General features: G+C 60.9%; 430 protein-coding genes, 2 tRNA genes, 2 other RNA genes and 3 riboswitches (2 of these 437 running past the window's edge). Of the genes, 250 read left to right on the top strand and 184 right to left on the bottom strand.

From position 1 onward, the window contains the following. The 6 genes from J1W56_RS06795 to J1W56_RS06820 all read left to right on the top strand — a co-directional run. On the top strand, positions 1–1147 hold the 3' portion of the coding sequence (locus J1W56_RS06795; RefSeq protein WP_223612569.1) for an ABC transporter ATP-binding protein. The gene continues 704 nt to the left of window position 1, outside the view; 1147 of the gene's 1851 nt are visible here — the last part of the coding sequence; the start codon falls outside the window, past its left edge; its stop codon occupies positions 1145–1147. A gap of 179 nt (positions 1148–1326) precedes the next feature. Then, positions 1327–3177, top strand: coding sequence for an ABC transporter ATP-binding protein (locus J1W56_RS06800; protein ID WP_223612570.1), 1851 nt, complete (start codon positions 1327–1329; stop codon positions 3175–3177). Between the two features lie 235 nt (positions 3178–3412). Then, positions 3413–3976: a ubiquinol-cytochrome c reductase iron-sulfur subunit gene (gene petA / locus J1W56_RS06805; protein WP_105732026.1), complete on the top strand. Its 564-nt coding sequence runs from the start codon at positions 3413–3415 to the stop codon at positions 3974–3976. A 21-nt stretch (positions 3977–3997) separates the two neighbouring features. Beyond that, the gene (locus J1W56_RS06810) at positions 3998–5296 is read left to right on the top strand and encodes a cytochrome b (RefSeq protein WP_223612571.1); all 1299 of its coding nucleotides are present in this window, start codon (positions 3998–4000) and stop codon (positions 5294–5296) included. Positions 5297–5316: 20 nt separating this feature from the next. Next, positions 5317–6186, top strand: a complete 870-nt coding sequence (locus J1W56_RS06815; RefSeq protein ID WP_105732028.1) for a cytochrome c1 — start codon at positions 5317–5319, stop codon at positions 6184–6186. 112 nt (positions 6187–6298) lie between these two features. Beyond that, positions 6299–6844: an adenine phosphoribosyltransferase gene (locus J1W56_RS06820; RefSeq protein WP_223612572.1), complete on the top strand. Its 546-nt coding sequence runs from the start codon at positions 6299–6301 to the stop codon at positions 6842–6844. Positions 6845–6864: 20 nt separating this feature from the next. Here J1W56_RS06820 and J1W56_RS06825 read toward each other — a convergent pair whose 3' ends face one another. The 5 genes from J1W56_RS06825 to J1W56_RS06845 are packed head-to-tail and all read right to left on the bottom strand — an operon-like array spanning position 6865 to position 10347. Further along, positions 6865–7335 (bottom strand): MaoC family dehydratase, encoded by a 471-nt coding sequence (locus J1W56_RS06825; RefSeq protein ID WP_223612573.1) that lies wholly within the window; start codon positions 7333–7335, stop codon positions 6865–6867. Further along, a complete protein-coding gene (locus tag J1W56_RS06830) occupies positions 7332–7802 on the bottom strand; it encodes a MaoC family dehydratase (RefSeq protein WP_223612574.1) in 471 nt (156 codons plus the stop codon). Before J1W56_RS06830 ends, J1W56_RS06825 begins: the two co-directional genes overlap by 4 nt. Positions 7803–7852: 50 nt before the next feature. Continuing rightward, complete coding sequence (gene ychF, locus J1W56_RS06835) at positions 7853–8956, bottom strand: redox-regulated ATPase YchF (RefSeq protein ID WP_223612575.1); 1104 nt, start codon at positions 8954–8956, stop codon at positions 7853–7855. Between the two features lie 12 nt (positions 8957–8968). Next, on the bottom strand, positions 8969–9682 hold the full coding sequence (gene pth, locus J1W56_RS06840) for an aminoacyl-tRNA hydrolase (RefSeq protein ID WP_223612576.1): 714 nt from the start codon (positions 9680–9682) through the stop codon (positions 8969–8971). Between the two features lie 26 nt (positions 9683–9708). Beyond that, complete coding sequence (locus J1W56_RS06845) at positions 9709–10347, bottom strand: 50S ribosomal protein L25/general stress protein Ctc (RefSeq protein WP_223612577.1); 639 nt, start codon at positions 10345–10347, stop codon at positions 9709–9711. 272 nt (positions 10348–10619) lie between these two features. Between J1W56_RS06845 and chrA the strand changes: the two genes are divergently transcribed. Next, positions 10620–11927 (top strand): chromate efflux transporter, encoded by a 1308-nt coding sequence (gene chrA, locus J1W56_RS06850; RefSeq protein ID WP_223612578.1) that lies wholly within the window; start codon positions 10620–10622, stop codon positions 11925–11927. Here chrA and J1W56_RS06855 read toward each other — a convergent pair. The 6 genes from J1W56_RS06855 to lgt all read right to left on the bottom strand — a co-directional run bounded on the left by J1W56_RS06855 (position 11924) and on the right by lgt (position 17661). After that, positions 11924–12856 carry a ribose-phosphate pyrophosphokinase gene (locus J1W56_RS06855; protein WP_223612579.1) on the bottom strand — a complete coding sequence of 311 codons (933 nt, stop codon included), beginning with the start codon at positions 12854–12856 and terminating at the stop codon, positions 11924–11926. The genes chrA and J1W56_RS06855 overlap by 4 nt on opposite strands. Positions 12857–12989: 133 nt before the next feature. Continuing rightward, positions 12990–13646, bottom strand: a complete 657-nt coding sequence (locus tag J1W56_RS06860; RefSeq protein ID WP_223612580.1) for a hypothetical protein — start codon at positions 13644–13646, stop codon at positions 12990–12992. Between the two features lie 69 nt (positions 13647–13715). After that, entirely contained in the window at positions 13716–14867 is a 1152-nt protein-coding gene (locus J1W56_RS06865; RefSeq protein WP_223612581.1) for a M24 family metallopeptidase, read from the bottom strand. Continuing rightward, positions 14867–15664 carry a peptidoglycan editing factor PgeF gene (pgeF, locus tag J1W56_RS06870; protein WP_223612582.1) on the bottom strand — a complete coding sequence of 266 codons (798 nt, stop codon included), beginning with the start codon at positions 15662–15664 and terminating at the stop codon, positions 14867–14869. The genes J1W56_RS06865 and pgeF overlap by 1 nt, the downstream gene beginning before the upstream one ends. A gap of 66 nt (positions 15665–15730) precedes the next feature. Next, on the bottom strand, positions 15731–16813 hold the full coding sequence (locus tag J1W56_RS06875; RefSeq protein ID WP_223612583.1) for a class I SAM-dependent methyltransferase: 1083 nt from the start codon (positions 16811–16813) through the stop codon (positions 15731–15733). Beyond that, on the bottom strand, positions 16810–17661 hold the full coding sequence (gene lgt / locus J1W56_RS06880; RefSeq protein WP_223612584.1) for a prolipoprotein diacylglyceryl transferase: 852 nt from the start codon (positions 17659–17661) through the stop codon (positions 16810–16812). The genes J1W56_RS06875 and lgt overlap by 4 nt, the downstream gene beginning before the upstream one ends. A 162-nt stretch (positions 17662–17823) precedes the next feature. Here lgt and J1W56_RS06885 point away from each other — a divergent pair, with 162 nt between their 5' ends. The 3 genes from J1W56_RS06885 (at position 17824) to J1W56_RS06895 (ending at position 19505) form a co-directional block, all read left to right on the top strand. Further along, on the top strand, positions 17824–18147 hold the full coding sequence (locus tag J1W56_RS06885; RefSeq protein WP_223612585.1) for an accessory factor UbiK family protein: 324 nt from the start codon (positions 17824–17826) through the stop codon (positions 18145–18147). Positions 18148–18634: 487 nt separating this feature from the next. Continuing rightward, on the top strand, positions 18635–19135 hold the full coding sequence (locus tag J1W56_RS06890) for a type III secretion system chaperone family protein (RefSeq protein ID WP_091877999.1): 501 nt from the start codon (positions 18635–18637) through the stop codon (positions 19133–19135). A gap of 34 nt (positions 19136–19169) precedes the next feature. Beyond that, complete coding sequence (locus J1W56_RS06895) at positions 19170–19505, top strand: tRNA-binding protein (protein WP_223612586.1); 336 nt, start codon at positions 19170–19172, stop codon at positions 19503–19505. A 72-nt stretch (positions 19506–19577) separates the two neighbouring features. Here J1W56_RS06895 and J1W56_RS06900 read toward each other — a convergent pair whose 3' ends face one another. The 3 genes from J1W56_RS06900 to J1W56_RS06910 form a co-directional block, all read right to left on the bottom strand. Then, entirely contained in the window at positions 19578–21149 is a 1572-nt protein-coding gene (locus tag J1W56_RS06900; RefSeq protein WP_223612587.1) for a GMC family oxidoreductase, read from the bottom strand. 48 nt (positions 21150–21197) lie between these two features. Then, positions 21198–21773: a gluconate 2-dehydrogenase subunit 3 family protein gene (locus J1W56_RS06905; protein ID WP_223612588.1), complete on the bottom strand. Its 576-nt coding sequence runs from the start codon at positions 21771–21773 to the stop codon at positions 21198–21200. Positions 21774–21860: 87 nt separating this feature from the next. After that, positions 21861–22256: a VOC family protein gene (locus tag J1W56_RS06910; protein WP_223612589.1), complete on the bottom strand. Its 396-nt coding sequence runs from the start codon at positions 22254–22256 to the stop codon at positions 21861–21863. 231 nt (positions 22257–22487) lie between these two features. Between J1W56_RS06910 and J1W56_RS06915 the strand changes: the two genes are divergently transcribed. Then, a complete protein-coding gene (locus J1W56_RS06915; protein ID WP_223612590.1) occupies positions 22488–22799 on the top strand; it encodes a ribbon-helix-helix domain-containing protein in 312 nt (103 codons plus the stop codon). 3 nt (positions 22800–22802) lie between these two features. Here J1W56_RS06915 and J1W56_RS06920 read toward each other — a convergent pair whose 3' ends face one another. The 3 genes from J1W56_RS06920 to J1W56_RS06930 form a co-directional block, all read right to left on the bottom strand. After that, positions 22803–24098 (bottom strand): sensor histidine kinase, encoded by a 1296-nt coding sequence (locus J1W56_RS06920; protein ID WP_374042724.1) that lies wholly within the window; start codon positions 24096–24098, stop codon positions 22803–22805. A gap of 175 nt (positions 24099–24273) precedes the next feature. After that, complete coding sequence (locus J1W56_RS06925; protein WP_223612591.1) at positions 24274–24984, bottom strand: response regulator; 711 nt, start codon at positions 24982–24984, stop codon at positions 24274–24276. 62 nt (positions 24985–25046) lie between these two features. After that, positions 25047–25550 (bottom strand): MarR family winged helix-turn-helix transcriptional regulator, encoded by a 504-nt coding sequence (locus J1W56_RS06930; protein WP_223612592.1) that lies wholly within the window; start codon positions 25548–25550, stop codon positions 25047–25049. A gap of 362 nt (positions 25551–25912) precedes the next feature. Here J1W56_RS06930 and J1W56_RS06935 point away from each other — a divergent pair, with 362 nt between their 5' ends. The 3 genes from J1W56_RS06935 to J1W56_RS06945 all read left to right on the top strand — a co-directional run bounded on the left by J1W56_RS06935 (position 25913) and on the right by J1W56_RS06945 (position 28045). Beyond that, positions 25913–26803 carry a branched-chain amino acid aminotransferase gene (locus J1W56_RS06935; RefSeq protein ID WP_223612593.1) on the top strand — a complete coding sequence of 297 codons (891 nt, stop codon included), beginning with the start codon at positions 25913–25915 and terminating at the stop codon, positions 26801–26803. A gap of 178 nt (positions 26804–26981) precedes the next feature. Beyond that, positions 26982–27293, top strand: a complete 312-nt coding sequence (locus J1W56_RS06940) for a hypothetical protein (protein WP_223612594.1) — start codon at positions 26982–26984, stop codon at positions 27291–27293. Positions 27294–27400: 107 nt separating this feature from the next. Beyond that, positions 27401–28045 (top strand): MBL fold metallo-hydrolase, encoded by a 645-nt coding sequence (locus J1W56_RS06945; RefSeq protein WP_223612595.1) that lies wholly within the window; start codon positions 27401–27403, stop codon positions 28043–28045. A 55-nt stretch (positions 28046–28100) separates the two neighbouring features. Here the strand turns inward: J1W56_RS06945 and J1W56_RS06950 are convergent, their stop codons facing one another. The 4 genes from J1W56_RS06950 to J1W56_RS06965 all read right to left on the bottom strand — a co-directional run bounded on the left by J1W56_RS06950 (position 28101) and on the right by J1W56_RS06965 (position 31390). Next, positions 28101–28517 carry a BA14K family protein gene (locus J1W56_RS06950; RefSeq protein WP_223612596.1) on the bottom strand — a complete coding sequence of 139 codons (417 nt, stop codon included), beginning with the start codon at positions 28515–28517 and terminating at the stop codon, positions 28101–28103. A 365-nt stretch (positions 28518–28882) separates the two neighbouring features. Beyond that, complete coding sequence (locus J1W56_RS06955) at positions 28883–29098, bottom strand: cold-shock protein (protein ID WP_105732051.1); 216 nt, start codon at positions 29096–29098, stop codon at positions 28883–28885. A 428-nt stretch (positions 29099–29526) separates the two neighbouring features. Further along, the gene (locus J1W56_RS06960; protein WP_223613452.1) at positions 29527–30354 is read right to left on the bottom strand and encodes a lytic transglycosylase domain-containing protein; all 828 of its coding nucleotides are present in this window, start codon (positions 30352–30354) and stop codon (positions 29527–29529) included. Between the two features lie 124 nt (positions 30355–30478). Continuing rightward, entirely contained in the window at positions 30479–31390 is a 912-nt protein-coding gene (locus J1W56_RS06965; protein ID WP_223612597.1) for a lipid kinase, read from the bottom strand. 149 nt (positions 31391–31539) lie between these two features. On the opposite strand from J1W56_RS06965, the gene J1W56_RS06970 reads away from it, so the two are divergent. After that, the gene (locus tag J1W56_RS06970; RefSeq protein ID WP_223613453.1) at positions 31540–32238 is read left to right on the top strand and encodes an HAD family hydrolase; all 699 of its coding nucleotides are present in this window, start codon (positions 31540–31542) and stop codon (positions 32236–32238) included. Here the strand turns inward: J1W56_RS06970 and J1W56_RS06975 are convergent, their stop codons facing one another. Together J1W56_RS06975 and J1W56_RS06980 are read right to left on the bottom strand one after the other, a co-directional pair. Next, positions 32239–33756 (bottom strand): ATP-binding protein, encoded by a 1518-nt coding sequence (locus J1W56_RS06975; protein ID WP_223612598.1) that lies wholly within the window; start codon positions 33754–33756, stop codon positions 32239–32241. Between the two features lie 72 nt (positions 33757–33828). Continuing rightward, complete coding sequence (locus J1W56_RS06980) at positions 33829–34893, bottom strand: Rossmann-fold NAD(P)-binding domain-containing protein (RefSeq protein WP_223612599.1); 1065 nt, start codon at positions 34891–34893, stop codon at positions 33829–33831. Positions 34894–35000: 107 nt separating this feature from the next. On the opposite strand from J1W56_RS06980, the gene J1W56_RS06985 reads away from it, so the two are divergent. Then, positions 35001–35588 carry a TetR/AcrR family transcriptional regulator gene (locus J1W56_RS06985; RefSeq protein WP_223612600.1) on the top strand — a complete coding sequence of 196 codons (588 nt, stop codon included), beginning with the start codon at positions 35001–35003 and terminating at the stop codon, positions 35586–35588. A gap of 29 nt (positions 35589–35617) precedes the next feature. Here J1W56_RS06985 and J1W56_RS06990 read toward each other — a convergent pair whose 3' ends face one another. After that, positions 35618–36508, bottom strand: a complete 891-nt coding sequence (locus J1W56_RS06990) for an alpha/beta fold hydrolase (protein WP_223612601.1) — start codon at positions 36506–36508, stop codon at positions 35618–35620. 121 nt (positions 36509–36629) lie between these two features. Here J1W56_RS06990 and J1W56_RS06995 point away from each other — a divergent pair, with 121 nt between their 5' ends. Further along, positions 36630–37187 (top strand): CGNR zinc finger domain-containing protein, encoded by a 558-nt coding sequence (locus J1W56_RS06995; RefSeq protein WP_223612602.1) that lies wholly within the window; start codon positions 36630–36632, stop codon positions 37185–37187. Positions 37188–37220: 33 nt separating this feature from the next. Here J1W56_RS06995 and J1W56_RS07000 read toward each other — a convergent pair whose 3' ends face one another. Further along, positions 37221–38525: an MFS transporter gene (locus tag J1W56_RS07000; RefSeq protein WP_223612603.1), complete on the bottom strand. Its 1305-nt coding sequence runs from the start codon at positions 38523–38525 to the stop codon at positions 37221–37223. A gap of 109 nt (positions 38526–38634) precedes the next feature. On the opposite strand from J1W56_RS07000, the gene J1W56_RS07005 reads away from it, so the two are divergent. Continuing rightward, a complete protein-coding gene (locus J1W56_RS07005; RefSeq protein ID WP_223612604.1) occupies positions 38635–39213 on the top strand; it encodes a TetR/AcrR family transcriptional regulator in 579 nt (192 codons plus the stop codon). A 91-nt stretch (positions 39214–39304) separates the two neighbouring features. Here J1W56_RS07005 and uvrB read toward each other — a convergent pair whose 3' ends face one another. The 4 genes from uvrB to J1W56_RS07025 all read right to left on the bottom strand — a co-directional run bounded on the left by uvrB (position 39305) and on the right by J1W56_RS07025 (position 45091). Continuing rightward, on the bottom strand, positions 39305–42064 hold the full coding sequence (gene uvrB, locus J1W56_RS07010) for an excinuclease ABC subunit UvrB (protein ID WP_223612605.1): 2760 nt from the start codon (positions 42062–42064) through the stop codon (positions 39305–39307). A gap of 124 nt (positions 42065–42188) precedes the next feature. Next, positions 42189–42446, bottom strand: a complete 258-nt coding sequence (locus tag J1W56_RS07015; protein ID WP_223612606.1) for a SemiSWEET family sugar transporter — start codon at positions 42444–42446, stop codon at positions 42189–42191. A gap of 138 nt (positions 42447–42584) precedes the next feature. Then, the gene (locus J1W56_RS07020; protein ID WP_223612607.1) at positions 42585–43754 is read right to left on the bottom strand and encodes an alpha/beta hydrolase; all 1170 of its coding nucleotides are present in this window, start codon (positions 43752–43754) and stop codon (positions 42585–42587) included. Positions 43755–43894: 140 nt separating this feature from the next. Next, positions 43895–45091, bottom strand: coding sequence for a mandelate racemase/muconate lactonizing enzyme family protein (locus J1W56_RS07025; RefSeq protein WP_223612608.1), 1197 nt, complete (start codon positions 45089–45091; stop codon positions 43895–43897). 226 nt (positions 45092–45317) lie between these two features. Between J1W56_RS07025 and J1W56_RS07030 the strand changes: the two genes are divergently transcribed. After that, entirely contained in the window at positions 45318–45662 is a 345-nt protein-coding gene (locus J1W56_RS07030) for an acyl-CoA thioesterase (RefSeq protein WP_223613454.1), read from the top strand. On the opposite strand, the gene J1W56_RS07035 is transcribed toward J1W56_RS07030, so the two are convergent. Beyond that, positions 45659–46075 (bottom strand): VOC family protein, encoded by a 417-nt coding sequence (locus J1W56_RS07035; RefSeq protein ID WP_223612609.1) that lies wholly within the window; start codon positions 46073–46075, stop codon positions 45659–45661. The genes J1W56_RS07030 and J1W56_RS07035 overlap by 4 nt on opposite strands. A 198-nt stretch (positions 46076–46273) precedes the next feature. Between J1W56_RS07035 and J1W56_RS07040 the strand changes: the two genes are divergently transcribed. Beyond that, positions 46274–47458, top strand: a complete 1185-nt coding sequence (locus J1W56_RS07040) for a low temperature requirement protein A (RefSeq protein WP_223612610.1) — start codon at positions 46274–46276, stop codon at positions 47456–47458. 6 nt (positions 47459–47464) lie between these two features. Here J1W56_RS07040 and J1W56_RS07045 read toward each other — a convergent pair whose 3' ends face one another. After that, a complete protein-coding gene (locus J1W56_RS07045) occupies positions 47465–48442 on the bottom strand; it encodes an extensin-like domain-containing protein (RefSeq protein WP_223612611.1) in 978 nt (325 codons plus the stop codon). A gap of 120 nt (positions 48443–48562) precedes the next feature. Then, positions 48563–49450 carry a DMT family transporter gene (locus J1W56_RS07050; RefSeq protein ID WP_223612612.1) on the bottom strand — a complete coding sequence of 296 codons (888 nt, stop codon included), beginning with the start codon at positions 49448–49450 and terminating at the stop codon, positions 48563–48565. A 288-nt stretch (positions 49451–49738) separates the two neighbouring features. Between J1W56_RS07050 and greA the strand changes: the two genes are divergently transcribed. Genes greA through J1W56_RS07065 form a run of 3 tightly spaced genes read left to right on the top strand, consistent with a single transcriptional unit; the run spans position 49739 to position 52009 of the window. Continuing rightward, positions 49739–50212: a transcription elongation factor GreA gene (gene greA, locus J1W56_RS07055; protein WP_112526015.1), complete on the top strand. Its 474-nt coding sequence runs from the start codon at positions 49739–49741 to the stop codon at positions 50210–50212. Beyond that, positions 50184–51284: a glycosyltransferase family 4 protein gene (locus J1W56_RS07060; RefSeq protein WP_223612613.1), complete on the top strand. Its 1101-nt coding sequence runs from the start codon at positions 50184–50186 to the stop codon at positions 51282–51284. The genes greA and J1W56_RS07060 overlap by 29 nt, the downstream gene beginning before the upstream one ends. Then, on the top strand, positions 51281–52009 hold the full coding sequence (locus J1W56_RS07065; protein WP_223612614.1) for a glycosyltransferase family 25 protein: 729 nt from the start codon (positions 51281–51283) through the stop codon (positions 52007–52009). Before J1W56_RS07060 ends, J1W56_RS07065 begins: the two co-directional genes overlap by 4 nt. Here the strand turns inward: J1W56_RS07065 and J1W56_RS07070 are convergent. Both J1W56_RS07070 and J1W56_RS07075 read right to left on the bottom strand, forming a co-directional pair. After that, positions 52006–52476: an Lrp/AsnC family transcriptional regulator gene (locus J1W56_RS07070; RefSeq protein WP_223612615.1), complete on the bottom strand. Its 471-nt coding sequence runs from the start codon at positions 52474–52476 to the stop codon at positions 52006–52008. The genes J1W56_RS07065 and J1W56_RS07070 overlap by 4 nt on opposite strands. 113 nt (positions 52477–52589) lie before the next feature. After that, complete coding sequence (locus tag J1W56_RS07075; protein ID WP_223612616.1) at positions 52590–53990, bottom strand: TrkH family potassium uptake protein; 1401 nt, start codon at positions 53988–53990, stop codon at positions 52590–52592. A 277-nt stretch (positions 53991–54267) separates the two neighbouring features. On the opposite strand from J1W56_RS07075, the gene trxB reads away from it, so the two are divergent. After that, positions 54268–55242 carry a thioredoxin-disulfide reductase gene (gene trxB, locus J1W56_RS07080; RefSeq protein ID WP_223612617.1) on the top strand — a complete coding sequence of 325 codons (975 nt, stop codon included), beginning with the start codon at positions 54268–54270 and terminating at the stop codon, positions 55240–55242. A gap of 60 nt (positions 55243–55302) precedes the next feature. Next, positions 55303–56199 (top strand): LysR family transcriptional regulator, encoded by an 897-nt coding sequence (locus J1W56_RS07085; RefSeq protein WP_105732078.1) that lies wholly within the window; start codon positions 55303–55305, stop codon positions 56197–56199. A 338-nt stretch (positions 56200–56537) separates the two neighbouring features. Here J1W56_RS07085 and msrP read toward each other — a convergent pair whose 3' ends face one another. Beyond that, on the bottom strand, positions 56538–57518 hold the full coding sequence (gene msrP / locus J1W56_RS07090; RefSeq protein WP_223612618.1) for a protein-methionine-sulfoxide reductase catalytic subunit MsrP: 981 nt from the start codon (positions 57516–57518) through the stop codon (positions 56538–56540). Between the two features lie 140 nt (positions 57519–57658). Beyond that, on the bottom strand, positions 57659–58861 hold the full coding sequence (locus J1W56_RS07095; RefSeq protein WP_223612619.1) for a pyridoxal phosphate-dependent aminotransferase: 1203 nt from the start codon (positions 58859–58861) through the stop codon (positions 57659–57661). Between the two features lie 237 nt (positions 58862–59098). Here J1W56_RS07095 and J1W56_RS07100 point away from each other — a divergent pair, with 237 nt between their 5' ends. Further along, positions 59099–59725, top strand: a complete 627-nt coding sequence (locus J1W56_RS07100) for a glutathione S-transferase family protein (protein WP_223612620.1) — start codon at positions 59099–59101, stop codon at positions 59723–59725. Here the strand turns inward: J1W56_RS07100 and J1W56_RS07105 are convergent. Beyond that, on the bottom strand, positions 59714–60640 hold the full coding sequence (locus tag J1W56_RS07105) for a LysR family transcriptional regulator (protein WP_223612621.1): 927 nt from the start codon (positions 60638–60640) through the stop codon (positions 59714–59716). The genes J1W56_RS07100 and J1W56_RS07105 overlap by 12 nt on opposite strands. A gap of 123 nt (positions 60641–60763) precedes the next feature. Here J1W56_RS07105 and J1W56_RS07110 point away from each other — a divergent pair, with 123 nt between their 5' ends. Continuing rightward, complete coding sequence (locus tag J1W56_RS07110; RefSeq protein WP_223612622.1) at positions 60764–61795, top strand: zinc-dependent alcohol dehydrogenase family protein; 1032 nt, start codon at positions 60764–60766, stop codon at positions 61793–61795. A gap of 213 nt (positions 61796–62008) precedes the next feature. After that, positions 62009–63430, top strand: coding sequence for an amidohydrolase (locus J1W56_RS07115; protein WP_223612623.1), 1422 nt, complete (start codon positions 62009–62011; stop codon positions 63428–63430). A gap of 89 nt (positions 63431–63519) precedes the next feature. Here J1W56_RS07115 and J1W56_RS07120 read toward each other — a convergent pair whose 3' ends face one another. Further along, positions 63520–63732 (bottom strand): cold-shock protein, encoded by a 213-nt coding sequence (locus J1W56_RS07120; RefSeq protein WP_027233379.1) that lies wholly within the window; start codon positions 63730–63732, stop codon positions 63520–63522. 333 nt (positions 63733–64065) lie between these two features. Between J1W56_RS07120 and J1W56_RS07125 the strand changes: the two genes are divergently transcribed. Beyond that, positions 64066–65850: an ABC transporter ATP-binding protein/permease gene (locus tag J1W56_RS07125; protein WP_223612624.1), complete on the top strand. Its 1785-nt coding sequence runs from the start codon at positions 64066–64068 to the stop codon at positions 65848–65850. 187 nt (positions 65851–66037) lie between these two features. Here J1W56_RS07125 and J1W56_RS07130 read toward each other — a convergent pair whose 3' ends face one another. Next, positions 66038–66913 (bottom strand): NAD(P)H-binding protein, encoded by an 876-nt coding sequence (locus J1W56_RS07130; protein ID WP_223612625.1) that lies wholly within the window; start codon positions 66911–66913, stop codon positions 66038–66040. 218 nt (positions 66914–67131) lie between these two features. Here J1W56_RS07130 and J1W56_RS07135 point away from each other — a divergent pair, with 218 nt between their 5' ends. Continuing rightward, positions 67132–67479: an ArsR/SmtB family transcription factor gene (locus tag J1W56_RS07135; protein WP_223612626.1), complete on the top strand. Its 348-nt coding sequence runs from the start codon at positions 67132–67134 to the stop codon at positions 67477–67479. Between the two features lie 46 nt (positions 67480–67525). Here the strand turns inward: J1W56_RS07135 and carB are convergent, their stop codons facing one another. After that, positions 67526–71008 carry a carbamoyl-phosphate synthase large subunit gene (gene carB, locus J1W56_RS07140; RefSeq protein ID WP_223612627.1) on the bottom strand — a complete coding sequence of 1161 codons (3483 nt, stop codon included), beginning with the start codon at positions 71006–71008 and terminating at the stop codon, positions 67526–67528. Positions 71009–71377: 369 nt separating this feature from the next. On the opposite strand from carB, the gene ypfJ reads away from it, so the two are divergent. Beyond that, positions 71378–72322 (top strand): KPN_02809 family neutral zinc metallopeptidase, encoded by a 945-nt coding sequence (gene ypfJ, locus J1W56_RS07145; protein ID WP_223612628.1) that lies wholly within the window; start codon positions 71378–71380, stop codon positions 72320–72322. Between the two features lie 173 nt (positions 72323–72495). On the opposite strand, the gene J1W56_RS07150 is transcribed toward ypfJ, so the two are convergent. Then, complete coding sequence (locus J1W56_RS07150; RefSeq protein WP_223612629.1) at positions 72496–73218, bottom strand: aspartate/glutamate racemase family protein; 723 nt, start codon at positions 73216–73218, stop codon at positions 72496–72498. 146 nt (positions 73219–73364) lie between these two features. Here J1W56_RS07150 and J1W56_RS07155 point away from each other — a divergent pair, with 146 nt between their 5' ends. The 3 genes from J1W56_RS07155 (at position 73365) to J1W56_RS07165 (ending at position 76222) form a co-directional block, all read left to right on the top strand. Then, the gene (locus J1W56_RS07155; protein ID WP_223612630.1) at positions 73365–73829 is read left to right on the top strand and encodes an Lrp/AsnC family transcriptional regulator; all 465 of its coding nucleotides are present in this window, start codon (positions 73365–73367) and stop codon (positions 73827–73829) included. 160 nt (positions 73830–73989) lie between these two features. Next, positions 73990–75246: a TCR/Tet family MFS transporter gene (locus J1W56_RS07160; protein ID WP_223612631.1), complete on the top strand. Its 1257-nt coding sequence runs from the start codon at positions 73990–73992 to the stop codon at positions 75244–75246. A 55-nt stretch (positions 75247–75301) separates the two neighbouring features. Beyond that, positions 75302–76222 carry an aldo/keto reductase gene (locus J1W56_RS07165; protein WP_223612632.1) on the top strand — a complete coding sequence of 307 codons (921 nt, stop codon included), beginning with the start codon at positions 75302–75304 and terminating at the stop codon, positions 76220–76222. Here J1W56_RS07165 and carA read toward each other — a convergent pair whose 3' ends face one another. Then, entirely contained in the window at positions 76223–77461 is a 1239-nt protein-coding gene (gene carA, locus J1W56_RS07170; protein WP_223612633.1) for a glutamine-hydrolyzing carbamoyl-phosphate synthase small subunit, read from the bottom strand. It lies immediately after the preceding gene. Between the two features lie 283 nt (positions 77462–77744). On the opposite strand from carA, the gene J1W56_RS07175 reads away from it, so the two are divergent. Further along, positions 77745–78194, top strand: a complete 450-nt coding sequence (locus J1W56_RS07175) for a GatB/YqeY domain-containing protein (protein WP_223612634.1) — start codon at positions 77745–77747, stop codon at positions 78192–78194. A 43-nt stretch (positions 78195–78237) separates the two neighbouring features. On the opposite strand, the gene J1W56_RS07180 is transcribed toward J1W56_RS07175, so the two are convergent. Continuing rightward, positions 78238–79455 (bottom strand): MFS transporter, encoded by a 1218-nt coding sequence (locus J1W56_RS07180; protein ID WP_223612635.1) that lies wholly within the window; start codon positions 79453–79455, stop codon positions 78238–78240. A gap of 120 nt (positions 79456–79575) precedes the next feature. On the opposite strand from J1W56_RS07180, the gene J1W56_RS07185 reads away from it, so the two are divergent. Further along, complete coding sequence (locus tag J1W56_RS07185; RefSeq protein ID WP_223612636.1) at positions 79576–80196, top strand: TetR/AcrR family transcriptional regulator; 621 nt, start codon at positions 79576–79578, stop codon at positions 80194–80196. A 350-nt stretch (positions 80197–80546) separates the two neighbouring features. On the opposite strand, the gene J1W56_RS07190 is transcribed toward J1W56_RS07185, so the two are convergent. Further along, on the bottom strand, positions 80547–82217 hold the full coding sequence (locus tag J1W56_RS07190; RefSeq protein WP_223612637.1) for a Na/Pi cotransporter family protein: 1671 nt from the start codon (positions 82215–82217) through the stop codon (positions 80547–80549). A gap of 383 nt (positions 82218–82600) precedes the next feature. Here J1W56_RS07190 and dnaG point away from each other — a divergent pair, with 383 nt between their 5' ends. Both dnaG and rpoD read left to right on the top strand, forming a co-directional pair. Then, a complete protein-coding gene (gene dnaG / locus J1W56_RS07195; RefSeq protein WP_223612638.1) occupies positions 82601–84571 on the top strand; it encodes a DNA primase in 1971 nt (656 codons plus the stop codon). A gap of 305 nt (positions 84572–84876) precedes the next feature. Further along, positions 84877–86901, top strand: a complete 2025-nt coding sequence (rpoD, locus tag J1W56_RS07200; protein WP_105732097.1) for an RNA polymerase sigma factor RpoD — start codon at positions 84877–84879, stop codon at positions 86899–86901. A 141-nt stretch (positions 86902–87042) separates the two neighbouring features. On the opposite strand, the gene J1W56_RS07205 is transcribed toward rpoD, so the two are convergent. Then, complete coding sequence (locus J1W56_RS07205) at positions 87043–87567, bottom strand: TIGR00645 family protein (protein ID WP_223612639.1); 525 nt, start codon at positions 87565–87567, stop codon at positions 87043–87045. Between the two features lie 130 nt (positions 87568–87697). Further along, complete coding sequence (locus tag J1W56_RS07210; protein ID WP_223612640.1) at positions 87698–90022, bottom strand: OmpA family protein; 2325 nt, start codon at positions 90020–90022, stop codon at positions 87698–87700. 263 nt (positions 90023–90285) lie between these two features. Here J1W56_RS07210 and J1W56_RS07215 point away from each other — a divergent pair, with 263 nt between their 5' ends. From J1W56_RS07215 to J1W56_RS07225, 3 genes are all read left to right on the top strand, one after another. Beyond that, entirely contained in the window at positions 90286–90750 is a 465-nt protein-coding gene (locus J1W56_RS07215) for a YcgN family cysteine cluster protein (protein WP_223612641.1), read from the top strand. A gap of 117 nt (positions 90751–90867) precedes the next feature. Further along, positions 90868–91221 carry an antifreeze protein gene (locus J1W56_RS07220; RefSeq protein WP_223612642.1) on the top strand — a complete coding sequence of 118 codons (354 nt, stop codon included), beginning with the start codon at positions 90868–90870 and terminating at the stop codon, positions 91219–91221. Positions 91222–91332: 111 nt separating this feature from the next. Next, entirely contained in the window at positions 91333–92064 is a 732-nt protein-coding gene (locus J1W56_RS07225; RefSeq protein ID WP_404928101.1) for an SIMPL domain-containing protein, read from the top strand. Positions 92065–92133: 69 nt separating this feature from the next. Here J1W56_RS07225 and J1W56_RS07230 read toward each other — a convergent pair whose 3' ends face one another. Beyond that, a complete protein-coding gene (locus tag J1W56_RS07230; protein ID WP_223612643.1) occupies positions 92134–92805 on the bottom strand; it encodes an HAD family hydrolase in 672 nt (223 codons plus the stop codon). A gap of 176 nt (positions 92806–92981) precedes the next feature. On the opposite strand from J1W56_RS07230, the gene J1W56_RS07235 reads away from it, so the two are divergent. From J1W56_RS07235 to J1W56_RS07250, 4 genes are read left to right on the top strand one after another with little or no spacing between them, the layout of a single operon-like run. Further along, the gene (locus J1W56_RS07235; RefSeq protein ID WP_223612644.1) at positions 92982–94301 is read left to right on the top strand and encodes an NAD(P)H-dependent oxidoreductase; all 1320 of its coding nucleotides are present in this window, start codon (positions 92982–92984) and stop codon (positions 94299–94301) included. A 46-nt stretch (positions 94302–94347) separates the two neighbouring features. Beyond that, on the top strand, positions 94348–95373 hold the full coding sequence (pdhA, locus tag J1W56_RS07240; protein ID WP_223612645.1) for a pyruvate dehydrogenase (acetyl-transferring) E1 component subunit alpha: 1026 nt from the start codon (positions 94348–94350) through the stop codon (positions 95371–95373). 12 nt (positions 95374–95385) lie between these two features. Beyond that, on the top strand, positions 95386–96384 hold the full coding sequence (locus J1W56_RS07245) for an alpha-ketoacid dehydrogenase subunit beta (RefSeq protein WP_223612646.1): 999 nt from the start codon (positions 95386–95388) through the stop codon (positions 96382–96384). Positions 96385–96387: 3 nt separating this feature from the next. Further along, the gene (locus J1W56_RS07250; protein WP_223612647.1) at positions 96388–97710 is read left to right on the top strand and encodes an acetoin dehydrogenase dihydrolipoyllysine-residue acetyltransferase subunit; all 1323 of its coding nucleotides are present in this window, start codon (positions 96388–96390) and stop codon (positions 97708–97710) included. On the opposite strand, the gene J1W56_RS07255 is transcribed toward J1W56_RS07250, so the two are convergent. After that, entirely contained in the window at positions 97691–98341 is a 651-nt protein-coding gene (locus J1W56_RS07255; protein ID WP_223612648.1) for a hypothetical protein, read from the bottom strand. The genes J1W56_RS07250 and J1W56_RS07255 overlap by 20 nt on opposite strands. Positions 98342–98512: 171 nt before the next feature. Between J1W56_RS07255 and J1W56_RS07260 the strand changes: the two genes are divergently transcribed. From J1W56_RS07260 to ptsP, 5 genes are read left to right on the top strand one after another with little or no spacing between them, the layout of a single operon-like run. After that, positions 98513–98947, top strand: coding sequence for a transcriptional regulator GutM (locus J1W56_RS07260; protein WP_223612649.1), 435 nt, complete (start codon positions 98513–98515; stop codon positions 98945–98947). A gap of 55 nt (positions 98948–99002) precedes the next feature. Continuing rightward, a complete protein-coding gene (gene srlA / locus J1W56_RS07265) occupies positions 99003–99761 on the top strand; it encodes a PTS glucitol/sorbitol transporter subunit IIC (protein ID WP_223612650.1) in 759 nt (252 codons plus the stop codon). A 22-nt stretch (positions 99762–99783) separates the two neighbouring features. Beyond that, positions 99784–100800 (top strand): PTS glucitol/sorbitol transporter subunit IIB, encoded by a 1017-nt coding sequence (srlE, locus tag J1W56_RS07270; RefSeq protein ID WP_223612651.1) that lies wholly within the window; start codon positions 99784–99786, stop codon positions 100798–100800. A gap of 29 nt (positions 100801–100829) precedes the next feature. Next, entirely contained in the window at positions 100830–101207 is a 378-nt protein-coding gene (locus tag J1W56_RS07275) for a PTS glucitol/sorbitol transporter subunit IIA (RefSeq protein ID WP_223612652.1), read from the top strand. 51 nt (positions 101208–101258) lie between these two features. Further along, positions 101259–103229 carry a phosphoenolpyruvate--protein phosphotransferase gene (gene ptsP, locus J1W56_RS07280; RefSeq protein WP_223612653.1) on the top strand — a complete coding sequence of 657 codons (1971 nt, stop codon included), beginning with the start codon at positions 101259–101261 and terminating at the stop codon, positions 103227–103229. Here the strand turns inward: ptsP and J1W56_RS07285 are convergent. Then, the gene (locus J1W56_RS07285) at positions 103226–103987 is read right to left on the bottom strand and encodes a hypothetical protein (protein ID WP_223612654.1); all 762 of its coding nucleotides are present in this window, start codon (positions 103985–103987) and stop codon (positions 103226–103228) included. The two genes, ptsP and J1W56_RS07285, sit on opposite strands and share 4 nt — an antisense overlap. A gap of 158 nt (positions 103988–104145) precedes the next feature. Here J1W56_RS07285 and J1W56_RS07290 point away from each other — a divergent pair, with 158 nt between their 5' ends. The 3 genes from J1W56_RS07290 (at position 104146) to J1W56_RS07300 (ending at position 105733) form a co-directional block, all read left to right on the top strand. Further along, positions 104146–105174 carry a sugar-binding transcriptional regulator gene (locus J1W56_RS07290; RefSeq protein WP_374042773.1) on the top strand — a complete coding sequence of 343 codons (1029 nt, stop codon included), beginning with the start codon at positions 104146–104148 and terminating at the stop codon, positions 105172–105174. A 182-nt stretch (positions 105175–105356) separates the two neighbouring features. Further along, positions 105357–105433, top strand: a tRNA-Ile gene (locus J1W56_RS07295). Positions 105434–105595: 162 nt separating this feature from the next. Next, on the top strand, positions 105596–105733 hold the full coding sequence (locus J1W56_RS07300; protein ID WP_223612655.1) for a hypothetical protein: 138 nt from the start codon (positions 105596–105598) through the stop codon (positions 105731–105733). Between the two features lie 86 nt (positions 105734–105819). Here J1W56_RS07300 and J1W56_RS07305 read toward each other — a convergent pair whose 3' ends face one another. Then, entirely contained in the window at positions 105820–106035 is a 216-nt protein-coding gene (locus J1W56_RS07305) for a DUF4287 domain-containing protein (RefSeq protein WP_223612656.1), read from the bottom strand. A 259-nt stretch (positions 106036–106294) separates the two neighbouring features. Here J1W56_RS07305 and J1W56_RS07310 point away from each other — a divergent pair, with 259 nt between their 5' ends. Beyond that, positions 106295–106936, top strand: a complete 642-nt coding sequence (locus J1W56_RS07310) for a class I SAM-dependent methyltransferase (RefSeq protein WP_223612657.1) — start codon at positions 106295–106297, stop codon at positions 106934–106936. Between the two features lie 360 nt (positions 106937–107296). Here J1W56_RS07310 and J1W56_RS07315 read toward each other — a convergent pair whose 3' ends face one another. Further along, entirely contained in the window at positions 107297–108430 is a 1134-nt protein-coding gene (locus J1W56_RS07315; protein ID WP_223612658.1) for a porin, read from the bottom strand. Positions 108431–108831: 401 nt separating this feature from the next. After that, positions 108832–109044 carry a hypothetical protein gene (locus J1W56_RS07320; RefSeq protein ID WP_223612659.1) on the bottom strand — a complete coding sequence of 71 codons (213 nt, stop codon included), beginning with the start codon at positions 109042–109044 and terminating at the stop codon, positions 108832–108834. 91 nt (positions 109045–109135) lie between these two features. On the opposite strand from J1W56_RS07320, the gene J1W56_RS07325 reads away from it, so the two are divergent. Further along, positions 109136–109705 (top strand): TetR/AcrR family transcriptional regulator, encoded by a 570-nt coding sequence (locus J1W56_RS07325; protein ID WP_223612660.1) that lies wholly within the window; start codon positions 109136–109138, stop codon positions 109703–109705. Between the two features lie 34 nt (positions 109706–109739). Here the strand turns inward: J1W56_RS07325 and J1W56_RS07330 are convergent, their stop codons facing one another. Then, complete coding sequence (locus tag J1W56_RS07330; RefSeq protein ID WP_223612661.1) at positions 109740–110495, bottom strand: DeoR/GlpR family DNA-binding transcription regulator; 756 nt, start codon at positions 110493–110495, stop codon at positions 109740–109742. Between the two features lie 88 nt (positions 110496–110583). Here J1W56_RS07330 and J1W56_RS07335 point away from each other — a divergent pair, with 88 nt between their 5' ends. Together J1W56_RS07335 and J1W56_RS07340 are read left to right on the top strand one after the other, a co-directional pair. Continuing rightward, positions 110584–111168: an NUDIX domain-containing protein gene (locus J1W56_RS07335; protein WP_223612662.1), complete on the top strand. Its 585-nt coding sequence runs from the start codon at positions 110584–110586 to the stop codon at positions 111166–111168. A gap of 26 nt (positions 111169–111194) precedes the next feature. Continuing rightward, on the top strand, positions 111195–111569 hold the full coding sequence (locus tag J1W56_RS07340) for a DUF4406 domain-containing protein (protein WP_223612663.1): 375 nt from the start codon (positions 111195–111197) through the stop codon (positions 111567–111569). 3 nt (positions 111570–111572) lie between these two features. Here J1W56_RS07340 and J1W56_RS07345 read toward each other — a convergent pair whose 3' ends face one another. The 6 genes from J1W56_RS07345 to J1W56_RS07370 form a co-directional block, all read right to left on the bottom strand. Then, the gene (locus J1W56_RS07345; RefSeq protein ID WP_223612664.1) at positions 111573–112793 is read right to left on the bottom strand and encodes an MFS transporter; all 1221 of its coding nucleotides are present in this window, start codon (positions 112791–112793) and stop codon (positions 111573–111575) included. Between the two features lie 45 nt (positions 112794–112838). After that, complete coding sequence (locus J1W56_RS07350; RefSeq protein WP_223612665.1) at positions 112839–113456, bottom strand: TetR/AcrR family transcriptional regulator; 618 nt, start codon at positions 113454–113456, stop codon at positions 112839–112841. Between the two features lie 64 nt (positions 113457–113520). Next, positions 113521–114825: a c-type cytochrome gene (locus J1W56_RS07355; RefSeq protein WP_223612666.1), complete on the bottom strand. Its 1305-nt coding sequence runs from the start codon at positions 114823–114825 to the stop codon at positions 113521–113523. 11 nt (positions 114826–114836) lie between these two features. After that, the gene (locus J1W56_RS07360; protein ID WP_223612667.1) at positions 114837–117128 is read right to left on the bottom strand and encodes a xanthine dehydrogenase family protein molybdopterin-binding subunit; all 2292 of its coding nucleotides are present in this window, start codon (positions 117126–117128) and stop codon (positions 114837–114839) included. A 19-nt stretch (positions 117129–117147) separates the two neighbouring features. Then, the gene (locus tag J1W56_RS07365) at positions 117148–117600 is read right to left on the bottom strand and encodes a (2Fe-2S)-binding protein (RefSeq protein WP_223612668.1); all 453 of its coding nucleotides are present in this window, start codon (positions 117598–117600) and stop codon (positions 117148–117150) included. Positions 117601–118195: 595 nt separating this feature from the next. After that, positions 118196–120373, bottom strand: coding sequence for a sensor histidine kinase (locus J1W56_RS07370; protein ID WP_223612669.1), 2178 nt, complete (start codon positions 120371–120373; stop codon positions 118196–118198). 170 nt (positions 120374–120543) lie between these two features. Here J1W56_RS07370 and J1W56_RS07375 point away from each other — a divergent pair, with 170 nt between their 5' ends. Together J1W56_RS07375 and J1W56_RS07380 are read left to right on the top strand one after the other, a co-directional pair. Next, the gene (locus J1W56_RS07375) at positions 120544–121050 is read left to right on the top strand and encodes a peptide deformylase (protein ID WP_223612670.1); all 507 of its coding nucleotides are present in this window, start codon (positions 120544–120546) and stop codon (positions 121048–121050) included. Positions 121051–121196: 146 nt separating this feature from the next. Beyond that, positions 121197–122594 (top strand): sensor domain-containing diguanylate cyclase, encoded by a 1398-nt coding sequence (locus tag J1W56_RS07380; RefSeq protein ID WP_223612671.1) that lies wholly within the window; start codon positions 121197–121199, stop codon positions 122592–122594. A 6-nt stretch (positions 122595–122600) separates the two neighbouring features. On the opposite strand, the gene J1W56_RS07385 is transcribed toward J1W56_RS07380, so the two are convergent. Next, the gene (locus J1W56_RS07385) at positions 122601–123614 is read right to left on the bottom strand and encodes a LacI family DNA-binding transcriptional regulator (protein ID WP_404928109.1); all 1014 of its coding nucleotides are present in this window, start codon (positions 123612–123614) and stop codon (positions 122601–122603) included. Positions 123615–123815: 201 nt separating this feature from the next. Between J1W56_RS07385 and J1W56_RS07390 the strand changes: the two genes are divergently transcribed. The 5 genes from J1W56_RS07390 (at position 123816) to J1W56_RS07410 (ending at position 131130) form a co-directional block, all read left to right on the top strand. Then, positions 123816–124844 (top strand): ABC transporter substrate-binding protein, encoded by a 1029-nt coding sequence (locus J1W56_RS07390; protein ID WP_223612673.1) that lies wholly within the window; start codon positions 123816–123818, stop codon positions 124842–124844. Positions 124845–124930: 86 nt separating this feature from the next. Beyond that, a complete protein-coding gene (locus tag J1W56_RS07395; RefSeq protein WP_223612674.1) occupies positions 124931–127159 on the top strand; it encodes an ABC transporter permease in 2229 nt (742 codons plus the stop codon). Further along, on the top strand, positions 127156–128217 hold the full coding sequence (locus J1W56_RS07400; RefSeq protein WP_223612675.1) for an ABC transporter ATP-binding protein: 1062 nt from the start codon (positions 127156–127158) through the stop codon (positions 128215–128217). The genes J1W56_RS07395 and J1W56_RS07400 overlap by 4 nt, the downstream gene beginning before the upstream one ends. A 23-nt stretch (positions 128218–128240) precedes the next feature. Further along, a complete protein-coding gene (locus J1W56_RS07405) occupies positions 128241–129041 on the top strand; it encodes an inositol monophosphatase family protein (protein WP_223612676.1) in 801 nt (266 codons plus the stop codon). A 292-nt stretch (positions 129042–129333) separates the two neighbouring features. Further along, positions 129334–131130 (top strand): acyl-CoA thioesterase, encoded by a 1797-nt coding sequence (locus tag J1W56_RS07410; protein ID WP_223612677.1) that lies wholly within the window; start codon positions 129334–129336, stop codon positions 131128–131130. A 44-nt stretch (positions 131131–131174) separates the two neighbouring features. Here the strand turns inward: J1W56_RS07410 and J1W56_RS07415 are convergent, their stop codons facing one another. Beyond that, a complete protein-coding gene (locus tag J1W56_RS07415; protein WP_223612678.1) occupies positions 131175–133517 on the bottom strand; it encodes a putative bifunctional diguanylate cyclase/phosphodiesterase in 2343 nt (780 codons plus the stop codon). Positions 133518–133862: 345 nt separating this feature from the next. Further along, entirely contained in the window at positions 133863–134165 is a 303-nt protein-coding gene (locus tag J1W56_RS07420) for an ArsR/SmtB family transcription factor (protein ID WP_223612679.1), read from the bottom strand. A 109-nt stretch (positions 134166–134274) separates the two neighbouring features. Between J1W56_RS07420 and J1W56_RS07425 the strand changes: the two genes are divergently transcribed. The 5 genes from J1W56_RS07425 (at position 134275) to J1W56_RS07445 (ending at position 140042) form a co-directional block, all read left to right on the top strand. Further along, entirely contained in the window at positions 134275–135372 is a 1098-nt protein-coding gene (locus tag J1W56_RS07425) for an NADH:flavin oxidoreductase/NADH oxidase (RefSeq protein ID WP_223612680.1), read from the top strand. 211 nt (positions 135373–135583) lie between these two features. Continuing rightward, on the top strand, positions 135584–136891 hold the full coding sequence (locus J1W56_RS07430) for an O-acetylhomoserine aminocarboxypropyltransferase/cysteine synthase family protein (protein WP_223612681.1): 1308 nt from the start codon (positions 135584–135586) through the stop codon (positions 136889–136891). 641 nt (positions 136892–137532) lie between these two features. After that, complete coding sequence (locus tag J1W56_RS07435; RefSeq protein ID WP_223613457.1) at positions 137533–138573, top strand: methionine ABC transporter ATP-binding protein; 1041 nt, start codon at positions 137533–137535, stop codon at positions 138571–138573. Beyond that, the gene (locus J1W56_RS07440) at positions 138563–139228 is read left to right on the top strand and encodes a methionine ABC transporter permease (RefSeq protein WP_223612682.1); all 666 of its coding nucleotides are present in this window, start codon (positions 138563–138565) and stop codon (positions 139226–139228) included. The genes J1W56_RS07435 and J1W56_RS07440 overlap by 11 nt, the downstream gene beginning before the upstream one ends. A gap of 31 nt (positions 139229–139259) precedes the next feature. Next, positions 139260–140042: a MetQ/NlpA family ABC transporter substrate-binding protein gene (locus J1W56_RS07445; RefSeq protein WP_374042746.1), complete on the top strand. Its 783-nt coding sequence runs from the start codon at positions 139260–139262 to the stop codon at positions 140040–140042. A 59-nt stretch (positions 140043–140101) separates the two neighbouring features. Here J1W56_RS07445 and J1W56_RS07450 read toward each other — a convergent pair whose 3' ends face one another. The 9 genes from J1W56_RS07450 to J1W56_RS07490 all read right to left on the bottom strand — a co-directional run bounded on the left by J1W56_RS07450 (position 140102) and on the right by J1W56_RS07490 (position 148989). Continuing rightward, a complete protein-coding gene (locus tag J1W56_RS07450; RefSeq protein ID WP_223612683.1) occupies positions 140102–141172 on the bottom strand; it encodes a sn-glycerol-3-phosphate import ATP-binding protein UgpC in 1071 nt (356 codons plus the stop codon). A 6-nt stretch (positions 141173–141178) separates the two neighbouring features. Further along, complete coding sequence (gene ugpE, locus J1W56_RS07455; RefSeq protein WP_223612684.1) at positions 141179–142027, bottom strand: sn-glycerol-3-phosphate ABC transporter permease UgpE; 849 nt, start codon at positions 142025–142027, stop codon at positions 141179–141181. A gap of 11 nt (positions 142028–142038) precedes the next feature. Then, a complete protein-coding gene (ugpA, locus tag J1W56_RS07460; protein WP_223612685.1) occupies positions 142039–142929 on the bottom strand; it encodes a sn-glycerol-3-phosphate ABC transporter permease UgpA in 891 nt (296 codons plus the stop codon). 65 nt (positions 142930–142994) lie between these two features. Next, complete coding sequence (gene ugpB / locus J1W56_RS07465; protein WP_223612686.1) at positions 142995–144305, bottom strand: sn-glycerol-3-phosphate ABC transporter substrate-binding protein UgpB; 1311 nt, start codon at positions 144303–144305, stop codon at positions 142995–142997. A gap of 162 nt (positions 144306–144467) precedes the next feature. Next, positions 144468–145067, bottom strand: a complete 600-nt coding sequence (gene pncA / locus J1W56_RS07470; protein ID WP_223612687.1) for a bifunctional nicotinamidase/pyrazinamidase — start codon at positions 145065–145067, stop codon at positions 144468–144470. Positions 145068–145120: 53 nt separating this feature from the next. Continuing rightward, positions 145121–146290, bottom strand: a complete 1170-nt coding sequence (nagA, locus tag J1W56_RS07475; protein WP_223612688.1) for an N-acetylglucosamine-6-phosphate deacetylase — start codon at positions 146288–146290, stop codon at positions 145121–145123. Then, positions 146287–147297, bottom strand: a complete 1011-nt coding sequence (locus J1W56_RS07480; protein WP_223612689.1) for an SIS domain-containing protein — start codon at positions 147295–147297, stop codon at positions 146287–146289. Before J1W56_RS07480 ends, nagA begins: the two co-directional genes overlap by 4 nt. Positions 147298–147314: 17 nt before the next feature. Then, entirely contained in the window at positions 147315–148103 is a 789-nt protein-coding gene (locus tag J1W56_RS07485; protein ID WP_223612690.1) for a GntR family transcriptional regulator, read from the bottom strand. Then, the gene (locus J1W56_RS07490) at positions 148096–148989 is read right to left on the bottom strand and encodes an N-acetylglucosamine kinase (protein ID WP_226904613.1); all 894 of its coding nucleotides are present in this window, start codon (positions 148987–148989) and stop codon (positions 148096–148098) included. Before J1W56_RS07490 ends, J1W56_RS07485 begins: the two co-directional genes overlap by 8 nt. Positions 148990–149180: 191 nt before the next feature. Between J1W56_RS07490 and J1W56_RS07495 the strand changes: the two genes are divergently transcribed. The 8 genes from J1W56_RS07495 (at position 149181) to J1W56_RS07530 (ending at position 158197) form a co-directional block, all read left to right on the top strand. After that, positions 149181–150092, top strand: coding sequence for an N-acetylmuramic acid 6-phosphate etherase (locus J1W56_RS07495; RefSeq protein WP_223612691.1), 912 nt, complete (start codon positions 149181–149183; stop codon positions 150090–150092). A gap of 34 nt (positions 150093–150126) precedes the next feature. Next, on the top strand, positions 150127–151386 hold the full coding sequence (locus J1W56_RS07500; RefSeq protein WP_223612692.1) for an ABC transporter substrate-binding protein: 1260 nt from the start codon (positions 150127–150129) through the stop codon (positions 151384–151386). A gap of 209 nt (positions 151387–151595) precedes the next feature. Beyond that, the gene (locus tag J1W56_RS07505) at positions 151596–152546 is read left to right on the top strand and encodes a carbohydrate ABC transporter permease (protein WP_223612693.1); all 951 of its coding nucleotides are present in this window, start codon (positions 151596–151598) and stop codon (positions 152544–152546) included. A 12-nt stretch (positions 152547–152558) separates the two neighbouring features. Then, positions 152559–153398, top strand: a complete 840-nt coding sequence (locus tag J1W56_RS07510) for a carbohydrate ABC transporter permease (RefSeq protein ID WP_223612694.1) — start codon at positions 152559–152561, stop codon at positions 153396–153398. Next, a complete protein-coding gene (locus J1W56_RS07515) occupies positions 153395–154462 on the top strand; it encodes a Gfo/Idh/MocA family protein (protein WP_223612695.1) in 1068 nt (355 codons plus the stop codon). The genes J1W56_RS07510 and J1W56_RS07515 overlap by 4 nt, the downstream gene beginning before the upstream one ends. Before the next feature lie 28 nt (positions 154463–154490). Beyond that, positions 154491–155492, top strand: a complete 1002-nt coding sequence (locus J1W56_RS07520; protein WP_223612696.1) for an ABC transporter ATP-binding protein — start codon at positions 154491–154493, stop codon at positions 155490–155492. Positions 155493–155660: 168 nt separating this feature from the next. After that, positions 155661–156722 (top strand): L-glyceraldehyde 3-phosphate reductase, encoded by a 1062-nt coding sequence (mgrA, locus tag J1W56_RS07525; protein WP_223612697.1) that lies wholly within the window; start codon positions 155661–155663, stop codon positions 156720–156722. Between the two features lie 155 nt (positions 156723–156877). Further along, entirely contained in the window at positions 156878–158197 is a 1320-nt protein-coding gene (locus J1W56_RS07530; protein WP_223612698.1) for a UDP-glucose dehydrogenase family protein, read from the top strand. Positions 158198–158219: 22 nt separating this feature from the next. On the opposite strand, the gene J1W56_RS07535 is transcribed toward J1W56_RS07530, so the two are convergent. The 6 genes from J1W56_RS07535 to J1W56_RS07560 form a co-directional block, all read right to left on the bottom strand. Next, positions 158220–159905, bottom strand: a complete 1686-nt coding sequence (locus J1W56_RS07535) for an ArnT family glycosyltransferase (RefSeq protein WP_223612699.1) — start codon at positions 159903–159905, stop codon at positions 158220–158222. 25 nt (positions 159906–159930) lie between these two features. Beyond that, positions 159931–160251 (bottom strand): lipid-A-disaccharide synthase N-terminal domain-containing protein, encoded by a 321-nt coding sequence (locus J1W56_RS07540; protein WP_223612700.1) that lies wholly within the window; start codon positions 160249–160251, stop codon positions 159931–159933. Beyond that, entirely contained in the window at positions 160244–160990 is a 747-nt protein-coding gene (locus J1W56_RS07545) for a glycosyltransferase family 2 protein (RefSeq protein ID WP_374042744.1), read from the bottom strand. The genes J1W56_RS07540 and J1W56_RS07545 overlap by 8 nt, the downstream gene beginning before the upstream one ends. 74 nt (positions 160991–161064) lie before the next feature. Beyond that, positions 161065–162714, bottom strand: coding sequence for a thiamine pyrophosphate-binding protein (locus J1W56_RS07550; RefSeq protein WP_223612702.1), 1650 nt, complete (start codon positions 162712–162714; stop codon positions 161065–161067). After that, positions 162698–163885 (bottom strand): CaiB/BaiF CoA transferase family protein, encoded by a 1188-nt coding sequence (locus J1W56_RS07555; RefSeq protein WP_223612703.1) that lies wholly within the window; start codon positions 163883–163885, stop codon positions 162698–162700. Before J1W56_RS07555 ends, J1W56_RS07550 begins: the two co-directional genes overlap by 17 nt. Before the next feature lie 5 nt (positions 163886–163890). Beyond that, positions 163891–164859: an alpha/beta fold hydrolase gene (locus J1W56_RS07560; RefSeq protein WP_223612704.1), complete on the bottom strand. Its 969-nt coding sequence runs from the start codon at positions 164857–164859 to the stop codon at positions 163891–163893. 680 nt (positions 164860–165539) lie between these two features. Between J1W56_RS07560 and ettA the strand changes: the two genes are divergently transcribed. The 3 genes from ettA to bluB all read left to right on the top strand — a co-directional run bounded on the left by ettA (position 165540) and on the right by bluB (position 168939). Further along, positions 165540–167189: an energy-dependent translational throttle protein EttA gene (ettA, locus tag J1W56_RS07565; protein ID WP_223612705.1), complete on the top strand. Its 1650-nt coding sequence runs from the start codon at positions 165540–165542 to the stop codon at positions 167187–167189. 119 nt (positions 167190–167308) lie between these two features. Then, a complete protein-coding gene (locus tag J1W56_RS07570) occupies positions 167309–167917 on the top strand; it encodes an MOSC domain-containing protein (protein ID WP_223612706.1) in 609 nt (202 codons plus the stop codon). A gap of 26 nt (positions 167918–167943) precedes the next feature. After that, positions 167944–168119, top strand: a riboswitch (cobalamin riboswitch). 67 nt (positions 168120–168186) lie between these two features. Continuing rightward, a complete protein-coding gene (bluB, locus tag J1W56_RS07575) occupies positions 168187–168939 on the top strand; it encodes a 5,6-dimethylbenzimidazole synthase (RefSeq protein WP_223612707.1) in 753 nt (250 codons plus the stop codon). On the opposite strand, the gene J1W56_RS07580 is transcribed toward bluB, so the two are convergent. Beyond that, a complete protein-coding gene (locus J1W56_RS07580) occupies positions 168872–169189 on the bottom strand; it encodes a DUF2293 domain-containing protein (protein WP_223612708.1) in 318 nt (105 codons plus the stop codon). The two genes, bluB and J1W56_RS07580, sit on opposite strands and share 68 nt — an antisense overlap. 142 nt (positions 169190–169331) lie before the next feature. Here J1W56_RS07580 and J1W56_RS07585 point away from each other — a divergent pair, with 142 nt between their 5' ends. Both J1W56_RS07585 and metF read left to right on the top strand, forming a co-directional pair. Continuing rightward, positions 169332–170339, top strand: a complete 1008-nt coding sequence (locus J1W56_RS07585; RefSeq protein WP_223612709.1) for an ArsR/SmtB family transcription factor — start codon at positions 169332–169334, stop codon at positions 170337–170339. After that, positions 170339–171262 (top strand): methylenetetrahydrofolate reductase [NAD(P)H], encoded by a 924-nt coding sequence (gene metF, locus J1W56_RS07590; RefSeq protein ID WP_223612710.1) that lies wholly within the window; start codon positions 170339–170341, stop codon positions 171260–171262. The genes J1W56_RS07585 and metF overlap by 1 nt, the downstream gene beginning before the upstream one ends. Positions 171263–171762: 500 nt before the next feature. Here the strand turns inward: metF and J1W56_RS07595 are convergent, their stop codons facing one another. Further along, positions 171763–172662 carry a DMT family transporter gene (locus tag J1W56_RS07595; RefSeq protein WP_223613460.1) on the bottom strand — a complete coding sequence of 300 codons (900 nt, stop codon included), beginning with the start codon at positions 172660–172662 and terminating at the stop codon, positions 171763–171765. Between the two features lie 179 nt (positions 172663–172841). Between J1W56_RS07595 and J1W56_RS07600 the strand changes: the two genes are divergently transcribed. Beyond that, complete coding sequence (locus J1W56_RS07600; protein WP_223612711.1) at positions 172842–174080, top strand: alanine racemase; 1239 nt, start codon at positions 172842–172844, stop codon at positions 174078–174080. A 273-nt stretch (positions 174081–174353) separates the two neighbouring features. Here J1W56_RS07600 and J1W56_RS07605 read toward each other — a convergent pair whose 3' ends face one another. Both J1W56_RS07605 and J1W56_RS07610 read right to left on the bottom strand, forming a co-directional pair. Then, complete coding sequence (locus tag J1W56_RS07605) at positions 174354–175448, bottom strand: lytic murein transglycosylase (protein WP_374042747.1); 1095 nt, start codon at positions 175446–175448, stop codon at positions 174354–174356. Between the two features lie 237 nt (positions 175449–175685). Beyond that, positions 175686–176513 (bottom strand): glycoside hydrolase family 25 protein, encoded by an 828-nt coding sequence (locus J1W56_RS07610; RefSeq protein WP_223612713.1) that lies wholly within the window; start codon positions 176511–176513, stop codon positions 175686–175688. Between the two features lie 246 nt (positions 176514–176759). On the opposite strand from J1W56_RS07610, the gene J1W56_RS07615 reads away from it, so the two are divergent. Further along, positions 176760–177782, top strand: a complete 1023-nt coding sequence (locus tag J1W56_RS07615; protein WP_223612714.1) for a hypothetical protein — start codon at positions 176760–176762, stop codon at positions 177780–177782. A gap of 10 nt (positions 177783–177792) precedes the next feature. Here J1W56_RS07615 and J1W56_RS07620 read toward each other — a convergent pair whose 3' ends face one another. The 6 genes from J1W56_RS07620 to J1W56_RS07645 form a co-directional block, all read right to left on the bottom strand. Continuing rightward, entirely contained in the window at positions 177793–178449 is a 657-nt protein-coding gene (locus tag J1W56_RS07620) for a class I SAM-dependent methyltransferase (RefSeq protein WP_223612715.1), read from the bottom strand. 5 nt (positions 178450–178454) lie between these two features. Then, positions 178455–179708 (bottom strand): DUF3419 family protein, encoded by a 1254-nt coding sequence (locus tag J1W56_RS07625; RefSeq protein ID WP_223612716.1) that lies wholly within the window; start codon positions 179706–179708, stop codon positions 178455–178457. 148 nt (positions 179709–179856) lie between these two features. Next, positions 179857–180894, bottom strand: coding sequence for an HlyD family secretion protein (locus J1W56_RS07630; RefSeq protein WP_223612717.1), 1038 nt, complete (start codon positions 180892–180894; stop codon positions 179857–179859). 4 nt (positions 180895–180898) lie between these two features. Next, positions 180899–182509: an MFS transporter gene (locus tag J1W56_RS07635; RefSeq protein ID WP_404928121.1), complete on the bottom strand. Its 1611-nt coding sequence runs from the start codon at positions 182507–182509 to the stop codon at positions 180899–180901. Between the two features lie 65 nt (positions 182510–182574). After that, a complete protein-coding gene (locus J1W56_RS07640) occupies positions 182575–183018 on the bottom strand; it encodes a MarR family winged helix-turn-helix transcriptional regulator (protein ID WP_223612719.1) in 444 nt (147 codons plus the stop codon). A gap of 108 nt (positions 183019–183126) precedes the next feature. Further along, complete coding sequence (locus J1W56_RS07645) at positions 183127–183633, bottom strand: GNAT family N-acetyltransferase (RefSeq protein ID WP_223612720.1); 507 nt, start codon at positions 183631–183633, stop codon at positions 183127–183129. Positions 183634–183845: 212 nt separating this feature from the next. Between J1W56_RS07645 and J1W56_RS07650 the strand changes: the two genes are divergently transcribed. The 22 genes from J1W56_RS07650 (at position 183846) to lpxC (ending at position 208219) form a co-directional block, all read left to right on the top strand. After that, positions 183846–184226, top strand: a complete 381-nt coding sequence (locus tag J1W56_RS07650; RefSeq protein ID WP_223612721.1) for a hypothetical protein — start codon at positions 183846–183848, stop codon at positions 184224–184226. Between the two features lie 131 nt (positions 184227–184357). After that, the gene (locus tag J1W56_RS07655) at positions 184358–185077 is read left to right on the top strand and encodes a J domain-containing protein (protein ID WP_223612722.1); all 720 of its coding nucleotides are present in this window, start codon (positions 184358–184360) and stop codon (positions 185075–185077) included. Further along, positions 185064–185828, top strand: a complete 765-nt coding sequence (locus tag J1W56_RS07660; protein ID WP_223612723.1) for an N-acetylmuramoyl-L-alanine amidase — start codon at positions 185064–185066, stop codon at positions 185826–185828. Before J1W56_RS07655 ends, J1W56_RS07660 begins: the two co-directional genes overlap by 14 nt. Before the next feature lie 213 nt (positions 185829–186041). Continuing rightward, the gene (locus J1W56_RS07665; protein WP_223612724.1) at positions 186042–186764 is read left to right on the top strand and encodes a lytic transglycosylase domain-containing protein; all 723 of its coding nucleotides are present in this window, start codon (positions 186042–186044) and stop codon (positions 186762–186764) included. A 93-nt stretch (positions 186765–186857) separates the two neighbouring features. Next, an RNA gene (gene rnpB, locus J1W56_RS07670) (RNase P RNA component class A) lies at positions 186858–187289 on the top strand. 406 nt (positions 187290–187695) lie between these two features. Further along, positions 187696–188169 carry a division/cell wall cluster transcriptional repressor MraZ gene (mraZ, locus tag J1W56_RS07675; RefSeq protein WP_223612725.1) on the top strand — a complete coding sequence of 158 codons (474 nt, stop codon included), beginning with the start codon at positions 187696–187698 and terminating at the stop codon, positions 188167–188169. Beyond that, positions 188169–189176 carry a 16S rRNA (cytosine(1402)-N(4))-methyltransferase RsmH gene (gene rsmH / locus J1W56_RS07680; RefSeq protein ID WP_223612726.1) on the top strand — a complete coding sequence of 336 codons (1008 nt, stop codon included), beginning with the start codon at positions 188169–188171 and terminating at the stop codon, positions 189174–189176. The genes mraZ and rsmH overlap by 1 nt, the downstream gene beginning before the upstream one ends. 3 nt (positions 189177–189179) lie before the next feature. Continuing rightward, the gene (gene ftsL, locus J1W56_RS07685) at positions 189180–189620 is read left to right on the top strand and encodes a cell division protein FtsL (protein WP_223612727.1); all 441 of its coding nucleotides are present in this window, start codon (positions 189180–189182) and stop codon (positions 189618–189620) included. 64 nt (positions 189621–189684) lie between these two features. Further along, positions 189685–191346 carry a peptidoglycan D,D-transpeptidase FtsI family protein gene (locus J1W56_RS07690; protein WP_223613461.1) on the top strand — a complete coding sequence of 554 codons (1662 nt, stop codon included), beginning with the start codon at positions 189685–189687 and terminating at the stop codon, positions 191344–191346. A 13-nt stretch (positions 191347–191359) separates the two neighbouring features. Beyond that, positions 191360–192829, top strand: coding sequence for a UDP-N-acetylmuramoyl-L-alanyl-D-glutamate--2,6-diaminopimelate ligase (locus tag J1W56_RS07695; RefSeq protein ID WP_223612728.1), 1470 nt, complete (start codon positions 191360–191362; stop codon positions 192827–192829). Then, on the top strand, positions 192826–194259 hold the full coding sequence (locus J1W56_RS07700; RefSeq protein ID WP_223612729.1) for a UDP-N-acetylmuramoylalanyl-D-glutamyl-2,6-diaminopimelate--D-alanyl-D-alanine ligase: 1434 nt from the start codon (positions 192826–192828) through the stop codon (positions 194257–194259). The genes J1W56_RS07695 and J1W56_RS07700 overlap by 4 nt, the downstream gene beginning before the upstream one ends. 25 nt (positions 194260–194284) lie before the next feature. Then, a complete protein-coding gene (gene mraY / locus J1W56_RS07705) occupies positions 194285–195367 on the top strand; it encodes a phospho-N-acetylmuramoyl-pentapeptide-transferase (protein WP_105732193.1) in 1083 nt (360 codons plus the stop codon). A 10-nt stretch (positions 195368–195377) separates the two neighbouring features. Continuing rightward, positions 195378–196778 (top strand): UDP-N-acetylmuramoyl-L-alanine--D-glutamate ligase, encoded by a 1401-nt coding sequence (gene murD, locus J1W56_RS07710; RefSeq protein ID WP_223612730.1) that lies wholly within the window; start codon positions 195378–195380, stop codon positions 196776–196778. Next, positions 196778–197935, top strand: coding sequence for a putative lipid II flippase FtsW (gene ftsW / locus J1W56_RS07715; protein WP_105732195.1), 1158 nt, complete (start codon positions 196778–196780; stop codon positions 197933–197935). Before murD ends, ftsW begins: the two co-directional genes overlap by 1 nt. Before the next feature lie 7 nt (positions 197936–197942). Further along, positions 197943–199052 carry an undecaprenyldiphospho-muramoylpentapeptide beta-N-acetylglucosaminyltransferase gene (murG, locus tag J1W56_RS07720; protein WP_223612731.1) on the top strand — a complete coding sequence of 370 codons (1110 nt, stop codon included), beginning with the start codon at positions 197943–197945 and terminating at the stop codon, positions 199050–199052. A gap of 51 nt (positions 199053–199103) precedes the next feature. Beyond that, positions 199104–200504, top strand: coding sequence for a UDP-N-acetylmuramate--L-alanine ligase (gene murC, locus J1W56_RS07725; RefSeq protein ID WP_223612732.1), 1401 nt, complete (start codon positions 199104–199106; stop codon positions 200502–200504). A gap of 327 nt (positions 200505–200831) precedes the next feature. Beyond that, on the top strand, positions 200832–201806 hold the full coding sequence (gene murB / locus J1W56_RS07730) for a UDP-N-acetylmuramate dehydrogenase (RefSeq protein WP_223612733.1): 975 nt from the start codon (positions 200832–200834) through the stop codon (positions 201804–201806). A gap of 279 nt (positions 201807–202085) precedes the next feature. Continuing rightward, positions 202086–203012 carry a D-alanine--D-alanine ligase gene (locus tag J1W56_RS07735; protein ID WP_223612734.1) on the top strand — a complete coding sequence of 309 codons (927 nt, stop codon included), beginning with the start codon at positions 202086–202088 and terminating at the stop codon, positions 203010–203012. Further along, positions 203000–203941, top strand: a complete 942-nt coding sequence (locus tag J1W56_RS07740) for a cell division protein FtsQ/DivIB (RefSeq protein WP_404928110.1) — start codon at positions 203000–203002, stop codon at positions 203939–203941. Before J1W56_RS07735 ends, J1W56_RS07740 begins: the two co-directional genes overlap by 13 nt. Next, the gene (gene ftsA / locus J1W56_RS07745) at positions 203938–205260 is read left to right on the top strand and encodes a cell division protein FtsA (RefSeq protein WP_182549367.1); all 1323 of its coding nucleotides are present in this window, start codon (positions 203938–203940) and stop codon (positions 205258–205260) included. The genes J1W56_RS07740 and ftsA overlap by 4 nt, the downstream gene beginning before the upstream one ends. Before the next feature lie 66 nt (positions 205261–205326). Then, entirely contained in the window at positions 205327–207021 is a 1695-nt protein-coding gene (gene ftsZ, locus J1W56_RS07750) for a cell division protein FtsZ (RefSeq protein ID WP_223612736.1), read from the top strand. A gap of 250 nt (positions 207022–207271) precedes the next feature. Next, a complete protein-coding gene (gene lpxC / locus J1W56_RS07755; protein WP_223613462.1) occupies positions 207272–208219 on the top strand; it encodes a UDP-3-O-acyl-N-acetylglucosamine deacetylase in 948 nt (315 codons plus the stop codon). A gap of 56 nt (positions 208220–208275) precedes the next feature. On the opposite strand, the gene J1W56_RS07760 is transcribed toward lpxC, so the two are convergent. After that, a complete protein-coding gene (locus J1W56_RS07760) occupies positions 208276–209178 on the bottom strand; it encodes a LysR substrate-binding domain-containing protein (protein ID WP_223612737.1) in 903 nt (300 codons plus the stop codon). Positions 209179–209317: 139 nt separating this feature from the next. On the opposite strand from J1W56_RS07760, the gene J1W56_RS07765 reads away from it, so the two are divergent. From J1W56_RS07765 to J1W56_RS07810, 10 genes are all read left to right on the top strand, one after another. Beyond that, positions 209318–209707 carry a tautomerase family protein gene (locus tag J1W56_RS07765; RefSeq protein ID WP_223612738.1) on the top strand — a complete coding sequence of 130 codons (390 nt, stop codon included), beginning with the start codon at positions 209318–209320 and terminating at the stop codon, positions 209705–209707. Between the two features lie 32 nt (positions 209708–209739). Then, positions 209740–210174: a cupin domain-containing protein gene (locus J1W56_RS07770; RefSeq protein WP_223612739.1), complete on the top strand. Its 435-nt coding sequence runs from the start codon at positions 209740–209742 to the stop codon at positions 210172–210174. Continuing rightward, entirely contained in the window at positions 210171–210734 is a 564-nt protein-coding gene (locus J1W56_RS07775; protein ID WP_223612740.1) for a DUF4865 family protein, read from the top strand. Before J1W56_RS07770 ends, J1W56_RS07775 begins: the two co-directional genes overlap by 4 nt. Before the next feature lie 225 nt (positions 210735–210959). Further along, positions 210960–211829, top strand: a complete 870-nt coding sequence (locus tag J1W56_RS07780) for an outer membrane protein assembly factor BamD (RefSeq protein ID WP_223612741.1) — start codon at positions 210960–210962, stop codon at positions 211827–211829. A 23-nt stretch (positions 211830–211852) separates the two neighbouring features. After that, on the top strand, positions 211853–213532 hold the full coding sequence (gene recN / locus J1W56_RS07785; RefSeq protein WP_223612742.1) for a DNA repair protein RecN: 1680 nt from the start codon (positions 211853–211855) through the stop codon (positions 213530–213532). A gap of 149 nt (positions 213533–213681) precedes the next feature. Continuing rightward, on the top strand, positions 213682–215826 hold the full coding sequence (ligA, locus tag J1W56_RS07790) for an NAD-dependent DNA ligase LigA (RefSeq protein ID WP_223612743.1): 2145 nt from the start codon (positions 213682–213684) through the stop codon (positions 215824–215826). Next, a complete protein-coding gene (locus J1W56_RS07795; protein ID WP_223612744.1) occupies positions 215823–216527 on the top strand; it encodes a DUF2461 domain-containing protein in 705 nt (234 codons plus the stop codon). The genes ligA and J1W56_RS07795 overlap by 4 nt, the downstream gene beginning before the upstream one ends. Positions 216528–216751: 224 nt before the next feature. Next, positions 216752–219016: a TonB-dependent hemoglobin/transferrin/lactoferrin family receptor gene (locus J1W56_RS07800; protein ID WP_223612745.1), complete on the top strand. Its 2265-nt coding sequence runs from the start codon at positions 216752–216754 to the stop codon at positions 219014–219016. Positions 219017–219168: 152 nt separating this feature from the next. After that, positions 219169–219915, top strand: coding sequence for an AzlC family ABC transporter permease (locus tag J1W56_RS07805; RefSeq protein WP_223612746.1), 747 nt, complete (start codon positions 219169–219171; stop codon positions 219913–219915). A 1-nt stretch (position 219916) separates the two neighbouring features. Further along, on the top strand, positions 219917–220213 hold the full coding sequence (locus tag J1W56_RS07810; RefSeq protein ID WP_130270011.1) for an AzlD family protein: 297 nt from the start codon (positions 219917–219919) through the stop codon (positions 220211–220213). A gap of 1 nt (position 220214) precedes the next feature. Here J1W56_RS07810 and J1W56_RS07815 read toward each other — a convergent pair whose 3' ends face one another. The 4 genes from J1W56_RS07815 to J1W56_RS07830 form a co-directional block, all read right to left on the bottom strand. Next, complete coding sequence (locus J1W56_RS07815) at positions 220215–222041, bottom strand: aminopeptidase P family protein (protein ID WP_223612747.1); 1827 nt, start codon at positions 222039–222041, stop codon at positions 220215–220217. Positions 222042–222209: 168 nt separating this feature from the next. Further along, complete coding sequence (locus J1W56_RS07820) at positions 222210–223091, bottom strand: 50S ribosomal protein L11 methyltransferase (RefSeq protein WP_223612748.1); 882 nt, start codon at positions 223089–223091, stop codon at positions 222210–222212. 26 nt (positions 223092–223117) lie between these two features. After that, on the bottom strand, positions 223118–223711 hold the full coding sequence (locus J1W56_RS07825; protein WP_223612749.1) for an SCO family protein: 594 nt from the start codon (positions 223709–223711) through the stop codon (positions 223118–223120). 34 nt (positions 223712–223745) lie between these two features. After that, on the bottom strand, positions 223746–223907 hold the full coding sequence (locus tag J1W56_RS07830; RefSeq protein ID WP_223612750.1) for a hypothetical protein: 162 nt from the start codon (positions 223905–223907) through the stop codon (positions 223746–223748). A 68-nt stretch (positions 223908–223975) separates the two neighbouring features. Here J1W56_RS07830 and J1W56_RS07835 point away from each other — a divergent pair, with 68 nt between their 5' ends. After that, positions 223976–224608 carry a DapH/DapD/GlmU-related protein gene (locus tag J1W56_RS07835; RefSeq protein WP_223612751.1) on the top strand — a complete coding sequence of 211 codons (633 nt, stop codon included), beginning with the start codon at positions 223976–223978 and terminating at the stop codon, positions 224606–224608. 82 nt (positions 224609–224690) lie between these two features. Then, positions 224691–225173 carry a CreA family protein gene (locus tag J1W56_RS07840; RefSeq protein WP_223612752.1) on the top strand — a complete coding sequence of 161 codons (483 nt, stop codon included), beginning with the start codon at positions 224691–224693 and terminating at the stop codon, positions 225171–225173. 111 nt (positions 225174–225284) lie between these two features. On the opposite strand, the gene J1W56_RS07845 is transcribed toward J1W56_RS07840, so the two are convergent. Then, positions 225285–227726 (bottom strand): ATP-dependent helicase, encoded by a 2442-nt coding sequence (locus J1W56_RS07845; protein WP_223612753.1) that lies wholly within the window; start codon positions 227724–227726, stop codon positions 225285–225287. Between the two features lie 243 nt (positions 227727–227969). Between J1W56_RS07845 and J1W56_RS07850 the strand changes: the two genes are divergently transcribed. From J1W56_RS07850 to J1W56_RS07880, 7 genes are all read left to right on the top strand, one after another. Then, complete coding sequence (locus J1W56_RS07850; RefSeq protein ID WP_223612754.1) at positions 227970–230300, top strand: glucose/quinate/shikimate family membrane-bound PQQ-dependent dehydrogenase; 2331 nt, start codon at positions 227970–227972, stop codon at positions 230298–230300. 242 nt (positions 230301–230542) lie between these two features. Then, entirely contained in the window at positions 230543–231082 is a 540-nt protein-coding gene (locus J1W56_RS07855; protein ID WP_223612755.1) for a glyoxalase superfamily protein, read from the top strand. Positions 231083–231284: 202 nt separating this feature from the next. Then, positions 231285–232172: a dienelactone hydrolase family protein gene (locus tag J1W56_RS07860; protein WP_223612756.1), complete on the top strand. Its 888-nt coding sequence runs from the start codon at positions 231285–231287 to the stop codon at positions 232170–232172. 138 nt (positions 232173–232310) lie between these two features. Continuing rightward, complete coding sequence (locus tag J1W56_RS07865) at positions 232311–233264, top strand: hypothetical protein (protein ID WP_223612757.1); 954 nt, start codon at positions 232311–232313, stop codon at positions 233262–233264. Positions 233265–233272: 8 nt separating this feature from the next. Continuing rightward, complete coding sequence (locus J1W56_RS07870) at positions 233273–233632, top strand: DUF2185 domain-containing protein (protein ID WP_223612758.1); 360 nt, start codon at positions 233273–233275, stop codon at positions 233630–233632. Between the two features lie 200 nt (positions 233633–233832). Next, positions 233833–235242, top strand: coding sequence for an FAD-binding oxidoreductase (locus J1W56_RS07875; protein WP_223612759.1), 1410 nt, complete (start codon positions 233833–233835; stop codon positions 235240–235242). A 41-nt stretch (positions 235243–235283) separates the two neighbouring features. Then, positions 235284–239126: an AsmA family protein gene (locus tag J1W56_RS07880; RefSeq protein ID WP_223612760.1), complete on the top strand. Its 3843-nt coding sequence runs from the start codon at positions 235284–235286 to the stop codon at positions 239124–239126. Positions 239127–239282: 156 nt separating this feature from the next. On the opposite strand, the gene J1W56_RS07885 is transcribed toward J1W56_RS07880, so the two are convergent. The 4 genes from J1W56_RS07885 to J1W56_RS07900 all read right to left on the bottom strand — a co-directional run bounded on the left by J1W56_RS07885 (position 239283) and on the right by J1W56_RS07900 (position 241136). Next, positions 239283–239513 carry a ribbon-helix-helix domain-containing protein gene (locus tag J1W56_RS07885; RefSeq protein ID WP_223612761.1) on the bottom strand — a complete coding sequence of 77 codons (231 nt, stop codon included), beginning with the start codon at positions 239511–239513 and terminating at the stop codon, positions 239283–239285. Continuing rightward, complete coding sequence (locus J1W56_RS07890) at positions 239510–239716, bottom strand: DUF4169 family protein (RefSeq protein ID WP_223612762.1); 207 nt, start codon at positions 239714–239716, stop codon at positions 239510–239512. Before J1W56_RS07890 ends, J1W56_RS07885 begins: the two co-directional genes overlap by 4 nt. Before the next feature lie 9 nt (positions 239717–239725). Next, on the bottom strand, positions 239726–240310 hold the full coding sequence (locus J1W56_RS07895; RefSeq protein WP_223612763.1) for an SspB family protein: 585 nt from the start codon (positions 240308–240310) through the stop codon (positions 239726–239728). 115 nt (positions 240311–240425) lie between these two features. Further along, positions 240426–241136, bottom strand: a complete 711-nt coding sequence (locus tag J1W56_RS07900; protein ID WP_223612764.1) for a TetR/AcrR family transcriptional regulator — start codon at positions 241134–241136, stop codon at positions 240426–240428. 212 nt (positions 241137–241348) lie between these two features. Here J1W56_RS07900 and J1W56_RS07905 point away from each other — a divergent pair, with 212 nt between their 5' ends. Next, complete coding sequence (locus tag J1W56_RS07905; protein ID WP_223612765.1) at positions 241349–242557, top strand: multidrug effflux MFS transporter; 1209 nt, start codon at positions 241349–241351, stop codon at positions 242555–242557. A 145-nt stretch (positions 242558–242702) separates the two neighbouring features. Here J1W56_RS07905 and ssrA read toward each other — a convergent pair. After that, positions 242703–243060: a transfer-messenger RNA gene (gene ssrA / locus J1W56_RS07910) on the bottom strand. A 145-nt stretch (positions 243061–243205) separates the two neighbouring features. On the opposite strand from ssrA, the gene J1W56_RS07915 reads away from it, so the two are divergent. The 7 genes from J1W56_RS07915 (at position 243206) to J1W56_RS07945 (ending at position 249098) form a co-directional block, all read left to right on the top strand. Continuing rightward, entirely contained in the window at positions 243206–243517 is a 312-nt protein-coding gene (locus tag J1W56_RS07915) for a DUF2853 family protein (protein ID WP_223612766.1), read from the top strand. Positions 243518–243633: 116 nt separating this feature from the next. After that, positions 243634–244428, top strand: a complete 795-nt coding sequence (locus J1W56_RS07920) for a thymidylate synthase (protein ID WP_223612767.1) — start codon at positions 243634–243636, stop codon at positions 244426–244428. 79 nt (positions 244429–244507) lie between these two features. Continuing rightward, on the top strand, positions 244508–245008 hold the full coding sequence (locus J1W56_RS07925; RefSeq protein WP_223612768.1) for a dihydrofolate reductase: 501 nt from the start codon (positions 244508–244510) through the stop codon (positions 245006–245008). 194 nt (positions 245009–245202) lie between these two features. Continuing rightward, complete coding sequence (gene hflK, locus J1W56_RS07930; RefSeq protein WP_105732232.1) at positions 245203–246309, top strand: FtsH protease activity modulator HflK; 1107 nt, start codon at positions 245203–245205, stop codon at positions 246307–246309. Further along, positions 246309–247235: a protease modulator HflC gene (gene hflC, locus J1W56_RS07935; RefSeq protein WP_223612769.1), complete on the top strand. Its 927-nt coding sequence runs from the start codon at positions 246309–246311 to the stop codon at positions 247233–247235. The genes hflK and hflC overlap by 1 nt, the downstream gene beginning before the upstream one ends. Before the next feature lie 13 nt (positions 247236–247248). Beyond that, a complete protein-coding gene (locus J1W56_RS07940) occupies positions 247249–247434 on the top strand; it encodes a DUF2065 domain-containing protein (protein WP_223612770.1) in 186 nt (61 codons plus the stop codon). A gap of 134 nt (positions 247435–247568) precedes the next feature. After that, positions 247569–249098, top strand: coding sequence for a DegQ family serine endoprotease (locus J1W56_RS07945; protein ID WP_223612771.1), 1530 nt, complete (start codon positions 247569–247571; stop codon positions 249096–249098). 59 nt (positions 249099–249157) lie between these two features. Here J1W56_RS07945 and serB read toward each other — a convergent pair whose 3' ends face one another. Further along, positions 249158–250045, bottom strand: a complete 888-nt coding sequence (serB, locus tag J1W56_RS07950) for a phosphoserine phosphatase SerB (protein ID WP_223612772.1) — start codon at positions 250043–250045, stop codon at positions 249158–249160. A gap of 20 nt (positions 250046–250065) precedes the next feature. Between serB and miaA the strand changes: the two genes are divergently transcribed. After that, positions 250066–250962 (top strand): tRNA (adenosine(37)-N6)-dimethylallyltransferase MiaA, encoded by an 897-nt coding sequence (gene miaA / locus J1W56_RS07955; RefSeq protein WP_404928122.1) that lies wholly within the window; start codon positions 250066–250068, stop codon positions 250960–250962. Here miaA and J1W56_RS07960 read toward each other — a convergent pair. Then, positions 250959–252839 carry an ATP-binding protein gene (locus J1W56_RS07960; RefSeq protein WP_223612774.1) on the bottom strand — a complete coding sequence of 627 codons (1881 nt, stop codon included), beginning with the start codon at positions 252837–252839 and terminating at the stop codon, positions 250959–250961. The genes miaA and J1W56_RS07960 overlap by 4 nt on opposite strands. A gap of 365 nt (positions 252840–253204) precedes the next feature. Here J1W56_RS07960 and J1W56_RS07965 point away from each other — a divergent pair, with 365 nt between their 5' ends. The 8 genes from J1W56_RS07965 to J1W56_RS08000 all read left to right on the top strand — a co-directional run bounded on the left by J1W56_RS07965 (position 253205) and on the right by J1W56_RS08000 (position 259608). Then, entirely contained in the window at positions 253205–255010 is a 1806-nt protein-coding gene (locus J1W56_RS07965; protein WP_223612775.1) for an acetolactate synthase 3 large subunit, read from the top strand. 22 nt (positions 255011–255032) lie between these two features. Then, positions 255033–255605 (top strand): acetolactate synthase small subunit, encoded by a 573-nt coding sequence (gene ilvN, locus J1W56_RS07970; RefSeq protein WP_091877790.1) that lies wholly within the window; start codon positions 255033–255035, stop codon positions 255603–255605. A 112-nt stretch (positions 255606–255717) separates the two neighbouring features. Further along, positions 255718–256311: a LysE family translocator gene (locus tag J1W56_RS07975; protein WP_223612776.1), complete on the top strand. Its 594-nt coding sequence runs from the start codon at positions 255718–255720 to the stop codon at positions 256309–256311. Positions 256312–256348: 37 nt separating this feature from the next. Next, positions 256349–256966 (top strand): nitrile hydratase subunit alpha, encoded by a 618-nt coding sequence (gene nthA, locus J1W56_RS07980; RefSeq protein ID WP_223612777.1) that lies wholly within the window; start codon positions 256349–256351, stop codon positions 256964–256966. After that, positions 256963–257622, top strand: a complete 660-nt coding sequence (nthB, locus tag J1W56_RS07985; RefSeq protein WP_223612778.1) for a nitrile hydratase subunit beta — start codon at positions 256963–256965, stop codon at positions 257620–257622. The genes nthA and nthB overlap by 4 nt, the downstream gene beginning before the upstream one ends. Then, positions 257609–257971, top strand: coding sequence for a nitrile hydratase accessory protein (locus tag J1W56_RS07990; protein WP_223612779.1), 363 nt, complete (start codon positions 257609–257611; stop codon positions 257969–257971). Before nthB ends, J1W56_RS07990 begins: the two co-directional genes overlap by 14 nt. Further along, a complete protein-coding gene (locus J1W56_RS07995; protein ID WP_223612780.1) occupies positions 257952–258419 on the top strand; it encodes a hypothetical protein in 468 nt (155 codons plus the stop codon). The genes J1W56_RS07990 and J1W56_RS07995 overlap by 20 nt, the downstream gene beginning before the upstream one ends. Before the next feature lie 61 nt (positions 258420–258480). Then, entirely contained in the window at positions 258481–259608 is a 1128-nt protein-coding gene (locus tag J1W56_RS08000) for an ATP-dependent DNA helicase (protein WP_223612781.1), read from the top strand. Between the two features lie 25 nt (positions 259609–259633). On the opposite strand, the gene J1W56_RS08005 is transcribed toward J1W56_RS08000, so the two are convergent. Beyond that, positions 259634–260335 (bottom strand): TenA family protein, encoded by a 702-nt coding sequence (locus tag J1W56_RS08005; RefSeq protein WP_223612782.1) that lies wholly within the window; start codon positions 260333–260335, stop codon positions 259634–259636. Between the two features lie 140 nt (positions 260336–260475). On the opposite strand from J1W56_RS08005, the gene J1W56_RS08010 reads away from it, so the two are divergent. The 5 genes from J1W56_RS08010 to ilvC all read left to right on the top strand — a co-directional run bounded on the left by J1W56_RS08010 (position 260476) and on the right by ilvC (position 266387). Further along, positions 260476–261216 carry a pyridoxine 5'-phosphate synthase gene (locus J1W56_RS08010; protein WP_223612783.1) on the top strand — a complete coding sequence of 247 codons (741 nt, stop codon included), beginning with the start codon at positions 260476–260478 and terminating at the stop codon, positions 261214–261216. Positions 261217–261358: 142 nt separating this feature from the next. After that, positions 261359–263284, top strand: coding sequence for a potassium transporter Kup (locus tag J1W56_RS08015; RefSeq protein WP_223612784.1), 1926 nt, complete (start codon positions 261359–261361; stop codon positions 263282–263284). Between the two features lie 75 nt (positions 263285–263359). Next, positions 263360–264583 (top strand): FAD-dependent oxidoreductase, encoded by a 1224-nt coding sequence (locus tag J1W56_RS08020; RefSeq protein ID WP_223612785.1) that lies wholly within the window; start codon positions 263360–263362, stop codon positions 264581–264583. Between the two features lie 105 nt (positions 264584–264688). Further along, positions 264689–265333, top strand: coding sequence for a TetR/AcrR family transcriptional regulator (locus J1W56_RS08025; RefSeq protein WP_223612786.1), 645 nt, complete (start codon positions 264689–264691; stop codon positions 265331–265333). A 34-nt stretch (positions 265334–265367) separates the two neighbouring features. After that, complete coding sequence (gene ilvC, locus J1W56_RS08030; protein WP_188343638.1) at positions 265368–266387, top strand: ketol-acid reductoisomerase; 1020 nt, start codon at positions 265368–265370, stop codon at positions 266385–266387. Between the two features lie 53 nt (positions 266388–266440). On the opposite strand, the gene J1W56_RS08035 is transcribed toward ilvC, so the two are convergent. Continuing rightward, a complete protein-coding gene (locus tag J1W56_RS08035; RefSeq protein ID WP_223612787.1) occupies positions 266441–266797 on the bottom strand; it encodes a BA14K family protein in 357 nt (118 codons plus the stop codon). A 158-nt stretch (positions 266798–266955) separates the two neighbouring features. Here J1W56_RS08035 and J1W56_RS08040 point away from each other — a divergent pair, with 158 nt between their 5' ends. From J1W56_RS08040 to J1W56_RS08055, 4 genes are all read left to right on the top strand, one after another. After that, positions 266956–268071: an endonuclease/exonuclease/phosphatase family protein gene (locus J1W56_RS08040; protein WP_223612788.1), complete on the top strand. Its 1116-nt coding sequence runs from the start codon at positions 266956–266958 to the stop codon at positions 268069–268071. 3 nt (positions 268072–268074) lie between these two features. After that, entirely contained in the window at positions 268075–268785 is a 711-nt protein-coding gene (locus J1W56_RS08045; protein WP_223612789.1) for an NUDIX hydrolase, read from the top strand. A 108-nt stretch (positions 268786–268893) separates the two neighbouring features. Next, complete coding sequence (locus tag J1W56_RS08050) at positions 268894–269811, top strand: PhzF family phenazine biosynthesis protein (protein WP_223612790.1); 918 nt, start codon at positions 268894–268896, stop codon at positions 269809–269811. 103 nt (positions 269812–269914) lie between these two features. Beyond that, a tRNA-Lys gene (locus J1W56_RS08055) sits at positions 269915–269990 on the top strand. A 61-nt stretch (positions 269991–270051) separates the two neighbouring features. Here the strand turns inward: J1W56_RS08055 and J1W56_RS08060 are convergent. Then, entirely contained in the window at positions 270052–270789 is a 738-nt protein-coding gene (locus J1W56_RS08060) for an FkbM family methyltransferase (protein ID WP_223612791.1), read from the bottom strand. A 442-nt stretch (positions 270790–271231) separates the two neighbouring features. On the opposite strand from J1W56_RS08060, the gene J1W56_RS08065 reads away from it, so the two are divergent. From J1W56_RS08065 to J1W56_RS08095, 7 genes are all read left to right on the top strand, one after another. After that, entirely contained in the window at positions 271232–271576 is a 345-nt protein-coding gene (locus tag J1W56_RS08065) for a RidA family protein (RefSeq protein WP_105732256.1), read from the top strand. A gap of 249 nt (positions 271577–271825) precedes the next feature. Then, positions 271826–272101: a 30S ribosomal protein S21 gene (rpsU, locus tag J1W56_RS08070; protein ID WP_223612792.1), complete on the top strand. Its 276-nt coding sequence runs from the start codon at positions 271826–271828 to the stop codon at positions 272099–272101. 208 nt (positions 272102–272309) lie between these two features. Then, positions 272310–272879 (top strand): NADPH-dependent FMN reductase, encoded by a 570-nt coding sequence (locus J1W56_RS08075; RefSeq protein WP_223612793.1) that lies wholly within the window; start codon positions 272310–272312, stop codon positions 272877–272879. Between the two features lie 89 nt (positions 272880–272968). Next, a riboswitch (TPP riboswitch) is annotated at positions 272969–273085 on the top strand. A gap of 97 nt (positions 273086–273182) precedes the next feature. Then, the gene (gene thiC / locus J1W56_RS08080; RefSeq protein WP_223612794.1) at positions 273183–275015 is read left to right on the top strand and encodes a phosphomethylpyrimidine synthase ThiC; all 1833 of its coding nucleotides are present in this window, start codon (positions 273183–273185) and stop codon (positions 275013–275015) included. Continuing rightward, on the top strand, positions 275015–275968 hold the full coding sequence (gene thiO / locus J1W56_RS08085) for a glycine oxidase ThiO (RefSeq protein ID WP_223612795.1): 954 nt from the start codon (positions 275015–275017) through the stop codon (positions 275966–275968). The genes thiC and thiO overlap by 1 nt, the downstream gene beginning before the upstream one ends. Before the next feature lie 2 nt (positions 275969–275970). Continuing rightward, positions 275971–276168 carry a sulfur carrier protein ThiS gene (gene thiS / locus J1W56_RS08090; protein ID WP_223613463.1) on the top strand — a complete coding sequence of 66 codons (198 nt, stop codon included), beginning with the start codon at positions 275971–275973 and terminating at the stop codon, positions 276166–276168. 3 nt (positions 276169–276171) lie between these two features. Further along, positions 276172–276945 (top strand): thiazole synthase, encoded by a 774-nt coding sequence (locus J1W56_RS08095; RefSeq protein ID WP_223612796.1) that lies wholly within the window; start codon positions 276172–276174, stop codon positions 276943–276945. On the opposite strand, the gene J1W56_RS08100 is transcribed toward J1W56_RS08095, so the two are convergent. Both J1W56_RS08100 and J1W56_RS08105 read right to left on the bottom strand, forming a co-directional pair. Further along, the gene (locus tag J1W56_RS08100; protein ID WP_223612797.1) at positions 276946–277545 is read right to left on the bottom strand and encodes a class I SAM-dependent methyltransferase; all 600 of its coding nucleotides are present in this window, start codon (positions 277543–277545) and stop codon (positions 276946–276948) included. A gap of 16 nt (positions 277546–277561) precedes the next feature. Next, entirely contained in the window at positions 277562–278011 is a 450-nt protein-coding gene (locus tag J1W56_RS08105; RefSeq protein ID WP_223612798.1) for an RrF2 family transcriptional regulator, read from the bottom strand. Positions 278012–278316: 305 nt separating this feature from the next. Here J1W56_RS08105 and J1W56_RS08110 point away from each other — a divergent pair, with 305 nt between their 5' ends. The 4 genes from J1W56_RS08110 to cysW all read left to right on the top strand — a co-directional run bounded on the left by J1W56_RS08110 (position 278317) and on the right by cysW (position 281579). Continuing rightward, the gene (locus J1W56_RS08110; RefSeq protein WP_223612799.1) at positions 278317–278508 is read left to right on the top strand and encodes a hypothetical protein; all 192 of its coding nucleotides are present in this window, start codon (positions 278317–278319) and stop codon (positions 278506–278508) included. 274 nt (positions 278509–278782) lie between these two features. Next, positions 278783–279787 carry a sulfate ABC transporter substrate-binding protein gene (locus J1W56_RS08115; RefSeq protein ID WP_223612800.1) on the top strand — a complete coding sequence of 335 codons (1005 nt, stop codon included), beginning with the start codon at positions 278783–278785 and terminating at the stop codon, positions 279785–279787. Positions 279788–279889: 102 nt separating this feature from the next. Next, positions 279890–280732, top strand: coding sequence for a sulfate ABC transporter permease subunit CysT (gene cysT, locus J1W56_RS08120; protein WP_223612801.1), 843 nt, complete (start codon positions 279890–279892; stop codon positions 280730–280732). A gap of 19 nt (positions 280733–280751) precedes the next feature. Further along, positions 280752–281579 carry a sulfate ABC transporter permease subunit CysW gene (cysW, locus tag J1W56_RS08125; RefSeq protein ID WP_374042689.1) on the top strand — a complete coding sequence of 276 codons (828 nt, stop codon included), beginning with the start codon at positions 280752–280754 and terminating at the stop codon, positions 281577–281579. Here cysW and J1W56_RS08130 read toward each other — a convergent pair. The 5 genes from J1W56_RS08130 to J1W56_RS08150 form a co-directional block, all read right to left on the bottom strand. Continuing rightward, on the bottom strand, positions 281576–282136 hold the full coding sequence (locus tag J1W56_RS08130; protein ID WP_223612803.1) for an alpha/beta hydrolase: 561 nt from the start codon (positions 282134–282136) through the stop codon (positions 281576–281578). The two genes, cysW and J1W56_RS08130, sit on opposite strands and share 4 nt — an antisense overlap. A gap of 165 nt (positions 282137–282301) precedes the next feature. Further along, on the bottom strand, positions 282302–283252 hold the full coding sequence (locus J1W56_RS08135) for a lysylphosphatidylglycerol synthase domain-containing protein (RefSeq protein ID WP_223613464.1): 951 nt from the start codon (positions 283250–283252) through the stop codon (positions 282302–282304). 60 nt (positions 283253–283312) lie between these two features. After that, positions 283313–285070 (bottom strand): YbaL family putative K(+) efflux transporter, encoded by a 1758-nt coding sequence (gene ybaL / locus J1W56_RS08140; RefSeq protein WP_223612804.1) that lies wholly within the window; start codon positions 285068–285070, stop codon positions 283313–283315. A gap of 187 nt (positions 285071–285257) precedes the next feature. Next, the gene (gene secD / locus J1W56_RS08145) at positions 285258–287792 is read right to left on the bottom strand and encodes a protein translocase subunit SecD (RefSeq protein WP_223612805.1); all 2535 of its coding nucleotides are present in this window, start codon (positions 287790–287792) and stop codon (positions 285258–285260) included. Between the two features lie 109 nt (positions 287793–287901). Then, a complete protein-coding gene (locus tag J1W56_RS08150) occupies positions 287902–288318 on the bottom strand; it encodes a hypothetical protein (protein WP_223612806.1) in 417 nt (138 codons plus the stop codon). 279 nt (positions 288319–288597) lie between these two features. On the opposite strand from J1W56_RS08150, the gene J1W56_RS08155 reads away from it, so the two are divergent. From J1W56_RS08155 to guaD, 3 genes are read left to right on the top strand one after another with little or no spacing between them, the layout of a single operon-like run. After that, a complete protein-coding gene (locus tag J1W56_RS08155) occupies positions 288598–289251 on the top strand; it encodes a 2OG-Fe(II) oxygenase (protein ID WP_404928123.1) in 654 nt (217 codons plus the stop codon). A gap of 59 nt (positions 289252–289310) precedes the next feature. Then, positions 289311–290540 (top strand): urate hydroxylase PuuD, encoded by a 1230-nt coding sequence (locus J1W56_RS08160; RefSeq protein WP_223612808.1) that lies wholly within the window; start codon positions 289311–289313, stop codon positions 290538–290540. Beyond that, the gene (gene guaD / locus J1W56_RS08165; protein ID WP_223612809.1) at positions 290537–291853 is read left to right on the top strand and encodes a guanine deaminase; all 1317 of its coding nucleotides are present in this window, start codon (positions 290537–290539) and stop codon (positions 291851–291853) included. Before J1W56_RS08160 ends, guaD begins: the two co-directional genes overlap by 4 nt. Before the next feature lie 22 nt (positions 291854–291875). Here the strand turns inward: guaD and J1W56_RS08170 are convergent, their stop codons facing one another. The 3 genes from J1W56_RS08170 to J1W56_RS08180 are packed head-to-tail and all read right to left on the bottom strand — an operon-like array spanning position 291876 to position 295730. Continuing rightward, positions 291876–292463 carry a sarcosine oxidase subunit gamma gene (locus tag J1W56_RS08170; RefSeq protein ID WP_223612810.1) on the bottom strand — a complete coding sequence of 196 codons (588 nt, stop codon included), beginning with the start codon at positions 292461–292463 and terminating at the stop codon, positions 291876–291878. Beyond that, positions 292456–295446: a sarcosine oxidase subunit alpha family protein gene (locus tag J1W56_RS08175; protein WP_223612811.1), complete on the bottom strand. Its 2991-nt coding sequence runs from the start codon at positions 295444–295446 to the stop codon at positions 292456–292458. Before J1W56_RS08175 ends, J1W56_RS08170 begins: the two co-directional genes overlap by 8 nt. Then, entirely contained in the window at positions 295443–295730 is a 288-nt protein-coding gene (locus J1W56_RS08180) for a sarcosine oxidase subunit delta (protein ID WP_223612812.1), read from the bottom strand. Before J1W56_RS08180 ends, J1W56_RS08175 begins: the two co-directional genes overlap by 4 nt. Before the next feature lie 334 nt (positions 295731–296064). On the opposite strand from J1W56_RS08180, the gene J1W56_RS08185 reads away from it, so the two are divergent. From J1W56_RS08185 to J1W56_RS08195, 3 genes are all read left to right on the top strand, one after another. Further along, positions 296065–298611, top strand: a complete 2547-nt coding sequence (locus tag J1W56_RS08185) for a mechanosensitive ion channel family protein (RefSeq protein WP_223612813.1) — start codon at positions 296065–296067, stop codon at positions 298609–298611. A gap of 154 nt (positions 298612–298765) precedes the next feature. Next, positions 298766–299029, top strand: a complete 264-nt coding sequence (locus J1W56_RS08190; protein WP_223612814.1) for a hypothetical protein — start codon at positions 298766–298768, stop codon at positions 299027–299029. A 272-nt stretch (positions 299030–299301) separates the two neighbouring features. Further along, positions 299302–301818 (top strand): GcvT family protein, encoded by a 2517-nt coding sequence (locus tag J1W56_RS08195; protein WP_223612815.1) that lies wholly within the window; start codon positions 299302–299304, stop codon positions 301816–301818. 105 nt (positions 301819–301923) lie between these two features. On the opposite strand, the gene J1W56_RS08200 is transcribed toward J1W56_RS08195, so the two are convergent. Both J1W56_RS08200 and J1W56_RS08205 read right to left on the bottom strand, forming a co-directional pair. Then, positions 301924–302922 (bottom strand): GlxA family transcriptional regulator, encoded by a 999-nt coding sequence (locus J1W56_RS08200; RefSeq protein WP_105732279.1) that lies wholly within the window; start codon positions 302920–302922, stop codon positions 301924–301926. 219 nt (positions 302923–303141) lie between these two features. Then, positions 303142–303402: a cytochrome c oxidase assembly factor 1 family protein gene (locus tag J1W56_RS08205; RefSeq protein WP_223612816.1), complete on the bottom strand. Its 261-nt coding sequence runs from the start codon at positions 303400–303402 to the stop codon at positions 303142–303144. Between the two features lie 141 nt (positions 303403–303543). On the opposite strand from J1W56_RS08205, the gene J1W56_RS08210 reads away from it, so the two are divergent. Further along, positions 303544–304446: a LysR family transcriptional regulator gene (locus tag J1W56_RS08210; protein ID WP_223612817.1), complete on the top strand. Its 903-nt coding sequence runs from the start codon at positions 303544–303546 to the stop codon at positions 304444–304446. 193 nt (positions 304447–304639) lie between these two features. Here the strand turns inward: J1W56_RS08210 and J1W56_RS08215 are convergent, their stop codons facing one another. From J1W56_RS08215 to J1W56_RS08250, 8 genes are all read right to left on the bottom strand, one after another. Continuing rightward, positions 304640–305365 (bottom strand): copper homeostasis protein CutC, encoded by a 726-nt coding sequence (locus J1W56_RS08215; RefSeq protein WP_223612818.1) that lies wholly within the window; start codon positions 305363–305365, stop codon positions 304640–304642. Continuing rightward, positions 305362–306276: an ROK family protein gene (locus J1W56_RS08220; RefSeq protein WP_223612819.1), complete on the bottom strand. Its 915-nt coding sequence runs from the start codon at positions 306274–306276 to the stop codon at positions 305362–305364. The genes J1W56_RS08215 and J1W56_RS08220 overlap by 4 nt, the downstream gene beginning before the upstream one ends. A gap of 78 nt (positions 306277–306354) precedes the next feature. Further along, the gene (locus J1W56_RS08225; protein WP_223613465.1) at positions 306355–308382 is read right to left on the bottom strand and encodes an ASKHA domain-containing protein; all 2028 of its coding nucleotides are present in this window, start codon (positions 308380–308382) and stop codon (positions 306355–306357) included. A 139-nt stretch (positions 308383–308521) separates the two neighbouring features. Then, positions 308522–309484 (bottom strand): methyltetrahydrofolate cobalamin methyltransferase, encoded by a 963-nt coding sequence (locus J1W56_RS08230; RefSeq protein ID WP_223612820.1) that lies wholly within the window; start codon positions 309482–309484, stop codon positions 308522–308524. An 11-nt stretch (positions 309485–309495) separates the two neighbouring features. Then, entirely contained in the window at positions 309496–310362 is an 867-nt protein-coding gene (locus J1W56_RS08235) for a methylenetetrahydrofolate reductase (protein ID WP_223612821.1), read from the bottom strand. Between the two features lie 16 nt (positions 310363–310378). Next, positions 310379–310681 (bottom strand): virulence factor, encoded by a 303-nt coding sequence (locus J1W56_RS08240; protein WP_105732287.1) that lies wholly within the window; start codon positions 310679–310681, stop codon positions 310379–310381. Positions 310682–310870: 189 nt separating this feature from the next. Then, a complete protein-coding gene (locus J1W56_RS08245; protein WP_223612822.1) occupies positions 310871–311455 on the bottom strand; it encodes a DUF4893 domain-containing protein in 585 nt (194 codons plus the stop codon). Positions 311456–311521: 66 nt separating this feature from the next. Next, on the bottom strand, positions 311522–312154 hold the full coding sequence (locus J1W56_RS08250; protein ID WP_223612823.1) for a DUF1638 domain-containing protein: 633 nt from the start codon (positions 312152–312154) through the stop codon (positions 311522–311524). Between the two features lie 69 nt (positions 312155–312223). Here J1W56_RS08250 and J1W56_RS08255 point away from each other — a divergent pair, with 69 nt between their 5' ends. Next, the gene (locus tag J1W56_RS08255; protein WP_223612824.1) at positions 312224–312379 is read left to right on the top strand and encodes an entericidin domain-containing protein; all 156 of its coding nucleotides are present in this window, start codon (positions 312224–312226) and stop codon (positions 312377–312379) included. A gap of 86 nt (positions 312380–312465) precedes the next feature. Here the strand turns inward: J1W56_RS08255 and J1W56_RS08260 are convergent, their stop codons facing one another. Then, complete coding sequence (locus J1W56_RS08260; protein WP_091877729.1) at positions 312466–313164, bottom strand: corrinoid protein; 699 nt, start codon at positions 313162–313164, stop codon at positions 312466–312468. Positions 313165–313417: 253 nt separating this feature from the next. Here J1W56_RS08260 and J1W56_RS08265 point away from each other — a divergent pair, with 253 nt between their 5' ends. The 4 genes from J1W56_RS08265 to J1W56_RS08280 all read left to right on the top strand — a co-directional run bounded on the left by J1W56_RS08265 (position 313418) and on the right by J1W56_RS08280 (position 318442). Next, positions 313418–315004 carry a trimethylamine methyltransferase family protein gene (locus tag J1W56_RS08265; protein WP_223612825.1) on the top strand — a complete coding sequence of 529 codons (1587 nt, stop codon included), beginning with the start codon at positions 313418–313420 and terminating at the stop codon, positions 315002–315004. A gap of 86 nt (positions 315005–315090) precedes the next feature. Beyond that, positions 315091–315777 (top strand): 4Fe-4S dicluster domain-containing protein, encoded by a 687-nt coding sequence (locus J1W56_RS08270; RefSeq protein WP_223612826.1) that lies wholly within the window; start codon positions 315091–315093, stop codon positions 315775–315777. A gap of 84 nt (positions 315778–315861) precedes the next feature. Next, entirely contained in the window at positions 315862–316437 is a 576-nt protein-coding gene (locus J1W56_RS08275) for an RNA polymerase sigma factor (protein WP_223612827.1), read from the top strand. Position 316438: 1 nt separating this feature from the next. Further along, complete coding sequence (locus J1W56_RS08280; protein WP_223612828.1) at positions 316439–318442, top strand: VWA domain-containing protein; 2004 nt, start codon at positions 316439–316441, stop codon at positions 318440–318442. Between the two features lie 196 nt (positions 318443–318638). On the opposite strand, the gene bmt is transcribed toward J1W56_RS08280, so the two are convergent. Continuing rightward, the gene (gene bmt / locus J1W56_RS08285) at positions 318639–319652 is read right to left on the bottom strand and encodes a betaine--homocysteine S-methyltransferase (RefSeq protein ID WP_223612829.1); all 1014 of its coding nucleotides are present in this window, start codon (positions 319650–319652) and stop codon (positions 318639–318641) included. 86 nt (positions 319653–319738) lie between these two features. Then, entirely contained in the window at positions 319739–320575 is an 837-nt protein-coding gene (locus tag J1W56_RS08290) for a helix-turn-helix domain-containing protein (RefSeq protein WP_223612830.1), read from the bottom strand. A gap of 115 nt (positions 320576–320690) precedes the next feature. Between J1W56_RS08290 and J1W56_RS08295 the strand changes: the two genes are divergently transcribed. Further along, positions 320691–321725: a fatty acid desaturase gene (locus tag J1W56_RS08295; protein WP_223613466.1), complete on the top strand. Its 1035-nt coding sequence runs from the start codon at positions 320691–320693 to the stop codon at positions 321723–321725. Between the two features lie 9 nt (positions 321726–321734). Then, complete coding sequence (locus J1W56_RS08300) at positions 321735–322493, top strand: phosphate/phosphite/phosphonate ABC transporter substrate-binding protein (protein WP_223612831.1); 759 nt, start codon at positions 321735–321737, stop codon at positions 322491–322493. 32 nt (positions 322494–322525) lie between these two features. Here J1W56_RS08300 and J1W56_RS08305 read toward each other — a convergent pair whose 3' ends face one another. Further along, on the bottom strand, positions 322526–325102 hold the full coding sequence (locus J1W56_RS08305; RefSeq protein WP_223612832.1) for a GcvT family protein: 2577 nt from the start codon (positions 325100–325102) through the stop codon (positions 322526–322528). A gap of 64 nt (positions 325103–325166) precedes the next feature. After that, entirely contained in the window at positions 325167–326747 is a 1581-nt protein-coding gene (locus J1W56_RS08310; protein WP_223612833.1) for a trimethylamine methyltransferase family protein, read from the bottom strand. 5 nt (positions 326748–326752) lie between these two features. On the opposite strand from J1W56_RS08310, the gene J1W56_RS08315 reads away from it, so the two are divergent. Next, the gene (locus J1W56_RS08315) at positions 326753–326935 is read left to right on the top strand and encodes a hypothetical protein (RefSeq protein WP_223612834.1); all 183 of its coding nucleotides are present in this window, start codon (positions 326753–326755) and stop codon (positions 326933–326935) included. Between the two features lie 451 nt (positions 326936–327386). On the opposite strand, the gene J1W56_RS08320 is transcribed toward J1W56_RS08315, so the two are convergent. From J1W56_RS08320 to J1W56_RS08330, 3 genes are all read right to left on the bottom strand, one after another. Beyond that, positions 327387–328457: a quaternary amine ABC transporter ATP-binding protein gene (locus J1W56_RS08320; protein WP_223612835.1), complete on the bottom strand. Its 1071-nt coding sequence runs from the start codon at positions 328455–328457 to the stop codon at positions 327387–327389. Further along, a complete protein-coding gene (locus J1W56_RS08325; protein WP_223612836.1) occupies positions 328450–329337 on the bottom strand; it encodes an ABC transporter permease in 888 nt (295 codons plus the stop codon). The genes J1W56_RS08320 and J1W56_RS08325 overlap by 8 nt, the downstream gene beginning before the upstream one ends. Before the next feature lie 116 nt (positions 329338–329453). After that, positions 329454–330455, bottom strand: a complete 1002-nt coding sequence (locus J1W56_RS08330) for an ABC transporter substrate-binding protein (protein ID WP_223612837.1) — start codon at positions 330453–330455, stop codon at positions 329454–329456. Positions 330456–330903: 448 nt separating this feature from the next. On the opposite strand from J1W56_RS08330, the gene J1W56_RS08335 reads away from it, so the two are divergent. The 3 genes from J1W56_RS08335 to J1W56_RS08345 all read left to right on the top strand — a co-directional run bounded on the left by J1W56_RS08335 (position 330904) and on the right by J1W56_RS08345 (position 332035). Further along, positions 330904–331323 (top strand): carboxymuconolactone decarboxylase family protein, encoded by a 420-nt coding sequence (locus tag J1W56_RS08335; RefSeq protein ID WP_223612838.1) that lies wholly within the window; start codon positions 330904–330906, stop codon positions 331321–331323. After that, positions 331320–331667 carry a hypothetical protein gene (locus tag J1W56_RS08340; protein ID WP_223612839.1) on the top strand — a complete coding sequence of 116 codons (348 nt, stop codon included), beginning with the start codon at positions 331320–331322 and terminating at the stop codon, positions 331665–331667. Before J1W56_RS08335 ends, J1W56_RS08340 begins: the two co-directional genes overlap by 4 nt. A gap of 230 nt (positions 331668–331897) precedes the next feature. Beyond that, positions 331898–332035, top strand: coding sequence for a hypothetical protein (locus J1W56_RS08345; protein ID WP_203117525.1), 138 nt, complete (start codon positions 331898–331900; stop codon positions 332033–332035). A 322-nt stretch (positions 332036–332357) separates the two neighbouring features. On the opposite strand, the gene mmsB is transcribed toward J1W56_RS08345, so the two are convergent. Together mmsB and J1W56_RS08355 are read right to left on the bottom strand one after the other, a co-directional pair. Continuing rightward, positions 332358–333248, bottom strand: a complete 891-nt coding sequence (mmsB, locus tag J1W56_RS08350; protein WP_223612840.1) for a 3-hydroxyisobutyrate dehydrogenase — start codon at positions 333246–333248, stop codon at positions 332358–332360. A gap of 48 nt (positions 333249–333296) precedes the next feature. Next, positions 333297–334463, bottom strand: coding sequence for an isobutyryl-CoA dehydrogenase (locus J1W56_RS08355; protein ID WP_223612841.1), 1167 nt, complete (start codon positions 334461–334463; stop codon positions 333297–333299). Between the two features lie 119 nt (positions 334464–334582). Between J1W56_RS08355 and J1W56_RS08360 the strand changes: the two genes are divergently transcribed. The 5 genes from J1W56_RS08360 to cobO all read left to right on the top strand — a co-directional run bounded on the left by J1W56_RS08360 (position 334583) and on the right by cobO (position 342605). Beyond that, positions 334583–336061, top strand: a complete 1479-nt coding sequence (locus J1W56_RS08360) for a cobyric acid synthase (RefSeq protein ID WP_223612842.1) — start codon at positions 334583–334585, stop codon at positions 336059–336061. A 152-nt stretch (positions 336062–336213) separates the two neighbouring features. Continuing rightward, a riboswitch (cobalamin riboswitch) is annotated at positions 336214–336447 on the top strand. Positions 336448–336609: 162 nt separating this feature from the next. Then, a complete protein-coding gene (gene cobU / locus J1W56_RS08365) occupies positions 336610–337134 on the top strand; it encodes a bifunctional adenosylcobinamide kinase/adenosylcobinamide-phosphate guanylyltransferase (protein ID WP_223612843.1) in 525 nt (174 codons plus the stop codon). Positions 337135–337138: 4 nt separating this feature from the next. Then, on the top strand, positions 337139–338194 hold the full coding sequence (gene cobW, locus J1W56_RS08370; RefSeq protein ID WP_223612844.1) for a cobalamin biosynthesis protein CobW: 1056 nt from the start codon (positions 337139–337141) through the stop codon (positions 338192–338194). Between the two features lie 14 nt (positions 338195–338208). Next, complete coding sequence (gene cobN / locus J1W56_RS08375; RefSeq protein WP_223612845.1) at positions 338209–341940, top strand: cobaltochelatase subunit CobN; 3732 nt, start codon at positions 338209–338211, stop codon at positions 341938–341940. Between the two features lie 26 nt (positions 341941–341966). Then, complete coding sequence (cobO, locus tag J1W56_RS08380; protein ID WP_223612846.1) at positions 341967–342605, top strand: cob(I)yrinic acid a,c-diamide adenosyltransferase; 639 nt, start codon at positions 341967–341969, stop codon at positions 342603–342605. 22 nt (positions 342606–342627) lie between these two features. On the opposite strand, the gene J1W56_RS08385 is transcribed toward cobO, so the two are convergent. After that, positions 342628–343419, bottom strand: a complete 792-nt coding sequence (locus J1W56_RS08385; RefSeq protein ID WP_223612847.1) for a TSUP family transporter — start codon at positions 343417–343419, stop codon at positions 342628–342630. 174 nt (positions 343420–343593) lie between these two features. Here J1W56_RS08385 and J1W56_RS08390 point away from each other — a divergent pair, with 174 nt between their 5' ends. Genes J1W56_RS08390 through cobM form a run of 3 tightly spaced genes read left to right on the top strand, consistent with a single transcriptional unit; the run spans position 343594 to position 345191 of the window. Continuing rightward, complete coding sequence (locus tag J1W56_RS08390; RefSeq protein WP_223612848.1) at positions 343594–344022, top strand: tellurite resistance TerB family protein; 429 nt, start codon at positions 343594–343596, stop codon at positions 344020–344022. Next, a complete protein-coding gene (locus tag J1W56_RS08395; protein WP_223612849.1) occupies positions 344022–344426 on the top strand; it encodes a cobalamin biosynthesis protein in 405 nt (134 codons plus the stop codon). Before J1W56_RS08390 ends, J1W56_RS08395 begins: the two co-directional genes overlap by 1 nt. 3 nt (positions 344427–344429) lie before the next feature. Continuing rightward, entirely contained in the window at positions 344430–345191 is a 762-nt protein-coding gene (gene cobM / locus J1W56_RS08400) for a precorrin-4 C(11)-methyltransferase (RefSeq protein WP_223612850.1), read from the top strand. A 46-nt stretch (positions 345192–345237) separates the two neighbouring features. Here cobM and J1W56_RS08405 read toward each other — a convergent pair whose 3' ends face one another. Both J1W56_RS08405 and J1W56_RS08410 read right to left on the bottom strand, forming a co-directional pair. Continuing rightward, positions 345238–345984, bottom strand: coding sequence for a cobalt-precorrin-6A reductase (locus J1W56_RS08405; RefSeq protein ID WP_223612851.1), 747 nt, complete (start codon positions 345982–345984; stop codon positions 345238–345240). Next, positions 345971–347086: a cobalt-precorrin-5B (C(1))-methyltransferase gene (locus J1W56_RS08410; RefSeq protein WP_223613467.1), complete on the bottom strand. Its 1116-nt coding sequence runs from the start codon at positions 347084–347086 to the stop codon at positions 345971–345973. The genes J1W56_RS08405 and J1W56_RS08410 overlap by 14 nt, the downstream gene beginning before the upstream one ends. An 80-nt stretch (positions 347087–347166) precedes the next feature. On the opposite strand from J1W56_RS08410, the gene cobA reads away from it, so the two are divergent. The 4 genes from cobA to cbiB are packed head-to-tail and all read left to right on the top strand — an operon-like array spanning position 347167 to position 351348. Beyond that, positions 347167–348036, top strand: a complete 870-nt coding sequence (gene cobA, locus J1W56_RS08415; RefSeq protein WP_404928111.1) for a uroporphyrinogen-III C-methyltransferase — start codon at positions 347167–347169, stop codon at positions 348034–348036. Then, positions 348033–349331, top strand: a complete 1299-nt coding sequence (locus tag J1W56_RS08420) for a cobyrinate a,c-diamide synthase (RefSeq protein ID WP_223612852.1) — start codon at positions 348033–348035, stop codon at positions 349329–349331. The genes cobA and J1W56_RS08420 overlap by 4 nt, the downstream gene beginning before the upstream one ends. Continuing rightward, positions 349331–350341, top strand: a complete 1011-nt coding sequence (gene cobD, locus J1W56_RS08425; protein WP_223613469.1) for a threonine-phosphate decarboxylase CobD — start codon at positions 349331–349333, stop codon at positions 350339–350341. The genes J1W56_RS08420 and cobD overlap by 1 nt, the downstream gene beginning before the upstream one ends. A 29-nt stretch (positions 350342–350370) precedes the next feature. Continuing rightward, complete coding sequence (gene cbiB, locus J1W56_RS08430; RefSeq protein WP_223612853.1) at positions 350371–351348, top strand: adenosylcobinamide-phosphate synthase CbiB; 978 nt, start codon at positions 350371–350373, stop codon at positions 351346–351348. Here the strand turns inward: cbiB and J1W56_RS08435 are convergent. From J1W56_RS08435 to J1W56_RS08455, 5 genes are all read right to left on the bottom strand, one after another. After that, positions 351345–352973 carry an ABC transporter ATP-binding protein gene (locus tag J1W56_RS08435; protein WP_223612854.1) on the bottom strand — a complete coding sequence of 543 codons (1629 nt, stop codon included), beginning with the start codon at positions 352971–352973 and terminating at the stop codon, positions 351345–351347. The two genes, cbiB and J1W56_RS08435, sit on opposite strands and share 4 nt — an antisense overlap. Beyond that, the gene (locus J1W56_RS08440) at positions 352970–353827 is read right to left on the bottom strand and encodes an ABC transporter permease (protein ID WP_223612855.1); all 858 of its coding nucleotides are present in this window, start codon (positions 353825–353827) and stop codon (positions 352970–352972) included. Before J1W56_RS08440 ends, J1W56_RS08435 begins: the two co-directional genes overlap by 4 nt. After that, positions 353824–354771, bottom strand: a complete 948-nt coding sequence (locus tag J1W56_RS08445; RefSeq protein ID WP_223612856.1) for an ABC transporter permease — start codon at positions 354769–354771, stop codon at positions 353824–353826. The genes J1W56_RS08440 and J1W56_RS08445 overlap by 4 nt, the downstream gene beginning before the upstream one ends. Positions 354772–354987: 216 nt before the next feature. Continuing rightward, positions 354988–356472: an ABC transporter substrate-binding protein gene (locus J1W56_RS08450; RefSeq protein WP_223612857.1), complete on the bottom strand. Its 1485-nt coding sequence runs from the start codon at positions 356470–356472 to the stop codon at positions 354988–354990. A 69-nt stretch (positions 356473–356541) separates the two neighbouring features. After that, complete coding sequence (locus J1W56_RS08455; RefSeq protein WP_223612858.1) at positions 356542–357813, bottom strand: acetylornithine deacetylase/succinyl-diaminopimelate desuccinylase family protein; 1272 nt, start codon at positions 357811–357813, stop codon at positions 356542–356544. A gap of 157 nt (positions 357814–357970) precedes the next feature. Here J1W56_RS08455 and J1W56_RS08460 point away from each other — a divergent pair, with 157 nt between their 5' ends. Genes J1W56_RS08460 through J1W56_RS08470 form a run of 3 tightly spaced genes read left to right on the top strand, consistent with a single transcriptional unit; the run spans position 357971 to position 362528 of the window. Next, a complete protein-coding gene (locus J1W56_RS08460) occupies positions 357971–360823 on the top strand; it encodes a molybdopterin oxidoreductase family protein (RefSeq protein ID WP_223612859.1) in 2853 nt (950 codons plus the stop codon). Beyond that, on the top strand, positions 360820–361587 hold the full coding sequence (locus J1W56_RS08465) for a 4Fe-4S dicluster domain-containing protein (RefSeq protein WP_223612860.1): 768 nt from the start codon (positions 360820–360822) through the stop codon (positions 361585–361587). The genes J1W56_RS08460 and J1W56_RS08465 overlap by 4 nt, the downstream gene beginning before the upstream one ends. Before the next feature lie 38 nt (positions 361588–361625). Continuing rightward, the gene (locus J1W56_RS08470) at positions 361626–362528 is read left to right on the top strand and encodes a dimethyl sulfoxide reductase anchor subunit family protein (RefSeq protein ID WP_223612861.1); all 903 of its coding nucleotides are present in this window, start codon (positions 361626–361628) and stop codon (positions 362526–362528) included. 26 nt (positions 362529–362554) lie between these two features. On the opposite strand, the gene J1W56_RS08475 is transcribed toward J1W56_RS08470, so the two are convergent. From J1W56_RS08475 to J1W56_RS08500, 6 genes are all read right to left on the bottom strand, one after another. Then, positions 362555–363487, bottom strand: a complete 933-nt coding sequence (locus J1W56_RS08475; protein WP_223612862.1) for a lipid A biosynthesis lauroyl acyltransferase — start codon at positions 363485–363487, stop codon at positions 362555–362557. Positions 363488–363494: 7 nt separating this feature from the next. Then, positions 363495–364523, bottom strand: a complete 1029-nt coding sequence (locus J1W56_RS08480) for a zinc-binding dehydrogenase (RefSeq protein ID WP_105732330.1) — start codon at positions 364521–364523, stop codon at positions 363495–363497. Between the two features lie 28 nt (positions 364524–364551). Further along, the gene (locus J1W56_RS08485) at positions 364552–365829 is read right to left on the bottom strand and encodes a beta-ketoacyl-ACP synthase (RefSeq protein ID WP_223612863.1); all 1278 of its coding nucleotides are present in this window, start codon (positions 365827–365829) and stop codon (positions 364552–364554) included. Between the two features lie 11 nt (positions 365830–365840). Then, positions 365841–367025: a beta-ketoacyl-ACP synthase gene (locus J1W56_RS08490; RefSeq protein ID WP_223612864.1), complete on the bottom strand. Its 1185-nt coding sequence runs from the start codon at positions 367023–367025 to the stop codon at positions 365841–365843. Positions 367026–367095: 70 nt separating this feature from the next. Next, positions 367096–367377 carry an acyl carrier protein gene (locus J1W56_RS08495; RefSeq protein WP_105732333.1) on the bottom strand — a complete coding sequence of 94 codons (282 nt, stop codon included), beginning with the start codon at positions 367375–367377 and terminating at the stop codon, positions 367096–367098. A gap of 129 nt (positions 367378–367506) precedes the next feature. After that, positions 367507–368094, bottom strand: a complete 588-nt coding sequence (locus J1W56_RS08500) for a histidine phosphatase family protein (protein WP_223612865.1) — start codon at positions 368092–368094, stop codon at positions 367507–367509. Positions 368095–368193: 99 nt separating this feature from the next. On the opposite strand from J1W56_RS08500, the gene J1W56_RS08505 reads away from it, so the two are divergent. The 3 genes from J1W56_RS08505 (at position 368194) to J1W56_RS08515 (ending at position 371773) form a co-directional block, all read left to right on the top strand. Further along, positions 368194–369153, top strand: coding sequence for an AEC family transporter (locus J1W56_RS08505; RefSeq protein ID WP_223613470.1), 960 nt, complete (start codon positions 368194–368196; stop codon positions 369151–369153). A 131-nt stretch (positions 369154–369284) separates the two neighbouring features. After that, on the top strand, positions 369285–370742 hold the full coding sequence (locus tag J1W56_RS08510; protein WP_223612866.1) for an NAD-dependent succinate-semialdehyde dehydrogenase: 1458 nt from the start codon (positions 369285–369287) through the stop codon (positions 370740–370742). Between the two features lie 5 nt (positions 370743–370747). Continuing rightward, the gene (locus J1W56_RS08515; protein ID WP_223612867.1) at positions 370748–371773 is read left to right on the top strand and encodes an aldose epimerase family protein; all 1026 of its coding nucleotides are present in this window, start codon (positions 370748–370750) and stop codon (positions 371771–371773) included. Between the two features lie 44 nt (positions 371774–371817). Here J1W56_RS08515 and J1W56_RS08520 read toward each other — a convergent pair whose 3' ends face one another. Then, positions 371818–372735, bottom strand: coding sequence for a sugar kinase (locus J1W56_RS08520; protein WP_223612868.1), 918 nt, complete (start codon positions 372733–372735; stop codon positions 371818–371820). A gap of 144 nt (positions 372736–372879) precedes the next feature. Here J1W56_RS08520 and J1W56_RS08525 point away from each other — a divergent pair, with 144 nt between their 5' ends. The 3 genes from J1W56_RS08525 (at position 372880) to J1W56_RS08535 (ending at position 375863) form a co-directional block, all read left to right on the top strand. Further along, positions 372880–373497, top strand: coding sequence for a pyridoxamine 5'-phosphate oxidase family protein (locus J1W56_RS08525; protein ID WP_223612869.1), 618 nt, complete (start codon positions 372880–372882; stop codon positions 373495–373497). Between the two features lie 105 nt (positions 373498–373602). Next, positions 373603–375234, top strand: coding sequence for a SulP family inorganic anion transporter (locus J1W56_RS08530; protein ID WP_223613471.1), 1632 nt, complete (start codon positions 373603–373605; stop codon positions 375232–375234). An 8-nt stretch (positions 375235–375242) separates the two neighbouring features. Then, positions 375243–375863 (top strand): ParB-like protein, encoded by a 621-nt coding sequence (locus J1W56_RS08535; protein WP_223613472.1) that lies wholly within the window; start codon positions 375243–375245, stop codon positions 375861–375863. A gap of 55 nt (positions 375864–375918) precedes the next feature. Here the strand turns inward: J1W56_RS08535 and phnF are convergent, their stop codons facing one another. Then, positions 375919–376665, bottom strand: coding sequence for a phosphonate metabolism transcriptional regulator PhnF (phnF, locus tag J1W56_RS08540; RefSeq protein ID WP_223612870.1), 747 nt, complete (start codon positions 376663–376665; stop codon positions 375919–375921). An 84-nt stretch (positions 376666–376749) separates the two neighbouring features. On the opposite strand from phnF, the gene phnG reads away from it, so the two are divergent. The 14 genes from phnG to phnN all read left to right on the top strand — a co-directional run bounded on the left by phnG (position 376750) and on the right by phnN (position 388790). Next, a complete protein-coding gene (phnG, locus tag J1W56_RS08545; protein ID WP_223612871.1) occupies positions 376750–377238 on the top strand; it encodes a phosphonate C-P lyase system protein PhnG in 489 nt (162 codons plus the stop codon). Next, a complete protein-coding gene (gene phnH / locus J1W56_RS08550) occupies positions 377238–377849 on the top strand; it encodes a phosphonate C-P lyase system protein PhnH (RefSeq protein ID WP_223612872.1) in 612 nt (203 codons plus the stop codon). The genes phnG and phnH overlap by 1 nt, the downstream gene beginning before the upstream one ends. 3 nt (positions 377850–377852) lie before the next feature. Next, the gene (locus tag J1W56_RS08555; RefSeq protein WP_223612873.1) at positions 377853–378959 is read left to right on the top strand and encodes a carbon-phosphorus lyase complex subunit PhnI; all 1107 of its coding nucleotides are present in this window, start codon (positions 377853–377855) and stop codon (positions 378957–378959) included. After that, positions 378956–379837: an alpha-D-ribose 1-methylphosphonate 5-phosphate C-P-lyase PhnJ gene (locus tag J1W56_RS08560; protein WP_182549213.1), complete on the top strand. Its 882-nt coding sequence runs from the start codon at positions 378956–378958 to the stop codon at positions 379835–379837. The genes J1W56_RS08555 and J1W56_RS08560 overlap by 4 nt, the downstream gene beginning before the upstream one ends. A gap of 2 nt (positions 379838–379839) precedes the next feature. Then, positions 379840–380616, top strand: a complete 777-nt coding sequence (gene phnK / locus J1W56_RS08565; RefSeq protein WP_223612874.1) for a phosphonate C-P lyase system protein PhnK — start codon at positions 379840–379842, stop codon at positions 380614–380616. Positions 380617–380620: 4 nt separating this feature from the next. After that, positions 380621–381328 carry a phosphonate C-P lyase system protein PhnL gene (gene phnL / locus J1W56_RS08570; RefSeq protein ID WP_223612875.1) on the top strand — a complete coding sequence of 236 codons (708 nt, stop codon included), beginning with the start codon at positions 380621–380623 and terminating at the stop codon, positions 381326–381328. Next, a complete protein-coding gene (locus J1W56_RS08575) occupies positions 381325–381939 on the top strand; it encodes a DapH/DapD/GlmU-related protein (protein WP_223612876.1) in 615 nt (204 codons plus the stop codon). The genes phnL and J1W56_RS08575 overlap by 4 nt, the downstream gene beginning before the upstream one ends. A gap of 98 nt (positions 381940–382037) precedes the next feature. After that, positions 382038–382871, top strand: a complete 834-nt coding sequence (gene phnC, locus J1W56_RS08580; protein ID WP_223612877.1) for a phosphonate ABC transporter ATP-binding protein — start codon at positions 382038–382040, stop codon at positions 382869–382871. Between the two features lie 85 nt (positions 382872–382956). After that, positions 382957–383868, top strand: coding sequence for a phosphonate ABC transporter substrate-binding protein (phnD, locus tag J1W56_RS08585; RefSeq protein WP_223613473.1), 912 nt, complete (start codon positions 382957–382959; stop codon positions 383866–383868). A 77-nt stretch (positions 383869–383945) separates the two neighbouring features. Beyond that, positions 383946–384905, top strand: coding sequence for a phosphonate ABC transporter, permease protein PhnE (gene phnE, locus J1W56_RS08590; protein ID WP_223612878.1), 960 nt, complete (start codon positions 383946–383948; stop codon positions 384903–384905). 9 nt (positions 384906–384914) lie between these two features. Beyond that, complete coding sequence (gene phnE, locus J1W56_RS08595) at positions 384915–386249, top strand: phosphonate ABC transporter, permease protein PhnE (protein WP_223612879.1); 1335 nt, start codon at positions 384915–384917, stop codon at positions 386247–386249. A gap of 65 nt (positions 386250–386314) precedes the next feature. Next, a complete protein-coding gene (locus J1W56_RS08600; RefSeq protein WP_223612880.1) occupies positions 386315–387022 on the top strand; it encodes a DUF1045 domain-containing protein in 708 nt (235 codons plus the stop codon). Between the two features lie 2 nt (positions 387023–387024). Next, positions 387025–388164 carry an alpha-D-ribose 1-methylphosphonate 5-triphosphate diphosphatase gene (locus tag J1W56_RS08605; RefSeq protein WP_223612881.1) on the top strand — a complete coding sequence of 380 codons (1140 nt, stop codon included), beginning with the start codon at positions 387025–387027 and terminating at the stop codon, positions 388162–388164. Then, on the top strand, positions 388161–388790 hold the full coding sequence (phnN, locus tag J1W56_RS08610; protein ID WP_223613474.1) for a phosphonate metabolism protein/1,5-bisphosphokinase (PRPP-forming) PhnN: 630 nt from the start codon (positions 388161–388163) through the stop codon (positions 388788–388790). The genes J1W56_RS08605 and phnN overlap by 4 nt, the downstream gene beginning before the upstream one ends. 66 nt (positions 388791–388856) lie before the next feature. Here phnN and J1W56_RS08615 read toward each other — a convergent pair whose 3' ends face one another. Continuing rightward, on the bottom strand, positions 388857–389924 hold the full coding sequence (locus J1W56_RS08615) for a porin (protein WP_223612882.1): 1068 nt from the start codon (positions 389922–389924) through the stop codon (positions 388857–388859). Positions 389925–390233: 309 nt separating this feature from the next. Here J1W56_RS08615 and dusA point away from each other — a divergent pair, with 309 nt between their 5' ends. Beyond that, the gene (gene dusA, locus J1W56_RS08620) at positions 390234–391244 is read left to right on the top strand and encodes a tRNA dihydrouridine(20/20a) synthase DusA (protein ID WP_223612883.1); all 1011 of its coding nucleotides are present in this window, start codon (positions 390234–390236) and stop codon (positions 391242–391244) included. A 5-nt stretch (positions 391245–391249) separates the two neighbouring features. On the opposite strand, the gene J1W56_RS08625 is transcribed toward dusA, so the two are convergent. From J1W56_RS08625 to J1W56_RS08635, 3 genes are read right to left on the bottom strand one after another with little or no spacing between them, the layout of a single operon-like run. Then, positions 391250–391954 (bottom strand): TIGR02281 family clan AA aspartic protease, encoded by a 705-nt coding sequence (locus J1W56_RS08625; protein ID WP_223612884.1) that lies wholly within the window; start codon positions 391952–391954, stop codon positions 391250–391252. Then, positions 391954–392187, bottom strand: coding sequence for a DUF1289 domain-containing protein (locus J1W56_RS08630; RefSeq protein ID WP_223612885.1), 234 nt, complete (start codon positions 392185–392187; stop codon positions 391954–391956). The genes J1W56_RS08625 and J1W56_RS08630 overlap by 1 nt, the downstream gene beginning before the upstream one ends. Before the next feature lie 18 nt (positions 392188–392205). Continuing rightward, positions 392206–392979: an adenosylcobinamide-GDP ribazoletransferase gene (locus J1W56_RS08635; RefSeq protein WP_223612886.1), complete on the bottom strand. Its 774-nt coding sequence runs from the start codon at positions 392977–392979 to the stop codon at positions 392206–392208. 133 nt (positions 392980–393112) lie between these two features. Here J1W56_RS08635 and cobT point away from each other — a divergent pair, with 133 nt between their 5' ends. Beyond that, positions 393113–394132 (top strand): nicotinate-nucleotide--dimethylbenzimidazole phosphoribosyltransferase, encoded by a 1020-nt coding sequence (gene cobT, locus J1W56_RS08640; RefSeq protein ID WP_223613475.1) that lies wholly within the window; start codon positions 393113–393115, stop codon positions 394130–394132. A 27-nt stretch (positions 394133–394159) separates the two neighbouring features. On the opposite strand, the gene J1W56_RS08645 is transcribed toward cobT, so the two are convergent. Continuing rightward, complete coding sequence (locus tag J1W56_RS08645; protein ID WP_223612887.1) at positions 394160–394594, bottom strand: MarR family winged helix-turn-helix transcriptional regulator; 435 nt, start codon at positions 394592–394594, stop codon at positions 394160–394162. Positions 394595–394693: 99 nt separating this feature from the next. On the opposite strand from J1W56_RS08645, the gene J1W56_RS08650 reads away from it, so the two are divergent. Then, positions 394694–395047, top strand: a complete 354-nt coding sequence (locus J1W56_RS08650; RefSeq protein ID WP_223612888.1) for a hypothetical protein — start codon at positions 394694–394696, stop codon at positions 395045–395047. A gap of 55 nt (positions 395048–395102) precedes the next feature. Here the strand turns inward: J1W56_RS08650 and J1W56_RS08655 are convergent, their stop codons facing one another. Next, positions 395103–395549, bottom strand: coding sequence for a DoxX family protein (locus J1W56_RS08655; RefSeq protein WP_223612889.1), 447 nt, complete (start codon positions 395547–395549; stop codon positions 395103–395105). 90 nt (positions 395550–395639) lie between these two features. Beyond that, positions 395640–397163: a sensor histidine kinase gene (locus tag J1W56_RS08660; RefSeq protein WP_223612890.1), complete on the bottom strand. Its 1524-nt coding sequence runs from the start codon at positions 397161–397163 to the stop codon at positions 395640–395642. A gap of 134 nt (positions 397164–397297) precedes the next feature. Here J1W56_RS08660 and J1W56_RS08665 point away from each other — a divergent pair, with 134 nt between their 5' ends. The 4 genes from J1W56_RS08665 to J1W56_RS08680 all read left to right on the top strand — a co-directional run bounded on the left by J1W56_RS08665 (position 397298) and on the right by J1W56_RS08680 (position 399777). Continuing rightward, entirely contained in the window at positions 397298–397948 is a 651-nt protein-coding gene (locus J1W56_RS08665) for a thermonuclease family protein (protein ID WP_223612891.1), read from the top strand. Continuing rightward, positions 397945–398556: a glutathione S-transferase family protein gene (locus J1W56_RS08670; RefSeq protein WP_223612892.1), complete on the top strand. Its 612-nt coding sequence runs from the start codon at positions 397945–397947 to the stop codon at positions 398554–398556. Before J1W56_RS08665 ends, J1W56_RS08670 begins: the two co-directional genes overlap by 4 nt. Positions 398557–398566: 10 nt before the next feature. Beyond that, the gene (locus J1W56_RS08675) at positions 398567–399187 is read left to right on the top strand and encodes a uracil-DNA glycosylase family protein (protein ID WP_223612893.1); all 621 of its coding nucleotides are present in this window, start codon (positions 398567–398569) and stop codon (positions 399185–399187) included. Between the two features lie 110 nt (positions 399188–399297). Then, positions 399298–399777, top strand: coding sequence for an Lrp/AsnC family transcriptional regulator (locus J1W56_RS08680; RefSeq protein WP_105732368.1), 480 nt, complete (start codon positions 399298–399300; stop codon positions 399775–399777). Positions 399778–399808: 31 nt separating this feature from the next. Here J1W56_RS08680 and J1W56_RS08685 read toward each other — a convergent pair whose 3' ends face one another. Then, complete coding sequence (locus tag J1W56_RS08685; RefSeq protein WP_223612894.1) at positions 399809–400438, bottom strand: TetR/AcrR family transcriptional regulator; 630 nt, start codon at positions 400436–400438, stop codon at positions 399809–399811. 132 nt (positions 400439–400570) lie between these two features. Between J1W56_RS08685 and gap the strand changes: the two genes are divergently transcribed. Continuing rightward, the gene (gene gap / locus J1W56_RS08690) at positions 400571–401578 is read left to right on the top strand and encodes a type I glyceraldehyde-3-phosphate dehydrogenase (RefSeq protein WP_223612895.1); all 1008 of its coding nucleotides are present in this window, start codon (positions 400571–400573) and stop codon (positions 401576–401578) included. A 50-nt stretch (positions 401579–401628) separates the two neighbouring features. On the opposite strand, the gene J1W56_RS08695 is transcribed toward gap, so the two are convergent. Next, positions 401629–402498, bottom strand: a complete 870-nt coding sequence (locus tag J1W56_RS08695) for an NAD(P)-dependent oxidoreductase (protein WP_223612896.1) — start codon at positions 402496–402498, stop codon at positions 401629–401631. 61 nt (positions 402499–402559) lie between these two features. On the opposite strand from J1W56_RS08695, the gene J1W56_RS08700 reads away from it, so the two are divergent. Further along, the gene (locus J1W56_RS08700) at positions 402560–405016 is read left to right on the top strand and encodes a penicillin acylase family protein (RefSeq protein WP_223612897.1); all 2457 of its coding nucleotides are present in this window, start codon (positions 402560–402562) and stop codon (positions 405014–405016) included. Between the two features lie 5 nt (positions 405017–405021). On the opposite strand, the gene J1W56_RS08705 is transcribed toward J1W56_RS08700, so the two are convergent. From J1W56_RS08705 to moaA, 8 genes are all read right to left on the bottom strand, one after another. After that, positions 405022–405642, bottom strand: coding sequence for a glutathione S-transferase family protein (locus tag J1W56_RS08705; RefSeq protein ID WP_223612898.1), 621 nt, complete (start codon positions 405640–405642; stop codon positions 405022–405024). Between the two features lie 25 nt (positions 405643–405667). Next, positions 405668–406504, bottom strand: coding sequence for an ABC transporter permease (locus tag J1W56_RS08710; RefSeq protein WP_223612899.1), 837 nt, complete (start codon positions 406502–406504; stop codon positions 405668–405670). Further along, on the bottom strand, positions 406501–407211 hold the full coding sequence (locus tag J1W56_RS08715; RefSeq protein ID WP_223612900.1) for an ABC transporter permease: 711 nt from the start codon (positions 407209–407211) through the stop codon (positions 406501–406503). Before J1W56_RS08715 ends, J1W56_RS08710 begins: the two co-directional genes overlap by 4 nt. A 156-nt stretch (positions 407212–407367) precedes the next feature. Then, a complete protein-coding gene (locus J1W56_RS08720; RefSeq protein WP_223612901.1) occupies positions 407368–408159 on the bottom strand; it encodes an ABC transporter substrate-binding protein in 792 nt (263 codons plus the stop codon). Positions 408160–408392: 233 nt separating this feature from the next. Then, on the bottom strand, positions 408393–408902 hold the full coding sequence (gene mobB / locus J1W56_RS08725) for a molybdopterin-guanine dinucleotide biosynthesis protein B (RefSeq protein WP_223612902.1): 510 nt from the start codon (positions 408900–408902) through the stop codon (positions 408393–408395). After that, positions 408899–409546 (bottom strand): molybdenum cofactor guanylyltransferase MobA, encoded by a 648-nt coding sequence (mobA, locus tag J1W56_RS08730; protein WP_223612903.1) that lies wholly within the window; start codon positions 409544–409546, stop codon positions 408899–408901. The genes mobB and mobA overlap by 4 nt, the downstream gene beginning before the upstream one ends. Positions 409547–409549: 3 nt before the next feature. Then, positions 409550–410470, bottom strand: a complete 921-nt coding sequence (locus J1W56_RS08735) for a DMT family transporter (protein ID WP_223612904.1) — start codon at positions 410468–410470, stop codon at positions 409550–409552. Between the two features lie 100 nt (positions 410471–410570). Then, positions 410571–411560, bottom strand: coding sequence for a GTP 3',8-cyclase MoaA (gene moaA, locus J1W56_RS08740; protein WP_223613476.1), 990 nt, complete (start codon positions 411558–411560; stop codon positions 410571–410573). A 182-nt stretch (positions 411561–411742) separates the two neighbouring features. On the opposite strand from moaA, the gene J1W56_RS08745 reads away from it, so the two are divergent. Beyond that, positions 411743–412123 carry a gamma-butyrobetaine hydroxylase-like domain-containing protein gene (locus J1W56_RS08745; protein WP_223612905.1) on the top strand — a complete coding sequence of 127 codons (381 nt, stop codon included), beginning with the start codon at positions 411743–411745 and terminating at the stop codon, positions 412121–412123. A 276-nt stretch (positions 412124–412399) separates the two neighbouring features. Here J1W56_RS08745 and J1W56_RS08750 read toward each other — a convergent pair whose 3' ends face one another. Further along, a complete protein-coding gene (locus tag J1W56_RS08750) occupies positions 412400–412633 on the bottom strand; it encodes a hypothetical protein (protein WP_223612906.1) in 234 nt (77 codons plus the stop codon). Between J1W56_RS08750 and J1W56_RS08755 the strand changes: the two genes are divergently transcribed. Next, positions 412614–414488, top strand: coding sequence for a L,D-transpeptidase family protein (locus J1W56_RS08755; protein ID WP_223612907.1), 1875 nt, complete (start codon positions 412614–412616; stop codon positions 414486–414488). The genes J1W56_RS08750 and J1W56_RS08755 overlap by 20 nt on opposite strands. Before the next feature lies 1 nt (position 414489). On the opposite strand, the gene J1W56_RS08760 is transcribed toward J1W56_RS08755, so the two are convergent. The 7 genes from J1W56_RS08760 to J1W56_RS08790 form a co-directional block, all read right to left on the bottom strand. Beyond that, a complete protein-coding gene (locus J1W56_RS08760; RefSeq protein ID WP_223612908.1) occupies positions 414490–414816 on the bottom strand; it encodes a hypothetical protein in 327 nt (108 codons plus the stop codon). A gap of 329 nt (positions 414817–415145) precedes the next feature. Further along, complete coding sequence (locus tag J1W56_RS08765; RefSeq protein ID WP_105732382.1) at positions 415146–415877, bottom strand: proteasome-type protease; 732 nt, start codon at positions 415875–415877, stop codon at positions 415146–415148. Between the two features lie 31 nt (positions 415878–415908). Further along, positions 415909–416706, bottom strand: a complete 798-nt coding sequence (locus tag J1W56_RS08770) for a transglutaminase family protein (RefSeq protein ID WP_223612909.1) — start codon at positions 416704–416706, stop codon at positions 415909–415911. 5 nt (positions 416707–416711) lie between these two features. Beyond that, positions 416712–417653 carry an alpha-E domain-containing protein gene (locus J1W56_RS08775; RefSeq protein WP_223612910.1) on the bottom strand — a complete coding sequence of 314 codons (942 nt, stop codon included), beginning with the start codon at positions 417651–417653 and terminating at the stop codon, positions 416712–416714. 72 nt (positions 417654–417725) lie between these two features. Next, a complete protein-coding gene (locus J1W56_RS08780) occupies positions 417726–419138 on the bottom strand; it encodes a circularly permuted type 2 ATP-grasp protein (protein WP_223612911.1) in 1413 nt (470 codons plus the stop codon). A 226-nt stretch (positions 419139–419364) separates the two neighbouring features. Next, on the bottom strand, positions 419365–419868 hold the full coding sequence (locus J1W56_RS08785; RefSeq protein ID WP_223612912.1) for a BA14K family protein: 504 nt from the start codon (positions 419866–419868) through the stop codon (positions 419365–419367). Between the two features lie 185 nt (positions 419869–420053). Next, positions 420054–420737 (bottom strand): HAD family hydrolase, encoded by a 684-nt coding sequence (locus J1W56_RS08790; protein ID WP_223612913.1) that lies wholly within the window; start codon positions 420735–420737, stop codon positions 420054–420056. Between the two features lie 243 nt (positions 420738–420980). On the opposite strand from J1W56_RS08790, the gene rpiA reads away from it, so the two are divergent. The 3 genes from rpiA to gor all read left to right on the top strand — a co-directional run bounded on the left by rpiA (position 420981) and on the right by gor (position 423846). Beyond that, on the top strand, positions 420981–421676 hold the full coding sequence (rpiA, locus tag J1W56_RS08795) for a ribose-5-phosphate isomerase RpiA (protein ID WP_223612914.1): 696 nt from the start codon (positions 420981–420983) through the stop codon (positions 421674–421676). A 36-nt stretch (positions 421677–421712) separates the two neighbouring features. Further along, positions 421713–422333 carry a DUF2059 domain-containing protein gene (locus J1W56_RS08800; protein WP_223612915.1) on the top strand — a complete coding sequence of 207 codons (621 nt, stop codon included), beginning with the start codon at positions 421713–421715 and terminating at the stop codon, positions 422331–422333. A 121-nt stretch (positions 422334–422454) separates the two neighbouring features. Next, a complete protein-coding gene (gene gor, locus J1W56_RS08805; protein WP_223612916.1) occupies positions 422455–423846 on the top strand; it encodes a glutathione-disulfide reductase in 1392 nt (463 codons plus the stop codon). Between the two features lie 41 nt (positions 423847–423887). Here the strand turns inward: gor and J1W56_RS08810 are convergent, their stop codons facing one another. After that, on the bottom strand, positions 423888–425387 hold the full coding sequence (locus J1W56_RS08810) for an FAD-dependent monooxygenase (protein ID WP_223612917.1): 1500 nt from the start codon (positions 425385–425387) through the stop codon (positions 423888–423890). A 104-nt stretch (positions 425388–425491) separates the two neighbouring features. Between J1W56_RS08810 and J1W56_RS08815 the strand changes: the two genes are divergently transcribed. After that, positions 425492–426130: a TetR/AcrR family transcriptional regulator gene (locus J1W56_RS08815; RefSeq protein ID WP_223612918.1), complete on the top strand. Its 639-nt coding sequence runs from the start codon at positions 425492–425494 to the stop codon at positions 426128–426130. Positions 426131–426147: 17 nt separating this feature from the next. Here the strand turns inward: J1W56_RS08815 and J1W56_RS08820 are convergent, their stop codons facing one another. Then, positions 426148–427032 carry an alpha/beta hydrolase family protein gene (locus tag J1W56_RS08820; protein ID WP_223612919.1) on the bottom strand — a complete coding sequence of 295 codons (885 nt, stop codon included), beginning with the start codon at positions 427030–427032 and terminating at the stop codon, positions 426148–426150. Between the two features lie 196 nt (positions 427033–427228). Between J1W56_RS08820 and J1W56_RS08825 the strand changes: the two genes are divergently transcribed. The 7 genes from J1W56_RS08825 (at position 427229) to gltX (ending at position 436283) form a co-directional block, all read left to right on the top strand. Beyond that, entirely contained in the window at positions 427229–428608 is a 1380-nt protein-coding gene (locus J1W56_RS08825; RefSeq protein ID WP_223612920.1) for a class II 3-deoxy-7-phosphoheptulonate synthase, read from the top strand. A 161-nt stretch (positions 428609–428769) separates the two neighbouring features. Then, entirely contained in the window at positions 428770–429957 is a 1188-nt protein-coding gene (gene nhaA, locus J1W56_RS08830) for a Na+/H+ antiporter NhaA (RefSeq protein WP_223612921.1), read from the top strand. A 62-nt stretch (positions 429958–430019) separates the two neighbouring features. Next, the gene (locus J1W56_RS08835) at positions 430020–430439 is read left to right on the top strand and encodes a GFA family protein (protein ID WP_223612922.1); all 420 of its coding nucleotides are present in this window, start codon (positions 430020–430022) and stop codon (positions 430437–430439) included. Between the two features lie 78 nt (positions 430440–430517). After that, positions 430518–430868, top strand: a complete 351-nt coding sequence (locus J1W56_RS08840) for a diacylglycerol kinase (protein ID WP_223612923.1) — start codon at positions 430518–430520, stop codon at positions 430866–430868. A gap of 53 nt (positions 430869–430921) precedes the next feature. Then, positions 430922–432595: an NAD+ synthase gene (locus J1W56_RS08845; RefSeq protein WP_223612924.1), complete on the top strand. Its 1674-nt coding sequence runs from the start codon at positions 430922–430924 to the stop codon at positions 432593–432595. 433 nt (positions 432596–433028) lie between these two features. Continuing rightward, entirely contained in the window at positions 433029–434843 is a 1815-nt protein-coding gene (locus J1W56_RS08850) for an ABC transporter ATP-binding protein (RefSeq protein WP_223612925.1), read from the top strand. A 66-nt stretch (positions 434844–434909) separates the two neighbouring features. Continuing rightward, positions 434910–436283, top strand: a complete 1374-nt coding sequence (gene gltX, locus J1W56_RS08855; RefSeq protein ID WP_223612926.1) for a glutamate--tRNA ligase — start codon at positions 434910–434912, stop codon at positions 436281–436283. On the opposite strand, the gene J1W56_RS25955 is transcribed toward gltX, so the two are convergent. Both J1W56_RS25955 and J1W56_RS08865 read right to left on the bottom strand, forming a co-directional pair. After that, positions 436201–437256, bottom strand: coding sequence for a DUF2865 domain-containing protein (locus tag J1W56_RS25955; RefSeq protein ID WP_264319108.1), 1056 nt, complete (start codon positions 437254–437256; stop codon positions 436201–436203). The genes gltX and J1W56_RS25955 overlap by 83 nt on opposite strands. 92 nt (positions 437257–437348) lie before the next feature. Then, positions 437349–439646 carry an NADP-dependent malic enzyme gene (locus tag J1W56_RS08865; RefSeq protein ID WP_223612927.1) on the bottom strand — a complete coding sequence of 766 codons (2298 nt, stop codon included), beginning with the start codon at positions 439644–439646 and terminating at the stop codon, positions 437349–437351. A 227-nt stretch (positions 439647–439873) separates the two neighbouring features. On the opposite strand from J1W56_RS08865, the gene J1W56_RS08870 reads away from it, so the two are divergent. The 3 genes from J1W56_RS08870 to J1W56_RS08880 all read left to right on the top strand — a co-directional run bounded on the left by J1W56_RS08870 (position 439874) and on the right by J1W56_RS08880 (position 443122). Beyond that, complete coding sequence (locus tag J1W56_RS08870) at positions 439874–440695, top strand: UDP-2,3-diacylglucosamine diphosphatase (protein ID WP_223612928.1); 822 nt, start codon at positions 439874–439876, stop codon at positions 440693–440695. Between the two features lie 27 nt (positions 440696–440722). Then, a complete protein-coding gene (locus J1W56_RS08875) occupies positions 440723–441781 on the top strand; it encodes a glycosyltransferase family 4 protein (protein WP_223613477.1) in 1059 nt (352 codons plus the stop codon). 138 nt (positions 441782–441919) lie between these two features. Next, positions 441920–443122: an MFS transporter gene (locus J1W56_RS08880; RefSeq protein WP_223612929.1), complete on the top strand. Its 1203-nt coding sequence runs from the start codon at positions 441920–441922 to the stop codon at positions 443120–443122. Here J1W56_RS08880 and dgcA read toward each other — a convergent pair. Beyond that, the gene (gene dgcA / locus J1W56_RS08885; protein WP_223612930.1) at positions 443119–444102 is read right to left on the bottom strand and encodes an N-acetyl-D-Glu racemase DgcA; all 984 of its coding nucleotides are present in this window, start codon (positions 444100–444102) and stop codon (positions 443119–443121) included. The two genes, J1W56_RS08880 and dgcA, sit on opposite strands and share 4 nt — an antisense overlap. 460 nt (positions 444103–444562) lie before the next feature. On the opposite strand from dgcA, the gene J1W56_RS08890 reads away from it, so the two are divergent. The 3 genes from J1W56_RS08890 to J1W56_RS08900 all read left to right on the top strand — a co-directional run bounded on the left by J1W56_RS08890 (position 444563) and on the right by J1W56_RS08900 (position 447098). Next, positions 444563–445435 carry an ABC transporter ATP-binding protein gene (locus J1W56_RS08890; RefSeq protein WP_223612931.1) on the top strand — a complete coding sequence of 291 codons (873 nt, stop codon included), beginning with the start codon at positions 444563–444565 and terminating at the stop codon, positions 445433–445435. A gap of 12 nt (positions 445436–445447) precedes the next feature. Further along, on the top strand, positions 445448–446440 hold the full coding sequence (locus J1W56_RS08895) for an MlaD family protein (RefSeq protein WP_105732406.1): 993 nt from the start codon (positions 445448–445450) through the stop codon (positions 446438–446440). Between the two features lie 103 nt (positions 446441–446543). Beyond that, positions 446544–447098, top strand: a complete 555-nt coding sequence (locus J1W56_RS08900) for an ABC-type transport auxiliary lipoprotein family protein (RefSeq protein ID WP_374042692.1) — start codon at positions 446544–446546, stop codon at positions 447096–447098. A 9-nt stretch (positions 447099–447107) separates the two neighbouring features. Here J1W56_RS08900 and J1W56_RS08905 read toward each other — a convergent pair whose 3' ends face one another. After that, on the bottom strand, positions 447108–447533 hold the full coding sequence (locus tag J1W56_RS08905) for a rhodanese-like domain-containing protein (RefSeq protein ID WP_223612933.1): 426 nt from the start codon (positions 447531–447533) through the stop codon (positions 447108–447110). A gap of 85 nt (positions 447534–447618) precedes the next feature. Here J1W56_RS08905 and ftrA point away from each other — a divergent pair, with 85 nt between their 5' ends. Next, complete coding sequence (gene ftrA / locus J1W56_RS08910; RefSeq protein ID WP_223612934.1) at positions 447619–448620, top strand: transcriptional regulator FtrA; 1002 nt, start codon at positions 447619–447621, stop codon at positions 448618–448620. Between the two features lie 97 nt (positions 448621–448717). After that, the gene (locus J1W56_RS08915) at positions 448718–449329 is read left to right on the top strand and encodes a LysE family translocator (protein WP_223612935.1); all 612 of its coding nucleotides are present in this window, start codon (positions 448718–448720) and stop codon (positions 449327–449329) included. A gap of 302 nt (positions 449330–449631) precedes the next feature. Here the strand turns inward: J1W56_RS08915 and J1W56_RS08920 are convergent, their stop codons facing one another. Further along, positions 449632–451170 (bottom strand): FAD-dependent monooxygenase, encoded by a 1539-nt coding sequence (locus tag J1W56_RS08920; RefSeq protein ID WP_223612936.1) that lies wholly within the window; start codon positions 451168–451170, stop codon positions 449632–449634. Positions 451171–451489: 319 nt separating this feature from the next. Beyond that, on the bottom strand, positions 451490–456718 hold the full coding sequence (locus tag J1W56_RS08925) for an apolipoprotein A-IV repeat region-like domain-containing protein (RefSeq protein WP_223612937.1): 5229 nt from the start codon (positions 456716–456718) through the stop codon (positions 451490–451492). A gap of 301 nt (positions 456719–457019) precedes the next feature. Here J1W56_RS08925 and J1W56_RS08930 point away from each other — a divergent pair, with 301 nt between their 5' ends. The 3 genes from J1W56_RS08930 to J1W56_RS08940 all read left to right on the top strand — a co-directional run bounded on the left by J1W56_RS08930 (position 457020) and on the right by J1W56_RS08940 (position 458958). Then, positions 457020–457394: an Hpt domain-containing protein gene (locus J1W56_RS08930; protein WP_223612938.1), complete on the top strand. Its 375-nt coding sequence runs from the start codon at positions 457020–457022 to the stop codon at positions 457392–457394. A gap of 108 nt (positions 457395–457502) precedes the next feature. Then, the gene (locus J1W56_RS08935) at positions 457503–457823 is read left to right on the top strand and encodes a 2Fe-2S iron-sulfur cluster-binding protein (protein WP_223612939.1); all 321 of its coding nucleotides are present in this window, start codon (positions 457503–457505) and stop codon (positions 457821–457823) included. Between the two features lie 109 nt (positions 457824–457932). Further along, positions 457933–458958, top strand: a complete 1026-nt coding sequence (locus tag J1W56_RS08940) for an NAD(P)/FAD-dependent oxidoreductase (protein ID WP_223612940.1) — start codon at positions 457933–457935, stop codon at positions 458956–458958. Positions 458959–458989: 31 nt separating this feature from the next. On the opposite strand, the gene J1W56_RS08945 is transcribed toward J1W56_RS08940, so the two are convergent. Continuing rightward, the gene (locus J1W56_RS08945) at positions 458990–459610 is read right to left on the bottom strand and encodes a DUF922 domain-containing Zn-dependent protease (protein WP_223612941.1); all 621 of its coding nucleotides are present in this window, start codon (positions 459608–459610) and stop codon (positions 458990–458992) included. A 138-nt stretch (positions 459611–459748) separates the two neighbouring features. On the opposite strand from J1W56_RS08945, the gene folP reads away from it, so the two are divergent. Together folP and folK are read left to right on the top strand one after the other, a co-directional pair. Further along, on the top strand, positions 459749–460588 hold the full coding sequence (gene folP, locus J1W56_RS08950) for a dihydropteroate synthase (protein ID WP_223612942.1): 840 nt from the start codon (positions 459749–459751) through the stop codon (positions 460586–460588). After that, complete coding sequence (gene folK / locus J1W56_RS08955) at positions 460585–461109, top strand: 2-amino-4-hydroxy-6-hydroxymethyldihydropteridine diphosphokinase (protein WP_223612943.1); 525 nt, start codon at positions 460585–460587, stop codon at positions 461107–461109. The genes folP and folK overlap by 4 nt, the downstream gene beginning before the upstream one ends. Here folK and J1W56_RS08960 read toward each other — a convergent pair whose 3' ends face one another. After that, positions 461110–461373: the 3' end of a hypothetical protein gene (locus J1W56_RS08960; protein ID WP_223612944.1), read on the bottom strand. 279 nt of this gene lie beyond the right edge of the window; 264 of the gene's 543 nt are visible here — the last part of the coding sequence; the start codon falls outside the window, past its right edge; the stop codon is at positions 461110–461112.

A 461373-nucleotide genomic window follows, 5' to 3' on the forward strand; every position in this document is an offset into this window, starting at 1 on the left:
GCTCTTCTCCCATTCCAAGCGGGAAGAGAACTATGCCCGCGAGGGAATGGAGGAGTTCCTGTCCACCGCCTATACGCAGATGCGCATGGTGACGGGATTCCATGTCACGCTCTATGCGATGAACTGCCTCCTGTTGTTCTCGGTGAGCAGCATCGCGATCTGGCTGTGGCTCGGTTCGGCCATCTCCGTTGGCGCCGTGGCCGTGGGTATCGGCCTTGTGCTGCGTCTCAACGGCATGTCGCAATGGATCATGTGGGAAATGTCGGCGCTGTTCGAGAATATCGGAACGGTGGAAGACGGTATTACCTCCATCTCGCTGCCGCGCCTTGTCACCGATGTCCCCAAGGCGCCGGAACTGGCCGTCAGCGCCGGTGCGATCCGCTTCGAGGCTATCGGTTTCCACTACGGCAAGGGTGCGGGCGTCATCGACAGGTTGTCCCTCGACATCCGTCCTGGCGAAAAGATCGGGCTGGTCGGACGGTCTGGTGCGGGCAAGTCGACGCTCGTCAACCTGCTCCTGCGGTTCTACGATCTGGAGAGCGGCCGTATCACCATCGATGGCCAGGATATCGCCAAGGTGAAGCAGGACTCGCTGCGCGAGCATATCGGCATGATCACGCAGGATACCTCGCTGCTGCACCGCTCCATCCGCGACAACGTGCTGTATGGCAGGCCCGATGCTTCGGAAGAGCTGATGCGCCAGGCCGTGCAGAATGCGCAGGCGGAGGCGTTCATCGAGGCGGCGTCCGATCCCAAGGGACGGCGCGGGTTCGATGCGCATGTGGGCGAGCGGGGCGTCAAGCTCTCGGGCGGCCAGCGCCAGCGTATCGCCATTGCCCGGGTCATGCTCAAGGACGCGCCGATTCTCATCATGGACGAGGCGACCTCCGCGCTTGATTCGGAAGTGGAAGCGGCCATCCAGGACAATCTTTACCGGCTGATGCAGGGAAAGACGGTCATTGCCATCGCGCACCGCCTGTCCACCATTGCGGCGCTCGACCGTCTCGTGGTGATGGACAAGGGCAGGATTGTGGAAAGCGGCAGCCATGAGGAATTGATTGCCGCCGACGGCATCTACGCCAACCTCTGGGCCCGGCAGTCCGGTGGCTTCCTCGGGCTGGATGACGAGCAGGAAGCGGCGGAATAGCTGCCTTCAACAGTCCCGCTGCACCAATGCTTCCCGGTTCCGCCGGGGAGCATTTTTCTTTGCCGGGAAATATCTGAATGAACTTTAATTTGACCGGCGAGGGGACTCGCTCAAGAGTATTCTTTCAGTCGCGCGCTGCACGTCTGACCCTGAAAGGCTGCTGATCCGATGTGCACCGCATGAGAAATATCTTCCGTCTGTTCGAAAGCTGGATCGATCCTTACGCCGCACCGCCGGCGGATCATGTCCCGTCGCGGCCGTTCCCGTTCATCTGGTTCTATGTGCGGCAGGCCAAGGCCGCGTTCTTCGCGGTGCTGGTGCTGGGCGGGCTGGTCGCTTTGACGGAAGCGGGCCTGTTCTGGTTTCTCGGCGGGCTCGTCGATATTCTGGCATCGGTCAACCCGGCAAAGGGCTGGCAAGGCCTGATGCAGGATCACGGCACGCCGCTCCTTCTGATGCTGGCGGGTGTCCTGATCGCCCGGACGATTGTCCTGACGCTGTCTGCGCTGGTCGAGGAGCAGACCGTTGTGCCTGGTTTCTTCAATCTGGTGCGCTGGCAGGCGCATCTGCACACCTATCGCCAGAGCCTCGCCTTCTTCCAGAATGACTTTTCCGGGCGCATCGTCACCAAGGTCTGGGCGACCGGGCAGGCGGTCGGCGATTTCATGATGACGCTTCTGCAGGCCATCTGGATCTGCATCGTCTACAGCGTCACCACCATCGCGCTGATCGGCGACCTTGACTGGCGGCTGGCGACGATCGTCATCGGCTGGCTCGCTGTGTTCAGCCTGATCGCCCGCTATTTCCTGCCGCGCGTGCGCCGGGCTGCGGCGGAAACCGCCGAAGCGAGTTCCGTTGTCACCGGGCGGCTGGTCGATGGTTACAGCAATATCCAGACGCTCAAGCTGTTCGGCAGTGCGGAACGCGACGACGCCTATATGCGGCAGGGCATGCAGCGCTGGCTCGATGCCATCATTCCGCTGACGCGCGGCCTGAGCGGCATCCGCATTGCGCTCGGCGCAACCAGCGGTGTGATGATCTGCGCCGTGGCGATTGTTTCCATCGATCTGTGGTTGAAGTCGGAAATATCGCCCGGTGCAATCGCCTTCACCCTCGGCCTTGTCCTGCGGTTGAGCATGCTGCTGGGACGGACCATGGCCAACCTCAACGGTCTCCTGCGCAATTACGGTACCATCCAGAATTCGATGGAACTGCTGGCGCGGCCGGTCACCGTTGTCGACAAACCCGGTGCAGCACAGCTTGCGGTACCCGCAGGCGCCATCCGTTTCGACAATGTGCAGTTTCACTATGACCGCTCGAAGCCGGTCTTCGACAATCTGTCGCTGAACATTCTTCCCGGCGAAAAGGTCGGTCTTGTCGGACGTTCCGGTGCGGGCAAGTCCACCCTGGTCAACCTGCTCCTGCGCTTCTACGACGTGCAGGCCGGGCGCATTCTGATCGACGGACAGGACATTGCGGAGGTAACGCAGGACTCGCTGCGCGCGCATATCGGCATGGTAACCCAGGACACCTCGCTGTTGCATCGCTCCGTGCGCGACAACATCCTGTATGGCCGTCCCGGGGCATCCGATGAACTGATGCGGCAGGCTGTGGAGAATGCGCAGGCCGACACCTTCATTGCCGCCTTGACCGATCCCAAGGGCAGGCGGGGCTTCGATGCCCATGTGGGCGAACGCGGTGTCAAGCTGTCCGGCGGCCAGCGGCAGCGCATCGCCATCGCGCGGGTCATGCTGAAGGACGCACCGATTCTCATTCTCGACGAGGCGACGTCCGCGCTCGATTCGGAAGTGGAAGCGGCGATACAGGACAATCTCTACCGGCTGATGCGCGGCAAAACCGTCATCGCCATCGCGCACCGCCTGTCGACCATCGCTGCGCTCGACCGGCTTGTGGTCATGGATGGCGGACGCATTGTCGAGAGCGGCAGCCACGACGCGCTGATCGCCGCCAACGGGCTCTACGCCGGACTTTGGGCGCGCCAATCCGGCGGCTTTATCGGGCGCCTGTGAGGCCGCTGCGAAAATGCAAACAGATTCATGGCCAAAGAGTGGAAAAGGTGTGGCGACTTATCCCTGCGACATCCTGCCCTTGTGGCTCTGTCAGGCTGGACAAGCTCATGCGACATGCTTAGAAACCACGCAATATGCTGGGGAATCCGCGAGGCTCATTCTATGGGCCAGTCGTGTATTGTGGTGACAAAGTGGACTCTCCTGCTGCGTTGTTATTCGGAAAGGAACAGGCCCCGTGAGCGCACACGATACGACCGAGCCGACACGGCGTGACTTCCTCTATATTGCGACAGGTATGGCCGGTGTGGTCGGAGCGGGAGCCTTTGCATGGCCCTTCATCGACCAGATGAGACCGGACGCATCCACGCTGGCAGTCTCGTCCATCGAAGTTGATGTTTCAGCGCTGACACCGGGCATGTCCCTGACGGTCAAATGGCGCGGTAAACCCGTTTTCATTCGCAATCGTACGCCGAAGGAAATCGAGGATGCCAAAAACGTCCAGCTGAGCCAGCTCAAGGATCCGATTGCGCGCAACGCCAATCTGCCGAGCGATGCCCAAGCGACCGATGCGGATCGCGGTGCAGGCAAGGGAAAGGAAAACTGGCTGGTCATGATCGGCGTGTGCACCCATCTGGGTTGCATTCCGCTCGGGCAGCAGGGGGATTTCGGCGGCTGGTTCTGCCCATGCCACGGCTCGCAATACGATACTGCCGGGCGCATCCGTTCCGGTCCCGCACCGGAAAACCTGCCCGTCCCGCCACTTTCATTCATTTCCGACACCGTCATCAAGATCGGCTAAGGTTCCAGGGGGAGACACGACATGAGCGGTGGACATTCATCCTATACGCCGAACACAGGTATCGAAAAATGGGTCGATGCGCGACTTCCGTTGCCGCGTCTGATCTATGATTCATTCGTTGCCTATCCTGTTCCGCGCAATCTCAACTACGCCTATGCCTTCGGTGGCATCCTGGCGATCATGCTGGTGGCGCAGATCATCACCGGTGTCGTTCTGGCCATGCATTATGCGGCTGAGACGGGACTGGCATTCAACTCCGTTGAAAAGATCATGCGCGACGTGAATTCGGGCTGGCTGCTGCGCTACCTGCATTCCAACGGCGCATCGATGTTCTTCCTTGCGGTCTGGGTGCATATTTTCCGCGGGCTCTATTACGGTTCCTACAAGGCGCCGCGCGAGCTGTTGTGGATTCTCGGCGTGATCATCCTTCTCCTGATGATGGCGACCGCCTTCATGGGCTACGTCCTGCCCTGGGGCCAGATGTCCTTCTGGGGTGCAACCGTCATCACCGGCTTCTTCACGGCGTTTCCGATCATCGGCGATCCGATCCAGCAGCTGCTGCTCGGCGGTTTTGCCGTGGATAATCCGACCCTCAACCGCTTCTTCTCGCTGCATTACCTGCTGCCCTTCATGATTGCCGGTGTTGTTATCCTGCACGTCTGGGCCCTGCACGTGACCGGCCAGACCAACCCGACCGGTATTGAAGTCAAGTCGAAGACGGACACGGTGGCGTTCACACCCTATGCAACCATCAAGGATGCATTTGCGCTGTCGCTCTTCCTGATCCTCTTTGCCTATTTCGTCTTCTACATGCCGAACTACATGGGCCATCCGGACAACTACATCCCGGCTGACTCGCTGAAGACGCCAGCCCACATCGTTCCCGAATGGTACTTCCTGCCGTTCTACGCGATGCTGCGCGCCATCACCTTCAACATCGGACCGATCAACTCGAAGCTCGGCGGTGTTCTGACCATGTTCGGCTCGATCGCGATCCTGTTCGTTGTGCCATGGCTCGATACATCGAAGGTGCGTTCGGCCGTCTATCGCCCCTGGTACAAGCTGTTCTTCTGGATCTTCGTTGCCAATGCCATCATGCTCGGCTGGCTCGGTTCGCGTCCTGCCGAAGGCATCTACACGATCCTTTCGCAGCTCGGCACAGCCTTCTACTTCGGCTTCTTCATCATCATCATGCCGTTGCTCGGCCTGATCGAAACGCCGCGCCGCATACCAAACTCGATTACCGAAGCTGTGCTTGCCAAGACCAAGAGCGGCGGTCAGCCCGCGGGTGTTGCGGCGGCTCCGGAAACCAAAGGCTGAGAAACGTGAAGGACTCTCCGATGAAAAAAATCCTCCTCGGTCTCGCAGCTGCCGGTCTCGGTACCATGCTGGCTTTCGGCGGCGGTGCGTTTGCGGAAGAAGCAGCCCACAATGCCGCTGAGCCGACGCACTTCCCGATCAAGCATCCGGAACAGATGAAGTGGTCCTTCGCCGGCCCCTTCGGCACCTATGACAAGCAGCAGCTTCAGCGCGGTCTGAAGATCTACAAGGAAGTCTGCTCTGCCTGTCATTCGATGAAGCTGGTGGCTTTCCGTTCGCTTTCGGAACTTGGTTACAGCGAAGCGCAGGTCAAGGCATTCGCCGCGGAATATGAAGTGAAGGACGGCCCCAATGCGGAAGGTGAGATGTTCACCCGCAAGGCTATTCCGGCCGATCATTTCCCGGCGCCGTTCGCCAATGAACAGGCAGCGGCTGCCGCCAACAATGGTGCCGCTCCGCCCGACTTCTCGCTGATCGCCAAGGCCCGTGCTGTCGAGCGCGGCTTCCCGCAGTTCCTGATTGATATCTTCTGGGGACAGTATCAGGAAGGCGGACCGGACTATATTCACGCGCTGCTGACAGGCTTCGGCGAAACACCGCCGGAAGGCATGAAGATCCCCGAGGGAACGCACTACAACCCTTACTTCATCGCCGCAAAGTCACTGGCCATGGCCCAGCCGTTGCAGGATGGCCAGGTGACCTATGATGACGGTTCGCCGCAGACACTGGCGCAGTATTCGAAGGACGTATCGGCATTCCTGATGTGGGCCGCTGAACCGCACCTGGAAGACCGCAAGAAGACCGGCTTCCGCGTCATGATCTTCCTTGTTCTGTTTGCGGGTCTTCTCTACGTCGCCAAGCGCCGTATCTGGGCCGACATCGAACATTGATCGGCTCTGACTATATCTGATCCGGAAAGGGCGCCTTGCGCCCTTTTCTTTTGCGGTGGTGGTCTATTAAACTGCACCGCTGTGCGCCTTGCAGGCACAAAGGAGTGACGACATGGATTCGACGCTGAAGCAGACGCTGGTGGATGCCATTCGGAATATCCCCGATTACCCCAAACCCGGCGTCATGTTTCGCGACATCACGACCCTGCTTGGCAATGCACGCGCCTTTCGCCGGGCCGTCGATGAACTGGTCCATCCCTATGCGGGCGGCAAGGTCGACAAGGTTGCCGGCGTGGAAGCGCGCGGCTTCATCATCGGCGGCGCCATGGCGCACCAGCTGTCCTCCGGTTTCGTGCCGATCCGCAAGAAGGGCAAGCTGCCGCATGACACGGTGCGCATTGCCTACAGCCTGGAATATGGCGTCGATGAAATGGAGATGCACCGGGATGCCATCGTGCCGGGCGAGAAGGTCATTCTCGTCGATGACCTGATCGCAACGGGCGGCACGGCCGAAGCTGCGGTGAAACTGTTGCAGCAGATGGGCGCCGATATTGTCAGCGCCTGCTTCATCATCGATCTGCCTGATCTGGGCGGGCGCAGGAAGCTCGAAGCGCTCGGCGTCAACGTGCGCACGCTCGTCGCCTATGAAGGCGACTGAGGGCCTTCTGCGGCCCCTTACTAGGCTAACCCTATCAACGCGGCGCTGTTGAACTCCAGAACCTTCTGCTCGTTCTGGTTATAGGCCGCGGACGACATCTGCATCATCGCCCAGCCGGGGCGCGATTGCAGCGCGCGAAACCCGTTCAGCGTCCGGGTGAAGCGGATCGTGTCCCCGGCATAAACAGGCTTCAGCCATTTCAGGTTTTCAAAGCCGGGCGATGGGCCGAATTGCGGCGGCGTTTCGCCCCGCTCCATGGCTGCCTTGATCTGGCGTTTCATGTCCTCGACATTCAGCCGCATCCAAATGGCCGTCGTATGCCAGCCGGAGGCGCACAGTGCCCCGAAATTGCTGTGTTTGGCCGCTTCCGGATCGACGTGGAAACGCTGCGGATCGTACTTCCTGGCAAAGGTGACGATCTCTTCCGCGGTGAATGTGTGCGTGCCGAGATCGTATTCGATCCCGATAAGGGCGGTGAGGGCTGTGCTCATGCTGCGGCGGGCTCCCGCAATGTGAACATGCCGGTGTTCTGCAGTTCGCAGACCACTTCGCCATGCTGGTTGGAGATGGCGTGGTGCAGCACGATGAAGCCGAGGTCCGGCTTGGATTTGGATACGCGCCGTTCGATGACCGTGCTCTTGCCGGTCAGCGTGTCCCCGGCAAGAACCGGCTTTTTCCACTTGGCGTAGTCGATACCCGGCGCACCCTGCGATGTGGAATCGAGGAGATAGGCATCGCACATCATGCGCATGAACATGGAAACCGTGTGCCAGCCGGAGGCGGCAAGGCCGCCAAGGATGCTGGCTTTTCCGGCAGCCTCGTCCAGATGGAAGGGCTGGGGATCGAACTGGGTGGCGAAATCGATGATTTCACCGGCTTCGACGGATTTCGCGGGGAGCAGCCATTCGCTGCCGACCGTGAAATCCTCATAGGCATATCGGGGATTGTAGTCGCTCATGCCACCATAATAGGCATGAGCGCTTTTGGTTCAAGAGGCAGAAGCGCGTCTTATGTGTTGAAACGGAACAGCATGATATCGCCGTCCTGCACCACATATTCCTTGCCTTCGTCGCGCGCCTTGCCGGCTTCCTTGGCGGCGACTTCGCCGCCGAGGGTGACATAGTCATTATAGGCGATGGTCTGCGCGCGGATGAAGCCGCGCTCGAAATCCGTGTGGATGACGCCGGCGGCCTGCGGTGCCTTGGATCCGCGTTCAACGGTCCAGGCGCGGGCTTCCTTCGGTCCCACGGTGAAATAGGTGATCAGGTGCAGGAGCTTGTAACCGGCACGGATCAGGCGATCGAGACCGGGCTCGTCCAGGTTCATCGCGTCCAGATATTCCTTGGCCTCTTCATCGGGCAACTGTGCAACCTCGGCTTCGATGGCAGCGGAGATCGTCACTGTCTCGGCGCCCTGGGCCGTTGCCATTTCCTCGACGGCTTCCGTGTGTTCGTTGCCGGTTGCCGCATCGCTTTCGGCGACGTTGCAGACGTAGAGCACGGGCTTTGAGGTCAGGAGATTGAGGCCCTGCAGAATGAGGAGGTCGTCAGGCGCAATGCCGTTCAGCATGAAGCGGACGGGCTTGCCGCTCTGCAAAAGCGAGAGCGCCTGCTCCATGACGGGAAGAACAGTGAGTGCTTCCTTGTCCTTGACGCCGGCGCGCTTGCGGAACTGCACGATGCGGCGCTCAAGGCTGTCAAGGTCGGAAAGCATCAGTTCTGTTTCGACGGTTTCCGCGTCGGAAACGGGATCGATCCGGCCTTCCACGTGGGTGATGTCGTCATCTTCAAAACAGCGCAGCACGTGCACCACGGCGTCAACTTCGCGGATGTTGGCGAGGAACTGGTTGCCGAGGCCTTCGCCCTTGGACGCGCCGCGCACGAGGCCGGCGATATCGACAAAGCTGATACGGGTCGGGACGATGTTGGCCGATTTGCCGATCTTGGCGATGGCCTGCAGGCGCGGATCAGGCACGGCAACTTCGCCGGTGTTCGGCTCGATGGTGCAGAACGGATAGTTCGCAGCCTGTGCGGCAGCTGTCTTGGTCAAGGCGTTGAAAAGCGTCGATTTGCCGACATTGGGCAAGCCAACGATGCCGCATTTGAAACCCATAATCTGCGATCCTTATTCTTTCTTGCCGAAGAGCTTGTTCAGCATGTCGGCCATCGGGCCGGTTTTTGGAATGTTGACGTTCGGCTTGGCCGGACGCGCCTGCCGGATATGGCTTTGACCCGCCGGTTTTGCAACCGGATTCGGCTCGCTCCTGTGGCCGCTGCCGGTGGCGAGCGCCACACGGTTCATGAACCCGGCATCGTCCTTGTTGACGAGCAAACCCGTATTGTCGGCGATGGCCCCGAGAATGGGTTCAACCCATTCCCCGTCCGCCTTGGAAAAATTGCCGAGGACATGGTGTGTCACCATCTCCTTGACGCCGGGATGACCGATCCCGACACGAATGCGCCGGTAGTCCTTGCCGCAATGGGCATCGATGGACTTGATGCCGTTGTGCCCGCCCGAACCGCCGCCCGTCTTCACGCGCAGCTTGCCCGGCGGCAGGTCCAGTTCGTCATAGATGACGACGAGATCGCCCAGCGCCAGCTTGTAGAAGCGCATGGCCTCGCCAACGGACTGGCCGGACAGATTCATGAACGTCTGGGGTTTGATCAGAATGACCTTTTCGCCGTCGATCGTGCCGTCGGCGATCAGGGCCTGGAACTTCTTGGTCCAGGGAGAAAAACGATGGCGACGGTGTATTTCATCCGCCGCCATGAAACCGATATTATGCCGGTTTGCAGCATATTGGGAGCCGGGATTGCCAAGACCTGCGATGAGCAGCACGGTGCCATAGCTCCCAATAGAGACGATTACTCGCCGTCTTTTTCTGCCGTTTCAGTGGTCTCGGCTGCTGCCTCAACGGTCTCGTCTTCTGCAGCGAGAACAGCCGGAGCGGCAATCGTGGCAATGGTGAAGTCACGATCGTGGATAACCGACGTTACGCCCTTCGGCAGTGTAACAGCGGAAATGTGGATCGAGTCACCGATCTGCAGGCCGGTCAGATCGATTTCGATCGCATCCGGAATTGCATTTGCCGGGGCATGCAGTTCGACATCGTGACGAACGATGTTGAGAACGCCGCCGCGCTTGATGCCTGGGGACAGTTCTTCGTTGAGGAAGTGAACAGGGACGTTCACGTTCACAACCGACTTTGCCGACACGCGCAGGAAGTCAACATGCACTGGCTTGTCGCTGACCGGATCGAGCTGGAAGTCCTTGGGAAGGACCTGAATGGTCTTGCCATCCAGCTGGATGTTCGCGATCGTCGTCTTGAAGCCGCCGCCGTGAATCTTGTAGTAGAGTGTCTTGTAGTCGAGGGTAATCGAGATTGGTGCCTGCTTGTCACCATAGATGACTGCTGGCACTTTACCGTTGCGGCGAATTTCCCGGGAGGACCCCTTACCAACCCGTTCGCGCGCCTCGGCCTTGAGCTCGTATGCTTCGCTCATGGCATTTCCTTTCGAGGTTCAAATCTGGAGTGTTTTCCGGGTTGTCTGCAAAGAAAGCCCAAAAAACATGAAGCGGTCGCATGGCCATCCGGAACCGGATGAAATGACCGCCCCATTCCGCGTTGCCTCCAAGGGTGTCTACGCGGATGGCGGCTCTATAACGGAAAGAGACGCCATGTGCAAGTTTGTTGCTTGACCGGTATGCCGGGAAAGTCTGTCATTCCACCGTCACAGGCGCTGTTTAGGGCGGGACAACGGAACAGGGACGGGCGATGGCCGGGACAATAGCGCTGGAACAGCAAAAAATCGAGGCGCGCGACGCGTTTTATACCTTCGGCAAGATCGGCCTTCTGTCCTTCGGCGGTCCGGCCGGGCAGATCGCGATGATGCACCGTGTGCTGGTCGATGAAAAGCAGTGGATCAGTGAGGAACGCTTCCTGCATGCGTTGAATTTCTGCATGCTGCTGCCTGGTCCCGAAGCGATGCAGCTTGCCACCTATCTCGGCTGGCTGTTTCACGGGGTGAGGGGCGGTGTTGTCGCCGGGCTTCTGTTTATCGTGCCGGGCGCGTGCGTGATGCTGGCGCTGTCGGCGCTCTATGTCAGTTTCGGGCAGGTTCCCGTCGTCGAAGGGTTGCTGTTCGGTCTGAAAGCGGCCGTGCTGGCGATTGTACTCGAGGCCCTGATCAAGGTCGGCAAGCGTGCCCTGACCGACTATCCCGCCTATGGCATCGCCGTTTGCGCATTTATCGCCATAGCCCTCATCAAGATGCCGTTTCCGCTGGTCATCCTGATCGCCGGGCTTTTCGGTTTCGCGCGCTATCGCCTGACCAACAGAGTGTCCCCGTCATTGCCGGACAGAACCATTGCCGAACCCGCGGCGCGCGGCGCTTTCCAGTCCGCCCTGGTGTGGACCGTGCTCTGGCTGGGGCCGCTTGCGCTCTTGCTGGCCGGGCTGGGGCAAAGCAATGTCTTTGCCGCCGAAGCAGCCTTCTTCTCCAAGATGGCCGTCGTCACCTTCGGCGGCGCCTATGCGGTGCTGGCTTATGTGGCGCAGCAGGCGGTGGACTATTACGGCTGGCTGAAGCCTGACGAAATGCTCACCGGGCTGGGGCTGGCTGAAACCACGCCCGGACCGCTCATCCTGGTGCTGGCCTTTGTCGGTTTCGTCGGCGGCGCGCGCCTGTCCGGCTTCGATCCGCTCACCGGCGGGCTGCTCGGCGGGCTGACGGCGCTGTGGTTCACCTTCGCGCCATGTTTTCTCTGGATTTTTGCCGGTGCGCCGTTTGTCGAGCGGCTGCGCCACGTCGGTTGGCTGAAAGCATCGCTCGCAGCCATCACAGCCGCCGTCGTCGGTGTCATCGCCAATCTTGCCGTATGGTTCGGCCTGCACGTGCTGTTTGGTGCGTTTCAGGAAAGGCTGGTTGGGCCGCTGCATCTGCCGGTACTGGACCTCGCCGCCTTTGACTGGGCGGCGGCAGCCATAGCGTCAGGAGCGGCAGTCGCATTGATTGCGCTGCGCTTCAACATGCTTGTTGTGCTGGGACTGGCAGCGCTGGCCGGAATTGCGCTCCGGCTCTAGTCGAACAGGCTGGAAACCGATTCTTCCGAGGCTGTGCGCGAAACCGCTTCGCCGATCAGATCGGAAATCGACAGAACACGGATATTGTGCGCCGCTTCGATGGCCGGTGTCGGCTGGATGGAGTCGGTGATCACCAGTTCCTTCAGCTTCGAGCCGGCAATACGGGCGACCGCACCGCCGGAAAGCACGCCGTGGGTGATATAGGCGGTGACGCTGGTGGCACCCTTGGCAAGAAGCGCTTCGGCCGCGTTGCACAGCGTGCCGCCGGAATCGACGATATCGTCGAACAGCAGGCAATCTTTGCCGGTGACTTCACCGATAACGTTCATGACTTCCGATTCACCGGGACGGTCGCGGCGCTTGTCGACGATGGCAAGCTGCGCGTCGATGCGCTTGGCCAGCGAACGGGCACGAACCACACCGCCGACGTCGGGCGAGACGACCATGACATTCGATGTGCCGTAATGGGCGCGGACATCGCGGGCGATGACCGGAACGGCATAGAGGTTGTCGGTCGGAATATCGAAGAAGCCCTGGATCTGGCCGGCGTGCAGATCGAGCGTCAGCACGCGGTTTGCACCGGCTTCGGTGATCAGATTGGCAACCAGCTTGGCGGAGATCGGGGTGCGCGGACCGGGCTTGCGGTCCTGGCGGGCATAGCCGAAATAGGGAAGGACAGCGGTGATGCGCTTTGCCGAGGACCGGCGGAAGGCATCGATCATGATGAGCAGTTCCATCAGGTGATCATTGGCCGGGAAGGACGTCGACTGCATGACGAAGACATCTTCGCCGCGCACGTTTTCCTGGATCTCGACAAATATCTCCTCGTCGGCGAAGCGCCGGACGCTGGCCTTTCCAAGCGGAATATTGAGATATTTGGCGACAGATTCAGCGAGAACGCGATTGGAATTGCCCGCGAATAGTTTCATGCCCGTATTTTCCCCGGTGCCAGCCAAGTGAAGGATATGCCGGGCCTTTTACTGTGCCTGACGCACATTGCAAGCGGGCAGGGCAGATTCATGCACAGTTCCTCGCTAATATCGCGTCAAACGCGTAAATATGTCACGTCTTGGCGCCGGATACCCATTTCAGATAGCCGTCGATTGCCTTGTCGGCGATTGATTCCATCACCTTCGGAGGCACGGTGCTCCAAGGGTCAGTTCCGTTGCCGGGGACGATTTCCTGTCCCTGGATACGGTGAAGCCGGGTTCCCGCGGGGTCGAGCACGTCCCAGACATAGATGATCGTCGTCTGGTTGCCGTCGGGCAGGGCGGAGAAGTAGCCCTTCATGATATGCGTGTTGTCGGTATCGGCGGCCGTACCCAGAACGATGCCCTTGGCCTTGGCCAGCGCCGAGAGCCGTTGCGACAAGGGTGTGGCGGCGGCAATCGGCGCGCCGACGATCGGGGCGAAACGCAGTTTTGCCGTGCGGGACACACCCGGCTGCGCGGCGCCCGATGCAACGGCGGTGCCAGCGGACGTTGCGGTTCCCGGTTGCGGCGTTGCTGCGGGTGTCCCTGGCGCCGTGGCCGTCGGCGTCGCGGTGGTCACCGTTGCCGGGGCTGCGCCCGGCGTGACCGTTCCCGGCGCTGCAGCTGTGCCTTGCGCTGCCGGAAGGTCTTTCTTTGTCACGCCCATCGGCGATTCGGCGCTGTTGCAGGCACTGAGGCCAAGAGCCGCCAGCGCCGCACAGGTATAGGTCAGTGATTTGCGAGACATCATCTTTGGTCTAACCCCATCATGAGCCATAGTTGTGCCATCTCGAAAAAACGAAAGCTGACAAAAGTTTTATTTTACGATCAAGTCAAGAGGTTGGCGCGAAAGTGGCTCGGCAGCGCCATTGGTCGTGAGGTAGGTCCGTCCCAATGTCATGGCCGTACCGCTGTCGGAATCCATGATGATCATATGGGCAAAAAGCGTCATGTCGGGCTGTATCCGCTCCGGATTGCCGGCATAGAACATCGGCATGTCCATCCATGAGGGTGTGAAGCGCGCGCCTTGCGAATAGCCACAGGCATTGAGCCGGTGCCGCGTCAGGTCATGCGCCTCCATCACTCGGGAATGCGCGTCAAAGACATCACCGAAAGTTGATGCCGGAGTCATCGCCTCTTCAACTGCCTCGAGCGCCTCGCGGGCCGCGTCGTAGAGCTCCAGATGGCGTTTCGACGCCTTGCCGGTCAAAACGGTGCGCATCATTGCCGCGTGGTAATGGCGGTAGACACCGGCCCATTCCAGCGTGAGCTGGTCGTTTTTCGTGAGCTTGCGCCGCCCGGCCTTGTACCGGCACAGCAGGGCATCTTCGCCCGAACCGACGATGAATTCGTTGGCAGGGTAATCGCCGCCGCCGGCAAAGATGGCGCCCTGCATGGCCGCGAGGATATCGCCTTCGTCGGCACCGGCCTTGATGAGCTTCAACGCTGCATCCAGCGCCTCGTCGCCAAGTTCGGCCGCCTTGCGGCTATAGGCGATTTCAGCCGGGCTTTTCAGCACGCGCAGCCTGTCGACAAGACCGGATGCGTCGACGATCTGGCCAAAGGCAGCGAGTTGCTCATCGAGCTTGCGGCCATTGGCGGCGGTCAGGCCGTGGGTCTGGTATTCGACGCCGATGCGTTTGCCGAGCAGGTCGAGATCGTTGAGGAGTTCGCGCAAATCCGCTGCCGGATTGGCATTGTCGCGGTCGGCCCAGATCACGATGTTTTCGATGTTCGAGGTCTGGCGCGCCTGGCGCAAATCGGCCGAGCGGGTCATCAGCACCTGGCTGCCATCGGACTTGACGACGAGACACTGGAAGAAGCAGAAGCCGAACGTGTCATAGCCGGTCAGCCAGTACATGCTCTCCTGCGCGAAGAGCAGAATGGCATCCAGCTTCTGCTCGGCCATCACCATCATCAGGCGGTCGCGGCGTGCCGCAAATTCCTCGGGCTCGAAATGAAGGGCCATCATTGTTCCTCTAGAATGGTGATCGCCGAGATCTGGCGACCATAGTCCGGTTCCTTGCGATGGGTGGTGCGCCGGTAGGAGAAAAACTGGTCTTCCTCGGCATAGGTGCATTTCTCCAGTGCGGCGGCGTTCACCCCGGCATTGCGCAACCGCATGGTGATGAAAGCCCAGAGATCGAACATCTTGTGGTTTTCTTTGGCGGAGTCGCGGAAAAAACGGGTGTAGGACGGGTCGGTTCCGGTGAACTGATCATAGAATTCCGCGCCGACTTCGTAATTGTCGGGGCCGATCGTTGGTCCCAGCACCGCCTGGATGTTGTCGCGTTTCGCACCGAGCGCAATCATCGCGTCGATGGTGTTCTCCAATACCCCGCCAAGGGCGCCGCGCCAGCCCGCATGGGCCGCGCCGATGACTTTCTCATCGCGGTCGGCAAACAGGATCGGGCCGCAATCGGCCGACAGCGCACCGATGACAAGGCCGGGTGTCGCCGTCACCATGGCGTCGGCCTTGGGCCGCTCGCCGGTGAGAGGCGCCGTAACCGTGATGACGTCGGGCGAATGCACCTGATGCACGGTGACGAGATGGGAGATGTCGGCTCCCAGCGCGCTGGCCACGCGCCTGCGGTTTTCCCGAACATGGTCCTGGTTGTCGTTGGAGCCGCTGCCGACGTTCAATCCGGCGTAGATACCTGTGGAAACACCGCCGATACGGGTGAAGAACCCGTGAGCGATTCGATCTTTCTCGGGAGACCCCAGCAGGGAAGCGTGCAGCGCTACTGGTTTTTCAGACGTGATCATGCCGGATTGCTCTTTCTCAAGGCTGCGGATGGTGGTGGAGCATCGACGCGAAGTCAATTGCTTCCGTCATGTGGATTCGAATGGAAACAAATGTGTGGCGGAGTCCGCGACGCAAAGCACCTTGAACAGCGTGCCCATCTGATCGGGGCCTGCCAACCGCTCGACATCGGCGCGGATCTGCTCCTGGAACGCCGCCGGCTTGCCGCTGCCGAGGGCGCCGGCGCGGTCGAGCAAGCCCATGGCGATGAGAAAATCTCCCTGCGTCATGGCATTCGCCGTGCAGCCTTCAGAACGCGCGGCCTTTGCCAGCATGGCAAAATCCACATGGCTGGTCAGGTCGGCTTCGCCCGGCGTGTCCAGCACGTCAACAGGCTTATGGCTGCGCAGCGCCTGCAGCGTATCGCCGAAACCCTGGTGCAGATGGCCATAATCGAAGAGCAGCGCCGCACCGCGCGCGCGGTGCAGGCGTTCGGCGATATCCTGCATCAGCGCACTGCGTGCCGGGGCAATCTCGACAATGCTGCCATCGGGTGCCGTGCTGTGTCCGGCGGGCAATAGCGCCGTATCGATCGATCCGCTTCCCGCCGCAAATGCCAGGTTGCCGCCGTCGTCGACGGTGACGATGCGGTCGACGAAACGCCCGCCCGATTTGACGTACTGGCGGACCGGAATGGCATCGAACAGCTCGTTGGCCAGGAGAACCAGCGGACCGGATGGCAAATCGCCGAACTGCGCATGCCATTGGATTTCCAGGCCCGATGGCGCGAGTGTCTCTTTCTGGATCTGCACGAGGCGCGGGCTGATCTCGACCATGCGGATCCGTGCCGCCGCGATGAAATCCGGGGCAAGCTTCGATGCCGTCCGCAGCACGTCCTGCATCAGCGTGCCGCGTCCGGGGCCCATCTCGCACAGGATAAATGCGGCGGGCGATCCCATCGCCTGCCAGGCGCTGACGCACCAGACGCCGGCAAGCTCGCCGAACATCTGGCTGACTTCCGGGGCGGTGATGAAATCACCCTCGCGGCCAAACGGTTCGCGCGTCGTGTAATAGCCGGCTTCCGGATCGAACAGGCACATCGCCATGTAGTCGGCAACGCTGACCGGGCCTGTCAGCCCGATCTGCCGGATGATGCGTTGTTTCAGTGTCATCGTCCGGTGGAAACTTCCGGGTTGCGGGCGGTCAGCAGCGCCCACAGGCCGACGAGCACCATGGGAACGGACAGGATCATGCCCATCGTCAGCCAGCCGCCATAGAGATAACCGAGCTGGGCATCCGGCTCGCGGAAGAACTCGACAAAGATGCGCGACAGGCCATAGCCGGTGATGAAGGCGCCGCCGATAAAGCGCGGGCTCTTCAGCTTGCGGCCGTAAAAGATCAGCAGCGCCAGGGTGGCGAACAGGACGATGCCTTCCAGCGCCGCCTCGTACAGCTGGCTCGGATGGCGGACGAACGGGCCGCCGGTCGGGAAGATCATGCCCCAGGGCACATCGGTGATGCGGCCCCAGAGTTCGCCATTGATGAAATTGGCAACACGGACCAGCCCGAGGCCGACGGGAACGCCCGCGGCGATGGTGTCGATCATGCTGAACACCTTGATCTTGCGCGAGCGGGCAAACAGAATCATCGCCAGCGTGGTGCCGATCAACCCGCCATGGAAGGACATGCCGCCTTCCCACACCTTGAAGATGTCGAAGGGGTGGCTGATGTAGCGGGCCAGATCGTAGAACAGGATATAGCCGATGCGCCCGCCCAGAACCACGCCAAGCGCAGCCCACAGGACGAAGTCGTCGAGATCGTTGGGCTTCATCGGCGGCGTGTTGTTGGCCCACAGGCGCGGCTTGCTGATGAGTCTCTTGCCGTACCACCAGGCGAAGAGAATGCCGACGACATAGCCGAGGCCATACCAGTGAACGGAGAACGGCCCGATGGAAAAGATCACCGGATCGATATTGGGAAATGCGATCGCGGCCATCGTCGGGACAAGTATTTCGCTCACAATAGGCACTCCGTCATCATCAGGTTCATCGGCGCGGACCATGCGCGAGGGCAGGAACAGCGTCAAGCCGCCTGTCCGGTAACATTTGTGCAATTATGACCTTCGCTTGCAATCGCCTGCCGCGGCGATTATTTGATGGGGAAAGCAACAGAGGTATCTGCCATGACCAATGGATCAAACCGCGTTCTTGATGAACTGGCCAAGCTCGTGACTGACGCTGCCGGTGCAGCGCAGGGCGTCCGCCGCGAAGTCGAAACCGCTTTCCGTGGGCAGGCTGAACGGCTGCTCAACACCATGGATGTGGTGCAGCGCGAGGACTTCGAAGCGGTGCGCGAAATGGCCATCCGTGCCCGTGCCGAAAACACGGCGCTGCTCGCCCGTATCGAAGCGCTGGAAGCGCTCGTCGGCCACAAGGAAAAGCCTGGCGCCGATGCGGCCAAACCGGCAAAGGCAGCCGCCGCCGGCACGCGCGCCAAGAAGGACTGACCGTCAAAAGAATCGCATTTTTGCAGGCCCATTGCCCGTGTCCGGGCAGTGGGCCTTTTGCATTTTTGACCGCTCCGGAATCGCGGACACTCTCTGCGGAGCGCCCGGGCGCCGTTTCGCGGTGTTTTATCCGGCATATTCGGGCTGTCCCCAAAATAAATCTTAAGAAATTATCAACAGGTGGAAATCGCCGAAAATCGTTTTCTTAGAGTCAGTTAAAGGCTGGTCGTGAATCATTTTCATAACATCTGTCCACACCCATTCGCGCCATTTGGCCAAAAGGGGACTGGCGCTCGGACTCAGCATCAATACACTGAAATTACAGCATGATTCGTTTCAATGGTCATGCAGCGGGTAACAAGTTCATATCCGTGGTCCGGCTGGTGCGTACTGCCTGCCGGTGAGTTTTCAAGCGTTAGGTGTCCTTTGGGTGGGTGCGCTGTGCTCCCGCAGCGTCAGATGAGATTCGATTGAGCAGGTAATGGCGATGAGCCTTCTGGAAATAGAGATTGCGCGTGATTTGCATCCGGTCGATGTGATTGAACATGTGGCCCATGCCAATGAATGGGCTTTCGAGCGCACCGGGGACGACGAGATTGCCATTACGGTCGAGGGCAACTGGACCGATTACCAGATTTCCTTCTCGTGGATGGAAGATTTCGAGGCGCTGCATCTGGCCTGCGCCTTTGACATCGCGGTCAGCGAACCGCGCGTCAATGAAGTGATGCGACTGCTGTCGCTGATCAACGAACAGCTGCTGATGGGGCATTTCGATCTGTGGCGCCAGGAAGGCGCGGTGATGTACCGCCAGTCGCTGCTTCTGTCCGGCGGCGCGGAACCGACGAGCAAACAGGTGGAAGTGCTCCTGTCCAGTGCGCTGGACGCCTGCGAGACCTATTTCCAGGCATTCCAGTTTGTTGTCTGGTCGGGCTCGACAGCACGGGAATCGCTCGATAGCATTCTGTTCGAGACGGTCGGTTCTGCCTGACCGGAAGCATGGCGGTTTGTTTGAGTTGAATGTGATGACCATCAGTTTTGATGATTTTGAGAAAGTGGATATCCGCGTCGGCACGATCGTCGAGGCGGAAACCTTCCCGGAAGCGCGCAAGCCGGCCTTCAAGCTCAAGATCGATTTCGGCCCGGAAATCGGGGTGAAGAAGTCCTCCGCGCAGATCACCAAGCACCACACGCTGGACGAGCTGAAAGGCCGCCAGGTGATGGCGGTGGTCAACTTCCCGCCGCGCCAGATCGGCCCGTTCATGTCGGAAGTGCTGACACTGGGTTTTCCGGACGAGGAAGGCGGGGTTGTTCTGGCCGCCATCAGCAAGCCGGTGCCGAACGGCGGCAAGCTGTTCTAAATACGAGCTCTTAATGAGATTCATGGGCGCAAAAGTCGGCTTTTGCGCCCAGAGCTTTTTCAGTCCCTAAATCTAGATCGTCTTCGCCGCCATCTCCTTGGCGATGTAGTCCGCCTGCCGGATGGCAAGCGTGACAATCGTCAATGTCGGGTTTTCCGCTCCGCCCGAGGTGAACTGGCTGCCGTCGGAGACGAAGAGATTCTTGATGTCGTGGCTCTGGCCGAACTTGTTGACCACGCCATCCCTCGGCTTCTCGCTCATGCGGTTGGTGCCGAGATTATGGGTTGACGGGTAGGGCGGTGTCGGCAGGGTGCGGGTTGCGCCGACGGCCTTGTAAAGGGCCTGACCCTGTTTGTAGGCATGGTTGCGCATCGCGGTGTCGTTGGGGTGGTCGCTGAAGTTCACATTGGCGATGGGCAGGCCGTACTGGTCCTTCTCCTCCTTGTGCAGGGTGATGCGGTTGTTCTCCTGCGGCATGTCCTCGCCGACGATCCACAGGCCGGCCATGTTGGCATATTCATCGAGCGCCGAGGTGAAGGAACGGCCCCAGCCGCCCGGATCGAGAAACGCCGCCATGAAGGGCAGGCCGAGCGACAGCGTTTCCATTTCATAGCCGCCGACAAAGCCGCGCGCCGGGTCATGCCGTGCCTCGTCGCGGATGATACCGGCCATGGTGGTGCCGCGATACATGTGCACGGGCTTTTCGAAGATGCCGTAGACCGAGCCGGTGGTGTGGCGCATGTAGTTGCGCCCGACCTGGCCGGAGGAGTTCACCAGTCCATCCGGGAACATCGTCGAGGCGGAATTCAGCAGCAGGCGCGGACTCTCGATCGAATTGCCGGCAACGGCAACGATGCGGGCCTTCTGCACATGCTGCTTGCCGTCCTTGTCGACATAGAGCACGCCGGTCACCTTGCCGCTCTTGTCGTGCTCGATCTTCTGCACCATCGCATTGGGGCGGATTTCCAGCCTGCCGGTGGCTTCCCCCTTGGGGATTTCCGTATAGAGCGTCGACCATTTGGCGCCCCATTTGCACCCCTGGAAACAGAACCCTGTCTGCTGGCACGCCATGCGGTCATCCCGCTCGGCGGAGTTGATCGCCATGTTGCCGGTGTGGCATTCCTTGTAGCCGAGCTTGTCGGCCCCGGCTTTCAGCACCTTGAAGTTGTTGTTGCCCGGCAGGCCGGCAATGCCATTGGTGCGGGTCACGCCCATCTTGTCCTCGGCCCTGGCGTAATAGGGCTCGAGTTCCTTCAGGGTGAGAGGCCAGTCGAGCAGGTTGGCGCCCTCGAGCTTGCCGTAATGGCTCAGGGTGCGGAACTCGTGCTCCTGCAAACGCAGCGAGGCACCGGCCCAATGGGTGGTGGTGCCGCCAACCGATTTGACGATCCACGCGGGAAGGTTGGGAAAATCCTTGGCGACCCGCCAGTCGCCGGATGTGCTGCGTTTGTCGACCCAGGCAAGCTGGCCGAAACTGTCCCATTCGTCATTGATGAAGTCTTCATATTCGTGCCGGGCGCCGGCTTCGAGTATGACGACGTCGATGCCCTTCTGCGCGAGTTCGTTGCCAAGCGTACCGCCGCCGGCGCCGGAACCGATGATGACGACAACGTGGTCGTCCTTGAGATCATAAGGTGCAGCCATGGTTTCCTCCCGATAGGCTGAAGAACAATGTGCGATGGCCGAGACGGCTCAAAGCCACTCGATGTCGCTGAAGCCGCGGGCGATATAGCCGCCCTTCGAGTAGGATTCGCCTTCATAGCCAAAGAGCGGCCACAACTCCTTCTGGTTGTAGAGCCCGGTGACAAGACCACCTCGAATTGTCTGGAAGAACGGCGTGTCCTCAATCTGGCGCAGCAGTTTCAACCGGTGCTCTTCCCAGTCGAGACCGAGATAGCCGCCTTTGCCGGCCCGCCTGTCGAGGTCGGCGATGCCGGTCTCGATCAGCTCCTTCTGCTTGGGATCGGACCCTGCCTTGGCGTCGTAGGGTTTGACGGCAATGGCGTAGAAGCGGTCGGGAATGTTGTCATGCGGGTAGATATCGCGCGCCAGCTGGATCAGCGTCGCCATGGTCTCGGGCTTGAGATTGGATGTCTCGAGGCCCCAGGCCTGCTGCGGATGGATGATGGAATTGCCGCTGATGACCAACAGAGCGCCGAGGCTGGCCATGCCGCCCCGTTTGAGCAGTTCACGCCGCGACAGGCCCGCCTGCGTGGCGGAGCCGGATTTGCCCGGCTCCGCGGCCTTGCGGTTGAATATCGTTACCATGGATTTCCTCCCTTGCTTGCTATCGGCGCTCTCCCCCGAGCGCGCCCTTGCTGGCTGATGGTGTCCTCCAACGCCGTTCAGCCGGTTTCAGACGAACCGGCCCTGTCGTTGCAGGACTTCAATCTTGTAGCCGTCCGGGTCTTCGACGAAAAAGAACCGGGCCAGCAGCGCACCCTCACGCTTGAATTCGACAATGTCACGGATTTTGAAATCGAGACCTTTCAGCCGGGTATGCTGGGCGTCGAGATCATCGACGCTGACCGCGAGATGGCCGTAGCCATCACCGACATTGTAGGGTTCGGTGCGGCCCTTGTTGATTGTCAGTTCGAGCTCGAATGCCGTTTCGCTGTTCCGCAGATAGACAAGCGTGAAACTGTCGAAATCCAGCCGGTCGGCGACTTCGAGGCCGAATGCCTGTTGATAGAATGATACGGACCTGTCCTCATCGAGCACGCGGATCATGGAATGGATGGCTTTTGCCAAAAAGACCTCCTTTGACGTTGCGCCCCGCGGCAAAACTTCGGTTGCAGTTGCAGGGCATGTCGGCGATTATGGACCCGGGAAAACAGAATGGGTGGCAATCGGCTACCACACCGCCGGAAGAGCGGAATAATTTTCGCCGGCAACCGATCCGGTGCGCAAAATTTCACCTGCCGGGATGAAGCGCATCAAGGGGATGGCCGATGGCGAAGCAGAAAAAGGGAGGTTCGTTGGATGTGTAAGGTATTTGCAGAACAGGATCCGGAAGGCTACCGGCAGATCAACCGTTCTGTGCGCATTGCCGGGCATTCCACCAGCATCCAGCTGGAAGTCACGTTCTGGAAGCTTCTGGACGAGATCGCCGTCAGCCAGAACATGACGACGCCGCGCTTCATCTCGACGCTTTACGATGAGGCCCTGCAGGCCAATGGCGAGATTCCGAATTTCGCCTCGATGCTGCGCACCACCTGTGCGCTGTATTTGCGCGGTGTCCAGGCAACCGCCGAAACCTCCTGCGTGACGCCGATCGGCAACCGGGCCGCCTGACGATCAGGCGGGAATACGCACGACGGCGCGCAGGCCGCCCATGGGGCTTTCGTCCAGGGTGATATCGCCGCCATGGCTGCGGGCAATGTCAAGCGCGATGGCAAGCCCGAGCCCGGTGCCGCTGGCATCCTGATTGCGCGCCTCATCCAGCCGGAAGAATGGCTTGAACACCTCGTCGCGCATCTCCTTGGGGATGCCGGAGCCGTCATCGTCGATGGTGATGCTCAGCCAGCCGTCGCGGTGATCGGCGGTGACGACGACATTCTTGGCATAGCGGAACGAGTTCGATACCAGGTTGGAGATCAGGCGCGAGAAGGCATTGGGCCGGACCTGAATCTCCGGTTCGCCGCGAATGCTGGATTTGAAGCCGCGCTCCAGCAGGGTGCCTTCCTCTTTCAGTTTGGTGAATAGGCGTTCCAGGTTGAAGGTGCCGGTTTCTTCCTCCGCCTCGCTGCGGGCAAAGGCGAGATAGCCTTCCAGCATGGACTGCATGTCCTCGATATCCTGCTCCATCGCTTCCGTATCGACCTTGTGGCCGACCAGCGCAAGCTGCAGCTTGAAGCGGGTGAGGATCGTCCGCAGGTCGTGGCTGACGCCGCTCAGCATGGTGGTGCGCTGCTCGATCTGGCGTTCGATGCGCTCGCGCATGACGATGAAGGCCGCGCCCGCCCGCCGGACTTCCTCCGCGCCGCGCGGCTTGAAATCGGGCGGTGTCGCCCGGCCCTTGCCGAAACTGTCGGCGGCCGCGGCCAGCTGCTGGATCGGCTTGATCTGGTTGCGCAGGAACAGGATGGCGATGGCCAGCAGCACCAGCGCCGAGCCGGACATCCAGACCAGGAGAATCAGCGTGTTGGAGGCATAGGCCTGGCTGCGGCGGGCAAAGACCCGCAGGACCTTGCCTTCCAGCTGGATGCGGATTTCGACGAGATCGGAATCGCCTATTGTGTCGATCCAGAACGGCCGGTTGATCTGCTTGGTGATCTCGGCGCTCAGCGGTTCGTCAAGAATGGAAAAGAACGGCTTCGGACCGGGTGCAGGCAAGGGGTCGGGCGGCAGGATGGAGATGTTGAGCGACAATCTCTCGCGCGCAATGCGGATGAGGTTTTCATAGCCGGGGTCCTGCGGATAGGTGTCCATCAGGTCGATGATGCCGGAGATGTCGCGCACCACGGCCGTCGACAGGCGCTGGGTGACCGTCTGCCAGTAGCGCTCCATGAACACGAAGGCGATGACCGACTGCAGCAGCACCATGGGTGCGATGATGATGATCAGCGAGCGGGCATAGAGCCGTTTCGGCATCCACTGCGCCAGCCAGCGGGAAAACTTCCGCCAGGGGCCGAGCAGCGTGCTGCGGCGGCGGCGCCAATGCCGCTGCCTGACTGCCAATGCGCGTTTTGCACTGTCCGTTTGTGCCATATGATCGGTGCCCACTCGCGCATTGGTTATTGCGTCCTGATCCCGCGGATCGCGACGTTTACTCCACGCTCAATTTATAGCCGACGCCGCGCACCGTCTGCAACCAAACCGGATTGGCCGGGTCATTTTCTATCTTGCGGCGCAGCCGGTTGATCTGCACGTCGATCGTCCGTTCGCCGACATCGCCTTCCTGGCCGGTCAGCTCATGCCGGGGCACGGTTTCACCGGCACGGGCCGCGAATATCGCCATGATATCCTGCTCGCGGTCGGTCAGGCGGATCAGTTCGCCCGAACGCTTCAACTCGCGCTTGGCGATGACGAAGGTATAGGGCCCGAAAACGATCTGCTCGATCTTGGCCTGTGATGCCGGGGCGCCGCGGCGCAGGATATTGTTGATGCGCAGGATCAGTTCGCGCGGATCGAAGGGCTTCGGCAGATAATCATCCGCACCGGCTTCCAGACCGCTGATGCGGCTGTCGGTTTCCGACAGGGCCGTGAGCATCAGAATGGGAACGCTCTTTTCCTGGCGCAGGGACTGGGTGAGGGCCACGCCGCTTTCACCCGGCATCATCACATCGAGGATCAGCAGATCGTAATCAATGCCGGCAAGCTTGCGCCTGGCCTCGTCCGCATTGGCAGCCACCGTAATGCGAAAGCCGCTGCCGGTCAGATATTGCGACAGCAAATTTCGAATCCGGGTGTCATCGTCGACAATGAGCAGGTGCGGCGCATCGTCTGAAAGCGGAAGTTCTTCACTCACCAAAATCATTCCTTCTCTCTCCGGGCATTGGCGCCCGCCCTTGGTCCCCGGACGTCCCTATCCGGCATAAACTAACCTGCCTGTGGCAGACTGTCGATCTGTTGCCTTTGGCCCGGATTGACCATCGCTTTGAGGAAATGTTCGATCACGGCCCGGTCAGCCAGACCGATTTGCTCCAATGCACTGCCAATGCGGCGTGATTGCGGTGCGGCAAGCTCAAGCGCGAGTTCTCTGCCCTTCATGGTGGGATAGAGTTCGCGCTGCCGCCGGTCGCGCGGGCCGGGTATCTGCACGACATGGCCCGTGTCGATCAGCTGCTTGAGAACACGGGCGAGACTCTGCTTGGTGATTTGCAGCACATCCAGCAGTTCCGCAACGGTCATGCCCGGCTTACGGTTGATGAAGTAGAGAACCCGGTGATGGGCGCGGCCGAAAGCCAGCTTTTCCAGAATCAGATCCGGGTCGGCGGTGAAGTCACGGTAGGCAAAGAAAAACAGCTCGATGAGGTCGAGTTCGCGCGCATCCGCCTTGGTCAGGGCTGTCTCAATATGCCGATCCGGTGTATAAGGTTTCATGCAGGGCTCCCGCTCTCATTCATGTGTCGCCGAATAATATGTCAGTCTTGTTGACTTAATTTTAGACTGCTGATAATTTTTGGCAAGCTGTTGGCCGCATTTTGAATGAAACGAAAAGCCAATAAGTGTTTCCGGGACATTTTTCCTCATCGAAACGCCTATTGCTGCCACGCATGGTCCCGAAAATCGGCACGATTTTCATCGGGGATCAGGCGTGAATTCAAGATGGACAGCGTCCTTTGCGCGTTCAAGAAGAACGCGCGGCGCTGTCGGGAGCCAAGGTTCACCAATTGTGAAACGGGAACAATTGGCGTCGTCTCAAACCCGTCAAACGATCAGGAATCAAACGCCTGGAGGAAAACATGGCATCCGTACCATTTGATCAGCTTGAAGGTTACATCTGGATGAATGGCGAATTCGTTCGCTGGGCAGATGCTAAGGTTCACGTGCTGACTCATGGCCTGCATTATGCAAGCTCGGTCTTTGAAGGTGAGCGCGCCTATGGCGGCGAAATCTTCAAGCTCAACGAACACACGGAGCGTCTGCACGAATCGGCGCGTATTCTTGGCTTCACCATTCCCTATTCGGTCGAAGAACTGAACGATGCCTGCCGCAAGCTTCTTGCCAAGCAGGGCTTTCAGGATGCCTATGTGCGCCCGATCGCCTGGCGCGGCAGCGAGTCGATGGGCGTTTCGGCCCAGAACAACAGGATCAACGTGGCCATCGCCATCTGGCAGTGGCCAAGCTATTTCGACCCGGCGCAGAAGCTCAAGGGGATCCGCCTGGATATGGCGGAATATCGCCGCCCGGATCCGAAGACGGCCCCGTCCAAGTCCAAGGCCGCTGGTCTCTACATGATCTGCACGATCTCCAAGCACGCCGCCGAAGCCAAGGGCTATGCGGACGCGCTGATGCTCGACTGGCGCGGCCAGGTGGCCGAAGCCACCGGCGCCAACGTGTTCTTTGTCAAGGACGGCGTCATTCACACGCCGAAGCCGGATTGCTTCCTCGACGGCATCACCCGCCGCACGGTCATCGAGCTGGCCAAGCGCCGCGGCTATGAGATTGTCGAACGGGCGATCATGCCGGAAGAACTGGAAGGTTTCGAACAGTGCTTCCTGACCGGGACGGCTGCGGAAGTGACGCCGGTTTCGGAGATCGGGCCATACCGCTTCACCGTTGGCGAGATCGCGATCAACCTGATGAACGATTACGCCGCCGAAGTAACACCGAAGAAAGCAGCAGCGGAATAACTCGCAGTATCAGAGCGCAAATAAGGCGCGCTCAGCCCGATACTGCAAGCTTGCTAACGAAAACAACCGGTTGATACCTCTTTATTGAGGCATCAACCGGTTTGACATTGCCCAAAACTTAGTCAACATGCCAGTGTCAGGCATGAGTCTGACGCGAAACGTTGACGGGGTGTCAATTATGGGTGCACTTCTTCCTCTCATCATCCAACTGATCTCAGGGGCTGTCGGCGGCAATATTGTCGGCGGTATTCTCAAGAACCTGACTCTTGGCCCGACTGGCAATACGATTGCCGGCGGCGTTGGTGGACTAGTGGGTGGCTACTTGACGCAATACCTTGGCGCCGGTGGTGCCCAGCTCGTGGCAAACGCAGCATCATCGTCGGGATTTGATCTCGGCTCAATCATCGGCAATGTTGCCGGTGGCGGTGTTGGCGGTCTTATCCTCACTGCAATCGTTGGTGCGATCAAGAACGCGCTGGCCAAATCCTGATCATCACAGGACGCAAGCGATTTTCAAGGGCGGTCCCATTGGCCGCCCTTTTTATTTGGGCTAAAGCCTCATGTACGAGATTTCCGAAAGCATAGGGTTGGAACAAAATGGGACAATTGCAGGCCGGTATTATCCCCGTGACGGCCTTTCAGCAGAACTGCACGATCCTCTTCGACAGCGATGACAAGCACGGCGTCCTGATCGATCCGGGCGGTGACAATGATCAGGTGCTCCATGCCATCCGCTCCAACGGCATCACCATCGACGCCATCTGGATCACCCATGGCCATATTGATCATGCGGCAGGCGCCATGGATATGAAGGAGGCGCTCGGCGTCGATATCATCGGTCCGCACCAGGCGGATAAATTCCTTCTGGATTCAATGGAGGAGAAGGCGGTCCAGTACGGCATCCAGGGCAGCGGCGTGCGCAACTGCACGCCGGACCGCTGGCTTGCGGATGGCGATACGGTGTCCTTCGGATCGCATGTGTTCGAGGTGCTGCATTGCCCGGGCCATGCGCCGGGCCATGTGGTTTACTACAACCGGGCCGCCAAGTTCGCCCATGTCGGCGATGTCCTGTTCAACGGCTCGGTCGGCCGCACGGATTTGCCGGGCGGCGACCATGAGACCCTGATCAACTCGATCAAGAACAAGCTGTTTCCGCTTGGCGACGATATCGGCTTCATCTGCGGGCATGGCCCCGGCGGCCGTTTCGGCGAAGAGCGTCGCACCAATCCGTTCCTGACCTGACAAAAAGGCCGCCGGAGCGATCCGGCGGCCTTTTTTCGATCCGGCTGATCAGCGATCAGTTGGCGTTGCAGAAATATGCGCGTCCGTCATAGCCGCGGAACGTACCGGTTTCTGGATTGAAAGAGCGGTAGCGGTCGGCGCAATAGCGATACCAGGCGCGTGACCACGGCTGGGCGCTGCCATAATAGACCGGGCGCACTTCGCGATAGACGCGAACCGGCGCGGCGCGATAGACGGGACGATCATCGTAGTCGCGATAGATCACGTCGGGTTCGCGTGGCTGGGCGAGCGCGCCGCCGATGAGCGCACCTGCGGCAAGGCCAATGGCGCCGGCTGCGAGTGCATCGCCGCCGCCGCGATGATGATGACGGCGCCAGCCCCAATCATCAGCCGATGCCGACGAAGCAAGCGGAACGGCGATCGTTGCAAAAGCTGCCGTCGCAAGAATGGCAATCTTCATACCTTTAAACATCTGTGCCTCCTTTGAAGCATCCTTGGCGGAACTTTTGGAACCGCCTGATCGTGTTGGGCTGGACTTTCAGTGGGGGCGCCAGCCGTGATGTGTGTTTTAAACGTTCCAGAATGAATGCAAGCTGAACGGAAAGCGGGCACTTTCGTTCCCTGCATCCCATGCGGGAAAGGCACATCGACACCATAATATCAGCAAATCCATGGCAAGGAACGAGCGAAGGGTGCCGAAACTGGATAATTGGGGGGATTTCCACGCAAAGCATCCGCTTTGCGGACGCGCAGCCATCGCCGCGACCGGGGAGGTGGACTTTCAGGGAAAACCCCCGGGCGTGTCCGGGGGTCCCGAGGCGGCTTGCGCCGCCTGAATTATTCCGTAACCGTGATGTTGACGGCCTTGGGGCCCTTGCCACGACGGTCAGGCTCGGTATCGAAGGAAACCTTCTGATTGTCTGCGAGACCTGTGAGGCCGGATGCCTGAACGGCGGAGATATGGACAAAAATGTCCGCTGCGCCGTCATCCGGTTTGATAAAGCCAAAGCCTTTTTCACTGTTGAAGAATTTGACCGTACCGGTCTGTGCCATGCTCCGTTCCTTTTCCTTACTTACCGCGTTCCCCTCCGGGCTTGCGGGATTGGTAGTGCCGCCTTTTGTAAGATACATCCGGCGTAAATCATGCAGGCAGTTCTCGAATTCAGGAAAGGAGCCGATCATTGCCGGGATTTCTCCCGACCCGGTATTCTTGCGGTTCCGGCGCGCCGTTCTTCCAGTCTTCCAGTGTTCGCAGATGCCCGAACGCTTTGAGACTGCTAGAATAAGTGTTTTTTGGCAAGCAAAAGTTTTTCCATCGTTTAGGCGACTATATCGAACAGCTGTGCAGCCGACATACTTCGCCGCGCAAAATCGTTGCCTGCAACCCATGTATTAACCGTGCCGGCCACCGCAATTCGAGGTTGTACGTGGTAGTGATCCCGCATAAAACTGTCCAAATGGTCAAATATTGACGTCTGGCCCTAACGGTTGCGCAGAACAATACATGCCCCGCCCGCGCCATGCAGCTTGGCGCAGATGGCATTGGCCTCGCCGCGCGTATCGGCGCCGATGCGCACGGCATAGATGCCGCGCCGGCCCATCGGCGTGCGATAGCGGCTGATGACCGGCTCGTGCTGGTTCAGGATGGCCGGAAAGGCGCGGCGCAGCCGTTCCATCTGGTTCACGGCGGCTGAGCGGCGGAAGTTTCCGGCAATCTGGATGCCCCAGGGTTTCGGCTTGATCTGCGCCATGGAGATCGTCGCCGAGCGGACAACCGGCAATTGGCGGCAGGCGGCATCGAAGCCCAGTTTGACATTAAGCGGCGCAGCACCGATCTCGGCACCGGCAGCAAAGTCATCGGCCGGACGCCCCGTGATATCAAGCACATAGTCCTCGGTTTCGAGTGGCAGGAAACCGCCGCTCGACAGCCATTTCGACACGCGTGTCGGTCCGGCATTGTAGGCGGCCGCTGCCAGTCCCCAATTGCCGAAGGTGGCGCGCAGGTCCTTGAGCAGCGCCGCCGATGCCGGAAGCGCCTGGGCGAAATCGAAGGGATTGGCCAGTTGCCGCTCCCGGGCGGTGCCCGGCATGAACTGGGCGATGCCTTGCGCGCCGACCGGGCTCAGGGCCTGGTCGTCGAAGCGGCTTTCCTTCCAGATCAGGCGGGCAAAGAAGTCGCGCGGCACGCCGTGGCCGTCGGCCTGGGTGGCGATGGCGGCGCATATCTGGCTGACGGTCGGGGCGGGCGGCTGCGGCGGTGCCGGTACGGACGGGTTATCGGCCGCAAGCACAATCGATGCGGTCAGCATGGCGAGAGATGCCCCCAGAGCGATCTTACAAAGCGCGTTCACCCAGCCCCCATTCGTCACCCATTCCACTGATGAGCATAAAGCACAGAGAAATTGCAGAGGAAAGTCTGGAGAGGCTGTCGATTTAGACAGAAGCTGTTCCGGCCGGTGTTGCCGGAGCAAAGACCCGGATTGCCTTCTCCCGTATGCGGAAATGCGCTGGGGTCCAGGTGGTAAGGTCGCCGTCGGTGTTCACGGGGCGCGGTTTGCTTGTTTTGATGGTGACTTGCGTCGTCTGGAAGGCCCGCACATCGTCCCAGCGGCCGTGGGTGCCTTTGCGCAGGCTGGGCAGGAGACCCAGCAACCGCCACCAGTGATCCACCTCCAGGCTGTAGAAATCCAGCCGCCCGTCGTCGGCGGTCGCGGTTTCCTCTACGGTCATGCCACCGCCATAGTGGCGGCCATTGCCGACGGAAACCTGCATCGTCCGGATTGTTTCGACCGAGCCGTCATGCTCGACATAGGCGGTGAACAGCCGGGAGCGGGCGAGGAGGCGGGCGGCAACAATGGCATAGCCGAGCTTGCCCCAGCGCTTCTTGGCCTTTTCCGTCAATTCCGCGGCCAGTTCGGCACTGAAGCCGATGCTGGCAACATTGAAGAACAGGTTGCCGTTGACTTCGCCGAGATCAATGGGGCGCGGTTCGCTGGAAAGGATCAGTTCCGCCGCCTTGAGCGGGACGGGTGGCAGGCCGATCGTCCGGGCAAAATCATTGGCCGTGCCTAATGGCAAGACACCCAGTGGCAGGCCGGTCTCGACAAGACCGGCAGCGGCGGCGTTCAGCGTGCCATCACCGCCGCCGATGATCACCAGATCGCATGCATCCTGCATGCGCCTGATGAGGTCGGAGATGGATTCGTCCTTATCCGGTGACGCATCGACCAGCGTCAGCCCGCCGGTTTCCAACGCCTTGCGGATGGGATCGATCGGCTTCCGGCCGCTGCGCGCATTGGGATTGACGATAAACAGGGCGCGTCGTGGCGGTTTGGCTTGGGTCAACAGGCGGGTGCTCCGGTTTGCAGTCCGCCGCAGGTGGGGTTTGATTTGTGGCGAAACAAGGCAATGTCATGCCCGGGCTGGTGGATTTTGCCGGTGGCAAGCGCTACACAGCTGGGATCACCATTTCGGCAACGCATGAGAGTTCGAGAATGTCCTCCCTCACCACCATCGGTTTTGACGCAGACGATACGCTCTGGGAAAACGAACAGTTCTTCCGGCTGTCGGAAAAGCATTTCGAGACGCTGCTTGCTCCCCACACGGATGTGCCCGACCTGTCGGACCGGCTTCTGGAGGTGGAGCGGCGCAATCTCGATCTCTATGGCTTCGGCATCAAGGGTTTCACCCTGTCGCTGGTCGAGACGGCGCTGGAGGTGACGGATGGCAAGATACCGTCATCGGTTCTCGGCGAAATCCTGGCGGCGGGGCGGGACATGCTGCGTCATCCCATCGAAACCCTGCCGCATGTGCAGGATACGCTGGAACAGCTGGCCGGGCGCTACCGGCTGGTCCTGATCACCAAGGGTGATCTCTTCGATCAGGAGCGCAAGCTGGCGCAATCGGGCCTTGGCGATTTTTTCGATGCGGTTGAGATCGTCAGCAGCAAGGACCGGGCCACCTATGAGCGGATTTTCAGCCGCCATGGCGATGGCCCGGAGCACAGCATGATGATCGGCAATTCGCTGAAATCGGATGTGGTTCCGGCCATTCAGGCCGGCGGCTGGGGCATCTATGTCCCGCATGCGCTCACCTGGGTGCTCGAACATGTGGATGCGCCGGTGGCGGAGCCACGCTTCCGCCAGATCGACCATCTCGGCGATCTGGCTTCTTTGCTTGCCGATATCGGCTGATCATTCGGCGGCGTGCTGTTCCTGCGCGCCGTCATCGGGACCGTTGGGATCGCCCGCCATTGTCTCGCAGCCGAGATCGGGGAAGGCGACGACGCGGTTTCCGGCAAAATCGGTGCGGACCACCACCAGTCCCTGTTCCTCGAAATAGGTCAGGAGCCGCCGGGCGCGCCGGGCGGAATGGGTGCCATAGGCGCGGGCGAGCGTTGCATCGGACGGGCAGGGATTGCCGGTGACCGCCGCCTGCGCGACAATGAAGAACACACCCTGCACATCATCGGGCAGGCTCTTGGACAGTTCCAGCGCCTGCTGCCACGGCTCGCTCTGTGCGGTTTCACCGTCGATACCCGCGCGGGCGACAGCCAGCTTGCGGCGGAAGGCAGGCAGCGACAGCGCGTCGCCGGGGACGCGGCGGATGCGGCAGCGCACCAGAAAATCCTGATAGAGCACCGCGTCGGTGCGGAAACCGGCATCCGGGTCGCCCAGCATTTCCTGCATGACCGCATCGATCAGCGCGCTGCGTTCGGCTTCGTCGATTTCCGGGAACAGCGTCAGGGCGGGTGCTTCCGCCTCGGCCATTGCCTTGGCTTGGGTCAACTGCGCCAAGATGTCGGCCGTTGGGGTGGGTGGCGGCGGCGTGGGCGCGCGCCGCACGATCGGGCGCCGCTCTTCAGGCGCCGGCGTGAAGATCAGGTCATGCGCGTCGTCGGCCTGCTGCGGCAGCGGCGTCAGCTTCGGGCTGGACGAGCGGGCGGAGGTTTCGACCGGGCCGATGGTGACGGGCAGCGGGCGACGCGACAGCGCGGGCCCCAGGGCGACAAAGTGACCCCGCGCCAGATCGCGGAACTGTTCGGCCTGCCGCCGCTCCATGCCGAGCAGGTCGGATGCGCGGGCCATGTCGATATCGAGGAAGGTGCGGCCCATCAGGAAGTTGGAGGCTTCGGCGGCAACGTTCTTGGCCAGCTTGGCCAGCCGCTGCGTGGCGATAACCCCGGCAAGTCCGCGCTTGCGGCCGCGGCACATCAGATTGGTCATGGCCCCGAGCGACAGCTTGCGCGCCTCGTCGGAGACTTCGCCGGCAACCGCCGGAGCAAACAGCTGCGCCTCGTCAACCACGACAAGCATGGGATACCAGTAGTCGCGCTCCGCATCGAACAGGCCACCGAGAAAGGCTGCGGCGCAGCGCATCTGTTGTTCGACATCGAGGCCTTCGAGATCGAGCACCACGGACACCCGGTGCTGGCGGATGCGCGCGGCAATGCGGGTCAGTTCATTCTCGGTGCGGGCGCCGTCGACGACCACGTGGCCGTATTTGTCGGCAAGCGTGACAAAGTCGCCTTCCGGATCGATGACGCATTGCTGCACCCACTGGGCGCTCTGTTCGAGCAGGCGGCGCAGCAGATGGGATTTGCCCGAGCCGGAATTGCCCTGCACCAGCAGGCGCGTGGCCAGAAGCTCTTCCAGGTCGAGCATGGCTTTTGCGCCTGCGGGCGCCGCTCCCATGTCGATGTCGACCTTCATTGCTTCTCCAGACCGGTGGTGATTCCGCGCACGGTCAAACGCGCGCGGACCTCCTTAGCATTCCTTTTCCGCTCATGCGCGAGCGATATGCCGCTTCTCCCCGGAAACCCACAGATGGTTTTCCGCATCGGTGCGGCGGAACACCGCGCCGAACTCCTGCATCCGCGCCACCACATAATCCGGCTCTATCAGCCCGTCGGGGAAATACAGCCCTGGCGCCACCTTTTCCCCACCGGAAAGGCCAAGCAGGCGCTCGACTGCCAATGCCACATTGAGGGCGGTGAGGGGCGCTTGGCCCTGCGGATGGACGATATCGAGGCGGGCTGTTGCCTGCTCGCCGGTGTTCAATTCGCCACTGATTTCAAGGACGATCTCGGTGGAAAAGGGCTCGCCCCGGCGCCGGCTGGCCGATTCGCCATACGCCATGTCGAAGCGGATGGAGTGCGCGCCGGTGGCAACGCCAAGGCTGAGGACGTCGAAGGGGGAATAGGCGCTGGCTTCGATCTGCTTTCCATCAATATCCGTGAAACTGCGTTTGGCTTCCGCGCCCGTGACCCAGCGCCATTTGCCGTTCTTGAGCGCCAGTGGATTGGGAGCGGACTGTGTCAGCCGTTCGAAATCGGCAAAGGCGGCCGGCCCGCCCATGTCCTGCTCGTCCAGCACCACCGCAATGGTGATTTCGTCTATCCGGCGGAAGTCTCGGGCGGCCTGAAGCACGGGGAAGGTGGCCGACCCTGCCAGCCATGTACTGGCCATAAGAATCGCCGAACTGTTGGGTTTATGGATGTAGTGCGCCATCTCGGGACCGACTTCGAACACCCCGCTCGAGACGCTGAGATAGGGCAGTCGGTGCGCCTGCGCGAATTTCAGGCTGTTGAGCGTCTCGTCTTTCACGAACAGCACGACGGCGCTGAAGGCCTTGCCGGCGGGCTGGCCGAGATCGGCCCGGTCAAGATCAATGGAAACCGCTTCGGCACTGCCGAGAGTGTCGGCGACGGATTTTGCTTTGGTCAGATCGCGTCCGCCAATGGCGATGGGCAGATCCGGGTGGAGCTTGCGCAGGGTTTGTGCCGCTTGCGAACCGACGATGCCGGATCCGCCGATGATGAGGACAGGGGCTGCAATGGTCGTGGACATGGGAATTCCCTTTATGTTACTATAAGTAAGTTACCTTTAGTAATATGTGGGCGTGCGATTGCAAGTCAAGGGGCGGGATTGCTATTCTGGTGAAAAAGGGAATCCGCATGAGCAAGACCGCAGCCGCCAAGAAAATGCCGAAAGCCCAGCGGCGGGAGCAGCTCATGGAAACGGCGCTGGGGATCGTTCGCACACAGGGAACCGATGCGCTGACCCTCGGCTATCTGGCGGAGCGCGCGGGGGTGAGCAAGCCGATTGCCTATGAGCATTTCGGCACGCGCTCCGGCCTGCTGATCGCGCTGTATCAGCAATTGGATCAGCAGCAGGTCGATGATTTGCTGGCGGCGCTGGAACAGGCACCGAAGCAGCTGGCGAGCGTCGCCCGGCTGATGAGCGAGGCCTATATGGCCTGCTACCGCTCCATAGGCCCGGAATGGCACGCCATCTCCGCCGCGCTCAAGGGCGATGAGGAGATGGAAACATTTCAGAAAGCGCTGATCGACGGCTATGCCGATCTCTACCGCACCGCGCTGGCACCCTATTCGGCGCTTTCTGCCGGTGATCTGCGCCTGCGCTGCGTCGGTATCATCGGTGCAGCCGAGGCCATTTCCCGGGAAATGACCTGCGGCTGCGTCGATGAGGCCACCGCATCCGCCGCCCTGGGATCGCTGATCCTGCAATGGGTGGCCAACTGATACCGAACCACGCACCACTTTTTCTGCGATCAGGCGCTCACTGTCCGCCCAAGAAACTCCCGCATCAGCACGGCGACTTCTTCGGCATGGTCTTCCAGAAGAAAATGCCCGCCGTCGAAAATATGCAGCTCAGCATTGGGCAGTTGTCCGGCATAGGCCCTGGCCCCGGCAAGCGCGAAGAACGGATCATGCTTGCCCCAGGTGATCAGCATGGGCGGCTGATGTTCGCGGAAATAAGCCTGGAAATGCGGGTACTGCTTGAGGTTTGACTGGTAATCATGGAGCAGGTCGAGCTGGGCCTCGGCAATGCCGGGACGGTCAAGGCCGTTCTGCGCGTGGGTCCAGGCATCGGGGCTGATGCGGGCAGGATCTTTCGCACCGAACAGGTATTGGCCCCTTGTGTCCTCGATCGAGAGGTGGCGGCGCATGGCGGCCTCCGTCTCCGCATTGCGGTCGGCCCACAGGCGGCGCGCGGCGGCAAAGCCGTCCGACAGGCCTTCTTCATGCGCCACGGCGTTCTGCACGACAATCGCCGTCACCCGTTCGGGATGGCGGGAGGCGAGGCGGAAACCGACGGGGCCGCCGAAATCCTGCGCGTAAAGGGCGTAGCGCTTGAGGCCAAGCTTGCGGGTGAATGCGTCGATGATGTCGGCGAGATGGTCGAACGTATAGCGGAACGCCGTGTGGGACGGGGCGTCGCTGTAGCCCGAGCCGGGATAATCCGGCGCGACAACGTGGTAGCGGTCGGCCAGCAACGGAATGAGGTCGCGGAACATATGCGACGAGGTGGGAAAGCCGTGCAGCAGGAGCAGCGTCGGCGCGTCCTTCGGCCCTGCTTCGCGGTAGAAAATCTTGAGACCGTCGATCTCTTCGGTCTGGTAGCTGATCACCGGGCGTGCGTGTTCGTTCGATTGTGACATCGTTCCTGCTCCTGTTGGATGGATGGTTTCACCGTCTAAATTACATTTTGATGGTTACTCAAATGGAGTAACTTGTCAAATTGAATTTTGATAGTTACTTCTAGGAGCGAAAGGACATGCGATGCCATTCATTTTTCTGGGCAATGCCCTCTGGCTGGATTTCGTCAACACGCAGATCATCGATGGCGCGCTCATCGATCTCATCGGCAATGACGGTGCGTTTCTGCAGTGGGCGAAGACGGCCGATCTTCAGGCTGACGAGGATGATGCGGCCACGTTCGACGCGGCCCTGACCGAGGCGCAGGCGTTCCGTGCGCACTTGCGCGCGGCGGCGGACAGTCTCGCGGCCGGTACGGCGCTCAATCCTGTCTTTGTCGCCGATATCAACCGGCGCATGGCGGAGCATCCGGTTGCGACGGTTCTGGAGGATTCAGGGCGCGGATGGGCGACCAGCGCAAAGCCTGTCACCAGCGGGCCGCAAAGCGTATTGGCTGCAATCGCCACTGACTTTGCCCGGTTTGTTTCCACCGAAGCGACGAATGTCCGCCACTGCAGCAATGAGCGCTGCTGCATCGTGTTCTACGACACCAGCAAGAATCACACGCGCCGCTGGTGCAGCATGGAAACGTGCGGCAACCGGGCCAAAGCCGCCGGTCGCCGCGCGCGCGTTGTACAGTAGTCTCTACTGCTCGAGGCGCAGAAGCCTTGCGGCTTAATGCGCGATGGCGGGTTCGCCGACGCGGTCGTCCTTGCTGCTCTTGCGGATGGTCAGCGCCAGCAGCGCGGCGATCAGGCACAGGATACCGGCGGTGAAGAAGGCGGGGAGGTAGCTCGCATATTCCGTACGGGCAAAACCGCCGCCATAGGCTGCCGATGCGGCGCCGAGCTGATGACCGGCAAAGACCCAGCCGAACACCATGCCGGCCTTCTCCCGGCCGAAACGGTCCGTTGCCAGCTTGACCGTCGGCGGCACGGTGGCGATCCAGTCGAGACCGTAGAACATGGCGAACAGCGACAGGCCATAGATCGAAAAATTGCTGTAGGGCAGGAACAGCAGCGAGGCGCCGCGCAGGCCATAGTACCAGAACAGCAGCCAGCGGTTGTCGACCCGGTCGGACAACCAGCCGGAGCCGATCGTGCCGAAGAAATCGAAGAAACCCATCATGGCCAGCACGCTGGCGGCGGTGACGGCCGCAAGCCCGTAATCACCGCAGAGCGCGACGAAGTGGGTCTGGATGAGGCCGTTGGTGCTGGCGCCGCAGATGTAGAAGGTAGCAAACAGCACCCAGAACGTGCTGGTGCGCGATATTTCCTTGAGAGTGGCCAGCGGCAGGATGATGAGCGACAGCAAGCCGCCGTTAATCGGTGCGGTCTTGGCCACGTCCTTCTCGCCATAGGCGGGCAGGCCGACATCGGACGGGCGGTCCCGCATCAGCAGGAAGACGGCGGCCGCTGCGACGGCGAGCAGGGCGCAGACCATCATGGTCGCCGCGCGCCAGCCGTAGTTTTCACTGATGGAGGCCATGAGTGGCATGAAAGCGAGCTGCCCTGTGGCCGAGCTTGCCGTGAGCATGCCCAGCACCAGCCCGCGCCGGTCGGTGAACCAGCGGGTGGCAACTGTCGCACCGAGCACCATGGCGGTCAGGCCGGTGCCGAAGCCGATCACCACGCCCCACAGCAGGATGAGCTGCCAGATCTGCGTCATGCCGAGGGACAGGAAGGAGCCGCCGGCGATCAGCGCAAGCGCCACGCACACGACCTTCCGCACGCCGAAATAGTTCATGAATGCCGCGGCGAACGGGCCCATCAGCCCGAACAGCAGAAGCCGGATGGAAAAGGCGGTGGCAATCTGTTCCGTCGTCCAGCCGAATTCCTTTTCCAGCGGCACGATGAGCACGCCGGGAGCGCCGACGGCCGCTGCCGTCACAAGCATGGTGAGGAAGGTGACGGATACGACGACCCAGCCATAGTGGATATTGCGCCGGGCAAGCGCGGCAGCGAGAGGCGATGAAATCATGTTCGTGTTCCCTGGAGGGTAATCGGCTTTTAGATGACGATCATCATATTGACTATTGATGACGGTCATCATATAAATTGTCAATGCAGTTTTTTTGAAGGAATGTTTCATGCGCGTCAGCAGGGACCAGGCAGCACAGAACCGCGCCCGCATCATCGAGATCGCCGGACAGCAGTTCCGCGAAAAGGGTTTTGACGGCATCGGCGTTGCCGATGTGATGAAAAGCGCGGGGCTCACCCATGGCGGTTTCTATGGTCATTTCAATTCGAAGGATGACCTGATCGCCGAGGCCTGCGCGGCGGCCATGGCTTTGTCGGTCCGGCGGTGGACCAGCCTGTCCGAGGCCTCGCCCGACGATGCGCTCGGCGCGATCACCCAATCCTATCTGGCGGGTGACGCCCATGGCGAGGGGCAGATGAGCGGCTGCATGATGGCAGCATTGGCGCCGGATATCGCCCGTCGTGGCGGTCCTGTCCGTTCGCGTTTCACCGAGGGCACCAAGGCACTTCTCGATATTCTCGTCAACGCCGTGACCGGCCGCAGCAAAGCCCGGCAGCGCGAAAAGGCCATCGCCATCATGGCGGGGCTGGTGGGCACCGTGGTGCTGGCGCGCGCCGTGGATGATCCTGATTTTGCCCGGGAGATCAAGCGGGTGGGTGCGGCTGTGTTCGGCAAGGACGCGGAGTAGGGATGGGATTTACACCCCCCTCTGTCCTGCCGGACATCTCCCCACAAGGGGGGAGATGGGCGGCAGCCCAGAGGGGGGTGAGTATTCTGATCTACCGCCCCGGACGTCCCGTCTTGCCCGGGCGGCGCTTCTTGCGCGCATCGTTTGCGTCCTCATAGGAGCCGATGCCGCTGCGCTCGCGGCGAATGATGGTATCGTCGTTCCGGTTCGTGCCGCCGGGACCGGCCGGTTTTTCCGGCACGGCGCCGCGCACGGGCTTTTCGGTCCGGCCGACAGTCATCTCATCCAGCGTGTTCTTGCGGAACAGCGGCGAGTTCGGATGGCTGTTCTCGTCGGTGACCACGCGGTGCATGGCGCGGCCGGCATTGTGCCGGCCCTTGGTGCGGCCGCTGACCGGGCTTTCCAGTTCCACTTCGCGCGCCATCGGGTCGTCCGATATGGCCAGCTCCGTCTCGCGCAGCCGCTTGATCTCGTCGCGCAGCCGTGCTGCCACTTCGAAGTCGAGATCGTCGGCGGCATCGCGCATCTGCTTTTCCAGATGTTCGAGGTGCGATTTGAGATTGTTGCCCATCATCGCGCCGGATTCGGCAAAGCCGGAAATATCCGCCCGGACGTGATCGCGCTCGTAAACACTGTTGAGGATATCGCCGATGTTCTTCTTGATGCTGGCGGGCGTGATTCCGTTGGCCGTGTTGTAGGCTTCCTGCTTTTCGCGGCGGCGGCTGGTTTCCGCCATGGCCCGTTCCATCGAACCCGTCACGTGGTCGGCATAGAGGATGACCTTGCCGTCGACGTTGCGGGCGGCGCGGCCGATGGTCTGGATCAGCGATGTTTCCGAGCGCAGGAACCCTTCCTTGTCCGCATCGAGAATGGCGACGAACCCGCATTCGGGAATGTCCAGGCCCTCGCGCAGCAGGTTGATGCCGACGAGCACATCGAAGGCGCCGAGCCGCAGGTCACGCAGGATTTCGATGCGCTCGAGCGTGTCGATGTCCGAGTGCATGTAGCGCACGCGGATACCCTGCTCGTGCAGATATTCCGTCAGGTCTTCCGCCATGCGCTTGGTCAGGACGGTGACCAGCGTTCGATAGCCCTTTGCCGATGTCTCGCGGATTTCGCCGAGAACGTCGTCGACCTGCGATTTGGCCGGACGCACCTCGACCGGCGGATCGATCAGGCCGGTCGGCCGGATGACCTGCTCGGCGAACACGCCGCCGGCTTCTTCCATTTCCCAATTGCTCGGGGTCGCCGAAACCGCAACGGTTTGCGGGCGCATCGCGTCCCATTCCTCGAAACGCAGCGGACGGTTGTCCATGCACGAGGGCAGGCGGAAGCCGTACTCGGCCAGCGTTGCCTTGCGCCTGAAGTCGCCCTTGTACATCGCGCCGATCTGCGGAACGGTCACATGGCTTTCGTCGATGAAAACCAGCGCATTGTCGGGGATATATTCGAACAGCGTGGGTGGCGGCTCGCCCGGCTTGCGGCCGGTGAGATAACGCGAATAGTTCTCGATGCCGGCACAGGAGCCGGTGGCTTCAAGCATTTCCAGGTCGAAGGTGCAGCGCTGCTCCAGCCGCTGCGCTTCGAGCAGGCGTCCCGCCTGGTTGAGTTCCACCAGCCGGTGCTTCAGCTCTTCCTTGATCGACTTGATCGCCTGGTTCAGCGTCGGGCGCGGCGTCACATAGTGCGAGTTCGCGTAAATCTTCACCTGGCTGAGATCGCCGGTCTTCTGGCCCGTCAGCGGGTCGAATTCCGTGATCGTCTCGATCTCGTCGCCGAACATGGAAATGCGCCAGGCCCGGTCCTCAAGGTGGGCCGGGAACAGTTCGATCGTGTCGCCGCGCACCCGGAACGAGCCGCGGGTGAAATCCATCTCGCGCCGCTTGTACTGCTGCGCCACCAGATCGGCGAGCAGCGCCCGCTGGTCGAGCCGGTCGCCGATCTTCATCTCGAAGGTCATGGCCGTATAGGTCTCGACCGATCCGATACCATAGATACAGGAGACAGAGGCGACGATGATCACGTCATCGCGTTCCAACAGCGAACGGGTGGCCGAGTGGCGCATCCGGTCGATCTGCTCGTTGATCGACGATTCCTTCTCGATGAACGTATCGGAGCGCGGCACATAGGCTTCCGGCTGGTAGTAATCGTAATAGGAAACGAAATACTCGACCGCATTGTTGGGGAAGAAGGATTTGAACTCGCCGTAGAGCTGCGCCGCCAGCGTCTTGTTGGGCGCGAGGATCAGGGCCGGGCGCTGGGTCTCCTCGATGACCTTGGCCATGGTGAAGGTCTTGCCCGAACCGGTGACACCCAAAAGCACCTGCGTCTTGTCATCGTCGGCAATGCCGGAGACGAGATCGCGGATGGCCGTCGGCTGGTCGCCGGAGGGCTGGAAATCCGTTTCCATGCGGATGGCGATGCCGCCTTCGGATTTCGAAGGGCGGGCAGGGCGGTGCGGCTGCCAGGCCGTGCCGTTCTTGAACAGCGGATTGCCGCTTTCGATCAGGGCGGAGAGCGCGGCAACGGTGGCAGTAGCGCCGCCTGCGGGCAGGTTGGCGGTGTCTTCCAGCGCGATATCCAGGCCGGCGACCGGGTTCAGTCCGGCCGCGGCACGCGTCTTCGGATCGCTCGATCCGCCGATGGAGGTGCCGCGCGAGGTCCTGGAACTGCTGGTTGGCTTGGCCGCTGTCTTCTTCGGCTTCGTCACCTTGGGCTGCGGCTTGGCGGTTTCCTCGGAAATCTGCTTGGCCCAATCGCTGATCGAGCCGGAGAGCGGTGTGCCTTCCAGTTCCGATTGCGGCGCTTCGCCGAAACCATCCGCGTTATATTTGTCAGGAGATTTAACCATGGGTTGAATATGGTGGGAGTCCGGCAAAATGGAAAGAGCCAAGTCCGCAAAAGTCGCCGGAAGCGGCAGGCTCCTGACATAAGGTTGTCAGGAGGATTGTCAGGGTCCGTCCTGTTCCGGGGTATCAGCCGTAGCGCAGCTTGAGGCCGAGAATGGTCAGGATCAGCAGCAGCGTGGTGGCGTTTGCCGCGATGACCGGCCAGGAACTGATCATGATACCGTAGAACAGCCAGAGCAACACGCCAAGTGCCAGCGAAGCATTGCTGATGAGCGAAATGCTGCCGGTTTCCCGGTGCCGAACGATCTTGATGATCTGCGGAACCCAGCACAGGGTGGTGATCAAGGCAGCAAGACTGCCAACGAGCTCGATATGGAGAGGCACGGACCGATCTTTCAGAAAAGAGAGAATTGATATATGAGCGAATTCTTCAAAAAAATACAGCGGAATCATGACTTAACCAACAATCCGCGATAAAAATTTATGTCGCGGATTGTTGGTTTCGTGTCTCCCGCCACCGGCCTACTGAACGGCGCCGAGAAGCCGGGCGGGAAGATAGATCACAAGCGACGCTGCGCCTGTTATGACGGAGGTGCCATCGGCGAGAACGGACTGCCCGGCGGGTGTTTCGTCACCGGACAGCACTTTCTGCGACAATTGCCCGCTGCGCACCATGTTCATCAGCGTCGGCGAGCTTGCGAATACCCCATGCGACCCGCCGTCGAGGTCGGACGCATCGAGGACGACGATGCCGAGTTTCTGCAGCACGGCGATGCTGGAGCCGTCGCCGACGCGCGGGTGGCCGCCGGTAATCCGTCCTGATACGCTCAGGGCACTGTCGGCGCGGGAAACCAGCACCGTAAAGGGTTTTGGCAGTTCGCCGATATCCCGGACCTGTCCCTGGAACACGTCGATATCGATGTCCGGCGCCGCCAGCATGACGCCCGACAGGCGGCGGAACACGTCGCGATGGCCGGTCTGCGCCAGTTGGCTCAGGGCTTCCATGACCACAAACGAGCCCATGGAATGGCCGACCAGCAGGATTTTCGTTGCCTTGGTTGCCGCGGCCAGTTGCAGAAGTTCGGCAAGACCGTCGCGGCCATAGGTGGCGCTGTCGCGGTCATAGACGTAAAGGCCGAGTGAACCTGCCGACGGCCAGGAATAGTGGACGGAAACAGCGGGAAGGCCGTAATCATAGGCGAACTGCGCCTGCCGGAAGACGCTGTCGGCAAAATTGTTGTTGTAGCCGTGGACGAAAACAAACAGCTCGCGCTGGTTGGCGGGACGTTTCGCCAGTTCCGCGTTGATCCTCTCGACGAAGACCTGCTTGCTGCCATAGGGCTGGAACGCCGTTGCGGCAAAATCCCGGGCCGGATTGGGTTTGCTGCTGCTCTTTTCCACTTCGCCGCGCTTGTGGTTCGGCGGGATGCCGACATCGACGCGGGCAAAATTGAGGGTTGGCGACCGCTTGGCCGAATAGGGCAGGGAGAGATTGTCCGACCGCTCGCGGCTGGTCGCGACGAAGATCGGAATGACGGCCTTGGGTCCGGTCTTGTCGTTCAGCACCGGCGCGGGCACCGCCGCATTGGCCTTGATGACATGTTGGGACGTGAGACCCAGCACAGCACGACCACCGCACCCTGTCAGCACAAGCATCACGAGCAGAAAGGCCGACAAGCGGGATACGGTCATGAACACACTCCGGACAGCACTCCGGAAGTTAGAACCAGTATTTCGGCCGCACTGCAACTTAAAAGCACCGCCCGGCCGGCGGCAGGCACGCCGAACCGCCGCCGGCGTGACAATTTTTCAACAACCGGGTGCTGCTGCGGTCAGACGATCAGCGGGTCGCGGCCCATGTTCAGATGCAGTTCGTGGCCGTCATAGGCATGGGCTTCGGCCACCGCTTCGTCGAGTTCGACGCCGAGACCCGGCGCCGTCGGCGGGATGACATAGCCGTTTTCCCATTGAAGCGGCGTCTTGAGCAGCTTGGCATGGAACCCGCCAAAGGCCTGGATGCATTCGAGAATGAGGAAATTCGGGCTGCAGGTGGAAAGCTGGATATTGGCCGCGCCGACGATCGGTCCGCAATAGAGATGCGGGGCGATCTGCGCATGAAACGTTTCAGCCATGCCGGCGATCTTCTTGGCCTCCAGGATGCCGCCGACACGCCCCAGATCCATCTGCAGGATATTGGCGGCACGGTTCACCAGCACCCGCTGAAACTCATATTTCGTGGTGAGGCGTTCGCCCGTCGCCACGGGGATCGTGGTGTGCTGCTGCACATAGGCCATGTTCTCCGGCATATCTGGCGGGACCGGCTCTTCGAACCACAAGGGATCATAGGGCTCGAGCCGTCTGGCCAGCCGCACGGCGCTGGTGGGTGTCATCTGGCCATGGGTGCCGAACAGGATATCCGCCTTGGAGCCGACAGCCTCGCGCACAAGACGGACAAATTTTTCGCCGAGATCGAGTTCTTCGAGTGAAAGCTGGCGCGGGTCGAAGGAGGTGTAGGGCGCGACCGGATCGAATTTCACGGCGGTGTAGCCCTGCGCCACATATTCCGCGGCGCGCTCCGCCGAGGCTTCGGCATTCCAGTAGATCGCCGAGGTCTCGCCCAGTTCGGGTTTGGGATAGAGATAGGTATAGCTGCGCAGCCGCTCGTGCACCCGCCCGCCCAGCAATTCGTAGACGGGCTTGTCGGCTTCCTTGCCGATGATATCCCAGCAGGCCATCTCCAGCGCCGATACGGCACCCATGATGGTCACGTCAGGACGCTGGGTGAAGCCGCCGGAATAGGCGCGGCGGAAAAACCGCTCGATGTGGTGCGGGTCCTGGCCGATGAGCCAGCGCTCGGCGACGTCCTCGATCACGGTGCGCATGACCTGCGGGCTGACCGTCGAATTGTAGGCCTCGCCATAGCCGACGACACCGGAATCGGTGGTGAGCTTGACGAAGATGAACCACGTGCCTCCAAACGATGGCGGCGGGTTGCCGACGACGAAGGTTTTTACATCGGTGATTTTCATGGCCTGCTCCGGTGGTTCACTGTCCGCCCGACCCTAAGGGAGAGGGCGCGCATGTCAAAAACCGTGCAACGACCCCGCATGTCGGCTTTCTGACAGTTCTTGCACAGAAGGTCTTTCCATTGCCTCTATTGCACTGCATCATAAGCCCATATGCACATGCCTATGGAGACCGGACGTGAGTGAAGAAACCAAGCCGATCGGCGAACTGACCCTGCGCACGCTTGCCATGCCTGCGGATGCCAATGCCGCCGGCGATATTTTTGGCGGCTGGGTCATGGCACAGATGGACTTGTCCTGCGGTATCCGCGCGGCGGAACGGGCACGCGGCCGGGTGGTGACGGCGGCGGTGAAGGAAATGGCCTTCGCCAAGCCGGTCAAGATCGGCGATACGCTGTGCGTCTACACGCATATCGAGCATGTCGGGCGCACCTCCATCACGCTGAAGGTGGAAGCATGGGCACAACGCTACCTCTCTGACCTGATGGAGCGGGTCACCCATGCGGATTTCGTCATGGTGGCACTCGACACATCGGGCAAGCCGACGCCGGTGCCACCGGAGCCGAAAGGCTAACCGCCAATCATATATTTGTCCCAGAAACCGGCCTGCGGTTCGATCTGCTCGACAATGTCGATCCACAGGCCCGACGGATCGTGAAAACCGAAACGGCGCTGGCCGAACGGCTCGTCGGTCAACGGATATTCCACCTGCAATCCGCTTGCGGTGACCTTTTCAAAAGCCGCCGCCGCGTCATCCACCTGCAGCTCGAAACACATGCCCCAGCCGCCGAAGCTTTCCGGGCCGGGAGGCGCCGACGGGTGGTCCGGCGTCATGAAGGCGATGGAGGCCGTATGGTCTTCGCCCGCGAGCCAGCAGAACCATGTGCTGTCAAAACCGCTGGTGAAGCCAAGATGCCGTATCCAGAAATCGCGGCAAGCCTCTTTTTTCTCGGTGACGATGATCGGATAGCGGTCCGTGAAGCGCATGGTAAGCCTTTCCCAAGGGTGGTGATTTGCGGCATTAGAGGCAGTCGGCATGGCGATGACAAGGGCGTTTTGTCAGTAGTCTTCACACGCCCGCTTGCGGGATACATGCACCATCCTGTGGTTAAGATCGCAAAAGGCTTGGATTGGCGGCATTAATCAGGCAGCTTTTTTTCAGGGTCTGATGTTGGAGGGCGATGCATGGCACTGTCTGGGGCAATCCGGAATTACGCGCGTATACGGGGCGGGAGCGACAGCGCGAAAGTCGATTTCGTCGAATTGTTCTTCGATCTCGTCTTCGTCTTTGCCGTCACCCAGATTTCGCACTTCCTGCTGCATGACCTCAGCCTCAAGGGGCTTGGCGAAAGCGCGCTGCTGCTCGCGGCGGTCTGGTGGGTGTGGGTCTACACGGCGTGGGTGACCAACTGGCTCGATCCGACGACGCCGCCGGTCCGGGTGATGCTGTTCGTGCTGATGCTGGCGGGGCTGGTGCTGTCAACGTCCATACCCACGGCCTTCGCCGGCCGCGGGCTGGTTTTTGCCCTGGCTTTTGTCACCATGCAGCTGGGCCGCTCGCTCTTCGTCATGTGGGCGATGCGCCACCACAACCGCTCCAACTACCTGAACTTCGTGCGCATCTCGGTCTGGCTTGGCGTTTCCGCCGTGTTCTGGATCAGCGGCGGGCTGGCCGATCCGGAAAACCGGGTGTTTTTCTGGCTGGTTGCGCTGCTGATCGAGCTGGCGGGTCCGGCGCTGGGCTTCCGCACCCCCGGCCTTGGCGCATCGACGACGGCGGACTGGGACGTGGACGGCGACCACATGGCCGAGCGCGCCGCGCTGTTCATCATTATTGCGCTCGGCGAATCCATCCTTGTATCCGGCGCGACATTCGCCGAGCAGGAATGGACCTTCATTGCGTTCTCGGCCTTCCTGACGACCTTCGTGGCTTCGGTGGCCATGTGGCTGATCTATTTCAATGTCGGGCAGCTGCGCGCGCACCACAAGATCGCATCGACCGATGATCCCGGCCGCATCGCCCGCGTCGCCTATACCTATATCCATGTGCTGCTGGTGGCCGGCATCATCGTGGTGGCCGTTTCCGATGAACTGGTGCTGGCGCATCCGCTCGGCCATTCCGCGCCCTCGGTTTTCTGGACATCCATTGGCGGAACGGCGCTCTATCTCATCGGCAACCTGCTGTTCAAGGGCTATGTGGAGGGCAGGCCACCGCTTTCGCATATGGCGGGACTGGTCCTGTGCGCCGTTCTGCCCTTTGCGGGCGGTGCGCTCTCGCCGCTCGTGCTCGGTGCTGCAACCAGCCTGATCCTGATCGTGGTGACGATCTGGGAATATGTCGGCCGGATTAAGGAACCCGGCCACCATTAGGGCGCGCTAGCGGCAGGCGCGATGGCCGTTGCGCCGCTGCATCAGGTCGAAGTGGAAATGGTCGCGGTGGAAAATATCGTAACCGGGGCCGAGCACCGTGGTGAAGTAGTCGCAGGCATCGGAGCGGACATTGTTGAGCAGGCCGCGCTGCCGGAAAGCGAAGAACCCCGGCTTCTGCACCTTGATATCGGTGCCGTTGTTCAGGGTGATCTTGGCGATATCCAGCGCATTGCCCTTGGAATGTTCGGACATGTTGGCGCCCGGCCGGTTGCTCATGGTGCGGCAGGAATAGCTCGAGGCCTGATGAATGGTGTTGACGCCGGAGAGATAGCGCAACCGCGTCGACGGCTGCAGGTCGCCCTTGACCCAGCGGGCAAAGGCCAGGGTCATCTGGCAGTTCAGCGTGGCACTCGGCTTCAGCCGGATCTGGCCGCTGGCGAAGCCGCTGACCGTCAGCGGGTTGTCGATACGGCACACGCCGCCATCATTGATCGGCGCGTGCTCCTGGAAGACGACGCCAAGCTGCTTGAGCTGGGTCCGGCAGGCGATTTCGCCCGCCGGCACGGCATAGCGGCTCTCGTTGCGCGCCATGGGATCGCGCAGATTGCCACCGGCGTAGCCGTAATTCTGTTCGCGGCTGGTCAGCGCGTGGTTTTCTTCCGTCATCACGGGTTGCGCCGCCGCCAGGTTCTGTTCCTGTGCCACCGGCTGGTCCGCTTCATTGTTGGCAATGCGGTTTTCTTCACCGGCCAGGGAATTGTCAGCCATTGAATTGTCGGGGGCAGCGGTGTCGGGCGTCATGTCCGCGGCGGGAGCCACCGCTATATAGTCGCCTGATTCTGCAGGGCTTGCGCCATGGCCGACATTGGCCTGCGGGCGACGCACATCGCCCATGCCGCAGGCGCTGAGCGCGGTTGCCGTGCACAGGACAAAGACGGTCGTAAGGCGCCGCAAGGGCACGGCGGACGACAACGCAAAACTCATGTCACCACATCCTTTTCGCCTGAAACCAAGCGCAGACGCGGATAAAATAAGACCAAAGTGTAAAGGAAAGGTCAGCGGCGGCGGTAATGCCTGTGTCGGCAACAAGGCAGGGATTGCACCCTAGGCGGCATCCGTCCGGTTGCGCAGGGCCGGGACGATTTCAACCGTGATCATGGCGATGAAGATCAGCGCACAGCCGATCATGCCGTGGACCGTCATGCGCTCGCCGAGGAGGATGGCGCCGAAGAGCGCCGCGAACAGGGCTTCGGAGGAAAGCATGATGGCCGCCTGCGGCGCGCTGGTATAGCGCTGGCCGACTGCCTGCAGGGTGAAGGCAATGCCGCAGGAGAACACGCCGCCGAAGAGGATCGCCGGCCAGGACAGCATGACCGATGGCCAGTTGAACGGTTCCATGAATGCCGCAAGGGTAAAGCCGAACACGGCGCAGGTCAGGAACTGCACGAAGGAAAGCATGAACGGCCGGCCGTTTTCGTGCGCGAGACGGTTGATGAAGATGATCTGCAGCGCCCAGAAGACGGCGCACAGGATGGTCAGCCAGTCGCCGGTCGTCAGATTGTTGAGCTGTCCGCCCGACAGGAGATAGATGCCGCCCAGCGCCGTCAGCGCACAGGGCCAGACGATCGGGCTCGGCCAGCTCCAGAACAGCATGACGCCGAGGATCGGCACCATCACCACATAGAGGCCGGTGAGAAAGCCGGAATTGGTGACCGTTGTCGTGGCAAGGCCCATCTGCTGCAGAACCGAGCCGATGGACAGGAACAGGCCGATGAAGATGAAGCTGCCGTAATCCCGGCGGGTGAGGCGGTGTTTCGCCAGCCGTGCTTCGCGCCATGCCAGCGGCGCAACGGTCAGGCTTGCCAGGGCAAAGCGCAGTCCGATGAACAGGAAGGCGCCGACATTGCCGACTGCACTCGCCTGTGCAACAAAACCGAGGCCCCAGATGGCGCCTGCGACAAGCAGCAACAGATTGGCACGGCCTTGCGTCATGATGAATCCACAGAATATCCGCGGTCATCCCTTGCCCGCAACCTGCTCTATCGATTGCCGTGATGGACTGCAAGAGCCCCGAAGGCAGCATTGCTCCCCAGCGGCACAGGGAAAACCGGCCGATCCGCGACATTTTCTACTTTCTTCGTGAAATCGCCGGAAAGAGTGCTATATTAAACGACGAATGACTGAACGGTTCCGAAGTCTTGAGCTTCGGTGACCGTTTTCTTTTTGTGTCGCGCGGCCCTGGCGGGGCGCATTTGACACTTGACTGCGAAAGGAGAGGGCATGGAAAAGGTCCCGATGACTCAAGGCGGATTTGACAAGCTCAAGGAAGAATTGCGCTGGCGCCAGCAGGAAGAGCGGCCCCGCATCATCCTGGCAATTTCGGAAGCGCGCGCCCATGGCGACCTCTCGGAAAATGCCGAGTATCATGCCGCCAAGGAAGCCCAGAGCCACAATGAAGGCCGCGTCAGCGAGCTCGAAGGCTATATCGGGCATGCCGAAATCATCGATATCTCGAAATTGTCCGGCGACAAGATCAAGTTTGGCGCCACCGTCCAGCTGATCGACGAAGATACGGAAGACAAGAAGATCTACCAGATCGTCGGCGATCAGGAAGCTGATCCGAAAGCCGGCCGCATTTCCATTTCCTCACCCATCGCCCGTGCCCTGATCGGCAAGAGCGAAGGCGACACGATCGAGGTCAATGCACCGGGCGGCGCCCGTTCGTATGAAATCGTCGGGTTCAAGTTCGCCTGATATCGTGCCGGAACCGGTAAGCAACGTCGAGGTGATCGCTCCGAATTTCAAGCGCAAGCTTTCCGGGGTCACCTCGACTATCGTGCAGCTCATTCCGCTGCAGCGGGCCAACGGTCTCAAAATCGTGGCCATGGGACCGGGTCTTCCCGACACCCTGCCGAAAATCGGGTGGCGTTCGCTGCCCGGTTTCTGGTTCAGGCCAAAGACCAGACCCTTCCGAATCTGGCATGCCCGCCGCAACAACGAGATGCTTGCGGGCGTTCTGATGCGCCATGTCCTGCGCATGAAGCTGTCGCTGCTCTTTACCTCGGCAGCGCAGCGCGACCACAAGCCCTTCACCAAATGGCTGATCCGGCGGATGAACGCCGTGATTGCCACCAGCGCCAAATCCGGCAGCTATCTGCAGGTGCCGCACACCGTGATCATGCATGGGGTGGATACGGACACGTTCCATCCGCCGGCAACGCCCGAGGATGCCTTTGCCGCCTCCGGCCTGCCGGGCACATATCTTGTCGGCTGTTCCGGGCGTATCCGCCATTCGAAGGGCACGGATCTTTTTGTCGATGCCATGATCAATCTCCTGCCGCGCTATCCCGCGTGGACGGCCGTGATGACGGGCCGGACAACCGCCGAGCACAAGGGGTTCGAGCAGGCACTGCGCGACAAGATTGCCACGGCGGGATTGCAGGATCGCCTGCTCTTTCTGGGCGAAGTGCCTGACGTGAAACTCTGGTACCGCCGCATGACCCTTTATGTCGCGCCGTCGCGCAATGAAGGTTTCGGCCTGACGCCACTGGAAGCCATGGCCTCGCAAACCGCCGTTGTGACCAGCGATGCCGGCGCCTATGCGGAGATGGTGGAGCGCGCCACGGGCACCGTTGTTCCGGCGGGTGACCGGCCGGCACTGGAAGAGGCCATCGAGCGCTATCTCGCCGATCCGGCAAAATGCGAGGAAGCCGGAAAGGCCGGGCTCGAACATGTGCGGGAAAATTTCCCGCTGCAGAACGAAGCGGAGAAAATCCTCACCGTCTACGAGCGCCTGTTCGCGGGCAGCATCCGGGCCGGATCATGAAGGTTGCCGCGTTCATCATTCACCTCAAGCGTGCTGAAAAACGCGGCGCGCATGTCAGGGCATTGATGCAGCGGCTGCCGGTTGCAGCGGAGATTATCGACGCCGTCGACGCGCAGCAGCTTAGCGAGGGTGAAATCACAGCGGTCTACAGCCGGACATCCCGGCATTTCCCGCCTTATCCCTTCCCGTTGCGCACCACCGAGATCGCCTGCTTTCTCTCGCATCGCAAGGCGTGGCAGGCGATTGTCGACGGCAATCTCGATGCGGGCCTGGTCATCGAGGACGATGTCGATATCGATCCGGGCTTTGCCGATCAGCTGAAACTGGCGATGGAGACGGTGCGGCCCGGCGATTACATCCGCTTTCCGCGCTGGACACGGGGCGAAAAGGGCGGCGATATTGCCCGCCAGGGTGGTAACGCCGTCATGCAGCCCGCATTGCCCGGCCTCGGCATGCAGATGCAGCTGATCGGTCGCGATGCCGCGATTGCGCTGCTTGCAGCGACGAAGCGGTTCGACCGGCCGGTGGACACCACGCTGCAGATGCGCTGGCTGCACCCGGTGCGCATGCTGTCCGCCCGGCCCATCACCATTCGCGAGATCGATTTCAATCTCGGCGGCACGGTCGTCCAGGGCAAGAAAACGCTTTCGGACAAGCTGAAGCGCGAAGTGCTCCGGCCGTACTACCGTGTCTTGCTGTTCTTCTATTCGAAAATTCGCGGTTAGAGCACCATCAAGGGTTCGTTCTTGACCGCGCGGATGGTCAGCGACGTGCGGACGGAATCGACATTCGGCGTCGATGTCAGGTCTTCGATAACGAAATTCTGGAAAATGCTGATGTCGCTCGCCACGCAATGCAGGAGGAAGTCGGATTCGCCCGACACCATCCATGCGCGGCGCACGATGGTCCAGCTGTTGGTCTTTTCGGCAAAGCTCTTCAGGTCGGCGTCCGATTGCCGGTGCAGCCTGATCATGCAGAAGGCGACGATATCCTGGCCGAGGATCGAACCGTTCAGGATGGCCCTGTAGCCCTGGATGATGCCGCCTTCCTCCAGCTTGCGCACCCGGCGCAGGCAGGGCGGTGCCGATATGCCGACACGTTCGGCAAGCTCCACATTGGTGATGCGGCCATTGTCCTGAAGCTGTTTCAGGATTTTCCAGTCGATCTCGTCCAAGTCCGCCTTCAAAGGCATGGTCTGATTATATCCCTGTCAAAAAGGCGCTTACAGCGAGCACCATAGGCGATTCCTGCCGCTGTGTAATGCATTCGCATCCGGTTACAAACAGGTTCATAGCAGGAAAGCCTCTACCGGCTCCAGAAGCTGCGCGTAAACAGAATGACGACCGTGATGATTTCCAGCCGGCCCGCCAGCATGAGATAGCTCAGGAGCAGAAGCGAGGGGTCGCTGAGCGTCGAAAAGTTGCCGACCGGCCCGATTGTATCGCCGAAACCCGGCCCGACATTGGAAAGCGCCGTCAGTGCCCCGGTGATCGACGTGCCGAGATCGTTGCCGAGGATCGTCAGCGCCGTGGCTCCAACGATCAGTGAGGACATGTAGAGAAAGATGAAAAGCAGCGCGGATTGCGCGACCTGCGGGCTGATTTCCGCCCGGCCATAGCGCATCTTGATAACGGCGTTCGGCCTGATCAGCCGCGTCAGGCTGGCGGATGCCAGTTGCCAGAGAATGATCAGGCGATTGAGCTTGATGCCACCCGACGTCGATCCGGCGCAGCCGCCGATGAACGTCACGATGAAGAAAATGCCGAGGGCTTCCGGCCCCCAGCGCGTGTAATCTTCGGTGGCAAAACCGGTGGTTGAGATAATTGATACGAGATTGAACGCGGCGGCAATCAGGGCATCGCCAAACCCGATGCCGGTTTCCAGCGTGAGCCCCACCGCCAGGAAAAAGCTGAGGCCGACGACGATAACGAGGAACAATGTCACCTGCGGGTCGGCGAGCGAGGTCAGGCGCTGCGGCATGACGGCCTTGATGTAGAGCACGAAGGGCAGGGCGCCGAGCACCATGAAGATGGTGGCGATGACGAGAATGGCCCGGTTGTGGGCATAGAAGCCCAGGGATGAATCATGCGTGGAAAAGCCGGCGGTGGCGACAGTCGTCATGCCGTGATTGACCGCATCGAACATGCCCATGCCGGCGGCGAAGTAAGACAGGGTGCACAGCACCGTCAGGCTGACATAGGCGATGATGATGCCGGTGGCGATCTGGTGGATGCGCGGCAGGATTTTCTCCGACTTGTCCGAGGATTCCATGTGCAGGAGCTGGATGCCGCCCACGCGCAGCGACGGCAGCAGCAACAGGCCGAGGCCGACGAAACCGAAACCGCCGAACCAGCACAGGAGCGAGCGCCAGAGCAGGATGCCGCGCGGCATGGCATCGAGCCCTGTCAGCACGGTGGCGCCCGTCGAGGTGATGCCGGACATGGATTCGAACAGCGCCTTGGCGAAACTGATCGGCAGCGTCGAGAAATAGAGGGGCAGGGACCCGAGCAGCGCCGCCGTGAGCCAGACGGAAACGATCAGGAGAAAGCCGAGGCGCGGGGTAAACCGGATGTCGGGATTGTGGGTCGCAAGGGCGACAAGCCCGCAGAGCACACCGGTGAAAATCGCCGATTCCACGAACGTGATCCAGTCCCGGTTGCCGATATGCAGATCAACAGCGGCGGGAATCAGCATGGCTGCCGCCATGACCAGACCAAATCGCGCGCAAATATTGATGATGGTGCGAAAAATGAGCGGACCTCAGAACGGGAAGAGAGACATGGGAATGTTTCATAACCGGTTCCGTCAGGCGCCACAATGCGCGCCAAACGGCAAAACACCGCGTACAAGCTGTGGCTAACCGGCCTATATCACGCGCAGACCTTGCAACGGAGGGGGCTGACCCACTACCTTATGGCATTGGAAATGATCATAAGTCTGCTCCCAACCCGTTCTGGCTGAACATCTGTTTATAGGTCTTGATATGTCACAGCGCCACGTGCCCGTCCTCATTATCGGTTCCGGTCCTGCCGGCTATACCGCAGCCATCTATGCGGCCCGCGCCAACCTGAAACCTGTGATCGTTGCCGGTCTGCAGCAGGGCGGCCAGCTGATGATCACCACGGATGTCGAGAACTATCCGGGCTATGCCGATCCGGTGCAGGGGCCATGGATGATGGACCAGATGCGCATTCAGGCCGAACATGTCGGCGCCGAGATCATTCACGATATCATCACGGAAGTGGACATTTCCGTCCGGCCGTTCCGCCTCGTCGGCGATGGCGGCACGCAGTACACCTGCGATGCGCTGATCATCGCGACGGGTGCGCAGGCGAAATGGCTTGGAATCCCGACCGAACAGGCCTTCATGGGCTTCGGTGTTTCCGCCTGTGCCACATGCGACGGTTTCTTCTACCGCAACAAGGATGTCGTCGTTGTCGGCGGCGGCAATACGGCCGTCGAGGAAGCGCTCTATCTCGCCAATCTGGCAAAGTCCGTCACGGTCGTGCATCGCCGCGATCATTTCCGTGCGGAAAAAATTCTGCAGGACCGCCTGTTTGCCCGCGAAAATGTCAAAGTCGTCTGGGACAACGTTATCGACGAAATCACGGGTTCGGAGGCAAAGCCGCCTATGGCAGCATCGGTTTCCGGCGTGCGCCTGAAGAATGTCAAGACAGGCGAGACGACGGACCTTGCAACGCATGGTGTTTTTGTCGCCATCGGGCATGCGCCGGCAGTTGAACTGTTCAAGGGGAAACTCAAGCATAAGCCGAATGGCTATCTGTGGACCGCTGCGGATTCGACGGCGACCGATGTTCCCGGTGTTTTCGCCGCCGGCGATGTCACCGACGATATCTATCGTCAGGCCGTGACAGCGGCCGGAATGGGCTGCATGGCAGCCCTTGAGGCCGAACGCTGGCTGGCGGCACAGGAACCGGTGCGCCAGGCTGCCGAATAACGGCGTTTGAGATAAGGCCGGTTGCGATATGCGGAACCGGAACGGGGGAGAGACTGCGCCATGTCGCTTGACTGGGACAAATTGCGAATATTCCATGCTGCGGCGGAGGCTGGGTCATTCACCCATGCCGCCGAGACGCTGCATCTGTCGCAATCGGCCATCTCCCGCCAGGTGAGCGCATTGGAGCAGGATGTCGGCGTTCCCCTGTTTCACCGGCATGCGCGCGGCCTTATCCTGACCGAGCAGGGCGAGGTGCTGTACCGCACGGCGCATGAAGTGCTGATGAAGCTGGAAAACGTCCGCTCGCGCCTCACCGAAAGCAAGGACCGCCCGTCGGGCAAGCTGCGCGTCACCACCACCGTCGGTCTCGGTTCCGGCTGGCTGATCGAGCGCGTGCAGGAATTCATCGAGCTTTATCCTGAAGTGCAGCTGCAGCTGCTGCTCGACAACGAGGAGCTGGATCTAACGATGCGCCATGCGGATTGTGCGATCCGCCTGCGCCAGCCGCAGCAGCCCGATCTGATCCAGCGGCGGCTGTTCACGGTGCATATGCACGTCTACGCCTCGCCGGGCTACATCGCCAAATACGGCAAGATCGAAAACATCGACGAGATCGATTCCCATCGCATCGTCAGCTTCGGCGAGCCTGCCCCGTCGTACCTCACCAACCTCAACTGGCTGGAAGGGATCGGCCGGTCCGACGGCAATCTGCGGCCTGCCGTTCTGCAGATCAACAACCTCTTGTCGATCAAGCGCGCCATCCAGAAGGGTGTCGGCCTTGGTGTGCTTCCCGATTACATGGTCGAGAAGGATTCGACCCTCGTGCGCCTGCTGCCGGAGATGGAGCTGCCATCCTTCGATACGTTCTTCTGTTATCCCGAGGGAATCAAGAACGCGGCGAAATTGCACGTGTTTCGAGATTTCCTTTTCTCGAAGGCGCGCACCTGGTCCTATTGATCGGTTGTTTTCGCATTTTTGCGAAAAAATTTTCTTTCGTAAGCGGGCCGGTTCGGAGCATGATCTTGCCGGATTGCATCGCAAACACGCGCTCTCATTTCAAAAATGCCGATAAATTGTCGGTATGCATTTGGTGCATGGGTGCATTGCACAATTGGGGGATTGCAAGAAACGGTTAAAGGGCCCATATCCACATCACTAGCCGATGCGTCTCCTCCTCCCATTGCGCATCCGCTAGTGTTCCCCTCTGGAGGTTTTGCCAGAAATGGCATCCTTCAAAACTTAAGGCCGGGCAATTGTCCGGCCTCTTTTCTTTTCTGGGGTATGTTTCCAAAAAATCAGCGATAGAGCGTTTCGTTTTCGAGCCCCGTGTAGAGGGACGCGACCTGATCGCCATAGCCATTGAACAACAGTGTCGGCACGGTTTCACCCGTGTGCAGCACGCGCTCCTGTGCCTGGCTCCAGCGCGGATGTGCCACCGCCGGATTGACGTTGGCCCAGAAACCGTACTCGTTCGACGCCAGTTCTTCCCAGAAACTCACCGGCCGCTTGTCGGTGAAGGTGATCCTGCGGATCGACTTGATCGACTTGAACCCGTATTTCCACGGGAGGGCGAGGCGGATCGGCGCGCCGAACTGGTTGAGGAGGGGCTTGCCATAGGCGCCCGTCACCAGGAAGGCGAGCTCATTGGCCGCTTCCGTCATGGTGACGCCCTCCACATAGGGCCATGTATAGAGAAAGCCGTTCTGGCCGCTGGCCATGGACGGGTCGTTGAAGGTTTCAAACCGGATATATTTGGCCGAGGCGAGCGGCTTTGCCATCTCAACCAGTTTGGCCAGCGAAAAGCCGGTCCATGGAATGGTCATCGACCATGCCTCGACGCAGCGGTGCCGATAGAGGCGCTCTTCCAGCGGGATTTTTGCTTCAAGATCGGCGAATTCGATGGTGAAAGGTTTTTCCACCATGCCATCGATGTCGATCGCCCAGGGATTGGTGATGAGGCTCTGCGCTTCCGCATAAATGCCCTTGTCCGATCCGAATTCGTAGAAATTGTTGTATTTCGCGTTGATCTCTTCCGGGGTCAGGCTGCGGTCGAGCGTATAGGCGTCATTGCGTCTGGCCGGATAGAACGCCGGATTGCCGGCGGGTCTATGCTCCGCCGCTGCACGCGCTGCCTTTGGCAGTGCCGTGAGCGCAGCGGTTGCCAGCGCACCAAGGCCCCAGGCCTGCAGGATCGACCGCCGGTTGAGGAATGCCGCCTCCGGGGTTGCCAGGGCTTCGGCTATCGCCCAGGCGGGCTTGCGGTGAATGGCGGCCATAACTGTTCTTTCATCTCTGCGGCGTTGCGGTGGAAATATGCCATTTCCGTGCAAGAACGATCAACACAAAGCCGTGAAGCCTTTGCCGCAAAGAAAAAGGGGCCAATCGGCCCCTTTTTGTCTTCAATCCGGTTGTGCGATCAGCGCAGGCTGGCGCAGAAGCGCTGGATGCGCTTGCCGGCTTCCTCGAGCTTGGCATCCGACGTCGCATAGGAAATGCGCAGGTTCGGTCCAAGGCCGAACGCCGAGCCATGCACGGCGGCAACGGCTTCGCTCGACAGCAGTTCGCTGACGAAATCCTCGTCGGTTTCGATCACCTTGCCCGACGGCGCTGTCTTGCCGATGGCGGCTGCGCAGGACGGGTAGACGTAGAAGGCGCCTTCCGGCTTGGGGCACTGCAGCAGCGGCGCCTGGTTCAGCATGGAAACGATGAGATCGCGGCGGCCTTCGAACGCCTTCTTGAACACCGGCAGGTGTTCCTGCGTGCCATCCAGTGCCTCGACGGCAGCCCATTGCGAAATGGCACTGGTGCCGGATGTCTGCTGACCCTGCACCATGTCCATGGCGTTGATCAGTGCCTGCGGTCCGGCGGCGTAGCCGATGCGCCAGCCGGTCATGGCATAGGCCTTCGATACGCCGTTCATGGTCAGCGTACGGTCATAGAGGCTTGGCTCGACCTGTGCCGGGGTGACGAACTTGAAGTCGCCATAGGTCAGGTGCTCGTACATGTCGTCGGTGAGAACCCAGACATGCGGATGACGCACGAGAACGTCGGTGATCTTCTTCAGCTCATCCCAGCTGTAGGCGGCACCCGAAGGATTGGACGGCGAATTGAGAATGACCCACTTGGTCTTCGGCGTGATGGCGCGTTCCAGATCTTCCGGCTGCAGCTTGAATTCATGCTGCTGCGTGGCCGAGACGATAACCGGGGTGCCGCCGCACAGCGCCACCATTTCCGGGTAGCTCACCCAGTACGGCGCAACGCAGATGACTTCGTCGCCGGGGTTCAGCGTGGCGAGCAGCGCGTTGTAGATGACGTGCTTGCCGCCCGTGGAGACGATGGTCTGGCTCGGCTTGTAGTCCAGCTCGTTCTCGCGCTTGAACTTGCGGGTGATCGCCTCGCGCAGCGGCACGATGCCGGAAACCGGGGTATACTTGGTCTCGCCGCGGCGGATGGCGGCAATGGCGGCTTCCTTGATGTTGTCGGGCGTATCAAAATCCGGTTCGCCAACGGAGAGCGAGATCACATCCCGGCCTTCGGCTTTCAGATCGCGTGCTTTCTGGGTGATCGCAATCGTTGCGGAAACCTTCACACGGGAAAGGGCGTCGGCGAGGAATGCCATGGTATCGTTCTCCTGAAGCGGGTGTTTGACAAGGGGTAGCCGGTGTGCGGGTCTGCTATGTCGCAACAGGCGCGGAATCGCAAGCAAAAGCGTGCGCAAAAGGCTTCACATCGCGCTGTTTCTATGCAGGGTGTGACATGAAACATTCAAAGCATCACCGCCGTTCATGCGATGTTTCACGCAAACCGATGAGACCGGACACCAGCGGCGATATTCGCCCGCCACAGGAGACCAGCCATGCCGATACTTTACTCACAGCTCAGCTCCGGAAATTGCTACAAGCCGCGCCTGCTGATGGCGAAGCTCGGCCTGCCATTCGAGCATGTGGCCATTTCATCGACGGACGGATCGACGCGAAAACCGGAATTCACCGCCAAGAACCCCAATGGCAAGGTGCCGCTGCTCGAGCTGGACGATGGCCGGTTTTTGGCGGAGTCCAATGCAATCCTGCTCTATCTGGCTGAGGGAACCCGGTTCATCCCCGATGATGCCTATGCGCGCGGCCTGATGTATCAATGGCTGTTCTTCGAACAATATACGCACGAGCCCAATATCGCGGTGCGCCGCGCCCTGCTTGTCTATCCCGAACGGGCGAAGGATGCGACGCCGGAACGGCTGGCGGCAACGCTGGAAGGCGGCAACAAGGCGCTGCTCGTCATGGAACAGCAACTGCAGAAGACGCCCTATTTCGCCGGTGACGCCATCAGCATCGCCGACATCGCGCTCTATGCCTATACCCATGAGGCCAACCAGGGCGGCTATGATCTCTCGGCCTATCCGTCCGTGGCGAAATGGCTGAGCCGGGTTGCCGGCGACGAGGGCCATGTGCCGATCACCTGGCTGCCGGAGGTGTCAGGCGGCTGATTTGATTTCGCCGTCTGTGCCGGTCATGCCGGGCAGGCGGGAGGCGAGGGCGTCGATGAGCACGCGCATGCGCGCCGGCATGAAGGGCGCCCGCGGCCAGACGGCATGGGTATCGAAAACCAGCGGTTCGACGTCGGGCAGAACCCGGACAAGACTGCCGCTGTGCACCCGTTCGCGAATGAGCCAGCAGGGCAGCCAGGCGAGCCCCATGCCGGCGACCGCCATATCGGCGGCGGTATCCAGATCATCGAGGATCAGCCGGGTGCGGGCCGGGGCCGCATAGGTACCGCCCTTGCCATCGGGGAAAAGCCAGGGCCGGGTGTTGCCGTCGCGGCCATAGACGATGGAGGCGTGCTCGGCGATATCCTCGATGGTGCGCGGGGTTCCGCGCGCGGCGAGATAGGACGGCGCTGCACAGATGGTCATGCGCTGGCGTGCGATGCGGCGGGCGGTGAGGACGGCGCTGTCGGGCAGGACCGCGTTGCGGACAACGAGGTCATAGCCTTCCTCGATCAGGTCCACCGGCCGGTCGGTGAAAGACACGTCGAAGCGCAACGCCGCGTATTGGCGGGAGAGGTCGGCAATGACGGGCGCCACGCAGTAACGGCCGAATATCACGGGAACGCTGATGCGCAGGCGGCCAGCCGGTTGTTCCCTGTCGGAGGCCAGGGCACCTTCCGCCATGTCGAGTTCCGCCAGAATGCGCACGCAATGCGCGTAGAAGGCGTTGCCGTCGCTCGTCAGCGTGAACGCCCGCGTGGTGCGATGGCAGAGACGCACGCCAAGCCGTTCCTCCAGCCGGGCGACCGCCTTGCCGACGGCCGAGCGCGACAGGTGCAGTTTTTGCGCGGCGGCGGAAAATCCGCCGGCATCCACCACGGTGACAAACTCCTGAATACCTGCAAGCCGGTCCATTCTTCGCTCCATTGTAGAACAGAACGATACAATAATGGGTGGAATGGGCGCAACTGCATCGTGTCGCGATCATATAAAACGCTGTTCTCACCCCGGCTGGCGGGGCCTGCAAGGACAGAGATGATGACGAAGACGATGAAACGCTGGACGCTGAATGGGGCCGGACGCGACAATCTCAAACTGGTCGAGGCCGAGGTGCCAACGCCGGGGCCCGGTGAAATCCTGGTCAAGGCCGCGGCGGCTTCCCTCAATTACCGCGACAAGCTGCTGGTCGATCTCGGCTTTGGATTGCTGGCGCCCCAGACGGAACCGCTCACGCCGCTGTCGGATCTGTCCGGCACGGTTGCGGCGGTCGGCGCCGGCGTGACGCGCTTTGCCGCGGGCGACCGCGTCATCTCGACCTTCCTGCCCGACTGGATCGATGGCAATGGTCCCGGCACGGCGCGCGATCCCAATGGCCGCACCCTTGGCGGGCCGATGCAGGGGGTTCTGGCCGAATATGTCGTGCTGCACGAGGACTGGGCGGTTCGGGCGCCGGATACGCTGACCGGTCTCCAGTCCAGCACGCTGCCCTGCGCCGGCCTCACCGCCTGGACCGCCCTGGTCGAACGCGGCAGGCTCAGGGCCGGGCAGACCGTGGTCGTCATCGGAACCGGCGGCGTGTCGATCTTCGGCATGCAGATTGCGCTGATGCATGGGGCAGAGGTTATCGTTGTCTCCGGCGACGACAAGAAACTCGCCTGGGCCAGGGAACTTGGTGCCCATCATGGGATCAACCGCCAGAAGGAGGATTGGGTCGAAGCCGTCTACCGGCTGACCGGCGATCACGGCGCCGACCACATCCTTGAGACGATCGGCGGCGCCCATCTCGACAAATCCCTGCGCGTGGCGGCGGTCGGCGGACGCATTTCGCTGATCGGGGTGATCGACGGTTTTGAGATATCCGGCGGCTTTGGCCCGTTTGCCCGCAAGCGCGTGGTCGTCGAGGGTATTCAGGTCGGGCACCGGCGGGCATTGGAGGATCTGGTTGCCGCGTTCGAACTGTCGGGTGCTACCCCCGTCATCGATGCCGTTTACACCATGGCGGATTTTACCGACGCGCTCGATCATCTGGACCGCGGACCGTTCGGCAAGGTGGTTGTCGAGATCGGCTGAGGACGCCGAGATTCACAATCGGCAGGCTCGATCCGAGCTTGCCGATTGTGTGCGGTGAATATCCTGAACGAACGGTTGCAGGGGGCACGGTTTCATTCTGCCAATGACCAGGCTCCGTTCTTGACAGCGCCGCGGGTTGGGGTACCATCGTGTTTTATTGCATTTGAAACGAATTTTTATTGCCTCTCATTTTCAGCACGAAGGTTGATTGCCATGAAACTGTTCATGCCCGCAAAGTCTTCTTCACCCCCGCGATTTGTAGCCGAAGCCATTGATGACGTGCTTGAGCGCCGTCAGTTCCTCAAGACCCTCTGTGCCTGTTGCGGATTGTTCGCGCTGGGCGTCTCGCCACTTCACGCAGCATTGAACATTGAGCCCGCTCCGGCTCGAAAGATACATGGCGTCTTCGATATGCAGGCGCACGACATCGAAGAGCGGATGATTGCCTGGCGGCGCGATATCCATGAAAATCCGGAACTGGGCAACCAGGAGGTCCGCACATCGGCGCTCGTGGCGCAGCACCTGAAGGCGCTTGGCTATGACGTCCGGGAGAAAGTCGCCACCACCGGTATTGTTGCGGTTTTGAAAGGTGAGGCGGGGGCAGGTCCGGTCATTGCCCTGCGCGCCGATATGGACGCCCTGCCTGTCGAAGAAAAGACCGATGTGTCGTTTGCATCCAAGGCGCGGGCAATCTGGGATGGTGATGACGTGCCAGTCATGCATGCCTGCGGTCATGATTGCCACGTGGCCATCCTGATGGCCGCCGCTGAAATCCTCGCGCAGAACAAGGCACATCTCAAGGGAACGGTAAAGCTTCTGTTCCAGCCTGCCGAAGAGAAACTGCCCAGGGGTGAGGTCGGCGGCGCTCGAAAGATGCTGGAAGAGGGCGCTTTCGCTGATCCGAAACCCGATGTCGTGTTTGGCCTGCATGTCGGCAGCAATCTTGCTACCGGAATGGTTGGTTATTGTTCCGGTCCTGTCACTGCAGGGTCCGATGCTTTTCGGCTGACGGTAAAAGGCAAGCAGACGCATGCCGGGGCTCCCTGGAATGGTGTTGATCCCATCGTTATCGCATCGGAAATCGTGTCGTCCATGCAGACGCTGGTCAGCCGTGAAACCGATGTCGTGCGCGAGCCGGCTGTTCTCAGCGTCGGCGTGTTCAAAGGCGGGACACGCTACAACATCATCCCTGCCAAGGTGGAACTGGCAGGCACGCTGCGCACCTCGGCCGAGCGGCAACGCCAACATATGATGGAGCGCTTCACCGAACTGGCGACGCTGGTCGCCCAGGGGATGGGGGGTGAGGCAGAGGTTATCTGGGAGGCGAACGGCTATCCGCCTGTCATCAACAACCCGGAACTGACAACCAAAATGGCCCCGACGCTTGCCCGTGTTGCCGGGATAGACAACACGAAGCTGATCGAGCGCAGCATGGGCGGTGAAGATTTCTCCTATTTCGCGCAGGCCGTTCCCGGCTTTTTCTTCAGGGTCGGGATCACGGGCAAGGGGCGGGACCCGCGGGAAGCGCCGGCCAACCACTCCGATCTGTTCCTGGTCGATGAAAGCGGCCTCATCGTCGGTTTGCGCGCCATGCTGCAACTGGTGGCTGATTACTCCGAAAGCGATATCGTCTGAGCCAGCCCGGAAATGCAAAAAGGCGGGATCAAAATCCCGCCTTTCCAAATTTGTATATTCGAAAACCTGTCGATTTTCGCGTGCGGCGATTAGCCGGCAACGCTGAGGTTGTCAGCGGACGACTTGCCCGAACGACGATCCTGTACGATTTCGTAGTTGACCTTCTGGCCGTCATTGAGGCCGCGCAGTCCTGCGCGCTCAACAGCGGAGATGTGTACGAATACGTCTGCACCGCCGGTGTCAGGCTGGATGAAACCATAGCCCTTAGTGCTGTTGAACCATTTCACTGTTCCCGTAGCCATGGGAAATTCCTTTCAGAGATATAAGACAGGCAACATACAGCTATGCTGCCCAGGGAATCGAACCTATGCAATGGAGTTCATCAGGAAGCGCAACGGGTTACGCAGGTCGCAAAGTCACTCGACCGATAAATCGATGCGGGATACATAAGACAGAATCGGAGCCGAAACAAGCGGGATTCAAATCGGCCGCATGTGCCCGTCACGCGCCCGCCCTTGACCGGGCGGAATTCAGCCTTACTTCCCTTGGGTAAATCCGGCGCTTTATCCGGTGCAATCCAACCAACAATGATAAAGTGGAGAGGCCGAATCACGGTCGTCCACGGGGGCTAACTGATGGCGGAAGACAAACAGAGCAAGACGTCCGCCATCGCCGTTGCCGGCGAAGTACAGGCGGGCCTGCTTTCTCAGCTCCGCGTTATCTTGCATGTCTACTGGATATCACCCGTCCGCAACCGGCTTGTCCTGCTGCTGCTCAGCATGTTTGCCATCATCATCATCACCTCCGCCGGCCAGGTTCGTCTCGTGCAATGGAACGGGCGCTTTCTCGACGCGCTTTCCCATCGCGATTTCCCCGCGTTTCTCAACGAACTGCTGGTTTTTCTGGGCATCGCGATCTGCCTGTTGATTCTGGCCGTCGGGCAGACCTGGTTCAATCAGATGACCCGCATGAAACTGCGCGAAGGTCTGACCCGCGACCTCATCGGCGAGTGGCTGGTTCCCCGGCGGGCCTTCAAGCTGTCGAATTCCGGGCCGATCGGCGTCAATCCCGATCAGCGTCTGCACGAGGATGCTCGCCATCTCGCCGAAATGTCGACCGACCTCGGTTTCGGCCTGTTGCAGGCCTCCATTTTGATGATGAGCTTCATCGGCGTGCTCTGGGGCCTGTCCAGCGGCTTCATCTTCAACGTCTCCGGCCACAGTTTTTCCATTCCGGGCTACATGGTGTGGGCGGCCATCCTTTATGCGGGTTCCGCTTCGTCCATCAGCTGGTTTGTCGGGCGCAAGCTGATCAAGCTCAATGCGGACCGCTACCAGCGTGAATCCGACCTGCGCTTTTCGCTGATGCGCGTCAACGAGCATATCGATGCGATTGCGCTCTACCGGGGCGAACAGGATGAAAAGGTCCGGCTTGGCCTGGATGTCGATTCGCTGCTCGCCGCGATCCGCCAGCTGGTAACGGCCTGGACGCAGCTCGTATGGGTGACCTCCGGCTATGGCTGGTTCACGCAGGTCGCCCCCTATCTGGTGGCCGCGCCCGTGTATTTTGCCGGTAACCTGTCATTCGGCGGTCTGATCATCGCCGTCGGCGCTTTTAATCAGGTCCAGGCATCGCTCAAATGGTTCGTCGACAATTTCAGCGCCATTGCCGACTGGCGCGCCACGCTCTTGCGCGTGACGTCATTCCGGCAGGCGGTCCAGTCGATGGACACGCTGAACAGCGTCGAGCAGCGCATCAAGTTCTCCCAGTCGGAAAGCAACCAGCTTGTTTTCGATACGCTCAAGATCACGGCGCCGCTGGCAACCGTGCGCCTGAAGGAGAAGAAGGCGGTCGTCAATGCGGGCGAACGGGTGCTGATCACCAGCGAACCCGGCATCGACAGGACGTTGCTTTTCCGTGCGATTGCCGGTCTGTGGCCATGGGGTGCCGGCAATATTGCCCTGCCGAAAGACACGGCGATCCTCTATATGCCGCGCTCGCCCTATTTTCCGCCGGGCAGCCTGCGGGAGGTCATGTCCTATCCGCTTGGGAAGGGGGCCTTTCCCGACAGCGAGCTCATTTCGGCGCTGCATGAGCTGGGCCTGGACCGCCTCAAGACCATGCTCGACTTCCGCTCGCGCTGGGACCGCGAACTGAGCGACGACGAGCAGCAATCCCTGGCCTTTGCCCGCCTGATGCTGCACAAGCCGGACTGGGTGGTCATCGACGAGGCGCTGGATGCCATGGAAGCGGGCGCACATGACCGGGTGATGGCCGTGCTGCGCGACAAGCTCGCCAAGTCCACCGTGGTGCATATCGGGCGCGAGGACATGAGCAACCACGTCTTTTCCAAGGTGCTGCACTTTGTCAGCGATCCCAGCGGCCACGGCATGGAAGCGGAAGGGCTGAGCGGCGTCTAGGCGCTTTGCTGCTGCGCCATTTGTGCTGCGTGGTTCGACAAGCTCACCATGAGGGACTTGGGCAGATTGCAGGGAACCAGTTCTGCGACGTATCAGATTGGCCTTGCACCAAACCACCTCCCTCATGGTGAGCTTGTCGAACCACGCACCACACACGCGCCAAATAACATGCGGCCTTGCCATTGCCTCACATGAACAGCGGGGCATGCTCCTTGACCCAGTGGCTGAAGCGGCGGGGCGGGCGGCCGATGACCTGCTGGACGCTTCCGGTGACGGCACGCCCTTCCGGCGGCGGATTGCTGTTCCACGCCACCACATAGTCGATGACGTCTTCGCCAATGCCGAGTTCGCGCATGGATTGCCGCGTGTGCTCCTCGCTCACCTCGACATAGCGGATCGGCTTGCCCGTCACCGCGCTGATCGCCTTGATCTTGTCCGGTATGGTCAGGACTTCGCAGCCCGTCAGCTTGAGGGTCTTGCGGGCATGGCCGCCATGGCTGAGAATCCGGGCGGCGACCGCTGCCACATCCGCCTCGTGGATGAGGGTTCTTGCCGTGCTGCCATAGGGCTCGCGCACGATATTGGCCGACTTGATGTTCTTGATCCAGCCAAGCGTGTTGGACATGAGATCGACGGGCTGCAGGATGGTCCATTCCAGATCGCTCGCCCTGACGGCCTCCTCGACGCTTCCGGCCCGCCCGTCGCTGAGCACGCTGATGCGCTGCACGCCCTCCCAGCGCGCCAGCTGGACAATCTCGGCGCCGTTGTCGAGAGGCGTGTAATCGTCGCCGCCGATGGTGATGAGATGCATGCCGGCCACGCCAGCAAGCGCCCGTTCGAATGTTTCCGGCCGCGTCAGGTCGCCCTCGACCACCTCGACGCCGGCAGGCAGATTGGCGCGCTGCGCATCGCGGGTGAGCGCCCGCACGAGATAGCCGTTTTCCAGCAGTTCATTGACGACGTGCCGGCCGACATTGCCCGTCGCGCCTGTCACAAGAAACCGTTTTGCCTGAAACAGCCGGAGAAACTGTGCGTCTGTAAGTCGTTCGATATCGGTCAACATGCGTGCTCCTGAGTGGATGGATTCCGGGCGGAGTGAAGCTTATAAAACCTCAACTTAAGTTGAGGTCAATCGCGGATGCAGGTCATTTTGTCCAAGCTCCGGCGGGTCTGGTTTCCGCTCTTTGCTGCCGTTACCATCGGCGTGCCGAATCTTGACAAGGCCCGGGCTTTGCAATATTAAACTATTTAGTTATTTAACCCAATGGTAATATAAAAAATATGACGCCTGACCGTCTCAGTGGCATTCTGGCAGCGCTCGCCGATCCGACGCGGCGCGCCATTCTGGCGCGGCTTGCCGAAGGTGAAACCTCCGTCACCGAACTGGCGGCGCCGTTCGATATGAGCATGCCTGCGGTTTCAAAGCATCTGAAGGTTCTGGAGCGGGCCGGGCTGATTGCCCGCGGCCGCGCCGCGCAGTGGCGCCCCTGCCGCCTGGAAGCCGGGCCGTTGCGCGAAGTGTCGGACTGGCTCGACCATTACCGGCGTTTCTGGGACGAGAGCCTCGACCGGCTCGAGGATTATCTGCAGGCACTGCAGAAGGGCGATCCTGAGGGAACGCCCAACTGAGCGAGGGAAAATCCGGTCACGGCATGGGCCGCGACCGGAGCAATTGTCAGAAATAATCCTGCAGCGGCCGCACTTCGAGCGAGCCTGCCTTGAGCGCCGCAATGGCTTCGGCCACCGCATCGGCACCCGACAGGGTGGTGTAGTAAGGCACCTTCTGCATCAGCGTGGCGCGGCGCAGCGATTTTGAGTCCGAGATCGCCTTGGCGCTGTCGGTGGTGTTGAATACCAGCTGCACCTGCCGGTTGCGGATGGCGTCCTCGACATGCGGACGGCCTTCCTGGACCTTGTTGATCTTCTGCGCGGCAACGCCGTTTTCCGCGAGGAAACGCGCCGTGCCGCCGGTCGCCAGGACCTTGAAGCCAAGATCCGCCAGCCGCTTGACCGGCGCAAGAATGCGCTGCTTGTCCTCGTCGCGCACCGAGACGAACAGGGTGCCGTCACGCGGCAGGTCGACACCGGCGCCGAGCTGCGCCTTGGCAAAGGCCAGCGCATAGTCGTAGTCGAGGCCCATCACTTCGCCGGTCGAGCGCATTTCCGGTCCGAGCAGGATGTCGACGCCGGGGAAACGGGCGAAGGGGAAGACGGCTTCCTTGACGGCGATGTGCTTGCGCGCGGTGCCGGATGGCTTGCCGCCATAATTGGCCAGCGCCTCGTCCAGCGTTTCGCCCGCCATGATGCGCGCGGCGATCTTGGCGATCGGCTTGCCGATGGTCTTGGCAACGAAGGGTACCGTGCGCGAGGCGCGCGGGTTGACTTCAAGCACATAGATCGTGCCGTCCTTGATGGCGTACTGCACGTTCATCAGGCCGACAACGTTGAGGGATTTTGCCAGCGCGGCGGTTTCTGCCTCGAGCTGGGCCACGATGTCAGCCGAAAGCGAATGCACCGGCAGCGAGCAGGCGCTGTCGCCCGAGTGAATGCCGGCTTCCTCGATATGTTCCATGATGCCGCAAACCCAGGTGTTCTTGCCGTCACACAGGCAATCCACATCGACTTCGATGGCTTCGCTGAGATAACGGTCGAACAATAGCGGGTTTTTGCCGAGCAGGGTGTTGATCTGGCCGGTCTTGTCGTTCGGATATTTCTGCTTGATGTCTTCCGGCACGAGTTCGGGAACCGTGTCGAGCAGATAGCTCTGCAGGGCGCGCTCGTCATGGATGATCTGCATGGCGCGGCCGCCCAGGACATAGGACGGGCGCACCACCAGCGGGAAGCCGAGTTCACCGGCAATGGTGCGGGCCTGTTCGACGGAATAGGCGATACCGTTCTTCGGCTGCGTCAGGTCGAGCTTGATCAAGAGCTTCTGGAAGCGGTCGCGATCCTCAGCCAGATCGATGGCATCCGGCGAGGTGCCGAGGATTGGGATTCCGGCTTTCTCCAGCGCATCGGCGAGCTTGAGCGGTGTCTGGCCGCCGAACTGGACGATGACGCCGTGCAGTGTCCCGGCGGTCTGTTCGGCGCGCAGGATTTCCAGCACGTCTTCGGCGGTCAGCGGTTCGAAGTACAACCGGTCCGAGGTGTCATAGTCCGTCGATACCGTCTCGGGGTTGCAGTTGATCATGATGGCTTCGTAACCGGCATCGCGCAGGGCGAACGCCGCATGGCAGCAGCAATAATCGAACTCGATGCCCTGGCCGATACGGTTGGGGCCACCGCCGAGGATGACGACCTTCTTACGGTCCGAAACCTGGGCTTCCGAGGCGAGAGCACCGGCGAAAGGCACTTCATAGGTCGAGTACATATAGGCGGTCGGCGAGGCGAACTCGGCCGCGCAGGTATCGATGCGCTTGAAAACGGGATGCACGTCGAGCTTCTTGCGCAGCTTGACCACCTCGTTGGGGTCGACCTTGGCCAGGCTGGCGAGACGGGCATCGGAGAAGCCCATACCCTTCAGCATGCGCAGGTTCTGCGCGTCCTGCGGCAGGCCGTGCTCGCGCACGCGCTCTTCCGTGGCGATGATTTCCGCCATCTGCTGCAGGAACCATGGATCGATCTTGCAGCCTTCATGCACTTCCTCGACGGAAAGGCCGAGGCGCAGCGCCTGGGCCACCATGCGCAGGCGGTCCGGCGTCGGCGTGCCGATGGCGGCGCGGATGGCATTGTTGTCGCTGCCTTCGCCAAGGCCGGGAATGGCGATTTCATCGAGACCGGTGAGACCGGTTTCAAGACCGCGCAGCGCCTTCTGCAGCGATTCCTTGAAGGTGCGGCCGATGGCCATGACTTCGCCGACGGATTTCATCGCCGTTGTCAGCGTCGGTTCGGCGCCGGGGAATTTCTCGAAGGCAAAGCGCGGGATCTTGGTCACGACATAGTCGATGGACGGTTCGAACGAGGCCGGGGTCGCGCCGCCGGTGATGTCGTTTTCCAACTCGTCCAGCGTGTAGCCGACGGCGAGCTTGGCCGCGATCTTGGCGATGGGAAAGCCGGTTGCCTTGGAGGCCAGCGCCGAGGAGCGCGACACGCGCGGGTTCATTTCAATGACGATCAGGCGGCCGTTTTCCGGATTGACGGCGAACTGCACGTTCGATCCGCCGGTCTCGACGCCGATCTCGCGCAGCACCGCAATCGAGGCGTTGCGCATGATCTGGTATTCCTTGTCCGTCAGGGTCAAGGCCGGGGCAACGGTGATCGAATCGCCGGTATGGACGCCCATCGGATCGATGTTCTCGATGGAGCAGATGATGATGCAGTTGTCCGCCTTGTCGCGGACGACCTCCATTTCATATTCCTTCCAGCCGAGAACCGATTCCTCGATCAGCACTTCGGTGGTCGGCGAGGCATCGAGACCGCTGCCGATGATCTCGTAGAATTCGGTGCGGTTATAGGCAATGCCGCCGCCGGTGCCGCCCATGGTGAAGGAGGGGCGGATGATGGCGGGCAGGCCGACATGGTCGAGCGCCGCACCGGCCATGCCGAGCGCGTGCGAGACGTAGCGCTGCTTGCGGTCGCCTTCGCCCAGCTGCCATTCGGTTTCCAGCTTGTCGAGCGCCGCATCAAGTTCGGCGCCGGAATATTTGGCCTTGACGACTTCGCGCTGCTCCTTGTGCAGGCGGCGGTCGAGGTTTTTCACGTCGGTCGCATTGGCCAGCATGGATTTGGGTGTTTCCAGGCCGATCTTGGCCATCGCCTCGCGGAACAGCGCGCGGTCCTCCGCCTTGTCGATGGCTTCGGCATTGGCGCCGATCATTTCGACATTGTAACGTTCGAGCACGCCCATGCGGCGCAGCGACAGGGCGGTGTTCAGCGCGGTCTGGCCGCCCATGGTCGGCAGCAGGGCGTCCGGACGCTCCTTGGCGATGATCTTGGCGACGACTTCCGGGGTGATCGGCTCGATGTAGGTGGCATCGGCCAGTTCCGGATCGGTCATGATGGTGGCCGGGTTGGAATTGACGAGGATGACGCGGTAGCCTTCCTCCTTCAGGGCCTTGCAGGCCTGCGTGCCGGAATAATCGAACTCACATGCCTGACCGATGATGATCGGTCCTGCGCCGATGATCAGAATAGATTTGATGTCGGTGCGTTTTGGCATGGCTTCTTCCTATCAACAGCGTGCTGCACAAAAAACCGCACGGACTTGACCGTACGGGCAGACACAAAATTCCTAATGCGAGGCTAAGGCTGCCTTATAGGCAAAGCGATCGGATTACGTAACCCCAAAAACGCGCAAATCCATGCTTTTTCGCCGCAGTTTCGTGGAGATCGGGCATGAGGCGGTGCTTTATGTCTATCCGGGTCTGAAACAGGCGGATCACCCTGCATTATTCAGTCATGAAAATTGATTGGGAATCCATTGCAGCCACCAGTTGAAAATAGCATCGTGCATGGAACAAATAAGGAGCTATACTGTTGATGTGCAACATATCAGCGGCATGGCCGAGGGTTCATCTGGAGGTGGGTAATGCGCTGGCAAGGCGGTAGGCAAAGTGACAATGTTGAGGACCGCCGCACCGATGGTGACGATGGCGGCACTCCCGGCGGCATGGGCAATGGCGGCGGCTTCCGCTTTCCCAGCGGCGGCGGCATACAGTCCGTGCGCGGCGGCGGCATATCCGGTATCCTTGTCCTTGCGGCCATTTTCCTGTTCCTGAAATTCTGCACCAATATCGATCCGATGCAGATTCTGGTGGATGGCGGCATGATGGATCAATCGTCGCCGGGACAAAGCCAGAGCCAGTCGCCCGCCTCGCGCCCGACGGCGCAGGCCAATGACCAGATGACGCAGTTCGTCAAGACGGTTCTGGCCGAGACCGAGGATGTCTGGAGCGGCATTTTCCAGGCGGAGGGCAAGCAGTATCCGCCGCCCACTCTGGTGCTGTTTAATGGACAGACCCGTTCGGCCTGCGGTTCCGCCAGTGCGGCCACCGGACCGTTCTATTGTCCGGGCGACCGCAAGGTCTATATCGATCTGAATTTTTACAACGAGCTGGACAAGAAGTTCGGCGCGTCGGGCGACTTTGCCCAGGCCTATGTGCTTGCCCATGAAGTGGGTCACCACGTGCAGAACCTGATCGGCGTCCTGCCGAAGTTCAACCAGATGCGCCAGAACATGAGCGAGGCCGACGCCAATGCCATGTCCGTGCGGGTCGAACTGCAGGCGGATTGCTTTGCCGGTATCTGGGGGCATTTCACCCAGCAGAAGGGTATTCTGGAAGCGGGCGACCTGGAGGAAGCGCTGAATGCCGCCAAGCAGATCGGCGATGACACCCTGCAGCGCAAGATGCAGGGCTATGTGGTTCCCGAAAGCTTCAACCACGGCACCTCTGCCCAGCGCAGCTCATGGTTCAAGCGCGGCTTCGACAGCGGCAAGCTCGACAGCTGCGACACGTTCAGCGGCGCGATCTGATAAGACGCGCGCTGCACGACAAATTGTGCGTGGTTCGACAAGCTCACCATGAGGGAGGTTGAGAGTTGCAGGGAGCCTTATTCCGCTACGTTCGCGATTGGCATGCAGCCAACCCACTTCCCTCATGGTGAGCTTGTCGAACCACGCACCTGCAAGCCTGAAATCACAAGAGGCTAAACGGCGGTCCGCTGATCCGTGAAATCCCGTCCCAGCGCCAGCGATACGGCGGCCTCGGAATGGATCGTGGTCGAATCGAACACCGGCAGGGCGACATTGTCATCGGTGAGGGAGAGGCAGATTTCGGTGCAGCCGAGAATGACGCAGTCGGCTCCGGCTTCCTTGCCGCGCACGATGATCTTTTCCAGCGCCTGGCGGGACTCTTCCTTCACGATGCCGCAGCAGAGTTCGTCAAAGATCACCGCGTGGACTTTTGCCCGGTCGATTTCATTGGGAACCATAACCTCGATGCCGAATGCATCGCGCATATAGTCGGCATAAAACCCGTGTTCCATGGTGTAGCGCGTCGCCAGCAGCAGCGGACGTTGCATGCCGGCGGCGGCTAGCACCCGGCCGGTTTCCTGCCGGATGTCGATCAGCGGAATGCTGACGGAACCTGCAACCTCGTTGGCAACGAGATGCATGGTGTTGGTGCAGATGAGAACGCAGTCGGCGCCGGCCGCTTCAAGCCGCTTGGCCGCATCCGACAAAAGCGCCGCGGCATCGTCCCAGCGGTTGCTTTTCTGCAGGGCGACGACTTCGGAGAAATCCAGCGACTGCAAGGCCACCTTGGCGGAGGCAAGGCCGCCCAGCCGGGCGCGGACGGCTTCATTGATCTGCCGGTAATAGACGGCCGTGCTTTCCCAGCTCATACCGCCAATCAGCCCAATCGTGCGCATTCTCATTCTCCCATTGAAGTCATTGCGGGAATAATAATTCAGATGCCGCGCGAACGGTTCGCAAAGTTTGCGGAATAAACCTGTCTCCCTGCAAAAGATTGGCGTATATTCCGGCTGAAACGCCGAAATATTGCGTGGGAATGGATATGCTCGACCATCGTGACCGGAAAATCCTGGATTTGCTGCAAGCAGATTCGTCCATCGCCGTGTCGGATCTGGCTGACCGGGTCAGCCTGTCCGTCTCCGCCTGTTCCCGCCGCATCCAGCGTCTGGAGGAAGAGGGCTATATCGCCCGCCGCGTCGTTCTGCTCGACCGGCCGGTGATGGGGCTGCCGACGACGATGTTCGTCATTGTCCGCACCGCGCGCCATTCCGCCGACTGGCTGGAGCAGTTCCGCGCCGCGATCATCGATATCCCTGAAATCGTCGAAGTGCACCGGATGACCGGCACCTTCGACTATATTCTCAAGCTCGTTCTCCCGCGCGTCGAAGCCTATGACGGCATCTACAAGGCGCTGGTGGAAAAGGTCGAGTTTTTCGACATATCCGCTTCGGTTTCCATGGAGACGCTGAAGGCAACCACCGCCCTGCCGACCCGTTATGCCAGGTAGGGATGTGGCAGCATATGTCAGGAGATATTGTTTCCAGAGCATAATCGGCAAGCATTTTCCCCGATTTTCTGATCATGTTCACGTATTGTTTCGCTCGTGGAAATCGATTATGAGCATTTTCCGGATCAATTTCGTTCCGGAACGCCAAAAGTGAGTTTCGATGATTGATCCTGTCCTTGCCAAGCGCGGGCTGACTCTTGTCTTTGTCATGCTCCTTATGGATGTCATCGGCATCGCGATCATCGTGCCGGTCATGCCGGCTTATCTCGAACAGCTGACGGGATCGGATGTCAGTCACGCGGCGATAGATGGTGGCTGGCTGCTGTTCGTCTATGCCGCCATGCAGTTCGTTTTTGCCCCGCTGATCGGCAATCTGAGCGACCGTTTCGGCCGCCGTCCGGTGCTGCTTGCCTCGGTGTTCACCTTTGCCATCGACAATCTGATCTGCGCGCTCGCAACGAGTTTCGGTATGCTGTTCATCGGCCGCGTGCTGGCGGGCATCAGCGGCGCGAGCTTTTCCACCGCCTCCGCCTATATCGCCGATGTCAGCACGGACGAGAACCGCGCCAAGAATTTCGGCCTTCTCGGCATTGCCTTCGGCGTCGGCTTTATCCTCGGTCCGATCATCGGCGGCCTGCTCGGCGAGTTCGGTCCGCGCGTGCCGTTCTTCGGTGCGGCGCTGATCGCCTTCCTGAATTTTCTCGTGGCCTATTTCTTCCTGCCGGAAACGCTTGAAACGAAGAACCGCCGGACGTTCGACTGGAAGCGCGCCAATCCGCTCGGCGCTCTCAAACAGATGCGCGGCCACCGGGGAATTCTGTGGATCGGTCTCGTCTTCTTCATGCTCACCCTTGGCCACATGGCCTATCCCTCGGTTTGGTCGTTCGTCAGCGCCTATCGCTATGACTGGAACCAGCGGGATATCGGCCTGTCGCTCGGCGTGTTCGGCATGGGCGGCGCGCTGGTCATGGGTTTCATCCTGCCGCGCGTCGTCGCCCGCTTCGGCGAGTGGCGCACGGCAGTGATCGGGCTGGTTTTCACGGCGCTCGGTTTCTTCGGCTATGCCGCGGCGTGGCAGGGCTGGATGGTCTATGCGGTCATCGTCGCGACCTGCCTGGAAAGCCTGGCGGATCCAGCCATGCGCAGCATCGCCGCCGCCAAGGTTCCGCCGTCGGAGCAGGGCGAATTGCAGGGCGCGATGACCAGTCTGTTCAGCATCACCAATGTGATCGGCCCGCTGATTTTTACCCAGATCTTTGCGATGTTCACCGCGCCGGCGGCATCGGTCGCCTTCGGCGGCGCCCCCTATGTGCTCGGCGGGCTCTTCGTGGTGATCGCCGTCGCCGTCTTTGTCCTGCGGGTGGAAAAACCTGGCATTGCCGCGCATGAGCCGCTGGAACAGGCGGCAGCTATTTGATTGGCTTTCCCTTTGCGCTATGCAACGGGTCCCACCCGCCGAAACGAGGTTTTCCATGTCCGCCCAAAAACGTATCCCGCTCAATTCCGAAGGTCTGTCGCTGTCCCGGCTGGTGCTGGGCGCCTGGCGGCTGCTCGACCAGGGCGCAAAGCCGGCGCCGGCCGAGGTGGTGCGCCTGATCGATGAGGCGATTGCGCTTGGCCTGACCAGTTTCGACCACGCCGATATCTACGGCAATTATGGTGTCGAGGCGGCGTTCGGCGCCGGTCTTGCCGGCTGGAGCGGCAAGCGCCAGTCGATCGAGCTGATCACCAAATGCGATATCATGCTGACATCGGACCAGCGCCCGGAAAACCGGGTGAAGCACTACGATACCAGCGCGGCACATATCAAGGCGTCCGTCGACCGTTCGCTGCAGAACCTCAGGACCGATTATATCGATGTGCTGCTGCTGCACCGCCCCGATCCGCTGATGGATGCGGATGACACGGCGGCGGGATTGCAGGCGGTTGTGAAGGCCGGAAAGGTGCGCGCCATCGGCGTGTCGAATTTCACGCCGCCGCAGATCGATCTGCTGGCATCGCGCCTGCCGTTTCCCATTGTGACCAACCAGATCGAGATGTCGGTGACCGCCACGGCGCCGCTCACCGATGGCAGCCTTGATCACGCCCAACGCCTGCGCTATGCGCCGATGATCTGGTCGCCGCTCGGCGGCGGCAGCCTGTTTACCGGCACGGGCGAGCAGGAGCAGCGCGTGCGTGCCGCGTTGCAGGCAGTGGGGGGTGAGCTTGGTGTTGACGATATCTCGGCGATTGCCATTGCCTGGCTGCTGCGCCATCCGGCGCGGCTGGTTCCCGTGCTCGGCAGCCTGAAGCGGGAGCGCCTGGCGAAAATGGTGGCGGCGCTCGATATCACGCTCGAGCGCCAGCAGTGGTTTGCCATCCTGAAAGCCAGTACCGGCCGGGATGTGGCCTGATCAGGCAGCCTGATCGCGCTCGGGCAGCGGCGCAAGTCCCTGACGGGCGCGGATCAGATTGGCGAAGCGGCGGAACAGGTAGTGCGAGTCCTGCGGGCCGGGCGATGCCTCCGGATGATGCTGTACCGAGAAGATCGACTTGCCGGTGACGCGCAGACCGCAATTGCTGCCGTCGAACAGCGACACGTGGGTTTCTTCCACGCCATCGGGCAGTGAATCCGCATCGACGGCAAAGCCGTGGTTCATCGAAACGATCTCGACTTTGCCGGTGGTGTCGTCGCGCACCGGATGATTGGCGCCGTGATGGCCCTGATGCATCTTCTTGGTGTCACCGCCGAGCGCCAGCGCCAGCATCTGGTGACCGAGGCAGATGCCGAAGACGGGAATGTCGGTCTTGATCAGGTCCTGGATGGCCGGAACCGCATATTTGCCTGTGGCAGCGGGATCGCCGGGGCCGTTTGACAGGAAAATGCCGTCGGGTTTGTGGGCAAGCACGTCTTCCGCCGTCGCCGTTGCTGGGACGATGGTGACTTTGGCACCAAGCCCGGCGATGAGGCGCAGGATATTGCGCTTGATGCCGTAATCGATGGCAACCACGTGGAATTCCGGCGCGGTCTGCTCGTCAAAACCCTCGTTCCACACCCATGGCTTCTCGGTCCAGACCGAGCTTTGGCCTGATGTGACGTCCTTGGCCAGATCGAGGTCGAGCAGGCCGTGCCAGGCCGCAGCGCGTTTGGTCAGGGCAGGGATGTCGAAATTCCCGGCGGGATCGTGGGCGATGACGCCATTGGGCATGCCCTTTTCGCGGATGAGGGCGGTGAGCGCACGGGTATCGACGCCGGCAAGCGCGATCACGCCGCGCGCCTTCAGCCAATCGTCGAGATGTTCGGCGGCGCGGTAGCTCGAGGGTGCCGTGATGTCGGCCTTGAAGATGGCGCCGACGGCACCGGCGCGGTTGGCCGGGGTCAGGTCTTCGATGTCTTCCCGGTTGGTGCCGACATTGCCGATATGGGGGAAGGTGAAGGTGACGATCTGGCCGGCATAGGAGGGGTCGGTGAGGATTTCCTCGTAGCCGGTCAGCGCGGTGTTGAAGCAGACTTCCGCCTCGCAGGCGCCGGTCGCGCCCAGTCCCTTGCCCTCGATCACCGTTCCATCGGCCAGAACCAGCACCGCTGTCGGCTTGAATTCTGTCCAGGCTGCGGTCTTTGCACCTGCGTCTGTCGTTATCGGGGCGGTCATGCGGCACTCCTGCGTGGGCTTGCGTCGTCGTTCTTCATTGGGCATTGAAAAATGCCGTTCGATATTCCATATGACATGGCTGAACGCGGTGGTCGATTGACCTTACCACCGCTGCAACAACCCAAAATGTCTGGCTAGGTCACGGACCATAGAGAAAACCGCGCTTCCGGTCAATTGCGACACGACAACTCTTCGTGGAAATCGGTGTCGAACCGGTCCGCCGCGATGATTGATTTCGTTCGGACCCGCCGGTAGGCTGCGCGGACAACAGGAGAGTAAAGCCATGCGCGATACCATCGCCGGGGCACTGACAACCGCCATCAAGGCACAGGACAAGCGCCGCGTCTCCACGCTGCGCCTGATCATGGCCGCCATTCAGGATCGGGATATTCTCAATCGCGGATCGGGCAAGGACCCGGTCACGGGCGACGAGATCAGCGCGATTCTGGCCAAGATGATCAAGCAGCGCGAGGAATCCGCCAAGCTGTACGAGGACGGCAACCGGCTTGAACTTGCCGAGCAGGAGCGCAGCGAGATCGAGATCATCCGGGGTTTCCTGCCCAAGCAGCTGGGCGACGAGGATATCCGCCAGGCCTGCTCGCAGGTCATCGAGGAAATCGGCGCGGGCGGACTGCGCGACATGGGCAAGTGCATGAATGCGCTGAAGGAAAAATACGCCGGCCAGATGGACTTCACCAAGGCCAGCGGTATCGTCAAGGAAATCCTGCAGTAAGCTGCCGGTTACACAAACTGGTGCCGGATGTGCAGCCGCCGTTTCAGCACTGCGCTGAAACGGCCGTTTCCAGTGGTGCGGGGTCCGACATCCGGGCGTTGCGGTACACCATCACGGCGACCATGAGGGCGGCCAGTCCGGCACCGATGGAGACGCAGAACCCGGACCGGGCGCCGTAGGCGTCGATCACCAGTCCGGACAGGGATGAGCCCAACGCCATTCCGATGCCGATACCCGTCATTGCCCATGTGATGCCCTCGGTGAGTTTGGACGGCGGCACGAGGCGCTCGATCAGCCCCATGGAGATGATGATGGTGGGTGACACGGCAGCACCGGCCAGGAACAGGATCACCGCAAGAATCGGGATACTGGTCACGAAAAGCAGGGGCAGAGTCGTCAGCATGGCCAGCGCGATGGCATAAAGGAACTGTGTTGCCAGCGGCCGCCTGAACTTGAGCGTGCCAAAGACAAGGCCGATGATCAGCGATCCGGCGGCATAGCTGGCCAGAACGACGCTGGCCGCCGCCTTCTGGCCCTGTTCCCCCGCAAAGGCGATGGCCGTCACCTCGGCGGTGCCGAAAATGGCGCCTATGGCTACCAACGTCAGCACGATCCACTGCAGCGGGCGCAGGCGAATGACCGATGTTCCCCTGCTTCTGTCCTGCGCATGAACAGGTGGTTCCGTCGATCTCTGGGCAACGAACAGCAGCGTGCCGACGGTTAGGAACAGCGTTGCCGCCAGCGGACCGGCTTCCGGAAAGAGCGCAACGCTCAGTCCGATCGAGACGATCGGCCCGACCATGTAGACAATTTCATCAACAACTGATTCCAGCGCAAAGGCGGTGTGAAGTTTTGGCGTGTCGCGATAGATCGCGGTCCAGCGTGCCCGCACCATGGCGGATATGCTGGGCATGAAGCCGGCCGATATGGCGAACAGAAACAGCATCCAGCTCGATGCGCCGTAGCGCGCCGACAGCATCAGCGCCGTCAGTGCAAACACCGTGATGACCGTAACGGGCGGAAGAACGCGGCGCTGTCCGTAGCGGTCGATCAGGCGCGAGATTTGCGGGGCGATCAAGGCATTGGACAGGGCAAAGGCGGCCGAAACGGCTCCGGCCAGCCAATAGGTGCCGTGGGTCTGCGAAAGCATGGTGACGATGCCGAGCGTGATCATCGAAACGGGCAGGCGTGCGATCAGGCCGGAGGCGGAGAAGGCGAAACTGCCAGGCGCCTTGAAGATGTCCCGATATGGATTGGTCATGATGAACATTTCCTTGTGCAGCAGGCATATAATGACATACGAGACGTATGTCGATGTAATAGTTGCATACGCGGCGTATGTCAATTAATATACGCAGCGTATGCGAAGGGAATTCACGGGATGCACAGACCCCGGTCTGAAATGATTGCGCAAACGCGGGCCAAGCTGGTTGCCGCCGCGCGAAAGGCTTTTGGCACGGTGGGCTATGCCGATGCGTCCATGGATGACTTCACATCGGCTGTCGGCCTGACGCGCGGCGCCCTGTATCATCATTTTGGCGACAAGAAGGGCCTGCTTGAAGCGGTTGTTGCCGAGATCGATGCGGAAATGGATGCGCGCTTGCTTGCCGTCTCCAGCCGGTCGCAGAGCCAGTGGAAGGGGTTTGTCGACGAATGCACCGCCTATCTGGAGATGGCGCTGGAGCCGGAAATCCAGCGCATCGTGCTGCGCGACGGCCCATCTGTGCTCGGCGACCCCGCCACATGGCCCAACCAGAACAAGTGCATTCTTTCCATGTCGGCCAACCTGAAGCGCTTGAGCGAGGACGGCATCATACGGCCGGGCGATCCCGAGGCGCTGGCACGCTTGCTCAACGGCGCCCTGCTGCATGCGGCGTCGTGGATCGCCAATTCACCCGAACCGGAAGCGACATCGCGGCGGGCGGTGGAAGGCATCAAGGACCTGCTGAACGGCCTGCTGTGCTTTCCCGTCGCCACGCCCGCTTTCGCGTCTGGCCGTTGAAGGGTAGGAATGACGGGCGGTCCCTGGGAACGCGGGTCTTGGGGTATTCTGGTATGCGATGCTTGCGATCCTGGGGACCACCCGCCCCGGCGATTTCAGGTCTTGCCTGTTCTGCCTTGTTTCCTCATCAGAAACGCGCACAGCCTCAGCGCAACCTCCTCGTCCCGCAGGTTTTCCCTGCGGAACGAAGTGCCGGTCCTTTCCCGACTTGCGAAGGTTTCCGGAAGCATTCCCGCCGGAAAGGACAGGGATGAGAATATCTCGGGTTGGGATGTGGTGGATAAGTTTCAGCCCAATTACTTTTCACCCCCCTCCGTCCTGCCGGACAGAGGGGGATGAAGAACAATAAATCAGTTGTTCAGCGCGCGCAGGCGGGTGGTGTTGAGCAGGCCCTGCTCCTCCAGCACCGGATAGGCCATGGCGGCCAGCAGCGAGTTGATCTGCTTCAGATCGCGGATGGTATCGAGGTGGATCGAGCTGGTCTCCAGGCTGCGCAGCGTTCCCTCGCGCAGGCGGCTGAAGTGGCGCTGGCTGCTCTGCTTTTCCAGATCGCGCAGAAGATCCTTTTCCAGCACCAGCTGGTGCGCCATTTCGCTGTCGCGCGACACCAGTACGTTGAACGCCATGCGCGCATTGGTCAGGACCTTTGCGTGGAAATTGCTGAGTTCCAGCCAGCCCTCATCGGTGAATTTCAGCTTGCGGTCCATCTTCTTCTGCACGAGCGCGAGCATGTTGCGCACGATGATGTCGCCGACCTGTTCGAGCTTGACGCAGGCGCCGAGCAGTTCCTGGGCGCGGCTGACTTCCTGCGGCGACAGGGCGCGCGTGGTCAGCTTGGCCAGGTAAAGCTTGATCGCGGCGTGCTTGCGGTCGACCTTGTCATCGAGGCCCGACAATTCGTCGATGCGCGCCTGCTCGGGATTCTCGTAGAGCCCGATGATCCGCTGCAGCATGATTTCCACGGTTTCGCAGACGCGTACGGTCTCGCGGGTGGCATTGGCAAGGGCAAGGCTCGGTGCATCCAGCACGCTTTCATCCAGCGCGCTGAGCTCGGTCTGTTCCAGCGACGGGGCCTGCGGTGCCGGGGCATTGAGCGCGACGATAGCCTTGGTGGCCTTCAGGACAAGGCCCGACAGCGGCACGCCGGCGAGCAGGATGATGATGTTGAAAAGGATATGCGCATGGATGATCTGGTCGGCCGGCGCCGCACCGAGGAAGGCCACCGACGGCTTGAAGGTGAGGTAGGCGATGAGGATGACAAGGGAACCGGCGCCGCGCATCAGCAGGTTGCCCATCGGCACGATCCGGGCCTGCGGCGCGGCATTGCGGGTCAGCAGCGGTGCGATGAAGGACGAGCCGAGATTGACGCCGAACACCATGACGACGCCGAGTTCCGGATCGATCAGCCCGCGCGAGGCAAAGGTGACCAGCAGCAGGATGGCCGCGATGCTGGAATGGAACAGCCAGGTCATCAGCGCCGCCAGCATGAAGGCGGTGACCGGGTCGGTGCTCAGATAGCTGACAATGACAGGCAGGAGGTCGCTGTTGCGCAGCGGCTCGGTGGCCTGGCCGGTCATCTCGAGCGACAGCACGAGAAGGCCGATGCCGACAAGGATGCGGCCGATCTGGCGCCAGTCGCCGCGCTCGGTCGACATGAAGATGACGGTGCCGGCGAGCAGGCACAGAGGCACCAGCAGGGTCAGGTCGAAGCTCAGGATCAGGACGACGAGCGCCGAGCCGACCTCCGCTCCACGCACTGCCATCAGCCCGGAAATGCCGCTGACAATGCCGGAACCGACGAAGGAGCCGACGAGCAGGCTGACGGCCGTCGAACTCTGCAGGGCGATGGAAAGCATCGTACCCCAGAGGACGGCAAGGACGGGATTGTGCAGCACGCCGCGCAGGCTCTGGCGCATGCGTTCGCCATAGGCGCGCTCGACACCGGTGCGAACCATGCGCGTGGCCCACAGCAGAAGGGCCACCGCACCTGCGAGATGCAATAAAACTGTCGAACCGTTCACTTGAGCCAATCCTAACGAGGTGGAAAAATGCGGTATACAACCAGACCAATTCTAGTTGCCAATTATTAAGATAACATATCAATCCAAAAGGGGAAAAAATATGTTCCGGCTAAGAAAAATTATGTCGTTTTTGACAAAGTGTAACAGTTTTATGACAGTCTTTGGCTGTACCGGTAATGATGAGCCGGCTTTTCAATATGCGATCTGATAATTAAATCAAAAAGATAGGATGAGCGGGGGATGACCGGCTTGCAGACCTTTCACCGCCCCCCGATATGATGCAATATGGCGCCGGTTCTGCAGATAGCTGTTGAAACCGTGGAAAATGGAGGCATTCAGGGCGTGAACCCCCGAATCGCCGGATGAAGTGAACGAAGAGCAGCATGCGATTTCCGCCATCCTTTCTCGATGAGATCAGGGAGCGTGTACCGATTTCCAGTGTGATCGGCACGCGGGTGTCGTTCGACCGGAAAAAAACCAACGCGCCGAAGGGCGATTTCTGGGCGTGCTGCCCGTTCCATGGCGAGAAATCGCCGAGTTTCCATTGCGAGGACCGCAAGGGCCGCTACCACTGCTTCGGCTGCGGGGTGACGGGCGATCATTTCAAGTTTCTCACCGAACTCGAGGGCCTGAGCTTTCCCGAAGCGGTGCAGCGCGTGGCTGACATGGCCGGTATCCCCATGCCGGCGCGCGATGCCGAGATGGAAATGCGCGAGGCCAAGCGCGCCACGCTTTATGACGTCATGGACATGGCGACGAAATTCTTCGAAGAGCAGTTGCAGTCGGCCGCGGGCGCCAAGGCGCGGGCCTACCTGCGCGATCGCGGCCTGTCGGCAACCACCCAGCATGCCTACCGGCTGGGTTATTCGCCGGAGAGCCGCAATGCGCTGAAGGAGCATCTGGCGCTGAAAGGCGCGACACGCGAACAGATCGAGGCTTGCGGCCTTGTGGTCTATGGCGACGACAAGCCGGTGTCCTATGACCGCTTCCGCGACCGCATCATGTTCCCGATCGAGGATCTGCGCGGGCGGGTCATCGCTTTCGGCGGCCGGGCGCTGACGCCCAATGCCCCGGCCAAATATCTCAATTCCAACGAGACCGAGCTGTTTCACAAGGGCAAGGTGCTGTTCAACGCCCTGCGCGCCCGGCGGGCCGCGCAGCCGCAGGCGGGGCAGGCCGCCAAGGCCGTTATCGCGGTCGAAGGCTATATGGACGTGATTGCGCTGGCGCAGGCGGGCTTTGGCCAGGCGGTCGCGCCGCTCGGCACGGCGCTGACGGAAGACCAGCTCGATTTGCTCTGGCGCATGTCGCCGGAGCCGGTGCTGTGTTTCGACGGCGATCAGGCCGGGATCAAGGCGGCCTACCGCGCCATCGATCTGGCCATGCCGGTGCTAAAGCCGGGGCGGTCGCTGCGCTTTGCCGTGCTGCCGGAAGGCAAGGACCCGGACGACCTGGTCAAGGCCTCCGGCCCGCAGGCGTTTCAGGCGGTGTTGGACGATGCCCGCCCATTGGCCGACATGCTGTGGACGCGCGAGACCAGCGGCGGGGTTTTCGACACGCCGGAACGGCGCGCCGAACTGGAATCCCGGCTCAAGCAGATGACGGCGCTGATTGCCGACGAGAATGTGCGCCGCCACTATGCGCAGGATGTGCGCGACCGCATCCAGCAGTTCTTCGGCTCGAACCAGCGCAGCAACAACAACCGGCGCGACGGCGACCAGCGCGGCAATGGCCAGAATGGCTATGGCAACCAGAACGGCTACGGCCAGCGGGGCAGGGGTGCGGCCTCGGGGCGGCTCGCCGTTTCCGACAGTCTTGCCCGCTCGGTGCTGGTCAAGACCACGTCGGCAGCGCCGCCCCTGCGCGAGACTGCCATATTGATGACCCTGTTCAACCATCCCCGGCTGATCGAAGAGGATTTCGAAACGGTGGTGCGGCTGGAATTCAGCCACCCGGACCTGAAGCGGTTTCATTCCGCCATGCTCAATGCCATGGCCGAGCACCACGTGGTGGATGGGCTGGCAATGCGCAAGGCCATGGCGGAGGCCGGACACGGCACGCTGATCGAGGCGCTCGAGGCCCTCGTGCGGCGCGCCCGCATGTGGACGGCGACGGCGGAAGCGGCGGAAGAGGATGCGCTCGAAGCATTGCGGCAGGCCGTTCACTTGCATCAGCGCGCAAGCACACTACATAAAGAGCTGAAAGTAGCTGAAACCGCGTTGGCGACGGAAACGACCGACGAAAACCTCAACCGGCTGCTCGATATTCAGAACGACATCCGCAACGCCCAGGCGACGGAAGCACTGATCGAGGGCTTTGGAATCCCCTCCGGACGGTCCGGAAAGGGTTTTTGACGAAATTGATTCGCTTTTTTGCCGCGAATCAGTTGAGTCGGGGTTGACGTGGGTCAATAATGACGGAATCAGATTGCGCGGAATTGAAAATATTGGGTTGATGTTTGTAGGTTTGGCTGAAAAACCGGCAAATACGGCAAATATACAATGTGCTCGCCATCGGAATAACAAGGTTAATCCGGCATTAACGGGATTTCGGCTAGTCGATCATTTATTACCTTGACGCTGCAGGGGAACCGGTGCGCCACCGCACTCGTTAGTTCCCATGCATGAACAAAGCGAAACGTCGCTTGGAGACATAGAATATGGCAACGAAAGCAAAGGAAAACGAAGAAGTAGAAGTCGAGCGCGAAGGCGCGCCGGACGGACCGCTTCTCGACCTTTCCGATGACGCTGTCAAGAAGATGATCAAGCTCGCCAAAAAGCGCGGCTATGTGACGATGGACGAGCTCAATGCCGTTCTGCCGTCCGAAGAGGTCACTTCCGAACAGATCGAAGACACGATGGCCATGCTCAGTGACATGGGTATCAACGTTGTCGAAGATGACGAGCAGGATGCGGACGCCGAAGAAGCTGACAACAGCGACGACGAGAGCGATGCCCGCGAGCTTGCCGACGCAACCGGCACCGCCGTTGCACCGACCACGACCAAGAAAGAGCCGACCGACCGCACCGACGATCCCGTGCGCATGTATTTGCGCGAGATGGGCACTGTCGAGCTTCTGTCGCGCGAAGGCGAAATTGCCATCGCCAAGCGCATCGAGGCCGGGCGCGAGACGATGATTTCAGGGCTGTGCGAAAGCCCGCTGACCTTCCAGGCCATCATCATCTGGCGCGATGCCTTGAACGACTCGCAGATTCTGCTGCGCGAAATCATCGACCTTGAAACCACCTATGCGGGCCCAGAGGCCAAGCAGGCTCCGGTGATCGAGCGCGTCGAGGAAGAAAAGCCGGCCGCCGGCAATGACCGTTCGCGCAGCCGCCGCGATGACGACGACATCACCAATGTCGGCGGCGATACGCCCGTTGAAGACGATGATGACGAGGATGATGAAGCCAATCTGTCGCTCGCCGCGATGGAAGCCGAGCTGCGTCCGCAGGTCATGGAAACGCTCGACGTCATCGCCGACACCTACAAGAAGCTGCGCAAGCTGCAGGACCAGCAGGTGGAAAACCGCCTCGCTGCCTCCGGTTCCCTGTCGCCAAGCCAGGAACGCCGCTACAAGGAACTGAAGGATCAGCTGATCAAGGCGGTGAAGTCGCTGTCGCTGAACCAGAACCGCATCGAAGCGCTGGTTGCCCAGCTTTACGACATCAACAAGCGTCTGGTGCAGAACGAAGGCCGTCTGTTGCGTCTTGCCGAATCCTATGGCGTGCGCCGTGAGGACTTCCTCAAGGAATATCAGGGCAACGAGCTTGACCCGAACTGGCTGAAGGCCGTTTCCAACCTCACCACGCGCGGCTGGAAAGAGTTCACCAAGAACGAAAAAGACACGATCAAGAACCTGCGTACGGAAATCCAGAACATGGCGCAGGAAACTGCGATCTCGATTTCGGAATTCCGCCGCATCGTCAATCAGGTGCAGAAGGGCGAGCGCGAAGCGGCTCTTGCCAAGAAGGAAATGGTCGAGGCAAACCTGCGTCTCGTGATTTCCATCGCCAAGAAGTACACGAACCGCGGCCTGCAGTTCCTCGATCTCATTCAGGAAGGCAATATCGGCCTGATGAAGGCGGTCGACAAGTTCGAGTACCGCCGCGGCTACAAGTTCTCGACCTATGCGACATGGTGGATCCGTCAGGCGATCACCCGTTCGATCGCCGATCAGGCGCGCACCATCCGTATTCCGGTGCACATGATCGAAACGATCAACAAGATCGTCCGGACATCGCGCCAGATGCTGCATGAAATCGGCCGTGAACCGACCCCGGAAGAACTGGCGGAAAAGCTGGCCATGCCGCTGGAAAAAGTGCGCAAGGTGCTGAAGATCGCCAAGGAACCGATTTCGCTGGAAACCCCGGTCGGTGACGAAGAGGATTCACATCTCGGCGATTTCATCGAGGACAAGAATGCGCTTCTGCCGATCGATGCGGCCATTCAGGCCAATCTGCGCGACACGACGACCCGGGTTCTCGCTTCGCTGACCCCGCGCGAGGAACGCGTGCTGCGCATGCGCTTCGGCATCGGCATGAACACCGACCACACGCTGGAAGAAGTCGGCCAGCAGTTCTCGGTGACGCGTGAGCGTATCCGGCAGATCGAAGCCAAGGCGCTGCGCAAGCTCAAGCATCCGAGCCGCTCGCGCAAGCTGCGCAGCTTCCTCGACAGCTAAACCGCAGACAATGCGTTGGAAATGCAAACGGGATGGGTGAAAACCCATCCCGTTTTGCTTTGCGGGACCAGCCATCGGCGGAACGGCGCGGGCCGGAAACGAAAAAGCCCGGAAAAATCCGGGCTCTTTGTTTCATTCGGTTCAGATGGACGGCTCGTTCGATTTCTTCCCGCCTTTGTCCTTGGCCATGATCTTGTCGATATAGGCAAGGAACAGCGCGGAGAAGACGAAGGCGAGGTGGATCACCGTGAACCACGTCAGCTGTTCCGTCGTGTATTTCGTCAGGTTGAGGAACACCTGCAGAAGATGGATCGACGAGATGGCGACGATGGTCGATGCCACCTTGATCTTGAGCGAACCGGCATCGATCGTGCCGAGCCAGTGCACGTCGTCGGCCTGGTCAAAGCGGCTGACGAAGTTTTCATAGCCGGAGATGATGACCATCACCACGAGGCTGGCGACCAGCGCCGCATCGATCAATCCCAGCATTTTCAGGATCGTTTCGGTTTCGTCGAGGCTCGTCACCTTCATGACGAAATCCAGCAGCTTTCCGGCAAAGGAAAAGGCATAGATGGCAAGCGCAACGGCAAGCCCAAGGTAGAAAACAACAAGCAGCCAGCGCGACGCCAGGATGATGTTTTCGATGAATATTTCGATACGTTTCATAAACAGCAGGGTCCGATTGATCTCATGCATCAGATAGCGATGCGGACGGCGAACTCAAGACAAAACCACCGGCCGTCACAAAAAACCCGGACCGAAGTCCGGGTTTTCGCATGACGGCCTGCGGATCAGGCTATTTGCTGGCCAGCGGCTGCACCAGCGGGGTGATGCGGCGGATGGCGACGCGCCGGTTCTGCTGTTCGGGACCGTCGGTCTTGATCTTCAGGTAGCGTTCGCCGTAGCCCTGTGTCGCCATGTTTTCCGGCGGGATGCCGAAGACATTGGTCAGCGCCTGGGCAACCGATTCCGCCCGCTTGTCCGACAGCACGAGGTTGGCCTGATCGGAACCGACGGCGTCCGTATGGCCTTCGATGAGGAAGGTTTCCGCCGGGTTCTTCTTCAGAATCTCGGCGATCGCCTTGGCAACGCTGTCGAGATGCGGGATCTGGTCTTCGGTGATATCAGCCGAACCGAACTTGAAGGTGATGGTGTCCAGATCGATGCGGCGGACCTTGTCGCGGATACGGGCCGAGCGCTTGACCTCATCAACAGAATAGATGCGTTCGACGCGTTCCACCGGCGGGCGGGAGAAGAAGTCATAGACGTCGGCTTCCGGCACCTGATCGGCATCGAGGATGTAGTCGGCAATCGGGATATCGAGCACCAGCGGCGGCAGGTCAAGGCCGGGATCGCGCCACTGATAGCGTTCCTCGCGGTCGTAATCCGGCGTGTAGCTCAGCAGAACCTCACGCCCGTCGGGCATGACGCGCGACCGCTGGATCACATCGCCATAACGGTTGCGGATCGTGACGACCTGGACGCCATTGTCGCGCACGATGGTTTCGCGGGTGCGGTTGCGCGGCAGGTTCTCGTAATAGACATCCTGCGCATCGCGCGACATGCGCGGACGGTCGGAGCTTTCCACGAAGATGTTGTTGTTGACTTCGACAATCGTGCGGTTGTCGATCTGCTTGATCACCTGCACGTCGGCCGGGCGCTCCTCGCGCGGCGCCTGCTTGATACGGGTGCCTTCCTCGGTGCGGATGGGCTCGATTCTGACAGGGACAAGCGCCTTCTGCACGTCCGCATCGTTCTTCGGCGGCGGTGCGGGCGGTGTGGCCGGGGCCTGAACGGCGGGCTGCTGGACAACCGGCGTTGCACCGGCCGGCTTGCCGGCGGCCTGGCCGCCCGTGCCCTTGGCCGGCGGCGCGGGTTTCTGGCTGTCGAGCACCGGCGCGGCATTTTCCGGCAGCGGCGATGGTTCCTTCGGTGCGGGTTTTCCAGCCTCGACAGGGGTTGCGGGCTTTTCGCCTGCTGCGGGTTCGGTGACCGGCGCGGGTTTTTCAGCGGCGGGTTTTGCCGCTGCAGGCTGTTCGGCAGCCGGCTTCTGGGCTTCAACGGGTTTGGCCGGCTTTTCGCCCGCTGCGGGTTCGGTGACGGGCGCGGGTTTTTCAGCGGCGGGTTTTGCCGCTGCAGGCTGTTCGGCAGCCGGCTTCTGGGCTTCAACGGGTTTGGCCGGCTTTTCGCCCGCTGCGGGTTCGGTGACGGGCGCGGGTTTCTCAGCGGCGGGTTTTGCCGTGGCAGGCTGTTCGGCAGCCGGCTTCTGGGCTTCAACGGGTTTGGCTGGCTTTTCGGCCGCTGCCGGTTCGGTGACGGGCGCAGGCTTTTCAGCCGCGGGTTGCTCCGGTGCGGGCTTCTGCGGCTTGGGCTGTGCCGGCTTTTCGGCGGGCTGTTCAGCGGCCGGGGCTTCCTTGGCGGCCTTGTCGGCTGCCTTCTGCGCGGCGTCGGCCTTCTTGCGCGTCTCGTCTTCTGCCGCCTTCTTGGCCTGTTCAGCCTCTTGCGCAGCAGCAGCCTTGGCAGCCTGCGCATCCGCAGCGGCCTTTTGCTTGGCCTCTGCTTCCACGGCTTTCTGCTGTTCGGCGGCTTTCTGTGCCTCGGCCTGGGTGGCGCGCTTGGCCTGTTCGGCTTCCTGGGCGGCGGCCTTTTCGGCGGCCTTGGCAGCCTGCGCCTCCTCAGCCGCTTTCTGCTTGGCCTGGGCTTCTACGGCCTTCTGCTGCTCGGCCGCCTTCTGCGCTTCTTCCTGGGCGGCACGCTTGGCCTCCTGGGCGCGTTCGGCTGCCTGTGCTTCGGCGGCGTGCGCAGCCTCGTCGGCGCGCTTCTTGGCCTGTTCTTCCGCCTGTTGCTGGGCGTGGGCGGCGGCGGCAGCCTCCTTTTCGGCGCGTTGCTTTGCCTCTTCGGCGCGGGCGGCGGCTTCGTGCTCCGCTGCCTTTTGCGCTTCTTCCTGCTGCTTCTTCGCCAGCTCTGCAGCCGGATCCGCTGCGGCCTGGGCCATCAGCAGCGGTGCTTCATTGGTGTTGGAGGAGATGTAGGGGCGAGGGAGAGGCGACTGCTCCGCCATCGCCGAGGGCGAGGAGAACAGGATTGCTGTCGAAGCAAAAAAGAGCGCTGTACGTTTCATTGTCATCCCTGTCTTGCGTTTCCTTCCTTGGAAACACGTCAAATGTTTGTGACCGGAGGTTGTGCTAGCTTTGTGGCAGCCGATTGTCCGTCGCGGTCTTCTCACCAGATTCCTTGAGCCTCACACCGGTACATGTGTGATCCTGCCTGAATCCGATTACAGCAAGATTGCACGGGCGCGCCTGTATCCGATGTGAAGGCACCGTTCATCTTGCGTTCATGCAAAACTCTGGACGCGGCGTTGCGGTCGATGTATTGCAACGCATGCCCAAAGAACCATTCTGGAAAACCAAGACGCTCGACGAGCTGAACCGCTCGGAGTGGGAGAGCCTGTGTGACGGCTGCGGCCGCTGCTGCCTGCACAAGCTCGAGGACGAAGACACGGAAGAAATCTATTTCACCACGGTGGCCTGCACCCTGCTCGATGCGGGGACCTGCCAGTGTTCGGACTATGTGCACCGCAAGAAGAAAGTTCCCGATTGTGTCTTCCTGACCCCGGAGATCGTGCGCGAGGTGGACTGGCTGCCCGATACCTGCGGCTATCGTCTGATCGACGAGGGAAAAGACCTGTACTGGTGGCATCCGCTGGTTTCGGGCAGCGTGGACACCGTGCACGAGGCGGGCATTTCAGTGCGCGGCAAGATCACCGCCTATGATCATGACCTGAAAACGGACGAAGATTATTTCGACCATATGATGATGGCGGAATCGTCTTCTTCGGAAAATTAATCCTACTGAACGGGAGATGAACGGCGCGTTGAAGCCTTGTTCAGGTGAATAGTGGAACAAACGATCACCTTCCGGACTTTCCCGTCCGGAGCAACAACCAACAAAGGAGAAACGCCCATGTCCCGCATGTCCATCAAGATGCTCGCTGTGACCGCTGCTCTCGGGCTCGGTTCGATGCTCGGCGTGAGTGCCGCTTCGGCAGCGCCGCTGGCATCGTCCATGGCTGATGCCGCCGGTCCGGTGTCCAATGTCGTCAAGGTCGATCATCGCTACGGTCACCGCTATCATGGCGGCTATCGTCCCGTCCGCGCCTGCAGCGTCAACCAGGCTCTGAACAAGGCAAGCCGCATGGGTATCCGCAACCCGCGCGCGGTTGTGAACCGCAATGCGGTCCGCGTGACCGGCTGGCGCCATGGCCATCGCTCGGCGGTTGTCTTTGCCCGCGCACCGGGCTGCCCGATCATCCGCTGATTTCATCCGCACACGTAATGCACGCGTAGGGCGAAAGTTGTATCTTTCGCCCTATTGCGCCCATAATCGGCTGCGACGCAGCTGTGTCACTTCATCTTGGGGAGATCATCCATGACACCAAAATTTCTAGCCGTGGCTTTTGCCGCAACCGCAATGATGGCCGTTCCGTTCGCTGCCATGGCAGAGGAAGCTCCGCGCCCGCGCATTACGGTGACCGGGGAAGGCGAAGCCACTGCCGCGCCTGACATGGCTATCGTTTCACTCGTCGTGCTGCAGGAAAAGCCGACCGCACGGGAAGCTTTGACCGCCAACAACGAGACCATGGCCAAGGTTCTCGACGCGATGAAGAAGGCCGGAATCGCCGAGCGCGACCTGCAGACATCGGGTTTCAATATCGATCCGCGCTATGTCTATCCGGATAACAAGCAGGGCCAGCCGCCGCAGGCACCGAAGATCGTCGGCTATGCCGTCTCCAATTCGCTGTCCGTGCGGGTGCGTGACCTGAAGAAGGTCGGCGAGATTCTCGATCAGTCCGTCACATTGGGCGTCAACCAGGGCGGCAACCTGACATTCACCAATGACAAGCCGGAGGCAATCGTCGAGGAAGCGCGCAAGAAGGCCGTGGCCAATGCCATTGCCAAGGCGAAAACCCTGACGGCGGCGGCTGGCGTTGAAGTCGGCAAGGTCATCGAGATCAGCGAACAGACGTTCCAGCCGCGCCCCTATGGCGGTGCACCGCGCGCCAAGATGATGGCGGCCGAAGCATCCGATTCAGTCCCGGTGGCTGCCGGCGAGAACAGCTACAATGTCACGGTCAATGTGACATTCGAGCTGAAGAACTAGGATTGGCTTGAGATCAAGTGAAAAGGGTGCCGAAAGGCACCCTTTTTGTTTGTACGTGCATGCTGCCGGTCAATCGTTGGCGGCGCGCATCCAGTAGGAAATATCCTTCCAGTCGGCGAAGACGGCGCTTGCGCCCTTGTCGAGCAGGGTCTGGGCGTGGGCCGTGTAGGTGTGGCCGCCGCCGGTATAGCCGATGGCCGTCATGCCCGCCGCCACGGCGCCTTCGACACCATAGGGCGAATCCTCGATGACAACGCAGGCCGATGGTTCGTGGCCCATCTCGCTCGCGGCATGCAGGAACAGGTCCGGGGCGGGCTTGCCGCGCTTGACCATGGACGAGCTGTAGATCGCTTCGCCGAAATATCCGGCAAGGTCCGTGGTTTTCAGGCTGAAGTGAATGCGTTCCAGCGACGATGACGAGGCAACGCAGCGGGGCGTTTGCAAGTCCGCGAGCAGGGCGGCAATTCCGGCGGTCGGCTGCAGGAACTGGCTGAAGACCTGTTTTGTCTCGGGCCACAGCCCGGCTTCACCCGCGTCGGACAGGTGAAAGCCGGTCAGCTCGCCGATTCGCCGGATGATATCGGCCTGCTTCATGCCAACGCACTGGGCAATGGTGCCTGCGGGCAGGTCCATTCCATGGCTGGCATAGACGTTGTGATAGGCCAGTTCCGCCAGTGGCTCGCTGTCCACAAGCACGCCATCGCAATCAAAAACTATCAGATCGAACCTGTTTTGCGGCATTTCCATCTCTCTTCAAAGCCTGCGTTCCATGGGTCGACGCAGTAGTTACGGGATCATCGTTATCATCCTTATAATGCACATAGGTCTTGACTAAAATACAAATGTTCAATATTCGATTGGCAGGATAAGAATGGTTTCCGGCATCGCATCGGAAGTCTTTTGAGGAGCGTTTTGGTATGGCGAGCAATGTAGCATTGACGGGATTGGCGCGGGACATGCAGGCGCGGGCGGATGCGGGCCGTCCGATCCGCATCGGGCTGATCGGCTCGGGCGAGATGGGCACGGACATCGTCACGCGGGTGGCGCATATGCCGGGCGTCGAGATCGGCGCGATTTCCGAGCTGAACCTGCCCAATGCGCTCAAAGCCGTCGATATCGCCTATCAGGAACCGGGGCATTCCAGAGAAGTCAACACCGCCTCGGCCCTGACCGCGGCGATGGAAGGCGGCAGGATCGCCGTCACCGACAATGCCGACCTCATCCTCGAGAATGATCTGATCGACGTGGTGATCGATGCGACCGGCGTTCCGGCGGTCGGGGCCGAGATCGGCCTCAGAGCCATGGAGCACGGCAAGCACCTCGTCATGATGAATGTCGAGGCGGATGTGACCATCGGCGCGTATCTGAAAAGCGAGGCGGACCGCCTCGGCGTCACCTATTCGCTGGGCGCGGGCGACGAGCCGTCCTCCTGCATGGAGCTGATCGAGTTCGTCTCGGCCATGGGCCATCCGATCGTCGCCGCCGGCAAGGGCAAGAACAACCCGCTCAACATCGACGCCATTCCCGACGATTACGAAGAGGAGGCGGCGCGGCGCCACATGAATGTGCGCATGCTGGTGGAATTCGTCGACGGGTCGAAGACCATGGTGGAAATGGCGGCGATCGCCAATGCGACGGGGCTTGTCCCCGACAAGGCGGGCATGCACGGCCCCGCCGCCACGCTGGACCAGCTCAACAAGACGCTGATCCCGCAAAAGGATGGCGGCCTGCTGTCGCGGGTCGGCGTCGTCGACTATTCCATCGGCAAGGGCGTGGCGCCGGGCGTGTTCGTGGTTGCCGACATGTCGCATCCGCGCATATCGGAGCGGATGGAAGATCTGAAGATGGGCAAGGGCCCGTATTTCACCTTCCACCGGCCCTATCACCTGACCTCGCTGGAAGTGCCGCTGACCTGCGCGCGCGTCGTGCTCTACGGCAAGGCGGACATGGTGCCTCTGGCCAAGCCGGTGGCGGAAGTCTGCGCGGTGGCGAAGAAGGACCTGAAGGTCGGCGAGACACTCGATGCGATCGGCGAATATTGCTACCGCGCCTGGATCATGACGGCGCCGGAAGCGCGGGCCGCCGGAGCCATCCCCTGCGGCCTGTTGCAGGGCGGTACGGTGACGGCGCCCATCGCCAAGGGCGAACTCATCACCAGCGCCAATGCCGCCCCCATCCCCGGCTCGAAGATCGTCGAGCTCAGGCAGCGGCAGGACAAGCTCGTTTATGGCGCGTGACGTCCGGCAACCAGAATTCAGGGCAAACAGCTAAGGAGTGCCAAGCATGGCTCCCGCCACAAACGCCAAATTCAAGGACGATGGCAGCAATCTTCCTTTCGCGTTCCGGCACTATTCTCCGGAGCAGTTGAAGGAAGCCCTGCGCAAGATGTATCTCATCCGCCGCTTCGAAGAGGGCGCGGAAGAATCCTACACGCGCGGGCTCATCCACGGCACGATGCACCTGTCCATCGGGCAGGAAGCCAGCGCCGTCGGCATATCCATGCCGCTGCACGACAATGACATGATCACCTCGACCCATCGCGGTCACGGCCATTGCATCGCCAAGGGCGCGGAAGTGTCAAAAATGTTTGCCGAATTTTTCGGCAAGGAAACCGGCTATTGCAAGGGCCGCGGCGGCTCCATGCATATCGCCGATGTGTCCAAGGGTAATCTCGGTGCGAACGGCATCGTCGGCGGTGGTATTCCGATTGCCGTGGGTGCCGCGCTTTCCGCCAAGAAACAGAAGAACGGCAAGGTCGTCATTTCCTATTTCGGTGACGGCGCCAACAATGAAGGCGCCTTTCACGAGGCGCTGAATATTGCCGCGATCTGGAAGCTGCCGGTGGTTTTCGTCTGCGAGAACAATGGCTACGGCATGTCCACCTCGACCAAGCGGTCGACGGCGGTGCCGAACGTGGCGGATCGTGCCGCCGGCTACAACATGCCGGGCGTGATCGTCGACGGCAACAACCTGTCGGATGTCGCCGAGGCTTCCAACGAGGCTGTCGAGCGGGCGCGGCGCGGCGAGGGCCCGACGCTGATCGAGTGCAAGACCTATCGCCATCGCGGCCATTCCAAGAGCGACCGCAACCGCTACCGCACCAAGGAAGAGATCGAAGACTGGATTGCCAACCGCGATCCCATCGACCTGTTCGAGACCCAGCTGAAGGAATTCGGCTTCGTCACCGATGGGGATATCGAAGCCATCCGCGCGGATGTGGAGAAAGAGATCGCCGAGGCGATCGAATTTGCCAGGAACAGCCCATCTCCCGATCTGAACAATCTCACGCGCGACGTGTATACGGACTGAAAGACTTTCCAGATGAATGAGACAATCCGCGAGCTGAGCTATTCGCAGGCTATCCAGGAAGCCATGGCGCTTGCCATGGAGGCCGATGACCGGGTGTTCCTGATGGGCGAGGATATCGGCGTCTATGGCGGCGCCTTCCAGGTCACGGGCGATCTCGTGCACCGTTTCGGCGAGGACCGGGTGATGGACACGCCGATTTCCGAGCTTGGCGGTGCGGGCGTTGCCGTCGGTGCGGCGCTGACCGGCATGCGGCCGATTTTCGAGTTCCAGTTCTCCGACTTTGCGGCGCTGGCCATGGAGCAGATCGTCAACCAGGCGGCCAAGATCCGCTATATGCTGGGCGGTGCCGTTTCGGTGCCGCTGGTCATGCGCTTTCCCTCAGGTTCCGGTACGGGCGCGGCGGCACAGCACAGCCAGAGCCTGGAAGCCTGGCTCGGCCACGTTCCCGGCCTGAAGGTCATCCAGCCGTCCACGCCCTACGATGCCAAGGGCATGCTGCTTGCGGCCATCGAAGATCCGGACCCGGTGATGATCTTCGAGCACAAGCTGCTCTACAAGATGAAGGGGCCGGTGCCCGAAGGCTATTACACCGTGCCGATCGGCAAGGCGGCCGTCGTGCGCGAAGGCACGGACCTCACCATCGTTGCTTCGGCCATCATGGTGCACAAGGCGCTGGAAGCGGCCAAGGAGCTGGAAAAGGAAGGGATCAACGTCGAAGTCGTCGACCTGAGAACCGTCCGGCCGATGGACAAGGACACGATCATTGCCAGCGTCAAGAAGACGTCGAAGCTGATGTGCGTCTATGAGGGCGTGAAAACCCTCGGTGTCGGCGCGGAAGTCAGCGCCATGATTGCCGAAAGCGAGGCCTTCGATTATCTCGACGCGCCGATTGTGCGGCTGGGCGGGGCGGAAACACCGATCCCCTATAATCCGGAGCTGGAAAAGGCCACCGTGCCACAGGTGCCGGGCATTCTCGCCAGCGCCCGCGATCTCGTGAAGGGGGTGCGATAGCTCATGCCTACCGAAGTCATCCTGCCCAAGGTCGACATGGATATGGAGACCGGCCAGATCTCGCGCTGGTACGCCAAGGAAGGCGACAGCGTTTCCAAGGGCCAGCTGCTGTTCGAAATCGAGACCGACAAGGCCGCCATGGAAGTGGATGCGCCAGCCTCCGGCATCCTGCGTGACGTCAAGGCCGGCGAAGGCGCCGTCGTACCCGTTGGCCAGTGCGTCGCGTGGATTTATGCGGAAGGCGAAACCTATGCCGCACCGGCAAGCCAGCCGGATGTCGTGGAGATCGCCGTCTCCAGCGCGCCGCTGGATGCTGCCATTGCCTCGCCGGTTGCCGCGGTTGCGGAAGCCCTGCCTGTCGCAGCGGATGGTGTCCGCGCGACGCCATTGGCGCGGCGGATCGCAAGGGAAAGCGGGATTGACCTTGCGTCCGTTGCGGGCTCCGGTCCCAAGGGCCGGATTCAGCGCAGGGACGTCGAAGCCAATGTTCCGCAGGCGCGGCCGGCGGCGGCTCAACCGGCTGTTACTGTTCCCGTGCAGGCCAAGACCGGTGACGCGCCGCTGCATGCGGTCTGGCTGCGGCAGGGCAACGATGCGACGCTCGCGCCACTGGTGCTGATCCACGGCTTCGGTTCCGATCTCAACAGCTGGCGGCCGATGCTGGCCGGGACAACGCTGGATAGCCCGATCCTGGCCATTGATCTGCCGGGGCATGGCGAATCACCGCGCGACATTCCGGCGGACATTGATGCCATTGCCGCGCTGGTGGAGCGGACGATTGCCGCCCATCATGCGGGGCCGGTCGTGGTGGCGGCGCATTCCTTCGGCGCGGCGATTGCGGCCAAGGTCGCAGCGCGCGGCAACCTCGATATCCGCGCCCTGACGCTGATCGCGCCAGCCGGGCTCGGTCCTGAGATCAACGGGGCGTTCCTGCAGGGCTTTGTCCGCGCAAGGGCGGAAGCCAGTCTCGTCGCCTGGATGAAACTGCTGGTGCAGGACGAGAGCCTCCTCACCAAGTCCTTCGTCAAGGCAACGCTTGCCCAGTCGCAGGACGATGGGTTGCGCGCGGCGCAAAAGCTGGTGGCCGACCGCTTCTTTGCCGATGGCACGCAGGTCTTCGATATCCGCAGAAACCTTGCCGGGTTGGCCATGCCGGTCCGGGTGATTGTCGGCGCGGCGGACCGGATCATTCCGGCGGCCCATGCCGCGGGTCTGCCCGGCGAGATCGCGGTCCATGTCTTTGCCGGGACGGGGCACATGCCGCAGCTGGAGCAACGGGAAAAGGTCGTGCGGATCCTGCGGGAAATCAGCCGGTCGGCGGGGTAGTCGCGGTCAGGCGGCTGCCGCCCTTCGACGCGACGAGGGCGCGCTGGATGGCGCTGCGGGCGGATGCCAGGTTGGGCATGACCCAGTTTGGCTCCGCACCGAGGAACTTGTCGAGAAAGGCCACGGCGTAGCCCGGCATTTCCGTGACATTTTCCTTGTAGGACCACCAGGTCCGCAGGTCGTTGGCGCAGCTGGCGATTTGCGGCGCCGTGCCGAATTCCTGTTCGTAGATGGCGGCAATCGTGCCGACGCAGAAGTTGGTGTAGAGAAACCCTTCCGGCCAGAAGGCGATGATATCGGCCATTTCGGTCGCGTCGGCATTGGTCTGCGGCGTATGCCCCTGGACCATGGCAGGCGCCTCGGTGATGAGTTCCTTTAGCACCAGACCGGCGGCGAAGATGATAAAGTCCTTGCGGTCAATGCGGGCGAAGGATTTCTGCTGCTCGACGGTTTCGATCCAGTTGAGGAAAGCGGCGGTCAGCTTCGTTTCGTCAATGACAAAGCGATAGCCATAATGCTCGGCAATCAGCGCGACATTCTTGCGAAAGGCCATGCGGAACCAGCGCAGCCGCCGCAGGCGGTGGCGCAGGTCGGGCGTATTCACCAGCTCATCGCGAAACAGAAAATCCATGCCGTATCTCTCTGATCAGTTCCATCAATGTCTTACGCTTGAATGCAGAGGAAGCCAAGTTTTCAATGATACAGGAAATCATACATATTGACATTGCAAAAAACAAATGTTCTATATTTTTCCGTTCCGGCATAGCATATGTTTGTGACTGGACAATGGGAGGTTGAAGACATGGCGATGTGGCAATGGGGATTGCTTGCCCTTGGCGTTCTCTGGGCTTTGCAGTCGCTGGGCGTCTGGTACCAGATGCGCCATTATGGCGATGTGATGAAGGGAATTACGTCGAAATACAACGACGGATATGTCGGTGCAGGCAATGTGCGCGGACGTTTCGGCAAAGGCGTCATCGCTCTCGTGGTGGTGACGCCGGATCTCGTGGTGCAGCGCTTCCTGGTGATGCGCGGCCGTTCGGTTTTCGCGAAGTTTGCGCGGCGGACGGAATTCGAGGGAATCACGCTGAACGCCCTGCGCGCCGATCCGCTCCTATCCGGCGTGGAAGACCCGGCCCTGGCCAAGGCGGCGGAGCGCGCCATCGAGCAGATCGATCGTGCGCGTGCCGAGCCGAAGCGGCCGGGCCTGGCAGGAATCAAGACAGTCAACGCATAGGGGCAAGCCCGGGGGTGGCCGTACCCAAGCAAATGGCCGATAAGGAGGAGGGAACATGTCAATTCTAACAATGTTGGCACAGCACGCCGACGTCACCATGCACCATCTGTCGGTGGCAGGGTCGATGGTCTCGGATGCTGCGCTGCACGGCAAACAGGCTATCCACCACGCGGGCAATGACCTCGTGGTGCTGGCGCAATCCAGCGGCGATATTTCCGTCGAGGAATTCAAGAACAAGCTGCAAAACGTGCAGAAGGAAGAGCAGCTCGGCTGGCTCACCAGCGCCGGTAAATATTTTATCGGTATTTTCCAGAAGGGCGGCGAAGTCTTTGCCGGTTTCGTCACCGGTATCATCCCGACACTCGTCGTGCTGATGACCGCCTTCTACGCGCTGACCGAACTGGTCGGCGAAGAGCGTGTCCATGGCATCGCGCGCGGCGCGGGCCGTATTGCCCTGACCCGTTACACGGTGCTGCCATTGCTCTCCGTGTTCTTCCTGACCAATCCGATGGCCTATACGTTCGGCTCGTTCCTCGAGGAAAAGCACAAGCCGGCGTTCTATGACGCTGCCGTGTCCTATGTGCATCCGCCGCTCGGCCTGTTCCCGCATATCAATCCCGGCGAGTATTTCGTCTGGGGCGGCATTCTGGTGGCCCTGCTTGAACTGGAAAAGAAGGGTCTTGTTCCCGCCGGTTATCACATCCGGGTGGCGATCTGGTACGCCATTGTCGGTCTCGTGGTCATCCTCCTCAAAGGCATGCTGACCGAGCGCATCACCGCCATCATGGCGCGGCGCCAGGGCATCGAGCTTTAAGTCAGGGGTGGGGAGAAAAACAATGTCGAAGACCTATAAACCAGTCAAAATATCCAAGGGCTCCAACGGTTGGGGCGGCCCGCTGACCATCCAGCTGACACCGCAGCGCAACAAGGTTGTTTCCGTCACGGGCGGCGGGATTCATCCCGTGGCGCGCCGGATCGCCGAACTCACCGGCGGTGAAGCCGTCGATGGCTTCAAGTCGCCGCCGGTCGAAGGCGAAATGGGCGTTGTCGTCGTCGATTGCGGCGGTACCGCACGCTGCGGCGTCTATCCGCGCAAGCGCATTCCAACCGTCAATCTGACGCCTGTCGGCCAGTCCGGCCCACTGGCGCAGTTCATCACCGAGGACATCTATGTCTCCGGCGTCAAGGAAGCCAATATCGAGCTTGCCGACGGATCGCAGGAAGCCACGGTGGCGGGGGCGGCTGCCACGCCGACACCGGCCGAAATGGCCGCTGCCATGTCCAGCCGTACGGATACGGCATCGGACAACGGCGAAGGCGGCCTGATCGGGCTGATCAGTTCGGTTGGCCGGGTCATGGGCCGCGTCGTCGGCATTTTCTTCAATGCCGGCCGCCGCACGATCGATCAGGTCATCCGCAACGTCCTGCCGTTCATGGCCTTTGTGACCATGCTCATCGGCTTCATCCTCTATACGGGGATCGGCGATGTGCTGGCCCAGCCGATGGGTCCGCTTGCCAACAACATCGTCGGCCTTTTGATCATCTCGGCCATTTGCGGCCTGCCGTTCCTGTCACCCATCCTGGGACCGGGCGCGGTGATTGCCCAGGTCATCGGCGTTGCCATCATCGGTCCGCAGATCGCCAATGGCACGATTTCGCCCGCAATGGCCCTGCCTGCATTGTTTGCCTACAACACGCAGGTTGGTTGTGATTTCGTGCCGGTCGGACTGGCGCTGGGTGAAGCCAAGCCCAAGACGATCGAGATCGGTGTCCCGGCGGTTCTGATCAGCCGCCAGATCATGGGTCCCGTCTCGGTGCTGATCGCCTGGGTTGTCAGCCTGATCGTATTCTAAACCCGATTAACAAGAAGAGGTTCGCCATCATGTCAGTTCTTTTGAAAACACGGGTAACGGCCGTGGGTCCCGAGGTGGCGGACCTCGCAGAGGGAGGCGTTGTCATCCTGTTTGCCGATGGCGCGCCGCCGGAACTCGCCGAGGTTTCGATCCTGCATCTGGTCGACGGCACGCCGTCGGCAACAACGCCGCCGGTCGGTTCGGTGATCCGCATCGGCGATCTCTCGGCCAAGATAACCGGCATCGGCGACTATGCCTGGCAGAAAGTCCGGGACATCGGCCATGTTGTCATCACATTCAACGGGTCCGATCATGTTGACCGTCCCGGTGAAATCTGTGCATCGGAAGTGGATACTGACGAACTGGTTTCAACCCTCAAGGTGGGGGCGACGATCACCATCGGATAGGGTTCAGGACTGACAGGCCGAAACAGAACGAAATACCAAAGAGAGTAAAGCATGGAACGCTCGACGATTGTGCGGGTGCATGACGGATTGCATGCGCGGCCAGCCACCCGGTTTGTCAAACTCGCCAAGAGTTTCGAATCGGATATCGAGCTGGTCAAGGATGACAGGTCGGTCAGCGCCAAGAGTTCAGTCAAACTCATGCTGCTTGGCGTCAAGGAAAACGAGGAAATCACCGTCCGCGCAACCGGTGCCGATGCCATCGAAGCCATCGAGGCGCTGATCGGCTACCTCGAAAACCCGCATGCGGGGATCGAAGATGACGGCGCGGTCCAGCCGCCGAAGCCGGATGCCGGGAAGCCCGCCGCGAACAGGCCTGCGCATGGCCCTGCCGCCGATGGTGCCCTGCGCGGTGTCGCTGCAAGCGAAGGCGTGGCCGTCGGCCCCGTCTACGGGTTTTTTCCCGCAGAGATCAAGCATGAGAACCGCCCGCTGGCGGCCAACGCCATCGCCGACGAGGTTTTGCGGCTGAAGCAGGCCATCGCCACCGTGCAGAAGCGCATGGACGCCTCGCTGTCGGAAGCCGGATTGGCGGACAGTGACCGGGGTATCGTCGCGGCACTGAAGGATATCGCCAATGACGACGAACTGACCGGCGGGGCGATTGCCATTGTCGAAGGCGGTATCGACGCGGTTTCGGCGGTGATCGGCGCGACATCGAAGATCGCCTCCGATTTCGCCACCATGGACGATCCCTATCTCAACGCCCGCGCCGACGATGTGAATGCGGTCGGGCGGCAGATATGCCTGGCCCTGCTGGGGCAGGAAGACGTCAACCTTGACACCATCGCCGAGGGTTCGATCCTGGTTGCCGAGGATATCGGTGCCTGGGATCTCGCCCGCGCGCCTTTGAAGCGCATTGCCGGGGTGATCTGCGGCCATGGCGGCGCCACCTCGCATGTCGCCATCATCGCCCGTGCCCACGGCATTCCCGCCGTGCTTGGCCTTGGCCGCGCCGTGCTCGATTTGAAGGATGCCAGGACCGTTGCGCTCGACGGCGACAGCGGCGCGGTTTTCGCCGATCCGGATACGGCCGTCGCCGATCGTTTTCAGGCGGCCATTGCCAAGGCAGATGCGGAAAAGCGCGCGCTGACCGCCTATAAGGACGTTACGCCCCGGCGCGCCGACGGCACGGTCATCGACATTGCCGCCAATATCGGTTCGCTCGAGGAAATCGATGCGGCGAAGGAAGCGGGCGCCATGGGCGTCGGCCTGTTCCGCACCGAACTCCTGTTCATGCGCCATATCCACCTGCCGTCGGAAGATCTGCAGGCGGAAACCTATTCCAGCCTCGCCAAAGCCTTTGCGCCGCATACGGTGATCGTGCGGACGCTCGACATCGGCGGCGACAAGCCGATTGCCGGGGTCGACTTTCCCGATGAGGAAAACCCGTTCCTCGGCTGGCGCGGCATCCGCATGTGCCTGGACCGGCCGGATATCTTCAAGCCGCAGCTGCGGGCACTGCTGCGCGCGGCTGTCCACGGCAACATCAAGGTGATGCTGCCGATGATTTCGGGCGTCGGCGAGGTGCAGGCAACGAAGGCGCTGATCGAGGAGTGCGCCGGGGAACTGGCCGCCGCTGGCACGCCATTTGCGCATTTCGATCTCGGTGTGATGATCGAGACACCGGCCGCCGTGTTGATTGCCCCGGCACTGGCCAGGGAAGTCGCGTTCTTTTCCATCGGCACCAACGACCTGACGCAGTACATCATGGCCGCCGACCGGCTCAACCCGACGGTGGCCAAGCTCAATGACGTGACCCATCCCGCCGTCATGGCCGCCATTGAACTGACGGCAAAAGCCGGGGTCGATGCGGGCATCATGGTCGGGATGTGCGGTGAAGCCGCCGGGCGCCCGGACCTGATCCCGGCTTTCATCGCCATGGGCCTGACCGAGCTGAGCATGAGCCCGTCATCGATCCAGCGCGCCAAGAAGTGCGTTCTGGACGGTGCTAAAACCGCTTAGGGCAGGACCGGAATCAGGAAGGCGAAAAGACCGGACAGCGCATCCGTCCGGTTTTTGCCCTGCGTGGCCTCGATGAGGCTGGTGTGGCGGGCTTTGAGTGCCAGCAGCGCACTCTCCACCAGCTTTTCGTCGCCCGGCTCTTCATTGTCGCTGTAGCTGGCAAGGCCGATGGCAAGCGCAATGGCGGAGAAGCACAGGAACCGGGTCGCCATGTCCGGGCCGTTGTCACCCGGCATATGCGGCGGCAGCGGCTGGGCCTGGTGGCTGGACTGCAGTTCAAAGGTCAGGACCGCGCAGGCATCCGATATCTCGGTCAAGCCGTTCGTGCGGGTTGCCGCCTTGATCCGGTCGGCATGCCGGCGAATCATGATCGCGTGGACGGAGGCAAAGGTCGCCTCGTGAACCACCGGGTTTTCGCTGCCGAGAACGGTAAAAATACGTTTCGCCAGATAATAGACATCGCGGCGGAACAAGGCTTCGCCCCTGGCGCTGTCGGCGGGGAAATAGGCATGCAGGCTGCGCGCCTCGATGGTGGCCGAATGGGCCTTCGGGTCCTGCGACACCAGCGAAATCGAGATTTTTTCGGCCACGGTCAGCGCCTTGTCGACGACGCGGGCGGCATGACCCAGCAAAGCTTCCGGACCTTCAGGGGCGGCCGTCCTGATCTTGTCGCTGCGGCTGGCCCGGATCATGTGCCGGACATCGCGCAACCGGTCCTTGAGGCCGACGACAATCTCGTTTGAAATATCCCTGATCATGTGGCAGACCTCGACTTGCAAAGTGGATAATGCTTTGTATCTGCTTTTGGTGACTTGCTAAACAATATTCTGCCGGAGTGTACTGTGCACGGCGTTGTTTTGTCAGCACACAAATCTGGCACCGGCAGGAAACGGATACGAGCAATAGGGGGTGTAAAGTGACCGATCGACGCAAGCGGGCGACTAGCGCGCCGAACACTCCGAAAAAGGCCCCCCTGGATATCGGGCAGCCCGATACGAAAATCAGCCGCATGCGTATGCGCGCCGCCTGGATGTATTACATCGAGCAGATGACCCAGAACGAGATTGCCGAAGTGCTCGGCGTCGGCCGCGTGACCATCGTGCGCATGCTGGCCGAGGCGCGCGCCCGCAACGAGGTCAAGATCGGCATCCAGGGCTATCTGTCGGACCTGATTGCGCTGGAGCGGCAGGTCGAACAGCAGTTCGGGCTGGAGAAGGTGATCATCGCCCCGTTGTCGCAGCCCGACAACGATCCGATACCGGCCATCAGTGCCGCCACCGGCGATTATCTCTCGGGCGTGGTGGCCAACGGCATGCGCATCGGCGTCGGCTGGGGGCGTACCCTGCTCAGCACGCTGTCCTATCTGGAAGCGCGCGCGCTTGACGATTTTACCGTGATTTCGCTGCTTGGCGGCATCAGCCAGCCGCGCCGCTTCAACCCGGCGGAATTCGCCTGGCAGTTCGCCCAGCTGTTTCAGGGCAACGGCTATCTCATTCCCGCCCCGGCGCTGGTGGACAGCGTCGAGACCCGAACGGCGCTGATCGAGCGCTGCGGCCTGAAGAGCGTGTTCGAGATGGCCGAGGATCTCGACCTCGTGCTGCTCAGCGTCGGCGCCATCGAAACGGCATCGAGCACGCCCTACCGCATCGGCTTCCTCAATGAGGAACACCAATCATCCCTGGCGGAACGCGGCGCGGTCGGCGATATCCTGTTCCACTTCTACGACCAGCAGGGGCGCCTCGTCGATCATCCGATTCATGATCTCGTCATGTCGGTGGGCATCGAGACGCTGCAGAAGGTTCCGGTGCGCGTTTTGACATCCGGCGGCAAGGAAAAGATCAACGCCCTGCTTGGCGCGATGAAACTGATCCGCCCGACGGTTTTCATCACCGACGAGGAAAGCGCGCGCCAGTTGCTGGTGCTGGCCGGGCAGGAACAGCGCTGACCCGTCCGCGCCGTGCCGGTGCGCCCGCGCAAGCGCATGAAAATCCACAGGAGTTGTGGATTTTCAGCCCGAAATTGCCCTATCGGGCGGTGAGATCAAATCGGGCATTGCATTCGTGATTTTTCCCGCTATTGATCGCGGGGAAGACGGGCGGCAGCCATAGGGTTTGCCGCTTTCAGGTGGGGCCTGTAGCTCAATTGGTTAGAGCCGGCGGCTCATAACCGCTTGGTTGGGGGTTCGAGTCCCTCCGGGCCCACCATTCTTCCAAATCATGCAACAAAATCAATATATTCATGCCGCTGTGCTTCGATTGGCCTGGCGGCGGACCATCACTCTTTGTTGCAGTCATGATTTTGGCCGACATAGCCGTTATCATGGTTTGCAGCCGGGCTTTGACCGGCAACGAGGAGGCGTTGGCGGAATGGTACAAATATTGGAAGAAAGCTGGATTCTGATTATTGTCATTCTGGCCGCCGTTCTGACGACGGGTCTGGTCTTGACGGTGAAGAAACTGGAACGCGACGATAAGCGCTGGCCGCACAAGGGCCCGGATAAATAGAGCGCAGCAATCGTCGCCCGGATCGCAAGAGCCTCTCTGCCCTTCGGGTGGAGGCGCTTCGATAGGCCGGCCAGGCAATGGCGCAATCAGCTTCCGGTCTGCGCCCGAAAATGCGCAACCAGGGCGTTGGCGTGCCCGTGCCCCATATTGTGCTGGGTTTTCAGGACGGCGACCATCGCCATATGTTTCTGATCCGGCACGCCCGCCAAAACCGTCAACCAGTGGTCGATGGGTTTGCCATAGGTCTTTTCGATGGATGGAAAGTAGGAAGCGGGCCCTTTTACCGTGTTGTCCCCAGTCATCGCGTGATCTCCCTGTTCGCCTGTCATGGATATAGCCACAGGACGAACGGCATGGTCACATTCCGACACTGTTGCAAACTTTTTGTGCCATTCCCGCCCTGTTCAATCAATGGCGCATGCCTTGAACAACGGCAAATGTGCGTTAGAACTGAAGCCGTCAGGAGAAACGCTGGCTATTCCGTTCGGATCAAACACGGAATAGACTGCATGCAACCTGCCATCGACCCGTTCCCGCATGTGAAAGGCAGAAGAATCCGCCATGAGCACAGCCAGTGATGCCCGTTTCTGGGACCGGACGTCGCGCAAATATGCCAGGGGTGCGATTGCTGACCCGGCCGGCTATGAGCGCACGCTGGAGCAGACCCGCGCGCTGTTGGCGCGGCACGACCGGGTGCTCGAACTCGGCTGCGGAACGGGAACAACGGCGCTGCGGCTGGCGGGCGATGTGCAAAGCTATCTTGCCGTGGATATTTCCGCGGGCATGATCGCCATTGCCGGGCAGAAACAGACCGCTGGCCCCGCCATCCCGGCGCTTGCCTTCCGCACGGCGACCGCCGAGGATTTGGCGCCCGGCGTGGAGGAATTCGACGCGATCCTCGGATTCAACTATCTGCATCTGGTCCGCGACCTGCCCGGTACGCTGCGCCGCATCCATGCCCTGCTTGCAGCGGAGGGCGTGTTCATTTCCAAGACACCCTGCGTCGGTGAGATGAACCCGCTCATCCGGCTCGCCTTGTTGCCCGCAATGCGTGCATTGCGGCTGGCACCCTATGCGGGCGTGTTCCGCGCGGCGGAGCTGGGTGAGCTCATATCTGCCGCAGGCTTCGACATTCTCGCCGCCGAAAACCACGCAACCGGGGGCAATGACAACCGGCCCTATATCGTGGCGCGCAAGAGATGACGGCAATCAGCGATGCCAGAGCATCCAGATCTGTTGGAATGGCCGGTCTGATCTCAATTGCTACGTGTTCCCCTAAGCCTCGCAAACCCGGTCTATTGTCTGGCTGATATCATGTTCAGCGCCCATACCATCGCATACATGTTCTCATCCGGTGCGCCGTTTTGCGGAGGGCGCCAAACGCCAAAAAACGGCGGGCTTGCGGCCCACCGTTCCAAGGTAATGACGTGACTGGAGATCTCATCATCGAGACCCGGACATGCAGTCCTTCTACATGGCCAGGTACAATTGATAAATGCTTTTTGGGCCGTGGCCGTATAACCCGGGGGCGAGCCCCCGGGGATCTCTCCAAATCGCAGCGGATTAGAAGTTGCGCTGGAAGCGGATCATGCCGCCGAACGCATCGTCGTTGCCGCCGTTGGCGATCGAGGCAGCCTTACGCAGGCCATCGAACTTGGTGTATGTGACTTCCGGAGTGATCGTGAAGCCAGGAACCAGTTCGTAAGCAAGGTTCAAAGTACCCGAGTATGTGCCTTCGGATTCGTAAGCGAGCTGTGCGTTGACGGTTGCCTTGTCGGAAACCTTGGCGGACAGGCCACCCCAAACAGCCCAGTCACCGGTCCATGTACCGAACCAGTTCTGGTTCCTGCCGGAGTCATCAAAGTTCGACTGATAGCCGCCCATGACGAATGCCTTGACAGTGTCGGTGAACTTCACGTCCAAACGGAGCTTGCCAGCCCATTCTTCGATAACGGAGTCATAACCGACCACGCCCGAAAGACCGCCCCAAGCCTGTTCATACTTCGCACCGGCGAGAACATGCGGCATGTAATCGTCGATCTGGTAGGACCGGGCGGTTCCTGTAATCGGAAGGCCCGTTACAGGATCAATGGCGGCATAGCTGCCCGAACCCTGTTCAGCAGCGATGATCGCCGAGAAACCGTTGCCAGCTGTGAAAGTGTAGCTGACCTGGTTGGACTGACCGGACTGGTAGTTGATCACGTCGTCGTTCAGCACGTCGCCGGCATAACCGGTCCACGAACCGAAGACTTCATCCGTCGTACCGATGCGGAAGCCGCCGAGTTCGATATAGGCGTGAGGAATCGACGCGCCCTTGTTGACGCCGTTGTCGTAGTTGAACTGTGTTTCAATGTACGAACGCAGCGTGCCGAGTTCGGTTTCCGAACGGGCATCGAAACGCACGACAGCGCGCGAGCGCTTGAAATAGGTGCCATCGCCATTGGGATCGCTACCATTATTGACGTGACCGCCGGAGTATACGTCATCGCCGCCCTTGGCGTCGTAACGGACATAGCCGCCGATCTTCAGGCAGGTCTCGGTGCCTGGAATGTAGAAGAAGCCTTTGCCGTATGCATCGCAAACGCGAACATATTCGACAGCTTCCGGCTCGGCGACAACAACTGCGTCAGCAGCGCGAGCGCCGGATACTGCAACGAGAGCTGCAGCTGAGCCCAGTAGAATACTTCTGATAGTCATATTGGTCCCCCAAAAGGTCTTGATTGACCTATACTGCTTAGTGCAGTTTTACCGAGGACAGCAACTGCCAACTCCAAGTTGTATAACGGTTGGACTCGCGTCGTTGCAATTATGTCACAAATCTGACGTCAATTCATAGGTTGCAACATTAAACCATTGTAAAATAAATGGAAATAATTGGTGGTATTTGGCAATTCCGTCAAAACCATCGCCTATCACCGATATATCTGACCGAATCACGATATGTGCGGTTGTATATTGCAACTTATAATGGCGTATAAAACTAGGAATATACTTTATAGCGGTATTTTACCCGGTATAAATGTCGGGAATGCTTGGGGGATAAGGCTTTGCGGCTTGGCTTGTGGCCTTTCCGGACAATTCTGGTTTCTTCTTGCTACTCAGTCCTCGCCGCACTGCCATCCCCGCAAGAGATCGAATGGTTCCAGGCCGTCCCAGCCTTGCGGCATCCTCGTCTCCGGCTTGCGCCCGCCAAGGCTGCGCAGGGCGGAATAGCCGCTGAGATCAAGCAATCGTTGCCACAATGGAGGAGCCGGTGATGGTGCGAACGCTGCTTCGCACCCTGTCAAATGGCGTTCGTGCTGGTCAGACATCGGCATTCTCCCTGAATGTGCTAGGTTCTATGGCAATCGCCATAGAACCTAGCACTAGACCGATCGCCATACAACATGCATAATGCGGCCCATGCCACGTCCATCAGATGCAAAGACCCGCTTTATCGATACTGCCGTCGTCCTGTTCCAGGCGCACGGCTACCACGGTGTGGGATTGACCGAGATCATCGCCAAGGCAAAGGCTCCGAAGGGATCCTTCTACTTCCACTTTCCCGGCGGCAAGGAAGAACTGGCCGAGCACGCGGTGCGCAGTGCCGGCGGTTACATCATTCACGTCCTGAACAAGAGTTTTCGCGATGCGCCGACGTTCCGGGCCGGGGCGGAACTGATGATCGCGCGTCTCTACGATTCATTCGAGGCCTCCGGCTGGACCCTCGGCTGTCCCATCACAAGCGTGCTTCTGGATACCACGCCAAAATCCGAGCGGCTGTCGCTGGCGATCAAGGACGTCATGGAAGGCTGGATCAGCAGTTTCGCCGAACAGATCGCGCGGTTTCACCCTGACAAGGACGCGCGGGCATTCGCCATGAAAATTCTGGTGTCGCTGGAAGGTGCCTGGATATTGGCGCGGATGCTGCGCTCGCGCGAGCCGTTTGACCAGGTGATGAACCTGATTGCCGAAAACGAGGCTGACCTCTAGAGCCCTTCCTTTCTCTATTGGAACAGGACGGGCTCTAAGCCTTGGTGACGGTCATCCCCGCCTTGCGGTAGGCTGCGATGGTTTCCTCCGCCGTGCTGCGTTCAACAACCAGGCCCTGTGCTTCATTCATCGGCAAAATCACGTAAGGCGATGCGGCTCCCAGTTTTTCGGAGGAGGCGAGAACGATGGTTTCCGCCGCATGGCGGGACAAGGCTCGCTTGATGACAGCTTCTTCGGAATCGCCTGTCGTCAGGCCGATTTCCGGGTGAATGCCGGTGACGCCCATAAAATAGATGTCGGCACGGAATCGGGCGATGGATTCGATGGCCGATGCACCCACGGCGACGACAGAATGTTTGAACAGCCGCCCGCCGATCATCTCCACCGTCATGCCGGGATGAGCAACGAGCTCGACGGCAATGCTGGGGCTATGGGTGACGATGGTTGCCTCGAGCCCCGGCTGCAAATGGCGGACGAGCTGCACGGCCGTCGTGCCGCCGTCGACAAACACAACCTGTCCGGGTCGGATCATGGCTGCCGCGGCGCGGCCGATGGCTTTCTTTCCATCGGTGGCAATGGCCTGGCGTCCCGAAAAGTCGGCAAGGGCAGGCGAGGCGGGCAGAGCTCCGCCATGCACCCGCTGCAACAGTCCCTCCGCCGCCAGCTCGCGCAAATCCCGGCGGATCGTATCTTCCGACAGGTTGAGTTGCTCGCTCAGGGTCTTGGCGACGACCTGTCCAGTGTCCTTCAGAACCGCGAGAATATGCGCCTTGCGCTGTTGCGTCAGCATGTGGTCCTCAAAATATTGCACGATATTTCTTGACTCTGCACGAAGTTGCACGCTTTATCAAGCCAATCCTGTCCCATGGTGGTGCCCAATGACCAAGCTTGCCGACCGTGTCCGTGTCCGGACCGTGAAAATTCTTGCCGATGACTGGTTCGTGCTGAAAAAGACGACATTCGATTATCTGCGCCGCGACGGCACGTGGCAGACGCAGAACCGGGAAACCTATGATCGCGGCAATGGCGCGGTGATCCTGCTCTTTGACAGGGCGCGGCGCACGGTCATCCTGACGCGCCAGTTCCGCTATCCCGCCTTCGTCAATGGCTGCGGCGAGCTGTTGATCGAGGCGCCCGCCGGGCTGCTCGACAATATCTCGCCGGAGGAGCGCATCCGCAAGGAAGCGGAGGAGGAGACAGGCTATCGCGTGCAGCATGTGCGCAAAGTCTTCGAAGCCTTCATGAGTCCGGGGTCGGTGACCGAAAAGCTCTATTTCTTTGTCGGGGAATACACCTCGTCGGACCAGGTTTCGGATGGCGGCGGCGAAGCAGCCGAGGGTGAGGATATCGATGTCCTCGAACTGCCCTTTGCCCAGGCGCTGGCCATGATCGGCCGCGGCGCCATTCAGGACGGCAAGACAATCATGCTGCTGCAGCACGCCGCCCTGCACATTTTCGCTTGATCCTCACAAAACATACGGAGAAGAACATGCTTATTCTGATCGCCGGGCCATACCGGTCCGGAACCAATGACGATGCCGGCAAGATGGCTGACAATCTCAAGCGGCTGGAGGAAGTGTCCTGGCCGCTGTTTCAGGCCGGACATCTGCCGATGATCGGCGAATGGGTGGCCTTGCCCGTATGGCATGCGGCGGGCGGCAAGACGATCGGCGATGCGCTCTACGACCAGATATTCCATCCGGCGGCCGGGCGGCTGATCGCGCTGTGCGATGCGATCCTGCGCCTGCCCGGCGATTCAAAGGGGGCGGACAATGATGTCCGCCTTGCCAATGAGCGGGGTATCCCGGTCTATTACCGGCTGGAGGACGTGCCGGGCTGCGGGGCTTTGGCAGCCCCACATTGAGTTTCATGTGGCGGGCACCAGCACGGCGCGCTTTTCCGTGGTGAAGTAGAGAAGCGCGAGCACCGGAAGGGCAAAGCCGATCCAGGAGGTCAGCCACCAGCCGCCATGGGCAAAGGCCCAGCCGCCGACGGCCGAACCGATGGCACCGCCGGCAAAGAATGTCGCCATGTAAAGCCCGTTCAGGCGGTTGCGGTATTCCGGTCCGAGCGAGAAGATCGCCCGCTGTCCCAGCACGAGATTGGTGGTGACGCCAAAGTCGAGCAGGATGGCGGCTGCCGTGAGCAGGCCGAGCGCCAGTGCCGAGCCATGCGGCGCCAGATGCGTCATCAGAAACGATGCCGATACCAGCAGCAAGGCAAAGATCGTTGCCGGGCGCGTCAGGCCGCGATCGGCCCAGCGTCCGGCAATGGGGGCGGCAATGGCGCCGGCAACACCTGCCAGCGCAAACAGGGCAATGCCACCCTGCGACAGGCCGAATTCCGGTCCGGCCAGCAGCAGCGGTGTCGTGGTCCAGAACACGCTGAAGGCTCCGAACATGCAGGCCTGATACAGCGCGCGGCGCTGCAGGATCGGCGTTGTCACCGCCAGGCGGCCCATGGATGACAGCAGGTGGCGGTAGGCGAGTTTCGAGGCGGGAACCCGCTTCGGCAGGGCCAATGCCAGCACGATCATCAGGACGATCATCGCGGCGGAGGAGAGGTAGAACACCACGTGCCACGAGGAAAACTGCGCGATGAAGCTGGAGGCGGGGCGCGCCAGCATGATGCCCAGCATCAGGCCGCTGACGACATTGCCGACAACCTTGCCGCGTGCGGCTTCCGGAGCCATGTGGGCGGCATAGGGGACGAGGATCTGTACGGCGACCGAGCCGAGCCCGATGAAGAGGGCGGCGGCGAGGAACGGCAGGGGATGGGTAACCAGTCCGGCAGCGAGCAGCGCCGCGGCACCGGCGAAAATGACGGTCAGGATCAGGCGGCGGTTTTCGAAGAGATCGCCCAGCGGCACGATCAGCAGCAGGCCGAGGCCGTAGCCGATCTGCGTCAGCGTGACGATGAGGCCGGCGGCTGCCGGTGACATGCCAAGTTCCGCGCTGATGGGCCCGGCCAGCGGCTGGCCGTAATAGAGGTTGGCGGCAATCAGCCCGCAGGCGGTCGCGAGCAGCAGCGTCAACCACGGGGAAATGGCCGGATGATCAGACGGGGTGTCTGAATGGGGGGAGGACATGAATAACTCCTTGGGAGGGAATTGAGCGTTTATTGATGGATGCGATCAGGTCAGGGTTTTCATGGCCACGGTCACGGCGGCCATCATTTCTTCGCGTGTACGGCCGGTTTTTCCGACAACGCGCATGCCCTGGACCAGACAGAGCAGCAGCCGCGCCGTCGCCTTGCCATCGACATGGGCAGGCACCGAGCCGTCATTCTGGCCCAGCCCGATCAGGTCCCGCAGCACGGCTTCATTGCTATCCATGGCAGCCGCGACTTTTTTCGCGACCTCCGGATCGAACGTTGCCAGCTCGCTGGCGCAACTGACGACAAGGCAGCCCAATTTCCCTGTCTGGCCATGTGAGACATCGGCATAGAGGGTCAGGGCGTCGCGGATGCGTTCATAGCCCATCTTGTCCGTATCGATGACGGCGCGCAGCTTGCCGCTGCGCACGGTCCGGTACCGGTCAAAGGCGGCCAGAAACACGCCGCGCTTGTCCTTGAACGCCTTGTAGACGCTGCCTGAAGCCAATTGCATGGCGTCGGTCAGATTGCCGATCGAGGTGGCGTGGTAGCCGCGTTCGCTGAAGACGCGCAAAGCCTTGTCGAGCGCTTCGTTCATATCGAATTCGCGGGGGCGGCCACGGCCGCGCATGGTGTCTGATGCGGTGGTTTCGGTCATGCCCTAATATAGGGAAAGATCATTCCCTAAATCAAGGGTTATCTCTCATATCCTGCCTTTCAGTCTATTGCGTGCGCGCCTTGGCCACATCCGCCGGGGTAATGGCCGATTGCTTGCCACCGAAATGCCCCAGCACATAATTGCTGAGTGCCGCGATCTCGACATCCGAATAGGCATTGGCGAAGGCCGGCATGGACTGCCTGCCTTGCGGCGTGGTCATGTGTGCGCCCTTGAGGATGACCTGTATGAGGTTGGTGCCGTCGGGATCGTTGACCGTTCGGCTGCCTTTCAGCGCGGCATACGGTGTTTGCAGACCCTCGCCGTTCCAGCCGTGACAGCTGGCACAGGCACCCTGGAAAAGCTTCAGCCCAAGCCCATCCTGCGTTGCCGCGTCCGCAGCCGGGGCATAGGCGGTGGACGCGGTGAGAGCAGCGGGTTCCGCTTCGACCACGGCCTTGTCGGTTGATGTCTGGGGCGGCACTGATTTCACATAGGTGACGATGGCCTTGATGTCTTCCGGCGTCAGATGGCGCAGGCTGAAGTCGACCGCTTCCCCCATGCTGCCGGTGGCGGCGCCGCGATTTTCCGCGTGGCCCTTCGAGAGGTAGTCGAAGAGCTGCTGGTCGCTCCAGCCGCCGATGCCGGTGCGCTTGTCCGAGCTGATATTGTAGGCCTTCCAGCCCTGCAGTTCGGCTCCGGCAAACTTCTTGCCGTTGTCGACTGCATAGAAGATATTGCGCGGGGTGTGGCATTCGCCGCAATGGGCCATGGCTTCGACCAGATAAGCGCCTCTGTTCCATTCAGCCGTCTGTGCGGGGTCAGGCTGCAGCGGGCCGCTCGGCACGAAAAGCAGGTTCCAGAAGCGCATGACGTAGCGCTGGTTGAAGGGGAACCCCAGTTGGTTTTTCGGCGCGTCGGCCTTGATCGGCGGCAGGCTGAAGAGATAGGCCTTGATCGCCAGTGCATCTTCCGTGGTCATCTGGGCATAGGCGGCATAGGAAAAGGCGGGGTAGAGATTCTGCCCGTCCTTGTCGATGCCCTGATGCAGCGCACGCACGAATTCCGCATCGCTCCAATTGCCGATGCCGGTATCCTTGTCCGCCGTGATATTGGGCGAATAGATGGTGCCGAACGGCAGTTTGAAAGCGAGACCTCCGGCATAAGGCTTGCCACCGGCGGTGGTGTGGCAGGCAACGCAATCGGCGGCGCGGGTGAGATATTCGCCGCGATCGATCAGCGCCTGTCCTGTCGGCAGCTTCGCCTGTGCCGCGGAAACATCCGGCAAGGAGGCCGGCTTGAACAGGAAGATCGCCACGCCTGCCGCAATGACAACCACGGCGGCGAGCAGGAGGAGGCCGAGTCTTTTCATGATTCAGGGTCTCACAGCTTTTCGAGTTCGGTATCGGCCGGCTTTGCGCTCGCCAATGCTGCCGCCAGAGGGGCCGCGAGCGGAGGAATCATCGACACGCTTTTCTTGTCGGTGCCGTCGGTTTTCAACGCGTCGCGGTTGAAGGGGAGCGTGCGCAGGCGCTTGCCTGTGGCCGCGAAGATGGCATTGGCAAGGGCGGGCGCCGCCGAAACCGTTGCGGTCTCGCCGATACCCCCCGGGGATTCGCTGCTCTTGACGTGGTGGATTTCGATCTTCGGCGCTTCATTGTTGCGCAGGATGCGGTAGTCGTGGAAATTGCTCTGGTCGACGCGGCCATCGGTGAAGGTGATGCCGCTGTAGAGCGCGGCGGAAAGACCGAAGATCAGGCCGCCTTCGATCTGGGCTTCCACCGTATTGGGGTTGATGGTGATGCCGCAATCGACGGCCACAATGGCGCGGTGCAGCGTGATTTCGCCTGCCGGAGAAACCGAGATTTCCAGCACCGCGGCCATGTAGCTGCCAAAGGCATCGTGCAGGGAGATGCCGCGGCCCATGCCGGCGGCAAGCGGCGTTCCCCAGCCGGATTTCTCGGCGACAAGTTCAAGCACGCCCGCCGCACGCGGCTGGTTTCTGGTCAGGGCGCGGCGATATTCCACCGGGTCCTTGCCCGCCGCATGGGCGAGTTCATCCATGAAGCTTTCAACCACGAAGACATTGTGCGTGGGGCCGACCCCGCGCCACCAGGTGATGGGAACAGGCGGGTCCTCGCGCACCCAGTCGACCTGAATGACCGGCAGGTCGTAGGGTGGCTTGGCCGCGCCTTCGACCGCGTCATCGTCAAGCTTGTCCTCGGGCCAGCCGCCCGGGATGTAGTTTCCGAGCACTGAGCCGCCGGCCACATGGTCGACCCAGACGGTCGGCAATCCGTCGGCACCCAGCCCGGCGGCTATGCGGTCGTAATAGGCGGGGCGGTAGAGGTCGTGCTGGATGTCCTCTTCGCGGGTCCAGATGATTTTGACGGGATAGCTCACCTGCTTGGCGATGGCGACAGCCTGCGCGACGGATTCCGCCACGAGACGCCGGCCGAAGCCGCCGCCGATGAGCTGGTTGTGCAGGATGACTTTCTCCAGCGGAAAGCCGGTCACTTTCGCAGCAAGCCCTTGCGCGATAGCCGGGACCTGCGTGCCGACCCAGATTTCGCACTCGTCGGGCCGCACATGCACGACACAGTTGATCGGCTCCATCGGGGCATGGGCAAGGAATGGCAGCTCGTAGGTCGCCTCGACCTTCGTGGCGGCGGCTTTCATCCTGCCGTCCACATCGCCTTCCTGGCGCGCCATGATCGGCTTCTTGCGTTCGGACGCAGCTTTCAGCGCCGCCATGATGTTGGCACTGGCAAGGTTGGCGTTCGCCCCTTCGACCCAGGTGATGTCGAGGGCTTCAAGGCCCTTCTTGGCTGCCCAGAAATGATCGCCGATCACGGCGACGGCATTGTCCAGCCGGACGACATCGCGCACGCCGGGAATGGCGCGCGCCGCCTTGTCGTCGACGTCGCCGAGCTTGCCGCCGAGGACAGGGCAGGCGGCGACGGTTGCCACCTTCATGTCAGGCACGCGGATATCGATCCCGTATTTCACGGCGCCGTTGACCTTGCCCGGCGTGTCCAGCCTTCGGCTCGACTTGCCGATCAGCTGGAAATCCTTCTGGTCCTTCAGTTTTACCTCGGCAGGCACGGGTTGCCTGGCTGCCGCGTCGGCAAGCGCGCCATAGGCAAGCTGGCGTCCGGTTGGCTGGTGGCTCACCACGCCAAGCCTGGCCACGCATTCGCTCACAGGTACAGACCATTCCGCAGCGGCTGCGGCAACCAGCATCATCCGCGCGGTTGCACCGGCCTTGCGCAGGGGCTCCCACGTGGCACGCATGGAGGTGGAGCCGCCGGTCGCCTGTCCGCCCAAAGCTGCCGTGGCGTAGAGCTTGTCGTTCGGCGGCGCATCGACGGCCTTCACCTGATCGAGGCTGACTTCCAGTTCCTCGGCAATCAGCGTCGCTTCGCCGGTATGGGTGCCCTGGCCCATTTCGATATTGGGAAGGATGAGGGTGATCAGCCCGTCCGTGCCGATGCGGATGAAGGCATCGGGCGCAAAGGCGGCGGTGACATCGCCGTCAACCGGCTGTGCGGTGCTCGCCGCAAGCACCGGTTTGATGCCTGCGCCGAACAATGCAAATCCCAGAAGCAGTCCGCCGCCCTGCAGGAAGGCGCGGCGCGAGGTGGCTGTTTTCGGGGAGGAGGATGGCTTGCTCATGCTGGCTATCTCCATTTCCTCAGGCCTTCGCGGCCTGCTTTATCGCCGCTCGTATCCGGGTGTAGGTGCCGCACCGGCAGATGTTGCCGGACATGGCAGCATCAATATCCCGGTCGCTGGGGTCAGGATTGCGATCGAGCAGGGCCGAGGCAGACATGATCTGCCCGGACTGGCAGTAGCCGCACTGGATGACCTCCAGATCAAGCCAGGCGTCCTGAATCTTCTTGCCCGCCGGCGTTGCGCCGATGGCCTCGATCGTCGTGACCTTGCGGGCACCGACAGAAGCGACAGGCAGGACGCAGGAGCGCACGGGCCGCCCGTCCAGCTGCACGGTGCAGGCGCCGCACTGGGCAATGCCGCAGCCGAACTTGGTGCCGGTCAGGCCAATCACGTCACGCAGCACCCAGAGCAGAGGCATATCCTCCGGCACATCCACATTGCGCTCTTCGCCGTTTATATTCAGGGCTATCATTCGGCCGCTCCTCGGTTATCCGCATCCCGTGGGACAGGTGTCAAAGTCAACGCAGCGTATGCGATTGTTGGCACAGAAAAGCGGTGCTTACCAGAGGTAGTAACGGGAAGGTGATCGCACCGGCCGCAAGTGCGATGTCACGGGGTGGAAGGGTGCGCCGGCAAAACAGCAATCAAGGGCGATACGCTCGCTCGCGTATCGCCGGAGATTGATTTGCGATATTTATCGGATGATCAGATTGCAAGGATAACCGCAGTCACCATCAGTGCGCCGAACAAAATGACCGAGCATGTCATCCAATTGGATAAATCGCCATTTTCCTTAACGTGTCGCATCGCCTGCCTCCTGTTGAGCGTAGCCGGATAATCCGGCGCGTTCTCAAGGATCACGAACACCCGCCGCTGACTCTGATGGCCAACGATCGTTTTTGCTCGGAGTGATTCATGTCCTGCTGCCGGAGCGTGCGGAACGGGTGTTCAGCCATCCGGATAACAGCAAGCAGACAATAACACTTTTGGGTGTGCCGCTCAATTTGTTGTCCGCCACAGAATCATCACATTTGATATCGGAGCCGTGAAATTGCGTTAACTTTTCGTTAAACGACCACTCTTGGAAAGACCATTCGTACAAGGGCACCGCGCCCGGCATGGAAACTGGCCGGTGCGTCGTGCATTTCCAGTTGCCCGCCGTGATCCTCGACAATCTTCTTGACGATGGCCAGGCCAAGTCCCGTTCCCTTTTCGCGGGTGGTCACGTAGGGCTCCAGCAGCTGGTGGCGGTTCTCAGCCGGCAGGCCCTTGCCGTTGTCCAGCACCTCGGCAACGATGGAGGGACCGGCAGCCATGGCCCGCACCAATATATGACCTTCGCTGATGACGCCCGACTGCAGCACCGCATCGATGGATTCCGACGCGTTCTTGATGATGTTGCCGAATGCCTGCCCCAAAAGGCGGCTGTCGAAATTGCCGATCAGCGGTTCGTCGGCGAATTCGTGGGCAAACTTGATCTGGCTGTTGCTGATTTCGACGAGGAACGATGCATCGCGCAGCACATCGCGGATGTCGGTCGCCGCCAGTTGCGGCTTGGGCATGCGGGCGAATTCGGAAAACTCGTCCACCATGCGGCCGATATCCCCGACCTGCCGGATGATGGTCTCGGTGCACTGGTCGAAAACCTCGCGGTCCTCGGTAATCACCTTGCCATAGCGGCGGCGCAGCCGTTCGGCGGAAAGCTGAATGGGTGTCAGCGGATTCTTGATCTCGTGGGCGATGCGCCGGGCCACATCGGCCCAGGCGGAGGAGCGGTGCGCGGCCACCAGATCGGTGATGTCGTCGACGGTCACCACGTAGGATGTGTTGTGCGTGTCCGCATCTTCCCGGGTGATCTGGACGTTGAAGGAGCGGGCGACGCCGTTGCGGGTCATGGCGATCTGCTTGCGGCTCGACGAGCGGCCGCTGTCACGCGCCGTGGTGAACACTTCGCCGAATTCCGGCAGGAGCTCCGTCAGGTTGCTGCCGATGGTGGAGACGTGATCACCCAGCAGCATGGTTTCCGCCGGCCGGTTGATGACGGCAATGTCGCCTTCCGTGTTGACGCTGATCACCCCGGCGGTCACCCCCGAAAGCACGGCTTCGGTAAAACGCCGGCGCTCGTCGATCTGCTCCTTGGCGGAAATCAGGTCGTTGTGCTGGGTCTTCAGCTGCTGCACCATGTTGTTGAAGGTGAGGGACAGCGAGCCGATGTCGCCATCGGAGCCGCGCACGGGAACCGAGACGTCGAAATCGCCGGTTGCCACTTCTTCCGCCGCCCCGATCAGCAGGCGGATCGGCTGGACCACGCGGTTGGCTACCGCGATGCCCGTCCAGACGGCGGTGAGCAGCAGCAGCAGCGTCAGTTCGATGTAAAGCAGCGCATAGGCGATCTGCGTGTTCTTGCGGTTGCTGGCCAGCGATTGGTACTCGCTGTTGTTGTCGGTCATGATCCGCATGTTGTTGAGGGCCGAGGGATCGATCGTGCGCACGGTGTAGAGATAGAGATCGGGCAGGGCCTGCGTCTTGATCACCGCACCGACGAGATTGGTGGCGCCCGGCGGGATCAGCACCGGCCGGTCGCCGGCGGCGCCGCGCAGGGCCGACAGGGGCACCGGCGGCAAGGTATGGTCGTTGATGAGGCTGGCGCTGACGACGGGCGTGCCGCTCGAATCGACCAGCGATGCGCCCAAAAGGTTGTTGCGGCCGGCATCATAGGTCAGCCAGTCGGAAAAGGCGCCGCGATCCAGGCTGAAAAGCATGCGCCGCTGGTCGAGCTCGATGACCATGGACAGGGTCGTGGTCAAAAGGTTCTGCGCATTGTCCTCGGTATAGGACTGCGCGGCCTTGATGGACATGTCGATGATCTTGTTGTTGTCGACATTGATCCATGAATTCAGCCGGTTGTCGAGGATGATCAGGGAAAAACAGGCCACGATGATCGACGGAATCGATGCGATCAGTGCAAAGATGAAGGCAATGTTGGTGTGCAGGTCATTGTGCTTTTCCTTGTTCTTGAACAGGAAGAGTTTGCGCACCGTGGCATAGGACAGGTAGACCAGCAGCAGGATCGAAATGGTGTTGGCCGCGATGATGAGCTGGGTTATCTCTTTCGTCGGCGAGATGCTGGTGATGCCCATCATGACGATGAACGAGGCAATCGTCGTGGCCAAAGCCAGCAGCGTCATATACAGCGCGCCCTTGGGCAGAACCTGTTGCTTGATCTCGGTTTCGCTGGAGGACATGCATCAGCCTCGTTGGGTCAGTCCGTCGGATAACGAAGACCGCAGTATTCCCCTGTGGATTATCGGGCGGGGTGCCGCTTGTAAAGCAAGCTTGCATTCAGGCACCGGTTTGAGGCAACAGGAAGCCGGTGCGTTGCTGATCTGCCACGCGGCCCGGCTGGAGTATCGATATGACGATCCGCAGGATTCTGAAATTCCCCCATCCCGATCTGCGGGCGAGGGCAGACATTGTCACCGTATTCGATGACGGTTTGCAGCACCTCGTTGCCGATCTTCTCGACACGATGCGGGATGCGCCGGGCATCGGCATAACCGCGCCGCATATCGGTGTCCTCAAACGTGTCGTTGTCATCGAGCTTGCGGATGGTCAGGGCGTGCGGTCCTACATCAATCCGTCGATCGAATGGTCATCCGATGTTGCGGCCAGGAACATGGAGGGCAGCGTGTCGATGCCCGGCATGAATGACGAGGTCGAACGTCCGGCGGCAATCCGCATACGCTATCAGGATATATCCGGCACGGCGCAGACGCAGGAAGCGGACGGGCTGCTTGCGGTTTGCCTGCAGCACGAGATTGATCAGCTCGACGGCATTTTCTGGCTGTACCGGCTGTCGAGGCTCAAGCGCGACCGGTTGGTCAAGCGGTTCGAGAAGCAGCAGCGCATCCAGATCGCTTAGCCCACTGCTTTATCGGCCTGTAACAAGGTTGAACAGCTGAACGATAATTAACCTTAGATTGCAGTATTTAACTTGACGCTCCGGCTCTCCCGTCGCCAAAGTAGACATACTGCGGTGGGTGAATGCAGAGGAGCGAAGATTGCGTAATGCCATCGAGTAAGTCGCGAAACTCACCGTTCGACACCCAGAATGAGCGTGGTGGCGACCGCTTGCTCCAGATTGAAGCCGTCTATGACAGGGTCCCGGTCGGGCTTTGCTACCTCAATCGCGACGGTATCTTTGTCACGGTCAACGATCAGCTTTCCCGGATGCTTGATGTCAGCAGCGATCATGCGGTTGGCCGGTCGGTGGAGGATGTGGTGCCCGACCACGCCGCCTTGCTGCGCGCCAGCCTGATCGCTGCCCTGAAGGAAAAGCCCATTCCCGATCACACGATGCAGCGGGGCGCTGAAACGCTGATGATTTCTGCGGCTCCGGTGACCAATGATCTTGGGGAAGTGGCGGGAATTTCGGTGGCCTACACCAATATCACCACCATGACGAAGATTTCCGAGCGATTGGCCGAAATCGAGCAGCGCACGACCTATGCGCTCGAGAGTGCCGGGCAATGGATATGGGATATGAATATTGCGACGAACCGGGTCTGGCGTTCGCCGCAATACCGGACCCTGCTCGGGCTGGACCCGGCCAGCCCGGCGGCGGAGAACGTGGCGTGGGACATCGTGCATCCCGATGACAAGGCCCGCACGATCCAGGCATTCGAAGATGTTGTCAGCGGCCGGAAACCGCATTTCGAAGCGGTTTACCGGGTGCCGCACGGCAATGGCGGCGAGGCGTGGATACTCAGCCGCGGCAAGATCGTCGAATATGGCCCCGACGGATCGCCGCTGCGGCTGCTGGCAACCAGCGTCGACATCAGCAGCCAGAAACAGATTGAAGAAGAGCTGTCCTCAACCGTGCGGTTGCGGATGGAGCTGGAGCAGAAGCTGCTCGAAGCCAACCGGAAACTGAAAAAGCTGTCGGAAAGCGATCATCTGACCAGCCTGCCGAACCGGCGCAAGTTCAGCCGCCTGCTCAAGCGGGAATACGAGCGGGCGAGTGATCACGGGCAGCCGCTGGCCTTGCTGATGATCGATATCGACTACTTCAAGGCCTATAATGATGTGTATGGTCATCTCGCCGGGGACCGGTGCCTCGTGCAGGTGGGGCGTGTCCTCAGCAAGGTGATCGGGAAGGGTACCGGCCTTGTCGCGCGTTTCGGCGGCGAAGAGTTTGCGGCGCTGCTGCCGGGCGCCAGTATCGATGAGGCGGCGGACATTGCCACGACCTTGCTGGAGGCCGTCGCCGGCCTGCATCTGGATCAAGAGGATGTTCCGGCAGGCCGGACATCGGTCAGTATCGGTATCAGCGCGCTTGCACAGTTGCCCGCCGCCACGCAGGACGGCGCGGATGCATTGGTGAACCTGGCAGACCGGGCTCTCTACGAAGCAAAGCGCGCCGGACGCGGCAGGGTGCGTGTCTGGGGCAGTTTTTCCACGGATTAGGCGGTTCTATCGGCCCGGCGTGCGGATGGTTTTGCGCCAGACCATCGATGCGTGCAGGCTGACGGAGCGGTTGTCCAATCCGGACTCGTCGGCGTCATTGGTCAGCCACTCCACACTGGTTCTGACGATGTCCTCGACCGGCTGGGCAAATGTTGTCAGCGCGTAGGACGACCAGTCGGCCTGGGGGATGTCGTCGAAACCGGTCACGCAAAGCTCGTCCGGAATGCGCAGGCCGAAATCGTGGCGTGCGCTGTCCATCAGCCCGAACGCCATGAGATCGTTGACGCAGAACACCGCATCGGGCCGGGTCGGCTCGGTGAACAGCATCCGGGCAATGTGCTGCCCGCTCTCATAGACCGTGTTGCCATGGCGGATCACCGTCACCTCCAGCCCGAATTCGGCGGCGGCGGCAATGAACCCATGTTCGCGCGCCATCAGGCTTGGCGTGCCGACGGCCGAATTGGCAAAGGCCAGACGGCGGCAGCCGGCACGCAGGAAGGCATGGACGGCCGCCCGCGCGGCGCGCCTGTCATCGAGATTGATGCGGAACGGCCCTTCGATCTCGTCATCCCGGTTGATCAGGACAATGCGCTGCCCGCTGTCGAGGCAGAGTTTGGTGATCGCCTTGTCGGGGAGGCCGGAGAGCAGGATCGACGCGTCCGCCCGGTAATTGAGCGTCTGCCGCAGGGCGGCATCGACGCTGCCGTCAGAGCGGTCGGTGTTGATGATCATGCAGACCTTGCCGGCCTTCTGCAGCGCATGGGACAGTTCCCGCACCAGCCGGGCGCGATAGGGCGTGTCCATTTCCGAGGCAACGAGACAGACAATACCGCTTTCGCTGCGCATCAGGCCGCGCGCAAGCTGGTTGACGTGATAGCCGAGCGCATCCGCCGCTTCGATGACGCGCCGGCGCGTCTCGTCGGACACACTGGCGCCGGGGGTGAACGTGCGTGAAACCGCCGAGCGCGACACACCGGCTCTTTTTGCAACGTCTTCGGCGCTGATGAATGACTTGTTCAACGAGATTTCCACCCGGGTAACATTCGGTTTTTCCATAGATTGCACACGATTGCTCTTCTCCGCAAGGCAAGCATATTCAAATTTAATCGGACAAAATCAATAAGCCGGCTTGACATGAACTGTTCGCATGTGAAACTTTTGCACACGCTTGCAAAACAAGCAGCGGCATGGAGGTGCCGTTTTTTCAGGGAGGAGAAATTCATGCGTTCAGTCTTTGCCATTGCTGCTGCTTTTGCCGCCGGTATCCAGATGATGCCGATGGAGGCGCGTGCGGCGGACAATCTCAATCTGATCTGCTCGGCGGATGTCGTCATCTGCGAGCTGATGAAGGGCATGTTTGAGAAGGATACGGGCATTCAGGTCAACATGGTGCGCCTGTCATCGGGCGAAACCTATGCAAAAATCCGCGCCGAGGCGCGCAACCCCAAGACCGATATCTGGTGGGCGGGCACGGGCGATCCGCATCTGCAGGCCGCGTCCGAGGGCCTGACACAGGAATACAAATCGCCGCTGCTCGACCAGTTGCAGGACTGGGCCAAGAAGCAGGCAGAAAGTTCCGGCTACAAGACCGTCGGCGTCTATGCCGGGGCGCTGGGATGGGGCTACAACACCGATATCGTCAAGAAAAAGGGCATGAAGGAAGCCAAGTGCTGGGCCGATCTGCTCGATCCATCCTACAAGGGCGAAATCCAGATGGCCAATCCGAACTCGTCGGGAACAGCCTATACGGCGCTCGCATCGCTGGTGCAGATCATGGGCGAGGACAAGGCCTATGACTATCTGAAGAAGCTCAATGCCAATGTCTCGCAATATACGAAGTCCGGTTCCGCACCGGTGAAGGCCGCGGCGCGCGGTGAAACGGCGCTCGGTATCGTCTTCATGCATGACTCGGTGGCCCAGACGGTCGAAGGCTTCCCGGTGAAAACCGTCGCGCCATGCGAAGGCACGGGCTACGAAATCGGCTCCATGTCGATCGTCAAGGGCGCGCGCAATCTCGATGCAGCGAAGAAATGGTATGACTGGGCGCTGTCTGCCGACGTGCAGTCGCACATGAAGGAAGCGAAATCCTTCCAGCTGCCATCGAACAAGGCGGCGGTCGTTCCGCCGGAAGCGCCGAAGTTCGAAGACATCAAGCTCATCGATTATGACTTCAAGACCTATGGCGATCCGGCCAAGCGCAAGGAACTGCTTGACCGCTGGGACAAGGAAATCGGCGCAAGCGCCAATTGATCTGAGTTCAGCAGTTTCGCGTGCCCGGTATTTCCATGCGGGCACGCCAGCCATTTCCATCATTGAAGACAGTATTGGGTAGCACAATGGAACGTAGCGACCGGAGATTGAACATTGCTCTCGGTATAGGCCTTGCCGGGTTTGCCCTTGTGCCGTGGTACAGGATCGAAAGCGGATTCTACGGCCTTGGCTGGCTGGGCAAATTCCCGTCCGGTTCGGCGGAAGCGCCCGGCCTTGTGCAGATCGCCAGCCATGGCCGCTGGTCGCTGGCCATCATCGCCCTGTTGTTCGCGCTGGGACTGGCTGCACGGGCGTTCCGGGTTTCGCCGCTGCGTGCCAATCTGCTCATCGGGGCGGGGGCTGCCGGCATTGTCTTTCTGGTTCTGCAGGGGCTTGCCATCGGTTTCACCGGCTGGAGCTGGGCGATCAGCGAAAGCCTGTTCGGGCCGCTCGCCGATGGGCAGCCGTCCATGGGCGCGGGCGCCGGTCTGGTTGCGCTGTCCTTCGTCCTGATGTTTTCCTTCGGGCTGGCCGAACGCGGCGTGCTGCGCGGCGACGCCTTTGTCGTCGCGTCGATTGCGCTCCTCATCTTCCTCGTTGCCATCTTCGTGTTCTATCCCGTCGGCAGCATGCTGATCGGCTCGGTCCAGAGCGTTGACGGTTCGTTCGACCCTTCCGGGTTCGTGCGCAATATCCAGGACCCGTCGATCTGGAGTCTCGATTGCGTGGTCGGCGGCAACCGCTGCGGCATTGCCTGGCGCACGCTGTTCCTCGCCATTCTCGCCGCGTCGGGTTCCACTCTCCTTGGCCTGTGCTTTGCGCTGGTCGCCACCCGCACCCGGTTCCCGTTCAAGAAGGGCCTGCGCCTTCTGACGATCCTGCCGATCATCACGCCGCCCTTCGTCATCGGTCTTGCGCTGATCCTTTTGTTCGGCCGCGCCGGTGTGGTGACGCAGCAATTGTCCGAGCTTTTCGGCATTGAGCCCGGCCGCTGGCTCTACGGCCTCACCGGCATATGGATCGCACAGGTTCTGTCATTCACGCCGATCTCGTTCCTCGTCCTGATCGGCGTCGTCGAGGGCGTCAGCCCGTCGATGGAAGAGGCATCGCAGACTTTGCGCGCCGACCGCTGGCGCACCTTCTGGCGGGTTTCCCTGCCTTTGATGAAACCCGGTCTCGCCAATGCGTTTCTCATCGGTTTCATCGAAAGCATGGCGGATTTCGGCAACCCGCTGGTGCTCGGCGGCAGCCACGGCGTTTTGTCGACGGAAATCTTCTTCGCCGTCGTCGGTTCGCAGAACGATCCGTCGCGGGCAGCGGTGCTTGCGATCATCCTCCTGTTCTTCACATTGTCCGCATTTCTGGCTCAGCGCGTCTGGCTGGCGGGCAAGAGCTTTGCCACGGTCACCGGCAAGGGGGATTCCGGCGCGCATATCGCCCTGCCGCGCTCCCTGTCGATCGGTGTCCACGCCATCGTCATTCCGTGGATCCTGTTCACGCTCGTCATCTACGGCATGATCCTGTTCGGCGGCTTCGTGCGCACCTGGGGTCTCGACAACACGCTGACGCTGGAACATTACCAGCGGGCATTCTCCTTCAGCTTCAGCAATGGCGCCATTGCCTGGACCGGCGTTGCCTGGAACTCGTTCTGGACGACAATCAAGATCGCGCTGATTTCAGCGCCGCTGACCGCAGCTGTCGGCCTGCTCACGGCCTATCTCATCGTGCGCCAGCGCTTTGTTGGACGAAATATTTTCGAGTTTGCCCTGATGATGAGTTTTGCCATTCCCGGCACGGTCATCGGCATCAGCTACATCATGGCCTTCAACCTGCCGCCGCTGGAGATGACCGGGACGGCGCTGATCCTGATCGCCTGTTTCGTCTTCCGCAACATGCCCGTGGGCGTGCGCGGCGGCGTGGCGGCGATGAGCCAGCTCGACAAGAGTCTCGACGAAGCCTCGCTGACGCTGCGGGCGACGAGTTTCCGCACCATCCGCAAGGTGATCCTGCCACTGTTGCGCCCGGCCATCGTGGCGGCGCTGGTCTATTCCTTCGTGCGCGCCATCACCTCGATCAGCGCTGTCATATTCCTTGTAAGTGCCGAATATAATATGGCGACTTCCTATATTGTCGGGCTCGTCGAAAACGGCGAGTACGGCGTGGCGGTGGCCTACTCCTCGATGCTGATCGTCGTCATGATCGTCATCATCACCTGTTTCCAGCTTCTGGTGGGCGAACGAAAACTGCGCCGCGAAAACCGCGTTGCGACAGCCTTCGTTCCCTCCGCCGCTCCACAAGAAAAGGCCGCATCATGACCACCCATCGCACCGGCTCCGTCGTCTTCTCCAATGTCAAAAAGCAGTTCGGCAATTTCACGGCCATTCACGATCTCTCGCTGACGATCGAGCCCGGCACGCTGGTCACGCTGCTCGGGCCGTCCGGTTGCGGCAAGACCACGACCCTGCGCATGCTGGCGGGGCTGGAGCACCCCTCCGCCGGCCGTATCCTGATCGGCGGCAAGGATGTCACCATGCTTCCCGCCAATGAGCGCGATGTCTCGATGGTGTTCCAGTCCTATGCGCTGTTTCCGCATATGTCGGTGGCGGAAAATGTCGCCTATGGCCTTGAATCCTCGGGCATGAAGAAATCCGACGCGCGGGAAAAGGCGGAAGAAGGGCTCAAGCAGGTTGGTCTTTCCGGCTACGGCCAGCGCCTTCCGGCGGAATTGTCCGGCGGCCAGCAGCAGCGTGTTGCCGTCGCGCGGGCGCTGGTTCTGGAGCCGCAGGTGCTGCTGCTGGACGAACCCCTGTCCAATCTCGATGCGCGGCTGCGCCGCCGCGTGCGCACGGAAATCCGCGAGTTGCAGCAGCGGCTGGGATTCACGGCGGTTTATGTCACGCATGATCAGGAAGAGGCGCTTGCGGTATCCGACCAGATCATCGTCATGCAGGACGGGATCATCGCCCAGCAGGGCTCGCCGCGCGAGCTTTACGAAGCACCGGCTTCATCCTTCATCGCGGATTTCATCGGCGAGGCCAATGTGGTGCCGTGTGAAGTGCTGCGCAGCGACGGCGGCAACGCCATCATCCGTGTCGGCACGCTGGAACACGCCGTGCCGGGCCGCAACGCCCGGCCGGGACCGGCGAAGCTCGCCGTGCGTCCCAATGCGATCACATTGGAAGCGGGTGGGAATGGTGCCTTCGCCGGTAGCATCCGGCACGCCGCCTATCTCGGCGATCACGTCGAATATGAAGTGGAAACCGCGTCCGGAACGCTCTTCGTCGTCGATCCGGCCGTTGACCGCAATCTTCCTCCCGCAACCAGTGTCAGCATCGGTTTCCACCATCGCGGCATCGCCATCATCAACAACTGAAACTGCATTTTCAAAGGACTATCATGACATCGCATGCCGAAGCCGAGTTGCAGGGCCGTTTTGCTCTTGCCCAGAAAATGGCTGTCGAAGCCGGCGCCGTGGCGCTGGCGCATTTCAATGCGCGCGAGCGGCTGGTCATCGAGACCAAGGCCGATCCGCAGGATGTGGTTTCGATTGCCGACCGGGAAGTGGAAGAACTGATCCGCGCCCGCATCGCGGCGGCCTTTCCCGGCGATGCGGTGCTTGGCGAAGAATATGGCGTCAGCGCGGGAACCTCCGAGTTCACCTGGGTGATCGATCCGATCGACGGCACCAGCCCGTTCGTCAATGGCATGCCGACCTGGTGCATCTCGATTGCAGCGCTGCGCGGCGAGGAGATCGTGGTCGGGGTCATCTATGTCCCGTGCAATGAGGAGCTTTATGCGTCGGCGCTCGGAATGGGCGCGACCCTGAACGGCAAGGCGCTCGCCATCGATCCGAGCAAGACCATTCGCAATGCGGTGACGGGTATTGGCGCCAATCACCACGTTACCCCGGCAGTGGTTGCCTCGCTGGTGGAAAAGCTGCTGGAAGCCGGCGGCAATTTCATCCGCAACGGATCGGGCGCGCTCATGCTGGCCTATGTCGCGGCTGGCCGTCTTGTCGGCTATTACGAGCCCTACATGCATGCCTGGGACTGCATGGCCGGTTACTGCCTCGTCAAGGAAGCAGGCGGCTGGCACCATCCATTCCCGGCAAAGGGCGAGGCGTTGACCCGGGGCGCACCGGTTCTTGCCGCCGGTACGGGCGCAGTGGACGACCTGAGAAAGATCGCGGGCCTCTGATCCCGGCAGTGCACCGCCGGCGCATCTGCGCTGGCGGGCTTGATACCATTTCAACCAGATTTTATGAGTGTACGACCTCGTTCCCGCAGTATTTCGCGTGCTTCGCTGGGTAAAAATCCCGATAAAGGCTGCTTGCATTCGCAACGGGAAAGAAAGCAAAAAACTTGAAACTTTCCGCAACTGCTAAGAGCAGATCATTGACTTATTACAGCGAATAACGTGGATTAAAGTTGGTGTTGTCGATCACCGACTCTCGTAAAGCTGGATAGACATGACGTTCGTGCGAAATCTTATGTGGGCGCCTACAATTGGCCTATCCTGGCTGTGGGGTCTGGGTTTTTTCTATTCCATCCACGTCACGCTGACCTATGGCTGGCTTGGTTTCTTCGGTTTCGCGATCTCGAACGTTGGCGGTCTCTGGTTGTTCGGCTTTATTCTCGGCCGCAGCAAGCGGACGCCGGACCAGATCATGAAGGACATCGAAAACCGCTATGTCGGCGTCTTTCTGCTGTTCCAGATGGCGGCGCTCGTGGTGACGGTTTTCGGCTTCGTTGCCTATTTGTGGCAGCCGATTGTGGGCGAGGGCGCGACAATAGGCGTTGCTTTCCTGCTTCTGGCTTCCTGCGCCATCGGCCATGCGCTTTCACTGGAGCAGATCAAGAAGCTGCATATCCTCTATACGGTGATCGGCGTTGCCGCAGGGCTCGTGCTGCTTTCCGGTCTGCGGCAGACGTCGGATTATCCCGGTGTCCCGCTCCAGCAGTTCGATGCACGCTTTTACGGCCTTGTCATGCCGACAGTGATCGGCTTCCTGCTCGGCCCGTGGCTCGATATCCAGCATTGGCAGCGGGCGGTCTATATCAAGCGCGAAGGCGGGTCGGTCGGGATCGCCTATGGCGCCGGTGCCCTGCTGTTCTTCGGTTTTCTCCTGCTCAATGCTTCCATCGCGTCGACGGTCGGTCCCATCGGCAGCATCATTTCCATTGACGGTCTGCCGAGCGCGCAAGGGTCGGTTTCCGCAGCGGTTGTCCTGGCCGCGGAAAATGGTGCGCCCTATCTGGCGATTGCCTTTGCGATCTGGACGATAGCGGCGCTCACATCGACGGTCGACAGTTTTTATTGCGCGACGAACTGGTATCTGCGCGGCAAGAACATGCGCAGCAACAGTCCGCTGCTGGCGCTTATTCCCGATGGCATTGCCTCGTCGCCGCTGTGGCTGCTGATCGGCGCGACCTGGGTTGCCTATGCCGCCGTACCGGCAAACTTTTCGCTCATGTATTTCATGATGCCTTTCGCCACGCTCTTCGTCAGCGCGTCCGCCAATCTGGTTTGCGAGGCATTGGGCGCGAAACCGAAATTCGATCCAGTGCTGAGCTTCCTGATCGGCTGCGGATCGTCGCTGATCTTCATTCTCGGCTATATCCAGCCTGTACCCGGCTTCCTGTTCCTGTCGCCATTCATCGGCTTGATCGGCGCTTTGCCGGTCATCATCGAACTGGTGGGGCCCCGCTCGAAGGCGATCCCGGTTGAAATCGTCGACCAGCCCATTCGGATGATGAGCACTGCCCCGCTGACAAACACGTCGGGCGGCGAGGAAATATCGCAATCGCATGGTTTCGATGGCGAGTGGTTCGTCATGCATCTCACCCCGACCTATGACGACACCAATTCGGTCGGGAACGTCTACTTCGCCAATTATGTGCGCTGGGTCGGCAAGGCGCGCGAATTGTTCTTCAATGTCTGCATGCCGGATTTCGATCTGGCGACGACGCGCTTCTACATCCTCACACGTTCCTTCACCCATGATTACCGGCGGGAATCGAAGGAATTCGAGCAGATCAGCGTTCGTATCAAGATCGCCCGGCACAACCGCAAATTCGTCACGCTGCAGCACGAAATCCACAGCGCAGCGCAAGGCCTGCTCGGCCATGGCGAACAGTCCCTGATGTTCGTGGACAGGGATCAGTACAATCCGCTCGATATTCCCGGCGAAGTCATCAAGGGCTTCCTGGCCTACTGGCCAAAGGATTCGCGGCTGTCACCCAGCTATCGTCCAACTGTTCAGGACAAGACGAAGCGGCAGGCGTGAGCTGCCGGGCTGCTTCCTCTCTTCATCAGGTTTGAGAACGCGCCTCAGCTGGCGACTTCGTAGCGGTCGCGGTCGAAGGACATGAGGTCGGCTGTCTTGTCAAACGGTTCCGCCGGGCTGAACAGGAAGCCCTGCACCTGATCACAGCCTTCTTTTTGCAGGCAGGCCAGCTGTTCACGGGTTTCAACGCCTTCCGCGGTGATCTTCATGCCCATGCTCGCGCCGAGGCCCATCACCGCACGGATAATGGCAAGGCTTCCCCTGTTGTGCGGGAGGTCGCGCACAAAGGACTGATCGATCTTGATCTTGTCGAATGGCATCTTGCGCAGATAGCTCAGGCTGGAGTAGCCGGTGCCGAAATCGTCAAGCGCAATGCTTACACCCATTGCCCGGAACTGCCGCAGCAGGGAAATCGCCGCGACATTGGCTTCAAGGAACACGGATTCGGTGATCTCGAGTTCCAGGCGGTTGGGCTTCAGCTTGTTGGTTGTCAGCGCATCGCGAACGATGGAGGCGAGATCCGAATGGCGGAACTGGATCGCGGAAATATTGATCGCCACATGGATGTCGTCGGGCCAGGACACCGCCGTCTTGCAAGCCTCCTGGATGATCCATTCGCCGAGGGGGATGATATTGCCGGTCTCTTCCGCAATCGGAATGAAGATGGCCGGAGAAATATACCCGTGCACCGGATGCTTCCAGCGCAGGAGGGTTTCAAACCCGACGGTCTTGAGCGTGATAGCCGACACGATCGGCTGGAAATGCAGGATGAACTCCTCCCGCGCCAGAGCGCCGCGCAAATCCATCGCCAGGGCGCGCTTGGCCTCGATCCGCGCATCCATTTCGACTTCGTAGAAGCGATAGCTGTTCCGGCCCTCGTTCTTGGTGCGGTACAGCGCAAGGTCGGCGCAGCGCATGATGTCGCTGACGCTGTCCATTGGGGCAAGCGCGATGCCGATGCTGATATGGATGTTGATCTGGATGCCATCGATCCAGAATGGCTGTGAGATGCGCTGCACGAGATCTTCCGCCAGTGCCGTCGCTTCGGGCTGGCCGGCGCCAGGGGCAAGGATCGCAAATTCGTCGCCGGAGAGACGCGCCACGATGTAGCGGGCAGGGGATGTGCCGCGCAAACGCTCCGCGACCTGCTTCAGCAACTGGTCGCCGATGCCGTGGCCGAAGCTGTCATTGACGGTCTTGAATTCGTCGAGGTCGATGCAGAACACGGCAAAGCCGGCAAGGCCGGTTTCCAGTTCCTTGGTTGCTTCGGCGAGTTGATCGGTGAACAGGGTTCTGTTCGGCAGATCGGTGAGCACGTCATAGCGGGCGAGATAGGACAGCTTGTCTTCCGACTGCTTTGCCGCTGTCACGTCGGAACCAACCCCGCGATAACCGCAGAACTGCCCGGCATTGTCAAAGATGGCCTTGCCGGTCAGTGACCACCAGCGGGTTTCGCCCTTTATCTTGATCGGCAATATATGGTTGCGGAAGGTCGTGCGGTTTTCAATGGCCTGCCAGATCGACCCCACTTTCACCGCCTCTTCAGCGTGTGACTGGTCGACCTTGAACAGTTGCGCGAAGGGCATTCCCTGCAATTGCTTGGTGGTTTTCTCGGCGATCTGTGCCAGGCGCGGCGAGGTGTGCTGGAGCTTCAGGTCGGCGTCGGTTTCCCAGATCCAGTCGCTGGCATTCTCTTCGAAATCATAGAGAAGCAGGCTGATAACCTCCTTCTGCTGCTCGACCTTGATCTGGTCGAGCGTGCGCATGACGATCAGGTTGCTCATGTGCACGATGGTGAACAGGATGAACAGCGCATAGATGGCCAGCAAGATCGCAATGAAAAGAAAGAAATCCTCGCCGGTTGAGGCGAGGGCAAAGAACGAGCCGGTGATGATCGCGCCTGAAAAGGCAATGGCTGCCAGCGGAACCACGGCCACGCCGATGCCGGTCGCCATGAGACCGGCCGCCGTGCAGGCGATCAGCAGCCTGTGGTAGGCGTCGGCTTCCAGAAAAAGCATGAGCGGAATGCTGGCCAGGCACAGGCCGTAACATGCGGATATGATGATCAGGTATTTGATGCCGGCGAAGCCAAGCTCCTTGACCTTTGGCACCTTGTACCATTGCCAGCAGGCAAACAGCGACGCGGCGGTCATGACGGTGACGATGGTGGCCAGACTGCCCAGATACAGGCTATGTCCCTGATCCCAGAAGACAAACGCCACCACGAACACGACGCTCATGGCCACGATGACGGTAAAGGGCGCCAGTCGCAGCGCCACATCCATCTGTTCAGCGTAGACCCGCCGCTTGACGGCAGGATTTATCGTTCCCCGCATGCCGAACATGGAACGGATAGCGTCAGGCGTATGGAAATTCGTCAGTTGCACTCACGGACCTCAGAAAGGCGAGTTCATATTTCCCTATGCTATTTTTATTACGTTCGGCATTGGTTAATTTGCTTACCATTTTTTATAATAGTTACCAATGTCTTTATGATTGTATGGTTTATGCCTGAGTAATACGAGGTTATTTGTAAGAAGTTTTATAATTTCTCCGCTGGCAATGCGAATTGAATATGAATATTTAAATATAAAAGAGAATATCTATGTCTTGTATTATTAAATTCATGTAAAAACTAAAGTCGATTCCATGTATAAGGTGGGCGCTTTCACCGGCTGCGTGGCGGATCATTCAAGCGGTCCGCCTTGCCGCGTTGTTCTAGGGTCCAGACCCTAGCCCCGGACTGCGAGAATTGCCGGCAGCAGGCCCGGAAAAATCTCGGCCAGTTCATTGTCGCGCAATTCGTTGATCCGCGAGGTGCCGTCGTTGCGGGTCTTGATGATCCCGGCTTCCCGCAGCACGCGGAAATGATGTGACACGCTGGATTTCGGGCGTCCGTTCTCAAGCGCGGCGCAGGTTGCCTCACCTTCGCGGGCCAACTGCCGGACAATCGACAGGCGGATGGGGTCGCTCAGCGCATAAAGCACGGATTCGAGCTGCACTTCGGTGATCTGGGGATGGCGATATTCTCTCATGCACATATCCTAGCACAAAATTTTGTGTATTGCTATTGTTCGAATAATATCGAACTATGGAAATATCAGCGGACCCGAATGTCTGCAGCACCCCACTTGGAGTAAACATATGGCCTCTCTTTTCGACCCCTTCACCTTGAAGGATGTGACATTGCGCAACCGAATCGCCGTTTCCCCGATGTGCCAGTATTCGGCAAATGACGGCGTGATCAATGACTGGCATCACGTTCATCTCGGCGGATTGGCGCGTGGCGGTTCCGGACTGGTGATTGTCGAGGCAACCGCGGTGTCGCCGGAAGGCCGGATCACTCCGGGTTGCGCGGGGCTGTGGAATGATGAACAGGCGAAGGCATTCGCACCGGCGGTTCAGACCATCAAGGATGCGGGCGCCGTTCCCGGCATCCAGATTGGCCATGCGGGGCGCAAGGCCAGCGCGAACCGGCCGTGGGAAGGCGATGATCATATTGCGGACGATGATCCGCGCGGCTGGGAAACGATTGCCCCTTCGGCCATTGCCTATGGCGGCGGGCTGTCGAAGGTTCCGCGCGCAATGACCAAGGCCGATATCGAGCGGGTGAAGCAGGCATTCGTCGATAGCGCCAAGCGGGCACTTTCCGTCGGCTTCGAATGGCTCGAACTGCATTTTGCCCACGGTTATCTCGCGCAGAGTTTTCTGTCCGAGCATTCCAACACGCGGACCGACGACTATGGCGGCAGTTTTGAGAACCGCAGCCGCTTCCTCATCGAAACAGTTCAGGCCGTGCGGGCCGTCTGGCCGGACAACCTGCCGCTGACAGCGCGTCTCGGTGTCATCGAGTATGACGGTCAGGACGAAAAAACCCTCAGCGAAGCCATCGAACTTGTCAAACAGCTGAAGGCCAATGGGCTCGACTTCATCGATGTCAGCATGGGCTTCTCGCTGGGCAAGACCAATATTCCGTGGGGCCCGGCATTCCTTGGGTCCGTTGCGGAGCGTGTCCGCCGCGAAACCGGTCTGCCAGCCTCGACATCCTGGTACATCAGCACGCCGCAGGAAGCCGACGGTCTTATCCGTGATGAAAAGGTCGATCTTGTCATGCTGGCACGTCCGCTGCTGACTGATCCGCACTGGCCGTTCCGCGCCGCCAAGGAACTGGGCGTCGAGAAGGCGGCCTGGGTTCTGCCTTCGCCCTACGCCCATTGGCTGGAACGTTATCGGGCTGCTTGAGCCCTACGGGTAAACAGCATGGAGCCGGGAATGGAATTCTCCATACCCGGTTTCACGGATGCGCGATTGGCATAAAGTGGGGCGTTGCGCCCCGCTTTTAGTATGGGATTTCCCGAACGCGCTGAAATAAGCAACGGCCTGCGTATTCCCCCATTGCAACTTCTCCTAGTGTTTCGGGTGATCATTCCGCACCAACACGAGGACGAAAACCATGGCAGTCCATTTGCACCCCGAGACCATCGCCCTGCATGCCGGCTGGCGGGCGGATCCCGCAACCGGCGCCGTGGCCGTGCCGATCTACCAGACGACCTCGTACCAGTTCCGTGACACGGAGCACGCGGCCAATCTCTTCGCGTTGAAGGAACTCGGCAACATCTATACGCGCATCGGCAATCCGACCACCGATGTCCTGGAGAAGCGTGTTGCCGCACTTGACGGCGGTATTGCTGCGCTCGCGGTTTCTTCGGGGCAGGCGGCGTCAGCCCTGGCCGTGCAGAACCTTGCGCGGGCCGGTGACAATATCGTCAGTTCCACCGATCTCTACGGCGGCACATGGAACCTCTTTGCCAATACGCTGAAGGATCAGGGCATCGAGGTACGCTTTGTCGATCCCCGGGACCCCGAAGCGTTTCGCCGGGCTACGGATGAGCGAACCCGTGCCTATTACGCGGAAACACTGCCCAATCCGAAACTCACCGTATTTCCGATTGCCGAAGTCGCCGCCATCGGGCGCGAATATGGCATTCCGCTGATCGTCGACAATACGGCGGCGCCGCTGATCGCGCGGCCCCTGCAGCATGGGGCCGCCATTGTCGTCTACTCCACCACCAAATATCTTGGCGGGCACGGCACTTCCATCGGCGGCATCATTGTCGATGGCGGGCAGTTTGACTGGGAGAAATTCCCGGAACGGCAGCCAGCGCTGAACACACCCGATCCAAGCTATCACGGCGCGGTCTGGACGGAGGCGGTCAAACCCATCGGACCCGTCGCCTATATCATCAAGGCGCGCGTCACGCTTTTGCGCGACCTTGGCGCGGCGCTATCCCCCTTCAATGCGTTCCAGACCATCCAAGGCATCGAGACGCTGTCGCTGCGTCTCGAGCGCCACGTCGAGAATGCGCAGAAGGTTGCCGAGTTCCTGGCCAAGCGGCCGGAGATCGCCAAGGTCATCCATCCATCGCAGCAGAGCGGTCTCGATCGCGAGCGGGCGGAGAAATATCTCTCTGGCAGTTTTGGTGGTCTGGTCGGTTTCGAGCTCAAGGGTGGCCTGCAGGCAGGGCGCAAATTCATCGAAGCGCTCGAACTCTTCTACCACGTGGCCAACATCGGCGATGTCCGCAGCCTCGCCATCCATCCGGCAACGACCACGCATTCCCAGCTCTCGCCGGAAGAACAGCGGGCGAGCGGCGTTTCGGAAGGTTACATCCGGCTCTCGGTCGGCATCGAACATATCGATGATATTCTCAACGATCTGGAGCGCGGCCTGAATGCATCTAAACTTGCACTCGCCGCTTGAAACCCAGGGTTGGTTGGAATTACGGACGGGATATTGTAATCTTCTGGAGTGAGGGATGGGCTTTCACCCACCCCTCGCTTCTAGAGTGTAAATCGAACCCGGATCACCAGCTGCCAGCCGGTCCGGGTTCTTTTCACCTCTAGCGTGATGCTAAACGGCAATTTCCGCATAGATCACCTCCAGTTTTGAGAGCAAGGCCATTGCTATGGTCGGGAGGCCCGTCTTCCCGATGCACCGGCTGGCTCGGTGTGTCTGCTTCGCCCTCAAATGGATCGCGTGTAAAACGCCTGTTCAATCCACTGCCCGTTTTCATGGAGCGCCGCTAGAAATGCAGAGTTGAATCATTTGAGGTAAGCGGTTGTTTTGAATAGCAATTTACAACTATAGTCGAACGCGCTTGGCGTGATCTTGACGCATAGTTCCGGCCGCCGGCCGATGAAGCCGCGATTTCCAGTATCGAAAATGTTCATGCTTGCCCGTAAGCCCTATCGAAAAGTCGACCGGATCGGTATAGACGGTCGCAAACAGACAACAGGGCGGCTGCACAGGCAGCGCAAATGATGATGACGGTTGTGACACGGAAGACGGGAGAAGCGGCGGGAACGGCTGCGGGTGATGGATTGACCGCGGCGGCTGATCCGATGGTGGCGTTTGAAGGCGTTTCCAAACGCTTTGCGGCAGGGCGGACCAGTGCGGAAGTGGCCGCGCTCGACGGTGTCGATCTGATTGTCCCGCGCGGTTCCGTCACCGGCATTATCGGCCGTTCCGGCGCGGGCAAGTCCACCCTGATCCGCCTGGTCAACGGGCTGGAAAAGCCGACGAGTGGCCGCGTCGTTGTCGACGGGGTAAATATTGCCGAGCTTGATGAAAAGCGGCTGCGCGACGTGCGCCGCTCCATCGGCATGATCTTCCAGCATTTCAATCTGCTCTCGTCGCGCACGGCTTTCGACAATATCGCCCTGCCGCTCGAAATCGCCGGTGTCGACAGACAGACCATCGAAAAGCGGGTGACACCGTTGCTCGATCTGGTGGGGCTGTCGGACAAGCGCAATCGCTATCCCTCCGAACTGTCCGGCGGGCAGAAGCAGCGCATCGGCATCGCACGGGCTCTGGCAACGGAACCCAAACTGCTCCTCTCGGACGAAGCGACATCGGCACTTGATCCTGAAACAACCCGGTCGATTCTTGCCCTGCTCAAGACCATCAACAAGGAGCTTGGCCTCACGGTTCTGCTGATCACCCATGAGATGGAAGTGATCAAGACCATTGCCGATCATGTGGCGGTTATCGATGGCGGACGCATCGTCGAGCAGGGCCCGACCTTTGACGTGTTCACTGGTCATACCCATGCGACAACCCGGTCGCTGCTGGGTGGATTGGCAGGGCTGCATCTGCCGGAGTTTTTGACGCGGCAGATGGTCGAGAAGCCGGAACCGGGCTTGCGGACGATCCTGCGCATCATCTTCAAGGGCGAGAATGCGACGGAGCCCATGCTGGCGCGGCTCGGCAGCGATCTCGGTATCGAGGTCAATATCATGGCCGGTGCGGTCGACGAGATTGCCGGGCGCCCCTTCGGCATGCTGGTTGTTTCCCTGCTCGCCGATGAGGCAAAGATAGTCCAAGCCCGAAGCTTTCTTGCCGATCACGGCCTGTCATCGGAGGTTGTCGGCTATGTCCGCTGATATTTTTGCACTGCTGGTGAAGTCCACCGGCCAGACCCTGTACATGGTCGCAGTGGCGGGCCTGATCGGCTCCTTGTTCGGCATTCCGCTCGGTGTTTTTCTGGCGACCAGCGGCCGCGGCGAGCTTTTTGCTGCGCCTTCGGTCAACAAGGTGCTCGGGCTTGTCGTCAATGCGGCCCGCTCGACGCCCTTCATCATTCTGGTTGTCGCCATCATCCCCTTCACCCGCTTGATCGCCGGGACCTCCATCGGAACCACCGCCGCGATCGTACCGCTGACCATTGCAACCATTCCCTTCATCGCGCGGCTGGTTGAATCGGCAATCCGCGAGGTCGATCCGGGGCTGACCGAGGCTGCCCGTGCGATGGGTGCAAGTCCCGCCCAGATCGTGTTCAAGGTTCTGCTGGCCGAAGCGCGTCCCGGCATCACATCGGCCCTGACCCTGACCATTGTCAGCCTGATCGGTTATTCGGCCATGGTCGGTGCCGTCGGCGGCGGCGGGCTCGGCGATCTCGGCATTCGCTACGGCTATCAGCGCTTCATGCCGGATGTGATGGCCATCGTGGTTCTGGTGCTGATCGTGCTGGTTCAGCTTGTGCAGAGCGCCGGTGACCGGCTGGCACGGCGGTTCGACAAGCGCATCCGTCCCCGCTGAAAACACGTTTACGTTAAAACAGGAGAGTACAATGTTGAAGAAAATCCTCGTCACCGCTGCGGTGGCGGCAATGCTCAGCGCGACGGGCGCTCTGGCCGAAACGATCAAGATCGGCGTGACGCCGGGCGAACACGCGCAGATCATGGAGAAGGTCAAGGAAATCGCCAAGCCGAAAGGCCTCGACATCGAAATCTTCGAATTTTCCGACTATGTCGTGCCGAACCAGGCGCTGAACGACGGCGAGCTTGATGCCAACTCGTTCCAGCACAAGCCTTATCTCGACAACCAGATTGCCGACCGCAAGTTCGATCTCGTCGATGTCGCCAACACCGTGAATTTTCCGATGGGCGTCTATTCGAAGAAGGTGAAGAGCTTCGACGCACTGGCCGATGGCGCGACGATTGCCATTCCGAACGATCCGACCAATGGCGGCCGCGCACTGCTGATCCTTGCCGACAAGGGCGTGATCAAGCTGAAGGAAGGTTCGGGTCTCAAGGTGACGCTCGCCGATATCACCGAGAACAAGAAGAACTTCAAGTTCGTCGAACTGGATGCTGCCCAGCTGCCGCGTTCCATCGACGATGTGGATGCTGCTGCCATCAACACCAATTACGCGCTTGAAGCTGGCCTTGATCCGATGAAGGACCCGATTCTGAAGGAGGGTGAAAAGGCGCCCTACGTCAACCTGATCGCCGTGCGCAAGGCCGACAAGGACAAGCCCTGGGTCAAGACGCTGATCGAATCCTACCATTCCGATCCGGTCAAGCAGTTCATCCTCGACAAGTACAAGGGGGCGGCTGTTCCCGCCTGGTAATCGACACTTTCACTCCCCTTCGCCGATGGGTGGAGGGGAGTGGTTTGCTTTGAATGTCTTCAGATGCGCTTGCCGTTGCCGCCGAAAAGATGCAGCTTTTCCCCCGGGATGATCACCCTCAGGTGATCGTCGGGCTGGGATACGGAACGGCCGGCAACCCGCACGACTACCCGCTCACCTCCGATGATGCCATAGACATAGCTTTCCGCGCCGACCGGCTCTACACCGAGCACTTTGAGGTCGAGCAGCAGGCCGCCAATGTGGCTTTCCGTGCCGGTGGCAACCTCCAGATCTTCCGGACGGAACCCGATCACCGCATCCTTGTCGGATACGGCAAGCCCCTCGGCGCCGATCCGCGTGCCGTCCCTCAGGATCAGGCCGGATTCGCCGGCGGTCACCGGAATGAGGTTCATCGGCGGTGCGCCGATGAAGCTGGCGACGAATGTGCTGGCGGGCTTTTCGTAGATATCCAGCGGCGCGCCGATCTGTTCGACCGCACCGGCATTCATCACCACGAGAATATCGGCGAGCGTCATGGCCTCCAGCTGGTCGTGGGTGACATAAACGCTGGTCACGCCGAGCTGGCGCTGCAGGTTCTTGATTTCCACCCGCATCTGGCCGCGCAGCTTGGCGTCGAGATTGGAGAGGGGTTCGTCGAAGAGGAACACTTTGGGGTTGCGCACAATGGCGCGGCCCATGGCGACGCGCTGCCGCTGGCCGCCTGACAGTTCGCGTGGTCGCCGTTCGAGCAGATGCGCCAGCTCCAGCGTTGCCGCTGCTTCGCGCACACGCTTGTCGATCTGGTCCTTCGGCATGCCGCGGTTGCGCAGGCCGTAGGCCATGTTGTCATAGACCTTCATATGCGGATAGAGCGCATAGTTCTGGAAGACCATGGCGATGTCGCGTTCGGCGGGGCCGAGATCGTTGACAACCTTGTCGTCGATCTTGACCGTGCCGTCGGTAATGGATTCCAGCCCCGCGATCATGCGCAGGAGGGTCGATTTTCCGCAGCCCGACGGGCCGACAAGCACGCACAAGGCGCCGTCCTTGATGTCTATGTCGACGCCTTTGACCGCCTCGACGCCGCCGGCATAGACCTTGCGGACATTGGTGAGTTCAACACTTGCCATATGGGATCATTTCTCCGTTTCGACCAGGCCGCGCACGAACCAGCGTTGCATCAGCACAACGACGAGGATCGGGGGGAGGATGGCCAGAATGCAGGTCACCATCACCAGATGCCATTCAGTGTCGGCATCGGCGAAGGAAATCATTTTGCGCAGACCGATGACGATGGTCGTCATGTCATTGCGGTTCGTCATCAGCAGCGGCCAGAGATACTGGGTCCAGCCGTAGATAAAGAGGATGACGAACAGCGCTGCGATGTTGGTTTTGGACAGGGGCAGCAGGATGTCCTTGAAGAAGCGCCATGGGCCTGCACCGTCGACGCGTGCCGCTTCCACCAGCTCGCCTGGTATGGTCATGAAGAACTGCCGGAACAGGAGGGTTGCGGTAGCCGATGCCATGAGGGGAACCGTCAGGCCCGTGTAGGTATCGATGAGGCCGAGATCGACCATGACCTTGTAGGTCGGCAGGATGCGGACTTCGACCGGCAGCATCAGGGTGATGAAGATCAGCCAGAAGAAGACCATGCGGCCGGGAAAGCGGAAGAAGACGATGGCATAGGCCGACAGGATCGAAATGATGATTTTGCCGACGGCAATCGCCAGCGCCATGATCGTGCTGTTGATGAGCAGGCGGCCGACACTCACGCCGCCGATGCGGCCGATGCCGCCGAAAAGTGCCGTCGTGTAGTTTTCCCAGAAATGCCCGCCGGGCAGCAGGGACAGTGGCGGCCGCATGATATCCTGCAGCGACTGGGTCGAGGCGATGAAAGCGTAGTAGATCGGGAAGGCCACGATCAGGATGCCGACAATCAGGATGATGTGGGCAATGAGGCGGCCGATGGGATTGTTCTGGATCATCTCTGCGCTCCTCAGCCGTAATGCACTTTGCGCTCGACATAACGGAACTGGATTGCCGTCAAGCCGATGACGATGACCATGAGGATCACCGATTGTGCTGCGGAGTCGCCAAGGATCAGGTTGACGAAGCCGTCATTGTAAACCTTGTAGACCAATGTCTCCGTGGCCTTGCCGGGGCCGCCGCCGGTGACGGCATGAATGATGCCGAACGTGTCGAAGAAGGCGTAGACGGTGTTGACGACCAGCAGGAAGAACGTCGTCGGAGCAAGCAGCGGGAAAATGATCGTCCAGAAGCGCTTGGTTTCGCCCGCACCATCGATGGCGGCGGCTTCGATCAGCGATTTGGGAATGGACTGCAGCCCGGCAACGAAGAACAGGAAATTGTAGCTGATCTGCTTCCACGCGGCCGCGGCAACCACCAGCAGCATGGCCTGGTTGCTGTTGAGCAGCGGGTCCCAATTGTAGCCGGCGGAGCGGATCATGTAGGCGAACGTGCCCATCGAGGGGTTGAACAGGAACAGCCAGAGCATGCCGGCAATGGCCGGGGCGACGGCGTAGGGCCAGATCATCAGGGTGCGGTAGACACCTTTGCCGCGAATGACCTTGTCCGCCATGACAGCAAACAGCAGCGCGAAGCCCATGGCAATGACTGCCGTGGCGATGGAGAAGATGACCGTGACCTGCAGCGAGTTCAGGTAATTGGGGTCACTCAGGATGCGCTTGAAATTGCCGAGGCCGACGAACTGGGTCGACAGGCCGAACGGATCCTCGCGCAGCACCGACTGGCGGATGGCCTGCGACGCGGGCCAGTAGAAAAAGACAATCGTGATGGCAAGCTGCGGCGCCAGCAGCAGATATGGCAGGACCTTGTTCGGAAAAGTGACACGCGTTGACGATGCCATGATTGCCCCTCTTGAAAAGAGCCCCGTCCGCAAGACATGCGGACGGGGCGTTCATGAACCGGCTCTTACTGGCCGTTCGCCTGTTTGATGGCTGCATTGCCGCGCTTGACGGCATTGTCGAGGGCCTGCTGGGCCGTCTGCTTGCCGGAGAGCATGTTCTCGAACTCTTCGTTCTCGATATCACGCACCTGTGGCAGGTTCGGCAGGCGGACGCCCTTGGAGTTTTCCGTCGGCGCCTTGCCCATCATCTGCTTGATCGGAATTTCGCGGGCAGGGTTCTTGTCGTAGAAACCGGACTTCTTGGTGTCCTCATAGGCGGCAAGGGTCACCGGCAGATAGCCGGATACCTGGTGCAGGCGGGCCTGGATGTCGGTGCGCGACAGGAAGGTGAAGAAGGCGGCAACGCCCTTGTATTCCGCGTCGGACTTGCCTGCGAACACCCAGAGGCTGGCGCCACCCGGTGTCGTGTTCTGCGGTGCACCCTTGGCATCGGGGTCATAGGGAAGCTGGCCGGTGCCGTAGTTCATGCCCGACTTGACCACGTCGCCCAGGCCACCGGAGGATTCGGTGAAGATGCCGCATTCGCCCGACAGGAACAGCGGCTTGGCTTCGGATGTGCGCCCGCCGTAACGGAAGGTGCCGTCCTTGGCGAGGTCGGCCAGTTCCTGGAAGTGTTTGACATAGATCGGCGCGTTGATCTTCAGCTCGACATCGGTTCCGGCAATGCCGTTTTCATTGGTGCCGTAGGAGACATTGTTCCAGGCGGCAAAGTTTTCCGTGTGGATCCATGTCAGCCATGTCGAGGTGTAGCCGCATTTGGCAGCGCCGCTGGTCTTGATCTTCTTGGCGGCTTCCCAGACTTCCGGCCAGGTTTTTGGCGGGTTGTTTTCATCCAGCCCGGCCTTCTTGAAGATATCCTTGTTGTAGTAAAGGATCGGCGAGGAGCTGTTGTAGGGGAAGGACAGCATCGTGCCGTCCGGCTTGGAATAATAGGCGACGATGCCCGGCAGATAGAGGCTCTTGTCGAACTTTGCGCCGCCCATCGAGAGAATGTCGGCCACCGGTTTGATCGCGCCCTCGGCGCCCATCATGACGCCGGTTCCCGCGTCGAATACCTGCATGATATGCGGGGCCTGCTTGGCACGGAACGCGGCAATGCCGGCGTTCAACGTTTCCGGATAGGTCCCCTTGAACACTGGAACGACCTTGTAGTCGCTCTGGCTTTCGTTGAATTCCTTCGACAGGGTTTCAACAACCTCGTTGTTGGCACCGGTCATGGCATGCCACCAGCTGATTTCGGTGACGGCAAAGGATGAGGTGGACGATGCTAGGATAAGTCCGAGCGCAAGGCTGAGCGAAGTGCCGCGAAATGTCATGTATGTCTCCCATAATGAGGCGTCGTTAGGAACACGCTTATTGGATGCGCTTATGGGCACTATCCTCATTATGTGACAGAGAAACAACAGTTTTATGACTTTGGTCGAATGTCTGGGTTAACGCCTGTGGAAAAAATGCTCAGCTGTTCACTTTTGCGCCGGTCAGATGAGGGTGACGCCGGCCTTGCGCATATTCGCGACCATGGCGGCCAGTGACCCGCCCATGTCGATGGCGCGGCAGGCATCGAGCAGCACATCGGCGGTAAAACCGTGCGCCACCGCATCCAGCGCGGAGTAGGCGACGCAATAGTCTGTCGCCAGCCCGACAAAGGTCACATTGGTGATGCCGCGCTCGCGCAGGTAGCCGGCAAGGCCGGTCGGGGTCTTGCGGTCGTTCTCGAAAAACGCCGAGTAACTGTCGATGTGGGGACGGAAGCCCTTGCGGATGATCAGTTCGGCCTTGGTCCACTGCAGATCCGCATGGAAATCGGCGCCCGGCGTGCCCTGAATGCAATGGTCCGGCCACAGCGTCTGGTCGCCGTAGGGCATTTTCACCGTGTCGAAGGGCGCCTTGCCGGGATGGGAAAAAGCGAAGCTCGAATGGCCGGCCGGGTGCCAGTCCTGCGTCAGGATGACGTGATCGAACCGGATGATCAGTTTGTTGATGATCGGGACGATTTCGCTTCCGCCATCCACGGCCAGTGTGCCGCCCGGGCAAAAATCGTTCTGCACATCGATGACGACAAGCGCATCCCCAGCCATTTTATTTCTCCGATTGTCCAAAGAGGGCAAGTATCGTCAATCGGAGAAGCCCGTCAACTCGGGTTTCGGGCGTAATGCAGATCGCCGTCGATCCAGACGTGATCGACGTCAAGCGCATCATCGAGATGCACGATATTGGCGACATATCCGGTGCCAATGCGCCCGTAGCGATGATCGATCCGGATGCTCTCGGCGGGATAGAGCGAGGCCATCCGCAGGGCTTCCTCCAGGTCAAGTCCAAGCTCGCGATGGACGAAGCGGACTGCCGAAATCATGTCGAGATCGGCTCCCGCCAACGTGCCGTCTTCGAGCGTCAGGCGGCCGTCATGCCGCCGGATCGTCCGTCCGTTCAGCGTGAAGGTGGTGATATCCGTGCCGATGGTCGACATGGCGTCGGTCACGAGAAAAATCCTGGCCGGACCCTGCTTGGCACGCAGGGCAATCGCCATCGAGGCCTTGCTGACGTGAAAACCGTCGGCAATCAGCCCTGCCGACAATTCGCCGGTTTCAAGGATGGCGCCGACAACGCCGGGGCTGCGGTTTCCGAGCTGGCTCATGGCATTGAAAAGATGGGTTGCCATGGACGCGCCGGCATCCTTGGCCGCGACAGCCATTTCATAAGTTGCGCCGCTATGGCCGATGCTGACGATGACGCCCGCATCGACCATGGCCTTGATCTTGTCGACGGGAACGGTCTCCGGGGCGACAGTGGTGAGCAGTACCGGCAGTGCCTGCACGGCTTCCACGATCGCCACAAGATCGCTGTCCTCCATCGGGCGGATAAGCGCGGGATCGTGCGTGCCCTTGTGTGAGACGGAAAGGTGCGGCCCTTCGAGATGCAGGCCGATAAATCCGGTGACTTTTTCCAGCGCCGCCGCCTTGCCGGCGGCAATCGCCGCATTGGTGATGGCGGGGGTGTCGGTGATCAGGGTTGGCAGGAGGGCCGTCGTGCCGAAGGCGAAATGCGCCTGGCAGATGGTCCTGATCGCCTCGACACTCGGGCCGTCATTCAGGAGAACGCCGCCGCCGCCATTCACCTGCACGTCGATGAAACCGGGCACAAGCTTGCCGCCCTTGAGCGCGACACGGCGAACATCCGCAGGGATGTCCGCCTGGGCAACGATACCGGTGATGGCGCCCGCATCGACGAGAATTGCCGAACCGGCATGCCAGGTTTCGCCGTCAAAAATGTCGGCGCCGGTCAGTGCATAGACAGTGCTCATATTGTTTCAGTCACTTTTCTCAAATGCGGTGGCTCGTCCGGATTCAATCCGCGGCTGCGGGCGAAATCTTCCACGAAAGCATAGAATGATACCAGCAGAGTGAGCGGGTCCGTCAATGGGTGCGACGTCGCGATGAACGGCAATGCGGTGGCTTTCGATGGCTTCGCCGATGTCAGGAAGACGGCGGCTTCCTGCTCGGCAAGGCGATCGGCAGCCTGCACGATTGAATCCTCAGCCGCATCGCGCGCTGCAAGCACCAGAACGGGGAAATCCTTGCCGACGATGGCCTTGGGTCCGTGCATGACTTCGGCGGCGCTGTAGGATTCCGCGTGCATGGCGCTGGTTTCCTTGAATTTCAGCGCCACTTCGTTGGCAATGGCAAGGGATGGTCCGCGTCCAAGCACGAAAAGCGAGTTCTCGCCCTTCATGGCGGCGCCGAACGGCGACCAGTCGCAGCGGATGGCGGCTGCAAGGGCCTTGGGCAGTTCATCGATGGCGGCAAGCAGTTCTTTGTTCTGCGTCCAGTGGCCGATCATGGCGAGCCCGGCGACCGCCGAGCTGACAAAGGTCTTGGTGGCGGCGACGCTGCGTTCCTGTCCCGCCAGGATGTCGATGGCGAGATCGCTGGCATAGGCGAGATCGGAATTGATTTCATTGGTGATGGCGAGCGTCAGCGCGCCGCTTTCGCGTGCAGCCTTGGTCATGCTGACAATGTCGGGGCTCTTGCCTGACTGGGAAATGGAGAGCGTTGCGGCGCTCTCGAGTTTCAGGGTGATGCCATAGATCGAGGCGACGGACGGTCCGAGCGAGGCGACGGGAATGCCTGCGGTCAGTTCCGTTGCGTATTTCAGATAGGCTGTCACATGGTCCGATGAACCGCGGGCAATGGAGGCCAGGAAGGGCGGGTTCTTCTCGCGCAGTCTTGCTCCGGCATTGGCCAGCGTATCGCGGGAAGCATCGAGAAACCGCGCGGTTACATCCGGGATGGAGCGAATTTCTTCGCGCATGAGAGTTCCGTTGGTGGTCAAAGTACTGCTCCTGAAATTTCCGAGGAGTCGCCGAGCTTCAGCTCCGCGACAAATTCATAGGCATCCGCCCGATAGATCGACCGGGTAAATTCGATCACTTTTCCCGATTCGAGATAGGATATGCGCTCGATGTTGAGGCTGGCGGAACCCGCGGGCACCTCGAGCAATTTGGCATCGGCCTCCTTCAGGATTGCCGCCGAAATGCGCTGAATGGCGCGGGCCGGGCGATTGCCGCCCTCCGCCAGCACCGCATAGAGCGACAGCGTGACCAGTTCCGGATTGGGCAGCACCTGAATGGACAGGGCGGCGCGTTCAATCGCCATGGGCGTGTCATTGGCAACGCGCAAGCGGCTGATGCGGGCAACTTTCTCGCCCGAGGAAAGACCGAGCGTGACCATTTCTTCCGGCGAGGGCGGATAGATGCCGCGATCGAGCCATGTGGAACGCACGATCATGCCGCGCCGCGCCATGTCCTCGGTGAACGAGGTCAGGTGTGACAGCGATTGCTCGACCCGTTCCGAACGGGGGGCGACAAAGGTGCCGGAGCCATGCCGCTGCACGAGCAGGCCGGTGTTGACCAGCCCCTGAACCGCCTTGCGCACGGTGACACGCGAAATATCGGCGATGGTGGCAAGTTCCCGTTCGGGCGGCAAGGCATCGCCCGGCTGCAGCATGCCGTCGCGGACAGCCGTTTCAATCAGCCGCTGCAGCTTGACGTAGAGCGGGCCGCCGCTGGCGGAACCGTCGTTCAGGGACGGCAGGATATCGATCAATCCATCAGCCATGCACGGCCTCCTTGCGCGCCGGCGCGAAGTTTTTCACCGCCAGTTGCACCGCGCCCGTCAGCGCGTCATGCAGCGGCTTTTGCAGCTTTGCCCGGTACGGGGGCGAAAGACGCTGTTCGAACAATGGCCCCAGTCCGCCGATCAATGACAGGCGTTCCTGTTGGGGTGGCATGATGGCATCGAGCCCCTCTTCGATCTGTGCCGCCGCCCTGTTCACAATCGCCAGTGCCACGGCATCGTTGCGGGCAGCATATTCAAAAACCAGCGGCGTAAGCGTACCGAAATCGCTGGGGCGCGCCGCGTGGGCAAACTCGACGATCCGGTGGGGATTGTTTTCAAAGCGTTGGAGGACGGCCTCTGTCAGGGGTGACGAAGGGTGAAACCGGTCATGGGCCAGCAGGGCCTCTTCCAGGAGATCGCGGCCGATTCGCGCGCCGCCGCCAAGATCCCCCACCTTGAAGCCCCAGCCGCCGGCAAACCGGATGTCATCGCCTTCGCGTGTGACGAACAGGGTGCCTGTGCCGATGATGACCACGGTTCCGTCATTGTCGCCGAGCGCACCCTGCAGGGCGATCGTGCCATCGGATGTCACCTGGGAATGCTGAAAGGGCAGGGTCGTCCGCAGCTTCTCGCCATTGCCGCCGACCATGGCGCCAGCGAGCCCAAGAACCGCCGCGGTCGCGGGAATCATTGCGGCGTCGACCCCGGCTTCGGCAAAGGCGGTATTTGTCGCGCCGAGAATATTCAGGCGCGCGTTTTCCATGTCGGTCATGATGTTGGCCGAACCGCTTTTGCCGATGCCCAGAACATGGCCTGTCATATCGGCCACGGCCGCCCTGCAGCCTGTTCCACCACCATCAATTCCCAGGAGATATGTCACACTCATTGCCCTCCGAAAATAGAATACCAATAAAATACCAATAGCCAAGCGTTAATTCCAGGTTTTTTCCACTTTTATTCATCGCACTGATTTTATTGAATAATTTAACTTGTATGAAAAACAGTGCATGATTTTTTTAAGAACCTCTGGACAAGTGGTATTTTTTTGGCATTAATTATCGCAACGAGGAGAGGCGAGTGGTGGTAACCCGTACCGAGCAACGCAACGACAAGGCATCCGGATTGGACGAGCGATCGCCAGCCGATGTTTTGCGTTTGCTGCACGAGGCGCAGATCGAGGCAGCGGCTTCGGTGGCGCGGGCGACGGATTCCATTGCCGCGGCGGCGCTGCTTGCCGCCGAAACCCTGGCCGCGGGCGGGCGTATTGCCTATGCCGCCGCCGGCAGCTCCGGCCTGATGGCACTTGCCGATGCACTCGAACTGCCCGGCACCTATGGCATCGCGCCGGACCGTGTGGTGATCCTTCTGGCGGGTGGTGTTGAAAGTCTTGTCCGCCTTGCCGGCGGGTATGAAGATGATGTCGAGCAGGCCGCCCGCGATATCGCTGGCGCCGGCCTTGGGCAGGGCGATTGCCTGATTGCCATTTCGGCCAGCGGCACGACGCCCTATGCGGTGGCGGCCATTGATGAAGCCACGCGGCGCGGGCTGAAGATCATCGCCATTGCCAACAATCCGGCCGTGCCGCTGTTCAGGCATGCCGACGTGACGATCACGCTGGAAACACCGCCGGAAATCGTCGCCGGTTCGACACGCATGGGGGCAGGGACCGCGCAGAAAATTGCGCTCAATCTTCTCTCCACGCTGATGGCCGTGCATCTGGGGCACGTGCATGACGGCTACATGGTCAATCTTGTTGCCGACAATGAAAAGCTGCGCGAACGCGCCGCACTCATCGTTTCGGCCATCGCCGCCTGCGACATCGCCGATGCGAAACAGCATCTGGCTTCAACCGATGGCTCAGTAAAGCGCGCAATCCTGCTAGCAGCGGGTGCAGCCGACGCAAAACAGGCATCACACATTCTCGAAAGCAATCAACAGAGGCTACGCCCGTCGCTTTCGACACTGAAAGGGAGCCTCGGCTCTCGTTAACGGCACTGCTCAAAGGGTGCAACAGGAGACTAAAATGGGAAGCACGACTTTAAAATCACTGCTCATGGCAACGAGCATCCTGGCTTCGGCCGGCTTTGCTCACGCCGCCGATACAACGCTGACAATCGAAAGCTGGCGTACGGACGATCTTGCCATCTGGCAGGAAAAGCTCATTCCGGCCTTTGAAGCGAAGAATCCCGGGATCAAGGTCAAGTTCGCTCCGACCCCGCCGACCGAATATGATGCCGCTCTTGGCGCCCGCTTCGATGCCGGCAGCGCCGGTGACATCATCACCTGCCGTCCGTTCGACAAGTCGCTGGAGCAGTTCAAGCGCGGCAACCTGTCGAGCCTGAAGAGCCTTCCGGGCATGGAAAACTTCACGCCTGTAGCCAAGGCGGCATGGAGCACCGATGACGGTTCCGACACGTTCTGCGTGCCGATGGCATCGGTCATTCACGGCTTCATCTACAACAAGGATGCCTTCGACAAGCTGGGCATTGCGGTTCCAACGACCGAAGCCGAGTTCTTCGCCGCCCTCGACAAGATCAAGAAGGACGGCACCTACATTCCGCTCGCCATGGGCACGAAGGACCTCTGGGAAGCCGCAACCATGGGCTACCAGAACATCGGACCGAACTACTGGAAGGGTGAAGAAGGCCGTACTGCGCTGATCAAGGGTACGCAGAAGCTTACCGATGCCGATTGGGTTGCGCCTTACAAGACGCTTGCCAAGTGGAAGGATTATCTCGGCGACGGTTTCGAAGCCCAGACCTATCCGGACAGCCAGAACCTGTTCACGCTCGGCCGTGCCGCGATCTATCCCGCCGGTTCGTGGGAAATCTCGCTGTTCAACACGCAGGCCCAGTTCAAGATGGGCGCGTTCCTGCCGCCGGTGCAGAAGGCCGGCGACACCTGCTACATCTCCGACCATGCCGATCTTGGCGCAGCGATGAATGCCAAGAGCAAGAATCCGGAAGCGGCCAAGAAGTTCCTTAGCTGGGTTGCCTCGCCAGAATTCGCCGACATCTATGCCAATGCGCTGCCGGGCTTCTTCAGCCTGTCGTCGACACCGGTCAAGATGAAGGACCCGCTGGCGCAGGAATTCGTGTCCTGGCGCGAAAAGTGCAAGCCGACGATCCGTTCGACCTATCAGATCCTGTCGCGCGGCAAGCCGAACCTGGAAAACGAAACCTGGGTTGAATCGGCCAATGTGATCAACGGCACCGATACGCCCGAAGTTGCAGCCAAGAAGCTGCAGGACGGTCTCGACAGCTGGTACAAGCCTGCGAAGTAAGCAATCGAATGCCGGGGCGGTTCGCGCCGCTCCGGCCTTTCGCTTATTCCGAGCAAATTTTGTTTATGCGAAACCAAGGCCGATGTATTCGGGCCCAAGCAAAACTTGCTCAGAAGTGGCAATCATTGCCGCTGTATTCGTTTGACGAACGGCAGTCGTGGACCGGTTTTCCATGACCAACAAATCAATAAGCAGGGGTTTGCGAGTTAATGAGCACGGCCGACTATTCCCAGTCTGACAGCGGTCAGGACAAACGCGCACGGCGCTGGCACATCCTTGTGTTCCTGCTGCCGGCGGTGATCGTCTATACGGCGATCATGATCCTGCCCTTGATCGAAACCCTGCGCCTGTCGCTGTTCAACGTGGTTGACGGGCAGAGCGTGTTTGTCGGTTTCGGCAATTTCCAGACCCTGTTCGGCGAACCGCGCTGGTCGGCGAGTTTCTGGAACGCGCTGCGCAACAATTTCGTGTTCTTCCTGATCCATATGCTGGTGCAGAACCCGATCGGCGTCGCCCTGGCTGCGCTGTTGTCGGTGCCGAAGCTGCGCTTTGGCGCCTTTTACCGCACGGCGCTGTTCCTGCCGACCCTGTTGTCCTTCGTGATCGTCGGTTTTATCTGGAAGCTGATCCTGTCGCCGATCTGGGGCGTATCGCCCTACCTGCTTGATCTCGTCGGCCTGAAATCACTGTTCGCGCCCTGGCTGGGCCGGCCGGACACGGCGCTCATCACCGTATCGCTTATCTCGGTCTGGCAGAATGTCGGCATTCCGACGATGCTGATCTACGCATCGATGCTGAGCATTCCCGAAGAGGTTCTCGAAGCGGCGGAATGCGACGGCATCACCGGCTGGAGCCAGTTCTGGAAGATCAAGCTGCCGCTGATCCTGCCCTCCATCGGCATCATTTCCATCCTGACCTTTGTCGGCAATTTCAACGCCTTCGACCTTGTCTATACGGTGCAGGGCGCGCTTGCCGGCCCCGACGGGTCGACCGATATCCTGGGAACGCTGCTGTACCGCACCTTCTTCGGCTTCCAGCTGCAGATCGGCGACAAATCCATGGGTGCGACCATTGCCACGGTGATGTTCCTGATCATCCTCACGGGCGTGTGCATCTATCTCTTTGCCATCCAGCGGCGCATGCGCCGGTACCAGTTCTAGGAAGGTCCCGTCATGGCAAAAGCCCGTACATCACCCCTCCGCTCCGGCTTCGTTCACGTCGCCCTGATCATCTACACGCTGATCGCGCTGTTTCCGGTGTTCCTGATCATCATCAATTCGTTCAAGGACCGGGCGTCGATCTTCCGCAACCCGCTTGGCCTGCCGAATGCATCCAGCTTCAGTCTGGTCGGTTACAACTCGGTGCTGACACAGGGTGATTTCACCCTGTATTTCCAGAACAGCTTGATCGTTACCTCCGTGTCGATCTTCTTCGTGCTGCTGTTCGGCGCCATGGCAGCCTTCGCCCTGTCGGAATACCGCTTCCGCGGCAATTCGCTGATGGGGCTCTATCTCGCCCTCGGCATCATGATCCCGATCCGCCTTGGAACGGTCGCGATTCTGCAGGGTATGGTTGCGACGGGCCTCGTCAACACCCTGACCGCGCTGATCCTCGTCTACACCGCGCAGGGTCTGCCGCTCGCCGTGTTCATTCTCACCGAATTCATGCGCACCGTGTCGGATGACCTGAAGAATGCCGGCCGCATCGACGGTCTGACGGAATATTCGATCTTTTTCCGGCTGGTGCTGCCGCTGGTCAAGCCTGCCATGGCAACGGTCGCCGTGTTCACGATGATCCCGATCTGGAACGATCTGTGGTTCCCGCTGATCCTGGCGCCAAGCGATGCCACCAAAACTGTCACGCTGGGCTCGCAGGTGTTCATCGGCCAGTTCGTCACCAACTGGAATGCCGTTCTGGCGGCGCTGACCCTCGCCATCCTGCCGGTACTCGTCCTTTACTTCTTGTTCTCGCGGCAACTGATCCGCGGCATTACATCGGGAGCAGTCAAATGACCGCCAATACGCAAAAGCCCGTGCGGGTTCTGGTTGCCGGGCTTGGCAATATGGGCCGGAGCCACGCGCTCGCCTATCACAACAATCCCGGCTTCGAGATTGTCGGGCTGGTCAACCGCTCCGTCGTGCCGCTGGCCAAGGAATTGCAGGGCTACACGATCCACCCCTCTTTCGAACAGGCGCTGGCCGACCTCAAGCCGGAGCTGGTTTCGATCAACACCTACTCCGACAGCCATGCGGACTATGCCGTTGCCGCCATGGCGGCGGGTGCCGACGTCTTTGTCGAGAAGCCGCTGGCCACCACCGTCGCCGATGCGCAGCGTGTGGTCGCTGCGGCCAAGCAATATGGCCGCAAGCTGGTGATCGGCTACATCCTGCGCCACCATCCGTCATGGGTGCGGCTGATCGAGGAAGCCCGCAAGCTTGGCGGCCCCTATGTCTTCCGCATGAACCTCAATCAGCAGTCGAGCGGCCCGACATGGGAAACCCACAAGGCGCTGATGCAGACCACATCGCCCATCGTCGATTGCGGCGTGCATTATCTCGATGTGATGCTGCAGATCACCGATGCCACGCCGGTTCAGGTGCGCGGCATGGGCGTGCGGCTTTCCGACGAGATCGATGCGAAGATGTACAATTACGGTCATCTGCAAGTTCTCTTCGACGACAATTCCGTCGGCTGGTACGAGGCGGGCTGGGGTCCGATGATTTCGGAAACGGCTTTCTTCGTGAAGGACGTGATCTCGCCCAATGGCTGCGTGTCCATCGTCATGGACCAGAACGCCAAGTCGGATGATATCGACTCGCACACCAAGACATCGACCATCCGGCTGCATTCGGCCAGGACAGGTGCGGACGGGCGTTTTGCCAAGCCGGACGAGTTGCTCAATATGGCGGGCGAACCCGGCCATCAGGAGCTTTGCGACCTGGAGCAGGCCTTTGTTCTCAAAGCCATCCGCGAGGATATCGACCTGGGCCGCCACATGCAGGATGCCGTGCGGTCGCTCAGTGTCTGCCTTGCGGCTGATGAAAGCGTGCGCACCGGCAAGCCGGTAGACCTGTAATTATAAGTTTGAAGACGGGAACAAGACATTGGGTTCTTTGAAGATAGAAAATATTCGCAAGTCTTTCGGCCAGGTGGACGTGCTGAAAGGCATCGATCTCGAGGTGCGGGATGGCGAGTTCGTGATTTTTGTCGGGCCGTCCGGCTGCGGCAAGTCGACCTTGCTGCGCGTGATCGCCGGTCTTGAGGATGCGACCTCGGGCGAGATCCTGATCGACGGCAAAAAGGTCAACAACACGCCGCCGGCAAAACGCGGCATCGCCATGGTGTTCCAGACCTATGCGCTTTATCCGCACCTGTCGGTACGCGACAATATGGGCCTTGGCCTGAAGCAGGCCGGCAAGCCCGCCGAAGAAATCAAGGAGCGCACCAGGATCGCCTCGGCCATGCTGTCGCTCGATGATTATCTGGAGCGACGCCCGGCCGAACTGTCCGGCGGCCAGCGCCAGCGCGTGGCCATCGGCCGCGCAATCGTGCGCGAGCCGCAGCTTTTCCTGTTCGACGAACCCTTGTCGAACCTCGATGCGGCGCTGCGCGTCAACACGCGGCTCGAGATTGCCCGTCTGCACCGGCAGTTGAAGGCGACGATGATCTACGTGACGCACGATCAGGTGGAAGCCATGACGCTTGCCGACAAGATCGTCGTCATGAACAAGGGCAGGATCGAGCAGGTCGGCTCACCCATGGAACTCTATAATTCACCGCAGACGCTGTTTGTCGCGGGCTTCATCGGCTCGCCGCAGATGAACCTTGTTGAGGGCGCAAAGCTCGGCGACCCCGCGGCAAAGACCGTCGGGATTCGCCCGGAGCACATCCAGGTCAGCAATACATCAGGCACCTGGAAGGGGTCGGTCATCCACGTGGAGCATCTGGGTGCCGATACGATCATCTATCTGCAGACGGATTTCGGTCCGCTGACGGTCCGCCTCTTCGGCGAGCACCAGTATGAGGTCGATCAGGTGCTCTATGCGACGCCGGATGCCGGACGAACCTACCGTTTCGATGACAAGGACCAGATCATCAAGGCGTGATGCGGGTGGAGTGCAAAATACGTATTTTACGTAGAATACGTATTTTGCCAAAGCGACTTACCTATTTCACGTCATGACATCCCTATGACTTTCGTTCATAGTCCGGCGCGCTGAAACGGGAATCGTTCGGCTCGGCGCCGAGGCAAGACGACAGGGAAGAGATCGATCATGAAATGGACTGCGGACTCCAAACGCTACGACACGATGAAGTACAATCGCTGCGGCAAGAGCGGCCTCAAGCTGCCGGCGATTTCCCTGGGGTTGTGGCACAATTTCGGTCACGACACGCCGCACCAGACCAAGCAGGCCATCTGCCGCCAGGCCTTTGATCTCGGCATCACCCATTTCGATCTTGCCAACAATTACGGCCCGCCGCCCGGTTCCGCCGAAGAAGCATTCGGCGAAATCCTGCGCACGGATTTCCAGGGCCATCGTGATGAACTGATCATTTCCTCCAAGGCGGGTTACGGCATGTGGCCCGGCCCTTACGGGGAGTGGGGCAGCCGCAAATACATGATCGCCAGCTGCGACCAGAGCCTGAAGCGGCTCGGTCTCGATTATGTCGATATCTTCTATTCGCACCGCTTCGATCCGGATACGCCGCTGGAAGAGACCATGATGGCGCTCGACCACATCGTCCGTTCCGGGCGCGCGCAATATGTCGGCATCTCCTCCTACAACTCGCATCGCACCCGCGAAGCGGCGGCCATATTGGAAGAACTCGGCACGCCGTGCCTCATTCATCAGCCGAGCTATTCCATGATCAACCGCTGGATCGAGGATGACGGTCTTGTCGACACGCTGGAAGAACTCGGCATCGGCTCCATCGTGTTCTCGCCGCTGTCGCAGGGCATGCTGACCGATAAATATCTCAAGGGCGTGCCGGAAGAAAGCCGCGCGGCCCAGGGCAAGTCGCTCAATCCGGCCTTCCTCAGTGAACAGAACCTTGCCAATATCCGGGCATTGAACGCGATTGCCGCAAAGCGTGGCCAGACTCTGGCGCAGATGGCGCTTGCCTGGGTGCTGCGGCGTGGCCGGATCACCACCGCGCTCATCGGCGCGAGCAAGCCGCAGCAGGTCATCGATTGCGTCAAGTCTCTGGAAAATCTTGATTTTACCGATGCGGAGCTTGCCGAAATCGACACTTACGCAAACGATGCGAACATCAACCTCTGGGCCGCGTCGGCCGAGCGCCGGGGACCGGAGCGCACCCCGCCGAAACTGGCTTGAACACACGTTGAAACGCTTTAGATAAGACACATCGAAAACGCCGGCTGCGATCCCGTGGCTGGCGTTTTTTGAATGGGATGCAACCCGCAATTGGCAGCGCCGCGCGAATATGCGACATGTCTGCGCGAAATTGACGTCACGAATGGGATAGTGCGATGAAGATTGCGATGATCGGGACTGGCTATGTCGGTCTGGTTTCTGGTGTGTGCTTTGCCGAATTCGGTTTTCAGGTCACCTGCGTCGACAAGAACCCGGCCATTATCGAGCGCCTGCAGGCCGGGGAAGTGACGATCTACGAACCCGGTCTGGACGAACTCCTGACCCGCAATGCCCGTGACGGGCGCCTGATCTTCACGACGGAGCTGGCATCGACGGTCGCTGACGCGGATGTGATTTTCATCGCCGTCGGCACGCCGTCGCGGCGCGGCGACGGGGAAGCCGACCTGCAATATATCTATGCCGCTGCCGATGAGATCGCCGCCGCCATGAAGCCGGGCGCGGTGATCGTGATCAAGTCGACGGTCGTGGTCGGCACCAATGCCGATGTGCGCGCACATATTGCCAAGGCGCGGCCGGATGTGCCGTTCTCGATGGTGTCCAATCCGGAATTCCTGCGCGAGGGCTCGGCCGTCGAGGATTTCCTGCGGCCTGACCGCGTTGTGGTCGGCGTGCATGACGAGCCCGGGTCCAATGCCATGAAGCGCGTCTACCGGCCGCTTTACCTGCGCGAAACGCCGATGATCGTGACCACGCTGGAAAATGCCGAAATCATCAAATATGCCGCCAATGCCTTTCTGGCGATGAAGGTCACGTTCATCAACGAGGTGGCTGACCTGTGCGAAAAGACCGGTGGCAATGTGCAGGACGTGGCGCGCGCCATCGGCATGGACAACCGCATCGGCTCGAAGTTCCTGCATGCAGGGCCCGGTTTCGGCGGCTCATGCTTTCCCAAGGATACCCGCGCCTATGCGGCGACCGGGCGCAAGATGAATGCGCCGCAGACGCTGATCGAGCAGGTCGTCGTGGTCAACGAGCAGCGCAAGCACTCCATGGCCGCACGGGTGATCGCGGCGGCTGCCAGGAGCGGTGCAAAAACCATTGCGGCGCTTGGCATCGCCTTCAAGCCGAACACCGACGATATTCGCGAGTCACCGGCGCTCGATATCATCCCGGCCCTGCAGAAGGCCGGCCTGACGGTGCGCGCGCATGATCCGGAAGCCCGCTCGGCTGCCGAACCGGTGCTGCCGGGCGTCGTCTGGTGCAAATCCGCCTATGAGGCCGTCGAGGGCGCAGGGATCACCGTGCTCCTGACCGAATGGAACGCCTACCGCGCGCTCGATCTGAAGAAGGTCGCCAGCCTGATGAAGGGCAATCTCCTGTTCGATCTGCGCAACGTCTATGGCGAGCAGGATATCGACGGCACGGGGCTGGAATACCACTCCATCGGCCGCCCGCGCCTGGGGCAGGGCGTTTAAAACAACATTTGCAATCGTTGGATTACTGCGCAGCCCTGTACAGCGTTATGGTTGTCTTGCGGCCCTTGCTGTAGTTGATGCCTGAAACACTGCCGGCCACGACGACGGATTTTTCCCCCTGCGGCAGGTTTTGCAGAAATTCCGCCTGGTTGCCCTCGTCGACGGCGGAAATCGCGCAGGCGGGATTGTCGAGCAGATATTTTGCCGCGCCCGCGCCACTGGTCAGGATGGTCTTTGTACCCGCCAGAAAAACCAGGCTCGGCTCGGCATAGCCCGCCGATGCCAGCACGCTGTTGGCGCAGGGTTTTGCCGCATTGAAGGCATTGTTGAGGGCCGGGCTCATCCAGATCGGCGTGATGGCCGGAGCCACGCCCCATGTGAGCAGAGCCAGCGTGGCAATGGCAAAGGCTGCGGTCACCTGTATGGCACGCTTCAGATTGTCCCTGAGCACGAGGCCGCTGGCAAAGATGCCTGCCGCCGCTGCGGTGAAGAAGGCAATGATCCCCGGAACGGGAAGCGTGTGGGCCATGACAAAGGGCAGGACGGTGCCCGCGCCCATCAGCGCCAGCGTGGCTATGGCCAGACCCAGCAGCGTCAGCCGTTCAAGCCAGATCTGCCAACGCCCGCGATAGGGCTGGCTGGCAATGCCGCTGTCCACCGCCCAGGCCATCATCAGCAGCAGCGCGGGATAGGCGGGCAGGATATAGTGAGGCAGCTTGGTCGGGATCATCTCCGTCACCAGCCAGTAGGGAATGTACCAGGCGGTCAGGAAGGCGAGACGCGGATCGGTGCGGAAACGGCCGAGCGCCTGCAGGCCGCCGCGTATGGCCATGACGCCGAAGGGCCAGAGAAACAGCACGAAAATCAGGGCGAAATAGCCGGGCGGTGCGCCATGGCTTTCCTGCCCGTCGCCCACCTTGGACAACAGGTCATTGCCGACGGATTCGTTAAAGAAAGCGCCGCCGCTCTTCAGCGTGATCAGGATGAGCCAGGGCAGGACAATGACCAGCAGAATGGCGATGCCGCTCAGGGGTTTCAGCCGCTTCAGCCATTGCCATTCACGGTAGAAGAGACAGAGCGCGGCGGCGGTGAGCACGCTGACGAAGGGCGTGATCGGCCCTTTGATCAAAACGCCTATGGCCGTTGCGACCCAGAGGACAAGGGCGGGCGCCCATTTTGCCGGGGTGTTGTTGCGGCTGGCCATCCATATCCATGCCAGCGCGCCCTGGGCGAACACCACGGTGGCGAGCAGGGTGGCATCGGTTTTCGCCACGCGCGCTTCGAAGCCAAGCATGACAATGGCCGCAAGCGCCATGCCTGCCAGCAGCCCGGCGCTCTGTCCGAACAGGAATGCACCCAGCGCCGCCGTGGCGAGCACCGCCAGCGTTGCGCCGCCGACCGAGACGAGCCGGTAGACCCAGACCGGTGCCGTCTGGTCATAGCCGGTGACCTTCAGCACGGCGCTCTGGAGCCAGTAGATGCCGACGGGTTTCTTGTAGCGCGAGGCATCCTGAAAGCGGATGTCGACGTAATCGCCGGTTTCCGCCATCTGGTGCGTGGCCTGAATGTAGCGCGCTTCATCCCGGTCGAGCGGCGGAATCGCGGCGATTCCGGGCACGAACGACACAAGGCAGATGAAAATGAGCAGCAGGTAGTGGCTGAAGCGGAGTTTTGCGGTACCCGCAGACGCAGGGTCAGAATGGGTCATGATCGTGCCTTGCGGTGCCTTCAGATCAGCTGTCCTGCGTCATTGCCTTTTTCTCATTGGCGATCAGCCACAGATTGCGGATGTAGACGACGAGGCCCAAACCCTGTCCGGCGATGAACACCGGGTCCTTGCGCACGATCGCGTAGATGAAGAGCAGAACACCGCCGAACAGCGAGAAGAACCAGAACGTGACCGGAACAACGCTGCGCTTGGCCTTTTCCGAAGCGATCCACTGTACGACGAAGCGCATGGTGAAGCAGCCCTGTGCGAAAAAGCCGAGAAGGATCCAAGCGTCAAACTGGGCGACAAAGACCGAGTGCAGCCAATTGCTAAATGCGTCAGCCATGGCTGATCTCCGTGATGGTTGGAACGGTCTTGCGGCGCTTTCTCAGCCACCACACGCCGTAAAGATCGAGAATACCGCGCAGGCCGCGGTCGAGAATACCGTAATTGGATTTGCCGTGGCGGCGTTCGCGGTCCACCACATCCACATGCACGACGCCATAACCCTCGCGGATCACCAGCGCGGGGAGGTAGCGGTGCCAGCCGTCGAAGAACGGCAGTTCGCGGAAAAGCTGGGTGTGTACCGCTTTCAAGCCGCAGCCGGAATCGCGCGTGTTGTCCTTCAGGATGGCGCCGCGCAGCTTGTTGGCGAGTTTCGACGATATCTGCTTCAGCTTGGTGTCGGTGCGCTTCAGGCGCTGGCCTGCGGCAATGCCCACGGCGGGGCCTGCCTGGATCAGCGCATCGGCGAGCTTGGGCAGATAGGCCGGATCGTTCTGGCCATCGCCATCCATCGTCACGACGACTTTGCCCCTCGCGGCGAAAACGCCGGAACGGACCGCAGCGCTCTGGCCGGCGGATTTATCATGCCGGACATGGCGCAGCGGCTTGCCGGCGCGGATGCGTTCGGCCAGGGCGTCGCCCGTTCCATCGGTCGAACCGTCATCGACCACCACCACTTCGTAGCTGCGGCCTTCCATGGCTGCATCCACTTCATCGAGAAGGAAGGCCAGGTTTGCGGCCTCGTTTCGGCATGGAATTACGATTGTGATTGCCGGATTGCTCAATGTGCAGGCTTTCATATTGTCTGGTCAGGCGCGCTCCTTAACACTGAAAGAGCCGCCTTTCCATCCTCAAATCATTCAACAGGGAATGATCAACGCTTATTGCGGATGTCCGTCAAGGTTTTCGCCGGCGTGATCGCTTCGGGGTCGAGTCGGATTTCGATGATCGACGGTTTGCCGCTTTGCACCGCGCGTTGCCATGCACCTTCGAAATCAGCCGTCTTCTCGACCGTCTCTCCGTGTCCGCCATAGGCGCGGGCCAGCATGGCAAAATCGGGGTTGGTCAGGTCCGTTGCCGACACACGGCCCGGATATTCCCGCTCCTGATGCATGCGGATGGTGCCGTAGATATTGTTGTTGATGACGAGCACGATGATCGGCAACCCGTATTTCACCGCCGTTGCAAAATCCTGGCCGTTCATCAGGAAGCAGCCGTCACCGGCAAAGCAGACCACGGTTCGCTCGGGATAAAGCCGCTTCGCCGCGACAGCGGCGGGAAGGCCGTAACCCATGGAGCCCGATGTCGGCGCGGCCTGCGTGCCGAACCGGCGGAAGCGATGGAAACGGTGCAGCCAGGTGGCGTAATTGCCGGCACCATTGGTCATGATGGCATCTTCCGGCAGCACGCTTTCCAGATAGGTCATGATCGGACCCATGGCGACATTGCCGGGTCCGGTCTGCGGCGGGGTCGACCATGTGAGATAGGCGGCGTGCGCAACCTCCGCCTCGCCGGGCCAGTTGATGTGCGATGGCGGCGCCAGATGGTCAACCGCTTCGGCAAAGGCATCCGGTGCGGCGTTGATGGCAAGGGCGGGGCGATAGACGCGGCCGAGCTCATCGGCATCGGGGTGCACGTGGATCAGTGTCTGCCTGGGGTAGGGGCTGTCCATCAGCGTATAGCCCGAGGATGGCATTTCACCGAAACGCCCGCCGACGAGCAGCAGCACGTCAGCCTCCTTGACGCGTGTGGCAAGTGCCGGGTTGATGCCGATGCCGACATCGCCGGCATAATTCGGATGCAGGTGATCGAACAGCATCTGGCGGCGGAAGGAACAGCCGACCGGCAGGTGCCACTTCTCGGCAAAGCGGGTAATGGAGCGCACGGCTGCTTCGTCCCAGCGCGAGCCGCCGAGGATCATGAACGGTTTTTTGGCGCCCTGCAGCAGGTCGGCGAGTTTCTCGATGCTGGCGGGCGACGGGCCTGTCTCGACCGGCTGCCAGCCCTGTGCGGCCACCGCTTCGACCTTGTCGGTCAGCATGTCTTCCGGCAGGGCAAGCACGACGGGACCGGGGCGGCCCGAGGTGGCGACGGAGAAGGCGCGGGTGACGAATTCCGGGATACGGCGGGCATCGTCGATTTCGGCTACCCATTTGGCGGTGTCGGCAAAGAAGCGGCGGTATTCCACTTCCTGGAAGGCTTCGCGCTCGCGTGCATCGCGCTGCACCTGGCCGATGAACAGGATCAGCGGGGTCGAATCCTGCATGGCGATGTGGATGCCGGGCGAGGCGTTGGTCGCGCCGGGACCGCGGGTGACGAAGCAGATGCCGGGCTTGCCGGTCAGTTTGCCCCAGGCCTCGGCCATCATCGCCGCGCCGCCTTCGGCCCGGCAGACGGTCACGCCCACATCGGCATCCACCAGCGCGTCCAGCACGGCAAGATAGCTTTCGCCGGGAACGCAGAACAGCTGTTCCGCGCCATTGGCTTTCAGGGCTTCTACGATCAATTCACCGCCGGTTTTCATCGGATGCGTCCTTCAATTCCTGGAGAATGTCTGCACTGTGCTCGCCGAGGCGTGGCGAGGGTCTGTTGTAGGTCAGGGGTGTCTTCGACATGACGATCGGCGTGCGCACCGAGGGGATGCTGCTGCCATGGGCATCGTCAAGGTCAAGACGCAACTGCCGGGAGACGATCTGTGGATCGTCGAACATTTCGCCGATGCGGTTGATCGGCCCGGCAGGCACGGCATTCTGCGCGCAGGCGGCGAGCAGGTCGGCGCGTGTGCGCTTCTGCGTTTCGGCCCGGATGATTGCGGTCAGTGCGGTCCGGTTTTCCAGCCGGGCCCGGTTGGTGAGAAAGCGCGGATCGGCGCTGAGACTGTCCAGCCCCATGATCGCGCAGAAACGGGCGAACTGCCCGTCATTGCCGACGGCAAGAATGAGATGGCCGTCGGAAGTGGGCACGACCTCGTAGGGTGAGATGTTGGGATGCGCATTGCCCATGCGGTTCGGGCTGTTGCCGGTGGCGAGATAGTTCATCGCCTGATTGGCCATGACGGCGGACTGCACATCGAACAGTGCCATATCCACCCATTGGCCTTCGCCGGTCTTTGCCGCATGGGCCAGTGCCGCCTGAATGGCAATGACCGAGTAAAGCCCGGTGAACACATCGGCGACGGCAAGGCCGACTTTCTGCGGTTCGCGGTCCGGCTCGCCGGTGACCGACATCAGCCCGGACATGCCCTGGATGATGAAGTCATAGCCGGCCTGGCTGGCATAGGGGCCGGTCTGGCCGAAACCGGTGATGGAGCAGTAGACGAGGCGCGGATTGTCGGCACTCAATGTTTCATAGTCGAGACCATATTTCTTCAGGCCGCCGACCTTGAAATTTTCCAGTACGACATCCGCCGTGCGGCAGAGTGCCCGCACCGTCTCCTGGCCTTCGGGCGAGGTGAAATCGACGGTGATCGAGCGCTTGCCGCGGTTGCAGGAATGAAAATAGGCGGCAGAGAGGTTTTCGCCTTCCTTGCTGGTGATGAAGGGCGGCCCCCACCCACGGGTTTCGTCGCCGCCGGCGGGATTCTCCACCTTGATCACATCGGCACCAAGATCGGCCAGAATCTGTCCGGCCCATGGTCCGGCGAGGACGCGGGCGAGTTCGATGACACGCACGCCTTTGAGGGGAGCTTCAGTCATGGTTGTTAAAGTGGCTCCAAATTCAGTGTTTGTTTCGGGGCTTGTTGCTGAACGACTCGAACCGCCCAATCGGTGAAGTCACGCATGATTACGTCGCGGTTGATTTCGTTCAAGCCTTCGTGGCGGGTGTCGGCATAAACTTTGGTCGTGACATCGCTGAAGCCGAGCCGTTGCATTCGCTTGCCCAGATGCGTCACGGCGCTGCCCCCGGCCGTGGCTGGATCTTCCGCCCCGCCGGCGAGATGGAAGGGCAGGGTGCGCCGTACCTTGGCAAGGCGGCTGTTGTCGGCTCCGGCAAAGGTGAAGCCGAAGACATCGCGCCACATGCCGACCGAGGCATCCCAGCCGCACAGCGGATCGGCGATATAGGCGTCCACTTCGTCAGGGTCGCGTGACAGCCAGTCAAACGGGGTGCGGGCATCCCTGATGCCGCGCGCCCAGGTCTGAAAGGTCAGTTTCGGCAGAAGCATGCTCGGCACATCGGAGCCAAGCAGCATGCGTTCGGCCCGCAGGATGCCCTGCGCCAGCCGTCCGGCGAGCCCGGCGGAGAAATTGGCGTTCCAGATGGCGGCGGCATCGACCTTTTGCTGATAGCCCAGCACGTAATTGAGGCCGATCAGACCGCCCATGGAGTGGCCGAAGAGAAGCAGCGGCAGACCGGGATGGCGGGCGCGGGCTGCAGCGTTGACCGCGTCCATGTCTTCGAGCACCAGGCGCATGCCGTCCCGCTCGGCGAAACGGCCGGGCGGCGCGCCATCGGCTTTGGTATAGCCGTGGCCGCGATGGTCGTGGGTGTAGACATGAAAACCGTGCCTGTTGAGATGCTCGGCAAAACGGCCATAGCGCAGGCAGTGTTCGGCAAGGCCGTGGCTGATCTGGACAATGGCTGTACCGCTGCCTGCGGCGGGTGAAAAGCGCATGGCAAGCGCCGCACCCGTCGGCGACCGGACCGTTTCGATGTCTGCAAAACCCATTCATGCCTCCCGCGATCAATTGAAAGGGTGGCGCGTGATTAGTCAATCCACAATAAATTCTGCGTAAATTCGGGTATCCCCATGGGTTTTTGCACAATAAATAATCACGCATCGTGCGCTGCAATTTTATTTTGCAAAACCTCTTGCAAACGACAAAAACTTGCCGCAAAACTTCTTTCCGAAAGAGATTGGATACTGTGTCTTCTCTCGATTGTCCCCGGCTTTCACGGCTGACAGAACGCTGATTTGCGGCGTCGGGGGATGATTGTCCGGACCGGGATATCCAGGCGCTTGCCAGTTACATGGCCGTTCCGGGGAGAAGAGGACGCTCCCCAAATGCGGCACCAGAGGGGAAACCGGGTGACGGAAATATCCGCACCCGGTTTCGCTCGTTTTAGGGGGGGCTGCATTGCTGTCGTGCGTGGTTCGACAAGCTCACCATGAGGGTTTTGGTTTTCCTGCAAGGCTAATCACGGAGATCGTAGAATTTAGCTCCCTGCAATCCTCACTCTCCCTCATGGTGAGCTTGTCGAACCACGCATAACAGGAGTCCAAATACCCTGCAAAACGCCTGGCAATCCCGAAATAAACAGCGTGTGCATTGCCACCCGCGCCCCTTTCGCCTACATACGGCGCAAATTCATGTCCCAAAAATCCCGAACATCGGAGTGACGCGCGTTATGGCACGCCAATTCATTTACCATATGGCCGGCCTGAACAAGGCATACGGAACCAAGAAGGTTCTCGAAAACATCCATCTTTCCTTCTACCCCGATGCCAAGATCGGTATTCTCGGACCGAACGGTGCGGGTAAGTCGACGATCCTCAAGATCATGGCCGGCATGGACAAGGAATATACCGGCGAAGCCTGGCTGGCCGACGGTGCCACGGTCGGTTACCTCGCGCAGGAACCCTATCTCGATCCCACCAAGGACGTGATGGGTAACGTCATGGATGGCGTCGCGGACAAGAAGGCCGTTCTTGACCGCTACAACGAACTGATGATGAACTATTCCGATGAAACCGCCGACGAAGGCGCCAAACTGCAGGACATCATCGACGCCAAGAACCTCTGGGATCTGGAATCCCAGGTGGAAATGGCCATGGAAGCGCTGCGCTGCCCGCCCGGTGATTCCGGCGTGGAAAAGCTGTCCGGCGGTGAGCGCCGCCGTGTGGCGCTGTGCCGCCTGCTCCTCTCGCAGCCCGATCTTCTGCTCCTCGATGAGCCGACCAACCACCTTGACGCCGAAACCACCGCCTGGCTGGAAAAGCACCTGCGCGAATATGCCGGCTCTGTCCTGCTGATCACGCACGATCGCTACTTCCTCGACAACGTGACCGGCTGGATTCTCGAGCTCGACCGCGGCCGCGGCATTCCCTATGAAGGCAATTACTCCGCCTATCTCGGTGCCAAGTCCAAGCGCATGCAGCAGGAAGGCCGCGAGGACGACTCGCGCCAGAAGGCTCTGGAGCGCGAGCGCGAGTGGATTTCCGCCAGCCCCAAGGCACGTCAGGCCAAGTCGAAAGCCCGTATCAAGGCCTATGACGCGCTGGTCGATGCCGCCAACGAGCAGCGTCCCGGCGATGCGCAGATCATCATCCCGGCAGGCGAACGGCTGGGGCAGGTGGTTATCGAAGCCGAGAACCTTACCAAATCCTTCGGTGACCGCGTTCTCATCGAAAACCTGACCTTCAAGCTGCCGCCCGGCGGCATCGTCGGCATCATCGGTCCGAACGGTGCGGGTAAGACCACGCTGTTCAAGATGATCACCGGGCAGGAAAAGCCGGATTCCGGCTCTATCCGCGTCGGTGAAACGGTTCATCTCGGTTATGTCGACCAGAGCCGCGATCATCTCGTTGCCGAGAAAAACGTATGGGAAGAAATCTCCGGCGGTAATGAAATCATCAAGATCGGCAAGAACGAGATGAATTCGCGCGCCTATGTCTCGGCATTCAACTTCAAGGGCGGTGACCAGCAGCAGAAGGTCGGCAATCTCTCCGGCGGTCAGCGCAATCGCGTGCACCTCGCCAAGATGCTGCAATCCGGCGGCAATGTCCTGCTGCTCGACGAACCGACCAACGATCTTGACACCGAAACGCTTGCGGCTCTGGAAGACGCGCTGGAAAAATACGCCGGCTGCGCCGTTATCATCAGCCACGATCGCATGTTCCTCGACCGGCTGGCGACGCACATCCTCGCGTTCGAAGGCGACAGCCACGTCGAATGGTTCGAAGGCAACTTCCAGGACTATGAGAACGACAAGATCCGCCGTCTGGGACCGGACAGCGTCAATCCGAAGCGTCCGAGCTACAAGCCTCTGACACGCTGATACGACCGGGAGGGCGGCAACGCCCTCCCATCACCAATTTTGACGTTTCCATCAGTGATATTGGCTGGTTTTAACAAGCAATTTTCCTAAGATGCGGCTGATTTCACCGGAGCGCCGTCATGACAGATCTTTTCGCAACCAGAACGGACATCCTGCCGGCCCGCAAGATTGTCGGGCGGGTGAGCGGCCTGTTCCAGGCGCCGAAAGACAGTTTTGTCACCGCTGCCACGGACACGCTCGATCTCACCTTTGAAGGCATCCGCGGCGATTATCATGCCGGCCTGACGCGCCGGTCCGGCGGACGCGAGCCCTGGTATCCGCGCGGCACGGAGATGCGCAACGAGCGGCATATTTCCATTCTGGCGGCTGACGAGCTTGCAATGATTGCCAGCGCCATGGGCCTTGCGGAAGTCAAACCCGAATGGATCGGCGCCAACATGGTTGTCGATGGCATTCCCTCGCTTTCCATGCTGCCGCCGCGCACGCTGCTGTTCTTCGAAGGGGGCGTGACGCTGAAGGTCGACGGGCAGAACGCGCCGTGCAAGGTCGCCGGCCGCTCCATCGCCGAGCGGGCGCAGACCGCCGATCACACCGCGACGGCGCTTGACTTCGTCAAGGCGTCGAAGCGGCTGCGTGGCATCGTCGTCTGGGTTGAAGTGCCGGGAATCATCCGTTCCTGTGAAAAAATCGATGCGCGCCTGCCCGAGCAATGGATTTATCCGGGCTGACGCTTGCGTCCTTCGCCGATCTGTGGCGAATGGAATGCTGGTCCGGTGCCTGCATGCAGGAGAATCGGGAAGCCGGTGCAAATCCGGCACGTGCCCAACGCTGTATAGGGGATGGGCCGCGCAGATTGCCACGGGGAAACCCGGAAGGCGCGCGGTTCAGGTGAACCTCAGTCAGAAGACCGGCCGGACCGGATAGCCGAAACCGCACGGACAGCGGGGAGGTGTCAGGGGTCAGATCAATCTGGCCCTCGCATTGTTGGGAGCAAACGATGCACGATTCTGCCTGTGGTCCCGTGGCCGCCGCCGATTTTTCCGCGGACGAGCGCGCCGCCGTCTACAAAGCCATCCATACCCGCCGCGATGTGCGCGACCAGTTCCTGCCAAGGCCCGTCGACGACGATGTGCTGCTGCGGCTGCTCGATGCCGCCCATCACGCGCCGTCGGTGGGGTTCATGCAGCCGTGGAATTTCATTCTCATCCGCGATGCGGTACGCAAGGCCGAGGTGCACCAGGCGTTTACCCGCGCCAATGCCGAAGCAAAGGCCATGTTCACCGACGAGCGCCAGGCGCTCTACGCATCGTTGAAGCTTGAGGGCATCGTGAAGGCGCCGGTCAATCTGTGCATCACGTGCGACCGGACACGCGGCGGCGATGTCGTTCTGGGGCGCACCCATAACCGGCAGATGGATGTCTACAGCACCGTCTGTGCCGTGCAGAACCTGTGGCTGGCGGCGCGGGCGGAAGGCATCGGCGTCGGCTGGGTCAGCATCTACCACGACCGGGACATGCGCCGCATTCTGGCCATCCCCGATCATGTCGAGATCATCGCCTATCTCTGCATCGGCTATGTTGACCAGCTCTACGATCAGCCGGAGCTGCAAAAGCGCGGCTGGCGCGAACGGCTGCCGCTGGACCAGCTCATCTATGAAGATCAGTGGAATGCCGGCGCCGAAGTCAGCTCGGATCGTCCTCGTCCGGATCCAGCAGCCGCGTCGCCCGCCATTCCGTCAATTTCCGGTTGATCGCCTCGAGCACGAAGAAGCGGGCCGAGTCCTTGTCATAGCCCTCGTCGCGCAGCGCATCGTAATCCGTGTGCTGATGGCGGACATGGGCGACCGTGGCCAGCCACACCGCAATGGGTGGCGGCAGGCTTTTCATGTGCGGTGCCGTGGCGGCGGCGCGTATGGGCTCGGAATCCGAGTAGGGCACTGCAGGCAAAAGCAGTGTCAGCGCCTTGCCGATAGCCCTTTGGCGGTTGGTCCCTGAACTCATTGCACTCTCTTCCCGCCGATTCGCTGATCGATATACCAGCCTATTTCAGACGCGACGAAATTTGCCGTCAACGGAAAAACAAAACTTGCCAAATCTGCATTTCTCACATAAACATATCTTTATATCTTTTGAGGATGCCTTGATGGACAAACGTGATCTCAATCTTGACCTGATGGTCGATACGCTGAAGGCAGCGGCGGAACCCAGCCGCCTGCGCATTCTGGCGCTGTTGTCCCGGGGGGATCTGACGGTTTCCGATCTGACCTCCATCCTCGGGCAGTCACAGCCGCGCGTCTCCCGCCATCTCAAGCTGCTGTTCGAAGCCAATCTGATCAACCGTTATCAGGAGGGCTCCTGGGCCTATTTCCGCCTCGCTGAATCCCTTGTGGTTGGCGATATCGCCCGGATCCTGCTCGATCGTCTTGATGTGTCCGATCCATTGCTGGAGCGGGATATCGAGCGGCTCGGCTCGGTGAAGCTGCAGCGCCGCGAGCGGGCCGCCGCCTATTTCAGTGCCAATGCCACCAGCTGGGACGCTATCCGTTCGCTGCATGTGCCGGATGGCGCGGTGGAAGCCGCGCTAACGAAGATTATCGGGCGCACGCCGTTCCAGGCGATGCTTGACGTGGGCACCGGCACCGGCCGTCTTCTCGAACTGTTTGCCCCGCTTTACGTGCGCGGTGTCGGCATCGATATCAATCGCGACATGCTGACCATTGCCCGCTCCAATCTCGACCGGTCGGGCATCACCAATGCGCAGGTCCGCCAGGGCGATGTCTATTCGCTGCCGGTTGACCGGGAGTCCTTCGATCTGGTGACCGTTCATCAGGTGCTGCACTTCCTCGACAATCCTGCCGAGGCCATCCGCGAGGCCGCACGCGCCTTGCGTGCGGGCGGGCGCATGCTGATCGTCGATTTCGCCCCGCACGATCTTGAATTCCTGCGGGACAGCCATGCGCATATACGGCTTGGCTTCAACGACAACCAGATGCGTGACTGGCTGACCGAGGCCGGGCTGGCGCTGGAAAACAGCATCGAACTCGAACCAAAAGACAAAGACAAACTGACCGTCAAACTGTGGTTGGCACGCGACCCACGCCTGCTGATCGCTGATCCCGCTTTAACCTCCCGCGTAACGGAGAGTGTCTGATGAGCTTTTTCCGCCAATCCCGCCGTGCCGACCTTGGAACCAATATCAAGGTTTCCTTTGAATTCTTCCCGCCGAAGACCGAGGTGATGGAAGAGCGCCTGTGGGAAACCGTGACGCGCCTTGCGCCGCTCAATCCCGAATTCGTGTCGGTAACCTACGGTGCCGGCGGTTCCACCCGCGAGCGCACAGCCCGCACGATCAAGCGCATCCTGACCGAAACGGACGTGAACGCCGCCGCGCACCTGACCTGCGTCGATGCGACGAAGGAAGAGGTCGATACCGTGGTGCGCGAATTTGCGGCCATGGGTGTGAAGCGCTTCGTTGCCCTGCGCGGCGATCCGGCTGGCGGCGTCGGTGCCCATTACAAGCCGACACCCGGCGGTTATGAAAACGGCGCCGATCTCGTCGCCGGGCTCAAGGCCTTTGCCGATTTCGACATTTCCGTTTCCGCCTATCCGGAAAAGCATCCGGAAAGCCCCGACTTTGCCACGGATATCGACATGCTCAAGCGCAAGGTCGACAATGGCGCGACGCGGGCGATCACGCAGTTCTTCTTCGAGAACGATCTCTACGAGCGTTATGTCGAAAAGGTCCGCCGCGCCGGTATCTATATTCCGATCCTGCCAGGCATCCTGCCGATCCATAATTTCACGCAGGTTACCAATTTCTGCTCGAAGGCCGGGACCCATATTCCGGCATGGTTGGCCGAGCGGTTCGAGGGGCTGGAAAACGATCCGCAGACCCATGCGCTGGTTTCATCGGCTGTGGCTGCCGAGCAGGTTCTCGATCTGGTCGAGCGTGGCATTCAGGATTTCCATTTCTACACGATGAACCGGGCGGACCTGGCCTTTGCAATCTGCCATCTGATCGGCATCCGCCCTGCCAGTACGCCGCTGGAACCGGCATTGGCTGGCGCTGCCTGATACGACTCGCCGCTGAATTGGAAATGGCCCGGTTGCTATAACCGGGCCATCTCATTTTATTTCACCTTTTAACGGTCAGAGACCATCTCCACGGCGCTCTTTTTTTCAATCAGGGTATGAGTCCTACGACCATTGCACCGATAAATGCGAACGCTGCACAGATCATGAGGACGTTCATCGAACGCGTAAGTCCCATTGTTTGTCTCCTGCAGTTAACCGTCTTAGCATAGCGGAAAATTGCCACAGAAAAAGCGGAAATGTTACCGCGGTGTGACATGATCTGTAGAAATTTTTTGCTCTGCAATGGTAAGTTTCTGAAATGAAACGCATTTACCGGAATGAAAAAACGTCAATTCACGATAAAATGACCGGGTATTTGGTTTATTTTTGCATTGCACCAAAACGCGACGCGCGTGTTTTCTCACCGATTTATGACACAATTGCGCCGCAATCCAGACCGGGAAATGCCAAGCCGTACCCGTTAGGATTTGTTGAAAACTCTATCTTTTTCGTGGTTTTTGCAACGCTGCGAGCAGCCTGCCGTCAATGGTCAAAAGGCCAAGGGCGATGAGCGCCATGCCGGCAAAATCCTTCAAACCCAGTTCCTCCCCGAGAAAAACTGTTCCAAGCAGGATCGCGCTGACGGGAACCACCAGCGTGACCAGCGAGGCATTGGTGGCGCCGCCGGCGCGGACGATGGAAAAGAACAGGATGTAGGCGAAGGCGGTGGAGAGCAGGCCGAGGCTGAACACGGCCGCCCAGACGCCCTGATCGGGTGCGGCAAAATCCGGCATGCCGCTGGAGAGAAGCACGACGGGGATCATGATCAGCGTCGAGGCCGTCATCTGGCCGGTTGCCGTCACCGTTGGCGGAATGCCCTTGAACCGCTTGGCGAGAATGCTGGCGAAGGCATAGGAGAGGGTGGCGGTGAGCACGGCGATTTCCGCCCACAGCGGTCCGCCCAACCCGGAGAGCACGCCGGGCCCGATCATCACCACCGTGCCGAAGACGCCGAGAAGGATGCCGGCGATCTTGTTGGCGCTGATCTTTTCATCGACGGTGAGGAATGTGGCGATGATCACCGTCCAGATCGGTGTCGTGGCATTGAGGATGGATTCCAGCCCGGCACCGAGCGCCGTCTGCCCGATGAACAGCAGTGAGAAGGGAATGACGTTGTTCAGGAGCCCCAGTCCGGCAAAGCCGAGGGCGTGCTGGCGATAGTCCCAGAACCGGATGCCGCGGCTCAGGAGATAGATGTGCAGGGCAACGGCGGCGATGGCGACGCGAAACAGGACGAGCGTCAGCGGCGGGATGACGTGCACCGCGATTTTGGCGAAGAAGAACGAACCGCCCCATATTGCCCCCAGCAGCAGCAGTTGCAGCCAGACAAAACCGGTCATGGCAAGCGGATTGGCTGATGTTGTCTGGTTTACGGCCACGGATAATCCCCCGATTCGGATCTGCACCGGATATTTCTAGGCGCGCGCCGGTAAATTGCCACCCGTTTCTTGCATGGAGAAAGCGACTTTCGTCCGTCATCTGCTCTTGCTAAGAGTTATGCATGGAGCAGAAGATCAAGATGCAACGATTCGCTACGGCCCGCGATGCAGCACTTACCCTGCGGCCCGATCAACCCGTCTATTGCTTTCGGCCGAATGTGCTGGTCGAAGACGCGCACCAGTTCATGCAGATGTTTCCCGGCGAGACTGCCTATGCGGTCAAGACCAATGGCGAAAATCTGGTCCTGGAAACGCTGGCGCGCAACGGCATCAACACATTCGATGTGGCATCGCCGGGCGAGTTCGCTGCGGTACGCAAGGTCGCCCCGAATGCGCACATGCTCTACATGCATCCCATCAAGGCCCAGTCGGATATCCGCCTTGCGCTTGAAACCTACGGCATCCGCATCCTTGCCGTCGACCACGAGGACGAGATCGCCAAGATAACCCGCATCGTGCGTGCGCTCGATATCGATCCGGGCAGCATCACCCTTTACGTGCGGCTGCAGACCAAGGGCCATGCGGCCTACGAGCTGTCCAAGAAATTCGGTGCAACGCCGGCCCACGCGGTCGAGCTTCTGCAGCGGCTGCACAAGATCGGCTACAAGGTCGGCATCTGCTTCCATGTCGGCAGCCAGATCGAAGATCCCGATACCTATGAACGCGCCCTGCGGTCAGCCGACTGGGTGCGCAACCGTGCGGGCGTGCCGCTGGCCGGGCTCGATGTCGGCGGCGGTTTCCCGGCCGAATACGGCCATGATCCCAAGCGCAAGCATGTGGAGATGCCGTCGCTCGGGCAATTGATGTCGCGCCTGCGCGGCGACATCAAGGAATGGGGGTTTGACGATCTGCCGCTGGTGGCGGAACCGGGCCGGGTGATCGTGGCGCGCGCCTTCTCGCTGATCGTGCGCGTGCTCCTGCGCAAGGGCAGGCGGCTTTACATCAATGACGGTATCTGGGCGTCACTGTCGGATTCGTGGACCGGCAAGATCACCCTGCCGGCGCGGTTCATACCCGACCCCGCGCACAAGCACCGCAGCGGCAATGTCCGGGATATCGTGCCGTTCCGCGTCTGCGGCGCAACCTGCGATTCCGTCGACATCCTGTCACGGCCGTTCTGGCTGCCGGAGACGGTCGCAACCGGCGACTGGATCGAAATCGGCAATATCGGCGCCTATTCCCTGTCGCTGCGCACCCGTTTCAACGGTTTCTACCCCGATACATTCGTCGAGGTGGAAACACCGTTCGACGAGGGCGAGCGGCCGGAGGGTTTTGCTTCGCTGGAAACAATGGCTCCCACCGAACACCGGGGGGACTAGGGTCAGGACCCATTAATATGATCGAAATGGCGCCTGAAACGGCAAGAAGATGCGAGGAGAGATGCGAAGGGCGGGGTCTTCCCCCCGACCGAGCAGCTCGACGCTGCAGCTTGCAGCCGTTTCGGCGTCCGTAGGATACGGTCCATTTGCCCGGCTACATCGTCGCAAAGGACTTGAGAATGGATAAACATTCCCATCGCCTTTGCTCCTTGTATCCAAACAAATGGCCGCGTACCATTTCGACCAGATTAATAGGTCCTGACCCTAGCTCTCTCAGAGCTTGCTGAGCAATTCCGGGGTGGGCCAGGCGTCAGCAGGCAGGCCGAGGCGCATCTGTTCGTCGCGCACGGCATCGCGGGTCAGGATGCCGAACACGCCGTCAATCTTCGGGCCCATATCGTGGCCGCGGGCGGCGAGCTTGGTCTGCAGTTCCCTCATCTGTTCCTGCGTGAGGCCCGTCTCCGGCGTGGTCGGCTCAAGCGGACCGGCACCGGCAAGGCGCGCTGCGAAATAGGCGGCGGTTGTCGCGTAGATGATGGACTTGTTCCATTCGACGAAAACGTCGAAATTGGCATAGGACAGGAATGCCGGTCCCTTGCGGCCCATCGGCAGCAGGAGGGATGCATCGCCATTGTCGGGACCGAGCGGTCCCTTCATGCCCATCACACCCCATTCGGCCCATTTGGAATGGGGGAGGCGGTTTGTCCGCAATGCGTTTTCCCAGGGCAGATCCCGGGTCAGCTTGACTTCCTCCAGCCAGGGCTCGCCCTTGCGCCAACCGAGATCGTGCAGGACGCGGGCCGCCGTCATGATGGCGTCCGGCGCGCTGTTCTTGAGGTCGACCTTGCCGTCCCCGTCGCCATCGACGCCACGCTCCAGATAGTCTGTCGGCAGCATCTGCATCTGGCCGATCTCGCCCGCCCATGCGCCGGTGGTCTTGGAATCGACCACGCCCTTGTCGAACAGCTTGAGCAGGGCGATCAGCTGCGGCCGGAACAACTCCGGACGCCGGCAATCGAAGGAGAGGGTGAGCAGCGCGTTCAGCGTGTCAAAATCGCCCTGCACCGCGCCGAAATCGGTTTCCAGCCCCCAGAAGGCGGCAATCACCGGGCCCGGCACGCCATATTCGGATTCTGCCCTGGCAAAGGTATCGGCATATTTCTTCAGGTTGGCTGCGCCCTGCTTGAGGCGGTAATCCGACACCATGCGGGTCGAGAATGTCAGGAAGGTCTGGCTGAATACGCCCTGGGCGCGGTCGCGCTGCAGAACCTTGTCATCAAGCGATGCCTTGAGAAGTTCGCCGAGGCCCTTGTCGGTCACGCCTGCCGCTTTTGCTTCGGCGATAAGGCCGTTGAACCAGGGTTCCATCTCGCCGCCGCAGGCAGGCTTTACAGCTGCCGGTTGCTGGTGGTTGATCTGGTCCAGTGCATAAGCAGAACTTGTCGCAGAAAGGAGTGCGGCGGCAAGAGCAATCGATAGTTTGTTCATCAGGGAAATCTCGTTGGTAACAGGGGGCGCCAGCAGGCGCGCGAGCTTGTCCTGCTAATGCACGATTATGTCCCCCTCGTGAAGTCACAGAATTGCGAGAAGAGGTCCGGTGTGACTTTATCGCACCTTGTTGCGCACAAGCCACTGCTTCCAGGCGGTTTCGTCACCGGCAAACACATTGATATCCGCATCGCCGCGAATGCCGGGGATGGAGCCGGTTCCGGTATACTGCCAGAACGTCCAGGGATGCGGCCCGTATTTTTCATCGGGATGACCTGCAACCGAGCGCAACCAGAAGGGATAGCCGGCCAGTTGCCGCAGGTCGTTGTCGTCGAAGAAGTCGACGGTGGTGTAGATGATCGGCCGCTTGCCGTAATGGCGTTCGAGAATGTCGATGAAGACGCGCATTTCGCTGCGCACCACCGCCGCATTGGGGCGCAGCTTGCACGTCGGCGATGCGGCGTTCCATTCCATGTCGAGTACTGGCGGCAAGGCTCCGGGATCGTTCGGCACGTTGCGGATGAACCACTGCGCCTGTTCCTTGGCGGTACGGCAGAAATAATAGAAGTGGTAGGCGCCGCGCGGAATGCCTGCGGCGCGTGCGGCCTGCCAGTTGTCGGCGAGGCGGTCATCGACCCGGTCCGCCCCTTCCGTGGCCTTGATGAAGACAAACGAGATGCGATTGCCGCGCACGGCCGCCCAATCGATGGTCGATTGGTATTTGGAGACATCCGTTCCGTGCACCGGGTAGTGCCAGGGCGTTCTGCCTTTCCAGTCGTGCGGATTGCTGTCGTTGAAACGCGGCGCATTGATCTTGCCCGCGGGCGCTGCGATCTGTTGCAGCGGGGCAGGCGAGGCCCGCTTCTTTGCATCGGAAAAATCGTAGTCGACCGTCGTGCAACCGGCGAGAAGAAGGGTCAATAATCCAGCAGCAAGTCGCTTCATCAATGGCGGTCCGTACTCGAATCGTGAAGGGGCATTCCTTATTTTTCCACTCATGCGGCATTATGCTTAACAGATCATGACCGGCGGAGATTATCGTTGATGGTAGTATGCCTTTCCTTTGTCATGATTTTTCAATGTGATATCTGTATGAGAGTTGCGGGGTATGATGGGTCACATCTTCGTGTTTGATATAACAGGCGGCAAACGTTCTGGCAGCACGGCCATTTGACCGATCCGGGGAAGCGTATGATCAGGAAAATTGGCTGGGCTGTACTTGTTATCTGCGTCATTGGCCTTGCCAATGCGACGGTGGCTGCATGGGTGACGATCGACCGGCCGGAGCTGGGGATCGGCAACAGCCATGCGGAAAACTGCGTTCGTCCCACCGTGCCGAGCTTCTGGAAGAACTATCGCGGTTATCCCGGCTACAACAACGAGCTGATTTCGGATTACTTCGGTGTCTACGCCGCCTATGCGTCGAACGTTTACAAGCCGATTGCACGGCATCATTTTGACCTGAAGACCGAATATTTCGGCTGGGAGCCGTTTGGCGACCCCATCGCCAGGGCAGGCGGATTTTACGCGGAAGTCTATCGCCGCCGCAGTTCGGACCGCATGTCCTACATGATCGTGTTCCGCGGTGCCGACGGTCTGGCGAGCATTCCGGGGTTCATCAGCGAGCTGAGCTATTTCACCCAGATCATCAATCCATGGGATCAGTACCGCACAGCACGCCAGGAGTTTGCCAAGGTCAGGGCCGAGGCGCAGAAGAATTCGGACGGCTTGCCCATCGATTATATCGCCGTTGGGCATGAACTGGGCGGAGGACTTGCCCGGCACATGGCTGCGGCGTTTCCGTGCACGGCAGCGATTGTCTTCAATTCGACGTTCGTATCGAATAATTTCCGGCTGACCGAGCCCTATGATGGGCAGGTCGTCGATCTTTTCGCCGATAACGACCTGTTGTCGCGGCTCGCCATCCTGTCGAACCCGCGTTCATTCTACCGCATTTCCCGCACGCACCAGTGGTACCGCGTGCACAACACAGGTGCCATGGACGGCAGGCGCGGCATGTTCAAGACAGCGACGGCGATGGCACGTATCCCGGTAATGTGCCTGCTGCGCAGCGATTGCGAGCTATTGCAATCGCAAAGCGGCGATGAACTGGACCCTAATCCGCTCGGCGAGCGCACGTCCTCCAATATCACCAAGCTCTACTGCCTCGCCGCGCCAAGCTCAGTTGTCGCCAAGGGCGATCTCTGCAAATAGGGGGACCGCCCTAATTCGGGCGGCTGATGATCGAAATCCAGGCAAAGCCGCGATAGAGCCGCAGCGCTTCGGCGTGCGCGCCCGTTGCGGCTGCGATGTCCTGCGCAACCTCGAACAGGTTGTTGCGCGGCGTGACGTGATACCATTCGAGCCATTTGTAGAGGGCGGCTTTCGCGGCCCCGGGCAAGTCCGTGAGATCGCCGAAATCAACAATGTGCAACTGGCCGCCGGGAGCCAGATGGTTGACCGCTTCGCGCATGACGCTTTCCCACTGCGGGATCATCGACACCGCATAGGAGATGAAAATCCGGTCAAACTGGGCGCGGCCGAACAGGGCGGACGGATCGAATTTCGCCGCATCGGCATAGGCAAGTTCGGTGCGCTCGCCCAGGCCGGCAGCCATCACCTTCTTGCGGGCTGTCGTCAGCATTTCGTTGGAAATGTCGATGCCATAGAGCTTTGTCGTGGGATAGGCGGCTCCGGCCATGACCAGATTGCGCCCGGTGCCGCAGCCGATCTCCAGGATGCTGCCATTGGCCGGCGGCATCAGGCCTGCGATCATCGGATCGCGTCCGAGCAGATAATATTTGCGCGTGGCGTCGTAGAAGTGGCGCTGGTGCCGGTAGACGCGATCCATCAACGGTCCATGTTCGATCTTGGCAAACATCGGTATCAATCCTTGAGCAGATAGAGATGGAAGCCGCCATAGATGGACGACCGGTCGCGGGCATGCAGGTCGAGAGATTGTTCCTCCCGGTAATCCCAGCGCGCAAGCAGGGCGTCATCGATACGGCCCGGCAGGATGGTGGGCTCGGCCGCGGTGCGGAAAATGACGCGCGCGCCGGCAGCCGCCGTGCGTGTGATTTCATGCCAGAGTTCATTCAACTGCTTGTCATTCATCCAGTCCTGCGCGTCGAGCAGGATGAAGCGGTCGACGGAAGCTGCGGGCTTGGCCGCGAGGAACTCCGTCAACGATGCGTTGACGACGCTCATGCGCTCGGCGCGGTCGCGCACGTTCTCGAAATTGTTGCGCGAGAGATAGGGCGGCAGCGGGCCGGTTTCGGCGTTGTCGCTGTAACCGCGCCCGAAGGCCTGCCAGGCGAAATAGTTTTCGGACAGCGGGAAGCCGCAGGCGAGTTTTTCCAGACGGCGGCGCAGCACCAGCGCCATGTTGCCGTCGCCAGCCGTTGCCAGCGCATCATATTGCTGCGGCGGGATGCCAAGGCCGAACAGCGAGGATTTGCGCTTCGTTGCCCAGCGCACCATCCGCTTGTCGAAAAGCGGGGCGAGGGCGCGGTCGAAATAGGCGCGCTGCTCTTCGATCGTCGCGGCCTTGAGGATGTCGCGCGGGTCGATACCATAGAGTTTTGCAACGCGGTGACCCATGCCGATGAACAACCCGAGCAGGCCATGCCGGTAGAGGTCGCGCGAAAAGATGGTGATGCGCCGGCGGCCGGACAGCATCCGCTTTTCCCAATAGGCGCGGCTGGTGCCGTCGAGATGCGGCTGGATGAAGCGTTCATAGGCGGCAAGGTTCGCCTTGTCGTCTGCCGTTCCGTAGAAGCGGTAGAAGGCATCGTAGTTGGGCAGGCGGGTGACGGCGGCGAGCTTCAGGCGATTGAACGCCACGTGGGCCGTGTTCAGATCGACCGCCTCGACGCTGGCGGGATCGGCGGTCAGGTACGACATGGCATTGCAGCCGCCCGACGCAATGGTAACGATCCGATGGCCGGAATGGATCTGCAACGCCTCCATGTCGACCTCCGGGTCTTCCCATATCTGGGGATAGACGAGGCCCTTGAAGACATGGGCAAACAGCCGTTCGGAAAGTCCGGCTTTTGACAGGAGCCTGTTCTGGCGTACGGCGTTCTGAACTTTTTCATGCCGCGGCGCCGTGGCGCTGTCGGGCTGTTTGGCAAACGGCATCGGATCGAATCCCCTTTGTTGGAAATTCCTCTCCGCCTAACATTTCGATGTAACAAAGCCGTGACGGTTTTGAATCACATCCCCGCCGGATTGATTCAGCTTATGTGGCTAAACCCCCGTGGCATCGCAAAAAAAACACGGCGCAAATCTATTTTTCCAGCTCGGTTCGCACCACGACCGACATGCCGGGCGCCAGATACTGCGCCAGGTCCTGGCCGGGATCGACGGAGATGCGCACGGAAATGCGCTGGGCAACCTTGGTGAAATTGCCGGTCGCATTGTCGGGCTTGAGCACGCTGAATTCCGAGCCGGTGGCCGGCGCGAAGCGCTCGACATGGCCGTTCAGGCGCTTGCGGTTCAGTGCGTCCACCGTGAACGTCACGGGCTGGCCGATCCTGATATCGCTGAGCTGGGTTTCCTTGAAGTTGGCGATGATCCAGACATCGGGCGGCACCACGGCCATCAACTGCGTTCCTGCGGTCACGTACTGCCCGAGTTTCGCACCCACTTCGCCAACCGTACCGTCGCGCGGCGCGAGGACTTTTGTGTTGGTCATGTCGATCTCGGCGAGATTGACGGCTGCCACGGCCCCGCCGACGGCGGCTTCGAGCGAGCCGCGGCTCACCTTGATGGTCTCCAGGTCCTGCTTGGAAACTTCCAGCGCGGCCTGCGCCTGGGTGACCGCCGACTGCGCCTGTTCCAGTGCGGTTTCGGCCTGATCGGAATCGCTCTTCGTCATGACGCCCTTGATGGCGAGCGGTTCGATGCGGGCCCAGTTGGCCTGCGTGCGCCGCAGGCCCGAATTGGCACTGTCGAGCTGTGCCTGGCTGGAACCGATACGCGCTTCCGCCGCCCGTTCCAGCTGGGTCGAGTTGCTGAGGGCTGCCTGCTGGCTTGCCAGTGTCGCCTTGGCCTGTTCGAGCTTCTGCGCATAGATGCGGTCATCGATCCGCACCAGCAGCTGCCCTTCCTTGACCTGCTGATAGTCCTGCACCGGTACGTCGACGATATATCCGCTGAGCTGCGGGCTGATGAGTGTCACGTAGCCTTTGACATAGGCATTCTCGGTGATCTCGACATTGCTGTTGAAGGGCGGCAGCCGCCATGCATAGAGAACCAGCACAAGGCCGAGCAGGCCGAGAAGAATGGCGGTGAGGGTGGCGGTGTTGCGGAGCAATCGGGACATGATCTTATGAACTTGGTTGGGCGATTTCGCCGGTCACGCGCGGAGCCATGAATTTTCCGGCGGCATAGCGAAAGCCGACATGGGTGAGAAGGGCGACGAGGGCAAAGAACGAGATCGCCGCAATGAGGAAGAATGCGTCGTTATAGGCAAGGATATTGGCTTCACGCGTCGTCTGCAGCGACAGGAGCGCGATCCCTTCGGCATTGAGCAGTGCCTTGTCGGTGATGACCCGGCCATAGCCGTTCGCCAATTGCGTGACACGCTGGGCGACGAGCGGGTCGGACAGGACGATATGTTCCGCCAGCACGTTGGAGTGGAATTTCTCGCGGATCGTGACGAAGCTGCCGAAGACGGCGGTTCCGAGCAGCCCGCCGAGGCTTTGCGTCGCCAGGAACACGATGATGAAATTGAGGATATAGCTCGGGCCCCGTTTCAGGGCGGAGGTGAGGCCGGCCGACATGGCGGGCGGCAGGAAGATGGCCGCGGCCGCCGCGATCAGCGCCTGACTCAGATACATGTTGTCGGGGCGCGTCAGGTTTGTCGCCTGGCTGTCCATGTAGGAACCGACGATCAGGAAGACCAGAGCCACCGCATGGATGGCAGGGCCGCGTTCCGGCTTCATCACCGCGGCGCAGCACAGGCCTGCCACGATCATCGACACCATCATTACCCCATAGAGCGCGGCGATCTGCTCGTTCAGCAATCCCAGGTTCTGGAAGAAATTGGTGGCAACGGTGGATTGCTCGGAAACGATCAGCCGGAACAGCAGGATCGTCCCCGCCAGATGCAGCATTTCCCGGCTGGCGATCCAGCGGATGTCGAGCAGGGGCTTTTCCCGGTTGAGTTCGATGACGACCGCCGTGGTGACCGTGATGACGGCAATGGCGAGAAGAATGCCGAGCCATGGCGCTTCCGCCCACCAGTAGAGACGCCCGGTCACGAGCACGACGGCGGTACAGCCAAAGCCGATGGCAATCAGCAGATAGCTCACAATGTCGAGCTTTTCGATGACCTTGGCGCGCGGCACGGGTGTGAGTGGCAGCAGGTAGATTGTGGCGAAGGCGATGAAGGCAAGCGATATCTCGAACATGTAGAGACCCTGCCATTGGCCGAATTCCAAAAGGGTGGGCGACAGCAGGCGGGCGAGCGGCGAGGCGAGCGAGATGTTGGTGAGGACGAGGCACACGGCGACGGTGAGTTTGCGCGCCGGTGGAAAGGCCTCCAGCATGTAGAGGAAAGCGAGGCTCGACATGGGCGATGCGGCAACGCCGCTGAAAAAGCGGATGATGATGGCCGATTGCAGGTCGGTGACGAACAGGTGCATCAGCGAGACGAGAACGAAACCGGCAATGCTCAGTTCGGCAAAGTTGCGCAAGCCATACTGGTTGCGGATTTTGATCAATGCGACGGAAAGGCTGACATTCGGCGCCATATAGGCAGCGATCAGCCAGGTGGTTTCGGTATTCGTTGCGCCGAGATAGCCCTGGATCTGCGCCACATTGGTGGCGATGAGGTTCATGCCCAGCCCTTGCGTGAGGGAGAGCAGCGTCGAGGCGGCGATATAGATGGCGGAGCGGTAAGGGCTGATGGCTGGCGGCGTTGCAGCGGGCAGCACCGCTTCCTCCGGCGGTTCCGGTTGCAGCTTCAGCGGGTCATACCCGACGAATTCTGCCTCGCGGATCATCCGTTCTGATCCTTGTCCATGTCGCCGATGTTGCGGTTGATGGCGCGCATGACCTCAAGTCCGGCAACAAGCGCCGTCTCGTCCACGCCATTCAGAAACTCTGCGCGCAATTCCTGCGCCAGCTGGCTGACCTCGCTGGCCAGTTCCGCACCCAGCGGTGTCATGACGATCTGCTTGGCACGGCGGTCGCCGTCCACGGAGCGCCGTTCGATAAAGCCCTGCTTTTCCAGGCCGTCGAGCAGCCGCACCATGGTGGGCGTTTCGATTTCCAATTCCTCCGCCAGATCCTTCTGGCTGAGGATTTCCATGCGGTCGAGCAGCATCATGGTCCGGGCGCGCGCAAAGGTAAGACCGCGCTGCTTGACCCGCGCATCGAACAATGTGCGGATCTTGCGGCTGACTTTCGAAAGCTCGTCAATATAGGTATCGCGGGGCGTCATCAGGGTCATATCATAGCCGGGCAATAAGTAGTGTGCTAATTATTATCTGGCGATATAAACCCAATTCGTTTCATTTTCAAGATGGCGTGACGATTTTTGCCGGCGGTATCAGCGCAAATCGAGCCGCAGCAATTCATCATCGTAGGATTGGCCGTTGATGCGCAGGGCATCCTTTTCAAAGCCGAAAACCGTGAAGCCCAATCCGAGATAGAGCGTGCGGGCGGGCAGGTTGGCTGCCATGACCGTTGCGTGCAGCGTGTCGACGTGATCCCGGGCATGGCCGATGACCGCCAGGGTCAGCTTCCTGCCAAGATCGTGGCCGCGCCAGTCCGCATGAACGAAAACGCCCCACAGCAGACCCTTGTGCTTCTGTTTGACCTTGGTCGTCGTCGCGAAACCGGCCATGCCGACCAGTTCGGTCCCGGCAAAGGCACCGAACACCGCATTGGGCCTGCCGTCGAGCATGCGCTCAATCTCGGCGGGCGTGCGGCCGACCTCATCCTCGTGGCTCGAGCCGAAACTTTCCGGTGTGCTCTGGAGGCCATGCAGGCGCAGGGCCTGGAAGGCGGCGGCATCGTGCGCCGTCAGGACACGAATCAAAGGGGAAGGGGACATGCGGGGCACTCTGCTGGCGTGGGATCGGATTGGGCAAGTTTTGCAAAAGAACAGGCTTGGCACAACCCGCCGGAAACGCCGGGATTACTGCCCGTTTTGCTGCTCTCCGATGAAAAGTTAACCGAACTTTAAAACAAGACCCAACTTTGCCTCAATTGAGGTAAGATAACTGCGTGAGGGACGTATTTGGTTGAAACGGAGAGGGTATACCCATGAACAGCAAACTACTTATTTCACTTGGTATGGTTTCGCTTCTTGCACTGACCGCTTGCGGCAAGAAGGAAGAGGAAAAGAAGGCTCCGGCAGCGACCGAACAGCCTGCTGCAACACCGGCCAAGCCTGCCGCTCCGGCAACGCCGTCCACAACGCAGGCTCCGGCAACGCCCGCAGCGCCGATGAATGCGGCGGATACTCTGAAGAAGCTGAAAGAGCAGGCTGCGACGATGACGGCTGAGCAGAAGCAGGCTGCTGTCGCCACCGCCCGCAAGGCTGCCGAAGATGCGGCCAAGGCTGCCGGCCAGACGGCCGACCAGATCAAGGCCGCTGCGGATGCCGCAGAAAAAGTCATGAAGGACACGCTCGGCGTTCAGTAAGAGCCGCTATCCCCGATGAGAATGGCCGGCTTCGCGCCGGCCATTCTATTTTGACAGGTGCGGCAACCGGTCTGCCCGGCTTGCTCCAGATGGCTATCGCAATTGCGAAAGAATTTGAATAAAACAATACCATGTCAATCTGGCGCCGTATCAGCGACTTCATTACCAGCACTGCCATCGATGCTTTCTCCAGCATCATCGAAGCCGTGCGCACGGCCTTCGAGGGAGACCCCGAAACCCGCAGGCGCGTCGCGTTCTCCATCGCCATGATTGCGCTCTCGGCCAAAATGGCCAAGGCTGACGGTGTCGTCACCGAAGTCGAGGTCAAGGCATTTCACGAGATATTCCATGTTCCGCCCCGCTACCAGGATCAGGTGACCCGGCTCTACAATCTCGCCAAGCAGGATGTGGCGGGTTACGAGACCTATGCGGCGCAACTGGCGTCCCTGTGCGGCACCGGCAAGCCGAACTGCAAGATGCTGGAAGATATTCTCGACGGCCTTTTCCACATCGCCAAGGCTGACGGCTCGCTGCATGACAAGGAACTGATCTTCCTGGGCACGGTCGCCGAGATTTTCGCGCTCGATGAAGAGCAGTTCGACAGCATTCTGGCACGGCATGTCGGGCGGGGACAGGCGGACCCGTTTGTGGTTCTCGGTCTGGCGCGGGATGTCAGTTTCGAAGACGCCCGCAAGCGCTACAGGGCGCTGGTGCGGGAAAATCATCCGGACATGCTGATCGCCCGCGGCGTGCCGGAGGAATTCGTCGCTATTGCCAATCAGCGCATTGCCGCTATCAATGCGGCCTGGGAAAAAGTCGAAAAAGATTTGAAGGCATATGAACGCGTTTAAACCGGACCATTTACGCGCGGAAGTGCATCCCTCACCGAATTTTGGCCCGCGCAAGGACGGCAAGCATCCGTCCTATCTCGTCCTGCATTATACCGGCATGGAAACCGGGGAGGCGGCCGAGGGCTGGCTGACCAATCCGCAAAGCGAAGTTTCCGCCCACTACGTCGTGCACGAGGACGGGCGCGTCGTTCAGCTCGTGCCGGAAAGCCAGCGCGCCTGGCATGCCGGACAAAGCTCCTGGAAGGGCGAGACCGATATCAATTCCCGCTCCATCGGCATCGAGATCGTCAATGGCGGACCGCTGCTGAATTTCCCCGATTTCGGCGATGCGCAGATCGATGCGGTGATCGACCTGTGCAAGGGGATCGTGTCGCGCCACAAGATGCGCCCGGAAAACGTGCTCGCCCACTCCGATATCGCGCCCGCACGCAAGATCGATCCGGGTGAAAAATTCCCGTGGCCGGTTCTCTACACCGCCGGCGTGGGGCACTGGGTACAGCCGTCACCGATCCGCGGCGGACGCTTCTTTTCCCTCGGCGACCAGGGCCAGCCGGTCGAGGCATTGCAGAGCATGCTGGCGCTCTACGGCTATGATGTGCCTATCGACAGTGTGTTCGGACGGTCGACAGAATTAGGCATTTTAGCGTTCCAGCGCCATTTTCGCCCGGAAAAAGTCGACGGAGTCGCCGACATGTCAACCATCGAAACCCTGCATCGGGTACTTTCCGCACTTCCCGCGTTTCATGCTTAACTCCCTGTAAAAAAACGCTTTCCCGGCGTTTATTTGTGCACTGCAACCTATATATTTCAATGTGTTACACTTTGTTATTTGGCCGACCCATATTCGGCTGCATTGGACCGTCACATCCTTGGACATTGTTCCGGTAATGCCCTTTTAGATTTTTGGCGCGGAACGGGGTCCGGCAGTGCGCTCGTATTGCCCAAGCGATTTAGACGGAAAACGATGACAAAAAAATTTGGTATGATTCTCGCCCTTGTTGGGGCGACGGCCTTCTTTGGCGCAAATTCAGCATACAGCAGTCCGGCAGAGCCGACAAACCTGATGGACTACCTCAAGGCCAAGCGGGCCGCAGCGGAAAAGGATAAAGAAGGCGGGAAATCCGCCAAGACTGCCCAGACAGCAAGCAAGGGTAAAAAGAGCGTCGCAAAGACCCACGCCAGCAAGAAGACCCTGGCGTCATCCAAGCGTCCGGTTGTCGAAACCAAGGTCCGGCTCAGAACCAAGGTGCGCCACAGGAATCTCGCCAATGTCGACACGATGACAACGGGCAGCATCCCATCGGCCGCCGGATCGATGAAGTATACGACGATCATCAATTCCTACGCCGCGTCCTACGGCGTCCCGGCTTCCCTCGCCAATGCGGTGGTTCGGGTGGAAAGCAATTACCGCGCCGACATGACCGGAAGCGCCGGTGAAATCGGTCTCATGCAGATCAAGCTCGAAACGGCGCGTGGCCTTGGTTACACGGGTACCCGGCAGGCGCTCTACAACCCCGAAACCAATATCCAATGGGGCATGAAATATCTTGCCGGGGCACACAAGCTCGGCAACGGGACGACCTGCGGTACGATCCTACGCTACAATGCCGGTCATGGCGCAACGCGCATGAATCCGATCTCGGCCAATTACTGCGCCAAGGTGAAAATGGAAATGGCTTCCAACTAAAACCGTTGGAGACCTGTTCAAAGATGAAGGCCGGATAACCAATCCGGCCTTTTTCATTTGCGTTTTTGCTGCGAAACCCTTTTATACGCTTCGTCAGCTGGCCGGGCAGCCGCGCATGTCAGAAGCCGAAAGGCGGCATGTGAGGAAAGTCCGGGCTCCAGGGAAACACGGTGCCGGATAACGTCCGGCGGGGGCGACCCCAGGGAAAGTGCCACAGAAAGGAAACCGCCCCGTCTTTCGTTGCGCCGGATCATTGCCGGTTGGACGCAAGGAATGACGGGGTAAGGGTGAAAGGGTGGGGTAAGAGCCCACCGCGTTGCTGGTAACAGGAACGGCAAGGTAAACCCCACCGGGAGCAAAACCGAATAGGGACGGCGTGTCAGGCGAAAGCCTGGCGATCAGTTTCCGGTCAGTCGTCCGGGTAGGTTGCAGGAGGCGGATGGCAACATCCGTCCAAGATGAATGGCTGCCGCGCCGGACGCAAGTCCGGCCATACAGAACCCGGCTTACAGGCCAGCTGACACTTCATTCCCCTTCTGCCGCGGCATGCCAGCACTAGTGCGTGGTAAGCTTGTCGAACCGCGCACCACGCCTTAGCAAAGGCTTCAATCATACCGCCCAACCGGTTTCCTAACCGTTCATTAAGCTTAATGAGCCATAAATTCAGAATCGCCGGAAGTGCGTCTGATTGCAGGCTTGCTCCCACCATGTGTTCTCTAATCCCATTGACGCCCATAGTGCCCCATGATATCGATTGGTTTCATCAGTAGCGTTCAGTCGACACGGTGTTTCCCGACATTGGATTTGGCATGCCAGGGCTTGCATTCGGCCCGTTCGGCCAATGCTTCCGCGGCTATTGATGGGGCTCCCAGGGGTGGAGCAGGGGTAGAAATGAAACAGGCCTTCGTGGCGGAAACGGCGGTGTTGCGTTTTGAACCGGTTCCTCGGACATGTAACGAACAGGATCGATGCGAAGGGACGGGTTTCCGTGCCGGCGCTTTTCCGTTCGATCATCCAGCAAGCCGGCCACACGGAACTGTACGCCCTGCGCTCCCTGCATCTTCCTGCCCTCGATGCGGGCGGACCGGATCTGCTGACGCGCTTCGACAAGCGGCTGGAGAGCGAGGATCCCTTCGCCGAAATGGCAGACGATATGTCTTTCTACCTGCATGCGGATGGCGGCTTTCTCAAGCTGGACGCGGATGGACGGATCACGGTGACGGATTTCCTGCGCGAGCATACGGGCATCACGACCGATGTGACCTTTGCGGGGGCGAACACGCATTTTCAGATGTGGCAGCCGGAGCAGTTCGAAACGCATCGGGCAAAGGTTCGTCAACGCCTGATGGAGCGGCGGCGGCTGGAAAATCTGGAAAATCTGGACAATCAGACAGGAAACAGGTGATGGCGGGTGCGGGCGGTCAGGATGCAGCGCGCCACATACCCGTCCTGCTCGATGAAGTCATTGCCGCACTGAAGCCTGGTCCCGGTCAATTGATCATCGACGGCACGTTCGGTGCAGGCGGTTATACCCGCCGTATTCTCGATACCGGCGCATCGGTGACCGCCATCGACCGCGATCCCTCGGCCATCGAAGCCGGGCGGGCGCTGGAAAAGGCCCATGCGGGCCGCCTCACGCTCGTGCAGGGCACTTTCTCGACACTGGATCAGGTTGCATTGCTGGGCGCTCCCGACGGCATCGTGCTGGACATCGGCGTGTCATCGATGCAGATCGACGAGGCCGAGCGCGGCTTTTCCTTCCAGAAGGACGGTCCGCTCGACATGCGTATGTCAAGTTCAGGGCCAAGCGCCGCCGACGTGGTCAATCGGCTCAAGACGGGCGATCTTGCCCGCATCTTCAATTTCCTCGGCGAGGAGCGCCATGCGGGCCGCATCGCGCGCATGATCGAAAAACGCCGCACCACCGAGCCGTTTCACCGCACCCGCGATCTGGCCAATGCCATCGAGGCGCTGGTCGGGCGCAATCCGAAGATTCCGATCCATCCGGCGACGCGCGTGTTCCAGGCGCTGCGCATTTTCGTCAATGACGAACTGGGCGAACTCGTCCGCGCGCTGCATGCGGCCGAGCGGGCACTCAAGCCGGGCGGCCGCCTCGTTGTCGTGACCTTCCATTCGCTCGAGGACCGCATCGTCAAGCGCTTCTTCAACGACCGCGCCGGTTCGAGCGGCGGTTCGCGCCATCTGCCGCAGGTGCAGGTGCGCCTGGCAAGCTTCACCCCCATCGGCAAGGGCGTGGTTGCGCCGACCGAGGCGGAGACGGAAAGCAATCCGCGTGCGCGCTCGGCCAAGCTGCGTGCCGCCATCCGCACCGAAAACCCGCCGCTGGCTGAAGATCATTCGATCTACGGCCTGCCCAATCTTCCGCATTTTCATGAAACGGCGAGGAGCTGATCCATGCTGCGCACCTTCGACATCATATTGATCGGGCTGATGATCGCAGCGGCCGGCATCACCTATAAAATCAAGCACGATGCTGAAAAGCAGATGACGGAAGTGCACAAGATCCAGCGGATGATCGCCGACGAGAAGGATACGATTGACCTCCTGAAGGCCGACTGGAGCCTGCTGACGCAGCCCAACCGCCTGCAGAAGCTGGTTGCCTCCTTCCAGGGCCAGCTCAACCTGCAGCCGGTCGAGGCGCAGCAGATCGCCAACATCAACGAGATTCCGAAAGCCAAGCCCGCCGCCGAAAAGGTGGATGACGTTGCCAACCTCATCACCGAGGCCGATGCAGGGCCGTCCGTGAAAAAGACCGATACGATCAAGACCGGCAGCGTGCGCAGGGCAACCGTTGCGGCCGTCCCCGGCGCGAAACCGAAGGGGGCTGCGCATTAAGATGGGCATCTGGATCAAGCGGAAAACAGCGCAGCTGGAAAACGGAACGGCACCGGCATTCGAAATGGATGCGCGCAAGAAGAAGACGGGCAATCGCGCACGCAACCGCGTGATGATGGCCATGATCTGCTTTATCGGCATTTATGGCGTCATCAGCGGACGCCTGATTTTCTACGGGATGCAGGAAGATACCACCGGCTACAACGGTCCGACCGGCAGCGTTCTGGCCTCGCGTCCGGATATTCTCGACCGCAACGGCGAAGTGCTGGCAACCGATATCAAGACCGCATCGCTCTATGCCGAGCCGCGCAAGATCATCGATCCTGATGAGGCCTATGAGCTGCTGTCGACCGTGCTGCCGGATCTCAACTTCGAACAGACCTACAGCCGCCTGAAGAGCGGCGCAGGCTTTGCCTGGCTGAAGCGCGGCCTGACACCGCAGCAGAAGAGCCAGATCATGGCGCTCGGCATTCCCGGCATCGGCTTCCGCACGGAAAAATCACGCTTCTATCCCGGCGGCCCGACGGCGTCGCATATCCTTGGTCTCGTCAATATCGACAATCAGGGCATTGCCGGCATGGAGAAGTACATCGACTCGCAGGGGCTGTCGGACCTGCGCGATGTCGGCCTTGCGGACGGGCGTTCGCTGGCGCCGGTGCGCCTGTCGATCGACCTGCGCGTCCAGCACGTGGTGCGCGACGTCGTGGTCAATGCGATGCAGAAATACCGCGCCATTGCGGCGGGTGCCGTTGTTCTCAACGTCAATACCGGCGAAGTGATGGCCATGGCCTCGGCACCGGATTTTGATCCGAACAACCCGTTCAATGCGCTCGACAAGGACCACCTCAACCGCATGTCGGCCGGTCTCTACGAGATGGGCTCGACGATCAAGAGCTTCACCACCGCCATGTCGCTCGACCATGGCGCGACGCTGAACACCACCTATGACGCGACACGCCCGATCACCATCGGCCGCCAGACGATCCACGATTTCCACGGCAAGGCGCGTGTGCTGACCCTGCCGGAAGTCTTCGTCTTCTCCTCCAACATCGGCTCGGCGCGGGAAGCCGATGCGGTGGGCATCGAAAATCACCGGGCGTTCCTGACGCGTCTCGGCCTGCTCGATCCGATGAAGACGGAACTGCCCGAGGTCGCCAAGCCCTATTCGCCGAAAGTATGGAAGAAGGTGAATTCGATCACGATCTCCTTCGGCCACGGCATGGCCACGACACCGCTGCAGACGGCGGTCGGCGCCGCGGCGCTGGTCAATGGCGGCCGGCTGATCGAACCGACCTTCCTGCCGCGTACGCTGGAACAGGCACAGGCCATGGCCGAACAGGTCATCAAGCCGAAAACCAGCGATGACATGCGCTATCTCTACAAGCTCAACGGCGACACCGGCTCGGGCCGCAACGCCAACGTCAAGGGCTACCGCGTCGGCGGCAAGACGGGTACGGCGGACAAGGTCGTCAATGGCCGCTATGCCAAGGATCTGCGGTTCAACGCCTTCGTGGCGGCCTTTCCGATCGAAAAACCGGAATATGTCGTTTTGACCATTATCGACGAACCAAAGCCTGCCGAAGGGCAGAGCAGCGGTATCGCAGCCTTCAACGCGGCACCCATGGTGGCGGAAATTATCCGCAGATCCGCATCGTTTCTCGGGGTAAAGCCCGATTTCGGCCAACAAGTCGCGCCATTGCAGGTTTCCTACGACAGTGATGAGTAAAGCAGATTCGGTCATGAAACTGAAAGAATTGAACGGCATACCTGCCCTGGCAATCTCCGAATTCGGGGAAACGACGATCAATGGCCTGACTTCCGATTCGCGTGAGGTCAAGCCCGGTTTCCTCTTCGCGGCCCTGAAAGGCTCGAAGGCGGATGGCAGCGTTTATGCCGCCGATGCGGCAAAACGCGGCGCAGCGATCATCGTTGCCGCCAGCGCTTCCAAGCTGAGCAACGTCTCCGCGCCGATCATCTATGTGGACGATCCGCGCCGTGCGCTCGCGCTTGCGGCTGCCAGCTTCTACCGGGTGCAGCCGGATGTGATGGTCGCCATCACCGGCACCAGCGGCAAGACATCGGTGGCCTCCTTCACCCGCCAGATCTGGGCCAATGCCGGTTTCGCCTCGGCCAGCATCGGCACGACAGGCGTGGTTTCGCCGACGCGCAATGATTACGGTTCGCTGACCACGCCTGATCCCGTCGAACTGCACAAGCTGCTGAGCGAACTGGTCGAAGAGGGTGTCACCCATGCGGCCATGGAAGCCTCGTCGCATGGCCTTGACCAGCGCCGCCTCGATGGTGTGAAGCTGTCGGCCGGTGCTTTCACCAATCTTGGCCGTGACCACATGGATTATCATCCGACGGTCGAGGAATATCACGCCGCCAAACTGCGTCTGTTCAGGGAACTGCTGCCGAAGGGCGCGCCTGCCGTCATTTTTGCTGACGATCCCTTTTCCAAGCCAACCATTGCGGCGGCCACGGAAGCCGGTTGCAAAGTGCTGACGGTCGGCCGCAAGGGCGAATTCATCACGCTGAAGCGTGTCGAGCATGAGCGGTTCCGCCAGCACGTGGAAGTGCAGATTGCCGGCGAGATCTTTGAGATCACCCTGCCGCTGGCGGGAGATTTTCAGGTGGCCAATGGTCTTGTGGCCGCAGGGCTTGCCATTGCCACCGGAGTTCCCGCTGCTGCGGCCATGCGCGGCCTTGAGCGGCTGAAGGGCGCGCCGGGACGGCTCGATCTTGTCGGCGCGACGGAAGAGGGGGCGCCCGCTTATGTCGATTACGCCCACAAGCCCGATGCGCTGGAAAACGTGCTCACCTCGGTCCGTCCCTTCACGACAGGGCGCGTCATCGTGGTGTTCGGCTGCGGCGGCGACCGCGACAAGGGCAAGCGCCCGATGATGGGCGAAATCGCCACGCGCCTTGCCGATGTCGTCATCGTGACCGATGACAACCCGCGCTCGGAAGTTCCCGCCACCATCCGCGCTGAAATTCTCGCTGCCGCTCCCGGCGCGCAGGAGATCGGCGACCGGCATGAGGCGATCCGCGTGGCGGTTGCCATGATGAAATCCGGCGATACGCTGATTGTCGCGGGCAAGGGCCACGAAGAAGGCCAGACCGTCGGCACCGTCGTGCTGCCGTTCTCCGATCACACGGAAGTCGCCCAGGCCCTGAAGGACCGTCTGGCCCGGGAGCGCAATCCATGAGTTTGCTCTGGACCTCCGAAGCCATGATTGAGGCCATGAACGGCCGTCCGGTTGGCGCGCTGCCCGAAGGCATTACCGGCATTTCCATCGATACGCGCACCCTGCGTAAGGGTGAGGCGTTCTTCGCCATCAAGGGCGATGCGCTCGACGGGCATGATTTTGCCACGGCGGCGGTGGCTGCCGGTGCGGCGCTGCTCGTGGTTGCGGAAGTGAAGCTGCCCGCGCTCGGCAAGCTCAAGACCCCGATGATCGTGGTCGATGACGTGCTCGCGGCCATGACGCGGCTCGGCCTTGCGGCGCGCGAACGCTCCCATGCCCAGATCATCGCCGTGACCGGTTCCGTCGGCAAGACGACCACCAAGGAAGCGCTGCGGCACGTCCTGGCGGATTCGGGCAAAGTGCATGCATCGGTTGCCTCGTTCAACAATCACTGGGGTGTGCCGCTGACGCTCGCCCGCATGCCCGAGGACACGGATTACGGCGTTTTTGAAATCGGCATGAACCATGCGGACGAGATTCGTCCGCTGGTGAAGATGGTCCGCCCGCATGTGGCGATCGTCACGCTGATCGCTCCGGCGCATCTTGGCCATTTCAAGAACCTACAGGAAATCGCGACGGCAAAAGCCGAGATCTTTGAAGGGCTTGTGCCCGGCGGCTATGCCTTGCTCAATCGCGACGACAAGCACTACAAGCTCCTGGAAACGCTGGCGCGCAACGCCGGTGTCGAGCACATCAAGAGTTTTGGTGAGAATGCCCGGGCGGATTACCGCCTGCGCGCGCTCAAGCTGCACGATGCCTGCTCCTGCATGACCGTGCGGCTCGCCGGTTCCGAAGCCGTCGTCAAGGTCGGCGCGCCGGGCAGGCACATCGTGCAGAACGTCCTGGCGGTGCTCGGCGCGGCGCATCTGACCGGCGCCGACATGACCAAGGTCACGCTGGCGCTGGCATCGCTGCGGCCGGAGAGCGGGCGCGGTGCGCGCCACCTGCTCGAAATCGGCAATGGCACGTTCACGCTGATCGATGAGAGCTACAACGCCAATCCGGCTTCGGTGCGCGCGTCGATAGAGCTTCTGGCTGCCGCCGTGCCCACGGGCAAGGGGCGCCGCATTGCCGTGCTCGGCGACATGCTGGAACTCGGCAAGCAGGCGCCAAAGCTGCATGCGGACCTGGCGCCGGTCATCACGGCCAATCATATCAACATGGTTTTTCTCGGCGGACCCGAAATGGCGGCGCTTAAAGCCGCCTTGCCGGTTGAATTTCACGCCGAATACAGGCAGAGCGTCGACGAATTGCAGTCAAATCTGCTGAACACGATCAGGGCCGGTGATGTGATCATGATCAAATCATCGAAAGGAATCGGTTTTGTCCGGATCGTCAAGGCAATCCTACAGAAGTACAACGCCGTGGAGCCCGCCGGTCCTGCCGAGTGAGCTTACGGGGATGGGGACATAGTCTATGCTTTATTATCTGGCCGGTCTGGCGGAACATATCCAATTTCTGAACGTGTTCCGCTACATCACGTTCAGGACCGGCGGCGCGCTGATCACCTCGGCGCTGATCGTGTTTCTGTTCGGTCCCCGCATCATCGACTCCCTGCGTGTCCGGCAGGGCCGCGGCCAGCCGATCCGCGCGGACGGCCCGCAAACCCACTTCAAGAAGGCCGGGACGCCAACCATGGGCGGCCTGATGATCATGACCGGTATCCTGATCTCGTCGCTGCTCTGGGCCAACTGGTCCAACATCTATGTCTGGGTCGTGCTTCTGGTTGCCGTGAGCTTCGGGGCCATCGGCTTCTATGATGATTATCTCAAGGTCAGCAAACAGTCGTTCAAGGGCTTTTCAGCCCGCGCGCGCCTCGGCATCGAGTTTCTGGTCGCCGCGCTGGCCGGTCTTGCCATCATGTGGGCGGGGCAGGAACCGTTCTCTTCGTCCCTGACCTTCCCCTTTGCCAAGCAGCTGATCCTCAATCTCGGCATTTTCTTCGTTCCCTTTGCCGCCTTCGTCATGGTCGGCGCGGGCAATGCCGTCAATTTCACCGACGGTCTCGATGGCCTTGCCACCGTTCCGGTGATGATCGCCGCCGCCTCGTTCGGGGTGATCGCCTACCTCGCCGGTAATGCGATCTTTGCCGATTACCTGCAGATCCATTTCACGCCGGGCACGGGTGAACTTGCCGTGGTTCTCGGCGCTGTCATTGGCGCGGGTCTCGGTTTTCTCTGGTTCAACGCGCCGCCCGCCGCCATTTTCATGGGTGATACCGGGTCGCTGGCGCTGGGCGGCCTCATCGGTGCCGTCGCCGTTGCCACCAAGCACGAAATCGTTCTGGCCATCATCGGCGGCGTCTTCGTCATGGAAGCCATGTCAGTCATCATCCAGGTCACCTCGTTCAAGCTGACGGGAAAACGCGTGTTCCTGATGGCGCCGATCCACCACCATTTCGAAAAGAAGGGCTGGACCGAGAGCCAGGTCGTGATCCGCTTCTGGATCATCGCCGTCATTCTCGCGCTGATCGGCCTTTCCACACTCAAGCTCAGATAAGGCCAGTTGCATGATCGCTGCCCACTCCTTGCAGGACAAGACCGTCGCGCTCTTCGGGCTCGGCGGGTCGGGTATTGCGACGGCAAAGGCGATTGCAGCCGGCGGTGCGAAGGTCATTGCCTGGGACGACAATCCGGAGAGCGTTGCGCGGGCGCAGGGCGCCGGTATCGACACCAGTGACCTGCGGTTGGTCGACTGGAAGCAGTTCTCGTCCTTCGTCCTGTCGCCCGGCGTGCCGCTGACCCATCCGCGCCCGCACTGGACGGTGGATCTCGCCCGCGCCGCAGGCGTTGAAATCATCGGCGATGTCGAACTCTTCGTGCGCGAGCGCAATCTGGCGGGAAAGAACAGCCCGTTCATCGCCATCACCGGCACCAACGGCAAGTCGACGACGACGGCGCTGATCGCCCATATCATCAGGGCGTCGGGCCGTGACATGCAGCTGGGCGGCAATATCGGCACCGCCGTGATGACGCTGGAGCCGCCGGCGGATGGCCGCCACTATGTCGTGGAATGCTCGTCCTACCAGATCGATCTGGCACCGTCGATCAATCCGACCGCCGGTATCCTTCTGAACCTGACGCCGGATCATCTCGACCGGCATGGCACCATGCAGCACTATGCCGAGATCAAGGAACGGCTGGTCGCGGGCAGCGAGACGGCGATTGTCGGTGTCGACGACAGTTTCTGTGCCGCCATTGCCGACCGGCTGGAGCGTGCAGGCAAGCCGGTGATCCGCATTTCCAAGCGCCTGCCTATCCCGAACGGCTATTTCGCCGACGGGGCGACGCTGTATCTCGCCGAAAACGGCGCGAAAACCGCTGTCGCTTCGCTGCATGGCATCGGGTCGCTGCGCGGCGAGCACAATGCGCAGAACGCGTTGGCAGCTTTTGCCGCCTGCCGTTCCGTCGGCCTCTCGGCGGATGAGATCAATGCGGGCCTCAAAACCTTTCCTGGCCTTGCGCACCGCATGGAGCAGGTGGCGCGGCAGGGCAGGACGTTGTTCGTCAACGATTCCAAGGCGACCAATGCGGATGCGGCCGCGCCCGCGCTGTCGTCCTTCCCGCGCATCTACTGGATTGCCGGCGGCCTGCCCAAGGAAGGCGGCATCGCTTCCCTTTCCGGTTTTTTCCCGCGTATCGCCAAGGCCTATCTGATCGGCGAGGCGGCACCGCAATTCGCCGCAACGCTTGGCGAGGCGGCACCCTATGAGATTTCGGGCACGATCAGTGCAGCGGTGGAACATGCCGCGCGGGACGCGGCCGGCGACGGATCGCAGGAAGCTGTGGTCCTGCTGTCGCCCGCCTGTGCCAGTTTCGACCAGTTTCAGAATTTCGAGAAACGCGGCGAGGCATTCCGCTCCGCCGTATTGGCGCTTGCAGGCGCTTCACCGATTGAAGGGGCAAACTGATGGTAAGCCGCATTGACCGTGGACCCGTCGCCGACTGGTGGTGGACAATTGACCGTTTCCTTTTGGCCGCCTGCCTCAGCCTGATGGGTCTCGGCATCCTTCTCTCCTTCGCCGCGAGCCCCGCCGTTGCCGAGCGCATCGGTCTTGAGAGTTTTTACTTCGTCAAGCACCAGTCGATGTTCATGGTGCCTGCGGTGTTCGTCATGTTCGCCGTGTCGTTCATGGCGCCGCGCACCATCCGCCGCTTTGCCATCATCCTGCTCGGTCTCTCCATGCTGGCGATGGTTGGCGCCCTGTTCTTCGGCATCGAAGTCAAAGGCGCGCGCCGCTGGGTGTCGCTGGCGGGCATCTCCATCCAGCCATCCGAATTCATGAAACCGGCCTTTGTCATTGTCTGCGCCTGGCTGTTTTCCGAGAATGAGCGGCGCAAGGATATTCCCGGCAACTTCTTCTCCATGGTGCTGTTCGGCGTTGTCGCGGCATTGCTGGTGGCGCAGCCCGACCTTGGCCAGACCATTCTGACCGCCATCACCTGGGGCGCCATGTTCTTCATGGCCGGTGTGCCGTGGCTGTGGATCATCAGCCTTGGCGTTCTCGGCGTTGCCGGTTTCTTCGGCGCCTACACGATCTTCCCGCACGTGGCGGGCCGTATCGACCGTTTCATGACCGGCGAAGGCGATACATTCCAGGTGGATGCCGGGCGCGAAGCGATTATTCGCGGCGGCTGGCTCGGGCAAGGGCCCGGCGAAGGCACCATCAAGCGCATCATCCCTGACAGCCACACGGACTTCATCTTCTCGGTGACTGCCGAGGAGTACGGCATCGCGCTCTGCCTGCTGATCGTGCTGATCTTCGCCTTCATCGTCATTCGCGGCCTGTCGATCGCGCTGAAGGAGCGGGACGATTTCACCCGCCTTGCCGTCTCCGGCCTCGTCATCCTGTTCGGCTTCCAGTCGATCATCAACATTTCGGTGAACCTGCACCTGATGCCCGCAAAGGGCATGACGCTGCCGTTCATCTCCTATGGCGGCTCGTCGCTCATCTCGGTGGCAATTTCGACGGGACTGCTACTGGCGCTGACAAGGCGCAGACCCGAGGGCAGGCGGTCGGCGACGCTGGCAAACACCAAAACGCCGTCACTGGCCAACGCTATCTGAGGGACTGATGTCGAAGGGGATTATTGTTCTGTGTGCCGGGGGCACGGGCGGGCACCTGTTTCCGGCGGAAGCGCTGGCGCATGTGCTGATCGAACGCGGCTGGGATATCCATCTGGCAACCGATGACCGGGCCGAACGGTTCGCCGGGAGCTTTCCGGCCAGGGAAATCCATGTGGTGCGCTCCGCCACCATCGGCGGACGCAACCCGATTTCTCTCGCCCGCACCTTCTGGACGCTCTGGCAGGGCAATCTCGATTCCCGCAAACTGTTCCGGCGCCTGAAGCCGAAGCTGGTGGCGGGCTTCGGCGGCTATCCGACCCTGCCGCCGCTCTATGCGGCGACGGCGCTGAAAATCCCGACGCTCATCCACGAACAGAATGCCGTGATGGGCCGTGCCAACAAGGCGCTGGCTGCCCGCGTCAATGCCATTGCCGGCGGGTTCCTGCCGCAGGGCGAAGGCCCCTATGCCGGCAAGATCGTGGTGACGGGCAATCCCGTCCGCCCGGCCGTGCTGGCGGAAGTCGGCAAGGCCTACAAGGCATCGCAGGCGCACCAGCCGTTTCATTTTCTGGTGTTCGGCGGTAGCCAGGGCGCGTCATACTTTTCAACTGCCATCCCCGCTGCCATCCAGCTTCTGTCGCCGGAGGACCGGGCCCGTCTGGTGCTGACACAGCAGGCCCGCGCCGAGGACGAGGCGCAGGTGCGCTCCGCCTATCAGGCCATGGGCGTCAAGGCCGAGGTCGCGCCATTCTTCAAAGATATGCCGCGGCGCATTTCCGATGCGCATTTCGTCCTGTCGCGCTCCGGCGCCTCGACCGTGTCGGAAATCGCGGCTATCGGCCGCCCGGCCATTCTCGTTCCCTTCCCGCATGCGCTTGACCACGATCAGGCGGCGAATGCCGCTGCCTTGCAGGCCGCGGGCGGAGCCGATGTCATCAAGCAGTCGGAACTGTCGCCGGAGCGGATCGCCCATATCCTCGCCAGCGCCATGCACGAACCGACGCGGCTGGCATTTATTGCGGAAAAAGCCCGCTCGACGGGCAAGCCGGACGCTGCAAGGTTGCTTGCCGACCTCACAGAGGCTATTGCATCCGGCCAATCCCTTACGGTGAGATGAGTTCGCTATGACCTCGTCTCCTTCTGAAGTTTTCAAAAAAGGAGTGCGTCCATGAAGATGCCGCTCAACATCGGTCTTGTTCATTTCATCGGTATCGGCGGTATCGGCATGAGCGGCATTGCCGAAGTCCTGCACAATCTCGGCTACAAGGTTCAGGGTTCCGATCAGTCGGACAGCGCCAATGTGCAGCGTCTGCGCGACAAGGGGATTGAAGTCTTTGTCGGACACGATGCGGATAATCTCGGCGATGCCGAGGTTATCGTGGTGTCGACGGCGATCAAGAAGAGCAATCCGGAACTCGTTGCCGCACGCGAAAAACTTTTGCCCATCGTGCGCCGGGCGGAAATGCTGGCGGAACTCATGCGCTTCCGTCAGGCGGTCGCCATCGGCGGCACGCACGGCAAGACCACGACCACCTCGATGGTGGCAACCCTGCTCGATGCGGGCAATCTCGATCCGACCGTCATCAATGGTGGTATCATCAACGCCTATGGCACCAATGCCCGCATGGGCGCGGGCGAATGGATGGTGGTGGAAGCCGACGAGAGCGACGGCACCTTCCTGAAGCTGCCTGCCGACATCGCCGTGGTCACCAATATCGATCCGGAGCATCTCGATCACTACGGCACGTTCGACCGGGTGCGCGAAGCCTTCCGGCAGTTCGTCGAGAACGTGCCGTTCTACGGTTTCGGCGTCATGTGCCTTGATCATCCGGAGGTGCAATCGCTGGTGTCGCGCATCGAGGACCGCCGTGTCATCACCTATGGTGAAAACCCGCAGGCTGACGTGCGCTTTGTCAATCTCGTGGTCGATGGACCGACCTCGCAGTTCGACGTGCAGATTTCCAGGCGCAAGACCGGCGAGACCACCGAGATCAAGGGCCTGCGGCTGCCGATGCCCGGCAGGCACAATGTGTCGAATGCGACAGCGGCGATTGCCGTGGCGCACGAGCTCGGCATTTCCGCCGAGGACATCAAGAAGGGCCTGTCGTCTTTCGGCGGCGTGAAGCGGCGCTTTACCCATACCGGTTCGTGGAAAGGCGTCGACGTGTTCGACGATTACGGGCATCACCCGGTCGAGATCAAGGCCGTGCTGAAAGCGGCGCGCGATTCCGCCAAGGGCCGGGTGATCGCTGTCGTCCAGCCGCACCGCTTTACCCGTCTGGCGAGCCTCTTTGACGAGTTTGCGGCGTGCTTCAACGATGCCGATACCGTGATCGTCGCGCCGGTCTATACCGCAGGTGAAGACCCGATCGAGGGCGTCACATCGGAAGCGCTGGTGTCGCGCATCAGGACGGCGGCGCACCGCGACGCCCGCTACATCAACGGTCCGCAGGAAATCGCGCCATTGATCGCCACCATCGCCAAGCCTGACGATTTCGTGATCTTCCTTGGAGCCGGCAACATCACCCAGTGGGCCTATGCCTTGCCAAAAGAGCTGGCTGCGCTTTAGAGCATTCTCCGGCCATAGTGACCTATTCTGACGGAGGAATGTTGGGCCAAGATCAAGCAAAGACAGGAAGGCCCGCACCCTTCGTGCGGGCGAGTGGCTTTGCGCCGGAATTGGCGCAACAGGCTCCGTCCCTTCGGGTTTCCGGCTGGCGGACACCCACTTTGTCAGGCGGCGTCGCCCGATGGAAAGACATCGGCCTCGCCACCTTCCGCGTGGACTGTCTCGCCATCCGGGAAACAGAATATGGCCAATATGGCCGGAAAATGCTCTAATTTTGCGGTTGCGTCCGGTTCGACGGCCGGACGCCATAACTGCTGGAAGGATATCATGTCTTCAAGGATTGACGGCGAGGCCCTGCTTGGCAAGCTGGGGGATCGTTTCTCGGGGCTGCGCGGGCGGCTGACGCCCAATATGGGTATGGAAAAGGTGACCTGGTTCCGCGCCGGCGGCCCGGCGGAAGTCATGTTCCAGCCTGCCGACGAAGAAGATCTGGCAGCCTTCCTGCAGGCCGTTCCCGAAGAATATCCCATCCTTGTCGTGGGCATCGGTTCCAACCTTCTGGTGCGCGACGGCGGCGTCCCGGGTTTTGTCGTGCGCCTCTCCGCCAAGGGCTTCGGCGATGTCGAGCGCGTCGGCGATACGCAGTTGCGGGCGGGTGCCGCGACCCCGGACAAGCGGCTTGCCGCGGCGGCGCTTGAGGCGAAGATTGCCGGTTTCCATTTCTACCACGGCATTCCCGGCGGGCTGGGCGGCGCGCTGCGCATGAACGCCGGTGCCAACGGGGTCGAGACGCGCGAGCGGGTGATCGAGGTGCGGGCACTCGACCGCAGGGGCAATGTGCATATCCTGTCCAACGCCGACATGGGCTATGCCTATCGCCATTGCGGCGCAGCCGGCGACCTGATCTTCACCTCCGCCTTGCTGGAAGGAACGCCCGGTGAAACCCATGCCATTCAGGCGGCGATGCATGCGGTGCAGCAGCACCGCGAAACCGTGCAGCCGATCCGCGAGAAGACCGGCGGCTCGACCTTCAAGAATCCGGAAGGCACATCCGCCTGGAAGGAAATCGACGCGGCGGGCGGTCGCGGCCTGATGATCGGTGGCGCACAGATGTCACCGATGCACTGCAATTTCATGATCAATACCGGCACCGCCAGCGGACATGATCTGGAAACGCTCGGCGAGACGATCCGCTCGCTCGTGCTGCAAAACTCCGGCATCCATCTGCACTGGGAAATCAAGCGTCTGGGACTTTTCCGTCCCGGCCAGGAAGTGCAGGAGTATATGGGGCAGCTTTTGTAGCAAAAACCGAAATTTTTTTACGATGAATCAGAGGCGCGTTTGCCTCTGATTTTGTTTCCGAAATCGAATCGCAAACACTTTTTTTTACGCCAAATTTCATTGTTGAATCAAAGGGGACTTGTCACGGAATCAACTCTCTGATTCTTTAGGGGCAAGCGTTAACTGATTTGAGTCGGCTGATTTGGTCAGCCTCGGGTGCCTGCGGTCTCGATCGCCGGGCGTGCGGAGACTTATGTCGTTTTTCGGCTTTGATGGGGATGTGTACAAGGGGTTGCCTTCATGGCGAAAAAGCATGTTGCGGTGCTGATGGGCGGATTTTCATCGGAGCGTCCGGTGAGTCTCTCCTCGGGCAATGCCTGCGCCGATGCTTTGGAGGCCGAGGGCTATCCGGTCACTCGCGTCGACGTGACCCGGGACATCGCCAGCGTGCTGGCAGAGCTGCGCCCCGATGTGGTGTTCAATGCGCTGCATGGTCCTTTCGGCGAGGACGGTACGATCCAGGGCATCCTCGAATATCTGGAAATTCCCTATACCCATTCCGGCGTGCTTGCGTCGGCGCTGGCCATGGACAAGGAGCAGGCGAAGACCATCGCCAGGGCTGCCGGTATTCCCGTGGCCGAAGCCAAGGTGATGAACCGTTTCGATTTCACCACGAAACATCCGATGAAGCCGCCCTATGTGGTCAAGCCCGTCAATGAGGGGTCGAGCTTCGGTGTCGTCATCGTCAAGGAGGATCAGTCGCATCCGCCGCAGGTGATCACCTCGGCGGAATGGAAATATGGCAACACCGTCATGGTCGAACGCTACATCCATGGGCGCGAACTGACATGCGCCGTGATGGGCGATGTGGCCATCGGGGTGTGTGAAATCATTCCCGTGGGTCATCAGTTCTACGATTATGATTCAAAATATGTTGCAGGCGGATCAAATCATGTGTGTCCGGCTAAAATTTCACTAAAAATTTACCAAAAAATACAAACACTAGCACTCAAGGTGCATCAGGCAATTGGATGTAAAGGGATTAGCCGGTCGGACTTCCGTTACGACGACCGTTTTTCCGAAGATGGCGAACTGATTTGGCTGGAGATAAACACCCAGCCGGGCATGACTCCAACATCTCTTGTACCTGATATCGCCAAAGCCGCGGGGCATACCTTCGGTGAATTGTTGAGTTGGATGGTGGAGGACGCATCGTGTTTGCGTTGAAGGGCAAAAAAGGACACCCCCGGGGTGTGGCGCCAGTGTCTTCGGACAGGATGGCGGCTTTTGGCCGTTTCCGCTTCGTCCTGCCGAAATTCCTGCGCAAGCCTGTGCGCGTCTTCACCCGCATGGTCGAAGGGGAGGTTCATATCCCCAACCATACGGGAACCCTCGGTGCTGTCGTCTTTCTGGCTCTGACCGGCGCTTACGGTGCCATTCTTGGCGGCCATGCTCCCGAGGTGGTCAAGGTAACGACATCGACCTTCGGTTTTGCCATCGAAGACGTGAAGGTGGTCGGCAACAAGGAAACCTCCGAGATCGACGTGCTCGGCGCGCTGGGCCTCGATGGCGAGACCTCGCTGGTCGGCCTGAGTGCCGCCGATGCGCAGAAGGCCGTGGCAACCCTGCCGTGGGTTGAATCCGTCGATGTGTTCAAGGTCTATCCGAACACGATCCAGATTTCGATTCACGAGCGCTCCGCCCTGGCTGTGTGGCAGAACGGCGATGATCTCTCGATCATCGACGAGGATGGCCGCGTGATCGTTCCCTATTCGTCCGGCCGCCATTCGGCGCTGCCGCTGATCATGGGCGCGGGTGCCGACAAGCAGGCGAAAATGCTGTTCGCGCAGATTGCAGCGTTTCCGGATGTCGTATCGCAGGTCCGTGCCTATGCCCGCATCGGCGACCGGCGCTGGGATCTGATCCTGAAGAATGGCGTGACGGTGATGCTGCCGGAATTCCGTATCGATCAGGCAATGGCCGATATCGTGAAGATGGACCGGAAGGACGGGCTGCTGTCCCGGGCGATCTCATCGGTCGACATGCGGCTTGCCGACCGGGTTGTTTTGAAGCTGACGCCAGATGCGATGGTGCAGCGCGTAGAGTTTTTGAAGGCGCGAGACAAGGCGCCTAAGCGTTCGGAGAAGCGTATATGAGTATTCTGAACGGAAAGAGCACGTCGACTGGAGCTGCTTCCGCAAAACGGACGCGGTCTTTGACGGTTCTTGACATCGGTTCAAGCAAGGTGTGCTGCATCATCGCCCGGCTGCGTCCGCGCGAGGAAAGCGCGCATCTGCCCGGCCGCACCCATCGCATCGAGGTGCTCGGCATCGGTCACCAGAAATCGCGCGGCATCAAATCAGGCGTCATCGTCAATCTCGATGCGGCCGAGCAGGCCATCCGCCTGGCTGTTGACGCGGCCGAACGCATGGCTGGCCTGACCGTCGACTCGATGATCGTCAACATTTCCGCCGGGCGCCTGAAGAGCGAAAGCTTTTCCGCCAGCATTAATCTGGGTGGCCATGAAGTCGACCAGTCCGATATCCGCCGCGTGCTGGCCGCCGGTGCCAAGCAGGCGCTGGCGACGGAACGCCACCTCGTGCATTCGCTGCCCATCGGTTATGCGCTCGATGGCGAGAAGGGTATCCGCGACCCGCTTGGGATGATCGGCGATACGCTTGGGGTCGAGATGCATGTGCTGACCGCTGATGCCGCGCCGCTGCGCAACCTCGAACTCTGCGTCAACCGCTGCCACCTTTCGGTGGAGGCGATGATTGCAACCCCTTACGCCAGCGGCCTTTCGGCGCTCGTCGATGACGAAGCGGAAATGGGCGCGGCCTGCATCGACATGGGCGGCGGCACCACGACGATTTCCGTGTTCTCCGAAGGCAAGTTCATCCATGCGGATGCCATCGCCATCGGCGGCAACCACGTGACGATGGACGTGGCGCGCGGTCTTTCCGCCCATATGGACGATGCGGAGCGATTGAAGGTCATGCACGGTTCGGCCCTGCCGAGCGCTGCCGATGACCGCGATCTCATCAGCGTCTCGCCGCTCGGCAATGACGGCCGCGACGTTCCCAACCAATATCCGCGCGCGGTGCTGACACGCATCATCCGGGCGCGCGTCGAAGAAACACTGGAATTGGCACGCGACCGCCTCAACCAGTCCGGCTACGGCCAGATTGTCGGCAAGCGTGTTGTCCTGACAGGCGGGGCCAGCCAGTTGGCGGGTTTGCCTGAAGTGGCGCGCCGTATTCTGGCCCGCAACGTACGTATTGGCCGTCCTCTGGGTGTGACGGGGCTTCCCGAAGCAGCCAAGGGGCCAGCTTTCTCCGCAGCGGTGGGTCTGTTGATCTATCCGCAGGTGGCAGGAATTGAGGAGCGTTCTGTAAAGGCCGGTTCATCATCGCTGATGACGGGTACGGGTGGGCGTTTTCAGCGTATCGGCCAGTGGCTGAAAGAGAGTTTTTGATCAATCCGGGGAAACCCAAAAAAGATACCGCGGCGGCGAAGCGGTAAAGGAAAAAGGAACAAACAAATGAGCATCAATCTGCAAAAGCCGGACATTACCGAGCTTAAGCCCCGGATCACCGTGTTTGGTGTTGGCGGTGGCGGTGGCAACGCGGTCAATAACATGATCAATGCCGGTTTGCGCGGTGTTGAGTTTGTTGTGGCCAATACGGATGCGCAGGCCCTGTCGCAGTCGAAGGCTGAACGTCTCATTCAGCTCGGTGCTGCAGTGACCGAAGGTCTGGGCGCCGGTTCGCAGCCGGAAGTCGGCCGCGCCGCCGCTGAAGAATGCATCGACGAAATCAACGATCACCTGCAGGGCACGCATATGTGCTTCGTCACGGCCGGCATGGGTGGCGGTACCGGTACCGGTGCTGCGCCCGTTGTTGCCCGCGCCGCCCGCGAAAAAGGCATCCTGACCGTGGGTGTCGTCACCAAGCCTTTCCATTTCGAAGGCCAGCGCCGCATGCGCACCGCCGATATGGGCATCGAGGACCTGCAGAAGAATGTCGACACACTGATCGTCATTCCGAACCAGAACCTCTTCCGCATCGCCAATGACAAGACGACCTTTGCCGATGCCTTCGCCATGGCCGACCAGGTTCTCTACTCCGGTGTTGCCTGCATCACCGACCTGATGGTCAAGGAAGGCCTGATCAACCTCGACTTTGCCGACGTGCGTTCGGTGATGCGCGAGATGGGCAAGGCGATGATGGGTACGGGCGAAGCATCCGGCGATGGCCGCGCCATGGCCGCTGCCGAAGCTGCCATTGCCAACCCGCTGCTCGACGAAACCTCGATGCGCGGCGCCAAGGGCCTGCTGATCTCGATCACCGGCGGGCGTGACATGACGCTGTTCGAAGTCGACGAAGCGGCAACGCGCATTCGCGAAGAAGTCGATCAGGATGCCAACATCATCCTCGGCGCGACCTTCGACGAAAGCCTCGAAGGCATCATCCGCGTTTCGGTCGTGGCAACGGGTATCGACAAGCAGCTGGGAGAGTCGGCCCCTGCGCCGATCGAATTTCGCCAGCCGATGAAGCCGATTGCCAAGCCGGTCCAGCAGCCGGCCGCACGGGTCGAGACTGTTGCTCCGCGCCCTGTCGTGCAGCAGCCGGCAGCCCGCCTTGCCGATCCGGTCGCTGACGCCATTCGCGCCGCCGAAATGGAAATGCCGCAGCGCGCACCGCAGCCGGCCGAACAGGAATTCCGTCCGCAGAGCCGCATTTTCCAGGCACCTGCTCCGGAAGTGTTCGACGCACCGGTTGCCGCAGCACCGCAGCAGCCTGTCCACCAGCCCGCGCCCCAGCCGCAGGTTCAGATGCAGGCAGCGCCCGTCGCACAGCCCGCACCGGCACCGCGCATGCCAAACGTGTCCGACTTCCCGCCGGTTGTTCAGGCGGAACTGAATGCACGGGATCACGGCCGTGACCAGGCATCCTATGACAGCCACGAAGACCGTGGCCCGATGGGTCTGCTCAAGCGCCTGACCGCCGGCCTGACCCGCCGCGAAGACGACACCGCACGGCTTGAACCGGCACAGCCGCGCGAACCGGCCATGCGTCCGGCAGAGCCGCGCCGCCCGCTGTCGCAGGATGCATCGATCTATGCACCGCGCCGCGGACAGCTGGACGAACAGGGCCGTGTTCAGCCCCAGTCGCGCCAGTCGTCGGAAGATGATCAGCTGGAAATCCCGGCATTCCTGCGCCGCCAGGCCAACTGATCCGATCACGTATTGTTAAGAAATATGAAACCCGCCATTGTCCCAATGGCGGGTTTTTTCGTTCAAACTATTGAAAAACCTCGAAAACGACCTAGTTCTTGTCCGTGCAGGACCGTTGCGGGACTGCCGAAACCGTGATTTTGCCTGACGCCGCGTCAATTGTATCGTCCGGCGCAAAATAGCTGCGGTTCACCTTGATTCTGGCAGAACGGCACAGATTGATTTTACGATGACATGGGCAGAGCAGGGCATGGGGTCTCAGTTGCGCGACTATCAAACGACCATTGCAGAGCGGGTTTCGCTGTCCGGCGTTGGCGTCCACAGCGGCGCACCCGTCACGATGACCTTCGCGCCGTCCGCCGCCGATACGGGCATCGTCTTTCACCGGCGGGATGGCGAAGGGCGCAGCCATGCCATCAAGGCGCTGGTCTCGGAAGTCGGCACGACGGATCTCAGCACCACGCTGGGCAAGCGGAGCGGCGCGACCGTCAGCACCGTTGAACATGTGATGGCCGCGATATCCGGGGCAGGGATCGACAATCTGATCATCGAGATCGACGCGCCGGAAGTGCCGATCGTCGACGGCACATCGGCCGCCTTCCTCGTGGCCTTCGATGAGGCGGGGCTGGTCCAGCAGACAGCCCGGCGGCGCTATATCCGCGTGCTCAAACCGTCACGCATCGAGGCCGGTGCCTCCTGGGCGGAGTTCGTCCCCCATGAGGGCACGCGCTACGAGGTGGAGATCGATTTCGACACGCCCGTCATCGGCAGGCAGATCTTTGCCGCGGATATGAGCGAGGCGGTGTTCCGCGACGAGATTGCGTCCGCCCGCACCTTCGGGTTCATGCGCGATGTGGAAAAGCTCTGGGCTGCCGGGCTGGCGCTCGGCTCGTCACTGGATAATTCGCTTGTCATCGGCGATGACCATACGGTCATCAATCCCGGCGGCCTGCGCTTTCCCGATGAGTTCGTGCGCCACAAGACATTGGATGCCGTTGGTGATCTTGCCCTGGCAGGGGCGCCGTTCATCGGCTGCTTCCGCTCCTATCGCGGCGGCCACCGCCTGAATGCCATGGCGCTGCGGGCACTGCTGTCCGATCACTCTGCGTTCGAGATCGTCGAAACGGCGGGCATCCCGGGGCGCGGGGCGTCCCTCGTCGCTGTCCATGCACCGGTGTTTGCACCCTGGGCTGTCTAGCCAGTCTTGCAATTGATGTCATGCGTGGTTCGACACGCACCACCCGTTCAATCCCTCTAAGCGGCCTTTGCCCCCACGGGCACTGACTCGTGCAATGCCTGCAGGATGATCGATGCCAGCCGGGCCGTGACGGGCGACGGTTCCGCATCGGCCCGGTACAGGTCCAATCCCAGATTTGGCAGCAGGGGCAGCCCGTTTGCCCCAGGCGGTATCGCCTGCACCGTTCCCGGCAAGCCGATCGGCGTGCGGATGGTGAGGCCGAGCCCCGCCGCCGTTGCGGCCCACAGGCCGCCCAGGCTTGGACTGATGAACGCCAGGCGCCAGGCGATGCCGGCGCGATCCAGCGCATTGATGGCGGCGGTGCGCAACAGGCAGGGCGCTTCGAGGGCGGCCAGCGGCAGGGGTTCGGTGCCGGACTTCTGCCAGACCATGTCGGGATTGATGGAGCCGACCCAACACATGGGAACCTCCATGACGCGTTCGCTGTTGGATAGCGGTGCGCTGTTGTTCCAGGCCAGCGCGAGGTCGAGGCGGCCGGATGCGACGCGCTCAAGCAGCTCCGCATTGCGGGCCACGCGCGCTTCGATGCGCACCTTGGGATGGGCCCGCGCAAACTGCCCGAGAATATTGGGCAGCAGGGTTTCGCCGAAATCCTCCTGCAGGCCGAGCCGTACCCAGCCTTCCAGTTCGATGCCGTGAATGGCGCTCGCCGCTTCGTCGTTGAGGTCGAGCAGGCGCCTTGCATAGGCGAGCATCGTCTCGCCCGCGTCGGTCAGGGCAAGGCCGCGCCCGGATTTCTGGAAGATCGGCGTTCCCGCCTGCTGCTCCAGCTTTTTCAGTTGGGCGCTGACCGCAGAGGTCGACCGGCCAAGCCTGTCGGCTGCCTTGGCAAAACTGCCAAGGTCGACGCCCGTCGTGAAGGTTCGCAGAACATCCAGGTCGAATATGGTCCGGCGCATATTTATCGTCCAATTTTTCAGGATCATCGATCCATATATTTCTGATTATCAGGATGATTGTGCGGTGCTAGAACCATTCCGTCAAGTTCAATTGCGCTTCACACCATGTGCCGGGGCGCCAGACAAAGAGGATCGTTCCATGCCGTTCGCCCGTATTTCCCTCATGCAGGGCAAGTCTGATGATTATCTGAAAGCCGTGTCGGACAGCCTGTATCAGGCGATGATCGAGACGTTCAATGTTCCGCAGAACGATCTCTTCCAGGTCATCCACCAGCATCGCCCGAACGAGTTCATTTTCGACCGCCATTATCTCGGCGGCCCGCGCTCCGACGACTTCATCATCTTTGCCATCACCATCGGCAAACCCCGCGATACGGCGACGAAGAAGGCGTTCTACGAGCGGCTTGTCGAGAAGCTTGCGGTTTCTCCTGGCGTGCGCCCCGAGGATGTCATGATCATCATCAGCACGTCCTCGCGCGATGAATGGTCCTTCAGCAATGGCGGCATGCAGATGCTCGAAGTCGCCTGACCCGGCTTTTTCTCAGTACAGGAAATCAGTCCATGAACGACATAACCACGAAACCAAAGGCCTGTCCGGCGGAAATGACAATACGGCGGGCAGGGACGGCAATCGGACGCGCGCCGGAGGGCATATCCTCCGCGCCGTTCTGGGCGGAAATGCTTTTGGAAAGCGAAAGCGAAGGTGAGAACACCGTGATGCGTGCCACCGTCGACCCTTCGGTCATCACCCATTGGCACACCCATCCGCGCGGACAGTTTCTCTATGTCCTGTCCGGCGTCGGCGTTGCCCAGAGGGACGGCGGACCGGTTGAAGAACTGCGGGCCGGGGATTGCGTCTGGTTCGCTCCGGATGAACGCCATTGGCACGGCGCCAGCGCTGACAGCGCGTTCTCCTATGTCAGCATTCAGGCCGTGCATGACGGCAAGTCGGTGCATTGGCTTGAACCCGTCATACGACAAGGAGAACGATCATGATCGCGATGCAATACAGTTTCACCCTGCCTGCCGATTATGACATGGGGATCATCGACCGGCGGATCGCCGAGAAGGGGCATCTGCTCGACAACTATCCGCATCTGCGCTTCAAGGCCTATCTGTCGGCCCGCCGCACGGATGCAACCCGCAGCCGCGACAACCTCTATGCGCCGTTTTATCTGTGGGACGATGTGGAGGGCTTGAACAATTTTCTCGGCGGGGACGGGTTTGCCGGCGTGTCGGGCGCGTTCGGCCGGCCGCAGGTAAAGTCCTGGTTTGTCTGGCAGGCCTTCGTGTCGCCCGACGTGTCGCAGGCGGCGTTTGCGACGCGGGAGATTGCGCCGGTCGACGCCTCCATACCCCTGGGCGAAAGACGCAAACAGGAAAGCGGGCGGGTGTTACGGGATGGCGAAGACAACGGTATTCTTGCATCCGTGGCGGGTTTCGAGCCGGCCACATGGACGGTGGTGCGTTTCCGGCTGTGGGCTGCGGAGCAGCCGGAACAGGCCGATGAAGCGACCCGGATTTACCGGGTAGGGCATATGTCGCTGCCGAAATAAGGGAATATGTTCTTTTCTCAACTCATTTCTGCCTCCGCCACAAATTTGGACGAATAGATGGCAATAAGATTGCTGATTCTGTTGGCTTGTGGTTTAAGAACGCGCAACTGACAGTGAGTTTGACAGTATCTAGAGCATGATGCGCAAACGTGATATCGGATTTGCGCAGAATGCTCTAATTTCTTGAATGGGGCCTAAGACAGAATGGCGAGTTGCAGAATGTCGATGAGTGCAGGGTTTGGCAGCAAGGCCCGGTTGGCCCTTCTTATGGCGTCCGTTGCCGGTGCAACAGCCATTTCCGGTTGTGCTTCGAACGATAAGGACCTCGACCTGTCGGCCTATGTCGACACAATCGAGCCTGCCGATGTGCTGTACAATCAGGCCCTCGCCAATCTGAATGCCGGGCGCCTCGACGAGGCCGCCAAGAAGTTCGATGCCGTCGACCGCCAGCATCCCTATTCCGAATTCGCCCGCAAGGCGCTGGTGATGGGGGCTTTCGCCAATTACCGTGCCGGCAAGTATGACGACTCGCTCGCCATGACCAAGCGCTACATCGCGCTGTATCCGACGCAGCCGGAAGCCGCCTACGCCTATTACATCACCGGCCTGTGCTACTACCGCCAGATCCCGGACGTGACGCGCGAACAGACCATGACACGCCGCTCCATCACGGCGTTCAATGAAGTCGTCGAGCGTTTCCCGCAGTCGGAATATGTCGATGATTCCAAGGAAAAGATCCGTTTCGGCCGCGACCAGCTCGCCGGCAAGGAAATGCAGGTCGGCCGCTATTATCTGGAACGCAAGGAATATCTGGCGTCGATCAAGCGCTTCCGCGGCGTTGTCGAACAATATTCCAACACCCGCCATGTCGAAGAAGCACTGGCGCGTCTGACGGAAGCCTATTATGCGCTGGGTCTGACCAGCGAGGCGCAGTCGGCCGCAGCGGTGCTCGGACAGAACTACCCGGACAGCCAGTGGTACAAGGACAGCTACAAGCTGCTGCAGAGCGGCGGTCTGGAGCCACGCCAGAATGCCGGTTCCTGGCTGTCACAGGCTGCCCAGACGATCGTGGGCAGCAAGAAAAATGGCGCCTGATCCACTATTAACCTGAGCGATTCATGCTTTCGCACCTGTCGATCCGCGATATTGTTCTGATTGAACGGCTCGACATTGAGTTTCGCGATGGCTTGTCGGTACTCACCGGCGAGACCGGCGCCGGAAAATCCATCCTTCTCGATGCCTTGTCGCTCGCCCTCGGCGCGCGCGGCGATGCCTCGCTGGTGCGCCACGGCGCGGAGCAGGGGCAGGTGACGGCCGTGTTCGACGTGGCCGGTGCCCATCCTGCCCGCGAACTCCTGCGCGACAACGACATCAGCGATGACGGCGACATCATCCTGCGCCGCGTGCAGACATCGGATGGCCGCAGCCGCGTCTTCATCAACGATCAGGCCGCAAGCGTCACGCTGTTGAAGGAGCTCGGCCGGAGACTGGTCGAAATCCATGGCCAGCACGATGACCGCGCGCTGATTGATATCGATATTCACCGCTCGCTCCTCGACGCTTTCGGTTCGCTGGAAACCAAGGCGGCAACGGTCCGCTCATTGCACAAGACCTGGCGGGATGCGGAAAACACGCTGGTGCGGCATCGCGCCAAGGTTGAGGCGGCGACGCGCGAGGCGGATTATCTGCGCGCCTCCGTCGACGAGCTGACAAAGCTCGATCCGGAGCCGCTGGAAGAAGAGGCGCTGGCCACCAGGCGCACGGAAATGATGCGCTCGGAAAAGATTGCGGGCGATGTCAACGATGCCAACGAGGTGCTGTCCGGCTCCGGTTCGCCGGTGCCGTCGCTGGCGAGCCTCGTGCGGCGGCTGGAGCGCAAGGTGCCGGAAGCGCCGCAACTGCTGGAACCGGTGGTCAAGGCCATTGACGAGGCGCTCAACGCCCTGACGGAAGCGCAGAACGGCATTGAACAGGCCATCCGTGCCATTGATTTCGATCCGCGTATTCTCGAGCAGACGGAAGAGCGGCTTTTCGCGCTGCGCGGTGCCGCCCGCAAATATTCCGTACCGGTGGACGATCTCGCCGGCCTGCGCGACAGGATGGATGCGGATCTCGCGGATATCGATGCGGGCGCCGAGCGGCTTGGCGCGCTGGAAAAGGAAGCTGTTGCAGCGCGGGCCGCCTATGACGAAGCGGCGGCGATCCTGTCACGGGAACGGCACGAAACCGCCGGTCACCTCAAGGCAGCCGTCATGGCCGAGCTTCCCGCTTTGAAACTGGAGCGGGCCGAATTCATCGTCGAGATGGCGGCGGACCCGGAAAACCGCCTGCCCGAGGGCATCGATACGGTCGAATACTGGGTGCGGACCAATCCCGGCACCCGGGCTGGGCCGATGATGAAGGTGGCGTCGGGCGGCGAGCTGTCGCGTTTCCTGCTGGCACTCAAAGTGGCGCTGGCCGATCGCGGTTCGGCGCCGACACTGGTGTTCGACGAAATCGACACGGGGGTTGGCGGTGCCGTGGCCGATGCCATCGGCCAGCGCCTGCGCCGCCTGTCGGACCGGGTGCAGGTGCTGTCGGTCACCCATGCGCCGCAGGTGGCGGCACGGGCGCAGACGCATTTTCTCATCGCCAAATCCGCCAGGGGCGATGACCGTGTTGCCACGTCCATCCATGCGATGGAAACGGGCGACCGCCAGGAAGAGATTGCCCGGATGCTGGCCGGTGCCAGCGTTACGGATGAAGCACGTGCCGCCGCGGTGCGGCTTCTGCGTGAGAACAGCGCCGCTGCCTCCTGAGCTCGTCGAACCACGCACCATCTTCATGCAGGGCGGGTTGTGGCAGGAGCTGACTGCAACCTGCGGATCCTGCTGATTTTGAACGGTGCATTTGCGCGCCGCTTCAGTTAATCTCCCGCCGAATCCGTATTTTCAGCGTCGGACAGGCCATGGCAGACATTCCCGTAGAAGAATTGAGCGAAGCAGAAGCGGCAGAGGAACTCGGCCGTCTGGCTGCGGAGATTGCCCAGCACGACTACCGCTACAACACGGAAGATGCGCCGACGATATCCGATGGCGAATATGACGCCCTGCGGCGGCGGAACCTTGCCATCGAGCAGCGTTTCCCGCACCTGAAGCGCGAGGATTCCCCCTCGAACAAGGTGGGCGCGACGGTCTCTGAAAAGTTCGGCAAGGTCACGCATTCCATTCCGATGCTGTCGCTGGATAACGCCTTTTCCGATCAGGACGTGCAGGATTTTGTCGACCGCATCCGCCGCTTCCTTAAGCTGGGCGCCAGCGCGCCTGTTGAAATCACCGCCGAACCGAAGATCGACGGACTGTCCCTGTCGCTGCGCTACGAGATGGGCCGTCTGGTCACCGCCGCCACCCGCGGCGACGGCACGACGGGTGAAAACGTCACGCTCAACGCCCGCACGGTCGCGAGCATTCCGAATGTATTGAACGGCAATCCGCCGGAGGTGCTGGAGGTGCGCGGCGAAGTCTATATGAGCCATGTGGATTTTGCCGCGCTGAACGAACGCCAGACGCAGGATGGCAAGCCGGTCTTCGCCAATCCGCGCAATGCGGCGGCGGGATCGCTGCGCCAGCTCGACGCGACGATCACCGCATCGCGGCCGCTGCAGTTTTTCGCCTATGCCTGGGGCGAGGTCAGCGCCATGCCTGCAGCAACGCAGATGGGCATGGTGGAGGCGTTCAAGTCCTACGGCTTCCGCGTCAATCCGCTGATGCAGAAGTTCGAGACGGTGGATGGCCTGGTCAGGCATTATCACCAGATCGAGGAACAGCGTGCGACGCTGGGCTATGATATCGACGGCGTTGTCTACAAGGTCGATGATCTCGCTTTGCAGCAGCGGCTGGGCTTTGTCTCCCGCAGCCCGCGCTGGGCCATTGCCCACAAGTTCCCGGCGGAACAGGCAATCACCATCCTCCGCGGTATCGACATTCAGGTCGGGCGGACGGGCGCGCTGACCCCTGTCGCCCGGCTTGAACCGGTGACGGTCGGCGGTGTCGTCGTCACCAATGTGACCCTGCACAACGAGGACTACATCAAAGGCATCGGCCAGAACGGCCAGCCGGTCCGCGAGGGGCGGGACCTGCGCGTCGGCGATACCGTCGTGGTGCAGCGGGCGGGCGACGTCATCCCGCAGATCGTCGATATCGTCGCGGACAAGCCGCGCGGCCCGTCCGCCTATGTCTTCCCGGATACCTGCCCGGCCTGCGGCTCGCATGCGGTGCGCGAGGAGGGGGAAGTGGTCCGGCGCTGCACCGGCGGGCTGATCTGCCCGGCGCAGGCGGTGGAGCGCATCCGGCACTTCGTCTCGCGCAATGCCTTCGACATCGAGGGGCTTGGCGAAAAGCAGGTCGAGTTCTTCTTCAAATCCGACGATCCGGCCCTGCATATCGGCACGCCTGCGGATATTTTCACCCTGAAGAAACGCCAGGCGGCATCGCTGGCCAAGCTGGAAAACATCGAAGGTTTCGGCGCTGTCTCCGTCAAGAAACTCTATGACGCGATCGATGACCGGCGGCAGGTGGCGCTGAGCCGCTTCATCTATGGTCTGGGCATTCGCCATGTCGGCGAGGTCAATGCCAAGCGGCTGGCCAAGGCCTATCGCTCCTATGCGGCGCTAGCAGCCGTTGCGCAGGCAGCGACCCTGCCGGCGGACAAGTCCGACAAGGGCAACGACGCCTGGCGCGAGCTCAATGATGTCGAGGGCATCGGCAGCATCGTGGCCGAGGCACTCGTCGATTTCTATGCGGAAGAGCACAACCGGACGGCGCTGGCTGCCCTGCTGGCGGAAGTCACGCCGCTGGACGAAGAGGTGCGCACCGTCAGCAATTCGCCGGTTGTCGGCAAGACCATTGTCTTCACCGGTTCGCTGGAGCGCATGTCGCGCGACGAGGCGAAAGCCATGGCCGAACGCTACGGCGCCAAGACGGCCGGGTCCGTCTCGAAAAAGACCGATCTGGTGGTGGCCGGGCCGGGCGCCGGCTCCAAGCTGACGCAGGCACAGTCCCTTGGCATCGAAGTCATCGATGAAGATGCCTGGTTTACCCTGGTGGGCGCATGAGCGAGCCGGTTTTCAAAGGGTTTGGCGACAAGGCGCTGCCTTTCCTGAAGGCGCTTGATTTTCACCAGAACCGCGAATGGTTCGTTGAGAACAAGGATCTGTTCGAAGCCCATCTGCTCGAGCCGCTGGGCGACCTGATCGATGATCTGATCGCCCGGTTTGAAAAGGCCGGATTGCCGTTCAAGGGGGACCGCAAGAAATCGCAGTTCCGCATCAAGCGGGACACGCGCTTTGCCAAGGACAAGAGCCCCTACAACCGGCATCTCTCCGCACTGCTTTCGCCCGATGGCAGCAAATGGGCCGAATCGGGCTGTTTCTACGTCTGCGTCGGCCTTGCGGACTACAAGGGCTGCTATGCCGCCGTCGCGTGGTGGCAGCAGAAGCCGGAGCTTCTCGCAGCCATGCGCAAGGCCATCGTCGACAAGCCGGAGAACTACCGCGCCATGGTGGCCGCATTGAAAAAGGGCGGACTGACCTTAAGCGATTACGACCGCCTGAAGCGCACACCGCGCGGCTTCGAAACGGTGACCGATCCCGACCTCGTCGAAGCCCTGCGCAACCGGCATTTCGTCGTGCGCCATCCCATTGATCCGGACGGCATTACCTCGCCGGCGCTTGCCGATGAACTCTTCGCCTTTGCATTGAAGGCCAAGCCGCTTATCGACTGGGGAAAAAAGATCGAGGGAACGCTGGTTTCCTGATGTGCCGACGGGACAAATGTGGTGCTGCGGCAACACCGTTCCGGCCAATAAATCGGCCTGAAATAATTGGTGTATTTAATATTGACTTTTATAGTCATGTTTTTGTACTGAACAAATGTACAGCGTGAATACACGCAGATAATTTCCGCTCAGCAAGCCATGAACACGGCGCGGTCTTCGCGCTCAACGTTAAGCCAGCCAAGCATTCTCTCGGGGGTTTGGATATGGTTTTGACACGGAACATGCTTGCGCGCCTGATGTGCGGTAGCGCGGGTACCTTGCTGGTTGTGGGGTTGGGCACGGGCGCAGCGTTTGCCCAAAGCGCACCGGCAACCGGTGAAACAATCGAGCTGGCGCCGATTGTGCTCAAGCGCAATCAGAGCGGCACGGAGGCGACGCCGCTGACGACGACGACCGAGCGGGAAACCATCCAGAAACGGATGGTCGATAATTTCCAGGATCTGGGCCGCCGGGTCGATGCGGGCGTCAACTTCAATTCCACCTCGAAGAGTATCAATCTGCGCGGTCTCGACCAGGACCGGGTGCTGACGACGATCGATGGCATCCGCGTGCCGTGGATTTCCGATCCGCGCGGAACGCAGGGCGGTCTCGACGGCTTCGATTTCGACGGGCTCTCCAAGATTGACATCACCAAGGGCGCCGACTCAAGCCGCTACGGTTCGGGCGCGCTGGGCGGGGTTGTCCAGATGCGCACGCTCGACCCGTCCGATGTCATCAGCGATGGGCGCAATTGGGGCGTTCTGACCAAGGGCACCTATGACAGCGGCGACAAAAGCTGGCGCACCAATGCGGCGGTGGCAGCCCGTGCGGGCAACACGGAATTCCTCGTGCAGGGCGGTTATCGCCAGGGCCACGAAAAGGACACCCCCGGTGATATCGGCGGTTATGGCACTGGACGGACCGAGGCCAATCCGCTCGATTACGATCAGGGCAATGTGCTGGTAAAACTCTACCAGAATGTCGAAGGCGGCCATCGTTTCGGCCTGACCGGCGAAATCTTCAAAAAGGATTCCGATTCGGACAATTTCATCGGAACGACATCGGCCTATGTGCCCGACAGCTTCAAGTCCGGCGAGACTTATGAACGCAAGCGCATTTCCGGCAGCTATGATTACATCGCCCCGGACAAGGGCGGCTGGGTGGATGAGGCGCACGCCGTTGCCTACTGGACGCAGCAGACCCTGACCAATACGACCGATGCAATTCGCTTGCCGGATGCCAGGGCGCGGATCATTCGCGGCGACCCGTTCCGCTATGGCTTCCCCTCGGGCGTGTACAAGCGCGACAACGAGCTGAACCTCGATGCCTATGGCTTTACCGGCTATGTGGTCAAGGAAGCCGAGATCGGCGACATCAGGCACAAGTTCCGTATCGGTACGGAAATCTACCGGCAGAACATGCATCAGTACGCGGCGGGCGTCGACAATTGCCCGAGCGTCGACTGGAGCAAATTGCCCCAGCCTTTCGGCCCGCAGACCTGCCGCATGCTGCATGCCAACAGTTCCGATATGCCCGACGTGCAGTCGACCGGATTCGGCATCTATGCCGAGGATGATATCGAGCTTCTGAATGGCCGTCTGACCCTGACGCCGGGCGGGCGTTTCGACTGGTACGAGCACAATCCGCAGTCGACCGCAGCCTATGAGCATGGCCCCAACTTTAACGGGACACTGCCGGCGTCCAACAGCGACTCGCGCTTTACGCCGAAGCTGCGGGCGACCTATCACGCCACCAGCGAGCTTGATTTCTATGTGCAGTGGGCTCAGGGCTTCCGCGCGCCGTCCGCGCAGGAACTGTTCCAGAACTACGGCGCGCCCGGTTCCTATGCCCGTGTCGGCAATCCCGGCCTGAAGGCGGAGACCAGCAACGGTTTCGAGGTTGGCGCCAAGTATGAGAGCGACAGATATGCGCTGTCGGCCAGCGTCTTCAACAATTACTACCGCAACTTCATCGACACCGTGACCATTGCACCGCCCGGCGGCGAGTATCCGGTTGGCGGCATCACCGGTTATGCCAATCTCAATCGCGTGCAGATCTACGGTGCCGAACTCAATGGCCGCGTCAATTTCGCCGAGAACTGGGTGACATGGGCATCGGTTGCCGTCTCGCAGGGCAAGAACACCGAAACCCAGGAATATCTGAACTCCATCCCGCCGATCCGCGCGATTGTCGGCCTCGGCTACAACGCCGACAGCTGGGGTGCCGATGTTTCGCTGACGATGGCTGCAGCGCGCGACAAGGTCAGTGGCGGCGGTTTCGTTGCTCCAGGCTATGGCATCGTCGATACGACAGCCTATTGGGAGCCGAAGTTTGCCAAGGGCATGAAGCTCCAGGCCGGTGTCTTCAACGTCTTCGACAAGAAATACTGGAATGCCACGGATGTCCCGAACGATATCAATCTCGCGGTGGCCGACCGCTACGCCGAAGTGGGCCGCAGCTTCCGCATTTCGCTGACCCAGAAGTTCTGAGTTCAGCCGATAGCCGGGTCTGGTGTGCGTGTCGAAACACGCACACTATCGACGCAGTTGGCCAGGCCGTTCGACGCTGCAGCAACATTGATGATAGCGATCAACAATTCTCACGTGACAGGCTGGCCAACCTGCCTTAGACCACGCTCATCATGAGCGAACAAACATATCAAGACGAAACCACCGTTGCGCGGCGGGCAGGCTTTGGCGTGGAATTCTGGCAGGGGTTCCGTCGTGGGCTTCCCGTGATGATTGCCTCGGCGCCATTCGGCCTGCTGTTCGGCGCGCTTGCCATCGATAACGGCTTTACCGTGTTTGAAGCGGTGCTGATGAGCGCGGCGATTTTTGGCGGTGCGAGCCAGATGGTCGGCATCGAACTGTTCGGCCACAATATTCCGGCCTGGCTGATCGTCTTTTCCATCTTCGCGGTCAACTTCCGCCATGTGCTGTATTCGGCTGCCGTCGGCCGCCGCATCGGTCATTTCACCATTCCCGAAAGCCTGCTGAGCTATTTCCTGCTGACCGATCCGCAATATGCCGAGACCGAAAAGCGGGCGGAGTCCGGCGTGCCCGTCACCTTTGCCTGGTATCTCGGCGTGGCGACGCCGATCTATGTGATGTGGGTGGTGGAAGCGTGGATCGGCGGGCTCTTCGGCAATCTGATCAAGGATCCGCATGCGCTGGGGATCGACATGCTGCTGCCGATCTATTTTCTCGGCCTGGTCATGGGTTTCCGCAAACGCTCCAACTGGGCGCCCATCGTTATCGCCAGCGGCATCGCATCGATTGTGGCGGCCAAGACCATCGGCTCGCCCTGGCATGTCAGCATCGGCGCGCTCGCGGGTATCCTGACCGCCGTGATCGTGGCGAAACCCGATAAAACTACGGGGGAGAACTGAGATGTCGACGATCTTCTGGATCATCCTGGCCGGTGCCGTGCTGACGTTCCTGACCCGCATCGGCGGTCATCTCGTCCTGTCGCGCTTCGACCGCGTGCATCCGCGCGTCGAAGTGGCGCTCAATGCCGTGCCTGCTGCGGTTCTGACGACGCTGGTCGCGCCCGCCATCGCCACGGCGGACTGGCGCGGCGTGGTTGCGCTGGTGTTTGCCGGGCTGGTTTCCCTGCGGTTCAATGCGCTGACGATGTTTCTCGCCGGCGCAGCCATGATCATCCTGCTGCGCCAGCTTCCCGTATAAATTACCCGAGCGGTTCGGTTGCCTTGATCAGCCAGTCGCGGTCAGCCGCGCTGGTGTGCGGCAGCAGAACCTTGCGCACCTGTGCGTGATAGGAATCGAGCCATACCAGCTCTTCCCGGATCAGCAGGCTGGTATCGATCAGGCGCTTGTCGATCGGGCAGAACGTGATCGTTTCGAAACCCATCATCGGGATATCGCCGCCCTCGGGCACGACAGGTTCCGTGACAATGAGCAGGTTTTCCGTGCGGATGCCGTAGCCGCCGGGCTTGTAGTAGCCGGGTTCGTTGGACAGGATCATGCCGGGCAGCAGTTCGTGCGTGCCGCGCTTGGAAATGCTCTGCGGACCCTCATGCACCGACAGGAACGAGCCGACGCCATGGCCGGTGCCGTGGCCGTAATCATAGCCCTGCTTCCACAGGGCGATACGGGCGAGTACGTCGATGTCCATGCCGCGCGTGCCCTTGGGGAAGCGCGCGGTGGTGATGGCGATGACGCCTTTGAGCACCAGTGTGAACTTGCGTTTCATGTCGTCCGTCGGCTTGCCGACCGGCAGGGTACGGGTGATATCGGTCGTGCCGTCGCGGTACTGGCCGCCGCTGTCGATCAGATAGAGCTCGCCATCCTGCAACTTACGGTTTGACTGGGTGTTGACGCGGTAATGGGCAAAGGCGCCATTCGGACCAGCACCGGATATGCTGTCGAACGAAAGGTTTTCCAGCGGCATCTGGAACCCTTCGGCCACGCTGCGGCGGGTTTCCTCCAGCTTCTTCGCCGCATCGATCTCGTCGATGGTGCCGGGTGCCTGCGCGTCGACCCAGGCCAGGAATGACACCATGGCAATGCCGTCGCGCTCATGCGCTTTGCGTGCGCCGGCCAGTTCAGCGGCGTTTTTCAGGGCGCGGGGCAGGCGGGCAGGATCCGTACCTTCGACAATCCTGCCGCCGGCATGGTCGACCACGAGCCGCAGTTTTTCCGCCGCGAGCGCCGGGTCGAGCATCACGGCCTTGCCCTGTGCGCCGAGGCTGGCGACATCAGCTTCAAGGGCCGATGGCGGGCGCAGCGTTGAGAGCTGGGTCAGGTAAGCCTCCGTCTCGATTGGCAGCTTGCGCTTGTCGATGAAGAGCAGCGGTTCGCCGGACACCGGGATGATGGCGAAGGACAGGGGCAGCGGCGTGTTGCTGACGTCGTTGCCGCGGATGTTGAAGGCCCAGGCAATGGAGGAGGGATCGGTCAGGACGGTTGCGTCAGCCTTGGCCTTCTCCACCGCTTCGGCCAGTTCCTTCAACTTGTCGCTGGCGAGTTTCCCGGCATATTTTTCCGGCTGGATGGTCACGGCTTCGAGCGGCGGGGCAGGCTGGTTTTCCCAGACCAGATCGACCAGATTGTGCTCGACCGCCACCAACGTGCCGCTATTGGCTTCCAGCGCTTCGCGCAGCGCCTTGGTTTCGGCAATGGTGTGCAGCCACGGGTCGAAGCCGATGGTCAGTTTGCGGCCGCTGTTGCGCAGCCAGACCGGTGGCGGGGTTTCCACCAGGCTTTCCACGCTGAAAACCGCCGGGTCGGTCTGCTCGGCTGCCTGCAGCGTGTAGCGGCCGTCGACAAAGAGATGCGCCTTGTTTTTCAGGACAAGCACGACACCGGCGGAACCGGTGAAACCGGTCAGCCAGGCCAGGCGCTGGGCGCGCGGCGGTACATATTCGCCCTGGTGTTCGTCCGCACGGGGAACGAGAAAACCGTCAAGACCGAGGGATTCGAGTTCGGCGCGCAGCTTGGCGACGCGCGGGGCGCCGGTGGCCGGATTGCTGACGACCTCAAACGACTGGAACATGGTGATGCAAACCTCTGCTGTTGGGTGATGGAACCTATCTTTCGATCACGGCGGAGGCAATGGAGGCGCGCGGTTTGCACCGGGTTTTTCAAGACGGCACGCGCCAAAGAACCGGGCACATCGTCTGCGCCGTCTCAAACAAAGGGCAGCGAAAGCTGCCCTTTTGATTCAGTAGGTGGATTTCGCCTTGAGGTGCAGGGTGACCCAGCCCTCGCGCCGCAGCGTTTTCTGATGGAAAAGCCCCTGTACGCGATAGGCCGCCAGCACCTTGTCACGCTGGGTTTCCAGAATGCCGGAGAGAATGAGGGAACCGCCCCAGGCCAGATGCTTGCGCATCTCAGGCGCGAGCTGCATCAGCGGGCGGGCGAGGATATTGGCGACGATCAGGTCGAACGGCGCGGCAAAGCGCATGGCCGGGTGATGGAAGCCCGTGGCCGTCTCCGTCTGGACGCGCGCGGCGACGCCGTTCTTCACCACGTTGTCCTGCGCCACCGCCACCGCCACCGGATCGATATCCGTCGCCAGAACCGGAATGGGGGCAAGCTTGGCAATGCCGATGGCCAGCACGGCGCTGCCGGTGCCCAGATCCAGCGCATTGCGCGGATGTTCGCGGCGGATCACCTCGCCGATCATGTCGAGGCAGCCGGAGGTCGTGCCGTGGTGGCCGGTGCCGAAGGCAAGACCGGCGTCGATCTCGATGCCGAGGTCGTTGATGCGGCGTTTGTCGCGGTCGTGCGAGCCGTGCACGAAGAACCGTCCGGCACGCACCGGCGAGAGGCCTTCGAGCGAATGGGCGACCCAATCGATATCGGGTACCTGTTCGCGCTGCACGTCGAGGCTGAAGGCATGGCTGTCCAGGATATCGCGGATGCGCGGCTCGATCTCGTCGGGCTCGAACGTATAGACCGAGACGTCGAAGATTTCCGCATCCTCGTCCACTTCGAAAGTGGAAATCGGCAGGCCATCCTCTTCGAAGGCAAGCTGCAGCAGGTCGAACACGCGGTCGGCTTCGATCTTGCCAGCGGTGAGGAACAGGCGGGTCTGGGTCATCGGGTCGGATACTTTCGGGGTAGTCTCTAGCTCTTGGCCAGACGTTTCAGCTTTGCCACAGCCGTATCAGGATTTTCGCCATAGGCAATGGTGCCGAAGAAACCGCCCTTGCTATCCAGAAGAAAGACCGAGGCGGTGTGGTCCATGGTGTAGTCACTGCCTTGGGTGGGAACCTTGCGCGCATAGACGCTGTAGCCCTTGAGCATCGCCGCCATCTTGTCCGGATCGCCGGTTATGCCGGTGATGCGGTCCGAGACATTGCCGACATAGGTTTTCATGACGTCGGCGGTATCGCGCTCGGGATCGACGGTGACGAAATAGGCGTTGATATTCTGGCCTTCAGGCCCGAGCTGCTTCAGCCAGGCATCGAGTTCGAACAGGGTGGTCGGGCAGATTTCCGGGCAATGGGTGAAGCCGAAGAACACCGCCGACGGTTTTTGGCGGAACGCCGCCTCGGTGACCGGCTCGCCGTTCATGGTCACAAGCTGAAACGGTACGCCGAAGGGGCCGGCATTGGCGGAGCCCGGCTGATGCCGGTAGGACTGGAACGTGATCCATCCGGCCGCGGCGGCCAGCAGCATGATCGCCACGACAAGAAACGGCATCAGACGTCTGTTCATAAGTACATTTCCTCTGGGGGCTGCGTTGGCGCTTCTATATGCACCAGGAAAGACCAGCCTGGATCAGCGACAGGAAGATCGTATCGCCATGGTTGAACCATGCGGCAAAGGTTGCTCCCGTCGCCATGGCTGCAAAGAGTGCCAGTGTCGTGTAGAGCGTCAATCGCGATGGGCTGATGGAATAGGATGATTTCATGCGGGGATTATAGGATTTCACCGGCTTTTATGCAAAAGAATTGCCGCAACCTTATTTGAGAAAGCACGATGGCTGATCCCGACGACCTCCGCTTCCAGAATCCCGAACCGCGCATCCACCCGACGGCACAGCTCAAGGGCGTCAAGCTCGGCCGTTTCGCCGAGGTCAGCGAGCGGGTGATCCTGCGCGACGTGACGATGGGGGATTTTTCCTACATCGAACGCCACAGCGAAGGCATCTATGCGGATATAGGCCGCTTCTGCTCCATCGCGTCCAATACGCGCATCAACGCGCTGGAACATCCGATGGAACGGCTGACCACCCACAAGGTGAGCTATCGCCCCAATGAGTTTTTCCGGTATCAGGGGGTCGATTTCGGTTTCCGTGCCCGGCGGCAGGCCAAGCGCGTCAGCATCGGCCATGATGTGTGGATCGGCCATGGCGCCGTCATTATGCCCGGCATCAGCATCGGCCACGGCGCGGTGATCGGTGCCAATGCGGTGGTGACCAAAAACGTGGCGCCCTACACCATCGTCGCGGGCAATCCGGCGCGCCTGATCCGTCCGCGTTTTCCCGCCGCCATTGCCGAGCGCCTGATGGCGCTGGCCTGGTGGGACTGGCCCGCGACGACGATTTTCGAGGCCATCCCCGATATCCAGTCGCTGGGCATCGAGGATTTTCTGGCGAAGTGGGAACGATAGGAGCGGCGGGCCGTTCTGCTTGCAATTCCACAACGCCGTATCCAACTGTCTCTGGCAACCCAACCATTTCAGGAGATTCTCGATGAAGCATATGCTCGCTGCTCTGGCCCTTCTGGGCGCCGCCATCCTGCCGGCTCAGGCGGAGGAGGTCGGCAAGGTCGGCGTCGACTGGCTGGGCAATGACATTGTCATCGATGCGGTTGCCGACCCGAAGATCCAGGGGGTGACCTGCCATCTCGCCTCGTTTTCGCGCGGCGTGATCGACCGGCTGCAGAAGGGCAACTGGTTCGAGGATCCGTCCAATGCCTCGATCTCCTGCCAGCAGACCGGCCCGATCGTCATCGGCGACATCAAGCTGGGCGAGGGCGGCGAGCGGGTGTTTTCCGAACGCACCAGCCTGATCTGGAAGAAGCTGAACATCACCCGCATCTACGACAAGCAGAACAATGCGCTGATCTATCTCGCCCATGCGAGCCAGGTGCAGGATGGATCGGCCAAAACCTCGATCTCGACCATTCCGTTGTTTGCCGGAAATGTCACATGGACAAAAGGCAAGCCGGAATAGGTTTGGGGTGTTTCCGTTGGGTTTGCACCCCCCTCTGTCCTACCGGACATCTCCCCCCTTGTGGGGGGGGATGGGCGGCAGCCCAGAGGGGGTTGAAACAACCCAGCCCGCTCAGATCTGCTTCACAAAACTGTCGAGCACGCGTTTTTGCCCGGCCTTGTCGAAATCGATGGTCAGTTTGTTGCCTTCGATGGATGAGACATTGCCGTTGCCGAACTTGATGTGGAACACCCGGTCGCCGACGTCGAAATTCGACGGGGTTTCGCTGACGGATTTGGCGACCAGCTCGCCATCGATCATGCGGCCCTTGACCGAGCCGCGTCCGGCACCGTGGCCGGAATCCGTCTCGCCATAGCCGATGCGCTCGACCTTTGCGCCGGAGCGCGAGCCCCAATTGTTGCGCGTGGCGTCGGAGCGGTTCTGCTGGGCGCGCTGCCAGCCGGGCGTCGAATAGGTATTCTCGAATGGATCGGCCCGGTCAAAGCGCGACTGGCCATAGCCGCCACCGGAGCCGTATCCGCCATAGGAATTGCCTGTCGCAACAACTTCCACGTGCGCTTCCGGCAATTCCTCGAGGAAACGGGACGGTATGGTCGATTGCCAGAGGCCATGGATACGCCGGTTGGAGACAAACCAGATGTGCAGGTTCTTCTTGGCGCGGGTCAGGCCGACATAGGCGAGGCGCCGTTCTTCCTCAAGGCCGGAGCGGCCGCCCTCATCCAGCGCACGCTGATGCGGGAACAGGCCTTCCTCCCAGCCGGGCAGGAAGACAGTCTCGAATTCCAGCCCCTTGGCCGAATGCAGCGTCATGATGTTGACCGCATCGAGATTCTCGTTCTGCTCGGCATCCATGACCAAAGCCACGTGCTCGAGGAAGGAACGCAGGGACTCGTACTCCTCCATGGAGCGGATGAGTTCTTTCAGGTTTTCCAGCCGGCCCGGCGCTTCCGCCGACCGGTCGGCCTGCCACATGGCAGTATAGCCGGATTCGTCGAGAATCATCTCTGCGAGCTGCGTGTGCGGCGTGGAATCAATCAAAGATTGCCAGCGGTGGAAGTTTTCAACCACTTCCCGCAGGGCGGAACGGGGTTTGGGCTTCAGCTCTTCCGTCTGCACCAGATCAGTGGCGGCCTCGAGCATGGCGATGTCGCGGGCGCGGGCATAGTCATGCACCTGCCGCACGGCGGCTTCACCGAGGCCGCGCTTGGGCGTGTTGATGACGCGCTCCAGCGCAAGGTCATCGGACCCTTGAGCCACGACGCGGAAATAGGCGAGGGCATCGCGGATTTCGAGGCGCTCGTAGAACCGCGGGCCGCCGACAACCCGGTAGTTCAGGCCGAGGGTAACGAAACGGTCTTCGAATTCGCGCATCTGGAAGGAGGCGCGCACGAGGATCGACATGTCGTTGAGCTTGTGCCCCCTGCGCTGCGCCTGCTCGATTTCCTCGCCGACCGCGCGGGCTTCCTCTTCGGAATCCCAGGCGGCGTGGACATTGACCTTGGCATCTTCGGCATTCGGCGCATCGGTGAACAGGGTTTTGCCGAGACGGCCCTCATTGTGGGAGATGAGGAAGGATGCCGCGCCGAGAATATGCGCCGTCGAGCGGTAATTGCGCTCCAGCCGGATCACGACCGCGCCGGGAAAATCCTTCTCGAAGCGCAGGATATTGTCGACTTCGGCACCGCGCCAGCCATAGATCGACTGGTCGTCATCGCCGACGCAGCAGACATTCTTCGAGCCCTGCGCGATCAGGCGCAGCCACATGTACTGGGCGGTGTTGGTGTCCTGATACTCGTCGACAAGGATGTAGCGGAATTTGGCGTGATATTCCTTCAGCACATCCGGATAGGCGCGGAACATGCGGATGGGATGGCAGAGCAGATCGCCGAAATCGCAGGCATTGAGCGTCTTCAGGCGGTTCTGATAGGCGGTATAGAGTTCGCGGCCCTTGCCGTTGGCAAAGGCGCGGGCGTCGCCCTCGGGAATCTCAGAAGGTCCAAGACCCTTGTTCTTCCAGCCGTCGATCATCAGCGCGAACTGCTTGGCAGGCCAGCGCTTGTCGTCGAGCCCTTCAGCCTGAATGATCTGCTTGATCAGCCGGATGACATCATCCGTGTCGAGAATGGTGAAATCCGAGCGCAGGCCGACCAGTTCCGCATGACGGCGCAACAGCTTGACGCCGATGGAGTGGAACGTGCCGAGCCACGGCATGCCTTCCACGGCACCGCCGACGAGAACGCCGATGCGCTCCTTCATCTCGCGCGCCGCCTTGTTGGTGAAGGTCACCGCAAGAATCTGGCTGGGATAGGCCTTGCCGAGGGAGAGGATGTGGGCGATGCGCGAGGTCAGCACCCGTGTCTTGCCGGTTCCGGCACCGGCGAGAACCAGTACCGGCCCTTCGGTTGTTTCAACCGCAAGGCGCTGTTCCGGGTTGAGGCCATTGAGGTAGGGCGGCGCGCCGCGCGCCTGCATGGCGCGTGCAGCTATGCCCTGCGGCTGGCGAGGCGCATCAGGTTCATCGAAGAACGGTATATCGTCAGGCAATCCGGACATTTCACTCCAATGTAGTGATTCGGCATCGAAAAACCAGACCGATCCGATACAAAGCAAGAACATACAGCATTTAGCGCAGAGTTTCCCCCGAAACTTGCGATTGAAATTTTCAATCGCTGATATTGCACGCATCGGATTTAAGGCATAGGCCTGTCAAAGAGAGGAATCTGGCAGCCGATGGCCCGTTCGCAGCCTCATGTCAGGACCATTCGATCTTGATTGAGCTTGGAAAGGACCCCTGCCATGGCAATCACTCTGACGGCTCTCCTTTTTCTGATCATCGCGGCTGCCCTGGGTGCGGGTGGCGTCTGGCTCGCCGTTCTCGGCGGCAGCTGGTACTACGTCATCGCCGCGCTCGCCTTTCTCGTCACATCCATTCTCCTCTTCCGGCGGCGCTCGGCCGCATTGCCGGTCTATGCGCTGCTGGTGATCGGCACGCTGGGCTGGGCCATCTGGGAAATCCGCTTCGACTGGTGGCAGCTGGCGCCGCGCGGCGGCGTGATCATCCTGCTCGGGCTCTGGCTCCTGACACCGTGGGTGCGCGGCCGGTTGACCCGTGCCGATGCCGGCTCTGCCTCCCTGGGGGCAGCGCCGCTCTGGCTGGCCGTTCTGGTGGCGCTCGGCGTTGCCGGCTATTCCATGACCCGGGACCCGCTCGATCTTCCCGGCCAGCTGAGCCGGGAGGCGGTGACCGCCACGCCCGATATCGGCGGCGTGCCCAATGACGACTGGCACTTCTATGGCCGCAGCCTCTACGGCCAGCGCTATTCGCCGCTGAAGCAGATCACGTCCGACAATGTCGCCAAGCTGCATGTGGCCTGGACCTACCAGACCGGCGATGTGCGCCGCTCCACCGATGTTCCGGAAACGACCTATCAGGTGACACCGCTCAAGGTGCGCGACACGCTCTATATCTGCACGCCGCATAATTTCGTCATTGCGCTCGATGCCGCCAGCGGCAAGGAAAAATGGCGCTTCGATCCGCAGGTGAAAGACAATGACGACCGGCAGCACCAGACCTGCCGCGGCGTGTCCTACTATGCCGATGCCACCGTCGCGGCCGGACAACCCTGCGCCGAGCGGGTCTATATGCCGACCGCCGATGCAAGGCTGATCGCGCTCGATGCGGCCAATGGCCAGATCTGCCCGGCTTTTGGCGACAAGGGCACCATCCATCTGGAAACCGGCATGCCTTATAACCCCGCCGGGTACTACTATTCGACCTCGCCGCCGGTCATTGCCGCGGGCAAGATCATTGTCGGAGGCGCGGTCAATGACAACTATTCGATCCACGAACAGTCCGGCGTCATCCGCGCCTTCGATATCAACACCGGCGCGCTGGTGTGGAACTGGGATTCCGGCAATCCCGATGTGACGACACCGCTGCCGGAGGGACAGAAATACACCGCCAATTCTCCCAACAGCTGGTCGATTTCCAGCGCCGATGAAAAACTCGGGCTCATCTATGTGCCGCTCGGCAACCAGACGCCGGACCAGCTTGGCGCCGGGCGGTCCGCCAATGTGGAGAAATTCTCGTCCTCCATCGTGGCGCTCGATCTCAACACCGGGCAGATGCGCTGGGTGCGCCAGACCGTGCATCACGATCTCTGGGACATGGACGTGCCCTCGCAGCCAAGTCTTGTCGACATCAACACCGCAAGCGGAGCGGTTCCGGCACTGGTCGGTCCGACAAAGCAGGGCGATATCTACGTGCTCGACCGGCGTTCGGGCGAGCCGATCATCCCGGTCGAGGAGGTGCCTGCCCCGGGCGGTGCCATCGAGGGCGACCACACCTCGCCGACACAGCCGGTTTCCGGCCTGACATTCATACCGCGACCGCTGCAGGGCAAGGACATGTGGGGCGTGACGCTGTTCGACCAGCTCGCCTGCCGCATCCATTTCCTCAAGCTGCGCTATGAAGGGCGCTATACGCCGCCGTCGCTGCAGGGCTCGCTGATCTATCCCGGCAATTTCGGCGTGTTCAACTGGGGCGGCGTGGCGGTCGATCCGGAGCGGCAGGTGATGTTCGGCATGCCGACCTATCTCGCCTTCACTTCACGGCTCGTGCCGCGCGCCGATGTACCGGCACCGGGTGCGGGCACCAAGGGCAGCGAACAGGGGCTCAACCGCAATGAAGGCGCACCCTATGCGGTGGTGATGGGACCGTTCGTCTCACCGCTCGGCCTGCCATGCCAGACCCCGCCCTGGGGCTATGTGGCGGGGGCGGACCTGCGCACAGGCAAGATCGCCTGGAAGCACCGCAACGGCACGGTGTACGATTCCTCGCCGCTGCCCCTGCCGCTCAAGGTCGGGGTGCCGGGGCTGGGCGGCCCGATCATCACGGCGGGCGGCGTCGCATTCCTTGGCGCAACGGTCGACAATTATCTGCGTGCCTATGACGTGACCACGGGCAAGCAGCTGTGGGAAGGGCGTCTTCCCGCGGGCGGACAGTCCACACCCATGTCCTATGCACTGCCCGACGGGCGGCAGTTCGTCGTCATCGTCGCCGGCGGCCACGGCTCGATCAACACCAAGGCCGGTGACTACGTCATCGCCTATACCCTGCCGAAATAGGCGGGGCGCACCATCGCACCCTCCCGGGTCGGCAACCGGGAGGGTTTTTGTTGACTGTTTTAATCCAGTTGACGCGGCGCAAAACTGCTCATATCAATTCACCAGGCAGATACGGCCAGCCGCTCGCGGGGGTTCAACCCATGGTGAATGTATCGAACGATGCTGCGTTTCATCCTTTGCATGGTGAACGGGTCGGCAATGCGGGCACTGACTTTCCGCGTTCACCCTATGAAGGATAGACGATGCGTACATTTCATGACGCCAAGGCGATGGCCAAATCGCTGCGACAGGCGCTTGCCGCCAAAAATATCGAGATTTCCCACAGTGACGGTCTGGAGCTTGTTGCGGCCGGGTTCGGTCTCGACAACTGGAACGTGCTTGCGGCAAAGATTGTGGAGGACGGGCCCGCGCCGAAGAGAGCCATCTCCTTTGGACCGGCCAACCCGATCCTGCGGATTTTCGACGTGGACAAGGCCAAGGAATTCTACCTGGACTATCTCGGCTTCACCCTCGACTGGGAGCACCGGTTCGAGGACAACATGCCGCTTTACTGTCAGGTGACGCGCTCCGGCCTGACGCTGCATCTGAGCGAACATTCCGGCGATGCCAGCCCGGGCGCCCGGGTTTTCGTGCGCATGACGGGGATCGAGGCGTTTCACAAGGAGCTTCATGCCAGGAACTACCGCTTCATGAAGCCGGGTCTCGATGAAGCGCCCTGGGGCCGCGAGGTGCACGTGATCGATCCATTCAGCAACCGGATCAGCTTTTGCGAGGACAAGTAGGTTTTGCGTGCGGGACAGCGCCGGGGCAATCCGGCGCTGCCTGCCTTGACGAGGCGGTCGGCGTCTGGGAAATTGGCGCCACAGTGATGACTGGACTCGGCGTTGCGCTCTCCACCGGTGTCCTTTCGCATCGCCTGAAAGGGTGATGGGAAACGGCGGGGGGTTGATGGCCCGGCAGTCCTTTTCGATGGAAAGAGCCACAATGGACAAGCCGAAGAAAACTCCCACGATCAGTCAGGCCATGGTCGATGCTTATGACGAATACACGCATCTGACCCTCGACCGCCGGTCCTTCATGGACAAGCTCGCCAAACTGGCGGGCTCCGGCGCCGCAGCCGCGGTCATTGCACCGATGCTGGCGGCAAATTCCGCACAGGCTGCGGTTGTCGCGTCCGACGATCCGCGCCTGCTCACCAAGGACCTGATCCATTCGGGCGATGTGGGAGACATGAAGGGCTACAGTGTGCGCCCGACCGACACGACGGCGAAACTGCCGGTGGTCGTGGTCATTCACGAGAATCGCGGTCTCAACGGCCATATCCGCGATATTGCCCGGCGCATGGCACTGGAAGGCTTTACGGTTTTCGCCCCGGACTTCCTGTCGTCGGTCGGTGGCACGCCTTCGGACGAAGACAAGGCGCGCGACCTGATTGCCAATCTCGACCCCGAAAAGACCATCGCCGAAGGCGTCGAGACGATCGCCTATCTCAAAGCGGCAAAGTATGCCAACGGCAAGGTCGGCGTGATGGGCTTTTGCTGGGGCGGCGGGCTGGTCAACGATCTGGCCGTCAATTCGTCGGACCTTGACGCCGGTGTGGCCTATTACGGCCGCCAGCCCAAGGCCGAGGATGTTGCAAAGATCAAGGCGCCGCTGCTGCTGCATTATGCTGGGCTCGACACGCGGATCAATGCGGGCATCGATGGCTACAGGAAAGCGCTGCAGGACAATGGCAAGACCTTCGACATCGAGGTCTATGACGGCGTCAACCACGCGTTCAACAACGATACGTCTACCGCCCGCTACAGCAAGGAAGCCGCCGATCTCGCCTGGAGCCGCACGGTTGCGTTCTTCAAGAAATATCTGAGCTGACAAGCCTCACGGTGCGCCCGTCGAACCACGCACTATAAGTCATGCATCACACATTTCCGTCCCCATGAAACCAATGGCTTGCCAGACCGTTCCGGGCACTGCTAGTCACAACAACGGAACGCGACGGGAAATGCCTTCATGCGCTACATAACTGCCTTTCTGGTCTTCATGATGATATCGCTTGCGCATGTGCAGGCGGGCTTTGCGCAGGAGGCTGTTTTCCCGGAAGGCTCCAGCGTTGGCCTGGTCATTCCCCGGAACATGCAGCCATCGTCGACGTTCAGCGGCTTTGAAGACCCGGCGATGGGCGCGACCATTGTCTTGACCGAGCTGCCGGTGGATGCCTATGCGCAAATCTCCGCCAAGTTCAATGCGGAAGGTCTGGCGCCCACGGGCATCGTTGTCAGTGGTGCCGCGCAGGACTGGCAGGTGAAGGGCGCCTCCGCAGCCAAATATATTCACGGCAGCCAGATTGCCTCCGGCATCAAATACCGCAAATGGATTGTCCTGTCGCAGGCGCCGACAACCACGACGATGGTCACCATGCAAATTCCCGACGGGGTTGCCGGTGCGCCATCGGATGCGGATGTCGAGGACACATTGCGCTCGATCGCGGTGCGCACGCCGCCAACCCTTGACGAACAGATCGCCGCCCTGCCGTTCAAGGTGGGCGATCTCGCCGGGTTTCGCCCGATCCGCGCCATTGCCGGGGCAACCTATCTCCTGACCGATGGACCGCAGGACGTACCCGCCAGCGCGGCGCAGCCGGTGATCATCATCGCGTCCAATCTCGGCAATGCGCCCGAGGCTGCCGCCCGCATGGACTTTGCCAGGAAGGCCTTTGCGTCGCTGACCGGGATCAAGGATGTGCGCTCGGACAATGAAAGCAGCGCGCCGGCCGATGGCGGCGAATGGGTGGATATTGACGGCAGCGCCAAGGACGCGACCAGCGGAGATGCGCTTTATGTTGCCCAGATCGCCCGGTTTGCCGGCGACCGCTACGTTCGCGCCATCCTGATCGTGCGGGGCAGTGAAAGGGATAAATTTGCCGACCGCTTCCGCAGACTCGCCAAGTCGCTGACGATCAATTAAAATCGGGCATGGATAAAACCTATCGACTCAGCAAAGACGAGATACGGCCATTGGTCCGCAATTACGGCGGCTGTATTGCAACCGATACGATTACAATTGACGGCTATCCCGTGCGCTTCATGTACCGCGAGGATCCCGACAACGCACTGGACAGCGGCTGGCGTTTTCTCTCGGGCTTCGAGAGCGACGACTACATGGAAGACCCGGACAACAGCGGGATTTTCGACGTCAACACCATCGCCAACTACGATCCCAGCATCATTCCGCTGCTCGACTCGCCGGTCGGCAGCGTGTTTGAACGGACCGGCGAACAGGAGCGCTTTGTCCGGGTCACCGACTGGGAACCCAGCGACGACGATGAGGAGTGAAGGGGTTCTATAGGGTTACACCCCCCCCTCTGGGCTGCCCGGATCAACCGGCATAACAATACCGTATTGATTATCTCACTGACTTTCTTCCCCAACCCTTGCGGTTCTCTCACACAGAGTTACAACTGGACAAGTCGCGTGCAGTGACTGAAAATGCACGTGAATTGGACGAATCCTCGATTGGAATTCTGGAGACCGGAATGGCATTGGCTGATGCAGGAGCAATGGTGCGCAATGAAAATGGTATTGCGACCGTTGTTTCGATTCTTAAGAAAAGGTTTGGTGACAACGCGCAGACGGGCAAATCCATCCGCGAGCAGCATGGCCACACCACCAGTTATGTCCCGAACCAGGCTCCCGATCTCGTGGTTTTCGCCGAAACGACCGAAGACGTTCAGGAAGTCGTGCGCCTCTGCGGCGAGTGGCAGGTGCCGGTCATTCCGTTCGGCACCGGCACATCGCTGGAAGGCCATGTGAATGCGCCGGCGGGCGGTGTGTCCATCGACCTGTCGCGGATGAACCGTATTCTCAAGGTCTATACCGAAGACCTCAATGTCGTGGTCGAGCCGGGCATCACCCGCAAGGAACTCAACGAATATCTGCGCGATACCGGTCTGTTCTTCCCGATCGATCCCGGCGCCAATGCCAGCCTTGGCGGCATGGCCGCCACGCGAGCCTCGGGCACCAATGCCGTGCGCTACGGCACCATGCGCGAAAACGTGCTGGCGCTGAAGGCCGTCATGCCGGATGGCCGCCTGATCAGCACGGCAAAGCGGGTGAAAAAAACGTCTGCCGGCTATGACCTGACCCGGCTGCTCGTCGGCTCCGAAGGCACGCTCGGCATCATCACCGAACTGACGCTGAAGCTCTATGGCATTCCGCAGGCGATCTCCGGCGGCATCTGCGCGTTTCCGGATCTTGAAAGCGCCTGCAATGCGGTGATCGAGACCATCCAGATGGGCATTCCCGTGGCGCGTATCGAGCTGGTCAACAGCCTGCAGATGCAGGCGATGATCAATTATTCCAAGCTTGACTATCCGGTTGCCCCCTATCTCTTTGTCGAATTCCACGGCAGCGATGCGGGCGTGGCCGAACAGGCGGAACTCTTCGGCGAGATTGCCGCGGCCAATGGCGGTGGCCCGTTCAAATGGACGGCCAATCTGGAAGAGCGCGAAAAGCTGTGGTCGGCGCGGCACAATTCCTATTTCGCCTGCATGACGCTGGCGCCCGGGAAGCAGTCGCTGTCGACGGATGTGTGCGTGCCGATTTCGCGCCTGGCCGAATGCATTGTCGCAACGGAGAAGGATATTGCGGCGAGCGGGCTGATCGCGCCGATTGTCGGTCATGCGGGCGACGGCAATTTCCATGTGCTGATCCTGTTCGACGACAAGAATCCGGAGGAAATCCAGAACGTGGAAGCCTTTGTCGAGCGCCTCAATCTCAGGGCGATTGCCATGGACGGGACCTGCACGGGCGAGCACGGCATCGGGCAGGGCAAGATAAAATTCCTGCGGCTCGAGCTTGGCGGTGCGGTCGACGTGATGGAAACGATCAAGCGGGCTATCGATCCGGGCAATATCATGAATCCCGGCAAGATCTTACGTCTGTAACTTTGCACGTTGATTCCGCATCTTCGCCCAATTTGTGAACGGTGCGGTGTATACGGTGCCCAACGCGTAAGAATGGAGTTGAAACACTGGCGCGCCTTTTTGTTCTGATCGGCGGACTACTGGTACTGGTGCTCACCGCGGCACTGGTGGTGCCGTATTTTGTCGACTGGGCCGGCTACCGCTCCTCGTTTGAACGGGAGGCATCGGCGCTTCTCGGGCGGCCCGTCACGGTTGCCGGGACGGCCAGCGCCCGGCTTCTGCCGTTTCCATCGGTGACCTTCTCCGACGTCAAGGTGGGCGACCCCGGATCGGCGCCGGTCATGACCATCGACAAGTTTTCGATGGACGCGGAACTTGCGCCGTTCCTGCGCGGCGAGATTCTCATTTTCGACATGCGGCTGGAGAAGCCGACCGCTTCGGTCAATATCGACCGCAACGGCGTGGTCGACTGGGCCATCCGGCCGCAGACATCGTTCGGCTCGACGCAGGTCAAGCTGGAAAACGTGCGGATCACCAACGGCTCCGTGCTGGTGCGCGACGCCTCGACCGCGACGGTCCGCACCGTGAACGATCTCAATGCGACGGTGTCCGCGACCAAGCTGAGCGGTCCGTGGAAATTCGATGGCACATTGCTTTTCAACGGGGAGCGGACCAGCGTTTCCGCTTCCACCGGCCAGTTGAAGCCTGACGGCTCGCTCAACGTGCATGCACGTATTATCCCTGACGGCATTCCGGCGGTGCTGGAGACCGACGGCGGGGTGACGCTTGACAAGGGCGCGCTGAAATATGCCGGCAGCATCAACATCCGTTCGGCTGACGAGACAGCGCCCAAGGCGGCGGGCAAGGGGACGCCGGCCGAGGACAAGCCGCTTCTTTCCAGCGTGCGCGTGACCGGGCGCTTCGAGGCCGATCATGCCAGCGTGACCATTCCGGAGTTCCGGATGGAGCAGGGGACGGTTGACGATCCCTATATCGTCAATGGCAACGCGCTTTTCGACTATGGCAGCAACCCGCGGTTTGAAGTCAAGGCGGATGGCCAGCAGGTGACGTTCGACAACCAGAACGAGGACAGCAAGGGCAGCAAGCCGACGCCGCACACGGCCGCGCAGCGGCTGGGCGTGTTCCGCCGCCTGATGGACCAGCTGCCCATTCCGACCGTTCCCGGCAGCATCGATCTGAAACTTCCGGCCATCGTGGCGGGCGACACCACCATCCGCTCGGTGCGGATCGATGCGGAACCCTCGGGCGGCGCCTGGAAGATCAACCAGCTGCGGGCGGAACTGCCGGGACGAACCCAGTTCGAGGCCAACGGCATGCTGCAGATCGGCAAGGATTTCGGCTTTGACGGCAAACTCCTCGTCGCATCGCGCCAGCCCTCGGGCCTGGCGGCCTGGCTGACCGATACGGTGGATGAATCGATCCGGCGGCTGGCGGGCGCGGGTTTTTCCGGTGATGTGAAACTGCACGACGACCTGCAGCGCATCGACAATCTGGAAGTGGCGCTTGGCGGCGCCTCGCTGAAGGGATCGCTGATCCGCAGCGCCAAGGGCGAATCCGTGCCGCTGACCCAGCTGACGCTGGACGGTGGCGCGCTGGATGGCGATGCGCTGGAAGCCTTTGCCGCCATCTTCGGCCGCAACACGCCATCGGAGGCGGGCAAGGGCGCACCGCAGCTGGCGGGTGAAGATCTCGATGTGCGGGTGAAAGCCGGGCCGGTCAGCCATGGCGGCCTGGTGGCGGAATCGCTCGATACCGGCTTTCGCCTGCGCGACGGCGTCTTCGATATCGACCGCCTGACCGTGGGCAATGTATCCGGGGCGACCATTACCGCAACCGGCAAGATCGCGCCGTTCAAGGCCGAGCCTTCCGGTTCGCTGGATGCAACGGTTCTCTCGGATGACATGGCGCCGTTCGTTGCGGCGCTGGCGGCGCAGTTTCCCGACTTCCCGTTCCTTGCGGCGCTCAACGAGCATGCGGCCCGGTTTCCCGGACTGTTTGACGGAACGGAGCTGAGCATCATCGCCAATGCGCTGCATGGCAAGGATGCCGCCGATGAGTTCTCGCTGAGCGCGGCGGGGAAAACCGGCGGCATGGATATCACGCTTTCCGGCACGACCAGCCAGGGCACCGACAAGTTCCGCGTGCTGGAACTGACGATGAATGCGCGCACGGATCACGGCGAGAACCTGATGGCCCTGATGGGACTTCCCGCGCTGCCGCTCGGCTTTGCCGGTGAGCTGGAGGCGGACCTTGCCTTGAAAGGCAATGGCAAGGACGGCATCCAGACGCAGCTTGCGCTGAAAGCGCCGGACGGCCAGGCGCTCCTCGACGGCAGTTTGCGCAGTAGCAACGGCCTGTTGAACGGCGAAGGGCGGGCGTCGATCAAGGCCAGCGATCTGGAGCCGTATCTTGCGACAGCCGGCTATTCGCTGCCGGGATTTGGCAACGGCATGCCGGTCGACATGGCCAGCAGCTTCCAGCTCGCCAAGGGCCGGCTGGTGCTGCCGGATTTGAACGGCAAGGTGCATGATACCAAGATTGCCGGCCGTCTCGATCTCGGCGTGAACAACGGCACACCCGATATACAGGGCAATCTGGCGCTGGGCAGGATCGACCTTCCCGCCGTGGTGCAGTTCATGCTCGGCACCGGCGCCGTCGACGCGGGCGGGCAAACGCACTGGCCGAAAGAAACCTTTGCCAAGGCGCCGCTGTTCCCGGCCGATTTCAATCTCAAGATCAAGGCTGACGAGGCGGACGCCGGTGTTCTCGGACGGGTGGGCAAACTGCAGTCCACCGCATCGCTGAAGGACGGCTATCTGCGGCTCGATGAAACGCAGGGCGAGATTCTCGGCGGCACCGTCAAGGGCACGTTCGAGCTGCGCAACACGAGCGGTACCGGTCTGGCGGCCGGTCAGTTCACGCTGGAGCAGGCCTCCCTCGATGATCTCTACACGCCTGACGACCATGAACCGCTGATGGGCACAGCCAAGATCGTTGCCTCGGTCAATGCAACCGGCACCTCCATCGCCGACATGATGGCGTCGGTTGCCGGTTCGGGCGTTGTTTCCGTGGATGATCTGGCCATCGATACCATCAATCCTGGCGCGCTCAAGCCTATCCTGGACGATGCCGATGGGCTGTCGGGCCCGATCACCGCCGCCAGCGTGAGTGGCGTGATCGGCAAATATCTGCATGCCGGGCCGTTCAATGCGGGTGCGGCGGAGTTTGCCTTTACCATTGCCGGCGGCACGGCGCGGACATCGACATTCCAGCTGAAAAGCCCCGGTGCGTCGCTGAATGCCGATCTGCGGCTGAATTTTCCCGACATGACCATGGCCTCGCAGGGGCGCTACGCATTCGATCCGGGCAAGCTGGTGGTTGCCGGTGCCGAGCCGGTTGTCGAGTTCAAGGGAGAGGGGCCGTGGCGCGCGCCGAAATGGACGCTGAACCGCCAGCCGCTGGAGCAGTTCCTGACGCAGCGCACGCTGGAGCGCGAGCAGCAGCGGGTCGAAACCATGCAGGCATCGCTGGTTGAAAAGCAGCGACTGCGCCGCGAAGCCCTGCTGTTCCAGAGCAAGGCCACGGAACGGCAGAGGCTTGCCGAAGAGGCCAGGCTGAAGGCGGAACGGGAAGCGGCGGCAAAGGCCGAGGCGGAGCGGCAGGCGGCTGAAAGGGCAGCGGCCGAGAAAGCCGCTGCCGAGAAAGCCGCCGCTGAAAAGGCTGCCGCCGAGAAGCAGGCTGCGGAAGATGCGGCCCGGAAGACCCGCGAGCAGCCGTCGCCTCCCAGTGGCGGGGCGCAGGTTCCGCCGCAGCAGGGAAGCGGTACCCTCAACAAACAGTCCGTGGATGATTTTCTGAAGACGCTCGGGCCAACGGTTCAGTAGAGCTGGCAAAACTATTGTGCGTGGTTCGACAAGCTCACCATGAGGAAAGTTGCAATCTGCAGAGCGCTGGATTCCCTCATGGTGAGCTTGTCGAACCACGCATGACGGCGATGCAGAATACCGGGTGACTATAACACCACGAATCAAATCAGCTTCTTAAGAAGCGGTGTTCATCCTGTTCATCACCCAGTCGAGCACGTAGATGCGCAGGGCCGAAGACAGGTTGGAGTCGCGGTCGCGGCCCTCGTCGATCTCGGCAATCAGGCGGGCGAGCGTGATCTTGCGGTCGTCCGCGATGGACGTGATGATCGCGTAGAAGGGGTCTTCAAGGGAAAAACTGGTGCGGTGCCCACGGATTGTCACGGACCGTTTGCGGACAAGGCTCAAGGCTTGTCCTTGCCGGCTGGTGGTACGCGACCCTCAAGCCGATTGCTGTCGAGAAACAGCTCGGTCTTGCGGCTGGCGTTCTTTTCAAACTGCTTCTCGGCCCCGGTGCGGCCAAACACAATCCGGTTCTCGGCCGCACTCTGCTCCTTCGCGTCCTTCGCCTTGCGCTTTTTGAACTGTCGCAGGTTGACGATGTCGGCCATGGGCGCGCGTTACTTCTTCTTGCGGAATGAATCCAGGGAAACGACCGATGCGGATGCCTTCTCGCCCGTTTCTTCGCGCGGAGCATCGGCTTTCTCGCCGCCTGCCTTGGCCGGCTTCTTGGCCGGTTTGGCTGCGGGTTTGGGCTTGGCGCCGGACGTTGCCGTCTTCGGCTTTTCGGCGGGCTGCACCGGTGCAATGCTGGTAACGCCCTGATCGTTGTCGCCGACGGTTTCTTCCACCTCGACGTCGAACTCCAGTTCGAAGTTGACGGAGGGGTCGTAGAAGCCGCGAATGGCGGAGAACGGCACGACCAGACGTTCCGGCACGTCGCCGAAGGACAGGCCGACTTCAAACAGCGTATCCGTGACCTGCAGGTCCCAGAACTGGTGCTGCAGGACGATGGTCATCTGCTCGGGATATTTTTCGTGCAGACGCGTCGAAATGCGCACGCCCGCCGCACCGGTCAGGAACGTGACGAAAAAATGATGGTTGCCAGGAAGACCAGCCTTGGCAACTTCACCAAGGACTTTGCGGATAACGCCGCGCAGCGCTTCCTGGGCCAGTATATCGTAACGGATCATATCTTGTGGCATGCACTCTTATCCCATGGATTCGCCCCTCTCTGTCAAGCAGAGATGACAAACAGGTTTGAGCCATTATGGCGCATGGATAAAGGAATTGCGACTGGTTGTAAGCTCCAAGCTTAAATTAAGCTTGCGGTGCCCGCTGGGGGCCGTTGTCCGCACCCATTGCCGGATTGCCTGCGGGGGCGGAATAGGCCCGCAGGAAGGTGCGCACGGCGTTGCGCGCGGCATTGTCCAGCTGTTCCCCGGTCGGCGATTCGCCGAAGAGCGTAATCATCTGCAGATCGGCATTGACCAGGGCCAGGAACTGCCGGGCAGCCAGATCGAAATCATCCATCTGCAGGCCGCCGCCATGGGAGAGGCGGGCAAACAGCGCGGCGAGGGCGGTTCCGATCTTTCCGGGGCCGTGCCTGCGCCAGCCCTCGAACAGCTGCGGATAGCGCTCGCCCTCGGACTGCACCAGCTTGCGCAGGAACTTTCCGTCCTGATTGCACAGGCAATTCTGGGCGAGCCGCACCGCAAATGCGCTCAGATCGTCTTCCAGATTGTCGGGCTTGTCAGGAAATGTCGCCAATATCGAGAAGAGGCTGGCATTGGTGCGGTTCATCACATCTTCGACCACGGCGGTGAAGAGTGTTTCCTTTTCCCGGTAGTGGTTGTATATAGTCTGGCGCGAAACGCCCGCTTCCACAGCGATTTCGTCAATACTCGCTCCGGCAAAGCCTTCCCGGCAAAATACCTCGGCCGCTGCATCCAATATCGATAGACGTTTTGAACATTGACCACGTTGGGTATGGCCGGTCGCCTTGTGCGCTGCTTCTTTTGGATTTGTCATGAACCGAAGATAATGCGCATTGACGTTTTAGACAATAGTGTCTAATTTGACAGTTGTGTCTAAAAACATTGACACACTGTTTTGTGATGGAGAGAGCGTCCTCCCAAGCCGCGCCGCTCCATCGCAGGTGAAAAATTCTGAACCTCTCCTGAGAGCAATGCGGCGCAGAAGCCGATGAGCTTCGCGCTGCCGTTTTCTGAAAGATGAACACCATGACGACCTCTTTCTTTCGTACGGCCCTCATTCTTGGTCTCCTGTCGGCCATCGGACCATTTGCGATCGACATGTATCTCCCGGCGCTGCCGTCCATCGGCAAGGATCTCAGCGCCGAAAACAATGTCGTGCAGATGAGCCTTCTGGCGTTCTTCATTTCCTTCGCCATCTTCCAGCTGATCTATGGGCCGCTTTCCGACATGTGGGGCCGCAAGGCGCCGCTCTATATGGGCATCGGCCTGTTTGCCGTGGCCAGCGTCGGCTGCGCGCTGTCGAATGACATCGAAACGCTGATTGCCTTCCGCTTCCTGCAGGGCATCGGCGGCGCGGCGGGCATGGTCATTCCGCGCGCCATCGTTCGCGACATGCACACGGGTGTCCAGGCGGCACGGCTGATGTCGCTGCTGATGCTGGTCTTCAGCATTTCGCCGATCCTTGCGCCGCTCACCGGCAGTGCCGTCATCAGCTTCTATGGCTGGCGCGGCGTGTTCTGGGCGGTGACGATTGCCGCTTTCATCGGGCTGATCCTCCTGTCGACGCAGCTGAAGGAAACCCGGCCCAAGGCCGCACGCGTGGAGAGCAGCCTTGGCAGCGCCATGGCGGCCTATCGCCTGCTGCTCAGCGACCGCAACTTCCTGACGCTGACCTTCATCGGCGGGCTGGGTATCTCGAGCTTTCTCGTTTACCTCGCCAACTCGCCCTTCGTGCTGATCGACCATTACGGCCTGACGCCGACACAGTACAGCATCGCCTTCTCGATCAATGCGGTGTCGTTCTTCACGGTATCGCAGCTGACCGGCTGGCTCGGCGACCGTTTCGGTCTGGTGCGTGTGATGCGCATGGCCTTGACGGCCTTCTCGTTCACCATGGCGGCCATGGTTGTCGTCATGGCGCTGGGCTTCAACCAGCTGCCGGTCTTGGCGACATTCCTGTTCATCGGTTACGGCTTCCTCGGTCTGGTCATTCCGACAACCGCAGTGCTTGCCCTTGAAGATCATGGCGAGATTGCCGGTACGGCGTCAGCCCTGATGGGAACACTGCACTTCGTGACGGCAGCCGTTGCGATGGTAATCGCCGGTCTGTTCTTCAACGGCACGGCACTGCCGATGGCGGCGGGTATCGGCCTGTGCGCCGTGGCGGCGTTCATTCTGACGCAGCTGACAATCGCTCGCCGCCGCGTTGTCGAAGCGGAAGCCGCTGCGGAGTAAGCAGCCTCGCTCATCCACTCTGACGAAGGCCCGGAACCACGGTTCCGGGCCTTCTGCATTTCTGCAGCGGAGTAGGATTGACGCAACAGGGTGCGCAAAGCCTGAAGACGGCTTGCGGCGTGGCGGATTTTCAAAAAGGGGGAAAGGTGGAGGTTTCTGTTGCCAGGTACCTCCGAACCCCGCCTAGAAGTGCGAACCCCTAGGACTTAATTTGAAGCGATCACACCGCAATTAAGCAGCGAGACGTGCTTCCGCATAGTTGTCGTTTGCAACTACTGAGTTAGCCCGATAACGGTGGTACTATGCCGGGCAAAAGAGCGATTTTTACACCCTTGTCGATCCTATTTCGCCCCCGCCACAATGCAGTCCTGCAACTGCACTCTGGTGGAGGCGCCGGGTACCGCCCCCGGGTCCAATAGGCTTATTGTATCGTCCGTTTATCACCATAGCTGGCCGAAGCCAGCAAGACCTATATAGGTGGTGTCGCGGCGAAATGAAAGAGCGGCATTGACAGGTTCCTGTAGCTGGGGAATGTTTCCTGTGTCTAACGAGTCATCGCCTTATGCAACTGCCGGTTGTGCGGTGTCTTTTGTGTCAGGGAGGGTTTCAGTGCCTGGGCATTGAAACCAACAATCAGGGGATTTTTTCATGAGTGACTATCTAGCAGATGTACGTCATTACGATGCGGGTGCGGACGAGGCGATTGTCACAAAAATCGTCAAACATCTCGGAATTGCCCTGCGCAACCGGGATTCTTCGCTGGTTTCCTGCTCGGATCCGGAAGAATTGGCCCGTGTTCGTACCAGTTGGGTTGGCAAGAAGCTCGGCGTTACCGATGCTGCCAAGGCCGATGCTGCCATTCACGCCGTCTGCGAAAAGATGAAAGATCACCGTTCCAAGGGCCGGGTCACCTTCTATTATCTGACGGCAAAAGAGCTCGGACTGCTCGGCAGCCTCTGAGCGTTGGGTGGACCGAAACGGATCCCCGGTGATTCGCCGGGGATTTTTGCCGCCTGTGCTTGTGGATCACACAGAAGTTTTACTGCTTCGTGAAACGAATCTGCTAAAGAGAAGCCATGCGCGCTTATCTTGATCTTCTCCAGCATGTGCTCGATACCGGCGTCGACCGCGGCGACCGTACCGGGACAGGCACACGTTCCGTTTTCGGCTACCAGATGCGATTCGATCTGTCGGCGGGTTTTCCTGCCCTGACGACCAAGAAACTGCATCTCAAATCCATCATCCACGAGCTGCTGTGGTTCCTGAAAGGCGAAACGAACATCGCCTATCTCAAGGAAAACGGCGTGACGATCTGGGATGAATGGGCCGACGAGAACGGCGATCTCGGGCCGGTCTATGGCTATCAGTGGCGCTCCTGGCCTGCGCCCGACGGCCGGCATATCGACCAGATTGCGAATCTTGTCAGTGCGATAAAGCAAAATCCCTATTCGCGGCGTCTGATCGTTTCCGCATGGAATCCGGCGCTGGTCGATGAAATGGCGCTGCCGCCCTGCCACTGCCTGTTCCAGTTCTATGTGGCCGACGGAAAGCTTTCCTGCCAGCTCTACCAGCGTTCCGCCGATATTTTCCTCGGCGTGCCCTTCAACATCGCATCCTATGCCCTGCTGACCCTCATGGTGGCGCAGGTCACGGGTCTGCAGCCGGGTGATTTCGTCCACACGCTTGGCGATGCGCATCTTTATGCCAACCATTTCGAGCAGGCGCGGCTGCAATTGAGCCGCACGCCGGGTCCTTTGCCGGTCATGCGCCTTAATCCCGACGTGAAAGACCTTTTTGCTTTCACATTCGACGATTTCAGTCTTGAGAACTATGTGGCCGAAGCGAGCATCAAGGCGCCGATCGCCGTCTAGGGTCAGGACCCGTTGATCTGGTCGAATTGCTCGCGCTCTTTGGTTTACGCTGTCTGCTTTCCCGGAAGGAATAGGTCCAATGATCAGTTTTGTTGTTGCCGTCGCGCAGAACGGGGTTATCGGCCGTGACAATGGCCTGCCGTGGCGCCTTTCCTCCGACCTGAAACGGTTCAAGGCGGTCACTATGGGCAAACCCATCATCATGGGGCGCAAGACCTGGGATACGCTCGGCAAGCCGCTGCCGGGACGCACCAACATCGTCATCACCCGCGATCCCGCTTTTGCCGTGGACGGTGTCATTGCGGTCCGTTCCGTGGATGAGGCGCTGATGATTGCCGGCAGCCATGCGGCGGCGGACAAGGTGGATGAAATCTGCGTTATCGGCGGCGGCGAGATTTATCGCCAGCTCCTGGACCGGGCGCACCGTCTTCACATCACCTGGGTTCTGGCCAATATCGAGGGCGACGCGTTTTTCCCTCCCATCGATCCGAAGAACTGGAACGAAGTGTTTCAGGAAGAATTCCCGGCGGGTGAAAAAGACAATTATCCGACCCGCTACACGATTTACGAACGACGCTAGAATTTGCCGCTTATCCGGCAATCAATATGAAAATTTCGTGATAAGCGGTCATAATCGTTCGACTTTTTACCAAATTAGCATGAAAAACCGCGCTGCGCGTTGAAAGCGCGCCTTGCGATCCCTATAAACGGGATATCGGGTTAGCGGGACGTTGCCATGGGGTGGCGAATCTCGTTCCAAAACATGAGGTAGGAATGCCCTGGAGTAATCAGAACGGTGGCGGCGGCCCTTGGGGTGGCGGCGGTAACAACAATGGCGGCGGCGGTGGTCCATGGGGCCAGAAGCCGCAAGGCGGAGGTCCCGGAGGCAATCCGCCCGACCTTGAAGATATTATCCGCCGCGGCCAGGACCGTCTGCGCCAGGCACTTCCCGGCGGCACCGGCAGCAGCTCGACGATCTTCGGATTGGCGGCGCTTGCCCTGGTTGCCTTTTGGCTTTTCCAGTCGATCTACACGGTCCAGCCGGATGAACGCGCTGTCGAACTGCGCTTCGGCAAGCCGAAGGCGGATATTTCCGAGCCCGGCCTGCACTTCCATCTCTGGCCCATCGAGACCTATGAAAAGGTCCAGATCGTCGAGAAGCAGAAGAACATCGGCGGGCAGGGTGTATCGGGTGCCAAGGAAGGCCTGATGCTGACCGGCGACCAGAACATCGTGAACGTTCAGTTCTCCATTCTTTACCGCGTTTCCGACCCGGTTGCTTACCTCTTCCATGTGCAGAGTCCGGAAAACATGGTCCAGCAGGTCTCCGAGAGCGCCATGCGTGAAATCGTTGGCCGCAGCCCGGCGCAGGACATTTTCCGCGACAATCGTGCGGGCATCGCCAATGACGTGCGCGGCATCATCCAGAAGACACTGGATGATTACGGCGCCGGTGTTCAGGTCAATGCCGTCTCCATCGAGGATGCGTCGCCGCCGCGCGAAGTGGCCGATGCCTTCGATGAAGTGCAGCGTGCCGAACAGGACGAAGACCGCTTCGTCGAGGAGTCGAACCAGTATTCCAACCAGAAACTCGGTCAGGCCCGCGGTGAAGGTGCGCAGATCCGCGAAGATGCGGCCGCCTACAAGAACCGCATCGTGCAGGAAGCACAGGGTGAGGCCCAGCGCTTCACATCGGTCTATGACCAGTATGTGAAGGCGCCGGAAGTGACCCGCAAGCGTCTTTTCCTCGAAACGATGGAACGTGTGCTGAAGGACTCGAACAAGGTGATTGTCGACCAGAAGAACGGTCAGGGGGTCGTGCCCTATCTGCCCTTGTCGGAGATCACAAAGCAGCAGCGCCCGACTGAGGGGACAAAGTAATGAGCCAGAATCGTCTTCCTCTTATTGCGGGTCTCATCGCATTCATCGCCCTTTTGGTTTATTCCTCGGTTTTCGTCGTCAATGAACGTCAGCAGGCCATTGTCCTGCGCTTCGGCCAGATCGTCGATGTGAAGACCCAGCCCGGTATCTATTTCAAGCTGCCGTTCGGCTTTCTTGAAGCCGACAATGTCCAGATGATCGAAGATCGTCTGCTGAGCTTTGAACTGGACAATATCCGCGTTCAGGTTTCGGGCGGCAAGTTCTACGAAGTCGATGCCTTCCTGGTCTACCGGATCACCGATCCGCGCAAGTTCCGCCAGACCGTGTCGGGCGACGTGGAATTCGCACAGGCCCGTTTGCGCACGCGTCTCGATGCATCCTTGCGTAGCGTTTACGGTCTGCGTGGATTTGAAGCCGCGCTTTCCGACGAGCGTGCGGGCATGATGCGTGAAGTGCGCGAACAGCTGCGTCCGGATGCGGAATCGCTGGGTCTCGAGATTGCGGACGTGCGCGTTCGCCGGACCGACCTGACCCAGGAAGTGTCGCAGCAGACGTTCGAGCGCATGAAGGCCGAGCGTCTTGCCCAGGCTGAGTTCCTGCGGGCCCGCGGCCGTGAAGCTGCCCAGCGCATCAAGGCGATTGCCGATCGCCAGGTGGTCGAGATCATTGCGGAAGCCCGCAAGGAATCGGAAATCGCCCGCGGTGAGGGTGAAGGCGAGCGCAGCCGGATCTTTGCCGATGCCTTCTCCAAGGATCCGGATTTCTTCGCGTTCTACCGGTCCATGGCTGCCTATGGCACGGCGCTGGATAATACGGGGACAACGATGGTGCTTTCGCCCAATTCCGAGTTCTTCCGGTATTTCCAGGATGCCAATGGTGGCGCTGTTCCGCCGGCGCCGGCCGCTGCAAAACCTGCCCCGCAATAGGGGCAGGCCAGGCATGATCGACTTTCTGGATGCCGTAGGGCTGTTCCTCGTCTTCGAGGGGCTGCTCTACGGCTGTTTCCCGCTGATCGCAAAGCGCGTCGCGCGGGATGTCAGCGGACAGCCGGATGGCTTTCTGCGCATGGCCGGTGTCGCGTCGGTTGCCATCGGCGTGGGTATCGTCTGGCTCGCACGGGGGTAATGGCGGGCCCCGCCATTACCTAACTTGATCAGACTTGCAGTCTGACGGCCATATTTTCGTCTACTCTCGCGGCTCTGTTGTAATTCATCGCAATTTATTTTTTAATCCGAGTACACTGACAAAGGCCCGAACGCATGGTTTTCACTCCTGGTCGCCCGATTTTCCGTTCTGCCACTGCGGCAATCGCGCTGATTGCCCTGTCCGCCACGAGCGTGACGCCCGCCTTTGTGACCATCGCGGCAGCACAATCGGCACAGCCGAAAGCCCAGGGCCCGGCATCCGTCGCCGATCTCGCCGAGGGTCTGCTGGATGCGGTGGTCAATATTTCGACATCGCAGACCGTCAAGGGGCAGGATGGCGATTCCGGACCGGTTCCCATGCCGAAAGTCCCCGAGGGATCGCCGTTCCAGGAGTTCTTCGACGAGTATTTCGGCAAGCAGAAGCCGGGTGAGAACAATCCGTCCCGCAAGGTTCAGTCATTGGGCTCCGGCTTTGTCATCGACGCGGAGCAGGGCATCGTCGTGACCAACAATCATGTGATTGCCGATGCGGATGATATCGAGGTGAATTTCACCGATGGGTCGAAGCTGAAGGCGGAACTGGTCGGCAAGGACACCAAGACCGATCTGGCGGTGCTCAAGGTCGACCCGAAAAGGCACAAGCTGGTCGCGGTCAAGTTCGGCGATTCCTCAAAGGCCCGTATCGGCGATTGGGTCATGGCCATCGGCAACCCCTTCGGTCTTGGCGGCACCGTGACGGTGGGTATCGTTTCCGCCCGCAACCGGGACATCAATTCCGGCCCCTATGACAATTTCATCCAGACGGACGCGGCGATCAACCGGGGCAATTCCGGCGGCCCGCTGTTCGATATGTACGGACAGGTGATCGGCATCAACACGGCGATCATTTCGCCGACCGGCGGATCGATCGGCATCGGCTTTGCCATTCCGGCGGACCTCGCATCCGGTGTGATCCAGCAATTGCGCGACCATGGCGAAGTGCAGCGCGGCTGGCTTGGCGTGCGCATCCAGCCGGTCACCGACGATATCGCCGAAAGCCTGGGGATGACCTCAAGCAAGGGTGCGCTGGTTGCCGGTATCATTGATGGCGGTCCCGTGGCCAACGGCTCCATCCTGCCCGGTGACGTCATCACCAGGTTCGACGGCAAGCCGGTGAACAATGTAAAGGACCTGCCGCGCGCCGTGGCGGAAAGCCCTGTCGGCAAGGAAGTCGATGTCGTCGTGGTGCGCAAGGGCAAGGAACAGACGGTCAAGGTCACGCTCGGCCGGCTGGAAGATACGACCGACGCCAAGACCAAGGAGAAATCCCAGTCGCAGACCGATCAGGATGAAGACGCCGCGCAGGATGTGGATGTCCTCGGCATGACGCTCGGCGTGCTCGACGATGACAGCAGAAAGACATTCGGCATTGCCAAGGAGGTCGAGGGCGTTCTGATCACCGATGTGCAGGCCCAATCGATTGCCGCGAACAAGCGGATCGAAGCGGGCGATGTGATCGTCGATATTGCCCAGGAAGCTGTCAAGACGCCGGAAGACGTGGCTGCCCGCATCGAGAAGCTGCGCGATGAAGGCCGCAAGAATGCCCTTTTGATGCTGGCATCCAAGACGGGCGAATTGCGCTTCGTGACTTTGCAGATGAACTGACGTCTCAACGACCTCAGCAAAAAGGCGGCCAATGGCCGCCTTTTTTGTTTCCGGCGCTGTCAGATGACAAAGTCGGTCTTGCGATAGCCCTGGATGTAGAGCAGCGCGGTGAGATCGCCATGATCCACCCGGACCTTTGCCTGTGCCGCGACCGACGGCTTGGCGTGGAGTGCGACACCTGTGCCGGCAAGCTGCAGCATGCCGAGGTCATTGGCGCCGTCGCCGACGGCAAGTGCCTCGTCCGGCGCAAGATTGAAGCGTTCGCAGATGGCGTTGAGTGCGGCGACCTTGGCTTCGCGGCCGAGGATGGGTTCGGTGACTTCGCCGGTGAGCGTTTCACCATTGTCGATGAGCGTATTGGCGCTGTTTTCGTGAAAGCCGATCATGGCGGCGATGCGCTGGGTGAAGACGGTAAAGCCGCCCGAAACCAGCGCCGTATAGGCCCCGTGCTTCTTCATGGTGCGGACAAGTTCCGGTCCGCCGGGCATAAGGGTGATGCGGCTGGCGATGACCTTGTCGATGACGGAATAGGGCAGGCCCTTGAGCAGTGCCACCCGTTCACGCAGGGCGGGCTCGAAGGCAATCTCGCCATTCATCGCGCGGGCGGTGATGGCCGCCACCTTGTCGCGCAGGCCAGCCTCTTCGGCCAGTTCGTCGATGCATTCCTGCTGGATCATGGTGGAATCCATGTCGGCGATCAGGATTTTCTTGCGCCGTGTATCCTGTTCCTGCACGACGATATCGATCGGCTCGCCATCGACGATCCGCGCCAGTTCCGCATGGGCCTCCACCGGGTCAGAGCCTGTGCGCAGGGCGAGATCGCAGGCAATTCCGTCGGCCAGCCAGTAAAGTCCTGTTGCATTGAGTGCCGCTGAGGCTTTAATCCCGAGCGATGCGCTGAGACGGGGTGAAGCCGGATTGGCGATAAGCGTGGCCATCAAGGGCATGAGCATTTCCCGATTGGACGATTGGTGTGACAAGAAGACAGACAATCCTGATAGCCGGACCGACGGCAAGCGGCAAGTCGGCATTGGCGCTGCGCTATGCCAAGGAAACCGGCGGCTGGATCGTCAATACCGATTCCATGCAGGTCTACGGCGTGCTCGATGTGCTCACCGCACGGCCGGGGCCGGATGATCTTCTGCAAGCGCCGCATTGCCTCTATGGCCATGTCCCGCCGTCCGAAGCCTATTCCACCGGCCGCTGGTTCGCCGATGTCGAACACCTGCTGAAAACCGAAGCTGCGGGTGACCGCCCGCTGATCTTTGTCGGCGGCACCGGGCTTTATTTCCGGGCGCTGCTCGGCGGCCTCTCGGCCATGCCGGACATACCCGATGATGTGCGGGCCTATTGGCGCGCGCAGGACGCGCAGGTCGGTGCGCAGCAGCTGCACGCCATTTTGAGCGAAAAAGACCCGCAGGCCGCGGCGGCGCTGCGCCCGACCGACAGCCAGCGCGTCGTGCGGGCGCTGGAAGTGATCGACGCATCGGGACGGTCGATCATCGATTGGCAGAAGCAAACCGGCACGCCTTTGATCGATGCGGCCTCGACCCGCAAGATCGTCATCGACCCGGACCGGGCCTGGCTTGGCGAACGGATCGCGCTGCGGTTTGCAACCATGCTGGAGAAGGGAGCGGTCGAGGAGGTCAAAGCCCTGCTGGCGCTCGGATTGTCATCCGATCTGCCCGCCATGCGAGCCATCGGGGTCGGTGAAATCGCCAGGATGCTGGCAGGCACGATCACGCCTGCACAGGCAGCCGAGCTGTCGACCATTGCGACGCGGCAATATGCCAAGCGGCAAATGACCTGGTTCCGCAACCAGCTCGGCGACGACTGGGAGCGGATCGCCTATCCCGGCCCTTAAGTCTTGTCGGTGCGGAAGCTGCGGATGAGGTCGCTGGCGCGAAACCCTTCGGTCTCGGATCGCGCCGGTTTGCGCGGCTCTTCGATGATCGGGGCGGATTCGGCCGCGCGCCACTGGCTCCGGACCGGTTCCGGCGGGAGGGGTACCGCGGGGCGCTGGACCATCGCCGGCTTTTCCGGGGCCTGAAAACCGGCCGATGCATGTTCGGTCGTGGTGCTGTCGGCAGCATTCAGCTGGCGCATCCGGCCGAGGATCATGTCGAGCGACACGTGGCTGTCGCCGCTGCGCATGGCTTCCTGCTGCTGCGTCATATGCGCGGCGGGCAGATGTTCCGGCGCGATGGTTTCGAACATCATGCGCATCGGTGTCGGCACGGCCTCACCGAAGGCGATCGCCTCGCGGTTGGCGATCGACGACAGGAAGCCCACGGCGCTTTGCGACGCGCCGCTGATGGCGCCGCGGACGATTTCCTGGTCGCGTTCATTGCCGAGCCGCATGGCGAAAACCGTGCTGCACTGGGAGAGGATCGTCGGGTCCAGCTCGCCTGGACGCTGGGTGATGACGGAGAGATAGACGCCGTATTTGCGGCCTTCCTTGGCGATGCGTGCAATGGCCTGGCGCGTCGGCCAGAACCCGGCACTGGTATCGGCGGGGATATAACGGTGTGCTTCCTCGCACACGACAAGCGTCTGCACATTGCCATCGCTGGAAACAGCGAGGTCAAAGGCCATGCGGCAAAGAACCGAGGCGACGGAATTCACCACTTCCGACGGCAATCCTGCCAGTTGAAAGACGCAGATGGGCCGGTCGTTTTTCGGCACGCGGAAAATGTGGCCGACGGTCTGGCGCATCGTATCGAGCGTTGCCGGGGCCGAGAACATGAAGCGGTAGCGCGGATCGGCGACCAATGCCTGCAGGCGGTAGCGCAGCGCCTTCATGGTCGGCCGGTCCGTCTTGCCGTCGAGCTGGCCGATGCGCTCCTCCAGCAGCTTGATCAGATCCGCCATCCGGTAGGGCGTCGGCGTGTCGGCGGTCATCGAGGCAAAGTCACGTTCTTTCCTTAGGAGGGAGGACGTGGCGGCCGCTTCAACATTGGCAAAACGTTCTTTGGCGAGCGGAATGAGATCGCGCAGAATATCGATTTCAGCCGCGATTTGCGGGCGTCCGCGGAATACGGCTTCGCCGAATTCCTCCAGCTTGAACATCCAGTACGGCAAATCGAAGGTGCTGTAGTCGATGGAGATGGCGAGATCGGGAAATGCGCTGGCAAATTCGTTGTGCGGATCAAGAATGAGGATGCGCAGATCGGGACGCTGCGAAATGATTTTGCGCAAAAGCAGGGTCACGGCGCTGGATTTGCCGACGCCCGTGCTGCCAAGCACGGCGAAATGGCGGGAGATCAGGCTGTCGACCGAGATCAGCGCCGGAATGTCGGCATTCTGCGAGAGGTGGCCGATGGAAACCGTGTTCTTCAGCGACGTGGTGTAGATGGTGGCCAGATCGGCGGCGCGGATACGGTGGGCGATGGCGCCCATATGCGGATAGGTGGTGATGCCCGAGGTGAAGCGCAATTTGCCGTCGATATGCGCATCGACCTGGCCGACCAGTTCCACATGGATATGAATGCTTTGATCGACATCCTGCTGCCACTCGGCATTGGGCAGCTCAACCTTGTAGACCAGACCAACCACACGGCTGTCGGCAACCTGAATGGAGATAAGCTGGCCGACAGACCAGTAGTCGTCCAATGCCGTGATCGACGGGCCGGTCTTGGCGTGGATGATGGCCTTGTCGCCATTGCATTCGATGACATGCCCATCGGTGCGGTTGCGGACCATTGGTCTTGATTGTGCAGAGGGCAGGGCTTCAGCGCTCATGGGTCGTGGTCAATCCTGGGACTTGGCAACGGAATTGAACTCTAGGCGCAAGGCATTGAGAATATCTTAGCGATGCATTTCACATTTGAAGGATGTTGCGCCAAAGCATTGCTTTGTTTGCGAACATTTCAATTTCCTGAATTTTGCCGTTGACGGATAGAGTTTGCTTAATTATCGTCCGCGACCATGAAAACAGTTCTTATCGTCGTGGGACCGCGCATGGGCAGGGTGTTGTAAGCACCCGGCGGAAGCTCCCATGCGCGAAACACAGGCTCCTTCGGGGGCCTTTTTTATTTCCAAACCTTACGCTAAACGAAAACACCTTCTGGAAGGCCGAGAGCCGCAGAATACACGGGAAGAGATCGATGACCGCAGACAAGCAGGATAGTGACAACCACACATCGCAACGACGGGAGATGACCGGTGCCGAAATGGTCATTCAGGCACTCATCGATCAGGGCGTGACGGACATTTTCGGATATCCGGGTGGTGCGGTCCTTCCCATTTATGACGAGCTGCATCAGCAGGACAAGATCAATCACGTGCTGGTTCGCCATGAGCAGGGCGCCGGTCACGCGGCGGAGGGCTATGCCCGGTCCACCGGCAAGGTTGGCGTGATGCTGGTCACATCCGGCCCCGGTGCGACCAATGCGGTGACGCCGCTGCAGGATGCCTTGATGGACTCCATCCCGCTGGTCTGCATCAGCGGCCAGGTTCCGACCACGCTCATCGGCTCGGATGCGTTTCAGGAATGCGATACGATCGGTATCACGCGTCCATGCACCAAGCACAACTGGCTGGTGAAGGACGTCAACGATCTCGCGCGCATCCTGCACGAAGCCTTCCACGTGGCGCGCACGGGCCGTCCGGGTCCGGTTCTCGTCGACGTGCCGAAGGACGTGCAGTTCGCCACCGGCTTCTATACGCCGCCGGAAACATCGCCGCGCACCAGCTATCGTCCCAAGGTCGAGGGCGATATCGAGGCGATCAAGCAGGCCGTTGCCCTGATGGCGACAGCCAAGCGCCCGGTCATCTATTCCGGCGGCGGTGTCATCAATTCCGGCCCGCAGGCCAGCCATCTGCTGCGCGAACTGGTGGAGCTGACCAATTTCCCGATCACCTCGACGCTGATGGGCCTCGGCGCCTATCCGGCATCGGGCAAGAACTGGCTGGGCATGCTGGGCATGCACGGCACCTACGAGGCCAACATGACGATGCATGATTGCGACGTCATGGTCTGCATCGGTGCGCGCTTCGACGACCGCATCACCGGGCGCCTCAATGGCTTCTCGCCCAACTCGAAGAAAATCCACATCGATATCGACCCGTCCTCGATCAACAAGGCGGTTCGCGTTGACATTCCCGTGGTTGGCGATGTTGGCCGGGTTCTGGAAGACATGGTCCGGCTGTGGCGCGCTTCGTCCGAAAAGCCTGAAAAGAAGGCGATAGGCGAATGGTGGGCGCAGATCGACAAATGGCGGTCGCGCAAGTCCCTGTCCTATACACGCAACAAGGACGTGATCATGCCGCAATATGCCCTGGAGCGGCTCTATGCGCTGACCAAGGATCACGACACCTTCATCACGACGGAAGTCGGGCAGCACCAGATGTGGGCGGCCCAGTTCTATGGTTTTGAAAAGCCCAACCGCTGGATGACCTCCGGCGGCCTCGGCACCATGGGTTATGGCCTGCCGGCAGCATTGGGCGTGCAGATTGCCCATCCCAATTCGCTGGTCATCGACATTGCCGGCGATGCCTCGGTGCAGATGACCATGCAGGAAATGAGCGCGGCGGTGCAGTACGAAGCGCCGATCAAGATCTTCATCCTGAACAACCAGTATATGGGCATGGTGCGCCAGTGGCAGCAATTGCTGCATGGCAACCGCCTGTCGCACTCCTATACGGAAGCCTTGCCGGATTTCGTCAAGCTGGCGGAAGCCTATGGCGGCCACGGCATCCGCTGTGAAAAGCCGGGCGATCTCGACGATGCCATCCAGGAAATGATCGACGTGAAGAAACCGGTTCTGTTCGATTGCCGCGTGGCCAATCTGGCAAACTGCTTCCCGATGATTCCGTCCGGCAAGGCGCATAATGAAATGCTCCTGCCTGACGAAGCCACGGATGAAGCCGTTGCCAATGCCATCGATGCCAAGGGACGGCAGCTCGTTTAAGAAATCGGAGAGGAAACACCAAATGAACGCTCAAAATCTAGCCTCCGGCTCGGCATATTTCATTGCCAAGGAGACAGAGCTACCGATCACCACGGTGCTATCGGTTCTCGTTGACAACGAACCCGGCGTCCTTGCCCGGGTGATCGGCCTGTTTTCCGGTCGCGGCTACAACATTGAAAGCCTGACCGTCTCGGAAACCGAGCATGAACAGCACCTGTCGCGCATCACCATCGTGACGCGCGGCACCCCGCATGTGCTCGACCAGATCCGCCACCAGCTCGAACGTATCGTGCCGGTGCACCGGGTGGTCGATCTTTCCGTTCGGGCCGACGAACTCGGCAATGACAAGCCGATCCAGCGCGAGCTGGCGCTGGTCAAGGTGGCGGGTCTTGGCGAGAACCGCAATGAGGCACTGCGTCTTGCCGATGCATTCCACGCCAAGGTGGCGGATGCCACGACAGAGCATTTCATCTTTGAAATCACCGGCAAGGGGTCGAAGCTCGATCAGTTCATCGCCATCATGAAGCCGCTCGGCCTCGTCGAGATTTGCCGGACCGGTGTCGCCGCCATGAACCGCGGCCCGCAGGGCATGTAGGCTTCAGCGGCAATCAGACTCAGGGATACGCAATTGTATCCCTGACAAGATTGCGATTGAGCGACATGAACCCGAAGCTTAAATCTTCCCCACGCATCAGATCCGGTTTGTCATGTCGCTCGAAATCTTTTTCACGCTCCTCGTTTTTGCCTTCGTCACGTCGATCACGCCGGGACCCAACAATCTGATGCTGCTCGCGTCCGGGGTGAATTTCGGCTTCCGGCGCACCATTCCGCATATGCTGGGCATCGGCAGCGGCTTCTTTTCGCTGCTGATCGGCGTCGGTCTTGGCCTGGGCGCGCTGATCCAGACCATTCCGCTCGTCTATACCATCCTGAAATTTGCGGGCGGCGCCTATCTCGTCTATCTCGCCTACAAGATCGCCACATCGCGTTCGCTCGGAACGGTCGATGGCAATGCGCGCCCCATGACATTCCTTGAGGCCGCCGCCTTCCAGTGGGTCAACCCCAAGGCCTGGGTGATGGCGGTGACGGCGATGGCGACCTATACCGCGCCGCAGGCCTATCTCGCCACGGTGCTGATTGTCGGCATCGCCTTCGCCCTGGTCAACGTGCCCTCGGTGTCGAGCTGGGCGGCCTTCGGCCAGTTCATGCGCGGCTGGTTGTCGGACCCGGCGCGGCTGAAATGGTTCAATATCAGCATGGCGGCCTTGCTTGTCGCCAGTCTCTGGCCGATGCTGCGCTGATCTTGCACGAAATGCGGGAGGCGCATAAGTTTCCACCATGTCCCATGATCACGATCACCACCACGACAATGAACTCGATCCCATGGCCGCACGGGTGCGGGCACTCGAAACCATCCTGACCGAAAAAGGTCTTGTCGATCCCGAGGCGATCCATGCCATTGTCGAGACGTATGAGACCAAAGTCGGCCCCCGCAACGGTGCGAAGGTTGTGGCCAAGGCGTGGGTCGATCCGGAATTCAATGCCTGGTTGAGACGTGATGCGACCGCAGCCATCGCGTCGCTGAGCTATACCGGCCGCCAGGGCGAGCACATGCAGGCGGTGTTCAATACGCCGGAAACCCACAATCTCGTCGTGTGCACGCTGTGTTCCTGCTACCCATGGTCGGTGCTTGGCCTGCCGCCCGTCTGGTACAAGTCGCCGCCTTACCGGTCGCGCGCCGTCATCGATCCGCGCGGTGTGCTGGCGGAGTTTGATCTGGTTCTGCCCGATACCACCAGCATCCGTGTGTGGGATTCGACCGCCGAGCTGCGCTACCTCATCATACCGCTGCGCCCGGAAGGCACCGATGGCTGGAGCGAGGAACGGCTTGCCACGCTGGTGACGCGCGATTCGATGATCGGCACGGGGCTCGCCCGTGTGCCGGAGGTGGCATGAACGGGCCGCAGGATCTTGGCGGGCAGATGGGCTTCGGTCCGGTCAATCCGGAGAAGGACGAGCCCTATTTCCATGCGGCATGGGAAAAGCGGGCACTGGGTCTGACCCTGGCTGCCGGAGCCATGGGGCACTGGAACATCGATGAAAGCCGCCATGCCCGCGAAAGCCTGCATCCCGCCGACTACTATTCCTCCAGCTATTACGAAATCTGGACCAAGGCGCTGGAAGTGCTGCTGAAGCGCCACGGTTTCGTGACCGATGCGGAATTGGTGCAGGGACATGCGCTCGGCAAGGGAACAGAGCCCAAGCGCGTCCTGCAAGCGGAGAACGTTGCCGCCGTTCTGGCGAAGGGCGGTCCCTGCGACCGTCCGGTCGGACAGGCGCCGCGTTTCCAGGCGGGGAACCGCGTCAGAACCCGCAATTTCAACCCGCACACACATACGCGGCTGCCGCGCTACGCCCGCGGGAAAACCGGCATGGTAGAAGCTGTGCGCGAGGGCTTCGTCTTCCCGGACACCAATGCGCATGGGCAAGGCGAGAACCCGCAATATGTCTACACCGTCGTGTTCACAGCGGGGGAGATCTGGGGCGAGGGCGCCGATCCGACCTTGACCGTCAGCATCGACGCCTGGGAGAGCTATCTTGAGCCTGCGTGACCTGATCGCCCATTCGCAAGGTTTGGGCGACGGGATCGATGCGCCGGTTTTTGCCGAGCCATGGCAGGCGGAAGCCTTCGCCATGGTGCTGGCCCTGCACAGCCGGGGACTGTTCGGCTGGGATGAGTGGGCACAAGCGCTCTCCACCGAACTGAAACGGCCCGGTGCGCTGGAGGATGGCAGTGATTACTACCATCGCTGGGTCGCGGCACTGGAATCCCTCGTTGCGGCCAAGAACGTGGCAAAGTCGACGGATGTTGATGATCTCGCCGCTTCATGGCAACGTGCGGCCCACGCAACCCCGCATGGTCAGCCGATCAGGCTGGAAAATGATCCGGAAAGGTCTTGAGATGCATGGAGCTTTGACGGTCCGCCGCGCAGCGATTGCATGGATGCTTGTGGCAGCGGCCAGTTTTTCCGCACCTGTCCGGGCGCAGGACGCGCCCTGGCCCGCAACCACCGAACAGGACCTGCGCAAGCTGCTGACCGGCGCGACCATCACCGGCGAAGTCAAGGCGCAGCCGCCGTTCAATTTCACCGAGTTTCTCGGAGCCGACGGTAAATCGCGCGGCAAGCTGATCGAATGCTGCAAGCCGGACAAGGTGCTGACCAACGGCATGGCCTATGCGGGCGAGTGGACGCTGGAGCACGACACGCTCTGCCTGCTCTATGAGGGTGAGGAGCAGAAGGTCTGCTGGCGCCTGCAGGTGAAGGGCGACGAATTCCGCATGACCGACACGGAAACCGGCTATTCCGGCGCGGGTAAAATCCGGCCCGGGAACCCGGATAATCTATAGTATAAGGTGTTATTCACCCATTTTCCTTGCCCTTTGCGGGCGAATCCTGTCAGTCAGGGCCATGCAATTATCACCACAACAGGATGAGGCGCTCGGCGCCGTTTCCAAATGGCTGAAAGACGGGCGCAGCCCGCTTTTTCGGCTTTTCGGCTATGCCGGTACCGGCAAGACGACGCTGGCCCGCTATTTCGCCGAGCATATTGACGGCGATGTGCAGTTCGCCGCTTTCACCGGCAAGGCGGCGCAGGTCCTGCGCTCGAAGGGCGCTGCCAATGCGCGGACGCTGCATTCGCTGATCTATCGCCCGCGCGGCGAAGAGGCGGTCGAGGACGAGACGACCGGCAAGACCAGCATCGCGCCGACCTTCTCGCTCAACCGGCAAAGCCCGGTCTCCAAGGCGAAGCTGATTGTCGTTGATGAATGCTCGATGGTGGACGAGCAGCTCGGCCGCGATCTCATGAGTTTCGGCACGCCCATTCTGGTGCTGGGCGACCCCGGCCAGCTGCCGCCCATATCCGGCGGCGGGTTCTTCACCGAACACGAGCCGGATTTCCTGCTCAGCGAAATCCACCGGCAGGCGCGCGACAATCCCATTCTCCGGCTTGCGCTCGATGTGCGCGAGGGGCGTGAGTTCGGCTACGGGGATTTCGGTGCGGCCAAGGTCATCTCCAAGAATGAGGTGACGCAGGATCTGGTGCTCGGCGCCGATCAGGTGCTGGTGGGTACGAACCGCACCCGCCGCCGCTACAATCAGCGCCTGCGCGAGCTCAAAGGTTTTTCCGCTTCCTTTCCGCAGGCGGGCGACAAGCTGGTGTGCCTGCGCAACGATCCGGCCAAGGGGCTGCTCAACGGCTCGCTATGGAAGGTCATGACCTCGTCGCGGGAGACCGTCAAACCCGGCATCAACCTGCTGGTGGCGCCGGAGGATGAAGAGCCGGGCAGGGGCGTGGCCAAGATCAAGCTGCTCAAGGCGCAGTTCGAGGATCCCGATGCGGAAATTCCGTGGCAGACCAAGAAGCGCTACGACGATTTCGACTATGGCTACGCGCTGACGACCCACAAGGCGCAGGGCTCGCAGTGGAACGAAGTCGTGTTGTTCGATGAGAGCTTTGCTTTCCGCGATACGCGCGACCGCTGGCTCTACACGGCCATCACCCGCGCCGCCGAACGGCTGACGGTGGTGCGCTGAAAACTCTGAGCTGAACGGATCCGGTCTATTCAGCAAGCGCGGCGCCGCGCAGCCCCATCGACCAGAATCCGGCTTCCAGCCGTGTCGCCACACGGAAACGGCGGTTGAGCGTCGTCCAGCGCCCGGACGTTTGCGGTGACGGGCCAAGCCGGGCATGCACACTGCTTTCGATGAGCCGTCCGACCGCGTGACAGGCCTCCTGATAGTCCTTGCCCGCATAGGCATCGATCCACGGTTGATAGGGATTGCCTGCCGATGCGGTGGCTGCAAGACGCGCGCCGATTTCGCCATAACCCATGACGCAGGGTGCAAGAGCCGCAATGAGATCAAGGAAGTCACCTGACAATCCGGCATCGATGACGTAGCGGGTATAGGAGAGGTTCTCCGGTTCCTCGTCGGTCTGCAGCAGCCTCTCGCGCGAAATCCCGGCCTTCGCGCATATCTCGATATGCAGCGGCATTTCATGGTTGACCAGTGCGTGGACCGTTGCCGATGCCAGCTCCAGTTCCTCATGGCTTTCCGCCTTCAGGACAGCCATGCCCCAGGCCCGCGAGAAGTGGAACAGAAAGATGTAATCCTGGACGAGATAGTGCAGAAAAGCTGTTTCGGGCAGGGAACCGTCGCCGAGGCCGCGCACAAAGGCGTGGTCGACATAGGCAGACCAGTCGGACGCGGCATGCGCGCGCCATTGGGCAAAAACCGGCGAGGAAAAATCGGATGGGCTCATCAAACCGTACTCTTTGCGGGCAAGAACTTGCGAGGCGAGAGGCCGACCTGCGAACATCTTTCGGGTCGGACCAGATTCCAATGTTTAATGTTCGTTTTCTGCTGTAAAGATCAGGACAAGAAAAAACATTGGACTTCAGCATGACAGCTTCCCTTTCCGTGAACCTCAATGCAATCGCCATGTTGCGCAATCGCCGCGACCTGCCCTGGCCCAGTGTGATCGGGCTTGGCCGCGTGGCCTTGGCCGGCGGTGCTGCGGGCCTGACCGTGCATCCGCGTCCGGACGAGCGGCATATCCGCTTCTCCGACCTGCCGGAGATCCGCGCCCTGATCGATGACGAGTTTCCGCAGGCCGAATTCAACATCGAAGGGTATCCGACGGCGCAGTTTCTCGATCTCGTCGCCAAGAACGAGCCCGAGCAGGTCACGCTGGTGCCGGACGATCCGGCGCAGGCCACCTCCGATCACGGCTGGGACCTGACGAAGGACGGCGATTTCTTGGCGCCGATCATTCGGCAGCTGAAGCACCGGTCGGCGCGGGTTTCCCTGTTCATCGATGCCGATCCGGCTGCACCGGCGCTCGCCAAGGCGCTCGGGGCGGATCGTGTCGAACTTTATACCGGCCCCTATGGCGGCGCGCATGACGATCCGCGCCGCGAGGCGCTGGAGCTGGACAGGCTGGCGAAGACCGCGGAAGCGGCGGCGAAGGCGGGTGTTGCCGTCAATGCCGGGCATGATCTGACGGTCGCCAATCTGCCTGCTCTGGTCAAAAGAGTGCCAAATCTGGTGGAGGTTTCCATTGGTCACGGGCTGACAGCCGATGCTTTGACGCACGGTATGTCGCGGGCTGTGGAAAGATTCATGAATGCGCTTCAAGTCTAGTGCGTTGATTCGCGTGCAGGATTTGCGTTGCCATGCGTTTTTGCATAACGTGGGATGACAGCTATGTTAAAATGGCGATTGATATTGCGGTGCAACACGACTAACTCGTCCGCCCACGCTGTCGGAGCGAGGGAAAACCTGTATGAGTGACCAGCAAGTTGGCGACGAGAACTGTTTAAACGGTACCGCCGCCTATGAACCGGAACCGCATCACAAAGAAGCATTTCCGGTTCTTGTGCTAGGCGCCCTCGGCGTTGTCTATGGCGACATCGGGACAAGCCCGATCTACGCCTTTCGCGAAGCGCTTCATGCCGCATCGCTCGACGGATTCCTGAGCAGGACCGATATTCTCGGTGTTGTCTCCATGATCTTCTGGGCGCTGACCCTGATCGTCACCATCAAATATGTTTTTTTCGTGCTGCGCGCCGACAATGACGGCGAGGGCGGTATCCTGTCGCTGATGGCGCTGGCACGGTCGAGTTTCAAATCCCGGCCGCAGCTCATTCTCGGTCTCGGCATTGTCGGTGCGTCGCTGTTTTACGGCGATGCGGTGATCACTCCGGCCATTTCGGTGCTGTCGGCGGTCGAAGGTCTGGAGATCGTCACTCCGTCGCTGGAACCCTTCGTGGTGCCCATCACGCTGGTCATCCTGCTGACGCTGTTTTCCGTCCAACGTTTCGGTACGGCGCGCGTTGCCACGATTTTCGGCCCGATCACCCTGTTGTGGTTTCTGGCCATCGGCTTTTTCGGCGCGTGGCACCTGTTCGACGATATCAGCATTTTTGCCGCCGCCAACCCGTACTACGCGGTGGATTACATCCTCGAGAACCCGGCAACGGCGTTCCCGACCATCGGCACGGTGTTCCTGGCGGTGACCGGTGCGGAAGCGCTCTATGCGGATCTCGGCCATTTCGGCCGCAAGCCGATTGCCACGGCCTGGGTCTGGGTCGTCTTCCCCTGTCTGCTCCTGAACTATTTCGGTCAGGGCGCCTTCATTCTGGCGCATGGCGAGTCGGCCAAAAACCCGTTCTTCGAGATGTTCCCGCATTGGGCATTGCTGCCGATGGTGCTTCTGGCCACGGCCGCCACCGTCATCGCCAGTCAGGCGGTTATCTCGGGCGCCTATTCGCTGTCGCGCCAGGCGGTGCAGCTCAATCTCCTGCCGCGCCTCAACATCGAGCACACCTCCGAGAAGCAGTCCGGCCAGGTTTACCTGCCGCGGGTCAACATGCTGCTCGGCCTTGTGGTTGTCCTGCTCGTCCTTGGCTTCGAGCGCTCGACCAACCTGGCCTCGGCCTACGGCATTGCCGTGACCGGCAACATGCTGGTGACGACGATCCTGCTGTTCATCGTCATGAGCCGCATCTGGAAGTGGCGCCTCTGGGTGGCCGTCAGCCTGACCGTCGGCTTCATCATCGTTGACCTGACATTCGTCAGCGCCAACCTGATCAAGGTTGTCGATGGCGGCTGGGCTTCCCTCGTGGTGGCATTCCTCATCATCCTGGTGATGTTCACCTGGGTCCGCGGCAGCCGTCAGCTGTTCGAAAAGACCCGCAAGGGCGAGGTGCCGCTCGATCTGATCTCGAAGAAGATGGCGCAGAACCCGCCACCGCTGGTGCCGGGAACCGCCGTGTTCCTGACGGGCGATCCCAAGAGCACCCCGACAGCCCTGATGCACAGCCTGAAACATTACAAGGTGCTGCATCAGAACAATGTGATCTTGACGGTCATCACCGCGCCGTCGCCGCTGGTCAAGAAGAGCGAGCGGGTCAAGATCGAGCCGATCAACGACCTGTTCATGCGCGTCACGCTGACCTTCGGCTACATGGAGCGCCCGAACATTCCGCGCACATTGGCGATCTGCCGCAAGCAGGGCTGGAAGTTCGACATCATGACCACCTCCTTCTTCCTGTCGCGCCGCTCGCTGAAAGCATCGGCCCGTTCGGAAATGCCGCATTGGCAGGACCGCCTGTTCATCGCGCTGGCGCGCACCGCCAGCGATGCCACGGAGTATTTCCAGATTCCGACCGGACGCGTCGTCGAGATCGGCACCCAGGTAAACATCTAGCAGTGAGACGCGATATCGGGTTGAAAGACCCGCATCGCGTCTGTATGCCCGTAGCAGCAAACGGGCAGGGTCAGATTGAAAAAACAGCGGATTGCCATTGTGGGTGCGGGCCCGGCGGGGCTTGCCGCCGCGCTCTATCTTCATCGCGCCGGGCATGATGTCAAACTGCTCGAACGGTTTGCCGCCCCTTCGCCCCTCGGCTCCGGCCTCATCCTGCAACCCACCGGCCTGACGGTGCTCAGCGATCTCGGGCTGTTTGACAGCATTTCCGGGCTCGGCAACCGGATCGACCGGCTCTACGGTGCCGATGCCCTGTCCGGGCGGGCGGTGCTGGATGTCCGGTATGCCGCACTGAAAAGCGGACGCTACGGCATTGCCGTGCATCGCGCCGCCCTGTTCGATGTGCTGTATCAGGCGGTGCTGCAGGCGCGTATCGATATCAAGACCAATGTCGACGTCGTCACGATGGACACGGGCAACGGCCGGGCATGGCTGATGACCAGTACCGGCCGCAGCATCGGCACCTTCGATCTGGTCGTCGATGCCAGCGGCTCGCGCTCGCGGCTCAAGCAGTTTGCCATCCATCCCTGCGAACCGGAGCCCCTGACGTACGGCGCCTTCTGGACATCGCTGAAATGGCAGGGGGAGGGGTTTGACACGCGCTCGCTGCTGCAGCGCTACCGCAAGGCCGGCGTGATGATCGGCGTTCTGCCGATTGGCAGGACCGATGTGGGCGGCGATGACATGGCGGCATTCTTCTGGAGCACAAAGCCGGATGAAGCGGAGGCCCTGCGCGCTGCGGGGATCGAGAGCTGGAAGGACCGGGTGCTGTCGCTCTGGCCGGAATGCTCGGCCTATACCGATCAGATCGGCGGTTTCGACGATATGACGCTGGCGCGTTATGGCCACCACACGCTGGCCATGCCCGCCGGGCGTCACCTCGCCGTCATCGGCGATGCGGCCCATTCCACCAGCCCGCAGCTGGGGCAGGGCGCCAACATGGCGCTGCTGGATGCACGGGCGCTCGCCCATGCCCTTGCCACCTCCACGGAGCTGGATGCGGCGCTGTCCGCCTATGCCGCCTCCCGCCGGACGCATGTGCGCGGCTTCCAGGCCCTGTCGCGGGCATTCACCCCGTTCTACCAGTCGGATTCGACCCTGCTGCCCTTTGCACGCGATTGGGTGGTTCCAACCGTGGCGCGCATTCCGCCAGCGCCGCAGCTTCTGGCATCGATGGTATCGGGTACCCTGATCGACCCGTTCCGGCCAATCGGTTTGCGGGAAAAAGCCTGGTTCTAGAAATCTTTTTCATCCCCACTTGCCAAACGATTTTCATGGCTCTAGAACCGAACCGTAACGTACGGTACGGCAAATGAAGCCGTGAAAGCGAATGGAAGAAGCCTCGTGCAATCTGCTGCGGAAGCCAATGACAGCCCATTGACAGAGCGTCAGCGCGACGTTCTCGATGCGGCGCTTGGCCTGCTGGTGGAGGCGGGCGATGCCTTGACGATGACCAGCGTGGCGCGCCGCGCCAGCTGTTCGAAGGAAACCCTCTACAAATGGTTCGGCGACCGGGACGGGCTCTTGACCGCGACGGTCCAGTGGCAGGCGTCGAAGGTGCGCGGCGTCACGGTCAGGCGCGACGGACTTGATCTTGCATCGCTGACAAGCGGGCTGGAACGCTTTGCGTCGGACTGGCTGCGCGTTCTCTCCGGCAAGATTTCCGTGGCGCTCAATCGCGTGGCCGTCAGCCATGCGGGCAGCGACAAGCGCGATCTCGGCGCCATCGTCCTGGAGAACGGGCCGTTTGCCATGGCGCGCCGCCTGATGCCGCTGCTCGAGGTCGGGCGTGAAGCCGGGCTGCTGGCATTCGACGATACGGAAGAAGCATTTCGCACCTTTTTCGGACTGGTCGTCCGGGATGTGCAAATCCGGTTGCTGCTTGGCGACCGGTTCGAGTTGACTGATGTGGCAATCGACGGCGAGGCCCGGCGCGCGACACAGCAGTTTTTCGCTCTGTATGGAGCTCATACCAACGGGGCCGCTTAAGGCCGCTGTACGCAACGCTGAAGGGAAGAAATCAATGCGCGTATATTATGACCGCGATGCAGACATCAACCTGATCAAGTCGAAGAAGGTTGCCATTATCGGATACGGTTCGCAGGGCCGCGCCCATGCGCTGAACCTGAAGGACTCCGGTGCCAAGGACGTGCGCATTGCCCTGCGTCCAGGCTCTGCCACCGCCAAGAAGGCCGAAGCCGACGGCTTCCAGGTCGTCAGCGTTGCCGAAGCGGCAAAATGGGCCGACCTGATGATGATGGCGACGCCGGACGAACTGCAGGCCGACATCTACAGGGATCACATCGCCGACAACATCCGCGACGGTGCTGCCATCGCTTTTGCCCACGGCCTCAACGTGCATTTCGGCCTCATCGAGCCGAAGAAGACCGTTGACGTTGTCATGATCGCGCCGAAGGGCCCGGGCCACACGGTTCGCGGCGAATACCAGAAGGGCGGCGGCGTTCCCTGCCTCATCGCCATCCATCAGGATGCCTCGGGCAATGCGCATGATCTCGCGCTGTCCTATGCCTGCGGCGTCGGCGGCGGCCGTTCGGGCGTCATCGAAACCAATTTCCGCGAAGAATGCGAAACCGATCTGTTCGGTGAGCAGGTTGTTCTGTGCGGCGGCCTCGTTGAACTGATCCGCGCCGGTTTCGAAACGCTTGTTGAAGGCGGCTATGCGCCTGAAATGGCCTATTTCGAATGCCTGCACGAAGTGAAGCTGATCGTCGACCTGATCTATGAAGGCGGTATCGCCAACATGAATTATTCGATCTCCAACACGGCCGAATGGGGCGAATACGTTTCCGGCCCACGCATCATCACTGCCGAAACAAAGGCCGAGATGAAGCGCGTCCTGACCGACATCCAGACCGGCAAGTTCACCTCCGACTGGATGCAGGAATACAAGGCCGGCGCATCGCGCTTCAAGGCTATCCGCCGCAACAACGACAAGCACCAGATCGAAGAAGTCGGTGAAAAGCTGCGCGGCATGATGCCATGGATCGGCAGCAACAAGCTGGTCGACAAAGCCAAGAACTAAGGTCTTCGAGCTTTCCGAGAATCAGGCCGATAGAGCGATCTATCGGCCTTTTTTCATTGCAGCGTGCAGGTGCGGCGCGGCCCGCTCAGGGGCTGGTAGGTATTGTCGAAGGCACGGTAGGATTGATAGCGGTCCTGGCAGATCTGCGCCTGGGTGCGGGTCGTCGGCGAGATGATGGGCCGGCGTGTGCGGAAATCGTTGCAGCGCGCCGAGCCCGTGCAGTTGGGCCCGGCAAGGTTGGCCGGGCTGTCGGTGCCGAGAATCAGCGGCTGCAGTGGAACCGGATCGTTGCCGCGCGGGGCCGGACGATAGGGCTGGACCTGTGCAGACGCGGTGCCAAGACCGAGGGTCAGGGCAAGGCCAAACGCGGCGAGGGCTGTGATCAGGGTCTTCATCATCGTCGTTTCCATGCTGTTTTCCCTAATATAGGCCTTTGCGCACCCCGCCGCCACCGCCAAGCGGAAATCCCTGCGGTAACGGTTTCGGCACTGGTTGTGGTTCGCCAATCAGGCTAGGTTCACAACAACGTCCTGCTTCGACCATTGGTTTCATAATTCAGGGTATGTGAATGTCTGTACGCATCGCCACGTTCAACGTCGAAAATCTGATGAACAGGTTCGATTTCTCCGGCTTCAAGAACAATCTGAACAAGGACCGGACGCTGCAGCTGTTCCAGATCAATGACGAGGAACAGTACCGGCAGCTGGAACAGGCGCGGGCCATCGCCCATGCGGACGACACGCGCCAGCTGACGGCGCTTGCCATCGCCGAAACCCATGCGGATATTCTTTGCCTGCAGGAAGTCGACAATATCGGTGCGCTGAATGCCTTCGAGTTCGGCTATCTCTTCAAGATGGTCGGTGAGGGCTACCGGCACAAATACATGCTGGAAGGCAATGACAGCCGCGGCATCGACGTGGCGGTGCTGATGCGCGACCAGACCCGGCACGGCGAGCCGATCGAATTCATCGAAATGACCAGCCATGCCCACGTGACCTATAATGATTTCGGTCTGTACAACGCCGAGATTGCAGCGCTCGGGCTTGAGCCGCATGAGCGCATTTTCAAGCGCGACTGCCTGGAGATCGACGTGCGAATCGGCGGGCGGCCGCTGACGCTGTTTGTCAGCCATTTCAAATCCATGGGGCCGCCGCGCAACGGGCTGGACGGGCGCACAGCCTCCATGCCGGTGCGCGTGGCCGAAGCAAAAGCGGTGCGGCGGATCATCGAGGACCGGTTTGCCGATAGCGGCGGTTCGGCCAGCAAGCATTGGGTGATCTGCGGCGATTTCAACGATTATCGCGAACGCATTGTCATTGGCGGCGATTCGCTGGCCGGATACACATTCGATCCGGTGCGCGAGGCGACGAGCAGCGTCGACGTGCTGCTGGACGGCGGGTTCTGCGAAAATCTGGTGGAACGGCGTCCGGTGATGGATCGCTGGACGCTGTACCATACGCGCGGCCCGGAGGAGCGGCACCTGTGCCAGCTCGATTACATCCTCGCGTCACCCGCATTGGCCAGAACCAACAGCAAGGCTGTGCCCGACATCATCCGGCGCGGCCAGCCATACCGCACGATTTTCCCGCCGGACCAGAAGGTCGAGATGTTTCCACGGATCGGCTGGGACCGCCCCAAGGCAAGCGATCACTGCCCCGTTGCCGTCACATTCAACGTCATCTGACCCATGCACACCATTCCCGAAGCAGCCGTCATCGCGATCCGTCAGGCCATTGTGCGCGTGGAGGAGGGGCCTCTCGCCTACGATGTTCAGCATCGCGCTGACATAGCCGCAAACTGGACACGCGAATTGGCGGCCAATCCCACGCTGTTCGACGGCTCGTTCTTCCTGGCGGAACAGGCCGGGATCGATGCCGGTATTTTCAGCGCGGCTTACAGGCGCACCACCTTTGCCACGATGATGCACTGGAAGCGCAACCGCACGGCTGCAAAGCCATGGCACATCTTCAGCGTCGGGGTCATGGTATCGGCCGACAACAGGCTGATTGCCGGGCAGATGGGCGCCACGACGTCGGCGGCGGGACGGGTGTATTTCCCGGCTGGCTCGTTCGATGCGGGCGATCTCGTGGGCGATCAGGTGGATTTCGACGGCAATGCCCAGCGCGAGGTGGCCGAGGAAACCGGCATCGATCTTGGCACCGCATCGCACGTGGACGACATGGCCTATCTCGTCAGGGTGGGGCGGAGCATTGCCGTGTTCCGGCGTTATTATTTCCGGCAGACCGGCGATGAACTGCTCGCATCCATTCGCGCCACCATTGCCGCCCAGGCCGATCCGGAACTGGACGGGGTCTGTGCCATTTCGGCGGCCGGCGAGATGGGGGAGGCGACGCCGCGTACCTTCGCCACTTTTGGCGATTGGCACTTCAGGCCATGAACCACGCATCGCATGGCCTGCAGGCTGGAATGTCACCGTTACAAGGTTTATCTTGAACAGCTCTCTCCAGTGTCTACTTTCGCCGAGGGTTTGACGAGGAGTATGCAAATGAGCGGCCGGCACTATCAAGTCTATGATGTTTTCACCGACAAGGTCCTGACAGGCAATCCCCTTGCGGTTGTGCACGATGCAGCCGGGCTGGACGATGCCGCCATGCAACGGATTGCCGGGCAATTCAATCTGTCAGAGACGGTGTTCGTCCTGCCGGCGCACAATCCTGCCCATACGGCGCAGATCAGGATTTTCACACCCGATTACGAAATGCCTTTCGCCGGTCATCCGACCGTCGGGACCGCCATTGCCCTGGCGCAAACCCGCTTTCCCGATGTGGCGAGCGATCAGGAAACGCTGATCATCCTGGAAGAGAAGATCGGCCCCGTCCGCTGCGGCGTGAAGCTCAGCAAGGCGGGAGCGTTTGCCGAATTCGATCTTCCCAAGCTGCCGGAACAGGTGCCGTACAATTCCGACAGGATCGCGCTGGCCAATGCCCTGCGTCTCGAACCCAAGGAGATCGGCTTCGAGAATCACGTTCCGACCGTCTGGGATGCGGGCGTGCCTTACCTGCTGATCCCGATTCACGGGCTGGCGGCTGCCGGGCGGATTCGAATCAATCAGGACGCCATGAAAAGGGCAGCGCCTGTGATCGACGGGCGCCAGCTGCCCGTCTATGTCTATTGCCGCGAAACGACGCTGCACGACAGCAATTTTCATGCGCGGATGTTTGTCAGCGACGAGGGCACCTACGAGGACCCGGCAACGGGTTCCGCCACGGCGGCCTTTGCCGGCGCCATCCAGCATTTTGACCAGCCGCTCGACGGATTGTTGCGGCTGTGGCTGGAACAGGGCCAGGAAATGGGCCGCCCATCGCGATTGCGGCTGGAACTGGATATCGCCGACCAGAAGCTTGCCGGCGGGCGTATCGGCGGTTCGGCGGTCAAGACGGCGGAGGGACAGCTTTTTGTTTAAACAACTTATTGTTCAAAGCTGACATAAAGTTTTCAAGAAGGGCTGGACAGGCCGGTTTTGCCCCGTTATAGAGCCCCCACCTTCGGTCGTCAAAGCGGCTGACGGGCACATAGCTCAGTTGGTAGAGCAGCTGACTCTTAATCAGCGGGTCGTAGGTTCGATCCCTACTGTGCCCACCAATCAGAACCCCAGGTCATATCAATGGCTTGGGGTTTTTCTTTTGCTGCGGTTCTGAAACAGTCACCGTTTTGGCTTTGCCAGCAGGTGAGGGTTGGGCAGGCCGATGAGATAATTCATGTCGATCTCATGCGCCTCGCGCCATTCAGGCTCCTCATCGATCGCAAAGAGATACCCGTCTGCCGGCAGTGCTTCCATGATGGCAAAGCAATGGGCGCGCGCGTCGACCTGCATCATGTTGTGAATTTCGATGTCGAGAAACGGCAGCTGCTGCAACACGCTGCGGGCGCCCTTCAGTGCCGCGACCTCGTGCCCTTCAACGTCGATCTTGAGGAAGTCGACATTGCCCAGATCCGCATCGTCCAGAGCGATGACGTCGACAATCAGGTCACCATCGGGAGCATGAACATTGCTGTCGTTGAGGATGACGTTGCTGTGCGGCGCCAAAACCTTGTGGGTGCCCGTCTTCTGCCCGACGGCCTTGCCATGAGCCACGACGTTTGTCAGTCCGTTCAGTTCGGCATTCCGCTGCACGACACCCGCATTGAATGGCAGTGCGTCAAAGGCGGTCACCCTGCCGGTGGGGCCGGACTTCTGGCTGAACAGCACGGTCATCAATCCATGATGGGAGCCGCAATCTACAACATGCGAGCCCGGTTTGATAAAGTAAAGGCAACGCTCCCGAAACCCAGTATAATTGTTTCCTGCTGCAACATACCAATGATATCCAATCTCATCGGCGATGCAGAATGGTATAGATCGTTCGCCATATCTTATGTTTTCAACGAATGGATATATCAATTACTTATCGCTCCCGTCGAATTATGTGTCATGTTATCATAGATAACCTTAATATTGCCCCGCTGTGCAAGTATAAAATCAAATTCTTAGGGTTTGCGGTTGATTCGCCCGACGCTTCCGCCATCAAAAGCGCCGCAGCCATGGAATGGTCGAGTATGCAGCGGCGCCTTGAGGCCGCAAGACACATCGCGACAGAAGCAGCCGGTTTCCGCAGCATCACTTGTCTCCGCCTTCCCATGGTTAACAGCGGTGCAGCCGACGGAGGATATAAGCCCTTGCGGCCGCTCGCTTCAGGGAGCGGGGCAAACGAAAACCATGGGCGGAACCGATGATTTCTGTTGCTTTCCGGCGGGCCCCAACTATAACGCCTTGAACAGGGCCGAATGGCCCTTTTTTTTCTTGCACGCATATCGATCTACCCAAACTGCTAGAGGAGCTTTCCATGAGCATTCGTCGTATTGAAGTCGGTCCACGCATGAGCCAGGCCGTTATCCATGGCAACACGGTTTATCTCGCAGGGCAGGTAGGCACACCGGGCAAGAGCGTCACCGAGCAGACCAAGGATGTCTTGGCTTCGGTCGAGCGCCTGTTGAAGGAAGCCGGTTCCGACAAGTCCAAGATCCTGCAGGCGATCATCTGGATGGCCGACATGAAGGACTTTGCCGAAATGAATGCGGTTTGGGATGCCTGGGTCGATCCGGCCAACACGCCTGCGCGCGCTACCGGCGAAGCCAAGCTGGCGACCCCGGACTATCTCGTCGAAATCATCATCACCGCTGCCATCTGATTCCCCGCCGAAATCCGTCCGACACGGCGGATTTGGCAAAGCGACAGGTTCATCCCGGCGGAAATATTGAATTTGCCGGGATGAAATGAAGTGGATGTCAGTAAAACTGCTCCCGTGCACTGGATTTTTAGCGCGGGAATGAATAAAGTCCGCGCTTCTCGGGATTGCCGTTGTGGTAATTCATCAAACGCTTGTCTGATTGTGACGCTTACGCCCGCAAGACGAGACAAGCATGGGTAAGGAAAACGATTGCAAGTTCTCGTCCGTGACAACAATGTTGAACAGGCCCTCCGGGTCCTGAAAAAGAAGATGCAGCGCGAAGGTCTCTTTCGCGAAATGAAGGCGCGCCAGGCTTTTGAAAAGCCGTCCGAGCGCCGTGTCCGTGAAAAGGCTGAAGCCGTCAGCCGCGCCCGCAAGGCAGCGCGCAAGCAGGCACAGCGTGAAGGTCTGCTTCCTGGTCCGAAGAAGAAAGAACGCGTTGCCCGTCCAGGTGCCGCTTCCAGCGATTTCAGCAACAACCGATAATCAATGACCGGAGTTTCCGGTCCTTGCAAAACGCGACAGAACCCGCACAGCGAGCCATGCTGGAGCGGGTTTCGTTTTGTGAAGACTCCGCCATAACTATCGTCTTCACATCGATATTACCCGGTTTCAAAAAAGTGCCTTCTTGTGCGCCGCATCACGCCGCGCCTATGCATGCTCCATGATATTCAAGCCTTATGGAGACCTTTCAATGGCACCCAAGCTCAACATCGTCCACGTCAGCACCCGTCCGGGCCGCGCCGGTCAGCCGGTTGCCAAGTGGTTCCATGATTTTGCCAGCCAGGACGGCCAGTTCGAGCCGGTTCTGATTGATCTGGCCGATCTCAACCTGCCGGTTTTCGACGAACCCAACCACCCGCGTGCCCGGAAGTATGAGCATGCGCACACGAAAAAGTGGAGCGCGCTGATCGAAGCGGGCGATGCGATCGTGTTCGTGACGCCGGAATATGACTATTTCGCTCCGCCGTCCCTGACCAATGCGATCATCTATCTGTGGCAGGAATGGAACTACAAACCGGTCGGTTTCGTCAGCTATGGCGGTGTGTCGGGCGGCCTGCGCTCGGTCGAATCGGTCAAGGGTCTCATCGCAGGCCTGCGGATGGTTCCCATTCCCGAAGGCGTTCCCGTTCCGGCGTACCAGCAGTTCATCAACGATGAAGGTGTCTTCCAGGCCAATGAACTGGTGACCGCGAGCGCCAACACCATGATTGGCGAATTGCTCAAGTGGAGCAATGCGTTGAAGCCGCTGCGCGCGTCCTGATCCGGTCAAGGCGCCCGGAATCGACGGGGCGCCACACACACGATTTTACCGATTCGCTTGACAAATGGCGGATCGGGCGTTCAATTCAAGATATTCACCAGGGGGGTCCCGACAAGGGGCTGAGATTCTGCTGGCTTTTGCAGCGCAGTGACCCGTTGAACCTGATCCAGTTCATACTGGCGTAGGGACGGTGCGAAAGTCATGCGAGTCAGCCTCGGCACATCCGTATCCGGATTCGCAATCTCTTTTCATCCTTCCGGCACAGAACTGGGTTTCCACGCTTGATTGCTTAGGAGCCTGATGATGACCGCAATTACCCCAACCGTTTCGGCAGGACCGCTGCCGGCCTCGATCAAAATATACAAACCGGGCCATATTCATCCGGATATCCGCGTGCCGTTGCGCCAGATATCGGTGCATCCGACAGCGGGCGAGCCGCCGGTGACGGTGTACGACTCGTCCGGGCCGTATACGGATGCCAACGCTGCCATTGACATCGCCAAGGGCCTGCCGCGCATCCGCGCAAGCTGGCTTGCCGACCATACCGACCTTGCCGCCTATGACGGCCGCCATGTCAAGCTGGAGGACAATGGCTTCGTCACCGGCGAACGGCTGACACCGGAATTTCCGGTGCGCAACCGGCCATTGCGGGCGAAGGGCGATAAAGCCGTAACGCAGCTCGCCTATGCCCGGGCGGGGATCATCACGCCGGAGATGGAATATGTGGCGATACGCGAAAACCTCGGCCGCGACGCGGCGCGGGCGCAGCTGGAGCGCGACGGCAATTCCTTCGGCGCGTCGGTGCCGGATTATGTCACACCGGAATTCGTCCGCGAGGAGATTGCCCGGGGCAGGGCGATCATTCCGGCCAATGTCAACCATCCCGAACTCGAGCCCATGATCATCGGCCGGAATTTCCTGGTGAAGATCAATGCCAATATCGGCAATTCGGCGGTGACCTCTTCCATGGCTGAAGAGGTGGAGAAGATGGTCTGGGCCATCCGCTGGGGCGGCGATACGGTGATGGACCTGTCGACCGGCCGCAACATCCACAATATCCGCGAATGGATTATCCGCAACGCCCCCGTGCCGATCGGCACCGTGCCGCTCTATCAGGCGCTGGAAAAGGTCGGCGGCATCGCCGAGGACCTGACCTGGGAGGTCTATCGCGACACGCTGATCGAACAGGCGGAGCAGGGCGTCGATTATTTCACCATCCATGCGGGTGTTAGGTTGCATTACATCCCGCTGACCGTCGACCGTGTTACCGGCATCGTGTCGCGTGGCGGCTCGATCATGGCCAAGTGGTGCCTGCATCATCACCGGGAAAGTTTCCTCTACGAACATTTCGAGGAAATCTGCGATATCTGCCGTGCCTATGATGTCAGCTTCTCGCTGGGTGACGGGTTGCGGCCGGGTTCCATCGCCGATGCGAACGATGCGGCGCAGTTTGCCGAGCTGGAGACGCTGGGGGAACTGACGCAGATTGCCTGGGCCAAGGGCTGCCAGGTGATGATCGAGGGCCCCGGCCACGTGCCGATGCACAAGATCAAGGCGAACATGGACAAGCAGCTTGCCGTCTGCGGCGAGGCGCCGTTCTACACGCTGGGACCGCTCACCACCGATATCGCGCCCGGTTATGATCACATCACGTCGGGGATCGGTGCGGCGATGATCGGCTGGTTCGGCACCGCCATGCTTTGCTATGTCACGCCGAAGGAACATCTGGGCCTGCCCAACCGCGACGATGTGAAGATCGGGGTGATCACCTACAAGATCGCCGCCCATGCGGCGGACCTTGCCAAGGGCCATCCGGCGGCGCAGGTGCGGGACGATGCCCTGTCGCGGGCCCGTTTCGAGTTCCGCTGGGAAGACCAGTTCAACCTGTCGCTCGATCCCGAAACGGCCCGGCTGTTCCACGACGAGACATTGCCGAAGGAGGCACACAAGGTCGCGCATTTCTGCTCGATGTGCGGGCCGAAATTCTGTTCGATGCGGATTTCCCACGATATCCGCGCCGAAGCGCAGAAAGAGGGCATGTCAGCCATGGCGGAAAAATTCCGGCAGGGCGGTGATCTCTACATGCCGCTGAAATCAGCAGCTGTACCCGTTCCGGTCGGGGGTGACGAGTTCTGATGCGCATCCTTGTCAAAGGCGCTGGCGTGGCCGGGCTCACCGCTGCGCATGAACTGATGGCGCGGGGCGCGGACGTAACCGTCTTCGACCCGCGCCGCGACACGTCATCGACCGCCTCCTGGTATGCGGGCGGCATGCTTGCGCCCTATTGCGAGCGGGAAAGTGCCGATGAACAGGTGCTGGAACTCGGATTGAAGGCTGCCTCCTGGTGGGAGGCGGCCCTGCCGGGGCGCGTCGTGCGCAACGGCACGCTGGTGCTGGCGCCAGCGCGTGATGCCGGGGAATTGGACCGTTTCGCCTCGCGCACCTCGGGTTTTGCCGGCGTGGACGCACAGGAACTGGGCAGTCTCGAACCCGACCTTGCGGGGCGGTTCCGCCGGGGGCTGTTTTTCCGGGACGAAGCGCATCTCGATCCGCGCCGCGCCCTGACAGCCCTGGCGGCCAAGCTTGCCGCATCCGGCGTTCGCTTTGAGAACGAGCGGGACGAGGGCAAATTCGACCGCATTGTCGACTGCACCGGTTATTCCACGGCCAAGCCGGATCTGCGCGGGGTGCGCGGTGAAATGCTGATCCTGCAAACCCGCGACATCGCGCTGGCCCGGCCGGTCCGGCTGATCCATCCGCGCTTTCCCGTCTACATCGTCCCGCGCGCCGATCACCTCTTCATGGTCGGCGCGACGATGATCGAAAGCGATGCGACGGGGCCGGTCACCGCCCGGTCGATGATGGAACTGCTCAATGCCGCCTACAGCCTGCATCCGGCCTTCGGCGAGGCAGCGATCATCGAGACCGGTGTCGGCGTGCGCCCGGCCTATGCGGACAATTTTCCGCGCGTCGAGCGGGATGGCCGGGTGATCAGCATCAACGGATTGTACCGGCACGGATTTTTGCTGGCGCCTGCCATGGCGATGCAGGCGGCGGCGATGGCTTTTGACTCGGAGAAGGTAGCTTGATCATGAGACTGATCGTCAATGGAGAGCCGCACGAGGTTGCGGCCAAAACACTGGCCGATTTGCTCGGCGAACTTGAGTATGAGGGCGAATGGCTGGCGACCGCGCTCAACGGCGAACTGGTGCGGGCGACCGCGCGCGCTTCCGTGGCGCTGAATGAAGGCGACCGGGTGGAAATACTTACCCCCCGGCAGGGAGGCTGAGCCATGCTGACCCTTTATGGCACCGAACTGTCCTCGCGCCTCCTGCTTGGCACCGCGCAATATCCGTCACCGGCGATCCTGATGGATGCGGTGAAGGCATCGGAAACCAAGATCGTCACGGTGTCGCTGCGGCGCGAAATGGCGGGCGGCAAATCCGGCGACAGGTTCTGGTCGCTGATCCAGTCGCTCGGCGTGCATGTGCTGCCCAACACGGCGGGCTGCCACACGGTCAAGGAAGCGGTGCTGACCGCCCAGATGGCCCGGGATATTTTTGCCACCGACTGGGTCAAGCTCGAAGTCATCGGCAATCACGACACGCTGCAGCCCGATGTGTTTGCGCTGGTCGACGCGGCGCGGATCCTGACAGCGGATGGCTTCAAGGTGTTTCCCTATACGACAGACGATCTGGTCGTGGCGGAGCGCCTGCTCGAGGCGGGGTGCGAGGTGCTGATGCCGTGGTGTGCTCCGATTGGATCGGCGCTCGGCCCGCTCAACCTGCATGCCCTGCGTGCCCTGCGCGGGCATTTCCCCGAGGTGCCGCTCATCGTCGATGCCGGTCTCGGTCGGCCGTCCCATGCCGCCACGGTGATGGAACTCGGCTTTGATGCGATCCTGCTCAACACAGCGGTTGCCAAGGCTGCCGACCCTGTCGCCATGGCCGCAGCCTTCGCCAAGGCGGCGGATGCCGGGCACATGGCGTTTCACGCGGGCATGCTGGAGCCGCGCGATGTGGCGGTGCCGTCAACGCCGGTCATCGGAAAAGCTGTCTTTACCTGATCAGGGCTGCTTGGTGGCGATGACGTGCAGCCATTGCGTCGGCTCACGGTCATAGCCGCTGCCCATCAGCGCAGCGATATCGATATCGTGCCAGCGATCTTCGCCATAGGCCTGGCGCAGCCATTCCGGCGAGGGATAGTTGAAGTAGCGGCCGAAGCGGTCACGGCCTTCGGCCGTACCGGCCTTGAAACTGGCAAAGAACCGTCCGCCGGGTTTGAGGGCGCGGTTGATATGGCTGATGATAGCGGGCAGGCCTGCGCGCGGCACGTGCAGCAGGCAGGCACTGGCCCAGACGCCGTCATAGGTATTCTCATCCGCAATGTCCTGAAACTGCAGGACATTCACCGGGATGCCCAGGCGCTTCTGCGCTTCGGCTGTGATTTCGGGCGAGCCATCCGTCGGCACCACGGCAAAGCCATGGGCAAGCATATGGGCCGTGTCGTCACCGCCGCCGCAGCCAAGCTCAAGGATTCTGGCGCCGGGAGACAGCAGGGCGAGGTAGGCGTCGAGATGGTCAAACGCGCGCGCCTGCGACTGGTTGGCGTAACGCACGGCTTCATCGGCGTAAAAGGCCAGTGTTTCCGGATCGTTGGCGGTCATGGTGTTTCCCGAGGGGTTAGCTGTCGAGCACGGCTGCCAGCTTGCCGCCATCGCCATAGGCGAGGCAATCGGCAATCGTGGTCTTATCGAGCACGCCGCGCGTGACATTGGCGACTTCGCTGAAGACATGGCGGATTTCGCACTTGTCCTCGCTGTCGCAGTCTTCGCAGCGCCGGTAGGCAATCTTGCTGAGGCACGGCAGGGGCGCAATCGGCCCGTCGATCAGCCTGAGGACCTCGCCGAAGGTGATGTCTTGCGCCTGCTTGAGCAGGAGATAGCCGCCCATCTTGCCGCGGCGGCTCATGACGATGCCCTGATGTTTCAGGTCGAGCAGGATCTGTTCCAGGAACTTCTTCGGAATGTTCTGTTCTTCCGCGATGTCCGAAATGAAGAGGGCCTTTTCGGCATCGGCTCTGGCGAGAACGACAAGCGCCCGGAGCGCATATTTGGCTTTCTGCGAAATCATGATTGTTGCCTGACCACCCTATGAGATGCAGTCATAGTCCCTCGCGTCACTTTTTCTAGTGCTAAAACGTTAAAAAATGCAGTTTTTTCATGGCGGCCGAATGTCTTAAAAATGGCTGTTAAGGCTCTGAAAAATAATCATTCATTAAGAATTAAGCGCCCGGAAAGTTGCGAAAGCGTTAAAATCGATACACGATTAAACAGGTAGTGATTGTTGACAAATTTTTACAACCGGTCATCATCGGGTATCGGTTGTCTCCTGGAGGCAGCTGCACTCTGCAACCCAATTGTTCCCTGGAGGTCGCAATGTACAGTGAAGTATCAGGCATCTTTAATCGGGCAGAACGCCTGTGGCGTGAGGTATTCGCCTCGGAAACACTCGATACCGATACACGGGATGCGAAGAAGCGGGACAGCGACGAGGCCTCGGCCAAGCGTCATCGCAACTGGACCGAGGAGGATTTCCTCTGGTGCTGGCAGCATCGCGGCTTCTGGTAAACCGCGCTTTCGATCACGACGCTGCCTCGCGGCATCGCGGGGTGGAAGCGGATTGCGGAACCGGCCCGGATAGACCGGGCGAATATTTCATTTTAGTCATTTCTTGGAATAAAGTTTTAAGAAGCAAGGTATTGTTGGAATTCCAATTCTTCCGCTCCCGGAGATTTGGCGGCATTCTCAGAAAAAATATCCGTTCTCCTATGACATCGCTGGGTTGGATGGGGCTGGGTTCATTTCGACAGCACGATCCGTGCTGGCTGCTTGGGAGAATGCAATGAAAAAACTGTTCGTCTACGCCACGGTTGCTCTGGCGCTCGGCCTCGGACCGGTGAAAGCCGCGGAGCCGACCGGAATCCTCAACGTGTCCTACGATGTTTCGCGCGAGCTCTACGAGCAGGTCAACAAGGCCTTTACGGCGGCCTACAAGAAAGAGGCCGGCAAGGACATCACCGTCAACCAGTCGCATGCGGGGTCGTCAAAACAGGCCCGCTCGATCCTGGAAGGGCTTGAAGCCGATGTCGTGACCTTCAACCAGGTCACCGATGTGCAGGTGCTGCATGACAAGGGCAATTTCATTCCCGCCGACTGGCAGTCGCGCCTGCCGAACAATTCCTCGCCCTATTATTCCCTGCCGGCCTTTCTGGTGCGCGCCGGCAATCCGAAGCACATCAAGAACTGGGATGATCTCGTCCGCGACGATGTGAAGGTGATCTTCCCGAATCCGAAAACCTCCGGCAATGCGCGCTACACCTATCTGGCCGCCTATGCCTATGCGCTTGAGGCCAACAACAAGGATCAGGCCAAGGCGCAGGATTTCGTCAAGAAACTCTTCGCCAACGTGCCGGTGTTCGACACGGGCGGCCGTGCCGCAACCACGACCTTTGCCGAGCGCGGCATCGGCGATGTGCTGATCACGTTTGAAGCGGAAGTGCTGGGTACGCGCAAACAGCTGGGCGAAGACAAGTATGAGGCGGTGGTGCCGCCGGTCAGCCTGCTGGCGGAGTTTCCCGTCACTGTTGTCGACAAGGTCGTCGACAAGCGCGGATCGCGGGCAATTGCCGAAAACTATCTGAAATTCCTCTATACGCCGGAAGGGCAGGACATTCTCGCCCAGAACTTCAACCGCGTGAATGACGAGACCATCAAGGCGAAATATGCCGCGCAGTTCCCCGAGACGCGTCTGGTGACCGTCGAGGACGTTTTCGGCGGCTGGGACAAGCTCTCCAAGGAGCATTTCGCCGAGGGCGGCATCCTCGACAAGGTTTTCACCAAGCGCTGATCAGCGGCTGATGAACCCGAAGGCGGCATGGCGTTGGCTGTGCCGCCGCGTTCTTTGCAACCACTCGCTTGCTTTCATGCGAACAGGCTTTAGAACCCGAGCATGCCGTTGTTTTCAAAATCCAGCCAGCGCGGATTGTTGCCGGGGTTCAGCCTGACCCTCGGCGTGACGCTGCTGTACTTCGCCATCATCGTGGCGCTGCCCTTGCTGGCGATGCTGTACAAATCGGTCAATCTCGGCTGGTCGGATTTCTGGACCATCATTTCCTCCGAGCGGGCGGTCGCAACCTACAAGATTACTGTCGGGGCGGCGCTGCTTGCCACGCTGTTCAATGCGCTGTTCGGCCTGCTGCTTGCGTGGGTGCTGGTGCGCTACGAATTTCCGGGGCGGCGGCTGCTGGATGCGGTGGTCGACCTGCCGTTCGCGCTGCCGACCGCCGTTGCCGGTCTTGCGCTCGTCACCGTCTTTTCCGCCAATGGCTGGTTCGGCCGCTATCTCGAACCGCTGGGGGTGAAGATCGCCTATGCGCCGCTCGGCATCGCCATCGCCATGATGTTCACCAGCATTCCCTTTGTCATCCGCACGGTGCAGCCGGTGCTGGAGGATGTGGCTGTGGATGTCGAGGAAGCGGCGCGGTCGCTGGGAGCGACGAACTGGCAGATTTTCGCGCGGGTGATCTGGCCCGCGATCTTCCCGGCCTTCATTGCCGGATGCAGCCTGTCCTTTGCCCGCAGCCTCGGCGAATTTGGCGCCATCGTCTTCATCTCCGGCAATCTGCCGTTCGAGACCGAGGTGATGTCGCTGCTCGTGTTCATCCGCCTCGATGAATATGACTATCCCGCCGCGGCGGCCATTGCCACCGTGATGCTGGTGCTGGCGTTCCTGATGCTCTTTGTCACCAATTCCATTCAAGCCTGGCAGCTCCGTTATGCAGACCGCAGCTGATCTCGCCGCCCCGGCCAAAATGCAGTCGTCCCGGCGGCATGGCCAGCGCCCGGCACGCACGGCGCACTGGCTGCTGATCCTCGCCGCCATGGCCCTGTCGGCGCTGTTCATCGGCGTGCCGATCGCGGTGATTTTTACCTATGCGCTGCGCGAGGGCATCTCCGTCTATATCGCACAGATCACCCAGCCCGCGACATTGCATGCGATCTGGCTGACCGTGCTGACGGCCATCGTCGTGGTGCCGATCAACATGGTCTTCGGCATCTGCGTCGCCTGGCTGGTCACGCGTTTCCGCTTTCCCGGCCGCCGGCTGCTGATCACCTTCATCGAGATTCCGTTCTCCGTCTCGCCGATTGTCGCGGGTGTGACCTATCTCTTCCTCTACGGCAGCCAGGGCCTGCTCGGTCCGCTGCTGGAGAGCCACGACATCAAGATCATGTTCACGGTACCGGCGATCTTTCTGGTCAGCCTGTTTGTCACCAGCCCGTTCGTGGCACGCGAACTCATTCCGCTCATGCAGGCGCAGGGCAGCGAGGACGAGGAAGCGGCCATCACCCTCGGGGCAACAGGGCTGCAGACATTCTTCTATGTCACACTGCCGAATATCCGCTGGGCGCTGCTCTATGGCGCGGTGCTGTGCAATGCGCGCGTCATGGGCGAGTTCGGCGCCGTGTCGGTTGTGTCAGGTGCCATTCGCGGCCAGACCAACACGCTGCCGCTGCAGATCGAACTGCTGTTCAACGACTACAACGTCACCGGGGCCTTTGCTGCCTCGTCGACCCTGGCGCTGATAGCGGTGGTCACGCTCATCCTCAAATATGTTCTGGAACGCAAGCAGGCGGGCTAGGCCGCCCGCCTGGTGCGAAGGGCATCGTCCGGCCGCCGCATCGACTGCGCCAGGATATAGCCTTCCGGCCATGCGCCGAAACCGCTGGCAACGTTGATGTGGCCGGCATGGCGCATGTCGACAAATCCCGAGCCCCAGATATCCGCCAGTGCCTGCGCCTTGTTGAACGACATGTAGGGATCGTCGCGGCTGGCGGCGACGATGGAGGGAAAGCCGAAATCGTGACGCGGCAGCGGGGCAAAGCTGCGGAATTTCGGGTCCTGCACCGCCATGCGCTCGGCATCGGCCGGTGCCACCAGCACGGCGCCTGCCACATGGGCGGCGGAGGGGCGGCTGGCCAGATGGGCGACAAGCACGCAGCCCAGACTGTGGGCAACGAGAATGGCGCCGGGTGTTTCCGAGATCGCCGCCTCGAGCACGTGCAGCCACTGCGACAGAACCGGGTTTTCCCAGTCATCCTGTTCGACAAGGCGGGCGGTATCGTCATCGGCCAGCCACTGCCGTTGCCAATGGCCTTTCTCGGAGCCGAGATATCCGGGAATGATCAATGTTGTCATCAGGCACCCATCCTTCCAGCTTGGGGAGGAAATGTTGAAATCACAGCCTGAAAATAGGTGCCAGCCCCCATTCTTTGAAGGAATGGGGGTCTAAAGTCGGGGTGTATTGGAAAAAAATTCCAATGCGAAAATCCGGAATCGTGAAATCGGTCCGGCGTTGACTGCTCAGGTCTCGCTGTCCTTCTTGTACCAGCGCAGGAGCAACTGCGAACGCTCGAAGAACAGGACGACAAGCAGCGACAGGGCAAAGGGGATCAGCAGGTAGAACAGGCGGAAGATGATCAGTGCGGCCAGCACATCGGCCTGGTTCATGTCGGGAAGCCCGGTCAGGAAGACCAGTTCCAGTACGCCGAGGCCGCCCGGTGCATGGGAAATGAGGGCGGCGGAAAACGAGATGAGGAAAATCCCGAGCACGATGAGAAAACCGGGATTGCCCGCTTCGGGCAGGGTGAAATAGATGATGGCGGCGGCGCCGATCAGTTCCAGCGGCCCGACGATCAGCTGCTGGGCGACAACGGTCAGACGCGGATATTCGAGCGTGAACTTGCGGATGCGCAGCGGGCGCAGCTGCAGCCAGCTGCCGAAGACATAGAGCAGCACGAAGGCGAGGGCGCCGAAGCCGAGGAGATAGCTGAGGGAAAGCGGCAGCTCATTGTTGAAGCGCTGCAATATTTCCGGTTCGATCAGAAGCACGAATGCGCTCAGGGTGATCGTGCCGAGCATGAAGGTGAAGGAGCAGAAGGCAATGAGCAGGGCGATTTCCGCCGTGCTCATCCCTTGCGAGGAATAGGCGCGATAGCGCACCACCGCACCCGAGATCACAGAGGCGCCGATATTGTGCGAGAGCGCATAGGTGGTGAAGGAGCACAGGGTGATGAACAGCCAGGAAATCTTGCGGCGCAGATGCAGGAGGGCAATCCGGTCATAGCCCGCAAGGGCGGCATAGGCGAGCAGGGAGGCAAGGGCGGCCAGAATCCAGCGGTGGGTCGGAATCGCATAGAGACTGTGGATCACATCCTCAAGAGATATGCTCCGCAACTCCCGGTAGAGGAGCCACGCGGAGACAGCAACAGCGGCCAAGCCGATCACCGGCCACATATAATCCTTTAACTTCATACCCATTCCCGTCCAATCATTCTCACCTGGCTTGCGCCGCGAACCCCGTTTTTTCTTTGGTTATGCCGATAAGGGCTCCTCCGGCTTCGGTTTGTCGAGATCGAGAATATGCGCGACAATCCCCCGGGCAATTTCCCGCTCGCCCATGATCACTGCGTCGGCACCCAGATCCTGCAAATGCTGGACCTCGGCGTCCGAATGCGCGCGCGCCAGGATGCTGATGGCCGGGTTGGCGGCACGCGCCTTGACGACGATCTGCCCGGCTTCGAAGGCATTCGGAATGGCGATGATCAGCTGCCGGGCTTCGGCAAGGTTAGCCGCGGCCAGCACATCGCCATTGGCGGCATTGCCGACGATGGTTTCCACATCGTCATCGCGCAGCTTTGCCACGGTCTTGTCGGCATCTTCGATCACCAGAAACGGCTTGCCGACTTCCTTCAGCGCATCGCCCACCAGACTGCCGACACGGCCGTAACCGATCAGCACCGCGTGGTTGGTGAGGGTGGTCGGCTGCAGTTCTTCCACGTCGGGTTCTTCGACGACCGTCGTCTCGGGGCTGGCTTCCGTTGCCGAGGCGGAGCGTTTTTCCAGCCACGGTTTCAGATATCCCACCCCGGCAAAGACAACCGGATTGAGCAGGATCGACAGGATGGCGCCGCCGAGAATGAGATCGCGCCCTTCCTGCGGCAGCATGCCGAGCCCGACACCCAGCTCCGCCAGAATGAACGAGAATTCGCCGATCTGCGCCAGACTGGCCGAAATGATCAGGGCGGTCCCGGTGGGATAACCGAACGCCAGCACGATGAAGAAGGCTGCCAGCGACTTGCCCACCACGATGATCGCAAGCGTTGCCAGAAGCGGCAGCGGATCGTTGATAATGGTCATCGGGTCGAACAGCATGCCGACGGAGACGAAGAACAGCACGGCGAAAGCATCGCGCAGCGGCAGGGATTCCTCTGCCGCCCGGTGGCTGAGTTCGGATTCGCTCATGATCATGCCGGCGAAGAAGGCGCCGAGCGCCAGCGATACGCCGAACAGTTTCGACGCGCCGAAAGCCACACCAAGCGCAATGGCCAGCACGGCGAGCCGGAACAGTTCGCGCGAACCGGTATGGGCAATGGCATGCAGTGTCCACGGGATGACACGGCGGCCGACGATCAGCATCACGGCGACGAAGGCGGCAACCTTGCCGAGCGTCAGCCCGATGATGCCGCCGATGCCGAGATTGAAATAGGCGACGATGGGGTCGCTGGCGATATGGGCAGCGGCCTCGACCGCCGGGTTCTTGCCGTTGACGGCATCGGCAATGGCTGGCAGCAGCACCAGTGCCAGAACCATGGCCAGGTCTTCGACGATCAGCCAGCCGACGGCGATGCGCCCGCGTTCCGTCTCGATCAGGCGGCGCTCCTGCATGGCGCGCAAAAGCACGACGGTACTGGCAACGGACAAAGCGAGACCGAAGACAAATCCCGCCTGCATGCTCCAGCCAAGAATCCAGGCAAGTCCGGCGCCGAGCAGGGTTGCCACGACGATCTGGACGATTGCACCGGGAATGGCGATGGCCCGGACCGACAGCAGATCCTTCAGGGAGAAATGCAGCCCGACGCCGAACATCAGCAGAATGACGCCGATCTCGGCAAGCTCGGCCGCCAGTTCCTGGTCGGCGACAAAACCGGGTGTATGGGAGCCGGCAAGGACACCGGCAAGCAGGTAACCGACAAGGGGAGGAACGCGCAGACGGTTGGCAATCGCACCGAAGATGAAGGCCACCACAAGGCCCACAACGATTGTCGCAATCAGCGGCGTTTCATGAGGCATATGTCGGTGTCTCCCCCTGGGTCGTGATGAAAAATAATAGAGTCAATCTGTCTGCAGCCAATGACTGCCTCAGTATTGCGTACACATGATGTCTTGCAAACAACTTTTGTCGTTCTGCGGCGCATGAAATGCAATTTTTTTCATACGCCGCAGATATTTAGCTTGGAGAGCTCAGATCAGGCTCCGCTCAGCTCTTCACGGCCGGTGTCTCGCTCGATCCGATGCGGTGCTGGTGGTTCTTTTCCCACCATGTTCCCAGGAGCAGCAGGATCGGGGCCGCGATGAAGATCGACGAACTCGTGGCGATCACGACACCGAAAAGCATCGGCAGCGCGAAGTTTTCCACGGCCTTGCCACCCCAGATTGCCATGGGCAGCATGGCAAGGAAGATGGTGACGGAGGTGTAGATACAACGGGCCAGCGTCTGGTTGATACTCATGTCGATGATCTGGCGCAGCGGCATCTTCTTGTGAATGCGCAGGTTCTCGCGCATGCGGTCATAGACCACCACCTTGTCGTTGACGGAGTAGCCGATCATCGTCAGAAGCGCGGCGATGGCGGTGAGGTTGAAATCCAGCCCCATCAGGGCGAAGAAGCCGACCGTCTTCGTCGTGTCGAGAATGAGCGTCGCAATCGCGCCGAGGGCAAAGTGCCACTCGAACCGCCACCAGATATAGAGCAGCATGGCGATACTGGCGAGGATGACCGCCAGGACACCCGAGCGCGCCAGTTCCTGGCTGACCTTCGGTCCGACGACTTCCGAGCTTTCGATCTTCACGCCGGCATCGAGCTGTTCGACCGCGGCCTTGACCTTGGTCACGGCAGCCGTCTGGGCCTCTTCGCCGCCATCCTGGCGCTGGACGCGGATCAGGACCTGATTATCGCCGCCGGCCTGCTGCAGCACGACCTCTCCGAGGCCGAGTGCTTCCAGCGAGCTGCGCATGGTGGCGAGATCGGCGGGTTTCGACGTGGTGACGGCAACCTGGATGCCGCCCTTGAAGTCGATGCCGTAGTTGAGGCCGGGATGGATGAACAGGATCACCGAGGCGATCGACAGGAAGATCGAGACGCCGATACCGAAGAAGCGGGCGTTCATGAAGGAGATTTTCGTGGTCTCCGGAACCAGCTTGACCACGTGCTCGATGTGGATGGTCTTCATCTTGCGGCGGCGGACGATGGCCGTCATGACGATGCGCACGACGGTCACGGCGGTGAACATGGAAATCAGCGTGCCGATGACCATGGTGACAGCGAAGCCGCGGATCGGGCCGGTGCCGAACAGGAACAGCAAGAGCGTGGAAATCAGGTGCGTGACGTTCGCATCGACGATGGTGGCGTAGGCGTGCTTGAAGCCGCGGTCGACGGCGGCCATGGCGCCGATGCCTTTGCGGGCTTCTTCACGGATACGCTCGTTGATGAGAATGTTCGCATCCACCGCAAAGCCGATGCCAAGGATGATGGCTGCGATGCCGGGCAGAGTGAGCGTGGCGCCAATAAGGCTGAGGACACCGAATGTCAGGATGACGTTGAGCGCCAGCGCCAGATTGGCAATGAAGCCCCACGTGCCATAGAGCACGAAGATGAAGCCGACGACGAGGGCGAAGCCGACAAGACCGGTCAGGATGCCCATCTTGATGACGTCGCCGCCGAGATCAGGACCGACCGTGCGTTCTTCGATGACCGTCAATGGCGCGGGCAGGGCACCGGCGCGCAGCAGGGCGGCGGTTGTCACCGTATCCTGCACCGTGAAATTGCCGGTGATCTGGCCGGAACCGCCGGTGATCGGCACCTGAATGACGGGCGCGGTCAGCACCTTGCCGTCGAGAACGATGGCGAAGGGACGGCCGACATTCTGGCTGGTGATTTCGGCAAACTGACGCGCACCGACATTGTCGAAGCGGAACGAGATGATCGGCTGGTTGGTCTGCGGGTCGAAGGCGGCGCGGGCGTCGGTCAGGCGTTCGCCGCTGAGCGCAACGCGGTCCTCGACGGGATAGGTCTGGCCGGGATTCTTGGCATCCGGCAGGATGGAAATGCCGGGCGGCGGCGTATCGCCGAAATTGCGGTCGGCGACCATGTGGAACGTCATCTTCGCCGTGCTGCCGAGCAGTGCGCGCAGCTGGGACGGGTCCTGCAGGCCGGGAAGCTGGACGACGATACGGTCGGAACCGACGCGCTGGATCGAGGGTTCGGCCACGCCGACCTGATCGACGCGGCGGCGGACGATTTCAAGGCTCTGCTGCAGGGCGTTGTCGAGCCTGTCCTTCATGCCGGCGTCCGTCAGGGTGAGACGGATCGTGTTATCGGCTGAGGTGATGTCGATATCGCTGACCGGGGCGGCAAAGCCGACCTGCGCAACCTGGGCGGTCAGTTCCTTCAGAACCGTCACGGCGCGGTCGCGCTGTGCCTGGTCGGCAATGGTCACGATGACGGAATCACCGGCGATGCGGACCGACTGCGCCTGGATGCGTTCGGTGCGCAGCTTGTTGCGCGCATCGTCCAGCATGGCGCGGACGCGGTCCTTCTTCAGGGCTGCGGCGTCCACTTCGAGAACGAGATAGGAACCGCCGCGAAGATCGAGACCAAGCGAAATCTGCTTTTTGGGCAGCCAGTTGGGCAAGGCATCGAGCTGTGCCTTGGTGAAAATATTGGGCAGTGCGAGGATGATGCCCGCAATAATGATGAAAATATAGGTTCCAAGAACCCATTTCGAAGTGCGCATATCAGTGTTCCGTCATGAATTGCGGCGAGGCTGCCGGGAAATGGTCGCGTTTGTTCCGGGCGGCTGCCGATGGTGTTGCGTTGGAACCGTTGCCAAGCAACGGATTGCCTCAGGCAAGCGCGGCGGGGGGAGCCCGGGCGCTGAAAACGCTGATCCGGTCAAGCGCCAGGCTTGAACCGGTTTCGGAGGGAGTGGCTGGCTGTGCGCCGGCCAGAATCAGGGAAATCCTGTCCGGAACGATGCCGTCATGGGAATTCGTATCCGCGCGCACGCCGCTCTTGATTTTCAGGTGCAGGGCTTCGAGCGCAGCGATACGCATGGAATTCTGCACGGGGGCGGAGCGATTGTCGCTCTCATGGGCGAGGCGGGCATCGTCGCGCACCGGTGCGCTGGCCCGGTTGTTGCGCAGGTCCGTTTCGGGAGCGGCGATATAGACGGCCCCCAGGGTGGCAATGAGCCAGAAGATAGAAATCAGCAGCGGAGCGGATCCACGCCTTTCTGATTTGCCATTTCTGTTCAAGCCCATATGCGTTTCCAGCAGTTCCCGTTCGCGGTCTGTCAGACCCCGTTGCGACTCTATTTATGAAGTCCGGCAAGCCGAGTCACTTAAAATCGTCGTGTGCCCGGCCTCATGGACAAAAAAACCGTCGTTTTTGTGAAGCGCAGGCCCTTTCATGCCCCCTGTGCAGGAAACGGGTGGTTGATCGGCTATCATTGCGGTCTCCTGTGCAGGAATTTCTGCGTGAGTAAGGATGCTGCAATGCCAGACATGAGCCCGATCGATTGGACCGCCGCACAAACGGAGATGGAGGCTTTCGGCTGCACCATCCTGCGCAATGTCCTGTCGCGCGCCGAATGCACGGCGCTGGCGGATAGCTATCCCGACGATATGATTTTCCGCAAGCGCATCGTCATGGCGCGGCACGGCTTCGGGCAGGGGGAGTACAAGTATTTCTCCTATCCGCTCCCCGAAATTGTCCATGGGTTGCGTGAAGCGCTCTATCCGCCGCTGGCCCGCATCGCCAACCGTTGGAACGAGCAGATGGGCATCGATATCCGCTATCCCGATGCGCATCAGGCATTCATCGAGCGTTGCCACGGTGCCGGGCAGGACCGGCCGACGCCGCTGCTGCTGGAATATGGCGCGGGCGATTACAACTGCCTGCATCAGGATATTTACGGCGTTCACGTGTTCCCGCTGCAGGTGGCGTTTCTGCTGAAAGAGCCCGGAGCGGATTTCACCGGCGGCGAATTCGTGTTGACCGAACAGCGTCCGCGCATGCAGTCGCGGGCGGAGGTGGTGCCGCTGCGGCAGGGCGACGGCGTGGTCTTTCCGGTCAGCCAGCGCCCCGTCAAGGGATCGCGCGGCTATTACCGGGTCAACATGCGCCATGGCGTCAGCCGCGTGCGCAGCGGCCAGCGCCATACACTCGGGATTATCTTTCACGATTCCAAGTAGTTCATCACCTTGCATCGGGCCGCGAACACACGCATTGTGATGCTTTGCATGAGGCCCCGATGGATTACCTTATTTTCTGGGAATGGCTCAGCTTTGCCGCCCGCTGGTTGCATGTGATCACTGCAATCGCCTGGATCGGCTCATCCTTCTATTTCATCGCGCTCGATCTGGGGCTGCGCCGCCATCAGGGCCTGCCGCAGGGGGTGAACGGCGAGGAATGGCAGGTGCATGGCGGCGGCTTCTATCACATCCAGAAATACATGGTCGCGCCGCCGCACATGCCGGAACATCTGATCTGGTTCAAATGGGAGTCCTATGCCACATGGCTCTCCGGCTTCGCGCTTCTGTGCATCGTCTATTATGCCGGTGCGGACCTTTATCTCATCGACCGCAACGTTCTTGACGTCTCGACGCCGGTGGCGATCCTCATTTCGCTCGCGTCCATCGGCCTTGGCTGGCTGATCTACGATCTCCTGTGCAAGTCGCCGCTGGCGAACAATGACACGGCGCTGATGCTCATTCTCTATGCGGTCATCGTCGTCATGGCGTGGGGCTATACGCATCTGTTCACCGGGCGCGCCGCCTTCCTGCATCTTGGCGCATTCACCGCCACGATCATGTCCGGCAATGTGTTCCTTCTGATCATTCCGAACCAGAAGAAGGTCGTTGCCGATCTGATCGCCGGCAAGACGCCCGATCCGAAGCTCGGCAAACAGGCCAAGCAGCGCTCGACCCACAACAACTACCTGACGCTGCCCGTCATTTTCCTGATGCTGTCCAACCATTATCCGCTGGCAAGCTCGACGGAATTCAACTGGGTCATCGCCGCGCTGATTTTCATCATCGGCGTGCTCATCCGCCACTATTTCAACTCGAAACATGCCGGAACCGGCAATCCGCACTGGACGTGGCTGGCCTCGGTCGTGCTGTTCATCGTCATCATCTGGCTGTCGACCGTGCCGAAGGTGCTGCAGGGACCGGAAAAAGTCTCAAGCGCCGCTGCGCCCTTTCTCGCCGCGCAGAACTTTCAGGAGGTGCGCGACACTGTCATGGGACGCTGTTCCATGTGCCATGCGGCGGAGCCGTCCTTTGAGGGGATCATGCACGCGCCCAAGGGAATTCGCCTCGATACCGACGAACTGATTGCGACTCATGCCAGCCAGGTCTATCTGTTCGCCGGTGCCAGCCACGCCATGCCACCGGGAAACCTGACGCAGATGACAGATGCCGAGCGGTCCCGGATCGTGGCGTGGTATCGTTCTGCGGTATCGGGAAAATCCACGCAATGACCGAACTTCTGTTACGCGGACGTCTGCTGACGTTTCACGACGAGCCGCTGGCGGGCGACGCCAGCCCGGACGCATTCACCTATATCGAGGATGGCGGACTGCTGATCCGCGACGGCAAGATCCGGGCCATCGACGATTATGCCCGCCTGCGCGCCGGGGACGGCCGGAATGTCGAAGTCATCGACCATCGCCCGCATTTGATCATGCCGGGCTTCATCGATACCCACATCCATTACCCGCAGATGCAGGTTGTCGCCTCCTATGCGGGCGAACTGATGGAATGGCTGAACAAATACACTTTTGTCGAGGAGCAGAAATTCTCCAATCAGGGCCATCCCGAGCGCATCGCCTCGGCCTTCTTCGATGAACTGATCCGCCACGGCACCACCACGGCCGCCGCCTATTGCACCGTGCACAAGGCGTCGGTCGAGGCATTTTTCACCGAGGCGGACCGGCGCAACATGCGCATGATCGCGGGCAAGGTGATGATGGACCGCAACGCGCCGCCCGGTCTTCTCGACACGGCGCAGTCGGGCTATGAGGACAGCAAGGAACTGATCGGCAAATGGCACGGAACCGGGCGCCAACTCTATGCCATCACGCCGCGCTTTGCACCGACATCGACGCCGGAGCAGCTGGAGATGAGCGGGGCGCTGGCCCGCGAGTACCCCGATCTGCACGTGCAGACGCATCTGTGTGAAAACACCGCCGAAATTGCCTTCGTGGCTGAGCTGTTTCCGTGGAGCCGGGACTACACGCAGGTTTATGAGCATTACGGCCTGCTTGGTCCCAAGACGCTGCTTGGCCATTGCATCCACCTGACCGATGCGGAAATTGCCGCCATCGCCAACAGCGGGTCCGTCGCGGTTTTCTGCCCGACCTCGAACCTGTTCATCGGCAGCGGCCTGTTCAATCTGGCGCGCCTCGAGGCGTCCCGTCCGCCGGTGCGCCATGCCATCGCCACCGATATTGGCGGCGGCACATCCTATTCCATGCTGCGCACGCTGGATGAGGGCTACAAGATACTGAACATCCAGGGCCAGCGCTATCATCCCCTGCGCTCATACTATCAGGCGACGCTCGGCAATGCCCGTGCACTGTCGCTGCAGGGCATCATCGGCTCGTTTGCGCCGGGCGCGGAAGCGGACTGCATTGTGCTCAATGCCCGCTCCACCCCGGCCATGCGCCTGCGCATGGAAACGGTGGAAACGCTCGTCGAAGAGCTGTTCCTGATGCAGACCATGGGCGACGACCGCACCATTGCGGAAGTCTATATCGCGGGAAAACCGGCGAAGAGCCTGCTCGCATCATAACGGGCGGCAAGCCGGAAACTGCTCATTCGACGCGGTAGCCGACTTCCGCCGCCGCATGACCCAGCGTCTGCCAGAACGAACGGGCAAAGGTGCGGAACACGTAGAGGTCGAAGGTCTCCGCGTCGATCCGCTGGATATTGGCGTGGATATCGTGATGCAGCGTGGCGCGGCCGAAGCCGACGGGAAAACCATGCTCGGAAAAGTCGATGGCAAACAGCTTCGACAGCACCCATTCCGACCATGGGCCTTTGACGCGGATGGCGCTGCGGCCATGGGTCAGATCGACGATCGTGCCGGTTTCCAGCGGTATGGCCTTGCGCAGGCGGTCTTCCAGATCAGCGGACGGGCTCACGACGAAATAACGTCCGGGCGCGAAACCGAAGGCGGATTTTTCGCCCGCACTACGCCCGGCACCCGGTTTGTCCGGGACATTCAATCCGGTCACATCACCGATGGCGGTCAGGATGGCGGGGATGGTCCCGCGCCATGCGGTCACCTGCACGATGGAAACGTCGCTGCGCTCGGTCAGGACAAGGCCGATGCCGCCAGCGGAGTTGCCATGGTCACCGGGAACGAACGTGTGCCCGAGGGGAGATTGTGGTTCAGCCATGCATCCGGCTCCCCTCTGGATCAAACATGTGGTGACTGACGATCTCGACCGCGCCGTGCTTGCCGCGCAGAAGGTCCGTCGCATAGGCGCGGTTGCCGATCATCGACGTGCCGTGCTTGACCAGCGCCAGCGCGATGTATTTGCCGAGCGCCGGGGAATAGCAGGCGGCGGTGACGTGGCCAAAGCTGTCGGCAGGTTCGCGCGGCGCCGCATCGCTGACGATATGGCTGCCGCCATTGATCGACTGGTTGTCGAGCGAGATCAGCCCGACGAGTGACAGGCGGTTTTCATCGTTCAATCCCGCGCGGTCCTTCATGCCGGAGCCGATATAGGGCTTCTTTTTCGACAGCATCCAGTCGAGATGCAGGTCGTGCGCGGTGGTCCGGCCATCGATTTCGGCGCCGGTGACGTGGCCCTTCTCGATACGCAACGTGCCAAGCGCTTCCAGCCCGTAGGGCATGATGTCAAAGGGCTTGCCCGCTTCGAGCAGCGCTTCCCAGACCTGCGTGCCATAGCCGGCGCCGCAATAGACTTCATAGGCCAGCTCGCCCGAGAAGGAGAGGCGGCAGATCATGACCGGCACATCGCCGATAAAGCCGTGCACGATGCCCATGAACGGCAGGGTTGCATTGTCGACGCCGGTTCCCGTGACGCAGGCTTCCAGAACAGCCCGGGCTTTCGGGCCCGACACGGCCGTCCCGGCCCAGACATCGGTGACCGAGGTCAGGTGCACGCGCAGGTCCGGCCAGACGCAATCCAGATAGAATTCCAGATGCTGCATGACATTTCCGGCATTGGCCGTTGTGGTCGTCATCAGGAACTGTGTTTCACTGAGGCGCCACGTGGTGCCGTCATCATAGACAATGCCGTCCTCGCGCAGCATCAGGCCGTAGCGCGCCTTGCCGACCGGCAGCGTGGAAAACATGTTGGTGTAGACACGGTCGAGAAATTCGCCCGCATCGGGACCCTGAATGTCGATCTTGCCAAGGGTCGAAACATCGACAATCCCGACGCTCTGGCGCACCGCGCGCGCTTCACGCACATAGGCCTGCTCGACCGTCTCGCCGTGGCTGCCATAGATCATCGGGCGGTGCCACAGGCCGGCTTCATAGGTCCTGGCGCTGTTGGCGAGATGCCAGTCATGCATCGGGGTCAGCCGGTGCGGCCGCAGGTCGCCATAGCGTTCGCCGGCGATAGCACCGAAGGATACCGGCGTGAAGGGCGGGCGGAAGCGGGTGGTGCCTGCCTCCGGAATGGTGATACCGCGCACATCGGCCATGATGGCAAGGCCGGGAATATTCGATGTCTTGCCCTGATCTGTCGCCATGCCGAGCGTGGTGTAGCGCTTCAGGTGCTCGACCGAATGGAAGCCCTCGCGGTAGGCGAGGCGGATATCGTCGGCGGTGACATCGTGCTGGAAGTCGACGAATGCCTTTTGCGATTTGGCCGCCGGCTCGATTTCAAACACGGGGGCGGGCGATGCATCGAACATCGGGGCATCGACCGCAGGCAGCTTCGGCTTGGTCTTGGAGGAGGTGCCCTTGGTCGCGCCATCGGAGAACACGCTGACCGTATCCATGTACCCCGCTGCGGATCCTGCCGTCACCCAGTTCTGGTTGGCCTCCGGCGGCAGGAAGGCCTGCAAATCCTCGTCCCACTCCGGCTTGCCGCCCGCCTGGCTGGCGAGGTGGATCGCCGGGGACCAGCCGCCGGATACGCCGAGGCAATCGGTCTTGATTTCCCGCGCCGCGCCGGAGACATGGCCGGTCTGCGCATTGAAATGCTGCACGGTAATGGAGCTGAGCGTCTTGCCCGCATGGGTGCCGGTGACGGCGTGGCCGAGGACCAGTTCCGCCCCCGCCGCCGAGGCAATCTCGATGCAGGCGCCGGATACATCCGCGCGCACATCGACGATGGCAACGATATTGACGCCCGCCTGCGCCATGGCGCGGGCTGCCTCATAGGCGCTGTCATTGTTGGTGAACAGCGTCACATTGGTTCCCGCAGCCACACCATATTCGACCGCATAGCGCCTGACCGCATCGGCCAGCATGACGCCGGGGCAGTCATTGCCGGGGAAGACAATCGGCCGCTCGAATGCACCCGTCGCCAGAATGGTCTTGCCGGTGCGGATGACCCAATGGCGCTGGCGCGGCTGCCCCTTGGTGCGGTTCGGCTTGAAATCGGAGACATGCTCGATGGCGGTCAGGACATTGCCGTCATAATAGCCCCAGACGGAGGTCCGGGTGAGAAAACGCACATTGGCGCGGCCCGCGAGCGCTGCCGCCTTTTCCCGCGCCCAGACTGCGGCGTTGCGTCCGTCGATCAGCTCCGCCGATGCGAGCAGCGCGCCGCCGGCAACCGGCCGTTCCTCGGCGATGATCACCTGCGCGCCGGTTTCCGCTGCGGCTTCCGCAGCCAATAGTCCAGCCGGGCCGGTGCCCACCACCAGCACGTCGCAGAAGGCGTTCATGCGCTCGTAATGGTCGGGATCGGCGGCAATGCCCGCCCTGCCGAGACCGGCGGCGCGGCGGATGAATTTTTCGAAGAACATCCAGACCTTGGTGCTGCGCAGCGGGCCGATGGCCGGGCCCATGAAGGTCTTGTAGTAGAAGCCCGCCGACAATATCGGACCGGCCAGCTGGTTGATGGCCATGACATCGTGTTCGAGCGAGGGAAAGCGGTTCTGGCTTTCGGTGACGAGGCCGTCATGGATTTCCAGCTCCGTGGCGCGGACATTGGGTTCGCGCACATCGCCGTTGAGAACGGTGACGAGCGCATTGGGCTCGTCGCTGCCCGCAGCAAAGACGCCGCGCGGCCGGTGATATTTGAACGAGCGGCCGAACAGCGTCACGCCATTGGCGAGGAGGGCCGAGGCCAGCGTGTCGCCGGGATGGCCGCTATAGGCCTTGCCGTCGAAGGTGAACCGCACCGTCCTGGCACGGTCGATCCGTCCACCCTTGGGGAGCCGTGACGCGGTCATGGGCGATCACCGCCTTTCCCGGCGGCAACGGCATCCCGGGCAAGGCCCACGGACGAAATGACATGGGTCGCCATATCGCGCGTGACGATCAGATGCTGGCGGCAGCCGCCGCTGTGCAGCCAGAACTCACGGTGCGCGCCCATGGGATTGGCCCGCTCATACACGTAGGCGTTCCATGCGGCCTGATCGGATGAGGCCGGGTCGGGGCGCTGGCGTGTCGCGTCGCCCTGATAGGTGAATTCGATGACGTCGCGCGGGCCGCAATAGGGGCATTTGATGATCATGGTCTTCTGGTCTCGAAAGCGAATCTGTTGCGGTTGGACGTTTGTTTCCCGATTGTGCCAGTCAATAGTGTGCATCTGTACTGGTCAAGATGAGCGCGAGGCGAAGGCGAGCAAAATTGTGACTTTGGCAAGTTTCCGGCCTGCCGCAGGTGTGACGATGCATGATTACCCCAACATTATGCTACTGTCGCATTGCTGGAATGGTCATCACGATAGCGGCGAGCACTGTCAACAAGCCGACCAGTCGCGAGAATGAAAGCAGAAAGTGCCTTGATTGTGCCGACATGAACGGGCAAATCGACGAAGCAAACTGTTCATAAATGGATCTGAACCCGTGATCTCATCTTTCCTTCGGCAGATTCTTCTGACGATTGCCGCCGTTCTGTTTCTGGCGGCCCCGGTGCAACTGGCTCTGGCGCAGACCCCGGCGCAAGCGCCGGCAGCCACATCGCCCGCACCAGCCCCGGCACCGGAGCCTGCGCCCGCCGCAGCGGAGCCGGCACCCGTGGCGCCAGCGCCAGCGCCTGCCCCCGCCGTCAAATCGAACATCGTCGCCGAACAGCGCCCGGCCATCGACGCGCTGAAGAAGCAGATCTCGACCTATGAACAGAAATTCAAGCAGAAGGCCGATGCCGACGCGGCGCTTGCCAATCTGCGCCTCGATCTGGAAGCGAGCGCCAAGAAACTGCTGGATATCGGCGTTTCGTTCCGGCCGCGCATCACCGAGATCAATGCCCGCCTGGAACAGCTGGGCGCACCGCCCGCGCAGGGGCAGCCGGCCGAAGCGAAGATCGTCACGGATGAACGCACCCGCCTGACGACGGAAAAGGCGGAGATCAACGCGGTTCTCGGCGAAACCGAAGACCAGCTGCTCGAAGTCAACAAGATGATCGATGCGATCGGCGATGCCCGGCGCGAGCTTTTTGCCAATACATTGTCGCAGCGCGTCGACATCAACTATTCCCTCGGCAGCGAAGTCATCGAAGCCTATGGCCGGGAAATGGGCACGATGAACCAGCTCATTTCGTCCTGGTGGCGCTTCGTCATCACGTTCAAATGGCAGTCCCTGCTGGCTGCCGCCTTCTTTGCCGCGATAACCGCCCTGGTGCTTCTCATCGGCGGCCAGCGGTTGCTGGGGCATCTCTATCTGCGCGATCCGGCGGTTGAAGAGCCCTCCTATCTGAGCCGTCTGGCTGTTGCCTTCTGGTCGACCCTGATGCGGTCGCTGACCGTCGGCGTGTTTCTGGCCACGACCTACTTTTTCCTCGGCTATTTCAATGTGCTGCGCCCGGATATCGCGTCGCTGATCTACACGCTGTTTTCGGTGATCGGCATCGTCTATTTCGTGCATGCCCTGGCCCAGGCCGTCATTTGCCCGGGCGCGCCCAACTGGCGTCTGGTGCGCGTTGCACCGCGTCCGGGCCGCATTCTCATGGTTCTGGTCACGGCCACGGCGACGATCACGGGGCTCGATTATCTCGCCAATACGGTCAACCAGATTGCATCCTCACCCCTGTCGCTGACGGTGGCCAAGAGCCTGTTTGCAACGGTTCTGGTCGGGCTGCTGATCCTCGCCATGGCGTTTCTGAAACCCCTGGAGAACGAGGAGACCGGCGAAGCCCGGCGCTGGCCAAGGCCGCTGCGGCTGTTCCTTTATGCCATCGGCCTCATTCCGATCATCGCAGCGTTGCTGGGCTATATCGGTTTTGCCCGTTTCGTCTCGCAGCAGATCGTCATCAATGGCGCCGTGCTCGTGACGATGTATCTGGGTTTCCTCACGGCGCGCGCGGTGGCCGACGAGAATGCATTGGGCGGCACGGTGCTCGGCAGCACGGTGCAGACGCGCTTCGGCATTGATGACTCGACACTCGATCAGCTTGGCCTGATCGCCAGCATCATCATCAATATTTTCGTGCTTCTCCTCGGCATTCCGGTGATCCTGCTGCTCTGGGGCTTCCAGTGGAGCGAGATGACCGTCTGGTTCCTCACCATAGCCACCGGTTTCCAGATCGGTTCGGTGACGATTTCGCTGGTGGCCATTGCCGTCGGGATCCTGCTGTTCGCGCTGTTCTACTTCTTCACACGCTGGTTCCAGGGCTGGCTGGATGTGCGGGTGATGGCGCGCGGCAAGCTGGATTCGGGCGTGCGCAACTCGATCCGCACGGCGGTCGGCTATCTCGGCCTCGGCATGGCCGGGCTCATCGGCATCTCGGCGGCGGGCATCAATCTCTCCAGCCTCGCGCTGGTGGCCGGCGGTCTGTCGCTCGGTATCGGTTTCGGCATGCAGGCGATCGTCTCCAACTTCGTCTCCGGCCTGATCCTGCTCGCCGAGCGTCCCTTCAAGGTCGGCGACTGGATCGAAACCAGCGGCGTCGGCGGCATTGTCAAGAAGATCAGCGTGCGCGCGACCGAGGTGGAAACCTTCCAGCGCCAGTCGATCATCATTCCCAACTCGTCCTTCATCAACGGCAATGTCGGCAACTGGACCCACCGCAACAAGCTGGGGCGCGTCGAAATTCCCATTGGCGTTTCCTACAAGGTCGATCCGCGCCGCGTGCATGCCATCCTGATGGACATTGCCCGCAGCCATCCGCTTGTCCTGAAAAATCCGGAGCCTTTCGTGCAGTTCAAGGCGCTGGGCGATTCCAGAATGGATTTCGAGATGCGGGTGCATCTGGCTGACCTGTCGAATTCCGGCACCGTGCAGAATGAAATCCGCTTTGCGCTGGTCGATCGGTTTGCCGAGGAGGGGATCGAAATTCCGTTCCCGCAGCGCGACGTCAATATCCACCTCGATGACGCGGATGCGATCGTGCAGATGATCACCGAGCGGGTGAAGGCGGAGCTGAAAGCACCGGTGAAGAAGACGACCAAGACCTGAGAAGCGGTGTGCGGGGCTAGTGCCCCACTTTCGTCTAAATCACGGAAAAATAACGGGGCGTTCAGTTGCCGTTCAGTTTCACCCCGTTATAACTGGTGTCGAAAAGGGCCGGTTGAGCCCGAGGCAACAGGGGCGGTGGAAGCACCGGGGTGATATGAACAAGTTTGCAGTTGTCATTCTTACGAGCACTATTCTGGCCGGACCCGCATTTGCTGCCAGCCTGAAGAACAGCGACGCCAGCGCTCAGACCATCGTCGTGACCGAAGGGTCAAGCAAGACCCAGCTGCAGGTTGCAGCCGGAGACACGGTTGAATTTTGCAGCGGCGGCTGTTTCGTCACCTTTCCCAATGGTGACCGCGAAGCCCTGACCGGTGCGGAAACCATAGAAATCAAGGGCGGCAAGGTTTCGATCAAGTAACCCGGCCACCGCCGATTGCTGAGATAAAGGCCCGGACTGTGCAAAACAGTTCGGGCCTGTTCGTTTTTAGGGTGTCGCTCCCATGCGCGCTACGCCAAGTCATTCCATTGCCTTGATCGGAAATTCGCACAAACCGCAGCCAGTTTGCCGCGCGTCGCGGCATGTTTTGGCCATGTCGCAAACAGGCCTTAGCAATGGACAGTGCGAACGGCATAGTGCAGAAAATGGCGCGTGCCGCCTGACCACCGATTGATATCAGAGGATAGATTGAAATGAAGACCCAAGCGCGTGTAGTTGTGATCGGCGGTGGTGTGGTGGGTGTGTCGACACTCTATCATCTGGCCAAGAAGGGCTGGAGCGATGTCGTGCTCATCGAGCGCAAGGAACTCACCTCCGGTTCGACATGGCATGCGGCCGGGCTGCTGCCGCTGTTCAACATGAGCTATTCCGTCGGCCAGATTCACAAATACTCCGTGAAATTCTATCAGGAACTGCAACAGGAAACCGGCATGAATGTCGGCTTCACCAATTGCAGCAACATCCGTCTCGCCCGCACCAAGGACCGCTGGGACGAATATATGTACTATGCCGGTGTCGCCGAGACGATCGGCGTGCCGGTCAAGCTTTTGACGCCGGAACAGGTCAAGGAAATCTGGCCGCTGGCGGAAATGGACGGCGTTCTCGGCGCCATCCAGCATCCGGAAGACGGCTATATCCAGCCGGCCGACCTGACCCAGGCGCTCGCCAAGGGCGCACGCGATCGTGGCGCAACCATCTATCGCTACACCACGGTTCTCGGCATCGAGCAGCTGCCCTCGGGCGAGTGGCTCGTCAAGACTGACAAGGGCGACATCACCGCCGAACACGTCGTCTCGGCAACCGGCAATTTTGCCCGCAAGACCGGCAAGATGGTCGGCCTCGACGTGCCGGTCATCCCCGTAGAGCACCAGTACATCGTCACCGAGCCGCATCCGGCCATTCTCGAGCGCAAGGCCAAGGGCCTGCCGGAGATGGGCGTGCTGCGCGAGAGCGATTCGTCCTGGTACATGCGTGAGGAAAACGGCGGCCTGCTGCTCGGACCATATGAAAAAGGCGCGCCTGTCTGCTATGTCGACGGCCCGTCCGATGCCAGCGAATACGAGCTGTTCCAGGAGGATCTCGACCGGCTCGAACCCTATATCGAAACCGCCATTGCCCGCGTTCCGGCGTTTGGCGAAGTCGGCATCAAGAAGGTCTATAACGGCGCCATCGCCTATACGCCGGATGGTTCGCCCATCATCGGACCTGCGCCGCGCCTGAAGAATTTCTGGCTCAATGAAGGCCATTCCTTCGGCGTTACCGCCGCTGGCGGCGCCGGCTGGCAGCTGGCCGAATGGATTGTCGAGGGCGAACCCTCCATCGACATGATGGGCGTCGATCCGCGCCGCTTCGGCCCCTATGCGACCGAAGGCTACCTGAAGGAAAAGAACGAGGAAGCCTATGCCGAGGTGTTCTCGGTGCACTACCCGGATGAAGAGCGCGGCGCCGCCCGCCCGCTCAAGCGTTCGCCGTCCTATGACCGCCAGAAGGCACTCGGCGCCGTGTTTGGCACCGTCTATGGCTGGGAGCGCGCCAACTGGTTCGCGCCGCAGGGCTATGGCTTCGAGGTCGCCAAGTTGGACAAGCCGGATGTGCTGCTCAACCACAACCATCCGAAGCCGGACAAGGACGGCAAGGTGAAGGAACTCTGGTCCTTCCATCGTTCGAACTACTTTGAACATGTCGGCAACGAGATCAAGAACGTCACCAGCAATGTCGGCCTGCTCGACATGTCGGCCTTCGCCAAGATGGAAGTAACAGGGCCCGGCGCGCGCGAATGGCTCGATTCCATTCTGGCAAACCGCATTCCCAAGAAGCAGGGCCGCATTGCGCTGTGCCATCTCCTGACCAAGCAGGGCGGCGTGCGCTCCGAATTCACGGTCTATGAGTGGGCGCCCGGCAAGTTCTATCTGGTATCCGCCGGTGCCTACGAGAACCATGACCATGATTATCTCGTCAAGCTGCTGCCAGCGGACGGCTCGGTAGCCCTTCGCCCGATCACGCAGATGTATGGCGTGCTGGTGCTTGCGGGCCCCAAGAGCCGCGACGTCCTGCAGAAAATCACCCGTGCGGACCTGTCCAACGAAGCCTTCCCCTGGCTGTCGGGCAAGGAAATCAGTGTTGGTACGGCAACGGCGCATGCGCTGCGTGTCAACTTTGTCGGCGAACTCGGCTGGGAACTGCATCATCCGATCGAACAGCAGAACACCATTTATGACCTGCTGCTCGAAGCCGGTGCGGAATTCGGCATCAAGCCGTTCGGCATCCGTGCGATGACGGCGATGGCGGTGGAAAAGTCCTATCGCCTGATCCCGCGCGAACTGTCGATCGAATACAATGCTTTCGAAAGCGGCCTCGACCGTTTCGTCCATCCCAACAAGGGTGATTTCATCGGCCGTGATGCCGTTGTGAAGGCCCGCGAGGATGGCCTGAAGTGGAATTTCGTGACACTCGAAGTCCATGTGCCCGGCATGTCGGATGTGGATGCGCGCGGCAGCGAGCCGATCTACGCCAATGGCCAGCTCATCGGCCGTGCGACGCATGGTGGGTATGGCTGGCGTCTGGGCAAGAGCCTGGCGCTTGCCATGGTCAAGCCCGATTATTCGGCGCTGGGCACGCAGCTGGAGATCAAGATCCTCGGCAAGACACACAAGGCGACGGTCATTCCGGAAGCGCCGTTCGATACGGAGAACGAGCGCCTGAGAGCATAAAGCAGTTCCGCTTGCATGGAGAAATGAAAATGGCGCCTGAACGGGCGCCATTTCTTTTGGTTGTGCGTTGCACGCTCGGCAGAGTTGCAGTCTATCCCGACTGGCTTAAGCGGCCATCAACTGCTTGCGGTCGGCCCGTTCCTGCTGCGGCGAGCGGCCGTAGAGCTCGCGGTAGCATTTGGAAAAATGCGAGGCCGACACGAACCCGCAGGCAACCGCGACTTCAACGATGGGCATCGACGACTGGATCAGCAGGTGGCGGGCACGGTCGAGCCGGATTTCCAGATAGTAGCGCGCCGGTGACCGGCCCATTTCCTGGCGGAACAGGCGCTCGATCTGGCGGCGCGACAGGCCGACATGGTCGGCAATCTCGATCAGCGACAGCGGTTCGGAAAGCCGAGCCTCCATCAGTTCGATGATGGTCAGCACTTTGGAATTCTGCACACCGAGGCGGGCGCGCAAGGGAAGGCGCTGGCGGTCATGCGGGCTGCGGACCCGGTCAGTCAGCGCCTGTTCGCAGACGCGGTTGACAATGTTGTCGCCGAAATCGTCGCCGATCAGCTTCAGCATCATGTCGAGGGCCGCAGTACCGCCGGCGCAGGTATAGATGTTGCCGTCGACTTCGAAGAGGTCGGCATAGACATCGGCCTTCGGAAACGCTTCGGCAAAACCGGGCAGGTTTTCCCAATGGATCGCACAGCGCTTGCCGGAGAGCAGCCCGGCAGCAGCGAGGATATGCGCGCCGGTGCACAGGCCGCCGACGGCCACGCCGCGGTTGAACTCTTCGCGCAGCCAGGCATAGACCGACTTGTTCTGGAATTTTTCCACATGCACGCCGGAGCAGACGAACACCATGGAGGGGCGGTCTTCGCCGGTCAGGAAGCGGCGTTCATCCTCAAGCGAGGAATTGGCAGCGCATTCGACGCCGTTGGATGCGGTGACGGGCTTGCCGTCCACCGACGCCAGGCGCCAGCGATAGGCCTCGTAGCCGAGCATGCGATTGGCAATGCGGAGCGGTTCGATGGCCGTCGCAAAGGCGATCATCGAAAAGTTCGGCACGAGGAAGAAAACAAAAGACCGCTTGTTGAGGCCCGTCTGGTTCATGATGTCTCTAGGTTCCCGTTTTTTACTACGAGGCCATGTCGCACCTGAAGTAGAGTCTTCAAATTACAGGCGTGGTCTCTTAAGCTTTTTTACAGATAGAACCATAGAATTATTCTAAAGGGAAGGGTGTCTGCCTGTGTCGCAAAAGCGCAGGCAGGCAGCATGGGAAAGGGAGCAGACGTGGCCCGGCCTGCTCCCTTACACTTGTATTCTCATGATTTATTGACGTGTGTGATTGAGGTCGCTGGACCCGCCAACCTGACGTTCATAGAGGTCCGGCCAGCCAATATCGAAACGGATATTTTCCGGCAGGCTGTCCAGCGCGGCTTCCGTCGCCCGCAGACGCCGCTGCCGGACAATGGTGTTGCGCGAGGCTTCTGCGATTGATGCCACGGTTCCGGCCGTGCGGCTTACGGCGGCGAACAGACGTTCGCTCAAGCTGGCCCGATGTTCGAGGTAATGGTCATTGCAGGCACTCATTTTGTTGCTCCTTTTGCTTCAGGTGGCCGTTTTCTGCGGCCTGCCCGTTCTGTGATCTTGACTATCTGCGCAAGTTGATGTTCAATCAAACGAAATTACAGAACACTATGGTTCAGAAAAATTGATGAAGGAGACGCCGCAATGTCAGCACCGATGCAGCATCCCATACCGATCCTCGATCTCGATGTGTTGCGTACCTTTGCCATGATTGCCGAAACCGGCAGCTTTTCCAGCGCGGCCAATGCGGTGTTCCGCACGCCCTCGGCGGTGTCCATGCAGATCAAGAAGCTGGAAGAGACGCTGGGTCATGTCCTGCTTGAGCGCGATGCGCGGTCGGTCAAACTGACGCCAAGCGGTGAACTTTTGCTGGGCTACGCCCGCCGCATGCTGGCGCTCAACCGCGAAACCGTGGCAAAATTCATTACCCCGACGGTATCAGGCGTTGTCCGCCTCGGTGCGCCCGACGATATCGGCGAAAAGGTGCTGCCCTTTGTGCTCAAGCGCTTTGCCGAATCGCACCCGGACGTGACGGTCGATGTGGTCATCGACCAGAGCAACAGCCTGCGCAAGCGGCTCGACGAGCAAAGGCTGGATGTGACGCTGGTCAATGTCAATGAAACGCTGGCGAAGCTCGATGAGGTCGAAGTGCTGATGACCGAGGATATCATCTGGGCCGGGGCGAAATGCGGTACGGCGCATGAGCGCAATCCCTTGCCCCTGTCGATGTGGGAAGAAGGCTGCATCTGGCGTGCCAATGCCATCAGCGCGCTGGAAAGCGCGGGCAGGGACTATCGCGTCGCCTATATGAGCGCCCATACGATGGGGCAGCGCGCCGCCATCGTGGCTGATCTGGCCGTGGCGCCTTTTTCAAAATTCCTGCTCGAGGACAATATGGTCGAGCTCGGCGCAGAACATGGCCTGCCGCCGCTGGGCGAATCGAAACTCGGCATGCTGGTGGCCAAGAATGCGGGCGCACATGTCAAAGCCGTCGCGCAGCATCTCCGGGTGTATTTTGAGGGTTATGAGCGGACGGGCAAGCTTTAAGGCGGTGATATTTTCACCCCCCTCTGCCCTGCCGGGCATCTCCCCCACAAGGGGGGAGATCAGCCTTTACTACTGTTTCGATCAGTTCTGAAACATTGCAAAGTTGGCAAAAGCGTTGATGTCGATGTGATCTCCCCCCTTGTGGGGGAGATGGGCGGAAGCCCAGAGGGGGGTGTCATTTCATCCCAACACCTCAACGCGTCAGGCAAAATGCTTTCAACGCCTTGACCAGCTCAACACTGGTGCGTTTCTGCGTGGCGGTTTCGAAACCGAGCCGCTGCGCGGCGGCGCTGACCGGTTCTGCTGGAACCGCGCAGGACGAATGGATTTCCCGGAACGGAATGCGCTGCAGGAGTGCGTCCGCATTGCCGATATTCACGCCGGAGCCGGGCATGATCTTGATCCGCCCGGCGGCGAAAGCGAAGGTCGTTTCCAGATCGCCGATTCCCTGCGCCGAGGTCGGCATCCGGCCGGAAGTGAGAATGCGTTCAAAACCCAGTCCGACTGCGGTTTCAACGGCTTCGCCAAGGTCCGGCACGAGATCGAAGGCCCGGTGCAGCGTCACGCCCAGCCCGTCGCAATTGCGCATCAGGCGTTCCAGCGTGGCATGGTCGAGGCTGCCATTGGCGTGGTTCGCACCGAGAACGACGCCGGCAAGGCCTGCACTGCGGATCATGTCGATTTCCCGCAACATGGCATCGATATCGGCTTCACCGAAAACGAAATTGCCGGGGCGCGGGCGGATCATCGCATAGATCGGAATGGGCGAAGCAATCGCCTGGCCGATCAGGCCCGGTGTTGGCGTCAATCCGCCGAGTTCCAGCGCCGAGCACAGCTCCACCCGGTCGGCGCCGCCTGTTATGGCAGCGGCAAGGCCGTTGGAATCATCGACGCAGACTTCCAGGAGAATGCCGCTCATCGTGTTTCGCCCATCAATCCGAGAACGCCTGCACCGATCAGGCCGGGTTCGATTTTCAGCTGCCCGGGGATGACCAGCGGCTTGCCGGTCTTCCACAGGATGCGGTCACGCACCGCCCGGTCCAGCCGCTCGATCAGCGGAACGGCATTGGCGAGGCCGCCGCCGACGGGTACAACCGATGCGCCGAGAACATTGAGCGTCATGGCCAGAGGGCCGCTGACAATGTCGATATAGCAGTCGATGGTACGCTCCGCCGCCGCGTCGCCCTTGTTCCAGGCAGCGATGATTTCGGTGCTCGGCAGGTCGACACCGTGGATATGGGCATGCAGCCGCTCCATGCCGCGCGCAGCACCCACCGCGTCGACACAGCCCACCTGACCGCAGCCGCAGGCATAGCGCGGAATGGCAATCGGCGGATTGCCGGCCCAGGTCGCGGAAATCGGCCCATGGCCCCATTCCCCGGCAAAGCCGCCAGCGCCTTCATGGATTTTGCCGTTGATGACAAGGCCGCCGCCAACCCCGGTACCGAGAATGATGCCGAACACCACGCGGTGGCCGCGTCCCGCGCCGACAACGGCTTCCGACAGGGCAAAGCAGTCGGCATCATTGGCGACAAGCACCGGACGGCCGAGTTTCTCGCTGAGGTCCTTTACCAGCGGACGGTTATGGATGCAGGGAATATTGGCGCAGGTGATCCTGCCGCTGTCGGCGTCGACCACCCCGGCGATGGAAATCGAGATCAGCGATTTCGGATCGGCGCCGCCATCCGCCGCTATTTTTTCGATGGCACCGGCAAAGGCGTCGAAATTATGCAGGGGCGTCGGCACTTTGGGCAGGGGCCGTATGTCTTCGGGCGCATAGGCCATTGCACCCTTGATGGCCGAGCCACCGATGTCAAAGCAGGCAATCATGGGAAAACAGGTCCGGAATCAATCATGGTGGATGTTGATAGCGGAATTTCCCCGCATGGCAAACTCAAGTGAATGGATTTATTCACGCGACCGGCGGGCGGCCCTGTCCTCGCGCGAGCGGCGGCGCGGCGTGGCATCGCCCGCCTGGCCATCCTCACCGACATTCTTGCGCGGCGGCAGGGTGACGGCCTGCGACAGCTTGGGGAAGGGGTCGATCTTGTTGGGCATGGCCATGGCATAGACGAAATGCTCCTGGAACTTTGGCTCCAGCGCTGTTTCGATCTTTTCGATGCGGGTGACGGTGTCTTCGATCTCGCGGCGGTAGTCGCGGTTGAGCAGCGCCATGCGCGCGCCCGTGCCCGCCGCATTGCCGACAGCCTTCACCTTGTCGAGGTCGCAATCGGGAATGAGCCCGAGCACCATGGCATATTTCGGATCGATGAAGGAGCCGAAGGCCCCGGCAAAGCGGATCTGGTCGACATGGTCGATGCCCTGCTTGTCCATCAGCAGCTTGACGCCGGCGTAAAGCGCGGCCTTGGCAAGCTGGATCGCGCGCACGTCGTTCTGCGTGATGATGATGGTCGGCGACCCCTCGTGCAGGAGGTAAGAGAAGGTGCGGCCCGTTGGCCGGATGCGCGGTGATTTGGCGACCAGACTGCCATCCACCACGCCGTCTTCGGAAATAATGCCGGAAAGATACATTTCAGCGACGACTTCGATGATTGCCGAGCCGCAAATCCCAGTAATGCCACTCGCCTGCACCGCTTCGGCAAAGCCGGGCTCATCCGACCATTGTTCCGTACCGATGACGCGGAAACGCGGCTCCAGTGTCAGCGGATCGATGCGCACGCGCTCGATGGCACCGGGCGCAGCGCGCTGGCCGCCGGAAATTTCGGCGCCTTCGAAGGCGGGGCCGGTCGGGGAGGAGGCGGCAACGGTGCGCTGGCGGTTGCCGAGCACGATTTCGGCATTGGTGCCGACATCGACGAGCAGCATCATCTCGTCCTGCCGGTGCGGGCCTTCCGCGAGCGTCGCCGCGGCGGCGTCGGCACCGACATGGCCGGCGATGCAGGGCAGCATGTAGACCCGCGAGCCGGGGTTCATGGCAAGGCCAATTTCACTGGCTTTCAGATGCACCGCGCCGGACACGGCAAGCGCAAAGGGCGCGCCGCCCAGTTCGGTGGGGTCAATACCGAGGAACAGGTGGTGCATGATCGGATTGCCGACAAAGACCGCATCGAGAATGTCTTCGCGCGCAACATTCCCCTCGGCGCAGACCCTGCCGATCAGATCATTGATGGCTTCGCGCACCGCATTGGTCATGCCTTCGCGGCCGTCCGGGTTCATCATCACGTAGGAGACGCGGCTCATCAGGTCTTCGCCGAAGCGGATCTGCGGGTTGGACGTTCCGGCCGAGGCAATGGTGCGCACCGACAACAGGGACGACAGGTGCATGGCAATGGTGGTGGAGCCGATGTCGCAGGCGATGCCATAGGCTTCGTTCTTCAGGCCCGGCCACAGGCCGATCATCACCGGTCGCGATGTTTCCTCGTCGTGGTGGATGGCGGCGGTAACCGACCATTCGCCCTTGCGCAGGATCTTTTGGATCTGCGGCAGCAGATAGGTATCCACGTCGAGATTGCGGATGCCCCATTCCTTTTCCAGCGCGGCTTTCAGGCGATCGAGATCGCCAAGCGGCTTGTGCATGTCGGGCTCTTCCACCTCGACATAGCACATGTGCACGGCGGGATTGCGCTCGATGACGCGCGTATCGGCATCCTTGCGCACGACCTGCGCATTGACCTGCACGTCCTGCGGCACGTCGACGACGAGATCGCCGAGAATGGTGGCCGAGCAGGAAAGGCGGCGCCCGTCCTTCAGGTCACGCTTTTCGGCATAGCGCTTTTCCTTCGGGCCGAATTCGGAGATGTGGTCGTTGGAGGAGGTGATGCCGTGCTTGGCAAAACGGCCTTCCTGCACGTCGATCTGGCAGCGCCCGCAGATGCCGCGCCCGCCGCACACGCTTTCCACATAGACACCCAGGGTCCGCGCTGCTTCCAGCACGGTCGTGCCGACCGGAAAATGCCCGCGCTTGCCCGACGGCATGAACAGGACAAGTGCGTCCTTTGCCGATGCTTCAGTGTCTTTCACGGGTGCGTCCACGATCAATGCTCCAAGACTTCAAGGCGAGGGGCATTTACGCCCACCGCCTTTCTATGCCGAGCCGTTGGCCCGGTGCAAACAGTCAGCCTGCGGCGCCGCGCCGCGCTTCACGGCCACCACGCCGCCGTGCGCCGCCATTGGCGTCGGCAGGCACCGAAACAGCAGGCGCTGCCCCGGCCGCGGCCGGCTGGTGGTCGCGATACTTCTTGATCCAGTAGGTGCAGTTGGCGTCGGTGCCGTTGAGGACGTTGGCGGCGTGCACCGCTTCCATTTCCTGCGGACGGCAGGGATTCATGATCGCCGATGTCATGCCGGCGCCGATCACCATGGGAATGAACCCGGCATTGATGCCGTGGCGATGCGGCAGGCCGAACGAGATGTTGGACAGGCCGCAGGTGGTGTTGACCTTCAGTTCCTCGCGCAGGCGGCGCAGCAATGCGAAAACCTGGCGGCCCGCATCGCCGAGAGCGCCGATGGGCATGACCAGCGGATCGACAACGATGTCATGCGCCGGAATACCGAAATCGGCGGCGCGCTGCACGATCTTCTTGGCAACAGCGAAACGCACGTCCGGGTCCATGGAAATACCGGTCTCGTCGTTCGAGATGGCAACAACGGGCACGTTGTATTTCTTGATCAGCGGCAGGATGGCTTCCAGCTTTTCCTCTTCGCCGGTGACGGAATTGACCAGCGGGCGGCCCTTGGCAACCTTCAGTGCGGCTTCAATGGCGGCGGTGACCGAGCTGTCGATGGACAGGGGGATGTCGACGAGATTCTGCACGATCTCAAGTGTCTTGACGAGAAGTCCCGGTTCCGTGGCATTCGGGTCGACAGAGGTAACACCCGCATTGACGTCAAGCATGGTTGCACCAGCGGCAACCTGTTCCAGCGCATCCTTGATGACCGTATCAAAAATGCCGGCAGCCATCTCGGCCGCGAGTTTCTTGCGGCCGGTCGGATTGATGCGTTCGCCGATCACGCAGAAGGGCTGGTCAAATCCGATGATGATTTCTCTGGTCGCCGAGGCAACGATCGTGCGGGTCATTCAGGAAATCCTTAGTTGGATGCTGCGGATGCGTATTGGGCCGATGCGACATTCCAGGAGCCGCGATCGACCAGCCATTCGGAGGACTTCTTCAGGCCGCCGAACGGGAAAATGTGGATCTGCTTGATGGCGGAGGCCGGGCTGTTGATGACGTGCTGCTCGATCGGGCCGACCACGCCTTCCGGCGAATGGCTGGTGGCGAGCGCTGTCAGCGACAGGGCGTTCTTCTTCAGGAAGCTGATCGAGTTGCCGACGCCGCACATGGCGGCATATTTGATCAGCGTGGTGATCTTGGCCGGTCCGGCAACGCCGAGATGTACGGGCAGATCAACGCCATGTTCGCGCAGGGATTCGGCATAGCGGATGAAACGCTCGGCGTCGAAACCGAACTGCGTGACCACGCGCAGGCGGGCGCCGGTGCGCTCGCCGAAATTCTTCTTCAGGCGCAGGGCTTCCAGCGCCACGGCCTCGGAAAACTCCGGGCTGCCTTCGGGATGGCCGGCAACGCCCATCTCGGTGATGCCGTATTTGTCGAAAAAGCCGGTTTCCAGCACTTCCATGGTGGAGGAGAACTCGCCGGCCTGCCGTTCGAGGCCGCCGCCGATGACCAGCACGTCGGTCACCCCTGCTTCTTCAGCGGCGCGGCGGATGCGGGTTTCCAGGGCTGCCCGTGTTCCAAGGCGGCGGGAGGCGAAATGCGGTACGGGCTTGTAGCCGAGATCATGAATGCGCTTGGCGGCAGCGGTGAGCGTGTCCACGCCATCGGTGCCCATGTCGGTGATGTAGACACGCGTCCCTTCCGGAAACAGACCCGGCAGGTCCTGTGAGTCAATCGCCTGGCGCGCGGCCACTTCGATGGATGCTGCGATCTTTGTCATTGGCTTTGCTTTCAATTCATGAATTGTCATGTCCGCCTGCCTTTACCAGCGCTACAAGGCGCTCCCGATGATATTCGCTGTCGATACGGGCGAGGGCTGCATCAGCCTCCGCGTCCAGATCGTCACTCACCGGCACCGGTGTTCCCCGGCGCCATTCTGCCAGATAGGCGTCCGAATCCTTGGCGCCTATGCGCATCGCACACATGTCGATGGCCTCAGTAAATCGAAGAGGAAGTTCACGTTTTGCGGCCTGGCGTCCCTTTTTGACGGTCACCTGAGCAGGAATGTCCCGCCAATAAACGACAATGAGATCGGCCATGCACTTTATCCTCCAACGAGGACCGTTTTGCCGGAAAATCAGGGGTTAAGCTTGCTATCTCACGACGTGCGCGCCCTCAAATGCGACGTGCACCATTGTTGCTTTTGCGACAGGGATTTTAGCGGGATATCTGTATTCAACCCCAGCCCCCATGGATGGCCGGGGTGACATTGCGATCACGCGTCGCCTTCAGCGCTTGAATTCCATGATGTTGAGCAGGGATTCGTAATAGGGTGCCGGGAATTCGATGCGGAAGGCGTTCTTGCCGATGCGGTAGGCATAACCGGCTTCGTCGGTTTTCGGACCTGCGCCGTATTTCACTGGTTTCTGATCCGCGACATAGCCGGTGCCGAGATAGGTCAGGCGCGTGTCGCTTTCGGTGTAGAACCGGCCCTTGGTGCGCTGCGAGCCCGTCACCTTTTCCAGCGCCCAGCCCGAGCCGTCGTCGGTGACCCTGCACTTGAACCAGCCATAGACAACGAGTGCCGGGGCCATGCCGCCAAGCTTGATTGTCCGGCACTGCCAGTTTCCGGTCATGTCGAAATCCTGGCTGAACGGCAGGCCGGGCCGCTTCAAGAGGTCATCGACCAGGCGCACATCCGCCGCAGTCCCGCTCGCCCTGGCCTGCGTCAGGGCCTTGGCCTTTGTCTGCTCGTATTGTTCGAGACGCTTGCTGTCAGACGCGGTGATGATCCTGGTGATTGCGCCATCCGCATGGGCGGCAGTCAGCATGCTCAGGCCGATCATGACGGCAAAAAGGCTTCGAGACACCATGGAACTGTCCTTTGTATTCGATTCCGTTGGAGGCAACATGCCGATTTGGGGACAGAAAGGAAAGCGTCAAGGCGCGGCGGGTGCCGCCGCTTGTATCAGGGCGGGGACCAGATCGCCAAAGGCGGTAAAGCGCCGCTCATAGGCAAGGCCGAGAAATTCCGCCGCCCGTTCCGCATTGGCATTGAGTTTGGGGTCGTCGGTCTGGGCGAGGTAGATCATCTTGGTGTAATTGCCGAAATACATGTCGCGCAGTTCCGGATGCCGGTCGAGGCCAAGCGGCTTGACCATGAAGGCCTGGAAATGCCGGGCAAGGAAGTCGGTCATGAAAAACGACGTCATGTCGTCCTCCCATCGGGAGGCAAAGGCGTCGTTGCCGACATAGAACGAGAAGCAATGCGGCCCCTCGATTCGCTCCACGCCATGCTTCGCGCAGACCTGATCGAGCAGGCCGCCGGTGCCGCAATCAGCATAGCCGACGAAGATACGCTTGATGCCTTCAGCCTTGGCCCGTACAATGGCCCGGTCAACCGATGGGGCGATTTTCTGGGGGTAATGGTGATAAACGGCGGGCAGGCATTTCAGTTCGATATGATCGAGGCCGAATTGCTCGCGGATGGCCAGTATTTCGCGGGCAATCATGCCACAGGCGATCACCCGGACCTTTTCCGGCGTATTATTCGAGTTCCGGCTCATATTCATGGAACTGATTTCGCTCCATCGCGTTATGCGAACGTTGATTAAATTCTATCAGAACGGGAGACCCTGTCCATGAAACTATCACGCGTTGTACCAATTGCCGCTGTTCTTGCTGTCGTCGCTCTTGCCGGCTGCGCCAACACCATCCGCGGCATGGGTGCAGATACAGCCAATACCGTGAATGCGACCCAGTCCGCTGGTCACAGGGTTGTAAAAGCTGCCAACTGATCCCCAGGTCTGAGAAGGCCGATTTCAGCAAACCCATATTATGTTTGAAAAACGGCCGCATTTGGATGCGGCCGTTTTGTTCCGGTTCAGGCGCCGGACATCTGATTGTGCTTGCGCTTCATGTAGTCCTTGGCGGTTTCCACCGCGACGGCCGCATCGCGGCAATAGGCGTCGGCGCCGACGGCCTTGCCGAATTCCTCGTTGAGCGGAGCACCGCCGACCAGCACGACGTAATCGTCGCGAATGCCCTTTTCCTTCATCGTGTCGATGACGACCTTCATGTAGGGCATCGTCGTCGTCAGCAGGGCGGACATGCCGAGAATGTCGGGCTTGTGCTCTTCGATGGCGGCGAGATAGTTCTCGACCGGGTTGTTGATGCCAAGGTCAATGACGTCGAAGCCTGCGCCTTCCATCATCATGCCGACGAGATTCTTGCCGATGTCGTGAATGTCGCCCTTTACCGTGCCGATGACAAGCTTGCCCTGTTTCGGCGCGCCGGTGGCGGCAAGGAGAGGGCGCAGGATGAACATGCCGGCTTTCATCGCATTGGCCGACAACAGGACTTCCGGCACGAAGAGGATGCCGTCGCGGAAATCCTCGCCGACGATGCGCATGCCTTCGACGAGCGCTTCGGTCAAAACCCTGTAGGGGACCCAGCCGCGCTCGAGCAGGATATTGGTGCCTTCCTCGATTTCTTCCTTCAATCCGTCGTACAGATCGTCGTGCATTTGTTCGACGAGTTCGTCGTCCGAAAGCTCCGAAAGAATGATTTCATCGTCGGCCATGGGTGTTCTTCCTCTCAAGCGTTATGCACAGCTTTGTACCGGTACTGGCATTCCCTTAACATATCGGGCAAGTTGCTGAAAACGCATTGCTTAAATGCGACCTCGTAAATGACGAAAACGACTGTCTGTTTGTCTTCCATGCGCCATTGTTTGACGCACACGGGAACGCCCCGATATGTGTCGCGGGTAGGATTTGGGTGTTGAGGTCATGACCGAAGAACCAATCCGCGCATCAAGCGCCTGGAGAGAGAAAATGAATCAGGAAACGCCAGCCGACGCACCCGTGGACACTGCAGAAAGCGGCGGACGCCGCGGGCGCGGTGCCGGTGCAGGCGCTGCTGCACGCCGTGCCGCCCGTTCCGGCGGCGGCCCGGGCAAGTCGCTCACCTTTATCACGCGCAAGATTCGCGAATATGAAGTGCTGGATGAGGAAGGGCTGGCGCTGATCGAAGCCAATGCGGATACGGTGCTTGAAGAGATCGGCATCGAGTTCCGCGACGATGCGGAAGCCCTGCAACTCTGGCGCGAAGCCGGTGCCGATGTCAAAGGCGAGCGGGTGCATTTCCCCAAGGGGCTTCCCCGGTCGCTTTTGAAAACCGCGCCTTCGGTCTACACGCAGTATGCGCGCAATCCCGAACGGTCCGTGCAGATCGGCGGCAAGGCCACGGTGTTCGCGCCGGTCTACGGTCCGCCCTTCGTGCGCGACCTTGAAGGCAACCGCCGCTACGCGACCATCGAGGACTTCAACAATTTCGTGAAGCTCGCCTATATGGCGCCGTCGATCCACCATTCCGGCGGAACCGTGTGCGAGCCGGTCGATGTGCCCGTCAACAAGCGCCATCTCGACATGATCTATGCGCACATCAAATATTCCGACAAGCCGTTCATGGGCTCGGTCACCGCGCCCGAGCGCGCGGAAGACACGATTGCCATGTGCAAGCTGGTGTTCGGCGAGGACTATCTCGACCAGAACACTGTTTTGACCAGCCTGATCAATGCCAATTCGCCCATGGTCTTCGACGAGACGATGGTCGGCGCGCTGAAGGTCTATGCCCGCAACAATCAGGCCTGCATCGTCACGCCGTTCATTCTCGCCGGTGCCATGAGCCCGGTGACGGTGGCCGGCACGCTGACGCAGGTTCTGGCGGAAGTGCTGGCCGGTGCGTCCTTCACCCAGCTCATCCGCCCCGGCGCTCCGGTGATTTTCGGCACCTTTGCCTCGTCGATCTCGATGCAGTCGGGCGCGCCGACATTCGGCACGCCGGAACCCTCGCTCGTCTCCTACGGCGCGGCACAGCTGGCACGGCGTCTCGGACTGCCGTTCCGCACCGGCGGTTCGCTTTGCGCCTCAAAGGTTTCCGATGCGCAGGCGGCCTATGAAAGCGCCAATACGCTGAACTCGACGCTGCTGGCCGGAACGAATTTCGTGCTGCATTCGGCCGGCTGGCTCGAGGGCGGTCTCGTGTCCTCCTATGAAAAGTTCATGATGGATATCGACCAGCTCGGCATGGCGCAGAAATTCGCCGAAGGCATCGATCTCTCGGAGAACGGCCAGGCCATGGACGCGATCCGCCAGGTGGGCCCGGGCAGCCATTATCTCGGCTGCGACCACACGCAGGCGAATTTCCAGACGGCGTTCTACCGCTCGAACATTGCCGACAACAATTCCTACGAGCAATGGCTGGCCGAAGGCGAAAAACGTGCCGACCAGCGCGGCAACGAGCTGGCACGGCGCTGGCTTGAAAGCTACGAGGCGCCTTATCTCGATCCGGCCATCGACGAATCGCTGAAGGAATTCATCGCCAAGAAGAAGGCGTCGATGCCCGACGCATTCACCTGAAAGAAGCCCGAGGACGGCCGGGCTAAAGTGGCCAATCTGATCCATCAGGAAGTCTGGGCCTCTGCTGTCAAAGGTCCGGGCCCCGGATGATCTTTGCCGATCCGTTCCTTGACCAGATCACCGCCGCGCTGGAACCGCATGGTCTCGTTCCGCGCGGCGGTTTCGTGTTTGGACCCGATGAGGCCGCGCCCGGCCTGCACCACGGCGCTGCAGCGCGCAGCGTGGTGCTCATCGGCCATTTCGGCTCATCGATCTGGCCGCATTTTACACGATGGCGGCAGTTGCACAGCGATCAGCCCGATCCGCTGGATGCATGGTCCAAGGCGGTGCTGACGCATGTTGCGGTCGAACTGGACGGGCAGGCGGTGTTTCCGTCGGACAGGCCCTATCTGCCCTTCCAGCAATGGGCGAAGCGGGCGGAAGGCCTGTCCGCCTCGCCGCTGGGGCTGCTGATTCATCCCGAATATGGGCTCTGGCAGGCGTTTCGCGGTGCGCTGCTGTTTGACAGGGCGATGGGTTTTCCCGCTGTCCCGTTGAACAACCATCCCTGCGATACCTGCATCGAAAAGCCCTGCCTGCACGCCTGTCCGGTCGATGCTTTCGACGGTGCGGGCTTCGCTGTGGGCCGCTGCCGCAGCCATCTGGCAGTGCCGGAAGGCGCGCTTTGCATGGATGGCGGCTGTCTTGCCCGGCTGGCCTGTCCCGTGGGCCGTGAACACGCCTATACGGCGGACCAGCAGCGCTTTCACATGGCGGCGTTTGCCGCGGCCTGACGTCAGCCAAAAAATATTTTGATTGATTGCATTTTTTCACCCAAGGATTGACGCCGTCGCATCGTCAAAGCTGCGATGAACAGGGTGACAGGCATTTTGGATATTTCCGGTTTGACGGATGACACGGCGGATAGTTCAACCCTTGTGGCGCAGGCGCGGGCAGGGAACCGCAGCGCATTCGGGCTCCTGATCGAGCAGAACTATGACTTCATCCACCGCATCGCCTGGCGCTGGTCGGGCAACCGCAACGATGCGGAGGATATCGCGCAGGATGTCTGCATCAAGCTCGGCAGCGCCATCCGGCAATGGCGCGGCGAGGGGCATTTGCGCACCTGGCTCTACCGGATGACGCTGAATGCCGCGCGTGATCACCTGCGCCGCCATGTGCGTGAAAAGCGCAAGGCCGAGGCCTATCACCGCGAACTGCTGAGTGACGCTCCACCTCCCGATGCCGGGGATGATGACGTCACCGCCCTGTGGGCGGCGGTCAAGACATTGCCTGATAAGACCGCGGATGCCGTCCTGCTGGTCTATGGGGAGGGCTTGAATCATGCGCACGCAGCCGAAGTGCTCGATTGCGCCGAAGCCACGGTTTCGTGGCACATCCACGATGCCAAGAAACGGCTGAAGCGCATCCTGCGCGCGCCGGAGGGCCTTTGACATGACCGACGATCAAGACCTGAACCAGCTCGGCCGCATGACGCCGCCGCCGCCCGCCGATGCAGCCAGGCGCGCCGCCATGCAGGCGGCCATGCGGGCGTTCGACGATGCCGATGCAAAAAAAACCGCAGTGCAGACCCAAGGAAGCGGATTCGTCCGGCGTCTCAGTTCCATCGCAACCCAATTGTGGAGTGAAACGATGGAAAAGAAATTGCTGCTGACGACATCGGCTCTCGGCGGCCTGCTGATCCTGCCGGTCGCGGGTTATATCTCCTGGACCATGATGCACGATCCGCGCATGCTGGCGGGGGATCAGCAGGCACCCGTCACGATAGAAGCGCCGCCGCCGCAGGTCGACGAGCCGAAACCCGTGCAGCCGCAACCCCTGCCAACGGTCGAACCGGCTGCACCGAGCCAGCCAGCCGTCAAGCAGGCGCCGCTTGCCAGGCAGATGGAGGCACTCAGCAGTTCGAAAACCGTCGGGCAGGCAAGTCCGGCCGCCGAAAAGCCGGTAGCGATGGCGCCCATGCCCGCGCCCGCCGTGGAAATGGCGCAGGACAGCATTGCCCCGCAGCTACCCTCTGGCGACCGGGTCCAGCGGTTCGACACCAATCCGGTCAAGCGCGTGGCCGATGATCCGGTGTCGACATTCTCGATCGATGTGGACACGGCATCCTACGCCATGGTGCGCCGCGCGCTGAAGGACGGTGCCTTGCCCGATCCCGACAGCGTGCGCGTCGAGGAGATGATCAATTATTTCCCCTATGACTGGAAAGGGCCGCAGAGCCGCGAGACGCCGTTCAACACCACGATCACCGTCACGCCGACCCCGTGGAACCAGAACACCAAGCTGATGCATATCGGCATCAAGGGCTATGACGTCGTCCCGGCGGAAAAGCCGCGCGCCAACCTGGTGTTCCTGATCGATGTCTCGGGATCGATGGACGAGCCGGACAAGCTGCCGCTGCTGAAATCCGCCTTCCACATGCTGGTGGGCAAGCTCGATCCCAAGGACAAGGTGTCCATCGTCACCTATGCGGGCAATGCCGGAACCGTGCTGGAACCGACGGAGGTAAAGGACAAGGCAAAAATCTTTGATGCATTGAACCGGCTGGAGGCGGGCGGGTCGACGGCGGGCGAAGCGGGTATCAAGGAGGCCTATCGCCTCGCCAAGGCCAATTTCGTCAAGGATGGCGTCAACCGCGTGATGCTGGCCACCGATGGCGATTTCAACGTCGGCCAGTCCAGCGACGATGAGCTGAAGACACTGATCGAGGACGAGCGCAAATCCGGGGTGTTCCTGTCGGTCTTCGGGTTCGGCGAGGGCAATTACAATGACCAGATGATGCAGGTCCTGGCGCAGAACGGCAACGGCACCGCCGCCTATATCGATACGCTGGCCGAAGCGGAGAAGACGCTGGTGCAGGAAGCAACCTCGACGCTGTTTCCGATTGCCAAGGATGTGAAAATCCAGGTCGAGTTCAATCCGGCTACCGTCGCGGAATACCGGCTGATCGGTTACGAAACCCGTGCCCTCAAGCGCGAGGATTTCAACAATGACCGCATCGATGCCGGTGAAATCGGCTCGGGGCATACGGTGACGGCCATTTACGAGATCACGCCGAAGAACAGTCCGGCGGTGCTGATCGACGACCTGCGCTACGCCAAGCCGAATGCAGCGGCTGCCGATGCGAAAGCGGAATCGGACGAATATGCGTTCTTCAAGATCCGCTACAAGCTGCCGAACGGGGATGTGAGCAAGCTGATCACGACGCCCGTGACCAAGGCCAATGAGGTTTCGGCAGCCGAATCGAACGATGTGCGGTTCTCCACGGCTGTTGCCGCCTTCGGTCAGAAGCTGCGCGGGACGGATAGCCTGGCGACCTACAGCTATGCCGATATCGCCAGCCTCGGCGCGGGGTCACGCGGCGATGACGCCTTCGGCTATCGCAGCGAGTTCCTGTCGCTGGTGCGGTTGGCCGATGCGCTGGAAGCTAAGAAATAGGTTTGTTGCATTGCCAAAAAGCAAATGGCCGGGATTTCCCGGCCATTTTTGTCATGTGTCTTGGGAGAGTTGCACAATCACCGTGCGTGGTTCGACAAGCTCACCATGAGGGAAGTGGTTTGATTGCAGCCCACAAGCTCCCTCATGGTGAGCTTGTCGAACCACGCACCACGACACGGCCTCAAATGGCCCGATTTCAGCCCCGGCGACCGCGGCGCTCGCGCTTGGGCAGGTCATCGGCATGGGCGGAAAGCTTGTTGCGCATCGGCCCGATGGTTTCGATGATGGTCTCTACCGTCGGCCTGATGCCGCTGACATGGCTGTCGAGCGCCTTGCGCATGGCAGCCAGATGCACGAACGAGGTGCCGCAGCAGCCGCCGATGATTTTTGCGCCGCCGTCAATTGCCATATGCGCATAATTGGCCATGAGCTCCGGCGTGCCGGAATAGAAAATCTCCGCGCCGCGGAATTCCGGAATGCCGCAATTGCCCTTGATGACGATGGTGGCCTGCGGATCGGCTTCCGACATGTCGAGCAGCGAAGCAAGAATATCCGAGGCGCCGACACCGCAATTGGCACCGACGGCGACAGGGCGCGCGGCAAGTCCATCGACGACGGCGTGAATATCCTTCGGCGGCAGGCCCATCATGGTCTTTCCCGCCGTATCGAACGAGCCGGTATAGACATAGGGCAGGCCGACCTTGACGGCCGCTTCTGCAGCGGCACGGATTTCACCGGGTGCGGACATGGTTTCGATCCAGGCCACATCGACGCCGCCGGCCTTCAGGCCTTCCAACTGTTCGGTGAAGGCGGCAACGGCGTCCTCTTCGGTCAGTGCGCCAAGCGGCACCAGCAGCTCGCCCGTCGGTCCGACCGATCCGGCGACAATCACCTTGCGCCCGGCCTTGTCGGCGATGGCGCGCGCGAGTTCGGCGGCCTTCTTGTTCAGCTCGAACACACGGTCCTGCGCGTGATGCAGTTTCAGGCGATGCCGCGTGCCGCCGAAGGAATTGGTGAGGATGATGTCAGCCCCGGCATCGACAAAGCCCTGATGCAGGGCAAGAATCTTTTCCGGCTGGGCTTCGTTCCACAGTTCCGGGGCTTCACCAGCCTCAAGACCCGATGCGAACAGGTTCGTGCCCGTCGCGCCATCAGCCAAAAGGACACCTTTTTCAGCAAGAAGTTCGGCAAGCGGATTGGCTGTGGTCATGGCGCGTTCCTATGGTGCTATTTAGATAACGATATAAGGAAGTCTTTATATGTGGTCAATCTTCATTTGCGACAAGTGCTGCCGCATCATTCGGCCTTGAGCGTGGAAATATAGGCGGCGACCTCGTGCGCGTTGATCTTTGCCACACGGATCAGCCCGTCGAAATGCCGCTGCATGGTCAAGACAGCTTCCGTGGTGTTGAGGACAAGATACATCTCGCCGACGAAGATCGCGGCGCGGTAGGGGCCGAAGACCGTGTAGGGCACGGAGAAGCGTTCGCGCCCGTCGAACAGATAGAGCCGGAAGGACGGGTAGAGCTCGTCGATCAGGACGCTCATCTGCTGCAGCTGTTCTTCCCGGATATCGCGGGACAGGTCGCCCCAGATGCCGCCGCCCTTGGCGAAATCGCGCAGGGTCTGGTAGGGCATGCACACTTCCATGTCCGTGCCGGGCTGGCGGTTGTAGTCCAGCCGGAACGCGGTTTCGGCGATCTGGGTGACGGGGTCGCGGTGCACCAGCGATGTCTCGTAGGCGATCACTGCCTGGGTGCGCAGAAGATCGGGAATGCGGGCCGGGACATAGCGGATCTTGCTGCCCGAGGCTTCCGCATGCCAGCGCACCAGCAGCGTCCGCTCAAAGCCGTCGACACCCTCCTCGATCTCCATGCTGGCGCGCAATTCGCCGATGATGCCCTCGTCCTGGCTGAGGCCCAGCAGCCAGTCCAGCGACACGGCATAACGTTCGGCAATGTTGAGCAGCGTTTCCACGCGCGGCAGGCGGGTGGACTGGCCGGACAGGAGCTGGGAGAGGGCGGAGCGGTCGATGCCGACCGCCGCTGCAAAGGATGACTGGTTGTCGCCGCTGCGGTTGAGCAGGCTCCTGATCCGCTCCTGAAACAGGCGTGACAGATCGCGTTTGTCCATTTTCCCGCTCCTTTGTTTACTGAGTACAACAAATGCAAGATTTGGTGCGCAAAATCAACGCTTTCTCACAATAATATCATTGCTGACAGTTTTGGACAGTGAGACCATGAAAATCATGGAATCAGAAGCACATACAGCAGAACCAACTGACAAAACCAGCCGGGAACGCAAACACCCCGGCATCGAATGGCCAACCATCGGCTTGATGCTCGTCTGCTACGGACTGTGGTTCGCAGCCGGAGCATACCTCTATCCCGCCATGCCGTTCGCGGCCCTGGCGCTGATGGCGGTGGCGGTGGCGTTTCACTCCTCGCTGCAGCACGAGGCCCTGCACGGACATCCCACACGCAGCGGCTGGCTGAACGAGCTTCTCGTCTCCCTGCCGCTCGGCCTGTTCTATCCCTATCGCCGCTACAAGCATCTGCACCTGAAGCACCATGCGGATGAACGGCTGACCGATCCCTATGACGATCCGGAGAGCTATTACCGGGCGCTGGGCGACTGGGATAAACTGCCGGGTGCTCTGAAAACCCTGCTGCGCTGGAACAATACGCTCATTGGCCGGGTTGTCATCGGGCCGGTCCTCATGGTGATAGGCTTTCTCATCAGCGAGGCCAGGCTGATTTCGGGCGGCGACCGCAAGGTCCGCAATGCCTGGTTGTCGCACGCTGCCGGGCTGGTCGTTCTGGTTGCGCTGTTGCTGGCGTTCGGCATTCCGCTCTGGCTCTATGCCGTGACAGCGGCCTATGCGGGGTTGTCGATCATCGCCATCCGCACCTATTGCGAGCATCAATGGTCCGAGCGTCCGGATGGCCGCACGATCATTGTCGAGAAATCGCCGCTGGCGCTGCTGTTCCTCAACAACAACCTGCATTTCGTTCATCACAAGCGGCCAACCGTTCCGTGGTACAGGCTGCCGAAGCTCTACAGCGAGCAGCGCGAAGAGTGGAAAGCCATGAATGGCGGCTATGTCTTCCGCAACTATTTCGAGATCCTGCGCGCCTATGCCTTCCGCAGCAAGGAAGAGGTCGCGCATCCGGTGCTAAGGCGCGAACCGGCAACGGCCCGGGCCTTCCATCCGCGCCGCCACGGCATTTCCCTGCAGGGCGGCACCAGCGTGCCTATTCCCGCCGAGCCTCCGACAGAGTAACATTCCCGCATGACCCCTATTGCAGCCTTGCCGATGTATGATTGGCCGGAACGCCGCGCCGAAGTGGATGCGCAGTGGCTTGTCCTGCGCGACAGGCTGCGGGCAACGGGATTCGACGCGCCGGATTACCTGACGCGGCGCAATGGCGACCTGCCGCCCGTTCCCGGCGGTATCCGCGATGCCTCGGGCGCGGTGATTGCACCCGATCCCGCGACACTGCCGCCCGATGAACTCGATCTGCCGACGCTGTGGCGCCATCCGGCGCTCCTGCTCGCCCAGACGTGCTGGGGGCCGATGGAGCTCGGCCTAGCCGCCCATGTGCATGTGGCGGGGCAGGACGACTATTCCGGCGTGGCGGGCGGCGACGAGGCGTTCTATTCCAGCGCGCTTGTCATGCGCCGGGGCGAGGGGCTGGCGGTTCCGGCACCGCGCGGCGGCGAACCGGTCCTGCCGGTGGATCGCCTGCGCGGCAAGCGTCTTGCCTTCAACAGTCCTGATTCCATGTCGGGCTATCTCGCCATCGAGCGCGACCTGGCGCTGCGGGGCGAGGGGTTCGACCTGTTCGCGCGGCTTGTCGAGACGGGCGGCCACCGCCTGTCCATCGAAGCGGTGGCGTCTGGCCGTGCCGATGTCGCCGCGATCGACTGCAAGTCGTGGGCGCTCGCCCAGCGCCATCATGAGGCCGCCAGTGCCCTCATCGTCGTGGGCTGGACGGGCAGGCGCAAGGGCCTGCCCTTTGTCTCGGCGTTTGAGGGTGTGGCTGTTTAGATCCACGCACCACAGATTCTGCAGCGATCCAGTCACCCGCGCATTTTGGCACCGGATGGATCGAAGGGCGGCTCGATGTTGATGCGGGCGGCGCGGCGAAGACCCAAAATCTCGACCTCGAACAGCCCGGCATTCTCGTTGTCGGCAAGCTCGGCGGGCACATAGCCCTGCGCCATGGAATGGCCGACATAATGGGCATAGCCACCCGACGTGACCCAGCCGACCACGCGCCATTCACCCTGCACCGCACCCTTGTCGCCCTCGAAGGACACGACTGCGCCAGCATCGTTGAAGCGCGGTGCGCCGATGCCATGCCCGGCCTCGACGACACCGTAATCCTTGCTGACCCTGGCCCAGATCGGCTCGTCGCCCATGACATCGGCAGCACCATTGCCATGCGGCACGTCGATGATCAGCGAGACCCGCCGCAGCTTCCTGCTGGTCCCGGCATCGAATTCGGCCTTTTCCTGCGCCGCGGCCTCGCGGCCGATGAAATCGTTCTTGCCAAGCTTGATGAAACGATCCATCGAGCCTTCATAAACGCCGTAGATCGGGCGCAGTTCGCGGAACCATGTCGGGAAATTCTTCTCAAGCCGCATGGAGAGCAGCGCACGCATGCCGAAATCGACGATGCCGAATTCTTCGCCCGCAGCCTTGATGGCGGCGTAGACCAGCCGCTGATAGGCCGGTTCCATCCAGATTTCGTAGCCGAGATCGCCGGTATAGGAAATGCGGTTGACCTTGCAGGGCGCGCCGCCGACCGCCATTTCGCGGAAATCCATGAACCGGAAGGCAGCGTTCGACACGTCCTCGTCGACAAGCCTGGCAAGGAGGTCGCGCGCTTTCGGTCCGGCGATGGACAGGCCGACCAGCGTCTGGTCGAAGCGGTGGATATGCACCGACCCGTCTTTCGGCTGGTGCCGCTGGAACCAGCGCATGTGATAGCGCTGGGCGGCTGACGAGCCCCAGATCAGAAAACGGTCTTCAGCAGCCTTGGCGATGGTGAAATCACCGATCAACTTGCCCTTCTCATTCAGCATGGGGGTGAGGACCAGCCGGCCGGCTTTCGGCATCGTGTTGGTCATCAGGCGCGACAGGAAGGCTTCCGCACCGCTGCCGGTGACTTCGTATTTGGCGAAATTGGCGATTTCGGTGACGCCGACCCGTTCACGCGTGGCGCGGACCTCATTGCCGATATGCTCGAAATCGTTGGAGCGGTGATAGGAAACGATATCTTTGGCCTCGGTACCCTTCGGCGCGAACCAGAGTGGGGTTTCAAGACCCCAGGAATCGCCCATGACGGCATTCTGGCGCAGCATCGTGTCATAGAGCGGCGTGGTCTGCTGCGGACGAGCAGCAGGCAGTTCCTCGTTAGGGAAGCGGATGGAGAAGCGGCGCGAATAGTTTTCACGCACCTTGGCGTTGGTATAGCGCAGGGTGGCCCATTCGCCGAAACGCGCGACATCCATGCCCCAGACGTCGAAACCGGGTTCGCCGTGCACCATCCAGTTGGAAAGGGCAAGGCCGACGCCGCCGCCCTGGCTGAACCCGGCCATGACGGCGCAGGCGGTCCAGTAATTGGTCAGGCCGGGAACGGGGCCGACGAGCGGATTGCCATCCGGCGCGAAGGTGAAGGGGCCATTGATGATCTGCTTGATGCCGGCCTTTTCGATGCCGGGGAAATGCTTGAAACCGACTTCGAGGGAAGGGGCGATGCGGTCGATATCCGGGGCCAGTAGTTCATGGCCGAAATCCCACGGCGTGTTGACCGGCGACCACGGCTTGGCCGCCTTCTCATAGGTGCCGAGCAGGATGCCGTTGCGTTCCTGCCGCGTATAAATCTCGCCCTTGAAATCCATGACGCCGATCAGTTCGCGTCCGGTCGACTGGTTGAACTCCATCACCTCAGGAACGTCTTCGGTCAGGAGATACATGTGCTCCATCGCCAGAACCGGCAGTTCGAGGCCGACCATGCGGCCGACTTCGCGCGCCCACAGGCCGCCGCAATTGACCACATGTTCGGCCTTCACGGTTCCCTGTTCGGTCACCACATTCCAGGTGCCGTCGACTTCCTGCGTCAGTTCGACGACGCGGTTGCGCAGGGAGATTTCAGCGCCCAGCTTGCGGGCGGCCTTGGCATAGGCGTGGGTGGTGCCGGATGGATCGAGGTGGCCTTCGACCGGATCCCACATGGCGCCGACGAAATTGGTTTCGTCCATCAGCGGGAACATGGCCTTGGCTTCGGAAGGGGTAATCAGCTCGGTATCCATGCCGAGATAGCGGCCCCGCGCATGGGCAAGGCGCAGGAAGTCCATGCGCTCGGGACTATCGGCCATCATCACGCCGCCGGTCAGGTGCAGGCCGCAGGACTGGCCGGAGAGTTCCTCGATTTCCTTGTAGAGGCTGACCGTATAGGCCTGCAGCTTGGCGACATTCGGATCACCGTTCAGCGTGTGGAAACCGCCTGCCGCGTGCCAGGACGATCCCGATGTCAGCTCCGAGCGTTCGATCAGCAGGACATCGGTCCAGCCGGCGCGGGCGAGATGGTAAAGGACCGAACATCCGACTACGCCGCCGCCAATGACAACTGCTTTAACGTGCGATTTCATTCACTTATGCCTCTTGTATGGAAATGTGATTCAACGTGTTGAGAGTTTGATTCCGGTGCAGCGGTCAGAAGTCTGTCGGCGCGCCGCCCTCGGCCTTGCGCCGGGCGACGAAGGCATTGATCTCTTCTTCGATGGCCGGGTCGATGGCGGGCTTCTCATAGGTAGCCAGCCGCTCCTTCCAGACCCGGTTGGCGCGCTCGATGGCCGTGGGCGAACCCGCCTCCTGCCACGTCTCGTAATTGCGCCAGTCGGAAATGATCGGGGCGTAGAAGGCCGTCTTGTAGCGCGACTGGGTGTGGGCGGTGCCGAAGAAATGGCCGCCGGGGCCGACATCGCGCATGGCTTCGATGCCGAGCGCATCGTCCGACAAATCGAGCGGGGTCAAAAATTCCGCTACCATCTGCAGCAGGTCGAAATCGAGGATCATCTTTTCATAGGAGCAGCACAGGCCACCCTCCAGCCAGCCGGCGGAATGCAGCATGAAATTGCCGCCGCCCTGGATCGCGCCCCACAGCGAGAAGACGGATTCATAGGCCGCCTGCGCATCGACCGTATTGGCGGCGCAGACATTGGAGGTGCGGTAGGGGATCTTGTAGCGGCGGGCAAGCTGGCCGCCGACCATCTGCGCCTTCATGTATTCCGGCGTGCCGAAGGCGGGCGCTCCGGATTTCATGTCAACATTGGAGGTGAAGCCGCCATAGCCGACCGGCGCACCCTTCCTGACCATCTGGGTGAAGGAGATGCCGGCGAGCGCTTCGGCATTCTGCTGCACCAGCGCCCCGGCGATGGTCACCGGCGCCATGGCGCCCGCCAGCGTGAACGGCGTGACGATGACGATCTGGCCGTTGCCCGACATATGGATGATGCCTTCCATCATCGGCACGTCGAGCTTCAGCGGCGAATTGGTGTTGATGATGGTGTAGCAGGAGGCCTCGTTCTGCAGCTGCTCCTGGCTGATGCCGCGGGCAAGACGGGCGATCTCGATACCATCCAGATTGCGCTCCTTGCCGAGCGAATAGATATGGAATGCCTTATCGGACAGGGTGGAGAGATCGCGGATGCATTCGAGGTGGCGCACCGAGGGATGGATGTCGATCGGCTCGACGGGATAACCGCCCGTGGTGTTGATGATGTTGTGCATCTGCGCCAGTTTGACGAAGTTGCGGAAATCCGCCTGGTTGCCGGAGCGACGACCATTGTCCGTATCGGAGCAATTGGGCGCCGAACCCATCTGCGCGAAAATCAGGTTGTTGCCGCCGAAGCGCACATTGTGCGCGGGATTGCGGGCATGCAGGGTGAATTCCGACGGCGCATAGCCGACATATTCAAGAATCATGTCCTTGTCGAAATGCACGCGCTGCGAGCCGGGGCGCACATCGGCGCCAGCTGTCTTCATGATCTCGCGTGCGCCGTCATGCAGCACGTCGACGCCGATCTCCTGCAACACGCGCAGCGAGGCATTGTGGATCGATTCCAGCTCGTCGTCGGAAATGATCTTGGTCGGCGTGAACGGGATTTTCAGCTGCCGGAACGGCGGCTGGTCGAAGGCACCGCTTTCAACGCTGCGGGGGCGGGAGCGTCCGCCACGCCGGCCATGATCGCGTGCCGTTGCGGGGATTTCGATGTCTGCTGCCGGTTCACTCATTGCTCATGCCCTTCACTTGCGATGGTGCCACTATCGCCAGAGACGGGGCAATCGTGCGCGGCCTGAGCGACGCCGAGCGCAAGGGAAGCGACATGGGTGGCGGACGGGTGAAATGGGTAGAAAAGGGCACGCGCCTGCGCAGTCCGTTTGTTCCCGTTGCCACGCCCGCTGTCGCGTCTGGCTGTTGAAGGAGGGAAAGACGGGCGGTCCCTGGAACGCGGGTCTTGGGGTATGTGGTATGCAATGCTTGCGATCCTGGGGACCACCCACTCCGGCGTTTTTGAGGGTTTTGCCCAATGCGCAACCATTGAGCCAAACCTCCCCGGCCGCACAGGTTTTCCTCCCTGTGAAGCCGAAGCGCCGATCCTTTCCCGACTTGCGAAGGTTTCCGGAAGCATTCCCGCCGGAAAGGACAGGGATGAGAATATCTCGGCTTGGGACGTGGTGGATAAGTTTCAGCCCAATTACTTTTCACCCCCCTCTGTCCTGCCGGACATCTCCCCCACAAGGGGGGAGATCAGCTGTCATGATTGTTCAAGCCAATTTCCAACATTGCAGAATAAGCAGAGCCGCTAATGCCAATGTGATCTCCCCCCTTGTGGGGGAGATGGGCGGCAGCCCAGAGGGGGGTGGGAACGCCTACTCCGCCGCCTGATGGGTCAGATGGCTGATGGGGGTGACCATCGCCTGGATCAGGTTGTTCATACTGATGACGCCGAGCGGTTTGCCGGCCTCATCAACAACCGTTGCGTGCTGCTGGTTGGCGTCGGTCATGGTCTTGGCCGCTTCCTCGAGGATCGTTCCGGTCTTGACCGTCACGCCGCCCGCATTGGCCGAACCGTCACCCTTGGTCGAGATGGTGTCGACCATGATCACCCGGCCGCGGTTCACTTCCTTGACGAAGCTCGAGATATATTCGTCCGCCGGTTTCAGGACGATATCCTGTCCGGTTCCCTGCTGCACCACCTCGCCGTCGCGCAGGATGGCGATCCGGTCGCCGAGCCGCAGCGCTTCATCGAGATCGTGGGTGATGAACACCACAGTCTTCTTGATTTCCTTCTGCAGGTCGAGCAGCACGGACTGCATGTCCATGCGGATCAGCGGATCCAGGGCGGAAAAGGCTTCGTCCATCAACAGGATCGGCGCGTCATTGGTCAGCGCACGGGCAAGACCCACACGCTGCTGCATGCCGCCCGAAAGCTGATTGGGATAATTCTCCTCAAAGCCTTTCAGGCCGACGCGTTCGATCCAGCGGCGGGCCTGTTCTTCCTGCTTTGCCCGGCTCAGGCCCTGGATTTCCAGGCCATAGACCGTGTTGTCGAGCACCGTGCGGTGGGGAAGCAGCGCAAACTTCTGGAAAACCATCGCTGTTTTGTGGCGGCGAAACTCGCGCAGGTCGTTCTGGTTCATCTTGCACACATCGGCGTTGCCGATGATGACCTCGCCGACCGTCGGATCGATCAGCCGGTTGATGTGGCGGATCAGCGTCGATTTGCCCGAACCCGAGAGGCCCATGACCACCTGGATGCAGCCGGCGGGCATATCGATATTGATATCGCGCAGGCCGAGCACGTGGTTGTATTTTTCGTTGAGCTCGGTCTTGGTCATGCCCTTCTTGACGGCATCGACGTAAGCTCCCGGTTTCTGGCCGAAAATCTTGTAGAGATTCTTGATCTGGATACCGGCGCCCTGAACGGAACGATCAGCCATGAACCACCTCCTGGTGCTTTTGAAGGCGCATGCCATAGGCCTGGCTGACGCGGTCAAAAATGATGGCAATGCCGACAATGGCAAGACCGTTGAAAAGTCCGAGCGAGAAGAACTGGCCGTTGACCGAACGCAGAACGGGCTGGCCGAGGCCCTGGACGCCGATCATCGAGGCAATGACCACCATGGCGAGCGCCATCATGATCGTCTGGTTGATGCCGGCCATGATCGTGGGCAGGGCGAGGGGGATCTGCACGTTCTTCAGGCGTTGCCAGCTGGATGAGCCGAAGGCATCGGCCGCCTCGAGCACATCCTTGTCGACGAGCCGGATGCCGAGATTGGTCAGGCGGATCATCGGCGGAATGGCGTAGATCACCACGGCGATGAGGCCGGGCACCTTGCCGATGCCGAGCAGCATGACCACGGGAATGAGGTAGACGAAGCTCGGCATGGTCTGCATGACGTCAAGGATGGGGTTGACGATGCGCTGGAAACCGTCGGAACGGGCCATGATGATGCCGATGGGAATGCCGACGACGACCGAAACGACGGTGCCGACGAAAATCATCGCGATGGTCTTCATCGCATCGCTCCACATGTCGAAGTAACCGATCAGGAGCAGGGTGATGACCGTTCCGGCCACGATCTTCCAGTTGCGGCTGGCGAGCCACGCAATGCCGGCGATCAGCAGGACCATGATCGGCCAGGGCGTCGTCGTCATGAATTTTTCGGCCTGGATCAGGAAGTATTGCAGCGGCTGGAAAAATGACTCGATCACATCGCCGTAACTGCGGGTGAAGGCCTTGAAGCCCTCATCCATGGTTTTTTTCAAATTGCGGAGTGTCTCGTCATTCATTTTCGGGAATGAGTAGAACCAATCCATATGGTGCGTCCCCTTCTTTGTGGGTCATCAAATGACCATCGCGACCGGACGCGGCAACGTTCGGCCCATTCGGGATGGTGCGATGCGGCGAAGAAGATCTCCGCCGCATCCATCGGTTACTTGACCGCGGCCTTGATCTTTTCAGCGGCTTCCGGAGAAACCCACTTCGACCACGTGGCTTCGTTGTTCTTCAGGTAATACTTGGCACCGTCTTCGCCGGTTGCCTGATTGTCGACCATCCAGGCGAGGAGCTTGTTGGCTTCCTCGTTGGAAATCTGGCGCTTCTTCAGGTACTCGAAGGCCGGACCCGCAGCGTCAGCAAATTTCTTGGTGACGATCGTGTAGATGTCCGCCTTCGGCCAGCCGTTCGGCTTCGGATCGGGGCAATCGGCAACGACGTTGCAGCGCTTCCATTCCTTTTCTTCCCACGGCACGCCATTGTCGAGCTTGACCATGGGGTACTTGCCGAGAATGGCCGTCGGACCCCAGTAATAACCGAGCCAGGCTTCCTTGCGCTCATAGGCCTTGGCAATCGAGCCATCGAGACCTGCGGCCGATCCCGTATCGACGAGGGTAAAGCCGTGTTTCTCGGCTTCATAGGCCTTGAAGAAATTGCCGGTGGTGATCTGGCACGCCCAGCCCGACGGGCAGTTGAACACGGCGCCCTTCTTGGGGTCTTCCGGCGCAGGGAAGAGTTCGGGGTGCTTCATGGCATCGGCGATCGTCTTGATATCCGGATGCGCATCGGCAAAGTACTTGGGTACCCACCAGCTTTCCGTACCGCCTTCGGTGATGGCAGGCGCGGCATAGACCAGCTTGCCTTCCTTGACCGCCTTGTCCAGCGGTTCCTTGACGGCGTTGAGCCAGCCTTCCGGTGCGATATCAGGCTGTCCCTTTTCGATCATCGACGTGAAGGTTGGAACCGTATCGCCTGCGACCAGTTCGGCATCGCAGCCATAGCCTACACTGAGTATAAGCTTGTCGAGATTAGCCAGCGCTTCCGCTGACTGCCAGTTCATGTTGGCGATGGTGACGGACCCGCACCCCGCCGCCGAAGCAGCTCCGGCAAAGCCGAAAAGCCCTGCGGCCAGTAAAGTTGAAGCAAGCAGCTTCTTCATCAGTTTTGTCTCCCACTCGTTTTGACAGTTCACCCGGTACGAATCTTAACTTGGTACTGCCTTACCCAGTCGTTCGCTTGTGTGCCATTTGGCATCCTTATCGCATCAGAATGCAATGGTTTCATTGAATTAATGAGGTATATCGCGACAGCACCTGTCGATATAACGACGCGGGAAAACCAATTGTGAAGCCGAATGTCACAATGTTCATGGGGGTAGTGTAACAAGCCGGATGATGAAAGATCAATGCTTTAGGCGATTTTTCTTCATTAATTCATTCACTGCGGTGCGGTTTTTCCCGGTTTTACTGGCTCTAAGCGCCGGATTTTCCCGTGAAGGAATTCCAATGGACTTTCCCTGGTCTTCCGCCGCAATCTGGGTTTCAACCGCCCGCCATCCGGCGTTTCCGGATGGCTGTTTGCCAGGCTCCAACGCACGGGAAAGCACGATGACCGACCCAACCATTGTTCCGATGATCGAGTATGAACAGGCCGATGCCGCCGTGCGGGCGGTCTATGACGACATCATGCACACGCGCGGGACGGACTGGATCAACAATTTCTGGAAGGTGCTGGCCAATGACCCGAAACTGCTCAAGCGCACGTGGGAGAGCCTGAGGGAAGTCATGGCGCCCGGTGCGCTCGATCCGCTGGTCAAGGAGATGATCTATATCGCCGTTTCCGCCACCAACAATTGCGACTATTGCAGCTGGTCGCACACGGCCTCCGCACGCGCAAAGGGCATGACGGATCCGCAGCTGATGGAACTTCTTGCGGTTGTCGGCATGGCCAATGAAACCAATCGGCTCGCAAACGGTTTAAAACCGCCGGTCGATACCGCGTTCAAACCAAAAGGGTCCAAAGCATGAAATCTCCGACGAAGCGCCGTACACCCGTTCATGACATGCAGATGGCATCGATGGTGATCGCCATGCGCCTGCCGATGATGATGCTGGAGGGGATGACGGAGACGTCTTCCAAGCCGGAATCCACCCGGGCCGTGTCCGAAAAAATGGCGGCGGTGACGGACGGTGTCGTCGCGGCGCAGCTGTCGGTGATCAATTCGGCAGCGACCTTCTGGCTGGATGTGTGGAGCGGCAAGTCACCCGCCGCCATCGCCCAGGCGACCATCGATAAAGCGACACAGGCGGCCCTCCGGCCCGGCCGTAAAACGCTGCGGGCCAATTACAAGCGTTTGAGCGGCGCAGGCTGAATTAAGGCAGGTTTTCGGCTTTTCTATCCGCGCCATCGTTGATTTTGCTGGTGTTTCCGTGGGAACGCCAGCAATTGCGGCAGCAGGGATGCGGTTTCAGCATGGCTGCCATGCAAATTTGCACGGGTCGTTGCTGTAAATGCGACATGCCATGGCGAAAAAACGTGATCAAACTTTAGGCAAAAAGCGCATTTGAGCGGCAACAAACGTTTTTACCCTCAGGTGCCCAAATGCTTTACATCTTCAATCGCAACAATCGCGTCCACATTGCCTGGAATGCCACGGAAAAGCGCAATGCGCCATCCGGCAATGCCAGGAGCGGCATCGCGTCGGCGGTTTCCTTCATCTGGACCCGTTCGGCCGGCTGATCGTCCACGCATCGGACTATTCCGGAAACCGCTGTCCTGTCAGGGCGGCGGTTTTTCTTTGTGCTGTTGTCTGATGAAGACCCAAGTCAAAAACCGCCCTGTCCGTGAGGAACAGTGCGGTTTTTTGCCAAGTTACGCATGGCTTTCTGCCGTACAATACGCTGGCAGAAATTACAGCCCCGGTACGCAGTACCTGATCCGGAGCATGGAGCAGGGTCTTGTCCGCTCCATGCAAAGTTTTAACCGGACATCGTTACCGCGAGGTTAGCGAGACCTTAAACAAATCTAAATTTTGAAAATTTCCCGGCTTTTCGCGGCGCGGTCAGCCTTCACGCGTGGCCTCGCGCAGGTAATTGATGATGCCGGAGAAGTCCGAACCTTCGTTCCCGGCGGCGCCGAAGGCCGCATAGATTTCTTCGGCGTGCTGGCCGAGCGGTGTCGCGGCACCGACACTTTTGGCGGCTTCCTGTGACAGCTTCAGATCCTTCAGCATCAGGGCGGCGGCAAAGCCCGGCTTGTAGCCGTTGTTGGCCGGGGATGTCGGCACGGGGCCGGGGACCGGGCAATAGGTGGTCAGCGACCAGCACTGGCCTGACGAGGTCGAAGCGACGTCGAACAGCGCCTGATGCGACAGGCCGAGTTTTTCAGCCAGGGTGAAGGCTTCGCTGACACCGATCATGGAAATGCCGAGGATCATGTTGTTGCAGATCTTGGCGGCCTGACCGGCGCCCGGCTCGCCGCAATGGACGATCCGGCCTGCCATGGGTTTCAGGATTGGTTCGGCAACAGTGAATGCATCAGCCGCACCGCCCACCATGAAGGTCAGGGTTCCCGCCGCCGCGCCGCCGATGCCGCCGGAGACCGGAGCGTCGACCGAGAGCAGGCCATGGGTTTTGGCGATCTCGTGCGCCTTGCGGGCGGAATCCACATCGATGGTCGAGGAATCGATGAGCAACGCGCCCGGTTTGGCTTTTCCGGCAATCTCCGCATAGACGGACAGGACGTGCTTGCCCGCCGGCAGCATGGTGATGACGACATCGGCATCCGCAACGGCGGCAAGCGCGCTTGCCGCGATGCTCACGCCGTTGGCTTTGGCGGTTGCGAGATTGTCCGGCAGGAGGTCAAAACCCAGCACCGTATGGCCTGCCTTGACCAGATTGGCGGCCATGGGGTTGCCCATATGGCCAAGACCGATAAAAGCGACTGTCGTCATCGCAGCATTCTCCCTGATAGTGTTCCCGTGTGTCGGATGCGGTGTGATTCAGCGGCCCATCATCGAGCGGGAAATGATCACCCGCATGATTTCATTAGTGCCTTCCAGAATCTGGTGGACGCGCAGGTCGCGCACCAGCTTTTCCACGCCGTAATCGTGCAGGTAGCCGTAGCCGCCATGGATCTGCAGGGCGTCATTGGCGACGTTGAAGCCGGTATCGGTGACGAAGCGCTTGGCCATGGCCGACCATTTCGATGCATCATGCGCCTTGCGGTCGAGTTTTGACGCGGCGGTGTAAAGCAGGACGCGGGCGGCGGACAGTTCCGTTTCCATATCCGCCAGCTTGAACTGCAGCGCCTGGAACTGATTGATCGCCTTGCCGAACGCCTTGCGCTCGGACGCATAGGTCACAGCCTTGTCGAGGGCTGACTGGGCGCCACCGAGCGAGCAGGCGGCAATGTTGAGGCGCCCGCCATCAAGCCCGCCCATGGCGATCTTGAAGCCATCGCCTTCCGCCCCGAGGCGGTTTTCCACGGGAACGCGGCAATTGTCGAAAATCACCTGCCGGGTGGACTGGGCATTCCAGCCCATCTTGTGTTCATTGGCACCGAAAGACAGGCCGGGCGCATCCTTCGGGATGATCAGGGTCGAAATGCCCTTCGGGCCATCCTCGCCGGTACGCACCATGGTGACGTAAAGGTCGGTATCGCCGGCGCCTGATATGAACTGCTTGGCGCCGTTGAGGACATAGTGGTCGCCGTCGCGCACTGCGCGGGTCTTGAGGGCGGCGGCATCCGAGCCGGAATTGGGCTCGGTCAGGCAATAGCTCGCCAGCCATTCCATCGAGGTCAGCTGCGGCACGAAGCGCTGGCGCTGTTCGTCATTGCCGTAGAGATCGATCATCCATGTCGCCATGTTGTGGATCGAGATGAAGGCGGAGAAGGCCGGGCAGGCGGCAGACAGGGCCTCGAAGATCAGCACCGCATCAAGGCGTTTCAGTCCCGAACCGCCGAATTCTTCCTTGGTGTAGATGCCGCCCATGCCGAGCGGACCGGTCTCGCGAATCACATCGGCGGGAAAATGCTTGTCCCGGTCCCAGGCCAGCGCGTTCGGCGCCACGCGGTCCGCCGCGAAGGCGCGCGCCATGTCCTGAATCGCCAGCTGATCCTCATTGAGTTCGAACTGGCCGGACGCCGTATCAACGACCGCATCCATGATAACCTCCCTGTATTCCTCTTGATTTCCACTCTATCGCAAGCGCCGGGCCGCGCAACGATTCAGATAGGTTTTGCCGGGGGCTAGGAAGAGAAAGACATATCCGCTACTCAAAGCCCATGACGCACGCAATCATGTTGCAGGGAACAGGGTCAGATGTTGGTAAATCCGTCCTGGTGGCCGGACTTTGCCGGCTTGCGCGCAACCGCGGATTGACGGTCCGGCCGTTCAAACCGCAGAACATGTCGAACAATGCGGCGGTCAGCGACGATGGCGGCGAGATCGGGCGGGCGCAGTGGCTGCAGGCCGTCGCCTGCGGCGTGCCGTCCTCGGTGCACATGAACCCGGTGCTGCTGAAGCCGCAATCGGAGACCGGCAGCCAGATCATCGTGCAGGGCAAAGTCTGGGGCCAGGCCAAGGGGCGCGATTACCAGACATTCAAGGCGCAGCTGCTCGACGCGGTCATGGCGTCGTGGGACATTGTCCGTGAGGGCGCCGATCTGGTCATCGTCGAGGGGGCGGGGTCTCCCGCCGAAATCAACCTGCGGGCGGGCGATATCGCCAATATGGGCTTTGCCATCCGCGCCAATGTTCCCGTGGTTCTGGTCGGCGATATCGATCGCGGCGGGGTGATCGCCTCGCTCGTCGGCACCCATGCGATCCTGCAGCGGGAAGACCGGGAGATGATTGCCGGCTATATCATCAACAAGTTTCGCGGCGACGTCTCGCTGTTCGATGACGGCCTGAAAGCCATAACGCAGTTTACCGGCTGGCCGTCTTTCGGCGTGGTGCCATGGCTGAAGGACGCGGCGCGGCTGCCGGCCGAGGATTCCGTCGTGCTGGAGCGTCTGGTGAAGGGCGGGGGCCGGGCGCTGAAGATCGCCGTGCCGGTGCTCGACCGCATCGCCAATTTCGACGATCTCGACCCGCTGATGGCCGAACCGCAGGTGGATGTGGTGATGGTGCGCAGCGGCGAGCGGCTGCCTGCCGATGCGGGACTGGTCATCATTCCGGGGTCCAAATCCACCATCGGCGACCTCCTGCGCTTCCGCGAGAACGGCTGGGACAGGGATCTCGATCTGCACCGGCGGCGCGGCGGCCATATCATCGGCATATGCGGCGGTTTCCAGATGCTCGGCCGGACCGTGCGCGATCCCGACGGCATCGAGGGCAGCGTGACGGAGACGGCAGGGCTCGGGCATCTCGATATCGATACGGTGATGGAGCCGGAAAAGACCGTGCGCAACGTGGCGGCGCAATCGCTGCCGTTCGATCTGCCGCTCGATGGCTACGAGATTCATCTGGGCCGGACCACCGGCCCGGACTGTTCGCGCCCCGCGGTGCGCATCAACGGCGTCAACGACGGTGCCATATCGGCGGACGGCAAGGTATTCGGCACCTATCTGCACGGGCTTTTCGGGGCGGACCGGTTTCGCGCCGCGCTTCTGGGCACGATGGGCATTGCCGCTGAAACATTCGACTACAAGGCCGGGGTGGACGCCGCGCTGGATAGTATCGCCGCCGAGCTTGAAACAGTGCTGGATGTGGATGCGCTGCTTGCATGTGCCGCGGTGCGTGGTTCGACAAGCTCACCATGAGGGGGATGGGTGGGCTGCAATGCTAATCGCGGAGATTGCAGAACATGGCTCCCTGCAATCCTCCACCTCCCTCATGGTGAGCTTGTCGAACCACCCACTACTCCCTGAGCAAACCGTGCGGATTCCATTGACATTTCCCGTGGGGGGTGAATAACGTCCCAGCCATGATTGGTTCCCATATTGGCCAAAGGCCAAGGGATCAAAAGGGAATGCGACGGTTGTACCCTCAAGGGCGACCCCACCGCAGCCGACCCCGCGACTGTAGAGCGGCGAGGATCAATGCAAAGCCTGACGCATATGCAGACGGCAGCCACTGGGAAACCGGGAAGGCGGCATTCATCCTGTGACCCGCGAGCCAGGAGACCTGCCAGTCATAGAGCGTTTCCCAGGAAACGCTCGGGGCAATCCTGCCCAAGAACCGAAGGGTCGTGTCCCTTCAGGCCCAGCACGGAGGTTGTTATGGCTGCTCGCATTGTATACGCGCTCGTTTCCCCGCCCGCATTCCGCTTGATCGTACCTGACGGATCATCGCGATTGCAGTGACGGCGATGCCCCAGCTGAATCACGGCGTGACGTTCATTCTCGGCGGTGCCCGCTCGGGCAAGTCCAGCTTTGCCGAAGGCCTGATCATGGCTTCCGGCCTTGAACCCGTTTATGTCGCAACCGGCAGGTCCTGGGATGAGGAAATGTCAGTCCGCATCGACCTGCACAAGGCGCAGCGCGGTTCATCCTGGCACACCATCGAAGAACCGCTCGATCTGGTGGACACCCTGCAGGGGGTTGCAGCCGAAGGAAAAGCGATCCTTGTCGATTGCCTGACGCTCTGGCTGACCAATCTGATGATGGCCGAGCGCGATATCACCGCCGAGACACGGCAGCTCGTGCAAGTGCTGCCGAAACTTCAAGGCTCGATCGTTCTGGTTTCGAACGAAGTGGGTCTCGGTATCGTACCGGAGAACCGCATGGCGCGCGATTTTCGCGACCATGCCGGACGTCTCCATCAGGCCGTGGCGCAGGCCGCGGCAACAGTCTATTTCGTGGCAGCCGGGCTGCCGCTCACCATGAAGGGATAGGAATATGCAGGGTCAGAAGATTCCAGCAACGGTCATCACCGGTTTTCTCGGTTCGGGAAAAACCACGATGATCCGCAATCTGCTCGAAAATGCCAATGGCAAGCGCATCGCACTCATCATCAATGAATTCGGTGATCTCGGCGTCGATGGCGGCCTGCTCAAGGGCTGCGGCATCGAAGCCTGTCGCGACGAGGATGTGATCGAATTGAACAATGGCTGCATCTGCTGCACCGTGGCCGATGATTTCATCCCGACCATGACCAAGCTGCTCGACCGTCCGGACCGTTTTGACCATATCGTCATTGAGACGTCAGGCCTTGCATTGCCGCAGCCGCTGGTTGCAGCCTTCAACTGGCCGGAGATCAAGACGCAGGTGACGGTTGACGGTGTCGTCACCGTGATCGACGCTTCCGCCGTGTCCGAAGGCCGCTTTGCCGATGACCACGACAAGGTGGATGCTCAGCGCATCCAGGACGAATCGCTCGACCATGACAGCCCGCTTGAAGAACTGTTCGAGGATCAGATCCGTGCCGCCGACCTGATCGTGCTGAACAAGAGCGACCTGATCACCGACAAGCAGCTGGAAGGTGTGCGCGGCGATGTGCAGAGCCGCTCTTCGCGCTCGCTCAACATGGTATCGGCCAGCTTCGGCAAGCTCAGCAATGAATTGCTGCTTGGTCTCGGCGTCGGCACCGAAGAGGACATCGCCAACCGCAAGTCGCACCATGAAATGGAACATGAAGCGGGTGAAGAGCACGACCATGACGAGTTCGAGAGCTTTGTTGTCGGGCTTGGTCCGGTGGCCGAACCCAAAAATTTTGTCGAGAAGCTGAAGGCCGTGATTGCCGATCACGATATCCTGCGCCTGAAAGGCTTTGCCGATGTTCCCGGCAAGCCCATGCGGCTGGTGGTGCAGGCTGTCGGCACGCGCATCGAGCATTACTTCGACCGTGCGTGGAACCCGGGCGAGGAACGGCAGACCCGTCTCGTCGTCATCGGACTGCACGATATCGACAATGATGCCATCACATCGGCGGTAACCGCCGCTGCCGCTGCCTGACGATAGGATATTGAATGCATCTCCTGCTTGCCCAGAAAGGCACCATCGCTGAAGGCACCGAGGCCATCGACCTCGGCCAGACACCGGGAGATGTGCTGTTCCTGTCCGCGGCCGATACGGAACTGGCGAGCCTTGCCGCCGCACGGCGGCAGGGCGATGGTGCAGTTTCGCTGCGCCTTGCCAATATGATGAGCCTGTCGCACCCGATGTCCGTCGATGCCTATGTCGAGCGGACAGCGCGGCATGCCAGGCTGATCGTCGTCCGGGTGATCGGCGGCGAGAGCTACTGGCCCTATGGCCTCGAAGCGCTGCATGCCTGCGCCGTCAATCACAAGGTGCAGCTTGCGGTGCTGCCGGGGGACGACAAGCCCGATCCGGGGCTCGACCGGTTTTCGACGGTCGCCCGGCATGATCGCGATGCGCTCTGGCATTATCTGCTGGAGGGCGGGGCGCAGAATGCCCAGCGCTTCCTCGATTATTGTGCAGCCCTGATTTCTTCGGGTGAAAAGCCGCAGGAGGCGGCGCCTCTGCTCAAGGCCGGGTTGTGGTGGCCCGGCAATCCAGCACCGTCGCTGGACGCGATGCGGCGTGACTGGACGGACGGCGCGCCTGTCGTTGCCATCTGCTTCTACCGGGCGCTGGTGCAGAGCGGCCAGACAGAGCCCGTTGCGGCGCTTCTCGATGCGTTGCGTGCCAAGGGGCTCAATCCGCTGCCGGTGTTCGTTTCCAGCCTGAAAGACCCGGTTTCCATCGCGACGCTGGAGAGCATTTTTGCCGAAGCGCCGCCCGCCGTGGTGTTGAATGCCACGGGGTTTGCCGTGTCTGCACCCGGTTCGGCGCGCAAGCCGACCGTGCTTGAACATGACGGCGCGATGGTGCTGCAGGTTATCTTTTCCGGCTCCAGCGTAGAGCAGTGGCGCCTGTCGGATCAGGGGCTTTCCGCGCGCGACCTGGCGATGAATGTTGCCCTGCCTGAGGTGGATGGCCGGGTTTTGTCGCGCGCTGTGTCGTTCAAGTCGGCGCAGCATTTCGACGAGGCGGTGCAGGCCAATATCGTCATGCATGAACCGCAGGCCGACCGTGTCGCCTTCGTTGCCGATCTCGCGGCGAACTGGGCGCGCCTGCGCACGGGCAAACCGAATGAGCGCCGCGTTGCGCTTGTCATGGCGAACTATCCCAACCGGGACGGGCGGCTTGGCAATGGCGTCGGGCTCGACACCCCCGCGGGCACTTGGCAGGTGCTGAAATCCATGCGCGATGCCGGATACGATATCGCCGATATGCCCGCCGATGGCGAAGCGCTGATCAACCATCTGATGGCCGGGCCGACCAATGCGGCCAGTGACATCAGCGCCATCCGCGAAACCATTTCGCTCAATCAATACAACAGCTTCTTTCAATCGCTTCCCCAGGTGATTCAGGAGAAGGTCACGGCGCGCTGGGGTGCGCCGGATGGTGATCCGTTCTTCCTCGATGCGGCGCGCGGCTTTGCGCTGCCGCTCAGCCGGTTCGGCGCGGTGCTGGTCGGCATCCAGCCGGCACGCGGCTACAATATCGATCCGAAGGACACCTATCATTCGCCCGATCTGGTGCCGCCGCATGGCTATCTCGCCTTCTATGCCTATCTGCGCGGTGTCTACGATGCGCATGCCATCGTGCATGTGGGCAAACACGGCAATCTCGAATGGCTGCCGGGTAAATCGCTGGCATTGTCGGAAACCTGTTTCCCCGAGGCGGTGCTGGGGCCGGTGCCGCATATCTATCCGTTCATCGTCAATGATCCGGGCGAGGGCACGCAGGCGAAGCGCCGCTCCGCCGCCGTCATCATCGATCACCTGACACCGCCGCTGACCCGGGCCGAGAGCTATGGCCCACTGAAAGATCTGGAAGCGCTGGTCGACGAATATTACGAGGCATCCGGCGTTGATCCGCGCCGGCTTGTGCGGCTAAAGGTGCAGATTCTTGATCTCGTCCGCGATATCGGTCTCGACAGCGATGCGGGCATTCACGATCACGATCCCGACGATCTCGCCCTGCAAAAGCTCGATGCCTATCTCTGCGACCTCAAGGAAATGCAGATCCGCGACGGCCTGCATATTTTCGGCCTGTCGCCGGAGGGGCGCCTGCTCACCGATCTGGTGGTCGCTCTGGCACGGGTGCCGCGCGGTTCGGGTGTTGGCGCCGACCAGAGCCTGCAGCGCGCCATCGCCGCTGATCTCGGCTTTGCCGGTTTCGATCCACTGGATTGCGACATGGCTGCGCCATGGAGTGCGGAACGGCCTGCAATTCTCAACGCGGTCACCGACGAGCCATGGCGCATTGCCGGCGATACGGTGGAGCGCATCGAGTTGCTGGCGGCAAAGCTGGTGGCTGGTGAAACCGCTTGCCCTGCTGATTGGCAGGCGACGCAAACGGTTCTGGACGGCATTCGCACGACCCTGCATCCGGCTGTGATGGCCTGCGGCGCAGCCGAAATGGCGGGGCTCATGACCGCGCTGAACGGGCGTTTTGTGGCGCCGGGACCCTCCGGCGCGCCGACGCGCGGACGTCCTGACGTTCTGCCGACCGGCCGCAATTTCTTTTCCGTCGACAGCCGCGCCGTACCGACACCCGCCGCATGGGAACTCGGGCAGAAATCAGCGGAACTCCTGATTCGCCGCTATACGCAGGATCATGGGGAGTGGCCGACCTCGCTGGGGCTGACCGCCTGGGGCACGTCGAACATGCGCACCGGCGGCGATGATATTGCGCAGGCGCTGGCCCTGATCGGGGTCAAACCGGTCTGGGACATGGCCTCGCGGCGCGTCACCGGATACGAGATCATTCCGCCTGCCGTGCTAGGCCGTCCGCGCGTCGACGTGACCTTGCGCATCTCCGGCTTTTTCCGCGATGCTTTTCCGGACCAGATTGCACTGTTCGACACGGCGGTGCGGGCGGTCGGCGCCTTGCCTGAAGACGCGGAAGACAATCCCATCGCGCTGCGCATGCATAGCGAGCAGGCCCGGCTTGTGGCTGAGGGAGCCGATGAAAAGACGGCGAAGCAGCGGGCGGGCTTTCGCGTGTTCGGTTCAAAGCCCGGTGCCTATGGTGCCGGCCTGCAGACGCTGATCGACGAAAAGGCCTGGGACAAGCGCGACGACCTTGCCGAGGCATGGCTGGTCTGGGGCGGCTATGCCTATGGTGCGGGTGAGGAGGGCAAGGCCGAGCGCGGTCTTCTCGAAGAGCGCCTGCGCACCGTCGAGGCCGTGGTGCAGAATCAGGATAACCGCGAGCATGACCTGCTCGATTCCGACGATTACTACCAGTTCGAAGGCGGGATGTCGGCGGCGGTCGAGCAGCTGTCCGGCGAGCGCCCGACCATTTATCACAATGATCATTCGCGTCCGGAAAAGCCTGTCATCCGCACGCTCGAGGAAGAGATCGGGCGAACCGTGCGCGGCCGCGTGACCAATCCGAAGTGGATCGCCGGGGTAATGCGCCATGGCTATAAGGGTGCCTTTGAGATGGCGGCAACGGTCGACTATCTCTTCGCCTTTGCCGCCACGACAGGCGCTGTCCGCAACCATCATTTCGAAGCGGTCTATCAGGCGTTCCTGATGGACGAGGATGTGCGGACATTCCTGAAAGACAAGAACCCGCATGCGCTGCGGGATATCGCCGAAAAGCTGGAGGAGGCCGTGCAGCGCGGCTTCTGGACCCCGCGCTCGAACTCGGCGCGCTATGAACTCGGCAAGCTTGCCGCCTGAGACAATGATTCGGAAGGAGACGCCAAATGGCTGAAAAATCACAGAAACTGTTGAACCTGACCGAAGAGGAAGTCAACGCGCGCCACGCCGACAAGATGCGCAAGAAGAAGGCCGTGCGCGACAAGATCCTTGCCACCAAGACCGATGAAAAGGGCCTGGTCATCGTCAACACCGGCAAGGGCAAAGGCAAGTCGACCGCCGGTTTCGGCGTCGTGTTTCGGGCGCTCGGCCACGGCATGAAGATCGGCGTGATCCAGTTCGTCAAGGGATCATGGGATACGGGCGAGCGCTGGGTTCTGGAGAAATTCCCCGAGCAGGTGACCATCTCGGCCATGGGCGAGGGTTTTACCTGGGAAACGCAGGACCGCGCCCGCGATATCGCCATGGCCCGGGATGCCTGGGAACAGGCGAAGACAATGATCCTCGATGACGAAACCGATCTTGTCCTGTGCGATGAACTCAATATCGCGCTGCGCTACGACTATCTGCCGGTGGAGGAAATCATCGATGTGCTCAAGCAGAAGCCGCACATGAAGCACGTGATCATCACCGGGCGCAATGCCAAGGACGAACTGATCGAGTTTGCCGATCTCGTCACCGAGATGGAAATGATCAAGCATCCGTTCCGTTCCGGCATCAAGGCGCAGAAGGGCATCGAGTTTTAAAGGCGATGTTCATGCCACGCTGCTAAAACAGCGTGGCGAGCCACAGGCGGATCGGATTGCTCGGGTCCAGAAGCAGCTTTGTCGCCAGCGCCAAACAGACGATCACCAGCAGCGGCTTGATGATTTTTGCGCCGTTCTTCATCGCCAGCCCCGCGCCGACCCGCGCGCCGATGAACTGGGCGACACCCATGCACAGGCCGACCTTCCAGTTGATGACGCCGAGAAAGGCGAAGGTGGTGAAGCCGCCGAGATTGGAGGCGAGGTTGAGCAGTTTCGTGTGGGCCGTTGCCTTCAGCAGGCCGTAACCGGCCAGCGAGACAAAACTGAGCATGAAGAACGAACCGGCGCCGGGTCCGAACACGCCGTCGTAAAATCCGATCAGCGGAACGATCGCGAGACCGAACAGGAACGGCGTCATCCGATGGGCGCGGTCGATATCGCCCATGTTGGGCTTCAGGGCAAAATACAGCGCGATGGTGATCAATAGGACCGGCAGGAAGGCGCGCAGGAGATCGCCGGGCAGAAAGCCGGCAAGGAGGGCACCCGCCACCGCACCGAGGAATGACATGAACGCCGATGGAAGCTGCTTCTTCAGGTTCACATGGCCCTTTTGGGCATAGGCTATGGTTGCCGAGGTGGAACCGAACAGCGATTGCAGCTTGTTGGTCCCCAGCGATTCCACCGGCGAGAGGCCGGCCAGAAGCAGGGCCGGAACGGTGATCAGGCCGCCACCTCCAGCAATGGAATCGATGAAACCGGCGGCAAAGCCGGCAAGGATCAGAAGTACGGGAACATTGTCGAAGAAGGCGGGCATGGCGGGAGACTCTTTGAGAATGCGCCGGACCATAGAGGGAATTTCGGCTTTGGCGAGAACATTTCAATGCTGAGTCGATCCGCTTGTGCGAATCGCATTCTAGTGTGTTGTTTGCGCACTTGAATTCAGCCGCCGGGGCTGCGATCTATCGCGTGACGACAGTTTGGGGGTACAATGAGCGAGAGCATCTTTGATCGCATCACCGCATTTCTTGGCGCAAAGAGTGCCGTGCAGAAGGTTGCCGATGATCCGGTCCTGACGGCGGAGCTCCTGCTTCTGATGCATGTGGCGCTGGCTGACGGCAAGACCGAAAAGTCGGAATATGCGGCAATCCTGCGCATTGCCTCCAATGATTTTGGCATTGCTCCCGACGAATTCGGCGAAGTGGCGGCCTATCTGAAGGATTTCGGCTACGAAACCTCCAGTGAGCAGGCGGCGCTGGCTTTTGCCGACGTGCCGTTCGAGCGCAAGGTCATGCTGCTGCGGCACCTGCTGACGATTGCCAATGCCGATGACGATCTCGATCCGAAGGAAGCCAATCTCATCCGCCGCACGGCCGATCTTTTGGGCGTGACGCCGGAAGAGCTTCACAAGCAGCATTGATGGTTGAAGAGCCGGAGAGCGCAGCCCGTTACACGCTGGGCCTTGGATGCGAGCGGGGATGCGATCCGGCGGAACTGCGCGGCCTTGCCGAGTCGGTCCTGCGTGCGGGCGGAGTAAAGCCCGGCGATCTTGCGGGCATCCATTCCCTCGATGCGCGCGCGGGTGAACCGGCGATGATTCAGCTTGCCGCGCTTTGGCAATTGCCATTCCTGTGCTTCGATGCGCCAACCCTGGAACGGGAAACGCCCCGCCTTGCCAATCCGTCCCGGCGTGTCTTCGAACTGACAGGCAGCCACGGCGTCGCGGAAGCAGCAGCGCTTGCCGCTGCGGGACCGGACGGCGCGCTGGTGATCGGTAAGACAAAATCCGCCCATGCAACGGCTGCCTTGGCAAGAAAGAGATAGACAATGACGGTTCATTTTATTGGTGCCGGGCCCGGCGCCCCCGATCTCATCACCGTGCGTGGCCTGAAACTGATCCAGTCCTGCCCGGTCTGCCTTTATGCGGGATCGCTGGTGCCGCCGGAAATGGTTGCCGAAGTGCCGGAGGGCGCGCGCGTTGTCGATACGTCTTCGCTGACGCTGGACGAGATCATCGCCGAATGCGAGCGGGCGCATGCGGAAGGCAAGGATGTGGCGCGGGTGCATTCCGGCGATCCATCGATCTATGGCGCGGTGGCCGAGCAGATGCGCCGGCTCGATGCGCTCGGCATCGACTATGACGTGACGCCGGGGGTTCCGGCCTTTGCCGCCGCCGCCGCTGCGCTGAAAAAGGAACTGACGGTTCCCGAGGTGTGCCAGACCATCATTCTCACGCGCACCTCGATGAAGTCCTCGACCATGCCGGAAGGCGAGGATCTCGTGACATTGGGCAAATCCGGCGCGACGCTTGTCATTCACCTCTCCATCCGCAACCTCCAGCGGATCGAGACCGATCTTGTGCCGCTCTACGGCGCCGATTGCCCCGTCATCGTGGCCTACCGCGTCGGCTGGCCGGACGAGCAGTTCATTCACGGCACGCTGGCGGATATTGCCGGAAAAGTGCGGGAGTCGGGCCTGACGCGCTCGGCCATGATCTTTGTCGGCAAGGGCCTGTCAGCGGATGCGTTCCGCGATTCCGCGCTTTACCACAAGGATCACAGCCACACCTTGCGGTCACGCTCGGAGTGACAGGCATTAAGGGGGGCGTTAAATCCTACAAACAACACCTTTGCCGCTAGCTCAGCGTTTCCTCAATAAACCGCAGAACGCCTGATGTGTCGGGCAGGGTGTGACCGGCGGGGCGGTGCGGCCGCTCGATCATGATGACGGGCAAGCCAAGTTCGCGCGCCGCGGCGATCTTGGCATAGGATGCCGCGCCGCCGGAGTTGCGGCAGACGATATGGGTGAGGCGCTTGCGGGTGAGAAACACGGCTTCCTCATCCTTCTTGCCCGGCTTGGACAGTTCCAGCTCGAAATCATGCAGGTTGAGCGGCGTTTCCGGCGGATCGATCATGCGCACGACGAAGTACACGTCGCTTCGTCTGGAGAAGGGTGCGATGTGCTGGCGGCCGAGCGCCAGCAATATCCGGGCCTTTGCGGGAATGGCGGAAACCGCTTCTTCAAGGCTTGTGACGCTGGTCCAGGCATCCCCAGGCTTGCGCTGCCAGTCCGGCCGTTCCAGCCGGACGAAGGGAACGCCCGTGGCATCCGCCGCCGCACGCGCATTGTCCGATATCTGCGTGGCGAAGGGGTGGGTCGCATCGACGAGCAGGGCGATGTTTTCCCTGCGGATATAGGCGGCAAGGCCGTCCGCGCCGCCAAAACCGCCGGTGCGCACTTCACCCTCGATCTTGCCGGGATTGCTGGTGCGGCCGGCGAGCGATGAGATTGTCCGATAGCCACGGGCGACAAGCGCGGCGGCAAGCTTGACCGCTTCCGCCGTGCCGCCGAGGATGAGCACAGGACGATCAGAGGCGGGCAAGGATTGTCCCCTTGCGGTCGGTCACGATTATTTCCACCTCGACAGGCGCACCCCTGAGGGTGGCGAGCGCCACGGCCTTGGCTTTTTCGGCGATGGACTTCGGCAGGTCGATGCCAAGCCCTTGAGTCATTTCAAGCACTTCCTGCGCGGTGTTGGCATTCAGAATCCGCTCCCTCATATCCTTGTCGAATCCAAGCTTTTCCGCTTCATCCGCCAGAAATGCCATGCTGACCTGGCTGCGGGCGGAGTGCAGGTCGAGCGCGCCCTGCGCCAGCTTGGTCAGCTTGGCAAAGCCGCCCGCGATGGTCAGCCTGTCGATGGGATGAACCCGCAGATATTTGAGCAGTCCGCCGGCGAAATCGCCCATGTCGAGCAGCGCGATATCTGGCAGATTGTAGATCGCCTGCGCCGCATCTTCCGAGGTCGATCCTGTCGCCGCCAGAACGTGTGTGAGCCCGGCGGCGCGGGAAACATCGATGCCGCGATGGATCGAGTGTATCCATGCCGCGCAGGAAAACGGGTGGACGATGCCCGTCGTGCCGAGAATGGAGATGCCGCCGATGATGCCGAGACGCGGGTTCCAGGTTTTCTTCGCCAGTTCCTCGCCTTCCGGCACGGAGATGGTCACGACAAGATCGGCGGGCAGGTCGTACTGGGCGCAGATTTCCTCGCAGATGGCGGTCATCATGGCGCGCGGGACGGGGTTGATGGCGGCTTCCCCCGGCTGGATCGGCAGGCCCGGCAGGGTGACGGTGCCAACGCCTTCGCCTGCGACAAACTGAATACCGCTGCCGGGAGCGGCGGGATGGACCGTGGAGATGATGGTGGCGCCATGGGTAACATCAGGGTCATCCCCGGCATCCTTGACGATCCCGGCAATGGCATAGCCGTCGCCGATTGATTCGAGTGCCAGCGGAAAATGCGGGACCTCGCCCTTCGGCAGGATGATGGCGACCGGATCGGGAAATTCACCCGTGATCAGTGCAATCAGCGCGGCCTTGGTTGCGGCGGTCGCACAGGCGCCCGTGGTCCAGCCCCGGCGCAGGGGAGCAGGGTTGGCATCGTCTGGTTTTCGCAATCCGGCATCGGGTTCGTCGCTCATGCGCGTCTTATAGACCAGCTTGGGATAGAGTTGCATGATTTTTCCGATAAGTTCATGCTTGCGATGCGGAAAATTATGCTATGCGCGATGCAACAGATACGGGGAGCGCGATGAGCGCAGTGACGTCAAAATTGCCGAAGTTCGAAACGGGTCATGTCTGGCTTGTCGGGGCCGGGCCGGGTGATCCCGGGCTGTTGACGCTGCATGCGGTCAATGCGCTCGAACAGGCCGATGCCATTGTCTATGACGCGCTGGTCAACGAGGAATGCCTTTCCTTTGCCCGTGCGGACGCGGAACTCGAATATGCCGGAAAGCGCGGCGGCAAACCTTCGCCGCAGCAGCGCGATATCTCATTGCGTCTGGTGGAACTGGCCAAGGCCGGCAAGCGGGTGCTGCGCCTGAAGGGCGGTGATCCCTTCGTCTTCGGCCGGGGCGGCGAGGAAGCGCTGACGCTGGTCGAGCATGGCATTCCCTTCCGCATCGTGCCGGGAATCACCGCCGGTATCGGCGGGCTCGCCTATGCGGGCATTCCGGTGACCCACCGCGAGACCAACCAGAGCGTGACCTTCCTGACCGGACACGACGCCACGGGCCTCATTCCCGATACGATGGACTGGGCGAGCATCTCCAAGGGTTCGTCCGTCATCGTCATGTACATGGCGATGAAGCATATCGGCGTCATTGCCGCCAAGCTGATGGCGGCGGGCCGCGCGAAGGACGAACCCATGGCCTTTGTCTGTAATGCCACGACGGGCGCGCAGACAGTGCTGGAAACAACCCTTGCGCAGGCCGAGGACGCTGTGGAACAGGCGGGACTGCGCCCGCCCGCCATCGTTGTCATCGGCGAGGTGGTGCGCCTGCGCAATGCGCTCGACTGGCTGGGGGCACTGGACGGGCGTGTGCTGCAGGTCGATCCGCTGGGAACACGCCGCGAAAAGGATGCGGGATGAAGGGCTTTGTCATCGCCGCCCCGGCATCGGGAAGCGGCAAGACCACGGTAACGCTGGGTTTGCTGCGCGCGCTGCGCGATGGCGGCGTGAAAATCGCGCCGGCCAAGGCGGGTCCCGACTATATCGATCCGGCCTATCACAGCGTTGCCAGCGATGTGCCCTGCATCAATCTCGATCCCTGGGCGATGCGGCCCGACCTGATCAGCGCCCTGGCATCGCGTCATGCGGAAGGCGGCAAGACGCTGGTGGTCGAGGGCATGATGGGGCTTTTCGACGGTGCGCTGGACGGCAAGGGATCCGCCGCAGATCTTGCCGTGCGCCTGTCGCTGCCGGTCATTCTGGTGCTCGACTGCGCAAAGCAGTCGCATTCGATTGCCGCCGTGGTCAGTGGCTTCCGGGATTTCCGCCGCACGCTGATGATCGCCGGGCTGGTGCTCAACCGCGTCGGCAGCGCCCGGCACGAGGCCATGCTGCGCGCCGCGCTGCAGCCGGTCGGCATTCCGGTTCTCGGCGCCATTGCGCGCGACCCGAGGCTGCATCTGCCGGAGCGCCACCTCGGGCTGGTGCAGGCGGGGGAACATTGCGCGCTCGATGCGTTCATGGCCCATGCGGGCGAGGTCATGGGGAGGCAGATCGATCTTGCCGCGCTGCAGCAGATCGCCGGGCGTCTGGGTCCCGTCGCCTCCATGGCCAATATTGCGCGCGTGCCGCCGCTCGGCCAGCACATTGCAGTGGCCCGCGACAACGCCTTTGCCTTTTCCTACCTGCATCTGCTCGATGGCTGGCGCCGCCGCGGTGCGCAGATCAGCTTCTTTTCGCCGCTGAACGACGAAGCCCCGGCAGCGGACAGCGATGCGGTCTATCTGCCCGGCGGCTATCCCGAACTTTATGCGGAACAGCTGGCGACGGCTGCCAATTTTACCGCCGGTATCCGCCAGGCGGCGCAGCGCGGCATCCCGATCTACGGGGAATGCGGCGGCTACATGGTGCTGGGCGAAAGCATCGAGGACGCCGCCGGAAAAACCCATGGCATGCTCGGCCTGCTGCCGTTGCAGACCAGCTTTGCCGAGCGCCGGATGCATCTGGGCTACCGCCGGATCGAGCCGCTGGCGGCTTCGCCGTTTCCGTTTCCCTTCACCGCGCATGAATTCCACTATGCCAGCATTGTGCGCGAAGGGGACGCCGCGCGGCTGTTTCGCGTCCGCGATGCGCTGGGCGAAGATCTCGGCGAGGCGGGCCTGCGGGTCGGCTCGGTATCGGGTTCCTACATGCACATGATCGATATGGCCGGATGATGCAGATTGAGCATGGCGGCGCGCTTGATCGCGCCATAAGCCGGTTTGGCGGGCGGCGTGAAGACTGGATTGACCTGTCCACCGGCATCAATCCGGAGGTCTTTCCGCTGCCATCCATTCATCCGGACGTGTGGAACCGTTTGCCCGATGAAAACCTGCTGGCAGCGGCGCTCGAGGCAGCCCGTGTTTACTACGGCGCCTTGGCGGGTACAGGCATTGCCGCGGCGCCCGGCACGCAGGCGCTGATCCAGATCATACCGGATCTGACGGATCGCGGCGAGGTGGCGATCGTCGGTCCGACCTATCAGGAGCACCAGTCCTCGTTCGAACGGGCGGGCTGGACGGTGACACCGTGCGCCGACGTCTCGGGCATTCCGCCGTCGGCCAGGGTCGCCGTCATCGTCAATCCCAACAATCCGGATGGCCGCATTGTCGCAAAGGACACGCTGATTGCGCTTGCCGGGACATTGCAGGCACGGGGCGGTTTCCTGATCGTCGATGAAGCCTTTGCCGATCCGCATCCCGAAACGAGCATTGCCGCGCAGTGCGGTCAAAATGGGCTGATCGTGCTCAAATCGTTCGGCAAGTTCTTCGGCCTTGCCGGCCTGCGGCTCGGCTTCGCCCTGACCAGCCCGCCGCTCGCGGCGAAGCTGACGCAGCGCATGGGGCCGTGGGCCGCCTCCGGTCCGGCGCTGGCGATTGCCCGGCACGCCTTTACCGACACGTCAGCGCTTGCCGCTTTCAGCGCCCGGCTGACCCGGCGGCGCAAGCTCCTCTCCGCGGTTTTTTCCGGGGTCGGCCTGAAGGAAATCGCCGGCACCGATCTGTTTGCGCTGGTCGAGCACAGGCGCGCCCATGCCCTGTTCGAGGCCCTGTGCGCGCAGCACGTGCTGGTGCGCAAATTCGCCTATGCACCGCAGTGGTTGCGCTTTGGCCTGCCACTGGATGAGAATGACGCAGAGACATTCCGGCAGCGTGCCGTTATAGCAATGGACGCTGTGCGAAGCTGAGATTTTGAATCAACGGGATCGAATCATCCATGGAAATCAACCTTTTGATTCTGTTTCTTGCCCTCTTGGCGGACCGTTATGTCGGCGATCCCGACTGGTTGTGGCAGCGGGTGCCGCATCCCGTCGTGCTGTTCGGCAAAGCCATCGCCTTCATCGACAAGCGTTTCAACAGGGCTGGGCATACCGAGGAGGAAAAGCGCCGCAACGGTTTTCTCGCGATGCTTGCCCTGTTGCTTGTGGCGGCAGGTGTTGGCGTGCTGATCCATTGGGCGCTGACGATGATTCCGCCGTTCGGCGGGCTGATCGAAGCCCTGATCGTCGCGGTATTCCTGGCGCAGAAAAGCCTGGGCGAGCACGTCGCGCGGGTTGCCGATGCGCTGCGCAATGACGGGCTGGTGGGTGCGCGCCGTGCCGTGTCGATGATTGTCGGGCGCGATCCGCAGGTGCTCGACGAGGCGGCCATCACGCGCGCTGCGATTGAAAGCCTTGCCGAAAACACGTCAGACGGCATTATTGCTCCGGCCTTCTGGTTTGCACTGCTCGGCCTGCCGGGGCTTCTCGCCTACAAGATGCTGAACACCGCGGATTCGATGATCGGCCATCTCAATGACCGCCATCGCGACTTTGGCCGGTTCGCCGCCAAGCTGGATGATGTCGCCAACTGGATCCCGGCGCGCCTGACCGGATTGCTGATCGCTGCGGCCGCGTGGATCGTGCATGGCGGAAAAGCCGCAGCCCGTTCGTTCGACGTGATGATGCGCGATGCACGGCTGCATCGCTCGCCCAATGCCGGTTGGCCCGAGGCGGCCATGGCCGGGGCCATCGACGTGGCGCTTGCCGGACCGCGCATCTATGGCGGCGTGGTTGCCAACGAGCCGATGCTCAACGGGTCCGGCCACCGCGATGCCGGTGCGGCGCACATCGATGCGGCGCTGCGCGTCTACAGCGTCGCGACAGCACTTTTCATGGGCGTGCTGCTGGTCCTGTTTTTCCTTGGACTGTTTTAACCCTGCTCGGTGATCCGGCGAGCGAGGGCCTTGTGCAGGTCGGGTGAGGCCCGGACCAGTGCCCGGCCGGCTTCCGACAGCGGCTGGCGCAGGATTTCCTCGGTCTTGCCGCGCTCGACGATCTTTCCCTCGGACATCACCATGACCGTATCGGTGATGGCCCGCGCCACGGCAAGATCGTGGGTGATGAACAGATAGGCGATGCCCAGCCGGTCGTTGAGGTCGGCGAAGAGATCGAGAATCTGCGCGCGGATCGACACGTCGAGGGCGGATACCGGCTCGTCGGCGACGATGAGTTTCGGTTCGGTGATGATGGCGCGGGCAATGGCGAGCCGCTGGCGCTGGCCGCCGGAAAACTCGTGCGGATATTTGTCCTTGTCGGCGCGCGGGATGCCGACCCGCTCCAGTGCGCGGTGCACCCGGTCGCGCCGCTCGCCGTCGGACAATTCGCGGTCGAGCAGATAGAGCGGCTCCGCGATCAGGCGCTCGGCCTTGTGGCGTGGATTGAAGGAACCGTAGGGGTCCTGAAACACCACCTGCATGTTGCGCCGCACCGGGCGCAGATCGTCCGGCGTCAGCTTGTCGATGCGCCGCCCGGCGAAATGAATCTGGCCGTCGGTCGGCCGGTCAAGCGCCAGAACCATGCGGGCGAGGGTGGACTTGCCGCAGCCGGACCGCCCGACAAGGGCCGTGGACTGCCCCGGCTTGATATCGAAAGTGACATCGTCCACCGCCCGGAAATCCGGATCGCGGCCGAACAGTCCCTTGCGGCGGCCCGGATAGGTGCGCGTGAGGTTGCGGATCGCCAGCAACGGGCCATCCGGGGTTGCCAGGGTCAGGTGATGCGCCGTGCGCTCCGGTACATGCATGGAGGCCTGTGCCAGCTGGCGCGTATAGGGATGCGTCTGCTCGCTCAGGATCTGCGTGGTTTCGCCGGTATCCATGACCTCGCCATGCCGCAGCACGGTGATCGAATGGGCCATGCCCGCGACCACGGCGAGGTCGTGGCTGATCAGCAGCAGGCCCATCCGTTCCTCGTCGACGAGGCTTTGCAGGAGGTCGAGAATCTGCGCCTGCAGGACGACATCGAGTGCGGTGGTGGGTTCGTCGGCAATCAGCAGGCGCGGTTTGAGCGCGCAGGCGATGGCGATCACCACCCGCTGGCGCTGGCCGCCGGACAGTTCATGCGGATAGCGGCCGAGGGGGAATTTCGCCCCGGGCAGGCCGACCCGGTCGAGTATGGCGCGCGTCTGTTCCTCGGCGATGGCGCGGGTTGCGCCGGTGTGCAGCCTGATGCCTTCGGCCACCTGTTCGCCGATTGTCTTGACCGGGTTGAGGGCGGTCATCGGCTCCTGAAACACCATGCCGATCTCATTGCCGCGCAGGCGGCACATCTCCGCTTCGCTGGCTGTGAGCAGATCCTTGCCGCCGAAGTTGATTTGCCCGCCGGTCCGCGCGCCGCCCGGCAGCAGCTTCATGATGCTCAGCGCCGTCATGGATTTCCCCGAACCGGATTCGCCGACAAGCGCGCGGATTTCGCCTGTCCTCACCGAAAGGTCGATGCCTTTCAGGGCCTCGAACGCGCCGATGCGCAGGGTCAGTTTGCTGATTTCAAGCAGGTTCATGAACGCTCCCGCCGCATTTTCGGGTCGAGAACATCGCGCAGGCCATCGCCCAGAAGATTGAGCCCGAGCACGGTGATGACGATGGCGAGGCCGGGATAGAGCGCCATGTGCGGCGCCAGGCCGATCATGGTCTGCGCCTCGAACAGCATCCGCCCCCAGCTCGGCATGGGCGGCTGCGAGCCGAGGCCGACATAGGACAGGCCCGCTTCCGCCAGGATGCCGAGGGAGAACTGGATGGTGCCCTGTACCACAAGAATGTTCATCATGTTGGGCAGGATGTGTTCGATGGTGATGAGCAGGCTGCTCTTGCCTGCTGCGCGGGCGGCCAGAATATATTCGCGCGGCCACAGCGACAGCGCGGCACCGCGGGCGACGCGGGCGAAGACCGGAATGTTGAAAATACCGATGGCGATGATGGCGTTGATCGCGCCGGGGCCGAACACGGCCGTGATCATGACGGCGGAAAGCAGGGCCGGAAAGGCGAAGACGAGATCGTTGAAGCGCATCAGGGCTTCATCGATCATGCCGCTGCGGGCCGCTGCCCACAGGCCGAGCGGCACACCGATGCCGGCGCCGATGACGACGGACACAAAGGCCACGGCAATGGAATTGCGGCTGCCGACCATGATCATCGACAGGATATCGCGGCCGAAATGGTCAGTGCCAAGCCAATGGGCCGAGGATGACGGTTTGAGCTTGCCGAGAATGTCGAAGGAGCCGACGGCATAGGGTGTCCAGATGAAGGAGAGCGCTGCCATCAATGCCAGCAGGACCGTGATCGTCAGGCCGATGACGAAGGACCGGTTGGAAAAGGCCTTCGAGATGTTGGCCTGCCATTCCGTGGGTGCGCTCATGAGCGGCCCCGCAGGCGCGGATCGACCAGCGCATAGGAAAGATCGACCAGAAGGTTGACGACGATGACCGCGGCGACCAGCAGCATGACGACGCCCTGGACCACTATGAGATCGCGCTGGGTGATCGCCTGGAACACCAGGCGGCCCAGTCCGGGCAGGTAGAAGACATTCTCGATGATGATCGTACCGGCCAGCAGAAAGGCGAACTGCAGGCCGAGAATGGTCAGGACCGGGATCAGGGCGTTGCGCAGGGCATGGCGGTACAGCACCTTGCGGCGGGTGAGGCCCTTGGCGCGGGCCGTGCGGATATAGTCCTCGCCAAGCACGTCGAGCAGCGCGGAACGGGTGACGCGGGCAAGGATGGCGGCCTGCGGCAGGCCAAGCGCGATGGAGGGCAGGATCAGCGACTTGAACCCGGCCCAGACACCGGCATTCCAGCCGGGAAAGCCACCGGCGGGAACGAGGCGCAGGCTGACGGCGAAGACATAGACCAGCAGCAGCGCGAACCAGAAATTGGGAATGGCAACGCCGACCTGCGCAATCGCCATCGTGCCGCTGTCAGCCATCGTGCCGCGCCGCGACGCCGAGAACAGGCCGACAGGAATGGCGATGACTGTCGACAGGAACAGCGAAATCAGCGCCAGCGGCAGGGAAACGGCGATGCGTTCGGTGATGAGGTTCAGGACGGGAACCGAATAGGTATAGGATTTGCCGAAATCGCCGACGAGGAGCCCGCCGATCCAGCTGGCATAGCGGACGAGCAGGGGCTGGTCGAGCCCCATCTGCTGCTGCAGGGCCCGCACGGCTTCCTCGGTGGCGTTCATGCCGAGCATCAGCCGCGCCGGATCGCCGGGCACGACGTCCAGCACGATGAACACGACGATGGAAGCAGCCAGCAGCGTCAGGATGCCGATCAGAATTCGCTTCGATACGTAGTTCAGCATGGGCTCTTTGACCCTGGGTAGAGTTGCTTACCCCCCTCTGTCCTGCCGGACATCTCCCCCACAAGGGGGGAGATCAGCCTACATTGCCGTCTTTGCGAAATCTGAAACAGTTCCTGTTGTGCGAAAGCGTCCATGTCGATGTGATCTCCCCCCTTGTGGGGGAGATGCCCGACAGGGCAGAGGGGGGTGCAAGAACCGTGCAGAGCCATCAATCGATCATTCCGCCCATTTCACCGCCGTCAGGTCATTGGCCGGGATGGGGCCGTTTTCCCACAGTCCTTCGACCTTGGCATCCCAGATGCCGGTTTTCGGCAGCTGGAAGAGAAAGGCGACCGGGGCGTCTGCAGCCAGAATTTTTTGCGCCTGCTGGTAGAGTTCGGTGCGCTTGGCCGTATCGGAGGTCGCCTCGATCTGCTTGATCACCTCACGGAAGGCCGGGCTGGTGTAGTTGAAATAGTAATTGTCGCGGGCAAAGATGTTGAGGTCGTTCGGCTCGGTGTGCGACACGATGGTCATGTCGTAATCCCTGCCTTTGAACACCTGCTCCAGCCACTGCGCCCATTCGACCGGAATGATTTCCGCTTCGATGCCGATTTCACGCAATTCCGCGGCAATGATCTCGCCGCCACGGCGGGCATAGACGGGAGGCGGCAGCTTCAGCGTGGTCTTGAAGCCGTCGGGATGGCCGGCCTCCGCCAGCAGTTTCTTCGACAGGGCCGGATCGTAGGCGGACTCGGCCGTCAGGTCGATATAGGCGGGGTGGTGCGGCGGGAAAAACGAGCCGATGGGCGTTCCCAGGCCGAACATGGCGCCATCGATCAGGGTCTTGCGGTCGATGGCGTGGCCGATCGCCTGCCTGACCTTGAGATTGTCGAAGGGCGGCTTCTGGTTGTTCATGCCAAGGACGGTCTCGCCCTCCGTGGTGCCGATGACCACCTTGAAGCGCGGATCGGCCTGGAACTGCGGCACGGCCTCATAGCTGGGGAACACAGGGAACGCCTGCACGTCGCCGGCGAGCAGCGCTGCCGTCGCGGCGGCCGGATCGGGGATGATGCGGAACGTCGCCTTATCAAGGGCAACCGGCGCGCCCCAATAGGCGGGATTTCTGGAGATGACGATCTGCGAGCCCTTGGCCCAGGTGTCGAATTTGAAAGGCCCGGTGCCGACGGGCTTTTCCTTGTTGGTGTCGGCGCTTTCCGGCGCGACGATGACTGCGGCGGCCCAGCCCATATTGTAGAGGAAATCGCCATTGGGCTGTTTGAGCGTGACCTTGACGGTCAGCGGATCGACGACCTCCACCGTGTCGATGGCGGCGAACAGCGGCTTTTGCGGGTTGACGGATTTTTCGTCGCGCGCCCGGTCGAGCGAGAATTTGACATCCTGCGCGTCAAAGGCCGTGCCATCGTGGAATTTCACGTCCTTGTGCAGCTTGAAAGTATAGATCTTGCCGTCGTCCGACACGGTCCAGCTCTCGGCGAGGGCTGGCAGAACCTCGCCCTTGGCATTGATGCGTGTCAGCCCCTCGAACACATTGGCGTAGACCACTTCGCCGATCGCCGTGGCTGCACCGGCGGTCGGATCGAGGTGCGGCGGTTCCAAGACGACGCCCAGCACGAGGTCGGTTTTGGCGGCAAGGGATGCGGTGGTGGAAAGCAGGACAAGCGCGCTGGCCGCAAGGGCCGACTTCCAGAATTTGTTCATTCAACGTCTCCCAAGGACTTTGCCGTAAACCCCGTGCAGATCAGCACATTTTTGTTTTGAGAACCATGCCTAGATTGAGCCGGACAGCAGAACTTTCAGGCCGAGCGCCATGACCTTTGCCGACTCGACCATGTCCTCGATGCCCACATATTCGTCGGGACGGTGGGCGAGGTCGAGAATACCCGGCCCGTAGGCGATGCAATCATGCAGCAGGCCGATGCGGGCGATGTGCTTCTGGTCATAGGTGCCGGGCGAAATGACATATTCCGGCTCCTTGCCGAAGACGTCGCGGATGCCCTGCGCAACGGCGGTGACCACGGGCGCGTCGCGCTCGGTCATCAGCGGCTGCACCTCCATGATGTCGCGGATGTTGTAGTGGAATTTCGGCCGCTCCCATTGCAGCCGGTCGAGGATCGACGTCACCTCGCGCTTGACCTCGACGATGTCTTCTTCGAGCAGGAAGCGCCGGTCGATGACGAGGCGACAGGAATCCGGCACGTTGGGCGAGGGCAGGCCGGAATAATCATCGGTCTGGCCGCCATGGATCGAATTGATGTTCATGGTGGAGCGCTTGGCGCCTTCCGGCACCACGGGCATGCGGGTCTGCTTCTTGTCGAGCGCCGGAAACAGCTCCTTTTCAAAAGCGTCGAGCACCGCGCCCATGTGGCGCACGGCGCAATCGCCGAGAAACGGCATGGAGCCATGGGCAATCTCGCCCTTGGTCTCGATCTCGGCCCACCAGACGCCGCGATGGCCAAGGCAGATGCGGTCCTTGTTCAGCGGCTCGGGAATGATGACGTGGTCGACGCGCGGCTTTGAGAAAAAGCCCTTGCTGGCGAGATAGGCGACGCCGCCGAAACCGCCGGATTCCTCGTCCACCGTGCCTGAAATCTCGATCGAACCGGCAAAGTCCGGATAGACTTCAAGGAAGGCCTCGGCTGCGATGATCGAAGCGGCAAGCCCGCCCTTCATGTCGCAGGCGCCGCGCCCGTAGACTTTCCCGTCTTTTACCACGCCCTCGAACGGGTCGACCGTCCAGCCTTCGCCCGCATCGACCACGTCGATATGCGAATTGAAATGCACGGTCTGGCCAGGTGTCCGGCCATCAAAGCGCGCGACGATATTGGTGCGCGGATAGCGGTCCGTATCGCCGGGTGTACCTTCGCCGCGAATCAGCTGGGTCTCGAAACCGCTCTTCTTCAACCGTTGCGCGATAAATTCAGCGCAGGGTGCATAGGCTTCACCGGGTGGATTGACCGTGGGAAAGCGTATGAGATCACGGGTCAGCGCAACGAGGTCGTCACGCCGCTTTTCGATTGCACGGGAGAGCTTTTCATCCATTGGTATATCAAATCAGCCTTGGCGACGATTTGGCAAGAGGCAACTTCTTGGCAAATCATATGATGCCGTTTTCCTGGTGAGATGTCGTTAGAGTGTTTGGTAGATTGGAATTGTTCTTATAAAACAGGGATTCTGTGACAAGCGAGGCAATCACCCCATGCAAACCGAACCGTACATTGCCCTGTCGGCGCCGGTGGGTGACACAATCGCCAAGACAACCTGCTACATGTGCGCCTGCCGCTGCGGCATCAATGTGCATCTGAAGGACGGCAAGGTCCGCTACATCGAAGGCAACCGCGATCACCCGATCAACAAGGGGGTGTTGTGCGCCAAAGGTTCGGCCGGAATCATGCAGCATTATTCGCCGGCGCGGTTGCGTGCGCCGCTGTTGCGGACCGGGCCGCGCGGATCGGGCGAGTTCAAGGAAATCAGCTGGGAAGAGGCGCTGTCGCTTGCCGTCGACTGGCTGCAGCCGGTGCGCGAGACCGCGCCGCAGAAACTGGCCTTCTTCACCGGCCGCGACCAGTCGCAGGCCCTAACCAGTTTCTGGGCGCAGAATTTCGGCACGCCCAATTACGCTGCCCATGGCGGGTTTTGTTCGGTCAACATGGCGGCGGCGGGTATCTATACGATCGGTGGTGCCTTCTGGGAATTCGGCGCGCCGGACTGGGACAAGACCAAACTGTTCGTGCTGTTCGGTGTGGCCGAGGATCATGATTCCAACCCGATCAAGATGGGCATTTCCAAGCTGAAGCAGAATGGCGCGCGGTTCGTCTCGGTCAATCCTGTGCGCACGGGCTATTCAGCGGTGGCAGACAACTGGATCGGGATCCGTCCCGGTACCGACGGGCTGCTGATCCTGGCGATCATCCATGAACTGTTCCGCAACGGCCGGATCGATCTCGATTATCTCCAGCGCTACACCAATGCGCCGTGGCTGGTGATCGACGACGAGGGCAAGGAGGATCACGGCCTGTTCCTGCGTGACGATCTCGGCAAGGCGCTGGTGCGCGATCGCAAAACCGGTGCGCTGGTGCGTTTTGACGAGCCGGGTCACGTCGCCGATCTGAACGCCGATTTCACCACGGATGCCGACCGCAAGGTGCGCAGCGTCCTGCGGCTGATGGCGGAAAAATATCTCGACCCGCAATATGCGCCCGATGCCGTCGCTGCTGAAACCGGTGTATCGGCAGCGACCATCAAAGGTCTGGCTGCGGAAATCGCGCGGGTAGCGTTCGAGGAGGAGATTGTCCTCAACCAGCCGTGGACCGACATGAAGGGCGAGCAGCACGATGTGATGATCGGCCGCCCGGTGACCTTCCATGCCATGCGCGGCATTTCGGCCCATTCCAACGGCTTTCAGTCGGCGCGGGCGCTGCATGTGCTGCAGACGATCATCGGCTCCATCGATTGCCCCGGCGGCTATCGCTACAAGCCGCCCTATCCGAAACCGGCCAGCGCCCATCCACGCCCGCACGGCCGGGCGGAGCACGTCACGCCGGGCAAGCCGCTCGCCGGGCCGCATCTCGGCTATCCCCTTGGGCCGGAGGACCTGCTGGTCGATGCGGATGGCAAGCCACAGCGCATCGACAAGGCTTTTTCGTGGGAAGCGCCGCTGTCCGCCCATGGCATGATGCATATGGTGATCGCCAATGCCCATGCGGGCGATCCCTATCCGGTGGACGTGCTGTTCCTCTACATGGCGAACATGGCGTGGAATTCGTCGATGAATACGCGCGGCACCATTAAAATGCTGGAAGCGCGCGATGAAGCGACGGGCGAGTACAAAATTCCAAAGATCATCTATTCCGACGCCTACTCCTCGGAGATGGTCGCCTATGCCGATCTTGTGCTGCCGGATACGACCTATCTTGAGCGGCACGATTGCATTTCGCTGCTCGACCGGCCGATTTCCGAGCCGGAAGCCGCGTGCGATGCCATCCGCTGGCCGGTGCTGGAACCGGACCGCAATGTGCGCGGTTTTCAGTCAGTGCTGATCGATCTTGGCGCACGGCTGAAATTGCCGGGTTTCGTCAATGAACAGGGCGGGGCGCTCTACAAGGATTATGCCGATTACATCGTCAATCACCAGCGCAAGCCGGGCATCGGTCCGCTGTCGGGCTGGCGCGATGCGGACGGTACAGGCGAGGGGCGCGGAACGCCGAACCCGGACCAGCTGAAAAACTACATCGGCAACGGCGCTTTCTGGATGAAGCACATTCCGGAGGAGGCGCTGTATTTCAAGCATCACAATGCCGCCTACCAGCAGTTCGCCATCGATACCGGCTTTTTCGATACGCCGCAGCCGGTGACGATCCAGCTCTATGTGGAGACGCTGCAAAAATTCCGCCTGTCGGCGCTGGGCACCCGCAAGCCGGTTGCGCCGGAACAATACCGGCAGCGGCTGCTGGAGTGCTTCGATCCGCTGCCTCTGTGGTACCGGCCGTTCGAGGAACAGGGTGTCGATACCAAGGCTTTCCCCTACCATGCGATCACGCAGCGCCCCATGGCGATGTATCATTCCTGGGGCTCGCAGAATGCCTGGCTGCGGCAGATCCACACCAAGAACCCGCTCTATGTGCCGGGCGGCATTTGCGATGAGCTGGGATTGAAGGATGGTGACTGGGTCTGGGTGACGTCGCATCACGGCCGCATCAAGTGTGAGATCGCGCGCACCGAGGCGGTGAACGACAGGACCATGTGGACCTGGAATGCCATCGGCAAGCGCAGCGGCGCCTGGGCGCTCGACAGGAATGCGCCGGAGGCGACCAAGGGCTTTCTGCTCAACCATCTCATCCATGAACTGCTGCCGCCGAAAGCCGATGGCATGCGCTGGTCGAATTCCGATCCGATCACCGGGCAGGCGGCCTGGTACGATTTGCGCGTGCGCATCGAGAAGGCGGAGGCGGGTGAGGCGGTGAGCGAGCCGCATTTCTCGACGCTGCACCGGCCCGGCAATCAGCCGGAGCCGGCGGATCAATTGCGCTACGGACAGGAGTGGACGACATGACCAGCCTGCCGCAAACCCGCAGTGCCAAAAAACTTGGCCTTGTCATTGATCTCGATGTCTGCGTCGGCTGCCATGCCTGCGTCATCAGCTGCAAGGAGTGGAATACCGGCGCCTATGGCAATGCGCTGTCGGACCAGCACCCCTATGGCGACGATGTTTCCGGCACCTTCCTCAACCGCATTCACAGCTTTGAGGTGGTGCCGGACGGCGGACAGGTGATCGGCGAAGCGGGCGACGCGCGGGTGGTGCATTTCCCGAAATCCTGCCTGCACTGCGAGGATGCGCCCTGCGTGACGGTCTGTCCGACCGGTGCGTCGTACAAGCGGGCCGAGGACGGCATTGTGCTTGTCGACGAGGACAAGTGCATCGGCTGCGGTCTCTGTGCCTGGTCCTGCGCCTACGGCGCGCGGGAAATGGATCTGGCGGCAGGTGTCATGAAGAAGTGCACGCTGTGCGTGGACCGCATCTATAACGAAACGCTGCAGCAGGAAGACCGGGTGCCGTCCTGCGTGCGCACATGCCCGGCCAATGCCCGCCATTACGGCGATCTCGGCGATCCTACATCCGAGGTGTCGGTCATGGTCGCGGAGCGGGGCGGGTTCGATCTGATGCCGGAGCAGGAGACCCGGCCGACCAACAAATATCTGCCGCCGCGCGCCCGTACGGCATTGGCCAGCGCCGCGCCGATGATTCCGCTTGCAGAGCACACCGAAGGCGCGAGTGGGTTCTTTGCCTGGCTCGACAAAACGCTGGACCGGATTTGAACATGAGTTTGTTTTTTGACACCCCGAGGATGCACTGAATGCATCCAGCCTATTCGATCATCATCTTCACCACGCTGTCGGGCCTTGGCTATGGCCTCGCCGTCATGCTGGGGCTGGGGTTTCTCGACCCGTCAGCATTGCCGACCAAGATCGCGTATCTTGCAGCCCTTGCGCTGATCAGCATCGGCCTCCTGGCATCACTCCTGCATCTCGGCAACCCGCAGCGGGCATGGCGGGCGCTGAGCCAGTGGCGGTCAAGCTGGCTGTCGCGCGAAGGTGTGATGGCGATTGCGACGTTCATTCCGCTGACGTCGAACACTGCACTGTGCCTCTTCATGAACCGGCAGGATGGCATTCTCGGCCTGATCACGGTGCTCGGTGCGCTGATCACGGTCTATTGCACCTCGATGATCTATGCATCGCTGAAAACCGTGGATTCCTGGCACACCCGGCTGACGCCGCTTTGCTTCCTGCTGTTTTCGCTTGCGGGTGGTGCGCTGCTGGCGGCTTTTTTCGCTGGACCGCGCGGATTGCCACTGCAACTGCTGGCATTGCTGCTCGTGCTGCTGGCACTTGTCGCGAAAATGGTCTGGCGCAAGCGGGCAAGGACGCTTGTTCCGCTGTCAACGCCGGAAAGCGCCACCGGACTGGGCGGTATCGGCACAGTGCGGCTGCTCGAACGCCCGCATGCGCTGGACAATTATCTCACCCGGGAAATGGGATTTCGCGTTGCGCGCAAACACGCTGAAAAACTCTGGGTCATCGCCTTTGTCAGCGGCATTCTGCTGCCGGTTCTGGCGCTGCTGACGGCGATGGCTGTCGGCGGTGTGCTCGGCCTCTGCCTGATGGTCATTGCCGTTCTCACGCACCTCGTCGGCCTGTTCGTCGAGCGCTGGCTGTTTTTCGCCGAGGCGAAGCATGCGGTGATGAATTACTATTGACGGCGCGAGCGGCAGTCGTCGCTCACTTAGGCATTCCAGCGCTTGTGGAACCACATCCATTGGCCGGGATATTCCCGCACCCAGGCCTCGACCTTGTCATTGACCAGCTGAACCGTGCGGGCAATGTCGACCGCGCCGGTTTCGTCGCGGGGCAGTTCCATCTTTTCTTCCAGCTCCAGCCGGAAACGGCCGCCGGGCAGGCGGACGCAGCGCGCGGGATAGACATCGCAATCATACTGCCGTGCCAGCTTGGCCAGAAGCGGATTGGTCTTGCAGGGGCGGTTGAAGAAGGTCGAGGCAACGCCGCGATGGAATTTCTGGTCGACCAGCATGCCCACATTGCCGTTGGTGTTGAGAACGCTGGCCAGCGACCAGGCGGCACCCGCCTTGGACGGCACGAGGTGGCCCATATTGGTGCGGCGCGCGCTGAGGATTTTCTTCGCGACATAGGGATTGTTCGGTGGGCGGAACAGCGCGGTGACGTTGAGATCGAAGGTCGCGGCGCAGATCGGCAGCAGTTCGAAATTGCCGGAATGGGCCGTGAAGAAGATATGCGGGCGGTCGCTCTCGCCGCGGATGCGTTCAAAGATTTCGCGGCCCTGCACTTCGATCAGGCCCGGCGTATCGCTGTGCGGATCATAATCGAAGATTGCATCGAGAAAGACATATTCCGCGGTGAGGCGGGCCATGCTGCTCCACATGTCGCGGGCGATCAGCTGCAGTTCTTCTTCGGATTTTTCCGGATAGGCCATGCGCAGGTTGGTCATGGCGACGCGATGACGCCCCATCAGCGGGCCTATGCGGCGTGCCGAAGCATCGATGAAATTCGTTGCCGCCTTCGCCGGCAGCAGCCGCAGGAGGAACAGCACACCGAAAATCGCATGCGCCGACAGCCAGTAGTTGAATGTCTTCAACTTCTGGCCCCAGCGGAACAGGGCAAGTTTGAATTTCAGATTCATGCGCGGCTCAGTTGACGCGCAGGATGATCTTGCCGAAGACGTCCCGGCCTTCCATCCGCTTCAATGCCGTATCGATGTCGTCGAATCCGACTTCCGTGTCGATGACCGGATGGACCAGACCGCGCGCCATCTTCTGCATGGCATCGGCCATGTTTTCCATGCGGCAGCCGAAGGAGCCGAGCAGCTTCAGCTGCTGCTGGAACAGCATCATCAGGTTCATGCTGGTGGAAACGCCAGAAGTCGAGCCGCAGGTGACGAGCCTTCCGCCGCGCCGCAGCGACAGCATGGACCCGGCCCAGGTATCGGCACCGACGTGCTCGAAGACGACATCAACGCCCTTCTTCTTGGTCAGCTTGCGCACGACGCCTTCAAAGCGGTCTTCGCGGTAATTGATGACGTGGTCGGCGCCGAGCGCCTTGGCCCTTTCGATCTTTTCGTCGGAACCGACGGTGGTGATGACCGTGCAGCCGATTTTTTTGGCCAGCTGGATCGCCGCCGAACCGATGCCGGAACCGCCCGCATGCACGAGAATGGTCTCGCCGGGTTCGAGCTTGGCATTGTCGAACAGCATGTGCTCGACCGTGCCGAATGTGACGGGGGCAACGGCCGCGCCGATCTCGTCGACACCGGGAGGGGCGGGAACCAGCAGGCGGGCCTTGAGGTTCACCTTTTCCTGGGCAAAGCCATCGAGATGGAAGCCGTGTACGCCGGAAACATGCTCGCAGAGATTGTCGCGGCCTTCGCGGCAGGGACGGCACAGTCCGCAGGTCTGCGCACCATAGATCGACACGAGCTGGCCGGGCAGGAGGTTGGCAACGCCGGGGCCGATGGCATCGACCACACCGGATGCTTCCGCGCCGATGGTCAGCGGCATCTTGCGCTTGGCGAAAGCCATGCCGCGCCAGCCCCAGACGTCGATGTGGTTGAGAGCAACAGCCCTGATATTGACCGTTACTTCACCGGGGCCGGGCGGGGGCGGGGGTGCAATGTCGACAATCTCGAGCTTGCGGTCTTCGATCAGCTGTAATGCGCGCATATTATCCGTTTTCCTTTTCGGAGAGGGATTAGTGCGGTTCTGCCGTCATGACAAGACACGTATTTTGTCCGCCGAAGCCAAAAGAGCTGGAAAGCACGGCGGAGACGCTGGCTTCACGCTTCACATTGGGCACCACATCGAGCACGATGGCGGGATCGGGATTGTCATAGTTGATCGTCGGCGGGATGGTTCCCGTCCCGATGGTCAGCATCGAGAACACGGCTTCAATCGCACCGGCAGCCGTCAGCGTGTGGCCGATCATCGACTTGTTGGACGAGAGCGGCAGCGTGGAAATGCGCTCGCCGAAGACGGTCGAGAGCGCGAGATATTCCATCTTGTCGTTCTCGGGCGTCGAGGTGCCATGCGCGTTGATGTAGTTGATCGCGTCTTCGTTGATGCCCGCATCGTCAAGCGCGGCACGCACCGCGCCGATGGCCGGCGAACCGTCGGGCTTCGACCGGGTGCGGTGGAAATCATCGGCCTTTTCGCCGCAACCGCGCATGATGCCGAGAATCTTGGCGCCGCGTGCAACGGCTGATTCCAGCGATTCCATCACGAGTGCGCCGGAGCCTTCGGCCATGACAAAACCATCACGATCCTTCGAGAAAGGTTTTGCCGCCTTGTGAGCCGGATTGTTCTGGGTGGATAGCGCCGACAGCAGGGAGAAGCGGACCAGCGCTTCGGCGGAAACCGAACCGTCCGTGCCAATGGACAGGACCCGGTCGCTTTCGCCACGCCGGATGGCCTCGACGCCGAGCTGAATGGCGGTGGCGCCCGATGCACAGGCGGTCGACAGGGTGATCGGCAGGCCGCGCGTGCCGAACGTGTCGGCAAGGCGCTCGGCGATGTAGCCGAATTCGGTGGTGTGGAACATGGCTTCCTGCGTTCCGCGGCGGCAGGCGGCGAGAAGCAGGTCATAGCCCGGCTCGCCCTCGCTCTTCACCAGAGCATCCAGCGCGAAGCGGTTGCGCCATTCCAGCTCCACCGGCGGCGCGGCGAGGAACAGCGGTCCACCGAAATTTTCCGTGTCGAAACCGGCCTGCGCGATGGCTTCCTCGGCGGCAAGCGAGGCCAGTTTTTCCGACAGCGCCGACGCGCCTTCGTCGCTCTCCTTGAGGAAATCCACGGTACCGGCGATCTGCGTGCGCAGATTGTCGAGGGCAAAGCGGGTGATCGTGTGAATGCCCGATGTGCCCGAAGTCAATGCGGCCCAGTTATCCTGCTTGCCCTGTCCGAGCGAGGAGACAACGCCAAGACCGGTGACGGCAACGAGCGGGCGGCCTAGATGGTCAGTATATTTTGACATATGCCAATCTCTCAAACTTTGACGAGGCGAGCGACGCCTTCGCCCCGGGTTGCGCCGATCGAGGTCGCCAGTGCCGTATCGAGACCGCCGGAAGCGGCCTTTTCATTTTTTGCATCGATGGGCGGGAACGCCGCGCCATGAAACAGGCTGAGGGCTGCGAGGCCGACGGCGAGCGGGAACTGTGCTTCGCGCAGGTGGCCGACCCTGCCTGCCACACCACGAATGGCGGCGGAGGCAAACACATCGAGCGCGGCCTTTTCCGTTGCTGTGATGCCGTGTGCACCGGTTGCGCCGGATACAATCAGCCCGGCGGGCTTGTCGGCGCTGGCAGCACCAACCAGCTTGGCGATGGTTTCCTTCAGGTCTTCGCGCTTGCGGCGGATCTGCGCGCTGTAGATGCCGTCGATGGCCGCATAGACGCGGGCGCCGCGCTTGGCCGCATGGTCGGCGCTTTCGAGAACAAGGAATGCGCCGCCGGAACCGGTGATAACACCGCCACCTGCCGAGCCTTCGCGCTGCCAGAGCGGTGCCCAGCCATCGGATTTCAGCATGCCGTTGAGCTCGTAGCCAAGCAGCATGTCGGGATGTTCGGAATTGTAGGAGCCGCCGACGAGCGCATGCGTGCTCTGGCCGGAGCGGATGCGCGCGGCAGCCGTATCGAGGGCGGAAATGCCGGCGCCTTCTTCGCCCATGAATGTGCGCGACGAGCCGGTCACTTTATGAACGATTGAAATATTGCCGGCGAGCAGATTGGACAACTGCGCCAGGAACAGCGTGGGGCGCAGTTCGGTCGTCAGCTTTTCATTGAGCATGGTGCCGAGATCGTTGCGCACGCGCGCTTCGGCCAGAATCTGGGTGTCGACGGTGACATCGCGCTCGCCGCCACCAGCGGCAACGACCATGTCCATGGTCGAGCAGAGCGCTTCGTCGTCCTTGATCCCGGCATCCTGCAGGGCGAGGCCGGCGGCATAGGTTCCCAGGCGCTGCCAGGTCTCCATCTGCCGCTGATCGCCGCGCTTCGGGATCTGGTTGTTCCAGTCGACCTCACCGAGCGGGTGAACCGTATAGGGCTTGAACGTCTCGCTATCGACGCGCGGACCGGCGGAACCGTTCAGTGCCTGCCAATGGGCATCGGCGCCTTCACCCAGGGATGAAATCAGTCCGATGCCAGTGATAACGACGGTGTTGTTCTGCATTGTCTCGCAACACCGCTTATACGGTGCACCCGGTTAGGTGGATGGTACCACTAGAATGGATTTCCAGAAATCAGGCCTTCTTGGCGGCGACGAGTTCGTCGATCTTGGCGCACAGGTTCTTCAACACGAAATATTCCTCGGTCGGAACCTTGCCGTCATTGACTTCCTGCGTCCACTGCTCGAGCGGGATCTTGATACCGAAGGCCTTGTCGATGGCAAAAACGATGTCGAGGAAGTCAAGGCTATCGATGCCGAGATCGTCAATCGTGTGGCTTTCCGGCGTGATGGAATCGCGGTCGATTTCACTGGTTTCAGCGATGATATCGGCGACCTTGTCAAATGTTGAGGTCAATTCAGTTTCCTTTTGCTTCCGGTGCCCTCGTAAAGGCACTGATGTCTGATGACGCGGTATCTAGCGTTTTTCACGGCCAAGGGAAAGACCGAATTGCCCTATCCCTTGTTACTCCAGCATATTCCGCCGTCAGTCGAAAATGATCCTGCCCGCAATATGAACCGTTTCACCCGCTCCGGGAGGCGAGACCACCACCGCTTCCGTCGGGCGCGGAACAATGCCGGTCAGTGCGGTTATATTGGCACGGTCGGTCATCATTACCAGATTGCCGGAACTTTTGAATTCCGCAATCATGGCGCGAATCTGGTCAATCTGCGATTGTTTCCCCGCGTCGTCATCCGCCAAAGGTCCAAGCGCGCTGACAATTTCCATGGGCGCTGCGCCGAAGGCCAGCCGGGCGGTTTCCTGCGCATTGCAGACGGGGCTGCTCAGAACCTTGTCGATTCGCACCGACTTTGCGGCAAAGCGGGCGCCGAGCTTCTGCGCCAGCTGGTGACCGCGGTCGGACAGCGTGCGGACCTGCGTACAGTCGGTGGAAGTGTCCGTAGAGGGGCTCAAACTGCCCGACGCATCGGCGCCCTGCAGCAGGACGGTATAGCCGCCGCGCGTCAGCCTGGCCCAGGCCGCGTCGGTCGCCAATGCCGTTGGAATGGATAGGAATACGCCCAGAACGAGCGAGAGTGCCGGAAGGACGTAAAATCGCGAATGCTTCAACATTCAATCTCCTTAGCAGCGCAGATGGGGTTTTGGCCAAAAAAAATAAAGTGAAGAACTTCGATTGCCTTGCGCAGGCACTGCCGCGGGCCTATTGCGGAGATAATGGGTCTCGTTCAAACAATCATCGTGGTTTTTGGAGTGATTGCCGTGGCTTATGCCGCGGCGCACTTCAAGCTGCTCGATGAACGCGTGGGCGACGGGCTTTCCGAATTTGTTTTCATGATCGCCGCTCCCTTGCTGCTGTTCCGCACCATGGTGACGGCGGATTTTCACGGTTCGGCCCCCTGGGGCCTGTGGGCCGCCTATTTCATCGGGCTTGCCGTCGCCTGGGCGCTGTCCGATTTGGCGATCAAGGTGATCTTTGGCCGGGATAATCGCGCCGGTGTCGTTGCCGGGGTTTCCGGCGCCTTTTCCAATCTCGTATTCCTCGGCATGCCGCTCATGCTCGGGGTCTATGGTCAGGACGGGTTTGCCATCCTGTCGCTGATCGTTGCCGTTCACATGCCGAGCGTCATGGCCGCCTCGATCACCCTGCACGAGATCGCGCTGCGGCGGGACGGCGTGTTCCAGGGAGAGGGGAGCCTGCGCACGGTCGTCGTGTCGTTTTTCCGCAGCCTCCTGCGCAATCCCTTTGTTCTGGGCATTCTGGCGGGGTGGCTGTGGCGCTCGACGGGCCTGCACCTGCCATCCATCGTCGATTCCCTGGTGCAACTGCTGGGGAGCGTCGCCGGACCGGTGGCGCTGTTCGCCATGGGCATGGGCTTGAAGAAGTTCGGCATATCCGGCCATCTCGCCGCGTCGCTGGTCATCGCGACGATCAAGCTCTTCGTGATGCCTGCGGTTGTGCTGGGGGTCGCGCTGGCCCTCGGCCTGCCGCCGTTCACCGCCAAGATCGCCGTGGTGTCGGCAGCACTGCCGGCAGGCGTGAATTCGTACCTCATAGCAACAAAATTCCGGACCGCCGAGGCCCTGGCTTCCAATTCGATGGTCATCGCGACGGCGCTGTCGGCGGTGACAATGGTGTTCTGGGTCACGATAGCGACGCACTTTTTCGGATAGGGGAAGGTTGTTGCAGCTTTGACGAAAAAGGAGCAGGGTGACGGCCACGGGCGCCACTCCGGGCTGCCTCTCACGGAACTCACAAAATCAGTGGACCAAACGCTCCGCCTTACATTTCAGGGAGAAACATGATGTTGCAGAAATCCAGCCAGTTCATGAAACAGGCCAATCTGATCAATGGCGAATGGGTGGCCGCAGATTCCGGCAAGACGATTGACGTCATCAACCCTGCAACCGGCCTGAAGATCGGCACCGTCCCCAATTCCGGCAAGGCGGAAACGCGGCGCGCCATCGACGCCGCCGCCGAAGCCTTCAAGACATGGCGCAAGACATCCGTGCTCGAACGCTCCAAGCTGATGCGCAAGCTGCACGATGCCATTCTCGACAATCAGGACGCGCTGGCCGAGCTTCTGACGCTGGAGCAGGGCAAGTCGCTGACCGAAGCCAAGGGCGAGATCGGCATGTCGGCCGCCTATATCCTCTGGTATGCGGAAGAGGCACGGCGCACCTATGGCGACGTGGTGCCATCCCCGTGGGCCGACCGGCGCATTCTCGTGACGAAAGAACCGCTCGGCGTCATCGGCGCGATCACGCCGTGGAATTTCCCATCCTCGATGCTTGCGCGCAAGATCGGTCCGGCGCTGGCGTCCGGCTGCACGGCCGTGGTCAAGCCGGCAACGCAGACACCCTATTCCGGCCTGGTGTGGGGGGCGCTGTGCGAAGAAGTCGGCATTCCCAAGGGTGTCGTGAACATTCTCACCGGTTCGGCCTCGGAAATCGGCGGCGAGATCACCAGCAATCCGCTGGTGCGCAAGATCACCTTCACTGGATCGACGGAAATCGGCAAGATCCTGATCAAGCAGGCGGCCGACACCGTGAAGAAGGTGTCGATGGAACTGGGCGGCAATGCGCCGTTCATCGTGTTCAACGATGCGGATCTGAACCGCGCCGTGGACGGTGCCATCGCGGCCAAATTCCGCAATTCCGGCCAGACCTGCGTGTGCACCAACCGGTTCCTCGTGCAGTCCGGCATCTATGACGCGTTTGTCGAGAAATTTGCGGCGGCCACGGACAAGCTGAAGGTCGGCAACGGTCTGGATGCGGGGACGCAGCAGGGACCGCTGATCGACGACAAGGCCGTTGCCAAGGTCGAGGAATTCATTGCGGACGCCAAGGAAAAGGGTGGCAGGATTGTCACCGGCGGCAAGCGCCACGCGCTCGGCGGCAGCTTCTTCGAACCGACGGTGATCGGCGATGCCACGCCCGACATGCTCTTCACCACGGAAGAGATTTTCGGCCCTGTCGCGCCCATCTACAAATTCGAGACGGAACAGGAAGCGATCGATCTGGCCAACAACACCCAGTTCGGCCTTGCCTCCTACTTCTACACGCAGGACCTTGGACGGGTGTTCCGGGTTTCGGAAGGCCTGAAATACGGCATGGTCGGCGTCAATGAAGGCATGATCACCACGGTGGAAGCACCATTTGGCGGCCTGAAGGAATCCGGTCTCGGCAAGGAAGGCGGACATCAGGGTATCGAAGACTATCTCGACACCAAATATGTCTGCGTTGGCGGTCTGGGGCTGTAAGTTTGATGCATACGGAAATTTTCGGCCATACGCCCGATGGCGAGGCAGTTCACCGCATCACCATCTCGGGCGGCGGGCTGACCGCCAAAATCCTGACCTGGGGCGCAGTCATCCAGGATTTGCGCCTCAAGGATCACGATCACCCGCTGGTTCTCGGCTATCAGGACTTTGCTGACTATCCCGCGCATTCGCCCTATCTCGGGGCGACCATCGGGCGGACGGTCAACCGCATTCGCGATGGCGAACTCGTCATTGACGGCCAGACCTTTGCCCTGCAGCGCAATTTCCATGGCATCCACAACATCCATGGCGGCGATGCCGGGGCGGGACGGCGCACCTGGAACGTCGTGGCCGTCGGCCCCGATTATGTCACGCTGACGATCATGCTTGGCGACGGTGAGATGGGCTTTCCCGGCAATCTCACCATCACCTGCACCTATATGCTGGAATCCAAGGGGACGCTGGCCATCCGCCTCGATGCGGTGACGGACAAGCCGACGATCTGCAATCTGGCGCATCACAGCTATTTCAATCTCGATGATGGCGGCCTGACCGACGTGCTGGATCATCAGGTCAAGATTGGCGCCGAAGCTTACCTTGCCGTCAATGGCGACCTGCTTCCGGACGGGCGCGTCCTGCCTGTTGCCGGAACGGCGCATGATTTCCGCGAATACCGGACGATCCGGCGGGAAGAGGACGGCAAGCAGGTTGTCTATGACAACAATTTCTGCGTTTCCAGCCAGCGCCATCCCCTGCAATGGGTGGCATCCTCCAAGGGCGCGCGCAGCAACATCGAGATGCAGGTGCTGACCACGGAGCCGGGTGTGCAGTTCTACGCGGCCAATACGCTGGGCGGGCGACCGCCGCTCGGCCTGACGGGGCAGACCTATGCCGATTATGCCGGGTTCTGCTTTGAAGCGCAGAACTGGCCGGATTCGACGCATTTCCCTTACTTTCCGCAGTCGATCCTGCGTCCGGACGAGACATACAGCCAGATGACCCGCTACACCTTCAAGAAGCACAAGGTTTAGATCGTGGTGAGCTTGTCGAACCACGCATGACAGTGCTGCCGCTTCTAGCGGCTGAATGCCTTGCGCGCTTCACCCATCGGCGCCAGCGCGCCATGGAACTCAACGACCCGCGCCGCGACCCGGTGGGCGCGGGCGGCGGCGTCAACGGGCTCAAGACCGGCCAGACGCGAAGCGATATAACCGCCATTGAAACTGTCGCCGGCCCCCGTCGTGTCCACGGCGTTGGCGCGGATAGCGGGGACGCGGCTTTGCCGGTCGTCCGCAACCACGAGCGCGGGGTCCGTGCCGTCCTTCACCACGATTTCCCGCACGCCATAGCTGGCGATGCGCGCGGCCGTTTCTTCGGGCGTGGCGTCGCCGAACAGGGCATTTTCATCGGGGAAGGTCGGCAGGGCGATGTCGGCGACGTGGTAGGCATCGATCAGCGCCTGTCTTGCCGTCTCGGCGTTTTCCCACAGGCGCGGCCGGTAATTGGCGTCGAAGGCGACGAGCGTGCCCTGACGGCGTGCATTGCTGACGGCGTTCAGCACGTTCTGGCGGCTCTTCGGGCTCAAGATGCCCATGGTGATGCCGGAGAAATAGATGATCTTGCGCCCATCGAGGCTGAGCGCCAGGGCCTGCGGATCGTCGCCGAGATGGCGGGCCGCGGAATCGTTGCGCCAATAGGTGAAGGAGCGTTCGACACCCGTCAGCGTGATGGCATAAAGTCCCGGGCGTGCACCGGTGATAACGGGGCTATGGGCGGTGTTGATGCCGTTTTCCGCGAGGAACGCCCGCTGCTTGAGCGAGAACGGATCGTCGCCGAAGGCCGTGACGTAATCGACGGCAAAATCGGCGTCGGTAAGGGCGCGCACATACCAGCTGGTGTTGAGCGTATCGCCGGCAAATCCCATGCGCCACTGGTCGCCATTGGCTCCCGACAGCTCGATCATGCACTCGCCGATGGCTGCAAACCCGCCCATGAAAACCTCCTCAACATGCATCCGGTGCGACTGATATACGAGTGCGATGCCGCTGTCATTCGGTAAAAATACCGGCTGTCATCAAGACTTAAACATGCGATGTTAGACGGCAAACGCATTTGCACGACACAGAAGGAGGTTGCGTTGTCCCGCGTCACGACAATTGATGAACTTGAGGCCATTTACGGCAATGGCGCGATAGCGGAAGCATCGACCGCCAAGGTGGCGGACCGCATCATTCCGGAATACCGGCAACTGATCGAAGGTTCGCCCTTTGTGGCGCTGGCAACGAGCGGGCCGGAGGGGCTCGATTGCTCGCCGCGCGGCGATCTGGCCGGGTTCATCCGCATCCATGACGAGCGCACGCTGATGATGCCCGACCGGCGCGGCAACAACCGCATCGATTCGCTGCGCAATATCGTGCGCGATCCGCGCGTCGCCCTGCTGTTCCTCATTCCCGGTCTCAACACGACTTTCCGTGTGAACGGCCGTGCGTTCATCGATACGGATCAGGCGCTGCTGGACAGCTTCATCATGGATGGCAAGGCGCCGCGCTCCGTTCTCGTCATGGAAGTCGAGGAAGCCTATTTCCAGTGCGCGCGGGCACTCATCCGCTCGGAACTGTGGAACCCGGAGAAATTCCGCTCGCCGAAGGAATTCCCGACACCGGGCCGGATGCTGGCGGCACTGAGCGAAAACCGCGTGGGCGGTGAAACCTACGACAATGAATGGGCCGCACGCGCGGCCAAAACCATGTGGTAGACTGCATCAATCCAATGGAGGCGTTCGGTGAAACAGGTGAGTGCTTCCAATCCGGTGACCGGAGGTAGGAACTGGCTGCCGTTCCGCTCGCTTGCGGGATGGAGGATGTCCGATCTCAACGGCGATGTCATTGCCGGCCTGACGCTGGCGGCCATCGCCATCCCCGAACAGATGGCAACGGCACGCCTCGGCGGTTTTGCCCCCGAGATCGGTTTCTTTGCCTTCATTGCGGGTTCGCTGGCCTTTGCCATCTTCGGCGCCAGCCGCCATCTCTCCGCCGGGGCCGATTCAACCATCACGCCGATCTTTGCCGGCAGCCTCGCACTGCTGGCCACCAGCGGGTCGCCCGAATTCGGTCTGCTGGCTGCAGCGCTCGGCCTGATTGTCGGGCTGATCGTTGTGGCAAGCGGCATCTTCCGGCTCGGCTGGATTGCCGACCTTCTGTCAGTGCCGGTCACGACGGGCTTTCTCGCCGGTATTTCCATCCACATCATCATCTCGCAATTGCCCGGCCTTCTGGGCATCGCCGCGCAGTCGGGCGATGTGTTTCAGCGTGTTTCGGCAACCATTGCCAGCGCCGGACAGATCAACCCGTACAGCGTTGCCATCGGGGCGGGTGTGTTCCTGATCGTGTTCCTGTCCGAGCGGATCAATGCGCGGATACCCGGCGCACTGCTGGGGCTTGTCGTCTCCACCCTTGCGGTGGTGCTGCTCGGCCTGCAAAGCCGCGGCGTGACGGTTCTCGGCCCGCTTCCCAACAGCCTGCCGCATGTTGCCCTGCCGCAGATCGGTTTTGAGCAATTGCGCAGCCTGCTGCCCCTCGCATTGCTGGTCGCCGTGGTGGTGATGGTGCAAACGGCCGCCACGACACGGTCTTTCGTGTCCAAGAATGGCGCCGCGCCCGACGTCAACCGCGATTTTGTCGGCGTGGGGGCAGGCAGCATCCTGTCGGGGCTGTTTGGCGCCTTTCCGGTCAATGCCAGCCCGCCGCGCACGGCGATTGTCACGGAGACCGGCGGGACGTCGCAGATCAGCGGCCTGATCGCAGCGGCAATTGTCCTGGCGCTGGTGGCGTTTGGCGGCCAGTTGCTGGCGAGCGTGCCGCATGCTGCCCTGGCGGGCATCCTGCTTTTCGTCGCCCAGAGGATCATCCGCTGGCCGACGATTATTGCCGTCTACCGGGAAGCGCGGGGCGAATTCGGCCTGATCCTCATCACCATGGCGGCGATCGTCGCCCTGCCCATCGAATCGGGGGTGACCATCGGCATCGGGCTGTCGCTGCTGCATGGCCTGTGGGCCGTGATGCGCGCGCGCCCCATCGAGTTCGAAAAAGTGCCCGGCAGTTCGATCTGGTGGCCGCCGAGCGCCGCCAGGGACGGCGAGAAGATACCCGGTGTGCTGGTCGTGGCGTTTCAGGCGCCGCTTTCCTTTGTCAACGCCGATGATTTCAAGCGCGGTCTGTGCAGCACCATCGATGCGAGCGGGCCGTCGCTCAACCTCGTTGTCCTCGAAGCCAGCAGCATTATCGAGATCGATTACACGGCATCGCAGGCCCTGACGGACGTGATAAACTACTGCCGGAACGCCGATGTGAAATTCGCCATAGCCCGGCTGGAATCGGTCCGGGCGCAGAATGCCCTGTCCCGGTTCGGGCTTATCGCCTTGCTCGGGCCGGGCAACATCTTTCACAGTGTCGATGATGCCATCCGAAAACTGGCACCAAGCGTAGGGGAATGATCATGCAGATATCCGGAACAAGAGAACCCATTGTAACGCCGGTTGCGATCAAGGATCTGCGGCCGACCCAGATCACCGTCGGCATGCGCGAAGTGGACGAAAAGCGCAAGAAATGGCGCCAGCAGAAGGGCGAGAAGGGCGGCAAGTTTCTCGGCGAACACATGATCCCCGTGGTGCTTGGACCGAACAGGCGCAATTACGTCATCGACCATCACCATCTTGCGCGCGCGCTGCACGAGGAGGGGGTGAAACACATTCTTGTCACTGTCGTCAGCGACCTGTCATCGCTGGAGAAGGATGCGTTCATGGTGGTTCTCGACAATCGCGGCTGGATGCATCCCTTTGATGCGGAGGGCAAACGCCGTGACTATGCGGCCATTCCCAAGGCGATCAAGGATCTCGACGACGATCCGTTCCGCAGCCTTGCGGGTGAACTGCGCCGTGCCGGCGGCTATGCCAAGGACACCACGCCGTTCAGCGAGTTCCTCTGGGCGGATTTTCTGCGGCGCCGGATAGGCCGCAAGACAGTGGAAGCCGATTTTGACGCTGCTCTCAACCGCGCCCTCAAGGAAGCCAAGGGCGATGCCGCCGGCTATCTGCCGGGCTGGTGCGGGTCGGTGACGGATTAGGAATGAATTGACGCTTGGCATTCCCACCACGCGCGATGCAATCGACTGCCAATAACTAGACCATCGACTTGCCGTCGATTGCGATCTCCATGCGGTCGGCGGCAAAGCGGCTTCTGGCATATTCAATGGGATGACCGTCCATATCGACATTGATCGCCGTCGAGACCAGAACGATGGCGCCCGGCGACAGGCGCAGGTGCCGCAAATCCTCCGCATCCGCATGGCGCGCGGCGATGATGGTCGATTTGCGCAGGTAGTCGTCAATGCCGGCCGCCTTCAGGGCGGCGGTGATGGAACCTGACACCCGGTAATCCTCGACCACGTTGGGCACCCGCGCCGCATCGAACCATGCGGTGGCGCAGGAAACGGGATTGCCGTCCGCCGTGTGCATGGAATCGATCCTGATCACCTGGCCGCCCGCCATGCCGAGGGCTGCGGCGACTTCTCCCGCCGCGTCCTCGATGCGGTGACCCAGCAATATGCCTCTGGTCTCGCGCACCTGCGTCGCCAGGATTTCGGAAAACCGCGTCCGTTCGCCGATACGGTAGGTCAGCTTCTTGCTGTTGGCGACGAAGGTGCCGCGGCCCTGTTCGGCGCGCAGCACGCCTTCCTTGGTCAGGGCGGCAATGGCGCTGCGGATGGTGTGGCGGTTGACCGCGAAGCGTTCGGCCAGGGTGACCTCCGGCGGCAGCCTGGCGCCGCTCGGCATTTTCCCCGCCGTGATGTCGCCGCGGATCTGGTCGGCAATCTGCCGCCAGATGGCAACGCCGCTGTTGCGGGTGATGAATCGTGCGGATTTCACGTTTTGTCATGCTCCTGTCATTGACGGGATTTATAGGTGTGTTTATTGTCTAGTTGTATAGATAAATAGACAAATCTGAGCGAGATGTCAATGATCAAAGAAGATACACAGTCCACGGAAACCGGCAGCGCGCCGGATCTGCAGCGCAAGGCCGCCATGGCCCTGCTGGCGCAGGCGACCGCGCCTGAAATAGCGGCCCTGTGGGCCGGATGGAGCGACAAGCCCGAGATAGAGACCCTGCGCGGCCCGGAAACCGGCCTCGTCATGCTGCGCGGCCGTATCGGAGGCGGCGGCGCGCCGTTCAACCTGGGCGAGGCGACCGTGACGCGCGCAACGGTGCGGCTTGGCAATGGTGCCGTCGGCCATGCCTACGCACTCGGCCGCCACCGCGAGAAGGTGCGGCTTGCCGCCGTGTTCGATGCGCTGTGGCAGCAGCCGGAGTGCCGCGATGCGGTGGAGCGCGCGGTGCTTGCGCCGATTGCCGATCGTCTCGAACGCGACCGCACGTCGAAGCGCGCCGAGACGGCAGCCACGAAGGTCGACTTTTTCACAATGGTACGGGGTGACGACTGATGCGTTCCGACACACAAATCTTCGAGGGCGGTTTCAGCGACAGCGTGCTGAACGCGCAAACCGTCTTCCGCGCGCTGATGGATGCGATGGCCAATCCCGGCAGGATCGTCGAAGTGAGCGATCTCGCTGCGCCGCCTGCGCCGCTGACGTCTCTGGCCGCGTCGATTGCCGCAACCCTGTTCGATCACGACGCAACCGTGTGGTGCGACCGGGCGATCTCGGGTTCGGCGGCATGCACGGGATGGCTGAAATTCCATACGGGTCTCGAACTGACCGGCGAACCGGCGGATGCGGATTTTGCCCTGATCAGCGATGTGGCAACGATGCCCTCGCTTGAATCCTTCTGTCGCGGCACGTCGGAATACCCTGATCGTTCGACGACGCTGATCCTGCAGATTGATGGTTTTGACGGCGCGGACACGCTCGTTCTCGAAGGGCCGGGGATCAAGGATTCCATGGCGTTTTCCCCCAGTCATCTGCCGAGAATGTTCGTTGATCAATGGGTCGCCAATCGCGCTGCCTTTCCGCGCGGTGTCGACCTGATCTTTGCCGGCAAAGGTGTGCTTGCCGCGCTGCCCCGCACCACGCGTATCAAGAAGACGGAGGCCTGAACCATGTATGTTGCAGTCAAGGGCGGTGAAGCCGCCATCCGCAATGCGCACAAGCTTCTGGCCGACCGGCGCCGCGGCGACCGGGATGTGGCACCCATCCAGCTCGATCAGATCGTCGAGCAGATGTCGCTGGCCGTCGACCGGGTCATGGCCGAGGGTTCGCTCTACGATCCTGAACTTGCGGCTCTCGCCATCAAGCAGGCACGCGGCGATCTGATCGAGGCGATTTTTCTCGTGCGTGCCTACCGGACGACATTGCCCCGTTTCGGCTACACCAAGGCGCTGGAAACGGCACAGATGCAGATCGAACGGCGGATTTCGGCCACGTTCAAGGATCTTCCCGGCGGGCAGTTGCTGGGTCCGACATTCGATTACACCCACCGTCTTCTCGATCCCGAGCTGGCGGAAGACGCACCGATTGAAGCACCCGATCAGCGCGAAGAGCCGGAGGTTTTCACACCCCGGGTAACCGACATTCTCGGTCACGACGGCATGATAGAAGAGGACGGCGAATTGCCGGAAGGCGCTGTTGCCGGGGATTTGACCCGCGAACCGCTGACCTTCCCCCTGGAGCGCGATTTGCGCCTGCAGGCACTGGCACGCGGCGATGAAGGTTTTCTGCTCGGGCTCGCCTATTCGACGCAGCGCGGTTATGCCCGCAGCCATCCCTTTGTCGGTGAAATCCGCATCGGCGAGGTCGAGGTTGAACTTGAGGTGGCAGAGCTGGATTTTCCGCTGACGCTCGGAACCATCCGGGTCACCGAATGCCAGATGGTCAACCAGTTCAAGGGATCGGCAAAGCAGCCGCCGCAGTTCACCCGCGGCTATGGCCTGGTGTTTGGCCAGAGCGAACGCAAAGCCATGTCGATGTCGCTGTGCGACCGTGCCCTGCGGGCAAGGGAGCTGGGCGAAGATATTACCGCCACCGCGCAGGACGAGGAATTCGTCATTTCCCATAGCGACAATGTGCAGTCGACGGGCTTCGTCGAGCACCTGAAATTGCCGCACTACGTGGATTTCCAGGCCGAACTCGATCTGATCCGGCGCATGCGCGCCGAGCACGAGCGCAACCGGCTGGACGGCGCCGAAACCAAAGAGGCAGCAGAATGACCGATCTAGCGACCTATAATTTCGCCTATCTGGATGAACAGACCAAGCGGATGATCCGCCGTGCCATCCTGAAAGCCATTGCCATTCCGGGATATCAGGTGCCGTTCGCCTCGCGCGAAATGCCGATGCCCTATGGCTGGGGCACCGGCGGCGTGCAGGTGACCGCCGCCGTTCTTGGACCCGATGATACGTTGAAGGTGATCGACCAGGGCGCCGATGACACGACCAATGCCGTGTCGATCCGGGCCTTTTTCCAGAAAGTCGCCAATGTCCGGGTGACGACGAAAACAGCGGATGCGACGATCATCCAGACGCGCCACCGCATTCCCGAAGCACAGCTGCAGGCCGGGCAAATTCTCGTCTATCAGGTGCCGATCCCCGAGCCGTTGCGGTTTCTGGAGCCGCGCGAGACCGAAACGCGCAAGATGCATGCGCTGGAAGAATACGGCCTGATGCACGTCAAACTCTATGAGGACATTGCCCGCCACGGCCATATCGCCACCACCTATGCCTATCCGGTGAAGGTCGAGGGGCGTTATGTGATGGATCCGTCGCCGACGCCGAAGTTCGACAATCCGAAGATGCATATGTCTCCGGCGCTCCAACTTTTCGGGGCAGGGCGCGAAAAGCGCATCTATGCGGTTCCGCCCTATACGGAAGTGGTCAGTCTCGATTTCGAGGATCATCCCTTTGAAATCCAGACATTCTCCCAGCCATGCGCCCTGTGCGGAGCAAAGGGCAGCTATCTGGACGAGGTCATTTTGGATGACAAGGGCGGCAGCATGTTTGTCTGTTCGGATACGGATTTTTGTGAAGACCGGCAGGCCAAGGGGCATCGCGGTGCGCTGGCGGCGGATACTGCGGAGGCAGCAGAATGAATATGAGCGATACACCCCTTTTGAAGGTCAAGGACCTCTCCAAATTCTATGGCAGCCGCATCGGCTGCCAGAATGTCTCGTTCGAGCTGTGGCCGGGCGAAGTGCTGGCGATCGTCGGTGAATCCGGCTCGGGCAAGACCACTTTGCTCAACTGCCTGGCGACACGTCTTGCCCCGTCGGCTGGCTCGGTGGAATACCGCATGCGCGATGGTCAGTTCCGCGATCTCTACCGGTTGAACGAAGCGGAACGCCGCTTCCTCATGCGCACGGACTGGGGTTTCGTGCACCAGAATCCGGCCGATGGCTTGCGCATGACAGTCTCCGCCGGTGCCAATGTCGGCGAACGGCTGATGGCCATCGGCGACCGGCATTATGGCAATATCCGCGCGACGGCCACTGACTGGCTGGGCCGGGTGGAAATCGCCTCCGACCGTATCGACGACCAGCCGCGCGCCTTTTCCGGCGGCATGCGCCAGCGCCTGCAGATCGCGCGTAATCTCGTCACCAATCCCCGGCTTGTCTTCATGGATGAGCCGACCGGCGGTCTCGACGTATCCGTGCAGGCCCGTCTGCTCGATCTGTTGCGTGGGCTGGTCAGCGATCTCGGATTGGCAGCTATTGTCGTCACCCACGATCTGGCGGTTGCCCGACTGCTTTCACACCGGATGATGGTGATGAAGGATGGCCACATCGTTGAAACCGGTCTGACCGACCGGGTGCTTGACGATCCGCAGGCGCCGTATACCCAGCTTCTCGTTTCCTCCATCCTGCAGGTCTAGCATCATGCCAACACCTCTCGTTGTTTCCGATGTCGCCAAAAGCTTCACCATGCATCTGCGCGACGGTATCCGCCTGCCCGTGGTGGCGAATGTCTCGTTTTCCATCAAGGCGGGTGAATGCGCCGTGCTCGGCGGTCCGTCCGGGGCGGGCAAAAGCTCGATCCTCAAAATGGTCTATGGCAATTATGCCGTCGACCAAGGCCAGATCATCGTGCCCTATGGCGACCGGCTGGTCGATCTTGCCAGTGCTGATCCGCGCACGGTTCTCGGCGTCCGCCGCGACATGATCGGCTATGTCAGCCAGTTCCTGCGCACCGTGCCGCGTGTGTCGGCGCTCGATGTCGTTGCCGAACCGCTGGTGGCGCGCGGCATCGACCGCACCGAAGCGCGCGACAAGGCCGCAGCCCTGCTTGCCGGGCTCAATCTGCCCGAACGGCTCTGGTCATTGCCGCCTGCCACCTTCTCCGGCGGTGAACAGCAGCGCGTGAACATTGCGCGCGGTTTCATCACCGATCACCCGATCCTGCTTCTGGATGAGCCGACGGCTTCGCTCGACGCCAAAAACCGCGAAGTGGTCGTTTCGATGATCCGCAGCAAAAAGGAGGCGGGGATCGCCATGCTCGGCATTTTCCACGACGAGGATGTGCGCGAGGCCGTGGCGGACCGCATCATCGATGTGACTGCATTTGCCGTGCAGGGCGAGGCAGCATGACCCGGCTTTCCCCAACACCGCTCATTCACGCGACCGCGCATGTCGAGGACAGCGAACTCGGCCGTTACACGGAGATTTCCGAGCGCTGCCGCATCAGCGAAACCAAACTCGACGATTATTCCTACATCATGCAGGACGGTGCGGTCTGGTGCGCCACAATCGGCAAGTTCGCCAATATTGCTGCAAGCGTGCGCATCAACGCGACCAACCATCCGACGTGGCGGCCAACGCTGCATCACTTCACCTATCGTGCCGGTGACTACTGGGACGATGCGGGTCCGGAAGAGTCGTTTTTCGAATGGCGCCGCACCAATCAGGTGCGTATCGGCCATGACGTCTGGATCGGCCATGGCGCGACCGTTTTGCCCGGTGTTACCGTCGGCGATGGCGCCGTGATCGGGGCCGGGGCAGTGGTCTCACGCGATGTTGATCCCTATACGATTGTCGGCGGTGTTCCCGCCCGCAAAATCCGCGACCGTTTCGACAAAAAGACGGCGGAACGCCTGCAAACACTGGCGTGGTGGGACTGGGATCACGCCCGCCTGCGTGGTGCTCTGGATGATTTTCGCACCCTCGATATCGAGGCATTTCTCGAAAAACATTCAGGCTGACTTCTGCTATCCCCAGTTGTCACGCAAGTGCAATAAAAGTGCCATCGCACCTTCACACTAGGGCTTTAGGACAGGGCAATACCAACAAGGATTGGCCTATGCTGAAGATTGAAAACGTGACGCGTCGCTTTGGCAGCAATATTGCCATCGACAATGTCAATGTTGAAATCCCGCAGGGGCAGATGGTCGGGGTTATCGGTCGCTCGGGTGCAGGCAAGTCGACGCTGCTGCGCATGATCAACCGCCTGATCGACCCGTCCGAAGGGTCGATCATCTTCGACGGCAAGGATGTGGCCAAGCTCAACGGCTCGGCGCTGCGAACCTGGCAACGCGATTGCGCGATGATCTTTCAGCAGTTCAACCTTGTTCCCCGCCTCGATGTCCTGACCAATGTCCTTCTTGGGCGCCTGAACCACCGATCCACCATCAAAAGCCTTCTCGGCATTTTCTCACGCGAAGAACGTGCCATGGCAATCGCCGCCCTTGAGCGGCTCGATATCGCCAAAACCGCCCTGCAGCGGGCCGGAACACTCTCCGGCGGACAGCAGCAGCGGGTCGCCATCGCCCGGGCGCTCATGCAGAACCCCAAAGTCATTCTCGCCGACGAACCCATTGCCTCCCTCGATCCGCGCAATGCGCAGGTGGTGATGGAGTCTCTTCGCGACATCAATGAGAAAGAGGGTCTCACCGTTATCACCAACCTGCATACGCTCGATACGGCGCGGCATTTCTGCGAGCGCATCATCGGCATGCAGGGCGGCAAGGTGGTTTTCGACGGAACACCTGACGATCTGACCGAGGCTGCCGCCCGCCGTATCTATGGTGCTGATGGCCTGAAGGATGCGTTCTCGGAAGCCATCACATCGACAAGCATTGCGCGTCATGCGCCGACACCAATCCCCGAATTGGAGGCCATTTTGGCCGCGCGTTGAGCGCTAAACGGATCGGCTTGCCCACGTAACGGGCTCAAGTCCACATAAAAAAACCTTGGAAGCTTTGACAGGAGAGATAGTCATGTTGCTTAAGAAAGCCCTTATGGGTGCGATTGCAATCAGCGCCGTGTTTGCAGGCTCGATGGCTCGTGCCGAAAACCTTGAGACCTTTCGCGTCGGTATCATCGGCGGCGAAAACGAAGCAGACCGCCTGCGCAATTACCAGTGCATCGTCGACAAGCTGCCAAAGGTTCTCGGCGTCAAGGACGTCAAACTGTTCCCGGCGACGGATTATGATGGCGTCATCCAGGGCCTGCTCGGCGGCACCCTCGACTATGCGGAACTGGGCGCTTCTGGCTTTGCCAAGATTTACCTGACCAATCCGAAGGCTGTCGAGCCGATCCTGACCACCGTCCAGACCGACGGCGCGACCGGTTACTATTCGATCATGGTTGCCCGCAAGGACAGCGGCATCAAGACGCTGGCCGACATGAAGGGCAAGAAGCTCGGCTTTGCCGATCCTGACTCCACATCCGGTTACCTGATCCCCGTTACCTCGCTGCCGAAAGACATCAAGACTTCGGTCAAGGAATACTTCTCTGAAACCGGTTTCGGTGGCGGTCATGAAAACCTCGTTCTCGCCGTCAAGGATGGCAAGTTCGATGCCGGCACGACATTCGGTTCCGGCGTCGGCAAGTTCGACGAAGGCTATACGTCAGGCAATCTGCGCAAGATGGTCGACAAGGGCCTGATCGACATGAAGGATTTCGTCGAACTCTGGAAGTCGCCGTTGATCCCGAACGGCCCGATCGTTATCCGCACCTCGCTGGATGCCGACCTGAAGAACAAGTTCAAGGCATTCATGCTCGATCTGCCGAAGAGCGATCCTGCCTGCTTCGCAGCCACCATGGGCGGCGATTTCAAGAGCTACACTGAGGTCAACACTCAGTTCTATCAGCCCATCATCGACGCCCGCAAAGCGCAGATCGGCGGATAAGCCAGTCACGCATCGTCACGGCCAGTTCTGCGGATCTGGCCGTGATTTTGTTTGCGGCACCTTGAAGGATGTTTGCAATGAGCAGAACCGCTTCCCCTGAGTTGTCGTCCGACGGCATCCAGATCGAACGGCACTGGCAGGAGCTTGCCGGACGCCGCCGTGCCTATAGCTGGATCATCGCCATAGGACTGCTGGTCACCATTGCCGGGTCCCTGTGGTTTGCCAATGAATCCAATGCGGGCAAGTTCTTCGACCGTTTGCCGCATCTCTTCGATTTTGCCGGTGATCTGGTTCCGCGCGACGGATGGGAAGTCTGGCGCGCCATGTTCGACCTGCCGTCGCCCTATTTCGACGGGAGCCTGAAATACGACTATCCGGAAGGGCGGGTCTATCTCTTCGGCGGGTTCTACATGCCCGAATATTTCTACAAGATGCTGGAAACGCTCAATATCGCGATTCTGGCGACGCTTGCCGGGTTCATCTTCGGCTTCATGATCTGCTTTCTCGCGGCCAAGAATCTCGTGAAGAACCGGTTCATCCGGTTTGCCGCGCGCCGTTACATGGAAATCCTGCGTGCCTTTCCGGAAATCGTCATTGCCGGTTTCTTTGCGGCCATCCTGTCGCTGGGGCCCATCCCCGCCATGTTTGCCGTCGGCATCCACACGATCGGCGCTCTCGGCAAGCTGTTCTTCGAAGTGGTCGAGAATGCCGATATGAAGGCGGATGAGGGGCTGCGCGCCGTCGGCGCCAACTGGTTCGAACGCGTCGGCTTCGGCATCGTGCCGCAGGTCATGCCGAATTTCATGTCCTATGCCCTCCTGCGGCTTGAGATCAATGTGCGCGCCTCGACCATCATCGGCGCCGTTGGCGGCGGCGGTATCGGCGAGGAGCTGCGCCTGTCGATCGGGCGCGGGCATCAGGCCAAGACGCTGGCCATCATCCTGCTCCTGTTCGTCACGATCATTGCCGTGGATCAGTTTTCCGCATGGCTGCGCCGCCGCCTCGTTGGCGAGCAGGCCTTCACCGTCGGTGGTTAGGATAATATTATGAGCGCTATCACAGCCGACACCATTGCCGATTTCGAGACCCGGTATCCCGCCGTCTTCAATCCGCCGTTCTGGCGCCGTTTCATGCCTGTGCTGATTGCAGCGGGCATCGTGGCCTATGTGTTCTATTGCTGGTGGTTCTTTTCCATCGGCACCGTGCTTGCCGGCGGCCAGTGGCAGCGTGCCGAACTCTATGCCCGCGATTGGGTGTCCTATGCCATCAAGACCACGGTTCGGCCGGGGCCGACGGGCGCGACAGTCAGCTATCCCCGGTTTTCCGAGCTGGGCGACAATCCGAATCCGAGCTGGGTCGTCAGGGATGGCAACAATGTCGCCATCCTGTTCGGTTCGGACAAGAAGCTCGATATCAACGATCAGCGCGTCATCGTCACGCGGGGCGGCGAGAATCTGACCGTTCTGCTCGCGACGGATGGTGCCAAGCCGCAGGGGCCGCTGCCAAGCTGGGCAACCCTGAAAGAGGATCAGGTGACGGTGAGTTTCGGCTTTGCCGGGCAGGCGGATATCATTCCGCAGCGGGTCGTGGTGAGCCGCCGGTTCCTCGGCTGGGCGAATTTCGTCTTCGATACGAGTTCGCCGTTCTGGGGGAAACCCTTTGGCGAGGTGGCCTCGCTGATCGTCAGCGGCGAGCGCATCAAGCCCGAGATGTCGAATGCATCGCTTGCCTTCGACAATATCTGGTTCAACTCATCATGGCAGCACGGCGATGTCTGGACAAAGCTGCTGCAGACCATCGTCATGGCCTTCATGGGCACGCTGATGGCATCGCTGCTGTCATTTCCGCTGGCCTTCGTCGCCGCGCGCAACATCACGCCGAACTTTTTCGCCAACCAGATCACCAAGCGCTTCTTCGACTTCCTGCGCTCGGTGGATATGCTGATCTGGGCGCTGTTCTTCACCCGCGCCTTTGGCCCGGGACCGCTCGCCGGTATTTCGGCGATTTTCTTCACCGACACCGGCACGCTGGGCAAGGTCTATTCGGAAACGCTTGAAAACATCGACGACAAACAGCGCGAGGGCGTCAAATCCGTCGGCGCGTCTCCGGCCAATGTGCAGCGCTATGGTGTCCTGCCGCAGGTTCTGCCGGTTTTTGCCAGTCAGGCGCTGTATTTCTGGGAATCCAACACGCGCTCGGCCACCATCATCGGTGCCATGGGGGCGGGCGGTATCGGCCTGAAATTGTGGGAAGCGATGCGCACCAACACGAACTGGCACAATGTTGCCTATATGGTCGTCCTCATCCTTGTTGTGATATTCATTTTTGACGGCATTTCGAATGCGCTGCGATCCCGTTTGACCGGGAAGACACAACATTAAATCTCGACGTTCAAAGGCTTGTCATAATCGGAGCGTAACGCGAGACTGTTCCAGAGGAATCATCCATGCGCTATGCAATCTACTTCACGCCGCCATCGGCCGACCCGCTATTGAAAGTGGCGGCGAACTGGCTTGGCCGCAACGCTTTTACCGGTCAACCGGTGAAGCCGCCGCAGATTCGCGATCTGGCGCGTGAGGATTTTGCACAGTTGACGGAGCCGGCGCGCCGCTATGGTTTTCACGCAACGCTGAAGGCGCCGTTCCATCTGGCTGACGGGATCGAAGAACGCGAGCTTCTCTCGGCCCTCATGCATTTTGCCTCCTCCATCGAGCCGGTTGAAATTCCCAAGCTGGCGATCGCCAATCTTGACGGGTTTTTCGCCCTCGTGCCGGAGGAACCGGTGGACAGGCTGAACCAGCTGGCCAATGACGTGACGGTAGCCTTCGACCGTTTCCGCGCGCCGCCGAGCGAAGCGGAGATCAAGCGGCGCAACCCGGAAAAACTGTCGCCGGCCCAGCGCCGCAATCTGGAACAATGGGGCTATCCCTATGTTTTTGAGGATTTCCGCTTCCATATGACCCTGACAGGTCCGGTTCCCGAGCGTGACCGGCCCAAAATCGAACGTATTTTGAGTGAATTCCTGGAGCCAGTCCTCGAAGAGCCAGTCGAAATCAACAACCTCGCTTTGTTTACGGAAGCCGAGCCGGGCTTCCCCTTTGAAATTCACTCGCTGCATCCGCTGGCCGGAACCAACCGTAGAAAGACTGCCTGATCATGTCCGCCGAATTGATCCTGAACAATGCGCAAATCGTTCTCGAAGATGACGTCATCAAGGGATCTGTCCTGATCCGTGACGGCAAGATTGCCGATATTTCAACCGGGACAGCATCGGGCGGCGAGGATTTTGACGGCGACTATCTCATTCCGGGGCTTGTCGAACTGCACACGGACCATCTGGAAGGCCATTATGCGCCGCGTCCGCGTGTGCGCTGGAACCCGATTGCAGCCGTGCTTGCGCACGATGCGCAGATTGCCTCATCCGGTATCACCACGGTTCTCGATGCGCTGCGCATCGGCCTTGACCGCGATGCGGACATGTCCGCCGGCGAAATCCGCAAGCTGGCCGACGCCATCGAAGACAGCGTGCAGCAGGATCGCCTGCGTGCCGATCACTATTTCCATCTGCGCTGCGAAGTGTCGGTCGCCGACTGCCTCGACGGGTTCCATTATTTCGACAATGACAGCCGCGTGCGGCTGGCCTCGCTGATGGATCATGCGCCGGGCCAGCGTCAGTTCGTCGACCTGGAAACCTATGCCTATTACTACCAGCGCAAGCTGAAGCTGTCCGACCTCGAATTCAACGTGTTCTGCGAACAGCGCATGGAGGAATCGGCGCGCCATTCCGCACCACACCGGAAAGCCATTTCGGATCTGTGCCGCGAGCGCGGCATCGTGCTTGCCAGCCATGACGACGCGACGACAGCCCATGTGGATGAAGCGGTGGAGCAGGGCATCCACGTGGCGGAATTCCCGACGACACTGGAAGCGGCGGCTGCCTCGAAGCAGGCGGGCCTTGCCGTGCTGATGGGCGCGCCGAACGTCGTTCGCGGCGGTTCGCATTCCGGCAATGTTTCGGCGCGTGAGCTGGTCGAACATGGTCATCTCGACATCCTGTCCTCCGACTATATTCCGTTCAGCCTGATCCAGTCGACATTCTTCCTGAGCGACGTGGTCGAGGGGATTACCCTGCCGGATGCGGTGCGGCTTGTGACCAAGAACCCGGCCGAGGCGGTCGGTTTCGACGACCGCGGTGTCATCGAAGTCGGCAAGCGCGCCGATCTGGTGCGGGTCCGGGTTGACGAGCACATTCCGATCGTCCGCACGGTGTGGCGCGAAGGCCGCCGGGTGGTCTGATGGCAGCGGCAACGATCGAACGCGCACTCAATCCGGCATCGGCGCCGTTGCGCAACGGCGTGTTTGTCGCCGTTGTCGGCCCGAGCGGGGCGGGCAAGGACACGATCATGGATTTTGCCCGCGATGCATTGCGCGGCCAGCCGGATTTCCATTTCGTGCGCCGGGTGGTGACGCGGCCGTCAACGGTCGATGCGGAAGACCATGACAGCCTGGGTGAGGAGGAGTTTCTGGCCGCGCAGCGGGCAGGGGCATTCTGCCATTGCTGGGAAGCCCACGGCCTGCGCTACGGCTTGCCCGTCTCGGTGGACCAGCAGGTGGAACAGGGCGCGGTAGCCATTGCCAATGTGTCGCGCGGTGTCCTGCCGGCCTTGCGCCAGTCCTATGCCAATTTCATTGTCGTGCATATCACTGCTTCGCCCGAGGTTCTGGCGCAGCGTCTGGCCGCGCGCGGCCGCGAGGATGCCGAGGAAATCAAGCGCCGCCTGATGCGGGCTGCGCCAAACCCGTGCGATCCCTCCGATGCCGTGATGATCGACAATTCGGGCGAGGTTGCGGTCGCGGGCCGTGCTTTTGTCGCTGTTCTCAGGAAATCGTCGGCATTTGCCGCCGTTTCCGAGCAGATATGAACTGGACTTATCCGGATATGCAAAAACCGGGGGCAAGCCCCCGGTTTTGTTTACTCTTCAGTCTTCCTAGAAATTGCGCTGGAAGCGGATCGTGCCGCCGAAAGCATCATCGTTGCCGCCATTGGCAAGCGAGGTGTCCTTACGGTCGCCGTCAAACTTGGTGTAGTTCACTTCCGGCGTGATGGTGAAGCCGGGGACGAGCTCGTAAGCAACGTTCAAAGCCGCAGCAACGGTGCCTTCCGATTCATAGCCGACGAGACCGTTGATGGTTGCCTTGTCGGAAACCTTGGCGGCCAGTCCGCCCCAGGCCGCCCAGTCGCCGTGCCATGGCGCGAGGAAGTTGCGGTTGACGCGGGTGCTGTCGTAGCCGGACTGATAGCCGCCCATGACGAAGGCCGAGAACGTATCGGTGAACTTCAGGTCGAAGCGCAACTTGCCGGCGAATTCTTCGACGTTGGAGTCATAACCGCCGATTGCACTGACGCCGCCCCAACCCTGCTCGAACTTCACGCCGCCCATCAGGTGCGGCAGGTAGCTGTCGATGACATAGCCGGAATAGCCGTCATTGGTCGAACCCTGTTCGGCGGCGACGATCACCGACAAGCCATTGCCCGCGGCATAGGTATAGCTGACCTGATTGCTTGCCCAGCTGTTGTAGTTGATCACATCGTCATTGATGATGTTGCCGGCATAATTGGTCCACGAGCCGAAGATTTCGTCGGCAACACCGATGCGGAAGCCGCCGAGCTCAATGAAGGCCTGGGGAATGGTGCCGCCGCTGTTCACGCCATTGGTGTATTCGAAACGGGTCTGGATGTAGGAACGCAACGTGCCGAGCTCGGTTTCCGAGCGGGCATCGAAGCGGATTTCCGTACGCAGATGCTTGTTCCAGGTGCCGAACTCGCCGCCGCTGTAGACATTGTCACCCGCGCCGACATCGTAGCGCACATACCCGCCGATCTTCAGGCAGGTTTCAGTACCGGGGATATAGAAGAAGCCCTTGCCATAAGCATCGCAGACGCGAACATACTCAACCGGTTCCGGCTGCGCCACCACGATAGCATCCGCTGCGCGGGCGCCAGTAACGGCAACCAACGCCGCCGCCGAGCCAAGAAGAATAGCTTTGATGTTCATCGGGAGCCTCCATGCAAATCGATGACTCTGTTTTAGGCCGGTTTTTATGACGGTGTAAAACTGAAAAATGCCGAACCGGCGGTTCGATAGACTTTGTTGCGGTTTTATCACGCTACTGAATGTATCATGTCAGGCCGGGGCATTGCGGCGCGAAAGTCATGCTCCGGTGGACAAAACGGCCGCCGCGCATTATGAGGAGCGGCGCAATCTGCGGCGAAGGCCGGGAGAATTCGGCCTCTTCACCGTCACATTGCCGATCACGAATTGTGCAAACGCGCCAACACCAATCGAAAGCATCCGGACGTGGCAATGACGGCTGAACAGAACAATGGCTACACGCACAACCGCTTTGCGGTGGCGCCGATGATCGATTGGACCGATCGCCATTGCCGGACGCTGCACCGCCAGTTCACGCGCCATGCCTTGCTCTACACGGAAATGATCGTGGCGGATGCGGCCATCCACGGCAATCGCGAACGGCTTCTGGGTTTTTCCAGTGCTGAGCACCCCGTTGCCTTGCAGCTCGGCGGCTCCGATCCGGCCAAGCTCTCCGAAGCGGCGCGTGTGGGGGAAACCTTCGGTTACCGCGAGATCAACCTGAATGTCGGCTGCCCGTCGGACCGCGTGCAGTCCGGCACGTTCGGTGCCTGCCTGATGAAAACGCCCGGTCTGGTGGCCGACTGCGTCGCTGCGATGAAGCGGTCGGTGTCGATCCCCGTCACGGTCAAATGCCGGATCGGCGTCGATGATCAGGATATCGAACCGGCGCTCGACGATCTCGCTGGCGGCGTGTTCGCGGCGGGGGCCGATGCCCTGTGGGTGCATGCGCGCAAAGCCTGGCTCAAGGGGCTTTCACCGAAGGAGAACCGGGATATTCCGCCGCTGGATTATGACCGCGTCTACCGGCTCAAGCGGCAAAACCCGAGTCAATTCATCGGGATCAATGGCGGTCTTCAGACGCTCGATGAAGCGCTTCAGCATTTGAATCATGTGGATGGTGTCATGCTCGGCCGCGCCGCCTACAACAATCCCATGTTGCTCGCCGATGTGGACGGGGCGATCTATGGCGATGCCCGTCCGGCCGCATCGGTCGATGCGATCATCGACCATATGTGCGCCTATACGGATGAGCACATGCGGCAGGGCGGGCGCGTCTCGCACATAGCCCGCCACATGGTCGGCATGTTCCATGGCGCAGCCGGTGCGCGGCGCTGGCGCCAGATTCTGTCGACGGAAGCCAACAGGCCGGATGCGGACAGCAGCGTCATCCGCCGTGCCTATGAAGCCGTGCAAGCGGGATTGGCCGACCAGGCCGCCTGAACCGTCTAATCCGACAGGATCAGGCGATCGCCGCGCACGGAAAAACCGCTGAGGGTGTTGAGGAAATTCATGCCGAGCAGGCTGCCGTCCATGCGGCCCTCCTGCGCGACCATGGCACGGATATTGCGCCGGAGGATGGCACCGATCCTGATTTCGTCCAGCATCACGATCGCGGCAGTGGCTGCGCCGTTCGCTGTCATGATCGGCGTCCTGTAGGCCAGCTTGTCCGGATTGAGGCCCGCCCGCCGCGCGTCGTCATAGGAGAGCACGATGGACGATGCGCCGGTATCGACCATGAAGCCGATCGAGGCATTGTTGACCGAGCCCTTGACCTCGAAATGACCGTTTTCTGCCTTGGCCAGCGTCACTGTCACGCCGCCATCGCCATCCCTTGCGGAAATCGGGCTGCCGGGAACGAGCCCCGCCGTGACGCGGTGACCGATGTCCTGCAGTTCATAGCGATACTGGTAACCGGCAACCAGAGCCATCAGAATAACCAGCCACATCGCCATGTTGCGCAGGAAGTGGCTGAGCGGGATGCCGGAGCCGAGCAGGCCTGCCGCAATCACGATGCCCCAGATGCTCATATAGGCAAGGCGTGCGAACTGGTCATTGGCCAGACCCAGCGTCGTGCCGCTGCCATTGTTGGCGATGAGGAGGAGGGTTGTTCCGGCGATGAGGGCGACGATGATCCAGAACAGGCGGGGCATCAGATCTCCTGTTCCTTCTCACGGGCCATGCGGGTGCGCCGGGTTTCGCGGCGCGGGCGGCGTTCGATGCTGTCGAGACGGGCGGCAAGGCCGGCCATGATCGTCCGCCGATTATCCGGCGTCATCGTCAACCATGCGCCGATTTCCTCGCGCGTGCGCCCGCAGCCGAAACAATAGCCGGTCTTCATATCGATGGCGCAGACGAGGATGCAGGGTGACTCGATGGTGCTCATATCCCAGATTTGGTACAGTTAGACCGCAATCACAAGCCCGAGCAAAAGCGAAATCGTTGCCAGTTGCTGCATGGCGCCCAATGTATCGCCGGTCTGCCCGCCGATTTTGTCGCGGCAGAGGGCTGCAAAGCCATAAAACACCAATCCCGCCAGACAGGCGGGTACGATCACGGCAAAAGGTCCCCCGGCTGCGCCATAGCCGATCACGAGGATGACCGCGCCGATGATCAGGCTGAAATTGGCGGCGTCTTCCGTCGGCGTGCCGGCGCTGTCGGCAACGCCGCCGGAGCGGGCCGAGGGGAGCATCTGCCAGAATTTGACCAGTATGGCCCGGCTTGCCGCCTCCGTCGCCACGAGAACGGCGATGGAGGCAATGGGGCTGAGATCGCTGAGAATATCCATGTAGAAGGCAACGCGCAGCAGCACGGAGAGGATCAGCGCCAGCGTTCCGTAGGAGCCGATGGCCGAATCCTTCATGATCTCAAGCCGCCGCGCGCTGGTTTTCCCGCCGTAGAAGCCGTCGGCAGCGTCGGCAAGGCCGTCCTCGTGCAGGGCGCCGGTGACAATGATCGAGGTGGTGACCAGCAGCAGCGCGGTCACGAATTCCGGCAGGTCGAGGGTGTGTCCGACAAGGATGACCACCGCAGCGGGCACGGCGATCAGGATGCCCGCAAGCGGAAAGCCGCGCACCGTGTCGTGCAGCGAGCCCTGATAATCCTCGAACCATTGCGGCGATACCGGCCAGCGCGACAGAAAGGCCAGCGCGCGCATCGTTTCCTTCAGCAGTTCCATGACCTGTTCCCGTTCAGCAAAGCCGGCGGCCGGGGCGCGACATTCAATGCCGCCCGATGGCCTTTGCGTTTTGTCTGCCAAAGCTTATAGGACGTGCATCGATAATTTGCCATGAAGACTTGGTTCAAGGAACATCATGACCACTGGCCTGCCATTTGACGATTTTCGCACCCTCATCGAAACCCTGCCCGGACCGGACGAGGCCGCTGTCGCCGCCGTGCGCAAGCGCGATTCGACGCTGACCAAGCCGCCGGGCGCGCTCGGCCGCATGGAAGAGATCGTCGAGTGGCTGGCCGCCTGGACAGGCCGTTCGCGTCCGCAGGTGACGCGGCCGCTGGTCGCGGTTTTCGCCGGCAATCACGGCGTCACCGCCAAGGGCGTTTCGCCCTATCCGTCATCGGTGACGGCGCAGATGGTGGAAAATTTCGCGGCGGGCGGCGCGGCGATCAACCAGATCTGCATCGCCAATGATCTCGGCCTGAAAATCTTCGATCTGGCGTTGGAATATCCCACCGCCGATATCACCGAAGAAGCGGCGATGGATGAAAAGACCTGCGCCGCCACCATGGCTTTCGGCATGGAGTCCATCGCGGGTGGCACGGACCTCTTGTGCATCGGCGAGATGGGTATCGGCAATACCACCATTGCTGCGGCGATTTTCCACGCCCTCTATGGCGGAACGGCGGAGGAATGGGTCGGACCCGGCACGGGTGCGACCAGTGACGGCATGAAGCGCAAGGCGGATGCGGTGCGTACCGCCGTGGCACTGCATGGCTCGCACCTGAAGGATCCGTTGGAAGTGCTGCGCCGTCTGGGCGGGCGCGAGATCGCGGCGATGGTCGGTGCCATCCTGGCGACACGCGTCGAAAAAATCCCCGTTATCATCGATGGTTATGTCGCCACCTCGGCCGCCGCAATCCTGCATGCGGCCAACCCGGAAGCCATCGATCATTGCCTGTTCGGCCATGTCTCGGCGGAACCCGGCCACCGCAAGGCTCTGGAAAAGCTGGGCAAGAAGCCATTGCTCGACCTTGGCATGCGGCTCGGCGAGGGCACCGGTGCGGCGCTCGCCGCCGGTATCGTCAAGGCGGCGGCGCTCTGCCACAGCGGCATGGCAACATTCGACCAGGCAGGCGTCAGCAACCGGGACTGAGACTTTTGCGCCGCAACCCCCGGCCAATCATCCGGGGGCTGGATTGGCGTTGCCGGCCAGCCGCTCCAGCAAATCCCGCACCATGTCCAGCTCCGCTTCCGTAAAACCGGAGCGCAATCGCGCGTCATAGGCCATGGCGACACGCCGCAGGCGATGAAATATTGCGCGCCCGCCATCGGTCAGCTCGATCCGGTGGATACGCCGGTTGTCCGGTTCCCTTTTGCGCAGCAAAAGACCTGCATCCTCCATGCCATTCAAGTGATGCGTCAGGGTCGGGCCCTGGATGCCGACCTCATCGGCCAGTTCCGATTGCATCCGGTGGCCGCCGCGCATCAGCGCCAGCAGGATAAGCCAGACCGATACGGAGCCGCCTTCGGCAGCCAGAGCATCATCGAAGGCACGGCTGACAGTTTTGGCCGTGCGCGCGAGCAGCAATCCGATGGGTGGGTGTACGGGTTCCATCATATTCCTTTGACATCGAACAGTTAGATATCTATGTATTATTCGATCATATCGATCAAGATACCAATTCGCGTCAATACGCCAACAGGGAGGTTCATCATGCCAGTCTTTCTGATGATTTTGCTCGCCATTCACGTCTTGTCATCAATCTTTTGGGCGGGATCGACGTTTACGCTTGCCCGTACGGGCGGTGCGGGAAGCCAGCAGTTCTTCCGGCCGCAAATGGGGGCGGCGACCGTGGCCTTTCTGAGCGGTGCCACATTGCTGGGGCTTTACCACGGCAGCTGGCTGTCGGGCTCCGAGACGGTTCTCGGGATCGGCATAGTCGCCGCCATCGCCGCAGCGGGGGTGCAGGGTGCGTTGCGGAAAAAACCGGAGATATCCCACCGCATCGCAGCCGGTCTGCTGGCGGTCACCGCCGTCTGCATGGTGATCGCCCGATTTGCTGCCTGAGCGGACGGAGTGATACCGCCGGCACGCGGGGCGCGTACCGGCGGTGCAATACTGGCTAGAATTCCTTGCCGATTTTTGCGTCGACCGAATGATTGCTGGCGCCGCGGATGACAAAGAAGAACAGGATCGCCGCCCACAGGATGGATTTTTCCGAACCCGCCCAGCCCTGACCCTGCGCGATCCAGTGGAAATAGATCGTCACGGCCAGCACGATGGTGGTGGCAAAGGCTGCCGGGCGCGTCAGGAACCCGAGCGCCAGCAGGATGCCGCCGAAAAACTCCGTTGCCGCCAGCAGCGGCGACCAGAACACGCCGGGATAAAAGCCCAGACCCTCGACCATTTCGACGGCACCGAACGGATTGGCGATCTTGCCCGAGCCGTGCACGACAAGTGCACCGCCGGCAATGACGCGCAGAAGCGTTTCCGAAAATTGTGCGAGGCCGGTGTAGATGCCGCCAAGGGCCGGAATAATCAGAGGACGGTTGTTTCCATTTGCGTTCATGAAGCTTCCCCATATGAACCTGTTGCAATGGGCCAGCAATGGCGGGGTGCCGCATAACGCGCAAATGACAATTAATTGAACCTGAGTATTCTAGGCAACTTTTTTGGCGGCGGCGGATTTCGTGGCGGAATCCATATTTTGCAGGACCCGCGCACGCGGGAAAACCGCAAGCGCTTCCGTGCCTTCGCGCAATTTGGAGAAGAGGTGGAACTCGCCGTCATGCATGTGCACGAGGGCCTGCACGATGGGCAGGCCAAGGCCTGTGCCCTGTTCGGCGTTCTTGATGGCGATGGAGCCCTGGCCGAAGGCGGACAGGACCACCGGGATTTCCTCCGGCGGGATGCCCGGGCCATTGTCGCGTACCGAGACATACTGCCCGCCGCCCGCCGTCCAGCCGACCTTGATGTCGATGCGGCCGTTCTGCGGAGTGAATTTCACCGCATTGGCCAAAAGGTTGAGGACGATCTGCCGTATGGAGCGCTCGTCGGCCTGCATCGGCCACATGCCGGTTTCGAACTGGGGCAGCAGCCGTATCCCCTTGTTGCGGGCTTTCAGATCCATCATGTGGATGCATTCTTCGGCGATGTCGGTCAGCAGCAGCGGCTCCTCGTTGATGGAGTAACGCCCGGCTTCGATCCGGCTCAGATCGAGGATCTCGTTGATGAGGTTGAGCAGGTGGACGCCGGAGGCATGGATATCCCCGGCATATTCGCGATAGGTGGTGTTCTGTATCGGCCCGAGCACTTCCTTGGCCATGACTTCGGAAAAGCCGAGGATGGCGTTGAGCGGCGTGCGCAGTTCGTGACTCATGGAGGCGAGAAAACGGGATTTGGCCAGATTGGCTTCCTCGGCGCGGCGGCGGCCTTCGTCGGACATGGCGTTGGCCGTTTCCAGCTCGGCGATCAGGGCATCCTTCTCCGCCTGCAGGGCAAGGGAGACGGATACCGAGCGGTTGAGCCGTGTCGCCACGAGATAGAAGAAGGCCAGCCCCGCAAACAGCATGATGACCATCGTCGCCTGTATCGGGCTCTGCAGATGGCTGGTGGCGAGGATCGTGTAGGTGATGACCGGCACGGTGAATGCCGCGAGGATGGCCGCGCGCAGGGCCGAACAGATGATGGCGGTAATCGCCATGGCCAGGATCAGGACAACCGCCTGAATGACCGGGAACAGGCTGATGCCGCAGGTGGCGCAGCTCAGAAAGGAAAAATACGCCCATCCCATGCTGGTGAGAAAATGACCGCCGAGATAGATGATCTGCCAGTTCTTGACCTGTTCGTTCGTGATGCCGATTTTTTCCAGGCGGCGGGCGAGAAGGCCGAGCACCATATAGAGGCCGATCGTGATGCCGGCCCAGACGACCATGTCCCGGCCAAATCCGGCGAGGACGCCGGCCACGGCGATCAGGGCGATGAACAGCGGCAGCATTGCCGCGTTGACGATCAGCGCGCGGGTGTGCATGAACAGCAGTTCGCGTTCGAAGTGCCTGATGCCGGCATGTTCCATCAGACGGTCGCGGGCGCGGCGAACCACAACGGACAAATCCTTGTTGCGCGGCAGTTTTCGCCGGTCAACAATGTTTTTGTCTGCACTGATTGCGTCGAGTAATGCCATGCGCCCCGTTCCAGATCGCCGTTTTGTCTGCACTCCGGCAGCATTGCATCGCAAGCCTATTCATAAATGATTAAAAGACTTTCAAATCTGCCCAATCGGCGAGGAGAATCAACCGGCATGGATGGTACGTCGCAATGAACGGGCGGTTTGGCCGTTATCGCCGGCGGTGGCAGCGTCCTGCGGCGGCGCCGCGTCCGCTCGCCAGGAAACTGGCCGACTATCTGCTGATGCTGGTGTTCTTCGCTCTGGTTGCGCTGCTGGCGGCGCGGTTGTCGGTGCCGCGCGAGGTGCGGGAGATAACGGGCAAGGCCTATGTCATCGATGGCGATACGGTGGTCGTGACGGGGCAGCATGTCCGCCTCAAGGGGATCGATGCGCCGGAACTCGCCCAGCGTTGCGGCGAAGGGCAGGGCGACTATGCCTGCGGGCAGGAGGCGCGGCAGGCGCTGGTCAGGCTGATCGGTGGCCGGCCGGTCCGCTGTGAAACGAGCGGGCGGGACAAGTACAGGCGCGATCTCGGCACCTGTTTTGCAGGCGATGCCGATCTCAACCGCGCCATGGTCGAAACCGGGCAGGCCGTCGCCTATGGCGACTACCGCGACGCGGAAATGCAGGCGCGGACGGAACGAAAGGGGCTTTGGAAAAGTTCTTTCGACAGGCCGCAGGATTGGCGGAAGCTGCACCGGCAGGACGCTGAAACAGCGCCGGAGGCGCGGAACCGGCTGGCCGATATCGTCAATGGCGTCTATGACTGGGTGCGTCAGAAACTGGGAGAGATCTGGTGAAACTATATGATGGAGGACGGGCGCCAAACCCGCGGCGCGTGCGCATATTTTTGGCGGAGAAGGGTGTCGAGGTGCCGCTCGTGCCTGTCGACATGGGGGCGATGGGGCATCGCTCGGCCGAAGTGACTGCGCTCAATCCCATGCAGCGCCTGCCCGTGCTTGAACTCAATGACGGAACTGTTATCACCGAGTCCGTGGCGATCTCCCGCTATTTCGAGGAAATCTACCCCGAACCCGCCCTGTTCGGTCGGGGTGCGGTTGGCAAAGCGCTGGTGGAAATGTGGCAGCGGCGGGTGGAACTGCAACTGTTTGCCAGCGTTGCCGCCGCCTTCCGTCATATCCACCCGGCGATGATCGAATGGGAGGTGCCGCAAATTCCCGCATGGGGCGAGGCAAACAAGCCAAAGGCCGTGGCATTCCTGGATATTCTCGACACGCAGCTTGCAACCAACGCCTTCATCGCGGGCGACGACTATTCCATCGCCGATATTACCGGGCTTGTGGCCATCGACTTCTTCAAGCCTGCCCGGATCGAGATGCCGGGCCATGTCACGCATGTGAAGCGCTGGTACGACGCGGTTGCAAGCCGGCCGAGTGCCAAGGCATGAGGCGCTGACCATGCCAGCCCCGGCGCTTGACGTCCTGGCCGCGCAGATCAAGGCATGCCGCCTGTGCCGGGATGCGCCGCATTATCTGCCGCCTTTGCCGCATGAGCCCAATCCGGTCTGCGTGCTGTCGCAGACCGCGCGCATCGTCATCTGCGGGCAGGCGCCCGGCATCCGCGTTCACAACAGCGGCCTGCCGTTCAACGACCCGTCTGGCGACCGGTTGCGCGACTGGCTCGGGGTCGATCGCACTGCATTTTACGATCCGGACAAATTTGCCATCGTGCCGATGGGGTTCTGTTTCCCCGGCTATGATGCGCATGGCGGCGATCTGCCGCCGCGCAAGGAGTGCCGTCACATCTGGCACGATCAGGTTTTCGCCGCCATGCCGCAGGTCGAGCTTATCCTGACAATTGGCCAGTACGCGCAGGCCTACCATCTGGGAAAGCGCCGCCGTGCGAGCATGACCGATACGGTCTTTCACTGGCAGGATTATTTCGATGCGGCGTCCGGACCCTCGATTCTGCCCCTGCCGCACCCGTCCTGGCGCAACAGCGGCTGGCTGCGCCGGAATCCATGGTTCGAGCAGAACGTTCTCCCTGTGCTCCGGCAGAAGGTCAGGATTCTAATTTGACGGGTTTCCGGATGAAATTTTTTTCAGATTTATAAAGTTTAGAATAATTTTCTTGTACGATGGGGGAATTACGGACCATAAAGTATCCCATTCCAAAGGGACAAGAGATCATGGACAGACTCGACCGAAAAATTCTTCGCCTCCTGCAGGAGGATGCAACGCTTGCGGTGGCTGATGTCGCCAAGAAGGTAGGGTTGTCGACGACGCCGTGCTGGCGCCGTATCCAGAAACTGGAAGAGGATGGCGTGATCCAGCGCCGCGTTGCCATCCTCGATCCCGTCCGCGTCAATACGCGTGTCACGGTGTTCGTGTCGATCCGCACCGGGGCGCACAACAATGAATGGCTGAAGCGTTTTTCCGAAGTGGTGCAGGAGTTTCCCGAAGTGGTCGAGTTCTACCGCATGAGCGGCGATGTCGATTATCTCCTGCGGGTCGTCGTGCCTGATATTGCCGCCTATGATGCCGTGTACAAGCGCCTGATCGCCAAGATCGACATTCGCGACGTGTCCTCGGCCTTCGCCATGGAGCAGATCAAGTACACGACGGAACTGCCGCTCGATTACATGAGCATCGAAAAGGAATCGGCCTGATCGCCCCAGGCGCATAGACCCGCCATGGCGCCTACGGCGCGGTGGTCGCGCCCGCAGCCTTGAGGATCAGTGCAATACTATTGCGCGCGATGCGTTCAAGGTCCGCCCGGGCCGTCCCGGCGCGGGCGCGCTGCGCAAGGCTGTGCTGCAGGGCGGCAAGCATGTCGGCGACCGCATCGATGTCGGTTGCGGGCGGCAGTTGGCCGTCATCGCGCGCCGCCGCGATCCGGTCGCGGAAGCGCGCGTCCGTGCGTCCGAGAGCGGCAAACAGTTCGGCGCCGATCAATGGGTCGGCTGTCGCCTCGCCGGTGATGACGCTGAGCACGGGGCAGCCGAGCGGGCGGTCATCACCTTCCGAATAGATGGCAACAATCATCAAAAAATAGTCATTGAGCGCCTTGGCCAGCGAGGGTTCGCCGAAGAGGGCACGGTTCCAGTGCTCGGCACTGTCCTCGACGTAATGTGTGACGGCCTGCAGGTAGATCGCGCGCTTGTTGCCGAAGGCGGCATAAAGGCTCGGCCGCGCCATTTTCGTCGCCTCCGACAGGTGGTCGAGCGATGTGGCGGTATAGCCGCGACGCCGGAATTCGAGGAGTGCGGCACCGAGCGCAGCCTTGGCATCGTATTGGCGCGGACGGCCGCGGGCGGATTGTTCTTTCATTTTTGTACCGTGTCGCAATAAATTCATTGCAAAAATTTTTATGCGAAGTAGTCTAAAATTCAGCGGCACGGAAAGCAATCCCTCTCGAAGAAGAGGCGCACCATTTCTCCGCCTGGACAAAAAGGACAATCGATGACTGACAAAATCCGTATCGGCATCAACGGGTTCGGCCGCATTGGCCGGACGGTTCTGCGGGCCGCGATGGCGCGTAACGACGTCGAGATCGTGGCGATCAACGACCTGCTGCCAACCGATCATCTCGCTTACCTCCTCAAATATGACAGCGTGCATGGCGGTTTCCGGGGCAGCATAAGTGCCGCAGACGGCGCGCTCGATATCAATGGCGGCAGGGTCAGGGCCTTCAGCGAACGGGACCCCGGCGCAATCGGTTGGGGCGAGGCGGGTGTCGATGTGGTTATCGAGGCGACCGGCCGCTTCCTGACGCAGGCTGCCGCGGAAGGACACCTTTCTGCCGGTGCCGGCAAGGTCCTGCTCTCGGCGCCGCCGGAAGACGACACGCCGGTCTTCGTCATGGGCGTCAACGCGACCGGCTATGCCGGTCAGAGCATTGTCTCGAACGCCTCGTGCACGACCAATTGTGTCGCGCCGCTCGCCAAAGCCGTGAACGACGCTTTCGGCCTCGAAGAAGCGCTGATGCTTACGGTTCACGCCACGACATCGAGCCAGAATACGGTCGACGGTGTGGCGCGCAAGGACTGGCGTTTCGGGCGCGGTATCCTCGAGAACATCATCCCGGCGACGACCGGCGCGGCGCGCATGGTCGGCAAGGTGGTACCCGAATTGAATGGGCGGATCAACGGCATGGCGGTGCGCGTGCCGGTGTCTGATGTATCGATGATCGATCTCACATGCCGTCTCAGGGAAAACGTGTCCTACAAGGACATCTGCGCGATGATCCGCACGCAGGCGGCGAACGCGATGGCCGGCATCCTCGCCTATTGCGACGAACCCGTCGTCTCGACCGACATGCGCGGCAATCCGCATTCATCGATCTTCGACGCGCTCGCCGGCATGCAGATTGAAGGCGGGTTGACCAAGCTTGTTGCCTGGTACGACAACGAATGGGGCTATGCCTGCCGTTGCCTTGACCTGGCGGCGCATATTTCGCGCGCCCGGTAGGCGTTGCTGGGGAACCGGCCTGATCGTCTCAGGCCGATGTCCCGGCCAGGCTATTTCTCCAGACGTGCCAGCAGGGATGACGTATCCCAGCGGTTCCCGCCCATGTTCTGCACCTGCTTGTAGAACTGGTCGACCAATGCCGTGACAGGCAACTGTGCGCCGTTGCGGTCGGCCTCGTCGAGGCAGATACCCAGATCCTTGCGCATCCAGTCAACGGCAAAGCCGAAATCGTATTTTCCGGCGTTCATGGTCTTGTGGCGGTTTTCCATCTGCCACGATCCTGCGGCGCCCTTGGAAATGACCTCGATGACCTTCTCGATATCAAGGCCAGCCTTCTTGCCGAAGTGAATGCCTTCGGCCAGCCCCTGCACCAGACCGGCAATGCAGATCTGGTTGATCATCTTGGTGAGTTGGCCCGCACCGGCGGGGCCCATGAGGCCGACCATTTTGGCAAAGGATTCGATGACCGGCTTTGCCCGGTCGAAAGCTTCCGATTCGCCGCCGACCATGACGGTCAGCACGCCGTTTTCGGCACCGGCCTGGCCGCCGGAAACCGGCGCATCGAGAAAATGCAAGCCGCGCTTGCGCGCCTCAGCATCGAGTTCACGCGCCACTTCCGCCGACGCGGTGGTGTGATCGACGAAAATCGCGCCCTTCTTCATCGTATGAAAAGCACCGTTCTCGCCGATGGTGACAGCCCGCAGATCGTCATCATTTCCGACGCAGCAGAAGACAAAATCCTTATCCGCAGCGGCTTCTCCGGGGGTCGGTGCATGCTTGCCGTGAAACTGCTCAGCCCACTTTTTCGCCTTTTCGCCATTGCGGTTGAAGACGGTGACGTCATGGCCCCCACGAGTCTTCAGGTGACCCGCCATCGGGTAACCCATTACACCAAGACCGATAAATGTGACTGTTGCCATTCCGTAATTTCCTCTGTCAGATAGGCTATGTGTTCGAAGGATTGCGGGAGAGGTTAGGACAATGCGGCGGATCATCAAAGGCCTATTGTGGATTGTTTTTTCCCTCATTCCGCTCGCTCTGATCGCAGGAGGCGCCGGTTACGTCTGGCTGGCCCGCTCGGTGGCCCCGGCCACCGGCGAGATGGTGCTGACGGACCTTGCGGCGCCCGTCACGGTGACGCGCGACAAGAACGCGGTGCCGCATATCGTCGGCAGCAATGTCGAGGATGTCCTGACCGCTCTCGGCTTTGTCCACGCGCAGGAACGCCTGTGGCAGATGGAGGTCACCCGCATGGCCGGGCAGGGGCGCCTGTCCGAAATGTTCGGCGACAAGACGGTTTCCACGGACCGGTTTCTGCGGTCGCTCGGCGTCTATGAATCCGCCGTCGCGTCGGCCGCTTCGCTCGATCCGGCGGACCGCAAGCGCATCGATGCCTATGTGCGCGGCATCAACGCCTTCATCAACAGCAAGGGACGCTCCTTCGCATCGAAATATTCGCCTGAATTTGTCGTCCTCGGCTACAAGCCGGATGAATGGACGGCGGCCGATGTGATCGTGACGCTGAAGATGATGTCCGTGACCTTGGCGGCCAACATCGATCAGGAAGTGTTGCGTCTCAAATTTGCCCGGCTGGGAATGACGGATGCGGAAATCACCGATCTCCTGCCGCCCGTGGCCGATGACGCACCGCCACCGCTGCCGGACCTGAAGCAGCTTTTGGGCTTGCCAAGCGGACCGATCAAGATCGGCGCTTTGCAAGCCGAACAGCGGTTTGCCGCGCTCAATGCCGTCATGTCGACCGGCGCATCGAACAACTGGGTCGTGGGCGGGGCGAAAACCGAAACCGGCAAGCCCATCCTGGAAAACGATCCGCATCTTGGGCTGACGGCGCCTGCCGTCTGGTATCTGGCGCATCTGGAGGTGAAGAACGCCGATGGCAGCAGCAAGAACCTCGCCGGCGTGACGCTGCCGGGAGCGCCCCTGGTGCTGCTGGGGCGCAATGACCGCATTGCGTGGGGTTTCACCAATACCGGCGCCGACGTTCAGGACATTTTTGTCGAACGGATCAATCCGGCCAATCGGAATGAATATCAGACGCCTGAGGGCTTTGCGCCGTTCCGCAAGCAGCCTGTCACCATCAAGGTCAAGGGCGGCAGTGACGTGACCTTCGACCGGCTGGTCACGCGGCATGGGCCGGTCCTGCCGGCGGACTATCGTGGTCTCGATCATTATCTGCCTGACAACACGGTTGCAGCGCTGGCATGGACGGCGCTTGCGGAGGATGACAAGACCATATCCGCCGGGCTGAAACTCTGGGATTTTGCCAGCGTGACGGATTTCCAGAACGGGATGCGCGATTTCGTGACGCCGATGCAATCGATGGTGATTGCCGATGTCGATGGCAATATCGGGCTGATCGCACCGGGCAGGGTGCCGGTCCGCGATCCGGCCAACCGCATCATGGGGCGTGCGCCATCGCCGGGCTGGGATGCGACCTATGACTGGAAAGGCACCATTCCCTACGAGGAACTGCCCCGCAGCTATAACCCTCCGGAAAATGTCATCGGCACGGCCAATACCAAGATGGTGGATGCGGCCTATCCGCATTTCCTGACATTCGACTGGGACGAGACATGGCGGTTCGACCGGATCAAAGCGCTGATCTATGGCGCGGAACGGCAATCGATGGAGAGCAACCGCAAGGCGCAGGGCGATGCCTATTCCAACGCCTATGCGGTGCTGGGACCGGTGATGCTCAAGCTGATCGAAGGACGAAAGGACATCGATCAGGCCGCGTTCAAGCAGTTGAGCCAATGGGATTACGTGGAAGACCGCAACCGCATCGAGCCCTTGCTGTTCAATGCCTGGCTGCGCGCGGCCACCAAACGGATCGTCGAGGATGATCTCGGCGAGGCGTTCCCAACCTACTGGCAGGTCCGGGTATCGGCGATGCTGCGCTGGCTCGGACCCAATCCGGCGCGCGACTGGTGTGACGATGGGCGGACGCCGGAGAAGGAAAGCTGCGGCGACGTGCTTGCCCTGGCGCTGGCCGATGCCCTGAAGGATCTCGATGGCCGCCTCGGGGCGGACCGCTCGAAATGGAACTGGGGCGCGCTGCATTATGCCTACGGGGCGCACCGGCCGTTCGCGCAGGTCAGCCCGCTCGACCGCATCTTCAATGTGGATGTGCCGGCCTCCGGCGGGGCTTTCACGCTCGACCGGGCAAAATCGCAGCTCACGGATGAAAGCAATCCGTATCGTGCCACGCACGGCAGCAGCTATCGCGGCCTGTTTGATCTGGCCGATCTCAACCGGTCGACCTATATCCAGACAAGCGGCCAGTCCGGCAATGTGTTTTCAGCCAATTATCGCGATTTCGCGCAGAAATGGGCCGATACCCAGGCGATCACCATCTCCACCGACGAGAAGGTCTACCAGGACGGCCTGCTGGGGATCTGGCGGTTGAAGCCGCAGTAAGTCTGTCAGGTGAGCGGCGTCATCACGGCCTTCCGGTAGGCCGGGCGGCTCTTGAGGCGTTCGTACCATGCGAACAGATGCGGGTGATCGGGGCGCTTGATCGGCATCTCGAACCACGCATAGGCAAAGCAGCCGAGCGGGATGTCGCCGACACCGAAGTCTGCACCGGAGAGGTAGGGCTCGGAGGCCAGCGCCGCATCGGCAATGGCAAACATCGCGCTGCATTCCGCCAGACCCTTGTCCTTGGCGGCGTGATCCTGCTGATCCGGCGCGAGGCGCACCGTGTTCCAGAACACGTCGCGGAAGGGGATGGCGATGCTTGACGTTGCCCAGTCCATCCATTTTTCCGCGCTGGCACGCGCCGCGGCATCTTCGATATGCAAGGTCGACTTGCCGTATTTCGCCGCGAGATAGCGCACGATCGTGTTGCTCTCCCAGAGTGCGAAGCCGTCGTCTTCAATGGCGGGCACGCGGCTGTTGGGGTTGATGGCGCGATATTCCGGGCTGGCAACGATGCCATAGGCACCGCCAGCGGGAATATTTTCATAGGGAATGGACAGTTCTTTGGCCGCCCAAAGTGCCTTCTTGACATTGGTCGAGTTGCCGCGGCCCCAGATTTTCAGCATCGTTTGTTTCTTTCGGTCAGTTGAATCAGCGTATCAGATGCCGGGTGATGCGGCGTTCTATCCAGTCCCAGATGTGACGCAGTATTTCCACCAGCAGCAGATAGATGATGGCGGCCCAGAGATAGGCCTGGAAATCGAAAGTCCGTGAATAGGCGAGTTTGGTGTAGCCCATGAGATCGTAGACGGTGATCAGGGCGACGATGGCCGAACCCTTGATCATCAGGATGACCTCGTTGCCGTAGGGGCGCAGGGCAACGATCAGCGCCTGCGGCAGGATGACCTTGCGGAATGTGACGAATTTGGAGATGCCGAGGGACGCCGCGCCTTCCCATTGCCCGAGCGACACGCTCTGGATGGCGCCCCGCAATATTTCCGCCTGATAGGCCGCCGTATTGAGCGCGAAGGCCAGGAAGCCGCAATACCAGGCTTCACGGAAGAACCACCACAGCCCGACATATTCGAGCTGCGTCTTGAATTCGCTGACGCCGTAATACATCAGGAAGACCTGGGCGATCAGCGGCGTGCCGCGGAAGAAATAGACGTAGCCATAGGCGATCGCCGCGCCGATCTTGTTCTTGGTCATTCGGCCATAGGCCACGGGGACCGACAGGATGGCCCCGAAAATAATGGAGCTGAATACCAGCGTCAGGGTGGTGACCAGGCCCTGCCAGTACTTTGGACCATAGGTCTGGATGAGAACGATATCCCAGGCGGCATAGAGGTCGAGCAGGAGCCCGATGATCAGGGCGGCCCAGAACGCGACGAGCACATGGCCGATAATCCGCGTCCTGGTCCAGCGTTTCGCCGGTGCGGGCGGACGGCTTATCGCGGCTGTGCGGGCATTGAGGAAGCTTTCGGTCATCGCCGCACTCCGCTGGCTGTCGTGCGCCGTTCAATGGCATGGATCACGAAGGACGAGAGAATGGCGAGCACCAGATAGATCAGGCAGGCCGTACCGTAGAACAGGAAGGCATGTTTGGTGACGCGCGCCGCAACGCCGGTCTGGCGCAGGATATCCGCCAGTCCGATCGCGGACACCAGCGCCGTATCCTTGAGCAGGATCATCCACAGATTGGAAAGGCCGGGCAGGGCGACGCGGATCAGTTGCGGCAGGACCACTTTCCACATTGTCTGGCCGTAGGAGAGCCCGATGGCATAGCCGCCCTCATACTGGCCGCGCGGGATGGCGCGGAATGCGGAGAGAAAGACCTCGCTGGCGTAGGACGAAAACACGGCGCCCATGGCGAACATGCCGGCCAGAAACGAGTTGATTTCGATGGTTCCGGAAAAACCCAGCAGCACGCCGAGCTTCTGGATGCCGATCTGTGCGCCGAAATAGACGAGAAACAGGGTGAGCAGCTCGGGCAAGCCACGAAAGATCGTGGTGTACATATTGGCAGCAAGCCGGATGGACGGTTCTTCGGCCTGTTTGCCGAGAGCGACGAAAAATCCGATGAGCAGTCCGATGGGCAATGTCGCAAGCGCAAGAGTGACAGTCACAAGAATGCCGCTTGCTATGCTCAGGCCCCAGCCGCCTTCACCAAATCCCAATAACGCAATTGAGCCCATAGGCTTCTTTCATTCTTTTGCAGGCCATTCCCCAGTGCCCGATTTTTCGGGCCGGCCCGTCATTTTTGAATTTAAAGTTCAGGTTCGAATTTGGAGTTCAGGAAGGGATGGCGGAACAGATCCGCCATCCCCCTTGGTCAATTCACAAGGCTAAAATCAATTTTCGGCGCCATAAACGTCAAGCTTGAAGTACTTGTCGTTGATCTGCTTGTATTTGCCGTTCTTGCGGATCGCAGCGATGGCAGCGGAGAACTTGTCAGCCAGGGCCGTGTTGCCCTTCTTGACAGTTACGCCAGCGCCCGGACCGTGGATGACCGGATCCGGCGTGATGGTGCCGAGGAGCTTGCAGCACTTGCCGGCATCGCTGTCGAGCCACTGGCCCAAAACGACGGAGTCGTCCATGGCAGCGTCGATGCGGCCATTGGCCAGATCGAGCTTATATTCGTCGGCGGTCGGATACATCTTGATGTCGGCGCCGCTGTATTTGGCTTCGGCAAAGTTGGAGTGGCTGGTCGATGCCTGCACGCCCAGTGTCTTGCCCTTCAGGGATTCCGGCGTGACGTCCTTCAGCTTGGAATCCTTCGGTACGGCAATGCCGGGAGGCGTGTTGTAGTACTTCTTGGAGAAATCGACCTTCTTCAGGCGCTCGTCCGTAATGGACATGGATGCGATGATGGCATCGAACTTGCCGGCCTGCAGGGCGGGAATCATGCCATCCCAATCCTGGGTGACGAAGGTGCACTGCGCCTTCATCTCTTCGCAAAGCGCCTTGCCGATATCGATGTCAAAGCCTTCCAGCTTGCCGTCCGGCGTCAGGTTGTTGAAGGGCGGGTAGGCTCCCTCTGAAGCGATGGTCAGCTTCAGGGCGTCCTCTGCATGGGCCGCTCCCATGGACAATGCAAAGGCAACGGCAGCAACGCCGAGTGCGAGACGCTTGGTGATACGCATTATTCAACCTCTCTTTTGTGGCCCGGCTGTTCCCCTGTTCTTTTGGACAGCCTTCCGGGCAAGGTCGCAGTTTTTTCACTGCTCCTGACCGGCGATATTCCCACTAGTTTTCTGATAAAAGCAACCGGGAATCTTTTACCGGGCGGCGATTCAGGACGGCAAAACCACATAATTGTTTGAGGATTATATTTTTCTTGCGCAGCTTCCGCGCGAAACGTCATTTCCTGACCCGCCTAGCGGGCAAGCCCCATCTCATGCTCGATAAAGTCGGCCAATCCTGTCGTGTTATCCAGGTCGAAGACGGGAATCTGCTCGTCCGTCACCGGAAAATCGCTGGCGATGGCGACAATGCCAGGATCATTTTGCGCCAGGCTCCCGCCGGGCCGTCCCTCCAGCCGCCGCGTCTCGATCTTCTTGTGGCCTTCGCGCTTGTAGCCCTCGACCAGAACGAGATCGCATGGGGCAAGCCGCGCGACAATCTCTTCGAGGGACGGTTCAGCCTCATCCGCCAGTTCATGCATGAGCGCCCAGCGGCGGTCGGAAACAATGGCCACTTCTCCGGCGCCCGCTTTGCGGTGGCGGAAGGAATCCGTGCCTTCCTTGTCGATGTCGAAATCATGATGGGCGTGTTTGACGGTTGAAATCTTCCAGCCGCGCCGCGTCAGTTCCGTTACGAGCTTGACCGTCAGCGTTGTTTTGCCTGAGTTCTTCCAGCCGGTGATGCCAAAGATGCGGTGGGTCATGAACATGTCTTCCAATCGCGTGATTCTGCGATCATCGACCGGGCCCGGCCGAGATCGTCCGGGCGATTGATATTGAAGAACGGATCGAATGAATCGCCTGATTGCGCCGTCATCAGCGGAAAATCCACCGTGCGGTGTGCGTGGTCTTCGATCCAGGTACGGACCCGCCGGTTCTCCGGATCGCGCAGCCATTGCTTCAGGTCCTCCTTCATCGCAACCGGCCAGAGCCCGAACACCGGGTGCCATGTCCCACCGGAGACAGCGACGGCGATGTGATCCGGAGCACCGGCGATGGCCCCGCCAAGTCTGGAGGCGAGATCATGGGGAAAGAACGGCGTGTCCGTGGCGACGGTCAGGATATGGGTGAAGGGAAGCGCGCTGCCTGCCGCCCATTCCATGCCGGCAACGATACCGGCGAGAGGGCCGGCGAATCCCGAGATGCTGTCTGCGACAACGGGCAGATGCAGATCGGCGAGCGGCGCAGGGTCGCCATTGCTGTTGATGGCCAGGGTTTCCAGCTGAAGCGACAGGCGCGCGACGATGAAATCGATCAGCCGCGCCGTGCCGAACGGCAAAAGCGCCTTGTCATGCCCGTCCATGCGGCTCGACCGGCCGCCGGCCAGAATAATCCCTGCAATGCGCACCGCTTACACTCCATCGGGCGAAGAACCGGCCGCCACAGCCGTTGCGGCGGGCAGCCTCCGTCCCACAATCCGCTCACGGTAAAGCGTATAGAGGCCGCTGCCAATAACGATCATGGCGCCGATGATCATGGGAAGATCGGGCAGGTCGCCGAAGAACAGGAAACCCAGGAGAATGGCCCAGACGAGGCTTGTGTAGCGGAACGGTGCGACGAAGGAAATTTCGCCCTCGCGCATGGCGAGAATGATGAAATGGTAGGCGACGATCACGCAGCAGGAGGCGAAGAACAGGAGGCCGGTGTTCAGCCAGGTCATCGGCGTCCAGCCGCCCAGCGGGCCGATCAGGCCGATGCCGGCCAGCGATACGCCCGCCGATGTCAGGGCGGATATCATCAGCACCGGGATGGTTTTGGGCACGCGCCGCGTGGCGAGATCGCGCATCGCGGCGAAGATCACGGTTACGGCGATCAGCAGGACGTAGGGACTGACGCCCTCGTAACCCGGGCGAACAATGATGAGGACACCACAGAAGCCGACGGCAATGGCGATCCAGCGCCGCCATCCCACGGGTTCGCCGAGGAACATCGCCGCACCCAGCGTGACGGCCAGCGGCAGGGCCTGCAGAATGGCCGAGGTGAGGGCGAGGGGAACATGAACAAGCGCGATGAGAAAACTCACGGTTCCCACGACTTCGCCGACGGCGCGCAGGATCGTCATGCGGTGCAGGGCATGGCGCAGCGGTATCAGCATGCCCTGCCGCCAGGCGAGCAGCAGGATGAGCGTGGTCGCCATCACGCCGCGCACCAGCATCACCTGGCCCATGTTCATATGCGCGCCAACCAGTTTGACCGTCGCGTCATTGAAGGTGAAACTGGCCATGCCGATGGCCATGTACAGGCTGCCGCGAAGATTGGGCGTAAGCGCCAAGGCGTTCATCCGAATGAGAGCAGGCGATTCTCCCCCGGAATCGCTCCGTTTGATATATCAAGCGGCGAGGCTTCGTGCATCCGGAATATTGGAAAATGCTCTAGCCGCCGGTCACGCTCATATGGCGCGAGACCGCAGGGCGGTTGTGGCGGCGATCGATGATGAAATCATGCCCCTTCGGCTTGCGGCCGATGGCTTCGTCGATGGCCTCGTTTAAGAGGTCATTGCCTTCCGAGGCGCGCAGCGGCGCGCGCAGGTCAGCGGCGTCTTCCTGTCCAAGGCACATATAGAGTGTGCCGGTGCAGGTCAGGCGAACGCGATTGCAGCTTTCGCAGAAATTGTGCGTCATCGGCGTGATGAAGCCGATGCGCCCGCCCGTTTCGCGAATATGCGCGTAACGGGCCGGGCCGCCGGTCTTGTAGGGAATGTCATCCAGCGTGAATTGCCGGGCAAGGTCGGCCCTGACCATGGACAGCGGCAGATACTGATCGGTCCGGTCCAGATCGATTTCGCCCATCGGCATGGTTTCGATCAGCGTCAGGTCCATGTCGCGGCCATGGGCCCAGCGGATCATCTCCGGGATTTCCAGGTCGTTGAAACCCTTGAGGGCAACGGCATTCAGCTTGACCCGGATGCCGGCAGCCTGCGCCGCGTCGATGCCTTCCATCACCCGCGCCAGATCGCCCCAGCGGGTGATCGCGTGGAATTTTTCCGGATCGAGCGTATCGAGCGATACATTGATGCGTTTGACGCCGTGCTCGGCCAGTTCCGCGGCATGGCGGGCGAGCTGCGAGCCATTCGTGGTCAAGGTCAATTCTTCGAGAGCACCGCTGCGCAAATGGCGCGACAGCTCACCGATCAGATGCATGATGTTCTTGCGCACCAGCGGTTCGCCGCCGGTCAGCCGCAGTTTTTTGACGCCTTTTCCGATGAAGGCGGTGCACAGGCGGTCCAGTTCTTCCAGCGTCAGAAGGTCTTTCTTGGGCAGGAAGGTCATGTGCTCGGACATGCAGTAGGTGCAGCGGAAGTCGCAGCGATCGGTGACCGACACGCGCAAATAGCTGATCGTCCTGCCGAAAGGATCAACCATCGGTGTTTGTACAGCCGTTTTCTCGAGCAATGCGACGTGGTCCAAGCAAACCTCCTTGAGAAGAGATAGGGTGGCGGCCCCGGCTTGTCCAGTCTCTATAGGATTCCGCATGCGGACGATTGTTCACTTGCGACCAAATGTCGGGGCGCATAGAGAAGAGTGCGCATAAAGGAGCATCTGCCATGACCACTGCCTGGCCCAAGGAATTGCGGGTGAGCAAGGATCGCCGTTCCCTGACGATCGCATTCGATACCGGCGAAACCTACACGTTGAGCGCGGAGCTGCTGCGCGTGGCTTCGCCATCGGCGGAAGTGCAGGGGCATTCGCCGGAACAGCGTGTGACGGTTCCGGGCAAGATGAATGTCGAAATCGCCAAGATGGATCCCGTCGGCAATTATGCGGTGCGCATCACCTTCGATGACATGCACGATACCGGCCTTTTCAGCTGGGATTACCTGATCGACCTCGGCCGCAACCGCGACGAGCGCTGGCAGGCCTATCTCGATGAACTGGCGGCGAAAGGCTTGAGCCGCGAGCCCGTCACGACCCGTCATCGCCACTGATCCCTGCTGCGGAGCAATAGTACCGGTATCCGCGCGGGCTTTCCCGTGAGAAATATTTTCTTTAGAAGACTATAACCTGCTTTGGCGGGCGTGCTCAAAGTACTTATCAATGCTATAATGAACAACAGTAAGGTTACTTGGAAATATTTGTGCGCCGAATAGCGCAATTCAAGTTTCGCGTCACTTGAGCTGTGACATTATTGCATGTTCCGCAAAAGAATTGATTGGGTCAGGGGCGTGATGCGCGAATCGTTGTGAAAGCTGCGGTGAATTGCGTTAAATGAGGCGATAGCCATCATCACGGTGCTTGAGCGGCGCGCGCGAATATAAATCGAAGGGGCGGGTTATTGTTAAAAGATTGTAAATAGGATGCGGCGAAACTGGCTGTGAATCACCATTCGTGGCCTGCATCCGTTGCGGGCGTGACTGTACCATCTGGGCGAGCATTATGAATTCCAATTCGAAAAAGCATGCGATTTTTGTAGCTGCCATGTTGTCAGCAACAGCCATTTCCATGTCTCCGGCACTGGCCGCCGACAATTTGATGGATTTCCTGTTTGGCAGCCGCCGCGTACAGGCACAGCCGGTCTATGCGCCGAAGCCTGAACTGCCGCGGCAGCAGCCCGTTGCCCGGGCAGCGCCGGTCAAGCGCGTGACGGTGACCGCACCGAAGAATTACGATTACAAACCCGACGGGCTGGTGCGGGTGGATTTTTCCAAGATCGACCTGCAACTGACGGCATCGGCCAATCAGAACCGAGATGCCGCACCGCAGATTCCGCTGGAACAGTTCGGCCTGAAGTTCGAACAGATCAGGGAAGCCCATATTCTGGCGGAAAAGGACATAGCGGACGCTATCGTTGCCTATTATGCCCTGAAGCAGCAGCCCATCTGGACGTCCTCCTATGATGTCTCGGCCAAGGCCAAGGCGGTCGCGGCGGTGTTCAACGCGGCGGGCGCCGACGGGCTTGATCCAAAGGATTATGCGGTCAAGCTGCCGAGCGATGATTACGACCGGGCCAACATTCCGGCGCGGCTGAAGGAACTGGCGGATTTCGAACTGACCATGTCGGCGCGGGCGCTGCGCTATGCGATGGACCAGGGCGACGGGCGCATCAATCCGAACCGGCTGAGCGGGTTCCACGATTTCGCCGTTGACCGGGTCAAGCCGCGTGCGGTGATCGAGCAGCTTGCGTCGACCAACGATGCGGCTGCGCTGCTCAAGAGTTTTGAGCCGCAGAACAAATGGTATGCGGATCTGAAGCAGAATCTGCATGAGCTTGGCGGGACCAGCGCCGAGCCGACGGTGCGCGTTGCGCCCGGCACCATGATCCGTCCCGGCGAGGAAAATCCGGAAATCCGCAACGTGGTCGCCTTGATCAAGGCGAAGGCGCCGAAGGATTTTCTCGCCAAGCATGAAGCCGTGCTGCAGGAACATGAGAATGCGACGGTTTACGACCCGAGCCTGGTCGAGGCGATCAAGGATTTCCAGACCAGCCAGGGCAAGAAGCCCGATGGCGTGATCGGGCGCGGCACCATCAGTTCGCTGCAGGGCGAGACCAACAGTTCCAAGCGCGACCGCATTCTCTATTCCATGGAGCGCCTGCGCTGGCTGCCGCACGATTTCGGCAAGCGCTACGTCTTCATCAACCAGCCCGCCTATCGCGCGCAGTATTTTGACGACAACGCGGAAAAGCTGGCGATGAACATCGTGGTCGGTTCGCCGACCAACCAGACCTACTTTTTCGACAACACGATCCAGACCGTGGTGTTCAACCCGTCCTGGGGCGTGCCGCGGTCGATCATTCTCAATGAGATGATGCCGAAAATTCTCAATAACCCCTCTTATCTTGAGAACAGCGGTTACGAGGTCTATGACAAGTCCGGCCGTGTCATTCCGTCAAGCGCGGTGGACTGGGCGCAGGTCGCATCCAGCGGCGGCGGTGTCGGCATCCGCCAGAAGCCGAGCCTCGACAATGCGCTGGGCGAGCTAAAGATCCTGTTCCCCAACAGCCATGACATCTACATGCACGACACGCCGGCAAAGTCCTACTTCAAACGGGATATGCGGGCGCTCAGCCACGGCTGCATCCGTCTGGAGCGTCCGCGCGACATGGCTGCGGCCGTGCTCGGCGTGCCGGTCGAGGAGCTGAACCAGTATTTCGGCAAGAATGAGCGCAGCGTCCGGGTCAAGGACCCGCTGCCGGTTTACGTCTCGTATTTCACTGCGTGGCCGGACGCCAGGACCGGCGCCATCCAGTATTTCGACGACGTCTATCAGCGCGATCTCTACATGGAAAAGGCCATCGTCAAGACGACGGCGGTGCGCCAGGCGGACGTTCCGCAGACGACGGCAAAGCTGTAGGCTACCGGTTTGCGGATGGCGGTTCGACCTGCGGGTGTTCAAAGATATCGCCATCGCCCTGATCGAGAAAAAGCAGCGACGGGTTGTGTCCCGCCGGCTTGAGGTGGCTGACGACATGCAGCTGGTTGCCCGCATCGCGGTGGATGGAGTAGACCAACTCGCCGTCAAAACTTCTTTCCACCTTCCTGCTCTCGATGCGAAACCGCAGCGTCAGCGCCACCAGCCCCAGCACGAAGGCCGGTGGGACGATCAGCCATAGAACTTTGAGCCAGTCGGATAGCGACTGGTACGTATCGAACAAATCCTGCCAGAAATTGTAATTGTCCATGTGCACTCCCTTGTCTCGCGAGGAAAGTGGTCACCCGAGGTTTAGCCTCTGGTGACCGGGGAGTTGATAACTCTCGAGGGAGAGCGCCTTCGCCTTTAGGGTTGCCCCCTGAACATACGCGAAGGCCTCCCCGACCATAAGACCGGGAAGTGCATTTTACGGCAGCACAACGCCGCCCTCGAGGGGTTATCAAGCCCCAAGACCGGCCCGTTTCGACCGGTCTCATCGCGGACCATAGTGGGAAAGTGAAGCGGGCGGAAGGGGTTAGGGCGCCGGTTTGCAGCTAAGCTTTGAGGTTCTTGCATGGATTGGCTGCAAAACCACGCACCCTAATCGATCTCGAAGGAAGGCAGGCTCTGGAACGCCAGTTTGAGAGCCTGCGACCAGCCGTCGGAAATGGCCTCGTAATAGGGGTCGTTGCGCTCGATGCGCTTTTCAAAGCCCAGTTTGAGGCTGTCCGCCGCGTAAAACTGCATGTCCAGGGGCAGGCCGACCGACAGGTTGGATTTCAGGGTGGAATCGAAGGACACCAGCAGCAGTTTGGTCGCTTCCTCGAACGTCATGGCCGGATCGTAGGAACGCACGATGATCGGCTTGCCGTATTTGTGCTCGCCGATCTGGAAGAACGGCGTGTCGGGTGAGGATTCAATGAAGTTGCCTTCGGGATAGATCAGGAACAGGCGGGGCTCGCCGCCCTTGATCTGTCCGCCCAGAATGATCGAGGCGCCGAAGGAATCGGCACGCTGGCCATTGGAATCCACGTCGTGGATCACATTCTTGATCGTATCGCCCACCAGCTTCGCCGTCTGGAACATCGAGGGCATGTCGAAGATCGACGGCGCCCGCTCGGATGGAATCTTGGTGCGTTCGTTGAGAATGCTGATGACGGTCTGCGTCGTGGCAAGATTGCCTGCCGACAGAAGCGTGATGACACGGTCACCGGGCTTCGCCCATGTGTACATCTTCTTGAACGTGGAGATGTTGTCGACGCCGGCATTTGTTCTGGTGTCCGACATGAACACAAGACCACGATCCAATTTAAGCCCGACGCAATAGGTCATAGCGAATCCCGAATTTAAAAAATCCCGGCGATTACTGCTCTACATTGAGGTCCACGGCAAGCGATTCCATGCCCGGGCCGAAGCGCATGCCGGAAATGGGCGACGCTTCATTGTAGTCGAGGCCGCAGGCGATGCGCACATAATGCTCGTTCGGGCAGATGTTGTTGGCGGCATCGAAGCCGACCCAGCCGAGCCCGTCAATATGGGCTTCCGCCCAGGCATGGGTGGCGGTCTGTTCGATGCTATCGAGCATCATGAGATAGCCCGAGACATAGCGGGCAGGAATTTTCAGGACACGGGCGACGGCGAGGAAAACATGGGTGTGGTCCTGGCAGACACCCGTTCCCAGTGTCAGCGCCTCTTCGGCCGTCGTGGCGATGTCGGTGGTGCCCGGCGTATAGGCGACGGCACTGTGCAGCGTGTCCATCAATTCATGCATGAGCGCCAGCTTGTCGTCCTTGACTTTCAGGCTGGCTGCAAGCTGGCGGACGGCATCCCCCGGCTTCGTCAGTGCGGTTTCGCGCTCATAGAGCCAGATCGGCATGAAATTATAGACCTTGCCGAGCACGCCGGAGCGGTCTTCCGTCTCCACCTGGCCCGCGGCCTCGATGACCAGTTCCTTTGCATCGCGGTTAAGCCGCACGAGCTGCGTCCGGTTGCCGTACCCGTCGCGGTAATTCGCCTCCTGCTCGGCGCCGTGAACCGTCACGGCCCAGTCGATGACCTTCTGGCCGGGCGAGCTCGAGGGATGCAGGCGCAAACGCTGGACAGCATACTGCACCGGGAAATCATACTGGTAGCGCGAGGTGTGTTTGATGGTCAGGAGCATGGCGTTCAATCGAAATTGTAGGCTTCGGCAATTTTGCTGCCCAGGCCGTATGTCTGATAGATCAGGTCACTGAGAAACTCATGCAGGCCGTTGTCGAAGATGGTGCGGATGTCGTTGTTTTCGAGCCGTGTCATGATGCTTTCCGCCATGTCGTGGCACTCGTGCCGCTTGCCGTAATCATTGGCGAGAAACGTGAGATTGTCGACGATATTCGAGTAACAGAAGTTCAGCGACCGCGGCATGCGCGAATTGAGGATCAGGTAATCGGCGATGTTCACCGGATTGTATTCGACATCGTAGACCCAGCGATAGGAGCGGTGGGCCGAGACCGAGCGCAGGATCGACTCCCACTGAAAATTGTCGAGTGTCGTGCCGACATAGGAAATCGACGGCAGCAGCACGTAATATTTCACGTCGAGAATGCGCGCCGTGTTGTCGGCCCGTTCGATGAACGTGCCGATGCGGGCGAAATTGAAAATCTCGTTGCGCAGCATCGTGCCGTGGAAGGCACCGCGGATGATGGCGGTTTCGCGCTTGATCTGGTCGAGGACGCGCGGAAGATCCGTTTCAGGAACCGCCGCGGCGAGCGTCGATTTGAGGATCATCCAGGTTTCATTGACGCTTTCCCAGGCTTCGCGCGTGAGGGCCGTGCGCACCATGCGGGCATTGGAGCGGGCTGTTTCGATGCAGGACATCACGCTGGACGGATTGCCGAGGTCGCGCAGCAGAAAATCCGAGACCAGGCTGGCGTTGTATTCGCCGTATTTCGCGTCGTAGCCGATTTTCACCCCGGCGCTCATCAGCACGGAGGACCATTCCTCCGGCGCATCGGAGGTTTTCGTCAAAGCCATCCGCAAACCGGCATCGATCAGGCGTGCCATATTCTCTGCCCGCTCGATATAGCGGAACATCCAGTAGAGACCATTCGCGGTGCGACCAAGAAGCATGTTTTGGTTGTATCCCTCTTTTATTTCTTGATGGGGCCGTCTGTGGCAGCCCTCATTCCCCATTCAGAGCGGTCAGTCGTCGAGAACCCAGGTGTCCTTTGTCCCGCCTCCCTGGCTGGAATTGACAACGAGCGAGCCTTCCTTCAGCGCCACGCGGGTCAGGCCGCCCGGCGTGATGCGGATGCGGTCGGACACGAGAACGAAGGGGCGCAGATCGACGTGGCGCGGCGCCAGACCCTTTTCCGTCATGATCGGTGTCGTCGACAGGGCGAGCGTCGGCTGGGCGATGTAGTTTTTCGGATTGGCCTTGAGCTTCAGCGCGAAATCCTCGCGTTCCTGCTTGGTGGCCGCCGGCCCGACCAGCATGCCGTAGCCGCCGGAACCATGAACCTCCTTGACGACAAGATCGGCAAGGTTTTCCAGGACATATTTCAGCGTGTCCGGTTCGGAACAGCGGTGCGTCGGCACATTCTCGAGGATTGCCTTGCGTCCGGTATAGAACTCGACGATCTCCGGCATATAGGAATAGAGCGCCTTGTCGTCGGCGATGCCTGTGCCGGGGGCATTGGCGATGGTGATGTTGCCGGAGCGGTAGACATCCATGATGCCGGCAACGCCGAGCGCTGAATCGCGGCGGAAGGTGAGGGGATCGAGGAAGGAGTCGTCGACACGCCGGTACAGCACGTCGATGGCGCGGTTGCCTTCCGTGGTCCGCATCACCACCTTGCCATTCTCGATCTTGAGATCGCTGCCCTCGACGAGCTCGACACCCATCTGGTCGGCCAGGAAGGCGTGTTCGAAATAGGCTGAATTGTAGATGCCGGGGGTCAGGACGGCGATGGTCGGCGTGCCGTTGCAGCCGGGCGGCGCGACGGCGGCCAGGGACTGGCGCAACTGCTTGGGGTAGGTTTCGACAGGCCGTACCTTGATCTGCTGGAACAGCTCCGGAAACAGCTGCATCATCGTTTCTCGGTTTTCCAGCATGTAGGAAACGCCGGATGGCGTGCGGGCATTGTCTTCGAGAACGTAGAACTGGTTTTCTTCGGTCCGGACGATGTCGACGCCGATAATGTGGGTATAGACATTGCCGGGCGGGCGGAAGCCGACCATCTCCGGCAGGAAGGCATCGTTGTGGGTGAACAGTTCCCGCGGGATGCGGCCCGCGCGGATGATTTCCTGGCGGTGGTAGATGTCATCGAGAAAGGCGTTGAGGGCCATCACGCGCTGTTCGATGCCCTGCGACAGGCGCCGCCATTCATTGCCGGTGATGATGCGCGGGATGATATCGAAGGGGATCAGGCGTTCTGCCGCTTCCTCATCGCCGTAGACGGCGAAGGTGATCCCGGTTTTGCGGAAGACATTTTCTGCATCGCGCGCCTTCTGCGCAAACCTTTCCGGGTTCTGGGTATTAAGCCAGCATTGCAGTTGTTCATATGGCGGGCGTACCTGACCGCCGGTTTTGATCATCTCATCAAATGGCTTCACTCATAATCCCCTTCACACACGATCATTCAAGCGCGTTGGGAAAAAAATGCAAGCACATTCCGCTATTTACGCTGCAACGCGGATAATCGCCCAAAAAATGGGCAATGGTTGCGAATTTGAGGCAAATTGGCTGCTACTTCCGTCTAAAGCATAGGCGTCAACGCATCGGTACGACCCCGGTCACAGCGGTGACCGGGGTCGTGAATCAAGCGCGTTCTGTTCCGCCTTATGGCGAAACGCACTGGCGGCGCGGGCCATTGTTGGGCTGGTATGTATTGTCATACGCCCGGTACGACCGGTAGCGATTGTAGCACCAGCGTGTGTGATAGCTTGAGCCGCGTCTGACAATGCGGTCATTGTTGATGGCGTTGCCGATGATTACACCGCCCGCAAAGGCAGCCAGCGGGAACCATGCGCCGTTATAGTACCGATAGCCGGGACGGTAGTCGCGATATCCGCGATGGCCTCTGTACCAGTAGCGGTCGCCGCGGTATCCCCGGTCGCCATGCCAGCCGCGATTACCGTGCCAGCCGCGATTGCCGCGCCAATGACCGCCGCCGCGCCAGCCATGGCGCATCCTCCAGTTGCCGTGATCCCGGACTTGCTCGACGGGATTCGAGCCTTCGATGGACAAGGGCACCATCGGGGCGGAATAACTGGCCACGGAGCTTGCGGAAACCATGCCGATCGACATGACGGCCGCAGTGAACAACGAAACAAGCTTTCTCATATTTCCTCCTGAAATCCCGAAGATGCACATCTTCGTTGTCATGAATGCGCGAATAGGCTGCGGATACTACACCCATGGGCGTGGTATCGATCAAAATATGCAACGCATGATTGCAGACTTTGTTCCATCCCGGATCTTCAGGCACTTACCGTCGGGAAAGCTAAGCCTTTCCGATTCAAGCCAAATCAGGCATTGACCGCGTTGATCAGACGTTCGGCGAGGTCGAGGTTCAATTCACGATAGTGTGAAATGACCTTGCTTGGTTCGTAGCTCGACACGTGCAGGTCGGAATAGCCGAAATCCACCGCAATCACGGGAATGCCCGCGGCTTTGGCCGTGTCGATGTCCGTCCGGCTGTCGCCGATCATCAGGGCGCGGTCGCGGTCGCCGCCCGCCTTGGCGATGGTCTCGAAGAGGTGGCGGGGATCGGGTTTGCGGAACGCGAACGTATCGGATCCGCATATGGCGGCAAAGCGCTGCTGCTGGCCGAGCGCCGTCAGCAGGCTGACGGAAAGGCCCTCGAACTTGTTCGTGCACACGGCAAGGAGGTAGCCGGCCTTGGCAAGATTGTTCATCACATCTTCCACGCCGTCGTAAAGCGCGGAATGGCCGGGCATGTTCTTGCCGTAGTGCTCGAGGAAAAGACCGACCAGCCAGTCGAGCTGTTCCGGGTTGAGAATTTTCTGCTGTGCCTCGAACGCCCGTTCGATCATCACGCGGCCGCCTTGCCCGACATAACGGCGCAGCGCAACCGGGTCTACTTTCTGCATGCCGGCTGCTTCGAGGCAGTGGTTGAGACTGTCGAGCAAGTCCGGGGCGGTATCGACCAGGGTGCCATCGAGATCGAAAACAACAATAGGTTTGGACATTCTGTGCACCTGCAAATTTAAGGTTCGGATGAGGAGTTCCGCGATTTATGCATTTCAGGCGTGGTACGATCCGCTTATGTACAGGGCGAAATCATGTATCGAGCCTTGACCCGTCTGTCTGACGTGTTAGGGAGCCAAGTGGAACGAATGTGACATTCGCATCCTATTTGACATCACGCGCCATATGCGAATGTCAGAATAGGACCACTAGTGTCAAGTCAAAGCAGGGAGAGGGCGCCAAGGATGGATGCCAGGACACTGAAGATCAAGGCGGCTGCCGAAGCGCTGACCTATGTCAAAGATGGCAAGCGCCTGGGTATCGGCACCGGCTCCACGGCCGAAGAATTCGTGCGCCTTCTGGCGGAAAAGGTCGCCGCGGGCCTTGATGTCATCGGCGTGCCGACGTCGGAACGCACGGCGGCGCTGTGCCGGGAGCTTGGCGTCAGGCTGACCACGCTGGAGGAAACGCCGGAGCTGGACCTGACCATTGACGGCGCCGACGAGATCGGGCCGGAACTCGCCTTGATCAAGGGCGGCGGCGGTGCACTGCTGCGTGAAAAGATCGTGGCTGCCGCGTCGGCGCAAATGCTGGTGATTGCGGATGAGTCGAAGAATGTCGCGGTGCTCGGCAGGTTCCCGTTGCCGATTGAAGTGAACCGTTTTGGCCTTGCGGCAACGCAAATCGCCATCGAAAAAGCTGCTGCAGCGCTTGATCTGTCCGGTTCCGTTACATTGAGGATGACGGGAGGCGAAGCATTTGTTACAGACGGCGGGCATTTGATCCTGGATGCATCTTTTGGCCGCATTCCGGATACAAGAGCGTTATCAAACGCTCTGCACGCCATACCGGGCGTTGTGGAGCATGGACTATTTCTAGGGCTGGCGCGCGTGGCTATTCTGGCCGGTGCTGACGGCATACGAACACGAACACAGCCTTGACAGGCAAAGTCTTGAGAAAAACGGAGCAATAAATCCATGAACCGAGCAACTGGCTTTCGCCGTTTGATTGCACCTCTGTCTATCGCGATCATGCTGGGCAGTCTTTGTACCGCGCAGGCGCAGGAAATCACCGCATCGCATCTTGCTGCCGCACGCGCTGCAATTGCAGCGATGAAGAAGACGGATATGTTTGACGGGATTTTGCCAGACGCGGCACAGAACTTGAAAGTTCAGCTGATCGATAAAGATCCCAATCTTGAGTCCATCATCAGTTCCACCGTGGACGAGCAGGCATTGGCCTTGGCGGCGCGTCGCGCTGATCTCGAAAACGAAGCTGCCCGTGCTTATGCCGTGTCGTTTTCGGAAGAAGAGCTGAACGCCATCACCGGCTTTTACAACTCTCCTGCAGGCAAGAAATTCCTGTCTGAAGACCCAATCGCAATGCGCGAAGTGTTGAAGGCCGCCAGCATCTGGCGCGCCGGTATTGCCCGCGATCTTGCGCAGGCTGTGGCCGAAAAGGTCGTTGCGGCCGCCGCGGCGACAGCACCGGTAACGCCGGCACCCGCGCCTGAAACACCGGCAGCGCCGGAAGCGCCTGCCAAAGCCCCGGCAAAGGCCCCGGCCAAGCCGGCAGCGCCTGCCAAGCCGAAGCCTTGATCCTTTCCGCTTCCTGACTGTTTGCAAAGCCCGGTGTCCAAGCCGGGCTTTGTTCTTTTAAAGCGGCGCTATAAACCCATATAAAGTGATCAGCAGCGGAACAGATTCGGAGTGTGTGCAAATGGCGACCTATGACTATGACCTCTTTGTCATCGGCGGCGGCTCGGGCGGCGTGCGCGCGGGACGCCTGGCGGGTGCCATGGGCAAGCGGGTCGGGCTGGCGGAGGAATACCGCATGGGCGGCACATGCGTCATTCGCGGCTGCGTGCCCAAAAAGCTCTTCGTCTATGCCTCGCAATTCCAGGAACATTTCGATGCGGCGGCGGGCTATGGCTGGACCGTTGGCAAGAGCACCTTTGACTGGCCGACGCTGATCGCCAACAAGGACCGCGAAATCGCCCGTCTCGAAGGGCTTTATCGCAAGGGGCTGGAAAACTCCGACGTGGAGATTTTCGAGAGCCGCGCTTTGCTGATCGACGATCACACGATCGAAATCCTCAAGACCGGCAAGCGGGTGACCGCTGACCAGATACTGATCGCCGTCGGCGGTCACCCAAGCCCGCATCCCTCGCTGCCGGGCAATGAATTCTGCATCAGCTCGAATGAAGCGTTTCATCTGGATACGCTGCCGAAAGCCATTGTCATCGAAGGCGGCGGCTATATCGCGGTGGAATTTGCCAATATTTTCCATGGCCTTGGCGTCGACACCACGCTTGTCTATCGCGGCAAGGAGATATTGTCGCGCTTCGATCAGGATCTACGCCACATGCTGCATGCGGCCATGGCGGAAAAGGGCATTCATGTCCGTTGCACGGAAATCATCACCAGGGTCGAACGCCAGGATGATGGCCGCAAACTGGTGCACCTGTCCGGCGGCGATGCGATTGTTGCCGATCAGGTGATGCTGGCCATCGGCCGCGTGCCGAACACGACATCGCTCGGTCTCGAAGCGGCCGGTGTTGCCGTGGATGAGACGGGCGCGATCAAGGTGGATGGCTATTCCCGCACGAGCAGGGAAAACATCTGGGCGGTCGGCGATGTCACCAACCGGGTGCAATTGACGCCTGTCGCCATTCACGAAGCCATGTGCTTCCTTGAGACCGCCTTCAAGAACAATCCGACGAAGCCGGACCACGCGCTGATCGCGACGGCGGTGTTTTCGCAGCCGGAGATCGGTACTGTCGGCCTGACCGAGCAGGACGCGGCGCGCACATTCAAAGCGGTCGAGGTGTACCGGGCGGTGTTCCGCCCGATGCGCAATACGCTGTCCGGCAGCACGGAAAAGATGCTGATGAAGCTGATTGTCGATGCAGACAGCCGGAAAGTTGTCGGCGCGCACATTCTTGGGCCCGATGCGGGCGAAATGGCACAGCTCCTGGCCATTCCCATGAAGGCCGGATGCACCAAGGAAGATTTCGACAGGACGATGGCTGTGCATCCGACTGCCGCCGAGGAACTGGTGACGATGTACAAGCCGACATACCGGATCGTCGACGGCGCGCGCGTTGATTGATATCGAGCCTTTGCTCCGGTAAAGGCTCGACCCGGACGGGGTCACAGTTGTGATGGCGCGAACCAGCGCCGGAGTGCCTGCTCCAAACCGTCCGTGCTGTCGTCGTCACCCGCCCAGGCAATGCAGGCATCCGGACGGATCAGCAGGGAAGGTCCTGCATCGACGGCGATGCACCGCACCCTTCCTGTGCGGGCGGCAACGAAGCTGGAAGCCTTCCCCCCGGCGGAGGCATCGAGAAGAACGCCCATGCCATCCTGCATCAGATCGTAGAGCGACGTCCCGGTATCGCCGGGGCTGACCGGCCGGTCGCCCGTCAGACGGCCAACCTCGTCCCGTTCCGAGCCGAGATCGTAACGGATGGATAGGCCGCTCATCATCTCGCCAATGAACCGGTTGACGTCATCGAACTGCATGAGGTTGACGATGATATCGCGCATCGCGCCCGCCTGCGGATCGGGCCGCATGATGGCCATCTGAGCAAGCGTGTTTGCCAGAACGGCTTCGGCAACGGGGCGCCGCTCGTCCGTATAGGTATCGAGCAGGGTTTCGGGCATCTCGCCGCGCATGACGGCGGCGAGCTTCCAGCCGAGATTTGCGGCATCCACGAGCCCGAGACTGAGGCCCTGACCGCCGAACGGTGTATGGATATGCGCCGCATCGCCGGCCAGCAGCACCCTGCCTTGGCGGTAGGTGTCGACAAGTCGTGTGTTGTCAGTCCACCGGCTGCCGGTTTCGAGCGCCTTGACGCGGACATCGGCATCGCTGACACGGCGCAGGACCGCTTCGATCTCCTCCCGCGTGACCGGCGCCTGCCGGTCCTGCGGCGTGCCGGTGAATTCGATCATCACCAGCCGGCCGGGGAAAGGCCCGTAGGAGAAGATGCCGCCCGATGTGCGCCGCCAACCCATCGGTGCCAGGCGGTCGGGATGATCGATTTCGGCAACAGCCTGATAAAAGGTGGACGAGGGCGGCGTGCCGGGGAAATCGAAACCGGCCATCTTGCGGATCGAACTGCGTCCCCCGTCGCAACCGACGAGATAGGTGCAGCGAACACGATCCATGCCTGCCGGAGATGTCCATTCCACGTCAACGCCGTCGGTCTGCGAGGTGAAGCGGGTGACATCGCAGCCGCGGCGGACATCGATTCCGAGCGCGTGTGCGCGGTCGGCCAGCATGGCTTCGAGGGCCTGCTGGTCCACGGGGCGGGCGCGCCGTTCCGGCTCTTTCTGCGCATCCTTTCGGATCAGGGAGAGGCCGGCGAAATGGCCGCTGTACTTCGATCCTTTGGCCCGCGGGTCCCGCCCGGACTGCGCCATCGCTGCGAAACTGCTCGCCTCAGCGGCGGCGATGGCGGCCGTCATGCCGCGCCGCTGCAACGCCTCAAGCCCCAACGGCCCGAGCCCGCCGGCCTTCATTTCCAGGCTCGGCGTGGCGAGGCGCTCCAGCACGAGAACGCGCGCACCGCCCAAAGTCAGTTCAATGGCGGTGAGGAGCCCGACGGGGCCGGCGCCCACGATCACGATATCAATGTCATTTCTCATATACCTGATCCCAATATGTACTCAGTACACTTATATGGATTATCCGGCACTTCGTGTCAATGCAAAATTGTACTCAGTATATAAATCGTGCTATCAGCGATGACATGACAGTTCCATCCGACCGCCGATCCCGTAAGCGCCTCGCCACCCGGCAAAGCATTTCCATCGCTGCCACCCGGCTTTTCATGCAGCGTGGCTTCGATCATGTGACGGTGGACGAGATTGCGTCTGCCGCCGATGTCGGGCGGATGACGGTGTTCAATCACTTTCCCCGCAAGGAGGACATGTTCTTCGATCGCGAGGAAGAGGGACGCGAGATGCTGCGCGACGTTTTGCAGCGGCGCGAGCCCGGCGTCACCCCGGTCGAGACATTGCGTCTGCTGGCGCATCGGCTGGCTGCGGAGGACGTTCCTTATCTCAGGTTTTCGGTCAGGAGCCAGGCCTTCATGGCGACGATCGAGGGCAGTGAAACCCTGAAGGCCCGGGCGAGAGCGATCCGCGACGAGCTTGCGCAGGCCGTCAGCCTGGCCCTGACCGAGGGCGCGGGGCGGGAACCGGCCGATCCCGATGCCCATCTGGCCGCCGGCCTGCTTCTGGCGACATGGACCACGGCCTTCGTCCAGGCGCACCGCTCCTTTCAGCTGAAACAGGATGCGCGGGAAGCGACAGCCGTCTTCCTCGGGCTTGTCGACCAGGGAACCCTCGGCCTGAAAGCCGCGATGGCGGGCACGCCCTACGCCTGAACAATCCCCCCGTTCTTTTAGGCAACGCGTTGTTCGGCGCGGTGCGTTGCTTCCAGCGGCACTTTCCCGTGCAGCAGCCAGTCGATGACGGGCGGCCACAGCGTGGCCGTATGGTGCTTGCGGAAGAAGCCGAGGTGGCCGATTGCGCCGCCGGTCGATTGTTGCGGGGATAGCCACAGCTGGTTTGTCGGCGCATTGCCGTAGTGGGTCAAAAGGTGATCGATTGCCTTCGGCGTTCCCCAGGGATCGTCGGTCAATCCGACGGCGAGGAGGGGCGTGCGCACCGACTGAAAATGCTTCGACTCCGGTGTTTTGGCGTCGCCGAAAAGGAAATTGGGATTGCGGCACCAGCGTGCCCAGTCCTGGAAGATACTGCCGGGCAGTTCCTCGCCGATACCGCTCCATTTGGGCACGCGTCCAAGCGAGAGCGCCAGGGGCAGGGCAAGGAAGTTCATCTTGGCAAAGACGGAAAACGGTTCGGCCGTGTTGCGGTAATAGCCGGAGAGCGAGGCAAGCGATGTATAGCGGGCAAAGTCGGAAGACCGGTTGCTGAGGCCAAGCGCCAGGCCGCCATAGGAATGGCCGATGCCCACCAGCGGCCTGTCGCCGGCTGCGCGCCTGAGAACATCGATTGCCGCGGGAAAATCGAGCACGCCCCAGTCTTTCATGCCGAGGCGTGTGGTCCATCCCTTCGGCGTTCCGGATTTCGCGACGCCGCGATAATCGTAGGTGAGTACTGTGGAGGCGCCGCAATCGAGCAGCTGATGGGCAAAGTGCCGGTAGAATGTGTTGGGAACGGCGGCCGCGGAGGAGATCAGGACCGCCGGCCCGGTGCCTTTTCCGTCAAACATGGTGCCATGCAGGGGAAAGCCATCAGAGGCTTGAAAAGCAATGTCGCGCATCGGCCGCTCCAGCTTTGACTTTAACGTCAACGTAAATCAAAATGCCGCCTGCGACAATCTCGATTTCGTGTTTCCGCCACAAACCTTAACGGGACTGGTATAATAAGGATATTTCCACTATATGAGCGCCTTCCGGAGCAACCGGAAAACGCAAACCACCGCTACCCAGTGCGGACAATAGAAAACAGGTGCAATAATGACGAAGAACTGGACACCGACTTCCTGGAGAGGCAAGCCAATCAAGCAGGCGCCTTTTTATCCGGACGCTCAGGCTGTGAGCGATGTCGAGGGCCGTCTTCGTACCTATCCGCCGCTGGTTTTTGCAGGTGAGGCGCGAAAGCTGAAGCGCCAGCTCGCAGCCGTGTCCAAAGGGCAGGGTTTTCTGTTGCAGGGCGGCGACTGTGCCGAGAGCTTTGCCGAGCATGGCGCGGACAATATCCGCGACTTTTTCCGCGTGTTCCTACAGATGGCGGTTGTCCTGACGTTCGGCGCATCGCAGCCGGTCGTGAAAATCGGCCGCATTGCCGGTCAGTTCGCCAAGCCGCGCTCTGCCGATACGGAAACCAAGGATGGTATCGAACTGCCGGTCTACCGCGGTGACATCATCAATGGCATGGAGTTCACCGAGGCTGCCCGCATTCCCGATCCGAACCGCCAGGAAATGGTGTATCGCCAGTCGGCGGCAACGCTGAACCTTCTGCGCGCTTTCGCCCAGGGTGGCTATGCCAACCTCGAGAACGTGCACCAGTGGATGCTTGGTTTCGTGTCGGACAGCCCGCAGGGCGAGCGCTATGAGTCACTCGCCCGCACGATTTCCGATACGATGGACTTCATGCGTGCCGTCGGCATCACGTCGGAAACCAACCACACGCTGCGCGAGACGGATTTCTACACCAGCCATGAGGCCTTGCTGCTTGGCTACGAAGAAGCCTTGACCCGCGTGGATTCAACCTCCGGTGACTGGTATGGCACGTCGGGCCACATGATCTGGATCGGCGACCGTACCCGCCAGCCGGACCATGCCCATGTGGAATACTGCCGTGGCATCAAGAACCCGCTTGGCCTCAAGTGCGGCCCTTCGCTGGAGCCCGACGGTCTGATCAGGCTGATCGATCTGCTCAACCCGGAAAACGAACCCGGCCGCCTGACCCTCATCGCCCGTTTCGGCCATGACAAGGTGGGCGACCATCTGCCCAAGCTGATCCGTGCCGTGCAGAAGGAAGGCCGCGATGTGGTCTGGTCCTGTGACCCGATGCATGGCAACACGATCACGGCCAATGGCTACAAGACACGGCCTTTCGACCGTATCCTGAAGGAAGTCGAAGGCTTCTTTGCCGTTCATCATGCGGAAGGCACCTATCCCGGTGGCATCCACATCGAAATGACCGGCAAGAACGTGACGGAATGCACGGGCGGTGCACGGGCGATTTCGGCGGAAGACCTGTCGGACCGTTACCACACCCATTGCGATCCGCGCCTCAATGCCGATCAGGCGCTGGAGCTGGCGTTCCTCGTTGCAGAACTGCTCAAGAAGGAGCGCAACGCGCATCCGCAGAAGATCGCTGTCAACGGCTGATCGCTTTGCATAATATTATCTGAATAAAAGGGCGGTCTTTCCGAGGCCGCCCTTTGTTTTTGTGAAGCGGACGGACAACAACTTTGGCCTGATCACGCATCTGTCAGAACATCGGACCGTTTTGGCTGGAAATTTATGTCTTTGGATTCTATCAAGGTTCCATGACAACAAAACCTTCGCGCCGAATCCGCCTGACAGCGTCTTTCCGTTCCTTCATCGAGAGCGAAGCCTCCGGTGGCATCATCCTGATGGTGGTGGCCGCGCTGGCGCTGATCATTGCCAATTCACCGCTCAGTGACGGTTATTTCGGCCTTCTGAAGACCTATGTCGGCGGGCTGAGTATTCTTCACTGGGTGAATGATGCGCTGATGGCGATCTTCTTCCTGCTGGTCGGGCTGGAAATCAAACGTGAAATGATCAGCGGCCAGTTGTCCAGCTGGTCACGGCGCGCATTGCCGGGCTTCGCTGCGGTCGGCGGCATGGTCGTTCCGGCTGCCATCTTCCTTGCCTTCAATGCCGGCACCGAAACGGCGCGGGGCTGGGCCATTCCATCGGCAACGGATATCGCCTTCTCGCTCGGTGTTTTGTCCCTGCTTGGTTCGCGCGTGCCTTTGTCCCTGAAGGTTTTCCTGACGGCGCTTGCCATTATCGACGATCTGGGCGCGGTCCTCATCATTGCGCTGTTCTATTCGGACGGGCTGAATATTCCCGCTGTTGCCGGTGCCGCCGGGGTTTTCGTCATCCTGATGGCCATGAACCGTCTCGGCATGGTGCGGCTCTGGGCCTATCTCGTCCTCGGCGTCATTCTGTGGATTCTTGTGCTCAAATCGGGCGTGCATGCCACGGTGGCCGGTGTCCTCCTGGCGCTGACCATTCCGATGCGCGGGGCCAAGGACGGGCAGGGGGCAACCGAATCGCCGCTGCTCAAGCTGGAGCACGCCATCCAGCCCTGGGTCGGCTTTGCTGTCGTGCCAATCTTCGGTTTTGCCAATGCGGGTGTGTCCTTCAGTGGCGTCTCCCTGTCCAACCTTGCCGATCCCGTCCCCCTTGGCGTGGCGGCCGGCCTGTTCGTTGGCAAGCAGATCGGCGTCTTTGCCTTTGCGCTGCTGGCGATAAAGTTGCGGCTGGCGGAACGCCCGGCGGGAGCAAGCTGGTTCCAGATCTATGGGGTCTCGATGCTGTGCGGCATCGGCTTCACCATGAGCCTGTTCATTGGCCTTCTCGCCTACGCGAATTCGCCCCTGCTGCAGGATGAAACAAAGCTCGGCGTTCTGCTTGGATCACTGCTTTCCGCCGTTGTCGGTGCCGCGCTTTTGCGTGTGTCGCTGACGCGGTCGACAAAGGCGTGATCGCGCAAGGCAGGGCGCTGGTGCAAGCCTAGTCTTTGCTGTCTTGAACAGGAGTCCGTCCGATGTCGGAATTGCATAGTGGATCGTGTCTGTGTGGAGGCATCCGCTTCAAGGCGCATGGCAAGCTGCGCGGGATCGTCTATTGCCATTGCTCGCAGTGCCGCAAGCAATCCGGCCATTTCTATGCGGCGACGAATGTCCAGAAGGATGCCATCACCATCACCGGTGAGGAAAACATCAAATGGTATGCCGCCAGCGAATATGCGGCGCGCGGTTTCTGCCGCAATTGCGGATCGGTGATGTTCTGGAAACATCATGATCTCGACTACATCTCGGTGATGGCCGGATCGTTCGACAAGCCGACCAGTCTCAAGGGCGAAGTGCACATTTTCGTCGGCGACAAGGGCGACTATTACGAAATCGGCGACGATCTGCCGAAATATGTGGCGAGCGGCGGCGGTATCGTCGTGGCAGGCGACTGAGGGGCCGGGAACGCGTGAAGGATTGACGCCGCCCGATCTGGCTTTATAGCTGCCGTTACGGACGGACGGGAGCAAACCATGCAGCGGCTAATACTGGCATTCGTCAATTCCATGCGCGCGCTCAGGCACCTGGCGGTGCACGAAAAGGCGGTTCAGCAGGAACTCATCCTTTTCATCCTGTCGATTCCCGTCGCGGCGGCGATTGCGCCCTCCGTGCTGGTTTTCCTGGTTCTGACCGGCTCGGTGCTTATCCTGATCATGATCGAGGTGCTGAACACCGGCATTGAAGCGGCGTGCAACGCCGTGTCGCGGGATTTCCAGCGCGACATCCAGATCGCCAAGGATTGCGGATCTCTGGCCGTGCTGATCTCGGTTGTTCTCGTCGCCATCGTCTGGTTCTATACGCTCTGGCACGTATTTTTTTCCTGAAACCGCGTGTGAGTCGCATTGTTTAATCTCCAGCGAAATGATATATGTTCAATATGAGCAAAAATCCCGACATCCTCCGTATCGCCATCGCCCAGCTCAATCCTGTCCTGGGTGACATCAAGGGTAATCTGGCAAAAGCGCGTGAAGCACGGGCCGACGCCGCGCGGCAGGGCGCCGATCTCATCCTGTTCACGGAGCTGTTTATTTCAGGCTATCCGCCGGAAGATCTGGTGCTGAAGACAGCCTTCATCGAAGCCTGCGAAAAGGCGGCAATAGAATTTGCGGCCGATACATCCGATGGCGGACCGGGGGTGATCATCGGTACGCCGCTGCGGCGCGACAGCGGCCTGCACAATTCGGTCATGGTGCTGGATGGCGGCAAGGTCATCGCGGAACGCTTCAAGGTCGACCTGCCCAACTATGGCGAGTTCGACGAGAAGCGGGTGTTCCAGCAGGGACCGATGCCGGGGCCGGTGAATTTCCGCGGCATCCGCATCGGCATTCCGATCTGCGAGGATATCTGGGGCGACCTCGGCGTGTGTGAGACACTGGCCGAGAGCGGCGCGGAGATACTCTGCGTGCCCAATGGCTCGCCCTATTACAACGGCAAGGTGGATGTGCGCCATCAGGTGGTGCTGCGCCAGGTGATCGAGACCGGTTTGCCGCTGATTTTCGCCAACCAGCTCGGCGGTCAGGACGATCTGATTTTCGACGGTGCCTCGTTTGCGTTCAATCCGGACAAAGCCATCGCGTTCCAGATGTCGCAGTTCGAGGAACAACTTGTTGTCACCACGTGGCGGCGCGGCGAAAGCGGGTGGTCCTGCTCGGAAGGCCCCATGTCGAAAATCCCCGAGGGCGAGGAGGCGCAGTATCGCGCCTGCATGCTGGGCCTGCGCGATTACGTCAACAAGAACGGCTTCAAGGATGTGGTTCTCGGCCTTTCCGGCGGCATCGACTCGGCGATCTGCGCGGCGCTGGCTGTCGACGCGCTGGGCGAGGAGCGGCTGCGCGCCGTGATGATGCCGTATACCTATACATCGAAGGACTCGCTGAAGGATGCGGAAGACTGCGCCAAGGCGCTGGGGTGCCGCTACGACATCGTGCCGATCTTCGAACCGGTGGAAGGCTTTCTGAAAGCGCTCGGGCCGACATTCGAAGGTACGAAAGAGGGCATCACCGAAGAAAACCTGCAGAGCCGGGCCCGTGGCACGATCCTGATGGCAATCTCCAACAAGTTCGGCTCGATGGTGGTCACGACGGGCAACAAGTCGGAAATGTCGGTGGGCTATGCCACGCTCTATGGCGACATGAACGGCGGCTACAATCCGATCAAGGACATCTACAAGATGCAGGTCTACGCCATGTCCGAATGGCGCAACAGGAATGTGCCCGCCGGCGGCCTCGGTCCATCGGGTATCGTCATCCCGGAAAACATCATCAGCAAGGCGCCTTCCGCCGAATTGCGGGAAAACCAGACGGATCAGGATTCGCTGCCGCCCTATCCGGTGCTCGATGACATTCTCGAATGCCTCGTCGAGAACGAGATGGGCGTGGACGAGATCGTCGAGCGCGGCCATGAGCGCAAGACGGTTGAGCGGATCGAACACCTGCTCTATCTCGCCGAATACAAGCGCCGGCAGTCGGCGCCGGGTGTGAAGGTGACGCGGAAGAATTTCGGCCGCGACCGGCGCTATCCCATCACCAACAAGTTCCGCGATCGGGGGTAGGGCTGATTGCATGTGTCGAACCAGGCACTGATCGCCCTGCAACCATCGTTTTTGACTACGACTGAAGTCTAGTGTTGCAATCGCGCCTCACTTTATTTCGAAAAGCGGCTGCACAAAAAATAGGCGCTTGGCGCGTGATTGCGATTCACCTATAAGCCATCTCTCCGGCAATCAAGCCCGGGAGGTTTAGAATGGCAGCTGTTTCAATGTCCCCTCGGGGCGGCGTCCGTTCCTGACATGTGATGATGAAAAGCCCCAGGGCTTTTCAATTGACTTCACCGGTCAAGAACACTCATCGCCGATATTGGCCTTTCCTGTATTCAGGCAAGTCGCCAAGCCAATTGTGCCGCATTGATTCCCTCGTTCTGTTGCGCGGCATTCTCGTCTGAAATTCATATTTGAGGCCGGTGCGTTTTGGCACCGGACGATCGTCATGGCATTTTTACGTAACGCCTTGCGCGGCGGAGCCTTCCGCAGCGTTCTCGGATTCACCTGGATTCACTGGCAGAAGCAGCCGGTGCGTCTGGCTATCATTCTTGGTGCAGTGCTGCTCTCGACACTGGCCGACGTGCTGACGCCGCTCTATTCGGGGCGGCTGGTCGACGCGGTGGTCAATGGCGCGGCAACGGATGCCATTGCCTGGGATGCCGCGATGGCCGCGTTCTGGACCCTGATGGCCCTGTCGCTGGGTGCCATCATCCTGCGGCACGTCACCTTCATGACGATCGTCAAGCTGACATTGAAAATGATGTCGGAGATTGCCTCCGGCGCGTTCTTCCGTGTCCAGCGCTTCTCGACGGACTGGCATGCGAACAGCTTTGCCGGCTCGACGGTGCGCAAGATCACGCGCGGCATGTGGGCGCTTGACCTGCTGAACGATACGCTGCTGGTGGCGTTGTTTCCGTCCGTTGTCATGCTTGTCGGCTCGACCGTGCTGATGGCCTGGTACTGGCCCATGATGGGCGTCATCATCGGCCTGGGATCCCTCGTGTTCGTAGGCGTGACGGTGGCGATGTCGCTTGGCTATGTCGCGCCGATGGCGAGCCTTGCCAATCGCTGGGATACCAAGCTCGGCGGTTCGCTGGCCGATGCGGTCAGCTGCAACATGGTGGTGAAGGGTTTCGGCGCGGAAAAGCGCGAGGATGCACGGCTGCTAAAAGTTCTTGCCAAGTGGCAGGACCGGACGCGGCGCACGTGGATCCGCGGCACCCGCAACGGCACGACGCAGGGTTCGCTGCTGCTCATCCTGCGGGCATCGGTCATCGGCTTTGCCCTGTGGCTGTGGTCCAGGGGGCAGGCGAGTGCGGGTGACATCACCTTCGTGCTGACGTCGTTCTTCATCCTGCAGGGCTACCTGCGGGAAGTCGGCATGCACATCCGCAATTTGCAGCGTTCGATCAACGATATGGAAGAGCTTGTTGACATTGAGAGTCAGCCGCTCGGCATTGATGACCGGCCCGGCGCCAAGCCGATCCAGATCACCAATGGCAAGATCGTGTTCGACAATGTGACGTTCCACTACGGGGCGCACCGGGCACCGCTCTATGACCGGTTCTCGGTGACGATCCGGGCGGGTGAGCGCGTCGGCCTTGTCGGCCACTCCGGTTCGGGCAAGACGACGTTCGTCAAGCTGATCCAGCGCCTGCACGACGTGAAGGCGGGGCATATCCTGATCGACGGTCAGGATATTTCCGCCGTCACCCAGGCATCGCTGCGCCAGCAGATCGCCATCGTGCAGCAGGAGCCGATCCTGTTCCACCGGACGCTGGCCGAGAACATCGCCTATGCGCGGCCGACAGCCACGCAGGGCGAGATCGAGGAAGCGGCCCGGCAGGCCAGCGCGCATGACTTCATCATGGCCCTGCCGAAGGGCTATGGCACGCTGGTGGGTGAACGCGGTGTAAAGCTGTCCGGCGGCGAGCGCCAGCGTGTGGCCATCGCCCGGGCGTTCCTCGCGGATGCGCCGGTTCTGATCCTGGACGAGGCGACATCGAGCCTCGATTCGGAATCGGAAGTGCTGATCCAGCAGGCCATGGAACGGCTGATGCTGGGTCGGACGACGCTGGTGATCGCGCACCGGCTGTCCACGGTGCGGGCACTCGACCGGCTGCTGGTCTTCGACCATGGCCGGATCGCGGAAGAGGGCAACCACGAAGCCCTGATCCGCCTGAACGGCGGCATCTACCGCAGCCTGTTCGAACGGCAGGCGCTGGAACTGACCAAGGGTCTTGTTCTGGCCGATGACTGATCCTGTGGGCCGCGCGAAAGCGCGGCCCATATTGATCTTCACGCGTCGTTCCGATATGCCCGACGCATGACCATCACCGTCCGTTTTGCACCATCTCCGACCGGCTATATCCACATCGGCAACACGCGCACAGCCCTGTTCAACTGGCTGTTCGCGCTGAAACACAATGGCCAACTGATCCTGCGCTTCGATGACACCGACGTGGAGCGCTCGAAGACCGAATATGCCGAAGCGACCGCCGCTGATATCGAATGGCTTGGCATCAAGCCGGTGCGGGTTGAACACCAGTCCAAACGCTTTGCCTTTTACGATGCCGCCGTCGAGGTGCTGAAAGCCGCCGGCGTGCTTTATCCCTGCTACGAAACGTCGGAAGAACTCGAACGCAAGCGCAAGCTGCGCCTCGCGCGCCGCCTGCCGCCGGTCTATGGTCGCGATGCGCTGAAACTGACGGCGGAGGATCGCGCGAAGCTGGAAGCCGAGGGGCATCGCCCGCACTGGCGTTTCCTGCTGCCGAACTTCAAGGACGATCCGTTCGCGCCGGCGCGCACGATTGTCCACTGGGACGATATCGTGCGCGGCGAAGAGACCGTCGATCTCGCTTCGCTGTCCGATCCGGTGCTGGTGCGCGAAGACGGCACCTATCTCTACACGCTGACCTCCGTGGTCGACGATATCGACATGGGCATCACGCACATCATCCGCGGCGATGATCACGTCACCAACAGCGGCGTGCAGATTTCCATTTTTGAAGCGCTCGGTGCGAAGGCGCCGGCGCTTGGCCATCACAATCTGCTGACGACTGTTTCGGGCGAGGGACTGTCCAAGCGGACGGGAGCCCTGTCCGTCGGCAGCCTGCGCCGCGACGGCTATGAGCCGATGGCCGTGGTCAGCCTCGCCGTTCTGACGGGAACGTCGGAGAATGTGGTTGCCATGCCTGACATGGCATCGCTCGCCGCAATCTTCGATCCGAAGGCAACATCGAAATCATCCTCGAAATTCGATCCGGCGGAACTCGATACGTTGAACCGCACGCTGATCCACGCCATGCCGTTCGACGTGGCTGAAGAGCGGCTGCGGGACATGGGGATCACCGGCGACAAGGCCGAAGCCTTCTGGCTCGCCGTGCGCGGCAATCTCACGCGCGTGGCCGATGCGGCGCTGTGGTGGAAGATCATTCAGGCCGGTCCCGTCAGTGACGAAGTCCTTGCTGAAGAGGATCGCGATTTCGTTGCGGCGGCTTTTGACGTGTTGCCGCAGGAGCCGTGGAGCCGCGAGACCTGGAAGCAGTGGACGGAAGCGGTGAAGGTTCAGAGCGGACGCAAGGGCAAGCCGTTGTTCATGCCACTGCGCATTGCCCTTACCGGGTTGGCTTCTGGTCCGGAGCTCGCAGATTTACTGCCCCTTCTTGGTCGGGAAGGAACGTTGGCCCGACGACCCTGACCTTGCGGTTGGGATCGATCGGCTTGTCCGGCGACAGCGGTTTCGGTTGTTCCGCTTCGACTTTCGGCACGGCGGGTGTCCCCAGCTGAATAATCGATGACGGTTTTTTCTCCGGCTCTCCCACAGGCGCAGCCGGTTCGGCCTTGGCCTCGGCCGGTGCCGCCGGCTTGTTCGGTTCGGGGTTTTTCGCCGGCTCTGCCGATGGCAATGGTTCGGCCTTGACAGGCTCGACCGGTTTGATCGGTTCCGCCGGTTTGAGTGCTGGCTGTGTTTGTGCTGGCGCCGGTTTCGTCGCGGGCGCAGTCGCCGCCGGTTGCCGGGCTATTTCCTTGGGATTTCCAAGCGTGGTGTAATTGCCCGCCGTGCGCTGACAGGAGCATTGCGGCGTGCCATTGGCGCCGACTTTCCTGAATTTGAACGCGTTGGGCATATCCGTATAGGCCTGGCCGCGCAGGGAAATCATCTGATCGACGGTTTCACCGTTGGTCGAATGATAGAACAGTTTCGCGCCCGGGCATTGCGCCTGGCACTGCGCTTCGTCGCGGTGGAAATTCTCCGCGCCGGTCGCGTAGGAAATGGGGAAATAATAGCCGTCGCAGGTGCGCACGCAGAGCGTCTGATATTGTCCGCCGTAGACCGGCGCGGTGCTTTCCAGCGGCTCGTTTTCAACGGGCCGCTGGCCTCCGAGGACTTCATAGGGGCGGCGCCGGGGCTCCCCGTCTCGCGGTTCCACTTCGCGCGGCAAGACTTCGCGGTCAGGCTCATAGGATGCCGAGCAATTGTTGGCGTCCATGGCAGCTTCCACCCGGTCGCGGCGCAGGTTCAACTCATACTCATCGGTGACGAAATCATTGTCGAGTTCGCGCAGACGCTGTTCCATGCGGCTGCAAACGTCCGACTGGGCCGCTGCCAGCTGTGTTGACAACAGCAGCGTGCCCATGGCGAGTGCCGCGAAGTGTATGAACCGTTTCATATGGTCTAGTCCTGCAAGATCACGCGCAGCCTACCTGGCTGACTGCGCCTGAACCATCCATGAACGTGCGGCAGCAATAAGACGGCAGCGCGCTATTCCAGGCGCTGTGACGCCTCAACCACTGCCAGAGCCGTCATGTTGACGATACCGCGCGATGTCACCGACGGCGTCAGAATATGCACAGGCTTGGCGGCGCCGAGCAGAATGGGCCCGACATGCAGTGCATCGGTGACCGTCTTGACGACGTTGAGCGTGATGTTGGCCGCGTCGAGATTGGGGAAGACCAGAAGGTTGGCTTCGCCGCTCAAACGGGAATGCGGCAGCACACGCTCACGCAGGATTTCCGACAGGGCGGAATCGCCATGCATTTCGCCATCCTGCTCCAGATCCGGTGCCTTGGAGCGCAGGATTTCCGAAGCGGCGCGCATCTTGGCGGCACTTTCGGAATCGCGTGAACCGAAGTTGGAATGCGAAAGCAGGGCTGCCTTGGGCTCGATGCCGAAGCGGCGGATTTCGTTGGCGGCCAGAACCGTCTTTTCCGCAATCTCTTCGGCTGTCGGATCGATGCTGACATAGGTATCGGTCAGGAACAGCACGCCGCGCTGTGAAATCAGCAGGCTGAGTGCGGAAAAATTGCGGATGCCTTCGAGCTTGCCGATAATCTGGTCGACATTGCGCAGATGGCGCTCGAAACGGCCTTCCAGACCGCAGATCATGGCATCGGCTTCGCCGCGCATGATGGCCAGCGCTGCAATCACCGTGCCGCTGGCGCGGACCATGGTGCGTGCCACTTCCGGCGTGGTGCCGCGCCGGCCGGTCAGGTTCACCAAAAGGTCGACATAGTCGCGGTAGCGCGGATCGTCTTCCGGGTTGATGATGTCGAAATCGGTGCCGAGCTTGATCTTCAGGCCGTAGCGCTTGAGACGCGTCTCGATGACCTGCGGGCGGCCGATAAGCGTCGGGATCGCCGTGCCTTCCTCGAGCACCACCTGTGCCGCGCGCAGAACCCGCTCGTCTTCGCCGTCGGAATAGATCACCCGTTTCTTCTCGGCAGTCCGCGCTGCGGTGAAGATCGGCTTCATGATCAGGCCGGAGCGGAAGACAAAGCGGTTCAGCTTGTCGAGATAGACCTCGAAATCCTCGATGGGGCGGTCGGCAACGCCGGTTTCCATGGCCGCCTTGGCCACTGCCGGCGCGATGCGCAGGATCAGGCGCGGATCGAACGGCGAAGGAATGAGATAATTGGGGCCGAAGGTCGGTGTTTCGCCGGAATAGGCGCGGGCCGCCACATCCGATGGCTCCTCGCGGGCAAGCGCCGCGATGGCCTTGACCGCCGCCATCTTCATTTCCTCATTGATCGCCCGTGCGCCGCAATCCAGCGCGCCGCGGAAAATATAGGGGAAGCAGAGGACGTTGTTGACCTGGTTGGGGAAATCGGACCGTCCAGTGCAGATCATGGCGTCGGGGCGTGCCGCGCGCGCCTCTTCAGGCATGATCTCGGGATTGGGATTGGCGAGCGCCATGATCAGCGGGTTCGGCGCCATCTGTTTCAAAAGTTCCGGCTTCAGGACACCTGCCGCTGACAGGCCGAGGAACACGTCGGCACCGCCGATGACATCGGCCAGCACGCGTGCGTCAGTCTTCTGGGCATAGACGGATTTCCAGCGGTCCATCAGGGTGTTGCGGCCGTCATAGACGACGCCGTCGAGATCGCAGACCCAGATGTTCTTGCGGTTGGCGCCGAGCTTGACCAGGAGGTTGAGGCAGGCGAGCGCTGCCGCACCGGCGCCGGACGCCACGATCTTGACCTTGGACAGATCCTTGCCGGCCAACTCCATGCCGTTGAGGATGGCTGCGGCGACGATGATCGCCGTGCCGTGCTGGTCGTCGTGGAACACCGGAATGTTCATCCTGGCACGGAGGATTTCCTCCACGTCAAAGCATTCCGGCGCCTTGATGTCCTCAAGGTTGATGCCGCCAAAAGTGGGTTCGAGCGCGGCAACGACATCGACGATCTTGTTGATCTCCTGCGCGTCGATCTCGATGTCGAAGACGTCGATGTCGGCGAATTTCTTGAAGAGAACCGCCTTGCCTTCCATCACCGGCTTGGAGGCGAGGGGGCCGATATTGCCAAGACCAAGGACGGCAGTGCCGTTGGAGATGACGGCGACGAGATTGGCGCGGCTGGTATAATCGGCGGCTGTAGCAGGATTTGCATGAATGGCAAGGCAGGGCGCCGCCACACCGGGGGAATAGGCAAGGGCAAGGTCGCGCTGATTTCCAAGCGGCTTCGTCGCCTGGATTTCCAGTTTACCCGGCTGAGGAAAGCGGTGGTAAAACAGGGCGCTTTCTTCGAGGTCGGACTGGTTGGGCGAATTGTCCTTGGCCATGGATAATATCCTCCGGAAATTGGCTGGTCGCAACTTGGGATTTGCGATTCAATCTTTTTAGCATGCATAAATGACACGAAGAGCCATAAATGAAGTCCATTTTGTTACAAGTGTTTATCGCAGGAAACCATAGACTTTTTAGCGGCGTCATAAGACTGTGACATGAATCAGGTTTCTGTCAGACCAGAGGTACCGATGCGTACCGGCGCTGAACGGAGATCAGCCTCATGGTTGAGCCAGAGACACGTAAGTTTCGCACGCTCTTTTTGTCCGATGTGCATCTTGGTTCCAAAGGCGCCAAGGCGACCTTCCTTCTGGACTTTCTGAAGTATCACGATGCGGATACGATCTATCTGGTCGGCGATATCGTCGATGGATGGCGTCTGCGCCGCAGCTGGCACTGGCCGCAGGAGCACAACGACATCGTGCAGAAACTCCTGCGCAAGAGCCGCAAGGGCGCGCGCATCCTCTACATCGCCGGCAACCACGATGAATTCCTGCGCGATTTCCAGGGCACGCATTTCGGCGGTATCGAGGTCATGGACCGCACGATGCACGAAACCGCTGACGGCCGTAAATTCCTCGTGATCCATGGCGACCAGTTCGACGTCGTCGTGCGCAATGCCCGCCACATCGCCTATCTCGGCGACTGGGCCTATGATGCGGCGTTGGCCATCAACACCATCATGAACAAGGTGCGGCGCATGCTCGGGCTGCGCTACTGGTCATTCTCCGCCTGGGCGAAATTCCGGGTGAAGAAGGCCGTCAACTTCATCGGTTCCTTCCAGACCGTCGTTTCCGACGAGGCCCGGCGCATCGGCGCCGACGGCGTCATCTGCGGCCATATCCACCACGCCACCATCGAAGAAATCGACGGCATCGAATACATCAACACCGGCGACTGGGTTGAAAGCTGCACCGCCATTGTCGAGCATCATGACGGCAAGATGGAACTCATCTCCTGGACGCATCTGATCGGAGAGAAGGCCGGCTTTGCGCCTGTCGTCAAACTCGAGGACAAGCGTCCCAAGGCGGCGAATGCAGCCTGAATGGCTTCTCCTGCCGAGATCGATCCGATGAAGAGGCTGGTCATCGTCTCCGATGCCTGGCATCCGCAGGTCAATGGCGTGGTGCGCACCCTGACCCAATTGCGCGAGCAGATGGAGGCGCGGGGCGTCGAGGTGACGATCATCTCACCCGCGGACTATCCATCGGCGCCATGTCCGACCTATCCGGAAATCCGGCTGGCACTGACCTATCCTGCGGCGGTGAAAGCCCGGATCGAGGCGCTGCAGCCCGCCTTCGTGCATATCGCCACGGAAGGCCCGCTCGGCATCATGGCGCGGCGTGCCTGCCTGAAAAACAAGTGGCGCTTCACCACCAGCTTTCATACGCGTTTTCCCGAATATCTGCGTGAGCGTCTGCCCATTCCACTGGCCTGGACCTACGGCTTTCTGCGCCGGTTCCACAATGCTGCCGAGACCTGCCTTGTCCCGACACAGTCCATCTACGAGGAACTGACCGAGCGCGGCTTCGACACGTTGCGCGTGTGGACGCGCGGTGTCGACCGCGATCTGTTCCGCCCGCAGGCGGATGTCGATCTCGGCCTCGCGCATCCCGTCTTTCTCTGCGTCGGCCGCGTTGCGCCGGAAAAGAATCTTGAAGCCTTTCTGGCGCTTGATCTGCCGGGAACAAAACTTGTCGTCGGCGACGGGCCGGATATGGATGAGCTGAAGCGCAAATTCCCCGACGCCGTGTTCGCCGGCAAGAAGGAGGGCGAGGAACTCGCCCGCCACTATGCGGGTGCCGATGTCTTTGTTTTTCCCAGCCGCACCGACACGTTCGGCCTGGTGCTGCTGGAAGCGATTGCCTGCGGGCTTCCGGTGGCGGCCTATCCGGTGGCCGGCCCGAAGGACGTCATCGGCGCGACGGGCGCAGGCGTTCTGTCAACCGACCTGCAGGAGGCTGCGCTGGGCGCACTTGCCATGGGGCGCGTCGATCCCGATGCCACCCTGCAGGGATTCAGCTGGGAAGCCTGCGCCGATATATTCGAGGATATTCTCACGGCGATTGCCGGTGCCAAGCCGCAGCTCGGCCACGAAGCGAACGCGGCGCGGATTGCGTCCGCCGGCTAATCTATATTTTCTGCGTTTATGATAATTGAGCTGGAAAAACCTTCAGCGTTTCTAGGCAGTTGGGCCAAATCGTGATATTTCGGAATACGGCTATTCATATATTCGTGCGCCGTTCCTCGATCCTCCGAAAGTCCCTCCATGACAGCCGCCACTGCGGACACTTTTCACGAAAAACCGTCTCGTTTCGAGTTTCGGCTGTCTCTGGCCTATTTCGCGATTTTCATCTCAAGCGGCCTGCATCTGCCCTATTTTCCCCTGTGGCTGGAATTCCGTTCGCTGTCGCCGACGGAAATATCCATCGTCCTGTCCATGCCGCTGTTCGTGCGCGTCATCGCCGCGCCGCTGGTTTCCATTCTGGCCGACCAGTCCAGCGACCGTGCGCATATCCTGACCATTGCCACCATTCTGGCGGTGATCGTCGCGGCTTTCTACTTTCTGCCGTTCAATTTCTTCGGCATCCTCGTCGTGTCGCTGGTGCTAGCCGCACCGTGGACATCGCAGGTTCCGCTGGCCGATACGATTGCGCTTTCAGGCGTGCGCCGCTACGGGGCGGATTTTGCCAGGATGCGCGTCTGGGGGTCCATCGCATTCCTGCTGGCCTCCTTTGCCGGCGGCGTGCTGATCCAGCATACGGGTGAATGGATCATCCCGACGGTGCTGCTGGGTGCGCTGGTAGCCGCATGCGGCATGAGTTTCGTGGTGCCGCGCATCGGCAAGCCGCGCCGCCTGTCGCCGCTGTCGGATATCGACATGGCAGATGCGGGCAGGGCGCTGCGCCGCCCGGCCTTCGTGACCTTCCTGATCGCCACGGGGATCACGCAGGCAAGCCACGCCTATGGCTACAGTTTTTCGGCCATCTACTGGAAGTCCATCGGCATTGAAGAGACGGTGATCGGGGCGCTCTGGTCCATCGCCGTGGTGGCCGAGGTGATCATGTTCACCTGCTTTCGCCGGGTTTTCGGACGCCTGCATCCGGCCAGGGTGCTGATGATCGGCTCAGCCGTCGCCATATTCCGCTGGACCATCTTCCCGCTGATCGTGCCCGCCGGTCTCGGCGTGGCTGGCTTTTTCGTCGTGCAGAGCCTGCATGCCTTCTCCTTCGCCCTGTCTTTCCTCGGCATGCAGAAAATGATCGCCATGACCATTCCCGAGGAGAAGGGTGGAACGGCGCAGGGCATATCCACCTTCTTCATCGGCACGTCGCTGGCCATCGTCACCATGGTCTCCGGACCGCTCTACAGCGCCACCGGCATCTATGGTTTCTATGCCATGGTGGCGCTGGCGGCGGTCGGGCTTGTCCTGGCCAATGTTTCGCTTCGATTGGAGCAGCGCGAGCGCTAGCCCCAAAGCTCCGATTGCGGCGGCGAGACGCGGCTGCCTTCAAAGACGAGGCCGGGTTGGCGGTCGTCCTTCAGGATCAGCGGGCCGTCAAGATCGACGAAGTCGGCGTCCTGCGCGACGAGGATGGCAGGCGCCATGGCCAGGGACGTGCCCACCATGCAGCCGACCATGATGCCGAACCCGAGTTCGCGCGCCCGTTTCTGCATGCGCAGGGCCTCGGTCAGCCCGCCCGTCTTGTCGAGCTTGATGTTGATGCTGTCGTAGCGGCCAAGAAGGGTGTGCAGATCGTCCGTACCGTGGGCGCTCTCGTCGGCACATAGGGGGACGGGGTGGGGGATTGTCGAGAGAATGCCGTCCTTGCCAGCTGGAAGCGGCTGCTCGATGAGCACGACCCCGGCCTTTGCGGCGGCCAGCATGTGCCGGACGATATTCCGGTCGGTCCAGCCCTCATTGGCGTCGAGAATGATGCGGCTGTCGGGCGCAGCTTCCGCTACGGCCCGAATGCGATCTTCGTCATCCTCGCCGCCCACCTTGACCTTGATCACCGGGCGGTCGGACAGGGCACGGGCCGAGGCAGCCATGGTCTGCGCATCGCCGAAGGAAACGGTCACGGCCGTGGTGAGGGCTTTGAGCGGTGACAAGCCGATGATATCGGCAACGCGCCGGCCGGCCCGTTTGGCTTCGAGATCCCAGAGCGCGCAATCGACGGCATTGCGGGCCGCGCCGGCGCCGATCAAACCGGGCAAATCCTGCCGGTTGGCCCCTGCGGCGAGCACGCTGCGCAGTTTTTCGATTTCGGCACAGACGGAATCGAGACTTTCGCCATAGCGGGCATAGGGAACGCATTCGCCGCGCCCCGTGTGCAGTCCGTCGCGCAGGGTGCAAACCACCACGGCTGCTTCCGTCTTGGAACCCCGCGAGATTGTAAACGTTCCGGCAATGGGCCAGCGTTCAACGGTAATCTCCATATTAACAGTCATTATGTGCGCCTTAGAGCCTTTCCTGCTTAAATAGAATCGTTCTGCCGGAGGGAATTTGGTTCAAGATCGAGGGGTTTGGCGAGACCGATGTTTATCCATCGGGCGAAGCCGAAGCCTGATGGGATTGGACCAAAATCACCCGGCCCTTCGGGTTTCGGACTGGCGGCCAACCACTTTGTCAGGCAGCTTCGTCCGATGGATAAACATCGGCCTTGCTACCTTCCGCGTGGATTGTCTCGCCATCCGCGAAACAGAACGGGTTCTATTTAAGCAGGAAAGGCTCTAATTGCTACAGTGACATCAAGTCCGAGACTCGATATGTGTGAGGGATGTTGACCGATAGAGCAAACAATTCAAGTGCTTCTGCTGTCATGGGACGCCATTTCTATGCGGCATGGATGGCAACAAGGCCCGCAGAGCTTTATGTACTGATTTTCAGATCCAGGGACGCCCGAGGCGAATGAATTCGACAGACAACGGCCAGAGCAGAGAGCAGGAGCCCAGCGATATCATCCTTTCGGTCAAGGATGTCAGCGTGTCCTTCGGCCGTTCATCGGTGCTGGAGCATCTGAATCTCGATGTCTATCGCGGCGAGATACTCGGATTTGTCGGCGCATCGGGGACGGGCAAGTCCGTCCTCATGCGGACGATCCTCGGTCTCAATCAGAAACAGCACGGCAATATCAGCATTTTCGGCCATGACATCGATCGTGCGACGGAACAGGAAAAACTCAGCGTCGACATGCGCATGGGCGTCCTGTTCCAGCACGGTGCGTTGTTCTCGTCGCTGACGGTTCTGGAGAACATTCAGGTGCCGATGCGTGAATATCTCGACATTCCGCACAGCCTGATGGACGAACTGGCGCGCCTCAAGATCGATCTGGTCGGATTGAAACCGGATACGGCGGAGAAATTTCCGTCGGAACTGTCCGGCGGCATGATCAAGCGTGCGGCGCTGGCCCGCGCTTTGTCACTCGACCCGGACATCGTCTTTCTCGATGAGCCGACATCGGGGCTCGATCCCATCGGTGCCGCGGATTTCGATGAACTGATCGCAAATCTGCGCGATACCATGGGTTTGACGGTCTATATGGTCACGCATGATCTCGACAGCCTGTTCGCCGTTTGCGACCGAATCGCGGTATTGGGTAAGAAAAGGGTTCTTGTGGAAGGAACCATCGACGACATGCTGACGTTTGATGACCCGTGGGTTCAGGAATATTTTCATGGCAAGCGCGCGCGCCAGATCGTGCCGAACGGCAGCAGCAGGCGAAAGTCCGATCGTGTGCAAAGCGCCCGGCAATCCGGGCCGTTGCTGAAGGAACAGGGTTAGGTGGAATAATCGATGGAGACCAAAGCCAACTACGTTCTGGTCGGGATTTTCACGCTTGCGGTTTGCGTCGCGGCTTTCGTCTTCGTGTATTGGATCGCCCGTTATGGCGACAGGCAGGAAATGACGACGCTGGAAATCCGTATCGCCGGCTCCGTCACCGGCCTGGCCGAGGGCAGCCAGGTGCTGTTCAACGGCATCAAGGTTGGCACCGTGCGGCGCCTGAATATCGACAAGACCAATCCTGACGCGGTGATCGCCACCGCGGAAATTGACAGCACGACACCGATCACCCGCTCGACCCAGGCCACGCTTGGCTTTACCGGCCTGACCGGCCTGGCCTTCGTGGAACTCAAGGGCGGCAAGGTCTATGAGCCCAATCTGCTTGAAGAAGCCGACAAGGATGGCGCCGTCGCGCGTATCGATGCCGATCCGTCGGTGGTCAACAACCTTCTGCAGAAGGCGCAGGACATTCTCGAACGCGTCAACACGGCGATGAGCTCGATTGAAAGCTTCATTACCGAAGTGAAGGGGCCGCTTGTCGATACGGTCAACAACACGAAGAAGTTCACCGATGCGCTGGCCAAGAACTCCGATGTGATCGACAAGTTCAGCCAGAGCGCCGAAGACGTGCAGTCGGTGGTGCGCGAGGCGCGCGAAATGATGACGCGCCTGAATGCCGCTTCCGCCCGGGTCGATGGCGTCCTGGCCAAGGTCGACAATCTGGTGTCCGACGGGGATGGCAGCGTCGTGGCTGAAGCGCGGAACACGCTCAAATCCTATCGTGCGGTTGCCGACAATCTGAACACCAAGCTCGGCCCGATCACGGACAACCTCAACCGCTTCTCCGGACAGGGCTTGCGCGACGTGCAGGCGCTCGTCACCGAGAGCCGCCAGTCGGTCCAGCGCATCGAGCGTGCGATCAGCGATCTAGAGAAGAATCCGCAGCGGGTGATTTTCGGCGGCAGCGGCAATGTGCCGGAGTATGACGGCCGCACGCGCCGTTGACTTTGACGATGCTGCATCGCATGAAGGTTAATGAATCGTGAAGCTTTGCGTGACAGGGATGATACCATTGGTGAATTCAAGAACGACAATTGCCGCTCTGCTGATGGCTTTGTCCGTTTCCGCCTGCGCCGGAACCAAGAAGCTTGATACATTCGATCTGTCCGGCCCGTCGCTGTCCGACACTTCATCCAGAAAACATGGCAGCCGCCAGATCCTGATCGCCGCGCCATCGGCCCTCAAAGCGCTTGACGGCGAGAATGTCGTTGTCCGCTCCGGACCGAACGCCATTTCGTTCCTGAAGGGCGCACAGTGGTCCGACCGCCTGCCGAACATCGTGCAGACGCGGCTTGTGCAGGCCTTCGAGAGCTCGGGCCGCTTCGGCGGTGTCGGCCGTCCCGGCGAAGGCCTTGCCATCGATTATCAGGTGATCAGCAATATCCGCACGTTCGATATCGATGCCTCAGGCAAGGAAACGGCCGTCGTCGAAATCGCCATCAAGATCCTCAATGACAAGAACGGCACCGTGCGCGCAACGCGCGTGTTCCGCTCGACATCGCCGGTCAGCGGCCAGGGCAATGCCGCCTATGTCACCGCGCTGAACCATGCGTTTGACAGCGCCGCAGGCGATATCGTCACCTGGACGCTGTCGGTTATCTAAACCAGAAACTCAGGCAACCTTTTTGAGTTCGCCCGCTGCCGGACCGGTGGCGAAGGGGAGTTCCTCGTCGGCCCAGCCGGTAATGCCGCCGATCATGATTTTCACCGGACGTCCCAGTCTTGCGAGTTTCAGCGCCGCCTGATCGGCTCCATTGCAGTGGGGGCCGGCGCAATAGGCGACGAACAGCGTATCGTCAGGCCATGCGGCCATGCGCTCGGCGGTGATCTCGCGATGCGGCAGATGAATGGCTCCCGGCACGTGACGGCGTTCATAGGCCGCCGGTGTTCCCACCACGTGCAGGAGTACAAAATCCTGTTCGCCCGCCTTCAGCGATGCGGCCACATCGGCACAATCGGTCTCAAGCGCGAGACGCCGGGAAAAATGCTCGATGGCAATCTGTGGTGCGGCGGCAGGGGTTTCGGTAACGTAGCTCATGGGGTTCTCCTGTGTTGCTGCCCAATTCGTAAGGCAAGCAACAAGGCACTGGTAGTTGGCAAGATTGCCATATATCGTCGATATCATGTCAAACACATCCCTTGCCCCACGCCTTGAGAATCCGCTGGTTGTCGCCGTTGCCTATGACGGGCTCTGCACGTTCGAGTTCGGCCTGGTCGTCGAAATGTTCGGACTGCCGCGCCCGGAAATGGGCGATGACTGGTACAAATTTGCCGTCGCCAGTATCGAGGTGGGCGAGCTGCGCGCTACGGGCGGCGTGCGTATTCTTGCCGATGGCGGGCTTGACCTGTTCGAACAGGCCGGAACCATCATCATGCCGGGCTGGCGGGGTGTAGAGCATGCAGTGCCGGACGCTTTGGCACAGGCCCTTCGGCGGGCGCATGCCAATGGTGCGCGCATTCTGTCCATTTGCTCCGGCGTGTTTGTTCTGGCCGCCGCCGGTCTGTTGTCCGGCCGCAGGGCGACGACGCATTGGCGCTATGCCGATCTTCTGGCAGAGCGCTACCCTGACGTCGCGGTTGAGCCCAACGTGCTTTACGTGGATGAAGGCAGTGTGCTGACCTCTGCCGGGAGCGCGGCGGGCATTGACCTCTGCCTGCATCTGATCCGCCGGGATTTTGGCACCGAAGCCGCCAACAAGGTGGCGCGCCGGCTTGTGGTGGCGCCGCACCGTGAAGGCGGGCAGGCGCAGTTCGTCGAACGGGCCGTGCCGCCCCCGCATGAAGGGATACGGCTGTCACCGCTGCTCGAGCGGATGCGCACCGAGCTCAGGCAGGATTTTTCCATTGCAACACTGGCCAAGGCGGCGGGTATGAGCCCGCGCACCTTTCTGCGCCGCTTCGAGGCCGCTACAGGCACGACGCCGGCCAAGTGGCTGCTGTCGGAACGGCTGGCCAAGGCACGGGAACTGCTCGAGCAATCCTCACTTTCTGTTGAGATCATCGCCGAGACCACCGGGTTCGGCACGGCTGCCACCCTGCGGCATCATTTTCGCCAGCAACTGGCGACAACACCCACCGCCTACCGCGAGATGTTCGGCAAGGGCCGGGAACTGGAGATCGCCTGAAAAGGCGCCGTGGATGCTTAAGGCCTATCCGCCTTCTTGTAAGACCCCATGGTCTGGCGATATGATCTATCTTTTTTAAGATAGCGGTAATGTTGAAATGTTGCTCTTTGTCATGACATCCATTGCTCTTGCGTTCACGCCTGGACCAGACATGCTTTTGTGTATGAGCCGATCAATACGATCCGGTCGAACGGCAGGTCTTGTGTCCGCTGCTGGATCAACACTCGGACTTTATTTGCAAGCTGTCGTGGCCGCGATGGGCCTTACCGGTTTGCTGGCTGTTCTTCCGGAAGTATATATTCTCGTGAAGTATCTTGGCGCAGCCTATCTGCTCTATCTCGCATGGCGAATGATCGGGTCAGACGAGATTTTTCGCGATGATCCAACTCCGGCTGAAACAAGCTACAAATGGATTTTCTTCCAAGGCGTGTTGACGAACTTGACCAATCCAAAAGCGATCGTGTTCTTTATATCGTTCTTTCCGCAATTCATTGACCCAGCAGGATCAATTCTTGCTCAAAGTCTTGTCCTCGCCACGATCATAAATGTTTTCTCATTGGCTGTATTGATTTTGATCTGCCTCTTCGCGTCAGCCTGGAAAAATTGGATTGTCAGGCGCCCCGCCATGATACGCCTGCAGAATTGGGTGGTTGCTGGCATATTCGGCATGTTTGCCGTAAAAATCCTGACAAACCCTGTGAGAAGCTAGCCATATTTTTCCGCCTTCTGGAAATTCGCAGCCGCTGCCGCCGCTGGTCAATATAATGACCTGTTCCATTCTCACCCCAGCTATGAATAGCTGTTCTGCACGCGCGGCCTCCCAACCCGTAGCGAGTTAGATGGAAGGCTCCAACCTTCCCCCAGAAGGACTGCGCAAGTGGCTTCTCAGCCGCCCATAGCGAGATGTTCGGCAGGGAGTCATGTTCTGCAACGCCAGTGACTGGCTTTGCAACCAAACCACTTCCCTCATGGTGAGCTTGTCGAACCACGCACCATGTATCGTTCACCTACCTATTCAGGCTCGCCGAACCATTGCGCCGCGGTCTGCGCAAGGCCCCCCAGATCGGAAGCGGTCTCGCCGGCCCAGGCGACGATGCCATCCGGACGTACAAGCGCGGCACGCAGGCCAAGCCGGTTTCCGGCATCCCGTGCGAGATAGCCGATCCGGCCGCCCCAGCGGCGTGCCAGTGCCTGAAGCGGTGCAGTGGCGTCAAAGTCCAGGAGGAGGCCTTTCCCGCTTCCAAGATGCCCGCCAAGGAACGTTCCGTCGGCCAGCTCGAAGTCGGGCGCACTGCGGCCGACCAGCGGGTGGCTGCCGCCAAGATCGTAGCGGAGCGACACGCCCCAGACGCGTTCAGCGAAGTAGGTTGCACCATCGCGCGTGTCGATGAGATCGCGGATGATGGCTTCGAGCGCACGGGAACTGCGGCTCGGCCGCATGAGCGCGACCTGGGCGCGCGACCAGTCAAGCACCTGCGCTCCGACCGGATGCCGTTCTCTCTCATAACTGTCGAGCAGGCCGGACGGCGCGGTGCCGCGGATTGTTGATGCAAGCTTCCATCCCAGGTTCATCGCGTCGCCAAGCCCGAGATTCAACCCCTGTCCGCCGAGCGGGGAATGGATGTGCGCGGCGTCACCGGCGAGCAGCACCCGTCCATGGCGGTAGGCGGTGGCCTGACAGGCGCGATCCGTCCACGTGGTGGCAAGCGTGAGCGCCGTCACCGTGATGCCGGTGCTGGAGACGCGGCGCAGCACCGCCTGCACGTGGTCGAGCGTGATCGGCCGGGTCCGGTGGTAAACGCCGCCGTCGAAATCGACCATCGCGATGGTTCCGGGCTTCTGGTAGGTGTACATGCCAGTCGGCGTATAGTGACGGCCGGGGGCAAGCACGTCCGGATCAGCCATCTCGACCTCAACGGAATAGCCGGTGAATTCGGGATCCGTGCCGGTGAACGTAAAACCGCCAGCCTTGCGCACGGTGCTGCGCCCGCCGTCGCAGCCGACGAGCCAGCGTCCGTGAAAGGCGGTACCGCCGGCATGAACGGTCACGCCATCATCCGACTGGTTGAAACCTTCCACGCCGAGGCCGCGCCTGATCTCGACGCCCATCGCGTCAGCCCGGGCGGCCAGGACGGATTCCACCTGTTGCAGGGTGGTGGCCAGGTTGGCGGCGGCTGGGCCGGGCAGGCGATAGGGCCATTTTGAGGTGTCGATATTGTCCTGGAAAAACTGGATGCCGGCGAAATGGCCGCCAGGGCGGCGCGGCTGTTGCACCCAGTGCGCGGCAGCCGGTGTCCTGTTGCCATCCGATGGTTCTTTTTGCTGGGCCGAGATGTCACCCAGCAGGCCACGGCGGTAGAAGGCTTCGACGGTGGGGGCGGAAAGGCCGCGCATGCCGAACGGCAGCCCTTTCAGGGGGGAGTGCGGGTTTTCGGCTTGCTCCAGCACCAGGACCGAGAGGCCGGCGAGGCGCAGCTCGCAGGCAAGAAACAGGCCGACAGGGCCTGCACCGGCGATCACAACATCATAAATCCTGGGAAAATCGGGCATGAACTACTCCTTTGTGGTCGTTCGACCGGAGCGGTTCATCGTTCTGCGAACCACACGGACGAACAAGAAACGCTTGGACAGCGTTGGCTGTTCGTCGAGGGGAACACATGCACGAGGCAGGGACAGAGCTTCCGTTTCCGAAAGGACTTGGGCTTACCAAACCAAGTCTGCCTTTTCCGACGCGGCGAATATAGCGCCGGAGCCGCCGGCCTGCAACGGGAGATATTCCATTCGCTGCTGGCCTGTCTCCGGCGCTGATGCGCAGGCAACAAAAAACGCGGCCAGTGGCCGCGTTTTTCAGTTCTGACAGGACACCGCCTTAGCGCAGGCGGTTACTCGCATGGGCCAGCATGGTGTAGACCTTGCCGGTATCCGACGTCAGGTAGTTCTGGGTCAGGACATTGTCGCGATCGTTGCGGGCAACGTCTTCCAGCAGGCGTTCGAAGTCATCCATGTAGCGGTCGACGGCACGGCGGAATTCGCTGTCTGCCTGGTACTTGCGCTTGATCTCGTCAAACGTCTGCTGACCCTTCAGCGTGTACAGGCGACGGGTGAACACATTGCGTTCACCGGCGCGGTAACGCTGCCACAGTTCAACCGAAGCCTCGTGGTCGATGGCGCGCGTGATATCGACCGAAAGCGAGTTCAGCGATTCAACCACCTGACCGGGCGAGCGTGCCTCAGGCGCCTTTGCCTTTGGCTCGGCCGGAGCTTCATCACTGGATGCACGACGGAGCAGGTCGGAAACCCAGCCATTGCCCTGCTTGGGCTGTTCCGGGTTGCCGCGCACGTCGAGGCTGCCGCGCATGGCCGGGGCCGGGGCAGCGGGTGCCGCAGCAACGGCGCGTGGTGCTGCAACCGGTTCGCTGCGCTGCGGCTGCGGGGCCTGTGCAACAGCTGCTGCCGTACGGGCAGGAGCAGGGGCGCGGGCTGCCCGGGCTTCGCCGACGTCGGTCAGGCGTCCGGACTTCTGTACGATTTCCGACAGCTCCTTCAGCGCATTGATCTGCTCGGAAACAGCCTTGCGCATCTGCGCGGTCGACTGCTTGGCTTCTTCCGGCATGTCCATGACGCCGCGCTGCAGTTCGGAGCGGGTCTCTTCGAGTTCCGCACGGATGGCAGCCGAGGAGCGGCGGATTTCGTCCGTCGCATTGGCGAACTTCTGCGATGCCTGTTCGACAACTTCCGCGATCGAATTGCGGATCTGTTCGGTTGTCTGCGTGGCACGGCCTTCGGCCCGGTCGAAGGCGGAGGAGACGAGGGATTCGAACGACCGCATGGTCTTTTCGATGTGCTCGGATTTCTCCACCAGACCGGTTGCCAGATTCTGCAGGGCGGCCTGACGTTCGTCGAAGGTCGAAGCGAGGTTCGACTGCGACGAGTTGATCAGTTCCGATGCAGCACCCAGCATCTTGCCATGCTCGTCGAAACGCTTGGCGATGGAGGCAATGTCGACGAGTGTCGTGTTCGACAGCTGCGAGAGCTTGCCGATATTGCCGTCGATCAGGCGTGTCGAAGACTGGAAGGACTCGGCAGCCCGCGTTGCATTTTCAGCAAAGGTGGTTGTCGTGTCGAGCAGGCGGCCGTCGATGTCGCCAAGGTTCTTGGTGGCCATGTCGATCAGTTCGCCCAGCTTCGCATTGGAAGAGGAGAGGCGGTCGATCAGGTTGCTGACGTCGTCGGTCAGGCCTGCCTTGGCTTCCTGGACAGCGGTGATGGTTTCCGCGGTGCGGCTGGCGATGGCATTGATCAGGGCCGCATTTTCCACGCGCAGGCGTTCTGTCGCCGCCGTGGTGGCTTCGACAAGCTGCGAAGCGAGCGTACGGCCATTGTCAGCAAGGCTCTCGACGAGCGGCTGCGCCGTGTTGTCGAGGATGCTGATGATTTCCTGCGAGCGGGCTGCCAGCACTTCGTTGAGTTCGCGGGTGCTTTCGGCCAGCTTGGAGGCGGTGGAATCCGTGGCCGCGGTGAAGCGTGCTTCCAGTGCTTCCAGATTGGCGGCGGCTTCCGTTGCCCGCTGACCAAGACGCTTCTCGGTTTCAGCCAGGCTTTCGTTCATGCGCTGGCTGAATGCCTCGCCGTGGCCGTCGAGTGCTTCACCGGCCTTCTGTGCTTCACCGGTGAGGGTGGAAGCGGCTTCGGTGATCTTGTCGCGCAGGGTGCGGGCAACGACCGAGGCGCTCTGTTCAAGCGACTTGCGGACATTGTCGACACCCATGGCGAGCGCGCTCTGCATGGTCGTCGTGCGTTCGTCGATGGTGCCGCCATGGGTTTCGAAGGCCTTGGCGAGCACTTCGGCGCTGTCGTGCAGAACGGCCTGCAGGGCAACGGTACGATCGCTGATGGCGCTAGCCTGGCCGTCAAGGGTCTGGCTGAGCGTCGTATTGCCATGTTCCATCGCCGCGCGAATACCGCTGATACGGTCGTCGAGCACGCTGGCATGGCTGTTGAGGGTTTCACCAATGCGGGCATCGCTGTCGGCGAGGCTTGCCGCGATGGCTGCGGCCCGCTCGTCGATCGTGCCGACATGGGCGGCAAGCGTATCGCTGATACCGGCATTGCTGTTGGCAAGCGTTGCCTGGATGGCTGCCGCGCGCTCATCGAGCGTGTTGACGTGCGAGGCAAGTGTGCTGCCGATCTTGGCGGTGCTGTTGGCAAGCGTCGATGTGATCGTCGCAGCCCGCTCGTCAATGGCGCCGACATGCGAGGCGAGCGTGTCATCGATGCGCGCACTGCTGTTCGAAAGCGCTGCCGAGATCGCGGCTGCCCGTTCGTCAATCGCATTGACATGCGAGGCAAGCGTATCGCCGAACTGGGCGTTGCTGTCGTTGAGCGTTGCCCGGATTCCGGCGGCACGTTCGTCGATGGCTGTGACATGCGAGGTGAGCACATTGCCGATCTGGGCATTGCTGCTGTCGAGAACAGAGCGGATGCCGGCAGTGCGTTCGTCGATGATCGAAGCATGACCGGCCAGGGTCTGGCCGATTTGCGCATGGGTGTTTTCAAGCGCCGCCTGGATGGCCGCCGTGCGCTCATCCAATGCCGAGGCATGGGAAGAAAGCGTGTTGCCGATGCGTGTATCGCTGTTGGCGAGCGCCTGTTCGATACCGGCGGTGCGGTCCTCAATGGCGCTGGCATGCGATGCCAGGACATTGCTGATGCGCTCGTCACTGCTGGTCAGGGCGCTTTCAATGCGGCTTGTACGGCCATCAACGGATTCAATGAAGCCGCTGAGCGTGCCGTCGATGCGCGCACCGCTGTTGAGCAGGGTCGACTGGATTTCCGCGTTGCGGGCGTCGATGGCCTGCGTGTGGGCAGCCAGCGTCTCGTCGAGCTTGGCATCGCTGCCAGCCAGAGCCAGCTGGATGTCCTGATTGCGCTCGTCGAGGCTCTTGGCATGATGGTCCAGAGTCTGGGCAATCTTGGCATGCGTGTCGACAAAGGCGGCGCGCATACCGGATGTACGGTCGTCCATGATCTTGGCATGGGCTTCGAGCGTCTGGCCGATGCGGGCATCGCCAGCCAGGATCGCGGCTTCAACACCGGTACTGCGGGCATCGATGCTGCGCACATGTTCGTCCAGGGTCTGGCGGATCTTTTCATCCGTGTCGGAGAATGCAGCATGCATGCCCGACGTGCGGTCCTCGATGGCCTTGGCATGGGAATCGAGCGTCGCGCCGATGCGGGCATCATTGTCAGCCAGTGCCGCACGCAGACCGGAGGTGCGGTCATCGAGCGATGCGGTGTGACCGTCGATGATCTGGCCGATGGCTGCCGTGCTGGTTTCGAGAACGGAGCGCAGGGTCGACGTATGGTCGCCAAGCTGTCCGGCCTGATCGCGAATGATCGAGGCAGCCCGTTCTGTTTCGCCGGAAAGGGTTGCAGCGAGGGCTTCGCGGCTTTCGGCCAGCCTGTCGGCAAAGAGCGTCGTATTGGTAGACAGCAGGCTTCCAACCGATTCGGAAAGGCTCGACAGGTCGTTGCCGATCTTCGCCTTCGTTTCGTCGACGATACCGTCAATCGAAGCGCGGCCGTCAGTGAAGGTCTTGGCGATGTCGCGGGTACGTTCGATCAACTGTTCATTGATCTGGCGCGCACGGGCTTCCAGTGCTGAATTCAGGCGTTCGGTGCTGGCATCCAGCGACTGGGCGCGGGTTTCGAATTCAGCGAGCAGGGACCGGCCGCGCTCGTTGATTGTCGTGTCGAGCCCGGCGAGACGCGTATCGAATTCACCGACCAGGGTCTGGGTGGCGTTGCCCAGCAGCGACAGCATGCTGTTGGTGCGGCCATCCAGCGTATCGGCCAGCTTCATCGTCACCGAATCGGTCTGTTCGGAGAGCGCTGCAATCCGCATTTCCAGAAGATTTGCAAAGGCTTCGCCCGAAGTGGTGATCTTGGCCGAGATGTCGTCGGAGCGCGAGCCGATCGATTCGGCAATCGTGTGCCCGCTCTGGGTCAGGCGATCGATGAGCGTATCGCCGGACTGGTTGATCGACATGGTCAGGTTGGTCGAAGCGTTGAGCAGATTGTCACGCAGCGAATCGCCAGCCAGGGACAGTTCATCCTTCAGCTGTTCATGTGCGCTGGAGATCGACGCGCGAACCCGTTCGGCATGGCCGATGACCGATTCGCGTTCGCCGCCAAGACGGTCGACCAGCGTGCGGATGCGGTGTTCGTTGTCGGTATAGACGCGTTCCAGCTGGTTGACCTCGGTCTGAACAAGCGTTTCCAGCTCAACGGCACGGGCGAGGGTGCGTTCGACACCTTCACTCATCGCGGCGACTTCACGGCGAACGGCCTGGCCCAGCGAGGCCACGCGGTCGGACGAGAGCATTTCCGGCTCGGAAAGACGCATGGCGGCTTCGGCCATGGAGCGGGCGGCATACTGCATTTCCTGCGCGCGGCGCACCATCAGGGCAAAGGCCCAGAACAGCATGATCGGAACGATGATCGCGACGGCGAGGGCAATCGCATAGGGCGCAGCGGCAAAATCGGCGAAGGACCGAATCGACCACAGGGACGAGCCGTAGAGCGCCTGACCAAGCGCAAGAACGCCGGCGGCCCAGAGCACGCTGACGATTGCGGTGACCAGTCCATAGGAACGCGGCGCCTGGTTTGAAACCGGCGAACGGGTCGTTTGGGTATTCTGCAGCAAATCGTCATTTGCCGGCTTGAATGTCTGCGGCGGCACGGCGGGCGCCTTTGGCGGCGCGGGCGGAGCAGCGGGAATCGGGTTGGCAGCCTGGATCTGCGGCTTGGGCGCCGGCAGCGGAATCGTGTTCTCCGCAGCAAGGCTTTCCTTGATTTCCACGGGCTTTACAGGTTCCGGAACGACGGGCGGATTGTGTTTTTCCGCTGCCAGTTCCTGCGCTGCCTGGGAAATCTGCGCTTCGAGATCGTTGAAAGAGATCAGATCGTCATCGACTGGCGAAAGATCCATATCCATGCCGAGTGTCGACTCATCGAAATCAATTTCTAGAGCCTTTTCAAGAGCTTCACCAAGTTCATCCTCGGCTTTCGCTGCTTTGTTCTTCGGGGCTGTGGCCATGTTTACCTCGCAATATTGGGCAGTGACCACATGTGGAGCCGACTGCGCCATACTCTTTACGCCTTAAGTCTATCGTACTGGCACATGGATTGGAAAGAAACAATGGATTCGGGAAATGCTTAAAAGTTTAAACACAAGGTTAATTTTTTTGGCCCGAACCAAATTTTGCCGGAATGCCTGAATTAACCCTTCGTTCACCACATCGGGCCAATTCGGGGGGTAGCGGCCACGCTTTAACCCAGAATATCCGGCATTTGATTAAACTTGTGCATTCATTTGAGTCTGAGTTCAGGAGAGTATCATGGCACTGCCACAACAAGCGTCAATGGCTTTTGCGCTGCCGGGCGGCGAAACGTCCAAACCATCGCGCAAACGGCCGATCGATCTTGTGCATCTTACCCGCGAGACATTCGGCAACCGGGCACTCGAGACCGAAATCCTCAGCCTGTTCTCCCGGCAGATCTCCGGAATCGTCAACCGGCTGAGCCAGGCGAATGCGGATGAACGGGTTCGTCTCGCCAAATCGCTCAAGGGTTCGGCGCGCGCCGTCGGTGCCTTCCGTGTGGCCGATCTGGCCGAATCGATTGAACAGTCGCCCGGCAACACGAAGCTGTTGAGCGAACTTCATCCCGAAATCGACGATGTGCGTGATTATATAGCGGCGATCACGCGCTAGGGCCTCAGTCCCGGGGGCGAGGCCCCCCAGGCTGCGTCAGGGAGTGCAATTGACTTCCCTGCCCAAATCCCTATCTCAGCGGTAACTTTTCTGCTTGGGGCTTTTTTCATGGCAAAGATCACGTTTGTCACTTTCGATGGCGTCCGGATTGAGACGGAAGCCGAGAACGGCTCGACCGTGATGGAAAGTGCCATCCGCAACGCCGTGCCGGGCATCGACGCGGAATGCGGCGGTGCCTGCGCCTGCGCGACCTGCCATGTCTATGTCGACAGTGCATGGAAGGACGCGGCCGGAGAGCCGGAAGCCATGGAAGAAGACATGCTGGACTTCGCCTATGACGTGCGTCCGAGCTCGCGCCTGTCCTGCCAGATTCGCGTTTCCGATGAACTGGACGGCCTTGTCGTGCATGTTCCGGAACGTCAGGCCTGACATTCCGCATATTTTGCCTGATATTTTCTCACGGACCGATTAGAATTGCTCCATTCCAGACCGCGGGCGGGTATGAAATACTGCACTGGTTTGTCATGAGGAATTGTCGATGAGTGAAATAACCAAAACGGACGTTGTGATCATTGGTGCCGGGCCTGTCGGCCTCTTTGCCGTATTCGAACTCGGCCTTTACGATCTCAAATGCCATCTGATCGATATTCTCGACCGTCCCGGCGGCCAATGCGCCGAACTCTACCCGGAAAAGCCGATCTATGACATTCCGGCCTGGCCCGAGATCAGCGGGCAGGGTCTGACGGACAAGCTGATGGAGCAGATCAAGCCGTTCGCGCCGCAATTTCATTTCAACCGCATGGTCACCCGGCTGGAACGCCAGCCCGATGGCCAGTTCCACGTGGAAACGGACGAAGGCGAGATTTTTGAGACCAAAGTGGTGGTGATCGCCGCCGGCGGCGGCTCATTCCAGCCGAAGCGCCCGCCGGTTCCCGGTATTGAAGCCTTCGAGGGCAAAAGCGTCTTTTATTCGGTGCGCCGCATGGAAGAGTTCCGTGACGAAGACGTGCTGATTGTCGGCGGCGGCGATTCGGCCCTGGACTGGGCGCTGAACCTGCAGCCCATCGCCCGCAGTTTGACCGTGGTGCATCGCCGTGCCGAATTCCGCGCGGCACCCGACAGCGTGAAGAAAATGTTCGAACTGGTCGAGCGTGGCAGCGTGCGGTTCGAGCTTGGACAGGTTTCCGGCCTGACGGGCACCGACGGGCAGCTGTCCAGCGCCACGATCAAGGCTGCAGAGGGAGAGACGGAGATTCCGGTTACCCGCCTACTGCCGTTCTTCGGTTTGACGATGAAACTCGGCCCGATTGCCGATTGGGGCCTCAACCTGCATGAAAATCTCATACCGGTGAATGTCGAAACCTTCGAAACGTCGGAACCGGGGATTTTCGCCATCGGCGACATCAACTGGTATCCCGGCAAGCTAAAGCTGATCCTGTCCGGTTTCCACGAGGCCGCGCTGATGACCCAGGCGGCCAAGCGCATCGTCAGCCCCGGCGAGCGGGTGGTGTTCCAGTATACGACCTCATCGACCAGCCTGCAGAAGAAGCTGGGCGTCGCTTGAAAGATGAACCGGCGCGTCAGCGCCGGTCACACTATCCCTTTTTCTTTTCCATCTCACGCTGGATGCGGAATATGAGCAGCCGTTCGAAGCGGCGCTCAAAATTCTTTCCCTCTACGCGGTCAAACTGGATCTGCGCAGCGTCCTGCTCCTTCATCAGCTTGACCATGAGTCTGGCCGCATCGGCTTTCATCTCTTCGCAATTGCTGCGCCAGGGCAGGGCTTTCATCGCCCGTTCCATATCGCCGGCGGCGGTGCGGGCGATCACGATATGGCTCTCTTCATGACGTTTGATATCGGCCGACAGCGTATCCCAGATCATGGCGAGATCGGGCTTGGCCGAAGCGCGCTGTTTCCAGCGCGGCAGGTGGACCTGGGCGTGAATGGTGATGTTTGCCTCGACAACCCGGCAGCTCTTGCCGTCGGAGCCGTATTTGACCTTGGTGTTGAACCGCATCTGTGTCGCGCCGGGATGACGAGGCCCGGTCTTGTGCAGTTGCGGACCACGCCGGCTCAACTCGCGGTCGAGATCGGCGGCGGTCGTGCCGGACAGGGTGAAATACTTGTAATTGCGCAGGACCACGGCCGCATTGGCGCTTTCTGTCGCGAGCAGGCATGCAAGTGCGAGAGCCGCCGTTCTGACAATCGTTTTCATGGGGACTGGTCCTTCATTTCGGCCAAAGCCTGCCTGTGCTCCCGATACTGTAGCGCCAAAAACGTTGCGGATGAATTGACGTGACGGCCGTTCTGTTCAAAAACAACTGCAGCAGTACAGTCTTGAAAGGAGCATCCCATGCAAAGAGAGTGGCGTCTGGCGCATGGGCGATCCCTCACCCTCGGGCCGGTGTCTGTCATCATGGGTGTTCTCAATGTCACGCCGGATTCGTTTTCCGATGGCGGCGTGCATCTGGCGCTGGACAAGGCCATCGAGGGCGCGAGGGCGATGATTGCCGAGGGGGCAACCATCATCGATGTCGGCGGCGAGTCGACCCGTCCCGGCGCAACCCGCGTCGATGCCCGGACCGAACAGGCGCGGGTACTTCCGGTCATCGAGGCCCTCGCAGGGGAAACCGATGTCATCATTTCCGTCGATACCTATCGCGAGGAAACCGCGCGGCTGGCCGTTGCCGCCGGTGCGCATATCGTCAATGACGTGTGGGGTGTCCAGCGCGAACCGGCGATTGCCGATCTTGCGGCGGAAACCGGTGCCGGACTTGTCATCATGCATACGGGTCGGGAGCGGGAGCGCGATCCGGATGTCATCGTTGACCAATTCGCTTTCCTCAACCGGTCACTGGAGATCGCCAGGCTGGCCGGCGTGGCGCGCGAGCAGATCGTGCTCGATCCGGGATTCGGCTTTGCCAAGGAAACCGAGGAGAACCTTGCCCTGATGCGGCGGTTCGGCGAGCTGCAGGCCTTTGGTTACCCCTTCCTGGCGGGTACGTCGCGCAAGCGTTTCCTCGGTGCCGTGACAGGGCGCGATGCGGACGAGCGCGACGTGGTCACGGCCGCGACATCCGCGATCCTGCGGCTGGCCGGTGCGGATGTGTTTCGCGTGCATGATGTCAGGATGAACCGGGATGCGCTGGCCATCGCCGATGCCATGCTTGAAACCCGGAGTGCCGGGACATGAGCCCCGTGCACAAGGCGTGGCTGGGACTGGGCGGCAATATCGGCGAACCCGTTCAGTCGATGGCGGAAGCCCTGCAGGCCCTCGACCGCCGCGATGATACGCAGGTCACTGCCGTTTCGCCGGTTTACCGGACGCCGCCGTGGGGAAAGATCGATCAGGCGTGGTTTCACAATGCCTGTGCCTGTGTCGAAACATCCCTCGAACCGGAAGCTTTGCTGGCGGCCACGCTGGATATCGAGCGCCGGATGAAACGGGAGCGGATCGAACGCTGGGGACCGCGCATCATCGACATCGACCTTTTGGCCTATGAGGGCAGGGAGCGCTTTGAAAGCCCGACGCTGACGCTGCCGCATCCGCGCATGACGGAACGGGCCTTTGTGCTGGTGCCGCTCGGCGATATAGCGCCGGATCTTGTGGTCAGCGGCAAAAGCATTGCCGGATGGGCAGTCCTGTGTGACCGTTCCGGCATAGAAAAGGCCCGCACGGATGCGGGCTGGTGGCGCGACAACCGAACGGATTGATCAGTTCTTGGCGATGCTGCTGACCGCGGTGTTGTCTACCCGCTTCAGGGTCATGCCGACAACCGGGATCAGCGTATCTTCCAGCCGCACGGATATGGTGACGTTCAGCGTGTTGTCGCCGGTAAACTTGGCCAGCATTGCGCCGGTCAGCTGTTTGCGGGTGATGTTCAGGACAACCCGGTCGCCGGCAACGCTGCCGCCGGTGATATCAAGGCCCTTGCCCGCCGCACCGTCGAGGAACGTGCCCTTATAGGTGCCGCCGGA

The sequence above is a fragment of the Phyllobacterium calauticae genome, from assembly GCF_019991125.1.
GTDB classification, from domain to species: Bacteria; Pseudomonadota; Alphaproteobacteria; order Rhizobiales; family Rhizobiaceae; genus Phyllobacterium; species Phyllobacterium calauticae.

Coding starts and splice junctions, on each gene's coding strand:
- J1W56_RS07040 (WP_223612610.1), top strand. CDS start 46,274: ATGGCACTGTCTGGGGCAATCCGGAATTACGCGCGTATACGGGGCGGG.
- J1W56_RS08295 (WP_223613466.1), top strand. CDS start 320,691: ATGGAATCAGAAGCACATACAGCAGAACCAACTGACAAAACCAGCCGG.
- J1W56_RS07110 (WP_223612622.1), top strand. CDS start 60,764: ATGACGAAGACGATGAAACGCTGGACGCTGAATGGGGCCGGACGCGAC.
- J1W56_RS08930 (WP_223612938.1), top strand. CDS start 457,020: ATGGCACTGCCACAACAAGCGTCAATGGCTTTTGCGCTGCCGGGCGGC.
- J1W56_RS08790 (WP_223612913.1), bottom strand. CDS start 420,737: ATGTCCAAACCTATTGTTGTTTTCGATCTCGATGGCACCCTGGTCGAT.
- ybaL (WP_223612804.1), bottom strand. CDS start 285,070: ATGCCTCATGAAACGCCGCTGATTGCGACAATCGTTGTGGGCCTTGTG.
- J1W56_RS08175 (WP_223612811.1), bottom strand. CDS start 295,446: ATGACCGCGTCACGGCTCCCCAAGGGTGGACGGATCGACCGTGCCAGG.
- J1W56_RS06970 (WP_223613453.1), top strand. CDS start 31,540: ATGTCCTCCCTCACCACCATCGGTTTTGACGCAGACGATACGCTCTGG.
- J1W56_RS07285 (WP_223612654.1), bottom strand. CDS start 103,987: ATGATCAGGGATATTTCAAACGAGATTGTCGTCGGCCTCAAGGACCGG.
- mgrA (WP_223612697.1), top strand. CDS start 155,661: ATGAAATGGACTGCGGACTCCAAACGCTACGACACGATGAAGTACAAT.
- J1W56_RS06975 (WP_223612598.1), bottom strand. CDS start 33,756: ATGAAGGTCGACATCGACATGGGAGCGGCGCCCGCAGGCGCAAAAGCC.
- J1W56_RS07560 (WP_223612704.1), bottom strand. CDS start 164,859: ATGGGTTTTGCAGACATCGAAACGGTCCGGTCGCCGACGGGTGCGGCG.
- J1W56_RS08440 (WP_223612855.1), bottom strand. CDS start 353,827: ATGAGCGCACCCACGGAATGGCAGGCCAACATCTCGAAGGCCTTTTCC.
- J1W56_RS07660 (WP_223612723.1), top strand. CDS start 185,064: ATGAACGCGTTTAAACCGGACCATTTACGCGCGGAAGTGCATCCCTCA.
- J1W56_RS08720 (WP_223612901.1), bottom strand. CDS start 408,159: ATGCGTATCACCAAGCGTCTCGCACTCGGCGTTGCTGCCGTTGCCTTT.
- J1W56_RS08865 (WP_223612927.1), bottom strand. CDS start 439,646: ATGGCCAAGGACAATTCGCCCAACCAGTCCGACCTCGAAGAAAGCGCC.
- J1W56_RS07550 (WP_223612702.1), bottom strand. CDS start 162,714: ATGAAAACCGGCGGTGAATTGATCGTAGAAGCCCTGAAAGCCAATGGC.
- J1W56_RS08360 (WP_223612842.1), top strand. CDS start 334,583: ATGACGCACGCAATCATGTTGCAGGGAACAGGGTCAGATGTTGGTAAA.
- J1W56_RS07965 (WP_223612775.1), top strand. CDS start 253,205: ATGACCGCAGACAAGCAGGATAGTGACAACCACACATCGCAACGACGG.
- ftsZ (WP_223612736.1), top strand. CDS start 205,327: ATGAGCATCAATCTGCAAAAGCCGGACATTACCGAGCTTAAGCCCCGG.
- J1W56_RS08615 (WP_223612882.1), bottom strand. CDS start 389,924: ATGAACATCAAAGCTATTCTTCTTGGCTCGGCGGCGGCGTTGGTTGCC.
- J1W56_RS07045 (WP_223612611.1), bottom strand. CDS start 48,442: ATGAGTTTTGCGTTGTCGTCCGCCGTGCCCTTGCGGCGCCTTACGACC.
- recN (WP_223612742.1), top strand. CDS start 211,853: ATGCTTTCGCACCTGTCGATCCGCGATATTGTTCTGATTGAACGGCTC.
- J1W56_RS07960 (WP_223612774.1), bottom strand. CDS start 252,839: ATGAGCGCTGAAGCCCTGCCCTCTGCACAATCAAGACCAATGGTCCGC.
- J1W56_RS08250 (WP_223612823.1), bottom strand. CDS start 312,154: ATGAATATGAGCCGGAACTCGAATAATACGCCGGAAAAGGTCCGGGTG.
- J1W56_RS07490 (WP_226904613.1), bottom strand. CDS start 148,989: ATGAGTGTGACATATCTCCTGGGAATTGATGGTGGTGGAACAGGCTGC.
- J1W56_RS08715 (WP_223612900.1), bottom strand. CDS start 407,211: ATGGGCTCAATTGCGTTATTGGGATTTGGTGAAGGCGGCTGGGGCCTG.
- hflK (WP_105732232.1), top strand. CDS start 245,203: ATGCCCTGGAGTAATCAGAACGGTGGCGGCGGCCCTTGGGGTGGCGGC.
- moaA (WP_223613476.1), bottom strand. CDS start 411,560: ATGGTTGATCCTTTCGGCAGGACGATCAGCTATTTGCGCGTGTCGGTC.
- J1W56_RS06995 (WP_223612602.1), top strand. CDS start 36,630: ATGCCATTCATTTTTCTGGGCAATGCCCTCTGGCTGGATTTCGTCAAC.
- J1W56_RS08315 (WP_223612834.1), top strand. CDS start 326,753: ATGCCCTTCACTTGCGATGGTGCCACTATCGCCAGAGACGGGGCAATC.
- J1W56_RS07365 (WP_223612668.1), bottom strand. CDS start 117,600: ATGATAGCCCTGAATATAAACGGCGAAGAGCGCAATGTGGATGTGCCG.
- J1W56_RS08155 (WP_404928123.1), top strand. CDS start 288,598: ATGGAGGCTTTCGGCTGCACCATCCTGCGCAATGTCCTGTCGCGCGCC.
- J1W56_RS06810 (WP_223612571.1), top strand. CDS start 3,998: ATGAGCGGTGGACATTCATCCTATACGCCGAACACAGGTATCGAAAAA.
- J1W56_RS06875 (WP_223612583.1), bottom strand. CDS start 16,813: ATGACACTGAAACAACGCATCATCCGGCAGATCGGGCTGACAGGCCCG.
- J1W56_RS08895 (WP_105732406.1), top strand. CDS start 445,448: ATGGAGACCAAAGCCAACTACGTTCTGGTCGGGATTTTCACGCTTGCG.
- phnE (WP_223612879.1), top strand. CDS start 384,915: ATGAGCGCTATCACAGCCGACACCATTGCCGATTTCGAGACCCGGTAT.
- J1W56_RS07540 (WP_223612700.1), bottom strand. CDS start 160,251: ATGGCTGACGCATTTAGCAATTGGCTGCACTCGGTCTTTGTCGCCCAG.
- J1W56_RS07865 (WP_223612757.1), top strand. CDS start 232,311: ATGCGCTACATAACTGCCTTTCTGGTCTTCATGATGATATCGCTTGCG.
- trxB (WP_223612617.1), top strand. CDS start 54,268: ATGTCACAGCGCCACGTGCCCGTCCTCATTATCGGTTCCGGTCCTGCC.
- J1W56_RS07945 (WP_223612771.1), top strand. CDS start 247,569: ATGGTTTTCACTCCTGGTCGCCCGATTTTCCGTTCTGCCACTGCGGCA.
- J1W56_RS07815 (WP_223612747.1), bottom strand. CDS start 222,041: ATGTTCCAGTCGTTTGAGGTCGTCAGCAATCCGGCCACCGGCGCCCCG.
- J1W56_RS07025 (WP_223612608.1), bottom strand. CDS start 45,091: ATGAAAATCACCGATGTAAAAACCTTCGTCGTCGGCAACCCGCCGCCA.
- J1W56_RS07315 (WP_223612658.1), bottom strand. CDS start 108,430: ATGACTATCAGAAGTATTCTACTGGGCTCAGCTGCAGCTCTCGTTGCA.
- J1W56_RS07615 (WP_223612714.1), top strand. CDS start 176,760: ATGATCAGGAAAATTGGCTGGGCTGTACTTGTTATCTGCGTCATTGGC.
- J1W56_RS07320 (WP_223612659.1), bottom strand. CDS start 109,044: ATGTCTGACCAGCACGAACGCCATTTGACAGGGTGCGAAGCAGCGTTC.
- chrA (WP_223612578.1), top strand. CDS start 10,620: ATGGCCGGGACAATAGCGCTGGAACAGCAAAAAATCGAGGCGCGCGAC.
- lpxC (WP_223613462.1), top strand. CDS start 207,272: ATGGGGTCTCAGTTGCGCGACTATCAAACGACCATTGCAGAGCGGGTT.
- J1W56_RS07380 (WP_223612671.1), top strand. CDS start 121,197: ATGCCATCGAGTAAGTCGCGAAACTCACCGTTCGACACCCAGAATGAG.
- J1W56_RS07335 (WP_223612662.1), top strand. CDS start 110,584: ATGACCAAGCTTGCCGACCGTGTCCGTGTCCGGACCGTGAAAATTCTT.
- J1W56_RS08015 (WP_223612784.1), top strand. CDS start 261,359: ATGAGTGACCAGCAAGTTGGCGACGAGAACTGTTTAAACGGTACCGCC.
- J1W56_RS08160 (WP_223612808.1), top strand. CDS start 289,311: ATGGATTACCTTATTTTCTGGGAATGGCTCAGCTTTGCCGCCCGCTGG.
- pncA (WP_223612687.1), bottom strand. CDS start 145,067: ATGGCTGGGGATGCGCTTGTCGTCATCGATGTGCAGAACGATTTTTGC.
- J1W56_RS08875 (WP_223613477.1), top strand. CDS start 440,723: ATGAAGAGGCTGGTCATCGTCTCCGATGCCTGGCATCCGCAGGTCAAT.
- J1W56_RS07630 (WP_223612717.1), bottom strand. CDS start 180,894: ATGTCCCGATTGCTCCGCAACACCGCCACCCTCACCGCCATTCTTCTC.
- J1W56_RS06950 (WP_223612596.1), bottom strand. CDS start 28,517: ATGTTTAAAGGTATGAAGATTGCCATTCTTGCGACGGCAGCTTTTGCA.
- J1W56_RS08820 (WP_223612919.1), bottom strand. CDS start 427,032: ATGCGCGACATTGCTTTTCAAGCCTCTGATGGCTTTCCCCTGCATGGC.
- J1W56_RS07775 (WP_223612740.1), top strand. CDS start 210,171: ATGATCGCGATGCAATACAGTTTCACCCTGCCTGCCGATTATGACATG.
- J1W56_RS07645 (WP_223612720.1), bottom strand. CDS start 183,633: ATGTCCCCTTCCCCTTTGATTCGTGTCCTGACGGCGCACGATGCCGCC.
- J1W56_RS07820 (WP_223612748.1), bottom strand. CDS start 223,091: ATGACCCAGACCCGCCTGTTCCTCACCGCTGGCAAGATCGAAGCCGAC.
- murB (WP_223612733.1), top strand. CDS start 200,832: ATGTCTTCAAGGATTGACGGCGAGGCCCTGCTTGGCAAGCTGGGGGAT.
- J1W56_RS08000 (WP_223612781.1), top strand. CDS start 258,481: ATGCAATTATCACCACAACAGGATGAGGCGCTCGGCGCCGTTTCCAAA.
- ychF (WP_223612575.1), bottom strand. CDS start 8,956: ATGGGTTTCAAATGCGGCATCGTTGGCTTGCCCAATGTCGGCAAATCG.
- J1W56_RS07510 (WP_223612694.1), top strand. CDS start 152,559: ATGGCAAAAGCCCGTACATCACCCCTCCGCTCCGGCTTCGTTCACGTC.
- J1W56_RS07105 (WP_223612621.1), bottom strand. CDS start 60,640: ATGGACCGGCTTGCAGGTATTCAGGAGTTTGTCACCGTGGTGGATGCC.
- J1W56_RS08245 (WP_223612822.1), bottom strand. CDS start 311,455: ATGGTGTCTCGAAGCCTTTTTGCCGTCATGATCGGCCTGAGCATGCTG.
- J1W56_RS07505 (WP_223612693.1), top strand. CDS start 151,596: ATGAGCACGGCCGACTATTCCCAGTCTGACAGCGGTCAGGACAAACGC.
- J1W56_RS07185 (WP_223612636.1), top strand. CDS start 79,576: ATGCACAGACCCCGGTCTGAAATGATTGCGCAAACGCGGGCCAAGCTG.
- cobA (WP_404928111.1), top strand. CDS start 347,167: ATGCGCGATGCAACAGATACGGGGAGCGCGATGAGCGCAGTGACGTCA.
- srlA (WP_223612650.1), top strand. CDS start 99,003: ATGTCAATTCTAACAATGTTGGCACAGCACGCCGACGTCACCATGCAC.
- J1W56_RS07400 (WP_223612675.1), top strand. CDS start 127,156: ATGACCACCCATCGCACCGGCTCCGTCGTCTTCTCCAATGTCAAAAAG.
- J1W56_RS08340 (WP_223612839.1), top strand. CDS start 331,320: ATGAAATCTCCGACGAAGCGCCGTACACCCGTTCATGACATGCAGATG.
- J1W56_RS08300 (WP_223612831.1), top strand. CDS start 321,735: ATGACCCCTATTGCAGCCTTGCCGATGTATGATTGGCCGGAACGCCGC.
- J1W56_RS08195 (WP_223612815.1), top strand. CDS start 299,302: ATGAAGACCCAAGCGCGTGTAGTTGTGATCGGCGGTGGTGTGGTGGGT.
- J1W56_RS06935 (WP_223612593.1), top strand. CDS start 25,913: ATGGCATCCGTACCATTTGATCAGCTTGAAGGTTACATCTGGATGAAT.
- guaD (WP_223612809.1), top strand. CDS start 290,537: ATGACCGAACTTCTGTTACGCGGACGTCTGCTGACGTTTCACGACGAG.
- mmsB (WP_223612840.1), bottom strand. CDS start 333,248: ATGACGACAGTCGCTTTTATCGGTCTTGGCCATATGGGCAACCCCATG.
- J1W56_RS08835 (WP_223612922.1), top strand. CDS start 430,020: ATGTCGGAATTGCATAGTGGATCGTGTCTGTGTGGAGGCATCCGCTTC.
- J1W56_RS08445 (WP_223612856.1), bottom strand. CDS start 354,771: ATGCTGAACTACGTATCGAAGCGAATTCTGATCGGCATCCTGACGCTG.
- ptsP (WP_223612653.1), top strand. CDS start 101,259: ATGGAACGCTCGACGATTGTGCGGGTGCATGACGGATTGCATGCGCGG.
- phnK (WP_223612874.1), top strand. CDS start 379,840: ATGAGCGATACACCCCTTTTGAAGGTCAAGGACCTCTCCAAATTCTAT.
- J1W56_RS08010 (WP_223612783.1), top strand. CDS start 260,476: ATGACAGCTTCCCTTTCCGTGAACCTCAATGCAATCGCCATGTTGCGC.
- murC (WP_223612732.1), top strand. CDS start 199,104: ATGAAGATGCCGCTCAACATCGGTCTTGTTCATTTCATCGGTATCGGC.
- J1W56_RS07395 (WP_223612674.1), top strand. CDS start 124,931: ATGGAACGTAGCGACCGGAGATTGAACATTGCTCTCGGTATAGGCCTT.
- J1W56_RS07035 (WP_223612609.1), bottom strand. CDS start 46,075: ATGCGCTTCACGGACCGCTATCCGATCATCGTCACCGAGAAAAAAGAG.
- J1W56_RS06940 (WP_223612594.1), top strand. CDS start 26,982: ATGGGTGCACTTCTTCCTCTCATCATCCAACTGATCTCAGGGGCTGTC.
- J1W56_RS08850 (WP_223612925.1), top strand. CDS start 433,029: ATGGCATTTTTACGTAACGCCTTGCGCGGCGGAGCCTTCCGCAGCGTT.
- ypfJ (WP_223612628.1), top strand. CDS start 71,378: ATGCGCTGGCAAGGCGGTAGGCAAAGTGACAATGTTGAGGACCGCCGC.
- J1W56_RS08045 (WP_223612789.1), top strand. CDS start 268,075: ATGCACACCATTCCCGAAGCAGCCGTCATCGCGATCCGTCAGGCCATT.
- thiC (WP_223612794.1), top strand. CDS start 273,183: ATGACCGCAATTACCCCAACCGTTTCGGCAGGACCGCTGCCGGCCTCG.
- J1W56_RS06930 (WP_223612592.1), bottom strand. CDS start 25,550: ATGAAACCTTATACACCGGATCGGCATATTGAGACAGCCCTGACCAAG.
- thiO (WP_223612795.1), top strand. CDS start 275,015: ATGCGCATCCTTGTCAAAGGCGCTGGCGTGGCCGGGCTCACCGCTGCG.
- nhaA (WP_223612921.1), top strand. CDS start 428,770: ATGACAACAAAACCTTCGCGCCGAATCCGCCTGACAGCGTCTTTCCGT.
- msrP (WP_223612618.1), bottom strand. CDS start 57,518: ATGGCCGCCATTCACCGCAAGCCCGCCTGGGCGATAGCCGAAGCCCTG.
- J1W56_RS08150 (WP_223612806.1), bottom strand. CDS start 288,318: ATGGGCTTGAACAGAAATGGCAAATCAGAAAGGCGTGGATCCGCTCCG.
- J1W56_RS07450 (WP_223612683.1), bottom strand. CDS start 141,172: ATGGCAAGTGTTGAACTCACCAATGTCCGCAAGGTCTATGCCGGCGGC.
- J1W56_RS06885 (WP_223612585.1), top strand. CDS start 17,824: ATGACCAATGGATCAAACCGCGTTCTTGATGAACTGGCCAAGCTCGTG.
- J1W56_RS08210 (WP_223612817.1), top strand. CDS start 303,544: ATGTCAGCACCGATGCAGCATCCCATACCGATCCTCGATCTCGATGTG.
- J1W56_RS07175 (WP_223612634.1), top strand. CDS start 77,745: ATGCGCGATACCATCGCCGGGGCACTGACAACCGCCATCAAGGCACAG.
- cbiB (WP_223612853.1), top strand. CDS start 350,371: ATGGAAATCAACCTTTTGATTCTGTTTCTTGCCCTCTTGGCGGACCGT.
- J1W56_RS07650 (WP_223612721.1), top strand. CDS start 183,846: ATGAACAGCAAACTACTTATTTCACTTGGTATGGTTTCGCTTCTTGCA.
- J1W56_RS08645 (WP_223612887.1), bottom strand. CDS start 394,594: ATGGAACCCGTACACCCACCCATCGGATTGCTGCTCGCGCGCACGGCC.
- J1W56_RS08220 (WP_223612819.1), bottom strand. CDS start 306,276: ATGATTGCCTGCTTTGACATCGGTGGCTCGGCCATCAAGGGTGCAATG.
- J1W56_RS08905 (WP_223612933.1), bottom strand. CDS start 447,533: ATGAGCTACGTTACCGAAACCCCTGCCGCCGCACCACAGATTGCCATC.
- J1W56_RS06920 (WP_374042724.1), bottom strand. CDS start 24,098: ATGCCGAAACGGCTCTATGCCCGCTCGCTGATCATCATCATCGCACCC.
- J1W56_RS08575 (WP_223612876.1), top strand. CDS start 381,325: ATGACCCGGCTTTCCCCAACACCGCTCATTCACGCGACCGCGCATGTC.
- J1W56_RS07925 (WP_223612768.1), top strand. CDS start 244,508: ATGATCAGTTTTGTTGTTGCCGTCGCGCAGAACGGGGTTATCGGCCGT.
- J1W56_RS06890 (WP_091877999.1), top strand. CDS start 18,635: ATGAGCCTTCTGGAAATAGAGATTGCGCGTGATTTGCATCCGGTCGAT.
- J1W56_RS08530 (WP_223613471.1), top strand. CDS start 373,603: ATGTCCGATCTCAACGGCGATGTCATTGCCGGCCTGACGCTGGCGGCC.
- J1W56_RS08385 (WP_223612847.1), bottom strand. CDS start 343,419: ATGCCCGCCTTCTTCGACAATGTTCCCGTACTTCTGATCCTTGCCGGC.
- J1W56_RS08700 (WP_223612897.1), top strand. CDS start 402,560: ATGCGGCGGATCATCAAAGGCCTATTGTGGATTGTTTTTTCCCTCATT.
- J1W56_RS08815 (WP_223612918.1), top strand. CDS start 425,492: ATGACAGTTCCATCCGACCGCCGATCCCGTAAGCGCCTCGCCACCCGG.
- J1W56_RS07570 (WP_223612706.1), top strand. CDS start 167,309: ATGACAGATCTTTTCGCAACCAGAACGGACATCCTGCCGGCCCGCAAG.
- J1W56_RS08515 (WP_223612867.1), top strand. CDS start 370,748: ATGCATACGGAAATTTTCGGCCATACGCCCGATGGCGAGGCAGTTCAC.
- J1W56_RS08770 (WP_223612909.1), bottom strand. CDS start 416,706: ATGCTCCTGACCATCAAACACACCTCGCGCTACCAGTATGATTTCCCG.
- J1W56_RS07690 (WP_223613461.1), top strand. CDS start 189,685: ATGGATGCGCGCAAGAAGAAGACGGGCAATCGCGCACGCAACCGCGTG.
- J1W56_RS07830 (WP_223612750.1), bottom strand. CDS start 223,907: ATGAAATCATCCTATTCCATCAGCCCATCGCGATTGACGCTCTACACG.
- J1W56_RS08465 (WP_223612860.1), top strand. CDS start 360,820: ATGACCAGCCTGCCGCAAACCCGCAGTGCCAAAAAACTTGGCCTTGTC.
- J1W56_RS07555 (WP_223612703.1), bottom strand. CDS start 163,885: ATGACTGAAGCTCCCCTCAAAGGCGTGCGTGTCATCGAACTCGCCCGC.
- J1W56_RS06990 (WP_223612601.1), bottom strand. CDS start 36,508: ATGTCACAATCGAACGAACACGCACGCCCGGTGATCAGCTACCAGACC.
- J1W56_RS08775 (WP_223612910.1), bottom strand. CDS start 417,653: ATGCTTCTTGGTCGCACCGCGAATGGTCTCTACTGGATGTTCCGCTAT.
- J1W56_RS08260 (WP_091877729.1), bottom strand. CDS start 313,164: ATGGCCGACGATGAAATCATTCTTTCGGAGCTTTCGGACGACGAACTC.
- cysW (WP_374042689.1), top strand. CDS start 280,752: ATGCAGTCGTCCCGGCGGCATGGCCAGCGCCCGGCACGCACGGCGCAC.
- J1W56_RS08310 (WP_223612833.1), bottom strand. CDS start 326,747: ATGAGTGAACCGGCAGCAGACATCGAAATCCCCGCAACGGCACGCGAT.
- J1W56_RS07330 (WP_223612661.1), bottom strand. CDS start 110,495: ATGCTGACGCAACAGCGCAAGGCGCATATTCTCGCGGTTCTGAAGGAC.
- J1W56_RS08680 (WP_105732368.1), top strand. CDS start 399,298: ATGGACAGACTCGACCGAAAAATTCTTCGCCTCCTGCAGGAGGATGCA.
- J1W56_RS08800 (WP_223612915.1), top strand. CDS start 421,713: ATGAACCGAGCAACTGGCTTTCGCCGTTTGATTGCACCTCTGTCTATC.
- J1W56_RS08180 (WP_223612812.1), bottom strand. CDS start 295,730: ATGATCATCAAATGCCCCTATTGCGGCCCGCGCGACGTCATCGAATTC.
- J1W56_RS08410 (WP_223613467.1), bottom strand. CDS start 347,086: ATGAGCGACGAACCCGATGCCGGATTGCGAAAACCAGACGATGCCAAC.
- J1W56_RS08040 (WP_223612788.1), top strand. CDS start 266,956: ATGTCTGTACGCATCGCCACGTTCAACGTCGAAAATCTGATGAACAGG.
- J1W56_RS08750 (WP_223612906.1), bottom strand. CDS start 412,633: ATGGCTGTTGCTGACAACATGGCAGCTACAAAAATCGCATGCTTTTTC.
- J1W56_RS07430 (WP_223612681.1), top strand. CDS start 135,584: ATGGCAGTCCATTTGCACCCCGAGACCATCGCCCTGCATGCCGGCTGG.
- J1W56_RS08705 (WP_223612898.1), bottom strand. CDS start 405,642: ATGCTGAAAATCTGGGGCCGCGGCAACTCGACCAATGTCAAGAAGGCA.
- J1W56_RS07180 (WP_223612635.1), bottom strand. CDS start 79,455: ATGACCAATCCATATCGGGACATCTTCAAGGCGCCTGGCAGTTTCGCC.
- nthB (WP_223612778.1), top strand. CDS start 256,963: ATGAACGGGCCGCAGGATCTTGGCGGGCAGATGGGCTTCGGTCCGGTC.
- J1W56_RS08510 (WP_223612866.1), top strand. CDS start 369,285: ATGTTGCAGAAATCCAGCCAGTTCATGAAACAGGCCAATCTGATCAAT.
- J1W56_RS06845 (WP_223612577.1), bottom strand. CDS start 10,347: ATGAGCGAAGCATACGAGCTCAAGGCCGAGGCGCGCGAACGGGTTGGT.
- J1W56_RS07890 (WP_223612762.1), bottom strand. CDS start 239,716: ATGGCCGACATCGTCAACCTGCGACAGTTCAAAAAGCGCAAGGCGAAG.
- ligA (WP_223612743.1), top strand. CDS start 213,682: ATGGCAGACATTCCCGTAGAAGAATTGAGCGAAGCAGAAGCGGCAGAG.
- J1W56_RS07065 (WP_223612614.1), top strand. CDS start 51,281: ATGAAGGTTGCCGCGTTCATCATTCACCTCAAGCGTGCTGAAAAACGC.
- J1W56_RS08630 (WP_223612885.1), bottom strand. CDS start 392,187: ATGAGCACCATCGAGTCACCCTGCATCCTCGTCTGCGCCATCGATATG.
- murG (WP_223612731.1), top strand. CDS start 197,943: ATGTCGAAGGGGATTATTGTTCTGTGTGCCGGGGGCACGGGCGGGCAC.
- J1W56_RS08665 (WP_223612891.1), top strand. CDS start 397,298: ATGAACGGGCGGTTTGGCCGTTATCGCCGGCGGTGGCAGCGTCCTGCG.
- J1W56_RS07030 (WP_223613454.1), top strand. CDS start 45,318: ATGCCTGCGGATGCCAATGCCGCCGGCGATATTTTTGGCGGCTGGGTC.
- J1W56_RS06915 (WP_223612590.1), top strand. CDS start 22,488: ATGTGTAAGGTATTTGCAGAACAGGATCCGGAAGGCTACCGGCAGATC.
- J1W56_RS08305 (WP_223612832.1), bottom strand. CDS start 325,102: ATGAAATCGCACGTTAAAGCAGTTGTCATTGGCGGCGGCGTAGTCGGA.
- J1W56_RS08390 (WP_223612848.1), top strand. CDS start 343,594: ATGAGCGAGAGCATCTTTGATCGCATCACCGCATTTCTTGGCGCAAAG.
- J1W56_RS08475 (WP_223612862.1), bottom strand. CDS start 363,487: ATGAATCTGAAATTCAAACTTGCCCTGTTCCGCTGGGGCCAGAAGTTG.
- phnG (WP_223612871.1), top strand. CDS start 376,750: ATGTCAATGATCAAAGAAGATACACAGTCCACGGAAACCGGCAGCGCG.
- J1W56_RS08920 (WP_223612936.1), bottom strand. CDS start 451,170: ATGCCCGATTTTCCCAGGATTTATGATGTTGTGATCGCCGGTGCAGGC.
- J1W56_RS07425 (WP_223612680.1), top strand. CDS start 134,275: ATGGCCTCTCTTTTCGACCCCTTCACCTTGAAGGATGTGACATTGCGC.
- J1W56_RS07735 (WP_223612734.1), top strand. CDS start 202,086: ATGGCGAAAAAGCATGTTGCGGTGCTGATGGGCGGATTTTCATCGGAG.
- J1W56_RS07905 (WP_223612765.1), top strand. CDS start 241,349: ATGACGACCTCTTTCTTTCGTACGGCCCTCATTCTTGGTCTCCTGTCG.
- J1W56_RS07405 (WP_223612676.1), top strand. CDS start 128,241: ATGACATCGCATGCCGAAGCCGAGTTGCAGGGCCGTTTTGCTCTTGCC.
- J1W56_RS07805 (WP_223612746.1), top strand. CDS start 219,169: ATGAGCGAACAAACATATCAAGACGAAACCACCGTTGCGCGGCGGGCA.
- J1W56_RS08435 (WP_223612854.1), bottom strand. CDS start 352,973: ATGAACCTGCTTGAAATCAGCAAACTGACCCTGCGCATCGGCGCGTTC.
- srlE (WP_223612651.1), top strand. CDS start 99,784: ATGTCGAAGACCTATAAACCAGTCAAAATATCCAAGGGCTCCAACGGT.
- J1W56_RS07515 (WP_223612695.1), top strand. CDS start 153,395: ATGACCGCCAATACGCAAAAGCCCGTGCGGGTTCTGGTTGCCGGGCTT.
- J1W56_RS06815 (WP_105732028.1), top strand. CDS start 5,317: ATGAAAAAAATCCTCCTCGGTCTCGCAGCTGCCGGTCTCGGTACCATG.
- J1W56_RS08675 (WP_223612893.1), top strand. CDS start 398,567: ATGCCAGCCCCGGCGCTTGACGTCCTGGCCGCGCAGATCAAGGCATGC.
- J1W56_RS07410 (WP_223612677.1), top strand. CDS start 129,334: ATGTGGGCGCCTACAATTGGCCTATCCTGGCTGTGGGGTCTGGGTTTT.
- J1W56_RS07205 (WP_223612639.1), bottom strand. CDS start 87,567: ATGAAACGTATCGAAATATTCATCGAAAACATCATCCTGGCGTCGCGC.
- J1W56_RS08945 (WP_223612941.1), bottom strand. CDS start 459,610: ATGAAAACGATTGTCAGAACGGCGGCTCTCGCACTTGCATGCCTGCTC.
- J1W56_RS08420 (WP_223612852.1), top strand. CDS start 348,033: ATGAAGGGCTTTGTCATCGCCGCCCCGGCATCGGGAAGCGGCAAGACC.
- J1W56_RS06980 (WP_223612599.1), bottom strand. CDS start 34,893: ATGTCCACGACCATTGCAGCCCCTGTCCTCATCATCGGCGGATCCGGC.
- J1W56_RS07235 (WP_223612644.1), top strand. CDS start 92,982: ATGGCGAGCAATGTAGCATTGACGGGATTGGCGCGGGACATGCAGGCG.
- J1W56_RS07085 (WP_105732078.1), top strand. CDS start 55,303: ATGTCGCTTGACTGGGACAAATTGCGAATATTCCATGCTGCGGCGGAG.
- J1W56_RS08520 (WP_223612868.1), bottom strand. CDS start 372,735: ATGGGCGGGTTTGCAGCCATCGGCGAGTGCATGATCGAGCTGTCGGGA.
- mraY (WP_105732193.1), top strand. CDS start 194,285: ATGCTTTATTATCTGGCCGGTCTGGCGGAACATATCCAATTTCTGAAC.
- J1W56_RS07700 (WP_223612729.1), top strand. CDS start 192,826: ATGAGTTTGCTCTGGACCTCCGAAGCCATGATTGAGGCCATGAACGGC.
- J1W56_RS08455 (WP_223612858.1), bottom strand. CDS start 357,813: ATGGATGAAAAGCTCTCCCGTGCAATCGAAAAGCGGCGTGACGACCTC.
- J1W56_RS07370 (WP_223612669.1), bottom strand. CDS start 120,373: ATGTCCTCCAGCGAAACCGAGATCAAGCAACAGGTTCTGCCCAAGGGC.
- J1W56_RS07620 (WP_223612715.1), bottom strand. CDS start 178,449: ATGTTTGCCAAGATCGAACATGGACCGTTGATGGATCGCGTCTACCGG.
- ilvC (WP_188343638.1), top strand. CDS start 265,368: ATGCGCGTATATTATGACCGCGATGCAGACATCAACCTGATCAAGTCG.
- ugpB (WP_223612686.1), bottom strand. CDS start 144,305: ATGACATTTCGCGGCACTTCGCTCAGCCTTGCGCTCGGACTTATCCTA.
- J1W56_RS08810 (WP_223612917.1), bottom strand. CDS start 425,387: ATGAGAAATGACATTGATATCGTGATCGTGGGCGCCGGCCCCGTCGGG.
- J1W56_RS07215 (WP_223612641.1), top strand. CDS start 90,286: ATGCCCAAAGAACCATTCTGGAAAACCAAGACGCTCGACGAGCTGAAC.
- J1W56_RS08105 (WP_223612798.1), bottom strand. CDS start 278,011: ATGATTTCGCAGAAAGCCAAATATGCGCTCCGGGCGCTTGTCGTTCTC.
- J1W56_RS08915 (WP_223612935.1), top strand. CDS start 448,718: ATGTTGCTCTTTGTCATGACATCCATTGCTCTTGCGTTCACGCCTGGA.
- J1W56_RS07875 (WP_223612759.1), top strand. CDS start 233,833: ATGGCATTGGCTGATGCAGGAGCAATGGTGCGCAATGAAAATGGTATT.
- phnC (WP_223612877.1), top strand. CDS start 382,038: ATGCTGAAGATTGAAAACGTGACGCGTCGCTTTGGCAGCAATATTGCC.
- J1W56_RS06985 (WP_223612600.1), top strand. CDS start 35,001: ATGAGCAAGACCGCAGCCGCCAAGAAAATGCCGAAAGCCCAGCGGCGG.
- J1W56_RS07340 (WP_223612663.1), top strand. CDS start 111,195: ATGCTTATTCTGATCGCCGGGCCATACCGGTCCGGAACCAATGACGAT.
- ettA (WP_223612705.1), top strand. CDS start 165,540: ATGGCACGCCAATTCATTTACCATATGGCCGGCCTGAACAAGGCATAC.
- J1W56_RS07125 (WP_223612624.1), top strand. CDS start 64,066: ATGGCGGAAGACAAACAGAGCAAGACGTCCGCCATCGCCGTTGCCGGC.
- J1W56_RS07435 (WP_223613457.1), top strand. CDS start 137,533: ATGGTGGCGTTTGAAGGCGTTTCCAAACGCTTTGCGGCAGGGCGGACC.
- J1W56_RS07305 (WP_223612656.1), bottom strand. CDS start 106,035: ATGACTGGGGACAACACGGTAAAAGGGCCCGCTTCCTACTTTCCATCC.
- bluB (WP_223612707.1), top strand. CDS start 168,187: ATGCACGATTCTGCCTGTGGTCCCGTGGCCGCCGCCGATTTTTCCGCG.
- J1W56_RS06960 (WP_223613452.1), bottom strand. CDS start 30,354: ATGCTGACCGCATCGATTGTGCTTGCGGCCGATAACCCGTCCGTACCG.
- J1W56_RS06830 (WP_223612574.1), bottom strand. CDS start 7,802: ATGAGCGACTACAATCCCCGATATGCCTATGAGGATTTCACGGTCGGC.
- J1W56_RS08035 (WP_223612787.1), bottom strand. CDS start 266,797: ATGGAAACGACGATGATGAAGACCCTGATCACAGCCCTCGCCGCGTTT.
- J1W56_RS07230 (WP_223612643.1), bottom strand. CDS start 92,805: ATGCCGCAAAACAGGTTCGATCTGATAGTTTTTGATTGCGATGGCGTG.
- J1W56_RS07845 (WP_223612753.1), bottom strand. CDS start 227,726: ATGTCCGGATTGCCTGACGATATACCGTTCTTCGATGAACCTGATGCG.
- cobU (WP_223612843.1), top strand. CDS start 336,610: ATGCCCCAGCTGAATCACGGCGTGACGTTCATTCTCGGCGGTGCCCGC.
- J1W56_RS07640 (WP_223612719.1), bottom strand. CDS start 183,018: ATGACGCCCCGCGATACCTATATTGACGAGCTTTCGAAAGTCAGCCGC.
- J1W56_RS08555 (WP_223612873.1), top strand. CDS start 377,853: ATGTATGTTGCAGTCAAGGGCGGTGAAGCCGCCATCCGCAATGCGCAC.
- J1W56_RS08325 (WP_223612836.1), bottom strand. CDS start 329,337: ATGGATTGGTTCTACTCATTCCCGAAAATGAATGACGAGACACTCCGC.
- J1W56_RS07355 (WP_223612666.1), bottom strand. CDS start 114,825: ATGAAAAGACTCGGCCTCCTCCTGCTCGCCGCCGTGGTTGTCATTGCG.
- J1W56_RS07100 (WP_223612620.1), top strand. CDS start 59,099: ATGCCGATACTTTACTCACAGCTCAGCTCCGGAAATTGCTACAAGCCG.
- folK (WP_223612943.1), top strand. CDS start 460,585: ATGAGCCCCGTGCACAAGGCGTGGCTGGGACTGGGCGGCAATATCGGC.
- J1W56_RS08170 (WP_223612810.1), bottom strand. CDS start 292,463: ATGGCTGAACCACAATCTCCCCTCGGGCACACGTTCGTTCCCGGTGAC.
- J1W56_RS06860 (WP_223612580.1), bottom strand. CDS start 13,646: ATGTCTCGCAAATCACTGACCTATACCTGTGCGGCGCTGGCGGCTCTT.
- J1W56_RS08650 (WP_223612888.1), top strand. CDS start 394,694: ATGCCAGTCTTTCTGATGATTTTGCTCGCCATTCACGTCTTGTCATCA.
- uvrB (WP_223612605.1), bottom strand. CDS start 42,064: ATGGTTAAATCTCCTGACAAATATAACGCGGATGGTTTCGGCGAAGCG.
- J1W56_RS07915 (WP_223612766.1), top strand. CDS start 243,206: ATGAGTGACTATCTAGCAGATGTACGTCATTACGATGCGGGTGCGGAC.
- J1W56_RS08765 (WP_105732382.1), bottom strand. CDS start 415,877: ATGACCTATTGCGTCGGGCTTAAATTGGATCGTGGTCTTGTGTTCATG.
- J1W56_RS08470 (WP_223612861.1), top strand. CDS start 361,626: ATGCATCCAGCCTATTCGATCATCATCTTCACCACGCTGTCGGGCCTT.
- J1W56_RS08900 (WP_374042692.1), top strand. CDS start 446,544: ATGGCTTTGTCCGTTTCCGCCTGCGCCGGAACCAAGAAGCTTGATACA.
- J1W56_RS08135 (WP_223613464.1), bottom strand. CDS start 283,252: ATGAAGTTAAAGGATTATATGTGGCCGGTGATCGGCTTGGCCGCTGTT.
- J1W56_RS07995 (WP_223612780.1), top strand. CDS start 257,952: ATGATCCGGAAAGGTCTTGAGATGCATGGAGCTTTGACGGTCCGCCGC.
- J1W56_RS07900 (WP_223612764.1), bottom strand. CDS start 241,136: ATGACAAATCCAAAAGAAGCAGCGCACAAGGCGACCGGCCATACCCAA.
- murD (WP_223612730.1), top strand. CDS start 195,378: ATGATCGCTGCCCACTCCTTGCAGGACAAGACCGTCGCGCTCTTCGGG.
- J1W56_RS08255 (WP_223612824.1), top strand. CDS start 312,224: ATGAAACTATCACGCGTTGTACCAATTGCCGCTGTTCTTGCTGTCGTC.
- J1W56_RS08490 (WP_223612864.1), bottom strand. CDS start 367,025: ATGCAGAACAACACCGTCGTTATCACTGGCATCGGACTGATTTCATCC.
- J1W56_RS08625 (WP_223612884.1), bottom strand. CDS start 391,954: ATGCCCCGCCTGTTCTGGATCATCGTCGCCCTCATCGCCGGAACAACC.
- J1W56_RS07360 (WP_223612667.1), bottom strand. CDS start 117,128: ATGAGCAAGCCATCCTCCTCCCCGAAAACAGCCACCTCGCGCCGCGCC.
- J1W56_RS08290 (WP_223612830.1), bottom strand. CDS start 320,575: ATGGACAAACGCGATCTGTCACGCCTGTTTCAGGAGCGGATCAGGAGC.
- cobM (WP_223612850.1), top strand. CDS start 344,430: ATGACGGTTCATTTTATTGGTGCCGGGCCCGGCGCCCCCGATCTCATC.
- gap (WP_223612895.1), top strand. CDS start 400,571: ATGACTGACAAAATCCGTATCGGCATCAACGGGTTCGGCCGCATTGGC.
- J1W56_RS08710 (WP_223612899.1), bottom strand. CDS start 406,504: ATGACCGAAAGCTTCCTCAATGCCCGCACAGCCGCGATAAGCCGTCCG.
- J1W56_RS08870 (WP_223612928.1), top strand. CDS start 439,874: ATGGTTGAGCCAGAGACACGTAAGTTTCGCACGCTCTTTTTGTCCGAT.
- J1W56_RS07580 (WP_223612708.1), bottom strand. CDS start 169,189: ATGAGTTCAGGGACCAACCGCCAAAGGGCTATCGGCAAGGCGCTGACA.
- J1W56_RS08205 (WP_223612816.1), bottom strand. CDS start 303,402: ATGAGTGCCTGCAATGACCATTACCTCGAACATCGGGCCAGCTTGAGC.
- J1W56_RS07445 (WP_374042746.1), top strand. CDS start 139,260: ATGTTGAAGAAAATCCTCGTCACCGCTGCGGTGGCGGCAATGCTCAGC.
- J1W56_RS08330 (WP_223612837.1), bottom strand. CDS start 330,455: ATGAAGAAGCTGCTTGCTTCAACTTTACTGGCCGCAGGGCTTTTCGGC.
- J1W56_RS08215 (WP_223612818.1), bottom strand. CDS start 305,365: ATGAGCGGCATTCTCCTGGAAGTCTGCGTCGATGATTCCAACGGCCTT.
- J1W56_RS07545 (WP_374042744.1), bottom strand. CDS start 160,990: ATGAAAGCCTGCACATTGAGCAATCCGGCAATCACAATCGTAATTCCA.
- J1W56_RS07535 (WP_223612699.1), bottom strand. CDS start 159,905: ATGACCCATTCTGACCCTGCGTCTGCGGGTACCGCAAAACTCCGCTTC.
- J1W56_RS08480 (WP_105732330.1), bottom strand. CDS start 364,523: ATGCGCGCATTACAGCTGATCGAAGACCGCAAGCTCGAGATTGTCGAC.
- hflC (WP_223612769.1), top strand. CDS start 246,309: ATGAGCCAGAATCGTCTTCCTCTTATTGCGGGTCTCATCGCATTCATC.
- J1W56_RS08450 (WP_223612857.1), bottom strand. CDS start 356,472: ATGAACAAATTCTGGAAGTCGGCCCTTGCGGCCAGCGCGCTTGTCCTG.
- ugpE (WP_223612684.1), bottom strand. CDS start 142,027: ATGATCCAGAACAATCCCATCGGCCGCCTCATTGCCCACATCATCCTG.
- J1W56_RS08925 (WP_223612937.1), bottom strand. CDS start 456,718: ATGGCCACAGCCCCGAAGAACAAAGCAGCGAAAGCCGAGGATGAACTT.
- J1W56_RS07765 (WP_223612738.1), top strand. CDS start 209,318: ATGCCGTTCGCCCGTATTTCCCTCATGCAGGGCAAGTCTGATGATTAT.
- ftsW (WP_105732195.1), top strand. CDS start 196,778: ATGGTAAGCCGCATTGACCGTGGACCCGTCGCCGACTGGTGGTGGACA.
- J1W56_RS07135 (WP_223612626.1), top strand. CDS start 67,132: ATGACGCCTGACCGTCTCAGTGGCATTCTGGCAGCGCTCGCCGATCCG.
- J1W56_RS08460 (WP_223612859.1), top strand. CDS start 357,971: ATGCAAACCGAACCGTACATTGCCCTGTCGGCGCCGGTGGGTGACACA.
- J1W56_RS07860 (WP_223612756.1), top strand. CDS start 231,285: ATGGACAAGCCGAAGAAAACTCCCACGATCAGTCAGGCCATGGTCGAT.
- J1W56_RS07655 (WP_223612722.1), top strand. CDS start 184,358: ATGTCAATCTGGCGCCGTATCAGCGACTTCATTACCAGCACTGCCATC.
- J1W56_RS07020 (WP_223612607.1), bottom strand. CDS start 43,754: ATGACCGTATCCCGCTTGTCGGCCTTTCTGCTCGTGATGCTTGTGCTG.
- J1W56_RS08655 (WP_223612889.1), bottom strand. CDS start 395,549: ATGAACGCAAATGGAAACAACCGTCCTCTGATTATTCCGGCCCTTGGC.
- gor (WP_223612916.1), top strand. CDS start 422,455: ATGGCGACCTATGACTATGACCTCTTTGTCATCGGCGGCGGCTCGGGC.
- rpoD (WP_105732097.1), top strand. CDS start 84,877: ATGGCAACGAAAGCAAAGGAAAACGAAGAAGTAGAAGTCGAGCGCGAA.
- J1W56_RS08695 (WP_223612896.1), bottom strand. CDS start 402,498: ATGGCAACAGTCACATTTATCGGTCTTGGTGTAATGGGTTACCCGATG.
- ilvN (WP_091877790.1), top strand. CDS start 255,033: ATGAACGCTCAAAATCTAGCCTCCGGCTCGGCATATTTCATTGCCAAG.
- J1W56_RS07260 (WP_223612649.1), top strand. CDS start 98,513: ATGGCGATGTGGCAATGGGGATTGCTTGCCCTTGGCGTTCTCTGGGCT.
- J1W56_RS08270 (WP_223612826.1), top strand. CDS start 315,091: ATGATCTTTGCCGATCCGTTCCTTGACCAGATCACCGCCGCGCTGGAA.
- J1W56_RS07795 (WP_223612744.1), top strand. CDS start 215,823: ATGAGCGAGCCGGTTTTCAAAGGGTTTGGCGACAAGGCGCTGCCTTTC.
- J1W56_RS07050 (WP_223612612.1), bottom strand. CDS start 49,450: ATGACGCAAGGCCGTGCCAATCTGTTGCTGCTTGTCGCAGGCGCCATC.
- thiS (WP_223613463.1), top strand. CDS start 275,971: ATGAGACTGATCGTCAATGGAGAGCCGCACGAGGTTGCGGCCAAAACA.
- J1W56_RS07500 (WP_223612692.1), top strand. CDS start 150,127: ATGGGAAGCACGACTTTAAAATCACTGCTCATGGCAACGAGCATCCTG.
- J1W56_RS08050 (WP_223612790.1), top strand. CDS start 268,894: ATGAGCGGCCGGCACTATCAAGTCTATGATGTTTTCACCGACAAGGTC.
- J1W56_RS07695 (WP_223612728.1), top strand. CDS start 191,360: ATGAAACTGAAAGAATTGAACGGCATACCTGCCCTGGCAATCTCCGAA.
- dusA (WP_223612883.1), top strand. CDS start 390,234: ATGACGGCTGAACAGAACAATGGCTACACGCACAACCGCTTTGCGGTG.
- J1W56_RS06800 (WP_223612570.1), top strand. CDS start 1,327: ATGAGAAATATCTTCCGTCTGTTCGAAAGCTGGATCGATCCTTACGCC.
- J1W56_RS07800 (WP_223612745.1), top strand. CDS start 216,752: ATGGTTTTGACACGGAACATGCTTGCGCGCCTGATGTGCGGTAGCGCG.
- J1W56_RS08760 (WP_223612908.1), bottom strand. CDS start 414,816: ATGGACAATTACAATTTCTGGCAGGATTTGTTCGATACGTACCAGTCG.
- J1W56_RS07325 (WP_223612660.1), top strand. CDS start 109,136: ATGCCACGTCCATCAGATGCAAAGACCCGCTTTATCGATACTGCCGTC.
- cobW (WP_223612844.1), top strand. CDS start 337,139: ATGCAGGGTCAGAAGATTCCAGCAACGGTCATCACCGGTTTTCTCGGT.
- J1W56_RS08200 (WP_105732279.1), bottom strand. CDS start 302,922: ATGAACCAGACGGGCCTCAACAAGCGGTCTTTTGTTTTCTTCCTCGTG.
- J1W56_RS07440 (WP_223612682.1), top strand. CDS start 138,563: ATGTCCGCTGATATTTTTGCACTGCTGGTGAAGTCCACCGGCCAGACC.
- J1W56_RS08345 (WP_203117525.1), top strand. CDS start 331,898: ATGCTTTACATCTTCAATCGCAACAATCGCGTCCACATTGCCTGGAAT.
- carB (WP_223612627.1), bottom strand. CDS start 71,008: ATGCCAAAACGCACCGACATCAAATCTATTCTGATCATCGGCGCAGGA.
- J1W56_RS08755 (WP_223612907.1), top strand. CDS start 412,614: ATGTTGTCAGCAACAGCCATTTCCATGTCTCCGGCACTGGCCGCCGAC.
- J1W56_RS08065 (WP_105732256.1), top strand. CDS start 271,232: ATGAGCATTCGTCGTATTGAAGTCGGTCCACGCATGAGCCAGGCCGTT.
- J1W56_RS07115 (WP_223612623.1), top strand. CDS start 62,009: ATGAAACTGTTCATGCCCGCAAAGTCTTCTTCACCCCCGCGATTTGTA.
- J1W56_RS07130 (WP_223612625.1), bottom strand. CDS start 66,913: ATGTTGACCGATATCGAACGACTTACAGACGCACAGTTTCTCCGGCTG.
- J1W56_RS08235 (WP_223612821.1), bottom strand. CDS start 310,362: ATGACAAAGATCGCAGCATCCATCGAAGTGGCCGCGCGCCAGGCGATT.
- J1W56_RS07310 (WP_223612657.1), top strand. CDS start 106,295: ATGAGCACAGCCAGTGATGCCCGTTTCTGGGACCGGACGTCGCGCAAA.
- J1W56_RS07275 (WP_223612652.1), top strand. CDS start 100,830: ATGTCAGTTCTTTTGAAAACACGGGTAACGGCCGTGGGTCCCGAGGTG.
- J1W56_RS08100 (WP_223612797.1), bottom strand. CDS start 277,545: ATGACCGCCAACGATCCGGAAACACTGGCCTTTTACGCCGATGAAGCC.
- J1W56_RS07870 (WP_223612758.1), top strand. CDS start 233,273: ATGGATAAAACCTATCGACTCAGCAAAGACGAGATACGGCCATTGGTC.
- J1W56_RS07920 (WP_223612767.1), top strand. CDS start 243,634: ATGCGCGCTTATCTTGATCTTCTCCAGCATGTGCTCGATACCGGCGTC.
- J1W56_RS07000 (WP_223612603.1), bottom strand. CDS start 38,525: ATGATTTCATCGCCTCTCGCTGCCGCGCTTGCCCGGCGCAATATCCAC.
- J1W56_RS07245 (WP_223612646.1), top strand. CDS start 95,386: ATGAATGAGACAATCCGCGAGCTGAGCTATTCGCAGGCTATCCAGGAA.
- J1W56_RS07595 (WP_223613460.1), bottom strand. CDS start 172,662: ATGACCGGTTTTGTCTGGCTGCAACTGCTGCTGCTGGGGGCAATATGG.
- J1W56_RS06955 (WP_105732051.1), bottom strand. CDS start 29,098: ATGGCACAGACCGGTACGGTCAAATTCTTCAACAGTGAAAAAGGCTTT.
- J1W56_RS07155 (WP_223612630.1), top strand. CDS start 73,365: ATGCTCGACCATCGTGACCGGAAAATCCTGGATTTGCTGCAAGCAGAT.
- J1W56_RS07895 (WP_223612763.1), bottom strand. CDS start 240,310: ATGCCACAAGATATGATCCGTTACGATATACTGGCCCAGGAAGCGCTG.
- J1W56_RS08320 (WP_223612835.1), bottom strand. CDS start 328,457: ATGGCTGATCGTTCCGTTCAGGGCGCCGGTATCCAGATCAAGAATCTC.
- J1W56_RS07530 (WP_223612698.1), top strand. CDS start 156,878: ATGAAGATTGCGATGATCGGGACTGGCTATGTCGGTCTGGTTTCTGGT.
- nagA (WP_223612688.1), bottom strand. CDS start 146,290: ATGAGCACTGTCTATGCACTGACCGGCGCCGACATTTTTGACGGCGAA.
- J1W56_RS08005 (WP_223612782.1), bottom strand. CDS start 260,335: ATGAGCCCATCCGATTTTTCCTCGCCGGTTTTTGCCCAATGGCGCGCG.
- J1W56_RS07210 (WP_223612640.1), bottom strand. CDS start 90,022: ATGAAACGTACAGCGCTCTTTTTTGCTTCGACAGCAATCCTGTTCTCC.
- J1W56_RS06895 (WP_223612586.1), top strand. CDS start 19,170: ATGACCATCAGTTTTGATGATTTTGAGAAAGTGGATATCCGCGTCGGC.
- J1W56_RS07810 (WP_130270011.1), top strand. CDS start 219,917: ATGTCGACGATCTTCTGGATCATCCTGGCCGGTGCCGTGCTGACGTTC.
- J1W56_RS07780 (WP_223612741.1), top strand. CDS start 210,960: ATGAGTGCAGGGTTTGGCAGCAAGGCCCGGTTGGCCCTTCTTATGGCG.
- J1W56_RS07165 (WP_223612632.1), top strand. CDS start 75,302: ATGTCCGCCCAAAAACGTATCCCGCTCAATTCCGAAGGTCTGTCGCTG.
- J1W56_RS07760 (WP_223612737.1), bottom strand. CDS start 209,178: ATGCGCCGGACCATATTCGACCTGGATGTTCTGCGAACCTTCACGACG.
- J1W56_RS06945 (WP_223612595.1), top strand. CDS start 27,401: ATGGGACAATTGCAGGCCGGTATTATCCCCGTGACGGCCTTTCAGCAG.
- J1W56_RS06820 (WP_223612572.1), top strand. CDS start 6,299: ATGGATTCGACGCTGAAGCAGACGCTGGTGGATGCCATTCGGAATATC.
- metF (WP_223612710.1), top strand. CDS start 170,339: ATGAGCTTTTTCCGCCAATCCCGCCGTGCCGACCTTGGAACCAATATC.
- cobD (WP_223613469.1), top strand. CDS start 349,331: ATGCAGATTGAGCATGGCGGCGCGCTTGATCGCGCCATAAGCCGGTTT.
- J1W56_RS07940 (WP_223612770.1), top strand. CDS start 247,249: ATGATCGACTTTCTGGATGCCGTAGGGCTGTTCCTCGTCTTCGAGGGG.
- J1W56_RS08265 (WP_223612825.1), top strand. CDS start 313,418: ATGAATCAGGAAACGCCAGCCGACGCACCCGTGGACACTGCAGAAAGC.
- J1W56_RS07605 (WP_374042747.1), bottom strand. CDS start 175,448: ATGGAACCCTGGTTCAACGGCCTTATCGCCGAAGCAAAAGCGGCAGGC.
- J1W56_RS08115 (WP_223612800.1), top strand. CDS start 278,783: ATGAAAAAACTGTTCGTCTACGCCACGGTTGCTCTGGCGCTCGGCCTC.
- phnH (WP_223612872.1), top strand. CDS start 377,238: ATGCGTTCCGACACACAAATCTTCGAGGGCGGTTTCAGCGACAGCGTG.
- J1W56_RS07220 (WP_223612642.1), top strand. CDS start 90,868: ATGTCCCGCATGTCCATCAAGATGCTCGCTGTGACCGCTGCTCTCGGG.
- J1W56_RS08230 (WP_223612820.1), bottom strand. CDS start 309,484: ATGACCCGCACGATCGTTGCCTCGGCGACCAGAGAAATCATCATCGGA.
- J1W56_RS07480 (WP_223612689.1), bottom strand. CDS start 147,297: ATGCGCGAAGAAATTCGCTCCATCCCGGATGTAACCGCGCGGTTTCTC.
- ftsL (WP_223612727.1), top strand. CDS start 189,180: ATGCTGCGCACCTTCGACATCATATTGATCGGGCTGATGATCGCAGCG.
- pdhA (WP_223612645.1), top strand. CDS start 94,348: ATGGCTCCCGCCACAAACGCCAAATTCAAGGACGATGGCAGCAATCTT.
- J1W56_RS08190 (WP_223612814.1), top strand. CDS start 298,766: ATGAACAAGTTTGCAGTTGTCATTCTTACGAGCACTATTCTGGCCGGA.
- J1W56_RS07070 (WP_223612615.1), bottom strand. CDS start 52,476: ATGCCTTTGAAGGCGGACTTGGACGAGATCGACTGGAAAATCCTGAAA.
- J1W56_RS06900 (WP_223612587.1), bottom strand. CDS start 21,149: ATGGCTGCACCTTATGATCTCAAGGACGACCACGTTGTCGTCATCATC.
- J1W56_RS08685 (WP_223612894.1), bottom strand. CDS start 400,438: ATGAAAGAACAATCCGCCCGCGGCCGTCCGCGCCAATACGATGCCAAG.
- J1W56_RS08785 (WP_223612912.1), bottom strand. CDS start 419,868: ATGAGAAAGCTTGTTTCGTTGTTCACTGCGGCCGTCATGTCGATCGGC.
- J1W56_RS07345 (WP_223612664.1), bottom strand. CDS start 112,793: ATGTCCTCCCCCCATTCAGACACCCCGTCTGATCATCCGGCCATTTCC.
- J1W56_RS08240 (WP_105732287.1), bottom strand. CDS start 310,681: ATGGCCGATCTCATTGTCGTTTATTGGCGGGACATTCCTGCTCAGGTG.
- J1W56_RS25955 (WP_264319108.1), bottom strand. CDS start 437,256: ATGAAACGGTTCATACACTTCGCGGCACTCGCCATGGGCACGCTGCTG.
- J1W56_RS08500 (WP_223612865.1), bottom strand. CDS start 368,094: ATGTTGAAGCATTCGCGATTTTACGTCCTTCCGGCACTCTCGCTCGTT.
- ftsA (WP_182549367.1), top strand. CDS start 203,938: ATGAGTATTCTGAACGGAAAGAGCACGTCGACTGGAGCTGCTTCCGCA.
- cobN (WP_223612845.1), top strand. CDS start 338,209: ATGCATCTCCTGCTTGCCCAGAAAGGCACCATCGCTGAAGGCACCGAG.
- J1W56_RS08660 (WP_223612890.1), bottom strand. CDS start 397,163: ATGGCATTACTCGACGCAATCAGTGCAGACAAAAACATTGTTGACCGG.
- J1W56_RS08940 (WP_223612940.1), top strand. CDS start 457,933: ATGAGTGAAATAACCAAAACGGACGTTGTGATCATTGGTGCCGGGCCT.
- J1W56_RS07855 (WP_223612755.1), top strand. CDS start 230,543: ATGCGTACATTTCATGACGCCAAGGCGATGGCCAAATCGCTGCGACAG.
- J1W56_RS07825 (WP_223612749.1), bottom strand. CDS start 223,711: ATGAACAGACGTCTGATGCCGTTTCTTGTCGTGGCGATCATGCTGCTG.
- J1W56_RS07375 (WP_223612670.1), top strand. CDS start 120,544: ATGACGATCCGCAGGATTCTGAAATTCCCCCATCCCGATCTGCGGGCG.
- pgeF (WP_223612582.1), bottom strand. CDS start 15,664: ATGATCACGTCTGAAAAACCAGTAGCGCTGCACGCTTCCCTGCTGGGG.
- J1W56_RS07390 (WP_223612673.1), top strand. CDS start 123,816: ATGCGTTCAGTCTTTGCCATTGCTGCTGCTTTTGCCGCCGGTATCCAG.
- secD (WP_223612805.1), bottom strand. CDS start 287,792: ATGCGCACTTCGAAATGGGTTCTTGGAACCTATATTTTCATCATTATT.
- ftrA (WP_223612934.1), top strand. CDS start 447,619: ATGTCAAACACATCCCTTGCCCCACGCCTTGAGAATCCGCTGGTTGTC.
- J1W56_RS08110 (WP_223612799.1), top strand. CDS start 278,317: ATGTACAGTGAAGTATCAGGCATCTTTAATCGGGCAGAACGCCTGTGG.
- serB (WP_223612772.1), bottom strand. CDS start 250,045: ATGCCCTTGATGGCCACGCTTATCGCCAATCCGGCTTCACCCCGTCTC.
- J1W56_RS06905 (WP_223612588.1), bottom strand. CDS start 21,773: ATGGTAACGATATTCAACCGCAAGGCCGCGGAGCCGGGCAAATCCGGC.
- J1W56_RS08880 (WP_223612929.1), top strand. CDS start 441,920: ATGACAGCCGCCACTGCGGACACTTTTCACGAAAAACCGTCTCGTTTC.
- J1W56_RS08635 (WP_223612886.1), bottom strand. CDS start 392,979: ATGGAACTGCTGAAGGAAACGATGCGCGCGCTGGCCTTTCTGTCGCGC.
- phnL (WP_223612875.1), top strand. CDS start 380,621: ATGCCAACACCTCTCGTTGTTTCCGATGTCGCCAAAAGCTTCACCATG.
- J1W56_RS08075 (WP_223612793.1), top strand. CDS start 272,310: ATGGCACCCAAGCTCAACATCGTCCACGTCAGCACCCGTCCGGGCCGC.
- J1W56_RS08225 (WP_223613465.1), bottom strand. CDS start 308,382: ATGCCGTCGGGCAAGCGCGGGCATTTTCCGGTCGGCACGACCGTGCTG.
- J1W56_RS07005 (WP_223612604.1), top strand. CDS start 38,635: ATGCGCGTCAGCAGGGACCAGGCAGCACAGAACCGCGCCCGCATCATC.
- J1W56_RS08890 (WP_223612931.1), top strand. CDS start 444,563: ATGAATTCGACAGACAACGGCCAGAGCAGAGAGCAGGAGCCCAGCGAT.
- J1W56_RS08280 (WP_223612828.1), top strand. CDS start 316,439: ATGACCGACGATCAAGACCTGAACCAGCTCGGCCGCATGACGCCGCCG.
- J1W56_RS08395 (WP_223612849.1), top strand. CDS start 344,022: ATGGTTGAAGAGCCGGAGAGCGCAGCCCGTTACACGCTGGGCCTTGGA.
- rpiA (WP_223612914.1), top strand. CDS start 420,981: ATGGATGCCAGGACACTGAAGATCAAGGCGGCTGCCGAAGCGCTGACC.
- mobB (WP_223612902.1), bottom strand. CDS start 408,902: ATGACCCACCGCATCTTTGGCATCACCGGCTGGAAGAACTCAGGCAAA.
- J1W56_RS08485 (WP_223612863.1), bottom strand. CDS start 365,829: ATGTCAAAATATACTGACCATCTAGGCCGCCCGCTCGTTGCCGTCACC.
- J1W56_RS07835 (WP_223612751.1), top strand. CDS start 223,976: ATGGCTGATCCCGACGACCTCCGCTTCCAGAATCCCGAACCGCGCATC.
- ugpA (WP_223612685.1), bottom strand. CDS start 142,929: ATGGCATCGTCAACGCGTGTCACTTTTCCGAACAAGGTCCTGCCATAT.
- dgcA (WP_223612930.1), bottom strand. CDS start 444,102: ATGACTGTTAATATGGAGATTACCGTTGAACGCTGGCCCATTGCCGGA.
- J1W56_RS08130 (WP_223612803.1), bottom strand. CDS start 282,136: ATGACAACATTGATCATTCCCGGATATCTCGGCTCCGAGAAAGGCCAT.
- J1W56_RS08745 (WP_223612905.1), top strand. CDS start 411,743: ATGACCACTGCCTGGCCCAAGGAATTGCGGGTGAGCAAGGATCGCCGT.
- J1W56_RS07600 (WP_223612711.1), top strand. CDS start 172,842: ATGCAACGATTCGCTACGGCCCGCGATGCAGCACTTACCCTGCGGCCC.
- J1W56_RS07060 (WP_223612613.1), top strand. CDS start 50,184: ATGAAATCGTCGGGTTCAAGTTCGCCTGATATCGTGCCGGAACCGGTA.
- J1W56_RS07150 (WP_223612629.1), bottom strand. CDS start 73,218: ATGCGCACGATTGGGCTGATTGGCGGTATGAGCTGGGAAAGCACGGCC.
- J1W56_RS08840 (WP_223612923.1), top strand. CDS start 430,518: ATGCAGCGGCTAATACTGGCATTCGTCAATTCCATGCGCGCGCTCAGG.
- J1W56_RS07485 (WP_223612690.1), bottom strand. CDS start 148,103: ATGGCTGATGGATTGATCGATATCCTGCCGTCCCTGAACGACGGTTCC.
- J1W56_RS06855 (WP_223612579.1), bottom strand. CDS start 12,856: ATGAAACTATTCGCGGGCAATTCCAATCGCGTTCTCGCTGAATCTGTC.
- rsmH (WP_223612726.1), top strand. CDS start 188,169: ATGGCGGGTGCGGGCGGTCAGGATGCAGCGCGCCACATACCCGTCCTG.
- J1W56_RS07160 (WP_223612631.1), top strand. CDS start 73,990: ATGATTGATCCTGTCCTTGCCAAGCGCGGGCTGACTCTTGTCTTTGTC.
- J1W56_RS08845 (WP_223612924.1), top strand. CDS start 430,922: ATGAGCAAAAATCCCGACATCCTCCGTATCGCCATCGCCCAGCTCAAT.
- J1W56_RS07840 (WP_223612752.1), top strand. CDS start 224,691: ATGAAGCATATGCTCGCTGCTCTGGCCCTTCTGGGCGCCGCCATCCTG.
- J1W56_RS07095 (WP_223612619.1), bottom strand. CDS start 58,861: ATGGCATTCCTCGCCGACGCCCTTTCCCGTGTGAAGGTTTCCGCAACG.
- J1W56_RS07975 (WP_223612776.1), top strand. CDS start 255,718: ATGTCGCTCGAAATCTTTTTCACGCTCCTCGTTTTTGCCTTCGTCACG.
- cysT (WP_223612801.1), top strand. CDS start 279,890: ATGCCGTTGTTTTCAAAATCCAGCCAGCGCGGATTGTTGCCGGGGTTC.
- J1W56_RS06865 (WP_223612581.1), bottom strand. CDS start 14,867: ATGGCCCTTCATTTCGAGCCCGAGGAATTTGCGGCACGCCGCGACCGC.
- J1W56_RS06925 (WP_223612591.1), bottom strand. CDS start 24,984: ATGATTTTGGTGAGTGAAGAACTTCCGCTTTCAGACGATGCGCCGCAC.
- nthA (WP_223612777.1), top strand. CDS start 256,349: ATGTCCCATGATCACGATCACCACCACGACAATGAACTCGATCCCATG.
- J1W56_RS07120 (WP_027233379.1), bottom strand. CDS start 63,732: ATGGCTACGGGAACAGTGAAATGGTTCAACAGCACTAAGGGCTATGGT.
- J1W56_RS07665 (WP_223612724.1), top strand. CDS start 186,042: ATGACAAAAAAATTTGGTATGATTCTCGCCCTTGTTGGGGCGACGGCC.
- J1W56_RS08605 (WP_223612881.1), top strand. CDS start 387,025: ATGTCCGCCGAATTGATCCTGAACAATGCGCAAATCGTTCTCGAAGAT.
- J1W56_RS06825 (WP_223612573.1), bottom strand. CDS start 7,335: ATGAGCACAGCCCTCACCGCCCTTATCGGGATCGAATACGATCTCGGC.
- J1W56_RS08355 (WP_223612841.1), bottom strand. CDS start 334,463: ATGGATGCGGTCGTTGATACGGCGTCCGGCCAGTTCGAACTCAATGAG.
- J1W56_RS07075 (WP_223612616.1), bottom strand. CDS start 53,990: ATGGCGGCAGCCATGCTGATTCCCGCCGCTGTTGATCTGCATATCGGC.
- J1W56_RS08935 (WP_223612939.1), top strand. CDS start 457,503: ATGGCAAAGATCACGTTTGTCACTTTCGATGGCGTCCGGATTGAGACG.
- J1W56_RS07625 (WP_223612716.1), bottom strand. CDS start 179,708: ATGCCGTTTGCCAAACAGCCCGACAGCGCCACGGCGCCGCGGCATGAA.
- J1W56_RS08095 (WP_223612796.1), top strand. CDS start 276,172: ATGCTGACCCTTTATGGCACCGAACTGTCCTCGCGCCTCCTGCTTGGC.
- cobO (WP_223612846.1), top strand. CDS start 341,967: ATGGCTGAAAAATCACAGAAACTGTTGAACCTGACCGAAGAGGAAGTC.
- dnaG (WP_223612638.1), top strand. CDS start 82,601: ATGCGATTTCCGCCATCCTTTCTCGATGAGATCAGGGAGCGTGTACCG.
- J1W56_RS07250 (WP_223612647.1), top strand. CDS start 96,388: ATGCCTACCGAAGTCATCCTGCCCAAGGTCGACATGGATATGGAGACC.
- J1W56_RS07255 (WP_223612648.1), bottom strand. CDS start 98,341: ATGGATTTTCTGTTTCGCGATGAGCTGGTGAATACGCCCGACCTGCGC.
- J1W56_RS07350 (WP_223612665.1), bottom strand. CDS start 113,456: ATGACCGAAACCACCGCATCAGACACCATGCGCGGCCGTGGCCGCCCC.
- carA (WP_223612633.1), bottom strand. CDS start 77,461: ATGACCGCCCCGATAACGACAGACGCAGGTGCAAAGACCGCAGCCTGG.
- phnE (WP_223612878.1), top strand. CDS start 383,946: ATGAGCAGAACCGCTTCCCCTGAGTTGTCGTCCGACGGCATCCAGATC.
- gltX (WP_223612926.1), top strand. CDS start 434,910: ATGACCATCACCGTCCGTTTTGCACCATCTCCGACCGGCTATATCCAC.
- J1W56_RS07850 (WP_223612754.1), top strand. CDS start 227,970: ATGGCAATCACTCTGACGGCTCTCCTTTTTCTGATCATCGCGGCTGCC.
- J1W56_RS08600 (WP_223612880.1), top strand. CDS start 386,315: ATGCGCTATGCAATCTACTTCACGCCGCCATCGGCCGACCCGCTATTG.
- J1W56_RS08335 (WP_223612838.1), top strand. CDS start 330,904: ATGACCGACCCAACCATTGTTCCGATGATCGAGTATGAACAGGCCGAT.
- greA (WP_112526015.1), top strand. CDS start 49,739: ATGGAAAAGGTCCCGATGACTCAAGGCGGATTTGACAAGCTCAAGGAA.
- J1W56_RS08560 (WP_182549213.1), top strand. CDS start 378,956: ATGACCGATCTAGCGACCTATAATTTCGCCTATCTGGATGAACAGACC.
- J1W56_RS07610 (WP_223612713.1), bottom strand. CDS start 176,513: ATGAAGCGACTTGCTGCTGGATTATTGACCCTTCTTCTCGCCGGTTGC.
- J1W56_RS07585 (WP_223612709.1), top strand. CDS start 169,332: ATGGACAAACGTGATCTCAATCTTGACCTGATGGTCGATACGCTGAAG.
- bmt (WP_223612829.1), bottom strand. CDS start 319,652: ATGACCACAGCCAATCCGCTTGCCGAACTTCTTGCTGAAAAAGGTGTC.
- folP (WP_223612942.1), top strand. CDS start 459,749: ATGCAAAGAGAGTGGCGTCTGGCGCATGGGCGATCCCTCACCCTCGGG.
- J1W56_RS07420 (WP_223612679.1), bottom strand. CDS start 134,165: ATGAGAGAATATCGCCATCCCCAGATCACCGAAGTGCAGCTCGAATCC.
- J1W56_RS07300 (WP_223612655.1), top strand. CDS start 105,596: ATGGTACAAATATTGGAAGAAAGCTGGATTCTGATTATTGTCATTCTG.
- J1W56_RS07225 (WP_404928101.1), top strand. CDS start 91,333: ATGACACCAAAATTTCTAGCCGTGGCTTTTGCCGCAACCGCAATGATG.
- J1W56_RS07770 (WP_223612739.1), top strand. CDS start 209,740: ATGAACGACATAACCACGAAACCAAAGGCCTGTCCGGCGGAAATGACA.
- J1W56_RS08825 (WP_223612920.1), top strand. CDS start 427,229: ATGACGAAGAACTGGACACCGACTTCCTGGAGAGGCAAGCCAATCAAG.